Raw genomic sequence first — 436,559 nt, 5'->3', positions numbered from 1 at the left:
AGAATTTGCTTGGCGACCATAGCGTTTTGGACCCACCTGATTCCATTCCGAACTCAGAAGTGAAACGAAATAGCGCCGATGGTAGTGTGGGGCTTCCCCATGTGAGAGTAGGACATCGCCAGGCTTTAAATATCGTTACCCGTACTACGTGTAACAACATCTTCAGTGTACTAATCTGATGATGAAAATTTGTGGAGAGATGGCTGAGTGGTTGAAAGCACCGGTCTTGAAAACCGGCATACGTTAATAGCGTATCTAGGGTTCAAATCCCTATCTCTCCGCCACTATAAAGAAAGCCTGCAAAGTAATTTGCAGGCTTTCGTCATTTTCGACGTTTGAGAATTAGATGGGGTTTGTATTTAATCCCAAGTCGGCCGTGACCCTGACTCTCAGTACAATTAAGAAGCCTCGCTAGAAATAGCGAGGCTTTTTTATTTCAGCACAAACTGGAAATGATAGAGGTTTAGCAAATCCCCGGTTGAGATCCCCTCCAAGCTAGGCGGCCTTGTTCTAATATTCAATACAAGGTTTGTTCTTAAATGAATGATTTTTAGCATACAGATGTTCCATTAAAGCTTTCGAACCTACTAAAGTGACGCTTTCTAAAGCAGCAAGCCTTAAACGCTGTGAGATTGAGTGGCTGGCAACTTGAGTTTTAGTGTTGCACACCTTGCAGCTATTCAACTTCCCTTTTCTCTAGTTAATTCAGATACAAAAACGCCCAAGCGATGGGCTTGGGCGTTCTTACATTTAATGTGTTTGTCGAGTGTATTAGAACTCTTTCGGTGCGAAGCCAGTCATCACGTCTAGGCGTAGTTCTTTACCCATTTTGGTCATAGGGTGAACGATAACTAGGCCGCGTACGCGTTTCTTCAGTTTACCGATGTCTGCCTGTTCTGCTTTAGTGATTTCACGAGAGAATGGCATATCTAACAGGCTTTTACGTTCTTTATTTAGTTCGTATGTTTGTTTGTGCTTAAGTTGGTTAAGCTTCTTTGTTAGATCTTCAACTTCATCCGTGAATTTAGAAATCATTTCGTGATCACCACGAGAACGTGCTGCATCCAGTTTACGTTGGCAGGTATCTACGCGGTTATGCAGCTTTTGAATATCAGTTTTAATGCTCATGGTAAATAGACTCAATTTTTTAATGGTCGAGGAGTATAGCATAGCTGAAAATCTACGCTCTACTATCCTCCTCGATTCTATGTTTACTTGATTAGTTCATTCCCTGAAACTTGGCCGGAGAAGAAGGTTTCTACGTTGTTCAATGTCACAGATGCTATGTTATTCAGCGCTTCGTGAGTTAAGAAAGCTTGATGGCCAGTGAACAGAACGTTGTGGCATGCCGATAAGCGGCGGAAAACATCATCCACGATAACGTCGTTGGATTTATCTTGGAAGAACAAGTCCTTTTCGTTGTCGTACACATCTAAACCGAGAGCGCCAATCTTACCCTGTTTAAGTGCTTCGATAGCGGCGACAGAGTCGAGTAACTCACCTCGGCTTGTATTGATGATCATCACGCCATCTTTCATTTGAGCAAAAGCGTTTTCGTTCAATAGATGGTAGTTTTCTTCGCTCATTGGACAGTGAAGAGAGATAACATCTGCATTGGCGTAAATCTCTTCAAGAGAGCAGTATCGTGCACCCATTTCTAAAGCCAGAGGATTTTCGTAAGGGTCGTAGCAAAGCAGTTCCATTCCTAAGCCTTTAAAGATTCGCATCGTGGCGATACCAATCTTGCCTGTGCCGATAACGCCAACGGTTTTGCCGAAAAAGTTGAAGCCAACTAATCCTTCTAAAGAGAAGTTGGCATCACGGGTGCGTTGATACGCTTTGTGGAGACGACGATTCAAACACATCATCAAACCGACGGTATGCTCGGCGACCGCTTCGGGAGAGTATGCAGGCACTCGCACAACTTGAAGGCCAAGCTCTTTAGCCGCTTGTTGATCTACTTTATCGAAGCCAGCACAACGCATCGCAATGAGTTTTGTTCCGCCCAAAGAAAGTTGTTTTAGAACGGGAGCAGAAAGATCATCATTGACGAAAGCGCACACCACGTCACAACCGTGCGCCATTTTTGCGGTTTTTTCGGTGAGTCGAAAGTCGTGATAGTGAAATTCGAAGTCGCGATTGTTCTTAATTTTATTAAAAGAGGCTTCGTCGTAGGATTTTGCACTAAAAAAAGCAATGTTAATCATAGTTCCCTCCCAAAAAGTATGGGTTTTATAAATAAATCTACTTATAAAGTAATGTAACTTAGGCCTAATGAATAGTGAAATCTTTGCTTAAATCTCAGTAATATCAAGATGCGATTAGCACCGTCTTTTTTACGTCTCAACGTTATAATCAGATTGCTTTGTGAGCATCATCTGACTAGCATAGCTTCTCTTTTATTTCCTTCTGACTCTTGGTTTGGGCGTTCTGGCAATGTCGATAAAATGGTGTGCTTTAATTCTGTGTGGATTGGTTACGTTCAGTACGCACGCCGCTGTCGATCTGGTTAAAGTTGATAAATCGAAACGCAGAATGTACTTGATGGAAGATGGCATCATACTAAAAGAATATCGTATTGCATTGGGTGCCAGTCCTAAAGGCCATAAGCAAGAAGAAGGCGACAACCGAACGCCAGAAGGCAGTTACACGCTCGATTACGTGATTGAGGATTCTGCGTTTTATCGCTCGGTGCACATTAGCTATCCCGATGCTATTGACACGTTAGAGGCGCACCGGAGAGGTGTCTCCCCGGGTGGGAACATTAAAATTCATGGTTTAAAGAATGGTGAGACGCAAGATCCTAGCTTTATTCAGAGTTTTGATTGGACCAACGGGTGTATTGCGCTCACCAATGAAGAAATGGATGAATTCATCCAGCTTGTCACCATGGGAACACCGATCACGATCGAGTGGTAGGACTCGTTATCCCACGGGAGCTTTGAAAGGTTACTTCATAAAACGTTTTGGATGGTCACTAAAAATGCCATCTAATTGCGGAAGGTGCTTGAGCTTATTCGGGTTGTTGACCGTGTAGCACATGACCTTATAGCCCGCTTCTTGCAGCTTAATGATCTGACGCGAACGAACCCAGTTAATATTTAGGTTACAGCTGTACGCTTTAACTTCATCTAACAATAGCCCGTCTTTTTTTGTAAAAAACTCACTTAAAACACCCAAACGATAACCTTCGCAATGCTGGTAAAGTGCTCTGATGACATCATGACTAAAGCTTGAGAGTAAAAGGTTCTCTTTAGGCATTGAACTTTCGGTAAGCACTTTTGCGAGCGTTTGTGCGACGTCATCCGCTGGATGGCGGTCTACTTTAACTTCAATATTCAGATTTAGACCTCGCTCAGTAGCCAAGCTTAATAGCTCCTCAAGAGTCATGATATTTTCGCCAGCAAAATCTTCGCTGAACCAGCCACCGAAATCTAATTGTCTTAGTTCTTCCAACGTATGCGCATCAACTCGCCCTTTGCCATTGCTGCATCGATTTAACGTATGATCGTGGCAAACCACAAGTACGTTATCTTTTGTTGGCTGAACATCCACTTCTACCCATTTTAGGCCGAGATCAATTGCAGCTTGAACGCTGACTTTTGTATTTTCTGGGAACGAGCCGGCAACGCCGCGGTGACCAATTAACAGAGTTTCCATTTTGTTTGCCTTCTTGGATTAGATATCCAGATTGTACTCGCTTTTGGCCGTTGATATAGAGGTGAAAGGCTTCTTCAGGGCGGTAACGTCACGATTCAACGGTGTAATTTTCATCAAACAAGCATGGTGCGGAAATGAAAGACTAGATTGGTAACAGATTCTGAGCTACAAAATGACGTTGGACTTTTATGCTCTTGCCGCTCATTTTTAAAGAGCGACGTATCTTTCAAGAGCCGCATTTTTCAGGGAGAGTAAGATGAAAATTGGTGTGATTGGCGCTGGCGCCGTTGGAGTTGGTGTTTGCAATTATTTGCTCACGCTAGGCAGCGTCAGTGAACTTGTTCTGTTAGACCAAAACTTAGAAAGAGCTGAAGGGGAAGTCTTCGATTTTCGTCACACTGCGGCGTTAACCTTTTCCAAAAATACCCGCATTATTCCCTCAGATGATTACCTCGATTTGTTAGGTGCCGATATTGTTGTGATAACGGCAGGTGCGCAAATTCAACAAGGACAAACACGTTTAGATATCGCGGAAGTCAACGCGAAGATTGGCGTCGAGATCGCTAGCAAAATAGAGCGTGTTGCGCCAAAGGCGGTTTTGATTGTCGTGTCCAACCCTTGTGACATTGTTGCTCATTTTATTACTACCAATACGGGCTTTGAGCCAAACAAAGTGATCAGCAGCGGGTGTGTGATCGATACAGCCCGCTTGATGAGCATTGTTGCTAACCGTGTGGATCTTGACCCTAAAAACATATTTGGTTATGTACTGGGAGAGCACGGAAGCCACTGTTTCACACCAAAGAGTTTGATCTCTATTGCTGGCCAGCCTGCGGATTATTATTGCGATACGCACAATATCGAGAGAATAGATGCTGATGAGTTGCTCGAAGCGGTTAAGCAAGCGGGTTACGAGATATTTCGTCGCAAACACAATACGGTGCATGGTATTGCAGCCAGCGTATTTCGAATCATTCAAGCCATAAAAATCAATGAGCGCTCTGTGTTGCCAGTTGGCACGATGATGTCGGGTCAATATGGTGTGAGTGGCGTCGTGCTAAGTCTACCGACGGTGGTCGGGAAAAAAGGTGCAGAGTCGGTTCTTACTCACCCGTTTACAGAAGAGGAGCTTGAAACATTACACTCTATTAGTGTGAACTTGAGATCCATTGTTGAGAATGTCGCGCAATCGACAGGTTTGAAGTGCTGATTGTAAACAAAGAAATTCTCCGTATTGTCTTATCTAGCCTACTGTTTAGTAGGCTTTTTTGTGTCTTCCAAACAGAGAAAAGCCCCATAAACTATGGTTGTTTAATTTGCAAATGAGTAATAGAATGCGAACCATTTTTATTTGAGTGGTAATTTGGCATGTCTCGAGTTCTGATTGTTGATGATGACGTTCCTTTGTGTGAGCTTTTAGAAGTAGTTTTGCAAGATGAAGGATATACCGTCTCTTCTGTGCATTGTGGTGAAAGCGCGCTGCAGTACATGGAGAAAACGCCAGTCGATTTAGTGTTACTCGATGTGATGTTGCCAAACTTAAATGGGATGCAAGTTGCTCGTCGTATTTGCCAACGATTTGCTACACCAATTCTGATGCTTACTGCATTGAACGATGAAAACTCGATGCTGGATGGCTATCAAGCGGGTGCCGATCAATACATTGGTAAGCCATTCAATGTTGCTGAGTTGCTAATGCGCATCAAAGCGATCTTGCGTCGAGTGGGCTTGGAGCGTCAACGCCAAACTATTTGTAATACCGCCCAGAGTATCAGTGATCAGCTAACCAGCTTACCGTTGACCAGCACTGAAGCGGAGCTTTTAAGCCATTTGGTTAAGAATCAAGGCGTGGTGATCTCCAAAGCTGAGCTACAGACAGAAGTGTTGAAAAAAGAACTCAGCCCGTTTGATCGCAACCTAGATATGCACATCAGTAACATTCGCCGAAAATTGGTTGAAGCGGGCTTATCTAAACAGCACATCAAAACGTTTCGAGGCAAAGGCTACAGTTATTTAGAATCTGTGGGCGCGTGATGAAACTGGTGTGTCCATCCTACATAGCAAAGCGCAAAGACAGCCTTGCGTTTAAGCTTTTCAGTTACATGACCGCGATAGTCATCAGCATTTTGCTGGTGCAAGCCTTAGCGGAACAAGCCTTGGTGAAAGCCATGTTGAAAGTTCCAAATAGCGTCAAAATGGAAATGTTGGATCTTGCTCACCAAGCCAACGTGCTGATTGAACATGGCGACATGGATGAGTTGGCTGATTGGGCGAACGCGCAGCAGTTCTATTTGTTTGTACTGAACGAGCAACTTCAACCGGTGACGCATCGTCTCATGCATCCACATTTTGAATTCAAGCTCCAATTCAAACGCAGTATTGATGATCAATTGGAAGACAAAGTGAATCGACCAATCATCAGCATTCCATTGGTTCAGCAGCACAACTTAGTCATTCAACTGCCACATCGCTTACATCCTGCGAATGACTTCATACTGTACTTTTCCATTATCAAAGTGGTGATTGCCGCCGTGATTTTGGCTTTGTTCTCGCTTTTAATGGCTCGCAACTTACAGCAACCGTTGGACAGACTCAGAGAGGCGAGCAAGAAGCTTTCTAACGGCGATTTTAATGTCAGTGTTGTGCAGGAGCTAAAGTCCAACACGCGAGAATTTAATGAACTCGCGCAAGACTTTGACCACATGACGAAAGAGATTCACTCGCTAGCGGAGAAGCAACGTCTTTTGATTCGCGATGTGTCCCATGAACTAAGAACGCCTCTTGCTAGACAGAACTTGGTTTTGCACCTATTGCGTAAAAGAGTTGGTGAAAGCGAACAAGAACTAGTGACGCGGTTGGAAGACGAAGCCAAAGAGCTGAATCATCTAATCAGTGACATTTTGGAATTTAGTCGCCTTGAGAATGCTCGCTACGACAAAGAGACCAAGCGTAGCGATCTTGAAGTGCTACTAGCCCCACAAGTTGAGCGTTGCAAAATCGATTTGAGGGAATCACAGAGCATTGTATTTATTTCACGTGTGACCGAGCCGAGAGCTTACTGTGAAGATACTCTCGTGGTGCGTTGTCTGAATAATCTAGTTGGCAACGCTATCAAATACGCGGGTGAAGATGCTCGGATCGAAGTGACTCTGACTAATCAAGAAATCAATGGGCAGGCTTATCTGGTTATGTCTGTCTCTGACGATGGGCCAGGCATCCCAGAGAACAAGTTATCCGATATCTTTAACCCGTTTACCCGCTTGGATGCCTCGCGAGACAAAAAGCTTGGTGGATACGGCCTTGGACTGGCGATCGTTAAGGAATCGATGCGAATGATGGGTGGTTCCGTCAATGCAGAGAATCGTTCTCAAGGTGGTTTAACCGTGAGTTTGGTGTTCAGACAATAACGGGTAACAATGAAGTGAACTCGATTTGTGATCTGGATCTCGTATGAGCGGTTCTTCATCAGAGAGTTCTTTACAAAACTTTGCAAATGCAAAGAATGTAAATTTAATGCAAATGGTAATACTTATCACTTATATTCACTCGCAAAATAAATAAGAGGGAATCACATTCACTGAATGTGCGACCCGAAAATAATCGGAGTGAAAGGATATGTTTACTAAGAGCCATTTGGCATTAGTGATCGGTGCGGTGCTAGCAGCGCCTGCAGTGGCAAACGTTCAAACAGATGAGCACCTAGTTGTAGAAGGTCGCGAGTTCGGCTACAAAGCTGATACCAACAGTACAGCGATGCGTATGGAAATGACGCAGCTAGAAACTCCGGGACAGGTAGCGGTCATCGACGAAACCGTCATCGATGAGCAACGCGCAAGTACACTAGGTGAAGTGTTACGTAATGACGCGAGTGTAAGCGCGGGTGGAACTAGCCGTAACCGTGAACGTTTCTCGCTACGTGGTTTTGAACTAAGTAGCTCTGATGGCTTCCTACGTGATGGTCGTCAGCACTGGTCACATTACCGTCAGCCAATTGAGCTTTTAGAGCGCGTTGAAGTGCTAAAAGGTCCATCTGGTCTACTTTATGGTAAGTCTGAGCCGGGTGGCTTAGTAAACATGGTTTCTAAGAAACCAACAACACAAACACAGGTCAGCTTGAGCCAAGATATCGGTTCAAACGAACATTCGCGTACCGTACTTGATGTAAGTGGTTCTTTAAATGACGCAGAAACGCTACGTGCTCGCGCTATTTTTGCGAAAGAAAACTACAGCTCTTGGCGTACGTATGGCGATGGCACAAAGCCGCAAACTGACCGTGTTGTGGGTGGCCTAGTTGTTGAGTATGACATTACTGAAAACATCATGGTGTCAGCGCATTATGACCGTACAAAAGACGAAGGTAGCGTAGATTCAGGTGCTTACATCGTGGACGGAAAGCCAGTTCGTGGTGATAAGTACATCTGGGACGCTCAGTGGTCAAAAATTGATAACGACGTAGAAAACTACGGTATCGATATTAATGCTCAAGTGACTGATAACGTGAATGTGAAAGCGGGTTACAACCGTCAAGACTTTAAGCGTTTTGATGTAGAGTCTTACCCTAAGTTTGACAATTATGACAAAGAGGGTGTGATTCGACATAAAGGGAACGAGCGCACAGATAACTGGGTATTCGATACCGCGTACTTAGACGTGACAACCAATTTCTCTTTGTTGGGTACAGAAAATACGTTTTTGGTGGGGGCGAACTACCTCGACTACAAATACGACCGCTTTATGGCTTTCCATGCAGGAGAGGATGTAGCGGCAGGCACGACAGTTACTCGTCCTGGAACCGTACGCTCGAAAAAATACCCAAGAGGCGAGCATGACACTTGGGGTATTTACGCGCAAAACATGATGACGATTAACGATTACTGGCAAGTACTTGCGGGTGCTCGTTATGACGAAAAGCGTGAAGATTCGCTAACAGAGAACCAAGTTTCTCCAAAGTTAGGCGTGATTTTCCACCCGACATCGAATGGTTCGATTTACGTGCAATACTCTGAGAGTTTTATGCCGCAAGGTGAAGTCAGCAACGGTAGTCGTACTTACATCAATGATGGTGAGAAACTCGACGCTGAGCGTGGTATCTCTTATGAGATTGGTACGAAGTGGGAACTGTTTGATCAGCGTTTATTTGTATCAGGTGCTGTATTTGATATCACGTTAGAAAATATCTCGCTGGATGTTGAAAGTGGTAAAGATGCTAGTAATCAGCTCCTACACAAGAAAACGCAAGGTGGTGAGCAAGTTCACAAAGGTGCTGAGTTAATGGCTCAAGGTTTTGTGACTCCAGAGTTGTCGCTAACCGCTTCTGCAATGTACTTGGATGCCGAGTTGAAGAAGGCAGAAAGATTTGAAGGCAACCGCCCTGCCGATGTGCCAGAGTTCTCGGCAAGTCTATGGTCTAGCTACAGGGTTCAGGACAATACGAACCTAAACCTCGGTTTGATTTATGAAGGTGATCGCTACGGTGATGCAGCGAATACCTTCAAGAAAGATGGCTACGCTCGCATTGATATGGGCGTGTCATACAAGCATAAGTACGATGAAAACTTGGATATCATTGCTCGATTCAATGTCGAAAACTTATTCGACACAGACTACCTAGCAGGTGGTGGTAGTACGAATAGCAATCAAGAAGGTGCGAGTGGAGTAGTGGTTGGAGAAGGCCGCAACTACATGGCAACCATCCAGTTCAAGTACTGATAACAATTTGGTTAGTAAAGGGGAAGTTTGGTCTTCCCCTTTAGTCGTTTTTAGGAAATAGCATTTAAACTCGTATGAATCTAATGAAATCAAGTATCGCTCTGTTGATCTCATCCGTTTTGATTCCTGCCCACGCAGCGAACTTAAACGATGCACAAGCAGTGCAGAGTAAAACTAACCAAGCATCAGCGGTTAGCCAAAAACGTATTGATGCAAGCGCAGAAAAGTCTCTGACGCTGGAAGCGGAAATCGAACAGCTTCAGGAAGAAGTCAGCAACTTGAAGATTTATCGTGATCATCTTTCAAGTTTGGTCGAAAGCCAACATCAAGAAGTGAACAGTTTGAACGAGCAAATTGAGCAGATTGCTCAAACTCGTCAGGGTGTCGTGCCATTGATGTATCACATGCTTGAAGGACTCAAGCGTATAGTGGCCAGCGACAAACCTATTCGTAAAGCTCAGCGTGAAGAACGCATTGCGAAGCTTGATGATCTGATGACGCGAGCTGATGTTGCCGACGCAGAGAAATTCCGTCGAATCCTAGAAGCCTACCAAATTGAAATGGACTACGGCACCAAGCTTGGTATCTACCAAGGCAAAATTAACCTAGATGCGAACGAAAAAGTGGAAGCTGATGTCCTTTACTTGGGCCGTGTATCTTTGGTTGCGCGTAGCCTGTCTGGTGACAAATTCTGGAGTTGGTCGCAACAGCAACAAGCCTGGCAGCCTGTTGGTTCGGAACAAAAGACCGAGCTAGATAAGGCGTTTGCTATGGCAAACAAACAAATTGCACCGAGTATGTTAACTCTGCCAGTGTCACTAACGGTTGCGGAGGGCAAGTAAATGATCAAGAAATGGCTATCGGTTGCTCTTATCTCAACCGCGGCGATGATGCCTCACACGACGTTCGCGAGTGATACGTTGTTGCAAAAAGCGCAGCAAGAAAATCGTCAGCAGCAAACGCACAATGCGTCACGTGAATCGGGTTTCAAGAAAACCGAACAAGAGCTGCAAGCAATTAAAAACAAGCTCGTTGCTGAACGTGCAGCCCTTCAAGCCGAAGCTGATACATTAAGCGTCACGTTTAGTGAAAATGAAGCGGAACTGGCTCAGCTAGAAGAAAAATTGCGTTTAGAAACGGGCAGCCTAGGCGAACTATTTGGTGTTGTTCGTCAAAACGCGAAAGAGCTTGAGTCAGAACTGAAACACGCAGTGACAGGCGTAGATGCCAACTCATATCAAAAAGACATTGAAGCTATTGTCGCGGCGAAGTCTCTACCGACGTTGAAGCAACTGCAAGCGATGTGGCGCAGTATGGAAGAGCAAGTTACCGCAAGTGGCGAACTGGCGAAGGTCTCTTTCACTTTGCTCGATGGAGAAGGTAAAGAACAGACAGTCAATGGTGTTCGTCTTGGCGCAATGGCACTACTTGATGACAATGGCTATGTGAAATGGAACGGCCAGCGTGGTGACGCAGTGAACTATTTGCGTCAGCCAGAAAATGGTCCGACAGCGAGCGCATTCACCAACGGCGAATTGGATTCGTTAGTTATTGATCCATCGCGTGGCATTCTTTTAGAACAACTAGCGAACTCGCCAACGCTGAAAGATCGTCTAAATGCGGGTGGCGTAGTTGGCCAGATCATCCTTGTTCTATTAGCGATTGGTTTGATTATCGCGTTGGTTCGCGGTGTGTCTCTTTTCATTGCGCGCCAAAAAATCGCGAAGCAGCTAAAGAATCCAACCAAAGCAGAAGATAACCCTCTAGGTCGCGTTCTTTCTGTTTATCAAAACGACAAACATCGAAGTGTCGAAGCATTAGAATTGCGTCTACTTGAGGCGGTGGTTGATGAGCAAACGCACCTTGAAAAAGGACTATCGATGCTCAAACTGCTTGCAGCGCTGGCACCAATGTTGGGTCTGCTAGGTACGGTAACGGGCATGATCGAAACATTCCAAGTGATCACTCAGTTTGGTAATGGCGATCCAAAAGTCATGGCGGGCGGTATTTCGATGGCGTTGGTGACAACGGTTCTCGGCTTGGTAGCCGCAATGCCACTGCTTCTGGCGCATAATGTGCTGAGTTCTCAAGCCGAGAGCATTCGCAACATTCTAGAAAAGCAGGGTATTGGCTTAGTTGCTGAACAAGCAGAGCGCGATATGTCTAACAACAAAGGCAACCGTAACACGATAGCGGAGAACGCAGCATAATGGAGCAGATCCTACTCAACACTTTGGGTTTGATCAGTGAGGATTGGGCCAATACCTTGATGAGCTTTATGCAGCAAGGTGGCCAAATCCTATGGTGGTTGGCAGCCGTTGTAGCGGTGTGTTGGTTACTGGTTATGGAGCGAGTGGTTTACTTAACGACGGTATTTCCGAAGGTAAACAAAGAGCTTCGTGAACAGTGGCAGGCACGGCCAGAGCACCACTCTTGGTATGCACATCAAATCCGCGATGGATGGATTGCAAAGGCACAAATCGAATTGCGCCAAAACCTTTCGACGATCAAGTTATTGGTGGCCATTTGTCCCATGCTTGGTCTGTTGGGTACTGTCACTGGCATGATTACCGTTTTTGACGTGATGGCCTCACAAGGCAGCAGCGATCCAAAATTGATGGCTTCGGGCATCTCTTTAGCAACGCTGCCTACTATGGCAGGTATGGTGGCAGCATTGGCGGGCATGTTTGTATATGCTCGTTTAAGCAAAGTATGTGAACGTAAAGCGATCCAATTAGAACAATCTTTAAGGAGTCAGAAGTGAGACTCGGACGCAGACCAAATCAACAAGACGAAGCTCAAGTCGATTTAACATCGATGCTTGATATTGTATTTATCATGTTGATTTTCTTTATTGTTACCAGCTCTTTCGTGCGAGAGTCTGGCGTGGAAGTGAACCGCCCTCAAGCATCGAACGTGGTCAGTCAAAAAGACGCAGGTATTTTCATCGCCATTACGGCAGCAAACGATGTATACATCGACAAACGCTTGGTCGATCTGGAACGCGTAGAAGCATCTATTGAGCACCTATTGCTAGACCAGCCAGATGCATCGTTAGTGATTCAGGCTGATGAGCACGCTTACAACGGCACCGTTGTGAAAGTGATGGATGCCGCTAAAGGTGCTGGCGTGAAGAACATTGCACTGGCAGCGGAGAAACCTTAATGGGTAGGCTGTTAATTGCGTTACCAGCGTCATTATTGATCGCCGTGAGTTTGTTTAGCTTTATGGCGTGGATGGTCGATAACGGCAATCAACGCACACCAAAACCGTCTGAGGCAGTGCGTTTTGATATGGTCATGGTTGAAAACGATGCCGATGTGCAGCGTCGTCAACGTTCAGTACCAGAGCAGCCAGAGCCACCTCAAGCACCAGAGCCGATGGAGTTGTCTCAAGCCAACACGCAAGTGGAGCCGATGAGCCAAGTAACACCGATCAGCGCGCTTGGGTTAAACACGGCGTTAGATGGTATTGCGATTAATGCGCCAAACCTAAAGGGAACCATGGGCAATCAACAAGCGTTACCGCTGTATAAAGTTGAACCTCGTTACCCAAGTAAAGCATTAAAACGCAAGGTTGAAGGCTATGTGATCATGCGCTTTACGATTGACACGACGGGTCGTCCAAAAGACATTGAAGTGATCGATGCAGAGCCAAAGCGTATGTTTGAAAAAGAAGCCATTAGCGCGTTGAAGAAGTGGAAATACCAATCCAAAGTTGAAAATGGTGTGTCGATTGAGCAGTTCGGACAAACCGCAAAAGTGGAGTTCAAATTAGGCAAATGATGAAGAAATTCTTAATCACAACGCTGCTTAGTTTGACCGCAGCCAGTGCGATAGCTCAAGAGCTTAGCCAGTACACCGCATCTAGAGTGCAGCGTGCGCACAGCTTAGCTCAAGAAGAGAAGTTTAAAGAAGCGATCTCAACTCTCGAATCGTTAGACCTATCGCGTGGCTACGATCAAGCGTTTGTTGCTCGTATGCTCGGTATTTTTTATTGGCAGAATGAGCAAGTTAAGCCTGCTATCAAGCAACTGGATTTCGCGGTAAGCAGCGGTTTATTGCAAGACGAGCAAGCGTGGCAAACACGTAAAATGCTAGCGGATATTTTGTTGAACGAACAACAGTTTGCTAAAGCCTTGCCGCACTATTACGAGTTGAGTAAAGCCGTACCTAAAAACCAGAAAGCTCATGAAGTTTGGCTGCGCATCGCACAATCGCATTACCAGTTGAGCCAATGGAATAAAGTGTTATCAGCGATGGGTCGCTACGAGAAGTTTGGTCAGCCGGATGAACTCGGTCCATTGTCGATTAAGCTTTCGTCTGAACTGGAACTCAAAAAGTGGCAGCCTGCTATTGTCACCATCAAACGTTTGATTGCAATTGAGCCTGAACGAGTTGAGTGGTGGCGTCAGCTCGTCGCTTTGCATTTACGTGTCGATGACAGCAAACGCGCGCTAGATGCAATGGCTTTAGCCAAGCTACAAGGTGTCGCGCTCAGTCAAGATGATTTTAAACTGCTGGCACAGCTTTATGCGAAACGTGGAATCCCGGAGCGTGCTGCTTTAATTATGGAGCAGTTGGAAGACCTTAACGTCGATAGCCAGTTAAAAGCTCAGCAGGCGACCTATTGGCAGATGGCAAAAGAGTGGGATAAATCCATCGATAGTTGGCGAATTGCCGCGAAGTTGGATTCTAAATACTACTGGAACTACTCTCAGCTACTTGTTCAAGAAGGCCACTACCAACAAGCATTGGCTGCTTTGGATAAGGTAAAAGGTCGCAATGCTGACGTCGCGCTCATCAAAACCAGAGCCTACTACAAGTTGAATCGATTGGATGACGCATTGGCGAATGCGAAACGTGCGAATGAAATCAAACCATCGAATCAAGCCAAGAGTTGGGTGAAATACTTAACCCAACGGCGTAAATCGGAAGCGACACAAAGCTCTTAGCGCAGAACAAATGAAAAGACCCGAAGTCATTCTCGGGTCTTTTTTGTTTTTGAGCCTTAAATTACCTTGCTCTATAAGGTGTTTATCGTTTCATCTCCACTAAACGTAAACAATGTAAATTAAATGCCAATAAGAATGATTATCACCTAAATTATGCTCCACATTTATTGGTGATGATTGTTTTCTATGTTGCTTAAAAGCAAAGGTGTTCAAACGTGGGCGCGCCGTCTACATATCTATATTTCGATGGCTCTTTTATTGGTGACGCTGTTTTTTGCGCTCACTGGCATCACGCTAAATCGTCCTGAGCTGTTTGAGCGAAAAGAACCCATCATTCAACAGCACACCATCATCATCCCGCCGCAGACCTTGTTTTTGAACGGCGAAAGCTTCCAGCCAAACCGCGTTGCACTCATTGACTTTTTGACCCAAGAAGTGGCTTTACGCGGCACTCCATCTGCTTTGGACGTTTATACCGAAGTGGAGCAAGGTGAATTGGTGCTTGGCGAGCTCTCTCTGGATTTCAAAGGGCCGGGTTACAACGCCACGGTTTTCGTTGATATGACCACTGGCGACGCCGATATTGAAACCACCCATTATGGCGCGGTGGCACTGCTGAATGATCTGCATAAAGGTCGTAACAGTGGTGATGTTTGGAAGTGGTTTATCGACATCACTGCGCTGCTGATGGTGTTTTTCGTCCTGACCGGTGTATGCCTGTTATTGCCGAAGAAAAAGACGTTCAGAACATCACTACAGTGGATGAGCTTTGGCTCGTTGCTGTCGCTTGTCATTTATTTTGTTGCTGTGCCTTAACAGCCAGTTGTAGAGAAAAGCTTATGTTGAACACAGGCAAGTTACTTCGCCAAAACCTAGTTTGCAAAGCGGCGTTAGTTGCGGCTTTAGCACCATGGCCAGTTTTGGCTGCGCCTTTACCTGATGCTGCCAAAATCGACTTTGAATTTGAATTGCCAAAGATCGATACCTCAATGTACGCCCGTCCTTACGTCGCAGTGTGGGTTGAAGATGAACAACGTCAATCCGTTAAAACCATTCAGCTTTGGGTCGGTAAGGATGAGTGGCTCAAAGACATGCGCAGCTGGTGGCGAAAAGTGGGTCGTTATGATCGCGATCTGATTGACGCTGTGACGTCTGCGACTCGCCCTGCTGGGCAGTATCGATTTGTTTGGGATGGTACTAACGACGCAGGCGAACGCCTCGAGCAAGGTGACTATACCTTACATGTTGAGGTCGTTCGTGAACACGGTGGTCGCAACTACTTGCGCCAAAAAATGACATTAGCGGACAGTGAGGTGCGCTACCAACTCAAACCAACTCAAGAGACGGGGGTCATCACCGTCAATTACCAAGTTAAGTGATAGAAGGACACAACAATGAAAACCAAAATGAAAGCAGTGGCGTTAGCAAGCGTAATGGCAATGGGATTAGCTGCAGCGACAACGGCACAAGCGCATCCTCGTTGGGTTTTGCCTTCGCACTTTACCGTTTCTAAAGAAGGTGGTGATTGGCTCACGTTCGATGTGACCGCTTCTCATGGCACATTTGTATTCGATAAGCCAGCAGGTAGCGAACAAGCTTTTGTCATCATGCCGGATGGGCGCTCTGAGCGTCCGAACTTTGTAATACGCGGTAAGCGTCGTTCGATGTTCGATTTCTTCTTTGTTGAAGAGGGCACGCATAAGGTTGCGATCAACAATGAGCCGAGCTACTACACCCAGTACAAAGCAGGTCGCCGCGATACTGTGAAGTGGGTTAGAGCCAATAAAGCTGAGCGCGCTGATGTGCTACCAGAAAAAACGCGTGATGTGGTGACTCAGCTAAGCTACACCCGCGCAGAAAGCTACATCACGGTCGGTAAACCAACAGAAAAAGCGTTAGAAATTGAAGGCAAATTGCTAGAGCTAAAACCGCTGACTCACCCATCTGACATCATTGAAGGTGAAGCGGTGACGTTCCAGTTCTTCTTCGATGGCAAACCTCAACAAGGTGTGACGGCAGAGATCACGCGTGAAGGAACGTTGTATCGCAACCATCAAGAGCAAATTGACGTGGTGAGTGATAAAGACGGAAAAATTACTTTTACGCCAGACGTGGCAGGGCGCTATCTAATGAAAGCGAACTACAAAGGGGAGTTGAACAATCATCCGCTAGCTGACAAAACCAGCGCGAATGTACACCTAACGTTTGAAACTCTACTCAACTAATCGAATTAGGCTCAGCAAGCGCTGAGCCATTTTGGAATCAACATGAACAACACTTCTATTCTTAAAGCTGCTCTGCTATTGGCTGGATTTTCTTCCTTTCATGCTTCTGCTCACTTTCCTCTAATGAGTTGTCATTTATCTCAAGATAAAGTGATTTGTGAAACTGGCTACTCTGATGGCTCAACCGCGATCGATTACGATGTCGAAATGTACGACTACGAAGATAACCTCATCGCCAAAGTCAGAACAGACAAGCGTTCTATTGCCGAGTTTTCTCATCCAGAGACTGATTTCTACTTGGTTTTCGATGCCGGTCATGAAAGCCCAGTTGAAGTGGATGTGGTTGAGCTGAAAGAGAAATGATCACGCAAAAAGTTCGTCCCGATAACGGTAGCCGAGAAGGGAAATGGGTGGCACTTACCATCGCTGGTATTCTTGCTTGCGCCAGTGTTTTGATGCCTCTGCACCAAGTTGATTCTCCCCATTCTGAAGTGCTTTCTCATCAAATTCGAATCACGGACTTGCACCAAGAAGAGCTCGGTTTGATTGCCGAGCTAAAACTGGCGCATGAAGAACTGCGCGATTTACACGCAGAGTCCGGTACTTGGCCAGATACGGAAGAGATGGCGTCACTGTGGATTGCTCCCTTTGTTCAAGATCAAAACTGGAAGCGTAAAGGTTCGCATCAATGGCAGAGCATTGGTGACGGGATCTATCTGGGTATCAGACAGAGTGAGCAGGGAGCAGCATCAATGATTCTGGACAGTCGTCAAAGCCACGCCGACATTTGGCTAATCGATGCCCATGGTTTTGCGCCAACCCCAACATTGAGCGAAGAAAGCCATCGCCATCAACAGGGGTGGCAACAGCTAATTCTCTCTTCTCCATCTTCTGCTCATCCTTCGCACACTTAACTCAATTCAAAGAATACATATTATGATCACACGTTCGCTTTTACGTTCCATGTTTGCATCTTGCGCTTTATTGGTCGCTAGCACGTCCAGTTTCGCGAGTGACAAAATGAAAATTGGTATCACGCTTCAGCCTTATTTCAGCTATGTGCACGCTGTTGTTGGTGACAAAGCGGAAATCTTGCCGCTGGTGGATGCTGGCTTTAATCCTCATAACTACTTACCGCAACCGAATGATCTAAAACGTCTTAATGAAATGGATGTCATTGTGGTGAATGGTATTGGCCATGATGATTTTGCATTGAAGGTGATCAACGCGTCGCAACGCGATGATCTCGTTGTCATTGAAGCCAACAAAGAAGTTCCGCTATTGCCAGCAATGGGACAATCAGTCGGGCAAGGCGCGGTGAATCCACATACGTTCGTTGGGCTCTCAACAACGATTCAAAAGGTTTATACCATCGCGAGCGAGTTGAGCAAGCTCGACCCTGAAAATGCCGATTTCTACCGTAAAAACGCGCGTCAATACGCCAAAACTTTTCGCATGATGAAACGTGATGCCATGTTGTCGTTGGGCGAGTTGGACACGGCGGGTATGAAGGTTGCGACAACGCACAACGCATACGGCTACATTCTGCAAGAGTTTGGTGTGGATGTTGCCGCAGTGATTGAGCCAGCTCATGGCGTGGAGCCGAGCGCGAGCCAACTGCAAGAGACGATCGAGAAGATCAAACGATCTGGCATTGATGTGTTGTTTTACGAGCTGAATATGCCAAATCGCTTTGTTGATACCATCGAAGAAGCGACAGGAGTTAAGCTCTACCGTTTTTCTCACATGACGCATGGGGAATACGAAGCGAACAAAGTGGAAGTTGAGATGCGCGAAAACGTTGAGACCTTGATTGAAGCGATGAAGTTCGTGGCAAGCAAACACGCACAGGAGAAAGCGTAATGCTTGGTCCTTCTATCTCGATAGATAATTTAAGTCTCCAATACGGTGACAACGTGATATTGCAAAATGTCACGACAACCTTCGAGCCGGGCAAGTGCCATGTGATCATGGGTCCAAATGGTGGAGGAAAAACCTCGTTGTTGCGCTCCGTACTTGGACTTACGCCTTTTACTGGCGACATTTCCGTTCACTGGCCGAATAAGACTCACAATAAGCTTGGCGGAAACGTTGGTTATGTTCCTCAAAAAGCGATGTTTGAAGCCAGCTTACCGCTAACGGTGATGGATTTTGTGTTGCTGAACCAAACACGAATCCCACTATTCTGGCGCAGTAAAACCAAACAAACACAACGTGCGCTGGCGCAATTAGATCGCGTCGGCATGGCCGCTCGCTCAGATCGTCGTATGGGGCAACTTTCTGGTGGTGAGCAACAGCGTGTGTTGTTCGCTCAGGCTTTGTTAGATGACCCAAGCTTATTGGTGTTGGATGAGCCTACAACAGGGATGGACGAGCAAGGTGTGCGTTACCTTGAAGGGTTGATACATGAAGTTGTCGCGCAGGGCAAAACGGTGTTAGCGGTTCATCATGATGTCACTGCGGTGCGTCGCTTAGATGCAGAAGTGCACGTTGTTAATCGTCAGATTGTGGCGTCCGGACACCACTCGGATGTTCTGAGCCCAGATCGTATTGAAACACTATTTAAGCACTACACAACCAAAGCGGAGGCGGCGTAATGGAGTGGTTACGAGCACTGGCGATGAGTGGTGTAGACGCTGGATGGTTGAGCGACAGCTTTGCGTACGCTTTCATGGTGAATGCGATGGTCGCTGCGCTGATTTTGGGGCCGCTACTCGGCGGGCTGGGCACATTAGTGATTGCTAAGCGTTTGGCGTTTTTCTCCGAAGCAGTAGGCCACGCAGCACTGACGGGTATCGCTATTGGTGTTTTACTTGGTGAACCGCCAGAAAACCCAATCATAGGGTTGTTTAGCTTCTGCATGATCTTTGCGTTGCTGCTGCACTTCGTGAGAAATCGCACCAATGTACCTTATGACACGTTGGTCGGTGTATTTCTGGCGTTAGCTCTGGCGGTCGGGGCGGCGTTGCTGATGTACGTCGCACGTAAGATCAACATACACATGCTAGAAAACGTACTGTTCGGTTCGATTTTGACGGTGACCGATAGAGACATCACGTTGCTTGCAGTGAGCTGCTTGATCATCCTGCTGCTGCTGATTCCGACATTTAATCGCATTTTGCTCACGTGTATCAGCCCAGATATTGCTCGCGTGCGTGGCTTCAATACCAGCTTTTACGATTACCTATTCGTCATGATGATCACTTTAGTGACGATCGCCGCAGTGAAGATCATTGGTGCCGTGTTAGTGGGTGCGCTGTTATTGATCCCTGGTGCGACAGCTCGGTTGCTCACCAAGCGAATGGGAAGCTTTGTATTGCTTTCTTCTTTGCTTGCGACGGTTGCTTGCTTGGTTGGCACCATATTGCCAATGGAGCTCGACTTACCGGTGCCATCGGGCGCGTCGATCATCATTGTTTCCGCTGCTTTCTTCTTAACTGCAACAGTTTATCGAATTATTCGTAAAGCGTGATAACGCTTTTACCTACCCAACTTAAGTATCTCGACATGAAAATGAAAACTCTTACTTTAGGTTTAGGATTGATGGCGATGAGTACATTGTCATCATTGGCGATGGCCAAAGATATTTTAACCAGTACCCCTGTGACTTACATGCTGTCAGAGCAACTGATGAAAGGAACGGGCGTGGAAACCACATATCTGCCTCCCAAACGCTATGGCATTGAACGCATGGCGAATTGGTTCGCCACTAAAGGTGCAAACCAAGTTTCAGAGGCAGGAAAGAGCGCAACCGTGGCCATCACCATGAGAGCCATTTGGGACCAGGACCCGACGTATGTCTACGCACGACAAGGCAACATTCGTTTGATCGAAATTGATGCGTCACAAGCGATTTCCCCTAGAGCTCAAGGCGTTGCAGCCTTAAAGCTGGAAGATGGAGCCACATCTAAATACGTTTGGTTGAACCCAAGTAATTTAATTCGTATGACAGCGATTGTCGGTGACGATCTGCAAAAGTTGTATCCGCAGTTCCAAGAGCAAATCCAACGTAATCAACAAGCATTAATGCTTAGCGTGCGTGAGTTGATTAACCAACAACAAGCCGTGATATTTGAAAAAGAGATGGATTCAATCGTGTTGATGAGTGAATCACTAGAAGATTTTGCTTCAGGAAACCAACTTTTTGTCGTCAAACGTCAGTTCAAACCAGAGTTAGAATGGAGTGAAAAAGACAAACTATCTTTAAAAGCTCAGTTTGAACAAGATAAAACACTATGGTTGGTGACGGATAAAAAACCATCAAAAATCTTAACTTCTTTGGTATCACCGGATCGCATACTGCAAATTGATAATATTGACCGCTGGGGCAGTAAGGGTATCAAAACTGAGAAGCCACTCGCACGGTGGAAGATGTAACACGTAAAATGCCACAGAAGTAATGATAGAGAATGAAAAGTTCCCTATTTTTTTGTGGTGTAGATCAAGAATTGAGCACAAATAACACCAGTTGCATAAGAAAGTGTTTGTTTCATTTATATTTCATTACTACTTTGTTATCTGTTCGTTGCGAACGATTCAGTTTTATTCTGTTTTGAAACGAACCGGTACAAACAACTATACGGATGTTAACAATGAAAATGAAAACTCTAGCCGTTGCAGTGGCGGCACTAGCATGTGGTTCACAGGCCTTCGCAGCAGAAGTTTATAACAGCGATGGTACATCTTTATCGATTGGCGGTCACGTTTCTGTTGGCGTGGGTGAGTATTTCGAAGATGAAGTGAAAGTTCACCAAGTGTCTCCGCGTATCAACGTGGCGGGTAAAAAGGACATTGGCAACGGTGTTACTGTAGATGCGAAAGGTGAGTGGGCTCTTAACTACCTTAACGGTGGCGATCAGTCATTCAAAACTCGTCTAGGTTACATCGGCGCAACTCACGAGCAACTTGGTCGTCTTGTTGTTGGTACACAATGGGCACCTTACTACGATGTTGGTGGCGTTGCGGATTTACCAATCGCGTTTGCTAACGATTTCTTGTACGACAACCACGGCAACCTAGGTACTGGTCGTGCAGACAAAATGGTTAGCTACCGCAAAGGTTTCCAATTTGGTGAAGGTTTTGCTTTCAACCTAGGTCTAGGTTGGCAAGGTGAACAAACTTCAGACGCAACAACTTACGAGCAACGTGGTCAAATCGCACTTAGCGGTGCAGTAGCAGGCTTCGGTCTTGGTTACGTATACAGCGGCGGCGATGTTAAGAACGCAGCTCTAGGTACTAAAACAGCTGAATCACACCTATTCTCTGTAAATTACGGTGAGTACGGTTCTGGTCTATACGCAGCTGTTGTTTACGGCATGAACGATTACTTCTACGAGATGCGTGAAGAGACATCTCAGCTTGAAGGTCTATTGGCGTACGGCGTAAATAACTGGACGTTCAGCGTTAACTACGAAGGCGTAGAAGACGACAAAGACAACAAGACAGTTAAGAGCGAAACAGCACTACAAGCTGAGTACTCAGTGACTCCTTCGTTCGTTACTTTCGTTGGTTACCAATTCGACCTAGGTAATGACTACAACAACGAAGAGAACGATTACTGGACTCTAGGCGCTCGTTACTACTTCTAATAAATAGGACAGTTTCTACTGCCTAAACACATTTATTGTGTTAACGCCTACTCGTTGTGAGTAGGCGTTTTTCTTTCCGCTTTGGTGGTGATTTCCCCCTAAGCAGGTGGAATGAGGTTTAGGCTTAAATTGCTTCTCTGCTTCGAGAATGTGTCCAAACAAAAATGCCCGCAGTGTGCGGGCATTTTTATGAGTGGCGTGTATATGCTTATTTTTTATCGAGCAAGTCGAGGAAGAACGCGTATTCCAGTGCATCTTCTTTCAAACGTTTGAATCGGCCAGATGCGCCGCCGTGTCCTGCTTCCATATCTGTTTTAAACAACAAGACGTTATCGTCGGTTTTCATTTCACGAAGCTTGGCTACCCACTTCATCGGTTCAAAGTACTGCACTTGAGAGTCGTGTAAGCCTGTTGTCACTAACATGTTCGGGTAGTTCTGCGCTTTGACGTTGTCGTAAGGCGAATAACTCAACATGTAGTCATAGTATGTTTTGTTGTTCGGGTTACCCCATTCATCATACTCATTAGTGGTGAGTGGAATCGATTCATCAAGCATTGTCGTAACAACATCGACAAATGGAACATGTGCGCCAATACCGCGATACAATTCAGGGGCTTGATTAATAATGGCACCCATCAATAAACCGCCAGCGGAGCCCCCAACGGCGAAGACTTTGTCTTTCGCGCCGTAGCCTTGCTCAACCAAACCTTTAGTCACATCAATAAAGTCGTTGAAGGTATTCTGTTTGGTGAGTTTTTTACCATCTTCATACCAAGGTCGGCCTAGCATTTCAGAACCGCGAATGTGAGCGATTGCAAAGACAAAACCACGGTCTAACAGACTTAGTCGTGCAGAGCCGAACGTTGGTTCGATGGTCGCACCGTAAGAGCCGTAACCGTATTGGTAAAGCGGATTTGTACCATCTTTCTTAAACAAGTCCTTACGATACACCAGTGACACAGGGACCTCTTTTCCATCACGTGCTTTTATCATGATGCGCTCTGATTGGTAGTTATCCGCATCAAAGTCACCCAATACAGGTGTCTGTTTCATGATTTCAGATTCGCCCGTTTTCAGATCGAAGTCGTAGTAGGTTCCTGGAGTAGTCAAGCTACTGTAGTAAATGCGAACTTTTTTGTTATCCAGTTCGAAGTTGCCTGTTAAGTATGCCGCAAACGCATCGTCATTAAATGTGAGCGGGAATTTTTTTCCTGTTGAAAGCTGACGCACAGTGACGCTCGCTAGACCGTTAGAGCGCTGCTCATAGACGAGGTGGTCATCGAATAGCTCGAAGTCGACAAGTTGAGTATTGTCGTCTGCGGCAATCACATCTTGCCATTTAGAACGATCGTGCATCTCCTCTTGCTTAACTTTCATCAAACGGAAGTTGACGGCTTGATAGTTGGTATAAATGTAATACCAATTGCCTAGCTTGGAAATGCTGTATTCAATGCCATCTTCTCGAGGGTAGAACGGTTCCGCCTTCGCTTTAGGATTGTTCGCATCGATGATGGAGACGCCGCTTGTCTCTGTACTCGAATGCCAAATGTAAACATCGTCACCATCTTTGCTTTTGCTTAGTGAGGTGTAATAGGCGCTGTCGGTTTCTTCAAAAATCAGCTCATCGCTGCTTTGTGGTGTGCCTAATACGTGACGATAAACTTGATAGCCTAGCAAGGTTTGTGGATCTTTTTTGATGTAATAGAACGCGTTGTTGTCGTTCTGCCATGCGACAGCGCTTGACGCCCCTTCAATTTCATCTTGTAAGTAATTACCTGTGGTCAGATCTTTAATCTTAATGGTGTAAACACGGCGGCTTAATGTATCTTCGCCATACGCCAATAAGTTTTCATTCGGGCTGACGTACAGGCCACCAATACTGAAAAATTCATGCTCTTTCGCAAGTTCATTGACATCTAAGATGACTTGTTTGTCTTTACCAGCAAAATCTTTCGCTCGAAGATGAACTTCGTATTCGTTATCTCCGGTAACTTCACTTGAGTAGAAGTAGTTTCCTTTACGCACAGGAACGGAGTTGTCGTCTTTTGCTATGCGACCTTTAATTTCTTCAAATAGCTCATTTTGAAGAGCTTCAGTGTGCTTGAGAACGGTTTCCGCATACTGATTTTCTTGCTCTAGGTGTTGCAAAATTTCTGGATCTTTACGCTCGTCGTCACGCATCCAGTAGTAGTTATCAACGCGAGTATCACCATGAATGGTCATCGCGTGAGGGATTTTTTTTGCAACCGGGGCTTGAGTTTGCTGAGCAACGATCTGTGATTGGGAATATTGAGTCATGGTTGGAGTTCCTTGATTGCTGCATCCGGCGATAAGCGCGACCGATACGGCCAACGTAGTTAAAGTGAAACGCATCTGTTTATCCTTATATTTTATACCTAAGTTGCCTCATCCTGAGGGTATGGACTTTGGTTTCATTGAGAGTTTTCAGGCTGGTCACGCTTTTGTTTTAGAGAGCAGAAATGTGGTTCGAGAAGTGAATACTCTCACCATTTCTGAACGGCTCATTGTTGTGACCTGTTGGCTTGAAAACGCATTGTGTAAGCAACTGTTATTTTTAACAAATATCACTTCTAAAGTTAAATCATTCTCATCAATAAATAGAGGGAGTGTGATATGAAAAAAGGGACACACTATTTCGTGTGTCCCTTTTCAATGTTTTGGTCAGATTGAAATGTCGGTTAAATGACTTGTGGCATTTCGTTTGAGTGATCGTGTGCTCTGTGTACCCACAATAGGCCAAGCATCGCGACAATTGACATTGCCATCATCAAAACACCAAGCGGCATTTGGTTATGCGCTGGGAATAGCGATGCAAGCAAGGTTGCAATACCTGCGCCCAAGTTCTGCATGCCACCCAGAGTCGCACCAGCTGTCCCCGCGTGGTAAGGGAACGGAGCAATTGCGCCTGTTGTTGCCGCAGGGAACAGAATGCCCGCACCTAGGAAATAAATAGTTGCTCCACCAATTAACGTCAGTGCAGTTGTTACGCCAAACAAGCCTGGGATTAATACGACGGCTGAACCGATAAAGATCGACACCAAACCAACATTTAGCGCACGACGCTCAGAGCGACGCTGCGCGATATAGCTAGACAAACCTGCTCCCACTAAGTAGCCCGGGATCGGCAAGATAAACAGCAAACTTACGGTAGTGGCTGGTAATGCCAATACACCACCTAGTAATACCCCAGCAGCTGCTTCGAACACACCTACGCCAGCAAACGTCGCAACTAGGCAGATTAAAAAGCCTTGGAAGCGGCGGTCAGACAAAACGTGCTTGTAGCTTTTTGCCACTGGTTCGAACTTGCGTTTCTCTTTTGGCAGAGTCTCCATCATGCTGGTCATCATGGTAATCACCACCGCGATGCCGAAGAGGGCTAGAAATAGGTAGCTAGAGCGCCAACCAAATGCTTCTGTTAGGTAGCCGCCAAGTACTGGTGCCATTAGTGGTGAGAAAATCACGCACATGCTGATCAAGCTGTTTGCACGATGCAGCTCAGCACCTTCAAAGCAGTCGCGAGTTAGAGTTCGTGACATCGCGCCGCCACAACCGATCCCCAAACCTTGAATGAAGCTACCAGCCAAGAACCACTCAAATTGATGTGCAAATAGCGCCACCAAAGTACCTAGGATGTAGATAAGTAGACCGACGATGATGATCGGTTTACGACCTAAGCGGTCTGATAGCGTACCGTATGCAAATTGAGACAAGCCATATGGGATCAGGTAACAAGCCATCACTGCTTGAAGTGATGACGCAGATACCAAAAACTCACCCGCCATATGACCGATTGAAGGCACGTACATTGTCTGGGTCATTTGACCCACGGCAGTCAATATTGCGATTAAAAAGGTAAGTTTCGCTAATGGAAACGAGGCAGACATTTGCGTATCTCTCCAAAAAATTTAAGACGTAAAAACCCTTAGCTCTCCAAGTCGAAGTGCCAATTTATTGCTGGTGTTACGGGGTTATTTGCGCGAGATATTAGTGCTTGCCTATACAATTAGCAATCTAAAAATGTGAACTTGAGCAAGATAAAAATCTATGATTTGGATTAGAAAAACTAATCTTTATTTTGTGGGGGTAAACGCATGATGCCATTTCCTCAATTAAGGGGAGGTTTCTATGTCGATTCGACATATGGTTATTGCTAGATCATTGGTTCTACTGATAAAAACAGTAGATGAGAAAGTACCAATCTTTAGTGTGGGAAAAAGAGATTTTAGGTGAGGAAAAGGCTTAACAAGCCGCGATAAAGAAAAAGGGAGCCGAAGCTCCCTTAGAAATGATTATGTCTATTCGCGGCCAGATGCGTATGCGTAAAGCATTTCTAGCGCAATGGTTGCTCCCGCTAGTGCGGTAACATCACTGTGGTCATATGGAGGCGATACTTCTACAACATCCATACCCACGATATTCATGCCGGCTAAGCCACGAATAATTTTCAGCGCTTTGTCTGAGTTCAAGCCACCACAAACTGGTGTACCTGTTCCCGGTGCAAAGGCTGGATCCAAGCAGTCAATGTCAAAAGTAACATACACTGGCTTGTCTGCGACGGTGCGACGAATCTCTTCTAAGATCTCGTTCACCGACATGTCATTCGCTTGCATCGCATTAATCACATTGAAGCCGTGATCTTGCTGTTTGTACTCAGTACGAATACCGATTTGTACTGAGTTTTTCGCTGAGATCAAACCTTCTTTTGGCGCATGGTAGAACATCGTACCGTGGTCGTATGAACTGCCATTTGCGTAGGTATCCGTATGAGCGTCAAAGTGAATCAAAGCCATTTGGCCATGATGCTTTGCGTAAGCACGTAGGATAGGCAGTGTGATGAAGTGGTCACCGCCCAATCCCAACATGGTTTTGCCGCTTTTTAGAATTTCACTGGTTGCCGCCTCTAGACGGTAAGTGAAATCTTCCGCATCACCGCAATCGAACACAAGGTCGCCCGCGTCGATCACTTTCAGTTTATCCAATACGTTGAAGTCCCAAGGGAACTTCTTACCTTCCCATGCCAAGTTGACTGAGGCACGGCGAATTGCATCTGGACCCATGCGTGCGCCTGGACGACCAGATGTAGCCATGTCCAGAGGAACCCCTAGCACCACAACGTCTGCGTCTGCCGATACCGGATTACGAATGTACGGTAGACGTAAAAACGACATAGAGTTGGAGTAAAGCGAATAATCGGTTTTAGTAAACAAATCATTCATATCAGAAGTCCTCTAAATAGGTGTATCCCGCTAGACCTTGTTCTAGTTCTGCTAGGATTTGTGCTTGTTCATTGGCTTCAACTCGTTGGGAAACCAATTGTTTGTAATTGTCACGAATCGCATCCACGTCGATATGAACGTAGCGCATCATGTCTTCTACACTATCACCTTCATTGATGTAACTGATCTCAAATTGACCGTGTTCATCAACATTGACTACTGCACTGTGGGTGTCACCAAATAGGTTGTGCATGTCACCAAGGATTTCTTGGTATGCGCCTACTAGAAAAAAGCCCATTAGGTACGGTTTGTCTTTGCTCCAAGCTGGTACAGGTAGCGTGCTCTCGATGCCTTGACCATCAACGTAGTGATCGATCGCGCCATCAGAGTCACATGTGATGTCCAACATCACAGCACGACGCTCTTCCGCATCGCCAAGACCAGAAAGTGGCAGAACAGGGAACACCTGATCAATACCCCAAGCATCTGGTAGAGATTGGAAGAGAGAAAAGTTCACGAAGAACTTATCTGCAAGACGTTCGCTCAACTCGTCCAGAATTGGACGGTGGAAGCGATTCTTAGTGCTCATCTTGCGGCTTAGTTCGAAGTAAATACGCAGTGACAGTTGTTCTGCCCACGCACGTTGCTCCAAGTTAAGCACGCCAGTTGCGAATTGAGAGTGTACCTCTGCCAAATCACTTTGGGTATCGTTGTAGATCTCAATTAACGCACGAGCGTCTGTACCATCTTGTAAGTTTTCCCAGTTTCGCCACATGTTTTGTAGCAAAAGTGGTGCATCTACGCCCAGTTCATGCACTTCTTCCGGTTGGTATGTTTCGGTACCAATTACGTTCGAAATCAATACAGCGTGGTGTGCTGTCAGTGAACGTCCGGATTCAGAAATGATCACTGGCATTGGTTGTTCGTATTGCTGACACACATCGCCCACTGTGTTGACGATATTACGCGCGTACTCTGCAAGGCCGTAGTTCATCGAGTTCGATGATTGGCTGCGTGTACCGTCGTAGTCGACAGCCAAACCTCCGCCCACATCGAAGTATTCGATGTTTGCACCCAGTGCGCGTAGTTCGCAGTAGAAACGAGCAGATTCGTTCACACCATTACGTACGTCACGGATGTTTGCCATCTGTGAGCCAAGGTGGAAGTGAACCAATTGCATCGCATCTAGGCTGCCTTCGCGTTTCAGACGTTCAATAACGCTGAGCACTTGCGATGCAGACAAACCAAACTTCGATTTTTCACCGCCACTTGCTTGCCATTTTCCTGCACCTTGAGAGGCGAGGCGAATGCGCAAACCAAGGCGCGGTTTTACGCCCAAGCTTTTCGCTTCTTCTAGCACCAGATCCAGCTCAGAAAGCTTCTCTAGTACGATGAATACTTTGTGGCCTAGCTTTTCACCGATCAGTGCAAGACGCACATACTCACGGTCTTTGTAGCCGTTACACACGATCACGGAGCTGCCTTGTTGAGCCAATGCAAGTACTGCCAACAATTCTGGCTTGCTACCCGCTTCAAGACCAAGCTGTTTGGTTTCTAGTTGAGCTTGGCTCGCTAGAATTTCATCCACCACTTCACGTTGTTGGTTTACTTTAATTGGGTACACCAACAGGTATTTGTTTGGATATTGGTATTCTTCAATTGCTTGGTTGAAAGCGTGGCAAATTCCATGCACACGTTGGTGCACGATTTGCGGGAAGCGCACTAATACAGGCAGATTTAACTGCTGCGCTTCTAGCTCATTTACAATGGCACTGAAAGGGATTTGATGTGCACGATCACTACGAGGTGATACGTAAACCTCGCCTTGGTCATCAATACCGTAGAAACCTTGGCTCCAGTAGTGAACGTTGTAGTCCGCGCGGATGCGGTCTAATTTAGTTGCTTTTTCCAACTCGATTCTCACAAAAATGTACTTAAGTCCTTAATTAATTAGAAGGAAAAGTACAAAAAAGCAAATCATGAGGTATTAACCTCATACCCTGACACGAACTCCGTGTGCGCGCATTAACGGATAAAAGTGCCTCTGAGTCTAATGATTAAAATCTATCATCTCGATTATGATTTGTTGTCGTAGTTGGGTGTGAACATTTGTTTACCGGAGCGTCGATTCTGCTGTTATAGTTGGTCTGACCAGCAAGGAAGCGGTCATGAAAAATCTCACTCAAATAAGGACATATTTTGCAGCTGCACAGAATTCAGGGATACATTCAGACCATGTATCTCGCCGAATATCCCGATAAATTATTGTTGCTTGACGGTGCAAGTCGAGCAGACATTCCTCATCTTAAAGATTTTATTGAGCATCAACTCCATCGCCCTTTTTCTGACCTAAAGTTGGTCGTTGTGACTCATATGCATCCAGACCACGCTGGTGGCGCGCACAAGCTGCGTGATTTGACTGGATGCAAAGTGTTAGCCGCAAAGCGAGAAAGCCAGTGGTATGACGGTGTAGATGGTTGGTTAATGCATTTAACCGATTTGATGTTAGCGCGCTGGATGGCGAACCGGATGCGTAAACCAAAGCGAAACCTGTGGTATTCGCGCAAGTTAAAGCCCGATATCGAACTCATCGATGGTGAGTGTATTCCGGGATTTGATGACTGGCAGGTACTAGAAACGCAGGGACATACCGATAGAGATCTGTCGGTTTATCATTTTGAACAAGATGTATTGTATGTGGCGGATTTGATGGTGCAGGTTAAGAAGCATCTTATTGCGCCGTTTCCCATATTTCATCCAAACCAATATCGCCAATCATTAAAGCGCGTGTTTGAAATGAATCCGCAATGTTTGCTTTTGGCACATGGGGGAGAGGTGACTTTTGATGAGAAAGCGTATCAGCACATTCTGCATACTGCACCGACTAAGCCGATGACCCATTGGCGAGTGACAAAAGTTAAAGCGAGGGGATTGTTGTTTGCGCTATTTCGTAGGAAGTAGACGAAAGTAAAGCCAGACGAGTGATGCTCAACAAAAACGTTCGATCACTCATCTGAAGCTACGGGGTTAAGACGCCAATAAGTGAGATTGGCTAGGGTCTACCAGCACTTTGTCTGCCATACCCTGACGACCTAACAACATCATGTAAGTCATTTTTTCACGGTTAGTCAGCGTAATGTCGATTGGCCATTCTTGGTCGCCCAAACGTAGCATCGTGGTGATGACGCAGCGGTGCTCAAAAGTACCGTTCGAAGACTTAACCTTGCGGTTTGCCTTTAGCTTCGCTGTGCAGCGAACCACTTGTTCTAAGTGATAAACATCCGGGTGTAGATCGAATGCAACGTAAGACTGACCATCTTTTTCAAAGCAATCAATGTTATCTACATGCAATGAAGATGTTTGTGCGCCCGTATCAATACGCGCTTCAAGGTGAGTAATCCCTAACTCTGGCAAGCAAATAGCTTCGGCATTCCCAATGATCATTTTCTGATTCATAGTGTCATCCTAGCGACGAGTAACAAGAGAGCCGGATTTTGGCTCTCTTGTGCGTTAAACAAAAATCAACCTTTACCGCGAGTACGGTTTGAATTTGGCTTAGCGTTTTTCTCGATAAAATCGAAGATCATACCAGCAACGTCTTTACCTGTTGCTAGTTCGATGCCTTCTAGGCCAGGTGAAGAGTTCACTTCCATCACCACAGGACCATTTTTAGATTGAAGGATATCCACACCACAAAGGTTCAAGCCCATCACTTTCGCTGCATTTACAGCGGTTGCGCGTTCTTCTTTGCTTAAGCGTACGAGTTGCGCAGAACCACCACGGTGAAGGTTCGAACGGAATTCGCCTTCTTTTGCTTGGCGCTTCATTGCAGCAATAACTTTATTACCGACAACAAAACAGCGGATGTCCGCGCCTTTTGCTTCTTCGATAAACTCTTGCACCATGATGTTTGCTTTCAAACCCATGAATGCTTCGATCACACTTTCTGCCGCTTTATTTGTTTCAGCAAGTACAACACCGATGCCTTGAGTACCTTCTAGCAATTTAATGACTAGAGGTGCGCCACCAACGTTTTTGATCACGTCCTGAATGTTGTCAGGGTGGTGAGCAAAGCCCGTGCGCGGCAAACCGATGCCTTTACGTGATAGCAATTGCAATGAACGCAATTTGTCACGAGAGCGGCTGATCGCTACAGATTCGTTGACACAAAATGTGCCCATCATTTCAAACTGACGCACAACAGCAGTGCCGTAGAAAGTAATGGATGCACCTATACGTGGAATAACAGCATCGTATTGCGGCAATTCTTCACCCTTATAGCGGATCATAGGGTTGTTGCTCGTAATGTCCATATAACAGTGTAGAGTGTCGATAACATCGATTTGATGCCCACGCTCTTCACCCGCCTGTTTTAGGCGCATGGTTGAATATAAATTCTCATTACGAGAGAGAATAGCAATACGCATGGCAATTCCTTAGTAAGTCAGTACCAAATTAAAATATAAGTATAGAGTATAGAATGTAGTAGGCAGGTGATCATGGTATGACATAACCTACTTACTTCAACGATTTAGAAGTGTGGTTGAACAACCACCTCGTCAGAGGTGCGCACCTTAGGTTTTTTTGTTACAAGTTTAAAACGAAAAAAAGCATTCGTTACGACAAAAATTATTTGTCGATTTATCGCGCCTTACAGTGATTGTGTGTCAATAGTTTACCGAAGAAAACCAGTGAAAAAATCATGGGCATTGAGTTTGAAATTCGCGCAAAAAACGCTCGGATTCACTTACGCAAGGCCATGCATATTGGCGTTATTGGAACAAAAATCACAGCAGAAAAGATTTTTTAGCCGCTATAAATTTTACGAAACTTATACAAAAGGTGGTCTTAACCGATGCACCCCCACTTTCTTTACGAAAGGCGCTTATTTCCCAATGATGCCTGATAACACCTCTTTTATCGTGGTATAGCGCAGCGGTAATGTGCGCCCCCGTTTTTTGACTAAATACAAATCTTCATAAACGGTTTGTTTTAGCTGCGCGACGTGCAATTCTTCTCTATTTGGAAAGCTTTCTACTGCACTTTGAGGCAACACCGTAAATCCCAATCCTTTGCTAACTGGCAATAATATTTGGCTTAATTGATTGACGAAGCCCGAAAGCGGCATGTCACTCATTTTTATCTCTTTTAATTGTGGCTCTGCACATTGGTCAAAAAACAACGTCATATAGTGCTCGGCATCGGGATGGCCAATAACACCGCATTTTTGCAAGATCTCAGGCGTTAATGGCTCGGCTTTATATGCGTGGGGAAGGATCAAGCACAGCGCTTCTCGACCGATTCGTTCGCTTTGGAAGAGGCTTTTGTTTGGTGCATCAGTCACGATGCCGATATCAATGCGGCCTTCAGAGATACCATTAAGAATAGATTGGTTTGGCACGGCTTCTAAGTGGATGGACAAACTAGGATATTGCGTTTGTTGCTCTAATAGAGGGCCGTAAAGCATGAGGGCCAACGCACCGGAACAAGCGAGTTTACAATGGCCAGAATAGGCATCATCAAAGCTGAGTTCTTCTAGTAAGCTTTTTTCGCGTTCCTCTAGCTCCAGCGCATAGGCGTAAACCATACGACCTTGTTCGGTGAGCTCGAAACTTTTGTTCTCACGTTTGATCAGGGCATGCTGACAACTTTGCTCTAACTTCTTGATGTGTTGGCTAACACCGGGTTGGGTCATGTAGAGCTTTTCTGCGGTTTGCGTAAAGTGGCCGACTTCGACCAGAGTCTTAAACGTGTGTAACCAAACGGGATTAAGCATAGTGCGTGATGTGCTGTGAGCTTGCTAAGAGACGTTGAGAAAATAATAGCATGGCACTGCCCGAAATAAATCGGCCGAAGTGATTTGGGGTGGTTCGCGAATGCTAAATAGCAGACAAAATAAAACCCCGCCTGGTTTCCCAGACGGGGCTTATTCTCTTTCGCAGCAATCCAGCTACTAATAGGTGCTCCCTGCATCTATCCTTGATTGTGGCTAAGTCCTTTAACCGAGTTCCTTGTTCATCGCCTTCCTAGCGGTGTCCATTCTTGCCTATCATCCTGACGGGCGAACTCTATCCTAGAGCTTAACTACATCCTTGCTGATAACTCATCCTAAGCTACCAAATCTTCATCCTGAAGATACCTAGTCCATTAGGCTTTTTTCCTGTTCCCGCCAACATCCTGTCGACACAATCAGTATTGATGTTTTGCTGATTACTCTCAATCAGCTAGGTAAAAAAACTTTGGCAGCGAATATTATGAAAAATACTATAAGTTTTAATTTTCAATTGGTTATATGCATTTTTTGGTTTTATCTTAGTCAAAGATGGTCGTTTTGCTTACATCGCTTGTGAGAGATCTCGCACAAAGTGTCGAGCAAATGTCCGAATTGGCGTCGTTTTCATCGTGTTTAAGAATTTGCTCAAGATCACAACTCGACTTGTAGCCATAAAATTTGGCGATGGTGTTAGGTGAGATTTCCATTTCTCTGATAGCGAATTTTGCCCATTCATCGCGAGTTTTGTGCAGGATTTGGCGTAGCTTGATAGTGAAGTGGCTCATAAAAGCTTCCTTAGTTATCTTGTCTTTACAAGGCAAGAATAAGGAGAGGGACAACACCAAGTTGATAGTATGCCGTTTAATATCAATACTATTTCGGCGTGATGAAGATTATGTCGGCAATACTGATATTATTTGAGCGTGAAACAATACTATCTTGTGGAGTTGTCAATGGCGCACATCGAAAAAGTACCGCAGAGACCAGGTTTTTCTTGGCGCTATCGTCGCATTGATGAGGTAGAGAAAGAGTACGACCTCCATTTTCACGATGATGTGTTTGAGTTGGTCATCCATCGACACTTCACTGGCAGTTTGCATATTGGTCATCACGAATTAGAAGTGACTCACAACCAAATGCTATTGATCGCGCCTGGTGTGCCTCATTCAATTCACTCCACATTGGTCGAAAGCAAGTGCGAGACTCATGTGATTTGGTTTAAGCGTGAGTGGATTGCCAATTTGATGTTCTATTGCGAAGAGCTTAGAAAGCTTGACCCGCTTTTAAAGGCGGCCAATAAAGGTGTGGTGTTTTCTGAACGGACAGCTCAGCACGTTGTGGATCTTCTGCATGAGCTCATGACGTTTCCTGCAATGGAGCAACTATCGAGATTTCTCCATGTTTTGTCTCTGATTGCTCACGATGAAGGAGCAAAAACACTGATGACTCACTCATACTTATCGATGAGTGAACACGAGCTACAGGAAAGAGAGCGCGTGGCAAGTGTTAACGCGTATCTCGAACAGCACTTTGCAACTAAGGTGACGCTCGCAGACTTGGCGAACTACTTATCGCTGAGTGAAAGTGCAGTCACAAGATTGTTTCAAAAGCACTTTAAAGAGCCGTTTAGCCAACGTCTAATGAAATTGCGGATCAATCATGCCGCAGATTTGCTGCAATCTACGTCGTTGCCGATTGGGATTGTGTTTGAGCGAGTCGGATATCGTAATCAAGCCCTGTTTAATCGCCACTTCAAAACGTACAAAGGACTAACACCACGCGACTACCGCCAGCATTATCAGCAGCGAATTCAGCCTTAATGGGAATGGTATGCAACTGCTAGTAAGAACGTGAAAAGAGTTACTCGACGGAAAGTGATGTGCAATTGGTATATTACTTGCAAAGTTTTTCAGGAATCATTATTAAGATTCAATGACAGTTAATTTAGGGAACTTGATTGCCATTTTTCTGTCATATCTCGTGAGTAATTTGACCGTGTCAGGAAGGTAATAATCGGTTTTAGGTGTCAAAAATGGCTGCAATAGAACCGTTTTTATCATTATGTTGTGAAATGAGTCACGGTTAAATAATTGGTTCCCTTATAGATTGAAGGGGATAAAAAACCTTAGACAATAAGCTCATAAAGAGCGTTACTTATAGAAGATGAGGGAGATTACTATGAAAAAAATGAGAAGAGCTCAGCTACATCGTGTTCGCATCCAGTACTGGAAAGATACGAAAGAAGCAACAGCTAAGAAATCATAGTTAACCATACTCGAAGTCCTTGAGCTGGCAATAGAATTCAAACGTTCTCTACGCATTGCCAGCTCCAAACACCACCAACACTTCAAATCTAATTTTAAATTCAGTTTCATCACCCATAAAAAAAGCCAGTCCGAAGACCAGCTTTCTCTAACGTATTTGCTTGCCTGCTATTACAGGTAGTTTGCGTCAAGCAAGTCGCCAGCTTTCGCGCTTTTCACTTCTGGACGAGCTTCTAACCAAGCAACGACTTGTGCTTTTTGCTCTTCTGTCGCGCTACCGTAACGTTCTGTTGAACATAGGAAGCCTTCAAATAGCTCCAGACCGCCGCCGCCAAAGCATAGACCTAGAGTATCAATGTAGTCGATAAAGTCATCAACGAATGCATCGTAACGGTCGAAGTCGTTGATGTCTGTTTCACAGCTGATTTCGAAACCTAGGATTGCGAACTCACCTAAGAACAGCTTTTTACGGATACGACGGTTCTTGTTATCGATTTTGTCTAATTTCATGATTCTCTCTCGTAGATGATTTGAGTACGTACACCTTATACCTTCTATCAGACTTTAGCCCAAGAAAAATCAGAATGAAGCGATACAGTTGGCGATTATGTAATCAAACCTAAGGATAGGTTGGCGTTGTGCACGATTTTTGAGCTCTGGAGTGTTGCATTGCTCGCTGTGGGAAGTGAGAGAGGAGGAATATATGAAGAGTCGATAGGGATACGGAGTTGCCGTGTCTCGTTTATTGAGTGATCACATCATTGAAATACAAGTTTCATATAGATTGAGCATTTCTGTCATTTTTCTTCTCCAAACTTCTTGCCGTTCAACAATTTATTCACTAACTATAAGATCGGGAAAGTAAAAATGAGCAAGGAAACCTTCGACGCAACGCGTTATAACCAAAGCGATAACAAGCCTTTTGAAGAAGTACTAGAAGCGAGTCTATCTCGTCGTAGCGTCTTAAAAGGTGGCCTTGGTATCAGCGCAATGACTGCGTTTGGTGCTTTTGGATTGGCGGGCTGTAACTCTTCGAGCTCTGGCACGTCGGCAAGTAACGGTTCTGGCGTTTCGAAAGCGGTACTTAACTTTGACTCAATTCCTGGCTCGTTGACTGATGCCGTTTCTATTCCACAGGGTTATACCGCTCAGGTACTGGTACCTTGGGGTACACCGCTGAATGCTCAAGGCAGCGCGTGGAAAAATGATGGCAGCAATACCAGCTCAGACCAACTTAACGCGTTGGGCATGCACCATGATGGCATGCACTTTTTCCCATTAAATGACAGTACGACCGACGGCCTGCTTTGCATCAACCATGAATACATTGATACATCAGCACTGCATCCAAACGGTCCAACAGTCTCAAATGGCGTTCGCACAATAGTTGATGAAGTTCGCAAAGAGATTAACGCTCACGGCGTTTCCGTTGTTCGTATTCAGCTAAAAGACAATATGTGGAAATTGGTGGATACCGATCCGCTTAACCGCCGATACACTGGTGCGACAGTGATGGATTTATCTGGCCCAGTCGCTCACACGGCGCTTACTGTGACGCGTTTTTCGCCTGATGGCAGCCAAGCTCGTGGTACGTTAAACAACTGTGGCAACGGCTATACGCCGTGGGGTACTTACCTCACGTGTGAAGAGAACTGGCCTGGCTACTTCGTTAATGCGGGGACTCGTACAGAAGAACAAGATCGTATTGGTGTGGATGATAAGAGCACGCGTTACTTGTGGGAAACATTAGCAGGTAACTCAGAAGAGCGTTTAGATGAGTTCACGCGTTTTAATGTTGCACCAACAGGCACCAGCTCTGCAGACGATTACCGTAACGAAGCGAACGGCCATGGCTACATTGTAGAAATTGACCCATATACCCAAAACTCTCGTGCGAAAAAGCGTACCGCGCTTGGTCGTTTCCGCCACGAAGGTTGTGCTTTCGGTAAGCTAGAAGCAGGCAAACCCGTAGTATTTTACTCAGGTCATGATTCTCGTTTTGAATACCTTTACAAGTTCGAGTCTGCAGCGGCTTGGGATCCTGCTGATGCAAATCCTGCGAATCGCTTGGCGACGGGCGACAAGTACATGGACGAAGGCACACTTTACGTTGCGCGTTTCAATGAAGACAGCACAGGTACTTGGTTGCCACTAACGCTTGATAGTGTGACGACATCTGGTGGCACGCTTGCTGATCATTTTAACTCGTTAGCGGAAGTTATCATTAATACGGCTGGCGCGGCTGACCTTGTTGGCGCAACGCCAATGGATCGTCCTGAATGGTGTTCGGTTGACCCATTCACGGGCTCTGTCTATCTCACGCTGACCAATAACACGCGCCGTACTGATGAAACCAATCCTGCCAACCCACGCTTAAACAACAAGTTTGGTCACGTTATTCGTTGGGATGAAGGCACTTCTGCGACCGACTTTACTTGGGATATCTTTGTCTTTGGTTCGCCTGCAAATGGTGATGCAGATACAAACCGTTCTGGCTTGAATGAGCTTAATCAGTTTGCAAGCCCAGATGGCTTGGCATTTGATGGTCGCGGCATTCTTTGGATTCAAACCGATAACGGCGCAGATGAAGTCACGTCGTACACCAACGACCAAATGCTGGCAGTGGTACCATCTAAACTGACGAATGAAAATGGCGATCAAGCAGTGATCGGTGCAGACAACCAAGCAGAGCTGAAACGCTTCTTTGTTGGTCCAAACGGTTGTGAAGTGACAGGCTTTACCATTAGCCCAGATTACAAATCGCTATTTGTAAACATTCAACACCCTGGTAACTGGCCATACAGTGATGATGCCGCGCAAGAAACTCCGGCTGGAACTACAGTTCGTCCTCGTGCTGCAACCGTTGTGATTCGTCGTGAAGATGGTGGCGAAATAGCGGTTTAATCTCATCGTGTATTAAGACCTTAAAACTCAAGCCCTGCAATTGCAGGGCTTGATGTTTAGGCTTGTGTTTCGCTGTCATTCACATATGTGCGTTAGCGTTTTAACGAACCACCTGCGGTACGAATCACATCCTGATACCAGTAGAAGCTCTTTTTGCGTTTACGTTCTAAAGTGCCTTGTCCATCATCGTGACGATCAACGTAGATATATCCGTAACGCTTGCTCATTTCTGCCGTTGAGTTGGCTACTAAATCAATCGGCCCCCAACTGGTGAAACCCATTAATTCAACGCCATCAAGAATGGCTTCGTGCGCTTGCACTAGGTGATCGTTGAGGTAGGCAATGCGGTAGTCATCTTGAATTTCGCCATTTTCGTCAAATTCATCTCTCGCTCCCAAACCATTTTCCACGATAAAGAGCGGCTTTTGGTAGCGATCGTACAAGAAGTTCAGCAAAATATGCAGACCTTTGGGATCGATCAACCAGCCCCATTGGCTCTTTTCCAAATATGGGTTCGGCACGCTCTCAACAATATTGCCGACTTCCTTCTGTTTAGGATCCGCGCTCGCACAACCACTGGCGTAGTAGCTGAAGGAGATAAAATCGACACTGGCCGAGGCAATGTCTTCTAAATCACCGTCTTCCATCTGGATCTCGATGCCATTTTCACGGAAATAGCGCTTCATATAACCAGGATACTGACCACGAGTTTGCACATCACCGAAGAACAACCACTTGTTGTTTTCATGCATGGCGGCTAACACATCATCAGGGTTACAAGTGTATGGGTAGTTCATGGCACCCAGTAACATGTTGCCGATTTTGCCATTCGGTACAATTTCCTGGCACAGCTTCACTGCTTTAGCATTCGCCACCAATTGATGGTGAATCGCTTGGTAAATCTGTTGCTCTGTTGCGTCTTCTGGCAAACCAACCCCAGTAAATGGTGCATGCAGAGACATGTTGATTTCGTTGAAGGTAAGCCACAGTTTGACCTTATCTTTGTAGCGTTCTAACACGGTTTTAGCGTAACGCTCGAAAAACTCGATCACTCGACGATCGCCCCAACCACCATAATTCTCAACCAAGGCGTAAGGCATCTCGTAATGAGAAAGCGTCACAAATGGTTGCATGTCGTGTTTGGCTAGCTCATCAAAAATTTTGTCGTAAAACGCCAGTCCTTCTTCGTTTGGCTCCAGTTCATCACCATTAGGAAAAATACGGCTCCAAGCGATGGACAAGCGCAGGCAGGTGAATCCCATCTCTTTAAATAAGGCAATATCTTCTGGATAGCGATTGTAGAAATCGATCGCAAGATCTTTGATACCTGGTGTTCGTTCTTCACGCGTTTGATGCGGGCTCAGAATGCCGTTTGGCAACATATCTGATGTTGATAAACCTTTACCCCCAAGGTTGTATGCCCCCTCTACTTGGTTTGCAGCAATGGCACCACCCCAAAGGAAATTATCTGGAAACTTAATCATGTTTCTCACTCTTTTATCATTAGAAAATTGCAGTTACTTGGATTTTTCTTTGCTTGAGAATAGTGCAGGTCACATCACGATTCTTGTAGTCAGATCGACTTTCTGAAGGGCGATTGGTTCGGTGTTAGAAAAGACGCCAACCGAAGCTAATCTGGTTGGCGTAACTATTCAGGTAGTGAATCAGAAAGTGAAGGCTAAGTTCGCCGCTGCTCCGAATTGATTATCGCCTGCGTAAGAACCTGCTAGGTCAAGGCTAACAACATCAAATGGGCTGATCCCAATCCCACCAGTGACGGAATTATCTAGGTTGTTCTCGAGGTCTATCTCATAGCCTGCGCGAAGTTGTGCCCATCCCCACGCGTCGCCTTCGATACCGATGCGTACAAACTGAGTGTCATCATCAAGTTCTTTAAAGCGCTTTTGCGTGGTTAGATCGGCGTCTAAGCTCAGTGCTACGTAGTTACTCACGTAGCCAATCCCAACGGTTGCTTGAGGAGTGAGTTCGTAGGTATAACTACCGAGTTTGGTTTTAATGTCTTGCTTGAACACATCCTTAACGGACAAACCCGCACGAAAGGCTTCGTGATACCAAGCGATGCCAACATCCATATTGAAGGCGTTTTTTGAGACTTCGCTTTTGTCGTAATCTTCAATATCAAAGTCATCAAGCGTTGTACGTTGGGTGTAAGTTTTGAGTTGTTGATATTTAGGTGTGAGGCCAAAGGCGACGGTTTGTCCGCCAAGAGTATAGGTTCTTGATAGAGAGACGCCATATTCTGCGCTGCCAAATGCCGCTAAATTAACTGCCGAATTCAGGTATCGCTCAGCGGTGTTGGTGGCGTCAGAAATATCAGGTGCCGCAAGAATCTCCACATAGCCAGCGCTAAAAAGGTTCATTGACATAAAACGTGTTGGTATCGCGATGGCAAAGGTTAATCCACCGTTGATAACGATAGGCATGCTGCTATCTAACTGATCTAACAGTCGATTCATTGCAGCTTCGTCTGCGGGAGTGGGTAGCCCCTGAATGCTGCCATACAAATCTTGTACATCATCGACGGTCGAAAGAGCGTCATCTTCATCGTGAATATTGACGCCAAAGGCGGGGATCAGTAGACCAATATCATCATTTTCTCGATAAAGTGCACCAAGCGCAGGATTGTGAAGTGGAGCAGTTAAATAATCTGCCGATACCACTCCAGTATTTCCCATACCGTGACTGCGAGCATCGGCTGCATAAGGCGCAGCAAAGGAAGGAAGTGACAACAAAGTAAGGGCACTTGTCACTGCTAAAGTTGTTTTTCTCATAACGCGTCCATTCTTACTTGAAGTAAATACTTGTAATAAGTTAACGGTTGGATGCCAAAGCGGATGTCGACAACCAACAATTCCATTGATGAATGGCAGGGTGGTTATTCATCATGTTAAGCGTAGGTTAAGCAATCTGCTTTATAAAGCTGAGGACGAGTTATTGGTTTGCACGAATAAAGATAAATGCAAATAGTTTTTTATGTGGCTCAATCAATCGTATTGGCGAGCTGAAATCGCAAGAGGAACGACATACCGGAACCAGGATTGCGTTGTGCTGTGACTTGTCCATTCATGTCTCGCATGTTGTTCGCGGTGATTGACAGTCCTAAACCCAAGCCTTCGCCGATCTTTTTGCTGGTTTGGAATGGCTCGAAAATGGTGTCGAGTTGTTCTAGTGCCACGCCACAACCGTTGTCACTGACCACCACTTCAACGTGGCTGTTAGTTGGTGTGACAACGATTGAAAGTTGGGGCTTGTCCCTAGATTGCATGGCATCAAGCGCATTGGATATCAGGTTGCCAAGCACTTGTTGTAAGCGTTGTTCTTCCCCCTGAATTTGCGGCAGATCGCTAGGTATTCGAACGCGAACATCCACATTCGCCAGCTGAGATTGATAGACACGCAGCGTCTCTTCCAACGCGCTGGTTAACGACAGTGCTTGTAGCTTTTCAGGTTTGTTGTACGCGAATGTTTTGAGCTGGCTCGTCATGCTTGCCATGCGGTCAATCAGCTTTTGCACGAGCACATTATTGGCCTTCATCATGGCGGTTTCGCCGCGTTCTGCTAATAACTCGTTGGTGGTGAGAAGGGTGCGCAATCCGGTAAGAGGTTGATTCAACTCGTGGGTAATCGCGCTCGACATGCGGCCCAACGCCGCCATTTTGCTTGATTCAATCAATTGCTCCTGAGCTTGACGTAGTGCTTGCGTTCGCTCTTCTACCCGCTGCGCTAGCTCTTGGTTGACGAGTTGTAGCGATTGTTCAGCCTTTTTGCGTTTACTAATATCGATGAGGGTGGCAAGAAAATACAGCTCTCCGTGCCAAGGAAAAGTCGTTAATGAGAACAGCACAGGGAAAACGCTCCCATCACTTCGCCTTGCCATCGTTTCAACGGCACTGATTTCTGCCAGCTCCTTATGTTTTGGTAGATCTCTGAGCAGTGTGAGCGTGGTTGAGTTGGGATTACCTGCATCAAACAACTCCCAAGCAAAAGTTTGACGATTGACATTTTCTGGCAAACAAAACAGCCGCTTAGCCATTGGATTGAGATCGAATAGCTGTCCTTGCTCATTAATCAACAGCAACCCAACGTGAGTTTTGTTGATCATCTGCTTAAGTCGCCTTTGGGATTCCTCCAGTAGAGCTTGAATACGCTGCTGGTTCTGGTTTTTCTGGTGCCGTTGCAAACCGATAATGGCCAACAAAATGATCAATAACAGCAACGCAGCGACACTCCAACCAATGACATTAATGGCTTGTTGAACTGGCTTGGTCGGGATGAGATAACTGACATACCAATTGAGGTCATCCAATTTAACGGTATGGGCAAAATAGCGTTGTTGATCCAGCGTCCAAAAATGGATCACGGTGTTGTCGTAGAGCTTTTGTGTTTCCTCATCTACTGCATGGTTTGGCTCATTGAACCAGTCCGCGTTGTAAGTAGTGCTGCTCGACAGGAAGAAACGCTGATGGCGGTTTTGCAGTGTAATAATGTCTTGGCTGGTGATGGTTTGTTCCGTCAGAAGGCTCAAGTTAATTTGTACGACGACAATACCCGCGATGTTGAGGCCATCAAAAATCGGTGCCGATAAATAATACAGAGGGCTCGAGCCTTTGGTTTTATTTACCAGAGAGACGCCTTCACCTTGGCGATGAATCTGTTCAACAATGGCACGTCGATCTGAACGGCTAAATCGTTCATCGATGAGGCTGGAAACCAACACTTCACCAGAGGTGGAGAGGATCAACCAACCTTCGGTATTCGCGGCTTTGTCGAGTTGGGTTAACTGGGCTTGCAGCGGTTCATAGTAAGTCAAATTGCCTTTCACAAACGCAATAGTTTCGGGATTGTTGGTGACTAAATAAGGCAGGTGATAAAAGCGTTTCAGTGCTCGGCGGACTTCGCCGATGTAATCCAGTAGTTTTTGTTGCGCTTCGGTTTGCGTTTGTGCGCTGAGCAATTGGTGGGCGATTTCACGACTAGCACTGTAAGAAAATAGCACCATCGCGCTTGCAAAAATCACAAGCAACCACATTTTCCCTTTTCCGCTGAGCGTCATACCGACTCCATCCAAGTACTCGTTTTCTTAAGATAAGTTGTTGATTTTCAGTTCTGCTTCGTCCTGATTGATGACCCAATCCACATGCAGGTTTGCCGATTTAGATTTTTCCTGTGCGGTTCACAGTGATTACTTATCCAGATTGAGACAGAGTGCGCCTAACTGATTGGATGTTAAAGAGTTGTAATTAAGAAGTGAGATCTAGCTCCTTTTCTCCCTCGTGGTTTTTGCTACCGTTACGAAAGACGTTTTAAACAGGCAGTAATTCATGGCTTTTGAAAGCACCCCCAACATCGCACTTATTGAAGATGATGACATTGTTCGTCAGGCAACTAGCCAATGGCTGCAACTGGCCGGATTTAACGTTGAGGCATTCAGTACCGGTGACGCTGGAAAGGCGGCGATACTAAGTCAAGACTTTGATGCTGTTGTCAGCGATGTTCGCTTGCCTGATAGCGATGGCCTCTCGATTTTAGAAAGCCTTATTGACCATCATATCCAAACGCCCGTTATCCTGATCACCGGACATGGGGATGTGGATATGGCGGTGAGTGCGTTGCAAAAGGGCGCATTTGATTTTATTGAGAAACCATTTCAACCAGAGCGACTCTCGCAACGTGTGACTGAAGCGGTCGAGACTTATCGAGCGCAGACGTCAACGCAAGATCGTCAAGAATATCTCGCGAGCGTAAGTGGGCTCGAGGAAGTGCTGATTGGCCGAAGCCGGGTCATGCAGCAATTGCGTGAACAAGTTGCAAAGTTAGCGCGTATTGATACCAACGTCATTATTTATGGTGAAACGGGCTGTGGCAAAGAGCTAGTTGCCACCAGTCTGCATAAAGAAAGCCAACGCAAATCACATCGTTTTGTGCCAATAAACTGTGGCGCGATTCCCGAAAATCTGTTCGAAAGTGAGCTGTTTGGTCACGAGCCCGGCGCTTTTACTGGAGCAAGTAAACGACGGATTGGCAAACTCGAATACGCCGACAAAGGCACGCTGTTTTTTGATGAAATCGAGAGTATGCCGCTTTCAATGCAAGTGAAAGTGCTGCGCTCATTGCAAGAACATACTGTCGAGCGAGTTGGTGGTAACCAGCAGATCAATGTGGATTTGCGAGTGATCGCTGCCGCGAAAGAAGATCTCAACGATCATGAAGAGTTCCGCCAAGATTTGTATTACCGACTTAATGTTGCACAGATCTACTTACCGCCGCTTAGGGAACGAGAAGAAGACGCGTTGATTCTGTTTGAGCACTTTGCGTTGCAAACAAATCCAGACAGTCGACCGTTGAGTGATGCCGACAGAAATGCCGTGCTTTCTTACGCGTGGCCAGGAAATGTGCGCGAATTACGTAACGTCGCAATGCGTTTCGCACTGGATGATACGGTTTCTGTGATGGAAATTCTTTCTAGCCGCCCGTCGTCAACCACGGAAGAGACTCAAGCGGGTGTTCCGTTGATGATTCAGTTGCACAACTTTGAGCGCAAAGTGTTGCATGATTCATTAGTGAGGCACCAAGGACGGATTAATGAAGTGATGCAAGAGCTCGATTTACCACGCCGCACCTTAAATCAGAAAATGCAAAAATTTGGTCTGAATCGCTCCGATTACACCGATTCGTGAATGGAATAACAGGAGCGATGTTGTTGTACCTTTCCGTTATGCGCTTTTGGTCGGTGTTTGGATGAACTTGCCACCCTCCTCGCTTCCATCTTGGAATGTCGTGACTTGATTTCGCCCGGTGTGCTTTGAGCAATACAGTGCTTCGTCGGCTCGGGTGAGTGCATCTTGCAAGCTGTCATTGGGCATTAGCTCGCTGATGCCGAAGCTCATCGTGACTTGGTTTTTAAAAGCAAGCAGCGACGTCTCACGTTCAATGCTGCGGCGAACTAACTCGGCATAGGCTTTCGCGTTTTCGGCATTGGCAAGCAACACAATCATAAACTCGTCACCACCAAAGCGAACGGTACATGCTGACTCTGGTAACGTTTGTTTAAAAATCGTGGCTATGGTTGCCATGACTGAGTCGCCAGTGGTGTGTCCGTATTGGTCATTAATGGTTTTAAAATCGTCCACGTCAGTCATAACGATGCTGATAGGCGTATTTTTTTCGCGTGCTTGATTCACAAGGTTAGGCACAATGACTTCCATTGCACGTCGATTGTATAACCCAGTTAATGCATCCAAATGAGAAAGATCGTTGATGGATTTCACCAATCTTGCGTTGATCAACCACAACATACTAAAGCTCAAAGCAACAATGAGGCAGATACTAAATAGAAACGTCAGCTGGTGGATGATACCTGCATTCATAAAACTGGTGACTTCAGGTGCCCAAATGCTCCAAATGGTTCTGCCCGCCATAAAAGCACTAAACCCAAAGAAGGCGTACGCCATCACTTGAACGGGAAGTTTTAGATCGTCTCTTTTTCCCTTGATCATCGCAACACCACTGCAGAAGGTGACTAAGCTCAAATAGATACTAAGAAAAATGATTCGGATACGAATAGATGGCGAATAAAAGGTGAAGTAATAAAAAAGGCCACTGAATACCGGTACCAGAAACGTGAGTACATGAGCGCACTTGAGAGGGAATTTACGGAAAATGCTTACGCCATATAACGTGAGCAAAAAGCCGATGATAATGATGGTATTGGAAAGAATGATCGTCAGCCAATCTGGGGCTGAGTCACGAAATCCCAATAAAAAAGGGCCTAAGCCAATAAACAGCAGAGAAATGGCGAACGTTTTTAATCCTTTAATTTTGCTCTGAGTATATTGATAGCAAAGCAGGCTAATAGCATAGATACAAGAAAACAAAATGATAATAAAGTTGAGGGTTCTTATATCTAAATAGTGACTCTCCATATGTGCTCCACAACGAACCATTACTCGGGCAACTCCTTTGCCCGTCATCAATAAACGTCCAGTATGTTAGCGTAATTATAGAATGATGTCTTAAGTTAAGCGGCTATTCGTTGACCAGCTCGAATTCTTTGATGTCTTCTGCTTTTTTAGTGAACAAAAGTCCGACCGTTGCCATGATGACACTAGGTACAATCCAGCTCGCGAACTCATTATACAAAGGCATGTTGTGGCTCATCCATTGGTCTGCAGCTTCTGGCATGTAGCCCAAAATGTGCAGAGCATCGACACAACCAAATGCTAGTGCGGTGAACGCGGTAAGCACCAACATGAACTGAGACATTTTGTTGCGAACGGGCGCCATCATCATCAAAGCAATCGCCACAGGATGAAGTGCCACAACCGCAGGTAAAGTGATTGACAATAGCTGCTCTAAACCGATGTTGGCGATAAAGCCTGACAGTACCATGGTGATGACGACACAGCTTTTGTAGTTCACTTTGCTAAAGGTGTTGTCATAGAACTCGCTGCCTGCGGTTGTTACGCCAATCGCTGTGGTTAAACAGGCCAATACCATGACTGCACCCAACAACACCGAGCCAAACGCACCAAAGTGGTTGAAGGTGAACGCCGTTAAAATATCGCCACCATTGCTAAACTCTGAACCTAAGTAAGAGCTAGTGGAACCGATGTAAGACAACGAAATGTAAACAAACGCCATCGCGACAGCGTACATTAAGGCTGCAATTAGAGTGTATTTCGCCGTTGCTTTCGGGCAGTCCACTCCCATGCTGCGAATGGCACGGAAAATGATCCAACCAAAGCCAATTGAGCCCAACGCATCCATCGTCATGTACCCTTGCGTCAAACCTTCTGCAAACGCACCACTCACGTATGGGCCACTGGCTTGTGTCAACTCACCTGCTGGGTAAATCAAGGCAGTGACAGACATGATGATCAAAATCGCCATTAACGCCGGTGTTAGGATTTTGCCTAAGTTATCAACCAACTTACCTGGGTAAAGCGCAAACCAAATGGTTGCTACACAAAAGGCAATCGTAAACGGCACTAATGCTGCCTCACCAAAGATTGGGGCGAAGCTAAATTGATAGGCGACGGTAATGGCTCGCGGAATCACAAATGCTGGCCCGATGACGATGAAGACCATCACCCAAAAACTGGTTGCTAGCGGTTTTGGTAGCGCAGCGGTTAGCTTGTCTGAGCCATTAACGATCGCCACCATTACCAGTGCTAAAGCAGGTAGACCCACGCCAGTTAAAAGGAATCCAGACATTCCACTCAAAAAGTTTTCACCCGCTTGGTAACCCAAAAATGGAGGGAAGATAAGGTTACCTGCGCCCAAATACATGGCGAAAGTCATAAAGCCTAAGGCGGCGATATTGCGTGCGCTTAACATTGTTATTCCTCTTACACGTTTCGCTTGGAAGAAACTGAAAGGAATGGGAGAGAGTATGTGGTTGTTCCCGTCAGCTTCTTCTCAAGCTGACAGAAATTTTAGATGTAGCCTGTCAGCTCTGAATCAGTTCCAGAGAGAGCAGGAGGATCGCTGCAGCAACGCCGGACGGGCGTTTTAATGCGAATGGAGATTGCGCAGTTGCTGACATGAGAGATCCTTAATGATGAAAAAATACCAAGGAATACGTTTGCCTTGGTGTTCATTTACCCTAACGAACTTAAGGGGATCGGCACAACCCCAAAGGAGAAAATAAGTCGATATGGTTAATCTTCATCAGTAATTTAGTGGTTTAAACTGGAATTTAAATCTTAAAATGGAATAAATAACTTTTCAGTCCGTTAACATGCCCGTGTTTGTTGGAATTTTGTTCATCATTTGGAGTTTTTATCTAAGCTGTATTGCTCAATAAGTGAACGCTAATTTATGGTGGTGCTCGACTTGATATGAACTCGATACGTTTTTAGACCTATTTCGCTAAGAGATGTTGCGTTGGGACACTCCGCGACAGAGTTGAGTGCTTGTTTGTTATCGGCAAAAACTTGCTCATGGCTAAAAAGGGCAAATCTTTTGTATAGATCACAATTCATTAACGTTTTGCGAGGTTGTACCGCTTAGTCTCATTCTATCGTCGGCAATATCTTGCTTATTGGTTTGCGGGTAAATGAGCGAGTTTTTGCTCATTTTTGGCTGGGAGATTATATTTATTAAATAAAAACAATGAGTTGAAAATTGGCATTTAAGTTGCTCTTAGCGTTTTGTTGTTAATAAAGATTTAACATGATGTAAATCCATAATCGTGAAACGACTACACGGAGAGTAATAATGAAAATGAATAAGCTCGTAAAAGCACTGGCTATTGCTGTGACATCTTTTGGTATCGCGACAAATGCAGCGGCGGAAGAGCGCAGCTACATCCTTGCAACCGCTTCTACTGGTGGCACTTACTACCCAGTAGGGGTAGCTTTGGCGACATTAAGTAAAGTGAAACTCGCACCAAAGCACCACTTCTCCCTTTCTGCTATCAGCTCTGCTGGCTCTGGTGAAAACGTTAAACTACTGAATGAAAACGAAGCGCAATTTGCGATTTTGCAAGGTTTGTACGGTGCGTGGGCTTGGTCGGGGGAAGGTCCTTACGAGAAAAGCGGTCGCCAAGAAAAGCTGCGTTCAGTCTCAATGTTATGGCAAAACGTTGAACACTTCATTGTTCGTAGCGATTTAGCAAAAACCGGTACGGTTAGTGATCTGAAAAACCTCGAAGGGAAAAAGTTCTCTATCGGGAAAAAGAACTCCGGTACTGAGAACTCAGGTCGTCAGATCATGAAAGGCCTGAATGTTGACCCAGACAAGTTCAACCTTGCCTTTATGGGGTACGGCGGCAGTGCAAGTGCGCTACAAAATGGCACTATCGATGGCATGAACACGCCAGCAGGTGTTCCTGTTGGGGCGGTGACGCAAGCATTTGCGGCGCTAGGCAACGATATCTCGATTCTTTCGTTCACTGACGAGCAAATCAAGCAAGCCAACGGCAACTACAAGTTGTGGACCAAGTTCGACATTCCTGCCAACACTTACCCAGGTTTAGATAAACCAATCACGACGATTGCTCAGCCCAACTTCCTTGCGGTTCGAGACGATATCTCGGAAGAGGACGTTTACCAACTGACCAAAGCCATTTACGAGAACCTTCCGTTCCTACAAGGCATCCACAAAGCAACCAAAGCGATGGCGATCGAAAAAGCGATTTCGGGACTTCCTTTACCGCTGCATCCGGGTGCGGTTCGTTACTACAAAGAAATGGGAATCGAAATCCCATCTGAACTGATGGCGCAATAACGCCAACTTCGCCCCGAGTGCATCTCGGGGTCTTTATTTTGTTTTGAACATTGAAAAAGCCGTTAGAGCTTGGAGTAGGATATGAGCGACTCTATGGAAAAGGAATTGCAGAAATTTGAGCTGCCCACGCGCACCGATTTCCCGTGGGTAACCACCACCATCACGGTGTTCGGCGTGGTACTTTCTGCATTGCATATTTGGTTTAACACCTTATCGACGTTACCGGAACTCTGGATATCCGCGACGCACTTTGCTGGCTTTGCGGTAATTTGTGCACTTTGGTATCCGGCTCATATCTCTTTGAAGCAGAGCAAAATGGCTCTTGCGGTCGATGTGCTCATCGCAGCAGGGGCTATCGCCTGTTTGCTTTACATTCCATATGCCGAAGATGCGTTGTATGAACGTGGTGTTAAGTTTGTCACTAGCGACTGGGTCTTTGCCATTATGGCGATATTGATCGTCATCGAACTGATTCGCCGCACCATGGGGTGGTTTATTCCTGTGTTGATTGTGATCTGTTTGAGCTACGTTGTTCTGTGGGGAAAATGGGCGACGGGTATTTTTCATTTTCCGGGGTTGAGCATGGAAACCCTGCTTTACCGTAGTTTTTACTCTTCTGAAGGCATGTTCGGTTCTATTTCTCGCATCAGTTGGACATTCGTTTTTATGTTCATCCTTTTTGGTGCGTTTTTAGTACGCTCTGGCGTTGGGGATTACATCATTAATGTCGCTCGTGCAGCCGCAGGAAAAATCATCGGAGGGCCGGGTTTCATTGCCGTGCTTGGCTCGGGTTTAATGGGCTCTGTGTCGGGATCTAGCGTGGCGAATACCGTGTCGACAGGGGTGATCAGTATTCCGTTGATGCAAAAAGCAGGTTTCCCTTCGCGCTTTGCTGCAGGGGTTGAGGCTGCGGCTTCGACTGGTGGTCAGTTGATGCCTCCGGTGATGGGCGCGGGCGCGTTCATTATGGCGTCTTACACTCAAATTCCTTATGTGGATATCATTGCTGTATCGTTTGTCCCTGCGTTGATTTATTTCTTGTCGGTCGCGTTTTTTGTGCGTATCGAAGCGAAGCGTAGCGGCGTGCAGAAAATTACAACCAGTGACGAATCGCTTATCAAAGTTCTGGTGAGTGGTTGGCACAACCTCATTCCTTTGGTGGTTTTGGTGACGTTGCTCGTGAAAGGTTTTACACCCACTTATGCGGCAGGCCTTTCCATCATTTCTGTTGTTGTCTCTTCGTGGTTTTCGAAAGAGCACAAAATGGGACCAAAAGCGATCATCGAGGCTATGTCTCAAGGCGCGAAGAACATGGCAACCACCGCCGTCTTGCTGGTGGGTATTGGTTTAGTGATCAACGTAATCAGTACCACAGGCATCGGCAACACTTTCTCTTTGATGATCAATGGTTGGGCGAATGGTGACTTGTTCATCATGCTCGTGTTGATTGCTTTGGCATCGTTGGTTTTAGGTATGGGCTTACCTGTGACAGCGGCGTATATTGTTCTGGGCACTTTGTCTGCACCTGCCTTGTATAAGTTGATTGCCGAGAACCAACTTTTAGAGTTGATGGCTTCAGGGCAGTTGCCTGAGCAAGCGAAAGCGATCTTCATGCTAGCGGCACCAGATAAGCTCGAACTTCTCAATGCGCCAATGGCGCTGGAAACGGCGAAAGAAATGCTGTCGCTGGTTCCTGCTGATTTTGTTGAAACGCTACTAGAGCAAAGTCTGGGTTTAGAGGCGGTTGGCTTGGCATTGTTGGCTGCGCATTTAATCATTTTCTGGCTTTCGCAAGACAGTAACGTTACGCCACCAGTGTGTTTAACCGCATTCGCAGCGGCGACCATTGCGAAAACGCCACCAATGCGGACAGGCTTAATGGCTTGGAAAATTGCGAAGGGGCTGTACTTGGTTCCATTGTTAATTGCCTATACCGGATTGGTCAGTTGGGATGTGACATCAGTAATTACGGTCGGCTTCTTTGCGATAGTGGGTACTTACGCGCTCATTGGTGCCATTGAAGGTTATTTAGAAGGACCATTGAATATATTGATGAGGTTGGTTCTGCTTACTATCGGTGCGCTTTTGGTTTGGCACGACATTCCAATCTTAATTCGTGTGGTGTGCTGCGCGGTATTCGTTGCCGTGTTTGTTTACAGTGGGCGCAAGTTCAAATTGCAACAGTCTCAACTTTCGGTTTTATAAGAGGTCGTATGAAATCAGTCTATGACTACATTGTTGTGGGTGGTGGTATCGTTGGTGTGTCCACGGCTTGGCAGCTCCAACAACGCCATCCAGAGTGTTCTATTTTATTGGTTGAGAAAGAGTCTGGTTTTGCTAAGCATCAAACTGGGCATAACAGTGGCGTTATCCACGCGGGTGTGTATTATGCGCCGGGCAGTTTAAAAGCCGACTTTTGCAAACGCGGCGTAGAAAAAACGCTCTCGTTTTGCTCTCAGCATAATATTCCGGTCGAAAACTGCGGCAAGTTGTTGGTTGCAACTAACGAGCAAGAAGTCGAACGAATGAACGCCCTTTATGAACGCTGCCACGTCAACGGGATTGATGTGGAATTGCTTGATGAAGCGCAGCTCAAATTGGCGGAGCCGAATATCACAGGGTTGGGCGCGATTTACGTGAAAACCACCAGTATTGTTGATTACCGCTTGGTAACAGAGCATATGGCACAGGAGTTCCAAAGTTTAGGTGGTCATATTAGCTTGAGAACCAAGGTGGTTGCCGCCGATGAGAAAAATGAAGAAGTACAACTGACTTGCGTTTCCGATGGGCAATCTATGCAGTTGAACTGCAAGTTTCTAGTCACTTGCAGTGGATTGATGGCCGATCGGATGACAAAAATGATGGGCATTCCGACTGATTTTCAAATCGTGCCTTATCGCGGTGAATACTACCGATTAGACAGTAAGCATAACCAAGTGGTGAATCACTTAATCTACCCAATTCCAGATCCAGATTTGCCATTTTTGGGGGTGCACTTGACTCGTATGATTGATGGTTCTGTGACGGTTGGTCCAAATGCCGTTCAGGGTTGGAAGCGAGAAGGGTATGGAAAAGTGAACTTTAACCTGCAAGATACACTGCAAATGCTGAGTTTTTCTGGCTTTTGGAAAGTCACACAAAAGCACTTAAAAACGGGCTTGGAAGAGTTTAAAAACTCGTGGTGGAAGCCTGGGTATTTGAAACTGGTCAATAAATATTGTCCGAGTATTCGTGTTGAGGATCTCCAGCCTTACCCTGCAGGGATTCGCGCGCAAGCGGTGTTGTCGGACGGCACTCTAGTGCACGATTTCCTATTTGCAGAGAGCGCAAGAAGCCTTCACGTGTGTAATGCGCCTTCCCCAGCGGCCACATCTGCCATGCCTATCGGAGAGTACATTTGCGATAAGGTCGATGAGAAAGTGGTAGCTAAAGTCGTCTAGTCAGACATAAAGAGCCAGTTTTGAACACTGGCTCTTTCGTTTCATCAGGTTTTTGTTGGTGGCATTCTACTTCGGGCAAAGTTCGCCTTTTTTGGCGTGTCTTTCGATCATGTAATCGCCTCTTGCACTGCGTAAGACCATTGCGTTCCACACTTCACCGTCTTGAAGCTCGAACTCAAACGCATAGTGAGTACCCGCTACCACTTGAGTGCGTACTTCGTTGATGTTTTTTAATTTATCTTCGGCGTTCATCTGGTACAAAACCATACTCAACGAGCGCTGCGCTTCTGGAGTAACTTGAGAAACTTGCCATCCACCGGGTTGACTCTTTTCTGCCGAACAAATTGCCTGCATTTTCTTTTTCATCGCGGGTGAAACTTGCTTGTCCACGGCGTAGACATTGTTGGTGATCGTGAGGATTGCAAGAGTGGCTGCGGCTCCCCAATATTTCCTAACACTCATAAAGACACTCCGTTATTTGTCCTTGATTGAGTATAAGCACGGCTGTGTTGCTTTACATAATGAGAAGAAGTTGGAACGGAAAGTCGTACAAAATAGTGGTGAGTCCTTTCGATACATAAATGAGCGCCGCTTCACTGAAATTTGTCCGAAAAGTGCACTATATTGAAAGAGTCAGAGACATGGGGTTTCTGGCTTTTCTTTTATCAGGAGGACGAAGACGATGAGAATTAAGGATATTCTCGATAGCCGTTTGGTGCTGTCGTTCTGGTACAACCTAGACTACTGCTTGTCTCTTCTCAGCAAAATTTCTTCTCGTTAATTTCCTCAATGCTCTCGCATTGAAAAGCATCTGATCTATTTGTTTTCTACTCTTACGCTTTAGCGCGTAGGGGCATGCGTACAAGGAAATTAACAATGAAACGTATTCCAGAACCTTTCCGTATCAAAATGGTTGAGCCAATCAAAATGACCACGTTGGCTGACCGAGAAATCGCTCTCAAAGAAGCGGGTTACAACCCATTTTTATTGCGCAGTGATGACGTGTATATCGATTTGCTTACCGATTCCGGCACAGGTGCCATGAGCGATAACCAGTGGGCTGGCATTATGTTGGGGGATGAGTCTTACGCGGGTAGTCGTAACTACTACAACTTATGCAGCGCAGTGGAGCATTTCTTCGGCTACAAACTGACGGTGCCTGCGCACCAAGGCCGAGGAGCGGAGCAGATATTGTTCCCTGCTCTGATTGAACGTATGCGCCAAGTACGTGGCGGTGAAACGCCGGTGTTCATCTCGAACTATCACTTTGATACCACTGCGGGGCATATTGAGCTCAACGGCGGTAAGGCTATTAACGTTGTGACGGAAGAAGCGTTCGATACCACTACGCCTTACGATTGGAAAGGTAACTTCGACCTCAACAAACTGGTAGAAACGATTGAAGAGCATGGCTCGCAGAACATCTGTGCCATCATCACGACAGTGACGTGTAACAGTTCGGGTGGCCAACCGGTATCGATGGAAAACATGCGCAGCGTGTACGAAATTGCCACCAAATACGATATCCCAGTGGTGATTGACTCGGCTCGCTATTGTGAGAATGCTTATTTCATCAAACAGCGTGAAGAAGGCTACGCTGACAAATCGATTTTGGAAATCATTCGTGAAATGTATCAATACGGCGATATGCTCACGATGTCTGCCAAGAAAGATCCAATGGTGAACATTGGTGGCATGTGTTGTATTCGTGATCATCAAGAGTTGTTCCAAGCGGTGCAAACGCGCTGCGTTCCTATGGAAGGTTTTGTCACTTATGGTGGCATGGCTGGGCGCGATATGGAGGCTTTAGCCCGTGGCTTGTATGAGGGCGCGGATGAAGACTTCCTGCATTATCGAATCAATCAGGTGCAATACTTGGGCGAGCGTCTACGGGAGGGGGGAATTCCAATCCAATATCCAACTGGTGGCCATGCGGTGTTTGTTGATGCGGCGAAAATATTGCCGCACATTCCAGCCGATCAGTTCCCAGCACAAGCCCTGTGCAATGCGTTGTATCTGGAGGCTGGGATTCGAGCTGTTGAGATTGGCTCATTGTTGCTCGGACGTGACCCTGAAACGGGTGAACAGAAAGCCTCTGAGCTTGAATTAATGCGCTTAACGATTCCACGTCGAGTCTATACTAACGACCACATGGACTATATCGCGGATGCGTTGATCGAGTTGAAGAACCGAGCTCATGAATTGAAAGGTTTGACGTTCGAATATGAGCCTCCGGTTTTACGTCACTTTACGGCTCGCTTCCGTGAAATTGATTAACCTGAAGTAGGTTTGACACCTAGATAATTAGGTATCTAGGTACTTTAGTAAAGAGCAAAAGGCCGCGAGTGTCGCGGCCTTTTTTGATTTTGTCTGTTCAGTTCATTCCGAGCGGATATTACGCCAGCTCCAACGTGATGCGCACGAACTGTTCGTCTTGATATTGCACTTCATAATTGAATGTGCCACTTGCATAAATACTGCCAAGGAACAATGAGCGCTGACTCATTGGGCCACGGAAAAGCATCGAAATTGGTGCAATCATGGCGTTATTGTCGTCGAAATGTTGGTTTAAGTTATTTGATAACACACACAGCAAACAGCCATGCTGGTCATGCGATAGGTCGACATCTTCAGGACGAGAAAGCAGTACCGTGGTACCGAGTTTTTTCTCAATTTCGTTAATTAGTAGCAGGTAGCTATCTAAGTGAGGTTGCGGATTACTTGGTTTGTTCGCGTCAACGCAGCGTTCAAGTAAGGCTTCAAGGTTGCCATTTTCCCCTTTCGCCTGTTGAGTCAGAGACTTTAACGGCTTTTTAATCAGTTTGTAGCGATTGCTTTTCAGTTTAGGCTTTAGCCATTTTTGCAGCAGATCATTACGCTCTGTTGTAGGGAGAGGGCGTGAAGACGCATGGATTTTGAAGTGCAGGTGCAATAAGGCGTGCACTGCAAGCTCGCTCAGAAGTTGGTTAGCATCTGCGGATTGTCTTGCCTGCTTAGAACTTTGCATTACACTCAAACGAAATTTAAGAAGAAGGATAATGGTGCCGAGAGAGGGACTCGAACCCTCACACCTAAGGCACTAGCACCTCATGCTAGCGTGTCTACCAATTTCACCATCTCGGCATCATGATGCTCTGCATACACAGAGGCCTCAAAAAGAAGCACTCCAAATTGTATAACCAAACTCCATCTGTTGGCGAGAGTAAAATTGCTCATTTTTGGTGTTTCACGTTTGATTGCGTATTTATTGGCCGTTTTTGATCTTTTTACCATAAAGAACCGTCCCAATGCCCTTACTTTTCCTATCAGTATGGCTGCAAAATAGCAGGTTTGCATAAATTTTGAACGCTTGAACGTTTGCGTCAATAAATGTGATGAATATCTCGTTCGCTTGGCTATACTTGCGTCCCGTTTAAGCGGGAATTAGGGTTTAGTTGTTCAGGACCCTTACCCATACAAGCCGTCACAAGGAGCAGGTCGAGTTATAAACTCACCAGCAGTGAATGACCCCACGGACCGGACCAGCTAAGTTCAATTGCTTGTATAAGGTAAAAATTAAGATGTCGAACTATCCGTTCAGTCTACATTCTGGATCTACGAGTGCTTCGCCACTCGATACGTTGTCCCTTTCTTCTGCCAATTCCTTTGGTTCTCTTTTCTTTTTCAACGTTCAGTAGGTCCGACTCATGAGTGTTCTATTTAGTTTATTTGGTATTGTTGCACTACTAGGTTGTGCTTTCCTACTGTCTGAGAGCCGTTCATCCATCAATTGGAAAACTGTGTCTCGCGCTTTGTTACTTCAGTTGGGCTTTGCCGCTCTGGTGCTTTATTTCCCGATGGGACAAGCCGCACTAGCGAGTTTAAGTAATGGCGTTGCCGGGTTATTAAGCTTTGCTGATGAAGGGATTCGATTCCTTTTTGGTGATCTCGCTTCTACTGGTTTCATCTTCGCTGTTCGCGTCCTTCCTATCATCATTTTCTTCAGCGCTCTTATCTCTGCCCTTTACTACTTGGGCATCATGCAAAAAGTAATTCAATTTATCGGCGGCGCTATCCAGAAATTCTTGGGTACCAGTAAAGCGGAATCACTCGTTGCAACGGGTAATATCTTCCTATCTCAAGGTGAGTCACCACTTCTTATTCGTCCGTTCCTATCAAACATGACTCGTTCTGAGCTATTTGCAGTAATGGCTGGTGGTATGGCATCGGTAGCGGGCAGTGTGCTTGGCGGCTATGCCGGCTTGGGTGTAGAGCTGAAATACCTTATCGCTGCGAGCTTCATGGCAGCGCCTGGTAGTTTGTTAATGGCGAAAATCATCGTTCCTGAGCGTCAAACGCCAAGCGATTACAACAACATTGAGCTAGATAAATCAGAAGAAAGTAACGTTATCGATGCACTAGCAAGCGGTGCGATGGGCGGTATGAAAGTCGCAGTGGCTGTCGGTACTATGCTGATTGCTTTTGTGAGTGTGATTGCGATGGTGAACACAGGCCTAGAAAACCTAGGTGAAATGTTTGGTTTTGCTGGTGTAACACTGCAAGCGATTTTGGGTTACCTATTTGCACCACTAGCATGGTTGATTGGTGTGCCAAGCCACGAGATCCTAGCGGCTGGTTCTTACATTGGTCAGAAAGTTGTAATGAACGAATTTGTGGCGTTCATCGACTTCGTACAGCACAAAGCGACACTGTCTGAGCACACTCAAGTGATCATCACATTCGCTCTATGTGGTTTCGCGAACATCGGTTCGATTGCGATTCAGCTAGGTTCTATCGGTGTGATGGCACCTGAACGTCGTAAAGATGTAGCAAGCATGGGTCTTAAAGCGGTAGCTGCTGGTACGCTAGCGAACCTAATGAGCGCATGTCTAGCAGGTATCTTTATCTCGCTTTAATATGATTGAGCAATAAATGAAAACCCGCCGATGTGGCGGGTTTTTTTATGGTGTTGGGAAAGCTGTGTGAGTCAGTGCAAGAGCATTCCCGAACCATGTTTATTCGATGTTATTTGGGGGATTTAGGTACTAACCCATAAGGGATCGATTTGAACGCTTTCGGGTGCGCTTGATATGTTGGTGCCTTGTGCACACCTTTCCAATCTAAAAGCATAATCGCGAGCACATTGCGATGTTCCCCATACTTTAGATCAAAGTCACCATCAACGGATGGAATCATCCCTTGTTCGGTGCTGATGGCATCTCGAATCGCTTGGCGTGTTTTCTCAACGACGGGATCGTGGTCAAGGCCAGCCAGCAAAAATGAAATACCTACTTCGGCAATGATGTCTTCTTTTGCTCGCAATAAAATCGTGTCGATGTTGTCGCGGAAGTAATCATAAATCCATTGATGATCCGCTTCATTCACGCGCTTTTGATAATACTGAGAGTCGGCAAAGATGATGTGCGTCATGCCATAGATTTTGTTGCCGTATTGCTGAGCAGAGAGCTTTTTATCATTGTCGTCGGGGTAGGTCGATCGGAATGCTTCAATGAACGCGTTCACCACATCTTGTTCACCCAGTTGACGCAGCCAATAGACCTGATTTGCCAACTGCGCCGCCCATGCTTCAATCATCTCTTTATCGGTGGCGTAGCGAGTAAAATCGTAACGACGAATGATTTCTCGCAGTGTTTTATCTTGTTGGTGCTTTAAGCCGTACTCATCTGCTCTCGCCATCGCGCCCAGTAAATCGACGCCAAGATACAAATACTCAGGGTGATGTTTTGTTACGGTATAACGACGTTGGCTGCGCTCGTCCTCTTTTTCTTGGTAGCGAGTAAGCCGCTCAGAGGAATATAAAATGATGTCTTCTGGTTTGACGACGTCATTCGCGAAGCGATTCAATCGGCTTGCGACTTGAGCCATGTCTGTCCAAATGGTTGCGTAGTATTTTTCATCTAAGGTTTGGCGGAACATACGCAGCCCAAAGTGGCCTTCCTTAAAGGGAGGAAGCGTGAATAACTCACGTTCGTATGTGTCGCGAATCAGCTGTGCTGATTGAGAGTAATTAAGTGCAGGCACCTCTTCTTGAGATGCCTGAACATTCAAGATGAGTGAGCAAGAGAGCAAAACCGCCAAGCTGATAGGTTTGATACGCATAAATCCATTCCCTGATATAACCTGGATGTAAACTTATCATCAATGTTTGTTAAGAATGTAAAACCTGAGTCAATAGTTCAAAATATGTCTAAAAGTCAGGTTGATACGTTCTCCTTTTGGTTTGGCTGTTTTGGGAACGCAGTGTCTCCAATGGTGCTGAAGCTCCCCAGCCATGATCAATAATGCGCCGTGGCCGAGCTCATATTCTATTTGAGTTTTACAATGTAAATTTCGTAGCAAAAATCGGCGCGTATCACCTAAGTTCAACGAGGCGATCACCGGATTTCTGCCCAGCTCTGGTTCATTGTCTTGGTGCCACCCCATCGAATCCTGACCGTTGCGATACAGATTCGCCAATACAGAGTTGAACGGGGTGTTGGCAAGGCTTTCACAGCGAGCCTTGAGTGATAACAGCTCAGACGTCCAAGGGTGAGGTGCCATGGTTAAACCCGAATAGGTGTAAGGCGCATCGCCATGCCAAGTCTGCAAACGAGGTTGAAGTACCGATTTCCCGAAAATGGTTATGCGTTCTTGTTGCCAAGGCAAGGTACTCCTAAGCGTTGAAAAGTACGTATCCGCTTCTTGCTGAGAAAGAAAGTTTGGCTGATAAAAGAGCTTGCCTTGGCGTACCTCTTGCCAATCCGTACTTTCAAATAAATCGCCTTGTCCTTGCATCCCGTTGCCTATTTAAACCACAAAAATTTCAGATAATTATTACCTTTGCAAAGGCTATTGGTTATTCTTGTAGATAATAAGAATTTTAACAATAAAAGAATAATTCTCGTAGTAACGGACGAGCTAGTGGGGAGCTAATGCGTTATTCACCCAGAAAGCAGTGCTATTTTGCACTGTTCTTTTTCGCTTTTGTTGCCTTGTGTGTTGGTGTTATTGAGCTGTTGCATCAGAATCAGCAAGACCTTCAGCAAGAGCGCGTGCAAGTTGAAGCCAAAGAACAACTGTCTATCCTCCGCTCCAATTTGGAAGCGGTACTCATGGCTGATATTTACAAAGCCAGCACATTAGCGACGCTAATCACTTTGCTGCCAAATAGCGAAGAAGAGGAGCTAAGCATTGCCGCCGATCGTATTCTTAACAAAAGTAAGCACATCACGGTCATCGGTATTGCGGAAAATGATGTAATTAGCCATATATTCCCAACTAAAGGCAACGAGCGCGTCCTTGGTCTGGATTACCGTAAAGTACCAGCGCAATGGGTACAAGTTCAAAAAGCCAAAGATATTCAAGAGATTTTCATCGCGGGGCCGGTGTCGCTTGTTCAAGGTGGGCGAGGGCTTATTGTACGCGTGCCAGTATTTCGAGACCCACCAATCAACAAAGAGTATTGGGGGGTGATCAGCGCTGTGGTGGATTTTGATGGTTTAATGCGAGAGACCGGCGTATTCGACTTCTCATACCATTATCCTTTGACGATACGCGGTTATGACAGCGGCGGCGAATATGGGGATATGTTCTTTGGTGATCCTAATCAAACGGGCAAATTGTACGCCAAAGAGCATGTGCACTTCCCTTACGGTGGCTGGAGCATGGCGGCCTACGCGGGTGGGCAGCTTGAGCAACAAATTTCGTGGTTTGAGCTGAACATCGTCAGAATCATTGGCTATCCCATTCTCATTGCACTGAGTATTGCGTTGATCGTGATTTACCGTTTGTACATCATCGCTGACGACCGTGCGCTGCATGATGAACTGACGCATTTGCCCAATCGCCGTTACTTTATGCAGTCATACAAGCAGCAGTTTGAAATCGCTAAGCGCTATAAAAAACGTTACAGTTTTGCGTTGATCAATATAGATCTAGACCGATTCAAACACATCAACGATACCTTCGGCCATGACGCGGGTGACAAGGTATTGATTGCTACCGCAGAGCGCATCAAAAGCAGCTTACGACGTTCAGACATGGTTGCGCGAATGGGCGGTGACGAGTTTTTAGTGGTCGTACACAATTTGGGAATGGAAGAGCACGTGCAGAAGTTACTGCAAAAGCTCAGGTTGGCGTTGTGTTCGACGCCCGTTATCTATGACGAAGAGCTGATTTACCTACGCGTGAGCATTGGTTACGCCATCTTCGATCCGCAAATGACTTCTCCAGAACAAATGATGAAAATTGCCGACGAACGGATGTATCAACAAAAACACGGTGGATAAAAAACAAAGCCCAGATTGATTCTGGGCTTTGTTGTATTTACAGAGTGAGAAAGATAGGGAAGGCAGAAAACTGCGCCCCCAAGAGTTCTCTATGCCAATTTGAAAGCACTTAGCTGATGTTTTAGCTCCATCGCTTCAACTTGGTAACCGGAAACAATCTGGTTCAAGTCATCAGCGTGCTGACCCGTTTTGTGTGCGATGCTCGCCAGTACGTCGATATCTTGGTCTATGGCTTCACATGCTTTAGATTGCTCAATGGTCGAGTGCGTAATGGTGCTGATGTGATTGTTCACGTGTTCGATGCTGCTTTCGAGTAAAGACACACTCTCATTCACTTGTTGCACGGATTCAAACGTGTCGTCACTGGCTTGTTTGCTCTTCGCCATGCTTTCTACTGAGAAACGGGTTTTCTCGCCAATTTGGTCCAACAGTTTACTGATGTTCTCGGTAGCTTCTTGGCTGCGCTGCGCCAAATCACGCACTTCAGAAGAGACAACCGCGAAGCCGCGACCATGTTCGCCCGCACGAGCGGCTTCAATTGCTGCGTTAAGGGCTAATAAGTTGGTTTGTTCAGAAACGCTGTTGATGGTCTCGACTATTTGGCCAATGCTCTGCGTGTCGTTCGCCAATTCTGCCATGCATTGTTCAGTGGCGTTGATCTGCTCCAACAAGCTTTGTACGGAGCGGTAAGACAATTCACTTTGGGTCTGGCAGTCGACCACTTTGTTATTCATGGTTGTGGTGTCACCCATTGCGCGCTCTGCGGACTGAGCGATTTCCACACTCGATTGTGCGAGTTCAGTCATCGCGGTTGCGATGTTGTCGCACTTAGCGATGGTAGAGCGGCTACTGCTATCAAGATCCTGCGCAGATTCAACAATGTTTTGTAGTCGATTTGAGCTCTCGTTATTGGTCTTAGTGACGTCAAACAGCAGCTTTCTGAAGTTAGAGATCAAGGCATTAATGCTGTTCGAGATGGAAGCGATTTCATCTTTGCCGCGAGAATCGAGTTCAACCGTCATATCATGGTGCTCAGACATACTGCGCAGGGTTTGTTTTAGGCGACCAACGCGGCTTTGTAGGCTTGCAACCAACCCCCACACCATCATGATCATAAGCAGAGAAATCACAGCAGTCGCAGCCATCAACAAGTTGCGATTTAACGTGGCTTGCTGCGCGGAATGTTCTGCTGCACTGAGCATCTGATCAACCATTTGGTTGCGCAACTGGTTCATGAGACCGATGCGCTCGGTTGCCATAGGAAACCATTCAGTTGCTTGAGGCCCCTGAATGCTGTCTAGGTTGGCACTCTGGTTAAGGAAGGATTGCTGTACTTGCTCAACCTTCTTCCACGCAGGATTGCTTTGGTGCGATTGCAATGACTGTCGATATTGTTCTGGGAATGCAATTTGCGCTTTTCTTGATGCGTAATCACCCGATTGGATGTATCCCTCAATGTTGGAGAACAAAACAGATGTGGCGCTTCCTTTCGCAAATACCCCATTAAGTGCGCCGCGTGTTTGGCCTGCACGCTCTTTCATCACGATCACAGAGATCAATGCATCGCCGAGCGTACCTAGCTCTCGGCTTTGAGTCTGTGCAATCAAAATGTCGATGTTGTCGATGATGAGCTGATTCAGGTTGGAGTAATAACCAAAAGGTGCAATTTGAGGCGAAAGGCGATCAACCCCTTGTCGAACCTGGTTGAGTCGATTGAGCTGCACTTGGACATCTTGGAGTAAGTCGTAGCTATCGCTGCTGCTAATTAATGGCGTGTTAAGTTGAACCAATGAATTGATCGCGTCATCGACTTTTTTTCTTTGCTGAGTCAGCTTTTGCACGATCTCAGTTTTGCCTTGGCTACCCAGTACGCCGGCTGTTAGTCCACGCTCGACAGCGAGATTATGTGCAAGGTTGTCGTAGTGGGTGATTAAGGTCACTAGCTGCTGATCTTTCAGGGCTTGGTGGGACTGAGTGTTTAGATTGATGGTGTGCTGAACCGCAAGAAAAATAGCAAGTAATAATGGGACGCCTGCAACAACACTGACCATGATATAGAGGGGAAACTGACGAACGAACGCAAACATAGAGCTCTCCTAGGTACCAACCGTGAAATCCATTTACTGAGGTATTTTTCCTCATTAATTAGCAGTATAGGGTAAAAATATGAAAGCTAATGGATAATCATAAAGTAGTAGTTGGTTTTTTTGCTGAGAAAGTGATTAGTAGCAATGTAACAAGTGGCATATTTGCATGCTATTGCATTTTACAAATGCAATTTGCGAAAGTGCTGGTTAATAATGCGTCGATATGCACCTGGATCTATTAAAAAACGGCTTTTTTAAAGTTGGCACGCATCGTGCTTTATCTAGAGTGACCCTTATTAAGCCGAGGGTCACCTAGCCAACTGACGTTGTTAGTGAATACACATTGTTCACAAGTATATACCGCCAATCACCTTTCTTGTGATTGGCGTTTTTTCTTTCTAGAGACCGATAATATTCACATTGTCACCCGTCTCGTCCGCTTCCCCGCATTTGCTGTAACAGCTTGGTTGTCTTGGACATACCGCCCCTCTTGAACAAATCAATCTTGCTTGGCTTTGAATACCGCGTTCTATCCAATTGATATTTAAGATTTTAGCGATCGTAGTTAAGTCTTTTTTGATATGAGGCGGAATAACACTGCTTCCGCCGGAAGCGACACAGAGAGACTTCAACTCTTCCGCTATGGAAACCGCATCACCGCCTTGTGCTGAAATCGCAGGGTTTAAATCTATCCCCGCACACAACACTCGGTTGTTCCCCGCCGGGTCAAATACGTTGACCGATTCACAGCAATAAATGCGTGGCTCGTCACCCACATTCAAAATCGAGATTTGCGCAGAGCTCGTATCTAAAGGTTGGGATAGACGTCTGAATACCGCCCAGTGTTGGCATGGGTCATTCACTTTGCGCATGTTGCCCCAAGGGAGTGGGATGCCATTCCCTCGATACACAGCTTTAAGCTTGCCCGGCCCGTACGCGTCGAAATAGTGCCAATGGGGATATGGTGACACAACGGTCATGCGGCGCATCGCAACCGATGGTGAAACGCCTGCTTTTTTATGAACATCAATTTCGTAACCGGAGCGGTCGAGCAACTGACGAAATGGCACTTTAGGGCAAAGCAGAGCTCCTGCAAAAAAGCTGGACTCAAAGTCTCGCCAAGCTTGCAGAATGTCTTGCGAATTGAGCTCAGAGTTCGACACGGGGCTGTCCATTTGTTCCCAGTTATTCTGATGTCCGATGGAGAGCACGTTATTCATCGCGTCGCTGCTGTGCAATACGCGGTGGCCAATGTATACCGATAAGTCGTATTTTAAACGGGTAGGGTAGTCGCGCATCCGTTTGTTGAGATAAATGGTGCCCGGTGGTTCCATGAATGACGTAATCAATTGTTTGGCGTTTACGCCCAATTCATCGATGACATCTTGAGGCGCTCGGTCAACCCAGCGGATATCCAAGCCCATACTTTTGGCAATGTCGATCAAATCTTCAACCGACAAATTAAGGCGCTTCAATCCCACTTCTTCGGCGGCACGTTCTAAATCAGGAAAATGGTTTTGATGGTTCTCTTGGTGCGCGCGGATCAGCAAGTGAGCAAATTGACGACCTGTGATCCCGGTTTGAGACAGCATTTCTGGAATAGCAATCTGAAGAATGTCATTGGAAAACAGGAAGCTCGGTTCTAGCGCCATGCCATTAATCCCGCCTCGATTCCCTTTGTTGGGGGTAATGGCTTCTAATTCGGGCTCATCATCTAAAAACCACGCTGGATCTTTTTGAAAAACTTCTGCGATTACCTCGAGCATATCGATACTCGGGACGCGTTTTCCGCGCTCAATCATCGAAAGGTAAGAAACCGACGGCGCGTACTCAGGATTAATCCTTACACAACGGGCAGACAAATCTTCCATTGTTAAATGGTTGTTTTTTCTTAGGTTACGAATTTTCGTACCAAGAAAATGGGACTGACGAATAAGGCTTTTTGACACAGACATTTTGTAAAATTCACATTGTAAAATTTTTGTTGTGAAATTGTAGTCAATATTTCGCTAGTCTACATAATGAGCAGGCAAGGAAATTAACCATCAACTTCACAGAATTGCCTGAAACTTAAATAAAGGATTTAAGTTTTTACTCTAGGACGAGTTTTTAAGTGCGAGGATATGACGATGAATATGCTGAACTTCGATAAAAAAGAGATGCAACAACAACAACGCCCATTTATCGCTGAAGCCGTATTTGCCGTCGAAGCGGTAAGTGCTGAGCAGCAGAGTGAGAAACAAGTAAAAGCGAAGCAACTACTAGACCGCATGTTCCCATTGGAGAACGGGTCGCACCAAGATGTATCAAGTTACGTGATTGACTACCGCCATGTTTTAGCTTATTTCAAAGACGGTACACACAGCGGCCTGAAAAGCCCAAAACACTTCGTGGCGTACACTGGTGAAAAGGAAGACCCAAAATCGATCTTGTTCAAAGATGATTCAGGCAACCACGTAGAAGTGCTGTTTGGTTGCCATAAAGGCACAGGTTGTGTGGAGTTGATGGACATCGATGACATCCAATTGGAAACTCGCATTACGTTCAATCCAGAGCAGACAGGCAATGCGCCAACCGCGATGCGTCATTGGATTAGTCTTATTAAAGGCGACAAGAAAGGCAAACCGATGGCGTGTAGCGAAGACAAAGAGTACACCGCAAAAAATGGTGACGACTATGTTCTTAGTTACTGCTACAGCATTGATTAATCAAATATAAGCCCAAGTAGCCTAACGTGTTGAAGTGCTTTGGGCATGTAGGGCGAGAAAGTATAAACCCCGCGCTAAACAGTGCGGGGTTTCTTTATTTGTTCTAACCGTCTTTACTGTATTGCCAGAGAGGTTAGCTTAGATAGGCATCACTCGGTTTCGACCGAGTTGTTTTGCTTCATAAAGCTGTTTATCGGCTTTGTTGACTAATGAATCTACGGTGTCACCAACTTCGAACTCTGCCACACCAAAAGAAGCAGTAATGCTATGAACTTGTGTGCCCGAGCGTTTATCACGTACGCGCAGCTTTTCAATCATGCGGCGCAGGGTATCGGCATATTGGCGGGCGATTCGTAGGGATTTGTTTGGCACAATTAACGCAAATTCTTCGCCGCCGAAGCGGTACGCACTCACGCCATCGCGACAGCTCTGTTGCAGTCGACGCGCGATCGCTTTCAAAACTGTGTCACCAAATAGGTGCCCATAGTTATCGTTGAACGCTTTAAAGTGGTCGATATCCAGCAAGATGAGAGTCATCGCCTGATTAGCGTTAATCAGCATGCTCAAATCAGTATCAAAGGCGCGACGATTGTAAAGATTAGAGAGTCCATCAAACAGCGCGTCTTTTTGTACTTCGGCTAATTGATTCTTCAAACGAGAAATTTCTTCACTCGCATTGGTGAGTTGACGGTTTAAGAATTTAGTTGAGTGGCGAATCTCATGAGATTCAGCAACGAGTTGGCGGATCACCACCATCACTTCTTCGATGCTCAAGCTGTTGTCTTCAACTTTTTCTAATTTGTTGAAGCTTTTATTGACCATCGCAGAGAAAGAAGAGGTATCTGACAAAGTATCACTCATGGAGCTCGACACTTCATGCAATAGCACTTCTACGTTGGTTTTGAGATCTTCTAAACTGGTTTCTGCTCTACTGGCCACGTAGTTGTTGTAAAGCTGTTTGTTCGCTGCTGGTGGACAAATACCGTAGTGTTCTAACACTTCGTCCATCTCAAAATTGAGCTCTGGAATGGTTTTATCTACGTAGGTATACCAAAGCGCGTAGTTTGCGGGGGTGGCAGCTACATGATTTTTGATCATTAGTGGCACCGCTTTTTTTAAGTTAGCGGTCGATTTCTTAAACTCGTCAGTCATTTCTGCGATGTTACTAGCAAAATGGAATTGGATTTAGATTACCGGATATTAACTAATATCGCTTTAATTTTTATCATTTTTGCTTGGTTTATATAAAAAAATGAGCAAATAGCGGTGATATTCATAAATCTGAAATTTGATTTTATAAAATCGCGGTTTAAAAAGTGAACGATTGAGGATGGAAATACGATTTGGCTCTTATGTTCACGATTCATGCAAAGAGCATGGAAAGCGCTGTAGTTAGTAAGAACGGATGATCCGCTCGCGATGCCGAGCGTAAAACAAATCAGTACATTTAGCTCCTCGCCTAAGGACGTTTTTTGAAAAAGAAAATAGGGCTTTACTGGTTTACGTTTGACCTAAGACTTCACGATAACTCGCTATTGGTTGATGCCTCATCTTTTCTGGATGAATTGGTTTGCTTGTATTGTCGCCCTTCAGTAACTCCTTTTCTCCATCATTTTGCTCAGGAGGCAACGCTCGGACGAGCAAGGCAGAAATTTATCGATGCGTCTTTGTGCGAACTGAATGACGCACTCGGCCAATTAGGTCAGCGACTTTGGACGTTAGATATACCCCCGTATCAAGCCCTCAAATATGCCATTCAATATTTGGGTGTCACTCATCTTTATGCAGACGCAATGGCTGGCTCGGATGAACAGAGCATATTGCACAAGCTGCAAGATGAATACCCACACCTTGTCATTGTTCAGCACGCTGTACGCAGTTTGTTCGACGAAAGCAAGCTGCCGTTTACGTTGCTTGATCTACCCGAGACTTTTACTCAGTTTAGAAAGTGCGTTGAAGGGATAGACATCACCCACCCAATAGATGCGCCGAGCCGCCTACCACCAATGCCAAAAGGCGCTCAACTGCCAACTTCATCCTCTTCTTGCTTTGATGAGTCTGCGCTGTTTTCTGGCGGAGAATGGAGTGGTCTTGCGCATTGTCGGCGTTACTTTTCTTCTGGCTTGGCAAGCTCATATAAAGAGACGCGCAACGGACTCGACGGGATGGCGTATTCCACCAAATTTTCACCTTGGCTTGCGCTTGGTTGTGTGTCGCCAAGAATGATTTATGCCATGCTCAAACAGTATGAACAAACTCAAGGGGCGAATGATTCGACTTACTGGATTTACTTTGAATTGTTGTGGCGCGAATATTTTTATTGGTACGCAAGGTGTTATCAACAAAGGCTGTTTCGGTTTGGTGGTATTCGCAATCAACCGCCGTTAACCAGTTTTTATGCGCATCGCTTTCAGCAGTGGAAAAATGGCACCACACCGTATCCCATCGTCAACGCGTGTATGCACCAACTGAATCACACTGGTTATATGTCTAACCGTGGTCGCCAGTTGGTTGCAAGTTGCCTTGTTCATGAACTGGGGCTGGACTGGCGGTATGGCGCAGCCTACTTTGAAACGCAGTTGATTGACTACGATGTCGGCTCGAATTGGGGAAACTGGCAATATTTAGCGGGAGTAGGGGCAGATCCGAGAGGCTCTCGTCAGTTTAATTTAGAGAAGCAGACACAAATGTACGACCCAAATCATGAGTTCATTGAACGATGGCAAGGGCGTGACAGCCGAGCGCAGCAAGACGTTGTCGATATGGTCGACTGGCCAATCGCAACGCAGCAAGAAAATGGAGATAAATAAATGCGTTATGACACGGTGCGATTGATTCTTGGTGACCAACTCAACAGCGAGCATTCTTGGTTTCAGCAAGCGGATGATACCGTGCTTTATTTGATTGCTGAGCTCAAGCAAGAAAACACTTACGTTACGCATCACATTCAAAAGGTGTGCGCCTTCTTCTCCGCGATGGCTATGTTTGCTCAAGAGAAGCAAGAAGAAGGGCATCATGTTCTGCATCTAACTTTGGATGACACTGCCGCTTTTGACGATCTTGACCAAGTATTGCAGCACTACGTTCGTGAAGTAGGGGCAAGCAAATTTGAGTATCAACGGCCTGATGAATATCGACTGTTGGAACAACTGACCAAGTTGAAATTAGAAGGTGTTGTCAAACGTTGCGTCGATACCGAGCATTTTTTACTGCCTTTTGCAGAAATAGAACAGCAGTTCCCGCAAGGCAAACACGTCATGATGGAGCACTTTTACCGACGGATGCGCAAGCGCTTTGAGATTTTGATGCAAGACGGTAAGCCAGTGGGTGAAAAGTGGAATTACGATGCCAACAACCGTAATAAACTGAAAGTGAAAGATATCGAGCAATTACCCAAACCGCTGATGTTTAGCCTGAATGTTGACGAGATTGTAGAGCGACTAACGCGACACAAGATCTCGACCATCGGTTCACTAAATGGTGATTTGTTATGGCCAGTGAATCGCGCTCAAAGCCTATCTTTGCTCGCGCATTTTTGTCAGGTTTGTCTCCCTCATTTTGGTCGGTTTCAAGATGCGATGACGGCGGAGCACGAATCCAAATGGAGTTTGTATCACAGTCGTTTGTCGTTCTCGATGAACAGCAAGTTACTGCACCCCAAAGAGGTAATCGATGCTGCACTTAGTGCATACCAATCTAACAAACACATCGATATTGCGCAGGTAGAAGGATTCATTCGTCAGATCTTAGGTTGGCGGGAATTCATTCGGGGTGTGTACTGGGCGAATATGCCGCAGTATCCGCAGAAAAATGAGCTCGAAGCATCACGTGATTTACCCGACTACTTTTGGACAGGAAAAACCAAGATGGCTTGTATGCGCAATGCAATAGGCCAGTCTCTCGACTATGCCTACGCCCATCATATTCAGCGTTTGATGGTGACAGGTAACTTTTGTTTGCTCACCGAGATGAACCCTGACCAAGTGGATGCTTGGTATCTCAGCATTTATGTCGATGCGATTGAGTGGGTAGAAATGCCCAATACACGCGGTATGGCATTGTTCGCCGATGGTGGCATTGTTGGCACCAAGCCTTATGCCGCAAGCGGGTCGTACATCAACAAAATGAGCGATTACTGTAAAGGTTGCCACTATGACAACAAGGCGCGCAGTGGTGAAGGCTCTTGTCCGTTTAATAGTCTTTATTGGCGATTTATGGACAAGCATGAAAAGCGACTCGCTACCAATCCACGCATCGGCATGATTTTCCGGTCTTGGGACAATATGGAAGCTTCGCAGCGTCAAGCGATTCTTGAGACGGCTGAACGCTATATCGCGGATTTGGAGCATTTGTGATGAACATTTTGATCGTCGGTGGAAACGGAGGGATTGGTTTGGCGATGGTCAAAGAAGCACTAGTGCGCTTTCCGCTGGCACAAATTCACGCGACCTATCGGCGCACAACACCTGATTATGAACATTCAGCCTTGATTTGGCACCAGGTCGATGTCACGGATGAAACGCAGGTCAAGAATTTGAGTCAAGCGGTTAACAGCATCGATTGGGTGATCAACTGTGTCGGTATGCTGCATACGCCAGACAAGGGGCCGGAGAAAAATCTCAGTATGGTGGAGCCTGACTTTTTTCTGCAAAACATCGCTGTTAACACCTTGCCAAGCATGTTACTTGCGAAGTATTTCTCGCCACTTTTAAAGCGCAGTGGTGCACCTAAATTTGCGGTTGTTTCGGCCAAAGTCGGCAGTATTAGCGATAATCGTCTTGGCGGTTGGTACAGTTATCGAGCCTCGAAAGCCGCGCTGAACATGTTTCTCAAAACCATGTCGATTGAATGGCAACGCACGCTTAAAAATGGCGTGGTCTTGGTATTGCATCCGGGCACGACCGATACCGCGTTGTCTGAACCGTTTCAAGCGAATGTCCCTGAGGGCAAGTTGTTTACGCCAGAGCGTGTTGCCAGTGATTTAATGGGGCAGATAGCAAAAGCCGCCCCGCAAGATAGCGGGGCGTTTTTGACGTACGATGGTGAGCGTTTGCCTTGGTAAGCGTTACGGGTTTTTCTCTGGTTTGCTGCGTCGGCAGCGTTCAGAGCAATAAATCACCGTCTCCCAATTTCGCGCCCATTTCTTGCGCCATGAAAAAGGTCGCTCACAGACGGGGCACAACTTCGTTGGTAAGTGCGATTTAAAGCCTTTCATCATGCTTATTCTCAAACGCTAACCAGTCTTCACTATTGTTCAAACAAGAATAAATAGTCGCCGTAACCCAATTGTGCCATTTTGCTTACTGGCACAAACTTCATCGCTGCCGAATTCATGCAGTAACGCAGCCCGGTTGGTTTTGGGCCGTCGGTAAATACGTGTCCTAGGTGAGAATCACCAAACTTACTGCGAACTTCTGTTCTAGGATAAATCAACTTGTAATCGGTTTTTTCGACGATGTAACCTGGGTTGATTGGCTTAGTGAAACTTGGCCACCCCGTACCCGATTTGTACTTGTCGGTAGAAGAAAACAACGGCTCACCAGTCACGATGTCGACGTAAATGCCGGCTTCTTTATTGTCCCAATATTCGTTGTCAAACGGGCGCTCGGTACCTTCTTCTTGCGTTACGTAGTATTGCAACTCAGTCAACGTAGACTTGATCTTCGATTGAGACGGCTTATTGTATGCTTTTACCTTCGACAGCAGTTTTTTCTCATCGATAAGCTGACGCAGTGTTTTCGGATGTTCTTTGCGATCGTCACCAAACACTTCATCCAAGTATTTGTCTCGACCGGATGCGTAACGATAGTACTTGTACTTTAGGCTGCTCTTTTTGTAGTAATCCTGATGGTACTCTTCCGCTGGATAAAATGTCTCAAACTTGATCAACTCAGTTTTAAGCGGTTTTGGGTAAATCTTCGCATTGTCGATTTCCATCATAAACTGCTCTGCGATCTGCTTTTGCTCTGCGTTGTGGTAGAAAATAGCAGGTCGATACTGTGGACCTCGGTCGACAAACGATCCTTTATCGTCGGTTGGGTCAATGTGGCGGAAAAAGTAATCGAGTACTTGTTCGTAATTCACCACTTTCGGGTCGTATTTCACTTCGATGGATTCAATGTGTCCGGTTTTTCCAGAAGATACTTGGCGATAGGTTGGGTTTTTCACGTGCCCGCCGGAGTAGCCAGACACCACATCCAAGACGCCAGGAAGCTGTTCTAAGTCCGATTCCGTACACCAAAAACAGCCGCCAGCCAGTGTGGCGATTTCTGCATTCTCTAAAGCCTTCATCTTATCCATCGTATCGGCGGTGCCTGTTTTACTCAAAAGTAGAAACAAGACAGGAAGTGCGAAAGAGAATCCGACCAATAACTTAGATATTTTCTTCATAGCTACCTCAACGTTGTTTTCCGTAGAAAGTGTGACTGAAATAAAAAGTGCTACGTAAATAGAAAGGCAACAGAGCGAAAAAATTACAGCGATTTTTAAAATTCCGTTGCCCTTTTTGATAAGAAAGATACAGTATCGGCACGAAATACACCGCTCAATCGGGCAAAAGTTACACCCAACGAGCGATGCCAAAATGAGGTAAACCATGCAAGCAGAAGTTAAATGGGTCGAAGATTTTAAATTCCTCGGTCAATCGCAGTCCGGTCACTCAATCGTGATGGATGGTAACGGTGGTGCAACGGCACCAAGCCCAATGGAAATGGTGCTAATGGCCGCTGGTGGTTGTAGCTCTGTGGATGTTGTGGATGGTTTAAAAAGCGCAGGCCAAAAGGTGGTATCTGTTAACGCTAAGCTAACCACTGAGCGTCGTGAAACCGCGCCGCGTATCTTTACGCAAGTGAATATCCACTTTGAAGTGTCAGGTGATGAGCTTGACCCAGAAGTCGTAGCAAAAGTGGCGGCTGACTCGCTAGAAAAATACTGCTCGGTTTGCCTAATGCTTGGCAAAGGTGTCGAAATGACACACAGCTGGGAAATCGTGTAAATCGATACCCTCCGCAGAATGAAAAAATAGCAAAATAGGAAAGAGAAAAGTGCAGGCTTTTCTCTTTTTTTCTTGTGCAATTCGCGTACTGTGTGTTTGGTCTGAAGTAGTAGGAATTTTCCAATGACCGAACTAGAAAAAATGATGTCCGGCCAAGTATTTGATGGCATGGACAAAGAAATTGACGCCATTCGAACTCAAGCCACTCTTGCCCTGCGCGCCTTCAATAACAACACTGACGAAAGTAAGCGCGACGAATTACAAAAACAGCTGTTTGGCAAAGCGGGTCTTTGCATTGTTCAAGCCCCTTTCCATTGCGAATTCGGTAAAACCATCGAAATCGGCGAAGAGACCTTTATCAACATGAACGTGGTCATGCTCGATGGTGCCAAAATTACCATCGGGAACCACGTGCTCATTGGCCCGAGCGTGCAATTGTATACCGCTTCTCATTCTGTGGATTACCGAAGTCGCCGACGTTGGGAAACGTTTTGTAAACCCATCACGATTGAAGATGATGTGTGGATTGGCGGTAACTCCGTCATTAACCAAGGTGTGACGATAGGTGCTCGTTCAGTCATTGCGGCTAATTCAGTCGTTAACCATGATGTGCCGCCAGATTGTCTATACGGAGGCACACCAGCGAAGTTGATTCGTCGTCTCAACGAAGAAGAGTAAGAATCGATAGTGATGGCATGATGACTCGTTTTACAGGCGTATGAGAATCATGCCATCAGAAAGGGATAATTCGTCAAGGAGTCTAAGATGTCGAACAAGACAGAAGTCCTCATGTGCCCGACATGTGGGGTAGAAACGCATCATGTCGTGGTGTTAGTTAGAAAGAAAAGTGGCTATGAAGGCGATAAAAATCGCAACAAGAAAGAGTTCATCGCTGGCTTTCTCAAAAGTGTAGTATTCGGCGCCTTCCTTGCCTCTATGGATGAATTTGAACGTCATTTGATCTGCGAAAACTGTGGTCATAAAACCATTCAACAGTAACTGATAGTCTTTCTTTCTCTGCATAAGTTCATAAGTGCGGTTTGAAGCACTGGTTATTCAAATCGCATTATCCTCTTTTAGTGCTTTTGCTCTTCTTATGTTCCTCTCTCAAAAATGAGTCACATCAGTACGCATTTTAACCGCTTGGATGCAGGTAACTCACTGCTATGTATAATAAATTTTGGTGGGAAATACGTGTTTCAGCTCGATGTTTAACCTCTGTTCTATCGACACGTTCTGGGTCAGTAAACACTTAAATTTCGTTTGCTTTATGTTGTATGTAGTGCAATTGTGTGAAATTGGTCACATTAATGTTTAATTTATAAAAAAATAATTAATGAATAGTAATTCACAAATATGCTGACCGTATGTGCTATTTAGTTTTGACTTATCTTTTGGATATTCACTTGGTGAATGTTTTGTTGTTTTTAGATTGACTGAAAGTTTGATTTTCTATTCAAACTTGTGAAGGGTTGAATCGATATATTAGAAAACATGAATTTGATCTTGTTTCTATCTTTTGTTTTAAATGCGAAATTCATTATTAACAACGGATGGTTTTGATGATTTCTCTTATGTGTATCCCACCAATTTTAGAAATTGAAAATTAAACTTTCTCAATACAATAACGACTAAAATTAAACGAAATGATGTTCTTATATTTTTATTGTATTTTAACTTATACATTTTGACTCATTCATTTTAACTGTTTTTGTTGATTTTAAGTTGTTGATAATAATTGTCTTTTAACTTTTGTTTTAATGGCGTTGCTTTGCTGCTTCTTTAATGTTGTGGTGTGTGGCTTTATTTATAAAAAGTCATTTTAAAGTACGTTTTTAAGCAAAGTAGAACGTGACAATACTAAGATAAATAGTATTAAAAAATTAAATAAGGATTTAACCATAAGAGTAATTTTATGGTTGATAGGTTTATTGGGGTTGATTATCTGAATTTTTATGGAATTTCATCCCAATAATCTGTTTGTCTTTAAGTTTATTCTAATGAACTTAATTCTCATGGAAGTTTCAAAACATGCAGCACACAACAAAGTGGATGATGACGCCGCTTGCAATGTTGTTGGGTACGCTGTTTTCAGCGCCATCATTCGCGGTGGAAACGAGTGTAATTGATAGCACTAGCACGCCTGAATCTACACAAAATGAAGGAGATACGTCCTGTATTGTTTGTAAGTTTAGTGGGGCCGTTTACCTATCTTACGATACAAACATTTACGATAAAGACGACTACCGTTCTGTCCGCAATTTCTCGTGGGGAGGCGATCTCGTTTATTCCTTTTCGAGCGACACAAAAGCCTATTTTTCTACGGGGGGCTATCGTGCCCTAGAAGATGAAGTCGGCACCTACGCGACAGATTCGGTGTTGGGCTTGCAATACACGAACCTATATCGCTTTGGAGATACAGGGAAAATCGGCGTTGCGGGTCAGCTCACCATTCCAACTTCAGAAACATCTCGTAAAGATGAACTGCACACCGCGGTTCGTTTAGATGTGCCGATCTCTTTTTCAGCTTGGAGCGTCGATTTTTCGGTTTCGCCAAGACTGAGAAAAAATTTCCACGAATACAAAACCATGGGTGGACGCTCGCTGACTGAGTGGACTTACTCGTTGTTTGCTGTTGCAGAAAAGTCGTGGGAATCGTTCGCAGTGGGGATCACGGCGTTAGGTGGTAACAGCATCAGTTATCAAGGTACGCGCAGAAGCAGTTGGCAGTATGAAGGGGCGTTGTACGGCACATACGAGTTTGATGAAAGCTGGTCATTGCTACTCGCGGCGTCATCAACGGGTTTCTATCAAGATGCAGAGCGAGGCACCTTGGGCAACATCGATTTGTTGGACCAAGAGAAAGCGTCTTACATCGCGACAGTGACTTACTCCTTCTAGGAAAATAACAACAATTAAGGATATCCAAATAATGTTTAAAAAATTGACTCTGGTGTCAGCAATAACGGCCGCACTTGCAGGCTGTGGCGCAGATGATCAGGCGTATGACTATGTCGAAAGAGATGCAAAAGAAGTCGCAGTAAAAGACCTTAAAGACGGTCGTTGGTTTTACGTTCCGACGACTGGTGCCGCGCCACGCTTTGCTCTGAACCAATTCCCATTCTTGCAAGGTTCACCTCGTTACGTTGAGCTTTGTTTTACCAAAGAAGGTCTGGAAGTTCGCAGTTACGATAAAAACTACCCAGACGCGCATCTAAGCAAAGATGCTAACAACTACTGCGGTGAAGAGAAATTTGTCGCAGACGACGACGGCGTTAACTTCGCGCAAGTGCTGACGATTCCGGGTGACTTTGCGGCGTATCGCTGTCAAGAAGACGCGCATGGTGATTGCACCAACAAAGAAGAAACCAACGAAGACGCAAGCCTAAACTACAAGAAGAAAACCCACTTCACTCCTCGTCCTGAAGATCTCGAAATTGCAGAATTCAATATGGAAGATCTGTATGGCATTACCGAAGGCATTGATGAAATTGGCGCACCACGATTGATCTCGTGGGACTTTGACCCTAAAAACGGTCTTCTCAATTTCGAACTAGAGCGCACGTTCCGTATCGATTTAGATAATATTTCTGACTACATCAACTTTGCAACGAAAGCGAGCTTGGATGAAGCGCTTGTGGATGGCGCGTTTAAATCTCGTTTCTACTACTCGTTAGTGCACGAAAGTGAAGTGGCAACCGAAGGTTACCAACCGATCTTGTACCCAGTGGGTGATGAGAACGACATTGGTTTCTTCACCACGTCGACGAAAAAGCTTAACCCAGTCACGAATAAATACGACCGTGATGTGGTTTACCTCAATCGTTTCAACCCAGATCAAGGCTCTATCAAATATTACTTGAGCGACAATTTCTTTGAAGAGAAGAACAAGTTGTTCTTGGATGCAACGCTGCAATCGATCGACAAGATGAACCAAGCGCTGAATGTATTTGGGGCGGATGCAGGCAAGCCTGAAATCGAGATTGTGAACAAAACCAAAGCGGCTGGTATTCACCCAGGTGATCTGCGTTACAACGTGATTAACCTGATTGACGAGCCTCTAGCGAACGGTCTGCTTGGCTATGGCCCGTCGGTTTCTAACCCGATGACGGGGGAAATCATCAAAGGCCACGTGAACCAATACGCAGGCGTTGCAAGAACGGGTGTGCCTTTCTATTGGGATAACTTGGCGCGTTTCTATAATCGTAATCAACTGGACTTAGATGGCTTAGATCCATTGCCAACCAGCAGCGAATCTGTGAAAACAGAAGTTGAGGATAGAATTGAAGCGCTTTCTACAATGGCGGCGATGGCGAGCCTGAAATCGGATGAAAACATTCATGCGCCGCTCGTTTCAAAAGAAGACATCGTTTCTGGAAAAGCAGCGACGAAGAGCCCAACTCAGCTAATGAAAAACTTCAATGATGACATGGAGTTTGAAAAGGTGGTTGAAGCTGAAGAGAACCGTTTGTCTTTCTGGGCAGAGAACAACGTCTATCCAATCGAAGCGTCGTGGGTTTCTTCAACCAACAAGGCCATGTTGGACAACTTGAAGTTGGATGACGAGCGTTACTTTGAGATCAAACTCGATGACGCAGGTAACGAAGTATCGCGTCAGCTTAAGCGTTGGAAATACCTGCCAAAAGAGTTGCAAGTGAAAGCCGCTGATGCGATTACGGTTGCGACTTACAGCAATACGCTTGTTCACGAGCTTGGTCATAACATGGGTCTGCGCCATAACTTTAAAGGCTCAAATGACAAAGCGAACTACTACACGCTAGAGCAAGCGCATCAACTTGGTTTGAACAACATTCCTGCTTACAGTTCGACAATGGACTACGCACCAAGCATGTTGGATGAAACGCCAACTTGGGGTCTGTACGACATTGCGGCGTTTAAGTTTGGCTACGGTCGTAAAGTCGAGACGATTCAAGATTCTTCAGGTTCAGCTCCTGCGCCTGTTGCGAAACCGGCAGACAGTGCGAGCGATGAAGACAAAGCGGCATACGCTCGTTACCTCGCTGATCAGCAAGCCTACCAACAAAGCTTTGCATACAAGTTTGGCAACAATCCAGACAACACATCGCTGATGGTGTGTTCTGAAGTGAAGGCACTAACGGGGGACGAGAAAGGCAAATCACTCTACAACTGTGACTTCAGCCGATTCGATACCGCCGCGTTGTCTGATGATCCTGAACTGAATGCGAAAACTCGTTATGGCGCACTTTACTACCTAGATAAAGTGAATGAAATTGAGCGTAAGTCTTACGATTTCTGTACCGATGGGAACGTTTCTCTAAACAGCGACTGTAACCGTTTTGACGAAGGTACAAACCTAGAAGAAATAGTTTCTTACGAGTGGCAGAACTATCTCGATAGCTATGAGCGACGCAACTTGGAGTTATATGGGACGACGGGATTATTCTCGTCCGATTATCCTGGTTACTTAGTGCGCCGTTACATGGAAATGAGCGCTATCCGTGACAAGATGGAAGATCTTGAGCGCATCGATAACCTGTACACCAATCTTGGTTACACTTCGTCAACGGATAAGCCGGGTGATTTCTTATTGCGCATTGCTTCAAACCCTCAATACTGTAGCGAAGGCAAAGCCGATAACTCATGGTTCTGTGATTACGCGAATGGGGCGAAAAAATCCGCGGCGTTCTTCCTTGATATCTTGCGCACACCAGAGCATCAATGTGTGATAGAAAATGCGGCAGGCAACCAAAAAGTGATTTCTTTTGGTCAACTGTTAGACAACAACTCACACCAAATTCCGGCTGATTACGATCTTTCAACAGCCAGCTGTTTTGATGATTTGGCAGCACGCTTTATCGAAGATTCAGATGAGGGCTATATAGCTGTTGCGGAAACTGCGAATGGACGCTTCCTAAACTCAATTGGTAGCTTTGACCCGGATTACCCTTGGTCAAATGCGGTGTCTGTGTTGGGTAACTGGCCAGATAAAGCGTTGGCGAGCCACTTCTTAGCACGTCGATTCTCGAACCGTTTTACCGACGAGGTGAGCTTTGCATCGCTGCTTGATATCCCTGGGGTGCAAGCTGAATACGAAGACATCATGGGCAACATCGTGGCAAATGATGCGTTAAATACGCCAGTTAAATTGGTGGGTAAAGACGGTAAGGAATACACCAATCTAAAAGGTGTTACCGTGAACCTACACATCACTGAGCAAATGGAGTCCCTACCACCAATGCCTCGTGGTATTGCAAGATTCCTTGATATTGGCGCAGAAGGTCGCGGACGTGTTGGCGATGTCATCTTGAGAATGGGTGTGCGCCAAATGAAGTCTTACGACTACACAGTGAAGACTCGTGGTCAATCTCAGTTTGATACGTTTACGAAGCAACAAGACCGCTACGGTATTATCGCGGGTGACAAGGTTGAGTTTGTTATCGACGGCGAGAAGTTTGTGGCAACAAAAGCAAACAAGCTGGCTTACGACTACGCAAACCAACTGGTGACGTCCAAAGGTTACGATCTAAAAACGTACCTAGATAGCTATGAGCCTGCAACACTAAACAAGGTCGCAGAGAGCATCGATAGTGCTTGGGGGCCATTCCGAACAGCGATTGTCCCAGCGTTCCACGATCCTGTATTGCTGCTGGATGCGCCAATGGTCAACGCAATGAAGCGAACCATTGACGCGGATATTGCGGCAGGTGTGCTGTCGTTTAGCCAGTCTTTCATCAACTTTACGACAGCGAATGTGACTTCGGGTGATTTGGTCATCGATGCAACTTCGGGCACATTGAGCTATAAAGGTGGTAAAGCGCACGATGAGCTGAAAGCGTTCGAAGCTTACACAGATGCGATGCTTTTGATTTACAACGATCACGCCGAAGACATGATGTTCGCGGTCGACAATGTGTACGCAGGGTACATGGCGTCTTCAGATGCTGACAAAGAACTTTGGCTGAAAGATCTCAATATGATTCAAGCGTATTTGCGTGGTGATATCGGCGCTGTGGCTGGTGATTACTACAAGATGCTTGATCGCCTACCAACTGCAGTGAGTTTCCAGTAAATAACTCTTAATTCACTCATACAAAGGCCTGCAGCAATGCAGGCCTTTTTCGTCATAGGATTGATGAAATTTAGGAGTGAAAGATGATCTGTCCGTCTTCTGTCATCACAAGTGTCGCTTTGCTTTGTTCGATAAGTTGGGCAGCATAAGAAGGGGTAACGGCCTGCATATCACCTTTAGATCGAAGAGTTAAAGACTCCCACGCTTGATCTCGATATTTCCCTGCTTGGGTGTATTGAATCAGTACTTTCATAGCTTCACGCTCCGGTGTGGTTGACGTGCTACTTAAGTTAACGATCTTAGGTTGGTTACGCATCTGTTAAAAATGAAACATTAGTTTAACCAAATGTGCCTTTCCAAATATCGCGCATTGAGCAGAGCAATTTAGAATCCTTGTGATGGAAGGATGAAGATCACTCAATCTTTCGATTCATACTGCGCAATATAATGTTTGAGAGATTTGGTTTCCGCACTCTGAAACTCTTCATCGTGCATACGCAGTGCTTGGATACGGTCGAGGCGGAACTGGCGGTAGTCATCGCGCAATTCGCACCAGGCGACCAGCGTCCAGACTTTGCCCCAAAAGAACTGGCCTAACGGTTGGATTTTTCTTTCGGTCACTTGTCCGCTTTCATCTTGGTAATCCAAACTGACCTTAAACTGATGATCAATCGCGTGGCGCAGAAGCTGCCCTCGTTTGGCAGTCTCGGATTGGGTGTGATAATCGGGCACAATCAGCGGACAATCTTCCACTTGTTGTTTGAGCTTATCGGGCAATACCGAAAGTATTTTGGTGGACGCAGAGTGAGACGCTTCGGCAAGTTCGGCATCCGACCAGGCTCGAACCATCCGCATACCCAGTTCAAGCGCCATCATCTCTTTTTCTGAGAACATCAAAGGCGGCAGATGAGAGCCAGCTTGCAACAGGTAGCCGACACCTGCTTCACCTTGAATAGGAACACCAGAACTAAGCAACGACTGAATATCGCGATAAATCGTACGTTCGCTGACTTCCATTCTTTCTGCGAGCTCTTTCGCTGTCACGGCGTAACGCTTTGCGCGCAGAAGCGTCAGTAGCTCAAACAGTCGTTCTGATTTGCTCATGATGTTCCTTATCTAGACCTACTGGTTGTTAGTGGTAGTGTGGCTGATTACTTCTCTAGCTCACTGCACATTTTTAAGTTGTGATGTTTAAGCTCGAAGCTTTCGCAGTCAATCATTGATAACAGAGGCTGAAATTCAGCGGCTTGCTTAATCTGTTTTCCCGCCTGTTTTGCATCGTCCATTGAACGCCAGTAAATGATGTCTGTCCACACATCGTCCGTCGCTTCGTGACTGAGTGAGCGATACAAAAAGCCCGGCAGATTCTTCACAAACGTTTGTGACTGTTTGGCAGCGGCGATCACGTCTTGCTCTGTTGTGCCTGCGGTTAGACGAAATTGCACAGTTTCGATAACGGTTTCCATATTGTGATTCCTTATTGGTTTTGGCGGATTGCCTGTTGAGTTCCAAATAAGGTTACGCGGATGGAATGTCAGAACATGTCAGTAGTGAAATCTCACTCACTTATCATCAATATGGTTATTTTTCTGGGCTGTTGTAACGATCCCAATAAGGTAAATCTGTGCCGAGTTTTTCGCTGATAAAATCGATAAAGGCTCTTACTTTCAACGGCATGTGCTTGCGCTCAGGAAAAACCGCATAAATGGCGTGTTCTGGTAGAGAATACTCTTCCATCACCGGTTTTAGATTTCCTGCAGCAAAGTCTCTCCCTGCAATAAATGTTGGCAGTTGCGCAATGCCCGAACCTCTTAACAGCAACTGGCGAATGGCTTCGCTGTTATTGACGATAAAGTTTCCTTTTGGAAGTACCTTGTATTCGCTGCCGTTGTTGATGAACATCCATTCGACGCCGCCACGGAAATAGGAGTAGCGCAGGCAGTTGTGACTGACTAAATCACTTGGTTTTTGTGGTGTTCCAAACTCCGCTAAGTAATCTGGCGAGGCACAAAGCACACTTTTACAAGGGGCGAGACGTTTTGCGATTAGATTGGAAGAGGTGAGTTCACCAATACGGATCCCCAAATCAAAACCGTCTTTAACCAAATCGACCATTTTGTCTTCGAGGTTTAAATCCACTTCAATTTTCGGGTAACGAGTGAGAAACTCGCTGATCAAAGGCGCGATATGCAGTACACCGAAAGACATCGGCACGGTAATTTTGAGCCGACCTTGTGGAGAGCCTTGCAGTTCCGATACCGCGTCTACGCCTTGCTGGGCTAGGTTGAGCGCTTGAGAGGCGTACTCAAAATAGCGTTCTCCTGCTTCGGTCAGGCTCAGCTTACGCGTAGTTCGATTAAGGAGACGAATGCCCAAATCATCTTCTAGTTGGTTGATGCGTTTGCTGATCGCCGATTTCGTCAGATTCAGCTGTTTGGCCGCAAGGGAAAAGCTGCCGCATTCGACAACAGCAACAAAAACGGGCAGGGAGGCAATCGCGTTCACATCAATCTCCTATTATCGTGAAGCATTTATTGTTGAGCACAAGGATACAATTAATTTCCAATTATAGAGATTATCTTCAAGAAGAAAACAATCTAGACTATGCACCAGTATTACGACCTTGATTTTGGGAAGAAGAAAATGAAGTACGATTGGATCCTGTTTGACGCTGACGAAACCTTATTCCACTTTGATGCTTTCAAAGGTTTGCAGCTTATGTTTTCTCGCAAAGGCGTAGATTTTACTGAACAAGATTTTGCTCATTACCAAACCGTAAACAAACCGCTTTGGGTGGATTACCAAGACGGCAAAGTAACGGCAGATGAGCTAAAACATAAGCGTTTTACCGAGTGGGCTGAGAAGTTGAATACCACAACAGCAGATCTCAACAGCGCATTTTTAGAAGCAATGGCCGATATTTGCAGCTTGTTGCCAGGTGCAAAAGAGCTGATGGAAGCGCTGCAAGGCAAAGCTAAAATGGGCATTATCACCAACGGTTTTACAGAGTTGCAAGCGATCCGCCTTGAGCGCACAGGGATGACTGAGTACTTCGATAAAGTAGTGATCTCTGAACAAGTGGGCGTAGCAAAACCGGACTTAGGTATTTTTGAATACGCGATGCAGCAAATGGGCAACCCATGCAAAACGCGCGTACTGATGGTGGGTGACAACCTGCATTCCGATATTCTGGGTGGTAATAATTTTGGTATTGAAACTTGCTGGTTAAATACCACAGGCGCAAGCGTCGATGAGCTTATCGCACCAAATTACACCGTTGAGTCTTTGAGTGAACTAAAGAACATTTTGGTGGCGTAACCGAATCGGGTATTATTCCGCTGTAACCCTCAGAAAAATCAAGGAATAACCATGTCAGACATCAAACAGTTAGACAGCAAAGTCGTTTACCAGAATAAGTGGATGACGGTGCGTGAGGACAAAATTTTACGTCCGAGCGGCGCAGAGGGCATCTATGGTGTGGTCGACAAACCTGATTGTGCTGCGATTCTGGCTATCGATAACGGGATGATTCACTTGGTTCAGCAGTACCGTTACACCGTAGGTCAACGTTGTTGGGAGATCCCACAAGGGGCGTGGGAATCAAACCCAGATGCGGATCATCTTGAACTTGCCAAAGGCGAGCTGCGTGAAGAAACGGGCATGCAGGCGAGCGCAATGGCGTATGTCGGCGCGCAGTTTATCGCATACGGCTTTTTGAATCAGACATGTCATGTCTATTTCGCCAGTGACTTAACGGATGTGGGTAATCAACTCGACAGTGAAGAAGAGGATTTGATCACTCGCGCTTTTTCTGTTGAGGAGTTCGAACAAATGATGACCGACGGCACGATCAAAGATTGTGTCACTATCGCGGCTTATGGTTTGGCGAAGCTGAAGAAATTCATTTAGTTATCCATGACGATTTTTTAATGAAAACAGCGGCCTAGTGCCGCTGTTTTTAGTTTGGGTGAGCTCGTTGAGCCATCGCTTACTCGTCGATTTTCTTACCTAAAATTTCTACTTTCGCTTTTTTGGTCACCCCCGCGACTTGCAGCGCAGTGCTGCCAACCGATTCATAGTTCAACTCGATTTTGTCTAACTTCGCGTTATCTTTTGTTGGTAGGCTTAAGCTTCTTGATGACATGCCTTTAGTCAGAACCCCTAAACTGTCGAACGTCTTTTCCTGACCATCTTTCATGATTACTTTAACGCTTTTCAGATCGACCGTACCTTGCGTACATTTGATTTTTATGTGGCTGAAACGAGCGTTAGCAAATGGTGACAATGGATTGACTGTGTCGGTTTCCGATTTAAAACTGACGGTTTTATCTGCAATCTTGTCCCAATCGTTGTCTCCAGCAACCGATTGGAAAGAGGCTACAGCCGCTAAAAGACAGAGTGCGATGGTGTTGAACAGTTTCATAGCTTTTCCTTACCTTAGGTTTAGATATTCTGTTTAATCAGTTCGATGACGTGTGTGACTTCGTCTTGAGTTAAAGCCCCTTCTTTCACGAATAAAATTTCGCCTTGTTTATTTTGTACGATAATCGCAGAACTTTCTTGCTGCAGATCCCAAGTTGTTGCTAATACGCCATTTTTGTCTAACACCATGGAAGACCAAGAGAATGTCTTTTTGCTGTCCTCTGCCGACGATTTTACAAATGTACCGGTTCCCCAAATGGCGTCTTCTTGGTTGATTACGGTTGTGGTCTGATACTGATCTTCAGGAAAGTGAGCGGCAGTGATTGCTGACATCAGCGGCGCGTTCATCTCTTTAGCTTTACTACGACCTGCAATGGCTTGTATCACACGGACTTTGCCTAACATCTGCTGAGTTGCCCAAGGTTGATAAGCCACATCGTCTCCTTGCAGCGTCATTTCGCCATAGGTATCAATGCTGACGGAAGGGGTGGTTTGACCGACAGAAAGGTTATGAGAGAAGGCGAGTGTCGGGGCGAGTGCGAGTAAGAGTGACAGAACAGATGGAGTTTTCATTGGGGGTTCCTGTAACGAAGTGAGGTTAGAGCGAATCAAAATAAGGGGCAAATACGATGCCCCTTATCGGATGTGGCGATTAGTTAGCAAGTACAACGCGCGCATTTAGCGGTTGCAGCGGACGATTGTTTTGTCCCATGACTTCCATCAGTTTCGCGGCTTGATCTTTGGATAAGGTTTGAGTGTCTTTAAGCACAAACCAGCGCACACCTTCTGAACATGGTGGTGTGGTTAAAGAGCCGTTAAATCGATAGTAATTTGCAGTTTTTGGCAGTAAGTCGTTAATCTCAAACGTATCTTTAAAGAACGTGGTTTGATTCTCTTGTGGGATTGCGTTGATCAGTTTAGACAGCGCTGCGTTTTGATCGCCAGCATCAAACATCACCGAAATTACCGCCAACTCGCCGTCTGCGTTGGCGTGTACAAAGTGCGCTTCAAGTGGATATTGGCGGCCTTTGATTTGGTTTTCTGAAGGTGTGTGGAAATGGAACTGTTGCAGCTCGAACGTCTCGCCATCGATGGTGAAGCTATTACGTCCGTTCACTTGCGCTTGCAGCGTATGACCATTGTTGGTTAAACCAATGACCTGACCAGTGTACGAAAGGTTCAGTGCTTCCAGTTTTGCATCGGCTGGGTTGTCGATGTTGATTGGGCTTTGGTTTTTCGTGGTTGCGCAGTCTTTGGCGATTTCTCCCCAGTGTTCTGGCCCGTGTTTGTCATTGCCATAGCCCCATTCCGAAGCCTGAGCAGCGCTTAGAGTGAGAAGTGAGAGTGAAAAAGCAAGTAGTGTTTTGTTCATAATAATGTCTCTGTTCGGTCGCTTTGATAAGCGTTGTTACAAGGCAATGACCTAGAGGTTTGATCACTGCCTGACAAATTAGAAACGGTGGCTGAGTTGGGCACCAATTAGGAACGCATTTGAATGGGTCACGCCCGTTACCATCGGTGCAGGAACACCTTCATACGCGTACTCTTCTACGTTGACATCTTCACCAATCAAGTACGTCATGCCGATGTCAACCGTGGTATCTGATGACCATTGGTAAGAGGCACCCGCAGATAACCAGTGACGGTTCGAATCTGGAATAGAAAGCGAAGTCAGCTCATCGACAGGTGTTTTGTCGAACATGTAACCCGTGCGAAGTGTCCAACGTTCATTGGCGTACCAAGTCGCACCGATGGAGTAGTGCGCGGAGTCTTGCCACTGAAAATCTTTTAGCAACTGATCATCAGCTTTCAAGCTGTCAAACGCTGACCAACCAATCCACTGCACAGAATAGTGCAGGGCAAATTTAGGTAAGACGCGGTGATAACCGGAAAACTCCGCAATATCCGGTAGCGGCATAGCAAGTGAGTCGTACGATTCGCCAGCAAAGTGGATGTCACCCTTGGCATCGATGTTAGGGCTGTGCTTGTAGCTTAAACCTAAGCGATGACGTTCGTTAAACTCGTACATCATGCCAATGTTCGCGCCAAGCCCAATGCCGCCAGCTTCCACATCAAGTGCGTTGCCTTTTAAGGCTCCGCAACGTTGTTCTAGTTCGTTTCCAAGTATGTTCCCACCAACGCAAACACCCACGTCCATATCGCGGTACAGCTCACCAGAGCCGTAAATCACATCAATACCACCACCGATACTAAAACGGTCGTTCACCTTGTATGCCAAGCTTGCGCCAAGGTTGACACTCGCTACGCTGGTGACACCGCCAAAAACAGGTGCGCCATAGTTTGGTTTAAACTCCATGTCGGTTCCGAAGTTGGAGTATGCCGATAAGCCTAGATACCAGTCGTCGTTGATAGGGTGAATAAAGTAAAAATTGGGTACAACGGCTGGTTGACCAACGCCATCGACGTCATCAATGTCGGTCACGGTTTGAGAGAAGGACGGGGTAATTTCAACTTGAGGGGACGGAGGAAAACCGCCCATACCAACATTGACATCCGCATTAATGTTAGCTCGATGATATTGCGCATTTTTAACGGTAACGTCAGGTTTGACGTAAGTGACACCGAACGATAAGGCATTTTGTTTAAACAGCGTCATCGCTGCGGCGTTCCGGCTGACTACAGACGCATTATCACCAATGACGGCATCACCAGCAAAAGCACGACCAAGACCCGTCGCCGAATGTTCGTTAATTTGAAAACCACCGGCATACGCCGTTGATGAGGCTAACCCGATTAATAAATAAATCGGTGAAAGAGTTAATTGTCGCTGCATGTTTTTTCTCATGAATTAATTAGAGGTTGTATTGCAACGAAAAGCAGTAAAATAAACAAATCTGACCAGTATATTTAGGGGTAAAACTAACAGTATGTTGACAATAAATAAATTTAACTTAATAAATATTTATTGATAAATTTATTAATGGTTCATGTCGTGAATGTGGTGATTATTTTACATGTAAATTAAACTCAGAGCCTCTATTTTTATTTTTGCGGTATTACTTCTCTATTTTTATTGTGCTGACTGTTCCCTAACAAAAAGAGGTAAATCCAGCGATAAAGTGTCCGTGATGGAAACTCTGAGTCATTTGTATTTCCATTGCATCCCAACGTTGGTAGTTCGAATCAGCAAGAGAACTATCGTTTTAAACCCACATGACACACTCCTCTCGGTCTTACCTGTGTTATGTGGGTATTTTTTATTTAACTTATCACTTAACTCCTCTTGAAATTCAATAATTAAAAATGGCCATAATGAAATTTAAATTGATGGAATGTTGAATAATTTTGGATTTTACTGGTTTGTTGGTATTTAAAAGTTTTGTTTATAATACTTATAACTTGAAATTTTGTATTTTAATTATTGTTCATCTATATTTAAATATAAAAGTAGACTCATATATATTAATACAAAATGACCACGATATTTCGTGGCCATTTTTAATCATCAACGTATTTATGATGATTAAGAGTTTAACCTATAAGAAAGTATTATTAAAAGCGAAACTCTTCTAAGTTGTTGCTACTTTCTAGCATTTTCTCTGCAACATAGCGGTGAGTTGCTGTTGTTGGATGCGTGACATCCCAGAACACAAACTTCTCAGCACCAGACGCTGCACACTCAGAGCGCAATGCGTGGGTGTACATGTAATCGACAGACGATGAGCGGTTGATGTCCAAACAAGGATCACTCGCGTTCACGAAACCGTGCTCTTCTGGCGCAGAAGTTAGCGTCTCGAACAAGGCGTGAGTATCAAACAACGTGATGTTGTAACCTTGCGCTTTGTAGTACATCGCTTGTGCCTTGATGAACTCGTTCATCTCAAGCACTTTCGCACGAATTTTGTCGATCTCTTCTTGTGTTGAGTACTTAAACTGAGGCGCTTTCGTCGCGTCTGGCAGTGTCATCAACATGAAGTTCTTCGCACCTGCGTCCGTCAAACGAATCAGTGCTTCTGCATAATCTGCTTTCACTTCTGGAACGCCACGGTTGTAGTTCATGAAGTCATTCAAACCAAACTCAAGCGTAAACAAGGTGTTTGCTGGTTTGTAGTTCTTCGCCAGTTTTGCGTAGGTTAAGTACGAAGAAACTTGATCACCAACCCCTGTTAGCGCGATGTATTGGTTCTCACCAGCCGCGCCGCCAACTGCCCAGTTGTAGAGCGGAAGGTTCTTCGCTTTGGCAATGTATTCTGTCCACACAAAACCGTTGGAGAAGTGACCTAAGAACCAGCTGTTCGGGTTAGGGAAGCGCCATTGTGATGCGTTAAAGATGTTGCCTGTATCAGACAAGCTGTCACCGAGTGCAACCACTTTGTTGATTTGATCTGGCTGCATTGCTGCGTCGTTGCTCCAGATCGTGTGGTTGTATGAGAAGCGATTGTCAGCGGCGAAGAACGTAATGTCTGCGTTCTCGTTCGCCAAATCTAATGTTGCTTCACAACGCTGACGGATAACGTTTTGCGACGTGTTGGTGTAGAACATGTTTTTAAATGAAACGGAGCTCCACCAGTAGCCGTCAATGGTGAAGTAGCTACCATCTTCGTTTTTTGCCCATTCCCAATCGGTCGCCGGATCATCTTTCGAGTAGCTGGTGCGATACCAACAGCGAACATAGGTATAGGTTTGGTTTTCTTGCGTGCTGATCACTTCAGACGCTGAGACCATTTCTGGTGATAAGGTTGGCTCTTCGGCAACTGCAGAAGCAAGCGGGAGTAATGCAGTTAATAGTGTGATTGTTTTTTTCATCATTCACTCTTCTTGTAATGGTTATTGACCCAAGCACATTGAAAAATACTTGGCTATAACATTGTTTAGATGAGAATTTTTCTCACTAAACCCTCTAATTCTGAGTAAATACTCCAGACAGTCAACAACTAAATATTCATTATTTTGATTTTGGCATCACGGTCAAAAAATTCATTCAGCATAGCAATCGATTAAATGGCTCATATTTAGAATAATTACTCACTAACATTAATTTAACATGCACTTTTTGTTAAATAAGTGATTGCTTTATAAGGTTTTGTTGATGCTTTTTGATGTTAACTAAAAATGTTGATTGAATGATATTTTGTACAAATTTGTATATTCATGAAACAAATTGTTTGGCATTTTTGGACGATGAACTATAGCTGAGTGACTCATGTATACATCGTAATGATGATTTTTCATGAGGATATAGTGAATAAAAATTAGCTCAACTAAGGAATAGGGCAAATGCACTACACAACAAGTAAAAAACAAGGCTTATTTACATTGTCTGCTGTCGCCGTCGCGCTGACTGCTTCCATGTCAGCATTCGCGGCTCCACCGATGGGATTCGACGAATCCAAGTTGCCGACGAAATACATCGTCAAATTCAAAGAAGATCCGGTAAGCCGATCTTCGATGGGTGGCAACTCGTTTTGGGGACCACGTATCGCGCAAGAATCTGTTTTGCAACAGGTGAAAGCACGTAAAGTGGAAAAACTTGGTAACCGTGCCATTTACAGCGTCGAGCTGGATGGGGATGATCTTGAACCACTGCGTAACCGTGGTGATGTGGAATACGTGGAAGTCGATCCTCCGCGTTACCTGCTAAGTGAAACGGTACCTTGGGGTTACAACGCAGTGAATGCTCAACAGTTGGATGACTTCAATGCAGGTAACCGCACGGTTTGTATCATTGACTCTGGCTACGATTTGTCGCACAACGATCTGAGCGGTAACCGTGTTGCTGGTACCAATGACAGTGGCACAGGGTCATGGAGCGATCCTGGCAACAACAACGCGCATGGTACTCACGTAGCGGGCACAATCGCTGCGATCGCGAACACTGAAGGCGTGAAGGGCGTGATGCCAAACCAAAACGTGAACCTTCACATCGTGAAAGTGTTTAACGAAGCGGGCTGGGGTTACTCTTCTGGTCTTGTGAAAGCGATACAAACGTGTGCTGATAATGGCGCAAACGTGGTGAACATGAGCCTCGGTGGTAGCCAATCGAGTCGCACGGAGCAAAATGCGCTGAAAGCGATCTACGATCAAGGCGTACTGTTAATCGCTGCGGCGGGTAACGACGGCAATACAGCGCACAGCTACCCAGCGTCTTACGATTCTGTCATGTCAGTTGCAGCGGTCGATAATCAAAATGATCACGCGGCGTTCTCGCAAGCGACCGATCAAGTTGAAATCGCGGCGCCGGGTGTGGCGATCCTGTCCACCGTAACAGTAGGCGAAGGTAAGTTGTCTGACATTACGCTAAACGGTGTTAGCCAGTTTGACCGTGGCATCGTGCCTCATAACCGTTTGGTCCACAACGGCACTGAGTTTGTACCAGCACCAGTTGCAGGTTCAGTCACCGCGACATTGGCAAGCTGTGATGTGTCTGGCGGTAACTTCAACTGTGGCGACATGTCAGGCAAAATCTGTCTTACTGAGCGTATTGGCAATCAATCTTCAGGTACATACCCAGAGGTGGATGCAGTCCGAGCATGTTACAACGCAGGCGCAAGCGCGGCGATTGTATACAGCAACGCGGCATTAGCTGGGTTACAAAACCCATTCTTAGTTGACCAAAACAACGCTTATCGCATGGTGTCGGTGACAGTTGATCGTGCATTTGGTCAAGAGCTATTGGGTTACGTAGGCCAAGAGATCACGGTTGCAACTACATCAGGTGAAGACTACGAGTACTACAACGGCACTTCGATGGCGACTCCGCACGTAACGGGCGTAGCTGGCTTGGTGTGGAGTTACCACCCAACGTGCACCGCAGCGCAAGTACGTAACGCGTTGATCAAAACCGCGACAGACATTGATGTTGCAGGTCGAGATAACCGCACAGGTCACGGCCTAGTGAATGCGGAAGCGGCGAAGCTGTTCTTGGATGCGGGCTGTAATGGTCCTGACGGTGGCGGTAGCTCTGCAGATTCTAGCTACTCAAACACTAACCCTGTTGCGATTCCTGACAACAAAACCTCTGGTGCCATCAGCGCACTGAATGTCGATCGCACTGGCGACTCAGGTACTGTAAGCATTGACGTAGATATTAGCCATACTTACATCGGTGACCTACGAGTGACTCTGACTTCACCGACAGGTGGACAAGTCGTGCTTCACGACAATACTGGCGGCAGCGCTAACGATATTAAAACCACTTTCCAAGTTGATTTCTCTGGTTTTGAATCACAAGGTTCTTGGGAACTAAAAGCCGTCGACAGTGCCAGAAGAGACACAGGTACAATCAACAGTTGGTCTCTGACATTTCAATAAGGAGTGACTATGAAGAAGCTGACCTTACTTTCCGTAACGGCGGGGAGTTTGACCGCGCTATTGGCGATTGGCATGAGCGCCACCAGCCTTGCTAACAACCAAGGCTTTCCTCTTGTGGATGAGCGTCCAACAAGTGCAGAGCAACAACCGGCTCGCTATTTTGTGAAATATCACAAAGGGAAAGAAAGCGAAGTGAGAGCGCTTCTTCGTCACAACAACCTTGAAGTGGTCGATGCTTTGGTGAAACAGCAAGTGTTGGTAGTAACCGGCTCTCAAGAAGATGTCGACAAGCTTTCCACCAGCGATGCGGTTGAGTACACCGAGCAAGAACCAACGAGAAAGTTGCTGTCTCAATAAGATAGCCTCAATAAGAAAAACGCCCCTCACGTGAGGGGCGTTTTGTTTGAGTGCTTTTCTATGGCTAAAGCCTCTCAGAGAAGAATGCCGACGAGCCGAATTCCGTATTCATCAGAGAGAAAACTTAGCGAACAATCAAACCAAGTAGGATACCTACCGCGCCGAAGTCAGCATCACTGAATGTTGTGTTTGCAAAGCCAAGATCACCCAGTACTGGCATTAGGAATACAGGTAGGAAAGTAATCAGTAGACCTTGTGCAAACGCGCCTAGAATTGCGCCGCGACGACCACCTGTCGCGTTACCAAATACACCTGCCGCAGCACCCACAAAGAAGTGTGGAACGACACCTGGGATAATCACAGTAAGACCCATCACGTACAGCAGGAACATGCCCACTAGACCGGCTGCAAAGCTCGATAGGAAGCCCACCAATACCGCGTTTGGCGCGTATGGGAACACAACCGGACAATCCAGTGCAGGTTTTGCGTTTGGAACCAGTTTGTCTGAGATGCCTTTAAATGCAGGAACGATTTCTGCGATAACCATACGTACACCTTGCAGGATGACGTACACACCACCGGCGAAAGTGATGGATTGCATTAGCGCAAACATAGACCAATGTTTACCGCCACTGACTTCACGGACAAAATCGCCGCCAGCGAACAAACACGTCACCATAAAGATGATGCCCATTGTGAACGAGATAGCCACTGGCGTATCGCGTAAGAACAACAAGCTCTTAGGGACATTCATCTCTTCTGTTGAGTGCTCTTTGTTACCGAACTTGCTGCCAATAAAGCCAGCTAGTACGTAAGAAAGGGTAGAGAAGTGACCAATCGCAACGTCGTCTGAGCCTGTTACTTGCTTCATGTATTTGTGCGCAATTGCAGGGAAGAACACCATTACAGAACCCACAACCACAGAGCCAAGAGCGATCAGTGGAACACCTTTCATGCCGCTAGATGCCAGAATCGCCGCCACCATCATCGACATAAATAGTGTGTGGTGACCTGTTAGGAAGATGAATTTCCACGGCGTGAAACGAGCGATCAGAATGTTCACCAACATGCCGAAGAACATGATCATCGCCATCTCTTTACCAAACGCTTCTTGCGCGATAGAGACGATAGCTTCGTTGTTTGGAACCACGCCTGTAATGCCAAATGCGTGTTGGAAAATCGTCGCGAAGTCGCCTAGCGAGCTCACAACTAAGCCTGCACCTGCGCCAAGCACGATGAAACCAAGAATGGTTTTTACCGTGCCTTTAATGCACTCGGTGACTGGTTTTTTCTGGGCAATTAAGCCGATTAGAGCGATGAGACCGACCAGAACTGCTGGCTCTGATAGGACATCGTTCATTAAGAAACTGAAGAATTCCATAACGCCACCTTATAGAGCGCCAAGCTATTGAAGTGCCAAAGATAAACGCTCTTTCATTGCGACTTTGTCGACCATGTTATCAAGCGCTACGATACGTTGTTCAACGCCAAGTGCTTCCAACTGTTCTGCAATGTCTTTTGTGCCGATGAAAATGTCGCAACTTGTGCCTTTTGCTGAGCCAAGGTCGATGTGATCCACAGCGGCATCGACGTTCAATTCTTTTACGATGCTTTTGATGCTCATTTCCATCATTAGGCTAGTACCAAGACCGTGACCGCAAACAACCATAATTTTCATAATTCAGACCTTTTCTTTTTTTATAGGGGGTATACCCATTTGTGAATGGGGTATGTCAGGAGTAAAACTCAGTATTTATCGATGATCGCAAGAACATCTTCTTTGCTTTGAGCGTTGCAGATGGCCTCTACGTGCTCTTCATTCATAAACAATTCCGCCAGTTTCGAAATCGCATCAACGTGGCTATTACTGTCCGTTGCCGCTAGCGTGACCAGCATTTTTACAGGGTCATTTTCTTCAGAGTTAAAGTTGACGCCGTTTTGGATCACCGTGATCGCCAGTGACAAACGGTTAACGCCATCTTCAGGGCGAGCGTGTGGCATCGCCATGCCCGGACCTACCACGTAGTAAGGGCCAAGCTCTTCGTGCGAGCGGTAAATTGCTTCAACGTAACTTGGTACTATCGCGCCATTTTCAAGCAAAGCTTCACAAGATTTGCTGATCGCATCTTTCCAGTCGGTTGCGTCAGAATGGATGCGAATGACATCAGAGGTAATCAGTTCACGTAGCATTGGAATGTTTCCGATTTGTTGTTTTGTTGCTGCGTACTTTATCGATCAATTTGCCAGAAAAACCTGAGAGTGATCACAAATGGTAGCGCTATCTGATAGCGCTACCATTAATTGTGATAGCGCTATCATTTTTATCAGGCATCGAAGTTTGATGTGCTGGTGTTCGAGTTCTAATGCGCTAATATCAAAACCATTAAAGCGCTGTGATAAGATGTCGCAGCTGAAATTAGAGAACATTAAATAAAAACAATGAGCGAACCTCGCAAACGAAGAAGTACCGGCAATGTCACTTTGGCTGATGTCGCCAAACAAGCAGGCGTAGGCACGATGACGGTGTCGCGAGCATTACGAACGCCAGAGCTGGTATCCGATAAGCTGAGAGAAAAAATTCAACAAGTGGTTGATGAGCTCGGCTATATCCCGAACAAAGCCGCAGGGGCACTCGCATCTGCAGAAAGTTATTCCATCGCTCTTATCATTCCGTCACTGTTTGAAAAAGCATGCGCGCATTTCTTACCAAGCTTCCAACAGGCGTTAAACAAAGCGGGTTATCAACTATTGCTGGGTTACAGCGACTACTCGATTGAGCAAGAAGAAAAGTTGCTTTCGACTTTTTTAGAGAGCCGTCCTGCGGGCGTTGTACTGTTTGGAAGTGAGCATAGTCAGCGAACGCATCAACTGTTAGAGGCATCAAATACGCCAGTGTTAGAGATTGCCGAACTGAGCTCAAAGGCCAGTTATCTCAACATTGGCGTGGATCACTTCGAAGTGGGTAAGGCCTGTACCAGACACCTGATTGAACAAGGTTTTAAGAACGTTGGTTTTATTGGGGCGCGCGGGAATCACTCAACGTTGCAACGCCAGTTACACGGTTGGCAAAGTGCGATGATTGAAAACTATCTCACCCCAGATCATTTTCTGACGACTCATGAAGCGCCATCTTCACAATTGGGTGCGGAAGGATTGGCGAAGTTATTGCTGCGCGATTCAAGCTTGAATGCTTTGGTGTGTAGCCATGAGGAGATAGCAATTGGTGCGCTCTTTGAGTGCCATCGCCGCGTTCTCAAAGTCCCGACCGACATTGCCATTATTTGCCTTGAAGGCTCTTCTATGGGGGAGCACGCTTACCCAAGTTTGACATCGGCAGAATTTGATTACGAGCGCATGGGCACCAAGGCGGCAGAAAAACTGTTACATGCCATCAAAGGTGAGCCAGAAGAACGGCCGACCAGTATGGGCTTTAAGCTAAAGCGTCGAGCAAGTACCGCGATTAATTGACCCCTCCGCTTTCCATAAATACAAAAAGCCTCTCAATATGGAGAGGCTTTTTACATTCTGAATTCACGAGCGAAAACTACGGACGTTCGCCCGCGGCTAGGCGTTGTTCGATATCTACGATCACCTCTGGCAGATCGGAGATGGTGTCGATTAAGTAGTGAGGTGCACTCTTGATAAATTTCGCGCGTGCTTTTTCACGAGCTTTCTCTAAGGTTGCTTCGTCTGCGGCTTGGTATTCTTCAAATGTCAGACCCGCTTCGTTACCAGAAAGCAGCAGACCCACCGTCCACATGCCCGCATTGTGACCTTCAAAGATGCCTGGTGCTGAATCGTCCACTTTGACGCATGCTTTAACGTCGGTTACACCAAGCTCAATCACGTTTTTCAGTGCCATAAACGGCGCAGGGCGACCACCTTGGGGCAGATCGTCTGTCGCGACAACGTAATCTGGTTGGTAGCCGTAATTCGCTGCAACTGGAATCAATACGTCCATCACCTCACGCGGGTAACCAGAACAAGAACCGATCTTAATGCCTTTGTCTTTCAGACCGTTCACAACTTCAATTGCATTGAGAATTGGTTCTGCGTGGTCAGCCACTTTTGCTTTTTGCAGAGGCATAAATGCTGCGTAAATTGCGTCGATGTCTTCGCTGGTCATTGAGCGCCCAAACTTCTCATTCCAACGTTTATCAACCGAAGGGATGCGACCCACAGCTTGGATGTGGTCCCATTTACCAAGCCCCATTGGTTCACGCGCTTCTTCAAGATCGATATCAAAATCAAAGCCTTGTTTGAATGCTTCCACAAAGATGCTGGTTGGCGCGAAAGAGCCGAAATCGACGATAGTGCCAGCCCAGTCAAAGATCACTGCTTGAATAGGTGAGTTGCTCATGTTCAATCCTTTTTCTTGCTTGCCAGAGCGCTTGCCTTCACGCTGGAAGCGCGCTCTGGATAAATTGTTTCTTGTCGAGGTTAGAAGTAATTAAAGTCTTTACACACTTTGGCGATCGCTTCTTCGAAGATCGCCAACGCTTCTGTCAGTTGCTCGCGAGTGATGATCAGCGGTGGGCTGAGTTGAATCACATTGCCTTGTGACACCTTGAAGCTCACGCCATTGTTGAGGCATTGGTACAGCACAGCTTCCGCTTCGTCATACGCACGCGCTTTGCTTTCGTGGTCGGTGAACAGTTCAATGCCCCACAACATGCCGATGCCACGAACATCGCCAATCACTGGGTACTTAGCTTTCATCTCTAGCAGCTTTTCATGCATAAACTGGCTGTCGGCTTTGGCCTTATCTAACAAGCCTTCTTGCTCAATGGCTTCCATGGTTGCCAGTGCTGCAGCACACCCGATAGGGCTTTTCTCATGAGTGTAATGACCCATGGAGATTTGCTCGGCAGTGTTGTATTTGTCTTTGGTTACCATGGCTGCGATAGGAACTAATCCTCCGCCTAAGCCTTTACCGATGCAGAGCATATCTGGCTCGATGTCGTAGACTTGATAGGTAAACCATTCGCCGCTGCGACCCATGCCGTTAGGGATGTCGTCGATGATCAACATGACATTGTGTTTATCACAGATTTCACGGATGCGTTTCCAGTAGGCTTTGCTCGGTACTTGTACGTCTGTATTACGAACCGCTTCTGCGATAAATGCGCCCACGCCGCCTTCTTTCTCAATCACGTATTCAAGGTAGTCGGCGTAATGCACATCGCTGCCGTCCGCGACTGGGAAAGCGCCACGGTAAGACACCGCTGGTGGAATGCGCTCAACACCTGCCATTAATGGTCCCATGCCTTGACGGAAACACGCTTCACCACCCACTGAGATGGCATCTAGCGATGCGCCGTGGAAGGAATCCCACAGAGACACCACCTTGTAGTTGCCCGTGATGTGGCGTGCTAATTTAAGTGCCATGCCGACTGCTGATGTGCCACCTGGCGCAAACAACACGCGGTTCAATTCGCCACCACAGATTTGGGTGAGTTTTTCGGCACATTCAATCGCGGTCTCGTTGGTAAAACGACGTGGTGAAAACGGCAGTTTGGCAATTTGCTCTTGCACACGTTTAATCACATGCGGATGACCGTAGCCCAGCTGATGGACGTTGTTGCCATGGAAGTCCATGTACTTTTTGCCGGTAGCATCTTGGATGTAGATGCCTTCCGCTGCTTCCAAGGTATCTAAGCAAGGCGTCGACATAGCTTGATGAAGAAAGACCTCGGAATCGCGCTTCAATAATGCTTGCGTGCGTTCGTCGTCCATCGACGCATTCCAAGCTTGGCGCGCTGGCGTCGTGTTGACATCGCCTTCGCTGCGGAAATGGGTCGGTTTGATATTCTGAGTCATAACGCTCTCTCAACCAGAAGGCTGCTTTACGCAACTTGCCAGTACATTGCTTTTTCAATCGCACCGATTAAGCGCTCGATATCTGCTGGGTAAACTTCACCAATGTTACCGATACGGAAGCAATCTGCGTTCGATACCTTACCCGGATAAATCACAAAACCTTGCTCTTTCAAGCGCGTGTAGAACGCTTTGAACTGGTAATCACTGTGCGTCGGAGAGTAGAAAGAAGTGATGATTGGCGAGTGAAGTTCATCACTCAGTAGTGGCTCAAACCCCAAAGAACGCATACCTGCAACCAGTGTTTTCTGGTTAGTTTGGTAACGGTGATGACGAGCTTCAATACCACCTTCTTGTTCCAGCTCTAACAATGCTTGGTAGAAAGCGCGAACCGTGTGCGTAGGAGACGTGAAACGCCATTTGCCGTGGTTCACTTCCATGCAGTGCCACTGGTCGTAAAGATCAAGGCTCAAAGAACGTGCCTGACCTTGGCACTTTTCGAGCTCAGTTTGTTTCGCAATCACAAAGCCAAAGCCCGGCACGCCTTGAATACATTTGTTTGCAGAGCTGATCATAAAATCGATTCCTAATTCTGCAATATCGATAGGAATGCCACCAAAGCTCGACATGGCATCGAGAATCACCACTTTACCATGTGCTTTTGCCGCAGAAGCAAATGCCTCAATTGGGTTCAGCATGCCGGTGGTTGTCTCGCAGTGAACAATCGCTACGTGTGTGATAGCAGGATCCGATGCCAATGCAGTTTCCACCTCGTTCAAGTGTGGCCGTGATGTTTCGCCTGGGGAAACTACATGGCATGGAATATTTAGGTAATCAGCGATCTGAGCGATACGCGCACCGTAAGCACCGTTGTCGACAACCAACAATTTTCCATCTTTGCCAATGGCACTGCCAATCGTTGCTTCTACTGATGCGGTGCCGCTACCTTGCATTAGTACGCTGGTGTAGCCGTCTTGCTCTGTCGCCAGTTTTACAAGTTTAGTGCGGATCACTTCTACAATGTCTTTGTTGTATTCATCATCCCAAGTACACCAGTCTTTTAGCATGGCTTCACGCACTGTTTCAGAAGTAGATAGAGGACCTGGAGTCAGTAGTAGGTATTCGTTTTTCATCTCGATTTCCATCAGAATAATTTAATTGGTCTACACCAGAGGTTAGGTTCACTCTAGCAAGGATGAAAAAGGGTCGTAAATAGCCATTCAGTGAATTTCATAAAACTTTCATATCCAAAATTTCACCGATCAGTTGGTCGCCTATTTATCGATAATTTTCTCAAAACTGCCATTTTATGGTCATGATTTCGTCACAAAGGCTCAGTAGGGTGTATATTGTCAACTGGTACAGACCAAATGAAAACTTAGCCAAATTAACTGGAGAAAATGATGAAAAACCGTTTGATGAAAGGATCGCTGGCTGCACTTGTCTCTCTGCTAGCTACGAATGCAATGGCTGCACAGGAAGTGACGGTTTACACGGCTTTCGAAACGGACATACTTGCTAAATACAAGTCAGCCTTTGAGAAAGAAAACCCAGATATCAAGATTAAATGGGTACGTGATTCAACCGGTATCATGACGGCGAAATTGTTGGCAGAAAAGAACAACCCTCAAGCTGAAGTGGTTTGGGGCCTTGCTGGATCTTCGATGGCTTTGTTGAAAGAACAGGGGCTGCTTAAACCATATACGCCAAACGGGTTGGAACAGCTTCATGCCAAGCTCAATGACCCGCAAAAGAATCAAGCTTGGTTTGGTAATGATGCGTTCTTTAACGCTGTTTGTTTCAATGAAATCGTTGCGAAGCAATTAAACCTGCCTAAGCCAACCTCATGGGAAGACCTAACCAAGCCAGTTTATAAAGGGCATATTGCAATGCCAAACCCAGCTTCATCGGGTACCGGTTACATGCAGGTATCTGCTTGGCTGCAAAACATGGGTGAAGATCAGGCGTGGAACTACATGCGTGACCTAGACAAAAACATTGCACACTACACGCACTCTGGTTCTAAGCCATGTGTGCAAGCGGGTATGGGCGAAGTGGCTATCGGTATTTCGATGGCAAGCCGCGGCGCGAAGCTGAAAACACAAGGCGCACCGCTTGCGGTTATCACACCTAAAGGTATCGGCTGGGAATCAGAAGCCGTTGGTCTAGTAAAAGAGTCTGATGCCGCGAAGCGTGTTGTCGACTGGTCAATCTCTAAAGCAGCAAACGAGCTTTACGTAGAAATGTACCCAGTGGTTGGACATAAAGAAGTGAAAGCGACCGTATCTAACTTCCCGAACGTTCAAGAAAATATGGCGAAGATGGACTTCGCGCAAATGGGTAGCAAACGTGCAGAAATCTTAGCGGCATGGTCTGAGAAATTTGACGCGAAATCAGAGCCAAAATCATAAGGGTTACGACAAATCCGATTGTCAAAAGGAGAGCGGTTGCTCTCCTTTTTTGCATCTTGCGAAAAGTAGAGGCACATTAATGGCCGGATACTCAGGTAGAAAAGAGGAAGTGCATGGAAATCCAACGTATTAATGCGGAGCAGACACTGCCGCTTCGACAGCAGGTTTTATGGCCAAGCAAAAGCATTGAGTTTTGCAAGGTTGATGAAGATGAAACTGGCTATCATTACGGGAGTTATGTGAACGGAGAGCTGGTGGGTGTGGCGTCAGTCTTCTTCAACAATGGCGCAGCAAGACTAAGGAAGTTTGCTGTATCTTCAAGTCAACAAGGTAAAGGGATCGGCTCTCGAATGTTGGAGACGATGATTGATGATGCCAAGGCGTTGAACGCAGAGGTATTCTGGTGCGATGCGCGTGAGTCGGCATTGAAAATTTATCAGAAGTTTGGATTACAGAAGGAGGGCGAGCGCTTTTATAAATCAGACATTCCGTATTTCAAGATGAGTTTAGATTTAAGCGTTTAATGTCGAGGGCGTTCATCTATTTGTCATCTTCTGGCTATAAATTTGTCATTGGAACGTAACACATAAAAACTAAAATTGGTATATACCATTTGGAGTGTGTGTTATGTCAATTAACCAACCTTATCTGAACATTAAAAATGTAGTGAAACAATTCGGACAGTTCACTGCATTAAAGCAAATCTCACTGGTGATCGAAAAAGGCGAGTTCGTTTGTTTTTTAGGCCCTTCTGGCTGCGGTAAAACTACGTTATTACGTGCAATTGCAGGTTTAGATCTACCTACTTCTGGCGCGATTTTTCAAAACGGCCAAGAGACCACATTTCTACCACCAGAAAAGCGTGATTTCGGCATTGTGTTTCAGTCTTACGCGCTGTTTCCAAACCTCACCGTACAAGAGAACATTGCGGTGGGTTTGAAAAACCAAGGTATGTCAACCAAAGAGGCGCTGGAGAAAGTAGAGCAGTGGCTCGAAACGATAGGCTTACCAACCTCAGGGCAGAAGTTTCCTAACCAGTTGTCGGGCGGTCAGCAACAACGTGTGGCGTTAGCGCGAGCGCTTGCTTTATCTCCGGGACTGCTTCTTCTTGATGAACCTTTATCTGCGTTGGACGCGAAAGTACGTGTTCACTTACGTGATGAAATTTGTAAGCTGCAACGAAAGATGGGCATCACTACCATTATGGTTACGCACGATCAGGATGAGGCGCTTTCGATGGCAGATCGAATTGTGGTGATGAACCATGGCGTAATTGAGCAAGTCGGCACGCCTCAAGAAATCTACCAACAACCGGCAACGCGCTTTGTGGCCGAGTTTGTCGGCAGCATGAATTTTATCGAGACATCTGTTGTGACCGAATCTCAGGTGCGTATTGCTGAGACTCTACTGCCAGCACCAAGTTTAACCAATCGTAAGGTTCAACGTGGTGACCGCTTTGATTTGGCGGTGCGTCCCGAGAACATCAAGTTTGTCGAAAACTACCGCAACTCGCTGCCTGTACGCATTACCGCTACCGAGTTTTTGGGCGCATTTTTCCGCGTGGATTGTGAGCTACAAAACGACAGCCAAGCGAAACCAATCGTTGTTGATGTGCCAGTCGAGACGGTGCAAAACCTCAATATTCGCATTGGTGAGGTGCGTTACATCCAGTTCTTGGAAAGTGGCTTGCACGGCTATGTAATCCCTTCTCAGGGGAATGCGTTTACAAAAGCGTTGGCGGCATAGGTGCAAACATGGATGCGAAGACAATGACGATGAATAGCCTGACGACTCAAGACAAAGCGAAATCAATGATGGGACGCATTAGCCGCGACAATATCGTGCTGTTTGGTTTGTTGGCGGGTCTTTCCACGATGATGATCTTGTTCATCTTGATGCCATTGTGGGCGATGCTGGCCAAAAGCGTACAAAACAGCGATGGAGAGTTTGTTGGGTTAGCCAACTTTGCGACTTATTTTTCTTCTTCAAGCTTGTGGGTTTCCGTTGGTAATATGTTTAGTTTGGGACTCGTTGTAACGACGGTGGTCGGTATTCTGGCCTTTGGTTACGCTTACGCACTCACGCGTTCATGCATGCCATTTAAAGGTCTATTTCACATCTTAGGTACCGCGCCAATCCTTGCCCCCTCGCTTTTGCCAGCGATCAGCTTGATCTTCCTCTTTGGCAATCAAGGGGTTGCGAAAGAGCTACTTGGTGGTCACTCAGTGTATGGTGTGATTGGTATTTCAATGGGGTTGATCTTTTGGACCTTTCCTCATGCTCTGATGATTTTGACCACTTCGCTGCGTACTTCCGATGCTCGTTTGTATGAGGCCGCTCGTGCTCTAAAAACCTCACCGATGAAGACCTTTTTTATGGTGACGTTACCTGCGGCGAAATACGGTTTGATCAGCACTCTGATTGTCGTATTCACGTTGGTGATTACCGATTTTGGTGTGCCGAAAGTCATTGGCGGAAGCTATAACGTTCTGGCAACCGACATCTTCAAACAAGTGGTGGGCCAGCAAAACTTTGCCATGGGTGCAGTAACCAGCATCATGCTGTTATTTCCTGCGGTAATGGCGTTTGGTGCAGATCGTTGGGTGCAGAAAAAACAAAAGAGCTTGTTTGATACTCGCTCTGTACCTTATCAACCAGAACCCAACAAAACGCGTGATGGCCTTTGCTTTGTATACTGTTCACTGATTTCTGTCGCAGTACTGGCAGTGTTAGGCATGGCGGTGTACGGCTCTCTAGTGACATTTTGGCCGTGGAATAAAGCGCTGACGCTGAACAATTACAACTTTGCTGAAATGAGCACTTACGGTTGGAGCCCATTCTTCAACTCGTTAACGCTGGCAGGTTGGACTGCGCTGATTGGTACCGCTGTGATTTTTGTCGGTGCCTACTGTATTGAAAAAGGTCGTGCGTTTGGGCCAGTTCGTCAGGCGATGCAAATGCTGAGTGTGGTGCCGATGGCGGTGCCGGGCATGGTTTTGGGTTTGGGATACATCTTTTACTTCAATGATGTGAACAACCCATTGAATGTGCTTTACGGTACGATGGCGTTTCTGGTGATTAACACCGTAGTGCACTATTACACAGTCGGCCACATGACAGCGTTAACCGCTCTCAAGCAACTGCCTTCAGAGATAGAAGCGACGGCAGCATCGGTCAAGCTGCCTCAGTACAAGTTGTTCTTCAAAGTGACCTTACCGGTTTGTATGCCTGCTGTTTTGGACATCGCAACCTACTTGTTTGTTAATGCATTGACCACCACTTCTGCGGTAGTATTCCTGTACTCAACCGATACGATTCCTGCTTCGGTATCGATTCTAAACATGGACGATGCAGGCCAAACGGGCGCAGCTGCTGCGATGGCCGTGATGATCATGATTGCAGCCGCGATTGCGAAGATCGTTCAGATGACGTTGGGGAAGTGGTTAGAAAGTCGCACTCAGGCTTGGCGTAAAAGATAAGGACACCTCGTGCAGTACGTAAAAATTAAAGATTCGATTGTTGAACAGATTGAAGCGGGCATGCTATCACCGCGTCAGAAATTGCCTGCGGAGCGCAAGTTGGCGGAGTCGTTCGACACAACCCGAGTTACGTTGCGCGAAGCGTTGTCGTTATTGGAAGCCGAAGGGAGAATTTATCGTGAAGATCGCAGAGGCTGGTTTATTTCACCTGAGCCACTACGCTACGACCCTACTCAAACACTTAATTTTCCGAACATGGCGAAAGCGCAAAATCGCGTGCCAAAAACGGAGCTGATTGCGGCAAAGGGCACTTTAGCTAACAAGCAATCTGCGCGCTTGTTACAACTGCAGCCGTTTTCCGATGTTTTTCGTGTTGACCGCGTTCGATATTTGGAAGACAGACCTGTGGTGTATGTGACCAACTATATTCGCCCAGAGCTCTTCCCCAATTTATTGAGCTTTGATTTGACCAACTCGCTGACCGACATTTATCGCGAGCACTTTGGTGTGGTGTATCAGAAGACGCGTTACCGTATTTCTACCAGTACCTTGCTTGGTGAAGTCGCGCAAGCGTTGCGAGCAACATCGGGCACTCCGGCAATGGTTGTTGAACGTACTAACTATAACCAACATGGCGAGTTGATTGACTGCGATATTGAATACTGGCGTCACGATGCCATCAGTATTGAGTCGGTGGCAGAGCTCAATCACTAACGTTCGCATTTTCATATTCAAAGGCTCCATCTCGGAGCCTTTGCTTTGCCTAAACGGGAAAACAAATGGATTTCTTGGCAATCGCACTCGTTGTATTTTCTGCGGTTTTGCATGCTGGTTGGAATATCTTGGGTAAAAACCATTCCGGATCAGGCGTGGCATTCACGATGGCTGCAAGCCTGTCTGCTTGTGGAGTGCTTACCCCATATCTGATTTGGTATTTAACCACGCTCGGTTGGACTTCGTTGCCAGTTGAGTTTTGGGGAATGCTGGCTTTTAGTGGAATAGCGCAAATTGTGTATCTCGTCGGTTTGATCATGGCGTATAAACATGCCGATGTTGGTGTGATTTACCCAATTGCACGCGCTTTGCCGGTCATGATGGTGGGAGGGTTCAGTGTTGCACTCGGCCATGCGCTTTCATCTCAACAGTGGCTTGGTTTCGTGTTGATCACCTTTGGCTGCATTTTGGTGCCGTTGACTCATGTTCGCCAAGTTTCTTTGGTGGCGTATCTAAATGTAGGCGTGTTTTGGGCGTTGATCGCAGCAATTGGCACGGCAGGTTACTCTGTGGTGGACAAAGAGGCGTTAACACTACTGACTCAACAAGCATCAACTATTTTCAACGATCAATACAGCGCGATCTTCTATCTTGGTGCGCAGTTTTGGGCGATGGGTTTACCCGTTTTACTTTGGTGTCTGATCACCGGAAATGATCAAGAGTTGCAGGCGGCTTGGCGAATCCGAAAAAGTGCAAGTATGGCTGGCATTATGATGGCATCGACTTATGGATTGGTTCTGTTTGCGATGACGATGACAGACAACGTGAGCTTAGTTGTCGCGCTGCGCCAGATCAGTATTGTATTTGGCTTACTGATGGGCATTTGGTTGCTTGCGGAAAAATGGTATCTCACCCGAGGTATCGGTGTGGCTTTCATCCTGGCAGGCATTGTGTTGTCTTTAGAAGGTGCTTGAAGCACATAAACTAAAGGCACCGGAATTCAGGTGCCTTAGAAAAGAGGGATGAGTTAGAAACGCATTTGTGCGCCAAACATCACGCCACCAGAATCAAAATCGCTGTTTTTGGCGTAATTGTATTCTAAGTTCAAACCAAAGTGTTTATAGCCCCAAGCGACACCAGCTGCGGCTTCTCCGCCAAGGCTAGACTCGTCATATTCTTTATTCTGGCCATTGTTTTTAAGCGTGTAACTTAACGTGTAGTAAGTGATACCGCCTTTACCGTAAAGCTCAAAACCAGCACCCAAAGGGTAGCTTACGTAACCGCTGATTCGCGGACCGCCATAACTCACGTCGGTGATTTCTGATATTGGGCTAATGAGTACAGAACCAATGCCGTTAAACGCGCCTTTGTAACCTGCTTCAAGGCCGAAGTTTTGGTCGAACATGTAACGGTAATACACATCCCCTAAGAACATGTCGCCGTCATCATGGCCATTATTGACGTCGTAACTAACGTCACCATAGCCTAAATTCGCCCCCACAATGTGTTTGGTTGGCTCGGCATGAGCGGTGACAGAAAGTGCAGACAACAAGCATGCTACGGCGTATTTGTAAGACATAAGGACTCCGAATAGTAAACGAATAAACAAGATGTCGCGTGATACGCTGGATTAACGCAGACGCGTCGCAAACTCAGCTTTGGTGTTGTCTAGCCACTCATAACGACGGCGGTACATCGAGCGTTTGGAGCGAGACATTCCCTCAGTATCGCGGCGCGTATCATTCACTTTTAATGCGTAGAAATGGCGGTTGTATTCAATGCCTCCCAACTCTTGCCATAGTGCGTCGTAGTCGGTTTTGATGCGTCCTTTACTGTAACGTCGTGCTGCGTATGTGTGAGATTGCGTTTTTACGGCGAGTATGGTGTTTACTTCCCAGACTTGAGCGATGAGTGTTAGCAAACTCACCATCAAGCTTTTTGGTCGCTGACCGTACAGTTTTCGAGTCAGTTTTTTGATTTTTGCGTTGTTTTCTTCACTGCTTCGAGGGCCTTGTAGGCCACCAATCATAATGCAGCGCCCAGTGTCTACATGACCAACGGTAAACGAAAGTGTGTAGAAGTTGCCGTCTTCAGCGCTGTGCAGCACAAGACTCATGTCGCCTTCTTTTTGGTAACGTGCTTCGTAAACCAATCGAACCGAGTACTCGATGTCATCGATTTCAAATGAGGTCAGCGTTAAGCCTTTTGAATCGGTGTAAATCTCGGCAATGGTCTCTTTAGAAAGCAGTTCTGAAATCGTTTTGTAGTGATCAACCACCAAGTTAGAGCGATCAAAGGCGGAGTTATTCTTGATGATGTACGGGCGAAACGGTTTTTCTAGGAATCGGTGTGTACGCGTACAAAGCATGTCTAACAAAGACGATTCAATGTTGTTCGCAAGGTGTTTGAATGCTCGTTTGTAGTAAAGCGCACGCATGATGAACTTCATTCTATATACCCAAATAGGGTTATAGGTGTTGGCGTACTCATCAGCATAGATCACTTTGGTATGATCAAAAATGGATTTATTTGCAGTCATTTTCACTCCCGACTCACTTAAGAGCTTGTCTTAACTGGGGTTCTGTTTTAACAGCACGGGAAATACAGCGAGGAACACGAAAAATGGAGAGATGCACAAGGCATAAATAGGAGGTGTGTTCTTGCTGATTCCAACGTACTCAAAATTAATTTTGAACAGTGTTCGTTTGTTCGGGATTCTAAGAGAAAAACCACAGCAGGTATTGTATGAGTGAGTAAGGAAGTGTCAGGGATAGGTCTTTGCTAGAGCATATTTCAAGTTTGAAAAAGATCGAAGTGGGTCATAAACAAAAGCATGCACAGAACCAAATTGAACAAAACTTGAACATAATTTGAAATTAATTTGACGTGCTACAGGTCTTTATACGTAACTTATAGGTATCGAACCAATGCAGGTTCGATAGTAAGGAAGTAAAGGAGAGGTTTATGAAACGCTTAATTACTTTAGCAAGTCTTCTCGCTCTGACTACTGCACCTTCTGTTGTATTTGCTGGTGGCTATCAGTGGACGAATAATACGCAAACTATTCACGGTGGTGTCGTGGATAGTAAAGAAGCGGCTTACGATATGGGGCGAGTTATGCTCCAAGATTACCAGAACAAATCGTCTGGCCAGCTTAGAGATGAATTTACTCGTAAGTCTGAGTTTGTGGATCGTCAGTCATTTTCGATTACCGATTCAAAAGTGACGGTCGATGAATTTATGGAAAGTAATGGTCAGGTGACTTACCAGCCAGTAGTAAATGTGACATACGAATACCGTATGCGCGAGCCTGGTAGGTACTAACTGACGCTATTCCCCTTAATCTATCCCTAATAGTTAATATCATTGCATTTTTTGGAGGAGCCACGCTCCTCCTTTTTTGTGCTTTTCGATTCTTTAAAATCGCCCGTCATTTTGCCGCGTGGCGTCATTTTTTCTTACGCGCAGCGATAGTTTTTCTTGCTCGTTGAAACTGCGCATCGTTTGTACAGTGAGCTTCTCGAAAACAAGTTCGTGAATGACACGAAGGAAAAACAATGGCACACCTATCTTACTGGTTTAAGCAAGCGCTTGAACTTGAACAGCCTCAACCAGCTAAGCCACTGAATGAAGATATCAACGCTGATGTCGCGATTATTGGCGGTGGTTACACCGGACTTTGGACCGCCATTATGATCAAACAGCAAGCACCGAAAAAGCATGTTGTTGTGATAGAAAAGGGGCTGTGCGGTAGTGGCGCGTCTGGAGCGAATGGTGGTTGCATGCTGACTTGGTCGACAAAGTTTCCGACCTTAAAACGTTTGTTTGGTGAAGCTCAGGCTGCTTGGTTAGTCAAAGAGTCCGAACAAGCCGTGCTTGAAATTGACGCGTTTTGTAAACAGCACCATATTGATGCTCAGTTGTCGCTTGAAGGCGTGTATTACACTGCAACAAATCACGCGCAAGCGGGCTGCATGCAACCTGTCGTCGATGAGCTTTCACGTTTAGGCGTCAATAGTTGGCGTCGCTGCAAAGAAGATGAGCTGCACGCAAATACAGGCTCCCCCCGTCATCTTGAAGGTTTCCATTCTTCGGTTGCTGCTAGCGTCCAACCCGCGATGTTGGCTAGAGGTTTGCGCCGAGTTGCATCAGAAATGGGGATCGAAATCTTCGAAAACACACCAATGACCAAATTGGATTTTGGCCAACCAGCTACCGTGAGCACTCCTGACGCACAAATAAAAGCAAAGCAGGTCGTGCTGGCATTAAACGCATGGATGGTGGAGCACTTTACGCAGTTCAAAAACAGTATCGTGGTGGTTTCTTCCGACATGGTCATTACCAAACCGCTTGGTGAGTCGTTACGAAAAACGGGCTGGCAAGCGGGAACGAGCGTGTTGGATTCGCGTATTTTTGTTCATTACTACCGCGATACGCCAGATGGTCGCCTCATGTTAGGCAAGGGAGGCAATCAGTTTTCTTTCAACAACCAAGTGGACGTGATGTTCAATAAACCAACTCGTTATCAAAATCTTCTAAGGAAGTCATTCGATAAACTGTTCCCGAGTTTGAAAGAGGCGGAGTTTGAATACTCATGGACAGGAGGATCCGATCGTTCAACCTCCGGCTTTCCATTTTTTGGGAAGTTGAACGAGCAACGTAATGTCTTTTATGGTTTTGGTTATTCAGGTAATGGTGTTGCGCAGACTCGCATGGGCGGAAAAATCCTCTCTTCTATGGTGTTAGGGTTGGATAACGAATGGACTCGAAGTGGCTTAGCCAAAGGACCATTGGGGCATTTCCCTCCAGAGCCGTTTCGCTGGATTGGCGCAATGACGGTGCGTAATGCAGTACGCCGAAAAGAAGAGGCAGAAGATTGTGGTCAAAAACCATTTATCTGGGATAAGTGGCTGGCAAAACTTGCAGGACCAGCAGGCAAAGCGGATAAGCTCGACTAAACTGAAGACTTTAGCCACAAACGAGACAGTTTGCAGTGAAAGTCGTTGGGGCGGACTTTCGCCTTGTGTTAGCCTCTCTCTTTCAAGCTCAGATTCAAAAGGTGAGTAACAGAATGAAAATATTCAGCAACTTCGACAGCGGTAGCATCCATGTCGTTAAAGCGGATGATAAAAATGACATCCAACTGAAAATCCCTAACGACAACATGTCGGAATTCTACCAATGGTTCCACTTCCGCTTAGAAACTGAAGCAGAGCAGTCACACACCATCAAACTGCTCGATCTAGCGAAGTCAGCATACCCTGAAGGTTGGCAAGGTTACGACGTTGTTGCGTCTTATGACCGTGAAGAATGGTTCCGTATTCCTGCTGAATTTGATGGTGACACATTAACGTTTACTGTGATCCCAGAGCGCGGCTCTATCTATTTCGCATATTTTGCACCGTACACTTATGATCGCCATCTCGATCTACTGCACATGGCGCAAAGCGCGCACCACTGCAAGCTAGATACACTGGGTCATACCCTAGATGGTAACGACATGAGCCTACTGACTTTTGGTGAGCCAGAAGAAGGCAAAAAGAAAATCTGGATGATCGCGCGTCAGCATCCGGGCGAAACCATGGCCGAGTGGTTTATGGAAGGTATGATTCAGCGTCTGCTGGATGAAAACGATACGGTTGCCCGTGCATTACTTGAGAAAGCAGTGCTTTACGTTGTACCTAACATGAACCCAGATGGTGGTATTCGTGGTCACCTACGCACGAATGCGGTTGGTGTAAACCTAAACCGTGAATGGCAAACGCCTTCAATGGAGAAAAGCCCAGAGGTGTTCCTTGTTCGTGAACGCATGCTCGAAACGGGCGTGGATATGTTCTTAGATGTTCATGGTGATGAAGCGATCCCATACAACTTTGTTGCAGGCTCTGAAGGCATTCCATCGTACGATGAAAACTTAGCGGCGCTGGAAAGTGCATTCAAACAAGCACTGTTGACTATTACGCCAGAGTTCCAAGATGAAATTGGCTACGACAAAGACGAACCAGGCAAGGCAAACCTGACGGTTGGTTCAAATTGGGTTGCCGAGCAATTTAAGTGCTTATCGTACACAATTGAGATGCCATTCAAAGACAATAACAACCACCCTGATCCGTTGTACGGTTGGTCTCCTGAGCGCAGCGTGATGTTTGGGCAAGACGTGCTTGCAGCAACACTTGCGGTGACTGACAAAATTTAAATGCAATAGTTCCACAGCATTGATTCATTACCGAACAGCTCATCTTTGATGGGCTGTTTTCTTTCCTGTTATTCGCATTTCTTATTGTAAAAATTAGTTGCCATTCATCCATTTACTGAGTTCTTCTCAAGTTTGAGAAATTGCAAAAATAGGGTGATTTGCATCACAGAAAAGTGCTAAGAGTGTGATATTCTCCGCAACGAATTGACTATGGCTAAACCAATGTCGTTGGATTTTCTCCTCAAATGAGAGCCCACGTTTAGATAATTAACGTGTGATCGAGAGGTGGTGTTATCCGTGTTACATCATTGGCGTTCGAATATCATTTTTTGATTCCTTCCTACGAAATTTAGCTGTTTCTATTCAACTAAAAAGAGAAAGTTGCGGCTTCACATGATAAGCAGCGACTTGCTTAATTTGTGTTGCTTTGTGTACAAGAAAAAGGAAAAAAATAATGAAAAAAATCGCTATTGCAGTGGCTACTGTACTTGCTGGTGGTGTGATCTCTAACGTTGCACTTGCTGACACTTACATTGGCGGTAAAGTAGGTTACAACTCTCTAAACGATGCATGTTACCTAAACGAACCATGTGACGACGACAGTTTCGCAGCTGGTATGCACATTGGTTACAACTTCAACGAATACGTTGCTGCAGAATACGGTGTTGATTACCTAGGTGATTTCACGGCTAACTTCAAAAAGCCTGGTCTAAACACAGTTGATGGTGACCTTTGGGCGTTGACTCTAGCTCCTAAATTCAACCTACCTCTAACAGATTCTTGGAACCTGTTTGCTAAAGTAGGTGCGGCATACATGATGGCTGGTGACGAGAAAGACTTCGTTCCAACTGGCTCTCTTGGTGCAGAGTACAAAATCAACTACAACTGGAGCCTACGTGCTGAATACCAACGTTACCAAGACATGTCTGACGACATCATTGATGACATGGATTCTGACTTCTTCGGTATCGGCTTCAACTACAAGTTTGGTTCTGAGCCAGTAGTTCAAGAAGAAGCAGTTGAAGAAGTGGTAGAAACACGTCCATCTACTCGTATCGTTGAGCACGTGTACCCAGCTCAAACAGCAACAGTACAATTCGGCCTAGAAAGCGCAGAAGTGAAAGATGCATCAGCACTTTCTGGTACAGTTGATCTAATGAACACTTACCCACAAGCTAAAGTTGAGATCACTGGTTACAGTGACACAACGGGTTCTGCTCAGTACAACCAACAGCTAACTGAAAAGCGTGCTAAAGCGGTTGCTAATGAATTCGAAGCGAAAGGTATCGCTGCTGACCGTATGACAGTTAAAGGCATGGGTGAAGCAAACCCAGTTGCTAGCAACGAAACTCGTCAAGGTCGCGAAGCGAACCGTCGTGTGGAAGTAGTTGTTCCTGCGTTTGAATACCAAACGACTGAACAAGCTCAATAATTTGTTGCTATAGCCAACAAAGCAAAAAGCCAGCGTTTATCGCTGGCTTTTTTGATCTTGTCTTCAAACTTATGCTTGGATGGAACCGAGACGGTTGTTGGGCTGTATATTGAAATGACGGCGGCGGCGTGCGCTTTGCTTGTTGTTCATCATTCTGTCATCACAGATTCATAATATCGATGCTCCGTTTAGTAGGAGAGCATGATGCAAAACCTCCCACCACTTAATGCCCTGAAAGCCTTTGAAGCAACAGCCCGTTTGCGAAGCTTTACAAAAGCTGCAAAAGAGCTAAATGTCACTCGCGCGGCGGTCAGTCAGCAAGTTAAATCGTTGGAACTTCAGTTAGACGCGATACTTTTTGAGCGCAATGGTGCGCAGCTTTTATTAACGCAAGCTGCCCAAGCCTACTTACCTGTTGTTAGCCAGACTTTGCAGATGCTATCTGTAGCAACTCAACACCTTTTTGCTCGCCAGAAAAATACTCAACTGACGCTTCATGTCGCTCACAGCTTTTGTTCTCAATGGTTAATGCCGCGCTTGGCTGATTTTCATCGTCAGCACCCTGATGTCGTGATAAAAATTTCAACGACTGCCAACACGGTGCCGAATGCTAGTGCCATTGCGGATGTGGAGATCATCAACGGTTATGGAGAGTGGCAATCAGAACAGGCTGTTCAACTTACCCAAGAAAACTGGATAGTGGTGGCGAGCCCTGGTTTTTTAAATCTTAATTCGGTCATTCATCTTACCGATATCGCGCTAGCGCCTAAACTGTGCACGGGCGGATACCATGAATCGTGGCAAGCTTGGCTGTGTTTTCAGGGCTATGAAGGCAAAATGAGTAAACCTATCGCCGAATTTGAACATTCCTTACTAGCCATTCAAGCGGCGGTGAATCAGTTAGGCATACTGCTTGTTAGGGACTTTTTAGTGGAGGATGAGCTACAACAAGGACTTTTGGTTCCGATTGGTGGATGGTCAATGCCAAGCGCCAGCGCGCACCATATAGTGGTAAGGGAAAGCGATAAACCGCAAGTTGAGGTTTTTACTCATTGGGTCATGCAAAGCCTATAAGCTTAAAAGTCCAGCATCTTCGAATAAGTGAAAGTGGTTTCCTGCGATTGAGCTAACAAAGTTGGGTGCTTTTTGGTCGGTAGTTAAAACAAGATTCGTTACTTAAGGTATAAAATGACGCTTGTTTCAATCGTCGCCCCAAATCTGATCGAACAAGGAAAAGTCATGGAAATGCTACAAGGTGGTCGGGATAATGCCATTTATCGTACAGGTGATCGTGTTAGCCGTCCGGCAAGCTCTTGGACGATGACCGTCCACCAGTTGTTAAATCACCTTCATTCCAATGGATTCACGCAATGCCCCAAAGTGATTGGGATTGAGGGTGGTAAAGAGTGGTTGAGCTTTGTGGAAGGAGATACCTTCAACTATCCACTGCAAGGTTCTATTGCTTCTGTTACTGCACTTTTATCCGCGGCCAAAATGTTGCGTAGAATGCATGATGCTTCAGAAGATTTTCTCATTTCACATCAAAGCGAAGTGTGTCATTGGATGTTACCTGATCGCGCTCCCCAAGAGGTGATCTGTCATGGGGATTTTATGCCATACAATGTTGCACTAAATGGTGAAACAGTGGTTGGTGTATTCGATTTTGATACCGCACATCCTGCTCCTCGTTTATGGGACGTTGCTTTTTCCATTTACGGTTGGGCTCCTTTTAAAACGGATGAAAATGACCGAATGGGCAACTTGGAACAGCAAATTCAACGCGCCAAGCTGTTCTGTGACGCGTATGGCTGCTCGAAATTAGAGCGAGAAAATCTGGTGGATGTGATGACGTTAAGGCTCACGGCTTTGGTTGATTACATGAGATTCATGGCAAGCAGCAGGGATGAGAGATATCAAGCTAATTTGGAAGAGGGACATCACATCGCGTATTTGCAAGATATCGATTATCTGCGTCAACATCACCAAGCGATTACTTTGGGCATACTAAAAGAACGTTAGTTTGCAATCACGTGTTTAATCTTATCAAATAACCATAGATTTAACGGTGCGTGTTGCTGTGAACGCCGACAACTCATCACGTAGCTGACATTCAATTCTAAGCGGTTCGGTAGTGCGATACTTCTGCATCCCTGCGGGACATGGTCACTCATCGTGATACCGAAATGATCGGTTTGAAGGATGATTTTGTGGATCATCGCTGGGTGTTCTATTTCCACTTTTGGCGACGCATTAAAACCAATGTTCTTCAAGCGTTCCAACAGAGGGTATCGGTAGTCATTCCATCCTGGTGTTTTGAAGAGTAAAAAGGGGTAGAGCTGCAAGTCATCAAAATCTTGCGCTGGATGCTCTTTGCGAACAAAAAAGACGGCCTTTCCTTTTCCCAACTCTTTTTGTGCGACCGATTGAGGTAAGTCCTCATCAAAGTAGTGGATTGCGACCGCATTTTCACCATCTATTAAACGGTTTTTAGCCTCGTTTCCCCAGCGCAGAAACGAAAATTTGGCTCGAGGTGCTTGTTTTAGCAGGCTCAAGTAAAGCTCATCGCCGAAGTAATCCCAAAATAGCGTGTTGGCATAAATCGACAGTTGCCCATCAAAGGTCTCTGGGGAAAAGTTTTGCGGCTTAATGGAGTCCACACTCATCAGAATCTGTTCGAAGTGTGCCATGTTTGTTTCGACAAACGTCGTCGGCTCAAAGCCATGTTTCGTTTGCACAAACAGAGGATCATCGAACTGGGTTTTCATCTTGGTGAGGTTTTTACTGATGGCTCCGGATGTTTTTCCTAACGACTCTGCGACTAACCGAACATTGCGCAGCTCATACATGCGCTTCAGCACGAGAATGTTTTGAATATCCAGATTAATCGCCATTCTTTACTCCAACAATTCGGCTCGCTTCACATCATAGCGTTGAGCTGATCATCCAAAGACAGCAAACGGTCAATTTTCTTGAGGCATCTATCGGAAGTGAAGAAAGGGGGATTTCCATTTGGTAAATCAGGAGTTTCCTCGTCTCATCCCCTTTGCGTTGATACAGTTTCTACATCGACACAGGTACAGACAATAACAGAGGTGATGTATGAAAAAACTAATCGCATTAGGCTTGATGGTTTGCTCAGCGAATGTGGCATTTGCTGCGGATGGCTCATACACAGGTACCATTGACATGACAATGAGTAATACGAACCAAGTGGATGTTGAACGCGCAAACTCGCAACTTACGTTGAAAGGCCGTAATGAAGCGATGTACGGCGGCGTGATGATTCAAACCGATGCATCTACCCAACCCATTGAACTTCGTGGCCGCCGCGATTAATCGGTCACGTTGTCATTACGAAAATGCCGCGATGAATTCGCGGCATTTTTGTTTGTTGATTGCGTATGTAATCAAGTGGCGGTGCGAAAGCGATTAGCTCTGTACCTCGACACCCGCTTCAATCTCGACAGGTTGCGCTTGTGCTTCGCTTTCTTTTGCCGCATCCAGCATTTTGCGAATAACAACCGATGCTGCCATAGCAATCGCTACCATCACAACCGCTAGTACAGTAAGCAGTTGGAAGTAATCACCGTATACGGTTTGTACGATTTCTTGAGTGATCTCTTGGCCTTTTTCCATCGCAATTGACGTTGAGAAAGCGGCACCAACGATACCACTCAGTGCGATAGCAACGGAGAATAGACTAACCGAGAAGTTCTCGATGTGTTTTGGTGCAACAGACAGAATGAATGCCACAACCATTGAACCAACGATAACTTCCGCAATGGCTTGGAAGAAGTGAATCGCCAAGAAGATTTCAGGCATGATCACCACATCTTCACCAACGGTTGTGACCGCAAACGTTAGGATGCCAAATGCAATTGCAGTGAGTACAAACGCCATCGCGATTTTAGTCGCTGTCGAAAGGTGAACGTCGCGTTTTTCAAGCATACCGAAGAAACCCGCAACAATAGGGCCACCAACCATACACCAAAGTGGGTTCATTGCCATTGCTGCTTCTGGCTCAAGTGGGATAAAGCCAAACAGTGAGCCTTTCAAAGTATTGATTGCCACCATGTTCATTGACGTCATCATTTGTCCGTAGTAGACGAAGAAACACGTAGTCAAGAAGGTCACAATGAGGATGGTGCCCATCTTCAATGACTCGGCTTTGCTGGCTTTCAGCATTAAAGAGACGAAGTAAAGAATCGCAGCGCCACCGATGGCATAAACGATGTTTTGACCAATATCCATGTTTGAGAACATGAAGAACACCAACGCGATCATGGCGACGGAAATCAGTGCGAAGAATACCCAGTTTTTCAAGCTTACCGCTTTTTGGTCAAGTTCAGCGGCTACACCAGTTAGGCCCTTTCTGAACATCAATAACATCACAAGCGCAGCGCCTGCCATGACGGCAGAGATGGTAAAGCCGCCGTTAAAGCCAATTACCAGCACGATCATCGGGAACAGGTACTGGCCTAAAAAAGCGCCGACATTGTTCACGGAATAGTTGATTGGGTAACCTTTTTCGAAATCTTCTTGTGATTTAAAAGTGCGTTTGTAAAGACTTGGGTAAGAAGGTGACATCAAACCACGGCCGTAGCTTGCTAGAGCGATACCACACATCGATAAAGGAACGTTTGTCGTCGAAGCACCAAGTACCAGCAAAACGTAACCCGCAGCGAACGCCAGAAAGGCGATGGATAGAGAGCGGTAAGCTCCTAAAAACTTATCCGCAATAAATCCGCCAGCGATGGCAAACAATGGCCCAATGGCAGAAAAAGCGCCCACGATCATCATCGTATCGGCTTCGTTGTAATTTAGGTCTTCTAGAAAAAAGCGAGTTAAGCTCACTAGCACGCCATAAAATGATAAGCCAAACATCATTTGGCAGAACATCATAGATTTGTTTAGTTTATTCCACATAATTTTGTACTCACATTAGCGGAGAAAGATAGTGATTATTTCTGTTAAATGTTACTTAAACGAGATATTGAGTATTGAAATAATTGTCGCATAACTAACAAAATGCGCACTATATTTTCTAATGTGAAGTTTGTTATTTGCTTATCCGTTGTTCTAGATCAAGTTGAAAAATACAGTTATAAAAACCAATTTATAAATTTTTATCAAAATAAAATGCTAATAACGAATTTAATGTATTGAAAAATAAATGATGGAAAGCAGACGAGTATTGATACAAGGAAGGGAAGAAATCGCACTGTTGATGCTGAGTGCCACCAACAATGCGATGTGTAAAGAAAGATGCAAATTATGCGTACTTATTATTCACATGGTGGTGCCATATGGATGATTGCCAAGCCACCTAGAGATGTCTCGCGATATTTCTTATTCATATCTTTACCAGTTTGGTACATGGTTTCGATAACTTTATCTAATGAAATAAGACATTTGCTAGTGCGCTTTAGTGCCATTCGTGATGCGTTAATCGCTTTTACTGCGCCCATCGCATTGCGTTCAATACAAGGCACTTGAACCAGTCCCCCTATTGGGTCGCAGGTCATACCGAGAGAGTGTTCCATTGCAATTTCAGCTGCGATACAAATTTGCTCGTTGCTGCCTCCTCGCAAGGCGGTTAGGCCAGCCGCTGCCATAGAAGAGGAAACTCCCACCTCACCTTGACAGCCGACTTCCGCCCCAGAAATGGACGCGTTGGTTTTGTATAAAATACCAATCGCTCCAGCAACGGCGAGAAAGTCTTTTAGTTGCTTAAGGTCCAGCTCTTTGATGAATCGATGGTAGTACATCAATACTGCTGGGATAACACCTGCGGCACCGTTAGTTGGTGATGTGACGACTTGCCCGCCTGCCGCGTTCTCTTCGCTGACCGCAAAGGCAAACAAGTTAATCCAGTCCATGATCTCCATTGGATCACTTTCTACTGCTGCATTCGCTTCTAGTTTTTTCAACAGATTCGGAGCTCGGCGAGTGACGTTCAAGCCCCCTTCAAGGATCCCTTCAGTATCGAAACCACGCTGCATACACAGTGACATCACTTTCCAAATTTGTTCAGCTCTTTGGTCAATTTCTTCTTGCTCTCGAAATGCCAGCTCATTTTGCAGGATCATGCCACCAAGGCTGAGGCCATTTTTCTCTGCTTTTTCCAACATTTCGTCTGCGGATGAAAAAGGGAAAGGTACTTCTGCGCTGGCTTGTTGGCCGCCATGTTCGAGCTCTGCCGCTGTCGCAATAAAACCACCACCGATAGAGTAGTACGTCTCAAAGGCGACTTGAGCTCCTGCGGCATCGAGCGCGGTGATCGTCATACCATTTTCATGCAGCGGCAGGTTGTCGCTGTGAAATACAATGTCGTGGTCGTAGCTAAACTCAATTTGATGAGAGCCAGCTAACGATAATGTATGGTTTTCGATGGTGTGTTGCAGTGCACTTTTGGCACTGGTCATTTTGATGGTATCGGGCTTATTGCCCATCAACCCTAGCACCGTGGCTCGGTCGGTGTGGTGTCCTCTACCAGTCAGTGATAAAGAGCCATATAAGTCAACTTGCACCCGACGTACTTTCGCCATAGAGTCGCTAAGTAGTTGAGTGAAATGGAATCCGGCGAGCATAGGACCGTTAGTGTGGGAGCTGGATGGCCCAACACCGACCTTAAAAATATCGAAAATCGACAGCATAATTGACTTCCTTCAGCAATGAACCTTTCATAGGTCTCTAGAACAATATTGTTAACTAGATGTTAATGCCTGTAAGGCAGTTGGCAAAGAAGATTTTTGTAACTATGCCAAAGACCACACAACAGTGACTTTGTCGCAGGGGAAATTGAGAGAGAAGTATGAAGTTAGGTAACGTGGTCATCGTACTAGGTAAGCGATTGGTTAATAACCAATTGAGTGCCGAAGGCATCTCGAGAGTCGAAGCACTAGCCGCTAAGATCCTCGAAATGCCAATGGAGAATACTGCTCTTGTATTTTGTGGTGGAAAAACGCAAGGACAAAGCATTTCGGAAGCAGACGCTATGTATGCATATTTTCAGACCCTGAATACGTCGCTGGCCAAGCCTTTTCCGACAAGCCAAATTCTGCTTGAAAATCGCTCTTTGAATACGTTTGAAAACATGCGAAATGCAGCGAAAGTTCTGTGTGAAAGCGGTTTATTTCCGTTACCGTCCCAAGCGGCAGTTGAGGTCATTTTGCTATCAAACGCCTATCATCTTGAGCGCATATTAGAAATTCAAACGCTAATGGATGAGCAAGGCTTACTGCGCGTGCTCAAATCTCAATGCACGTCCGTGGGTTTAGACTTACACATTTCTCTAGATATTCAGAAGCACATTAGCGTGCCATACCCACATCAAGGACCACAGGCAGAAGCGTTTCTTTTACTTGATGAACTGACGACGTATCGAGTGTATCTGGAGGGCGTTAAAAGTGGGGCATTTCAACGAGATTTAACTAGCGTTCGAGCGCAGCCTTTGCTGCGGGCTAAACAAGCAATAAATCAACTTCGCGCTTTACCGTTAGAAATGGATGTTTTGCAGCAAATTGCGGAAATGAAAAAGGCCATCGAAATGACGGCCTTTGATGAGTCGGTTGCAACAGCAGAGCGAGCATTGGAAGTGTTTCATCCCATTTTAACTGCGCTCAATCGCCGTTTAGATCCCGAGTCTATTCAGTGATTTCGCGTCGCATACGAACAGCACTCAACGCAATCAGACAGTAGCAAAGCAGCTCCATGCCTTCTTCCGAAATGTTCTTAACATCGCGGATGTAGCTTTCATTCATGACTTGCTGCCAGAAGCTTCCCATGCCGTAAAGGCGAGAGAAAACAAGCAGTAGAACGACGGCACCAATCAAGAGCTTCATGTGCGGAACTTGTAGAATACGTGCCATTTCGTTCACTGTACCTTTACCACCTTGGTAAGCTTTTGCGCAAGCCAGAGCAGTGATGGTTAACGCAGGGAATACCCACGATCCGTGACGGATCATATCCATCCAGTAGTCCAGTTCGCGAATGATCAACACAGCGAAGAAGCCGGAAATCAAAATAGCGGCGTGTTTAACTTGTTCTTCTTGCTTAGAAAGCTGGAAGAACGACCATGAAGCAATCGCCAGCATGATCACCTGTAAGGTTTCAGTGATAGAGACTTCACCCAAACTTGATCCCAATACTACGTAATCAAGACGAATACTCAGATTGACGAGAATACTGATCGCAACAATCATCAATGCGCTTAAACACGATTTGTAGATGATGCGTTTTGACTCATCAGTAATCACGTTGTTTTGTGCCGTTTCGGCTTGTTTAACTATTTGTGTTTTCATCCTGACCACCTGTTTCCAGAAAAATGTGGAAGAAATGTGAATTTGTGTGATGTTTGGCATGATTTTATTGACCAAGTGGAAAGTATTGTCAGAGAAATGTCAGGAATAGAACGCTGTTCGATATTATATTTGCATACGGTAAAGTCAGAGTAGTGTGAAGTTCATGTAGGAAAATGCGGATACCAAAGAACAAAAAAGGAGCCGATTGGCTCCTTAGTTATTGAATAATATTACTATTTATTAGATTCGAGTTTATTGCTCGTCACTCTCTGTGTGGTTGTTACGGTAGTATTCCCACTGTTCAACACGTTCATCGTCAGAAAGCACACAGTAAGTTACACGCTCACCATTCTCTGACACAGTGTCCAGTTCGCCACCTTGTTGTACACAGTAAACGGCCGCCGGATTGGCAACAGAGGTGTACTCTGTTGAGCGAGTTGCGCCGTCATAGGTTGAACAACCAGCAAGTACCATTGTCCCTGCCATAGCCATCATTAAACTTGTTTTTTTCATCTTTATCTCCGCATGGGATAGGCGAGTATTGCCTTGATTATAGGCAACTTTCGTCAATTATTGTCTTATCGATGTTAAAAGTAAGAAGGGCGTAGACATATTTAGAAGAATTTTAGACATTTCTCATAAAGAGCTTGCTAGTACGTCACATCTGTTGCGGATACATAGTGAATGTATCGAGCGTAAGCCGCTCAACAAGACGCGAGCTCGTGAACGGTTTAGTACACTTTAATTGGTTAGGTATCGCTACTTTGGCTTGCTTATTAACACAACGATGATTTAAAGAGTGAACTCCGGTAGTATGCGCGCATCATATTTACGGCGGTATTTTCGATGAGACATTTACAATCGACCATTCATCCAGAACTCGACCATCTGGACGATAAAATTATCTTTCAGCGTAATGCAGCGCGTGCCATTGTACTTGATGGTGAAGATGTGTTGTTGCTCTACACAGAGCGTTATCACGATTACACGCTACCTGGTGGCGGAATTGATGAAGGTGAGGATGTGATTGCAGGGCTAGTCCGTGAACTCGAAGAAGAAACGGGGGCGCAAAATATTCATAGCATCAAACCATTCGGCGTTTTTGAAGAGTTTCGTCCTTGGTACAAAGACGATGCCGACGTGATGCACATGATTTCGTACTGTTACACATGCAAAATCGATCGTGAGCTGGGCGAGACAGCGTATGAAGATTACGAAGTGAAGAATGGTATGCGTCCAGTTTGGATGAATGTCCATGAAGCGATAGCACACAACGAAAAGACGATGGCAGAAAGCCCGAAGAAAGGAATGAGTATCGAACGTGAAACGTTCTTACTTCACCTGATCGCTAAAGAGTTGCTTTAGCTGTCACCAGAGTGCCGAAGACTGAGCTCATACCTATTGAATGGGAACGAGCTTCAGTAAGCGTTTTTAGAAGTGTTTAGGAAGATGTGCTTAGGGATTTCATCATTCACTTCTTTACGCGATTAAGCGCAATAAAAAAGTCCGAGCTCCCCCCCGGAACCCGGACTTATTCCAGACGCGCAAGCGAAGCGTCATCTCGATATTCTGAGTTTTGTTTCAAACTATGAAAACAATAGCCGTTTTATATTTAGTGTGTAAATAATTAATAGGTCCAACCATTGGTTTTCATCTTTTTTGCACACGTAATGTGATGCATATCTATCCAATAAACAAGTGCAAATTGGACTATTATCAGTAAACCACTACTCTTTCTTATTCTTGAGATACATTACCTTAACTTTTTTGCACACGTTTGCATCGAGATCACGAGTTTTTAAATTAGCAGAACAGGATCTTGTAATTTTACGTTCTTCTGACATTCGTTGTTTTGGTGATTATTATCACAAATTAACGAGTGGAGGAAGTCGACTAAAATCGATCAGAGGCTGTGATGGTGCCGCAGACTCAGCAGCAAATAAAAGCAATGGCTGAAAAGAAGAGTGTTGTAACTGCCCGATATCTATCAGTTTTTCCAAGGCAAAAAAACGACTGACGTATTGATGTGTTTCTTTTGGCAGAGTGAGCTGTTGGAAGTCATCGGTGCCCGCTTTCTTTATAGCGCGAGCAATTCGGCCTTCTCCTGCATTATAGGCCGCCAGCGTTAATGCGAGGTTTTGGTCAAACTTGTTGTATAAAAACGCCAGATAGTCCAATGCAGCTTTCGTGCTGGCTTGGGTATCGAAACGCTCATCCACATTCGAATCAACCGTTAAACCAAAGCGCATCGCTGTTGCAGGAATCAATTGCCATAATCCCGCGGCGTTGGCGTGAGAAACGGCTTTTGCGTTGTAAGAAGATTCTAGCATTGGCACCAAAACGAGACTTTTGGGCAGTGACTTGCTTTTGAGTTGCTTAAAGATGTGGTCGAGAAGTGGATTGACGGAAGTGAGACGTTGGTCGATTTGTAATTTATAAGGCGCAAGAACCTGATACTGCTGTTCTATATCAGTAGTATTGGGTTTTGCCTGGCAAAGAAAAGAAGTGCTGAACAACAAACAGGCAGAAATAAAAAGGCCTACAGTATCCAGCCGAGATGGCGGCTGAATCTGTAGGCAAGACGACCATCGTTTAAAACGATTTATCTTCATAAGTGTGTTGCACAGGTTGTTTGAGTTGACTGACTAACTCATGGAACGCAGCAGAGCTTTGGCCATTGCTCTGGTTGTATTGTTGGCACTGCTTGATGAGTGTCTCCAATAACGTCCACTGTTTTCTCGCTTGCGCACCAATCTTGGCAGGCAAAGCGTTGAAAATTCTTGTTACGCTGGAGTCATTACACGGTAACCCCAGCTCACGCATGCATTGGCTTCTTTCATTAGAAGAGCGGCTCAGCTTATTGAGTATTGGTGTTTGTTGCTGAACGTTGGTGTTCAGTGCCTCACCATCAAACTTCAGATACAACGCCTTTTGTTGTTGAAGTAGGGTCAATAATTGCTGATACAGTTTGATGTCTTCAGAAATTGAACGAACAAAATACTGAATTCGCTGCGATGCCGCGCTTGCCATGGTGTATTCCTAATGCTGTGCTTTTACTCGTGACCAGTATGGAATTGCATAATTGCCTTAGATAGCGCTTTTGTATCTAGGCTCAATTCGCCGCGTGCTAGCGCGTTACGAACTTGCTCAACTTTTTCCATATCGACGTCTGGTAGCGATTTCATTTCTGCTTGGGCACGATCAATTGCTGCTGTGTTTGCTTGAAACGCAGGCTCGCTTACCTTGGTTTGTTCCATTGTTTCAACAGGCTTTTTGCTTGCTTGCTGGAAATTTGTTTGTGGGACATGACCGCCCGCGACTTTGTCGATTTTCATGCTGTGGTCCTCATCATCATGTTCTAAATCCAATAGGCGACAAGGATGTGGTGAACATTAAATTTTATTTTTGTACTCGATACTCACGCGATGTGACGAGAGGCAAAATTGAAAAATGTTACGTTGAGTCCAAAATCAAAACTGAGTATGAACTTGGTTTCTTCCTGTCACAACCGCTCGAATGACTCTTCCAGAACTGAGGTTTTCTACCTCAATCTGTTGGCCTTTCGCTCCATCTTCTAAGGCGACACCTTTGGTGCTTGCACTAAATCCATCTTTGCTAGCAATGATGATGATTTCATTGCCTTTCTCAATAAGAGCGGGGGCACTTAAGTTGGTTGGATCGACGACTTGTCCGGCGCGGAGTCGACGCGTGGTTTCTAAGCCGATGGCGTGTTTAGGATCGGTGTAGAAATCGTCCGAGCGCGAAATGGTTCGAGTTTCCAATTTCAGATGATTGGCTGTCACCACTTCACTGCGACCTACAGTCGTCGCCGCAACCACCACTGGCAGTGTGACCGAGGATTTGATCGTGACATTGATTCGCCATGGAGCAGTGAGATCTTCGCAACTGACGGAACGCTTTAAGTTACCGACTGGCAAAGGTTGGTTATCGCGACCCGTGATCACCAATTTGGCATCGCATTTGGGTAAATGGTTGGCAGAACCTGGCACCCACAAATCGTACTCCAGTTGGTACTCGCCCCACTGGTTGGACTTTGCTACGCGGTCTACTTCTTGTTCAAAATGTTTCGCGACAACGGCCTTTAGCTCCTCCGATGAGAAGGTGGTTTGGTCCGTGTTGGCGAAAGTTTGTCCTGCCGAAAGAATTCCTAATAACAGTATCCACTTTGAGGAAATTAGAGTTTTCCCCCTAATTTTTTTGCTTTCCGTAAACCGGAAGTTTGGTTTCCACTCTTGTCTGTAAGTCATTGATAAATATAAATAAAATTTATGGCACGTATCTTGTTTGTATCTTGGCGTATTCGAGCCGACTGTAAGGAAAGATGCATGGCGATCACATTTGAAAATGCTTTAGGTGTACATCCAGAGGCACTCAATTTTCGCGTTCAGCGTACCAAAGTCCTCGCCAGTAACCTAGCAAATGTTGACACCCCTGGGTACTTGGCGAAAGACCTAAGTTTCACCACTGTTATGAACCAGATGTCGACAAACGGTGTGAGTAATTCTGTACCTAAGCTGCAGGTTCAGGCCCAGTATTCGGTGCCGTACCAAAACAGTAAAGATGGCAACACTGTGGAACTTGGTGTTGAACAAGCGAAATTCACCCAAAACAACATGGACTTTCAAACCAGCCTGACGTTTCTCAACATGAAATTTAACGGCTTGGCGAAAGCGATTGAGGGACGTTAATTATGTCATTCACTGATATTTATTCGATTACTGGCTCTGCGATGACGGCGCAAACCGTTCGCCTAAACACGGTTGCCAGTAACCTTGCGAACGCGGATGCGGTGTCTGCAAACCCAGATGATGCTTACAAAGCACTTAAACCTGTGTTCGCTACCGTGTATCAAAAAACGCAAATGACGACAGAAAACGGCATTTACCCAAATGCTGAAGTTCGTATTGTCGATGTGGTGCAAAACAAAGGTCAGGCGGAAAAACGCTTTGAGCCAAATAACCCACTCGCTAACGGCGAAGGTTACGTTTACTACCCAGACATCGACGTGGTTGCGGAAATGGCGGACATGATGTCAGCGACTCGCAGCTTCGAAACGAACGTGGAAGTGTTGGCAAATGTGAAAAGCATGCAGCAAGGCTTGCTTCGTTTAGGGCAGGGTAGCTAATGAGTCTTGCACAGTACACGGCATTATCGTCGGACGCTCCGGTTAAAGCGGCAGCCAAAGAAAATAGTGGCATTGCGCCAAACCCAACGGATAAGAACAGCGCGTCTTCACTTCAAAATGAGTTCATCTCTTTGATGGTGGCGCAAATTCAAAACCAAGATCCGTTAAACCCGTTAGATGGCACAGAGTACGTCGGTCAGTTGGCGCAGTTCTCTCAAGTTCAAAGTACCGAGAACATGTCGAAGGTCATGCAAAACAGCATGGTGCTACTCGACAACATGCAAGTGCTATCGACCGCCGGTTTGGTTGGTCAAACGGTTTACGTGAATTCAAAAGAATTCGAACTGGGTGATGGTGCGCAAAACGGCAAAATCGAACTGAGTCATGGTTCAAACCAAGTGACTTTAGTTGTGAAAGATCAGTTCGGTCAGAAGACGAACGTACCACTTGGCGCTCACGGCGCTGGTGACGTTGAGTTCTCAATCAATCCAGAAGAGCTTGGCTTAAAGCCGGGCAAATACACGGTATCTGTAGAAGTTCAAGAAGGCCAAGCGAGCCCGAATGTTCTACTGGCTGGCACTGTTGAACAGGTTTGTATTCCGAGTTCAGGTGGCGCACCATTGGTCAATGTTAATGGCGTTGGCAACGTTCCTTTCTATCAAATCACTCAGTTTGGTGCTTAACCAAATAAGCAAATCAGAGGTCTTTTATGAGTTTTAACATCGCACTTAGTGGTCTGGACGCGACCAATACAGAGCTAAACACGATCAGCCACAACATTGCCAACGCTTCAACGTATGGTTTTAAAGGTGCGCGCACAGAGTTCGCAGCGGTATACAACGGCATGCAACCTGGCGGCGTAGAAGTTGCGTCTATTTCGCAAAACTTCGATAAAAACGGTTCAATCACGGGTACTGGTCGTTCAATGGACTTGGCGATCAACGGCAGCGGCTTCTTTGTGACAAAAGATCACATGGGTCAAACGCTTTACACTCGTTCTGGCGTATTTGGTACGGATAAGAGCAACTTTGTAACTGCGAACAATGGCGCGAAGTTGCAAGGTTACAGCGTAGATAGCAACAACAACTTGATGACGGGTTCTGTAGGTAACATCCAAGTATCAACATCGTCACTCAACGCGAAAGCGACAGATAACCTTGATTTTGTTGCGAACTTCGATGCAAGTGCAAAAGCGATTGATAAAGCGGTAACGCCGTTCGATCCAGCGGATCCAACTTCGTTCAACTCTTCTTACACGACACAGGTGTACGATTCACTTGGCAACTCTCACACCGTGACGCAGTACTTCACTAAAACGGCAGACAACGCATGGGAAGTGAACGTGCAAGTCGACGGCGGTAAGACTCCTGTTTCAACCATTCCTGTGACGTTTAATAAAGACGGTACGTTAGCTGCGCCAACAGGTTCTTTCAATGTGGCATTTCCAGCTGCGGGCGCAAACGCAATGAGCGTTGATATCAACCTAAAAGGCAGCACGCAATTTGGTGCCGCGTTTGGCGTAAGCACAAACAGCCCGAACGGTTACACATCTGGTGAGCTTGCAGGTGTGCGCGTAGAAGACAACGGCATGGTTTACGCAACTTACACTAACGGTCAATCACAGCTTCAAGGCCAAGTGGTTCTGGCTGATTTTGCTAATACGCAAGGTCTAGCAAAAGTGAGCGGTACTGCTTGGACACAAAGCTTTAGCTCTGGTGCGCCGATCATGGGCGTTCCGGGTTCTGGCACGCTGGGTAACTTGACTCCAGGTGCATTAGAGGGCTCAAACGTCGACCTAACCAGTGAGCTTGTGGCACTGATGACAGCACAACGTAACTACCAAGCGAACGCAAAAACGATTTCGACCAGCGACAAGCTCACTCAAGCCTTGTTCAACGCGGTGTAATAGGAGTTCTGCATGGATAGCTTGTTATTTACAGCAACCTCCGGTGCAAGCCGAGTTCTTAAAGCGCAACACGTTCGTTCGAATAACTTGTCAAACGCGGATACCGCAGGTTTCCGTGCGGATATGGAACGTGTTCGTAGCGTGGAGTTACAAGGCCCGGGCTTTGATGGCCGAACCATGGTGGTCACAAACTCTGCATCAACGCGTTTTGATTCTGGCGACGTTGTGAAAACAGGTCGTGCGCTGGACGTTGCCGTCATGGGTGAAGGTTATCTTGCGGTAGAAACGCCAGCGGGTAACGAGGCTTACACGCGTGCCGGTAACATTCAAATCGATACCTTTGGCGCAATGTCTATCAACGGATTCCCGGTTGTGGGTGAAAACGGTCCGTTGGTGGTACCTGATTATCAAAAAATCGAAATCAGTGAGCGTGGCCTTGTCTCGGTTATTCCACCGGGCGGCGGTGCAGAAATCGCAGTCGGCACATTGAAACTGGTGAAGCCAGAAATCAATCAGCTGCAAAAAGAGAGCGACAGCTTGCTTCACAGTGTTGATGGTGTGCCATTCGCAGCGGATGAAACCGTGCAATTGGCACCAGAACACATCGAAGGCAGTAACGTATCGGCGATCGATGAGCTGATCGGCGTGATGTCGCTAACGCGTAACTTCGAGATGCAAGTACGCATGATGAAAACTGCAGAAACGTTGGCGCAAGCCGGTAACAAATTAATGGCGGCGAGATAAGTCTCGCCCCAAAAGGAGATAACCAATGCATTCGGCATTATGGGTAAGTAAGACAGGTATGGCAGCGCAGGACACGAAGATGACTGCCATTTCCAACAACTTAGCAAACGTAAACACCGTCGGCTTTAAGCGCGACCGCGTTGTATTTGAAGACTTGTTCTACAGCATTCAGCGTCAACCTGGTGCACAGGTGGATCAGGTAAACGAGCTGCCTAGCGGTGTTCAACTGGGTAGTGGTGTGCGCGTTGTCGGCACGCAAAAAGTGTTCACGCAAGGTAACACACAAAACACGACTCAAGACCTAGATCTAGCGGTAATGGGGCAAGGCTTCTTCCAGATTGAAAACTCTGACGGTCAGATTATGTACACGCGTAATGGTCAGTTCCACATCAACTCAGAAGGTTTGATGGTGAACAGTCAAGGTCTACCGCTTGAGCCACAAATTCAAATTCCTGACAACGCGACTTCTTTCTCGGTTGGCGTAGATGGCACAGTGACAACAACAACGGCAGACGATCCAACACCTCAACAGCTTGGCCAAATCACACTAGCAAAATTCATCAACCCAGCTGGCCTTGAAGCCGTTGGCGGTAACTTGTTCCGCGAGACGGAAGCAAGTGGCCCAGCCGATGAGCTGATTGCTGGCGCAGATGGTGCAGGCAGCATCAAGCAAGGCGCGCTAGAAGGCTCTAACGTGCAAGTTGTGGAAGAAATGGTCGACATGATCACGACTCAACGTGCTTACGAGATGAATGCCAAAGTCGTATCAGCAGCAGATGACATGCTGAAGTTTGTCTCGCAATCGATGTAATGATGAAGTTGGTGATGATGAAGGAAAAAGCAATGAAATGGCTTTCTAAGAGTTGGGCAGTAGCCGTCGTGTTGCTGGTGGGATGTGCCGGACGTCAGGAGTTTATTCCGCCTCAGCCAAATGCTGAGGAGTATGCGCCGCCGAAGTTGGATTACACCTTACCAGACGCTCAATCTGGTAGCCTTTATCGTCACCAATACACGATGACTCTGTTCCAAGATCGTCGTGCGTACCGAGTCGGTGATGTGCTAACCGTGGTGCTTTCTGAAGAGACTTCTTCAAGCAAAAAAGCTGGAACCAAATTTGGTAAGAGCTCAGCGGTGAACTTTGCTGCGCCAACCATCGGCACTAAAAAGTTTGATGAACTTGGTGTGAGCATTGACGGCAGCCGAAATTTCGATGGCAGTGCGTCTAGCTCACAAGGCAACAAGCTCCAAGGTGCTATCACGGTCACGGTGCATGACGTGTTGCCAAATGGCGTATTGCGCATCAGTGGCGAAAAGTGGCTGCGCCTAAATCAAGGTGATGAATTTATCCGTTTGACGGGCATTGTTCGCGTCGATGACATCACTCGCAATAACCAAGTTTCTTCTCAACGAATTGCGGATGCTCGCATCACTTACGCTGGTCGCGGCGCGTTGGCAGACAGCAACGCTGCTGGGTGGCTGACTCAGTTCTTTAACAGCCCATGGGTACCATTCTAATGAAGCCAATCAATACCTTTTTTTCGTCTTTCCTACTGGCATTGACCTTAGGGCTTCCTGCGACTTCACAGGCTGAAGTGGAAATTCCTATTATGGATTTGGTGGATGTTCGAGGCATCCGCGAAAACCAATTAGTAGGTTACGGTTTGGTGGTTGGTCTTGCCGGCCAAGGTGACCGCAACCAAGTAAAATTTACCTCACAATCCATCACCAACATGTTGCGCCAATTTGGTGTTCAGATTGATGACAGCATGGACCCTAAACTGCGCAACGTAGCATCGGTAAGCGTGACGGCATCAGTAGACCCTATGGCGGGGCCTGGCCAAACCTTAGATGTGGTCGTGTCATCCATTGGTGATGCGAAAAGCTTGCGCGGCGGTACGCTGCTTCTTACGCCGCTACGCGGTATCGATGGTGAAGTGTACGCCATCGCGCAAGGTAGCGTTGTTGTGGGCGGTTTATCTGCTGAAGGTAAAAGTGGTTCGAAAGTCGAAGTGAATACGCCAACAGCGGGTCGTGTGCCGAATGGTGCAACGCTAGAGCGCGAAATCAAAACAGACTTCAACCAGCGCGATGAAATCACGCTGAACTTGCGCAAACCAAGTTTCACCACTGCAAAAAACATCGCACGTGAGATCAACAATACGTTTGGTCCGAACGTGGCTGTTGCCATCAACAAAGCACGCGTGGATATGCGAGCGCCGAAAGACACGCAACAACGCGTGATCATGATGTCGATGCTGGAAGAGATGAGCGTCGTGGAAGGTCGTAATCCTGCACGTATCGTCTTCAACTCCCGTACTGGCACCGTGGTGATTGGCAAGAATGTCAAAGTTGGCGAAGCGGCAGTAAGCCACGGCAACTTGACGGTGCGAATTTCAGAATCAGAAAAAGTCAGCCAGCCGAATGCGTTTGCTGATGGCGAGACAAAAGTCGTGAATCAAACGGATATTGATGTAAACGAAGAGCTCGCTCAAATGGTGATTTGGCCTCCGGGCACAGAGCTCAATACCATTGTCGATGCGGTCAACAGCTTAGGCGCAACCCCAACCGATTTAATGTCGATTCTTCAGGCACTAAATGAAGCAGGTGCGTTGAATGCTGAACTGGTCGTGATTTAAGGAGTGAACGATGAAACTAGACGGTAGCAGCGATCAAGCTCAATTGAACTCAATGCTTTATCACGACAACAGTGCGTTGGCGAACATCAAGCACAGTCGTGATCAAGAAGGCGCACTCGAAATGGTGGCGGGTCAGTTTGAAGCTATGTTCTTACAACTGGTGCTGCGTCAAATGCGCAGTAGCAGCGACGTGTTAGCGGACAAAGACAGCCCATTTTCAAGCAAACAACAAGGCGTTTTTCGCGACATGTACGATGGTCAGTTGGCGATGGAGTTGGCGAAAAAGCAAAGCTCTGGCATCGCTAATATGCTGATTCAGCAGCTGAGCCCTTCAATGCGCGAAGTGGCCTTCGATTCGGCGCGCAATGTGTCTTCTGCAAATGACGGTAAACCGGTCGATTCTGAATCGATATCACAGCTTGAACTCGAAGAAATTCCCGACCCATTTAACTCAACGGCTCAAGCGGTCGCCTCAGTTAAACAAGTGCTTGGAGAAGCCGGTATGACGACCGCTTTTTCTCAGCCGCTGATCAGGAAAATGGAGCTGTAAATGAACCTAGTTAATATCGCCCTCTCAGGTTTAAACGCAAACCGCGTTGCACTTGACGTGACGGCGCAAAACGTTGCGAACGTCAACACGCCAGGATACAGCCGTCAACAAGCGTTGATGGCGACAGTTGGCGATGGTAAGTCCAACCGCTTAAGCTCTGGTATGGGCGTGGAAGTGACCAGCATCCGCCGTGTAACTGATCAGTTCTTGGTTAAACAAACTTGGTCTACCAATAGTTTGGCGGCTTACGCGGCTGGTTACACCAGCAACATGAGCCAACTAGAAAACACCTTGGGTGCAGACGGATTTAGTATCTCTGCTGGCTTAGATTCGCTTAACGCCGCGCTTAACGACGCGACAGTGAAGCCAGAATCGATGCCTTACCGCCAGCAAATCATCAATGAATCAGAAGCGTTGGCTCGACGCTTCAACACACTAACTCAGTCTTTGCACAACCAACATAAAGACATGAACGATCAGCGCACCGCTGCGCTGACTCATGCAAACAGTCTGATGTCGAACATCGCTCACGTGAACAAGCAAATCGTTGAAATGCAAGGTACAGGCGGTAACCCAGCTCAATTGATGGACACGCGTGAAAAGCTGATCGGTGAGCTGTCACAAGTGATCGAAGTGAAAACAACCGATCAACCGGATGGCAGCATGCAGGTGACATTGGTTTCTGGTCAGCCGTTAGTCATGGGCTCGGACTTTGGTCAACTGTCTGCGATTCCTGATCCAAGCGATCCGTATCTTGCGGATCTGCACGTGAATTTTGCTAATCAAAGCTTCGCTATTGGCGATTCGGTCGGGGGTAAGTTGGGTGCCATCAACGATTACCAAACCGACGTTCTAAAGCCAAACCAAGTGGCGCTTGATGATATGGCAAAAGCTCTGGCAGATGAGTACAACGCGGTACTTGCTACAGGTAAAGACTTGAAAGGCAATGCCGGCAAACCACTGTTTAACTACGACCCTGATAACCCAGCGGCAAGTTTAACCATCACAGATTTGAGCGCGGAAGAATTGGCGTTTTCAAGCGATGGTACGCCGGGTAACGCGAATGTTCTTAAATCTTTGATTGATTTGAGTAACAAACCGGTTGCGGTAACGGGCTACGGCTCAGTGAGCTTGAACGATGCCTTTACCTCAATGGTTGGCCAAACGGCGATCAAAGCGCGTCAGGCAGATGCGGATTACCAAGCAAAACTGGCAATGAGTAAGCAAGCGCATACCGCTCGCGACAACGTAAGTGCAGTGAACAGCGATGAAGAAGCCGCGAACTTGATGACGTTTGCTAACGCGCACAATGCCAACATGAAAGTGATCAGTACGGCGAACCAGCTGTTCGACTCTGTATTGCAGTTATTCTAGAGGAAACCCAGATGCGAATCAGTGATAACCAATTCAGCCAAATGATGCTGCAAAGCCTGCAGAGCAACAGCGCAGGCCTTGGGAAAGTACTTCAACAAATGTCGACACGTGAGCGACTGACTAAGCTGTCTGATGATCCAATGGCGTCTATCAAGCTGCTTAACTTGGAACGCGAAAACAGCGCGATTGCTCAATACCAAAGCAACATCGCAAACCTGAAAACAACGCTTTCAAGCCAAGAGACACACCTAGACTCAGTGAGCGAAAGTTTGAAAAGCATGCGTGACATTGTTCTTTGGGGCGCGAACGGTTCGTTAACGGATCAAGACCGTAGCGGCATGATCACCGAACTGAAAAGCTACCGTGACTCCATCGAATCGTCTTTCAATGCGCAAGATGAAGAAGGCCACTTTCTGTTTTCGGGCACAAAAACCGATACCGCGGCTCTGAATAAATCAAGTGGCGCTTATGTGGTCGAAGGCAACAGCGATGTTCGTGTGGTGACGGTGGCGAAAGGCGTGACCATGGATTCGAACATGACCGCACAAGAGATCCTAGATATTGGTGGCGGCAAGAACGTTCTTAACCAAATTGATGCTTTGATTGCAGAATTTGAGAAGCCGAGTCCGAATTTTCAAGCCGAAGTGGACGCTAGCCTAAACGCCATCGATGATACGATGGCAAACGTACTAGGCGCGATGACGGAAATCGGTGGTCGCCATAACAACCTAGATTTGATGGACGGTGCACACAGCGAAAACAAGCTGTTTGTCGACAAAGTCTCTGGTGACTTATCTGCATTGGACTACGGTGAAGCTTCGGTACGTTTAAGCAACTACATGGCTGCTCTGCAAGCTACGCAGGCGAGCTACGTGAAGATCAACGATCTTTCATTGTTTGACCGTATTTAAGGTTAGGAAGTTCTTTTATGGTAATGAGTACAGTAGAGGTTAGAGCCCATAGCATACGCTTGGGTGGCCAAGAACAAGCCTCTATCATGCCAACCCGCTCTGCGGATTCAAGCGGTACGATCAAACCGCGTCCAATTCAAGTTCAGGCTGACACCGCGTCAGCCTATTCTGTTTCAGGCATTCAACTGACTCAGGGACAGCAACAAGCAACAGCGGTACAAATTGCTTCAAAATCACTGCAAACCATTGGTAAAGAGCTAACGCACATTAAACGTGGGTTAACTCAAGCCGTTACGCAAGGCACACAAAATGTGCCTGGGTTGCAAGATACGCTTGTGCGCTCTAAAGCGAACATTCAACGTGTTGTGGAACAAGCGCGTTTTGATGGCCAGAAGGTGATTGATAACGAGTTGCATCTCAAGTTGGATAAAGCCGATATTCGTCGCTTCTCTATCCCAGGTTTGAATGTGCATCGTCTCAGTGACCGAGCGGAACAAATTCGTTTGGATTTCCCTCAGGGCCAAGCGGTGATGATTCAGTTTGACGGTCAATCGGACGGCGCACGCACGGTGAAAATGCTCGACCGCAGTTTAATTGCAATGGGCATGCGCGCATCATTGGCTGAAGACGGCACCATTTTGTTTGAAGCGCGCGATAACGCTTATCAACAAATGCAGCAGAAGGTTTTGGTTACGGGCGAAGGGCATCGCTTCCCTGCTGGCCAGCCAAATGTGCTGAACTTGAAATCTGAGCCGGACGGCATTGCAGAGCTGAGTTTTGATTTAGGCTCTCGTGATGGCATCAAACAGACCATCTCGAAAGTCAATCAGCACTTAAGACAAGTGCAAACCAGCTTAGAAGAAGCGAAAGCTTTTCATGGCGAGTTGAACACGCAGATGCGCTCAATCCAAAGCAAAAGTCATCAACTTTCGGTAGATGAAGTGAACGCAAAACTGGATGGTTTTATGGAGACGTCTGGTCAGTTTACCTCGACGTTCCAAGCGTTAAATGCGCAAGCGAATGTTCGCCGTCATACGGTGGTTGCATTGTTGAAATAACGCCGTTTCAAAGAACACTCCAATGATTCCCGGCTTTACATTTTTGCTGCCCCCCAATAACGGCGAAAATGCATTGTCGGGAATCTCTCTTTTCCGCTTATCTTTTTGTGTTGAAGAACGTCGATTATGACTCAGAGGTCTGAGTGACTGAGCGATGCAGTTTTTGAAATAGCCACCCTAAAGCAATAAGTGATGCCCCCAAGCCTAAGAAGCTGATGGCGCGCCAGAACCCGTCCAAAGAGCTTACATCCCACAAGAAGACTTTCAATGCCACAAAGGCCAGTATAATTAAGCCGATGCGTTGCATCATCATCGCCTTGTGAGTGACGCCACGCCAAGTCAAAGTGCCACCAACCATTAATCCTGCCACTGAGTAGCTAAACAATTCCGCCATACCAGTCGGCTGAAACAGCGTCATTGACGTGGTTTGCCAGAACTGTCGAATCGACATCCCTAGCCAAATGGCCGCTAATGCAAAGCCAAGACATGCGACCGCTAATCGGTGTACACGCAGCGTATTCCAGCGTCTAATGACCGCAGCAATGAGAATGCACGCTGGCAGAAGCCAACCTAAACTCAGCATGTTGAACACCGGCATGGCTTGTGCCGATACGTTGTTGGTGATGAGTGGCGATTCAACGCTGTTCAGCCATACCGTCAATAGCGCGAATGCGCCCCACAATAAGTAGCTGTAGGCTTGATAAACAAGGGTGAGCTGCTGAGCAAATTGGCTGCGATAACTGTAAACCAAGCCCATAACCAGTGCTTGATTGGCAAAGACCACGGCACTTGTGAAATCGATGTGCCCCAAATAGCCGTATTGTCCCGTTAACCAGTAGTTGGTTTGGGTGAACAACGCCATTAAGAACACATGCAAAAACGCCCCTTCGAACCAGTTGGTCAGGTCGGAATCTTGTTTCGCTAGCACGCTTCGGGCATAGGCTAAGATAGCCAAGGACGGCACGTAACTAAGAATGACCCAAGCCCAATGCCCACTTTCAACCGGCTGCCATTGTGGAATAAATGGCAGCAACGTGAGACGAACCACCAAAATACCCATCACGATTTTGACCGCCCAACTTGCTGGGCGAAAAAAACCGGCTTGGATTTGCAGTGCCATCACCGCGACTTGTATCGAAATGGCAGTGGTGAGCCAAGTGTCGCTTAACCAAACGAAAGCGACGCCAGAAATCAGAGCGTGAACGACCGCTGAACATTCAAGTGCAAGAGAGCGAAGGCGCTGGCTAAGGAACGCATAATAGGCCGCGATGAGCGCGCAGAACAACGTCCAGTACAGGGCGTAACCGTGCATGAATTCGTCAGCATAAAACAACGTGACCAAACCCATCGTTGGTGCTAGCACCAACAAAAGCACGTTGCTGATTTGCGAACGGTCACTCAAAGATTGGCAATAGGTTCTAAAGCCAATCAGCGCAATACTCACCGCAAATGCGAATAGGATGCTGGCTTCTCGCTCTAACATATACAGCGCATCAAACGCGATGGTGAGAACAATCAGCGCGGTTGCCGAGACGAGTATGGATGGCAAAAATACACGTAACGACCAGCCTGTACGCAGTGCTGGTAGCCAGATGATCGCCACAAGCAGCGTATAACAGTACGCCATTTGTAGAGTGTTCAGTTCCGGCATTCTGGTGATAGCAGAAAAGGTCAATAACGCTACTGCAAGAGAGGTCGCGGTTGGTTGATTTGTCCACTTGCTTTGATAGTGGCGAAAACGAGGATTGAGCATCCAACCCATTCTCGGAACCGCGAAAATGAGATACAAAGTGATGGAGAGATAAATCGCGAGCCACGAGAACAGCAGTTCAGTTGGAATACTCTCAATCAACAGCAGCATCCAAATGACATGCGGAACGGCGATGCTTGGCGCAATCCATGCCCGATGCACTTTTTGCATCAATAAGGTCGCCGCGAACGAAATCGCGCAGATGTATCCGGCTAACAAAAAGTAGTTCGGTTCATTACCTCCAATCCAAAGCGGAGCGGTGTAGCCACCGATTAAACCGAGCACCGCCATTAACGGCCCTTGTCGTAATGACAACGCTAAACTGCAAAATGCCGCCGCAGCCAAGATGATCAGCGAGACACTTGGCGTTAGCATTTGATAAACCACAAAAGCAAAAATAACGGTGCAGTAAATGCCCGTTAGCCCCGTTCCGGTGACAGCAGCAGGCACATAGGTAAAGCCTTGAGCTCGTGCAGCGCGATCCGGGTTGTTTTGCTCTTTTCGATGAAACCACTCGCCAGCGAGTACCATAAGTAACGAGAGTGAAAAGGCAAAAGAAACACGCATAAGTGGCGAAAACTCAATATGGCTACCAATCACTTGTACCAGATAGCCGCCACCGATCAACATGGCTAATGCGCCGACCCAAACTAGCCAGTTCTCTTGGAAGTTAGCAATGAGTTTTTGCGCGTGCTTCTGGATTAGTGGGTCTTCTTGCTGAGTAAACGTCGCCAACTGAACTTGTGTTTGCTGGCTTTGGTTGAGTTCGGTTTGCTCTTGCTCGCTATGGTGCTGCTGAGTTGCAAGGTATGAAGGCTCAAATTCAGACTCGATGTTGCTTGGAGCGCTTAATGCCGAGTCGCCAGAATCTGAACGCATCGAAGAGGCCGCCCCAAGGCTGGATTCCGATGTGTCAGGCTCTGGTTGGGAGGCTTCGAGTTTCGAATCGCGACGCGTGCTGACGCGAAGATAGGCAACTTCTTTCTGTAATTTCGACAGTTCTTTTTCCAGCAACGATATCCGACTGGCGGCTTTCAAACCGATCAATATGGCAAAAAAAGCCGTGATCAGCGCAAGTGTCGTAAACAATCCATTTCTCCCTATCCTTGGTCGTTTGTCTCACACGATAGATGATTCTTAACTTTGAGCACGTACACTAAAGCTTAGTTCATGCTCTATGCCTGAGCGTTTTATGATGCTAGGTTCCGCGTGAAATTTTGTACCCACTTTACCTTGCTCTGAGGGGAACTGCGAGAATGACGCAAGTCTTGATGCAGTTTCTGGACGACTTTTCGGCACACATCGCCGCTAAGTCACTGGGTATAAACTATATTCATAATTCTAAGGGTCAACGCATCCTAGCGCTGTGACGCTAAAACAACGATAAAAATAGGTGACGATAGATGCAAGTGGGTAATGAAGCGCTGGTGCTGTCAGCGGTAGGGGTCATTGGTTTGGGCTGTCAGTGGTTAGCTTGGCGGCTGCGCTTGCCAGCCATTTTGTTTTTGCTGTTGGCTGGCCTCATCGTCGGGCCATTTATGCAATGGCTCAAACCCGATGAAATTTTGGGAAATTTGCTCTTTCCGTTGGTCTCATTAGCGGTGGCAGTCATTTTATTTGAAGGCAGTTTGACCTTAAATTTTAAAGAAATTCGTGGCGTGAGTGGGTCGGTATGGAGCATTGTTTCCATCGGGGCGATCATCTCGTGGGCGGCAACCAGTGTTGCGACACACTATTTCCTTGGTTTTACATGGGAGCTCGCCATGTTGTTCGGCAGCTTAACCGTTGTCACGGGGCCGACAGTTATCGTGCCGCTGCTTCGGACGGTAAGGCCTAACAGTACACTTGCCAATATTTTGCGCTGGGAAGGGATCTTAATCGACCCTCTTGGTGCGCTGTTTGTGGTGATGGTGTATGAGTTTATCGTGTCGCACAGCGCCGTAAACAGCATGGAAGTCTTTGGCACCATTATTGCCGTAGGTGTCATTTTAGGTGTGGCGTCTGGTGCAGCCGTGGCGACGGTATTGCGTCGAGCGTGGTTGCCGGAATACTTGCAGCCTTTTGCGGTTTTAATGGTAGTACTGGGCGTATTTTCGGTCTCTAACCACATCGAATCAGAAGCAGGGTTATTAACCGTTACTGTGATGGGCATGTGGCTTGCCAACGCGAAAGACATCAACATTCAGCAAATTCTGCATTTTAAAGAGCACTTGACCATTTTGCTGATCACCGGTTTGTTCATCTTTCTTGCGGCTCGAATCAGCTTGGATGATTTTGCAGCGCTGGGTAGTGGTGCGTTGCTGCTGTTTGTCTTTATGCAGTTGGTGTCGCGTCCGTTATCGATTTTTCTTTCTACGATGCGCAGCAACTTGAACCTTAAAGACAAGCTCTTTTTGTCTTGGGTGGCGCCACGCGGTATTGTTGCCGCGTCGATTTCGTCTCTGTTTGCGATTAAGTTGACTGAATACGGAGTCGATGGAGCAAGCTTACTGGTGCCAATGACCTTTATGGTGATCATCGGTACGGTGGTATTACAAAGTGCCACTGCTCGCCCTATGGCGATTGCATTGGGTGTCGCTGAACCTGCGCCGAGAGGCTTCCTACTTATTGGGGCGAACCGAGTCGCACGTGAAATTGGCCAAGCGTTAGCGCGTTATGATCGACGTGTATTGATGACGGACTCGAACTGGGAGTACATCAGCCAAGTTCGTATGATGGGTCTGGATTATTATTACGGTAACCCGATTTCTAGCCATGCGGATGACAACCTGAACATGATTGGCATTGGTCAAGTGGTCGCACTCACGCCAGATCAACACTTCAACATCATGGCATGTATGCAATTTGTTGACGAGTTCGGCGAAGATAAAGTGCATTGTCTGCAAAAAGTGAAGACGAATGGAAACGGCAGTGAGAAGCACTCTGTTGCTCAGGAGTATCACGGCAAGCTGTTGATGGGGGGCAATGTTAGTTACACCCAGCTAGCGAGCCTGTTAAGCCGAGGCGCGGAAATCAAGCACACCAAACTGAGTGAGAACTTCACTTACCAAGATTATTTGGAACATCACAAAACCAATTTGGTGATCCCGCTGTTTAATGTCGAAGACAAAGGCAAAATCCAATTCTGTGATGATCCGGATCAGTTTGCGCCAAGTTCGACAAGTACCATTGTGTCGCTAATTCTGCCTGAAAGCGCACAATAGAACGCAAAACATCTATTTCACCGCCTTTAAGTTGGCATCCTGTCCGTTTGTTATCCAAGCTTAGGGAGTAACTCGCCGTTATCGTTTTAAACGAGAGGGTGGGTTTCTCTTCCTATAATTTCAGAGTAAATAACGATTCATTGCTGGTTTCGGAAATGCAATGTACCTATTTCAGAAAATTCGCATTGACGTTACTGATAAGGATGGCAATACTGCGCGACTGTTTTACTTTAGGGTGACATTATGGCTCCGCAAACTAACCGAAAAGACTTACATTTAGACGCTGTTTTACATCATGACATGAGCATGAAAAAGAAAACGGCGGGTTTTGAGTCTGTCGAGTTTGAACATTGTGCGCTGCCAGAATGTGACTTCAACACTATCGATTTATCGACGGAGTTTCTTGGCCATCGATTGGCGCTGCCGTTTTTGATCAGCTCCATGACGGGGGGAGCGAGAGACGCCGAAACGATCAACTGCCGCTTAGCTGAAGCCGCAAGCGAGTTAGGTATCGCGATGGGTGTGGGCTCTCAGCGGATCAGCTTAGAAGAAAGCCAGCACTCTGGCTTGGGTAAAACCATCCGTGAACTCGCGAAAGGTGTGCCGCTGTACTCAAACTTAGGAGCTGCTCAACTGCGTGACAAAGGCAAATTGGATAACGCCCAACGTGCGGTTGAGGCGATTCAAGCAGATGCCTTGTTTGTGCACGTTAATCCGATGCAAGAAGCGTTTCAGAAAAACGGCGATCACAATTGGATTGGTGTATTGCACGCTATTGAGCAACTAAAGCCGCGCGTTAACGTTCCTATCATCATCAAAGAAGTGGGCTTTGGTATTAGCGGTGACGTGGCGCAGCGACTGGTTGATGCGGGCGTGGACGCAATTGACGTCGCGGGCGCTGGTGGCACAAGTTGGAGTGCGGTTGAAGGGTATTGCCAAGACAACCCTCACATGCAGCGCGCAGCAGAGCTTTTCCGTGATTGGGGTATTCCGACGGCAACGTGTTTGGCTCAAATACGTGCGCAGCATCCTAAATTGCCTTTGATCGCCTCTGGTGGTATCCACAATGGACTTGAGGCGGCGAAAGCGATTCATTTAGGCGCGAACCTCGTAGGTCAAGCTGGTGCAGTATTGAAAGCTGCAACCATCAGCACGCAGTTGGTGGTCGATCATTTTGAACAAATGGCGTTAGAGCTGCGTTTGGCCTGCTTTGGCACTGGATCGGCGAAGGTGAACGCGTTAACTAAAGCGCGTCGTCTGTAAGACCAGATATGGTGTGATTATCACAGCGTCGCTCAATAAATTTTCGGTGTCTTAACACGTAGACTGATAATTTCGTTATAGTTGATACAAAAGTCACTTTGATTAACAACGATTGTTGAAGTGATGGGTATTTAATTGTTTGCAACTGGAACCTGAATTTATGAAAAAACTAGTCATGCTGATGTTAGCTGTGTCTGCTTTAACTGCTTATAGCGATGAAGTGGGCACCGAAGGCTGGTGTAACGACATGCGCGATAAGCCAAAAACAGAATGGACAGCAGACAATGCCGTCGATTTTGCAAAGCACTGTGTTCTTCAAGATGGTGTTGGCAGCGAGCAATGGTGTGAGAGCTTGAAAGACAAGCCAAAAGGTGACTGGACAGCAAACGAAGCAACCAGCTTTACTAAGCACTGCATTTTCTAAGCACTGAACTTGCTTAACACGATGTCTCTTATGAAGAGCGATGGCGTGGTTAAATAAAATATTAAGAAAACACCAAGCATCTTGCTTGGTGTTTTTGTATCCGAAAAGCTCGTTTTACTTTTCTCTGATCGTCTTTCTGTTTTCCTACCGTTTGGCGTTAGGATGAATGAGCTTTAGGACTCATGCTTCTCGCCGTCGCGGTAGAAATGAACTTTCATCGCGTTGTGGTTTTTATATTTTCGTTTCATTTTTGAAAACCTGCATTACCCGTCTTTAATTTGTCGTCTTGTGGTGGCATGGTGACGAGACCATCACCAATCTCACGTAGGTTCATAATAAAAAGGGACTCAAATGGAAGTACTCAAAGGCTCATGTCTGTGTGGCAAGGTAAAACTCGAATGGCGGATGAATTCAAATACATGGGCAACTGCCATTGCTCTGAATGTCGAAAATTTACTGGCTCTGACTATTCATCGGCGGGCGGAATTGCTCTAGATAAGTTGCTCATTATCCAAGGGAAAGAGGATATTCAAACTTATCAGAAAAGTGAAAATACCGAGCTGTGTTTTTGTCGCCATTGCGGCTTAAGTTTGTATTCGAAAAAGAATAACGGAATCGTCAATATTCGCTTAGGTGCGTTGGACGATGCCCCATCTCACAAACCAAGCTTTCATATTTTCGTGGCGTCAAAAGCGCCGTGGTTAGAAATAACCGACAACCTGACCCAGTTTGAGGCAGGGCCAAAGTAGTGATGTGACAGAAGTTAAGTATTAAACAGTAGAGCGCGTTGCCGCTAATCAGCAACGCGCTCTGTTTTTCCAGATGAAAAACGAGTCATGTGTTAACAAAACGAGGGATTATTGGGCGTTTTGCAACTCTTCCAGGCCGCCTGCATTGTGCAGATTTGTGAACCCTTGCGATTGCAAATATTGGTAGGCTTGGCCCGAGCGGTTACCACTGCGGCAATACAGCACAATCAATTGATCTTTTTTGACGTCTTTAAAATGTTTATCAAGCTCAGATAGAGGGAAATTCACCGCATTGTCTAAATGCCCCTCAGAGAACTCTTGCGGAGTGCGCACATCGACGATCATTGCGCCTTGCTCTATCAGTTGCCATCCTTGTTCCGCGCGTTCAGAAGCCGCTACGTTAGGAGCGAGCAATCCTAAGCTCAGCGTTGCAAGAAACAGAGAAATTGCCTTTTTCATTCTTTCGTCATCCTTATCAAACTATGTGTGCCACTGCGTAAAATAGCCTTCATCATAGACTCATTCTGACGGATGGTGAATGAGAATTTTTGATAGAGAATTTTATTTAGTTCGATAAAAAATTTTTATTAAATTTCCCCCTTGAACTCCAATTTTTCGACCTTATTATTTTCATCGAAAACGAGCAGACGACTCGTTAATCCATCTTTATGTTCAAACTATGTCTTTTATTTTTGGTTCTAAGTAGGAGGCACTTCAAATGAAAATTCGTCCTTTAAATGACAAGCTAATTGTTGAAAGACAAGAGGTGGAAAATAAATCTGAAGGGGGAATCGTTTTAACGTCTCAGTCGGTGAAAAAATCAAACCGCGGGAAAGTCATTGCTGTTGGTTTAGGTAAACGCCTTGAAAATGGCGAACGCGCTGCGATGGAAGTCAAAGTGGGCGACCAAATCATTTTCAATGACGGTTACGGCGTGAAAACCGAGAAAATTGACGGCGCAGAATACTTGATTCTGTCCGAATCTGATGTGTTAGCAATCGTTGAGTAATTATTTTTGTAGTAGTTTTTTGAGGAGATAATTATGGCTGCAAAAGACGTATTATTTGCTAATGACGCACGTCAAAAAATGCTGAAAGGTGTGAACTTACTGGCGGATGCAGTAAAAGTGACACTTGGTCCTAAAGGCCGCAACGTTGTGCTTGATAAATCTTACGGCGCGCCAACGATCACCAAAGATGGCGTGTCTGTAGCGAAAGAAATCGAACTGAAAGACAAGTTCGAAAACATGGGCGCACAAATGGTGAAACAAGTGGCGTCCAAAGCGAATGATGAAGCGGGTGACGGTACAACGACGGCTACCGTACTGGCGCAATCTTTCATCAATGAAGGTCTTAAAGCGGTAGCCTCTGGCATGAACCCAATGGACCTAAAACGTGGTATCGACAAAGCCACTGAAGCGGCGGTTGAGAAACTACGTGAAATGTCTAAGCCATGCAGCGACAAAGAATCCATCACCCAAGTGGGTAGCATTTCTGCAAACAGCGATCGCGCGATCGGTGAAATCATTGCAGAAGCGATGGAAAAAGTGGGTCGCAATGGCGTGATTACGGTTGAAGAAGGCCAAGGTCTAGACAACGAATTGTCTGTGGTTGAAGGTATGCAATTCGACCGCGGTTACTTGTCGCCATACTTCATCACTAACCAAGAAAATGGCAGCGTAGAGCTAGACAACCCTTACATCCTATTGGTGGACAAAAAAGTCAGCAGCATCCGCGAGCTATTGCCAGTGCTAGAAGAAGTGGCGAAATCTTCTCGCTCGCTATTGATCATTGCTGAAGACATCGAAGGTGAAGCGCTAGCGACATTGGTTGTGAACAACATGCGTGGCATCGTGCGTGCGACGGCGGTGAAAGCACCTGGTTTTGGTGACAACCGTAAAGCGATGATGGAAGACATTGCGGTACTAACCGCAGGTACGGTCATCTCTGAAGAAATCGGCCTAGAGCTTGAAAAAGCAACGCTAGAGCAACTAGGTAGCGCGAAGAAAGTTACCATCACCAAAGACACAACAACCATCGTGGGTGGTGCAGCAGAAGCAAGCGCGATTGCTGATCGTGTGGCTTCGATTGAAAAACAAATCGAAACAACCACCTCTCAATACGATAAAGACAAGCTTCAACAACGTGTTGCGAAGCTTTCTGGCGGCGTAGCGGTGATCAAGATCGGCGCTGCAACCGAAGTTGAGATGAAAGAGAAGAAAGACCGCGTGGATGATGCGCTACACGCTACTCGCGCAGCGGTTGAAGAAGGTATTGTTGCTGGTGGTGGTGTTGCTCTAACTAAGATCGCGAAAGAATTGGCTGATCTAAAAGGCGACAATGATGACCAAAACGTGGGTATCCGAGTTGCGCTACGTGCAATGGAAGAGCCTCTTCGTCAAATCGCAACCAACGCAGGTGACGAAGCTTCAGTTGTGGCGAATGCTGTCAAAGCGGGTGATGCCGATTACGGTTATAACGCTGCGACAGGTGAATACGGCAACATGATCGAAATGGGTATCTTGGACCCTGCGAAAGTAACACGCTCAGCGCTTCAATTCGCAGCGTCTGTTGCTGGCTTGATGATCACCACTGAAGCGATGATCACCAACCACGTTGAAGACAAAGAACTTGATATCTAACGTTACCAATCGTTAGTGATTAAGTAAGCGTTAAAACAACAATAACATTGCAAAACCTAAGCGGGCTCGCTTGAGCCCGCGAATCAGTCATTTGAGGTAAGTGTTATGACCCGTTTGCCTGCGTTTTCTTTCTCAATATCTGAGCCGGGCGGTAATGAAGCTTCGTCAACGTGGCCGACTGCTATTCACTTCCCCCTCGTTCCAGCTGGGCCAGAGTTTTCGATCGAAAATGCTCTGCCTAAACGTCCGACAGTGACGATATTCACTATCGATCTGTCTCAGTTACTTAAAGGGGACGCTCGGGTCATTCATTAACTGCATCGAAACAGCCAGCGTAAGTTGGCTGTTTTTTTTCATTTCTGGGTGTAGGTCAAACTATTGATAATGTGAATCGTTTTCGTCACGTTGATGCAGTGTATTCAATATGTTAGCTTGATTTGGGACTGTTCCCAAGTAAGGTAATAAAATAATGAATAAGAAAATACTGCTTCCCCTAATGTTAGGGATTTCCGCTACTGCTGCTGCTTCTGATAACAAGGTTGTAGAAAGTGTCTTGATTGATAACATCGCGCTAGAAGGTTACGTGAAGAAAAGTTATGAAGTCGTGATGCAAAGCGAGCCTGAGCTTTTCCCGTACGAGTTTCGTGGTAGCCGTGTGCAGATGAAGTTACTGGTTGAGTTATTCCATAACTCAAAGAACGACAAAAAAGCGGCTCGCGTGATCACTCTAGGGAATGGTTATGTACCAGGTAAGCCGGGTGTAAAACACACTTTTGATGCAGCGATTGTTGACCGTTTTACTCAAAACTACCCAGTTGCGTTCGATTACAGCATCTATCAAGCTGGTGGCACGCCTGTATTTAGTGAGGATTACTCACCGCAAAACGAAGCCAATGATGTTTCAGTATCGACAACCACGGTTGCACCGTCTATCGGCTTAACCGCGACTGCAACACCGGGCTCGGCACCAAGTTTTTCTGGCTCGTTGACGACCGATCTCGGTGTGGCTTATACGTCTCGTTACTCAAGTAAGGATTACGTCACCGCAGCCAAGCCAAAAGCTTCCATGGAACGCGGTATGGGCGTTAAGTGGACCACCTCTCTTAGCCAGATTTACACCAACGACTACCAGTATTACGGTAAATGGGCGGGTGTTTACCACTACACAGGTTGTTCAAACGAAAACCTATTACCAGAAGAGAACTTGCCGCGTCTGATCTACGGCTTCAAACCGAAATTCCAGTACGTGTTCACACCAGAATTTGAGCGCGGAGAAGAGCCAAAAACGGAGATGATTGCACGAGCGGGCATGAAAGAAGTTGACGAAGGTTTCTCTCGCAATGCGTGTAACTGGTACGATCAAGGCACAACGAGCCATTACACTGAGGCGCAAATTCGCTTCACGATTGATTGGGATAAGCTCACCGTTATCACTCAATAAACGTTTCACTTACCAGACCTAAGGTTTGTGGATTGTAATGCGGCTCCAGTAGCCGCATTTTTTGTGTTCAAAATCTGACCGCAAACGTATTAAGCCTTTAAGCCCAGCATCGCGCCGAAAATGACCAATCCCGCTCCACATGCTTGATTGAGTCGATGCTTAATCTTCAACAAGAAGGCTTGTAATTGGGGTGACGTGAATAAAACAGCAACGATAGAAAACCAAATGCCGTGCAGCGCAATCATATAAATCCCGTAAAACAAGGCGATATGTTGCTGACTAGAATCGGGAGAAATCACTTGGCTAAAAATACTCAGAAAAAACAGCATCGTCTTAGGATTGAGTAAATTACACAGAAATCCCTGCATGAAAAATCGCCACATTGAATACTCGCTCTGTTGAATGGTTTCTGAGTTTGGCGCAGGCTGCGAGGAGAATATTCCTTTAATCCCAAGGTAGATAAGATAAGCAGCCCCAAGATAGCGCACGAGATTAAACAACCATTCATTTTGTGAAATTAAGTAACTGATTCCTAGCATGGAGTAAGCGATGTGGATGCTTATCGCCATGCTGATACCAATCGCACTGTACACGCCAGCTTCTCGTCCTTGATTTAAGCTGTTTCTTAATACCAAAACAAAGTCTGCGCCAGGGCTAATAACAATAAGCACCCCCAATAGCGCAAGAGTTACAAATTCCATATCGGTTTCCTGTTTGAATGATGAAGTCTGTGATGTAGCGGAATTGTAGGCGTCTTTGTTACTGACTATAATCGAAAAATATTCCCATATTGGTGAGAAAAACTCACAGATGCGCCACCTAAAATCTTTCTATGTCTTCCACGTTGCGGCGAGCTCTTCAAGCTACACTGAAGCGGCTGACAAACTGAACATCACCCACGGAGCAGTGAGTAAGCAGATCAAGCAACTTGAGCAATATCTGTCGCAACCTTTGTTTTTGAAAGAGGGTAGGAAAGCCGTGTTGACGGCAGAAGGTGAATTACTCAAGACATACACAAAAACGGCATTCCAAACGCTAGAAACAGGCGTGAATACACTCATTCAAGAAAAGCATCAGCATCTTGAAGTGTCTTGTGAACCGACATTAACCATGCGTTGGTTGATGCCAAGGCTTGCTGCGTTTAATGATGAACACCGTGCTGATGTTCGTTTGTCGACGGCGGGAGGCCCGGTAACATTAGGATCGACAGGGCTTTCGATGGCGATTCGTCGAGACGATTTTGCTCAGCAGCACGATTACAACAAAACCATTCTTGTGGAAGAGTGGGTGGGGCCAGTATTTTCTCCTGAGTATTGGCAATCCATTCAAGACGATTTGGATGCAGTTCGATTGTTGAATAGCCAAACTAGACCGCATGCTTGGGCGGATTGGCAGCAATCAACACGTTGTGAAACCTTCAACGGCAACACTCAGCAATCATTTGCGCATTTTTATTTTTGCATACAAGCCGCGGTGGATGGCTTAGGCGCGGCGATGGGATCGTATCCTTTTGTTATGGACGATATTAAGCGCGGTAATTTGGTCGCGCCATTTGGTTTTGTGCTATCAGGTTGCAATTATGTTTTATTGAGCCAAGATAAAAAGCGTACAGAACTCGAACATAAATTCATCACGTGGTTACAAACGCAAATGGTAGAGTGTGTACCACTACCATCGCAGCAAAATACGCAAGGCGAATAGAAGGCGTAGAGCGTGATTACGTCAGTCAGTTTGATGGAAAAGGGCTTAGGAAATTGGAAATGGAAAACCTCAATATTGTTGAAATCAAATCATTTGTTCCAGCGAAAGATTACGCGCTCTCAAAACGTTTTTATGAGGCGATAGGCTTTGATATGGCGTCAGACTTCGGTGATGTGGCGTACTTCTCTCAAGGCAGTTGCGCGTTTCTTTTACAGAATTTTTATGAGCCAGAACACGGCAACAACTTCATGATGCACTTGCTCGTAGAAGACGCAGAAAGCTGGCATCAGCACTTGTCCAAAGTGGGTCATGAAGAATTTGGTTCGCGTTTAACTGAGCTGGTCGAGCAACCTTGGGGTATGCGCGAATGTTGTTTGTTTGACCCTAGTGGCGTTTTATGGCGAATCGGTCAGAACATGAATACTGATTAACGCCAGTCCTCTTTTCACCACATTTATATCGCGCAGGTATTGAGATCTCGATACTTGCGCGTTTTGTTTTTTGCTTAACCTTGCCAACGTTTCTCGCGCACTCACGCCTTTTTCGAGGTGGTGTGTGATGGACTGACCCCAAAAAGCTCCTCAAGCAGCATGGCTTTGAGTTCTGCTCTGACTTCTGCCCCCCCGATTAACGCCAAAAGTGCGAGTCCACCTGGTATGAGAATCACCATCAATATTGGTCTTAAAATATAAGAAAAGCAGAATATGGTCGGCAAGAAAATCAATCCTTGGCCTAGTTTGTTTAATACGTACATGAGCGATTCCTTTTGTTTTTATATAAAAATTGAGCGCGCTCATTTTTATAATTGAGCGCGCTCAATTTGTCAATGTCAGCCGCTCAAGGTATGATCCTTTCAGGCTCATTAAGCAGATACATCAATGACGAAGCGACAACAAACCAGAGACAAAATCCTAAAAGCCGCGTGGGCATCTTTTGCTCAGAATGGCTATGACATGACGACCACAAGGCAGATTGCGAGAGAAGCAGGAGTCGCCGATGGTACGGTATTCAGCCACTTCCCGACCAAACTGTCGATTTTGCGCGAAGGGATGCTGACGCAACTGCAACAGATCAGCCAAGAGACGCTAGTCAGTGTGGAAGGTAAGACAGCTATTGACATTGGTTTGGCGCTGACAGAGAAATACTATCGCTACTATTTTGCGAACGTCGAGTTGAGCCGAGCCTTGTTGAAAGAGGTGATTTGGGATTTGGATTACTACCAGTCGTTTAACCAAGCTTTGTTTCAATCTGCGAGCGTAAGTTCTGTTCTTGAAGACAAAATGCCGTTGATTTTTGACTGCTACTTCATGACGCTAATCGCACATTTAAGCCGAGCAGAACCGGATGTTGAAGCCGCGCTTACAGATCTTCATACTAAGTTTCGGCAAATCATTCCCATTGAATCACTTGGCTAATGGCTAAAAGTCGAATCTTAGATCCAGCATTTCAAACAATATCGGTTTTGATGAAGCCTTCTTGTTCGAGCGTTAAAAGGTGTACAGGAGCGTTTATCGAGCGGTTGATTGATTCGGCTATGCTATCGACGCGAGACAGGTCGATCTCATCCACCCCAACTTTTGGTGGTGATTGCATGGCTGAGTAGTTATAGAGAAATCGATAAATCGCTTGCCACTGTTTAATGCGCTGCAAACTCAAGTGGGCAGCGTAGCTTGGTGGTAACCATTGGGTATAACGGTTCCAAAACTCGCTGTTCCAATTCGGGTGTGTCGGGATTAATTCGTCTATCGATTCCGATGGTCTTGCGCTTTTTTGAGTCAGCCACCCCATCCCCACTTGCCAGCTCCCATATTGATTTTGGATGTTTCCACGACGCCACGTTTCATCCCACCAACTCATCTTTTGCTTTGCATGATTTAAGCTCAGATTTTCCTCACTTTGTCCAATATGGCAATAATAGAGTTGCGTCGTGCCCCGCTTAATGGCGGAGGTAAAAGCGGTGATCGCTGCCCCTCGTAAAAAGCTTTCATGTTCGAGGACAAAGCGTTTCGGCACTTTGTTCGCAAAGTATTTCGCCAAGTTTTGCATGTGCGCGTGCGCAGCAAAAACAGGGCGAGTGAGTAGCACTTCTTTTGATTTCGCGTGCGAACCATCGCAGTAAGCGAGTTGGTCAAATTGGCTGCGGCTAAGAATTTTGTCGTAAGTGCGCTGTGCTTGGAGAAATACATCTGATTCGTCTGGCGCTTCTTCTTGCTGCGTTAATTGGTAACGGCTTGGCTCCCAAAGCGGTTGAGGAATGATGTGCTCTGACATCTCTGTCTGAGGAAACCAAGCGTTGTCACTGAGCAAAAGCACGTACCCCGTTTGGGCATCGGCGCTGCATAGTGTCCAAATATGCGCTGCACGTTGTTCTCGGTCATGGTGGCGAAAACCAGAGCGCGCCACTTGAACAAAGGAACGAGTTTGGATATTCGAGAACGATAAGTGACGTTCGTATAAGCGACTAAAAGTGTCCAGCATACTTGCCAAACGCTCAAGAGATTGTGAAAAACGGCGATGATTCAAGCCCAATTTATACTGTAAATCTTTGGGTGAAACCTCGGCTAATAGAGCATCAAGCAGTGGTTGGAGTGTGCGGGATTCTTTGATTGGGTTCGGCAGCGTTGCGGTTTTTTGACAGTAGCGACACTTTACTCTTGGGCTACCGACGGCCGTTCTCCCGTAGCGTTGCCAAGCGGGTAAGCGGCAGTCGCAATGAGGTAATAGCTTCAAATTAAAGGTTTGCTGTTGTAGTTGATGAGCCAATGCGAGTATCGGCTCGTTAATCAAAACCGGAGGATAAGCACCACACTCAGGGCAATGCCACGCGTCGTAGCCAAGCCGATTTGAGCGCGAATACAAACTGAGATCAGGCACGCCGCAATTAGGGCAGCCAAATGACTTACAGCCATTGTATTCTTGACGAAAAGTCATGGTGCTTATCCTTTGAGGTTATTTGTCAGAGACTTACTCTTTGACGCTGACATCCACTTGGCGACCCAGCGCCGGAACGATAACATCTTTCTTGGCTTTAAATTGGTCAATCAATACTTGGGTGACTGAATCGCCTTGCGATTCAAACGTGCCCTTTTCAAATACATGATAACCGTCACCCCCGCTCGCTGCGTAAGAGTAAGTGGCCACTTTGTATGATTGCGAGTCGTTCACTGGCTTGCCATTTACGTTCAGGCTGAGCAGGCGTTTACCTTGTGGTTTTGCGTTGTCGTAGCGCGCTTCAATACCGGAGAATTGTGCCAGACCGTAAGGCAAAGTGTAGCTGTACTCCAACAGTTCTTTCAGCTGTACGCCGTTGAGTTTTACGACGGAAAGTTTATCTGTGAATGGGAAAAGATCCATTACGTTTTCCATCGTTACTGGGCCTTTGTTAAGGTCAACGCGAATACTGCCCGAGCTGATCATACCCACATCTGCTTTAGCGGCTTCGCGCATCATATCTGCTACTAAATTGCCTACATTGGACTCGCGGTAATAACGTCGGTACGCCGTGTCATTAATGGTCGCCAACTGCTGACCAAGCTCTGGGTATTGTTTGCGAGCGTTGGCGATAAGATCGCTGGTTTTCTTGTCGCGTTCAAGCTTGTCTGACTCGACAGGGATCAGTTTTCCGTCCAGCAGTTTTACGTCGTGCTTTTCGGTGTCTACTGCAAATTTAGTGTAACCCAAGTATTTACCTTGACCGAAAGTGAGACCGATAACTGTGCCCGTTTTTGGATGCACGACAGGCTTCCATAAGCCATGGTCAGAGTGGCCGCCAAAAATCACATCGACCCCCTTTAGCTTGCCTGCCATGTCGTAATCTTCATCAAAGCCGCGTTGCACTTCAGGATCGGCTTCTTTGTCGGTTTGCATTGGTGCCGTTTTATTTTGGTGGGTGAGCACGACAACCATGTCCACTTCGTCGCGGATCTTATCAACCCAGAACTGAGTGGTTTTGATTGGATCGTCGATAGTCAAACCTTTGCGATTACCTTTCCACATAGTGTTGTAGAAGGCATCAACGCCCATTACCCCAATCACACCGACACGAATGCCATCGCGTTCAACAATGGTATATGGCGAAGCAAAAGGCGCATTGTTTTGCTCAAACTTGATGTTGGCATTGAGCACGGGGTAGGCGGCTCTTGGCATGTTCTCTTTCAAGGTTTGCCAGCCGTATTCAAATTCGTGGTTACCGAGTGTTATCGCGTCGTAGCCCATCGCACTGTACAAATCGAAAGAGAGCTTGCCTTGCGTTTTTTTCGCGAGTGAACCAGTGAAAATGTCCCCCGCATCGAACAAGAAACTGGTCTCCTCTTGCGCGCGGGTTTGTTTGATCAGTGTGGCAAGGTAAGGAATACCGCCAATGCGGCTAATGTCTGGATTCCAAAATGCGTCAACGGGCTCATAAACGCTTTCAATGTCGTTGGTGTGCAGCAACGTGACGTTGCGAATTTCCGCAAAGGAAGAAAATGACACGCCGATAGAGAACGCCGCTAACGCATACAGCAACGGCTTTTTAGAAAATGTCTTCATAGTTGATCCGGTAAAAGTTGAGTAAGAAGTAAGGTTTCGCGAAACAGAGCAACTTTAAAAAAGCACGTAACTCAGGCGATTGAATTGGATCACATAAATTCATGTCAGTAATCGCTGATTGACGCGGAATGTCATTTTGAGTGGGTGTTGAGTGCACAGAAATAACAACGCAGTTGGGTGAAAATTAGTCGCTATGAGATAGTGGACATATTGATGCGTGTCAGTGAAAACGCGCATAAAACAACAAAAAACTCAGTTGGATGAACTCAAGGAAGAACGATGAAAAACAACGCATTTAATGCACTTTTGGGGACAGAGTTACCGATTATTCAAGCCCCAATGGCTGGCGTGCAAGATAGCCAAATGGCCATTGCAGTGAGTAATGTTGGCGGGCTTGGCTCGTTACCTTGTGGAATGCTGAATAAAGACGCCATCGTTAAAGAACTCCAACTTATTCAACAGGCGACCAATCGACCATTCAACCTCAACTTCTTTTGCCATGAAATGCCGGAATACGACGCTAACAAGCACGAAGAGTGGCAAAAAACGCTGCAACCGTATTTTGCTGAAGTTGGTGAAACCGTACAGGCTCAGCCAAACGCTCCGACAAGGATGCCTTTCAATCATGATATTGCTGACGCGATTGAACCATTTGCACCGCCAGTGATCAGTTTCCACTTTGGTTTGCCTGCCGATGACTTGTTAGCGCGAATTAGAGGCTGGGGAGGGAAGATCCTTTCGACAGCGACCACAGTGGATGAAGCACTGTGGCTGGAAGCAAAAGGCGTTGACGGCATTATCGCTCAAGGCTTGGAGGCTGGTGGACACCGAGGCATGTTTTTATCGGATGATTTATCTACTCAATTAGGCTTGTTGGCGTTGTTACCGCAAATCGTTAAGCGCGTGAATTTACCTGTTATTGCTGCAGGAGGAATTGCCGATAAAAGCGGTGTTGAAGTTGCGCTGAAGTTAGGAGCAAGTGCTGTGCAGGTTGGCAGCGCCTATTTGTTGTGTGATGAGGCAAAAACCTCGTCTTTACATCGATATGCGATTGCCAGTGAGCGCGCGCAGCATACGGCGGTGACCAATGTTTTCTCGGGCAGACCAGCACGAGGCATTGTGAATCGCGCGATGTCGGAGCTAGGCTACATCTGTGAATCTGCGCCGAAATTCCCATATGCTTCCATTGAAATGACTCAGTTAAGAGCGCTTATGGAGAAGCAAAACCGAGATGAATTTACGCCGTTGTGGTGCGGACAAAATTCGTCGGGTTGCAAAGAAGTTTCGGCGGCAGAAATGACGCTATCATTAGTGGAAGGGATTGATTTGAGCTTGTGTTCCTCAGACTGATTTGGCCTGAGGAACACATTTCAAGTGAAGGTTATTGAGGCGCTTTCATCGCTTCTGATTGATCGCCCGTCATCACGAAGTGCAACTCACCACCCGGTTTGAACTCGGAATGGTCGAAGAAGAAACCGTTATCCAAAGCTTTGCCATTGATGGTGACAGACTTGATGTACATGTTGTCATCGGCGTTGTTCTCTGTGGTGATGGTGAACGTGCCGCCTTTCACCGGAATCACTGCTTTGTCGAATAGCGGACGACCCACAGTGTAAATAGGTTCTGCTGCGTTCACTTGGTAGAAGCCTAATGCAGACATCACATACCAAGCGGACATTGCGCCCACGTCTTCGTTACCAATGACGCCTTCTGGGGCAGCGAAATACATGTCATCAAGAATGTGATCGACGACTTGTTGCGTCTTCCATGGTTCTGCTGTCCAGTTGAACAGGTAAGGGATGTGGTGTGAAGGCTCGTTACCAAACGCAACTTGACCAATCAAACCAGACATATCCGGTGTTTCAGTGCCTTGGCTTTCTGCGGTGAAGGTTGCTTCTAGGTTTTTCTGGAACTCAGCATCGCCACCCATGATGGTTTTTAAGCCCGCGATGTCATGCGGTACAAACCAAGTCCACTGCCACGCGTTACCTTCGGTGTAGTTGCCTGTCTCGTGTTCTGTGCCGTATGGGTCGAATGGCGTCATGAAGGTTTCATCAATCATCACTGGGCGCATGAAGCCCGTCACGCCATGTTCTGCGTATTCCGTTGGGTTGTAATCGAAGTACTTCTTGTAGTCTTTTGAGCGTTCAAGGTATTGCTCTTCTGCTTGAGTATCACCGGCTGCTTTGGCAATTTGTGCGATAGCCCAATCGTAGAACGCATTTTCCAGACCGTAAGAAACAGACTCAACGGTGTAGTCTTCAAAGACTGGTTCACCATCGACACGTTGGATGGCAGGCGTGAAGCCGTTTTTCTCAATGTAATCGATGTGCTTGGTTAAAGTGCGATCCAATACGCCTTGATCCCAATCTGCTTGCAATGCAGGGTAGTTGTCGTAAGTCGAAGAGTCGATCGCGGCTTTCAGCGCCAGCTCTTTCTCTTGTTGAGTAAACTCTTCTGGGAATTTGGTCATCGCATCCGCAATCACAGCTACCGCTGGGTAGCCAACCATGGTGCCTGTTTCGTCACCTAAGTGCTCCCATTTCGGTAGTAAGCCGCTTTCAGTGTACTTCTGAACTAGGTTCTTCGCGTACTGCACCGCGCGGGTTGGTTCAGTGATGGTTTTTAGTGGGTGTAATGCACGTTGGGTATCCCAAAGAGAGTAAACCGAGAAGTTTGGTTGTTCTTCCGTTGCTTGACCATAAGCGATGGAGTATTCCCCTTCGCCTTCACGAATTGAGCCTTTGCCCATGCCTCGGAATCGACCATCTACGTCTTGGTGCACCATCGGCGCAATTTTTGTGTGGTAAAGCGCGGTGTAGAAGATCTCTTTCTGATCTTCCGTGCCCCCTTCGATAGAGAAGTTGAGTGCTTTTGCCCATTTCTCTCGCGCGTTGCTGCGAGCTGTATCGAAAGAGACATTCGCTTCAGCATCGTAGTTGTTTTCTGCACCTTGTGGGTCAACCGCAGATAACGCCACTTGCGCGTTCAACTCCTGTGAGCCTTCATCTTCAAATTCGATGTAGGCAGTGACGTCCGCTTTGACACGTTTGATAGCATTGCCTTGGTCATCGTAAATCAATTCAGAAACGTGCTCTGCCGTTAGGCCGTCAACAGGCTCACCATTGGCAAGGATGTAGACGTCTTTGATCTTCTTATCGAAAGTCGCATAGAAGAAGATTTTTTGGTTTTTCGCCCAGCTAGAGAAGTGTGCTGCATCGCGCTCGCCCGTGATGGTATGACCGTCTTCGCTCACCGTCAGTTTGTTGCGCAGAGAGGTCGAACCCCAGTCACTGTTAAGGATGGAGTTGAGGTCTATCTTCAGACGTTGTGGTTGACCTTGCGGGTAGGTGTAACGATGGAAGCCGACACGTTCAGAAGCTGTAAGCTCAGCTTTGATGCCGTTCTCAGCAATCTTCACAGAGTAGTAACCCGCTTCTGCCACTTCTGAGGTTTTGTCCATCTTGACCGAAATCGCTTCGCGGTAGTCGTCGCTGTCTTCGATGTATTTAGCTTTATCTTCGGTAAACGGCAGGAACAGAATGTCACCTAAGCCGCCCATACCCGTGCCAGATAGGTGAGTGTGGGAGAAGCCAAATAAGGTCTTTTTATCGAAGTGGTAACCTGATGAAGAGTGCCAGCCGATCAGCTCGGTATCTGGAGAAAGTTGCACCATGCCTTCTGGCACAACAGGACCCGGGAAGGTGTGTCCGTTAAAGCCGGTTCCAATGAATGGGTCGACGTATTTTAGGTTGGAAGTATCGACGCTTGGTGAGGTGTTATCGTCGTCATCGTTGCAGCCAGCCAAACCAATAACACTTGCAATCACTGCGGTGGCGATAGCGGTTTTCGTAAAGTTCATAATCTTGATTCCTTAGGCAGGAAGCGCGTCACTTCCTGCCACTGAGTTAATCTATCTGCTTATTCTTTAAACACGAATTACATAAAACGTTACTGAGCTTGAAGCGCTTCTTGCTTGTCACCCGTCATGACGAAGTGAAGCTCGCCGCCCGCTTTGATTTCGCTGTGTTTGAAGGTGAAGTTGGCATCCAGCGGTTTGCCGTTGATGGTTACGGACTTCACGTACTTGTTGTGTGGGCTGTTGTTGTCTGCGATGACGTTGAACTCGCCGCCTTCCACTGGAATGGTGATTTCATCAAACATGGGGCGACCGATGGTGTAGACCGGATCCGCTGGCGTCACTTGGTAGAAGCCCATTGCCGACATCAAGTACCAAGAGCTCATCTGACCCACGTCTTCGTTACCAATCAAGCCGGTTGGCTCGCTGGTGTACATCTCTGACATGATGCGGTCTAGGTACTCTTGTGCTTTCCATGGCTCATCCGTTAGCGCGTATAGGTAAGGAATGTGGTGCGATGGCTCGTTACCGTGCATGTACTGACCGATGTAACCCGTTAGGTCTGGTAGCTCTTCGCCTGTGTTTGAAGAACGCGCATTGAATAACTCGTCCAAGTCTTCACGGAAGGCTTTCTCTGGCGTGGTGTCTTTGCCTTGCGCCAAGTCGGCTTGATAGATTTCTTGTTTCAGACGGTTGAAATCGTGCATTGGTTGGAACTTCCATTGCCACGCGTTCCCTTCGGTGTAGGCAAACTCGTCCACGTAGTAAGGGTCAAATGGTAGCAGTGGGCATTTCTCTTTCATCACGCCTGAGCCTTCAGGCCACTCAACCATTTCACACTCATCCAAACGTTCTTCATCAATTGGTTGGTTGAACTCCAAAGGCGGTTTGTTTGGTGATGAGCTTAGCGGGTGGTTTTTCGGACGTAAGAAGCCTGTCTCTGCATCCCAATGGTTAAGCCAGTTGTCGGCACGAGTCATAAACTCTTCTTGCAGTTTTACATCGCCAGCCATGCGCGCGATTTCTGCCATTGCCCAGTCGCCATATGCAAACTCAAGCGTATAAGATGCACTGTTCCAGTAGCCGTGATGAACAAAGCCGTTTTCTTCGTACACCTTCACTTGCACAACGTTTGCTGCGCCGATGTTGTTGTCTTCCGTCCAATCTGAGAATTCAGATGCCTCGTGGTAACGCACCGTAAACTCAGCCGCTTCTTTGGCAAGTTGTGGGTCGATGTCTAAACCTTTCGCCATCGCGTCAGCAATGATAGAAACCGCAGGGAAGCCGATCATAGTGCCAGTGTAATGGCTGTGCAGTTCCCATTTCGGCAAGATGCCACCGTCTTCGTATTTACGAATCAGGTCGTTGGCAAACTCTTCGGCACGTTCTGGGTCGATGATGGTTTTCAGTGGGTGCGCTGCACGGAAAGTGTCCCACATGGAATACACAGAGTAGTTTGGTGTGTCGCCCGCGTCTTTTTGAATGCGAGTACGCATCGCAGGGTATTGACCGTCGACATCTTGGAAAATCATTGGCGCGATAGAAGCGTGGTAAAGCGCGGTGTAGAAGATCTCTTTTTGATCTTCCGTGCCGCCAGATACCATCATACGGCTAAGCTCTTGGTGCCATGCGTCGTTGGCTTGAGCGCGCGCAGTATCAAATGACATGTCTTTCGCTTCTGCTTCTAGGTTTTTCTCCGCCCCTTCTGTGCCTGTTGGTGACAAGCCTACTTGGATTTCTAGCGGTGTTGATGATGGTGCGAATTCTAGGTAAGCGATGGTTTTCACTGCGTCGATGTTGTCGTTGTTTACATCGATTTCCGTTTCTGCGCCGTCAACTAGAGCAATGGCTTTGACGATAGGTTGGTTGAAGGTGGCGTAGAAGTACACGTGTTGGTTGTTCGCCCAGCCGTTTGAGCTACGTAAACCGCGGATGGTGTAAGCGTCGATGAACTCCAAATCGCCCTTCATGGTGCGGTTGTTGAAGTGACCTTTGTTGAGGGTGTGGTCTAAATCGAACTTGATGTGTGGCGTTGTGCCTTCTTTGAAGGTGTAGCGGTGGAAGCCAACACGTTGCGTGGTGGTTAGCTCGGCTTTGATTTCGCCTTTGTTCAGTTCAACCGCGTAGTAGCCCGCTTCTGCAGTTTCGTTGTCTTTATCGAACGTGTTGAAAACGGCGTTTTCTTTCTTCGTAAAAGGCAGAACTAAGATGTCACCAAGGTCAGTAATGCCTGTGCCAGAAAGGTGAGTGTGGGAGAAGCCATACACTGGGATTTCAGTCAGCTTGCCGTGGTCGAAGTAACCGGCGGCAGAGCCCCAGCCTTCCATTTCGGTATCAGGAGAAAGTTGCACCAAACCGTAAGGCACAACCGCCCCTGGGAAGGTGTGACCATCTGCGCCTGTACCAATCAATGGATTGACGTATTGAGTTAGTGTGGTGTCGAGGGATGGAGTGCCAGAGTTGCTGTTGTCGTCATCGCTGTTACAACCAGCAAGACCAAACATGGCAGCGAGTATAGCGGTAGAGATAAGGGTTCTTTTTAGTTTCATTTTTATGGTTCCACTGAAGTGAAGTTTTTTAGGGGGCTAGGTGCCCCCTTTCGTTATTTGGATAGGTATCGGTTACTGCGCTTTCATCGCTTCAGATTTGTCTGAAGTCATGACGAAATGCAGCTCACCACCGTCTTTCAAATCGCTGTGCGCGAAGCTGAAGTTGTCACTCAATTGTTTGCCGTTGATGGTCACCGACTTAACGTAGATGCTCTCTTGGCTGTTGTTTTCAGAGGTGATGGTGAATTTACCGTCCGCGACAGGAATCACGGCTTTGTCGAACAGAGGACGACCGATGGTGTAGCTTGCTTCGCCCGGTGTGACTTGGTAGAAGCCCAATGCAGACATCACATACCACGCCGACATCTGACCGACGTCTTCGTTACCAATCAGGCCTTCATGCGTTGGGTGGTAGAACTCGTTCATCGCTTGGTCGACGATTTCTTGTGTCTTCCAAGGTTCTGCCGTCCAGTTGTATAGGTAAGGCACGTGGTGATCAGGCTCATTACCCATCACGAACTGACCGATGTAGCCCGACATGTCGTGTGATTGGCTCGTATCGGCGTTGGAGTCCGCATTAAACAGCGCATTCAAGTTAGCGAGGAATGCCGCTTTGCCTTGTTCGGTTACGTCTTCAGGAAGAGAGAAGTCAGTACGGTCGATGTGCTCGCCACCCATCACGTTGGCTAGACCGTTCAAGTTGTGCGGTGCAAACCATGTCCATTGCCATGTATTGCCTTCGGTGAAGTCTTCACCACGGTGCTCGGCGCGGTAAGGCCAGAACACGTCACTTTCGTTGAGTGCTTTGCGGTCTTTACATGCGTTGTAGTCCATACCGTCTGGGATAGACAGCGCCATGTTCTCGTCCAAACATTCGGCTTTCAGGTTGTTTGCCCAAACCTTGCTGCCGCTGTTCATGTAAGCCGGACGCATAAAGCCCGTTGCACCCAATGCGTTGCCTTTGGTGTCTTGCAGTTTACCGTATTGTTCTGGGTTGTAATCGAAGTAGTTCTTGAACGATTCAGAGCGCGCCATGTAGCGGTCGTACTGCTGGTCATTGCCCGCAAGTTTAGCGATCTGAGCGATACACCAGTCGTAGTAAGCATTCTCAAGACCGTAAGACACCGACTCGTTCACGAGCTCGTCGTATTTATCGACTTTCAAACCTTCCACGTAACCCGGTTTGTCACCAGAGTCGGGCGCCCATTTGGTGTTGGCTGGAATAAAGCCGACGTCTTCTTGGTAGTCGTTATGACGTGTCATGACCGTGAAGCGTTTGTCACCGTTCCAAGCGTCTTGGTAAGGCACCCAGCTTTCGGTTTTATCAAGGTTGAAGTTGACCGTTTCGTCAGCGGCTTTCAACGCCAAATCAAACTCGACAGCAGTAAAGGCTTCTGGGTGTTTGACCATGATATCGGCGATAACCGAAACCGCAGGATGACCGACCATTTCACCGGTGTAATCCGAGTGCAGTTCCCATTTTGGCAGTACGCCGCCCGTTTGGTATTTGTTCAATAGATCGCGTGCGTGTTCAATCGCGCGGTCTTTATCAATGATGGTTTTCAGTGGGTGTGCGGCGCGGAACGTATCCCACATTGAGTACACTGAGTAGTTCACTAAGCCATCTTCTGCTTGGTGCACTTTGCCATCCATACCACGGTATTTGCCATCCACATCTTGGTATAGGAATGGAGCAACGAACGTACGGTAGAGCGAGGTGTAGAACATGGTTTTGTCGGCTTTGTTGCCACCTTCCAGTTCAAACTCGCCAAGGATGTTTTCCCAAGCCACGCGGTTTTGTTGTACGACGTTGTCGAAGTCCCAACCGTTGGTGTCTGCTTCTAGGTTTTTCAGTGCGCCGTCAACGCCAGTGCCAGAAATCGCTACCTTGACCACCAACGGCTCATCGCTCTTACCAAAGTTCAAATGCGTCAGGACATCGTTTGCGCGTTTTGCCAAACGTTCTGGATCAGGTTCTGGTTCGCCCGGCATTGGTTTGTGCTCTGCGTAACCGCGGTAATCTTCCAAGCCGACTTCGGTAGCGTCAGTTGGGGTGAGTTTGCTTTCAGAAGCCAGCTTGGTGTACAGGTTCTCTTCAATGATTGGATCAGAGAATTCTGCCGCGAAGAACACGGTTTGCCATTGACCCCATTCGTTTGAGGTGCGCGCGCCTACGACGGTGGTGTCGTTAACGCGCTTGTAGTATATGCTGCGAGAGTGGTTGCCGTATTGCTCCAAGAGTTCGTGTTGAAGATCGATACGCACTTTGCGGTCTTCACCCGGTTTGAAGGTATAACGTTGGAACGCCACGCGGTCGGTTGCCGACAGTTCTGCTTTTACGCCTGTTTCTACAAGGTCAACCGAGTAGTAGCCAACCTCTGCCACTTCCGAGCTTTTATCCATGGTTACGGCATCGGTATTGAAGCCTGTGTATGGCAAGAAAGCGAAGTCGTTTAGGTCACCTTTACCTGCGCCAGAAATGTGGGTCATTGAGAAGCCAGAAAGCAAGCTGTGCACAGGATCGTATTCAACAGGCGAGCCTTTACCATTCCAACCGTTTGGATCGAAGTTATCTGGTGACGGTTGAATCATACCTTCTGGCATCACTGGCGATGGGTTGACGTTGCCAAGACCTTTAGTGCCGATCAAGGTATCAACGAATTCCAAAGTAGGGGTAGAGATAACCGGAGTTTCTGGATCAGCGTCGCTGCCACAACCAGCAAGACCAAGCATGGCGGTTAACACTGCAGTAGAGAGTAGGGTTCTTTTAAGTTTCATTGTTTTTATTCCACTAGAAAAGGGGACACGAGGTCCCCTCAAAATCATTATTCGCCTAGGTTGGCTTGCATTGCTTCAGACTTGTCAGCTGTCATCACGAAGTGCAGTTCGCCGCCTGCTTTGAATTCGCTGTGCTGGAAGGTGTTGTACACATCCAGAGGCTTACCGTTGATGGTCACTTCTTTGATGTACATGTTGTCTGGACCGTTGTTCTCAGCCGTTACCGTGAAGGTGCCAGAGCCAATGTCTACCGTCGCTTTGTCGAAGATTGGACGACCGATGCTGTAGGTTGGATCGGTTGGCGAGATTTGGTAGAAGCCCAGTGCCGACATCAAGTACCACGCCGACATTTGACCTACGTCTTCGTTACCGATGATGCCGTCTGGTGTCGGTTTGTAGAACTGGTCGTAAACTTGGTCTAGGTATTCCTGCGCCTTGTAAGACTCTTCAGTACGGTTGTACAAGTAGATAACGTGGTGCGAAGGCTCGTTACCGTGAATGTACTGACCAATGTAGCCTGTCATGTCTTGGTGCGCTTCGCCGCCATTTGGATCGGCAGTAAATAGGTTGTTCAGCTTGTCGTTCAGACCTTGCGTGCCGCCCATGATTTCAGTCAGCTTGTCTAAGTCTTGCATGAACGCCCATTGCCATTGCCACGCGTTACCTTCTGTGTAGTAGAACGCGTCAGACTTGTAAGGGTCGAAGTCAGTTGAAGCGTATTTCAGTGCACATGGGTCACCTTCTTTCAGTTCTGTTGGTACGAAGAAGCCCGTGCCGTCTGCGTTACCTGCTTTCGCATCCCAGTGTTTCAAAGAGTTGTAAGAACGAGCTTTGAACTCTTCATACGCGTCCATATCGCCAGCGGCTTTTGCCATTTCTGCGATCGTCCAATCGTAGAATGAGAATTCCAACGAGTACGACACGGAGTTCCAGTTCGGGTAGCGAACACACTGTTCTTTCTCGTGGTAGTTCAACTGACCAGCCATGAGTGAGCTTAGGATGTCGTCATGAATCTGTGGGTATTCATGCGGCGTGTAACGTGCTGATTTCACTGACGCCGTGTAAGCTTGCTCTGCATCAATCAAGCCTTTGGTTACGGCATCGCCCAGAATCGCTGCCGATGGGTAGCCGATCATGGTGCCGGTTTCAGAGCCGTGACCTTCCCATTTCGGCAATAGACCAAACTCGTCGTTGGATTTACGAATCAAGTCTTTCACGTAAAGCGTTGCTTGGTCTGGGTCGATAATGGTCCACATTGGGTGAACCGCGCGGAACGTATCCCACGTTGAGTAAATCGAGTAGTTTGGCGTGTCGCCATCTTTCAGTGTGCGCACTGTGCCAAGCATATCGACGTATTGACCGTCCACATCGTATAACTCGATTGGTGCGATCATCATGTGGTACATGCCAGTGTAGAAGTTGGTTTTCTCTGCGTCTGTGCCGCCTTCTACTTTGATTTTTGCTAGCTTCTCAGCCCACGCGTATTCTGCGTCTTCTTTTACTTTTGCTAGGTCGAAACTCGGTGCTTCCGCTTCTAAGTTTTTCTGTGCGCCTTGCCAGTTAACTGGAGAGATACCCACGCGGATTTCAATTGGCTCTTCGCCTGTGCCGAAGTTTAGGTAAGCGGTCAGATCATCGCCTGAGTAAACCGCCCCATTACGCATTTCGCGCGTTGGTTCTAGGTCTTGTTCACCCAACATTGCTTTGGCGATTGGTTGGTTGAATTTCGCGTAGAAGAAGATGTCCTGACCTTGGTGATCTTGCCCTTGGAACCAGCCAGTTGAGGTTTTACGACCGCGAATGGTGTATTCGTCCACCACTTCTACTTTGTTCTTCAAAGACTTGCCGTTGTTGTTCATTAGGGTATGACCCAAATCGAACTTCACGTTGCGGTCTGCGCCATCAGCAAACGTGTATTTGTGCAAACCAACGCGTTTGGTTGCGCTCAGTTCTACTTCGATTTGACCTTGGTTTAGCTTGGTTTTGTAGTAGCCAGCGCTTGCTTCTTCATTGGCTTTGTCGAAAGAGTTCAGCTGTGTGTTTGCCATGTCTGCGTATGGCAGAACCAAGATGTCGCCTAAGTCCGTTGCGCCTGTACCTGAAAGGTGAGTATGGGAGAAGCCGTACAGCGGAACGTCAGTGTTAACCACTTCGCCAGTTTCGTAGTTGGATGAATCCCAGTAGCCAGATGCCGAGTGCCAAGGGTTAAGTCCTGATTCGTGATCAGTGTTAGAACCGATGAAAGTATCTGGAGACAGTTGAACCATACCTGCCGGTACCGTCGCGCCCGGGAATGTATGACCAGAAGCTGCTGTGCCGATCATAGGATCGACGTATTTCAATACCGCAAGATCAACAATTGGATCACCCGGCAGTGAAGAGGAAGAATCGTTGTCGCTGTTACAGCCAGCTAAGCCACCCGTCAGACCAACCAGGATAGCCAAAGAGATAAGATTACGTTTAAACATGTGCATACAGTTTTCCGTTTTGTCGTTATTCGTATGTAAAAGTGTTTATAAGAGACTGCTTATAAAATTTGCTTGTAGGGATAGCCGGGAGATGCGCTCCCCCGGCTGAGTTGGTCACTATTGGGATTAACGAGAACCTGCTGGCATCTCGTCTTCATGCAAGAACTCACCGATGCCTTGTGCTGGTGGTAGGTCTTGCTCTAGAGATCCCCAACGTTGATTTGGTTTGTCGCCCATCACGAACTCCAACTCACCGCCGTACATGATTTCGTCATGAGTCAGGTAAGTACGGTTGAAGTCTTTACCGTTGTAGCGAGCCGATTGAATGAAGATGTTCTCGCGGCTAACGTTTTTTGCGGTAACCGTGAACTTCTGGTTGTTGCCGACATCAATAGACGCGCTTTCAAACAGCGGAGTACCGACTTCGTAGATGCCAGAAGAAGCGTTCACTGGGTAGAAGCCAAGTGCACGGAACACGAACCACGCAGAGAGCGTACCGAAGTCGTCGTTACCACAAATGCCGTCAGCGGTGTTCTTGTAGCAAATGTTGGTTGCTGCGGCGATGGCTGCCTGACCTTTCCAAGGTTGACCGACGTAGTTGTACAAGTACGGTACGTGGATATCTGGTTCGTTACCTTGCACGTGCTGACCAACGTTACCTGTGTTGAACACTGGGAATTGGTTGTCGCCTGCGTTGCGGTCTGGGTAGGTTGACCAGTACTCATCCAAGCGCGCTGCGAACAAGTCACCGCGTTCTGCTTCAGGGTTTTGTGTCTTGTCGAAGCGTGTCATCAGGTCAATCAAGCCATGAATGTCGTGCTGAACACTGAACGAGTATTGCCAGCCGTTCGATTCAGAGAATGCCCAGTTGAACATGTCTGGACGCCAGTCTTTACCCACCGCGCGACCGGTGATTGGGTCTACCCAACCAGCATCGATAAACTCACCATCGTAGTCACGAGCTTTGAACCAACCTTGGTATTGCTTACCACCAAAGTCAAATTGCGCTTGCCAGTTTTTAGAACGGTTAGCGAACTCGGTGTAGCGTGGGTCTTCTTCACCAAATACTTCTTTGATCGATTGCGCGATTGCCCAGTCGTTCATCGAGTACTCAAGTGAGTAAGATGCTGTCCAAGAGTCTTTAAATGGTGAGTGACCACCGTAAGAATCTGGTGGAGTGTCGTGCAATTGTGCTGGCACGTAACCTTGTTGCTCGTACTCTTTGATCCATGCTACGCCTTGACTAGTTGCGGCGCGTGCGTCAGTGATCATTGCTTCAACTAAGCGCTCTTTGACGTCTTTGCGTTCTGCTTCTGTGAAGCCAAGATCGATCATGCGTTTTTCTAGTGAACCTTTCGACAACACATCGTGAATCACAGGCGTTGAGTGCATGCCCATCATCATGCCGGTTTCGTTGCCTTTGAATGTCCACTCAGGTAGGCGACCTTTGCGCACGTTGCCTTTGTCATCCACCCATTCTTCTTCGGCGTAAGACAGCATAGACAGCACCACGTCTGCTAGGCGGTCTGGCTCAAGAATCGAAGACAGCGGTTGAACCGCGCGGTATGTATCCCACAACGAGAAAGTGTCGTAGCGCGTGAAGTCTGCTTTGCCATCTTTGTTAGCATCGGCTGTGCGGATCGATTCTTTCAGCGTATCGATCTTATCGCCCCAAGGGGTGTTGCCATCTGGGTAAGCGTTGCGACCTTGGTGAACTTGGCGGTAGCGACCATCTAAGTCAGAGTGAATGGTTTGACCGAGGTACGAGTGGTACATCGCGGTGTAGAACGTCTGTTTGTAATCTTCGTCGCCAGAGACTTGGATCTTGCCGAGTTCGTCTTCCCATTTCTTCGTTGCCGCTTCGCGTACTTGGTCGAAGTTCATGCCAGCAACTTCTGTCATGTTAAGAGAAGCACCTGATTTGCCATTCTCGCCAATCTCAACGTTTGATAGCGCCAATTTCGCTTCAACCGTTAAGCCGTCTTTGGATGTGTCGAACTCAACGTAAGCGCGTGCGTATTGATACTTGCCACGTGTTTCGTTACCGATTTCCGTAATGCCTTCTGGCACGTCCATGTAACGACCTTGCTCTTTATCGTAGTAAGCAAAGCGAACGTTTTTGATTGGTTGGTCGAATTCCATCACGAAGAATTCTTTTTGGCTTGGTGCCCAACCATCAGAGAAACGGTGACCTTCAAGGCGGTTATTGTCTTTGTCCCATTTCAAGTAAGAATCTGAGGTGTAGTCCCAGTTAATTTTAAAGCCAGTGTTCACGATGATTTCTGACTTCTCATCACGAGGGAAGGTGTAGCGGTGTACACCAACGCGATCAGACGCCGTTAACTCGGCTTTGATGTCGTAATCCAATAGATTGACTTTGTAGTAGCCTGCTGTCGCTTGCTCGTCACGATGTTGGAAGCGAGACGCTTCTAGGTTTAGCGTTGCCGAACCTTCATCAATCATGTAATCCGAACGTGAGTTGATTGGCATGACGAGAATATCGTTCAAGTCGCCAGCACCTGCTCCGGAAAGGTGGGTATGAGAGAAACCGGAAGTACGTGCGTCGTGGTAGTAGTAGCCTGAAATGTATTCCCAGCCGTTAGAACCGTTGTTTGGAGAAAGCTGCACCATGCCGTGTGGTGTGGTTGCACCAGGGTAGGTGTTGCCTAGGTTACCTGTGCCGATGAATGGGTTGACGTAGCGTGTTACGTCCATATCGGCGAAATCTACCGGAATGTGAACGCCCATGTCGATTTCAGGTGTTTCTGGGTTTGGCTTGTCATCACAGTCGCCATCGCCAACTGGAGGACATACTGGCTTGCCGCCGTCAGGAATATCCGGCAGTGCAGGGTTGGTGTCACCGCCTTCATAAATGTTAGTTGTGTCGTCGTTACAGCCAGTCAGACCGACTAGACCACTGAGAACTGCGCAAGCGAGTAGGGAAGGTTTGAATTTCATTTTTAAAGCCTTGTAAATTGTAGGGTTATATAATTAAAAAAATCAGGGGTATTACTAAAACTTAAAAACTTGAAATAGAGCCCTTTGGGGGAAAGGGCTCTTAGGGGGAGGAGCTTAAGGTTTAAGCTTTCACAAGAGTCGCTGCGTTACGCATCGCTTCTTTCGTTGAACACTCAACAACGTTTGCTTTTGCAAAGCGGTGAGCGTCTTTTACTTGGATATCGTGAGCTAGAATAACCAACTTCGCGTTTGCTACATCTAGGTCTGTGATGCGGTTCTGGATACCGTTTTGACCTTGAGTTTCAACTTTGATTTTTAGACCCGCTGCCGCACCTGCTTTCTCTAGTGCTTTTGCTGCCATGAATGTGTGTGCTACACCAGATGGGCAACATGTTACTGCTACGATGTCGTACTCGCCTTCGCCTGCTGCTGGAGCCGCTTGAGCTTGTGCAGGTGCTACTTCTGCGATTTCGTCTTCTGCTTCTTCTTCAGCAACTGGTTTCCAGAAGCCAACGATAACTGCTGTTGTTAGTGAGCCGAGTGCGATACCCACAACGTACATTGGGATGTTGCTTGATACAGGAGCCGTGATTAGACCGCCCCATGGTGCGTGTAGTAGTACGTCTGTTAGGAAGCCGAACACACAGCCAACGATACCACCAGCAACGATTGAAGGAAGAACGCGTACAGGGTCGTTTGCTGCGAATGGGATAGCACCTTCAGAGATACCGATAGAACCCATGATTGCTGCTGCTTTACCTGCTTCTTGCTCTTGCTTAGTGAACTTCTTCTTGAATAGGAATGTTGCTAGTGCCATACCTAGAGGAGGCGTACAGATAGCGATACCAACACCGCCCATTAGCCATGGTTGAGTATCAACTTGAGTTTGAGCGAATAGCGTTGCTACTTTGTTGATTGGACCGCCCATATCGAATGCAGTCATACCACCAAGAATCGTACCTAGAACCACTTTAGAAGCGCCAGCCATAGAAGCTAGGAATTCGTTCATAGAAGCCATGAAGATCTTGATTGGCTCACCGATACCCCATAGAACGATACCTGCAGAGATAAGCGTACCAACAAGTGGGTAGATGAAGTAAGCGCCCAACGCAGTCATGTTAGCAGAAAGAGGGATCTTCTTAAGTTGGAATACCACACCACCAGCGATGAAGCCCGCTACGATACAGCCAAGGAAGCCGCCGCCCATGTCAGCCATGATGCCAGAAGAGATCATCGCTGGCGCTAGTGCTGGTTTGTCTGCAATTGAGTAACCGATGAAGCCACCAAGAATAATTGGGAACAACACCAGACCTTTAATACCGATATTAGAAATATCAGCCAATAACCCGTCTGCAGGAACCGCACCTTTACCGGATGCCATTACCGCCAGAGCCAGTAGTACACCACCCGCAACGATAAATGGAAGCATGTGAGAAGTACCGAATAAAAGGTGACCTTTCATGGTACTGAGTATTTTTTTGAAATCGCTATTATTGGTAGCTTGAGCTGTGATTGTACTCATAATTTCACGCCTTATGAATTAATTAAAATATTTAGTATTTGGTTTTCGTCTTTTGCGTTATGAATATCTTCAATAAACTCTTCGCTAAATTTTCCGAATAATTCTTGAAGAACATAAATATGGTGGTCGGCACCGTTATCTGGTGAAGCAATCATGAAGAATACGGTCGGTTTGACTCCCTCTTCGTCGCCATACTCGATGCCTTCGCGCTTTACGCCAACAGCGATTGCAGGCTCTGTCACCGCTTTGCTTTTTGCGTGTGGGTAAGCGATGCCGTCCATTGAAGTCACGCTTAATGCTTCACGTGCTTCGATGTCGGTTAAAAAAGCCTCTTTGCTGCTGATTCGATTATTTTCGAATAGCATCTGTGCTAGCTCTTCAAAGACTTCTTTTTTATTATTTGCTTGAAGGTTGCCTTTAATTAAATTGACGTTTGTTAGTTCTGTAATCATTTTTTGACTCATTGGTACTGAAGTAATGAGGCAAATTTAATTAATGTTACGGTTTTCTGAAATAGTAAAAAAAATCCAATAACTATATTTTTGTATCACTGAGAGCTAAGTGTGATAGAAGTCATTAATATCAATGAGCTAGAAGGGAATTAGTATTGTGACTTATATTCCATTTATTTTGAAATTAATAATGAAGCTTAAAAATAAACGAGAAGGGAATCAAATATGGTTCAATTTTGCTATAAAAAAGAGGCTTTGTGCTACTCCCCTTGATACACATTGGCGAATGTAAGCTCCGAATTTGAAGCCAAGAGGAGGTTAGGAAGGGGTGTTACGTTGAATTTGGCTAATCCATTAAGACGGATTTTTGTACTTATGCAGCAAATCTAACGGGATATGGCAGTAGTCGTTTGGAAAGCGTGTGAGTCGGTCTTGGTGCTCATCATCACTTGGTACATAGTTTGTGAGTGGCAGCACTTCTACGGCGATCTTATCGGCATCTGGTCTTGCTGCGATAAACGCTTTAGCAATCGCTAGATGTTGTTCGTTTTGGCTATAGACACCAGTACGGTACTTCTCACCTACGTCTTCACCTTGCTTGTTTACACTGTGCGGGTCGATGATCTCAAACAGATACCCCATTAAAGTTTCAACCGAAACTTGTGTAGGGTCGAACTGGGTTTTAACGCATTCTGCGTAGCCATCGTATTCAGATTGAGTGTTATCCGTCTTGCCATTTGCGCGTCCAGCTTCGGTGCTGATTACGCCCGGAAGGTGGCGCATAAATTCTTGTACGCCCCAAAGGCAGCCGCCTGCGAAGTAAATCTCTTCCATCATGTTATCCTGTAAAACTTTGCGCCATTATGGACAACACCGTCATGCAAACACAACTCCTACCATAAAACAGGAACAAGGTTGCAGTGATTTGCTCTCTTTTTCATTCAAGTCGTCCTCGTTAGATTTGATACCAATGCCAGCAATTATTGAATCACAAATACTTACGAAGAGAGCCAATATGAAAATAGAACATGTCGCAATTTGGACAGAGCGTTTGGAAGAGCTGAAAGGCTTTTATGAGAAATATTTTAACGCCGTATCCAACGATAAATACCACAATCCGAAGAAGCACTTTTCGTCTTATTTTCTTTCGTTTGAAAGTGGTGCTCGATTGGAGTTGATGTCGATGGAAGGAGTGAGCGCCTGTGAAAACTCTCACGCGATGCAAGTAACAGGGTTGGCACACTTTGCCTTCGCATTAGGATCAGAGCAGGCCGTTGACCAAATAACCAAAACCTTGGTGGAAGATGGTTATCAAAGGATTGACGGGCCGAGATACACTGGCGATGGTTATTACGAAAGCTGCGTATTAGATCCAGATGGCAACCGTATTGAGCTTACCGTTTAACGCGACTTAGCTTATTGACCCTGTTCACAGGCTGCTTTCATATGAAAGTGTTCGGGCGTATACTGCAAGCTCATCAATAAGGAGTGAGCCTGTGAACCCAAGACAAAATGAAATTCTGCAATTAGTGAATGACCGTAAACGCGTTCAAGTCACGGAGCTTTCCGACATCATCGGCGTGTCGGGAGTGACCATCAGGCAGGATTTGAATTTTCTTGAGCAACAGGGCTACTTAAAGCGAGTTCACGGCGCTGCTACCGCACTGCAAAGTGATGATATAGATACCCGCTTAGAAGTGCGTTTTGATATTAAACAAACACTTGCTAACAAAGCCGCGGATTTGGTCGCACCGAATGAGACGGTGCTGATTGAAGGGGGCAGTGCAAATGCGCTATTGGCTCGTACGTTAGCCGAGCGCGGCGACGTGACCATCATTACGCCATCGGCCTATATTGCGCATCTTATCCGCAATACATCGGCCAATATCATCTTGTTGGGTGGCGTGTATCAGCACCAAGGCGAAAGCCTCGTTGGCCCGCTCACCAAACTCTGTATTGAGAATATTCATTTCAGCACGGCTTTCTTAGGTATTGACGGCTTCCATCAAGATACTGGCTTTACTAGCCGAGATATGATGCGTGCCGACATTGCAGAGGCCATTCTGGCAAAGAAAAGACGCAATATCGTACTGACGGATTCCAGCAAGTTTGGTCAGATTTATCCTTCGTCGATTGGCAAGACAAACGAAATCTCAGTGTTGTTAACTGACAAAGCCGCTCCGAAAAGCGACCTCGAACAGTTGAAAAAACTCGGCGTTGAAGTGGTGTTGGGTTAACAACACAATACCGCTGATTCAGTGACTTTCTGACCACACTGCAAACTCGTTTCCGCTTGGCTCTGTGAAGTGGAAACGACACCCGCCCGGAAACTCGAAAATAGGGCGGATGATTTGCCCGCCAAACTTCGCTACTTTTTCTAACGTGGCATGAATATCAGAGCTATAGAACACCAATAGTGCTGCGCCGTTGGCGGTTTGACTGACTTGTTCTGCCGAATAAAATCCGCCATCCAAACCTTGGCCAGAAAAGGCCGCGTAGTCAGGGCCGTAATCGACAAATTGCCAACCAAAAACGTGCTCAAAAAACGCCTTAGTGGCACCGATATTGGGCGTACCAAATTCAACGTAGTTCAATTTTTCATGTTGATGCATGCGATATCCTTTCTGCTTGGTGATGTTTATTCAGTGTAATCACTCTCGCCGCGAGATTCTCATGCTTTTGGTTTGTTTTTTAATCTAAATAGATGAAAAACGAAAACTTTCATCGTTTATCCCTATCAAACCTATCGCCAATTCCCATTAAACAAATGGAATCTTTGAAGATATATTCTTCGTGGGCAGAAAAGAGCTTTTGAATATCCATTTACCACTAGTGGACTAAATGGTTAGCACGCATTGGAGAGCAACCATGCAGATGTCAAAAAGCTTTTTATTAATTACAGTTGGCTTAGCCAGCACATCTCTACAGGCGCAAACCCTGACAAGAGATAACGGTGCACCCGTCGGTGACAACCAAAATTCAATAACAGCAGGTGAAAACGGCAGCGTATTGCTGCAAGACGTTCACCTGATCCAAAAATTGCAACGTTTTGCCAGAGAACGTATTCCTGAGCGAGTTGTACACGCTCGTGGCACGGGTGCGCACGGTGAATTTGTTGCGTCTGGCGATTTTAGTGATTTAACGGTATCCGCTCCTTTCACTGAAAAGGGAAAGGTGACTCCTGTTTTCGTTCGTTTTTCGACCGTTATTCACTCAAAAGGATCGCCAGAGACGCTGCGTGATCCACGAGGTTTTGCAACTAAATTTTATACTGAACAGGGTAACTGGGATCTGGTAGGGAATAACCTGCCTGTGTTCTTCATCCGTGATTCGATCAAGTTTCCGGATATGGTGCACTCTCTAAAACCATCTCCTGTTACCAACGTTCAGGATCCAAACCGATTCTTTGACTTTTTTAGCCATGAACCAAGTGCGACTCACATGCTGACTTGGGTGTACAGCAATCTTGGCACGCCAGCGAGCTATCGCACAATGGATGGCTTTGGCGTTCACGCTTACAAGTGGATCAACCAACAAGGTGATGTGAACTATGTGAAGTTCCAATGGAAGAGCCAACAAGGCATTAAGAGTCTTCGTCCTAATGAAGTGACGGAAATGCAGGGTAAAGACTTCAATCACCTTACGAATGATTTGTATGCCGAAATTGGTCGCGGAAACTACCCTAAGTGGGATCTGTACGTGAAGGTGTTGTCGCCAGAAGCGTTAAGCAAGTTAGATTACAACGGCCTTGATGCAACCAAAGTGTGGTTGAATGTACCGGATCGCAAAGTGGGCACCATGACGCTTAATCGTCTGCCGGAAAACTTCTTTTTAGACACCGAACAGTCGGCATTCGCACCTTCAAACCTGATCCCAGGTATTGAGCCATCGGAAGACCGTTTGTTGCAAGGCCGTTTGTTTGCGTACGCTGACACTCAGCTTTACCGCTTAGGCGCGAACTTGTTCCAGCTGCCAGTGAACCGTCCGTTAACGTCTGTTAATAACCACAATCAAAATGGTTTGAGCAATAACGCGCAGCTGAGCAATGGGGACGTAAATTATGAACCAAGCCGCAAGCTTAACTTGGCTGAAGACAATCAGTTTAAAGCGGTAGAAACCAAGCTCGTAGGTACGGTTCAGCAAAAAGCGATCAGTAAACCACGAGATTTCTACCAAGCTGGCGTGTTGTACCGCAGCATGAATGAACAAGACAGAAGCGATCTGATTGCTAACCTAGCGGGCGACCTGAATAAGGTAATGGATAAAGACATCAAAGCGACGATGGTGAGCTATTTCTATCGTGCAGACAAAGAATACGGTTCGCGTCTTGCTGAAGCGACCGATACCAATCTCTCGCAAGTGAAAAACAAAGCGATGATGTAAGGCGTAAAGTTTTGGCCTGCGGGAGAAGTATCTGCTCTTTTCTGCCCGAAAATCAGGGCTCTCGTAGGCCATTTTCTGTCATTTTTAATGAGGATGGGTGAATGAAAAACGTATTCTTGCTCAGCTCTGTACTATTTTCTTTGGGTTTATCTTTTAGCTTGTTTGCCTCTCAAGACAAACTCGAAACTCAATATCAATCCTTAGTAGAGCTCTTTTTTGATGCTGCGCGCATTGGTAACAATGAAGTGGTTGAAACCTTTGTATCGCAAGGTTTCCCGATTGATCAGCGCAACAACGAAAGTTACACCGCGCTAATGGTGGCGGCATATCAGGGTAATAAAGACACGGTACGGTTACTGCTCGACTCTGGAGCGAATGCCTGTTTACAAGACAAGCGTGGTAACACAGCCCTGATGGGGGCGCTGATTAAGCGCGAAATTAGTATAGCGAAAAACTTGTATCAAGCGGAATGTTCACCCGATTTGCGCAACAAAGCCGGACTCGACTTGAAGACGTTTGCAGAGATTTATGGCCAGTCGGAAGTGTTGAAATCTCTTCAGAATAAATAGAGCAAAAACAGATCAAGAAAAACCAAGCAAGCAAATGATGAGTAAGACGCGATCCCAAAATAAGCAAATAAAAACGGCCCAGAAATCAGGGCCGTTTTTACACAAGGAAACCGGTTAATTACGCGAAGCGCTCAACAATAATGTCATCGGCATTTGCAACAAACAGTGCGCCTTTTTCTTTCATCTCTGCGATCACGCTGTCGACCGTATCTGGCAGAACGGCGCGAGTTGCAGCTAGATTCACAATCACCTTAAAGCCGAGATCTAACGCTTGCATAACGGATTTCTTGACGCAGAAATCGAGCGCTAATCCACCAACTACGACGGTATCTATTTTATTGCATTTCAGAAACTCATTTGCGCCCGTAGTTTTGGTGTCAGCCACGTCATGGAAGAAGATACCGTAAGGATGCGCGTCCGGATCCATCCCTTTATTGACTTGGAAATCGTAGTCAAGCACTGGAGGTAACCCATCCAGAAGCTCTACGCCTGTTGTGCCAAGCACACAGTGGCGATTCCATTTTACGTCGACATTTGGCAAGCCAACGGGCTCTAGCATGTTCGCGGGCGTTTCTGCATCCCAAGCGGCTTTGGGTGGGTGCAAGTCACGGCTTACTAGCTTCAAGCGACCTTTCGCATGGTTTTTTAGTAGCTCCGGCACGATGTCCAATGCGCCTGCTACAGGTAATTCATCTGGACAAAGCTCACTAAAGCCTTTCTCTGGATCAACGTCGATCACGGCTGTAGTTTGATAGTTAACTCGAACAGTCATGGCAGACTCCTTGTCTGTCTGATTGCTTGCGTTTAGCCACGCAAACAGTTTTGAAAAAAGGTCACTTCATCGCTTGTCAGCGTGTACACCATGGCTGGCTTACCGCCTTTGCCTTTGTTAGTGGACGCGACTTTGTTGGTCGGCTTCAACACACCTGAGTCGATCAAACGGCGCTTTATGGTCATGCGGCTGATGTCGATGCCAAATTCTTGATATGCAGAAATGATGTCAGCGACCAAAAATTCTTTATCGAGTGCGAACAGCAGCACTGATGTGTACTCAATCGAAGCACGCAGTTTCTGCCATGCTTTTTCGATGGTTTTCTGGTGATCAAACGCTAGGGTTTCTTCCCCATTGAGGATCGCCTGCAATGGGAACCATTTGAGCTGACACTCGGGCACGCCAGCATTGTTGATTTGCTCGACGTTATTGCGGTCAACCAATGCGTAGTGGGTGATGTTTAAGCTCCAATCTTCCGGATCGCGCTTAGGATCACCGTCGATAAACGCTTCGCTGAAGTGACGAGGATAGGTATGAATCTTCTCGCGGCAAATGCGTCGGCGCGCCGCTTCAAAGTTTTCATCTGCCGGACGTCCGCCTTCGCTGGTCAAGTCTTTATCAAAGACAAACCCGCCCGGTAATGCCCAGACACCATGGTAAGGCCGATTCGGATTTGAACGTTTAATCAGCAACACTTCCAATCCTTTATCGGCACAGCCAGATAGCCTGAATGGAATAATGTCGACAGTTACGATCATGGTTGGGTCCTAATATTGATTTGTAAGTAATCTAGCGCATAACAAGTGGTCAATCAATGGGTAAGTAACGAGTTGTTAGAAACATTGTCGACGCTGTTAACGAAATCGATTGAGCATAACAATGCCTATAAATCTGACTTATTCACAATCAGCGCTGAATTTTTAAACGGAAAAACCATATAAAAAAGAGTGGTTAGTAACAAAAGTTGACAAACTAAAGATGGGTGTTTATTGTTTACGCAAATTAGTTAGTAACAAAAAGTTATATACCCACGGAAGGGCATGTAGAAGGGCTCCGAATGACGACCACACTATTTTCTTCTCGCATCATTCAAAGTGCATTGGACTTTGATGTGTACAAAGTAAACATGATGAGTGCTGTTGCCGCGCTTTATCCTGATGCGATGGTGTCATACAAATTCATCGTGCGTAGCGAAGAAGATCTGTCGGAATTGCTGCCAGAGGTAAAGGCAGAAGTTCTTAAACTTCAAGATGTTCGCTTTACTGAAGATGAAATTGCGTACATGAAGCGCGTTGCGCCGTACCTAAAGCCCGAGTTTGTCGAAGCGTTACGTCACTTCCGTTTTAACCCGCAAAGCGATGTCTCTTTCCATAACAAAACCATGTCGGATGGCTCAAGCCAGTTACGCATTACAATCAATGGCTTGTGGAAGGAAACCATTCTGTACGAAACCATCATCATGAGCATTGTGTCGGAAGTTCGCAGCCGTCAACGTTGGTCAGATATCCCGTTCGAGCAGTTCCAAACCGTATTGGAAGACAAAGTTCGCTATTTGAAAGCCGAACTAGAACGTCGCAACATTACTAACTTCAAATTCGCAGATATGTCGACGCGTCGCCGTTTCTCTTTTCAAGCGCAGCGCACCATGCTGGAGTACTTAAGCAAGGAATTGCCACAATGCTTGACGGGAACCAGTAACTACCATTTGGCGAGAGAGTTAGATCTTACCCCAATTGGCACGGTTGCTCACGAGTGGTTTATGGGCCATCAAGCGTTAGTAAACGTACGTGATTCGCAGAAAATTGCCCTGCAACGTTGGCAAAAAATGTTCAATGGCGCACTGGGTATCGCACTGACGGATACCATCGGCATCGACGCATTTCTCAAAGACTTCGATGAAGAGTTGAGTCATGCGTACGTTGGCGTTCGTCACGACAGCGGTTGCCCATTCACTTGGGGCGAAAAGATGATTGCGCACTATGAGTCGCTTGGCATCGACCCGATGACGAAGACATTAGTCTTTACGGATGGTTTGAACTTCGAGCAAGCGCTAGACATTTGTGAGCATTTCCAAGGTCGTGTACAAGTGAGCTTCGGTATCGGTACGTCGCTGGCAAACGACATGGGTAATTACGTTAACGATCAAGGCGAGGCGTATCAGCCGCTTTCCATCGTGATTAAAATGGTGACCTGTAATGGCTCTCCAGTCGCTAAGATCAGTGATGAGCCAGAAAAGGCAATGTGTGAAGACATTTTCTTTTTGATGAATCTTAAACGTCGTTTTGAACAACCGCTTGATTTAAATGAATGCCGTAAGCTCATTGATCGCCTCGAAAGCGAAGGGCAGAACTACCTTATTGATGCGTAAACACCACGCTTTTTAGCTCCTTTCTTGATAATCACCCTCTATTGTTTCGATAAATTTATATCGGTAAACGAAGAGGGTGATTTCGTTATAGTAAGTCTTATATCAATCTTTGCTCCCTTGCGTTTTTTGCGTCGCTAGAGACTATGATTGATAGATACTCCCAACGTTGCGGCATTGTGGAAAGTGTTCTTTCGCAGAGCACTCACTTAGCCTGATCACATAGTTTATCTATGCGTTTATCTATGCGTTTATCTGCTTTTTCATGACTTTGGGCTTCACGTAATAGCTTGAATCAGGAGTCAAAAATGAATTTAGTTGTACATTTGCAAAAGAAAGCGATAAGAAAACACGGCTATGAGATGGCAACACGCCAAGCCTGGAAATGCGGTATTAAAGCGAACCTCGTGCGACGTGTCATTGGCTTGTTTAAAGGCCAAATCGTCTGTGTGGTAGAAGGGTGCCGCGCCGAGTTATCTTCAGTTGTTAACAATCAACTGCATGATGAAGAGAAGCAAGGCCGCTACGTATTTGTCGGCGGTGTGTGCTGGGAACCAAACAACATCATCGCCCCTGGTTTTCCGGATTTTATGTTCATGCATGTTCGCAATTTGAGTCATCGTCATAAGTACCTCACAGACGACGAGCTGTTTTTGAGTTTGGCGTAACTCAAATGTCTTTAGTGATGGTTTTGCCCAAGTGCAAACCATCACCTCCCACAGTGAATAGCGCAAAACAATAAACCTCAGTGATGTGAATTGACCTCAATTAACCTCTTGCTGAGATTGTTCTGACGCTCTCTTTATAAAACACCGTTTTTTTACTCCGTAATGACAGAGGCTTTGTTTTCGCCTGATGTGAATTTCTCTTCGCGATTTACTATACCGTTCATCAAAGCAAACCATACTGGGATGTAAATCATGAATATGAAATCTATCGCAATTGCAACGGCAGTTGTTGCTGTACTAGCTGGCTGTAAAGACAAAACGCCACCAGCGCCAACTCAAGCAAACATTACTTTGGTTGAAGCGGTCACTGAAACTGTGAAAAATCCTCACCAAGTATGTAAAGACGTGGTAGTGACTCAGCAAGTTGAGCCAACAGATGACAACAAAATCATCGGTACGGTAGGCGGCGCGGCAGCTGGTGCGGCACTAGGCAACCAAATTGGTGGTGGCTCTGGTAAAGTCATCGCAACCGCAGCAGGCACGATCGCAGGCGCATTGACGGGTCGTAAGATTCAAGAAAATGTGCAGAAGGGCGATGTAATTACGACCACGAAGAAGCAGTGTCACACCGAATACACGACTTCTGAGAAGGCGATAGGTTACGACGTAACGTATGAAGTGGCTGGTGCACCAACCACAGTTCGTATGGCAAGCAAACCTGCGACGAAAACTTTCCCAATCCAAGATGGCAAAGTGGTTCTGCCACAATAATCTACGCTTGAATTGAGTGATAAAGACAAGCCCTTTGGTCTGATAGACGAAAGGGCTTTTTTGCATTCATCGTATTTTCATTTTTTTGCTCGCAAGAATGTGTAGCTAGAACCCGCTTAAATTTCTCTGCTCGATACAATAGAACCTTTGAAAATACACACGGAATCAGCATGGAAGATTTTTACCTAAACAGTCGAGGTTTGGCGGGTTATTTTGAGGCACAATGGTTCGATAAATTTGTGGAAGATAAGCAGGTTGATGCGATCACCAGTGAGTCGAAACTTGTTCCACTTTCTTTTGCTAAATCATCCCATTGTTCGCAAGTGGCGGATTTTATTACTCAAGCGGTATCGAAGAATGGAAAACCGCCTCATGCTTTGCTTGAGGTTGGCGCTGCGTTAGGTAGAAACTATTATGAGTTAGTTCAGCGATTAGATAGCCTAAAACAAGCAACGCTTGTTGAGCCGTCAGGTATGTTGTTGAATGGATTGAAACAGTTGTTGGTGGAAGAACAACAGGTCGAGCTGACTTATATTCATGGGCTCAACACGTTCAAAACTGTTGAGGTAGATAATCGAGAGTTAGTGCAAAATTGCGCACACGTCGATTTAGAGTTGATTAATCAACCGTTAGAGAAAGACACCGTCTCTAAGTTTTACGACTTGGTGGTGTGTTTAAACGTGCTGGATCAGTGTGAATCGCCATTAAGAGTTATTAACGCGTTGAAACAAGCGACGCAAATCGGTGGCGTACTTGTTGTTTCCTGCACATATCAATGGAATGCTAAGCATATTAAGGATCGGGCAGAAGCAGTCGATGACATCAAAGCGTATTTTGGTGAAGACTGGCGTTTTGTTTCTGAAGCCGAGCACGAATATAGAATGCGATTCAATGAACGTTATGCCATGCAGTTTTTATCTCACGTGGTTGCCTACGTAAGAACAACCTAGCGGCTTATTCGATTCTCGATACCAACAAAAAAACCGAGCACAGAAAGCTCGGTTTTTGTTTTGTAGGCTTTATTAAGCAACGTGTGCTTGTTGCTGATCGTGCTCCTTTTGAGCCTGAAGTTGAGCATGTTCTTTCTGCTTGCGACGCTCGCGTTTCGATAGCCAGATCAGTGGCACCACGATCATCACTGTACCGATGGCCATGAAAATATCTGGTATTTCACCAAACCAAATAAAGCCAACGACAACCGCACCAATCAAACCGCTGTATTCTGCACTCGCGATTTTGTTGCTATCGATAGAACGGTACGCCAGTACACAAGTCGCCGCATAGATCATAATGAACAAACTTGACCCTGCCGCGACAGGAAACGCGTCCCATTGCCAAGGTTGATCCTCAATAAGCACCAACAGCAACGCAACCGGAATACCAGCCAAGTTGGTCATCAGCAAGGTTTGCATCACTGATTGGTTTTTTGGCAACTTACGAATCAACAGATTGTTAATGGCTAACGTTAACGCGACCACAAACGCTGAGATTGCTGCCCAATCAATTTGATCCGGACGAATAATCACCAAGACCCCTGCAAATCCCATTACCGCCGCCGCGACCGATTGTTTAGATAGTTGTTCACCGAAAAAAATCGCAGCGAGAGGGAGCATGATCAATGGCGCGGCATAAAAGATCGCGTTCGCAGTTGCGAGCGGCAAAGATGAGATCGCCATGACCATAAATACAGCACCCAACAGCCACACGTGAGCACGAACCGCATGCCATTTAAATCCTTCCATAAAGTTGGTTTGTTTTGCTAACAAACAGACAGGAAGGAGGAACATAACCGCTGATATTTGTCGAAAAAAGACAAACTGAAACATCGGCACTTCATTCGCGACACTTTTGATCAAAGAGTCCGAAAGCACCGCAATAAGATTCCCGACAATTAATAGCAGCATTGCTGCTCCGACAGATGTGACTTTCACATTTTTCTCCTCATTCTTTGCCAAAGATTAGGTGATGTCATAGGATGAAGTGAAGTGATATTTATTAGTTTAAGTATGAGATTTTTAGATAATGAAATTGCCACCATTGCGAGCGGTTCACTGTTTTGAAGTTGTTGCGAGAAATCTGAGTTTCTCCCTTGCTGCCGAGGAGCTTAATGTGACGCAAAGTGCGGTGAGCCATCAGATTCGTTTACTTGAAGATTATTTGGGCGAATCGCTGTTTATCCGCCAAGGTCGCAAGCTTTCACTATCGGATACAGGCGCGCGGTATTTAGAAGACATCAGCCCGGCTATTAGCTCAATTGCGATGTCGAGCCAAAAGGTGCGAGAAGGGGATAAAGGCAGTATTCGGTTAGCGATTTACAGCTCGTTGGCAGTGAAGTGGTTGATCCCACGTTTGGCAGACTTTAAGCGCTTGTATCCTGAAATCGACCTCACACTCAATATGGTCGCGGGCGATCCAGAGCAAACGGACAGCGTGGGCGACTGCTTTATTACTGTGCAAAAACCGAAACGAAACTATATGGCGGTTAAGCTTTATGCTGAAACGCTGTACCCAGTTTGTAGCCATAAAATTTGGAAAGAAATCCAAGACCAATCTATCCCCGACGCACTGTGGCAATATCCCATTCTCTCGACAGATTCTATTTATCGTGAACGAGGGAAAGATTGGGCCGAATGGTGCAAAGCGGGTGGTTACACGTTACCAAATGATGTCGATGTTCAGCATTTTAGCCACATGCTCTTGGCGATAGAGGCTGCAAGGTACGATCAAGGCATCGCGTTTGCCAATGACTTCATGTTGAACGAGCGAGATAAAGCACAAGACTTGGTTTACATCCCATCTCATGGTTTAGAAACCGGCGACAGTTTTTATTTTGTGCACAAGAAGAACCGAGCAAAGCAGGCCGAGATCGTCAAACTGACCAACTGGTTAAAGCAGCAGTGTCTGTAATTAAGATTAAATATTCTTAATTAAGAAGGAAAATAGAAAAGTTGTGTCCAATTATTTCGTGTTTTATTGAGTTTTTATTCACTAACATCTCGCTCGGTTTAACGCCAAGCGAGATGGATAACGCGACATGCTTAAGGAAGGGCGATACACAAACTTAATAATAAAACAGGCAGTGAAATACAATGTTAAAGAAAACATGGCTAACAGCAGCCCTTCTAGCAACTTGTTCTATGGCAAACGCCGCTCCTTACATTGGTGCATCGATCGGTAAAGCAACGTTTGATGATATCAGTGGTTCAATCAAATCAAATACCTACAACGCAAGCGAGAAACTTGAAGTTAAAGACAACGAAAGTCTGTCTGGCAAAGTTTTTGGTGGTTACACATTCAACGAGTATATCTCTCTTGAAGGTGCGATCGGTGGTTACGACGCTCTAGACGGCTCTGTCGTTACCGTTGGTGACATGAAGTTTTTGGCTATCCAACCTAAATTAACGCTGCCAATTGGTGACCGTTTCAATCTTTTCGCGAAAGCGGGTCTTTCTTACTTCAACGCGGAATTTAAAGTAAGCAATTCTGTGCTAACTGGTGACGAAGGCCACACGACGTTTTCTGAAACGACAGTAACCGGACTTTACGGCTTAGGTGCTGAGTTCGCGATCACAAAAAATCTAGCACTACAGGTTGAATGGGAATACATGAAACCTGAGTTAGACGTAGCGAAACTCGGCAGTGAAAAAGTCACCGTTGAAGCTGAAATCAGCGCGTTCTCTGTCGGTATGAGCTACCGTTTCTAAGCATTTTTATTCAAGTTCTTTGGGCTTAACCCAAGCGGTGTGCTGTTGTTTGTTCAGTTAAGCCCTCAGTTTGAATTCATATAGATATGACACAGGAAGTTTGGTCACTAAGCTTCCTGTGTTATTTTTGGTTTTTAGAAAAACGCTCAGGAAGCACTGTGAACGATGTAAATCTTAGATATTTAGATTTTCTGCTCAAACATTTTGAACCGCATAAGCATCATTTAGTGACGCTTAGCGAACTCGAATCTGTGATTTGCACGTCCAGACGTAACGTTTCCATTGTGATGAAAAAGCTGGCGGCTTACGGTTGGGTGGATTGGCAACCGGCGATTGGGCGAAGCAACCCAAGCCGCTTGAGTATCACCATTACTTTGCAGCAAGCGATGACCGAGTTTTTGGTGGAAGAGCTTGCTAGGGGCAGAATGAATTCGATAACAAAGCTTATCGATTGGTTCGGCCAAACGGCGGTTCGTTCGCTTACGATTGCATCGGAAAAAGTGAACGAGCTGAATGAGTCTAAAAACGCCATTCTTATTTCTTCTTATCCGTGGGTGTCAAATATCGATCCCGCAGAGACCTTCCGTCATACCGAATTACACGTGGTCAAAAGTGTTTATGATGGGCTGCTAACACAAAACTCCAATGGTGGCATTGAGCCCGCTTTAGCGCATGAATGGAAAATGGAAGAAAACGTCATGACGTTATGGTTAAGGCCGGGCATTTTTCGTCATGATGGTGAGCTTCTGAGCATAGACGACGTGGTTTGGAGTTTAGAAAGACTCAAGCAAATTAAAGGGCCGGTTTATGAGCTTTGGCAATGCATTGAAACCGTTACAGCCGAAACACCGAACTGCTTGAAGATAGTGCTCAAACGCGCAAACCAATTCTTTCCGTACATGTTAGCCACGCCACATGCCTCAATATTGTGTCGAGACACGGCCTCTTTTGGCTCGGGTTATTCATATCATATCGGTACTGGGCCATTTCGAATCAGCAGTTGGAACAAAGAGAGCATCACGCTGCAAGCGCACAAAGAGTATTTTGCTGCACGTGCGCTTTTGGATCAAATTACGCTTTCTCACGGCGATGTTCAAAACTTGAATATGCTGAGTTTCAATCAAGTCTCGGACCATGTTGAGATTGAAAAAATCAGCGCGCTTTCCTATCTCACCTATCGTGAGAGGCGAGATTCGCAACTGACGAAACAAGAGTGGCGCCAGCTTGCCAACTATATTAATCAGCAAAAGCGGCACCATGAGCCACAAAGTGCCGTCGACAGCATTCAGTTATCGCCTCTTGAACCTGGTTGTAGCGCTGAGACAGCGCCAACGTTACAAGGCAAAGTCGTGCTTGCTGAACCGATATGGACTATCCCGAACCTGATGCGACATTCTGAATGGTTGCATGAGGTGATTCGTAGCACGGGGCTAGAGTTAGAGGTCATCAAAGTGGAAGACATTAGTTTTCCCGAGTCAGTTTCACACTTGGCGGATTTATTGTTCATTGAAGAGGTCATGGAAGCGCCATTTGAATATGGGGTCTTCGAATGGCTATCGGTGGCGACTGGCTTACGTTTTAGTTTCGAACAAAACCAGATGGAGCGTCACCGCGAGCAGCTTCAAGAAGCCATTGCCTATGAACAACCGATTTCTCATTTGCTGGGTATTGAAGAGGCGTTGCGCGCGCAATATGTCTATTTGCCTTTGTTCATCGGCTACGAAGAAGTGACAAAAACTCAACAAGTTCGGGGCGTGCAAGTTAAGAATACGGGCTACAGCGACTTACACCGACTTTGGATTGCTCACAGTAGTTAGCCTGTTTGATGCCAATCGCATCATCATATTCTAGAAAGCAAAAAAGCCATCAGTACGATGGCTTTTTTAGATTTCAAATTAAAACCTGAGTTAGAAGTTGTAAGACACGCTTGCGCCAACAACCCATTGGTTTGCGCTATCTACAACAGATGAATCACTGATACCACTGCCTAGGCGAGTGTATTGAGTTGTTTGGTTGATTTGCCAGTTGTCATTAATTGGCATAACCAGCTTGTAGCCCAGACCGTAGCTTACAGTTGCATCACCTTTGTATGCTTTGCGGTTTGCCGTCGCTTCACGATCTTTGATGCCAAAGTAGTAATCTACGTAGTCTTCACTTTGATAAGTTAGGTTAGCAAAAGGAACAAAATCAACACTACCGAAGTTCACGATGTGGAAGTACGTCGCACCCGCTAAGTAACCTTTGTATGCGCCGCTGATATCGTGTTGTAGGTATGTCGAGATGACGTTGTGCTCATCTAGAGTGAAATCGGTATTTAGACCTAAATCAACTGCTAAACGACGTTTTTGTGTGCCTTTCAAGCTCTTTGCTACATCGCCATCACGAATAATGCCGCTGCCTACCACGTATGCGCTCATGTTGATCAGATCGTTGGTTTCACCCAAGAAGCGGTAGTTGATGCCGCCCAAATCTGCGTTGAAGTCTTCACCGTGGTAACCACCGTTTAGAATTGGTGCAGTATTGTGTTTTTGATCTTTAAATAGGTCACTACCTTGAGCTACGCCCACTTCCGCAACCCAACCACCTTGGTTGTTGTAGATGTTGCCGTTACGGATGTATGTGTCACCTGCCGTTGCGGTGCCAGCTGCTGCCAAAGTTAGTAGTGCGATAAGTGTCTTGTTCATTTGTATTTCCTGTACCGTTTATTTTATTTTGAACAGTGTACAAAATGGTGTTGTAAGCCTCTATCAGCAAAGCGTATGGAAATGTATGGCTTCCGGTGATTTCGCTTTTTGCGTAATGACAAAACAGTATGGTTGGGGGGCAGGGAAGGTTGGGGAGGACAAAAAACCGAGCTTGGGGAGGCTCGGTTTTCAACATCTATCAGGTCAGAGTGACGATTATTGTTGTTTTGTTAGGTTGTAAAACGAAGCTAATTCGCCAGTTGCTTTCTCACCGTTCATGTCTAGCATCATAAGCATGTTCTCGCCTACGAAGTATTGGTTTGGTGCGTCTTCGTCGGTCAGCGTTACGATGCTGCCGTTTTCATCCCAAGTGAAATGGCCTTCTGATTTGAACTTGCCATCTTCTTTGTCTTGGTAGTTTTGCTCAAGCACGTAGCTGCCATCTTGATTTAGCGTCAGAGTCACGTCGATGCCCGCGCAATCAGCACATGGTAGTGTGCCTTTGTAAACGCCATTCCAATCTAGCGCGTTTTTCGCGTTGTGCTCTGAGTCTACAAACGTTTCTGTGGTGATCACTTGTTCTTCTTCCACTGGTACTGCATCGACAGGCAGTTCAGTGTCAGTGACTTCCATTTCTACTGCTTGAGGAGTTTCAACTGCACTTGTTTCTACTGGTTTCTCGTCTTGACAGCCTGCAAGAATAATTACCGCACCAGTTAACGCCAACATTGTCTTTTTCATTTTATCCCTCTTTAAATCAAGATTTTGTATGCCATTAATATTAGCCCTGTTTCCGACGTTTACGTCATAACAAAGCAATAGAATGATCTATCTGTGTCAATAAAACCGGTGTTTTTGGCGCTATCCAAGCGTCGCGCCATGACTTGGAGATAAAGTAGTCAGAATCATCAAACGCATGTAAATGCTTGAATTGTAGGATTGAGTATTGAGCTGGCTTTAAGCAAGTGGCAATTGAAGATTCGTTGTGGTGTGAAAACTGTCAGCATCTTATTAAATACGATTTTTGCAAACTTAGATTATTAGCATATGCCAAAAATGTTATTGGCATATGCCATAATTTGGGCGTAACGTAGCACAGTGTTTGAGAGGGACGATAATGGCAAGACCAAAAATAGAAAGAAGAATATGCGGCCGTGCAGCGCACCATTGTTTCAAGCCCAATGGCGTGCCATTCCATCAGTTGGAGCAAGTCGCCATATTGCCAGAAGAACTTGAAGCACTGCGCTTGGCTGATTTAGAGGGACTCAGCCAACAACAAGCCGCAGATCAAATGGGCATATCTAGACAAACTTTTGGCAACACAGTAAAAAGTGCGCGGTTCAAGGTCGCAAAAAGTTTAGTTGAAGGTCATGCATTAGTTTTTCCGAATGAGGAGTCAAACTTATGATTTATGCTATTCCTAATGATGGTGAGCGGGTGGCAAACCATTTTGTCAAAGCGCCTTACATCGCTATTTATTCTGATACTGACGGAATGCTTAAAAACCTAGCAAACATCGCTGCAATGCCCCAAGCGGGCTGCAAAGCGAAGTCCCAGCTTATCCAATCTTTACAAGACTACAATGTAGAAGCTGTGCTGGTGCGCAACATCGGCGAGCGCGCATTAGAAAAGCTTTTGCACAGTGGCAAACAAGTGTTCAGACTTTCAACGCGCAGCTCATTGGAAGATGTACTTGCCGTTCCGAGAGAGCCACTGACAGACGCATCGCAAGGTCGTCCATCAACCAATCATCAGAATAAAGGTGGGTGTGGATCATGTGGCTGCGGCGGTAAAAAAGCCAAACCCTCGTTGCTAGCACGCCCAAAACAGGCTGCTGTATTATTCGCCGCAAAATCGAGCCCAGCTATACTTAGCGTAAAGGCGTCGATTAAAAAGGCAGGTTAGTATGGTTTGGTTGTTTACCTTTCTTGGTTTTCTCGCGATTATTTTGTTGATGTCACTTGGGGTTATCTTTCATAACAAGCGTATTCAAGGAAGTTGCGGCGGTTTAAACAACGTCGGTGTCGACAAAGTATGCAACTGCGAAACCACATGCGCAGAGCCTGAGCGTCACTTGTATCAAATCTCAGAGCCTAACTCATCACCTGAGCGCTAAGGCTTTTGGCCCATTGCGGCAAGGTTTGTCGAAACCAGTCCAAATATTTGCTGGTCTGCGGATTTTTTCTGGAGACCAGTATGTTGACTACCTCGACGACGATCCACGCTTTTGCTATTCCGATATCGCGCGCCAATTCTGTTGTTTCACCTTTCTCGGCGCACTTTATATACCTGCCTGCCACCTTCAAGTAATCATCAAATGTGCCCATGCCTTCGATGAGCGGCGCTAAATCTATCGCGACATGCCCTGTAGAAAAGCGTTCCCAGTCGAACAGCACTAGCTCGCCATTTTCGCGCTGTCCCCAGTTTCCAGCATTCGAGTCTCCGGAGATCAAGTTCTGCCCATCGAAAAGGTGCGCCGATCGTTGTTGGAGGTTGTGGAAGAACTGTTCTGTCTCTGAGCCCAGTTCAAGTGTAGTGAGTGCTTGTTGGGTCGCTTGTGGTGTCCACTGATGGCGGTGATAAACACCATCTGATGTTGGTGGAAGTTGGTGTAGTTTGACGAGTTGTTCAATGACTCGATCATCTTCAAGCAAGAATGCTTGATCGACTGCGTGGGGAACGTATTCAATGTGCAGAACGTTTTTCTGGTCGTCGAATTGAATCAAGCGCGGTACGTGTATTCCAAGCGCGTTAAACTGTCCGGCATAGCGTTGATAAAACGCCACTTCTATTTGAGTAGGGTTACGTTTTTCTATTACTCGGACGCCATCTTTTTCGATGAGAAAAATTTTGGCACTGCCCATTTGGTTGAGTTCTTGTTGCGACACCGGACTTCCTGTCTTCATGTAGAGAGAGCTCACCTTAATCGCTGTACTTACGTTTGCCAATAGCCACGACAAAGTGCCTCAAAAAGATTAAATGCAACTGTTTAAATATGATTTTGCTGTGAGTGTCTAAATTTTACACAGTCTCGCCTGTACTCCGATAAATTCGTTCTACGCTTACTATTCGTCTTAATAAAGGAGAACCAAAATGGCTGTAATGAAGCAGGATATTCCAAATCGTGTAACGGTTTACCATGACAATATCGACCAAGAACAAGAGCTGAAAAATGCGATGCTGCCAGAGAAACCGCGCTACTTTAACGGTGCTCCGACTTACAAAGCGAACAGCATCGAAGAGTTTGAAAGCAAAATCAGTCAGATAGGTTTGTCTCTCGATAAATAATTTTTCTTTTACCTAAAAGCGCCTTCAACAAAATGAGGGCGCTTTTTTATTTATGTGATTGATTTGAATCGTAGGGAATTAACCTTGTTGTGCACTGCCTTGGCAGACCTGTTTTTGCACTGCTGGTGGTGCGGGCTCGTAATGGCTTAAGGTCATACTAAAGCTGCCTTCGCCACCGGTGATGGAGCGTAATCGACGAGCGTAATCTTGCAGCTCGTTTACTGGTGACTTGGCTCTGAGTAAGGTGAAGCTGCTGTCGATTGGCTCGGTGCCTTCGATCAAGCCTCGGTTTCCAGATAAATCACCAGAAACATCGCCAACGTTCGCGGTTGGGATGTGCAGTTCCATCTGGACAATGGGTTCTAGCACAATAGGATCGGCGTTGTTAATCGCATCTAAAAAGGCTTTCTTACCTGCGATGACAAACGCTATTTCTTTCGAATCGACGGAGTGATATTTACCGTCATAAACGGTGACTTCCACATCCTTAATTGGGTTGCCAGAAATCGCGCCTTCCTCTAACGCTTGCAAAATACCTTTTTCAACAGCAGGAATGAGCGCGGTTGGAATAGCGCCACCCACCACTTTGTTGATGAACTTAAATCCAGCGCCACGTTCGAGTGGACGAACCTTCAATTGCACTTCACCAAACTGGCCTGCACCGCCACTTTGTTTTTTGTGTCGATAATGCCCTTCGGCAGGTTTGGTGATGGTTTCAAAGTATTCGACGCTTGGTTGGCAGGTTTCGACGTCCAGTTTGTACACGTTCGCCATCTTTTCTAATGCGACTTTGAGGTGAAACTCCCCTTGGCCGCTGATGATGGTTTCGTTGGTGCGAGCGCGATGTTCGATGCGCAGCGAAGGATCTTCACTGGCAATTTTACTCAGCACATCTCCTAATTTTTGCTCATCTCCACGCTTAAGAGGCTTCAAGCACAAAGAATACATGGAGTCAGGAAGGTCCAACGTTTTGAGTTGAACACCATCTTCTTCGTGAGAGTCATGAACGATTGAATCGAATTCGAGATCATCCACTTTGGCTAAAACGCAGAAATCGCCTGCAAGCGCGCGAGGGATCTCGGTTCTATCTTTGCCCTGCAGTTGATATAAGTGCCCAACTTTAAATGTTTTGTTGCTTTCGCCAATATAAAGCTGGCTGCCCGCATTGATTTCACCCTGATACACACGTAAGTAGGCAAGTTTACCCATGTATGGGTCGACGCTGACTTTGTACACGTGTGCGACGGTGTGTTCTAAGGTTTCGCAATTTACTTTGATTTTTTTGCCGTTCTTTTCCAGTAGAGGAGGGTTACCCTCGTTTGGCATGGGCATGATCTCCGCCAAGGTGCGTAGCAGCAGCTCGACACCCGCACCGGTTTGTGCTGAGACAAAACAGACCGGAATCACATGTCCAGTTCTCAGTGCTTCTTCAAACGGATCATGCAGTTGCTCTGCGGTGAGTTCGGAGCCTTGTTCCAGATACAGTTCCATCAGTTCTTCATCGACTTCGATAACTTGGTCAATTAAGGTCTCATGAGCTTCATCTACCGTTGCAAGTAAGGTTTCTCGTCCCAATTCTGGTTCGAAATAGCAGTCAACTACAGATTCTCCGTCAGCCGAAGGTAAGTTGATCGGCAAGCAGTGGTCACCAAAATGCTCAACGATGTTCTCCATCAATCTCTCTAACTGATTACCGTGGTTATCGAGCTTATTGATGATGATCATCTGACATTTTTGCTGCTCTTTTGCAAAGGTGAATAAGCGATCGGAAGTTTGGTTTAGTGGTGTTTGAGGGTCGATGACAAGGGCGGATGTTTCAACGGCAGGAAAAACGCTGATCGTACGGCCAAGTAACTCGTTTTGTCCCGGAGTGTCGATGATATTGAGCCGGTGTTTATTCCAGCGCAGTGCGACTGGCGTTGCTTCAATACTGTGTTGATATTGGATGGATTGAGGGTCGAAGTCGGTAACGGTATCGCCTTTTTCTACGCTGCCTAAATGGTGCGTGGCATCGCAGGTGAAGAGCAGTTTTTCTATCAGCGTGGTTTTACCGGTCCCGGTTTGGCCGACAAAAGCGATATTGCGTATTTTGTTTATAGGCATAGAGCCTCCTTGCAAGATGGCGTGAAAAACCTACGAATTGCTAGGAAGTGGGTTGCTATAGAAACCCACGCACTGCATTGGAGTAGGGCGGGATTACCGCCTATTCGTCTTCCATGTCATTTTCCGGATGACTCGATGCATAAGACCACCTTCTTGGACTACTGTAATCTTAGCATGCCGTAATAACCGTATAATTTATGTGACTTATTTCATGATGGGGCTGATTGTTTTTTAATCGAGATCATAAACTCAGAGGTTCTGACTTTTCGATCAAAACCTCTGGATTGTTTAGGCTATTTGGAAAGAACGATTTCGCCGTCGCGATAAACTAAGCTCGGCGTTACATCTTGTCCGAGCAACACTGGGCCATCAAGATCGACAACGCTTGCCTGAGCAGCAATGGGTAACGCAGCACGCATCGCAAGCGACGTCCCCAACATACAACCGGACATGAGGCTAAAATCGAGTTTTTTTGCATCGTCGGCCAGCAATAATGCTTCACTGAGCCCGCCTGTTTTATCTAGCTTAATGTTCACCATTTCATATTTTCCAACCAGCTGATGCAATTGCTCTCTGGTGTGACAACTTTCATCGGCGCAAAGTGGAATGGGGTGCGGAATGCTGGCGAGTACGTCATCACGGTCTTGTGGCAACGGTTGCTCGATCATGCTGATATTAAACGGTTCGAGTTGATCAAATACCGTCGCGAGGTCGAGGTTTTGCCACGCTTCATTCGCATCTAAGACAATTTGCGCGTGCGGCGCGGCATCGCGTACTGCTGCAACGCGCTCAATCACGTTTTCACCATCCAGTTTTACCTTAAGTAGTTTTGCGCCTTGGCTAAGGTAAGCTTGCGCCTGTTTTGCCATCGCTGGCGGCGTGTCGATAGAAACCGTCATCGCCGTCACAATCGCCTCAGGTAACGTAAAGAGGTCGTGAACCTGCTGCTTGTGGCTCAAAAGCGCGTGAAGATGCCAAAGGGCGCAATCCAATGCATTTCTTGCCGCCCCTGCGGGCAATAACGATTGAAGCTGGCTTTTGAGAGCCATGACATCAGCTTCGCCTTTGGCGTACAAACTTTGCAGTTCATGCGCGGCGTGAGAAATCGCCTTAATTACCGATTCAACCGATTCACCATAACGAGGGTATGGCGTGCATTCTCCTTGGGCGATCATGCCTAGATGTTCAATTGTCACGCGGACTACGTGGCACTCTGTCCGACTGCCGCGAGAGATGCGAAATGGTGTTGCCATAGCAATCGTGACAGGTTCTACATGAATTTTCATCTCACTAGTTTTCCCTAAACCGCAGTTATTTTCTAAACCGTAAATGTTTCCTAAATAGTAAGGATCTTATCTGCAACCGCATCAACGCCAAAACGCACAGGGTCGGTGACGGGCACCTGATATTTGTCGCTCCAATCCTGGCATAACTGGGTAGCATCTTCTTCGCTGATCGCCGAAGTGTTTAAGCAAATACCCACTAATTGAGCTTTTGGATTTGTTAGGCGAGCCGCGGCCAGATTCGCTTCTATCGTTTGTTCAATGGTTGGCAAGCTCGCATGTGGTAAGTTGCGGATGTGCGGGCGACCAATCTCATGGCACAGTACCAGAGCGTCCGCTTGTGCGCCGTGAAGTAAGCCCAAACTTACGCCAGCAAACGAAGGGTTAAACAATGAACCTTGCCCTTCGATGATGTCCCAATCGTGATCGGTGAACTCAGGGCTGATCGCTTCTACTGCGCCGGAGATAAAATCGGCAACTACAGCATCAATCGAAATGCCACTGCCTGCGATGAGAATTCCGGTTTGACCCGTTGCTTTGAACTCTGCGCGACAGTTTTTACGCTTTAATGCGTGTTCAATGGCGAGGGCAGAGTACATTTTGCCAACGGAGCAATCTGTTCCTACAGTAAGTACTCGCTTGCCTGCGCGTGCTTTGCCATTGCCGACCTTGAGCGGGACATCACAATGGCGAACATCATACAGTTTGGTTAATCCGCGTTGTTCTAGATCGGCAAGAGGAGCAAATTCCGCCAAACGTTGGTGCATGCCCGATGCAATTTCAAATCCCATCTCTGCCGCTTCAAGTAAGGTTGCTTGCCAAGCTTCGGGAATGACGCCTCCTGGGTTTGCTGTGCCAAGCACCAGCGTTTTTGCTCCTTGCTGCTGCGCTTGTTGTAGTGTCATGTTGGTTAAACCAAGCGATACGGTTTCTGGCGTCAGGCGGATTTGGCCAAGACAAACCTCAGGTCGCCATTGGTAAATGCCACGCGCGGTTTTTGCTGCGAGTGGATCGGTTACATCGCCAAGAAAGAGTAGGTAAGGTTGAGCAATTTGCATGATGGTTCCCTTCGTCATCGTTATTGCTCATTAATGTAGCCAGACTGATTTAGGAAACCGAATGCTTATTTGTTGGACAGGTATAACTTTAAGTTATACCTCTAAACCATCTGTTGTTTTAGGGCGGTGATAAATTGCTTTGTCGCAATGGATTGAGGTGTGTGCTCTGCGAATAAAATAGAGACAGAGAAGGACATGTTTGGCTCCAAAGCATGCACGGATACGGCATCATCTTGGCGATATTGTTTTGCTGTCCATGGATCGACAATGGCGAATCCTGCTTGGTGTTTCACCAGTTCAGCCGCTGCGGAGTAGCTGCGCACAGTGATGGCATGTTGATAATGCTCGTCACGCGCCGATAAGGTTTGATGCAACAATAAGCCCAGAGGGTCTCGGCTATCTAAACCGATAATGGATAAATCGTGACTGATGAGTTCTTCTAAAATGACGGTTTTTTCTGCGGGTATCGCTGCGCTTTTAGGAGCGATCAGTGCTAAGTTTTCTTTCAATAACACGTGCCCCATGATCGCTGGTGGCGTTTCTTCACCGAACGCGATGGCGACATCCAATTCATGTTTCAGTAATCCTGAGCACAGCTCATCGCGATTGGCCGTTAATAGCTCAAAGGAGATGCCGTGCTCTTTCGACAACAACGCGACAGTCGGCGCTAACAAGTGCGCGGCCAAAACAGGCGGAGCACCGATTCGTAAATGTTGAGTTCCCTGTTTGACTTTGTTGGTCAGAGAACGAAATTGTCCAAGTTGCTGATAGACTTTTTCTGCCTCTGGCAATAAGGCTTTGGCTTCTTGAGTGGGAACGAGGCGACCTTTTACGCGTTCAAATAAAGCGAAGCCCAGTTGTTGCTCTGTATGGGCGAGAACTCGAGTGACATTAGGTTGGGAAACGTGCAGTAAGCGAGCCGCGCCTGACACCGTTCCTGCTTGCATAATGGCGTAAAAGACTTCCAATTGTCTTAAGTTCACTGCGATTTCCCTCTGCTCATGTTGGTCACCTCAGAATACCCAACCTTGCTGATGAGCGATAGAGGCAAAAGTGCTGGCGTAAAAAATAGGAAGAGGATGTTGGTTGCCTTCTTATCTCGCTTTTTCAATTTCTCAACTTCTCAACTTCTCAACTTCTCAATTTCTATGCTTCACTTTGCTGCTGCATGAAGGGGCAGGTCGTTAAACGGCTCGACGTCTCGGCTGAGTAATCCCATCAAAACCACTGCTAACACCATGACAACAGCTGCTATTGCAAAACCGTATTGTGTTAGCTCGTAATGACTCAACATCGCGATTAACACGTAACTGAGAGATTGAATGGTAGTGGCAAACATGCTGATACCGCCATCGACGCGACCTCGTTGATGAACCGCTACGGTGTGATGCATCCAGTTGACTCTCGCAATGCGATTTAGCGCGTTAAACACACCAAACAGCGCCGTAAACAATAAGATGGTCAGCGGGCTTATCGCAAAACTCATTCCGATAAACGCTAGAGATACCATGACCATCGAAGCAAACATAATGTGGCTATGGGAGGCGCGACTCAGCACTTTGGTGACAATGAAACCTGTTAGTAACGAGCCGAGACCAAAACTGATGTTGAACCCTGCAAACCAATCGCCAGAGATGCCTTGTTCAGAAAACCAAATCGGCACCAATTTGCTCAAATACGTCAATGCAGGATAAGAGAGGCAAGAGAGCAGAATAAAGCCATAAAATCGGGGGTCGAGACGGAATATTTGTTTGCTCTCTTTGAGTTGTGCGATGAAAGCAACGGACTTTGCTCCCCTCAATTGTTGGGTGTACGGCGTCAGAATATAGAACATCGCCGCTAAAGCGGATGCGCTGGCCGCAAACAAAGCAAACTCTTTCATGCCCCACATTTCAAGCAAAACAATACCCAACGCTCCAGCGCCGAGGGTCGTGGATTGCATTACAATTTCTTGCTGCCCCGAAATTTTTGCGTATTCGTGATGCTGATAATTTTCTTGAGTGAAGGCGTTGTTGGTCGTCCATGCAAAGTTACTCGAAACCCAATACACCAATTGCGCAAAAGCCAACAGCCAGTGGGACTCAAACCCTAACCAATAAGCAATGAACACCACCAAAGCCATGCCCGATTGAATCCATTGATTGAGCACGAGGAGTGCTTTTCGTGAGTGTCGGTCCACTAAAGTGGAAAAGAAAGGCGTTGTCAGAAAAGAAATCGCGGTGCAGCTCAGAGAAACTAAAGCGACGAATGTGCCCATTTTGGGCTCGGAAAGCATGACCCATGGCAGTGCCATCATGAACAAGCCAGAGGATATACTGTCGAAGAAGCGGCCTGCTAAGTACGGCTGAGTTTTATTTTTCATTATGTTTGCCTCAAATTCCCAATGGATTTCAAAACGTTGGCTTCTAGCGGTGCTGTGTTTGTCAACCAAGTTATGCGTCCTGAACGCAATATTTCGAGACCGTCTGGGTTTAGCGTTATTTAAGATGGTGTAACTTTAGAACCTCAAGTAAACTTGAGGTAAAGTTTTTTTAACAAAATAGAAACACGGGAAGTCAAGGATGGAAATCAGCGTAGGAGAAGTGGCAAAACGTTCTGGAGTGAAAGTCTCTGCCCTGCATTTTTATGAACAAAAAGGACTGATTTCGAGTTGGAGAAATCAAGGCAATCAGCGCCGCTACCACCGTAGCGTTTTGCGCCGTGTCGCGGTGATTAAAGCGGCTCAGCAAGTTGGGTTATCGTTAGAAGAAATCAAACATGCGCTAGATGAGCTGCCGAAACATCAAGCTCCGAACAAAGAGCAATGGGAAGTCATGGCAAGCCATTGGCATGAACAGTTAGAACAAAAGATTCAAAAGCTCAAAGCCTTGCAAAACGATTTGGGTGGATGCATTGGCTGCGGATGTTTGTCGTTAGAAACTTGCGCACTGCGAAACCCAGAAGATGTGTTAGGCAAAGATCACTCAGGTTCTAATTTGACCTTAGAAGAAGAGGCGTAAGCGTTATTCTTTGTCGAAACTGTCCACCACAATCGCGCCCATCGACGCTGGCATTGTGATGACGATAACGCGTTTTATCGCAACGATCGGGTCAGTAAAGAGTGGCAACTTGTCGAGACAAAATAGCACCAAAGCCACCACGATAGCGGCGATGGAATAGGCGATCACAACGCGAAATACAAAGATGGGAATGCGTTTTCTAATGTGGCTTTGAAATACGCTTTGATAAGCGAAAAAGCTGAGAAAAATCACAGAAAGGCTTAACAACATGAGCAGGTTTATCATGGGTAAGCTTTCACCCAATCGCCATGCTTCTTCCGAAAAAGAGATAGGCACAGCAAGGGCAAAAGCGCCAACCAACACTTGGCTGGCATCTTCAAGATTAAAGTGGCTGCTCATGTTGTAGGTTCCGTTATTCGTTGTTATTGCTCAGCTGCAACAGCTTCTCGAATCGCTCGTTACCGTGCAGCAATTCAAGATCGCGTTCTTCTGCCAACAAATCGCGAATTGAAGGGCTGTAGTCAATGGCGCGTTCCAGATCTTCAATCGCTTGTTCCTCAATCCCTAATCGAGAGTACGCACAAGCGCGTTGGTAAAGCGCAGGGCCATTGGTGTAATCTACCTCTAGCACTCGGTTACATATGCTTAGCGCCCAATGGTATTCGTTGATTTCCATGGCCGCATCGGCTTTGTAAGTCAATGCTTCAAGGTCACCAGGTCGAATTACCAAGATTTCGTCATAAATCTCAATACGCTGTTCCGGCGTTTGCGAACTTTGAGCACGTAACCACAAGTTGTGGATTTCGTTGATCTTTTCAATCTCTTTGTTGTTTTCACTGATGATGCGAGTTTTGCGTTTTAAATCTCGCTCCAGCGCAACAAATTTCTTTTCATATTCTTGAGCGATTTTTTCCAATCGCTTGTCCGCCATTTCTTTTGTGTTGTGTTTAAACTCGCGCAGCGACTGCCAACCTACAAAGGCGATCAATGATGCCACGCCCGCGATGATGTAGAAGAAGTACGTTACCGTCACATTTGCGTAGTTCAGCGATTTATCCGCCACCGTTAATTCACGATCGGTGATCTCGGTGATCATTCGCTTTTCAAGGCTTTGGTAATCCTGACGTAAGGATTTAAGTTCATCTAAAATATAGCGTTCCATTAACGGTCTATCTAATAGATCTGATTCAGAATATTTTTCTTCGGATGCCAGAGTCGGGAGAGAAAGAATCAGGGAGAAGAAGAGGGCAATAAATAAGCGCATAAAACGTCCTTTTGCGTGAAGAGTACAGATAGACCCTGCAACCATAGCAAATCGAACAAACGTTTAGCAAAGTTATTACAAAAGAAATGCTTGTCACGCTTTTGCGCAACTTTTATGGCTCAAGACAAAAGTGGAAGCAGAAAGACGGGTTTGTGAACGGTAAATTCTTTGGTCAGTTGTTCTTTGTGTTACAACTGGTTATGCTCGTCCTTAATTCTTTCTCAAGTGTGATAAGTGCATGGACGCAAAAGCAAAAAACTACTTAAATCGGTATCTTGATGCGCTCTCCCCAGAGCAGAAAAGTGCTATTCCATCAGTCAGTGCTGACTACTATTGTGCCGATGAATACAACGCGAATGTGTGCGCCGAACTCGTTCGTATTGGGCAGAAAACGGCATCGTGCAGTATGGAACTGTGGTACAGCGAGCACGGGGAGCCGATGCCAGAGGTCGGGCATTTGCAAGTCGTCACCAATTGGGACGGTGAGCCTGTTTGTGTGATTCAAATGACGGACGTGAGCACTTGTCGATATGATGAAGTCACCGCAGAGTTTGCCTACGCAGAAGGCGAAGGTGATAGAACCTTGAACTGGTGGCGTGACGCACATGCTGCATTTTTTAAAGCCGAGTGCGATGAGTTGAACATCGATTGGCATGAGCAACGTTTGCTGGTTCTAGAGCGCTTTAAAGTGGTGTATCCATTTGAATAATCAGCGTTGAGTGACTAAAAAACAGCACCGAGTTTGGTGCTGTTTTTTGTTTTTATTCCTGCGTTCAGATTAGCGTTTCACTGCCGTGACGCTGAATACATGCCAATGTTTAGGCGTCCCGACTATGGTGGTGCCATCTTCATCTCTTTCATGCATGGAGACGATGTCATAGCCTTCAAAACATTGCTCGACTTGCTGGCGAGTGAGTGAGGTTAGATTAGCATGCGAGTTTGAATTGACCCAAGAGTCGTTCACGCCTAAAAAGTCTCCGCAGAAAACACCACCTGATGGCAAAGAAGAATCGATTTGATTCCAAACGTTTTCAAAGTGCGCTTTTGGGCAAAAGAACAGGCTGGCGCTAGCAATAAATAGGGTGCACTTAGGGTAATCAAAATCGCTGAAACACGCTTGCGAGATGGAGAAGTTCGACTGTTTAGAAAAACGCGTCTCACAGGCTTTTATTGCATCTGAGTTGTTGTCGAATGCGTGAACACGAAAGCCTTGTGCGAGAAGAAAATTGGAGTCTCTCCCTGTACCGCAGCCAGCGTCAACGGCAATTTTCTCTGCTAATGTGTGAAATTGTAGGGCTTTTTCTACATTGACCCTGTGTGGTTGTTGAGCGACTTTTTGATAGTACGGATCCCATGAAACTGACATTGAATTTCCTTTTCGTTATAAAAAACGCCATTCAAATTTGAATAGCGTTTTTGTTGTCCTTGAAGCTAGCCTACACAACTCTATTTTTGCGGCGCTAACGAAATGCGGAGAATGTGACCAAGTTAAAGTTGATCTTCTATTGGCAAAATGCCGGAGAACCAAGCGCCTAATCGGCGAAAAACGCCTGCTTCGGGTTCCGAATCATATTCCTCACCAGTTTTGGTGTTTGTCCAAACAATGTCTCCGTCACGTAGAGTGAGTCGATAAGCGTTTTCTTTCAGTTGGCTGGGTAATTTTGCCAAGAACGTTTGCACGTATTCCGGTTGTTCAATCACAACGGCCATTTCGGTATTCAAAGCCGCAGATCGAGGGTCCCAGTTCATGGAGCCGACGAACAATGTTTTGTCATCAATCGTCATTGCCTTTGCGTGCAAGCTCGCACGGCTACTGCCCGTTAAGCTCCATTTACTCTTGAGCTTCGCGCTGGATTTCACTTCCCAAAGTTTGATGCCGGATTCGAGCAAATCTTCACGATATTTGGCGTACCAGCCATGAACGGCAAAGACGTCATTCGACGCAAGGCTGTTGGTTACGATGGTGATGTCGACACCTCGCTTAGCTGCATTCGTCAGAGCTTTGGTGCCAGCTTCTGTTGGGATGAAATAAGGCGAGATCAGCACGAAAGAGTGCTCAACACTTTTTAATAGCTCGGTTAAGTTTCCGACTAACTGACTATCGTGTGTCGTAACTTTATCTGGCAAATCGAACCAAACTTGTCCATCACCCCAGTACAAATTCAGTTTGCCTTGTTTGAGATCTTGATACATATCCAAGGCGGTAAAATCGTATCGGCCAGAAGAGAATTTTTCTTGCAAGTTCAGTTTGGTGACTTGTTTTTGAATCGCGGCATCGGAGACGCTTTGAGATTCTGGCGATATCCACTCCATCGGCACGGCGTGTACGCTGTTCCAATAAAGATCAAACTGATCCGCCGTTTGCTGCACGGCTTCCCCGTAGAGCAGTAAATCGAAGTCGCCGAACTCTACTTCTGATTCAAAAGAGAAATACTCGTTACCAATATTTCGTCCTCCGACAATCGCAGAGACACTGTCAGCAATCAGCGATTTATTGTGCATTCGGCGGTTCAGACGTTCGAAGTCACTGGTTAACGCAAAGATTCGTGCAGAGCGGTATTGATGAGGATTGAACAGGCGTATTTCAATATTGGGGTGCGCATTTAGAGCCGCCATGACGTTGTCGTTGCGTTTTTGCATGTCATCAAGCAGCAGTCTGATTCTGACGCCTCGTTTGGCTGCTTCGTACAAACGCCAAGTGATCAGCTGGCTGGTTTCGTCACCGCGATAAATATAGTACTGAAGATCCAAGCTTTTTTGTGCGGACTCGATGAGAGAAGTACGAGCAAGAAGGGCATCGTGTCCTTGGTTGAGCGGGTAAAAGCCAGTGATGGTTTTAGGATCTTCGCCATAAGCTTCAAAGTAATGAGCCAGAACCGAATCTTGTTGATAGCCGAAATGAAAAGTTGTGGATTTCTCACTTGGCTGATTTGATTCGATTGATGAGCATGCTGAAAGCACTGAGAACATGGATGCGAAAATGAATTTGGAGAGCGTATGTAACAATGCACATTTCCTTGTCTTACAAAACTTTACTGTATTGAAGTATAGACATAAGTGCTTTCAACGTGCAGTTATCGCGGCTAAAGAACGAGTGTTTAGTCAAGTAAATCCATGAAGTGAGATCATACTGCGGGAAGAAAGCGGTATTGGGCGCGTTTTTCTCCTAATTTCAGTTTATTTTTATGGCGCACAAAATCATTTATTTTACTTATGTTTCTTGTTGTATTGGTCATTATCACTAATATCTGGCGATAATAACCAATAGCGCTCTGTAATAAATCAATTGAAATATATAACCATATGAATTTATTGAGGTAAATGTTTGGCACAGCGTTTGCCTAGAGACAAAAGAAGTAAGTCAGCATAACTTGCGGAACTGGTTAATTTTTTGTTAATTTCATTAACTTTGAATAGACGGTTATTTGTGGCTAGTCACCACATAAAACGCAGCTCTCTTACTGTACTTGAAATTGGCCTAAGCAAGTAGGCAACGAACACGGGTTCCTAGCCTTGAACTGCATGATTTCGTTTCAAGTTAGTTGAATGATGTAACGGCCACACACCATGTTGTTAGTCGCTACAGAAGTACAAATATCTTCGTCTATTTCAGATGCAATGAACTCACCGATTGCTCACAGGGAGTACTTGCTAACTCATTGAGCATTATGCTTTTTGATGTCGCATTTAGGTTGAAAAACCAACAAGAGCATTCGGCTGAATACAACAATAAAAAAGGATTTTTGATGTTAGCAAAACCCATAGTACGTTGGCTTTTACCCTTCGTTGTCGTCGGCGGATCTTACGCTGGATATGCCGCGATTGCAGCGACAGCACCGGAGAAAGAGTCAACAAAAGAAACCATAACCGAACCCACAGTTCGAGCCTCTTCTCTTTTTCCTACTGACCATAAAGTCGTGATTACCAGCCATGGCGAATTGGTTCCATTCGAAAAAACACACCTTTCTGCTCAAGTCAGCGGTGAAGTGATCAGTTGGCACCCTAATTTTGTAACCGGTGGCATCGTGAAGCGTGGGGAAGTGCTATTCACGATAGAAAGCGATAATTATGAAGCGGCCGTACTTCAAGCTGAAGCGGGTCTGGCTAGCGCTCGTGCATCGTTAATTGAAGAACAAGCAAAAGCGGAAGTGGCGAAACGCCAAGCGAAGAAACTTAGCGACAAGCAAGTTACCGATCTGTACTTGCGTAAACCTCAGGTGCTTAGCGCGCAAGCGCAAGTGAAGTCTGCTCAAGCCGCTCTCAAACGTGCAAATCGCGACTTGGAAAACTGCCGAGTGGTTGCGCCATACGATGCTTTAGTGGTCGAGCGTGATGTCGGTGTGGGTCAGTTTGTGACGTCGGGATCTCGTGTCGCAACTTTGAATAACATCGAAGTGGCGGAAGTGCATGTTCCAATTGCTGGTTTTGATAGTGCGTTTTTGCCGGAGTCAATCAAAGAGCTGACAGCAACCGTAACTCAGCAAGGCATTCTCTCGACCACACGTGAAGGTAAAGTCGTTCGCGATTTAGGAATGATTGATAGCGCCACGCGCATGATCAATATGGTGATTCAGGTTGAAGATCCTTATGGCATCGATAACCAGCAACCGCCAATCAAATTTGGTTCTTACGTCGAAGTCAGCTTTACGGGCAAAGAGCTCAAGCACATCTATCGTCTTCCACAAGAATTAGTGAAAAACCGCACGGTTTGGGTCGTCAACAATGAAAATCAACTTCAGCCTCGCACTGTCACAGTGTTAAGAGCGGAGGGAGAATTCATGTTGGTAGGTGAAGGTTTGGAACAAAGTGACCAATTGGTCCTGACTCTTCCTGAATACCCGCAAAAAGGCATGGCGGTTCAAATTGCAAAAAAGAATGACGACTCCGAAACCGTCGTACAGTAAGTAGGAGTTTGTCATGGAAGATACGAATCAAAAGGGCATCATTGCCTATTTTGCCAATAACCCTGTGGCTGCCAACCTGTTGATGGTGTTTATCATCATCATGGGTATCGTGAGTTACATGTTTATCCAGCGTCAGATGTTCCCGAATATCGAAGTGAACTACATCGACGTTCGCGCGACTTATCCAGGTGCGTCTCCTCAAGAAATTGAAGAGAGTATTTTGGTCAAAGTGGAAGAGTCGATCAAAGACGTTACTGGCATTAAAAAAGTGGTGTCACGAGCTTCTCGTGGCAGTGCTTATATTTCTATCGAAGTTGATGTCAACGCGGATATCAAGCGAGTGCTTGATGATGTGAATCAGCGCATCGATACTATTTCTAACCTGCCTCTTGGCATGGAGCCCATCAATGTCTATCAGGTTGAATGGCGACAAGACGTGATAGAAATGGGGCTGGTGGGGGACAGACCTCTTGAAGAGCTTAAGCCGATTGCGAAGCAGATTGAAGATGAGCTTTTGCAGCTTAATAACGTCATGTTGGTGTATTTAAGTGCGCCAGAGGAAGAGATTGCGATTGAAGTCGATCCCCTCGTGCTGCGTAAGTATGACCTAACGTTGAATGACGTAAGCAATGCCATTCGTCGTTACTCGGCAAACTTCTCAGCGGGCGAAGTCAAAACAAACTCTGGGATGATTGCGGTTCGAATTGAGAACCAATATTACCGTGGAGATGAGTTTAGAAATATTCCCGTGAAGCTAGGTGCCAATGGTGCCAAGGTATTGTTGCAAGACATTGCCACCATCAAAGATGGCTTTACCGAAGAAGAGCGCTACTTCGAGTATTCAGGTCAAAATGCTATCTACATGTCAGTCGAAGCGACGCGCGATCAAAACATCATTCCGGTTGCTCAGTCAGTTCGTAACTACATCGAAGCCAAAAACAAAACCTTGCCGAGTGATGTTCAGCTAAAAATTCTGGTCGACATGACGTACTACCTAAATGGTCGTCTCGACATGATGCTGAAAAACTTGCTGCAAGGCGCGGTGCTTGTTGCGATCATGTTGACGATTTTCCTACGTTTCCGTTTGGCGATGTGGGTAATGATCGGCTTACCAGTGTGTTTCCTGGGTGCGGTGATGATGATGCCAGCTTTGGGTATTACAGTGAACATCGTCTCGCTGTTCGCTTTCATCATGGTGCTCGGAATTGTGGTAGATGACGCCATCGTCATGGGAGAAAGTGCGTACAGTGAAATCGAAGAAAAGGGCGGCGGTGTCGAGAACGTGGTACGCGGTGTCAAACGTGTTGCTACGCCTGCGACATTTGGTGTTCTGACAACGATTGCTGTATTCGCACCATTCTTGCTTTCGAGTGGTATTGATAGCGCTTTCTTTTACGGCATTGCTGGTGTCGTGATTCTGTGTTTGATCTTCAGTTTGATTGAATCAAAGTTGATCCTACCAGCGCACTTGGCGCATACCCATTTTAAACCAGTCAAACCTGGTGGATGGCGAGATCGTTTCAACCAACGTTTCTTCGGCTTTGTAAACGGCACTTATCGTAACTTCGTGAAAGCCTGTACTCATTGGCGTTGGACTGTATTTGCTGTGTTCTGTGGTTTATTGCTGATCAGCGCTGCATTGGTTAAATCCAACTATGTGCGTGTTATCCCTAACCCGAAAGTACCGACGGATTACCCTGCGATTACTATCGAAATGAATGACACGGTTTCCAGTGAGCAAACTATTGAAGCGTTGAAAACCATCGAGCGTGTCATGCAAGAGGTCGAGTCTCAAACTATTGCTGAACATGGGCAAGGAATGATTCGCGATGTGCTTTCCTACAATCGAAGCCGCACCGAAGGACGAGTGTTAGTGCCGCTTGTCGATGAGGAAATTCGTCCGTTCAATACCTTTGAACTTGCTCGACGCTGGCGTGAGGCGATGCCTGTTATTCCGGGGATGAAGAGTATCAAGATCCGCGAACAAAGTGCAGGTGGTGGCGATCGTGATGAGTTTGGCTACTTACTGTTTGGCTCCAACATCAATGAACTTAATCAAGCAGGACGTTACTTGATTGAACGTTTGCAGCAAGAAGAAGGGTTGTACGATATCTCGTCATCCATTGATTCAGGCAGCAAAGAAGTGCTTCTTTCTCTTGCGCCTGTTGCGTACGATCTCGGTCTTGACTTGACCATGATTGCGCAACAAGTCGGCGGCAGTTTTTACGGTGGAGAAGCACAGCGTTTGATTCGCGACGGTGAAGAGATCAAAGTCATGGTTCGCTATCCTCAACTGACTCGTGAAGCGTTTTCTTCATTACGTTACGCTGTCATTACTACGCCAGCAGGCAAGAAAGTAATGTTGGGCGATGTAGTGAATATCAGTGAGCAGCCTGGGGTTAGCACAATTCGTCGTGAAGGTGGTTATCAAACCGTTTATGTGTACGGCTCTATTGATGAAGAACTCGTTGAGCCACAAGAAATTGTGAAAATCATCGACGATAGTATTTTGCCTGATATGAAGAAGCTGCACCCAAGTGTTAAAACAGAGCTGGGTGGTGACATCGAAGAGCAAGCCGCGCAACGCAACGAACAAATCATGTTCTTTGTGGCAGGGATGATCATTGTTTATATCTTGCTTGCCGTACCATTGAAGAGCTATACCCAGCCTCTTATCGTGATGTCTGTTATCCCGTTTAGTTTAACAGGGGCGATTTGGGGACATTTCTGGTTGGGGCTAGACATTAGCATGATGTCGACATTCGGTTTGATCGCAGCCGCAGGTGTGGTGATCAACGACTCGTTGGTGATGACAGATTATGTGAACCAAGTCCGAGAGAAAGGGATGACCATCAAGCAGGCGGTGGTTGAGGCTGGTTGTGCGCGTTTTCGAGCGATTACGCTGACATCCATCACGACCTTTGCTGGTGTATTGCCTATTATGTTCGAAACCAGTCTGCAAGCACGTTTCGTAATACCAATGGCCGTCGCTTTGGGCTTTGCTGTGCTGTATGCCACAGTCCTGACGTTGGTGTTAGTGCCTTGTCTGTATCTAATGCTTGAAGATATTAAAAACATCTTTCGAGCGATTAAGCGCTTCTTCCAGCGTGTCATTGGTCGTTTTAGAAAAGCGTCAGTATCTTCAGATGTTTCTGCGAATACATCGAACTAGCATCTCTTGTCTTAATAAAAAAAGCAGCCTTCGGGCTGCTTTTTTTATGCCGAGGATTTAGGCCTGAATGACTTTAGATGAATGTTTGAGGCGCACGTTTTGAGCCGATAACTGTGAGGAGAAATGGCGCTCTATACTATAGATTAACTGAATGAAATTGGCTGTTGGATTTGCTTGGTTAATTTAACACTTGGGGTGCGAAATTTACCATGCTGATATAAATATAAAAACGAACGTTTAATTAAGCTATTGAATTTAAAGGGTTAAAAAGTTGGCATCGTATGTGCAATATATAAATTGTAACCAAAATGAACTGCTAATCCTCAAGGAGCTTATTATGAAAAGCGTAATTCTATCTACTCTAGGTCTTATTGTTGTAACTTCATCGCCAATCGCTGCTGCTAACACTTTAGACAGAGAAGAGTGGAGCTCAGATTTACGTCAGGACTTTTCTGAAATGAAGCATGAAGCTGTAGCAGATATTCAGCAAATGAACATAGACGCAATTGATGCGCGTGATGCTCGAATCGTGAAAAACATCAAAGATGAGCAGGCACAGCTGGTAAAGGTGAAATGCCGCAAAGACGAAGCGAGCAAGTCATAACCTCCGATTGTGAACAATCAATAAAAATGATGTATCCAATACGAGTTCGACGCTAGTTAGCAGTAGGCGTTGACCTTGTTGCTCTACTTGCCAGCCTTTCAGGCTGGCCTTTTTGTTACAGGTGTACTGTATAATTAGTATCTATGGATAAGTATCTCAATAATTTCTAGTTCAATGGTTAAGTGTCTCTTGTTTCAAACGAGATTTAAGGCACTTAACCTTTATATCAATAGATGTATATATCTAGTGAATTATCATCAAGTATAGGGATGAGTGTAATTTTTAAAATTGTTGTTTTCATTAAATTGGAGGCGATGCTATATATTTGAAATTTCGAAAAGATCTAGTCTCCTTTTTATCCTTCATCATACCTTAGTATATGTCCCTCTTTTATTTGAATAGGGATTCGTAATGACTTGGGAGTTTATTGAAAGGAAAGAGGCTTTTGATTACATTGGGCTAAATAATAAATCGGTTAATGAAATCGAACAATTCTTACATGGGCGAGTGAGAATTTCGGCTGCACTCTTTAGCAATAAAAAGCTGTATCTATCAAGACAATCTCTCATCATGCTTGCGTCTCTAAATGAGTATGATCAGAAACAAGTTATCAAAGAAATGTATTTTCTTTCATCGAATCCAAGCGCACCGTCGGTAGTTAGACATAAACGTAATCCATTGCTTCGAATATTTCGCACCAGATATCCCTTCAAAAATTACCATTACCTGTTAACTTGCATACTTATAGATGGAAACGTTGTAATTCATGATATTGCATTTGATGAAAGATTGCATGGCAAGGAGATCGGAAGACATCCAGAACAAAGAACCCAGATGTACCATGTGAAAAAAATAGAAGGTAGAAGAAGTGAATACGATGGAACACAGAGTAACGAGGAAGCGGAGTTACTTTTGGCTGAGTGGGATCATGCTCAGGCACGCTCTACACATCAAGTTAACACGCTTCACGCCTCGGTAAATGGAATGCTGAATGATTATGAGAAAGCAGCGACATTAATGGGAGTTCATACGCAGGTGGCATATACAGAAGATAAGCCTACAGAGTATACGTTGTTTCACAACCCTTCTGATAATGCGAAGCTAGATCTGATTGAATGTGTTTATGACAAAACTCGTTTCACTTCGCACAATGCTCAACACCTTGCAGCGGTAATGAAACAATGTGCGAAGCAGGGTAAACAAGTCAAATGGACAGTACATAGCCAAGGTGCCATTATTTTTAACTCTGCGCTTGAGTATGTTAGAAAAAAGAATCCGAGCTTAAGATTATTGAATCAACAAGTCGTGGTGCACGCAGGGGGCGCAAACACAACGAAGATAGGGAAAAATGCACAGCAGCTTGGCTTGAAGATTAATTACACGAAAACCAGGACTAACCCTTTTGATATTGTCCCCAACATTGCTGCGAGGCAAACTCCATTGTCGACAAGTAGTCTCGTCCGTTGCTGTAAGTTTTTAGGATTGGTGATGAATGGAGAGGTCACAGAGAGCCCACATACATTACCCTATTTTGGTGTTGAATCCTATCGAAGACAACTGATGATGTCTGGTACTAACATGGCTAGTAAACGTTTAAAAGATATTGATACATATTTAAAGAACAAGAGATAGAAATATGAACTTTATTGAAATGTGTAAAGATGGTTTTAGAGGAAAGCCGGATTTCTCTAACTTATTACATAATGCATTTAAGATAGATGACTTAGTACTGTCATTTGAGTGTCCGAATAACATTTATGAAGGACATGTACACCAGGATCTTGTTAATTTAGAACAGTTCGATGTTGAATCAAAAATAGAGAGGCATGAAAGGTTTATAAAGTTAGCTACGGTATGCTTCTTGTTTCACAAAGTAATGTTAAACCCCTTGTTTCCTGTTAATAAACAAGGTGGTTTATATATTAGGTTAAAGGTAAAATCTGCTGGTGAAGGTATTAATAATATTAATCAATTATCTTCATTTTTAGAAAGGGAATATTATGAGTTTTACCATGCATCTGAGCAAAACGAAGGCTCTATGCGGGGGTATCATACAGGCTTGATGAAAGATGTGACTGAACGTGCGAACAAACAATGGGGGGAGAACCCAGAAGGTGAAGACCGAAAAAGGGAAAAGGAAGAATATTTAATTAGAGGTTTTTTAAGAGGTTATCCACCAATAAAGTGTGAGCCCGTTAAAGTTGGAAAAAATAAATACTCAAAATACTCAGAAGGCAACCTGAAGTATAAGAATGAATTACGAAGGGTGTACAATTTACCTATAAAAAATGAATTCTATCTGAGCATAGAATTCTGGTATAAGTACGAATCGATGTTCGCCAAGCAGAAGTTTTTAGATTGGGTGAGAAGTGCCGATGAAACTTTTGAAAAAAAAGTACTAGAGTTACTAGATTTGTCGCCACTTATCGATTCCTGTACGACCGCTAGGATAAAGAGGTTGGGCGAAGACACTAATGCAGAGTAATGCACTTCAATGTAAAAATAACTTCACGGGTGAAAAAGGGCTTCAAACTAAGAGGAGATACATTCATTTTAGATGAGCTTGAATGTCCCACTGGCTATAAACTTGCCACAAGCGAAAGACATAACATGTAGTTAGTTTTAGTGACATATATTGCTATGTTACTTCTATAATTCTGGTTGTTAAGTTTGAATGCACCTTGAGTGGGGTATTATTCTCGTTATCCGTTTTTATTATATATTTCATGGAATATTATATATAAATTTTCATTATTTTTAACAAGTCGGCATGAAGATTACTAATTTGTTAGCAGAGTGTCTGGTACTAATATGGCTAGTAAACGTTTAAAAGATATTGATGCATATTTAAAGAACAAGAGTTAGAAATATGGGCCTTATTAAAATTTGTAAAGATGGCTTTCGAGGAAAACCAGATTTTTCAAACTTGCTACATAATGTATTCCAGATAGATGACTTAGTATTGTCATTTGAGTGTCCGAATAATATATATGAAGGGCATGTATACCAAGATCTTGTGGAGTTAAAAAAATTCGATATTGACTCAAAAGTAGAACGGCATGAAAAGTTAATAAAATTGGCTTCTATTTATTTCTCATTTCAAAAAAAAATATTAAACCCTCTACTACCTATAAATAAACAAGGTGGTTTATATATTAGGCTAAGGATCAAGTCTGCCAATGAGAGTATTCGCTCTGTCAATCAGTTGTCTTCATTGATAGAAAAAGAGTATGTGGAGTTTTATCATGCTCTAGAGTCTCCTGAAGGATCTAAGAAAGGAGATCATACAGAGATGATGAATGATGCTATCGATTACGCAAATCATCGCTGGGGATTAGAGCCGATAAACGAAGAAAAAAAGAGAGCGAAAGAAGAGTTTCTCGTAGGGGAGTTTCTTCGCGGCTACCCCCCAATTAAATGCCAAGCTATTGATGTTGGAGAGAAAACTTACTCAAAATACGTAGAAGGTAACTTGGAGTATAAGAAGGACTATCGAAGAGTTTGCAATTTGCATATCAAAAACGAGTTTTACTTTAGTATCGAGTTTTTATACGAAATCGAGCCTATGTTTGCTCAAAAGAAGTTTTTAGATTGGGTGAGAAGTGCTGATGAAACCTTTGAGAAAAAGGTGTTAGAGTTACTAGAATTGTCTCCGCTTGTTGATTCGTATACTACCTCCAAGGTAGAGAGATTGACGAAACAAAACTGATCCTGTGCGCTCTGACTTTCAACTTAAAGAAAAAAGCCCGCAAAGAATTTCCTCTGCGGGCGTAAAAAGGGCACCAAATTGGGTGTCTATTCATTTTGGAGGTGGTCGAACGTCCATATAAAACTGACAATAGGCTTGGTGAAAGGCTTACCACCAGCGCGACCAACGGGGCTAAAGTTAACATTGTTGTAATCATTGTTAAAATGTTAATTCTTCAATCAATGATTTCATTATCGTTAGTCTGGATTGTGAATATGTTGTTCGACTGTACGCGCAGTGTGCATAAACTCAGTTTTTGATAACCAATTGACTCATAAATTGAGTTTTGCTTATTTGTTTTTGTTATATAAATTCGCTCTCAGTATGTTCTCAATCTTTCATATCTCAGATTAAGGTGACATAAAGTCCTTGCGTTTGTTAATGATGTGTTTTGTTTTTGCGCGAGAGCAGCAGCGTGTTTGAGTGGTAGGTTATGCTCTTAGGTGCGATGGAAATTAAAGCCAACAAAGTAAAAGAGCAGCCTATTTCGCTCTTTTACTTTGTTAAGATTCGCTTGATATGTTGACGGCTAATCCCAAGACAAAACCGTCCAATTGGCGTTATCTGCGCGTGCTTTTAATTGAGGGCAAGGATTCACCAAATATGCGTAATCTGCGTATTCGCATAAAGGTAAATCATTGATGGAGTCGGTGTAAAAATGGACTTCAGAATAAGATTCTGGCTGAGCATCTAACCATGCTTTCAAGCGTATAACTTTGCCTTCTCGATAACTCGGAACGCCTGCAATTTCAGCGCTGTAGCTGCCGTGCTTCTCAACCAAATCAATTCCTAATGCGACGGGAATTCCTAATCGATGGCCGACCGCTTCGACTAAGAATGTCACGCTCGCAGAGATGATAACCATATCGATGTCATCGCGATCCAACTGTGCTATCAACGTTTTGGATTGCTCAAACTGCTTAGGCAGGATGTGGTGCTCTACACACTCTTCTACCAACGTATGGACGTGTGCAACGGGCATGTCAGCCAATGGCGCCATACAGAATTCTAGGTAGTCCTCCATGTCCATTTTGCCTTCTGCGTACAAGGCCATTAAACGCTGATCTTCCTCTATGAAGTTTGATTGCGTTGCTATGCCTTTTTCAACCAAAAACGCGTTCCAAATCATCGCACAGTCGGCGTTGATTAGAGTTTCATCCATATCAAAGACGTACAAAGGTTTGGACATGTTAGGCTCTCACTGGTTGAATTTCGTTAAGGTTAAACAATAGCTCTAGTTGACTGCCGTTAGCTAGCAAGCGTTCGGATGAACGGTTGAGCAAATCGACCGTAAGATCGCACTCTTCGACGCATACTTGGTAGCGAATTACATTGCCAAGCAGTTGGTGGTTTTTGATGGTTCCCATCTGCGGTGCAGAAATATGGTTTCCGTATTGGCGACCATGCTCTTTCACGTAGATGGACTCTGGACGAATTGCCACCTTCCATTCGGTATCGATATTAAAGAGTTGTTTGGCTTTGTTAGCATCGATCAAGTTGTAATGCCCCATAAACTCAGCCACAAATTCATTGGCAGGGTGAGTGTAGATCGCTTCTGGTGTGCCGGCTTGAATAATTTCCCCTTTGTTCATCAAAAAGATTCGATCAGACATGATCATCGCTTCTTCTTGGTCATGAGTCACAAAGATGGTAGTTAGGTTCATCTCTTTTTGTATATCGCGGATCTGTTGGCGAAGATGCTTACGGATCTTTGCATCCAGTGCCGAAAGCGGCTCATCAAGTAAAAGAATACGAGGTTTAACCACGAGCGCTCGGGCTAACGCCACACGCTGACGTTGGCCTCCAGAAAGTTGGTGTGGGTAGTGTTTTTCTTTGCCTTTTAAGTCAACTAACTCTATCACTTTTGTCACTTCGCGTTGAATTTCATCAGAGGCGAGTTTCTTCATTTTCAAGCCAAAGGCGATGTTGCCCTCAACCGTCATGTTTGGAAACAGCGCGTAAGACTGAAAAACCATACCGATGCCTCTTTCTTGTGGCACTTGGTGGGTGATCTCTTCGCCATTTACCCAGATTTCGCCACCATCAACCGGATTTAAACCCGCAAGACTGCGAAGTAGGGTGGATTTACCACAGCCGCTAGGCCCTAAAAGCGTGATGAACTCGCCTTGTTCGATAGCGAATTGAATGTCTTCAAATACCGTATTTTCACCAAAACGTTTGGTGAGGTTTTTTGCGGTTACGTAACTCATTATTTGACTCCTCGGCTGAAACGACTTGCCAACCAAGTCAGTAAGAAAATAAACAGGAAATAGGTCATCACGAGCGCAGATGTGAAGTGGCCGCTGGTTTGACGCATGTTGTACAAGTAGATTTGTAGGGTTTCGTAGCGAGTGCCGACCAAAATATTGGCGAACACGAACTCTCCTAGTAAGAATGAGAAGGAGAGGAACAACGATGCCATTAACCCTTTCTTTAAATTGGGCAAAATGATCAACAAAAAAGCTTTGGTCGTACTTGCGCCAAGCAAGTGCGCGGCGTCCATCAAATCATGTAAATTGATGGCTTCAAAGCTGTTGGAAATGGCGCGGTACATAAATGGTAATGCGATGGTGAAGTAAGTACACACTAAAATCCAGGGGGTACCGATGAGGGAAATTTCGCTGTCGGCATAGAGTTGAAGAAGGCCCACAGACGAAACCACCGGTGGTACTGCAAATGGCAGCAAAATCAGGACATTCATCAGCTTGTCGAGTTTCGGAAAGTAGTAAAACACCACGAAAATCGCAGGCAGTACGAGAACAACACTCAGCGCTAGTGCTGAAAGGCCAATAAAGAGCGAGCGACCAAATGCCTGTAAGAAGCGAGGATCCGTTAGTAGTTTAATATACCAGTCAAAAGTGAAACCATCAGGCAGAATCGTTGCGCCCCAGCGAGAAGAAATCGAGTAAATGAACGTCGCTAGAATCGGGATCAGCATGATTCCGACGATGGTGTAAACGACGCTTTTATGGAATCGAGAATTTACGTTTTGCATGGTTTACTTCCTGCTTTTCTTAGCTGCGTAACTTTTGGCAATCAGCCACTGGTTAATCACCGTAATAAACGCCAACAGCGCCATTAAGATGACCGAGATGGCGGCCGCTAAATTTGGCTCTAGGAACAAATCACCAGACACCAAACTGGCAATACGAATGGTAATGACGTTGTAGTTACCAGAAGTGAGCGCATAAACGCTGGCATACGCGCCGATCGCATTGGCGATCAAAATAATGAAAGTGCCAAACAGGGCAGGAGAAAGCACAGGCAAAGCCACTTTCGCCCAATATTGCGAAGTTCTTGCACCCAACAGTGCAGCCGCCGCTTGCCAATCATCGCTCAGCGCATCAAAAGCGGGATAAAGCAGTAAAACCGCCAGTGGGATTTGGAAGTAGATGTAAATCGCCAGCAAGCCCCATTTGCCGTACAAGTCAAAATCACCTAGCAAACCATATTGTTTGAGCAACAACGTAATCGCGCCGTTTGTGCCTAAGATGATGATGAAGGCAAACGACAGAGGTACGCCTGCAAAGTTGCTGCTCATGTTGGTGAAAGCAATCACGGCGTCTCTTAGCTTACTGTCTACTCGGCGTAAGGAAGAAACCAACAGCGTCGCGATAGCGAGCCCGAAAATGCTCGACCAAACGGACAGCCATAAACTGTTTCCGAATGCTTGCAGCATGAACGCAGAATCGAGTACTTCGATGTAGTTATCGAGAGCGCACTCTCCATCGTAGATAAAGCTGTTAAACAGCACCCAAATCATGGGCGCGAGTTGAAATAGGTAGAAAAAAAGCACAAAGGGAACCAGCCAGATTGCGGGTTTGATGCGCTTGAGCCAAACGCTTGTCGTTGGTTTCGCCGTGCGGCTCGCGCTTGGTGATAAAACAGAACTGCTCATAGTGCTAACAACGCTTGCGTGTAAGGTTTATTGTGGTCAAGGTTTAACAACTGACAAACCGTGCCACAAATCTCGGTTTGCTTAACGTGACACTCTTGATGTGTGAACTTGTCGCCAATCACAAACATCGGAACTTCACGCTCTTCAGGGAGAATACCGCCGTGAGAAAGATCGTTGTTCATGCCATGGTCACTGGTGACGATGATCTGATAGCCATCGGCCAACCATTGCTCGATGTAATTGGAGAGAATGATGTCTGCACTGCGTGCTGAGTTGCGGTATTGGCGAGAATCCAACCCGTGCTTGTGACCCATGTCATCAATGTTCATTGGGTGGATCAGCAAAAAATCAGGCTGGTGAGTGCGACGCAAATGTTCCGCGTCTATGAAAAGCGCTTCATCAGGATAATGATCCCAATGATAGAAACAGCCGTGCTGAATATTCATTGTTTCATCGTTCGTAAAACGATCGCGAATCGGCTCAAACGGGGCGCGGTTATAGAGTTCACTCACCCAGTGGTAAGCCGCCGCCGCCGTCACTTTGCCTTGCGATTTTGCCAAACTAAAGATGGAATCATGATTCGACAGACGAACGATATTGTTGTTCACAATGCCGCTTTCTACGGGGCGAACCCCAGTTAAAATGCACTCATACAGTGGACGCGACATTGAAGGGAGTTCACATTGCACGGGGTAAAGCGTGGCGCGCATTTCTGGTCGTGAATGACCATGTTCTAGTAGACCGTTTAGGTAGCCCATACAATTGCGGGCTACCTGATAGTTCAGTCCATCTAGAACAACAAGGATAACCTTATTGCTCATGATAAGTTCTCAATACTTCTTGGAGGGAGGTTACTGTTGGTGAATCAACACACTTTCTTGCCATTGACGTGGCAGCTTACGTGCTGATTTTTCCCATGCAGAGAAGTCGGTCACTGGGTGAACGTTGCTGTACTGGTCATTTGCAATCAGCTTGTCTTGCACAGATTTTGGCAGAGTAATACTGGTGCGAATTGGACGTGCGTAACCTTCTGCTAGGTTGATTTGGCCTTGGTCACTAAAGATGTACTCACGAGCCAATTTGGCTGCGTTTGGATTTTTCGCGTATTTGTTGATGATGGTTGTGTAACCAGAAATCACGGAACCATCTTGTGGAATCGTGACAGTAAAGCGCTCGCGGTCAATCTTGTCGCGGTAGTTCAGCGCGTTGAAGTCCCACATGATCGCCACTTCAACTTCGCCTTTTTCTAGGTTGGCGATGTTCGGATCGGTAAATGACAAGCGACCTTGTTTCGCCAGTTCAGCAAAGAACTTGATTGCTGGTTTAAGGTTCGATTCGTCACCACCGTTGGCAAAAGCGGCTGCCAGAACCGCGTTGTTCGCTTGCGCCGCAACGCCTACGTCTCCAACCGTCACTTTGTAGTCACCTTTGAGTAAGTCACCCCAAGTTTTTGGTGCGTCTTTGACTAGGTTGTTGTTTGAGATAAAAGAGATAGTGCCGGTGTATGCCAGCGCCCAGTGGCCGTCTTTATCTTTCGCCCAATCGGGAATGTCATTCCAAGTGGTCGGTTTATAAGGTTGAGTTACGCCTTTTTTCACGGCAACTCGCGCAAATGCAAAACCGACGTCACCGATATCTGCGGTCGCATTTTTCTTCTCTGCTTCGAATTTCGCGATTTCTTGTGCAGAGCTCATGTCAGTGTCTTGATGTTTCAAACCGTAGTTTGATTGCAAATCAGCCCACGTGTCTTTCCAGTTTGCCCAACTGTCTGGCATGCCCACACTGTAAACCGAGCCTTCTTTTTGAGCGGCTTTTACTAGGGATTCTACATTGGCATCTGCTGAAAAAGCAGGCGCCGATAATGTTGCTGTAATTGCGGTGGCTGCAAGCAGTTTGGCAGGCACGGCAGTGGAACGGCTAAGCAAAGTTTTCATTGTCTCTATCCTTCTGGACTAGGTCAGTAAGTTCGCTTTTTATCCTATGGGTGGAATGTGACGGTTTGGTGCAGATAATTTGACAGTTATGATTCACTTCTGTGGCGTTTGTATTTCATTTGATGAAGAAGTGAGCAGGCTGACTTGTCATATTTCTGTTACTTAAGCCTCTTATCTTGTTGAGAAAATATCTATTGGACTAGGTCAGAATGAAAACAACAGGTGCGGGCCAGTTAGGGACGCAGTTAGGAAAAATTAAAACCAGTTTGAGACAGCAAATTCACTCTGGCGTGGTTTCTCAAGGGCAAAAACTGCCTTCAGAAAGAGAGTTAAGTGAGCTGTTTTCTACTACCCGAATCACGATTAAAGATGCGTTAGTCTCGTTGGAAACTGAAGGGCTGATTTATCGAGAAGAACGCCGTGGTTGGTACGTGTCTCCTGAGCGAATCTGCTACAACCCGTTGTCGCGTTCTCACTTTCATCAAATGATTCGTGAGCAGCATCGGATTGCAGCCACCCAACTGATCAGCGTGCGCAGTGAAATGGCGGCAGGGGATTACGCAAAAGCGCTTGATATCGAGCAGATGACGCCAATCCACATCATTGAGCGTTTGCGTTGTATTGATGGACGAGCCGTGCTGTTTGTTGAAAACGTTCTAAAAGCGAGTTTGTTCGATGGTATTTTGGCAGAGAATCTGACTATGTCGCTGACGGGCATTTATCGTGAGAAATATGGCTACGAGACAATGCGTTCTCGATTCGATGTCATTCCAACGTCAGCACCAGCACATGTGGCGAAAGCATTGAATCTGGCTGAAGGACAACCTGTACTGAAAATTTGTCGCGTGAACTACAAGCAAGATGGCGAGCTAATGGATTGCGAGTTGGAATACTGGCGACCTGACGCGGTGATGATTCGCATAGACAGCGTGGGATAAACAACAGAATTAAAAAGAGCCCAATTAAGGGCTCTTTGCATTTCTGGGGTTGGGTATCTAAACCAGACTTAAACCAAACCTTGATCCTTCGCCATTTGATTGGCAATGCCCGGCGCTTTCAAAATGCTAGGTAGCAAAATGAAAGATACAGGGACCGCAGTAATCACAATGAAGGATTGCAGCGCAGTGATACCGCCTGAACCCATAGAAATCAGCGCGATAGCCACAACGCCCATCATCAATCCCCAAAACGAGCGAATCACTGCGTTTGGCTCGGCAGAACCTGTCATTACCACACTGATGGTGTAGGTCATCGAGTCACCAGTCGTAACGATGAAGGTGGTGGTCAAAATCAAGAACAGCACCGAAATGCTCATTGGAAATGGCAGTTCACCAGTGATTGCAAGCAATACGGCTGGAAGGTTGAAGCCTTCAAAAGCCGAAGAGATCAATCCCGGATTCGCGAGCTCGAATGCTAAACCGCTACCGCCCACGATGCTGAACCAAAAACAGGTGATCAGCGGTGCAGCAATACTGATGGACAAAATCAATTGGCGAATTGTACGGCCACGCGAAATACGCGCGATGAAGATTGCCATCATTGGCCCGTAACCAATAAACCAACCCCAGAAGAACACCGTCCACCAGCTTAACCAGCCAGTGTCACCGCGATAAAGCGCCATCGGGAAAAAGTTATCCACCATGCGGCCTACGCCTTGCACATAGCCATCAATAATAAAGCTCGTTGGGCCAAAGAACAGGATGTAACCGATCAGCAGTACCGACAGGATGATGTTGTAACGGCTCACAAGTTGGATGCCTTTGCTTACGCCACTTAGCGCCGAAAGCGTGTACATCACGATCGCAGCGACAATCACCATGCTTTGGGTGATGAAGTTATCTGGGAAACCAAATAATGAGTTCAGCGCGTAGCTGATTTGCAAACCAAGAAAGCCAATAGGGCCGATAGTACCAGCGGCAACGGCGATGATGCTGCACGCATCCGCCAGGTTACCAATCCAGCCATGAATCGCTTTGTCGCCAAAGATTGGGTAAAGCAACGTGCGTGGTTTAAGTGGCAAGCCTTTGTCGTAGTGCAGGTGCATCAAGACGATGGAAGAAAGGCAACCGAGAATCGCCCAAGCCAAAAATCCCCAGTGCATAAACGACTGAGATAACGCATTGATTGCAGAAGTTTTTGGTGAAGCTTCACCATACAAAGGTGGCGCTGTAACAAAGTGAGCAATTGGCTCGGCAGCAGCCCAAAAAACACCACCACCAGCGAGTAGGGTGCACAGTACAATCGACAGCCATTTAAATGTGTCGATGTCTGGTTTCGCTAAGCCGCCCAAACGTACATACCCTGTACGACCAAACGCGAGAGCCAAACCGATAAGGAAATTGAGAAGAAGCAATACTTGCCAGTAAGCTCCGAAATATTTTGTCGCAAACCCAAAGCCTGCGTTAACCATTGCGGTTAGAGATTCGGTGTTCGTCAATGCAAGCAGAACGAACAAACTGAGGAAGCTACCACTCAACCAGAATACTGGATTGGTGAGTTCGAGGCGTTTCAGTAGGGAAGGGGGATGAATGGCAGAATAGTCTGCTTCCTGAATAGGAGTATGGGGGGCGGCATTCGTCATATTTGACATAATTACTTCGCTTTTTAGGGCTCGGAAGCCGTGCATTTCCCCTCACATCAAGTCGATGAAAAGTGTGAGGATGTTCAAAAAGCCGCTGATGGTAACATGTCGAGATAGCGAATATAACCGTAGATTTAGATTAATTTTTAACACTTTAGCCAAGCCTCTGATTTTTTTGCAGAGATTTTGACTGAAATTTTAGCGTGAAGTGCGCCGCATTTCGTTTGTAAATGACATTCCCCTTATTCTTGTAGGGACTCATCAGAATTACATTGAGCCAACCTGTTCTAATAAAAATTAAAGGTCTTACCCTATGGCTCAAATTGAACTCAACGGGACGTGGCAACTTACCTCACCACAGCGTTCAGATATCGATATTCCTATGAATTTACCCGGTGATAATGTCTCGGCATTATTGCAAGCAGAGCTCATCCCCAATCCTTACTTTGCTGACAACGAAGCCAAAGTCCGCTGGATCGAAGCGTGTGATTGGCATATTGAACGACAGTTTGAAGTGGGCGATTCCACGCTGCGCGCTTCTCATATTTGGATGACGCTGACTCGCGTTGACACTTTGGCTCAGTTCTTTATCAATGGTGAGCGAGTACTAACTAGCAGCAATATGTTTGCCCAGCAACGTGTGGATATTAAACCGTATTTAAAACAAGGTACTAACACAATTCGGGTTGAGTTTGCTCGGGTGGATTTAGAAGGTATCGCAAGAGCAAAAAAACTGCCATTTCCTATCCCATCGGCAATGGGCAACAACCAAATTCCACACATGAATTTGATCCGCAAAACACAATGCCATTCTGGATGGGATTGGGGCATTTGTTTGATGGTATCGGGCATTTACGACCCCATCCAAATCGATGTAGTGAAAGACATTTGGTTAAAAAATGTCTCAACCGAGCAGCAATGGCAAGCCGATGGCAGTGTGATTTTAGACGCGCTGGTGGAAGTGCAAACCGACAACCCAAGCCATCATGTTACCGTGGAATTTGATGGCGAAGTTCAATTCATTCAAATCGAAGGAAGTGGTCACTATCACTGTCAGTTCCATGTTCAAAAGCCGCAACTTTGGTGGCCAGCAGGTTACGGCGACGCGCATCTGTACACCATTTCTGTTGGTTGTGGTGAGCAAACGCTGTCGCGCAAGATTGGACTTCGTCAGTTGAGCTTAAATAGTCAGGCAGATGAACATGGATCTGCGATGGAATTTATCGTCAATGGCACGCCTATTAATGCCAAAGGTGCGAACTGGATTCCCGTCGATGCGATGCCGGGGCGAGAATGTGAACACCGTTATCGAGACCTACTGCAAAGTGCGGTTGATGCCAACATGAACATGATTCGCGTGTGGGGCGGCGGCCAGTACGAGAGTGAAACCTTTTATAATCTTTGTGATGAACTCGGTTTGCTGGTGTGGCAAGACATGATGTTCGCCTGCTCGTTGTACCCATCAAACGACGAGTTTTTAAAAGACGTAGAAGAAGAACTTCGATTCCAAATTCCGCGCCTTAAAGCGCATCCTTCCATTGCACTTTGGTGTGGCGATAACGAAGTGATTGGTGCCATCGGTTGGTATGACGAATCTAAGCACAACAAAGTAAAATACACCGTCAATTATGACCGCCTCAATCGCATGATTGAACAAGTGATTACTCAGCAAGATGATTCGCGCCGCTTTTGGCCGAGCTCTCCCTGCAATGGCGAGTTGGATTTTGGTGACGCATGGCACGATGATAGCAAAGGCGACATGCACTTTTGGGATGTATGGCATTCGGGTAAATCATTTAGCGCGTATCTAAACATTAACCCGCGTTTTTGCTCTGAATTTGGCTTCCAATCTTGGCCGTCTTTCGCGGAGGTGAAGCAGTTTGTACCCGAGCGAGACTGGAACATCACTTCACCAACGTTCGAGCAACACCAAAAGAATCCACGTGGAAACAGCATCATCACTGAGATGTTTACTCGTTACTTCCGTTTTCCATCGGGCTTTGAGCAGATGTTGTATTTGAGCCAGGTGCAACAAGCGATGGCCATCAAAACCGCGTGTGATCACTGGCGCGCGATTTCTCCAATTTGTCGAGGCATGCTGTATTGGCAGCTCAATGACAACTGGCCCGTCAGTTCTTGGTCAAGCTTGGAGTACAGTGGCCGTTGGAAGCAGTTGCACTACCATGCGAAGCGATTTTTTGCGCCGCAGTATTTGGTGTTTTCTGAGCATACAGGCAAGTTGAGCCTGCATTTGCTCAATGATGCCAAAGAGCCCGCAAGCGTCAATGCACAGCTCAAGTGGGTAGATTGGCAAGGGGAAGAAAAGCAATGTTGGAGCTTAGAACAAACGGTCATAGCAGACAGCAATACGATTTTGTGGCAATTGGATGAATCGTTTGAGAAGGATGAACTTACGTCAGGCTTCTTCTATGTTGAAGCGCAAATCGGTGAAGACAGAATAAGCAATACATGGTTTTGCACTCATGAGCTGAAAACTTTGCCGATGGCGAAAGCCAATATTGATGTCTCGATTGAGGGACGCCAAATTACATTGGTTGCGGATAAGCCTGCTTTCTTTGTACATGTGGAGTGTGATACGCAAGGTCGTTTCAGTGATTCCTGCCTCACTCTTTTGGCGAACCAGCCTGTGACGATTGAGTTTTTGGGAGACGATCTGACCGTGATGTCGGCATCATTACGGGTTTACCATTTGATGCAGTAAACACAAACTCAACGTTGAAAGGGGGGCTTCCATGCTCCCTTTGTTGTTTCACACTAGAGCAAATTACGTTTTGCCCACGTAATGGCCTGCATGCGGTTTTTGACTTCGAGCTTACGGAAAATACTATAGAGGTGCGACTTTACCGTGTGCTCACTGACAAAGAGTGAATCAGCAATATCAAGGTTTGAGCCACCCTGACACAGTGCGGAGAGCACTTGCAGCTCACGACGGGTCAGTTCCATTTCGAGTTTCGTTTCTAGCTCACCGACGGTATTGTTTAGGCTCAATAGGTAGCCAATCAGTTGATTGAGAATATCGCGAGAGAGCCAATTCTCTCCGTTCAAAATGCCTTTTAGCCCCATCATTACCTTGTCGAAATCATCCTCAAAATAGAACAAACCTTTCAAGTTTGACCAAGTGAGTAAGCTCTCGACCCTCAGATTCGGTTCTGCGTTGACTAATACAGTCGCATCTACGTGCTCTAACTCACTGAGTGTTTGTTTGACCTCTGGCAATTCAGGGAGAGAGCTATCGACTATCGCTACATAGTGTTCATCGCGGGTGCTAGGGATATTGACGTCAGCGCCTCGGGTTAAAAGTACGGGTTTTCCTAGGTTCTGTTCAATAGCGGTTTGCAAGCCGCGACCTTGAATGTTGTTGAAGGTGAACAATAAGACGGTGTTGTTGGTTGTGTTGGTATTCATCATCAATGAACCTCCTGTCGAGACTGCATAAACTCATTTCCTACTTGATGAAAGCGATAGAGCACCAGGTCTAACAGCCCATCAAAGCAATATTTCACCATGGGGTTTCCGAAGATTTGTGTGGCGGGGGCTCTAAAGAACGTAACTCGCCGATGTTGATAGAAGTCCCGAATAAAAATGTCGAAGAGAAGTTGTTTAATCACGGGCTCATGAACCGGGAAATGGATGATCGTATTTCCCATGACTTGGAGAATGTCGGTGACTAAGTACTTCAGTATCGAGCGCCCTAAATGCCAAAAGCTGAGAATCCTAAATTCAGACCTCAGCTCTTGATAAATCAAATGGCCAACCAACATGCCTTCACAGTAGTAGAGGCGGGCCTTGCTGGGGGATTCATTGAATTGATTGAGCGTGTCTTCTATTCCGCCGGGCGTGATCAGTTGTTTGTGCACGGCGTTAATTTGCTCATACTCCGTCAAACTGATTTGGCTAAGGGCGCAATTTTTTACATCGGTTACACGGTATTCGTAAACAATGTCTTTAAAGCTCAAATAGATGCTTTTGCTTTGTGAAGCTTTGACCCGTTTGTATTCGCTGGAGGTGTATTGATACTGCTTGCCGATGTAGTGAGCGAAAGCAAGCCGCTTGAGCAAACTGGGCGTTACTTTACCGCTTTCCCACTGGCTTAGTGTGGGTTGATTTAAGCTTTCAAAAGCGCTGTAACTTCGGGCTAGCTCATCCGCTAATTGGCCTTGAGTTAACCCCCTTTCCTTTCGAATAGCAGCCACTGCATGCGAAAATTCTAACTTACTAACCATATATCTACGTCCTGAAATTATTATATTTTTGAGTGCTTCTCAGCGGCTCGGACCGAGCCAAAACTTTATGTTCTTGATCTTTTAGTGAGGTACATCATTTGGTCAGCATGTTGAATTAAGGAATCGCTACAGCTTCCTTCATGAGGAAAGCGAGCCATACCAACACTTAAACCGATGTGAACGTTTTGAAAATGGATAAAAATGGGTGCACTGCATGCGTGATGCAGCAAAGACTGAAACTGTTCTAACTCCTTGGTGTCTTCGATGTTTGGCAGGCACAGAATAAACTCATCGCCTCCGATGCGTGTCGCGAACTGGCCGTCGTCTAACAGATGCAAAATACGTAGGGCGGTGATCTGCAACACCTTATCTCCGGCGTCGTGACCGAATTTATCATTCACGGCTTTAAAGCCATCAAGATCGATGTACAACAGAGTAAACGGTTGGGCACGTTGAATCTGTTGTTCGATCAGTTGATTGCCTTTAAAGCGGGAATAGCACCCAGTGAGCTCGTCGATTTCGAGCAATCGCTCAAGCTTTTCCACCTGTTCATATTGTGTTTGCCAAATGCCATGCCAATAACACTCGATAGAGCGTAGCCCTTTGTAAATAAACAGGTTGAACAAAAATAAAAACGTACTTTGAATGAAAAATTCTTTTAAAGCGTGGAGTTTAAAAGGGTCATTCCCTGTCGTTATCAAATCAATGTAAAAGCAAAAAGTCATTGATAACGCGTAGGTAAAGAACGACCAAAAAACACCGAACTCAACCATGGTCAAAAGTAGGTTGATCGTCACCAACGACGAAAAAAGAAAATGTCCGCCTAAGAAAAAGTACAGGTAAAAAGTGAGGGTGTAACCGAGGATTAGGGCAATGACGACAGATTGATGTTTTTGCTCGAGCGTGAAAGTTCGACTTGCCCAAAGGTAAGTAAAACAAGTGCTCGCGGATAACACGTAAGGAAGGTATACAACAAGATTAACCCCTCTGATTGCACAAGCGAATAGGGTAAAAATAATCCCCAAACTTGTAGAGCGCATGTAGTAGCGCGTAAAAATTTTGGTGAACTGCGTTCTGTCCATCGTTATGTCTCTTAGGAACAGCAAATAATGGGCAGTCAGGGAGAGAAGTCTGTATGGACTGAGTGTGAATGGAGGACGGGAGAAACACAGAAAGTGCGCCGTTTAGGTTGGGAAATGCTGGGCGCATATGCTTTCTCGGGCGTTGTTCTCGTCTGCATGCGACACTGCATTTCATAAAGTTGCTCGATACCTACTGCCGTTTTTATAAACTATTCTATGAGGCAGCATGGCATAAAACTATACGGTTTTCGGGAAAATGCTCCGATCTCAATATGTCCGCATAAAAAGTAGGTTAAAAGCCAATTTATTGAATAAAAGCTAAAACTTAAGTGTTAGGTAGGTTGAGATAAATGGTCTTAAAGTTAAGGTTTTTACCTAAGCTTTTGATGAACGCGGTAGCCAACAACATAGCCAATGTAGAATAACGCAGCGAGCGTAATGAATGCTGTGACGTAGGCAAAAATGCTATTCAGCCCTAGCCCGAAAGCCAGTGTAAATGCGATGCCGTTCACTGCTTCTGCAGGCATCATGTACCAATCAGCATGAACGGAAGAGCCGAATAGGAGAAATGTGCAAAGTAAAACGATCGTGCCGCCGAGCAAGCCGACCCATCTGCTGTTGTTCATGTTGTAATCTCAGGGGTTACCGAAGTAACGTAACAAAATATTTCAGAGCCGACATTATACAACCGAGAGAGGGCATAGGTGGTAGAAATATTTGCCTCACAAACTAAGAGGCCATCTAAGTGGCCTCTTTTTAACCGATTTAACGGCATCCGTTATGATGCAAAGGTGTGAGGCTTGTAAGAAACCTAACCTTTGGCATTCGTTTCGGGTTGTGCTTCTGGTTGTAGCGTCCAATCACCACCAAGTGATTTGTAGAGCGCAATCGTAGCTTGTGCGGTTTGTAACTTTGCCGCGACTTGCTGATCTTGCATCATGCGTTGCTGACGTTGCGCATCTAAAACTGATAAGTGATCAATCAAGCCTGCTCGGTACAGTGACTTGGCTTTGTTGACGGCGTTATTGGTGGCTTTCAATGCATCATCGATTCGGCGCTGATTTTCTTGGCTGCGACCATAAGTAAACAGCGTGGATTCGGTTTCTGCCAAAGCCGCCTCTACCGTATGTTGATAAGACAATGTCGCCGAATCAAAACGCGCTTGGTTGATGGCTTCAATTGCCTCGCCACGACCCCCATCGAACAAGTTCCAGCTTACGCCTGCCGCGCCCATCCAACCGAAAGAATCGCTCCTGAAAAGATCGTCAAAGCTTGACGCAGACAACCCCGGAGCGCCCGTCAAAAAGAACTTCGGATATTGATCAGCAACGCTTGCTGCTAACTCTTCATTGAGCGCGGCCATTTCGCGCTCGGCTAAGCGAATATCGGTACGACGTTTAAGCAAATCGGAAGGTAAACCGACCGGCACCATGTCTTGCATGACAGGTACACTATGTTGCTTAGACAGACGGATTTCGACTTGCGTTAGCGGCTCACCAAGCAATATTGCTAAACGATGTTTGTGCGCTTGTTGTGCAATTTCTAACTGCGGAACGAGCGATTCCATCGCCGCAAGTGTGGCCTTCGCTTGGGCTAAATCGAGATCAGAACCGTAGCCGCTGCGCACGACTTTTCCGACGAGGTCGAGTGTGCGTCGTTGATCTTCTAAGTTCGACTTTGCCAACTCAAGGCGCTCGCTTGCGCCTTGGTATTGCAAGTAGTTGTGAATCAAATCCGCCGTGATCACCGTGTTCAAGCCGCTTTGATAAATCTGAGCTTGTTCGAGACGAATTTGCGCAGCGTTTGCTTGGCGGTCAATGCGCCCAAACAGATCAACTTCCCAAGCGATACTCGCGCCTGCAAATACGCCATCGTGCTGATTATCCATTAGGGTGACGTTACCAATTTGAGGTGGCAGACCCGACACGGAATCACTGAGTGGATTCAATATCGGACCGAGTGAAGAGTCATTTTTACTGAACTGATAGTTCATGTAACCCGCACCGAGATTAATTGTCGGTACCTTGAATGACTCCACCATGGTTTTATAGTTGTTGGCCATTTTCACCCGCTCGGCCGCCACTTTCAGCGGAATGTTTTGGCTCTGCATGTCTTGAACCATTTGATTCAACACCGGATCGTGAAACTTAGTCCACCAAAACTCAACGTGTTGTGAATCGGTACTCAACCCTGCATTTTCGGCGTTCAAGTAGGTTTCTGCCATGCTGGTGGTCGGTGCTTGGTAGTCTGGCCCCACTGCACAGCCCGCTAAACTTAGGGCTAGAACGACAGGCGTTAGAATGAATTTTTTCACGATGACGCCTCCTCTAGCTCAGCGTTGGTTTGTGTGGATGGTGCTTTTTCTTTGTAAGCAAGGCGATACAGCGCAGGCATGACAAACAGTGACAATATGGTTGCGGCTGCCAAGCCTCCGATGATGGTTGCCGCCATTTGGTCAAACAGCAGATCTGACAGCAGCGGGATCATGCCGAGCGCGGTCGTTAACGCACCCATAGAAATGGCCATAGTACGGTTGACCGTGGCTTCTTTGATCGCGTCAGACAAGCTCTTGCCATTTGTGCGTTCGAGCTCAATTTGATCCATTAGTACGATGCCATTTTTGATGATCATCCCGGTTAGTGTGATAGCTCCGATCAGCGCCATAAAGCCAAATGGTTTATCGAATCCAAGCAGAGCAAACACAGCCCCTGATGCTGCCAGTGGTAGCGTTGCGAGGATGATGATTGGTTGCTTAAAGCCGTTGAACATCGCGACTAAAATAATCACCATGATCAGCATTGCTTTTGGTTGCTGCTTCATGATGTCGGTGACCGCTTTGTCTTCATCGTAATATTCGCCTCCCCATTCCATGCTGTAACCCGCCGGAAGTTGGACAGCTTCAACCTGATCTTTAATGGCATTTCTTACATTCGCTGGCGTGGAGTCTCGGCTCACACCCGCTTGAACCGTGATGGTTTTCACGCGGTCTCGTCGCCAAATCATGCTCTCTTCGGTGACCAGTTCGAATCCATCCACCACTTGACCAAGCGGAACGCTGTTAAAGCCAAGTAGAGAGCGCACAGGTAGCGTTTCTAGTGACGCCATGTTTCGCGATGTGCCACGTAACTGAATTGGAATCAGCTCATCATTCAGGTTCATTTGTCCGAGCGGCATGCCGTCTGATGCACGTTTTAGCGCGAAAGCGACATCGGCGCGGTTAATGCCTGCTTGACGCATTTTGTCTTGGTTTAGAATCGGCTTGAGCACTTTGCTTTCTTGGCGCCAATCATCGCGAATGTATTTTGCATCAGGGTTTGAAGCAAAAATCGTTTTCGCTTCCGCCGCTAGTTGATGTAATACGGTTTCATCCGGACCAGAAAAACGCACCTCAACCGCGAACTTATCTTTGGTTGCTAGCTTCAGCGCTCGGAAGCGAGGTTCGGCATCCGGAAACGCCTCTTTCAGCCAATCATCGCCACGCGTTACCAAGTGACTGATGCTCTCGTAGTCTTTGGTGTTGATCAGAATCTGGCCGTAGGCAGGGTCGAGTGGCTCAGGCTCTACCGTTACCGAGAAGCGAGGTGCACTGGTGCCGACGTAGCTAGAGATACTTTCCACTTCTGGTTGTGCGACCAACCATTCTTCAACTTTGCGCATGTCTGCCGAGGTTTGTTCAATCTTGGCACCATTGGGTAGCCAGTAATCGAGAAACACAATTGAGCGATCCGACTGAGGAATAAAGTTCACGGCCACATACGGGATTGCCACGGCGGTGACTAAAATCAACGGAACCAAAGCGGCTAATGCTTTACGCGGGTTGTCCACCGTCCAGAATACCAACTGTTTATAACGGCTCGGTTTGGTCTCTTCGCTGTTAGCTTTTGGCTTGATGAACATCCACGCCATTAATACCGTAAACGTCATCGCGACGATCCATGAAAGCAACAGTGACGACGCCACAATGTAGAACACAGAGCTCGCAAACTCGGCGGAGTCGGTTTTGGAGAACAACACTGGGCTTGCGCCCATAATCGCGATGACAGTTGCACCTAAAAGTGGCACGGCGGTTTCTTTGACGGAATCAATCGCGGCGCGAGTTCGCTCGATACCTTTGTTGAGCTTAGCGATCATCATATCGGTGATCACAATGGCGTTATCCACCAACATGCCCAGTGCGAGAATAAACGTACCTAGCGAGACGCGGTGCAAATCGATGCTGGCGATGTTCATGTATACAAGCGTGAGCAAAATCGTCAGGAGCAAGCTTGCGCCAACGATGGTCGCACTCTTAAAACCCATGAAGACCAACAACACCACAAAAACAATCGCGACACTTTCAAGCAGGTTGCCAACAAAGTCGTCGATAGACTTTTGTACTTCTTCAGGTTGATAAGCAACGGTCGAGATGTCGACACCCAGCGGCAGTGTAGCTTGGTAGTTAGCGATGATGTCTTGAATCGTATCGCCAAGTGACACCACGTTAATGCCTTGAACTGGGCTCACCGCCAAGGTGACAGCGGGCTCTCCGTTGTAGCGGTTTTCTGCCAATGCTGGTGTTTGATAACCCATGGTGATGTCGGCGATGTCACCAAGACGAATCAACCCCGAGCCAAACTCTCCGGTGCCACCATTGATGATTAAATTGCGAATGTCTTCTAGAGACTGAAACTCACTGGTTTGCGCAATACGAATACGCTCTGTACCCGCATCGAATTTTCCCGCTTCGAACGTGCTGTTTTGTGTGCTCAGTTGGTTCCAAACTTGTGCGATCGACAAACCATATTGAGCCAAGCGCTCGTCTGGCATATCGATATGTACAACGCGAGGTTGAACGCCGTGTAGCTCGATCTTTTTGATGCCGTCGACGGCTTTGATTTGGCGTTGCAGCTCTTCGGCGTAGCGACGCAACTCTTCTGGCGCAGCATCTGTGCTGTGGATAGAGAAAAGCATGCCGTAGACTTCAGAGAACTCGTCTTGTACTACGCTGATCTGCGCGCTGGAAGGCAGCTGCAGTTTTACATCGTCCACTTTGCGTCTCAATAAGTCCCATTCCTGCGGAAGTGCTTTGGAATTAAGGCTCTCTTTGAGGTCAACAAAGACCATAGACAAACCTGGGCGAGACAATGAGCGCAAGCGATCCAACTCTGCCATTTCCTGCAATTTGGTTTCCACGGTATCGGTGACTTGGTGCTCGACTTCTTCGGCAGATGCACCCGGATAAAGGGTCACGACTACCGCAGTTTTTACCGTAAAGCTCGGGTCTTCCAACTTGCCTAAGTCGAAGTAAGAATAGATGCCAGCGATCACGCTCAATACGATAAAGAACAGAACGAACTTACGTTGGCGAATCGCGAATTCAGCTAAATTGATCATGGATTCGCACCTACAACGTCTTGATGGTCAGGTTTGGGGCGGCATCGCCCTCGCTCAGATAATGGCTACCGCTGATCACGACATAATCGCCTTGCTCAAAACTTCCGGTCACACACGCTTGGTATGCATCGATAGAGTCAAGGTTGACCGGCTCTGAATGAATAACCGCATCACGAACCACATTCACGTGCAGAGTTTGTTTCTCACCCAAAATTGCAGAGTAAGGAAAGCAATGGCTTGAGTGACTGGTGTTGAGCGCGGTATTTACCGTGACTGCTTTACCGTTGAATAGCGCACTGGAAATCGAATCGATGTCTAGCGTGACGGTATAGGTTTGTTTGAGCAGGTGCTTCTTCGGCGCGATTTCTGCCACGGTTGCTCGGTAGGATTGCTCCGAATCATACCAAGTCAACGATGCTGGCTGACCTAGTGCGAATTGCGCAATCATATTTTCCGGCACGTCGATGTCCACTTCCCAGCTGCCTTCTTGCTGAATTGACACAACACTGCCGCCCGGCAAGGTTTGTTCATGTGGATCAACAGAAACGTCGGCAACAATGCCAGTGAATGGTGCACGTAGAGTGGTGTAACGTAGGGCATCTTTTGCACGTTGGATGTTTTTCTCAACCACTTTGACGGCAGAGAGGCTACGTTCGTAGCTGTTGATGGCTCGGTCTAAGTTTACGCTGGCAATGGCATCATCAGAAGTCGCTTGTTTTACGCGCTTTAACTCGGCTTTCGCGAGTTTGTGGGCTGATTGCGCTTCTAACATGCGCGCTTGTAATTCTTCTAGTGAGACTTGGTAGTCGTGCTTGTCTAGCGTGGCAATGACTTGGCCTTTTTCTACCACGCTGCCTTTATTTACGAACACGCTTTCCACGGTGCCGGGTACACGAAAAGAGAGTGAGGCGGTTTCTTTTGCTTTTACGATCCCGCTGAATGATTTGTTGAGTTCTTCATTCCTTTCGTTGACTTCAATCACTTGAACGGGTCTGGATGCGCTTGGCTCCTCAACCTGAGGTTGAGCTTGATTACAGCCGAGTAGAGAGAGCGCGATAGTGCTCAGCGCAGCGGTTTTGATTTGATGATTCATAAGATGGCTCCATAATTTCGGTGCCATCTTATAATTCACAGATGTTCAGATAATCATGCGTGCGCATGATTCAATGTCACAAATTTTATGACAATAAATGCAAACTACAAAAGTTTTGGGATTTTATTGCACAAATGTTCAATAAGTAACCGGCTAGCTTGGTTCAGCGTTTTCGGTTGAGGATAGAGTAACCACCCCGTTTCTTCTGTGACAGCATATTGAGACAATACTTGCACCAATGCACCGGATTCGAGCTCATTTTTTACCAACAGTTTTGGGATATAGCTGATGCCGCGGTCAAGCACTGTGGAGCTTTTAATAAAGCCGATGTTGTTGGAAATGAGTTTTGGTTTGAGCGCTACGTTTTGTTCCTGAAAATGCCAAAGGTTGTCGACATTGCCATTTGGCCAACGAAAACAAATGCACTGATGATCGCTCAACTCTTCTAATGTGGCGGGCGTGCCGTGAGTTTGAAGATAGTTCGGTGAGGCAACGACACATCGGTCTAGCGTTAAGATCTTTCTCGCGACAATGTCTGAATCAAACAGCATGCCGCCGTGCAGCGCGATGTCCAACCCCTGCTGAAACATATCAATAAAGCCATTGTTGATATTGCGAATGTCGAGTTCAACCTGCGGGTATTGATCCTGAAATTCAAACAAAATGGGTTGAAGATGTTCATAGGTTTCTGGCAGAAGGCCAAGTTTGATTTTTCCTCTGACCTCGATGCTTTCGTTACTGGCTTGCTGGTTTGCCGAATCAAGCAAGGTGAGTACTTTTTGTAGATCTTGGTAGTAGGCATCGCCTTTGTTTGTCAGCGAAAGGCTGCGAGTGGTGCGGTGAAAAAGTTGCGTTCCGAGGTAACGTTCCAGTTCTCCAATGCGTCGACTAACATTTGCTCGTGGCAAGTCCAAAGCATTGGCTGCCGCTGTAAAGCTGCCAAGTTGGACGACTTTGGTGAACAGTTTTAGATCGTCAATTTTCACTCTTGAACTCCATACTCTTTGAGTGCCGTGCTAAACCCTGACACTCTAGAGTATTGATGTGTGGTATACAAAACTTATTATTAATTATCGAAATATAAATAAGGACTTCAACATGTTGAGATTTATACAACGTCGCCGCATTAAGAAAGTGATTAAGCTTATGAGTACCAGATTGATAGTGGGATACGGCAGTCGTGAGTACTTTTCCGTCGGTCAGGTAAAGACGAGCACCAGCGAGTTAAGCGCGTGCCAACAAAAAATTGCGTTGGCGTTGTATGCGAATCCGCAAGATCTTGATTTGGAAAACCAACCGGAGTTGCAAGCCATCCGCTCTGATGTGGCGCATGACTTCTTCGCTGGTGTCGATTATACCGCTCAAGATGTGCTTCATTTATTCGGTGCTGGTGGCTGGAAAGGAGGCCGAATGGAAGATGGAATGTCTCATCATTTTGGTATGCACAGTCGCTATTAAAAACGCGCATTAATTTTATAAATTCGATAAATATTTTTGCTGTTAAAGATTAATTAAATTTTCTTTCAATTGGGTAACAATTACCTAATTATGCACCCGAATCCCAGCGCGTCGCTGGACTGGTTGGATCGCATACCATGAAATTAATCATCAAAGGATTGGGGCTGAGTGCTCTTGTGCTCAGCATGTTTGCTCATGCAGATAGCAAAACGTTGAACGTTTATGCATGGGGTGGCTATTTGCCGGAAGCATCGTTAAAAGCGTTTGAAAAACAAGAAGGCGTTACGATTAATTATTCGACCTTTGAGAATAATGAATCAATGTATACCAAGCTCAAATTGCTAAAAGGTTCTGGTTACGATGTGGTTTTTGCTTCTGCATACTTCATTGAAAAAATGGGTCGAGAAGGGCTGCTTTCGAAAATAGATCACGCTCAAGTGCCAAACATGCAAGACACAATGGACGGCTTACTCGGCCAAGCGCACGATCCGAAAAATGATTACTCTCTGCCTTATATTTGGGGCATTACCGGGATCAGCTACAACGAATCCATGGTTGAGCAACCAGTGACAAAATGGGCTGACTTATGGGAGTCGCAATACGAACAACAAGTCATGCTGATTGATGACGTTCGCGATGTGTTCGGTATGGCGCTGAAGAAAAATGGCCATAGCGTGAACACCAAAGATGAAGCAGAAATCAAACAGGCTTTCGATTCTTTAGTGGCACTGAAAAATAACGTATTGCTGTACAACTCAGACGCACCTCAAGTCCCTTACGTGTCCGGTGAAACATCGGTCGGCATGCAATGGAACGGCAACGCATTCCAAGGGCAGGTTGAAATGCCTGAGCTGAAGTTCGTGATGCCGGAAGAGGGCGCGGTATTGTGGATGGACAACTTCACTATTCCGTCTGGCAGTAAAAACAAAGCATTGGCGCATAAATTTATTAACTTTATGTACCAGTCAGAGAACCAAGCGGAAATCGTGACCAGTTTGGGTTATGCGTCGGCAACAAACGCTGGGCGTGACAAATTGCCAGAAGAGTTGAAAAACAACCGTACTATTTTCCCTTCATCAGAAGACATGAAAAAAGGCGAGTTCATTAATGATGTTGGCGCAGAAACGTTAGCGATTTACGAAAAGTACTGGCAACGTTTAAGAACGCAATAAGCGACGTCTTTGCCTATTTTTAGGCTTAAAATCGTTCAAATTTGGATTCCCCTCATCACGAAAGTGGTGAGGGGAATTTTTTATAGGCTTTGTACTTCGAGTGTTGCTACGCGGCACGCTTTACGAGGCAAAAGTGCTTTTTACCGCGTTGCAATAACCAGTATTGATCGAACAGTGGGAAGCTCAAACTCGGGTTATCAGCCGACACTTTTTCTCCGTTTACACTGATGGCGTTGTTGCTGATGTGTTCGCGTGCAACACGCTTCGAACTTGCTAACCCCGACTCAATCAACAGCTCAACCAAATCTTGTTGTGCGCTCTCAATGCTTGGTAAACCATCCAACTCCAATTGTTTTAATTCACCCAAACTCAGTTGTTGCACATTACCGCTGAATAAAGCTTGAGTGATGCGTTCGGCGCTAGCTAGGCCTTCTTCGCCATGAACAAACCGCGTCATTTCCTCAGCGAGAATACGTTGTGCTTGTGGCTTACCTTGGCTTGCTTGGTCTTGCGCTTCAATGCTGGCAATTTCTTCGCAGCTCAAGAATGTGTAGTAACGCAAGAAGTGGTAAACGTCGGCGTCTTCTGCGCCAAGCCAGAACTGGTAGAACGCGTAAGGAGAGGTCTTGCTAGGATCTAGCCATATTGCACCACCTTCAGTTTTGCCAAATTTGGTGCCATCGGATTTGGTGATCAGCGGCAGAGTTAAGCCAAATACTTGCTCACCATTTTGACGACGAGTTAAATCGATCCCGCTAACGATGTTCCCCCATTGGTCATTGCCACCGATTTGCAAACGGCAACCGTATTGACGGTTTAGCTCGGAAAAATCGTACGATTGCAGCAGAGCGTAGCTAAATTCGGTGAAGGAGATGCCTTGGTCAGGGCGGTGCAGGCGTTGTTTTACCGATTCTCGGTTGATCATAGTATTGATCGAGAAGTGCTTACCCACATCGCGGAAGAAGTCGATCACATTGATTGCTTTCATCCAGTCAGCGTTGTTCACCATGATCATTGGCTTGCTCAATTGGTGATTCATCAACTGTTGAATTTGGTTTGAGAGATCGTTAACCCAGCCTGAGACGATTTCTGCTGAGTTCAGACTGCGCTCAGTCGCTTTAAAGCTTGGGTCGCCAATCATGCCCGTTGCACCACCGATCAGGGCAACGGCTTGGTGTCCGGCATCTTGAAAGCGCTTAAGCATAATCAAAGGCACGAGGTGGCCGATGTGCAAGCTGCCTGCAGTAGGATCGAAGCCGCAGTAAACGGTTTGAGGCTGTGAGAGAAGTGTCTGAATTTCTTCCAAATCGCTGGCTTGTGCAATCAAACCACGATCTTGTAAATCTTGCAGTAATGGTGTCGTCATTCTTCTTGTCTGTTTTAGTGGTTGTTGTATTCAGACTAAAACGCGACACCTTTTGCCGATATATCCCTAAAGGGATAGTTTTCTATTTTGAGTGCATGATCAGGTGGTTGAGGAACAATTGAAACAGCTCACTCAACGATGAAACATTAAGTTGAGAATAGATGCGCTTTCGATGGTTTTTTACTGTGCCTTGAACAAGATGAAGATGCGCAGAAATTTCTTTAGTATCAAATCCTTGAGCAAGAAGGGAGGCGACTTCCTGCTCCCGTCGAGTCAGTGACTCTATGCCAAATGAGCTTAACGCCTGCTCAATGGCAACCTTCATATTGCCAGTGTAGGCGTCTGGGCGAACTACGGGCTCTGATAAGTTAAACTCGGCTTGTTTCCAATGCTGTTGGCACAGCGATTGAAGAACAGAAAAATGCGAGCGCAAGTTGTTGATTTGCGCGGCAGAGAAGCGTTTACCTTCAAGCAAGCAGCCAAAATAGAGAATTACCCAACGACCGGATTCGATTTCTACCAGCATGCTGAGTTCATCTTTCCAACCTGTTTGATCGTAAAACTGCTTTCGATACGTTTGATACTCGATGCCTTTTTTCGCCACATCTTTTAGGGTGAAGATGCCTTGTTGCTTGTGCTGGTTGAGGTTTTGGAAAAACGGATCGTTTTGAAATGAGTTGGTCAGGTAACGTTGAAATAGCAACTCACGTTCATTTTCAATCGAGTCATAAAGATAGATCGGATGTTTGCCTTCTCGGTAACCAAGAATGATCGCGCAATCAAAATCGAAAATTGAGTGAATCACGCTCATCAATTTTGGGGTGAAGTTAGGCGTGTTTAAAGCAGAAATTGCTTCTGCGAGTTGCGCGTTAAAGTTTTGGTTAGGCATGCGATCATCGAGTTGACATGATTTAATTTTGCGCAAGCATAACCAAAAGCAATCCAACGAGAAAGGGAAGTCACCATCTTCTCGTGACTTCCCCCTAAAAAGTTGCTCAGGTACTCAGTTTTGCGTTCTCGATTGTTAATTCTATGATTTTTAATGATCAGATTTATATCAATTCCTGTGAAACCATTCGTTGTTGTGAAGTGTTTTCAATCAGAGCAGGTAAATTACTGGGCGTTGGTGAGCTCTTCATTTACCCAGTATTTTGAACCAGATACATTCGCATCGATAAGTAAGCCTTTTGAGTTGAGCTGATAAACGGCAACGCCGCTGTTGAACTGTGCAGAGAACTCTTCGGCATCTTCGCCTGCAACTGCTGAAGCTTCGCTGGTCGCTTCCCAGCCTTCGTTGACGAACGTATCGAAGTCTTGTTTGCTTTCAAACAAAACCACTTGCTGATAAAACTTGCCGCCGAGCCCTAGCGCAACCCCCATACCAAACATGTTCATGTAGGTGCGTTTTTCGGTGGTCTTATCTACCGCCACACCAGAGCCTGAATTAGTGTGGAAAAGCAAAGAGAGCTTGCGAGAATCAAAAACGGCGTAGCCGTAAGCTTTATCGTAAATCGCTTTCGCTTCTGGTTTTTCATTAAAGAGTTTGAGTAAGGTGCTATCGGCCATCAAATCAATCGCTTGACGCGCTTCTTCTGGCGTGTCGCCTTCCATCAACTCATCAATTTTTTTGTCTGCGGCATCTATCCATTCTTTGCTTTTTTCGATACTGGCATCTGTCCATTCGCCAGCCGTATTGATTGCTTCTTCGGACCAATTCGTGAAATCTTGCCACGCTTGTTTTGAAAAGGCTTTAGTGTCGTCCCAAACATCTTGCGCAGTATCCGAAACCGCTTCGCCTAGCTCAGACATTTTGTTGGATATCTCGTCCCAATCTGCATGAGCAGGAGAGGTGAGTAACATAAGTGTGGTTAAGATAACGATCGGCTTTTTCATTAGAGCTCGTCCTAAACGTGGTCGGTTTTATTTCATTTTAGGTGAAATTTAGGATAGGGAAAATTGACGGTGATTCTAGGTTGGGATTGACGTCACGAACTCACGTACCCTTGACAAGGACGTGATAGAAGCCCAACAAAAAAGCCCTCAAACCGCAGCTTGAGGGCTTTGTCTCATTGGTTTAGGAGCACTTGTGTTAAGTGGCTTCCTTTCGGCAAATTACTTGCTAACTTTACCTAGCTGTAACCAAGTGTCGATAACGGTGTCTGGGTTGAGTGAAACAGAGCTAATGCCTTGCTCCATCAACCATTCCGCCAAATCTTCATGATCTGATGGGCCTTGACCACAAATACCTACGTACTTGCCAGCTTTGGTTGCAGCATCAATCGCCATTTTCAGCATGATTTTCACGGCTGCGTTACGTTCATCAAATAGGTGAGCCACATCGCCAGAGTCACGGTCTAGACCAAGCGTTAGCTGAGTCATGTCGTTTGAACCGATAGAGAAGCCGTCGAAGTACTTCAAGAATTCATCGGCAAGCACTGCGTTTGATGGTAGTTCACACATCATGATGACTTTCAGACCTTGGTCACCACGGCGCAGATCAAACTTCGCTAGCAAATCGATAACCGATGCGGCTTCGCTTGGTGTACGCACAAATGGGATCATGATTTCAACGTTCTTCAGACCCATTTCGTTACGAACGCGTTTGATGGCTTGCGTTTCTAGCTCGAAACAGTCTTCAAACACTGGAGAAATGTAACGAGATGCGCCACGGAAGCCTAGCATTGGGTTTTCTTCATGCGGTTCGTACGCTTTACCACCAACCAAGTTGCTGTATTCGTTCGACTTAAAGTCAGACATACGAACGATGACGCGTTTTGGCCAGAAAGCAGAAGCGATGGTCGCGATGCCTTCCGTCAGTTTGCTTACGTAGAAATCGATAGGATCTTTGTAACCACGAATGCGCTGTTTGATTTCTGCTTTCAGCTCATCGCTTTGAGCGTCAAAGTTCAACAGTGCTTTCGGGTGAATGCCGATCATCTTGTTGATGATGAATTCAAGACGTGCAAGACCAACGCCTTCGTTTGGAATTTGTGCAAAATCGAACGCGCGATCAGGGTTACCCACGTTCATCATCACTTTTGTTGGCAGCAGTGGCAGTTCATCCACAGAAGAGCGTTTTACTTCAAAATCCAAGTCGCCTTGGTAAACGTAACCTGTTTCACCTTCTGAACAAGAGACGGTTACGGTTGCGCCATCGGTCAGTTTGCTTGTCGCGTCGCCACAACCAACGATAGCAGGAATACCTAGTTCACGAGCGATGATTGCTGCGTGACACGTACGTCCACCACGGTTAGTTACGATTGCCGATGCTTTCTTCATCACTGGTTCCCAGTCTGGGTCAGTCATGTCTGTGACAAGCACATCGCCTTCTTGAACCAGTGACATTTGGTCCAGAGAGTCAACCAAACGTACTGGGCCTTTACCGATTCGTTGGCCGATAGCACGGCCTTCGACAAGCACATCGGCTTTGTTGTTCAGTTCGTAACGTTCAATCACGTTTTGTTCTGTTTGAGAACATACGGTTTCTGGACGTGCTTGAACGATGTACAACTTGCCGTCGATACCATCTTTTGCCCACTCGATGTCCATTGGACGTTGGTAGTGCTTTTCGATGATCATCGCTTGTTTAGCCAGCTCTTTGATCTCTTCTTCGTTTAGAGAGAAGGTGTTGCGCTCTTCTTCTGACGTATCGATGATATCAACTTGCTTGCCGATCTCTTGGTTGTTTGAGTAGATCATTTTGATCAACTTTGAACCAAAGGTTTTCTTAACGATCGGGTGCTCACCCGCTTCAAGCATTGGTTTGTGAACGTAGAACTCGTCTGGGTTTACCGCGCCTTGAACGACCATTTCACCTAGACCCCAAGACGATGTAATGAACACGACTTGGTCAAAGCCAGATTCAGTGTCTAGCGTAAACATAACACCAGAAGAGGCTTTGTCTGAACGAACCATGCGTTGGATACCCGCAGATAGCGAGATGCCACGGTGGTCGAAACCTTGGTGAACACGGTAAGAGATCGCACGGTCGTTAAATAGAGAAGCGTAAACGTGCTTTGTGGCTTCTAGTACTGCGTCGATGCCTTTCACGTTCAAGAACGTTTCTTGCTGACCAGCAAAAGAGGCGTCTGGTAGGTCTTCCGCTGTTGCAGAAGAGCGAACCGCTACCGAAAGCTCAGTGTTGCCTTCGATAAGTTCTTCATAATTATTGCGAATTTCTTGTTCAAGATCCGCAGGGAAAGGGGCTTGTAATACCCATTGACGGATGGTAGCGCCTGTCTTACGCAGAGCTTCAACATCGTCAACGTCCAGTTCATCAAGTAATTGGTGAATACGCTCATCCAAACCTTCGTGGTCAAGGAATTGGTTAAACGCGTATGAGGTTGTCGCAAAGCCATTTGGTACTGATACGCCAACATTAGCAAGGTTAGAAACCATTTCGCCAAGTGAAGCATTTTTACCGCCGACTTTGTCGACATCATCCATGGATAGGCCATTGAACCAGAGGGTGTTCTTTTGCATGTCTTTCTCCAGAAACATTGCAGCTTAGTAGGGGGACTTAAATCAATCCAAACAAAGTATTTGTCTCAATTGATGTCAAAGGCAAACGATTACGTTCTGGCTCAAAAAAATTCTGACGAATTTTAAAAGCTGTGGGGAACCTAACTGAAAGCCAAACTGGTTTATTAATATTATGTTTACCATCCTACTCAAAAGATTTTGAAAAATTAAACAGAAATGCAAATAAATAACCAAAGTCGTGATGTGTTCTATGTTTCTGACGGTACGGCAATAACATGTGAGACATTAGGCCATGTTGTTCTTGGTCAATTTCCTTTCATTCCTAATGAAAAAACCTTTCCTTTTGTGGAAAGCCAAGACAAAGTTGCGGATGTTGTTAAAGAAATTGAAACATCCTACCAACGCAACGGCGTTAAACCGTTGGTGTTTTTCTCGATTGTGGTGCCTGGTGTACGCGAAATGCTGCTAGAAGCACCGGCATACAGCTACGATGTGCTTGAAAGCATTGTACAAAAGGTGCAAGACGACATTCAGATGGCTCCCGCCCCGAAGTTGCAGCGCTCTCGCAGTGTAGGGAAAGATTCCGATACCTATTTTGACCGTATTGCGGCGATCGAATACACCTTGGCTCACGACGATGGCATTACACTGAAAGGCTTGGAACAGGCGGATATCATTCTGCTTGGTGTATCGCGCAGCGGCAAAACACCAACCAGTTTGTACATGGCGATGCAGTTTGGCTTGCGCGTGGTGAACTACCCGTTTATTGCCGAAGACGTCAAGATGATGCGTTTGTTGCCAGAGTTCGAGGTGCATCGCCACAAACTGTTTGGCTTAACCATTACGCCTGAACGTTTGAATGAGATTCGTGAGAATCGCCTGTCGGGCAGCGACTATGCCAGTGAAGAGCAATGCAAGTTGGAGTTGGACACGGTTGAAGCTTTATTCAGAAGAGAAGCGATTCCTTACATCAACACGTCGTCATTGTCGGTAGAAGAAATTTCAACGCGCATTCTTGAGAGAGCCGGAATGAAACGCCGTTTGTTCGGCTAGTCACTTGGATGAGAGGAGGTTGCTATCAACCTCCTCTTTACGTATTACTGGTTATCAATTATCAGCTTATATAATTGTTCCTTAGTAGTACTGGAACATCTTCTGAACGTCTTGATAGTTCTTCGTTTGCGTGAGTGACAACATCAGCAAAATACGTGCTTTTTGTGGGTTTAGCGTGCCTGATGCAACAAAGCCGTATTTATCATCATCAATTTCTGCGTCCAAAGTCGTTGAGCCAGTTGGCGTGCGAGAGCTTCTGACGACAACAATGCCATCTTTGCTCGCTTTTTCTAGCTCATCAAAGACCGTGTGGTACAAGTTACCATTACCCACACCAGCACTCACAATACCGTCAAACTTGGCATCAACAAAGGCTTTGACTGGCAAGCTCGACGCATTCGCATAGTTATAAACAATGCCTACTTTAGGTAGTGTGTTGAGTTTTGATACATCGAATGGGGTTTCTGTGGTGTGTTTACGTTCAGGGCTTCTTTGGTACTTTGCATCGCTGTTGTGAATGTAGCCAAGAGGGCCGAAGTTTGGAGATTGGAACGTACTTACCGAGGTGGTGTTGGTCTTCGTTACATCTCGCGCATCGAAAATAGTGTCATTCATTGCCACTAGCACGCCGCGGCCTTTTGAGTCCTCATCGGTTGCAGTAACAACAGCATTGTATAAATTGACCGGGCCATCGGCACTCATGGCGGTGGATGGTCGCATCGCGCCCACGATCACAACGGGCTTGTCGCTCTTCACCGTTAAATCAAGGAAGTATGCGGTTTCTTCCAATGTATCCGTACCGTGGGTGATGACGATACCGTCAACATCATCTTGAGCGAGCAGCTCGTTAACCCTTTTCGCTAACTTCAGCCATACCTCATCGTTCATGTCTTGAGAGCCGATGCTGACGACTTGCTCACCAGAAATATCCGCAATGTTGGTCATGCTCGGCACAGCAGAAATTAATGATTCGACGCCAACTTTACCTGCGGTGTAGTTCGACTCAGTGGCAGATTGACCTGCGCCAGCTATGGTGCCGCCAGTCGCGAGGATTTTGATATTAGGAAGATCGGATTGGGCGAACGACAAAGAACTGAGGCACAAACCAAGGGTAATCGTACTGAGGCGGAAAAGATTTTTTGTCATGGGAATCACCTGCTTTTAGGTTAGATGTTGGTTGGGGAACAACCTCTATCCTAAAAACAGAACGGGAGAATTTTTGAGCACAAGCTCAACAAATTGCAGATGAAAATCGTGATCAACTAATCACTTAAAGAATATCAAATCAACCAGTTAACCTAATTAACGTGCTTCTTTAACAAGTGAGATGTACCAGCAACCTGTTCAATATTGAACGAAATACCAGTGATGGATCTGTAAGTAAGAAGTGAGGGCGTGTTTTGCTAAGAGATGTAAAGGGAAGGAGGATAGGAGTTAAGCTTTTAGAAGATTAAATGGCCTGCAAACATAGCGCAAAAAAAAGCGGCTTTACCCCGGAACAGATAAGCCGCTTGCCAATGATGTGCGATACCAGTCAGAGTTGGTATCGCACATCTTATCGCATAATCATTTGTTCACGACCTGGACCAACAGAGACCATTTTTACTGGTACGCCCATCAGTTCCTCAATGCGTAGAACGTATTTCTGTGCTGCTACTGGTAGCTCTTCAAACTTACGACAACCTGTGATGTCTTCGCTCCAGCTTTCCATTTTCTCGTAGATTGGTGCTAGTGCTGCAGTTTGAGGCCAGATTGGGTTTTCGCTGTGGTCGCCTTCGTAGCCAACACAGATTTTTAGATCGTTAAGGCCTGTCAAACAGTCTACTTTCGTTAGCGCAATTTCAGTTGCTGCTTGCAGTTCAACGCCGTTCTTCGTAGCTACTGCGTCGAAGTAACCCATATCGCGTGGACGACCTGTAGTTGCACCGAACTCGCCTGCAAGTTCGCGGAAAGCATCTTGCTCTTCCATTGCAGTGATCAACGTACCAGTACCTACTGATGAGCTGAATGCTTTTGCAACCGCAATAACGCGTTCAGGACGAAGTGCCGGAAGGCCACTACCGATACCCGCGTACATTGATACAACGTTAGAAGATGTTGTCCAAGGGTACTCACCGTAAACAAGGTCACGACCCGCGCCAAGCTGTGCTTCGAACAACAGTGTTTTGTCTTTTGCTTGTAGCTCTTTTAGAGGAAGCGTTACGTTGCAAATTGAATCGCGCCAAGGTGCAGACACTTCTAGCAACCAGTTCGCCATTTCTTCAGCGGTTTGTTCGAACTCGAACGTCGGGTAAAGCGCACGCAGTTGCGGCAGTTTCCAATCCATCATGAATTGAAGGCGTTCAACCAATACTTCTGGTTGCTTCAACCAACCAACTAGGATGCCTTTCTTCATTACGCGGTCACCGTACGCAGGTGCAATACCTTGGCGAGTTGAACCGTATGCTTTGTCGCCTAAACGCTGTTCTTCTAGCGTATCTTCTAGTGCGTGTAGAGGTAGACATAGTGTTGCGCGATCAGAGATGCACATATTCACTTTTACGCCCGCTTCTTCAACTTCCGCAATCTCCTGAGACAGCAACGCAGGGCTGATAACCATACCCGGACCTAACACTGCCAAACAGTCTGGGTTGAATACGCCACTTGGAAGCTGGTGCAGCTTGAACGTACCTAGGTCGTTAACCACGGTGTGACCCGCGTTGTTACCACCTTGGAAACGAATGCTCGCAGAAGCTTGCTCTGCCAAAAAGTCAACGATGCGGCCTTTGCCTTCATCACCCCAGTTTGCACCCACAACAACGATAGACGACATAATTTAATCTCCAAAAACAGATGCAAAAATCTTAAGGTGTTCGCCATAATAAGAGAAATTAATTATACTCATTAACTTGATAAGAATCTCATATCGGAATTGGCAATGTTAGATTTGAACTGGCTGCGAACCTTCGTAACTCTTGCAGAAGTAAAACACTTTGGTAAAACAGCGACGGAACTGCACATGACGCAGCCGAACGTAAGTTTGCATATCAAGCAGTTGGAGCAGGCCACGCGCACTAAACTGATTGAGCGAAACCCTGTGCAGTTGACGCAAGCGGGGAAGCGTTTGTTAGCTACGGCGCAGCGGATGCTTAATGAGCTGCAAATTTGTCAGTCGGATCTCAATGCCATCAACGATCTTACGCAGGGGACGCTTTCTATTGCGGCGAGCGATATTGTTTCACGTTTACTGCTTATCAAACCATTTCAGCAATTCAAAAGTGAATACCCGGGTATCGATTTGGCATTGTTCAATACCACGTCTTCTCAAGCGGTGGATTTGGTGAAAAGTGCGCGTGCCGATATCGGCTTTGTTATCGCACAAAAAGAGAGTCAACCGCTGCATTTTACGCCTCTCACGCAAATTCACTGGTGTGCGTTTGGCGATAACATTTTTGAGTGGCAGGACAATCGAAAAGAGAGCCAGACGTTGATTCTGCTAGGGCACGACACGCGAACCCGTGAGCTGATAGATGCGTCTTTACCTGAGTTAAATCTGCCTAAGCATCGCGTGATGGAAGTGGGCAGTGTGGAAGCACAAATCGACTGGGCAGAAGCAGGATTTGGGACCGCCATTGTGCCGGATTTCTCTCTTGATCCGAGGTTAATGCTTTCCCGAGAAGTCACGCCTTTGCCTAGTTTTCCAAACACCGATTTCGGCTACATTGTGCGCCAAAATCAGGTGCTCTCCAAAGCCGCCAAACAGCTACTCACTTGGGTTGGAGAGAATGTGTCGGTGGTTGAGGGTTAAGACGATGAAAGAAAAGGCGGTGAAAGAGACGAAGATTACGATTTCACTCCCATCCTTGATTCACCGTATTGGGGGCGACCATGCCAAGCGAGCGAAAACACTCGCAGCAGAAAAACTGTGCGATCTTAAGCGAATTAGGCGATCTCGTAACTGGCAGATTTCAGGCGAGGCTTTGGATGTAAAAGCGTTTTTAGGTCATCTTAAAAGCGAAGAGGCAGAGGTGATGCGCTTTGCGATCAACAAGATCGAGCAAGCTCTACTCGCTCACCAAGACAAGTTGGAACCTTTGGACGTGAAGTTGATACGTTTGGTGAGACAAAACCCAAACATCACCTTAGCGGAGTTGATGGCAGAAACGAACTGCACGTTAGTTCAAGCTCGCACGGCACGATTTGACGCCGAGTTGCTTTAAGATTGGTTTGTGGTTTACTCACTTTAATGGCAGATGTTAGGGTACTAACCAAAATAACTCACTAAGACCATTTTATTATGGATATTTGGAAGCTTCTCCTTTTTATTCCTGCTTGCTTCGCTCTCAATATGGCTCCAGGCCCAAACAATTTATTGGCAATGAACAACGCCCGCTGCTACGGATTTAGGGCCGCGTTTGTAGCCAGTTTAGGCAGAATTGCCGCTTTTTCAGCAATGATTGCGTTGTCGGCATCTGGCTTGGCCGTGATTTTGTATACGTCAGAAATGTTATTTTTGGCAATAAAGCTGGTAGGGGCGCTGTATCTACTTTGGATTGCATTTAACCTTTGGCGTTCAGAGTCTAGTCCGATCTCTGATTTGGACAACTCGCGCAACTACGCAGGACTTGCGAAACAAGAATTTACGCTTGCCGCTGGCAACCCGAAAGCGATTCTTATCTTTACTGCTTTCTTACCGCAATTTGTTGATGCTAATGCCAACGTTCAAGAGCAGTTCTTTGCACTTGGCTCAACGTTTTTGATTTTAGAAATGGTCGCCATTTCAATCTACGCAATCTTTGGTTTGTACTTAAGACACTGGTTTTCAAACCCGAAAATGGCGAAACGTTTCAATCGCGGGTGTTCACTCTTTTTGACTGTCTCTGGTGTGAACTTGCTGATCAGCAAGCAATGAAAAGACGTACATTGTTTCTGTCACACATTCTTTCTATAAAAAAGAGCCGCTTGATGTTAAATCAGCGGCTCTTTTCTTTAGTTTATGTGTTGCTGGTTGTTTACCACATCAAATCATCTGGAACGACGAAATCTGCGTATGGATCGTCTTCTGCCGGAATATCAGATTCTGCTTCTTTCTGTTCGATGATGACGGATTCATCACGTTGAGCAATTTTATTCGCTACTCCGCGCGGAATGACAACGTAGCTTTCACCGACAATAGCAATAGCCAAAATGCCTTTGATCAGCTGTTCGCGGATAAGTGAATCTACATAAAGTGATTTCACTAGTGTACCGTGCGTGAAGTTGTATTTGATGTCGCCATCTTTTAGGTCGATCTTGTTCATCTCAATCAGTTGATTGATTTGCGCTTTGATCTCTTTGCTTAGACGCTCTGCGTTTTGTTGTTGGCTTAGCTGTTTGTCTCGCTCTACCTGCTGGCGTTTACTCTCTTCAACCGCCGCTTTAACTTCGCGTGCTTGAACGCGTGATTTCTTTGAGCCTTTTTTCGCTTTCTTTAGTTTTTTCTCGTTAACTAAGCCCGCTTTTAGCATTTGTTCTTGAAGGGTAAGTTTCGCCATGTTTAATCCAGTTAGTGCACAATTTTCTGCATTTTAACCAGTCATTCTCTGCAAAGAAAGGGGAGTGGCTTTTTAAGCGAGAAAAGCCTCAAGAATCGCCAACAAAACATGGTCTGCTCACCCGTTTAACTCTGCTTATCTAGCCGCCATTTTATCTAACCGCCATTGCCTTGGCGATTTTCCCGTCCAGCGACGAAAGTGGCGGCTGAAGACCGCAGTTTCTGCATAGCCCAGTTGCAACGCGATATCGGTAATACTCTGAATATTCTCACTTAAACGCTGCTCAGCGAAATCCTGACGCACTTGCTGCAATAGCTGTCGATAACTTGTGCCCTGCTGTTTCAGCTTGCTTTGCAGCATTCTCGGATGCAGGTCCAATGCTCTTGCAACGCGCTCAACGCCGCATTCTCCGGTTGAGAGCAAACGACCAATCATGTTTGCCGCTTGGTCACTGAGATTGTTGGGGTAACGGGTTTGAAGCTCTTTGAGGTGCTGTTGAAAATGGCGCTCTAGTGCGTCTTCATCTTGGTGGTTCTTAGCGTTGAGCAGAGTCGCTTTAAGTAGGATACCGTCAAACTTATCACCGAAACGCAGTTTGTTCTGCTGGGCAAATTCGCTCTGTTCTGCCTCGAAGCTTGCGTGTTGGGTGAGGTGTAAAGAGAAGTGGCTCGCTTCAATATCAAGCAGACTGGCAATAAACATCGCCAGATGCGATACACTCAACTGCATCAACTGTGCGATACCGCGTTCGCTGTGCACATCAATACTGAGCGACAACCGTACCCAATCATCTTGTGGCGTCATGTTGAGAGTGACCCCTGACGAATGCAGATAGAGAAAATCATTCACCCGCGCCAAGGCATCACCGACCGTTTCTGCGCGAGAAACCAACATCGGCAAATCGCCCAAACTTTGCAGGTTTTGGCGCTCGGCGAGTAACGCACCAAACAGCGGTTGTTGACAACGAGCAGCCGCTTCCTCCAGCAATTCAGCCAACCTTGGATAAGCGAGATAGGTATCGGGGTCGCGAAATTGCGCCGCAGACAGCCCGACGGCTGCCATAATCTCAACCGGATTTTGCCCTAGTTCGGAAACCAAACTATCAAATTTATCGGCAGCGCCACTTCGTACGATATACATGTCTCGATTCTTAAATGTTAATAAGTTGTAAATCGCAATATATCAAATTTACTTCGCAAAAGGTCAAGTGAGTATCAGTTAGTTGATTTAAGTTACATTTTGATAACAACAACGCATGGATGAGAAGCAGTATGGAACTTATCAATAAAACGGCCATTGTGACTGGGGCGGCTGGTGGAATTGGCCAAGCCATCATTGCGAAGCTGAGAGAGCAAGGAGCCAAAGTGCTTGCTGTCGATATTTCAGAACAATCACTGCAAATGTACACAAGTTTTGACTCAAAGCCGTTGGGAACCTTTGTCGCGGACGTCACCGATTACCAACAAGTTGAAGCTATGGTGAAGTGCGCGGTCGAACAGTTTGGCTCGCTCGATATCATGATCAACAACGCGGGCATCGGCGCACCGAAACCTCTGCTAGACCACGACCCAATCGCCGACTTTGAACCCATCACTAAGGTCAACCAAAACGGTGTTTACTACGGCATTCTCGCTGCTGGGCGACAATTCCAAGCACAAGGCACACCGGGCGTGATCCTCAATACATCTTCTGTTTACGCGCAAATGGCAGCCGAGATGACCTTTAGCTACAACGTCAGCAAAGCGGCGGTCGATATGATGACCAAATGCGCTGCGTTGGAGCTAGCACCGCTTGGTATCCGTGTCTGCGCCGTCGCACCAGGACGTGTGGATACCGCAATGTTAAGGCAATACGACGAAATCGGCCTGTGGAATCACATCCGCAAAGAGCAGATGCGCCAAACCTTCACTCAACCAGAAGAGATCGCCAATGTGGTGACATTTTTGGTCAGCGAGAAAGCCAACTGTATTAACGGCTGCACTGTCAGTGCGTCTGACGGCTTCGAGAATTTCAAATACCCACTCATGGGATAGGCGAGTACGCCACATTACAGCAATAGCGAGGATGTAAGTTATGTCATTACCAGAAGTTATTCAGCATCAAGATTTCCTTTTAACGCTTAACACCAACGAAGAATCGCTCATCAAAGATGCGCTCCCAGGCGTGGATGTTTACCCACTGTTTCTCGACCCAGAAAACGGCACTTGGGTGATTCGCGCTAAATTTAAACCGGGCATCACTCTACCTAAGCACTTCCACACTGGCGTGGTGCATTTCTATACTCTGAGTGGCATGTGGCACTACGTAGAATATCCAGAGCAACCGCAAACAGCGGGCAGCTATCTTTATGAGCCAGGCGGTTCTATCCATACCTTCCATTGCCCAGAAGAATCAGGTGGTGCAGACGGTTTCATGGTGATTTCTGGTGCAAACATCAACTTTGATGACGAGGGTAATTTCGTCAACATCATGGACGCGGGTTGGATTGAGCAAGTTGTTATTGCAACAGCGAAAGCACAAGGCTGTACTGCACGCTACATCAAACCGGGTGCGATTGCTGGCCTGAGTGACGAGCAAGCGGAGTAACCCCATGCAACAGATGAACAGTATCGTGATGCAGGACGGCAGTGTCCGCCTGCAGCAAGTGGAGGTACCAAAACCCGCAGCAGGACAAGTGCTGGTTCGCAGCCTAGCCTGTGGCATTTGTGGCTCCGATCTACACATTACTCGTCACGCACCTGCTCAAGCACAAATCGTGATCTCCGGTATCCATACGACACCTGCAATCATTAACTACGCGTACGCAACAGTAAAAGAACTCGATTTGAGATTTTCTTACTACTACCTACCGCACGAGTTTGAGCAATGCCTTCAAGCGATTGCTGAACATAAGGTGCCGTGGCAGAAAATGCTCACCGCCAAAGTGGGAATAGACGGTGTCGAAGACGCGTTTAGACAGTTAATGACGCCAAATGATCACATCAAAGTCGTTATTGAACCTTGGCGCTGCGGCGCGTTAGAAGTGATTTAACTCTTAGCCAGATTAAGCTAGCTAAAACCAATTTTAGTTTGGTGACAGCCCCAACCGTAGCAGCTAGGTTGGGGCTTTTTTTGTTAGGCCTGTTCTGCGCATTCCTGTTGCAGAGCAGGGTAATCGGTGTAGCCTCGTTCGTTTCCGCCAAACAACGTTGAGCCATGGAGTTCTGCCAACGGATGGTGATGTTGCAATCGAGAGACCAAGTCTGGGTTTGCTACGAATGGTCGTCCGAATGCGACAAGATCCGCGTAGCCTTTCTCTAACACTTCGTTTGCTCGTTGAGGATCGTAGCGACCTGCGACAATGATAGCGTTGCGAAAGCGCTTTCTAAGTTCGATTCGAAACGTCTCGGGAATCGTTGGTGCATCGGCCCAATCGGCCTCGGACAAGTGCAAGTAGGCAATGTCGCGCTCCTGTAGCTGTTTTGATGCCTCTAGGATCGTTGGCACGATATCTGGGCAGTCCATATCTTTAAACGTAATGAATGGTGCCAATCTCACCCCAACTCGATGCGCACCAACAGCGGCGATAACTGCATCCACTACTTCGATAAGAAAACGGATACGATTTTCTCGTGAACCACCGTAGTTGTCTGTTCGATGGTTTGAGTTGGTTCTTAAGAACTGATCGATCAGATACCCATTCCCGCCGTGGATTTCTACACCATCAAAACCCGATTCAATGGCGCGCTTGGCTGCGTTCGCGAAATCACCGACAACTCGGTTGATATCCGCTTGTGTCATTGCGCGAGGCTCAACACAATCGACCATATTGCCGTTGCCTTGTTCATCTGCAATCCAAACTTGCGTCTCTACCGGAGCGAGCGCAGATGGTGCGATAGGCTGTTCACCATTTTGGAATGTTGGGTGAGACACTCTGCCCACATGCCATAGCTGACAAAACATCGCTGCGCCTTGTAATTTGACCGCTTGGGTCACACCTTGCCAGCCCGCCACTTGCGCATCGGTGTAAACGCCAGGGGTGAACGAGTAGCCTTGAGAATCGTCCGAAATTTGTGTGGCTTCGGAAATGATCAGCCCGGCAGAAGCGCGCTGTTGATAATACGTTGCCATCATCTCATTCGGGATGTTGCCCGGCTGAGTGGTGCGTGCGCGAGTCATTGGTGCCATGACAATACGGTTTTGTAGTGACAACGCTTTCAGTTGAGCTGGTTCAAACAGCTTATTTGTTCTTTGTTTCATGTTGCGCTCCTCAGATAAGTACTGGCACGTTGGTCGCTTTACGAGCGGTTGCCATCCAATGAAGTACGGCTGGATCCCATTGCACTTCGGGCGCACTGAAAAAGCCGCGTAGAATGGAAAACATAATGGCTTGATCAACCAGTGACGTTTGCTTTTCTGAACTTAGGTTGAGCAAGGGTTTGGTTTGTTCTATCAAAGCGGCGACTTCTTTCGCAATCGCAGGTGTATCGTTAATCAAAGCTTCAAAATTTAACGCTTCGGTTTCTTTTTTTGCACGCCATGCTTGTTTAGCGGTTTCTGTTGCAAATTCCGGTAATGTCATGTTTGACCAACGCGGATACCCGACTTTTTGTAGCGGTAAAAACGCTTGTTTTTGCCAGTCTAAAACCGGTGTTGAGGGTTGGCTGCTTTCGTTGGAAGATGATAATTCAAGGAAGTAGTTGATGATGTCTAAGCTTTCCGCCATGGCTTCACCATCGTCTTTGATCAAAAGAGGAACTTGTTTTGCGCCGATGATGTTTGTGGTGGTGCTCTCGTCGTCATACGCAATGTTGATGACGTCGAGCTGAATATTCAGCATGCCTGCAACAAAACGGACGCGGGCGCTAAAGGGGCAATGTTCATAAATGTACAGTTTCATTTTTGTTTCCTATCTCTTGGCTGGGCAGGGCGTGTTGTTGTGCGTTGAACAGCGTTACGGCGTTTAACTTTGCCCTGTCACATAACGTTCTGGGTCTAAACAATGTCGATAGGGTCAGTATATGGATTCGACTTAATTTGATAATTGGGTAATATCTGAATTGATTGTTCAGTTTTTCCAAATAATAAGGGCGCGAAGATGGATAAGTTTTCGGATATGACGTTGTTTGTCAGCATCGTTAAACATCAAGGTCTGGCAGCGGCGGGAAGGGAGTTAGGTTTGTCTCCGGCGACGGTAACGGCAAGGCTGCAAGCGATAGAAGAACGCTATGGCGTAAAGCTGCTCAACCGAAGCACACGCCACGTATCACTCACGGACGCAGGGGCAATGTACCATCAAGCTTGTCTGAACATCATTGATAGCGTGAAAGAGACGGAAAACTTACTGCAAACGGGTATTTCGGAAGTGCGCGGAACGTTGAAAATTTCAGCTCCACGAGATATTGGCAAACAAATTATTTCGCCGATGGTGTCGGCTTTTTCTGAGCAATATCCGGATGTGACGCCTTATCTTTATCTTAATGACAATTTATCGAACTTGGCTGAATCGGGGCTCGATTTGGTGATTCGTTACGGTGAGTTAGCGGACAGTAATCTCATCTCGCGCAAGCTGGCGTCGAGTCAACGTGTGCTGTGCGCGTCACCTGATTACTTGGCGAAGCAAGGTGTCCCAAACTGTCCACAAGATCTCGCGGATCATCGCTGCTTAGCGATGGTGCGCAGCAATGAAGAATTAAAAACGTGGCACTTTAAAGATGAAGAGTCTCACCAAACGATCACGGTCACGCCAAAGCGATTTTCTGATGATGGTGAAGTAATTCGACAATGGGCGTTGGACGGTGCGGGGATTGCGTTGAAATCGATTTTAGATATTCAGCAAGACCTAAAACAACAACGTTTAGTAACGGTTTTGGATGGGTATATGAAAAACTTCAGCGCCTTTTCGCAAGGCGCTGAAGCGGATCTGCATGTCATTTATCAGAGCCGCCAATATCAACCGAAAAGAGTTCGCCTGTTTTTGGACTTTCTAGTTGAGCAATTTAGCGCGCTGAGTGATGCCAGCAATCAGATCTAGATGCGATTCAGAGGTTTCTCGGCGGTGGCGATAAATCCCGACGGTGCCAGGGTTTGGTTCGTTTTCCATGGTTAAGCATCGTAAGCCAAAGGATTCCAAATACGATTGCAGGTGGCGGGTATAAGACATCACCGCGACGCTTTCTTTCAGTACATCAATACTGGCGAGCAGAGAATCCACTTCGTAAGTCGGTCTGTCATCCAGTTGCTGCCTTTCGCGTTCATTTTGTTTCGGGATTGGGTTGTCGATGACGTGAGCGAATTTCTTTGCGTCATAAGTGACCGAAAGAGCAGGGTATTCGTGCAGCATCTCTTCGGTGACGGTTTTCCCTAGCAGTGGATGGTTTGGGGAAACAAAATAGGCATCACCCGTTTGAAATAGCGGAATAAACGTAACGTCGCATTTAGACGACAAGCCGACAATCTCGTGGCCGATGAAGAATTCAATCTGTTCGTTGATTAATGAATCCATCAAGCCTAAGTGGTTGCCAAATTCGACGTGCGTAGATGCCGATGGCTGCTTGGTCAGATGTTCATTGAGTGCTTGTTTGACGAACAGCGGCCACCACGCATCGCCAGTACCCATTTTAATTTTTCCGACTTGGTACTGTTTCCGTTCATCAATGCTTTGCATCATTTGGTTGTATTCATGCTGCATCGCGTTGCTATGGCGATAGAGGATGCGTCCGTATTCGGTCAACACCATGCCATTAGGATGACGTTCAAACAGCGTCACGCCGAGATTCTCTTCCAGCTTCTTTAAATTGCTTGTTACCGTTGGCTGGCTTAACCCTGCCATTCTTGCCGCAGCGCTGATGCTTTGGCAGCGTGCAACCAGTAAAAATTGCTGCAGAGATTTGTCCATTTTCTTTCCCCTCTAAGAACGAGGGGTATTTTGCACAATTTCATTTATAAATCACAAATCTGTAATCTCATTTGATTGAAATTATGCGCATTTCATAGATCTACATCACTGTTGGGGTCTGACGTATAGATGTTGTCTATAGCTCGCTCCTGACTTCCTATTTTCCCCTCAAAAGGGTGTTCTTTAGACTGTCGCCAAAACAACAATCTAAGGGATGAACATGAAACCGAGTTTTATTGCGCTTGCTGTCGCGTCTTGTATTGGTCTTGCTGGATGTGGATCAGATTCTTCTGATGCGCCTGTGCCGGTCGACAAACCAATTATTTCAGCCGACTTATATTTACGCGGTTTAAATGGGGATTGGGGCACGGCAGAGCATGCCAAGCTAAACTATTTGGGTAATAACGAGTACGAAACCGTACTGCGCGTCGCTCGAGGTAGCAATCAGTTCAAGATTGCTGATCCGGGTTGGCAGATCCAATACACCTATTTTGAGGAGCCCGCGGCGTTCGATAAAGCTCAAGAGTACCTGCCAAAACCGGACACGAATGAAGCGTGTATGAACGATGATTGCAACTCTGAGATCACGTTTGAAGACAAAGGGTATTACAAGTTTTCTGTGAGCTTTGCCGATGAAAGTCGCGCGACAATGACTGTGACGAAAGCAACGCAAGAAGAAGCGGAAAAATACTACTCTGATGCGATTCTCGACCCTGCAATGGTGCATGAAGGGCATCAGGATAAAGAAGTGAAACTGTTCGCCAATTACGATGACTCGAGTGATACCGTGATTTTTTCGGTGAAAGATCCTAAAGCTGAGCTGCGTGAATTTGGTATTTCAACGACGACAGAATTGCGTGATGCGCTCGACCAAGGCTTAGTGATTAATGAGCAAACAGGGCCGCGAGTGGTGTCGGGTGATGTCACGTTTGACGCGTTGTTTGCGTTGACGATGAAAGAGCTAGACCAGCTTGCGGTATCTGAAATCAAAGACGGCAATTACAACTACAACAACCCAATCAAAGCGGAAGTTTTTGAGACGGGCGCGAAGTGGCATTACGTGTGGACGCGTGATTTGGCGTACGCAGCAGACCTTTCGCTTGCATTGATGAATCCAACTCGCGTGCAAAATGGTTTGAATTTCAAATTGTCCGCTTTCCGCGATACGACCGATCAGCAATACGATGGCGAGCAGATTGTGCAAGATACGGGCACTGGCGGCAGCTGGCCAATCAGTACCGACCGCACGACTTGGGCGCTTGGTGCAGAACGCTTACTTTCGGCATTGGATGGAGAAGAGTACAACCAGTTTGCCGAGCGTGCTTACAAAGCGATCAGTAATACACTTGAAGCCGATCGCCTAGCGGCTTTTGATGCGAAATCTGGTTTATACACTGGTGAGCAATCCTTCCTCGATTGGCGTGAGCAAACGTATTCAACGTGGACGCCAAACGATGTCAACGCGATTGGTAACAGCAAAGCGTTATCGACAAACGTGGTTCACTACCGCGCGATTCAGCTCGCGGCTAAGTTGGCAGAGAAGTACGATTCAACCAACGCGGTCAAATACACCGAGTGGGCTGCACAGCTAAAAACCGCTATCAACGATCAGTTTTGGAATGCTGCACGCGGTATGTACGTGAGTTATTTGTTTGATAATGGCAAAGACATCGCGGTCGACAAATATGACATGTTGGGCGAAGCACTTGCGATCATCAGTGGTGTGGCAAGTGATGCGCAGGCGAAACAAATCATGGCCAATTACCCACACAGTGAGTTTGGCGTGCCGGTTTACTTCCCTCAACAACCGGACGTGCCTGTGTACCATAACCGCGCAATTTGGCCATTTGTTACCGCGTACAGCTTGCGCGCCGCGCATCAAACACAAAACGTGGCAGCAGTGAACAATGCCATTCAATCGTTGGTTCGTGGTACGGCAACCAATTTATCCAACATGGAAAACTTAGAGTGGCTTTCTGGTAAGTCATTCATCATCCATAGTGATCATGGCGAAGATCCGAGCTTGGATGGCCCAGTGATTAACTCTCAGCGTCAGCTTTGGTCTGTGGGTGGCTACTTGAACATGGTGGTAGAGACCCTATTTGGCATCCATACCGAAACAGGTAAGTTGGAAGTGAAGCCATTTATCACAAGTTGGGTGCGCAATAAGTTGTTGGCTCAGTCTGAACAAATCACGTTGGAAAACTTTGCCTTTAAAGGAAAGAACTACTCGGTAACCATTGATTTGCCTGAAGTAAGCAAAGATGAAACAGGTTACTACCCAGTTGAAAATGTCACGATGGACGAAGAGGGGCATTTCCACGTGACACTGGGCGCGCTTGTGAATGTAGATAGCAGCATTACTTTAGTTTCTGGGGTGAAACCGTATGTGAGTGAAGACAGTCGCGTTTATTCTCCGCAAGAGCCAACATTGGTGGTAAAAAGCGTTGATAATTCGGTTTCGATTGACGTGACGAGCAAGTACAACGTGAACTTGTATCGCAATGGCGAGCTGATTCAAAAGAACGTGATTGCTCAATCTTATTCCGATACGCCAACAGGTTTTGCTTGTTATTTGGCTGAAAGCATTAACGATAAAGGCTTCCGTTCTAACCCAAGCCAACCGGTTTGTGTCGGTGAAGAGATCCGCATCAAACTTGATGGCGAATATCAGCCACTCAAAGACAATGTATCGGTAGTTACGGTGAGCAAAGACAGCGGCATCGTAAAAGGTGCAGAGTCGTTTACAGCGCCTGTAACGGGCACTTACCAGTTCGATGCTTGGTACAACAATAACCTAGGACAACTTAATACCGGCATCACGAACACCGTGAAATTGTTAGAGGTATTGGATGATGCAGGTAAAGTGGTTGGCCAAGGTTACTTGCAGATGGGCCATATTGGTGAAAACCAAGGTATGCGTTACTCAACGCCAATTGAAGTAGCGTTGGAGCAGGGGAAAACCTATCAGATCGTGCTGAAGGACCACTTCAATATGAGTTACCTCACATCGAATGAAACCTACATCTACGCTGGTGGTATTGAGGGTGAAAAGAACGAAGCGCAAATCGCAGATATTCGAATCACACCTTTAATGTAGGCTGTTTTAACAAAGCTGTGTTCTAAAAACGGTGTTCTAAGAAAGACAAAGCCGCTGAGATTATCAGCGGCTTTGTTGTATTTGCTATCGGGGCTGTTTGCAGATTAGTTTGCGGCCTGTGGACGAGGCTTACGACGCTGGCCTGATGGTTTGTTTCCTGCAGGCTTAGCATTGTTTGGCTTGCGGTTACCAGACGGTTTACCAGCGTTGCCACTCTTATTACCGTTTGGTTTATTTCCACTCGGTTTATTGCCATTCGGCTTGTTGCCGTTAGGTTTGCGGTCATCTGGTTTACTGTTTGCACGACCTTGGCCTTCACGGTTGCCTTTAGGCTTGCCCGCACCGCCTTGGTTGGTGCTGTTTTTGTTGCCGTTGTTACCACCGTTGAAGCGACGCTTAGGTTTGTTTGCACCATTGCCTGTTTTCTTTTCGGTTGCTGGAGCGTTTTCACTTGCAGCATTTGGCGTTTTTGGTTTTTTCGGCTTCTTAGGTTTTTTCGGTTTGATTGGGCGCGTATCCAGTTTAGATTCTGGCACCACATTGGTTGGCGCAAAACCTTCCAGCTCTTTACGTGGTAGTACTTCTTGAATCAAACGTTCAATCGCAAACAACTCAGATGCTTCTAGCGCACACACGAGTGAAATCGCTTTACCTACTTCGCCCGCGCGGCCAGTACGACCAATACGGTGAACGTAGTCTTCTGCCACTTTAGGTAGCTCAAAGTTCACCACTTGCGGCAATTGCGGAATATCGATACCGCGCGCAGCAATGTCCGTCGCGACCAACACACGAATTTCACCCGATTTGAAATCCGCCAGTGCTTTGGTACGCGCACCTTGGCTCTTGTTGCCGTGGATGGCAGCAGCCGGTAGGTTTTGTTCTATAAGGAACTTCGCCAGGCGGTTTGCGCCGTGTTTCGTTTTCGTAAACACCAGCACTTGCTTCCAATCGCCGTCTTTGATCAATTTAACCAACATCGGAGCTTTCTTCTTCACGTCTGCTGGGTAGATGCTTTGCTCAACTGTTCTCGCCGTCGAGTTTGCCGGGTTCACTGAAATCTCAACCGGGTTGTTCACCAAGCCTTTCGCAAGGTCGCGGATTTCATCCGAGAAAGTCGCAGAGAAAAGTAGGTTCTGACGTTGTTTTGGTAGCAGAGCTAGGATCTTACGAATGTCACGGATAAAGCCCATATCCAACATGCGGTCTGCTTCATCCAGCACAAGAACTTCTAGTTGGTCGAACTTCACCGCATTTTGGTTGTACAAATCCATCAGGCGGCCTGGTGTCGCAACCAACACATCCGCACCTTTGCGAAGACGCAGCATTTGCGGGTTGATCTTCACACCACCAAAAACAACCGCACTGCTTAGTGGAAGATGACGGCCGTACATAAACACGTTTTCTTGCACCTGAGCCGCAAGTTCACGCGTTGGCGTCAGGATAAGTGCACGAACTTGGTTAGCACGAACGCGAGGGCCGTTCGATAAACGCTCAAGAATCGGTAGCGTAAAGCCTGCAGTTTTACCTGTACCAGTCTGCGCTGCTGCCATTACGTCTTTCCCTTCCAAAATAGCAGGAATTGCTTTTGCCTGAATTGGCGAAGGGGTGTCGTAGCCTTTCTCTTGAATAGCTTTAAGGATTGGAGCAGATAGACCTAACGAGGTAAAACCCATATGTATGATTCTCAATTGTAGAGTTAGATAACAACGCGCCGAAAACAAATCGGTGCGAAAAGTGCGACATTCTGAGGCTTTTACGCGTGGGCTTCAACTAATTCCGTCATGGATAAATGTTTGAACTGGATCTCATTTCTTTTTGGCAGACAAAACTGATACCTGGTTTGGCCGATCGATTGAATGGTTTTACGTTGGTGATGAGCATGCTTGCATCGCTGTCACGGCATGCAGTTTGAGTTTATCGAATACTTCTCGGAGAAAGGCAGCGAACGAAATGACTATATCCAATAGCTAGAAGCTGTTCGGAGCAAGGGTGAGGCTTGCTCCTTTCATTACTCAGCTTTTGCATGCGTTAAAAACGCACTCGTCAATTGCTGAAAGAGTGAATCTACCGATGGGCGGTCGGATATATGATGGAAGAGCGGTGTGTGGACATCACCACGAATATCATCGTCATGACCACAAAGGTGATTACATAATCGTACTGGTTCGACAATCTTCTCGACGTCGGCATCAATCAGAATGCATGCTTGTGACAATACCACTTGTCCGCCGCTTTTTTTAAGCAAAACACGCTGCGCGGTTCCCACGACTTTTTGCCCGCCAATGTTGAGGTTATACTCGCCATCGCAGTAGGAATAAGGCGTAGCATGAACATCCACTTTCACGCCTAGCTGTTCAAAGAAAACCGTTAATATCGCACATAAATCGAGATACGCTTTTTTGATGTTGTAAGGCTCACCTTCTGGCCAGTGATAGATATGGGATAGATTAATAATACCCGGTACCTGAGGGACTGGTGCACCACCGGTTTTACGAGAAAAGAGCTTCCAGCCAGACGTATTTAACGCATGTTCCAATTCATTAGACACTGGCCATTTCTTGCCCGCGGGAAGCACGAGCGTCGGGCTTTTTACTTGCCAAAGTAATAGCACTTGCGAGAGTTGGTTGGATTGAACTTGTTTAATGAGCTCATCTTCTTTTTCAAATGCATCAGCGACTTCCGTAGCTGTGTAGCGAGTTAGCTTATTCTTAGCAACCAAAACTCTATCCCTCGTGTGTAATTAATCGTTACTGTTTTATCTCAGATACGGTTTTATTGCTAGGTCTGTGATTGCGAGGTTTTTACTCGTTAGATGCGTGGGCACTTTTTGGTTTTTTCCGTTGTCCATTAGCTCTACTTGAACGCGCGATAGAAATATTTTGTTGGTCATCGCATAAGCAACTCATAAAATCCGCCATCTATAAAAATTTTCGGCGATATGAATATGAAAAAGCGAGTGATGTGTCTCGCGTTAGCGGCATCATTAACGGGGTGTGTGACGTTCCCAACTCAAGAATCTGAGCAAGTACAGGTGCTTTGGGATAATGTGAATGCGATTGAAAACTGTGAACTAATGGGGACCGTGATCGGCTCAGAAGGGCACTTTTACGACTACTGGCTTCACGCAGATAAAGACATGGTTTGGGGTACGCTAAACCAAATGCGCATCAAGGCGGCAGATTTAGGCGCAGATACCTTGTATTTATACCAACCGTTAAGCTTTTCTACGTCAGTGACGATGTTTGCAAACGCATACAAGTGCAAACAGTAGCGATTTGCTTGCTCATAACTGAAAGACAGGCGTCGCTCGCCTGTCTTTGATGCGCTCAACAAACATTGGCTTGTTCGTTATGTTCTCTCTCGCCGTTAATTCACATTGGCTGTTGCTACCGCGATAGAGTCGGAAAACGACAGCGTGAAATCTTGCTCTGTATTGAGTACTTTGGCCGGAAACTCTAAGCTTAATTGCGCGTGTGGCGCGACTTTTGAAGCAATACTGGTGACGAATTTTCGAGTTTCTCCTGGAGAGATCGACAAGCTGTTTCCACCTTTGGATGAAAGCTCGGCAATGCCCATAGTTTGCAGCGTGTTGCCTGCCGTATCAGCCAGATGCAGTAAAGATTCTGACTTATAGACCAACTCTCCACTTTCGGTGCGATAGGCGCTAAAAGTGTTGAAGTTTGGCTGTAATGAACCTTGAGAACCTACGTTTGTGACGGAAAACATCACGTTAGAACCATCAAAATTCTCGACTTTCACCAACACGTTACCGTCTTGGTAACGAGCGGCTGCCGCAGCACTTGCTTGCTGTTTCTGCCTCTGTTTTTCTCTTTCAATGTTGCTCAATTGGTTTTGCTCGTTTGCTATGCGGTTTTCAGCCATCGCGTACGATTGATCCACCATTGCCAACAGCGCTGGGATTGAATACAGCGTTAGACCTTCCAAATGGTCAAAGTCGATTTTGGCATGCTGAGTAAGTTCGTGATTCGAGAACTGGCAGTAGCCATCAATCAAGCTAACGAACGCGACTTCAAAAGTGCCCTGTAATCGGCTTACTTCCTGTGCGGCTTTTTCTAAATCTGAGCGTACTTTTCGGATCTCTTCCAATGTCTTTTGTGGCAAACGTCCATTGGGCGATACGTCATTGGAAACCGAGACCAATTCTTCGGTCACAAATGGATTGTTTTGGGCGGGAATCACTGTGGTGATGCGGTTGGATTTGGTGATGTCTTCGCCCAATAAGACCATCATTTTTTGCGATACGGCGGTTGTGTTGCCCGCTAATACGTCACTACAGTTTGGAGACGTACTCGCATACGCGGCGAATGCGGTAAAAAGTGAAAAGATAACGGACCAGCCAGTGGTGACGAGTCCTGTCGTGGTTCGAGTGTTCATCCTGATAACCCCTCTGTCATTTGGTGCGATTCACTGACGTAATTGCCAATCAAGCGACTGGCTCGCGACATTCAGAATGGTTTTGGTCAATCCTTCGTAGTGGGTATGCCCGCAGATGCTTTCTAGTCGATTTTTCAATCGCTAAGCCACGACTGAGTAAAGTGTCTGAAATTGAGAGCATTAATGCTGCGAAGTTGATGTCTTTTGTCTGAAAGATAGACGTAACTTTTCTAACCATCAAATACGTGATTAGGTTCTCATTTTTATATGAGTGATAGGATCAAGAGAAAACAGGCACTTACTGTAGAGAGTTGATTTGAAGGAAAAATATAAATTTTTTTGGGGAACTTTTTTGATGCTGCCTTTGAGACTTTTTTCGAATCTCAAAGGCAGGTTCTAATGCGGGGTACTCAATTACAAAGCGTTAAGTACATCCGCAAGTCGAGTGACAGCCGTCGTCAGTTCTTCTGGTGTGGCATTGGTAAAGTTAAGACGCAGAGCGGCTTTTACCTTGGAACCTTCCGGATAGAATACCGGGCTTGGCACCACAGCAACCCAGTTTGCGAGTAGAGTTTTCGCAAGTTCGAACGTGTCGCATTCTGGAATTTCGACCCAGACAAACATGCCACCATCGACAGGTTTGAGCACGCAACTTTCTGGCAACTGTTTTTGCAGCTCAGCAAACATGACATCGTAACGCGATTTGTAAAGTGCGCAGATGGTTGAAATGTGTGTTTCGAAATTGTCATGCTGAAGTAGACCATGCAGCAATGCTTGCATAGGAATACTAGAGTGCAGATCTGCACCTTGTTTGATTTTGATGAGTGGCTCAAGGTAACTGCGTTTGCCGGTAACCACACCAATACGCAAGCCTGGTGAGGCGATTTTGGAGAATGAACGCAACACGATGGAGTGCTGCGGGCAGAAATCCGAAACCAGCGGCAGAGCTTCACCAGAAAAACGCAGCTCGCGGTATGGTGCGTCTTCAATGAATGCAACGTCGTATTGGATACAAAGCTCGGCAACTTTTTGGCGAGTCTCTAGCGCCCAGCATACGCCCGTTGGGTTGTGAAAATCGGGCACGGCGTAGAACATTTTTGGTTGCTGTGTGGAAAAGCATTGCTCGAGTTCTTCAAGGTTTGGGCCACACTCGGTTTGCGAAACGGTCACGATGTTGGCTTGCACTAAACCGAATACTTGCATAGCACCAAGGTAGCTTGGTGCTTCCATCACCACTTTATCGCCCGGATTCACGTACGCACGCGCAATCAAATCTAGCCCTTGCTGAGAACCCGTTGTGATCATCGCCAAATGAGATTCTGGCAGTTGGTAATAATCGGTCAAAAAGTTAAGTAGCGGTGCGTAGCCTGCTGTTGCGCCGTATTGAAACACCTCTGGCATGTTCGCGAGGTTTTCTAGCGTCGGTTTCATTAAGTCGATCGGGAAGGTTTTTTCGTCCGGCAAGCCACCTGCAAGCGAAATGACGTTCTTATCACTCGCGGCGGCGAGGATCTCTCGAATGTAGGATGACTTAGTTTGTTGTAATGACTGTGCGATTTCCATGTGCTGTGCTTCTCGTAATTGTCTTTTTTATGTCAGAAATAGTATAGGTAAATTGCTAAGCTTGGTGTGTCCGTTTATGCTGTTAAATATGTCCGTTTATGCTATTTGAGCGAAAGTTTACTTCGTGAGCCATCAACAAGTTTCCAGAATCAATGACGTGCTGTTTTACATTCATCAGGACATTAGCAGAGAGCTATCGGCTAAAGAGCTAGCGGATGTTGCAGCCTATTCTGAACAACACTTCCATCGTATTTTTAAAGATGTGGTGGGGGAGTCCATCCACCAATATATCCGCCGTACGAGAATGGAATACGCCGCCAATCAACTGATGTTTGATACCGGCTCATCGGTGTTAGACATTGCTAACAAGTGCGGCTTTAACTCGGTATCTTCTTTTAGCCGAGCGTTTAAAGCGACGTTCGCTATGTCACCTGGTGCGTGGCGAAAGCATGATTTACAAGTCGCAGAAAAACCGTATTTGAAGGATCCGGAAGTGGCAGCGGGTTATCATCGGGTTGCGAAACGCGAGTTGCCAGAACCAAAAATTATGGAGGTCCCACAACGCTTTGCGGCGTATGTTCGACATGAGGGCTATAACCGTTCCATTCGCAATGCGTGGCTGATTTTGAAAGCGTGGGCAAGTTCTGAGAATCGGGACTTTTCGGTTCAATATGGTTTGCATCACTCCAACCCTGCTTGGGTTGAGCTCGACAAGTGTCGTTATGTGGCTTGTATGGCGATTGATAAGCCGCTCAAAGTACGCGGTGTCGTGAATCAAATGACGATTCCGGGTGGTTTACATGCCGTTTTTCGCTTAACGGGAGTATATGGTGAGCTTCTTCCTCAACTGAGTATGGTATTAGAGAAGTGGTTGCCTAACTCCGGCTTTAAGCAACGTTCCACGCCCGCTTATGTTCATTATCATAAAAACCATTTCCTCAGCCATGATGAGGCGTTTGAGCTGGATTTCTATCTACCCATCAGTTTTTTCTAAGCATCAGAAACACGCGGCTTGGCGAAAAGAATGCAGTCGCATGGAACGAAAAGGCAGAGCCCAAAACAAGCTCTGCCTTATTTTTAGAATCTCTTGATAGGTGGTGGTTAGAAATTGGCATCCGTATCGGCACCAGCCGATACCGTTAACCCACTTGTTGCTTGATAAATACTGAAGGTTTCTCCGGCGACAATACCTTCTTCAGAGTCATCATTTGCAGTACAGGTATAGCCAACCGAGTAGGTGCCGGGTTCTACAAAACCAAACTCGTATTCGTAATTGACTTGCTCCATATCTGGAACCACGTTGGCTGCTGCAATTGGTGTGGCTTTTCCGTCTTCGCCAGCAAATGGCCCCATGTCCTCTTTGGCGACGCTGCCTTCATATAAGTAAACGGCGTGCGCATAGTCGTTTGCACTGGACGTATCAATTTCGCAATCCGCATAGGTTTGTGCGGCGACATCGCCCTGAATTTCACCTGTCGTAACGGTGTTGATCAAGGTCACCGAAGTGCGTTGAATACTGTACCCTTCGTTTTGACCCGTTCCGTCTTTTAAGCCTCGACGCAGATCAAACTCGACTACGAATTCATTGTTATCAGGATTAACCGCAAAGGTGTTATTAAAGAACAATACCCCAGAGTTAGGCTCTTTACCCACGCCTTGAGGACAAGCACCATCGCCTTTGACGGTCAGTGGGATTTGATTTCCTGTCGCTTCGTCAATCACATACGATGGGTAGTCGGGGTGATCGCCATCATTGGCAAATACACACAACTTGTAGTTGCCAGAAGGAATCACTTCATCTTCAACCAGCTCTTGAACATCACTGCCTTGATAGTTGAGCAAGTTAACACTCAACGGCAGAGGATCTTCACCATCAGGAATTAGATTGCCGTTTTCATCCACGTAATTGCCTTCTTCATCGGTTTTATACACCTCAAAAATTTGTGGTGATCCGCCATCAAGAGGAAGGAAAGCAACTTTGCTGTAAGTGATGACCACTTCGGAAACGTCGTCTATCGGCGCATCAGAGACGGATAGAGTGACAGGGGTTGTCGTGGTGATGGTATTACTGTCAGAGTTACAGCCAAAGAGTGCTACTACCACCGCTGCACCAACTAGGCTGAATTTTATGGTGTTCATTGGGGTTACCTTCTTAGTGGGAAGTCTATTAAATGTAGTAGAAAATGATGAGATTTTGGCCAGGAGACGGGGGCTTTTGAATACCAAATAGTTAAGATATTGTAAATTAAATACGTTGCGTAAAAGTGTGGTCAACTCGACGATATCACCCCGAATGAAGTGCTATGGTTAATATTGAATTGCTTAAAAAACAAGCAGAGTAAACATCAATAACGCCACTCAAGAGGTCTCTATGTTAGGTGAAAATCACTCATTAACCCATGAATTCCCAGAACATTTGGATACCATCACTCAGCTTAGCCAAAACGATGCATCATTTGCTGAAAACGTTAAAAACTATAACGCACTCGATAAAGAGATTCGTGTATTAGAGCTGCAAGGCAGCCCGATAGATGACCACGCCATGAATGTGCTCAAGCATAATCGAGCGGAGCTAAAAGACTGGCTGCACTCCCGAATTATGGGTTCTTAACCAAGCAATGAGTATCGGCTCGTATTAACGAGCCGATTTTACTTGTTTGTTATGCCCTTAAAGTTTCGCATTTCCATTTAACTTCCGAGCGGCAAATGTCCTGTTTTCACCCAAATTACCGTTTCTTCTTCTACAAAAGGGAAGTGCTCACTCATGTGAGGCGAGCGCAACCAAGTATGTGTTGGGTATATACCTAGCTCATCCCTAAACTCGCCAGACAACACAAAAACTTCTTCTCCACCAAAGTGTCTGTGAGGTTGAAACTTTTCGCCTTTGGGCCACTTCACCAACGCAACATGCTCGTGCTTAAAATCATGTAACGGCATCACTTGTAGTCCGCCAATGCCAGGCAGCCATTCTGTTTCTCGAGTATTGATTCGAACAGTTTTAAGATCGTTCGGATCAAATTGATTGAGCTTGACCAAAATGACACAACCTTTCTCGCTAAACGGCGCGTGCTGACTGCCGGGTGGGTTACGAAGATAAGAACCTGCTGGATAGTCGCCATTTTCGTCAGAGAAGACACCATCGAGCACAAAAATTTCTTCTCCGTAAGGGTGAAGGTGAGGAGAAAAACGCGATCCTGCTTCGTACTTCACTACACTGGTTACGTGACCAGATTCTTTTGCCTCTCGCTCCAATGGCTTACGCCACACTCCTTGAGAGGGGCTAGCAACCCAATTTTGTCTGCCTGTTTCGATGACGACCCTTTGAGAAAAATCCATATTCAACATACTGAAATACCGTTACTTATTTTGTCGGTTCTTGCTCCAATTATACGTTTAAAAACGTAATTTGATGCAATGGTTGGTTAAGAAATGCTCAACGGTTTTCTGAATACAAATGGGTTCTATTTTCAATTATTCCTTGTGTAATGATAATTGTTATATTATAACAACTTAAAAATCATATGTTATAACATAACAATAAGGAAAAGGTAGTGAATAAAAAATTGGTTTCTCTAGTCATCGGTAGCATTTTTGCATCCCCTGTTTTTGCCGATACGTTGTCGAATCCACAAATTGGTGTCGTTTTGGACGGATATTACCAAGATGGACAGCGTCATAACTCAGAGCGAGAAGAAGGGTTTGGCTTGGGTCATACTGAGCTTAGTTTGTCTGCAAACATTGACGATAAATTCCATGGCGCTTTGACGACAGTGCTGGAAAGCCATGCTGACGACGCCGAACTGATGTTGGAAGAAGCGTTTATCGAAACCTTGGCTTTGCCTTACGGCTTTAATGTCCGAGCGGGGCGTTTTCTTTCCGATTTTGGTTACTTGAACAACCAACACATGCATACCGATAGTTTTGTTGAGCGTCCATTAGCGTACCGAACGTTTCTTGGTTCGCATTACTATGATGATGGCGTGAGAGCGAGCCTTGTTCTTCCGACAGATCTGTTTGTGAAATTTGGTGTTGAGGCGCTAAGTGGCAGCAAGATGTCGGCAGTGGATGAGGGTTCTGACGTTGGTGTATTTACCTCAACATTAAAACTAGGTAGCGACATTTCAGATTCTTCTAGTTGGCAATTTGGCTTGAGTTACCTGCGAAACAAGAACGGCAAGGTGGAAGAATTTGCTGACCACGATCATCATGCTGATACCGGTCATGACCATGAACATAGCCACGCTGCTGCGATTACTGGTGCGAATCTTTATGGTGCTGATTTTGTTTGGAAATGGGCCCCGGATGGTAACTACAAGTACCGCAACTTTACGTTTTCTGCCGAGTACATGTTGTTGGATGGTGTGGTCGACAGCAAATTTAAAGATGAAGCTGAATCCCCTGATAACTTAACAGCATATTACGTTTCGGGTGTATACCGATTTAACCCTAGCTGGTCTGCTGGCGTTCGTTACGGCGAAGCGGAAAGCTACGATGGTCATGCTCATGGTGACCACATGCATTTCACTGCGCTAAATGATAAAGAAGTCGATGCGATGATTGCGTGGGATTCTTCGCACTTTGGTACTGTTCGTGCGCAGTACACGCGTGCAGAAAACCAAGACAAAGAAAAAGAGAACGTCTTTACATTGCAATACGTCATGACTTTTGGGGCGCACGGTGCTCATGCGTTCTAAGTCATTAACCTTTATCTCTAAAGGTTTAGGCACAATGGCAGCGATTGCTGCCATTGTTTCTTCTCCAACATGGGCTTTGGATATTTTTGTTTGTGAGCCGGAATGGAAAGCTTTATTGCAACGCCACGCTCCAGAAGCAAATATCTATTCTGCTACTACCGATAAACAAGATCCACATTACGTGCAAGCTCGCCCTTCGTTGATTGCGAAAATGCGTCAAGCCGATTTGGCTATGTGTTCTGGAGCAGAGCTAGAAGTAGGGTGGTTGCCTATGCTACAGGCACGAAGCTCAAATGCTGCGGTGCAAAATGGGGCAAAAAGCATGATTTACGCTGCCAGTTTTGTACGTATGCTGGATACACATCAACATGTGGATCGCAGTATGGGTGATATTCATGCGCATGGTAATCCGCACGTGCAGTTTGCGGCGAATGACATGATTACGCTTTCGCGCGTTGTGGCTCAGCGTTTGCAAGCGGTTGATCCTGAAAATGCGCCAACCTACCAGCTCAATGGGATGAAGTTTCGTGCGCATTGGCGAAAAAAACTCAACGAATGGGAAGCAAAAGCTAAGCCGTTAAATGGTAAGCAAGTTGTGGGCTATCATTCCACTTACCGATATTTGTTCGATTGGCTGGGCATGGTTCAAGTTGCGGATCTTGAGCCCAAACCAGGGGGATCGCCGACGACCTCGCATCTGCAATCACTGACAAAGTTGGACGCAAGTTCGTTTGATGCGATTGTGTATTCGTCTCACCAAGATCAACGCCCCGCAATGTGGTTGCAACAACGAACAAACAAACCTGTCGTCCAATTGCCTTTGACGGTGTCAAAAGAGCAGAACTTAGATGAGCTGTACGATGAAGTGATTGCCGAGTTACTCGATGTGTTGGTTTCTCCTAGCGCTGTGAAGTTTTGATCATGACTGAATACACATGGTTAGCGCCGGCTATTTTGTGCGGCGTGATTGCGCTAATTGGTAACGTCGTACTTGGCCAGCAAGTATTAAAGCGGCAGATCATTTTCATCGACCTTGCGGTGGCTCAAGTCGCAGCATTGGGGGCGGCGCTTAGTCATTATTGGCTAAACTCATCTACTTTGTACGTGAGGATTCCTTGGTTATCGGAATCTTGGCTTGGTGCAATGCTTGGCCCTTGGATAATGTCGTTATTGTTATGCGGATTGATTGCTGCATTAGAAAAGCGAAATCATCCGCATCTTGAGCCGATGATTGGCAGCTTGTTTGTGGTATCTGCCTCTTTAGCGGTGTTGCTTGTTAGCAAAGACTCACATGGTGCTGACTTCATTCAAGGGATTTTGAATGGTCAGCTACTGTGGTCGACATGGCAAGATGTTTGGCCGTTGACGGTAATCACTGGTGCGATGTTGTTGCTAGTACGCACAAAGCCCGAATTTATGCGTGGTAGCGGTTTTTATCTCATCTTCGCTATCTTGATGCCGATCACGGTCAAACTGACGGGTATTTACCTAGAGTTTGCTTTGTTGGTGATTCCCGCTTTATGCGCTGCGAGCCTTAAAGGTAGACGTTTTTTAACCGCCAGTTTAGGTATCGGAACTATTGGTATTTTGTTGGGGATAGCAGCTTCTGCAAAGTATGATTTGCCTAGTGGTGCAACGATTGTTATTACGCTGTTTATGACAGGTTTAGTTTTTAATATCTTCTCACCGCTGAGAAAAATCGTGTTGTTACAGATGAAGAATTAATACAAAGTACCATTAGCGGTAATGGTGCTTTTTTTGCTTTTATTCAATGGGTTAGTGCATCGCCCATTTCTCTGTTTTAGCATTCAACTTGAGAACCGCCAGAAACATCATCAAGTTGTCTTGATTCGTTCACATCAGACTTCCAGAATATTCCTATAGTTTCATCAACGAAATAAAATCCTTTGCGTATGAGAAGCACAAACCTACATAACGATAAGCGCCTAGGATCAAGCAAGTTTGTAATCTCAACATTTAAGGAAGACCAAGATGAAACCGGAAAAAGTAGCAGTAGTCACTGGTGCGGCACGTGGTATTGGCCAAGCTATTTGTGAGCAATTACTGGAGGATGGATTCCACGTCGTCGGGCTAGACATATCGCCTTTGGAATGGAGCCAGTCGGCGCAGCTAAGCAGTTATCAAGTCAATTTGTGCGATGCTGCTGCTGTTAGCGAAGTGTTAGACAGTATTGTAGAGCAGCATGGAAGAATCGATGCGCTGGTTAATAACGCGGGTATTACTCGCGATGCATTGCTGCCAGACATGCTAGAACAAGATTGGGACAGCGTAATCGATGTGAACTTAAAGGCTGTGTTCTTACTTACTCAACGCGTCGCGCCAGTAATGCTAGAGCAGGGCGCAGGTAGCATTGTCAGCATTTCTTCTATCGTGGGTACGGATGGCAATATTGGGCAAAGTAACTACGGCGCAAGTAAAGGCGGAGTCATCTCAATGAGCAAAGGCTGGGCGAAAGAACTTTCAAGAAAGGGTGCACAGATACGCGTCAACTGTGTCGCGCCAGGCTTTATCACCACCGACATGACCAAGAACCTGCCAGAAAAAGTCATTCAAATGATGGAAAGTAAAACGCCCCTAGGACGTATGGGCTCGGTGCAAGATATCGCCAATGGCGTTGCGTTTCTGGTCTCTGATAAAAGTGCGTTTATAACCGGACAAGTGCTCAAGATTGATGGTGGGTTGGTGTTATAGCTCGCTAATCAAAATCTCAAATAACAAACGCCCTTTACTTATGTGAAGGGCGTTTTTGTTGGGTAACGCTATTCGGGCTTTTGACACGTTCACTTTATTCGTTTCGTACTGCCGGATTTGTATGATTAAGTATAGAGTTAGAACACGTAATTCATTCTGGCATCGTTCTCTGTTATTAACCTAGCAATGTAGCTAATCAAAAATATTAACTTCGAAATAGAATAACTATTGAGGTATTAAAGTATGATTTTATTGCCCATGATATTGTTTTAAATGATAATGCCACTAAATAATTAACTTTGAATACTCACTATGTACTTAAAAACTGTACTGTTTAGCGCGTCAACTCTTCTTATTTTGGGCTGTAACTCCGAATCAACTAACCCATCTACTGAAGAAAGCGGATGGATAGTTGTAAGCTCTCACTCCGAGCCAAGAAAACATCAGGTAATTTACGAAAAACATAGCAGGAAAGGTCTAAGTCTTGCCACTAACGTTCCGGATCTTGACCTGCCTTTAACTTACCAATTGGCGAACCAAATTATTGAGGTCAAAGAAGAGCTTACATTTGGTGAAAATATTGATGGGAACCGCCTAACTTGGAAAGCTATTGGCAATTCTAAACGTAGAGAAAACCAAGTCCACTACGGAGTTAATAAAGATTACTCAGCTTCTAATGAAGGTATTGCTATCGGCTATGTTAACTTTGAGTCGAGGTTTGAGGCTGAAGGAAAGCTTGGAATCGAAAAGTTATTCATTGCGATGTATGACGATGTCAATAGTGTCAAATTTTACTCTGGATGGGATAGTTCTAAAATATCTTGTTACCAAAATACGTTTGATGAAGACTTAGCTTGTTACGGTGAAATTTTAATTAACGACGATATAGTTCATGTTTTTGATAAATATCTGCCGTATGAATATGTAAACATGGTTTACGACACCGTTATGTCCAAAGGTCGAGAAGAGATCATTGAGGCAGATTTTCAACATCAAATTAAATACTTACTAGTCGCCAAAGAGAATAACGTTGAGATGCATTAGACTGCATTAGCTTGATTACTTTTTGGTAATGAGTGGCTTTTCGAAACCGATGTGACCATGAGCAAGATTATTGGATTTTACAAAACTCATTTATGTTCAAAAAATGAGTTTTGTAGATATTAAAATGCATGGAGCCAAATGCTCTCACTGATTCTATGAAGTTTTTTGTGCGCTCTAACCACAAGACAATCTATAAAAGACGTTGAGCCAACGTCTCTGCCACAATGCCACCTGTTAATAAGGCTGAATTTCAATGCCTGTTTCTCATTACCATTCAAATGTGCGCTGGTTAATGATTTTTCTGTAAGTAACACAATTGAACGTGATAGAAGTAACAAAATCGCTTCCTTACGGTAACGTTCCCGAAAGTTTTATATATTATCGCCTTCATTGATACAAGTGGTAGAGACGCTCTGAGTCTGAGCGCTCTGAAATTCAGACTTTAGATGGGTATTTAAAGTCACCATAAGTTTGCAATTTTACTTGGGAACGTTTGCAAATAACCTAAGTATAAGTTTACGTGAGACTATGGAAATGAAACTACACACTTTGACGATGGCAGTAGCGCTTGGGCTGGTTACTGCACCTGCATTCGCAACAACAGATGTTGACGCTCTTGAAAAGCGAATTAATGAATTAGAACAGAGACTTGAACAGACAGAAAAAGTATCCACAGAAGCAAATGAGAAAGCCTCAAGCTTTGAGTTTCATGGCTACGCTCGTTCCGGGCTGCTCATTAATGATGATCTGAATGGTGCAGTGGGTACTGGTCCTTACATGACGGCAGCTGGTGCTATTGGCGCTCCAATTGGACGATTAGGGGTTGAGGATGATCATTATGTGGAAGCAAACCTTATTCACAAACGCTTTGCAGATGATGGTTCCAGCGCATTGTTCCGAATCATGCTGGCAGATAGTACGGAAACCAATAACGAATGGACAGCGAGTGAGAGTCAATTAAACGTTCGTCAGGTATATGCTGAGCTAAACAAGTTGAGCATGTTCTCTGAATCAAGTGCGTTTGCTGACGCAACGTTTTGGGCAGGAAAACGATTTGACCGTGATAACTTTGACATTCACTTCTTTGACTCGGATATCGTTTTCCTATCTGGTACTGGTGCAGGTGTGTATGACATCCAAATGAGCGATTCGTGGAAAGTAAACTTCTCGATCTATGGTCGTGATTTTGGTGAGATTGATAGCTCGTCAACGGATGTTGAAAACTATATCGCGACAATGAACAACCGCTTTGGTAATTGGCAATTGATGCTGAGCGGCATGACGTCTGCTGATAACAATGATCGAGCAGAAGGCTCAGCGGACAAAGGTTTACATGCGATGTTTGCCTACCATGGCGATACCTTCTTTGGCATGAGTGAAGGCTTCTCTAAAACTGGTATTTTGATGGGTGATGGACTGGGGGCGGAACTTAAAGGCATAGGTTCAAACGGTGATTTGCTAGAAGACGCAAAAGCCGTACGCTTGTTCAGCTATGGTGTAACACGCATCGGCGACAATTGGCGTGTAGCACCTGCGTTGTTAGCAGAGCACAGCCAAGATCGCTTTGCCAAAAATGATGAATTTACGTGGGCATCGTTCAACATCCGCTTAGCGCAAGAGTTTACACAAAACTTTGAGATGGTTTATGAAGGCTCATACCAATACATGGATCTAGACAATGCGATTGATAAAGCAAGTGGCAGTTTTTACAAAGCGACAATTGCGCCAACGCTTAAGATGTCTACCGCAGCAGGTTTCTTTGACCGTCCGGAGCTACGTTTTGCTGTTAGCTACGTTGATTGGAGCGAAGACTTGAATGGCTACTCGATTAGCCAGGATACGGGCGCTGCAACGATGGGGGATGGTGGTGAAGTTCTGTTTGCACTGCAAATGGAAACTTGGTTCTAAAGGGCTCTAACCGACAAAAAGTAATAAGAAAAGCGCCAACTGATTTCAGTTGGCGCTTTTTCATTAACAGGACTGACGCTCAATTGTTTTGAAGGTTAGCACCATCTTACTCATTTCAAAACTTCTGTTGGCAATTCTATCTAGCAACAGTTTCGCACCATTTTCACCTGCTTTATCAAATGCATAGTTAAATGTTGATAAGGTTGGGGTGCACACTGATGCGAGCTCATCATCACCAACTCCTAGCACTAAAACGTCTTTACCCGGTGTTAACCCGATCTCTTGAATCGCTCTCATCGCACCGATAGCAATACGGTCTGTCGCACAGAACAAGCCATCTAGCTTACGGTTCTCTGTTAAGTGTTGTTTTGCCAATGAATAGCCAGAGTCGATGGTAAAGTCACCACGAGCATGGAAGGCGAGCTCAAAACCATGGTGTTGCAGCGCTTGAACAAACCCTTCAGAGCGTTGCTTATCTACCGCGATATCGTCACCTTGTACGCCAATAAAGCCCATGGTTTGGCAACCTTTTGCAACCAGTCTATTTCCCGCTTCAAACCCTACTCGTGAGTCATCATGAATGATGCTTGGAATATTAAACATGGAACCATCTTGACCGACGAGCACAACTGGGACCGCTGAGTTTTGAATTGCTTTTACCAGCTTGGAATCGAGGTGGGTCGCGTAAAGAATGATCCCTTCAACCCGTTTTTGGTTAAAGATCTGAATATATTCTAGTTCTTTTTCGTGGACTTGGTGAGTGCTAGCAAGTAAAACATGTTTCCCCGCTTTTTCAAGGACCTCGGTTAATCCATCGACGCCTTGGGATGTGGCATGAGAGGAAACCCGAGGAACAATGACACCAACCAGATTGGTCTTTTGAGATTTTAGATCTTTAGCGACTTGGTTTGGCACATAGCCACACTCAGCTACTGCTTGGCGGACTTTCTGTTTTGTCGCTTCTTTTACGCCATACTCATCGTTTATAACCCGTGACACTGTTGATTTTGATACGCCAGCCAGACGGGCGACATCATGCAGACTCGCCATTGTTCCTATCCATTCTGTTGTTCGTTTTTGGGATTGTTTGCAAAGAGAAGATGAAAAGCTCTTTGATAAGTAGCGATTCTAACCTCCTATACTGCTGTTAGGGAGAGAATTTGACGATCATTCTCACATTCTCTCTGCTTTATCTTTGATCATTTGGTTTTATTGAGCAAAAATCTGTTTTGCAAACGTTCCCGAAAATTTCGCAAGCTCAGATAATAATCCAATGGGGTATGAAATGAATTATCCGGCAGTAGCAAAAGAGTTGTTAACTCTATTAGGTGGTAAAAGCAACATCACCGCACTTGCACATTGTGCGACACGCTTACGCCTTGCCGTTGCAGATGAGCAAAAAATAGATGAACAAGCGATTGATAACCTTGAAGGGGTAAAAGGGCAGTTCAAAGTTGCGGGTCAGTACCAAATCATTTTTGGATCAGGCATCGTAAACCAAGTTTATGCAGAAATGGCGAAGTTGACGGGTATGAGTGAAATGTCCACCAACGACGTTGCGTCTGCTGGCGCAGAGAAACAAAACATCGTTCAGCGCGCAGTGAAGGGGCTGTCTGATATTTTCGTCCCAATCATTCCAGCAATCGTCGCTGGCGGTTTGTTGATGGGTATTTACAACCTACTGACTGCCCAAGGCTTGTTTATTGATGGTAATTCCTTGATTGAGGCCAATCCAGGACTGACAGACTTGGCGAACATGATCAACACGTTTGCAAACGCGCCGTTTGTTTACCTGCCTATTCTGCTGGCATTTTCAGCCAGCAAGAAGTTTGGCGGCAACCCATATTTAGGGGCAGCGCTAGGTATGTTGATGGTTCACCCTGACTTGCTGAATGGTTGGGGATTCGGCGGCGCATCTGTGTCTGGCAACATTCCGGTTTGGAATATTCTTGGTTTTGAAATCCAAAAAGTGGGTTACCAAGGTTCAGTGTTACCGGTTTTGGTATCGGCATTCATTCTTGCGAAGGTTGAGCTAGGCTTACGTAAAGTCATACCTTCTGTTTTAGACAACCTTTTAACGCCATTACTGGCGATTTTCATAGCGGGTTTGCTGACGTTTACTGTCGTCGGTCCGTTCACGCGTGATATCGGTTTCCTATTGGGTGATGGTCTGAACTGGCTATACAACACAGCTGGCTTTGTTGGTGGTGCGGTATTTGGTCTTATCTATGCTCCGTTTGTTATTACTGGTATGCATCACAGCTTCATTGCGATTGAAACGCAACTTCTTGCGGATATTGCGACGACAGGCGGCACCTTTATCTTTCCTATTGCAGCGATGTCTAACGTTTCTCAAGGTGCTGCAGCGTTGGCGGTGGGCATAATGAGTAAAGATAAGAAGATGAAAGGTATTGCGATTCCATCGGGTGTCACGGGTTTGCTGGGTATTACAGAACCAGCCATGTTTGGTGTTAACTTAAAACTACGTTACCCATTTATCGCGGCAGTTTGCGCTGCGGCGTTATCGAGCGCGTTCATTACAATGTTTAATGTGAAAGCTCAGGCATTGGGTGCAGCAGGTCTTCCAGGCATCATTTCCATCGCGCCAGATAAGATTGGTTACTACATCGCGGGTATGGTGATCGCGTTCTTGACCGCATTTGTTCTCACCATTGTTCTTGGTATGCGTGACCGCGCTAAAGTCGGTAAAAAAGCAGCGGCTTAATCTGAACTCCTTAAGGGTGGAGTCCCCCAAAATCCACTTCTTTTCCTAAATGTTTGGGGTGCTAGCCAAGCACTAATGGCTTGGCTAGCCTTTTTCAATTTTTACTTGGTAGTGAAGGTGTTCAACACGTTGGACTATCAGGGCTTTAATTTTAAGGTAAGCAAGATGAATCAAGTGTGGGTAACTGGTGATGCTGTTGTCGATCTAATACCGGAATCTGAGACTTCTTTATTCAAATGTCCCGGTGGTGCACCAGCGAATGTCGCCGTAGCAATTGCTCGTCTATCTGGTAAGAGTGCGTTTTTTGGACGTGTGGGTGATGACCCATTTGGTCGCTTCATGCAATCAACGCTGGATCAAGAGGGCGTGTGCACGGAGTTTCTCGTTAAAGATCCTGAGCAAAGAACATCAACAGTGGTGGTGGATTTAGACGATCAAGGTGAACGCAGCTTTACGTTTATGGTAAAACCGAGCGCTGATCAGTTTATGTCTGTTGAAGATATTCCTAACTTTAAGCAAGGTGACTGGCTGCATGTTTGCTCGATTTCACTGGCAAATGAGCCAAGTCGAAGTAGCACATTTGAGGCGATCAAAAGAGTAAAAGCCGCTGGTGGTTTCATTAGCTTTGACCCTAACTTGCGTGATGAAGTGTGGCAAGAACAATCAGAAATCCAAGCTGTCGTAATGAAGGCTGTAGCGATGGCTGATGTGGTTAAATTCTCTGAAGAAGAGCTTTTGTTCTTAACTGACTCAACATCGATAGCGCAAGGTTTAAAACAAATAGCCGCTATGAATATTGCTTTGGTCTTGGTGACACAAGGTGCGAAAGGCGTTTGGCGCGTCTTTGAAAGCCAGAGTGAGCTGATCACTGGTCAAGTCGTTAGTCCGGTTGATACTACAGGGGCTGGTGATGCTTTTGTCGGAGGGCTACTGGCATGTCTGTCTCAACATGACGATTGGAAAAATCATCTTATTGTTAGCTCTGCGATTCAATGGGCAAATGGCTGTGGTGCATTAGCGACGACGCAAAAAGGCGCAATGACTGCGCTTCCGACCCAGACAGAGTTGCTGCAATTTATTGGGCAATGATCTTCAGATCCAATTTCAGTTGAGAAAAATTATGAGCTTAAACAACCGTTGGACTGTAGAGCAAAGGTATCGCCGACTTGAGCAAATCCCTCAGTGTGATATCGAAGAAATGACACTTTCACGTCAGCAAGATAAAGGCTTTCCTAGTTTTCATATCGCCCCTAGATTTGGGCTGTTAAATGACCCAAATGGGTTGTGCTATTTCAATGGTGAGCACCACATCTTTTACCAGTGGACGCCAGTGGGACCAGTCCATGGAATGAAGTATTGGTACCACCTTTCTACTAAAGACTTCATCCATTTTACTGATCATGGTGTTGGTCTTCATCCCGACCAAGACTACGATTCACATGGTGTTTATTCGGGTGGCGCTTTGGTGGAAAACAACAAGGCTTTGCTGTTTTTTACTGGCAACAAGCGTGACCAAAACTGGAACCGAATTCCAACACAGTGCTTTGCCACCATGGATTCAGACGGCAACATTGAAAAGCATGGTGTGGTCATTGAGAACGAACATTACACGGAGCACTTTCGTGACCCAAAAGTTTGGAAGAAAGGCGACGATTATCTGATGGTGGTGGGTGCTCAAACCAAAACTGAGCATGGTTCAATGGCGCTCTATCAAAGCAAAGATTTGAAAACGTGGCAGCATAAAGGTCCTATCAAGACCAAGTTTTCTGACCTTGGGTACATGTGGGAGTGTCCTGATTTCTTTGAGATTAATGGTCAATCGGTGATGCTGTTTTCTCCACAGGGTGTGAGCAGTAGTAATCCTTATGATTTCAAAAACATCTATTCTGTCGCGTATATCGTGGGTGATCAGTTGAACCTAGAGTCGATGATTTTAGAAAACCACCAAGATATTTTGCAGCCAGATTATGGGTTTGATTTCTACGCCCCACAAACCTATTTAGATGAGAATGGGCGTCGCATTCTTATTGCATGGATAGGGTTGCCAGAAATCGACACACCATCGGTCACACACCAGTGGGCAGGAATGTTGTCTCTTCCTAGAGAACTAACGTTGAAAGATGGTTTTCTTGTTCAAACTCCACTCCCTGAGCTGAAGAGTTTAAGAAAAGAAGAGGTGGTCTTTGCACAATCCCATACACTGGAAAGCACCAGTTGTTTGATACAATTAGACCTTGAGGGCGATGGCTTTGAACTTGAGCTGAGTAACCTCAAAGGTGACAACATCGTCTTTAGTGCGACAGAGCACGAGTTTATGCTGGACCGTCGTCATATGTCTCATTTATACGCAGAAGAATTTGGTAGCATTCGAAAAGCACCAAGATTGGACGCTAAGCAGAAGATTGAGATATATATCGACAATTCTGTCATCGAGATTTTCATTAATGGTGGCAAACACACGATAACCAGTCGTTTCTTTATTGATGACTTAAATACGGTAACGTTGAGAGGGTTGGAGCAAGCAAGGCTTTTCCCTTTGAAAGGCATCACTGGTTTGTTTGAATCAGCTAAGTAACGGTTTCGATTACAAAGATATTAAAACGCCCTTCATTGATTCAGTGAAGGGCGCTTTTCTTTTTAACTATCTAACCTAACTATCTTTCACGTACGTAAGTATTCTGAACCAAAGTATCTAACACTACTTCGCTCTTAGTGACTGTAAAGTTAAGCGGTTGTTCTAAATCACCAAACAGAGATGCGCCGCCGAGTTGGGCTTACTCATTATTGTTAGCATCTCGAACCTAACTCACATTAACACAACGTTTTTCCTTATAGCGTGAAAGAAAATCCCATAACCAAAGGTTCTAATTAAGTGAAAGGTCAGGACTTTTATTTGAAGATTCCGACCTAATATCTTGATTATGCCCTGCCAATTTAAGGTGGGGATTTTTAAGCATTGCTGCTGGTAACGATTTGAACCAGCCTACAGGTGCATTCAAACACGATAAGGAATAACAATGGCTAACGAATACACACCACCAAGAGTTTGGACTAACGACAGTGAAAATGGCGGCCAATGGGCAAGCATTAATCGTCCCGACTCTGGCGCACGTCACGAGCAAGAGTTGCCAGTTGGAGAGCATCCATTCCAGCTTTACTCAATGGGGACTCCTAATGGTCAGAAAGTGACGATCATGTTTGAGGAGCTTTTGGCGGCAGGCGTAACAGAAGCAGAATACGACGCGTATTTGATCAAGATTGGCGATGGTGACCAATTTGGTTCTGGCTTTGTAGCAGTAAACCCAAACTCTAAAATTCCGGCGCTGGTTGATCGCTCAGGTGATGAACTTATCAACGTGTTTGAATCGGGTAACATTCTTTTCTACTTGGCAGAAAAGTTTGGTCACTTCTTACCAACAGAAGGCGCGAAGCGTGCCGACGTAATGAACTGGCTATTTTGGCTGCAAGGTTCTGCACCATACTTAGGAGGCGGTTTCGGTCACTTCTACGCGTACGCGCCAGAGAAATTCGAGTACCCAATCAACCGCTTTACGATGGAAGTTAAGCGTCAACTGGATGTACTGGACAAACGTCTGGCAAACAACGCCTTTTTAGGTGGTGATGAGTACAGCATTGCCGATATCGCAACTTGGCCGTGGTACGGTAACTTAGTGCTGGGCCGCGCATACGATGCAGCCGAGTTTTTAGATGTGGAGGGCTACAAAAACGTTGTGCGTTGGGCGAAAGCGATTGATGAGCGAGAAGGTGTTAAACGTGGTCGTATTGTTAACCGCTCTTGGGGTGAAGAGTGGGAGCAACTAGCTGAGCGCCACAGTGCTGCAGACATTGATAATGTTTTGAAGCTGAAACCTTAAACGAAAAGATGTTAAGCGCACCATTAAAGGTGCGCTTTTTCGTTCCTCAATATTCTCTACTAAGACCTAAATATCATTAATAGATAGGTCGTATGTTTATTGATTATGTATTTTTCAATAATAGTAAACTGCGTATATTGATATCATCTAAATCTATAAATGGTAAAGTCGATATTATTTATTTTTGTCTTTATTGATAATAGCCAGTTATGAATTTTAGTTTTTAGTTTTATAACTGATTAATTGCTAATTAACCTTTGACATATCCTTTGTTTTTGTATGGAATATGCACAATTTCGTCTTACGCTTTTCTAATTAATAGTCATAAAGTGTTAACTATATGCATCTCAATACATTATGAGATGAAAGCGTATTTCTTAAATGAAAAAGAGCCAAACCATATCTAAGTAGGGGCTATTAATTCCTTTCATTAATTTTTATATGGAATAATGACCTGCTTCGTCATGACGGAATAAAGCTCAAGTGTATGTTATTCATGTCATTAAAGAGGGTATTTATGATGTCGTCGTTTAAGGCGTATTGGGTAGGAGTACGCGATCGAATTGCCACCCAAATTAAGGATAACCATTGTTTGGAATCCCTAGTGGTAAAGAAACAGCGTATCAATCTAAACAATAGTGGTTTATCGTTTAGAGCGAAAAGTGGGTGTTTAGTCCCTCATTGCTATACTCAATTTATTGATCCAGAAAATAAAAGTTCCAAAAAAATACGTAAGACATCATTGAGTTTTAAGAAAGGGAAGTTGTACTTTTCTTCGCTTTCTGACTGAATGAAAGAAAATGAAAATTAAAAATTTCACGATGTTTATTTAAGGTAAAAATATCCGAAATCATAAATTTGATTTAGGGTTATTATAAATATAATTAACCAGTGCCTAGTTTTCTCTTCGATATTTTTTATTTTATTTGTCGTCAATAAAATCAATCCCAATTTTTGTGTATCACGTCTCTATTACTCTGGTATTGACGCGAAGCTAACAAGATAAAACGCAAGGTGAGTAATATAAGCGCAACTGAAGATCTTGGATTATCCGATTTTCATTACCCCTAGTTTTTCAGCTCTGTAATTATTGGGTTGAATTGTCCTTTTAAGCCCGCACAGGTACTCTCCCTGACATCACCGTTTGTGCGGGTGCTTTTTCATATTTTGAACGATTTGTTTTAGATGATCTGCTTATCTGTATCTAGAAATGTGAGTTCTCGCTGTCATTGACGTGGGGCCGTTCTTTCGTGATCTCGTTTGGGTATCACATGTGTGGGCGGAAAATTTCTACTCATCTCTCATTCTTCTCGACAAACATTGAGTAAAGGTAACGAATCGTAACATTGCTGCTGTAACTGTATGGCGTTTCAATATACTCGACTTAGTTTGTAAGCCACAGATTGCTAATAAGATTAGATGTCACTATGAGAAAAATTACCTTATTCAACACGACTTTCCTTACCGGCCTTGCTACCTTCTCTCACTTTGCCTTTGCTGCACCTACTGTTGTCCCTAATGCACCTGAACTAAGCTCCCGCGGTTATGTACTGATGGACTATCACACAGGTAAAGTGTTGGTAGAGCGCGATGCAGACAAGCGATTAAACCCAGCGAGCTTAACTAAGTTGATGACTGCTTATGTTGCAGGACAAGAAGTAAACGCTGGCAATATCAGTCTCGATGATCAAGTTGTCATTAGTCGCAACGCTTGGGCGAAAAACTTCCCAGATTCTTCCAAAATGTTCATCGAAGTAAACACATCTGTGTCTCTGTCTGATTTATATCGAGGATTGGTGGTTCAGTCAGGAAACGATGCTAGTGTTGCCATTGCAGAGCACGTTGCTGGCAGCGAAGCAGGCTTTGTTAGCTTAATGAATAGTTGGGCGAGTCAACTTGGTTTGACGAATTCCTCATTTACTAACCCTCACGGTTTAGATAGCGATGGTTTGTATTCAACACCGCATGATATAGCAAAGTTGGGTCAAGCAATCATTTGTGACCTGCCAGATATTTATCCGATGTACAGCGAAACGTCTTTTACGTACAACGGCATTACTCAATACAACCGGAATGGTTTACTTCGTGATCGCAGCATGAACGTTGACGGGATGAAAACGGGCTATACCAGTGGTGCAGGTTACAGTTTGGCGACGTCAGCCACCAATGGCGACATGCGCCTTATCGCAGTTGTCATGGGGGCGAAGAGCCAAAGTGTGCGTGAATCAGAAAGTAAGCAACTTCTTAGTTACGGTTTTCGATTCTACGATACCTTGATGCCAACGGCCGCAGGAACTGATATCGCAAACGCTCGCGTTTGGATGGGGCAAAAGGATGAGTTAAAAGTTGGTGTGAACCGCGATGTTTATCTCACTCTGCCTAAAGGTGACGTAAACAAACTTAAAGCGGAAGTGGAATACAGCGGTGATTTACTTGCGCCAATTGCTCAAGATCAGGTAGTTGGCAAGGTGCTATACAAAGTGGATGGAAAAGTCGTGAAAGAGACCGAGCTAGTTGCACTCGAACCAGTGGAAGAAGGCGGGATTTTTAAACGTATTATGGATTGGTTTAAGCGACTGGTAGCAAGCTGGTTTTAAAGGTTTTTTATAAAATCAATTTACTAAGGCGACCTAAATGGTCGCCTTAGTTTTTTGAACAACTCGTAATGTCCACAGAAGCTAAAACGTGTTGTTATTCTTGCTCTCCCATCGCTTTTTATTAAAAAACGACGCCAAAGAATAACGATGCCGTAGCTTTCGATATTGGATGTGATCCCAATCCTCACAAATCGTTGTTAGTCCAAGCCTTCAGTGATGTTTTTGCACAACCATTTGTGCGTGATGGGTATGAGAGAAAACAAACCAGAACAAAAATGGAGTGACACGTGCACAAGATTTTATCTTTGACATTGATTTTTTCGCTCATGGGCTGCGCTATGCCTCATCAACCTATCGATAATGGGCAGTGTGTGGGTGTGATGTCGTCTCAAGATGCATACGGCTACCTGAATCCCAACCACTACACCATGCAGGTACTAGCGCTGAAGAAAGAAAAAGATGTGAAAGAATACATTCGCTATATCGACCCTAAACACCCTGTATGGGTTAACTGGAAAAATAGCCGAGGTACACGTTGGTATACGGTGACAGCTGGTGATTTTAAATCGAAGCAAGAAGCCTACAATGCGCTTTCGTCGCTGCCAAGCCACGTGAAGCAGTCATCTCCGTTTGTACTGACTTTTGCAGAGATGCAACGTAAGCAACAAACTAGTGTCGTGAGAATGCGCTAATCGCCTGAAAAAAACGGAAGCTTGAGCTTCCGTTTTGTGTTTTCTTAAAGTGCAGCAAGAATGGTTTCTGCATTACTTACTTCAAATTCACTTGGCTTTTCAACGTTAAGTGTTGTTACTACGCCGTTTTCAATGATCATCGCGTAACGTTGTGAGCGAACGCCGCCAAAGCCGCCAGTATCCATTTCCAAGCCTAGCGCTTTAGTAAAGCTAGCATCACCGTCACCTAGCATCAAAATCTCAGAAGCGTTTTGAGCTTCACCCCATGCGTTCATTACGAATGCATCGTTCACCGCCACACAAGCAATTAAATCAACGCCTTTTGCTTTTAATTGATCTGCGAGTACTACGTAGCCTGGTAGGTGAGCTTCTGAGCAAGTTGGAGTGAATGCGCCAGGAACCGCGAATAGCACCACTTTCTTGTTCGCGAACAGTTCGGTCACATCGTGGTTGACCATGCCATCGGCAGTCAGTTCACTTACGGTTGCAGAAGGTAGTGCTTGGCCTTGTTGAATCATGATTTTCTTCCTTTATTAAGTGCTTTGTTGAGCTTTTTCAGTTTAGCGCTTAAGTCCCGTTTTAACCACAGAGGGTTTGTAAGGGTATACCGCATTACATCGATGAATGTTGTGCAACATATTGTTCGACTTGATGACGATATTGAGCCTTCAACTCGTTGTCGATGAAGCTTGCATCGATAGCGTTGAGCGTGAATTTCGCCAGTTCTTCTTTGCTCATTGGATGTGCTTGATTCACTGCAAGGAAGTTATCGGTCATGTAGCCACCAAAGTAAACGGGGTCATCAGAGTTAATGGTTACCGCCACGCCTTTACGCAGAAGCTCTACGATGTTGTGCTGTCCCATTTCATCAAACACGCAAAGTTTGATGTTAGACAGCGGGCAAACAGTCAGTGGCATTTTGGTTTCAATCAGAGACTCCACTAGAGCTTCATCTTCTACGCAGCGAACGCCGTGATCAACGCGGCTCACTTCTAACATTTCAATCGCGTCGGTAATATTTTGCGCAGGTCCTTCTTCTCCGGCATGTGCTACGGTAAGTAAGCCTGCCTCTTTCGCTTGCTGGAAGACACGTAAAAACTTAGCTGGTGGATGGCCGTTTTCTGATGAATCTAGCCCCACACCAATGATTTTATCGCGATGCTTTAAAACAGATTGCAGTGTTTCCATCGCGCTTTCTTCTGACAAATGACGAAGGAAACAAGCGATGATCTGCGATGTGATGCCTAATTTTTCGCGGCCATCTGCCAGCGCTCTAGAAATGCCGTTGAGTACGGTGTCGAAGTCAATGCCACGTTCAGTGTGAGTTTGCGGGTCGAAGAATATCTCGGTATGAATCACATTGTCTGCTTTGCAATGCTCTAAATATTCCCACGTTAGGTCATAAAAATCTTGCTCTGTGCGTAAAACATTTGCGCCTTGATAATAGAGGTCGAGAAAAGATTGCAGATCTTCAAATTGGTATGCCTCTCTCAATTCGCTTGGTGACGAATAAGGAATATCTATGCCGTTGCGCTTGGCAAGTTTAAACATGAGTTCTGGTTCGAGTGAACCTTCGATATGTAAGTGCAGCTCTACTTTTGGAAGACCTTGAATAAATGCGTTCATATTCCACCTTATGTGTATTGTGGATGCAGTTACTCTAAGAATAGGTATAGATAGGAATAAATCGAACGCTATCACAAAGAGTAAGATCCACAGTGATCTCAACTCTTCGTAATCAGCACTTTGCGGGAACTGGTAGAGACCCCCAAACCATATCATTGGGGTTATACGAAGCAAACGCTTGCGATTATACGTAAATTTATCAATATATCTAGACCCGTCAGAAAATGAGAGTGCGATACGTTTTTAGAGCTTGATAGATATCGAGTGGATGTTCGAACTTGGATTGTTTTTCAGCGCACACTAAAATTGGCTTACAGTGATGAAGCAAAGCGTGAGGCTTAAGATGAAGAAAAATTTGGGTGTGGAGAAGGTTATTTTAAGAAGTGTATTTTTGGGCTAAGAGATAGCAAACTGATTGGAAAGCGGAGTGGAAAGGTAGGTGGCGGTTACCTTTGCACAATAAGCTTGAAGAGGTAGGAATCAGAGTTAAAGATCAAACATTTTATCAAATGCTCTTTGCTCCATAATATCTTCGATACGGCGGCGCGTTCGTTGTTTTACTGCGGCAGCATTTTCCTCAGATTCTTTCTTTTCCTTATCAATTTGCTTTTTACTTTTTCTAGCCATTGGATATCTTCCAAAATATTGATGAAAATTATTAATGCCTTAAAAAAGCACTATTTGATAATAAAACTTCCTAACTTTGAACCTGAGTCACACAGAATAGTGCCTGAGCAGGTTTTTTCACAATATTGGAAGTCAATCAGGTGACTACGATATTGAAGTTTTGGCAATATATGTCGCTTCAGTATATCGCTATTCAGTTGATATATTTTAGCTCTCCAAGTGGTTTTAGGTTGATGTAAATTAAATTCAATTTCTAACATTTATTCTCCTGTTTTTTGACGATTTTTTCTTTGTTAAGTAGTTGATACCAATGCCTTTGACGGCCTGTTCTTCTTGAGGACATGATTTTTCCTTTAAATAATAAGTTAGGCGGTACTGACCCATTTATTTTGGGTAGCACTAAGCAATGCCTGAAATTAGGCTGAGTTTATGTTGAGAGGATATTTTTGAAGGAGAGAGATTTGGTGCAGCATGGACATGCTGCACCAAGAAAAGCAGTCTTATAGAGGAGTAACTTCAGTCGCTTGAGGACCTTTTTTACCTTGCTCTACGTTGAAGCTTACTTTCTGACCTTCAGTCAGTGTTTTGAAACCGTCAGAAACGATAGCGTTGAAGTGTACGAATACATCTTGGCCGCCGTTGTCTTGAGATAGGAAACCAAAACCTTTAGTTTCGTTGAACCATTTTACTGAACCAGTTACTTTAGCAGACATAAAAACCTCTGAATTAAAAACATTAATGATAAATTATTGGTGGATCTTTTTTTAAGCTATTGAATGTCAATCAAGAGGAAGTTGTACGCAGGTGTCTGAATGGGGATTCAAGATTTTACTGAGAAGGAACTTAAACTAAATGTAGCATTAACAGCTCTCTTCGAAGAGCCAAGCACCACTATACACCTTGTTTAAGAAATAGCTACATTTATTTTCAAATAAATTCAAAAACGTTTATGTGATAAGAGAGAACTTATCATCAATCGTCGGGGATTTGGTCTGGATGAAAAATAACCAATGATGCTTGGTATTGATTTCCTATTGTTCGAAAAACTTGAATAAGTAGCTCGAATCGCTCTGCTCATGATTATTTTTCTCCAAACTAAAATAAAACCATGTCGATAGCCATGAGCTGAAACGCGATTTGCAGACAGCCACCAAGGCGAACGAGGAGAAGAAGTATGAGCACATTCAGAGAAATTCGTCAGTTGATTCCATCGCAACCTACCGCTGACGGTGATGGTGTTAAAATTCGTCGAGTTGCAGGTTTTAACAACGTGAGCTTTTCACCATTTTTAATGATGGATGAGCTGAAATCCGATCAACGTTCTGACTACATTGGTGGCTTTCCTCCTCATCCTCATCGTGGGATTGAAACGCTGACTTATATGCTGAAAGGTCATTTTCAACATCGTGATCACATGAACAATGTCGGCGAATTGCGTTCTGGTGGCGCACAATGGATGGCGGCAGGTCGCGGAGTAATACACAGTGAAATGCCAATTATGCAAGATGGTGAGCTGCATGGTTTTCAGATATGGATTAATCAACCAGCCAAAGACAAAATGAAACCCGCTCAATACCACGATTTTCAACCAGAGACGATCACGGAATTTGACACTGCAAAGACAGGGCTTGTTCGTGTCATTGCTGGTGAGTTGATGATTGCGGGAGAACGAATTGTTGGGCCGTTGTCTCAAACTGGTGTTGTGGCAACTGTTGCTGATTGGCGGCCTCATAGAGGAGCCACGCTTGAGCTAGCTTTGGACGCTGACCATAACATGATGATTTATGCGTACCAAGGCCGTGTCGAGATAAATCAACGCACAGTGAAGCAAGGTGAGATGGCGCTGTTATCAAAAGGAGAGGCCGCAAAGTTTACTGCGGCAGACAACAGTGGGGTCCTGCTCTTTATAGGTGAACCAATCAATGAGCCGGTGGTTCACTATGGCCCATTTGTCATGAACAGTATCGAAGAAATTGAACAAGCGATTCAGGACTACAACTCAGGGCTGTTCGAAACCTATTAAAGCGAACGACAGCGAACAGCCAATTTTGACCGATGTCTTAGTATTACGCTGAATGTATTTGAGCCTGCATATTGGGCTCGTAGCGAAGCAAATCGATAATCCACTGCCATCGAGTTTGCATTGGCCACCTAGATTAACTTGCTTTTAATCGAGGTGGCTTTTTTCTTTACACTGAATTCCAACGTTCTATGGCTTGTTTGCCAGCCTCAATTCCCAGTTCATATGCTTCTCGCAAAGGTTCTGGTGAGCGGCTTAAGCGTTTTAACTTAAACGTTTCTGGTGGACACACTTGGATTATCTCAACGCCTGGTGGCGGGTTGTCTATCAGTTCCAATGTTTGGTTGTAACGAACGTCACGTGTCAGCATAGGCTCAATCAGAGCTGGCGTTTCCTTCAGCATACGTTTTGTGATGGCACTGAACTTTGATCTTGGTTTCCGGTAACTGGCGATTTGGCTGCGCAGGACCATGATTTTCGTCGCTCCTCTCTTGATGGCTTCGGCAATTGGCAGGGCATCTGCAACGCCGCCATCCACATATCGAGTGCCATTAAGAAGTACGCCATTACGATAGAGTACGGGCAGGGCGCTGCTGGCCTTCATGGTCTCCGCTAACATATCGACGTCCGGAGTGAGGTATTCTGCCTGTCCAGTATCTTGACGAGTGACGACAAGGAAAAAAGGACGCGGATCAGCAGCGAGCACTTCTTTATCAATGCCTAACTCTTCAAGTGTCACTTGCCACATCCAATCCAAATCCATGACATCACCACCGCGTATGAGCTGACTGGGGGTGATGAATTCATTTCTTAGGCTGTAATCGAGATAGATTTTTAGGTTTCTGCCCGGCATTTTTGCTAAATAAGCGGCAAGATTACTTGCGCCAGCCGATACGCCCCAAAAGCTGTCGAAGGGAGAAAAGTCCGCAGCTAAAAAATGGTCGAGTATTCCGCAAGAAAATACCCCTCGCATTGCGCCGCCTTCAACAATCAGTGCACGAGAACCTACATGTTCCATCTGCTTATCCGCTTTCTATCTTTTAGTTGAGTAACGGCAGCTTAACGTATAAGCGGCTGATTCCCAAACAAGGCCGCATATGTTCATGCGGGGAGGCATCAGATTGGCCAATCTTGAGTGCAGTGATGAACGCCTTTCTTAGTTTTCCATGTTGACTTTGTTTGATGGTCAAACTAAATTTAAATCAAATATTTTGATTATCAAACAAACTAAGCAATAGGGATATGATTTATCTATGGCAATAGCACAACACACGCACGATTTTGTTTCTCATAACCATAAAGGTGAAAAGCGAACTTTTTATGTTCTCATTCTGACGCTTGTCACTATGGTGGTTGAGATTGCTGCGGGCACGCTTTTTGGCTCTATGGCCTTACTCGCCGATGGATGGCACATGGGCACTCATGCTGCGGCATTTTGCATCACCTTGTTCGCTTATCGCTATGCTAAGCAAAATGCGAACAATGAGCGTTTTTCGTTTGGTACCGGGAAGGTCAGTGTTTTAGGTGGTTTTACGAGCGCGATTGCTTTGGGCATGGTGGCGCTAATGATGATGGTGGAATCCGTTCACCGTTTGTTTAACCCTGAGAGTATTCAATTCAACGAAGCGATTATGGTCGCAGTGATTGGTTTGGTGGTTAACTTAGCAAGTATGTTGCTGCTGCATGATCACCATCATCATGATCACGGCCACCCACATGATCATAACCATTCGCATGGACACTCGCACGAGCATCACGACCACAATCTTGCCGCCGCGTATTTTCATGTCTTGGCAGATACCTTAACGTCACTGTTGGCGATCGTCGCACTTATTATCGGTAAGTTTTACGGATGGATTTGGTTAGATGCCATTATGGGGATCGTTGGTGCTTTGGTGATTGGTAAGTGGACTCTCGGTTTGATGAAGCAAACTGCACCAGTCTTATTAGATGAGAACATTAATCACGAGTACCTACAGGCAATCAGAGAGACGCTTCAGCCATACGCAGACGTGCTAGATCTGCATGTTTGGAAGGTGAGCGGACATCATTACTCGGCTGCGATTGTGTTACATAATCGCAGTGATAAAACGTTGAGTGAATTTAAGCAATTATTGAGTAAGTTTGATAAGATTCATCACCTTACTCTAGAGTTACAAAATAGCTGATGATGAGCGAACTAGAAAAGTTGAATCAAATGCTGACCGAGTTCTATGACAAGATGTCTTCTTGGGAACAGTCAGTCGTAAAAGAAACCGGCTACTCTTTGGCCCAAGTCCATACTATTGAAGTGCTGGGCGGCCATGGTGCGCTGCGCATGAAAGAACTGGCGGAAAAGTTAGGCATCACGACCGGAACGTTAACGGTACAAATCGAAAAGTTAGTGAATGCGAACTTGATAGAACGTTGCCCTCATCCGGAAGATCGCCGTGCTATCGTTGTGAGGCTCACACCAGAAGGTGAGAAAATTCATCGCCATCATAACCAGTTGCACCTTGATCTTGTGCGTGATCTTACTCGTCATATTGAGCCAGAGCAGCAATCAACCTTTCTATCGTGTTTGGAAAAAATGAACCGGGAATTCTAGGTTTAATCCGAGTTACGGCCAAATAAACAATGAAAAGCAGAACTCACATCGAGTTCTGCTTTTTTGTATTTATGGGTTTAGAAACCAGCTTTCTAACGGTAACTGAGTAAATGCGTAAGTCACACCAACACAAAATGCAGCGCCGGTAATGCCAATACCAATTGTAGTGGCCAGCAGAAGTAACGTTATCTTAGGCATGATGATTCTCATCCCTCTTGGAGTGTATTTGCGTGCTTAGTTCGAAACAGAGCACACAAACACAATCCAAGCGGTGGCAAGCATAATTAATGGCGTAAAGACTTTTTGAATGGCTGCGCCATCGGTCAAGTTATAGATCTCGATGGATTCGTTGTAGAAGGCGCGTTTGAAGGCTTTAAACGAAATGTCGTTTTTTACATTGGATTGCTCGTAACGCTGACGCGCAACATCGGCCATCTGATATTCAAGATCTTGAAGTTCAAACTCTTGGTTAAAAAACGAGTCCCAAGCGCAAAGGCGAGCTATTGCCTTAGGTGAACTGTTATCACTTTTTAGTTTTGAGAGACGCTTTGCGTATGCCGCTTGATATTTATCCACGATATATTCCTGCATGAATAGATGCTGAGTCATTGAATGACTCAGAACGTTCTGGTCGGTTGTAAAAGCAAAATTGTGGGATGAAAAGGCGTACTTTTACGTCGGTGGCAGAACTACAAATAAAAATATCAAAGAGCGTTTGTGGTGGGGATGATATGGGGTGGTAGGGGAAGAGGACAAACAAAATAAATTAGTCTACGTCACAATCAATGTTTGTTGATTTATTCAATCCTTAGTGTTCTTTGCCTTTTGATGTGCACATTTTATGGTTAAAAAAAGATACGACCATAAGTTGTTCTTGGGCCTGAAAAAGTAAGATTCCTGACCAATATTCTTCCGTTTACCGCGTAGATCTCTCCTCAAAGTCGATTACTTTTGGCTACGCTTATAGTTCGGCTTTAAAAATTTGTAAGAGGGAAGTTGAGTTGAGATGTTTGTAGTTGAAGCGTTGAATAACTCAAGTGATGGGCAATAAAGGTAATTGATTATAAAGGATAAATTGGAAGCAGTGCAGAGCTAGGTAAGATATAAACCTAAAGGTGACGGTATGAGCATACAATCAACCATTATCGAATACGCTGTAGCAATAATAGGCTTACTTTTAACAGGCGTTGCCCTCTGAGCCCGAAAGCTCAGAGGATACATAACCTTAACGATTAATGTTGTAACGAGCGACAGCCGCTTCTTCTGACGTTACAACCGTTTTACCGATAGGCGCGAGGGAAATTACGGCCAGTTTCAGGTGCTGAAGTGCAAACGGAATACCAATAATGGTAACGAAACACGCTGCGGCGGATAGGATATGACCGATTGCCAGCCACAAACCTGCAAACACAAACCAAAGTACGTTGCCGATGACGCCTAGCGGACTCGTGCCAATATCCATTTCATTGGTTAGTTCATCACGAGAAATGGCTTCTTTGCCGAATGGGAAAAACGAAAAGTTACCCATGACGAAACAAGCTCGCCCCCACGGAATCCCGATGATGCTGATGAACGCAAGAATACCGAATAGCCACCACAGCAATCCCATGAATACGCCACCGAATAAAAACCAGATGATGTTGCCAAGTGTTCTCATCTAAAACCCTTTTTGATTTATAACTTTCTACAAAGTATGTCACACAAATCTTAACAGAGGATGAATGGGTGTGCTTTATCTTAAATAAGAAATCATTGATGAGAATACTCATTTGATAAAGGAAAGCGGAGATCATTGGGCTGCTGAAAAAAAGGCTCTCAACGTTAGACGTTAAGAGCCTTTCTGGCTAGGCGGTTGCCAAATTCAAGCGCGATACTGGCTTGTCATTGATCGGTAAGTGAATCAAAGCTGCGAGGAGTGCCAGAACGACGGTTGACCACCAGATTGGATCGTATGAACCGTAGTAATCGTAGATGCGCCCACCGACCCAAGCCCCCAAGAAGCTTCCTACTTGGTGAGTAAAAAATACCAAGCCATAAAGTGTTGATAGGTAACGAGCACCAAAAATCTGGCGGACTAATCCAGATGTGAGAGGTACGGTGCCTAACCAACAGAAGCCGATTGCACCACCAAAGATGAATGCGGTGTGCTCGGTGACAGGTAGAGTCACAAAAGCACCAATCACTACCGTGCGGATTAAATACAGCGCAGACATAACATGGCGTTTATTGAAGCGGTCCGCCATAACACCCCAGAAGTACGAACCAAAAATGTTGAAGATGCCAACATACGCCAGTGCCATTGCGGCGGTTGAGGCTGGTAAATCTTTATCTGCCAGATAACTTGGTAAGTGAGTTGCAATGAACATCACGTGAAAGCCGCACACAAAGAAACCTGCGTGGATCAGCCAATAACCTCTGTGAGAGAAAGCTTCTTTTAATGCTTCTTTTAGGGTTTGTGTGTCTTCCTGAACATTTGCAGAGGTACCGGCTTGTGGCTTCGCAGTTCTCATGAACAGTGCAAACATCACCATAAAGCTACACAGTACAGCGAATGCTTGAAGTGCGCCTTGCCAGCCAAAATCACTCAAAAGCACTTGTGCTCCAGGGATCATGGCGAACATACCGAACGATCCCGCAGCGGTAGTTAAACCAAATGCTTTAGCTGCATGTTGTGCAGGGACAACCTTTGCTACTGCCCCTAACACAATGACGTAGCTGGTTGCGCTCAAACCAAAGCCGACCAAAATGCCAAGTGATAGATACATCATGGTTGGCTCAATGGCGATAGAAGTAAGGTAAAGACCTAAAGCGTAAGAAAAGGCACCTAAAATGATAATACGCTTCGCGCCCCAACGGTCTGACGCCATGCCGACAAAAGGTTGGAATACGCCAAACAACAAGTTTTGCAAGGCAATAGCAAAGCTAAAGAACTCGCGCCCGGTCTGAAAGTAGTCTGAAATTGGCATCATAAAAATACCGAAAGATTGTCTGATCCCTAGACAAATAATCAAAATCCCTATTCCAAGCCAAACAAGAACTGGAAATCGGAAAATACTCATAGTTTGCTCTTATTAATGATGGTGGTGATGAGAATGATCATGGTGTTCGTTGTCTCCCGTTGTTTGGTGACAACCGCTGTTGATGGCTTGTTCTGCTAATATTTCCAGCAACTTCGGAGAGTTATGGACGATGATTAGAGATAGCCCCAACATGATGGACATTCTCAACACCTGAGCGAAAATGGACTGAGAAAAAAGCATGCATTGTGCGCTCATGTAGAAAAATGAGCGCGAAGTTTAGTGACGATTAGTCAATGAAACAAATGACAAAAAGTGAATTAATGTATGCGTTTCATGCATAGATTGGTTCTAGGGATTAATTGCAATGTACGGCTTGTTCTATGCGTTGACAGATCTGCTCTGCAAGCTGGTGGCTCGCTATGTTGCGTTGCACTGTGCTTGTAGCCAGCTTGCCTGATTCAACAACCTTAAACCAATCGAATAGCATAGCGTGAAAACCTTTACTCGTGAGCATTGGTGTCCAATCTTTTAAGTTCAACTTACGTTCTAGATTGTCCTGCCACAATTTACCTTCCACGAACGATTCAAACTCAAATGCTTGGTTGGCATAACATGCCTGAACGCGTTCGTTTGTGATGCCAAAATGACGATTCATTGAAGCGTGTAGTAGGGTATCACCGTGTTGCCATTGCACATCCAGACGTGCGAGTTGTTGGCCGTCAAATTGGTGAGTGATGTAGACGTCTTGCAAATCGGCTTTTGCTACAACATTTACGCTGTCCAGCGGGTGAATAAAATCGTCAAAGATGAACGTTCGGAGTTCTCCCGGCAGATTGTGGCGATTTTTCTCCCAACGCAGTGACTTCAAATTAGCGACATCGCCTTTTTGTACGTTTGGCAAATAGTCGTTGTAGAGCGGAATGTGTCGGCGATTAAAGCCAACATAAAGTGGTTGATTGGCGATAGCTGCAATCTCATAGAGTTGCTCTACCTGTTGGGCACTGTCCGCCAGAGGTTTGTCGACAAAAGTAGGAATGCTTTGTTTTAGAAAATATTCAGCGATTTGAAAGTGAACATGAGTTGCGGCATGAATCATCACCGCATCTACACCAAACGCAGGAAGCTGTCGGTAGTCCTGACAGCTTTCCTTAATGCGATATTGCTGAGCTAGTGAAGAGAGGGTTTTGGCGTCTCGGGTACAAAAGACCAGCTCAACATTAGGAAGTTGAGTAATGACAGGAAGGTAAGCCTTTTGTGCAATGTCGCCTAAGCCAATAATACCGATTTTCATGTTGTTCGCTCTGTTTCGATTTCATTAGGCGTTGATTGTAACGAGCGAAAAAGAGGTTGGCAGAAACGGCTTGTCATAAAAAAGCCTGACTCACATTTTGAATCAGGCTTTCTCTAACTACTTAGGATACGGTTCGACAGGTTTTGAAGATATCTAACTGGCCGTCGTAGGCTTGGGTTTTTACATCCATAATACCAAGCAAAGAGTGGAACACATTGTCATGCGAGTACTTACCTGTATTTTGTGCTTCTTTGGACAAGCAATCCGTGTTGATGTGTTTTGCTTGCTTAAAGCTTGGCGACATCCACATGATAAGCGGTACTCGTTTTTGGAAATCCGGAGCAAGTCCGTAAGGCATACCATGCAAGAACATGCCGCTTTCACCAAGCGATTCACCGTGGTCAGAAACATAAATCAACGCAGTGTTATATTTGTCTTCTAACGTCTTAAGTTTGTTGATGGTTTGTTCCAAGACAAAGTCTGTGTAACGAATGGTATTGTCGTAGGTGTTTACGATCTCTTCGACGCTACAGTTTTCAATGTCTGCACGTGGGCAATCCGGTTGGAAAAACGCTTTCTCTTTCGGGTAACGTTGGAAGTAAGTTGGGCCATGGCTGCCAATAAGGTGCATGGCTACAACTCGGTTACCATTCATATTCGACACTTCTTGGTCAAAGTCACTCAGTAGTGCCATGTCGTAACAAGTTTGACCGTTGCACAGTGCGTTTTGTTGCTTTCTGTCTACTTCGATTTTTTTGATCTTATGCGCGACTTCTTTATCGCCACCGTCGTTTTCTTTCCACAGTAGGTCGATACCTGCACGTTGCATGATATCTAACGCGTTGTCTTGGTTATCAGCTTGTTTACGGTCAAATTGACTGCGCGTTAACTGAGAAAACATGCATGGTACAGATACCGCTGTCGCAGTGCCGCATGACGCCACATCTTTAAAAGAAATCACATCTAATTGGCTAGTGTAGGGGTTAGTTTCACGCTCGTAACCATTCAGTTGATAGTTTTGAGTACGTGCGGTTTCACCTACTACAAAAACGAGTAACGTCGGTTTGTCCTGCGCTTGCTGTAAAGCGGTCGAAGATTGCTGTGCATCAGTACCGATTTCACGATATGGCTGTGGCGTAGTTAAGTAATTTTCTTTTACGTAACTTGTCGCGCTGTAGACATATTGCGTTGGGATGATCATTTTTTTCAGGTAGCTGTTATTGCGACCCACAGATGCGTAATTTTGATAGTACAACCCCGCAATCACGGCAATAACTGCTAACGAAGCGAGCATCGCGACCAGTTTTGTAAGCACAAAGCGTAGCCATTGTCCGCGTTGTGGTTGCAGCTTTACTTTGAACACAATCAGGGCAGGAATCACACCCATTAACGTCGTCCAAACGACCGAATACGTGCTGAGATAAGAGCTTGCTTCACTCGAGTCGGTCTCGACGATGTTGGCGATCATCCCAGAGTCAAACAGCGTTCCGTAGTTATAGCCTGCGTAGCTTACTAAGCTAGAGACCACTAGCAGCAAGATAAAGAACGGCTTTCCAACCCATGGCCAGCTAAATAGGTTGAATAAGAAATTAAGCGCGGCAAAAAAGAAAATCGGAATAGTGATAATGAAACCGATTTTGACTTCGTCTAACTTAGAGAAAATCCCAATGAGTTCTTTATAGATTGGGATGTTCACCACGAGAGCGAAATACAGCGCGAGTAGAACAGTAAAGGCAACGTATGGGATACCTTTCTTTGGAGAATCAACAGTCTTCATAAGTTACTTTCTTGAATAAAACTAAAGCAAGAACGACGCCCAAACAAATAGGGCAAGAAATAGCGCAACAAATACTGCTGCAGAGCCAATGTCTTTGGCTCGACCACTGAGTTCATGCCAGTCATCGCTGACACGGTCGACAACCGCTTCTACGGCGGAATTAATAAGTTCGACGATTAAAATCAGCAATAGGCTGCTGATCATCAATACACGTTCAAGCGTGGTAACTGGCAGAAAAAATGCGCTGATAGAAAGAACCAAAGTCAGTACGAGTTCTTGTCTGAAAGCGGCTTCATGAGTCCACGCGGCTTTTAGTCCTTTAATTGAGTAACCGGTCGCATCCATGACTCGGCGAATTCCTGTTTTACCTGGCTTCAAAATTGGGCCTTAATTCTTATTATTGGTTGATTGATGTGTGTTAGTACCGAAATGCACCAAATTGCGATCTGAGACTAATCGGTTAGACGTGAAACATTTGTGAATATGGGTGCAAGCAAAAAACGTCACGTTTGATTTGATGAATACGTACTTTGGTTGTGTGGTTTAGACTAATGCTTAATCAAGGTCGTAAACGGTGTAACCTTTATTTTGTAGGCATTTGCGTAGCACGAGAGCTTGTGTTTTTGTGGAATCATTCGCGCCACCTAAAGCGCCTGCACCAGCACCGACTGCACTGCCAGCTACTGCACCAACTGCTGCACCGCCAATACCATCTTCAAGAGCACCAGCCGCGGCACCGATTAATGCGCCAGTCATTGCACCATTGGTTGCATCAGATTTAGCGGCTTCTGTTTTGTCGACTTTTTCTGCGTAACCTTGGCAGTAGGCAAAATCTTGTTCGTATTGCGCTTGGTCAACATTCGTCATGTCTACAACAGGCTTTTGGTTGTATGCACATGCTGCAAGTGAGGAAGAAAGGACAACGAGTAAAAGTGGTTTATACATGGGGTGAATCCATTATCTCTGTGAATTGATGGATTAAATGTACACTGTTTTATTACTTGTCTCTGTCTATGGATTGTATCGAAATGTCGTCTTATGTAATAAGAGCGGATGAGGAAGAAGATAGCGCAGAAACTAAGCGAACTGCGCTTTAACTTTTATCGTTGTTCGCCCGTTATTTAGGCAGAGATACGGTGAAGCAGGCGCCACCAAGAGGACTGTGCGAAATAGAAACATCGCCGCGTTGCAATTCCATAATTTGTCTTACGATGGCAAGTCCTAAACCAAAGCCGCTGGTGCTTTTATTACGAGATTTGTCGGCGCTGTAAAATGCCTCAAACAGGTGAGGCCAGTCTTTTTCATCAATACCGTTTCCATCGTCATGAATACTTATCATGCAGTGTTCTTCATCTTCGGTCACTTCTAACATGATTTGGCTATCGGCATAACGCATGGCATTGCGAAGTAGGTTGTCTAACGCGCGCTTGAGCAGTTTGGGGTCGGTCTTAATTTGGGCTTCTTTGCAATCCGTATCTTTAACGGTGATTGGCAATGGCGTCTCTTGCTGCCATTTGTCTTTTAGGTCAAAAAGCAGGGAGTTCAGCTCAAGACTTTCGGTCCGAAGCTCTGTTTCTGGGCGTTCCATTTTCGCGTAGTAAAGGAGTTCTTCGACCATTTCTTCCATCTCATCAATGTCTTCAACGATGCTATTTACGTACTTTGTCTGTTGTTCATTTAGAGAAGAGTCGGCGAGTAAATCAGCCTGCCATTGCAAGCGAAAAATTGGTGTGCGTAGCTCGTGAGCAACCGCATTGGTGAGCATTTTATTGCTGGTAATGAGTCGAGAGACTTTATCGGCCATGTTATTGAAGCTTTTGTTCAATGTGCCAACCGATTTGGCGCTGGCTGTGCTTGCGCGCGCTTTGAAATTACCAGACGCAAATTCGACGGTGACTCTTTCTAGTTCACGAATTCTGCGGCTTAAAAACCAGATCAGCAAAACACAGTAAAGCGCGAAACCAGCGATGAAGAATATCCACACCATGTTGTCGTCGAAATTGACGGCTTGAATGATAGGACTATTCGGGTTATCGCTAATTTTGAAAAAGGGAGTGCTCTCGTCGAAGCGAAACCAAAAATCCCGTTCATCATCAAAGGCGATGTTAGCGGTAGGATCTTCATCGAACACTTCCTTCACCTCAGGAGGGAGCTCATCCATGGTGTGAGGTTGCAACAATCGATGGCTTGCCGAGGCAAACTTTTCTAGCTCGCTTTTGGTGTATTCAAGCCCTTTTTCTTCATAGATAGGGGAGAGTAAATCGTAGAAAGCTTGCGAACTGTGTTCTTGAAGTAGGTAGTCATAATCAGTATTGAGCTCATACACGATGAGCTCATAGCCTTTCAGACTGGCGAGAAAAAGAATGATCAGACCTAAAAAGCTCTCTAGATATATCCTTCTCATTTATGCGTTCCATGCATCCGGCATTAGTAGGTAGCCTTTGCCGCGTACCGTAATGATTTTTTGAGGTGAGCAAGACGCGTCACCCAATTTCTTTCTAAGCGTTACAATGCGGTTGTCAATGGTTCTATCTGTACCGTCGTACTCAATCCCACGTAACGTTTTGGTGAGCCATTCACGCGACAAGGTTTTCTCGGCATGAGTGGCGAGTACCCACAGCAAGTCAAACTCACCGTCGGTTAATGCGACAGGCTGTTGGTTCATAGTGCAGGATTTACGTAGTCGGTTTAAACACAACACGCCGATTTGTAAGCCGTTTTCTGGCGCTGGAGCGGCGCTTTCTTTCCTGCGCAATAACATACGGATACGAGCAAGTAACACGCGCGGTTTGATAGGTTTCGTGACAAAGTCATCGGCACCAATTTCAAGCGCAGCGACGTGATCAAAATCGTCATCGCTTGCGGTAAGCATCAGAACTTTGCCTTTGTAACATTCGCGGATTTGACGACAAACGCTCAAACCGTCTTGGCCCGGCAGCATCAAATCTAACAAAACCAAATCGGGTTGAGTGTCTAAAATGGCGTTCGGCGCGTCGGTGCCGTTATCAATACAGCGGACGTCGAAGCCTTGTTCTACAAAGTACTCACCGAGCATATCTTGTAGTTTTGGATCGTCTTCGACAATGATAAGGGATGGCTTGATTTCTTGTTCGTTCATGTAAGTGATGTGTGCTGTATTTGATATCACTGAAAGTTAAACAAATTTGCGACTTATTTCAAATAAAGCTTGTAAAGAATAAGGTTATCCGATGAGTTAATAATATAAAAAAAGCAAACGTTTTGATGTAGAACAAATCGTTTGCTTAGTATATGGGAAATTAAGTTGTCACCAGATTATGGTTGCTGCTTGGTAGGCGCGAGCGCAATTTCTCGGATACAGACATTTTGTGGTTGTTGGTAAGCGAACATTACTGCACGCGCGACATCGTCTGCGGCGAGTACACCACCCATATCCACTTTCCAAGCATCGTATCCATCTTTAATGTCTTGGGAGGTGGTGTGAGAAAGCAGTTCCGTCTCTACTGCGCCCGGTGCAATAGTTGTAACACGCACATTTGATGCGGCCACTTCTTCGCGCACATTTTCTGAAATTGCATGAACTGCGAACTTCGTACCACAATATGCCGCGTGGTCAGGGAACGTCTTTTTACCTGCAATAGAGCTGATGTTGATTATTGTGCCACTATTGCGCGCTTTCATTGATGCAAGTACGGAGTGCATACCATTAAGCAAACCAAGCACGTTAACGTCGAACATACGCTTCCATTCAGCGGCGTCCTGCGTGTCGATCTGACCAAGCAACATTACACCCGCATTGTTGACTAGCACGTCAGCTGGACCAAATTGAGCTTCTGCTTTTTCAATCGCTGTTATCAAACTCGCTTGGTCAGTGACATCGACTTTTTCACATAAGGTGTTTGGTAAATTGAGTGCTTCTAAACGTTCTACGCGACGAGCCACAAGAAGGAGAGGGTGGCCTTCTTCACTAAAACGACGTGCGATAGCTTCACCAATACCTGAACTTGCACCAGTAATAACAACCAGTTTTTTCATTTGTTACTTCCTCAGTTTTCGTTAAAAGCAGCGGTCTGCTGCGATGAACTCATACTAAGGAAATAACTTTTGTTGATATATATCACTTTAGGTAAAACACTGTTGTTAAATAGCAACAATAATTACTGCTTGAGTTTGTCTTATTGGTAGGAAAAAGGCGCAACTCGTGCGCCTTAAGTGAGAGGAATGTATTTTTACTACGGTGAAGTCCGCACTATCAACCCATCAAAGTTACCACTTATTCAACGGTGCAAACAACGCTGTTGTCGCTACCAAAGCCATTTGGAACGTAAGCATCTGCTTGAGGATCGTTCTCCCATTCAACTTCATCGAGGAGATAACGAAATTGGATGTGTTGCTCTTTGGGTAGACGTGTTTTGAACTTAAATTGGCCACTTTTTTTCACCAGTTTCATTGGCTCTGGTTGCCAGTCATTAAAATCTCCAGCGATTTTAATGGACTCCCATTGGTTTTTATCGAGTTCAAAAGTGACTTCAACTTCATCTTTAGTTTTGAAAAATCTCTTTTTAAGCATGAATCTTTCCTTGTTAGTACAAAAACTGCTCTAACTATTACTCGTGTTTCATAAGTATTTCAAGCGTTATCGGATTCATGCTGGTATAGCTCGTGAAATAACCGTGTACTCTTCGTGCTTCAAACTTGTATGAATATGATCTTTCTGTATGATGAAAATCAGTGTGTTGTGAAGAAATTGATATGTTGAAGTTGAATCGTACATTGATGACTACTCTGGTTTGTTTGGTGGCTATGCTGCTAACCAGTGTTTCATCGAGCGTTCAAGCATCGACAGCATCAATAGAAGCACAAAGCTTTCCCATGCAGCAAACTGCACTTCAAGAAAAACTCGGCGTAAATACAGATTGTGTTGAGCCGCACCACAAAGAACACATGATGGAAAAAGGGCAAAAGTCGCACACCAGTTGCAGCTCTTCTTGCATTGTGAAAATTCCCACGACTTTGTCGCAAAATGACTTGATGCTACTGCCTTATAGCTTGGCGCTTATTGATAAGCCTCCTACTGAAAAAGCCGTGGTTGTGATTTATAAGCCTTACCGACCTCCGATTGTTTGATTTCTTCTTTATTTATCTCCAGCACTAGCTGGCTCTTAGCTATATTTAAAACGGCACTGTTGTGCCCGAAGGAAAACAAACAATGAAGAAATTACTTGCACTATGCAGCACACTTTTACTGGCTTTCAGCGCTCACGCTGCTCAATTTGAAGAAGGTAAACACTACAAAGTGTTGGACGTTGAGAAAGCGACTAAACCAACCGTTACAGAGTTTTTTTCGTTTTACTGCCCACACTGTTATAAGTTTGAATCTGTGATTGAAAACTTAAAACCGGCTTTGCCAAAAGAAGCACGCTTTGAAAAAGTGCACGTGGCGTTTATGGGCGCAGACATGGCAGTGCCAATGGCAAAATCCTACGCAACCATGGTATCGCTAGGCGTTGAAGATAAAATGGTGCCTGCGATGTTCGCGCAAATTCATCAAAAGCGCCAAGCACCGAAAAACGAAGACGAGTTAAAGAAAGTCTTCACGGACAACGGTGTCGATGGCAACAAATTTGACGCGGCGTACAGCAGCTTTGCGGTTAGTTCGATGCAAAAGCGTTTCGATAAGCAGTTCAAAGAGAGCACTCTGACCGGCGTTCCTGGCGTCGTTGTGAATAACAAGTATATCGTTATTCCTAATGAAGTCCGTAGCTATGCCGAGTACAGCGAATTGGTGAACTATCTGCTAACGCTATAAATTAAAAGAAATGAAAAATGGCGGCCAAGTGGTCGCCATTTTTTTTGAATTCGTTATCTCAGTACGGTTGTACAAGCTTGAGTTGGTAAGCTAGTCATGAATATCGCGTGCGGATAAAACAAGCTAGCAACGGTGATAGCGACATTGCACGGTTGTGCGATGGTGTTTTTCACTACATTGGTGAGAACAATGCCCGTGTTGTTTACTGTTTGAGTGGCAGCTTGTTGCGCTTGGTAAGAAACGCAGCCAGAAGTCGCATTGATAATTGCAGTACTAAACAGTAGTTTGCGGAAAAACATATTCATATCCTTTGTGAATGTTTACGGACATATATATGTAGGTTTGCGCTACTTTAAAACAAAACGGTGTTCAAAATGTATGTGTATTCACGAAATGAACAATGTTTTATATGGGTTGATTGGTTTTGTGATCTGAGTACTGGACAGACCAGATTATGCAATCAAAACCAATCCATGCATCAAAATGACGCCACAGGTGAGCTTATTCCTCATGCCTTGATAGCCTTTGGGATCAACTTCCAGTTCGACATTCCGTATCAGCTTTTCTGCATACCAAACGGCCGCGTATCCGGTTGCGAGCAACAATATTGCTGCGATGTAATGCGTATTCCCTTGTAACAAGGCACCCCACGCAAGCAAAACAAACAAATTACTGAGAACTAGGATATTACGGCTCAAGCGGTGGTAGTAATGGTCGATACCATTTCCCCAGAGCACTCCCGATAGAAAACTCAAGATAACGGCGCTGTAGGCAATAAAAAATTGTTGGCCGCTTAGGTTAAATAAGGTGGTGTCAGACACGATAAGCAGCAAGCTGAACAGAAAAGGCACTAAGCCCAAGTACCCAAGGCGTAACATGGTTAAACGTGTCGTGACCATAACAGCGCTCCTACAGTTGTTGCTCAATCATATTAGTAAGCGTAGTACTCGTCGGAGAGGTTGAGCTTGGAAATGTGGCGATGACTTTGCCTTCTTTACTGATGAGAAACTTGTAAAAGTTCCACTTCGGAGTCACACCGGCTTGAGTGCTGATTTCAGAAAAGACAGGGTTGGCATCGTTGCCCAATACAGAGCTTCGAGCCATCATAGGGAACGTCACGCCGTAGTCGAGATAGCAGATCTTTGCGGTATTTTCTTCGCTTCCTTTGTCTTGTCGAAAATCGTTACTGGGAAAACCGATGACTGCGAAGTTTTTATCTTTGTAAGTTTGGTATAGCGTTTCTAGTTGCTCATATTGAGGTGTAAAACCGCATTGGCTGGCAGTGTTTACGACGAGCAATGTTTTCCCTTTGAATACTTCACAAAGCTCAATTTCTTCTGTTGAATTTAACATGCGCTGTTTGCCTTGCAGAATGTCGGGGCATTCAGACGCAAGAGCAAGCGAACTAATGGAGATAAAGCCAAGGAGTGCGGTGAGTTTCAGTAATCCTTTCATGATGTCGTTCCTTTTGTTTTGAATAAGTATAACTACTCAAACGTAAAGGAAATCGATCAAAAAAGCCGCACAAATGCGCGGCTTCTTTCAGAGCTGGGATTTGATTATGCCAGCTTCAAATCGAACTGATTACGGTACATCACCATGTCTTCAATAGTCAGCACTGGCATGTTGTGCAGGCGACCAAATGCAACGATCTCTGGTGCTTTTGCCATCGTACCATCTGGATTGGTCACTTCACACAGTACGCCAGCAGGTTGAAGCCCTGCCATTTGCATCAGATCAATCGTACCTTCAGTATGACCACGGCGAGTCATTACACCACCTGGACGTGCACGAAGAGGGAATACGTGACCCGGGCGAGCAAGATCTTCAGGTTTCGCATGCGGGTTTGCCGCCGTTTTAATGGTCATCACGCGATCTGCTGCTGAAACCCCCGTTGTTACGCCAACTTTCGCTTCAATAGAAACCGTAAATGCAGTTTGGTTCGCGCTGTTGTTGTTTACCACCATTGGAGGCAGTTCCAGTTTGTCTGCTTGAGCGTCTGTTAAACATAAACAAACGATGCCGCTACATTCGCGGATCATCAACGCCATTTGCTCGTTGGTGAGGTGCTCGACTGAATAAATGATATCGCCTTCGTTTTCGCGATCTTCATCATCAAGAAGAAGTACGCCACGGCCTTCTTTTAGAGCGATAAGTGCGTTTTCAACGCGAGTAATTGGGTCGCCGAATTCGGCAAGTAGTGATGACTGATTCATGGTTAACTCCTAAATATCACCAGAATCAGGGCGGTATGAGAGATCGTCGTAAAATACGATCAAAAAGAAGCGCACCAGCATTCAACGCGATCTTACTCGCGATACTGGTGTATTCTTATTCTCTTTCATCCGGACTATAACCGTCGGCTCTGGCATCTCACCAGATCTGCTGACCTCGACGAATCGAGCGCTCGCGGGCTCACTTGAAAAAGTATACCGCCGGTGGGGAATTTCGCCCCGCCCTGAGAACAATTAAAAATGTGCCACTTCATTCAAGTTGTGAGGAAGTGGAGCTAGGATAGTACTGCGAACTGAATAGCTTGGAAAGTCGATTCCATCTGTATGATGGAAAAGTGTGCTATCGACGGAAATAATCTGTGCGAATAAAGTGATCAATCTGCTGCGGCACGAAGGTGTTGTAAATCAGACTCGTATGCGTTTGCTTCACTTCGATATGATCTTGCATACCGTCCAGTCTTGTCTCTTCTACGGTAACCGTACCGTCCGACATGGTGTTGTCATTACGGATCAACAATGGGCGGGCACCAATCGGCACGGTTCCTGCGATACTGCCTAGTTTTTGCGGAAAAGCCCACGCATCATCATGTTTGTTTAATCCGTGATGTGGTGAATTGCCTAAAATTGCACCCAATCCGAGATCTTGAATCCGACCTACTATGGACGCGCCTTTAAGAGGCGAACCGATAGCGACAACATGAGAGATTAAGCTGGTGGTTGGCTTTCTGTTGGCGAGATAGCGCTTAATCATCAAGCCTCCCAAGCTGTGCCCCACGAGCACGTTTGCGGTCAGTGGATTAAGCGAATGGTCAATAGAATCAAACAGTGAAGACTCATCGATAGCAACAGTGTTATAGCTGAGCACTTGCGTTTCGTATCCGAGTTTTCGCAACTTTTGGCTAAGAGGCTGCATGACCAGTCCATGCATATAAAGACCATGTAAGATGATGATTTTCATAATACCTCCAAGATTTATGACGTCTTAGATATCCTACTCTAATTAACAAGGAACTACTTGTGCTTTGTGGTGCATATTTACGTTTTGCTGCAAAGTTTGATCGGTATAGCAAGCGTATCAGCCCAGTAAATCCTGTACTTGTTGTTGCAATTGATGACGATTTAAAGGAGCTGGGCTTAACACTTCACCGATTACAACATCCACTTTTGACCAAAAACGAGTCGGTCGTTTTGTGAGAGCATGTCCGCCTTTGTGGCTGAAAAAAGAACCCCAAAGCCCTTTTAGTGCCATAGGGATGACAGGAACAGGGTTACGTTCAAGGATTTTTTCCACTCCAGGGCGAAACTCACCCAATTCACCGTTAGACGTTAAACGACCCTCAGGGAAGATACAGACAACCTCACCGTCGTTAAGCGCTTGTTCAATCTGTTCAAATGCTCGACGGTAAGTGTCGGTACACTTACGTGGAGAACAGATCGGGATAACACCGGCATGACGGAAAACATATTTAAGAACAGGCAACTCGCTGATGGATTTGTCCATCACAAAACGAACCGGGCGAGTAGAGGTTCCCATCAAAATCAACGCATCGACATAGCTAACATGGTTAGCCACGATTAACGCAGCACCTTGTTCAGGAATATGTTGGCGCCCCTTTACAGACACACGATACATACAATGGCTGAGTAAATAACTGATAAAGCGTTGTGTAAATTCTGGAACTTGACGATAGACATAGATTGCCACGAAGAAGTTACCTATTGCCATCATGGCAAACAGTTCCACAATAGAAAGCTCTAGTACGCTGAGTACAACGATCGAAACCAAAGCAGACACCACCATAAACAACGCATTCATGATGTTGTTAGCAGCAATGGCACGTGCACATTCCCATTTGTTTGAACGCGATTGGATGAACGCATAAAGAGGAACAATAAAGACACCGCCGCTTACACCAACAAGGAACAGGTCAATCATGACGCGCAGATGTTTGGATTCAGCAACGAAGCTTTGCACATCATAAAAGTGCACCGGAAGTGATGGATAACTTGGGACTGCCCATAGCAAGTCGACGCCAAAGACTGTCAGACCAAGAATACCGAATGGCAAAATACCAAGCTCAACGTGGTTGAAAGAGAGCTTTTCACACAACCAAGAGCCTGTCGCGATACCAATGGAAAACAATGCCAACAGTAGAGAAACGACAGTGCTGTCTGCAAACAAATGTTCACGCGCAAAGTTAGGGAATTGAGTCAGGTAAGTCGCACCCATGAACCAGAACCAACTGATGGCTAGAATAGACATCCAAATGCCTCTCTGTTTTTTTGCCACTTTTAACGTGTTCTTTAAACCAGAAATCGGTTCAAATTTCGCTTTGTCATTCGATTGGCTAGGCATCGTTGGAATGTTCACACTGCTCATAAACCCGAGCAAAGACAAGGCAATCACGACACAAGAAGCAATCAAGGTGCCATTAGGAATAGCTAGCAGCAGGCCTGCGCTAAGCGTACCTATAAGAATCGAAAGGAACGTGCCCATTTCAACCCAAGCATTTCCTTTAACAAGCTCATTTGGTTTGAGCGCTTGTGGTAGCAAGGCGTATTTCACGGGACCAAAATAGGCCGATTGAGTGCCTGTCATAAACAGCAGAACCAGCATCAGCATGGCACTTTGGGTGGCAATAGCGGTTGCTGCGCAAGACATGATAGCCAGCTCGATGAGCTTTAGACGTCGTATTAATTTGGCTTTGTCCATGCTGTCAGCGACGGCACCAGCATGCGCAGAGAATAGAAAGAAAGGTAGGATGAACAAGCCTGCCGCCAAATTAACAAATAGATTAACGGATATTGGTAGGTTATCAATTTGGCTGTAAGTCACCATCAATAACAGAACGTTTTTGTAGATGTTGTCATTGAGTGCGCCAAGACATTGCGTCACAAAGTAAGGAAAAAAGCGTTTTGAGAAAAACATGCTGGCCCCGATTAAACAAAGTCGAATGAGATGGAAGCACTTTATGCTCAATGAACGATTAAACCAGCTTTCTCTTTCAAGTGACGTTGCATGTCACCAAAAGTAACGAAATTCGTTACTTTTACTTCTATTTGTTAATTGAGTTACTACTTGCGAGACTTCTAAGTAGGTTTTCTCTCCCATGGCTCAAACAGAGGGAACGTCCAGCGACGCATCGCAATAATCAGAGAGGTGCCGTGTTTTTCGTCCATATCGAGAGAGCTATCACTTTGGCAAGCCTGATAAAACTCATCGATTACCTTTTGCAGTTTCTGTTGCAGCTTCTTGTTGGTTGGTACGCTCATCAATCCTGTTGCCATGGACAACTGTTCATCTTCACCAGAAAAGTAGCTTTGGAAAAAGGCGTCTTGAACTTGCTGTTGGAAGAACCGTTGAATAGGGCCGCCCATCTGCCACTTAAATGTCGGAGATATACGCAAACGAATTTTGTTATTTGGCTGTAAGTCGATGATGTTCAGACGATCCAAATGAGCAAGCTTTTGCACCAGTTCCAACTCATTGAAGGTGTATTGCTGAACGATTTGTTCAAACTGATAGCCATTTACAACACAGATCGCCACGAGTAGCAGGGCTTTATCGTCAACCAACTGCTTTTCTTGCTCTAACGTTAGCGACTCTAGACCTTTATTGTGCGCAGCCGCGAGCTTAAACAGTTCCGCCATTTCTAAACCAATCAATTGGCAAATTCGTTCTAAGCGCTCAAGGCTAATGTGTTGACCTTCCGCAAGTAAACGTTTGACGCTTCCTTCACTTAAATCAAGGTGTTGTGCAACATCGACATAATGCAGCCCCGCAGACTTTAGCTGGCGTTTAAGTTCTTTAATTAACGTATAGCTTTCAGACATTTATGCGGTCACCTCATCGTGCAACTGTTTCAGGTACGTTTGCATAAAGGCTTTCCGTTTATTGGCTTCAAGTTTTGCAGACTCCGTGTTCATGGTGTCGACAATTTTAAACAACTTGGTTTGGAAATGATCTACGGTGAATTGTTTGTCGTTGAGTTCGCGCTCTTTAGCAAACATGTCGTTATCGTTGTAAAGCTGAGCGTTAAACTGAGTGCTGACTTGAATGCATCGCGTAACACCAATTGCGCCTAAAGCGTCCAGACGATCGGCATCTTGAACGATTTGTGCTTCCAACGTGTTTGGTCTGATGTTAGCGCTAAAACTGTGCGCCTCTATCGCATGTGCGATGGCATCATGGTATTGCTGAGGGTATTGAATACTCTCCAAATACGCGATGGCTTTTTTGGCTGCAATTGCAGAGCTTTGCTTGCGATTTGGATGATCTTTCGGGTAGGTGAAACAGTCATGCAAATAAGCTGCTGGTAACACAATGGCTATGTCTGCATTTTCTTCGTCGCAGAGCTGTTTCGCTGTTTTGACCACGCGTTTTACGTGTTCAATATCATGGGCGGCATCAACTTGCATCTCTTGCTGCATAAATTCCAAAAACAGCGGCTCAAACTGGCTTAATGACGTCATGGTTAATATCTACAACTAAAATGAAGCCAGAAGTATGCCCAACGCTAAGAAGAATTTCCAAATGCGATGGTGTAATTGAGAATTAGCCACCAGATTGTTGAATACCTGAGTGATGTAAAGAAGTGGGATTAAGAGCGCTGTCACTGATTCCATTTGAAATGGTTAATACGTAGTGAAATGACTGAACTTTTCGAAGGTTTCTCTCCAGCCAAGACTATTTCCAACAAACATTTTTATCAGTGTATCTATGAGTTATTAATTTTATAAATATGACTCAGTAGCACAGAAAATTTGGGTTTATAGATTGCATTTTTGAGTGATCTCAATCCCATTTTTATAGTTGTTTAGTGTGGTTTTTGTGATCTTGATCATGATACTTTTGCTTTCAGAGCGATAGGATTCCGCGCAAATGGTGAGTTAACTGAGTCGATGATATGCAGGATTTATATGAGCTAGAGCGTAAACTGGTCGAAAATGGCGCAGATATGAAAGGCTTAAAAGTGGTACCCGCGGTCGTTGATGAAGAAGGGCATGTTGTTTATCTGGGTAATAGTCCATCCATGATCAGAAACATCATTAGTTGTCGAAGACAATTAACGCAACGTACTAAAAAATAGTAAAAGGGTCTGACTAAATAGTCAGACCCTTTTCGTTTCGGTTGGTCTTTTTAAGAACTTTAGCGCTTGAACGTCACTTGTTCTGGTTGTTCAAGATGAATACGAGTTGTCGCAGGTTGTGTTTCTGCAATGACTTTACCGTGACGAACCGAGTAACGAACAGGTACTTGGCGACGTACTGCATCAAAGCCATTTTCAGCAGGAAGAATCAGTAGGCTACCTGGTTTGCCTTCTTCAATTCCGTACTTGTCTTGAATGTTCAATGTACGCGCTGAGTTGGTGCTGATGAGAACGAGTGAGTGATTAATTTGCTCGTAACCCATGACCTGACATACATGCAGGCCCATGTGTAGCACTTGCAGCATGTTTGCTGTACCAAGTGGATACCATGGGTCGAATACGTCATCGTGTCCAAAGCAAACGTTGATGTTTGCATTTAGCATCTCTTTCACTCGTGTTACGCCGCGACGTTTTGGGTAATCATCAAAGCGGCCTTGTAAGTGAATGTTCACCAATGGATTTGCCACGAAGTTGATACCGGACATGCGTAATAAACGGAACAGGCGAGATGCGTATGCACCGTTGTAGGAACCCATTGCCGTTGTGTGGCTTGCCGTGACTTTATTCCCCATATCAAACTTGTGCGCTAATGCTGCCAGTGTTTCAACGAAGCGAGATTGCTCGTCATCGATTTCGTCACAATGTACGTCGATCAGACGGTCGTATTTTTGCGCCAATTCGAACACGTAGTGCAGCGATTCAATGCCATATTCGCGTGTGAATTCAAAGTGGGGAATCGCGCCAATCACGTCCGCCCCCAATTTGACGGCTTCTTCTAGCAGCTCTTTGCCATTTGGGTAAGAGAGAATACCTTCCTGCGGGAAGGCGACGATTTGGATGTCTACCCATTCTTTCATCTCTTCACGTACTTCTAGCATCGCTTTGAGAGCGATAAGCGTTGGATCAGAAACATCGACGTGAGTACGAACGTGTTGTACGCCGTTTGCGATCTGCCATTTTAAGGTTTGTTTTGCGCGCGCTTTCACGTCTTCAATCGACAGCATTTCTTTGCGCTCAGCCCAACGTTCAATACCCTCAAACAATGTGCCAGAGATGTTCCAGCTTGGCTCGCCAGCGGTTTGCGTTGTATCTAGGTGAATGTGTGGCTCGCAGAAAGGCGCAACCGCCATACCGCCTTCAGCATCTATGGTGTCACCGTTGTGATTAAGCTCCACATCGTTGCTTTCAATGCGCTTGAATTGACCATCTTCAATCAAAATTTGCTGCAGACCTTCTTGTCCTTTTAGCGTTACGTTTTTGATCAGTAGTGTTGTCATGATGGTTCCTTACGCTGGCTGTGAAGCCAGTGCTTTTTTGTTGAGAATAGGATTAAGAATTAGGAAGCTAATTGCGCCGCCAAGTACAGCGTTAATCGGTACTACGCCAGGAAGGAAGTGTCCTGCACCAACGCCAATCGCTACAGCGATAATGCCAGCCCAGTTTACGCTTTGGAACTGGGTGGCTTCAAAGCTTGCGTAGCGTTTACGGTTCGTGAAGAAGTCAGCGATGATCACGCCGCCAATCGGTGGAATTGCCAACGATAAGAAGGTCAGCCAGCCTACAAAGTTATTGTAGAGCCAGAGAGCGCAAAGTGTGCCAACAAGACCGTTCGCCATCGAGATGTATTTACTTGGTAAGCCAGTGATGTTGGAAAATCCAAGACCTGATGCGTAGAGCGCGTTGTCGTTGGTCGTCCAAATGTTTAACCCAAGTACGATGATGGCAGGAATCAATAAACCTTGCGCAATCATCACTTCAGAGATGTCTGATTGACCAGTCACCGATGCACCTGCCGCGCCAAAGATAAACATTAACGAGTTACCGATGAAAAATGCCACCATGGTGATCATCACGGCGCTGCGTGGCTTTTTGCCAAAGCGTACGAAATCTGCCGTTAATGTGCCTGCACTGACAAAAGAGCCTACAACCATCGCGAGAGCCATTGAAAAGTCGAGTGGTTCGGTTGGTTGAACTTGTTGTAGTTCGCGAATACCGCCAACGCTATTTACTGCTTCTACGACAGAGTAACCGCCAAGTAGCGCAATGGCAGGAACGGCGATTGCTGACAGCACCATTAGTGCTGAGATTCCAAAGTAAACGGTCGCGGTCATGAGCAAACCGGAGACAAGGATCAAAGTATTGGTATCGATGCCCGTTGCTTTATGCACCGGAATCGCAAACATCGCGACACCAACTCCGAACCACCCAACTTGAGTACCGCCAAGAAGAGCAGAAGGAAGCCAAGAGCCTTTAGAACCAAAAGAGAAACGAGCAAGAAGGTGAGTAGAGAGACCAGTAGAAGCGCCGATGTAACCGAGGAAAGAAGTGTAAATACCGAGGATTAGGTTACCGATGAGAACAGCGAGGAAAAAATCATTAAAGGAGAGCCCAGTACCGAGAGAACCACCTGTCCACATACTTGCGGAGAAAAAAGTGAGTCCTAACATCACCATGGTTAGTGACGCCACGCCTTTTCTGGCCGTGTTGGGAACTGGTCCAAGACTGTAGTTATTGTCTCCAGCCATTATTACCTCCGCAAAGTAAAAGATTAAATTATAGCACCTGATTTTCAGGTAAACGGCGCGTATTATCGTGATGTAAATTCGATAGTCAATGATAAAATTGAAATTTAAACGTTTACTTGGTTTTGTTTGTATTTTTTATTGTTAAATAACAATAAGTTAAATGAGTTGTTCTAAAAATGAAAAATGTATTTTTACGTGTGTTTTTATGATTTCTTGACGAGTTTTCTGTGTGAAATGAATGCTTTTTACTACTATTTGTGCTTATGGATAAAATTTATCTATAACTCTAGATTGTTCAGTCGATTTCTATGAAAAGAAAACGATTTCATGATGAGTGTTTTGGTTTGGGCGTTATTTGTTCTTTTTTAGGTGTGTTTTCTTGGTTTTATTTGGGTTAGGTAGTTTGTTTTTGTTGAAATCGGTATTTATGATGGTTTATTGAAGGAATTTTTGAATTTTATAAACAGTAAACAGTCGGTTGAGGGCAAGAAAAGTACAATAGAGCTCTGTCAGAGGATAAAGGAGAGCAGTAGCCGCATAAAAAAATAGCCAACCGCAAAGAGTGCGATTGGCTTATATACATGTGAACAAAATCAAGTTCACTAACAACGTCAGTTGGCTAGGTGACCCTCGGCTTAAGAAGGGTCAATTTATATAATGCAGTTACTGTGCCAACTTTTATATGCCCGAAAATCGTGGTTTCTGTGACATACGTTGCTTAAACTTTGAATGTTTTTGCAATTTGCAAGTGCGTTATGCAATTTGTCTCTATTATGCTAATGATTGATTAATAAACAGTGGACTTTTTAGAGCATGACTAAACTCGCCGTTCCCAAAAAGGCGAAAAAACCAACCACATCTGTCACTGTCGTTAGAATAACCGAGCCTGCTAAGGCTGGATCCAATTTGAACTTATCCAGAATAATGGGTATCAACACGCCAAACAAAGCAGCGGTAATAATGTTGACGATAATGGCCAGAGCGATGGTTCCGCCTAAAACTGGCGATTGGAACCACAATCCGGCTAACCCGCCGATAATCAGTGCCCAAGCAATGCCGTTCAGAGCTCCAATACCCAGTTCATTTTTCAATAGCTTGAAACGGTTACCTGGAGTGATCTGATTAAGCGCCATCGCACGAACCATCAGAGTGAGCGTTTGGCTGCCCGCGATGCCACCCATCGATGCAACGATTGGCATGAGCACGGCCAAAGCCACCACTTGAGCAATCACATCTTCAAACAGTCCGATAGTGACAGAGGCTAAAATTGCAGTCAGCAAATTGATGCCCAACCACACGCCACGTTTTTGTGAGCTTTTTAGTACTGGCGCAAATAAGTCATCGCCTTCATCCATACCAGTACCGGCCATTAAGCGCGCTTCGTAGATTTCTCGTTGCGTACTTAATGCAAATTGCCAATCGACCTCACCAATGAGAGTTTGGTCAGCATCTGTTACGGGGAGCGCGGGTAGGGCGCTATGCTCTAACGCCTCTACCGCCTCTGGCAGTGTCATTTTGCTGTCCAACACGGTAACGGTTTCAATCTCAAGTGTTTTCAAACGCACGCCTGAATCACTTCTTAAGATCTCGTAATAGTTTACTGCGCCACGGAACTGTTTGTTTCGGTTAATCAGGTACACTTGCTGCGGCGTATCGTAGCTGTAGCGTTCCATCAACTGCTTTGCGGTTCCGACCGTAATATTGAACGGCAGCGTAATGATTTTACGCTCCGCCCAGCGACCTAGCTCATCGTCTTCATATTCATTCGCTTGGTCGTACAGTTCAAGCTCGTCTTTTTCAATTAAAGCGAGCGCTTCATTGATGATGGATTCTGGTAACGAGTCTGCCCATTCGATCAACGATAAGTTGTCGAGTTTAGCGAGGGTGAGTTTGAGTTCGACTTCAGACAACGCATTGATGATAGAGAAACGTACATCGGCACGCATCTCTGTCAAAACGTCGATATGAAGTTCTAACGGCAATGCTCTCCATAACCGAACACGGTCTTCGATAGGGAAAGCTTCGAGGATAAGCGCAACCGCGCCGGGTTCGAGACCCGCTTCGATAGATTCATTGAGCGTTGCGACTTGATCCGATTCTTCGGCTTGGCCAATTTGTTGGATTAGAGTGGAGAGATCTTGAAACTTGCTCACCGAGCCCCCGATAGTTAATTCGTTTTCATGGATAAAGTGGGCTGTTGATGACGCAGAATAACTGCTCAAGGTACTTGAAAGTGACAGAAAAACAATAGGCTATCCACTATTGATCTTGAGATATGGTTGCACTAATCGACGAATGTTTACTTTTGCACCGATTCGAGCGGCGAGCAAATACATGCCACCAATTTTTCGGTGCAAGAATATGGCATCGGCTGGTGGGGTATGCCAATAATCTTGCTCCATACTCAGAATTGTTCCAGCTTCTCGCAGTTTTTGCGCCAGTCCGCTGGCTTTAAAGTCATAAGCTTCATTAATTAGCATGGGTTCGCATGCCATTTTGACCAAATCTAAAATCGCCGTTCTCTGCTCTGGTTTGATGCTTTGGGCGAAAAAGCCTATTTGCTCTAAAGCATCGTTGAGCCCTTGTTCGTCATCGTTCACGACAGATGAAAAGGCTTGGCGATAACCGGAACTAAAACGTTCACTGTATTCGCGGGTTGCGCCAAAATCTAACAGCCCGATTTGTTTACTTTGTTCAAGATAGAGGTAGTTTGCGAAGTTTGGATCGGTTTGCACCATTTTGAATTCGAACAGTTCTTTAAACAGCAGTTCCAACAAATTGTGCATTACAAAGTCGCGAGTTTCTTGATCGTAGTTTGCGATTTTCTCTATGGGCGTCCCTTGAATGAACGACATAGCCAGAACGGATTGGGATGACATTTCCGGGTAGATTTTTGGTACCACAAAATGCGGATGGCCTTGTAGAGCCTCGTGATATCTACAGGCAAACTGAGCTTCTCGCTCATAATTGGCTTCGTCGTGCAGCTGTTTTTTCGCCTCTTCCAACAGTCCTTTATAGTCAACAGACTCAGGGATAAGGCCAACAATTTTCAAAAGCGTACCGACATTATCGACGTCGCTGTCGATGCTCTTTCTGATACCGGGATATTGCACTTTTACTGCCAAATTATCGCCAGCATCGCTGTAGGCTTGGTGAACTTGCCCTATGGATGCACTCGCAATAGGTTTGAAGTTGAAAGCAAGAAACGCGGATTTCCACTGTTCACCAAGTGCATTTACCATCACGCTGTTGAGCTGCTTTGATGGCATTGGATCGGCGTTTGAACGCAATCTGGCTAAAATCTCGGCCAACTCCGGTTCAAGAATATCTCCCGCATCCATCGACAGCATTTGACCAAGTTTCATGGCTGCGCCGCGTAAGTGCGCCAGTTGATCGGTCAGTCGTGCAATATTTTGAGGGGTGAGCAAAAGGTCTTTTGCTTTCGGTCGGTTGCCTTTGGCGATTTGCTTGGTGCCTTCAGCAATAACATTGCCCGCAACTCTTGTTGCGAGCGAGGCAAATTTGCTGAATCTAGAAATACGGTGTGTTGGTAGGTTTCTTTCCTTTCCCGACATAACTCTCTCCTATTGCTCATGGTTTGTTATACGGGAAATTGAAGCTTTTGGATACAAAGTTACGAGCACCGCTGGCAGGACCAGCGGTGATTTAGGAGATTGGATGAAAGTTGCTATTGAGAGCGTTAGCAAAAGTGAGAGGGTTAGCAACAGGAGCTCTTAGCTGAGTTTCTCCGAAGCGTACCAGCGGTTAGGATAGGCGCTGCTGTAATCGGGTTCTTCGATGCCTTCATACAAATCCGAACATGGTTCAAGAGGCCCCACGACGGTTCGATATGGCAGTACCCCCGCCCAAACCGGAATATCCATATCTTGAGCGTCGTCGTTGACACCAAAACGACTGATTTTTACCGATGCTTCCTCTAAAGAAATACGCAGAAGCATGGTGGCGCTGAGCTCTTTCTCGTTACTCAAACGGACATGTTCTGTTCTTCCCGGCGCGATTTGTTCGAGAAAGTGGTTTAGTAAACGATCTTTTTCCTGATTGTTTTCAACAGTTTCAAGCTGACCAAACACAACCGCACTGCGATAATGCGCGCTGTGGTGAAATGCGGAACGCGCCAATACCCAACCATCAAACAAGGTGAAGGTGAGACATGTCGGTTGGCCTTGTTTGAGGGAGCGTAACAGTCGGCTGTTATTTGCGCCGTGGATGTATACAAAATCATCGACGCGCCAAGCTAACATAGGGATAACCACTGGTCCTGACTCGTTGGTGATTGCAATATGGGCAATTAGGCTTTCATCAATAATCGTGTGCAGCTTTTCAACTTCAGTCACCGCTTTATGAGCGCCTTTTTTGATTTCTGTTCTTTTTGTATTCGATAGCATGGTGGTCTCCCTAACCAACTCACAGTAATGAGAAATAGTCATTTTCTTCCTAAGCGTGTCGTTGCAATGTAGCGTTTAACTGGTAGCTTAGAGAGAGCCACTTTAAAACTATGGATGGATCCAATTTGTCGTTAATCGATGTGGGTGATTTGTGCGTAAAAACAGGCAGCGGTACGCGCCAGCAGTCTGTATTTTTTGCAATAAGGGATAAGATTGTTCGAGGGCTTTGGCCCAAGAACGGCAAGCTACCGTCGACTCGTAAACTGGCACAAGAGTTGAACCTTAGCCGCAACACGGTTATTTCTGCCTACGAACAGTTAGTTGCTGAAGGGTACTTGGTCAGCCAGCGTGGTTCAGGCTTTTTTGTTGCTGTTGAGTTGCCAGAACAATACTTGCCTGAAAAGTTGCCAACTCAAGCTGCCAACCTTCCGCCAGCAACGTTGGATGTGAATGCCAGTTTCGCGCCCGGTGTACCCGATTTATCGCTTTTTCCAACCGCTTTGTGGCAAAAATATCTCAGTCGTCATTTATCCCGCACGTGTCTGCTAGGCAATCAAGACATTCAAGGTCTCAGGGAGCTTCGATGCGCTTTATCGGATTACTTAGCGTCGAGCCGTTCAGTTAACTGCACGCCTAGTCGAATCATCATCACGTCAGGCGCGCAGCAAGCGTTGTGTATCGCCACCATGGCAACATTAACGTCAGGAAGTAGAGTGCTAATGGAACAGCCAGGTTATGCGCAGATGCGCAAGTTGATCCTGTTTCAGCAATATCAATTTGAACCGTTATTCGTAAGACAAAAAGTGGGTTTTGATATTGATTCCGTCACGCAAAGTACTGCAGATGCACTCTATATCACGCCAAGTAACCAATATCCGATGGGGACGACTTTAAACACTGAGCAGCGAGCACAAATCATTGAGTGGGCATCGAACCAAGAGGCTTGGATTCTTGAAGATGACTACGACAGTGAATTCCAATTTGCACATCGTCCATACACCAGTTTGCAAGGGTTAGCCGCACAAATGGGCCGAGACGAGCGAGTGTTATACATCGGCTCTTTTAGTAAAGTCATGTTTAATGGTTTGAGGCTTGGCTATCTCGTTGTGCCTGAATCGCTGGTAGATAAATGTTTGATGGTGAAAGACGCACTTAGTGGTGACACACCAAGTCATATTCAAGCCGCGATGGCGGACTTTATCTCAGAAGGAAGCTTGCTGCGACATATTCGTAAAATGAGGCGAGTGTACAAGTCGAAACACGAACAAGTCTGTTTCTCTATTCAGCATTATTTTGGTGACAAAGTTCGAGTTATTAGCCAAGCGGCGGGGTTGCACGTTACGTTGAGCTGGCAACAAGGGATTGATGAAAACACGTGGACGCAACGAGCCAAAAAGGCGGGCATCGTGATGCGCCCAGTCAGTTTTTATGAGCATCCCGATTTTAAAGCTCGAGATTGGCAGGGCGTCGTGATCGGATATGGGAATGTTCTTCTTGACAACATTGACCCGTTGATTAAACGCCTCTTTGAGCTATTTGACGTCTGAAGTTATTCGATAATGCTCGAGTGTCGTTTTTGTCGCCATTGTTTCCACGGCAGAGAGAGCAGCGCAAAAATGCCAAGGGCGTAAAGCATAGACCAACCTAAACAGATGAACACACCTGTACATAACACTAAGGAAATCGCCGCGAGGGTTTTTCCTAGTCCGTGTAGCAATTTGTATGCAGCTAGCATTGCCAATAGATAAACCAAAACAAAAATACTGTTGGCCAGCTTAAGGAAAAACTCTAAATCGAGTTTGGATAACGACCCAATCACACAAGACGCAAGTAGCACCGCACCGACTAAAAACGTTGCTGATGAAGGTACGCCTCTACGCGAAATTTTAGCCAGTGGACTGTTTGGACGATGTTCGCGCGCTTGAGCCCAAACCATTCTTGATAGGCTTTGGGTATATAAGTTAACGCTGGCAAAGCACGCAGAAAATCCAATGATACTGATGAGCCACTTTGCGCTATCTCCCAATAAATGGGCGCTTAACCAAGGGATGGAAGCATTATCGAATTGTGCGCTGCCATAAGCACCAAACTTTAAGATGACAACAGAACAAGCCCAGTAAGTTGCACCAGCAACAAAACAGCCGACGATAATCGCGACCGGGAAGTCCCGTTGCGGATTCTTAAACTCTTCCCCCATGTGAGCAAAGGCTTCGATGCCAACAAAGCACCAGAACATCACGCCAAGTGCTGCGGTGATAGGCCAAATGGACTCTGTTGTGAGAGTCGGCATTGAAAGATCTGCGCTATTGATTTCGCCTTTAAACAAAAATGCACCAACCAAAGCAAAAACACTCAATGCGATGATGGTTTGCAAGCGCGCTGATGATTTGGTGCCCAATAGGTTGACCAAGATGAGCAGAAAAACCATCAATACTTGCGCAAATAAGTGGTTGTTGATTGACTCAGGAAGCAACTGTTGAAGGAAGCCAGCAGCAAGGGCAATCGCGGCAGGCACGCCAACGGGAATCACACTGACAAATAACCAAGCCACGCTGCTTTCCAATCTCGAGTTAAAAGCTTGACGCACAAAAAATGCCGTGCCGCCAGCATTCGGGTAGCGCTTACCAAGTTGGGCAAAAGTCAGCGCAATTGGACAAATCGCGATGAATAAAAGGACCCAAGCCCACAAAGAAAAATGGCCAGCGATTCCTGCCGCGATAGCGGGAATCATAAACAAGCCTGTTCCCATCAAGGTTGTGGACAACTGGGCGATACCGGAGATAAGAGAGATGTCTTTTTTTAGCTGTTCCATGCGTTTCTCGGAGGTTTTATTTAAGTGCGCGTTCCATGCTGCGCCTTAATTGGACTTTGGGTTGAAGATAGAATATCTGAACTCCAAAAAACAAAATGCGCGTGTTCACCGTCAATATGACGGTTGTTTTAAATAAATCCAACAAAATGTTGGTTTCTTATGCATTTAGAATCGGTATAGAATAAGAAAATTAAGGGAAGCTTGGTATATTTATGGACAAATTTGATCACAAGATCATTGATATCCTCCGGCATAACGCGCGGTTGTCGGTCACCGAGATTGCGGAGAAGGTCAATTTATCTCGCTCGGCCGTCACGGCTCGTATTCGCAAGTTAGAAAATGACAAAGTCATCTTAGGTTATCACGCTGAAATTGCGCCTCCTGAGGGGGATTCGATCTGTGCCTACTTCGCATTGAAATTCGACACATCCATATCATCTTACTACTGTGAATCCTATGCTGATGAGTTGTATAAAATTGATGGTGTGAAATGGTGCCATGCAATCAGCGGCGAAACTGACATGATGGTATTTGTGGAAGTCCCTAACATGAATCGGCTCAATGAAATTCGAGACCAAATTCAACGCTTTCCTGAACTGCGTCATTTGATGACGCATACGGTTCTGACCGAGTTTTTTAATACGACCGGAAACAAGTTCGTAAAGTGAAGCATCAAGTGGGTTGAGTATGTTAAACAACATCAATTTAAATCTGCTGAGGTCGTTGCATGTGCTGCTTGAGGAATGCCATGTAAGCCGCACTGCCGAGCGCTTGCACGTGACTCAATCTGCGGTCAGCCGCCAATTAGCCCAGCTTAGAGAGCTTTGTGGCGATCCGTTGCTTGTCCGTCAGGGGAACTTGCTCATACCCACACCTCGAGCGTTAGCGTTAAAAGCTAAACTTGATGATTTGCTGTCTGAGTTTGATCATCTGCTTGATGATAAACCGTTCGAACCGGCAGATTGGCAAGGTGAGTTAGTTGTCGCGTCTAGTGACTATGTTGCTCAGTACGTTCTTCCAGATATCGCTTCCCATTTAAGCCAGCTCGCGCCGCAACTGGATATGGCTTATCGCTTATGGCAACCAGATTTTCTCGATAAGTTGCATGAACTGGGTATCCACATCGCATCGTCCATGTACCCTTCAAAACCAGAAGGCGTTTCAAGCGTGAACATTGGTTCTGATACCTCGGTGTGTTTGATGAAAGCGTCACACCCGCTAGCGAGTTATAAAGAGCTGACGGTGGATGCGTTACTCAGTTATTCGCACATAAAAGTTACGGGTGGCGGCGATAAAGATTCAAGCACCGACACGGTTTTAAAAGAGATGGGGTTGGCGCGACATATCACATTTAAAGTCCCATTTTTCTCGGCGGCGGTTAATCGCCTAGTCTCAAGTGAACATTTGATGGTCGTTCCTGAGCATATCGCGGTGAACCTCGCTAAGCATTGGAGTTTGGCACATAAACCTCTGCCATTTGATACTCAAATCCATCAATACTGGCTGATGTGGCATCCAAAGTACGATAACGATCCTGCGCATCGTTGGATACGGGAAACGATGCAAAGCGTTATGCAGCAATCAGAATACTCAATTCACTAGACTATGAGTTTCAATCATGACTTTCATGATTAACTTTGATTTCAGTTTATATCACCTCTATTGATAAATTAACGTCAAAGAGGGGAGATTTTTATGACACTAACAGTTTGGTTATCACTTTTTACAGTCTGTTTATTAGGGGCTATGTCGCCAGGGCCTAGCTTAGCGATCGTTGCTAAACATGCTTTGGCTGGTGGACGAATGAATGGTTTGGCAACGGCATGGGCGCATGCTTTTGGGATCGGGATTTATGCGTTTATCACGTTGATCGGTCTTGCGGTTGTGCTGCAGCAGAGCCCAATGCTGTTCAAAACCATCAGTTTAGCGGGCGCAGCTTATTTGGCTTACTTAGGTTTTAACGCGCTGCGATCCAAAGGTGGAGTGGCCGCCAAGTTGGAATCTGGTGAGGAAACGACCGTACTTCAATCTGCTAGAGAAGGTTTCCTTATCTCTATTCTAAGTCCTAAAATCGCACTGTTCTTTATTGCTTTGTTTAGCCAGTTTGTCGCGCTTGGAAATGATCTGAGTAACCAAATGATCATTGTTGCGACACCTTTTGTTGTCGATGGCTTGTGGTACACCTTTATTACGTTGGTGTTATCAAGCTCCAGAGTGGTCGATAAAATTCGCTCCAAAGCGGTTCTCATTGACCGGTTATCTGGTGTTGTACTTATGCTCTTAGCACTAAGAGTGGTGGTTACGGTTTAAGACTTTCAAGACGCTCGATATAACAAACCCAAAGGCAGCCAATGAGCTGCCTTTTTGTTATCTCAAGTGTTGTTTATGAGACATTTACTTATAGTAAATGTGGCTTATAATTAAAAATTATTTTTATCAATAAATGTTACTTTGGTTCATTTTAAAGTAAACAAAACGTCAATTGCAGTTATGACTTGGAAGTCATAAGTTATAATCAAAGCAAGAGCTCACTTAACACTTATTGCGAATCAGTCGCTTATTAAGGTGAGAAAACTTGTTTAAGTAAACGGATTTTCCTCTTACTTATCCCTACTTGGGATAGAGATTTTACAACTGTTGAAGAAAGTGAGAGAAAAGTGCAAAAAGTAACTAGCTTGATTCCGATCGTTGTTTTACTTGGCCTATTTAGTGCTGGGTGGATATTTTTAACTGGAAAGAGTGTATTTGAGTTCTTCACTCTTCTTGTATTTATATTAGCTGGTATAGGGCTTCTAGCTATGGTTTTGCTTAGAGTGGATCCTAAGCACTTCAATTTTGTTCTAGATAAAGTGAGCGAGATTAAAAATGAAGGTAGAGACGCTTTTTTAGAAGGACGCTCTAAAGAGTCCAACCCGTACGCTGGAGTCGATGGAGAGCTTTGGGATACTGGCTATGATGAGATGAGTAGACGTGCCTCTGGCGAGAAAAAATCTATTTAACTGTGTACTGGGAAAATACGCCTGCAAAATAAAAAAACACCCAGCTTGTGGGGCAAGTCTGGGTGTAAGCAAGAAGTTTCTCAGGAACATTAGGGGGAAGAGAAACACAGTAATTTCGTTATCGGCGAACCTCTTCAAATTCACCTTCGATGGCATCGGCTTTACCAGTATTAAACTCATACTCGTCATGCATTTCCTTTTGCATTTTCCGTACGCGTTTTTCAATTCGTTTGCCTGTGATCAGGGCTGCGATGGTCAATGGAATCGCCATGATTAGGCTAAATACTAATGCGAAAAAGCCAGTAATCAATGCCAGTGCAGTAACAATAATTCGATTCATAATCATGACCTCTTTTCAATCTATGTGTTCAGATTAACGCTGCGAACATGAACAAAACATGAATGGTTCTGTTTGCTTTGTCCGGAGATTGTCAAATGATACGAACGAAAAAGCGCCTGAGGGTCATCAGGCGCATAAACGGGGAATCAATATTAGTACTGCGCAAAGCGCTTATTATCAGAACAAATGTTGGGTTATTGCTCGTTACCCATTGTGGTTAACGTTGTGGAGCAAAGTTCACCTATCGAGGGAATGTTTGGTAACGAACGCCCATCATTTGTTCCATACAGTGCACAACTTGGCAGCTGTATCCGAATTCGTTGTCGTACCAAATGTACAGTACGCAACGCTTGTCTTGTGCGATAGTCGCTTGACCATCTACAACGCCAGCATGGCGAGAGCCCACTAAGTCTGTTGAAACGATTTCAGTTGAATCTGTGTAATCAATCTGCGCTGAAAGCTCAGAGTTGAGTGCCATTTCGCGTAGGTAATCGTTCAGAGAGTCGCGATCAACATCTGTGCTTAGGTTAAGGTTTGCAACCGCCATTGATACGTTTGGCGTAGGTACACGAATTGCGTTCCCTGTTAGTTTACCAGCTAGCTCTGGCAGTGCTTTTGCTACTGCTTTAGCTGCGCCAGTTGAAGTTAGAACCATATTCAAAGATGCACTGCGACCGCGACGGTCACCTGAGTGGAAGTTATCGATCAGGTTTTGGTCATTCGTGTAAGAGTGAACGGTTTCAATATGGCCCGAAAGTACGCCGTATTTGTCGTTCAATGCTTTTAGAACTGGTGTGATTGCGTTGGTGGTACAGCTCGCTGCAGAGATGATGGTGTCATCTTCTTGAATCACAGATTCGTTAACGCCGAATACAACGTTCTTGATGTCGCCTTTGCCCGGAGCCGTTAGCAGTACTTTCTCTGCGCCTTTACACGCTAAATGTTGGCTCAGACCTTCAGAATCACGCCACACTCCTGTGTTATCAACAACAAGTGCATTGTTGATGCCGTACACAGAGTAATCTACATCACTAGGATTGTTTGCGTAGATGATTTGAATGTAGTTGCCGTTAACGATAAGCGCTTTGCGCTCTTCATCAATCACGATGCTGCCGTTAAATTGACCGTGTACAGAATCACGACGAAGTAGGCTAGCTCGTTTTTCTAAATCACCTTTCTTACCGCCACGAACAACAATTGCGCGCAGTCGAAGTGGGTAACCTGGGCCACTCTTTTCAATAAGAAGACGAGTCAGTAGGCGACCAATACGACCGAAACCGTAAAGCACAACATCGCGAGCGGCTAGAGAAGAGTCGGCATCACGCGCGCCTTGAAGTGCAGTTTGTAGGAAATCGTTTAGTGCTGCTGTATCTTCATGCTCATTCCAATACTTAGTTGCCAGTTGACCAACATCAACGCGGCATGAAGAAATGCTCATTTCGCACAATGCTTGGATGATCGGCATTGTGTGCTCTAAAGAAAGAGGGCTTCCAGTGTATCGTCTTGCTACGCGGTGAGTTTTGAGAATGTCGATAGTTGTGGCGTTGATAAGCGTCTTACCAAACAGAACCACTTCGATTCCTTTTTGACGATATAGCTTACCAATAAGAGGGGAGATAGATTCAGCAATCGTTTGGCTCGTTTGCCAGTCTTGGAGATATTTCTCTGGACTCATTGTTGTATTGGACCTTTCACGTTTTGAGGGCTAACCATACTCACTACTGTTACCTCAACGGTAGAGTGTGGAGTTTGGTGGGTTATGTAATCGGGTTGTAATAATTATGTGTGCGGATTCTAAGGTGAGAGTTCTTATTCTGCTAGGAAAATTAATACCAGTTAAAACTGCTAAGTAGGGCATTATTTCTGGTTGATTAATGTGACTAAAGCGGGGTGTTTGTACTATTGACTTTTAATAACTTGCTAACTTTTTTTGTGACGATAACGAATAGCTTCAAAATCTAAATGTAAATACCCTCGATTTTTTTCTAAATTAGTGTGATCTCACTCGATAAGACAACGGGTGTGGTAAACATTCAAATGATAAATGTCTGTTTTACATTTTGCTGCTTAGGTATGACTTGGATTTGAGCGTTTAGCTCATTTTTGATGATCAAAAAACTTGCTTAGAATCACACTTTAAAACAAGCTCCTGACCCCGTCGTAACCCTATATCCCTAGTATTACTAGGTGAAATAAGAGTGTTTTTAAACTCATTAATATCCATTATTAATGTGTGAAACTAGTCTAGTATTAAATTAGTAGGCGTTCGTAACACATGGAAAGATGGATGCTGAGATTATCAATCAAAACACGTTTAGCGTTGTTAGCGTTATTACCCGCAGTGGTGATCGTTGCTTTTGCGATCCACCAGTTTTATGCCAATTCGGTGCGAGTCGATCATCTCAATCAAACCGTAAGCAACATACAGGGATTCCAGCTAATATCTCAGGCTTCGCACTTTATCTACAGCATGGAAAAAGACAGACGCCAATACGGTCAGGAAACGCCTTTAAGTATCGAAGTGGATGTCCAAAACAATGTGGTGCTCTCCATGCATCATAAATTTTCCACTAATCCACACACTTCCGAGTACGCCGATGATTTAAAAGAGGCGATGCTTGGTATGGTGTCTGGGGATCTTACCAACACAGATGAAGTGGGTGATTGGGCGTTTCAGTTGTTGCAAGAAATGTCGCTTTCCTTGCTACAAAACTATCAGCTGTATGGAAATAGCGATGGGCACGCCATGCAGAACTTTATTGCTTACCTTGCTCAATTATCTTATTGGACGCAAAAAGAGGCTTGGCTGACCTACCGTTTAGTGATGGATCCAGATGCGAAGCTGAACCAAAGCGTTTTTTTTCAAACCATTGATCGTCAGCAGCAAAATCTAGATGCATTTTTGCATTTGGGGGCATCTTATGCGCATGTCGATAAACTGCTTGGCCTTTTCAGCTCCCCCCGCTATCAACGTAATTTGGAATCAAGAGCGAGGCTGATGAATGGCGACATGCCACGCAGCGATTATGCGGCTTACCTTGACGAACTCGATTTTCGGGTTCAGCGATTGCAAATGATGATTGAAGGATTTACTCGTCAAGCTGAGCAATCCCTACTTACTCAAGTCAATGAGCAAAAACGAAATGTATTGCTCATTACCTGTGGTGTTGCGGTAGTTCTTCTCTTGCTTGGCTGGTTGGGGTTTGCCACTTGGTATCGTGTTAACAGTAAGATTGGCGCAATCATTCATGCTCTTAATGCCCTTGTTAATGAGGAAGAAAAAGAGAAAAAAGTCGCAGTCGATGGTAGTGACGAGTTCACTCTCTTTGCGCAGCAAGTCAATCGTGTGGTGGAAGAAAAGCAAAGGCAAACTCACGAAATACTGCACGCCAAAGAGTCGGCAGTGGCAGCCAATAGAGCAAAATCTGTATTTCTTGCCAATATGTCCCATGAGATCCGAACGCCGTTGAATGGCATCATGGGGATGACTGAAATTTTGTCGCAAAGTGAGCTATCACCTCATCAACAAGAAGTCGTGGATGACATCGATACCTCTTCCCACACTTTGCTTGCATTGCTAAACGATATTCTAGATTTGTCTAAGATCGAGTCGGGGCGCCTCGAATTGTCGTTGGTTGAAGCTGACATTCGCGAAGTCGTTTATCAATCGGTGATTTTGTTTCAATCTAAAGCTACGTCTAAAAAGCTTGAGCTCGATATTTCATTGGATGAAAACATTCCGGCTCGCGTGATGGTCGATGATCATCGCATCAAACAGATCATTACTAATCTGGTTTCCAATGCCGTTAAGTTTACTGAACAAGGCTATATCTCAGTCGACGTGAGCTACGAAGAAGCGTTAGAGCAAGGGCGAGGTTCGCTCACATTCCTTATCAAGGATTCGGGCATCGGCATTGAAAGGGACAAACTGGCGACCATTTTTGAGCCGTTTACTCAAGAAGACGAAGGTGTTTCGAGACAGTTTGGCGGGACAGGGCTAGGGCTTGCGATTTGTCGCCAATTAGTGTCAATGATGGGAGGCAAGCTAGTGGCAACCTCGACCAAGGGGGTGGGCACATGCTTTGGTTTTTCAATAGAAGTAGAGGCGTTACCTCTCTTTGGTTGGCATTCCGATGTGGTCAAAAGAGGGCTCTTTATATGTGATAACTATGCTTATGCAGAACAAATTGTCCAAGAATGTCGTTTGGCTCAAATTGAGCTGGTAGGCGTTAACTCACTTTCGGAAGCAAAAGCGCTAGATGAAGATTTCGATGTCATTTTCTTATGTAATGACGGTCAGATGGATATCGATAGCTGTCTGAGTGAACTGGCTGAAGTTTATGATGTTCGTCGATTAGTAGTGTGCCAGCACCATTTGACGAGCTCTTACACGAACGCGGAAAACGTGCATGCCGTGTTGACTCAACCATTCTTGGGTAATCGATTCAAACATGCCATCGAAGAGCTAGCTAAGCTCGAGAAGAATACATTGCGTGACAATGTCACAAATATTGCATCTCGCGCTGAATCTAAAATATCTCGAACTCATCGAAGAATACTGATTGCTGAAGACAATCTAATGAACCAAAAAATCGCGAGCTTTTTCTTAGATAAAGCAGGGTACGACTACTTAATTACGAGTAACGGGCAAGAAGCGCTGGATGCCATCACCAAAGGTGAGCAGTTTGACGCCATTTTGATGGATTGTATGATGCCGGTGATGGATGGCCTAACCGCGACAAAAGAGATTCGCCGTTGGGAAAAGAAAGTGGGCTGCAAGAAAACAACCATCATTGCTTTGACCGCGAGTGTGTTGGAAGAGGACATTCACAATTGTTTTGCTGCGGGTATGGATGCGTATTTGCCAAAGCCGTATAAATCTAACCAGTTATTTGAGTTGTTTAATGAACTAAAGCTTGCTTAAATCGCACTGATAAGCCGAATTCATTACGGCTTTTTAGAACGAATATAAAGGAAGTGACATGTTTAAACTCGCTGTTATCGGGACTAACTGGATTTCGCAACAATTTGTTGAAGCGGCAATCCAAACCAAGCAGTTTTGCCTTAAAGCTGTGTATTCGAGAGATATAGAAAAAGCGCGTTTGTTTGGCACGCCTTATGATGCAGATACTTATTACGACAGCCTAGAAGCATTAGGTCAGGATGCAGACATTGATGCGGTTTACATCGCCAGTCCAAATTCGCTTCATGCTCCTCAAGCTATTCAAATGTTAAAAGCGGGCAAACACGTCATTTGTGAAAAGCCAATGGCTTCGAACTACGCATTGGCACAACAGATGTTTGCCTGTGCTGAGGAAAACAACGTTGTGTTGTTTGAAGCGTTTATGTCGCCTTACACACCAAACTTCCAAGTATTGAAAGAAAGCTTACCGTCTATCGCTCCGTTACGACATGCGACGATCAGCTATTGCCAGTATTCATCGAGATACCAAAAATACCTAAATGGAGAAAATCCAAACACATTCAATCCTGCGTTTTCCAATGGCTCCATCATGGACATCGGTTATTACTGCGTGGGTTCTGCGATTGAGTTGTTTGGTGAGCCGAACTCTGTTCAAGCCAGTGCGCATGTGCTTCCATCAGGCGTTGACGGATGCGGCAGCGTAACGCTGGCGTATGATGGCTTTAACGTAAATCTTCTGCACTCGAAAGTCAGTGATTCTCTTATCCCAAGCGAGTTTCAAGGTGAGCAAGGCAGTGTGTTGGTCGATATGATCGCCACAGGCCGTGGTGTAGAGCGTATTCTTCGTGGTGAAGAAAAAGAGACCCTAACTTTGCCTCAAACCGAGAATCATATGTTCTACGAAGCAGAAGCATTTGCGAAGCAGTTAAAGCTTGGTGTGATTGATGAACAAATGAAACAACGTTCGTTGACCGTTGCAAAAGTACTGACTGAAGTACGCAAACAGACTGGCGTAGTATTCCCTGTAGACCAGTAAACTTGTGCATGGTATAGCCAAAAGTTGATAGTAAGAAGCCCTCAGTTGAGGGCTTCTTTGTTAATACTAAAACTTAGGCTGTAGCTTGCTTTATCGCAAGTTTGTGTATGGTTTTACGGTAAGTAAGGTAAGCAGAAATACCCGCCATAATATTACCCACACATGCACCAAACAGCAGACCTCTGATACCGCCCAGTTGCGCACCCAGCCATAGGCAAGGTAGGAAGAAAACAAACAAGCGTAATGCCGAAATGGTTAATGCTGTGTACGATTTCCCTAGCGCATTGCAAATCGACACCATCAGCATACAAACGCCAAGAGAGCCCAAACTTATTGGCACAATCATTAGATGCATGTGGAGTACTTGTTCTACTTGGGTATCACTTGTCATTAACAACGCGAGCGGGTTTGCAAGCAAGAAGGTAATCGCCGCAATCAAAAGCTGGAAGCCAAGAATGAACTTAACCGCTATTCCAACCAGAGATTGAATGTCTCGATAGTTCTTTGCGCCTAACAAACGCCCCACCATTGGCGGCATCGACATGGTCAGTGCCAATACAGACACAATGGCAAAAAACTCGTAACGTGAGCCTAGCGCCCAAGCAGCGACTGCGGCAGTTCCAAAGCTGGCAAGCAACTTGGTCGCTAACATTGAAGAGAGCGGCGGTAGCAATTGACTGACCATGGCAGGCCCCATGATGTTACCTATCGAAGTGACGCTTTTCATCACATTCAGATCTTGCCATTGCGTTGTAGCCCATTGGTTGCGCTTCACTCTTGGCGCAACGACAAGGATACCAAACCCAAATGCAACTAAGGTTGCCAACGCTGCACCATTAATGCCGAGATCGAGCGTGAAAATGAACAGCGGGTCTAATACCAAGTTCACACCACTTGTCACCATCATCATAGTGCCCGGAAGCATAGTGTTGCCATTGGCACGACAAATACTGTAGTAAAAATAAAGGACTGCACCAACCCATGAGCTCAGCAGCCACCAAGGCCAGTAACTATCTATGATAGGCATAACAGTTTCTGGCGCGCTGAGCAGAGATAAAATCGGGTAACGCAGCAGCCAAATTAAGAGGCCGAATACCGCAACACCGATTGAACCTATCATTAAGACCAATCCGCCAAGTTGTTTGGCATAGCGAGCATCATTCGCGCCCAAGGCTTTAGAGATCACAGCGGTAGTCGCGATGCCTAAGCCTACTTGAATGCCGATAATGACCATTTGAAGCGGTAGGGTGAAACCTTGAGCGGCAAGCGGTAAAACGCCAAGCTGACCGATAAATGCACTGTCGACAAGTTGAAAACTCATTAAAGACAACACACCAAACAGCATTGGCCATGTCATCGTAAACAGTTGTTTTGCTAACGTAGGTTGTGCGTTAGTAGAAGTTGAAGGCATAGAAATTAGAGTGTGTTGGGATTCGAGAATGGTTTTATTGTACACACTGGACTACAAAGTGACAAAAAGAAACCTCGAGTAAGGAATGCTCACTCGGGGTTTGAAACTTGAACTAATCGGGCTTATTTTTTGCCGCTAGTTTGCTTGTCTTCTTCAGTCAGTTCGCGAATGCGACGGCTGATGTCACGACGTGCTTTAGAAATCTCTGCACTTTTGATGATGTGATCATCAACGCGGTCTTCGTAGTCAGCTTTCATGTTTTTGATGATAGCGACGATTTCATCGTGAGACATTTCTGGTTTGATGTAGTCTAGTAGGTTTTCTAGAAGGTCTACACGTTTACGGTTATCACGAACTTTCTTTTCGTTATCAAGTAGCTCACGTTTTAGTTTGTTTTTACGACGAGCTTGGTTAACGATTTCAAATACGCTACTCATGGTTCCCTTTCCTAATTTGTGAATATCTACCTCGATTAAAGCACAACATCCCGTGGCATAACAGTCTTTAGATCAATCACAATGCAGAGTTGACCAAATCTCAACCAATTCTCATATCTCGCTGACAAACTGCCCTTTGGTCGGGTCACTAGAGGGGAGCGAAGATGAAAAAATTTGCACCATGAACGGGTTATTGAGGGGATACGGATGCGTCTTTCTGCGACGGTTATTGCCGATAAGTGGATAGCATTTTGCATTTATGAACAAATCGATACGTTGTCATGGCGAGACCTTCGCTATATCATCAGCGTCATTAAATGAAAAATGATGAAACTTGATATGGACTCTGGTAACACTGCGGAGCAAGCCGACAGTCAAGAGAATGAGAAAGTCACCAGCTCTTTGGCTGAAAAGTTAAAAGCGGCGTACATTGAAGAGAGAAGCCAACTTGAAATCACGGAAGTCGAACTGAATCGTTCGAAAATCATGATGATTGATGAAGACGGCAATATGAGAAAAGTGCCGATTCTCTCGGAGCATTGAGACCGACCCCGATTCGCGATGGGTGCTAGGTCTTTGCGCTATGCTTTAGCCTGGCACCTATACCTAAACAGCTTCAAGTCGTGCAGCGTTTTGAATCGACGGTGCAAAGTAGACATAAAAGACTTAGATGCGGTTTAGGTATAAATTCAAATGCAAAAATAATAAGGAAATGCATTATGAAAGTTGAGCTAACGGCAATTGAAGCACGAGTAATTGGTTGCTTGATTGAAAAAGAAGTGACCACCCCCGACCAATATCCCCTCAGTTTGAACGCGTTGACCAACGCATGTAACCAAAAAAGCAACCGTGAGCCTGTGATGGCATTGTCAGAATCTGACGTCCTTGATGCTGTTGATGCGTTGATTGAGCGTCGACTTGTCAGCGATGAGAGCGCTTTCAATAGCCGTGTTAGCAAGTACCAACATCGTTTTTGCAACACCGAGTTTGGCGATCTTAAATTGTCGGAGCAAGAGAAGGGCATCATCTGTTGCATGTTGCTGCGTGGAGCGCAAACGCCAGGCGAGATCCGCACTCGAACCAACCGCCTTGCCACTTTCCACGATGTAAAAGAAGTAGAAGCTGTACTTGAGCATCTTGCTAGCGAAGAGAAAGGCCCGCTTGTGGTGAAGTTACCTCGTGAAGCTGGTAAACGTGAATCTCGTTACATGCACTTGTTCTGTGGTGAAATCGATGTGTCAGCAATGGCTGCGGCAGTTCCGGCTACTTCATCAAGCTCAGAGCGTGTCGCTCAGTTAGAGCAAGAAGTTGCCGAGTTAAGAGAAGAACTCGATGCATTGAAAGCGCAGGTAGAATCTCTACTTTCATGAGTGAAAGCGTTGAGCAGCACTGGAGCGTTTATCTGATCCGCAATAACCGTAATGCACTGTATTGCGGTGTTACCAATGACATCGAAAGGCGATTTAAACAGCACCAACTTGGCAAAGGCGCAAAAGCGCTCAAGGGTAAAGGGCCTCTTGTTTTAGAGTGGTCGACTAGCTTCGACTCAAAAGTAACAGCAATGCGCGCTGAGTATTTCATCAAACAACTAACCAAGAGCAAGAAAGAGCAGTTGGTTGAACTCAAAGCTTTGATTGCCGTGGATGACAATCAGCAAGTGATGTTTGAGTCTTGCTCTCAAAGTTAACGGTTCATCGTGACCGTTTGAGTGCCTGTTTTTCGGATTCTTAAACTTCAATTGTCTTTTATAAGCCGCCAACATTGGCGGTTTATTTGTATTTATTGATACAGCCGACTAATACGGCCGAGCCCGATACATCCGAGCTTCTTGAGATAAAAGCAGAATACCATATGGACTTTGGGTATATCATGTATGGCTATTCTGACGCATAATGGCCCGATGTTCTGTTCCAAGTAGACAAATTTACTATTGAAACAAACACTCAGTGGAAGGTAGATTACAAGAGTAAAGGATGACTCGGCTAGGTCACAAACAGAGCTGAAGTAGGCTCAATAAAAAAGCTAAAAGAGCAATAAATGAATAAAGCGTTAGTATTGTCCCTGATTTCAATTGCCGGCATGTCTCCGGCTTCACAAGCCTCTCAGGTTCTTAACGGCTACTGGGCGTATCAAGAATTCTTAAATGAATTCCCAGAACAGAAACACTTAACGGATGCTCTGGCTGCGGCCGTGAGAGACGATCCTGTACCTATTGCCCCTGAAAAAAGACACCCATTAAAAATCTCCGTTGTTTATCCAGGGCAGCAGATTTCTGATTACTGGATAAGAAACATCGACGCGTTTGAGAAGCGCTTAGATAAACTCAATATTGATTACCAAATCAATCAAGTGTTTACGCGACCTAACGCCGATATCAAACAACAAAGCCTTTCTTTGATGGAAGCACTGAAAAGCAATTCCGACTACTTAATTTTTACACTCGATACGACCCGACATCGTAAGTTTGTCGAACACGTTTTAGATTCCACCAAAACCAAACTTATCCTGCAAAATATCACGACGCCAGTCCGTGAATGGGAAACTCGACAGCCTTTTATGTACGTCGGTTTCGATCACGCTGAAGGCAGTCGCGAACTCGCTGTGGAGTTTGGCAAGCAGTTCCCGAAAAATACCCATTACAGCGTTTTGTACTTCTCTGAAGGCTACATTAGCGATATCCGTGGTAACACATTCATTCACCAAGTGAACCAAGACAGTCAGTTTGAACTACAATCTGCTTACTATACAAAAGCGACAAAACAGTCCGGGTATGAAGCTGCAAAAGCCAGCTTGAAAAAATACCCAGATGTGGAGTTCATTTATGCTTGTTCTACCGACGTTGCGTTAGGTGCCGTCGAAGCACTGTCTGAACTTGGCCGTGAAGACGTAATGATTAATGGCTGGGGCGGTGGTTCTGCTGAGCTAGACGCTATCTTAAAAGGGGAGTTAGATATCACCGTCATGCGTATGAATGATGATACTGGCATTGCGATGGCAGAGGCGATCAAATGGGATTTGGAAGGTAAGCCTGTACCAACGGTGTACTCTGGGGACTTCGAAGTTGTGACCAAATCAGATTCCCCTGAGCGAATTGAAGCTCTCAGAAAACGTGCATTTAGATACTCAGATAATTGATGACAATTACATCAAAGCTAAAAAAGCGTCGCTCGCTGTCGACGCTTATAACTAAAATTATTATTCTCGTTCTTGCTCCGATCATTTTAGGCATTTTCGTTCAGAGTTATTACTTCTCCAAACAGATCATTTGGCAGGAGGTCGACCGAACCAAGCAGCAAACGTCTGCGTTGATTCTGAATATTTTTGAAAGTCATTTTGCAGCGATTCAGATCCATCACGACAGCAATTCGAAAAGTGATGTGATTTTGGATTTTTACTCGGAGCGAAATGAAGAAGCCTTAAATTACTTCTTTCTCAGCATTGATCAGAGTGATCCTTCGCACACGCCTGAATTTCGTTTTCTCACCGACCATCAAGGTATTATTTGGGACGATGGGAACGCGCATTTTTATGGCATCAACGACTCAATGCTGGACGGCCTGACTAGCAAAGTCACGTTCAGTAATAATTGGTATTACGTCACGTCAATCACGTCAATGGGTGCTCGTCACTTGTTGCTACGCCGCGTTCCTGTGTTAGAGCCGAAAACGGGCGAAGTGATGGGGTATTCGTACAATGCGGTCGTCTTGGATAATAACTTCGCCTTGATGGAGAAGTTAAAAAACGAAGGCAACGTCGACAATGTTGTGCTGGTGGCGAACGACATTCCTGTGGCGAGTTCACTAGCGGGGGATGAGTCATACAAAATCTTCGATGTGTTGAAACGCAAAGAGACCCAGAAGAAGTTAGATCAGTTATTGATCATCCAAACGCCGATTGAAGTGAACGCGGCCATCACCAACTTGAAGTTACTTACTGTGCAAGACAACCAGAGTGTTGTTACGCTGCAAATTCAACACTTTTTGGCGATGTTAGCGTCTGTTATTGGCATGATCATGATTGCGCTGATGACCAAAGAGTGGATTGAAAACCGAGTTGTGGAAGAGCTGGGGTCGCTCATGTCTTACACGCGTTCTGCTCGCGAAGAAAAAGGCTTTGAGCGTTTTGGTGGGTCGGATATTGAAGAGTTTGACCACATTGGTTCGACGCTGGAAAGCACGTTTGAAGAATTAGAAGCTCAGAAGCGATCGTTTAGAGACCTGTTTAACTTCGCGTTATCGCCAATCATGGTGTGGTCAGAAGCGGGCGTGCTGATCCAAATCAACCCCGCAGCTCGCAAAGAACTGGTTATCGAAAATGACATCGAAACCATGCATCCTGTATTTAAAGGATTCAAAGACAAACTGGTGCCACATTTAAGAATGGCAGCGCAGGGCGCGACACTGACGGGAGTGAACGTGCCTATTGGTGATAAAGTCTTTCGTTGGAACTTATCGCCAATTCGTGTCGATGGTGATATCAGCGGCATCATTGTTCAAGGGCAAGATATTACAACGCTGATCGAAGCTGAAAAGCAAAGTAACTTAGCACGCAGAGAAGCCGAAAAATCCGCGCAAGCGCGAGCTGACTTCTTGGCTAAAATGAGCCATGAAATTCGCACACCAATTAATGGTATTTTGGGTGTTGCGCAGCTACTCAAAGATTCCGTGGAAGCGGAAGAGCAGAAGAATCAAATCGATGTTCTTCGCCACAGTGGTGAGCACTTACTTGCTGTATTGAATGATATTTTGGACTTCTCAAAGATTGAACAAGGCAAATTCAATATCCAAAAACATCCTTTCTCCTTCGCTGATACCATGCGAACGCTAGAAAACATCTATCGCCCTATTTGCGAAAACAAAGGGGTTGAACTTGTCATTGAAAACCGGCTTGATGGCAATGTAGAGATTTTCACCGACCAAGTTCGTCTGAATCAAATTCTGTTTAATTTAGTCAGTAACGCGGTGAAGTTCACGCCATCGGGCTGCGTGCGTTTACATGCCGAGTTAGAGCAGTTTTATGGCGCAGACAATAGTGTGCTAGTGGTTGAAATCAGCGATACGGGTATCGGTATTGAGTCCGACAAGTTGGATGAAATGTTCGAACCTTTTGTTCAAGAAGAAGCGACCACAACTCGCGAATACGGTGGCAGTGGCCTTGGTTTGACCATCGTGAAAAACTTGGTCGATATGCTCGACGGGGATGTACAAGTTCGCAGTCAAAAAGGGCAAGGAACCACATTTGTTGTTACGCTGCCAGTAAAAGATCGTGAGCGAGTTCTGGCTCCGTTGGATTCGAGCCAACGCGTAAAACCTGCAGAGTTGTTTGATGAAAGTCTGAAAGTGTTGCTGGTGGAAGATAACCATACTAACGCCTTTATTCTTAAAGCGTTTTGTACCAAATACAAGATGCAGGTTGATTGGGCGAAGGATGGGCTAGAAGCCATGGAGTTCTTAAAAGATCACTCTTATGATTTGATTTTGATGGATAACCAACTTCCGCATCTTGGTGGCATCGAAACCACGAAAGAGATTCGTCAAAACTTGAAATTGGGGACGCCAATTTACGCCTGCACCGCCGACACTGCGCAAGAAACCAGTGATGCATTTATGGAAGCAGGCGCGAACTATGTTTTGCTGAAACCCATTAAAGAAAATGCACTCCACGAGGCTTTTGTTGACTTCAAGCAGCGCTTCTTGATTGAACGGACATAGTTTGCTGCCACATTTACGATAGTTTCTTTGTTTACCTAGCCCAACTTAGCTTTTCTGAGTTGGGCTTTTTCTTTCCTGCAATCTGAAGATCTTAATTCTTCACAACCTTTTAAATGCGCAAAAGTTCATTGTGATTTAAATCACAAAAATATTTACTTAGCGTGCTAACTAAATTATATTACTTAGCACGCTAAGTAATTGGGTGCATCTTATGATTCAAGACATCAACATTTTGAGAGATCTGTCCCTTGCCGAAAAACTGTCTCGTGTCGCTCGTTTATGGAAGATGGTTGCCGACCGTGAGCTCGAACCGCTAAACCTAACTTACCCGCGCTGGACGGCGCTTTGGAAGCTGTATCGAATGGGCGACAACATCAGTCAAAAGCAACTTGCTGAAGCGCTTGAGATTGAGCTTGCCTCGTTGATGCGCACGCTAAAACTGCTCGAAGAGCAATCGCTCGTTACGCGACGTTGTTGTGAGCATGACAAGCGAGCTCGAATTGTCAGCTTAACGGACGAAGGCAAAGAGCTGTTGATACAAATGGAAGAACGCATCTTGCAGGTCCGTCGAAAACTGCTCTCAGAAATCAATGATCAAGAGCTAAAGAAATTGGGCTTGATCCTAGAGCAAATTGCTCACAATGCGCTCGATTCACTTGGCGAATAAAGTCAGAAATCCTAATAAAAAAAGAGAAGTAAACGCCTATGACTCCAGACCAAAAGTTCGCGCGTTGGATCAAATATTCTTGCGTCGCGTTTGTCCTTGTCTTTGCCTATTTTCTTGTTGCTGATTTAGCAATGCCGTTAACTCCTCAGGCGATGGCTACCCGAGTGGTAACCAAGGTCGCCTCCCGTGTTAATGGGCAAATCACCCATCTTTATGTGGCAAATAACCAAGAAATTCAAAAAGGAGACTTGTTGTTCCAAATCGATCCGCAGCCATACAAGTTAGCGGTAGAAAAAGCGCAATTAAACTTACAACAAGTGATCCAAAACAATGAGCAGTTGGATGCCTCTATCACGGCAGCCAAAGCGGATGTGGAAGCGAGTAAAATCGTCGCTGAGCAAAAAATCCGTGAAGCCAATCGACTGAATACATTGTTCAGCCGAAATGGTACGTCTCAACAACAACGTGATGATGCGCAGAGTAGTGCAACAGCGGCAAAAGCGAATTTGCTAGCAGCAAAAGCTCGCCTGAAAGAGCTAGAAGTAAGCCGCGGCGAGCTCGGCGAAGCTAACGTCAACGTGCGTGTTGCCCAAAACCAGCTAAAACAAGCGGAGCTTAACCTTTCTTACACTCAAGTAAGTGCCGAGCACGATGGTGTTATCACGAACTTGCAGTTAGAGACAGGTGCTTACGCCGCTGCGGGGACGCCACTTATCGCACTGGTTTCGGATCAAGTTGATATTATTGCGGACTTTCGCGAGAAAAGTTTGCGTCATTTTAACCGAGATAGTCGAGCACTGGTGGCCTTTGATAGTTTGCCAGGAGAGGTTTTTGAAGCCCGCATTACCAGTTTGGATGCCGGGGTAAGCTCGGGGCAATTTGATGCAGACGGCCGCCTCGCGACACCAACAGATTCCAACCGCTGGGTGAGGGATGCTCAGCGTTTGAGATTGCATTTGTCTATCAACGAACAGCTACAAGCTTTCCCGGCGGGTGCTCGTGCGACGGTACAACTATTGCCTGATAGCACGATTTCAGGTTGGCTGGCTCGTCTGCAAATTCGTTTTTTGAGTACTTTGCATTACATCTATTAATTGGGAGGTGGTATGAAATTATGGGACCACCCCATGTCTGAGAACGATTTCAGACAATGCCTACGCATTGCAACTGGCGCAACCATCGGTTTTACACTGTGTAAGCTGCTTGGCTGGAACTACGGTGTGTTTTTCACCGTAACCCCCATGCTTTTGCTCGGTATGGTACCAGTAGTGAACTTGCATGCATCAAGACAGTTAATCTTCTCCGCTGTTGTTTGTGGGCTAGAGGTTGGCATTTTGGGGGGCTTGTTTGGTAGTCATCCGGTGTTGATGACCTTGATTGCATTCTGCTTGTTTCTTTACAAGTTTGCTTGTATGTCAAAAGGGAGTTTGTTTCTATTTGGCGCGAACAGTGTGCTTAGTTTGAGTATCATGCTGCACTTTGCTAGTTACCCGACAACGGATCTGAATGATCTTATTTTTAGTAACTTACAGGCGAACGTTTTGTCCATCATTGTGGCGTATTTAGTGACGTTTTTGATTCCAGATGCGGAACCTCGTCAACCGCCGCCAAAGCCTTCACAAGCCAAACAAAGCCATCGGATGCGACATGAGGCTCTTATGGGGGCGAGTATTGCAACCATGTCCTTTTTGGTGTTTCAGATCTTTGATTTGAACGATTCCATGTCAGCGCAGGCGACAACCTTGTTGCTCCTGTTTCCAATGCACTGGAATGGCGCCTTAGGTTACGCTCGTAAACGGGCGATGGGCACATTGCTAGGCGTGACCTTTGGTATCGTCGGGCAGCTAATTTTGTATGATTGGTCAGATACTTTGCTGTTTATTGTGCCGTTACTTTGGATTGGCGCGATGATCTTCAGTTACATGCATGTGAAAGAATCCAGTGGTTCAGGTGCAGGCTTTGGCGGCCTCACTACTTTAGGGATCTTATTCGGACAGTATCTCACGCCCGATGGTGACCTGATTTTTAGTGCTTTGTATCGAGTCAGCAGCATACTGTTTGCCATCGTGGTCACTTTGCTTGTTACTTATGCCGTGCATCGGTTACTCAACAGCTTTGCCGCAACGCGCTTTAGCCAACCATTGCCTTGACGCGCCTCAGTTCACTAAATCATACGTTGCTGGTCAGAAAGGACTGTTCCAGCAAATTGGTTTTCAAATCTTCAGTCATAGTAATGGGTTGCTCGAATCGAATGCCTATAACCCAGCCTTTGGGTTGCTTCTTTATATTGGCGATCAAGCAAGGATTTTCCTCTCCTATATGAATGCTAAGAGGTGATACCACCGAAACTCGGTCTCCAACCTTAAACTCAGGTTCAATAAAGGTCTGAACACCGACGCCTGCCAGTGAAAAATCAACCAAACTGCCGTCATAAATATTGCCGCTGTGATCGATGGTACAGTCCATTTGCAGCTTGTAACGCTCGTGCTCTCTAACAGGCTTAGTTGCAAACGTACCGGGTATGCGAATAAAGAGCAGAGGGGAAGGGCGAACGGCTGTCATTAGTACACTGGATTTAAAAGCCAACACGTGACCAAGTTCAGTGTCGGAAACGCCGCGTACAATCACATCGGCGTTATGCAGTTTTCTCATCACTTGATCTTCGAGCAATCGCATCGGAATATCGAGGATCAAATAAGAATTTTCTTTTATTCCTAAATAAACGGTTGAGTAGCTGAATTTATCTTTTGGTCCAAATTCGAAGTTAATCGAGAGTTTCATCCCTGGTTTGAGGAATTTATGCAGTACATCTTTCGTATGAGTTGCTGGCATAAGATCTGAGGTTCCAATTTCTGATTGAAAAGAGGCTACCAAAACGCCGTTTTACTCATCAAGTGTGGTTTATAAAAGTTTTTGTCAATTAATCGCTATCTGTGAAGTGGTGGGCGATAAGTTTGAGTAAGTTCATGCTTCATAAAGATTTGGCTGGCGACTACGCTACCGCAAGTGACTAGAATTAACGCGATCCAAGTTAGCGAATCCGGTTGTTCGCCAAAGATTGGAACGGCAAGCAACGTTGCGACAACGGGAGTGAGAGACCCAAATGCGGCGCTGGCTTCAGCGCCAATGATTTTTATGGCATAGATAAACGTAAACGATGCGATAAGCCCTGCGCCGACACCTTGTAGCATTGCATGGCTAAACAGCTCCTCCCAAGGCCAACTCGAGATAGGCGTTACCGCTAAATAACTGTCTATCCAACCGAACCCGACTGCGATGATAAGCATAAGTAACGAGACAATGGCGACAAAACCCGCGCATACATAAGCGTTGAGGTTGGCTACGCGTGCACTGATAGTAAAAACCGCCCACATCAAGCTGCCAACTAAAAACATCGCGTGCCCTTGAAGTTGAGACCAGTTGTATTCCTCCCCGATATTAGATAGCAGAAACACAAAAATACCCAGCAGTACGGTGGAAAGACCAATAATGCGGTGATGACTCAGCGATTGTTGATAGAACAAGACTGCAATGGCAGAAACAAACAAAGGTAACGTGCCAGGTATTAAGGCGCTACCATGCGCGACGGGAGCGAAATGCATGGCAGTGCCCGCTACAAGTAAATAAGGTAAACCGCTACCCAAGACAATACCAGTAAGGTATTTGTTGGGAACGGCTTTTAGGGCGGCTTTATGTTTCATTACAAAAGGCAACAAGATTAGGCTAGGAACGAGAAAGCGCACCAAAGCAATATCAGCAGGTTGTAGTGCCGAAATTGCCCCACCTTTGAGCGAAATGAAAAAACCAGACCAAAGCAGTACGGTCACTAAAATTGCAGCGTATCCCAAAATCATCGTTGTCGCGTCCATGTGTAAAGTTCGCTGTAATTATTGAACGAAACTGACGCATCATGTTGGCAAGATGTGACGTACTTTGTTTCAGTATTGGTGTTAAACTGCGTTTAATTAATTAAATTTAGTGATTTTTGGCAAAGGGAGTTGGCATGGACAAAATTGATAGGCAGTTACTTCATCTCATACAGAAAGACGCCACATTAACGACAGCGGAGCTCGCTGACCAAGTAGGGCTCTCTGCTTCACCATGTGCGAGGCGCTTAAAACGTCTTGAACAAGAAGGGGTTATTAGCGGATATCGAGCAATGATCTCACGTGGCGCAGTAGGTATTGCGATGACGGTGTTCGTTGAAGTGAGTTTGAATAACCACCAAGCGTCGTCAATCGATGAGTTTGAAACCGCAATCGTCGATATGGATGAGGTGATTTCTTGTCACGTCGTATCTGGCGCTTACGATTATTTATTGGAAGTGGTCAGTAAAGATCTTCCCGGATACGAAAGCTTCACGAGAAAGCTGCAAAGGTTAGAAAACGTCAAAGACATCCACACACACCTTGCTATTCGGCAGGTAAAAGGAAATGGCTGTTTACCCATTTAATTTGATCATTGTACTGTAGTGAGCAAGAGGGGAGATAAATGAAGTGGCTCGATAGATTGAAGATTGCCAACTACCACCGCAAGCGTTACAAACAATTTGGTAATGATAAAGCGCGTACGCTGGGTTGGCAGGACGAATATAGCCAAATCAGCCGATTTGAAGCGCTGACTCGTAGCCTTTGTTTAGAGGCAGTTAGTATTCTCGATATTGGCTGTGGCTTTGGTGATCTGCTTGAATATATTGAGAGCCAGAATCAATATCCAGCGCGCTATGTCGGCATTGATCAGCAGAAGCAGTTCATCACAAAGGCCAGAAAGAGAGCCTTTAAAACGCCTGTTAATTTCATTTGTGGCGACTTTTCTAAGCTTGTTCTTCCTCAAAGTGATTATGTGTTTGCGTCAGGTTCATTAAACTACAAATCGAGCAATGCCAATCATACGATTGAAATGATTGAGAAGATGTATCGAGCGGCTCGAATAGGCTGTGTGTTTAACTTACTCGATGAAGAAAAGCTGCCGAGTATGAGAATGCTAGAATCGCATAACAAAGTGGGGGTGTTGCGCTATTGCCGATGGCTATGCCCAGATGCGCAATTAATCGAGGGGTACTCAGACCACGACTTCACGATTGTCATGATCAAAAAAGCGGAGCCAGTTTCCTAACTCCGCTTCATAAACTTTTAAGCCTTATTGGTGTTTGTACTGTGAGATCTTACAGTCACCAGTTTGTCTATCAACCTTAAATGAGAACGCGGCTGAATGGTATTCCCTTCCATCACTCCAAATTGTTTCTCCGAAGATTTTACATAGGTCCAAATCGCTAATTGAACCGAACTCTTTTACGTGCCTAACTACTGACAAAAACTTGGCTTTGGTAGCATTAGGACAATCCCTGTTACTTAATCGATTGATAACCATTTTTGTAGCATCATCTCCAGCCAAATGTGACTTTTTATTAAATTTTGTTAATGGGTAAATTAACCAAAAAACGCGCGTAAGTAAAGCATTATTGTGACGTATGTCTCTATAAAATGGCTGGTTTGGTTATTGGTTAATCAATTTTATTAAGGGGAACAGTCCCATTTTGTAACAGTTTAATGGCGAGAGCCTTGGGCGTATTTTAATGCACTCGCTTCTTTGTCATAAAGGTGGGCCAATCCCAGAAATTGCGAGGAGAGGGTCGTATAGTCTTTAGCCAGTTGTTGAGCGTTTTCTCGATACCATTCTGCACTGATTTGGTTCGCTGTTTCATTAGTATGTCTGCAACTTTGAGCGAGCTTTTCCCAGCCATTGGCTGCCCACTGCGACTCGGTACTAAGCTTGATAAGCTCATTTGCTTTTTGCGTTAACTCTTCTTTGTACTGAACCGAGGCTTTTAGCTGATTTTGGAACAGGTTTTGATTGTACTTAGCGCGCCATAACAAACTGAGTTCATCTGTGGAAAAAGTTTGCGAAAGCAGTTGGCGCTGCTTGTGTTCACTTAACAAGGTGTTGAACACCTTAACATGCTGATTGTAGTTGGACTCTAAACGGTTGAATTGGGTAAGATTGTCATTCCAAGAAGATGGATTACATTGAACATTGGCGAACCCTAGCAAAGGGAACAAGATAAGTATCAGCATCCAATAGTGTTTGTTGATCATGATTGCTCACGTAAGTTAACCGTCTCTAAACAGTATAGATGGCGAGATAAGCACAAAGAATAAAAAGGAAAAGAACATGAAAAAAGTTCTCATCGCAGTGTTGATTCTTCTGCTGCTGGGTGGCGCGGGTGCTGGTTACTATTTCTTTTTTATGCAAAAAGACGAACCTGAAAAGCCTGTTGCGGCTAAAACGGAAAAGGCGCCTTTAGATACAGGGGATGCCTCCAAACCCATCATGGATTTAGAAGCGCCAGCTCCTGAAATCACGGAATATTACGTTATCGAGCGTCGCGTTAACGTTTACAACAAGCCTGATGATAAGTCTCTGATAGTTGATGCGCTTTACAAAGGCGAAAAAGTGTCTGTGCTGGAAAAGGTCGAGGGTTGGTTTCGTCTATCTGACTACATCGTTTACGAAGATGGTGGAGAAGAGACTGCGGAATGGGTCAACTCGAAAGGTCTCTCTGACGCTGAGCCTGTCATCAAAGAGCAAGAGCGATTAGAGATCTTGGATGGCTACCTACAAAAGTCAGACGATTTGAAGGAGCATTTAGATATGTTCCGAAACAAAACCCAGCAATTGCTGAAAGATGAAACGTGTGATCCTAGTGATTTTGAAGAGCTCGGAGGTTGGGTTCGTTCTGTGACGTTCAAAAAGCGCAATGTTTACTTCATCTATTGCGGCGGTTTGGAGCAAGAGAACAAGATCTACTTAGATGTCGATAAGGGTGAGCTTTTTTATCGGTAACTTACGACCGATTACATTGGTTCTCTAAAGACGTTTTGATAAAAGCAATGACGATACAAACCTGAAATCAGAGATTTATAACTTTTTAGTTGTGAACCATAATCAATAGGAATACTATCATTGAGCCAAGTGACCTAACTTGGCTCTTTGTGTTTTTAGTGAGTTCCTATGCCTTGGATTTACCTTAGAAAATTGATTTTGCTGCTATTTGCAATGGTATTGCTACCAGTGCATGTATCTGCTGCGCAAATCGATCACAAGGCTCACGTACCGCACTTTTCTAAGCTACAACCTTTTGTAGCTGCTAGTGTATCGCCAAACTCTTCCGTCGATTTCTCTGAAGTTTCAGAAGAAAGTTCTCAATCTCCAGTATCTGAAGGTCATGCAAGTCTCGATTCCGTTGCTTTGTTTAACTCTCAACGCTGGACGTCTTACTTACGAGAAGGGCTTGATGACGAGCACGTAGATTTTGTCGGCGATCTCACGACTCCGTTTTACGCTGATGCGGGTTACGCATACAGCTTGATGGACATTAACTGGCGTCACAACCAGTCCACATTTTATCATTTCACAAGCGATCATCGCATTTCTGGTTGGAAAGAGACCAATGCCATGTACGTCGCACTCAATAGTCAGTTCTCTGCCTAAACACCATCTATTTGCACCATTGTGCACTCTTAACACGACGATTGTATTCGACAGGACGTGAGCGTTCTGAGCATTTCATACCCTGAATTTATTCTGGGAGCATCTGTCGTGTGTTAAGCCTTGTTATTAAAAGCTTCACTTCATCGTGAAGGGATGATGTTTACATGAAAAAAACACCAAAGCAGCAAAAGAACAGAAAGCTGATGAATCACTACTCAGCTTGGAAATATGTCGTATTAATCACGACGGTCATTATCTTAACCTTAAGTGCGATCCCAACTTGGTTTGGCGAACAGCCTTCTATCCAGTTGACGTTTGCGGATCAAAACAACAGTGAAATGTCGGTTGTTCATCTGAATCAACTGCTAAAAACCAACCATATTTCAGCCGACAAAATCATTGAAAAAGACGGCAAAACAACCATTGTATTCGATGGTGAAGATGCGCAAAGTAAAGCTCGTGCGTTGTTAAACAAAGAGCTAAATAAAGACGACAGCATCACTTTCTCATACGTATCGGTTGCGCCAGAATGGTTGAATGAGATGGGCTTTAGCCCAATTAAACTCGGTCTTGACCTTCGTGGTGGCGTTCAGTTCTTGTTGAATGTTGATGTGCATAAAGCGTTTGAAGAGCAACGTGATGCGTTGATTGATGAAATCAAAGCGAATTTACGTGATCAACGTGTTCGTGGTGTGCAAGTTCGAGCAGAAAGCGGCAACCGAATTACGGTAAACAGTGACAGCGAGCAAGCATTGTCGGAAGTGAACAAGTTCTTGCGTCAAAATTACCCTGGCTGGATTTCAAAAAGTTCATCTCGTGGCTTTGTGCTTGAACCGAGTGAACAAAATATCCAAGAATTTCAATCGTCGACTCTTCAACAAAACTTGAAGATCATGCGTGGTCGTATTGAAGAACTTGGTATCACAGAAGCACTAGTGCAACGCCAAGGTAAAGAGAGCATTCGAATTGAACTCCCTGGTGTACAAGATCCTGCTCAAGCGAAAAACGTTATTGGTGCAACAGCAAGCTTGGCGTTTTATGAAGTGAAAGATGCGAGCCAAGCACACAGCAGCCAAGATCTTGTTCTTCAAGACAATGACGGTCGTACTGTGATTTTGGCAAAACGACCAGTCCTAACGGGTGAGCACATCGTAAACGCTCGAGCTGGTGTCGACAAAATGGGTATGTCAGAAGTAAATATTTCTCTTGACCACGCCGGTGGTAAGAAAATGAGCGACTTCTCAGCAACTCACATCGGCAAGCCAATGGCGACCGTTTACCGAGAGTACAAGACAAACGATCGCGGTGTAACCGAGCGTAGTGAGCGCGTTATCAGCGTCGCGACTATTCAATCTCAACTTGGTAGCCAGTTCCGTATTACCGGAGCAGGTAGCATGGACGATGCGCAGCAGTTAGCGCTATTACTTCGTGCGGGTTCACTAACCGCGCCAGTTACTATTGTGGAAGAGCGTACTATCGGCGCTTCTCTGGGTGCGGAGAACATTGAAAACGGTTTTGCAGCACTGGCTTTAGGTATGGGTTTAACACTGACCTTTATGGCACTTTGGTACCGCCGCTTAGGTTGGGTAGCAAACGTGGCGCTTTGTGCCAACATGCTTTGTTTGCTTGGCCTAATTGCTTTGTTACCAGGTGCGGTGCTAACGCTTCCTGGCATTGCAGGTTTAGTGTTAACCGTCGGTATGGCAGTGGACACCAACGTTATTATTTTCGAACGTATTAAGGACAAAATGCGTGAAGGTCGCAGCTTCGCTCAAGCGATTGATCTAGGCTTTGACAGCGCGTTCTCGACCATCCTTGATGCCAACATTACTACTATGATCACCGCCGTGATTTTGTACGCCATCGGTAACGGCCCAATCCAAGGCTTTGCCTTAACACTCGGATTAGGTTTGTTAACCAGTATGTTTACAGGCGTATTTGCCTCTCGAGCAATGATCAATTTAATTTGGGGCCGCGATGCCCGTCGTGATGTGAGGGTTTAATCATGGTCGAAATGCTAAAACAAAATATTCGTAAAATTCGCTACTTTACTACGCTAGTTTCCATCATTTTGACGGTGATCGCGTTAGTCGCTCTAGGCTTTAAAGGGTTGAACCTCGGCTTGGATTTCACTGGTGGTATGGTGACAGAAGTAAAGGTAGATAAGCAGCTAACTAACCATGATCTGCTTGATGTACTGCAACCAAAACTTGGTGAGTCAACGTCAGTAACTCGTTCTGGTGAAGATGGCCGTTGGGTGATCCGTTACTCTGCGCCGGAAGAAGGGCAGACATTACCAAGCGTGGCAGATGTACTTAAGCCAATCTCTCACCAAGTTGATGTTGTCAGCAACAGTATTGTTGGCGCTCAAGTTGGCCAAGACTTGTTTGAACAAGGTGGCTTAGCACTGTTGATTTGTGTGTTGAGTATTCTCGGTTACTTGTGTTTCCGTTTTGAGTGGCGTTTGGCAAGCGGTTCACTGTTTGCTTTGGCCCATGATGTGATCTTAGTGCTTGGCTTCTTTGCAATTACTCAAATGGAGTTCAACTTAACCGTTTTTGCTGCTGTGCTGGCGATTTTAGGTTACTCATTGAATGACTCGATCATCATTGCAGATCGAATCCGTGAGCTGTTGATTGCGAAGCAGAGTTGGAAAACAGAAGACATCAATGACCAAGCTGTTATCGCGACGTTTTCACGCACCATGGTGACATCTGGTACAACACTGATCACCGTTGGAGCATTGTGGATTATGGGAGGAGCGCCTTTGGCTGGTTTCTCAACCGCGATGTTTATTGGTGTTCTGTCTGGTACATGGTCATCGATTTCGATTGGTACCGTGCTGCCAGAGTGGTTGAAACTGGAGCCGAAACATTATCTGCCTGTTGAGATCGACGCTGCGCCATAGCATCGTTTTTTTAAGGTAAAAGTGCTTGCGCCACTCATTTTGAGTGGCGCTTTTTTTGAGCTTATTTCACGCGCATCAGACGATGTTTTACCCGTCCCAAATCGAACTCTAAGATCTGTGAGCGCTTCATTGCTTCGACTTTATTCAACATCGACTCTTGGTAGCCTTTTTTCTTCATCCACTGAAGAGGTTCAGAGAAAGCATCTTCATTAACGACATAAGACTCGCCTTTATGCTCTCCTGCATAGACGTTCACAATCCAAACTCGGGCTTGAAAATCTAGTACTTCACTCATCACTTGCGTGAACTTTTGAAAGAGGTTTTTCATTGCTTTTAGTTCCGCTCTAACTCACAAACAGCCAAATACCAACGCCCATCATCAACGTGCTTGCGAAACGGTTCATCAAACGTACATTTTTTGATTGGCCTAAAACACGTTTAAGCCCTTTACCGCCTGTCGCATACAGTGACATACAGATGAACTCGAACAGCAGAATGATCGAGACTAAAACCATGAGCTGTGGCGCTAGGGCTTTGCTCTGGTCGATGAATGGAGGCAAAAGTGAGATCATAAATGCCCAACCTTTAGGGTTCGCGATGGCGGTAACGAAGCCCTGCAGAACCAAATTCCAGTTACCTTTAGGTGGTGAAGTTGAGTTCTCCAAATTGATCGCGAGTTTGCCTCGAGATCGCCACATTTCGATACCTAAATAGAGCAAATACGCACCGCCGGCAAATTTGAGGACGGTAAATAGCCACGGATAATTGAGCATAACTGCGGCGATGCCGAGTACCGCAGAGACGGAAACCAGAGCGACTCCGGCTAACTCTCCAATCATCATCCACAGTGTCCGGCGATAGCCGACACTCATTCCCAATGTGAGTGCCAACGTCATGCACATTCCTGGAGTAATCGAGACGAAAAAGAAAGTGGGGATGAACATACTGAGCAATGCAAGATTCATATCTGTTGATGACTTAGTGATTAAAGAGAAGCCACAAAGATAGTGCAAAGCGGGAGAGGATGCTACTACAAAGCGAACGGTTGATTTTTGTGTTAGTTAGCTGATGTTATTCGGATATTTAAAATTAAAATGAAATTATATTTTAATCTCTGCGTCATAATAGTGCGTATTGCACCAGTATGAGACAAACTCTTATATCGATCTTCGATTAAATATATTTAATTGTTTATATTTTTTCGTTGTTTATTTTCATTGTTCTAAATAGCCATGTTGATAACTAAATTATCATTAAATGCAGTAATTAAATGATATGTTTGATAATTGTCTTTACTGATATTTGAATTATTATTCTAATCTTGTTTTTGCCATAATCATTTAGACTTAAAATTCAGATCTTAAATCATGACATAATGTAACGTCTGCCGTTCTGTATGTAATCATATGATATATAAGGATTATTTTGCTGTATTGGTAGGCTGGTGTTTCAGGTAAGTACTATTAAAAACAATGAGTTATGAAGAGTTAACTATTTTATAACATTTCATGTGTAATGAGATCTAAATCAATCTTATGCAAATGGATTAGTTTTTTATTTGAAATGTAATATTTCTAGGTTAACTTAAAATAAAAGACAGCACAGGATTGGTTGTCAAAAGAATAAATAAACACGTCAGTTGGTGAACTATTTCATCAGTGTATTAAGTTTGCTTTTTAAATGCCGTTAAGAATGGAGTCTTCAATGAAGAAAGTCGCTTTGATCACTGGATCAAAAGGCGGAATTGGTTCTGCTATTTCCTCTCAATTAGTCAATGACGGTTACCGTGTAATCGCTACTTATTTCACAGGTAACTACGAATGTGCGCTGGAGTGGTTCAACAGTAAAGGGTTTACCAAAGATCAGGTTCGCCTTTTTGAGTTGGACGTAACAAACACCGCTGAGTGTGCGGAGAAGTTAGCGCAATTGCTTGAGGAAGAAGGAACCATTGATGTTGTTGTCAACAACGCAGGTATCACACGCGATGGCGTGTTTAAAAAGATGACTGCGCAAGCTTGGAATGATGTCATCAATACCAACCTCAATAGTCTATTCAACGTTACGCAACCCCTATTCGCAGCAATGTGCGAAAAAGGTGGTGGTCGTGTCATCAATATCTCTTCAGTCAATGGTCTAAAAGGGCAGTTTGGTCAAGCAAACTACTCGGCGGCGAAAGCTGGGATGATCGGTTTCTCTAAAGCCTTGGCATACGAAGGCGCTCGCTCGGGTGTGACGGTCAATGTTATCGCTCCGGGGTACACCGGTACGCCAATGGTTGAGCAAATGAAGCCAGAAATGTTGGAATCCATCACCAACCAAATCCCAATGAAACGCCTTGCGACACCAGAAGAAATTGCAGCATCAGTGAGCTTCTTGGTCAGCGATGCGGGCGCTTATATCACCGGTGAGACTTTGTCGGTGAACGGCGGCTTATACATGCACTAAGGAGATAAGATGATGGAAAAAGTATTTATCGTAGCGGCGAAGCGTACCCCAATTGGCGCTTTTGGTGGAAGCCTGAAAAATACCTCAGCTGGCGATCTGGCAGCAGTAGCGATTAAGGGCGCGTTAGAAGCAGCAAAGTTGGCTGGCGACAAGGTTGACGAAGTGATTGTCGGTAACGTTGTTGGTGCAGGTCAAGGCATGGGTGTTGGCCGCCAAGCGGCATTGTTTGCTGGGATTCCTGAATCTGTTCCTGCATACGGCGTAAACATGGTTTGCGGTAGCGGTATGAAAGCGGTCATGGACGCAGTTTCTCATATCCGTAGTGGCGATGCAGAGATCGTTGTTGCGGCGGGTGTTGAGGTCATGTCTCAGATTCCGTTTGCCGCACCAAGCAGCATTCGTGATGGCAACAAAATGGGCAATCTGGAGCTGAAAGATCTGCTCGTAGCGGACGGTTTAACCGACGTTTACAACCAATATCACATGGGTGTGACGGCTGAAAACGTAGCAAAAGAAATCGGCCTAACTCGTCAACAGCAAGACGAATATGCGTTGTCGAGCCAACAGAAAGCGGTTGCCGCTATTGAAGCAGGTAAATTCAAAGACGAAATTGTGCCAGTGGAAGTGCAACAGCGTCGAGAAACCGTACTGTTCGATACCGATGAATACCCAAAAGCGAACGCAACAATGGAAGCTTTAAGCAAGCTGCGTCCTGCTTTTGACCGCGAAGGCACAGTGACTGCGGGTAATGCGTCGGGCATTAACGATGGTGCGAGTGCGATTATCGTTGCGTCTGAAAGCGCAGTTAAAGCGCACGGATTAACGCCGCTTGCCGAGATCGTAAGCTACGCGCAATCGGGTCTTGATCCGAAGATCATGGGCTTAGGTCCAGTTGAGTCGGTCAATAAAGCACTCGCAAAAGCGGAACTCACAGTAAACGACATCGACGTTTACGAGTTAAACGAAGCATTTGCAGCGCAAGCACTTGGCGTGATTCATCAGTTGGCGGAAACCAACCAAGTTCCAGTTAATGCGATTCAAGATAAAGCGAACTTTAACGGCGGTGCTATCGCGCTAGGTCACCCGCTTGGTGCATCGGGCAATCGAATTTTAGTGACGCTTGTTCACGAGCTTCATAAACAAAATGGTCAATATGGTGTTGCTTCACTTTGTGTGGGCGGCGGCATGGGCACGGCTGTGGTTGTAAAGGCAGTTAAGTAATTATTTAAACGGACATTTTTAATTCTTTCTCTAGGAGATAAACCATGTACACTGATTTTTTCAAAACATTTAGCGATCAAACTGAAAAAAATCTAGAACCTTACTTGAAGTTCAACAAGCTAGTGACAAAAAACGTAGAAGTGTTGACTGAGCTTCAACTGAACGCAATTCGCACTTACAGCGAAGTGGGTCTAAACCAGATGAAAGCAGCGTCAGAAATCAAAGACGTGACATCACTAACTGCTTTCAACAGCCAACAGTTAAGTGTGCTTACTAAGCTTTCTCAGCAAATGATGGATGACAGCAACAAGCTTCAAGCCATTGCAAAAGAGTTCAAAGAAGACGTTGAGAAAATGACTTCGGAAAATCTAAAGACTGTTACTCCTGCGTAATTTGTCCGATTCTCGCCGCCCTTAGATTTGGGCGGCGTTGTTTTTTCCGAATATAGGAGTAAGACTATGTTTCAACACTTCTTTTCGGACTATCTTGTGAAGCTTCAGGAAACCAATCATCAGTGGTGGCATGATTTCGAAGTGAACAAGGCAGTCGTGAACTCTCCTTTAAACAAGGCTATGCAAGAAGTGAACTTTGAGGATACTGCCAAACTGTTCGAACAAGCTGCGAATCAGCCTGCTGCGATTTTAAAGCTGCAAGCACAGTGGTGGGAACAGCAACTGCAAATTTGGCAGAATGTTGCATTGGCGGGGAATCAAGCACAAATCATTGAAACTGAAAAAGGGGATAAGCGTTTCTCAAACGAAGCGTGGCAAAATGAAGCCATGTATAGTTTCATCAAACAATCCTACCTTTTATTCAGTAAGACCTATCTTGATACCATCGAGTCTTTGGAAGGCTTAGACGAAAAGACGAAAGAACGCATTATTTTCTTCTCTCGCCAAGCCATTAACGCCCTTTCTCCTTCCAACTTCATCGCAACTAACCCAGAGCTTTTAAAGCTGACACTTGAGCAAAACGGTCAAAATCTACTGGCTGGCTTAGAGCAGTTGAAAGAAGACGTTGAGTCGAGCGCAGACATTTTAAAAGTGCGTATGACGAACAACAACGCTTTCCGAGTGGGGGATGACGTTGCGACAACCGCTGGTGATGTGGTCTTTCAGAATGAGTTGTTTGAGCTTATTCAATATCGTCCGTTAACCGAAAAAGTCAACGCGACACCACTGCTTATCGTTCCGCCTTTCATCAACAAATACTACATTCTTGACCTCACTGCGAAGAACTCGATGGTTCGCTGGTTGCTTGAACAAGGCCACAGTGTGTTCATGATTTCTTGGCGTAATCCAGGTAAAGCGCAAGCGCATGTTGAATTTGGTGATTACGTTACTGAAGGCGTTGTGAAAGCGGTTTCTGCGATTGAAGAAATCACAGGGCAAGAGCAAATCAACGCGGCAGGTTACTGCATTGGTGGTACGGTTTTAGCGAGCACTGTTGCGTACTATGCAGCAAAACGTATGAAGAAGCGCATCAAATCGGCGACGTTCTTCACAACGCTTTTGGATTTCTCTCAACCGGGCGAAGTCGGCGCGTACATTAACGACACAATCATTAGCGCTATCGAGACGCAGAACAACGCAAAAGGTTACATGGATGGTCGTTCACTGAGCGTAACATTCAGCTTGTTGCGTGAAAACAGCTTGTACTGGAACTACTACGTCGACAATTACTTGAAAGGTAACAGTCCGGTTGATTTCGACTTGTTGTACTGGAACAGCGATAGCACCAACGTTAGTGCCGCGTCTCATAACTTCTTGCTTCGCGAGCTCTATCTAGAGAACAAACTCGTGCAAGACAAAGGCGTTAAAATTGGCGGAGTGTGGATTGATCTCAACAAGATCAAAATTCCTAGCTATTTTGTGTCGACGAAAGAAGATCACATCGCGCTTTGGCAAGGCACATACCGAGGTGCATTGCACACTGGCGGCAATAAGACCTTTGTATTAGGCGAATCGGGCCATATTGCTGGTATTGTTAACCATCCTGCTAAAAACAAATATGGCTACTGGTTAAATGACACTCTTGATGACTCAGCTGATGAGTGGTTGAGCAATGCAGAACACAAAGAAGGTTCTTGGTGGACGCATTGGAACGAATGGTTATTGCAATACAACCCGCAAGAGCAGGTTGAACCATTCGCTGTGGGCTCAGAAAATTACCCAGTGATTGATGAAGCGCCAGGACAATACGTTAAGCAAGTTCTGCCAGTGAAAGAGTCTTAAAACTCCCTATAGCAATAATCTTTAGCGGCCTACATGGTCGCTTTTTTTATGGTTGGATAAGCGATCATTACGCTATCAAAAAAAGCGCCGAGCATTTGCTCGGCGCTAAGTGTCAACAAAATAGGCAATAAAAAGTTGACGGGGTAGAGATGAACTAACCTTGCGGTTAAACCTCTTTATCCTTACCTAGTGAGAGTAGCCATAAAGAGACTGCTGCTACTCCTACAAAGCCGGAAAGAATAATCACTGGCATTGCGCTGTATCCAAGGATATGCCAAATCACAGATTCTAAAGTACTCATGGTTTGTCTCCTTATTGCCAGCCTTCAACGCCACTCATGTCAGGCAGCTTGTGAGCAATACCTTTGTGACAATCTACACAGGTCTTGTCGCCAGAAGCTAACGCTGTTGAGTGTTGAGCCGCAGCACGCGAGCCCTGCTGTGAGTAGTCCATGTAATCAAACTCGTGACAGTTACGACACTCTAGAGAGTCATTCTTCTTCATACGAGCCCATTCGCGCTCGGCTAGATGGCCACGACGAGCTTGGAACTTCTCTGGTGTATCAATGGTACCAAGAACGTAGTGCGCAAACAGTTCTTTTGACGCTTGAACTTTACGTACGATCTTATCTGTCCATTCATGTGGTACGTGACAGTCAGAACAGATTGCACGAACGCCTGAACGGTTAGAGTAGTGGATCGTCTCTTGGATTTCTTTCACGATAGGTGCGTGACACCCAGAACAGAATTCTTCCGTGTTCGTTGCTTCCATACCCGTGTTGAATGCGCCCCAAAACAGAAGACCACCGGCAAAGCCTAAGAATAAAACCACACCAGCGGCAGCTTTACTTGGGTTCTTCAGTCTCTTCCAAAACGCTTTAAGTATTTTCATAAATGACCTCTTAGTACTTGCGTTTCAACTACTGAAGTGAATCAACTGACTGGAATTCATTTTCCACTAGCGGTTTCGCATTGGTTTGTGGAACGTGACATTGCAGACAGAAGTAACGACGAGGAGAGACATCAGCAAGTACTGCATCTTGGCGGTTTACATAGTGCGTTACACTGATTTTTGTTGCGCCAGACTCTTTCGCGTTTTTCCAGCTATGACATGCAAGACACTTGTTTGCGTTCAGTGACACTTCGTAGCTACGAATGCTATGTGGAATCAACGGTGGCTGATAAACAAAGCTGTCTTCAACGATTTGGTCTTTCGGAAAATCTTTAAATTCGTCTGCAGGGCGAGTGTCTTCCAGTTGAGTCATTCCACGTAGCGACTCAAGGCCACCTGTGCCTCCTGGATTGTCCAACTCTGCTTGCGCAATGCCTGTTACTAATGCACCTACAGATAAAAGTGCGACAAGTAATTTTTTCATCATTTCATCTCCGCCTATATGGCTTAAATTCTTTATGAGGCCGCCGCTATGACGGCCTTTACGTTCGTGATTTGACGGTTAAGCAACCTTAGTGATTTTGACTGGACACTTCTTAAAGTCTGTCTGTTTAGACAGAGGGTCAGTCGCATCAAGGATTAGCTTGTTGATCAAAATACGAGCATCAAAGAACGGTACGAATACCAAGCCTTTTGGCGGACGGTTACGACCGCGAGTTTCAACACGAACGCGTACTTCGCCACGTTTGTTCGCGATAACCACTTCTTCACCGCGACGTACGTTGCGCGCTTTCGCATCTTCTGGATGCATGTAACACACCGCATCCGGTACTGCTTTGTACAGCTCAGGTACACGACGAGTCATGGTACCAGTGTGCCAGTGCTCAAGAACACGGCCTGTACATAGCCATAGGTCGAATTCTGAATCTGGCACTTCTGGTGGCGCTTCGTACGGTGCAGAGATGATCTTCGCTTTACCGTCGGCATTGCCGTAGAAATCCCAACCAGAACCCGCTTTCGCGTATGGGTCCGAGCCTTCTTTAAAGCGCCACTGTGTTTCTTTACCATCAACGACTGGCCAGCGTAGACCGCGTACGGTGTGGTACACATCGTATGGTGCTAAGTCGTGACCATGGCCGCGGCCGAACGTTGCGTATTCTTCAAACAGACCTTTTTGAACGTAGAAACCGAAGTGGTGCGAATCGTCGTTCAGTTCACGAGCCTCTTCAAGCGGGAACTTGTCAACTTGGCCGTTTTTGAACAGCATGTCGTACATGGTTTTGCCACGGTACTGAGGCGCTTTCGCTAGAAGTTCTTCTGGCCATACTTCTTCCATCTTGAAGCGTTTAGAGAACTCCATTACTTGCCATAGGTCAGACTTAGCGTCGCCTACCGTGCCTACTTGTTGGTACCAAGCTTGAGTACGACGTTCTGCGTTACCGTAAGCGCCTTCTTTTTCAATCCACATTGCTGTTGGAAGGATAAGGTCAGCCGCTTGAGCGGTAGCCGTTGGGTATGGGTCAGAAACAACAATGAAGTTTTCTGGGTTACGGTAGCCAGGCAGACGTTCAGTGTTAATGTTCGGACCAGCTTGCATGTTGTTGTTACATTGAACCCAGTAACAGTTCAGTACGCCATCGTTCAGCATGCGGTCTTGAAGTACCGCGTGGAAACCTGGTTTTGGTGGAATCGTGCCTTCAGGCAGTTTCCAGATTTTTTCTGCGATTTGGCGGTGTTTAGGGTTAGCAACCACCATATCCGCAGGTAGACGGTGAGCAAACGTACCAACTTCACGAGCTGTACCACACGCCGATGGCTGACCAGTTAGTGAGAATGGGCTATTACCCGGAGTAGCGATTTTACCGGTTAGAAGGTGGATGTTGTAAACCAAGTTGTTCATCCACACGCCGCGAGTATGTTGGTTCATACCCATTGTCCAAAGTGACATTACTTTCGTGTTTGGATCGGCGTATTGCTTCGCAAGCTCAATCAGTTTTTCTTTCTCAACACCCGAGATCTCAGACGCTTTCTCAACCGTGTATGGCGCTACAGACTTCTTGTACTCTTCGAAAGAGATTGACGTCAGTTTGCCTGAGTTAGGGTTTTTCGCAGCTTTTTGTAGCGGGTCGTCGTCACGCAGACCGTAACCGATGTCGGTGTCTGCTTGAGTAAAGTTCGTGTGCTTGTTCACGAAATCCCAGTTGACTGCATCGTTTTCGATGATGTAGTTCGCGATAAAGTTAGCAATCGCAAGGTCAGACTGTGGGTTAAAAATGTAGCCATGATCTGCCAACTCGAATGAACGGTGGTAGTAAGTTGAAAGTACGTTTACGCGAACATGAGGGTGGCTAAGGCGACGGTCAGTAATACGAGTCCATAGTACTGGGTGCATTTCTGCCATGTTCGAACCCCAAAGCACGAATGCATCAGCATTCTCGAAGTCATCGTAACAGCCCATAGGTTCATCGATACCGAAAGCACGCATGAAACCTACTACCGCAGACGCCATACAGTGACGCGCGTTAGGATCAATGTTGTTAGAACGGAAACCGGCTTTCATCATTTTCGCCGCCGCGTAGCCTTCCATTACAGTCCATTGGCCAGAGCCAAACATACCAACGCTAGTTGGGCCTTTTTTCTCTAGGGATGCTTTCCATTTTTCTGCCATCGTATCGAATGCGACGTCCCACGAAACCGGCGTAAACTCGCCATCTTTGTGGTATTTGCCGTCTTTCATACGAAGAAGAGGTTGAGTCAGACGGTCTTGACCGTACATGATCTTAGAAAGGAAGTAGCCTTTGATACAGTTTAGGCCTTTGTTTACTGGTGCTTCTGGGTCACCCTGAGTAGCAACGACTTTACCGTTTTGAGTACCAACAAGAACAGAACAGCCTGTACCACAAAAACGACAAGGCGCTTTGTCCCATGTGATTTTGGTTTGATCAGAGCTTGCAATCAGGTTCGCTGCAGATGCTGGTAGTGTAATACCTGCGACAGCAGCAGCTGATGCAGCCGCGTTTGCTTTCACAAACGCACGTCTTGTCATTTTCATACTTCACCCTCGATTTGGGAATGTTGTGTTCCAGTGTCTTCTTCATCCGTTTCTTCAAGCGCAGTTTCGATTTGGTGATAAACCAACACTGTGCTCAAAACATTCGGTAAATTGTTAATGGCATCGATAGTGTCTGTGATGAAACCTTGGTTTTCGGTTTCAAGCACCACAACGATTTTGCCTTCTGGACTGTCTCCGTAAATTTCCGCGTTTTCATACGTTTCAATTTGCGTCTTAATTTCATCCAGATGCTCAGGCAGCACGTGCACTACCAAACTTGAAATATGCACTTCATTTAGTGACATATAGTTCTCTCATTTATTGCCGTTTACCGTATATACGGCTTAGGCTGTTATATTGCTCACATTGATGGATGAAGTCGGGCACACAGAAACACATGCGCCGCAGCCGTTGCATTCATCAAGGTTTAAATTGGGTTGTGCTACTTTTCCCAGTTCTAACTTGAACTGGATTGCCATTGGGTCGCACATGTCCCCACAGCTTCTGCATTCGACATTTTGCTTTGCTAAACAGCTATCACTAATTACTGCTTTTGCGTGCCAAGGTTGCTCGGTTTCTGTTAAAAAGAGCGGCTCTGGACAAACATCTGCGCATTGATAGCAAAACGTACATTCATCAATAGAAAAATCGACTGAAGGGAATCCGCCGTCACTTTTGGTTATAATTTTCGTTTCGCAGGCGTCAATGCACTTTCCGCAACGAGTACAACCATCCGTGAACTGTTCTGGTCGGGCTAACCAAGGTAGGCGAACGGCGTTATCGGTATGCATTTTTCTTGCAAAGAGTCTTCTTCTGGAAAGGTCTACCACTTAGTCACCTCGAAACTTGGAACCCAAACTAAGCATAGTCCACAATTTTCATTAATAAACTGTCATTAAAGCTAACGAAATTGTAGTTTTTGACATATTTGTATAAATACCTCTTAGGAGGTAATTGGGATGCAATATTGTTTTGGATCAATAAATTCCATCGCAGGTGATCACATATTGATAAAGTTGAAAGTCAATGGGTTCATTGTGTGTACAAGTTGGACAATAAATAGGCGAGGAACTCTGATTGTTTAAAAATGTGAAAAAGTCAGTAACGCGCACAATTGCGTCCGCGATGCTTCTGATTTTGTTGTTATCAGTAGCAACGACTGGCTTTGCTATTTTTACCCTTGCGTCAAGCCTAAATGACGCAGAAGCCGTCAACGTGGCGGGGTCGATGCGCATGCAAAGTTATCGTTTAGCACACGACATTCAGATTCGATCTGTTGATTATTCTTCACATATTGACGCATTTGAGCACTCTATTTACTCGCCTTCGATGAAAGCACTTCAGCATTGGTCTGTGCCGGAAGACATCACTCACGATTACTATCGCTTAATCATGCGATGGCACGAGTTAAAATCGGTGCTTAGAGGGGAGAACCCAAGTCAATATCAACTCTTGGTCGCGGGCTTTGTTCAGCAGATCGACGACTTTGTGTTTAAGCTACAAAACTTTTCTGAGCAGAAGCTCATCAACTTAGCTTGGATTGGTGGGTTAGGGCTGGGCGGCATTCTTTGCGCCAGTATGTTTGTTGTCCACTTTATCCGTTTGGAAGTCGTGAGGCCGCTGCGTGCATTAGTATTCGCAAGTGAACGCATTAAAAATCGCTCTTTTGATATCAATTTAGCGGTGTCAAGTGACAACGAAATGGGCATACTCACGCGTACCTTCAATCGGATGGCGACAGACCTCGGTAAGCTCTATCGTGGATTGGAACAGGCGGTAGACGAGAAAACTCGCAAGTTGCAACATGCGAATCAGTCTTTAGAAGTGCTTTATGATTCCTCAAAAGAACTCACAGCATCGCGCATTAATCAGGATAATTTCCAGGCGATTTTGAAGCACATTGCGAGCTTAGAAGGCATTAAAGCGGTAAAGCTTGAAATCGAACAGTTGGGAGAGCCTAATTGGATCCTTACGGAAGGGGAAGAGTGCTGCCATGATTGTGATGATGAATGTCATGCAGAACCTTTAACGTTAGATGGCGAACATCTCGGTTCTCTATATTGGAAAGCAGGCTTACCGTGCCCGAACGAGACGCTAATTGACAACTTTGTACAAATTCTCTCGCGAGCGGTGTACTACAATCGCGCACAGCGTCAAGCAGAGCAAATTTTGTTGATGGAAGAGCGCGCGACCATTGCTCGCGAACTTCACGACTCTTTGGCTCAAGCGTTATCCTATTTGAAAATTCAGGTCGCTTTATTAAAGAGAAGCGTGAAAAATCTTCCTGACGAAAAGGCCATTGCTCAAGCCAATCAAGTGATTGCAGAGCTGGATACGGGCTTGTCGGCTGCTTATACCCAGTTACGTGAGCTGTTAACGACATTCCGCCTGACGATCAAAGAAGGCAGTTTTGGCCAAGCGCTGCAAGAGATGGTCGAAACGCTTAATGAGCAAACAACGGCAAAAATTACGTTGAAAAATAGACTTTCATCAACGGAATTAGATGCGCATCAACAAGTCCATTTACTACAGTTGATCAGAGAGGCGGCACTGAATGCGATTAAGCATGCGCAAGCTGACCATATACATATTCAATGTCTTGATTGTGATGGGAAAGTCACAGTAACCGTCTCCGATGACGGGGTAGGCTTTGAACATCAGGACGAAAAAATTAATCATTACGGTATGACGATCATGCAAGAGCGAGCAGCGAGACTGCACGCCGATCTACAGATTGAGGCATCAATAAACAAAGGATGCACCGTAAAACTCGAATTCCAACACAGTAAGGAAGTAAACTTTGACAGTGTGTAAAGTAATGCTGGTGGATGATCATCCACTGATGCGACGTGGTATCCATCAACTCCTGAGCTTTGAGCCAGAGTTTGAAGTCGTTGCAGAAGCAAGCAATGGCGCAGATGCAGTCGCAAAAGCGCATGAGCTTGAGCTCGATTTGGTACTGCTAGATCTCAACATGAAAGGCATGTCTGGGCTGGATACGTTAAAAGCGCTGCGAGCAGATGGTTGTGAGGCGAGGATTGTTATTCTGACCGTTTCAGACAGCCCTGCGGATATTGAAGCGATTGTACGCAGTGGCGCGGATGGCTATTTGTTAAAAGATACAGAGCCGGATGAGCTTGTTGAGCTACTCAAACAGGCCCATCAGGGTGACAAGGCATACAGCCAAGAGGTTGCCAAGTATTTGAGTGAACGCTCTGATCATGAAGATGTTTTTGATTCGCTAACGGATCGCGAAACGCAAATACTGCGAGAGGTGGCAAGAGGCTTCCGTAATAAGCAGATTGCCGATCGTTTATTTATTTCTGAATCGACGGTAAAAGTACACATGAAGAGCCTACTTAAGAAGCTTCAAGTACCTTCTCGCACGGCGGCAACGGTACTTTACTTAGAGCGCTTCGGAGATATCAAATAATCACGCTGTCATCGCTGTGTTGCGACCTTATCTTTTGATTATTAAATAATTTTTAGCAAAGTAGAAATGAAAAAACCGCCATTAATGGCGGTTTTTTCATTTGTCTGGGCGAATAGAATACAAGTCACTGTTGTGCTTGCCGCACTCCAGATAATACTGATGCGCCACCTTTTTATTTTCGGCGACGACGATCATACTGTGCATTTTCCCCTGTTCGAAATATCGAATTTCATATTCTACACTGGTATCAAGTTGCTCAGCGGCTGCCATACTTCGCCTCCATAACCTATCCTAAAATCATCCATGCAAATAATATGCCGTTATAGGGAGCGCTGTTCGGTACAAAAATTGACCGATAAATGCGCTTTAACTCACTTTTTTGCGGATAGTTGTGATCAAAAAGTTAATTTCAAACTCTATATACTATGAGGGTGGCAATGAGCAATTGTCACACTGGCGTAAGTTTGCCGCAATATTAAGTGATACAAGTTGAGTATAGAACTTAATCAATAGAAAAGGGAATACGAATAAGTGATTAAATTATCGAGTTTATCCAATAAAGTTCTTCAATACGGATTCGTGTTCTTGTTGGTTATTTTACTGGCCGGATGTACGAAAAAGTTTCTATATAGCAATATCGATTGGTTTGTTATTGAATATTTAGATGACTACGTATCGCTTAACGATGAACAAGAAACGTTGCTTGAAGAGCGACTATTGCTATTAGCAGATTGGCATAAGAAAGAAGAATTGCCGTTATATATCGATCACTTAAAAGATCTTGAGAATATTAACGCAAACAATATTACTCTCGCGTTTTTGCAGCAAAACCGAGAAAAAATGAAAGCGCACTATGATCGTATTGTGTCGAGATCGGCGCCAGATTTGTTCTCTTTGAGCTTACAACTGACGCCAAAGCAACAACAAGAGTTTTTGCAAAACGTGCGAAAGGACTATCAAGAAAGAAACGCAAAATATGCGGATAAAACCGAAGCAGAGATCAGAGAGATTATTTTAGAGAATACTGAGGAGTGGATGGAAGAATGGATTGGGGAATTGAATAGCGATCAAAAACGGTACGCAAAACAAATTTCCCAGCAAACGATTTTGAATAGTCCACTTTGGCGAAATTATCGCGCTTCAATATATCAAGAGTTGGAATACCTTTTTGAAAATCAGTCCAACAGTGTTGTCTATCAACAAGTATTTATGCAGTTATTGTTCGAGCCGGAAAGCTATTATAGCGAGCAACTATCCGAGAATATCGATCACAACCTTGGGTTAGTGGATCAATTGATGTTAAACGTAGCGAAGTCGATGACCGATAAACAGTGGATCCACTTCCACAATAAAGTCAAAGAATGGCGAGTGTTAGCAGAAGAACTCCAAGATTAAACATATTGAAAACAAATGGTTATCGTTATGTATGCCAGGCTGAACCGAGACTTTCTGATGAAAAAATGATTCAAAGCAAATTCTTATTGAACTAAGAGCGTAACATGGAGTGAGGTTTATTACGGGCACTAGGCGGCCTCGCATTTTAATAACATTAGGTAGCCGAACTCATTTAGAGTAATTGAAGTTCATTCGTCAAAGCTACCCATGTTCGGCAAACCTTAGTATTGCCGGTTTGTTTGAGTGCGATGCGTAGTCTGGTGTTTATCGCTTAGAACAATGAGAATAAATATGAAGCATTTAGTCGAAAGATTCCTTCGCTACGTCACGTTTGACACCCAATCAAATCCCCATGCTGCCCAATGCCCAAGCTCACCTGGCCAACTCGTTTTTGCAGAGTTGTTGAAACAAGAGATGCTAGATCTTGGTTTGAGCGATGTGACTTTAGATGAACACGGTTACTTGATGGCAAAACTGCCGTCGAATGTTGATTACGATGTTCCACCAATCGGCTTTATCGCCCACATGGATACTGCACCAGATGCGTCTGGTAAGAATGTAAATCCGCAATTTGTTGAAGACTATCAAGGTGGCGATATTGCTCTTGGGTTGGGAGACGAAGTGTTGTCTCCGGTTCAGTACCCAGACTTGCACAACCTACACGGCCACAATTTGATTACCACCGATGGCACAACGTTGCTTGGCGCGGACAACAAAGCGGGCATCGCAGAAATTTTGTCTGCGATCGCGGTGTTGATTGAGAATCCAGACATTCCTCATGGTGACATTTGTATCGGTTTTACGCCGGATGAAGAAATCGGTCGTGGTGCAGATTTGTTTGATGTTGAGAAGTTTGGCGCGAAATGGGCTTACACTATCGATGGTGGGCCACAAGGCGAACTTGAATATGAGAACTTCAATGCGGCAAGCGCCGATGTGATTTTCCATGGCGTAAGCGTTCATCCAGGTACGGCTAAAGGCAAAATGGTCAATGCGATGAATTTAGCGGCGCAATTCCAAGTTAAAATGCCAGCAGACCAAACCCCTGAAACCACCGAAGGGTATGAGGGTTTCTTCCATCTGAAATCGGGAGAATTGGGTATCGCCCGCAGTGAACTTGGTTACATCATCCGCGATTTTGACCGTGAAGGGTTAGAAGAACGTAAGGCGCTGATGCAAAAACTTGTCGATGAAATGAACGCAGGTCTGAAACACGGTTCTGTCGAACTTAACATTACCGACAGTTACTACAACATGCGCGAAATGGTTGAGCCGTACCCTCACATTATCGAATTAGCGAAACAAGCAATGGAAGCGTGTGATGTTGAACCGTTGATCAAACCGATTCGTGGTGGTACGGATGGCGCGCGGTTATCCTTTATGGGATTGCCTTGCCCTAACATCTTCACCGGTGGTTTCAACTTTCATGGTATCCATGAATTTATCTCTGTAGAGATGATGGAAAAATCTGTCCTTGTGATTGTAAAAATCGCTGAACTTACCGCTAAAAAACACGGTTGATGGAACGTTCACCCACTCAATTCAATTGAATGGGTGACATCGATACAAAAAAGCCCAGACAATTTGTGTGTCTGGGCTTTGTAGTTTTGGGAAGGACTAACGAACGTCTTTATCCTCGAAATTGATGTCGTCTAGCGGTAGCCAATCTACCTCAACACCCGCCTGATCAAACATATCTTGGCTCACTTGGATTTTATCTCCCCAGCGAGATAGAAAGTCTTCAGACTGTTCTGGGCAGTGAACGCGCGAAATACCTGTTTGAATGATCTTTGCAGCGCAGTTTGGGCACGGGAAGTGCGTTACCCAAATGTCACAACCATCCAAATCGCGTTTTGAAAAGAGAATTGCGTTCTCTTCTGCATGCAGAGTTTTTAAGTATTTCAGTTCACGTTCGTCGGTGTCTACACTGTCCGAAACACCGTGTGGATAACCGTTAAAGCCAACAGAAACAATGCGGTTCTGTTTAGTGATCACCGCACCTACCTGCGTTGAAGGGTCTTTACTCCAAGACGCCACCAGTTCAGCCATTTGGTAAAAACGTTTCGCCCATTTAGAAATCATGCTCATCCTCTCGGTCGAAGGCTTTGAATTATCTGAATGATAACCCATTTTTTTTAAAAAAATAGTCGAAATACGAGCATTACAGTGAAAGCGATTCGTTTTCATGGTTAATCGGGGAGAGTTTGTTCAGCTCTAAGCAACAATTCCGCCTTTATTGATGAGTTTATTGGTCAAAATTGGCAAACGAATGAGTCATACATCACATTGATAATTAGAGGTTGCTTATATTGTGGGGTGAATGAAGATCTGAAAATGATTTCAAATGCATCAACTTTATTTCGGTTCGTTTCAATTAATTACATTTAGAAACATTTTACACAATTTATGTAGGAGAATTCGGAATCTACTGTCTGTAAGGTTAGTGTGTTTTCAACAATATCCTGTTCCATAAAGACGGTAAATACATGCAAAAGAAACCACTTGTCGCATTAATGGCGGCTACAGCTATCCTTGCAGGATGCGGAGAAGCGAATAATGCCCAAAGAGAGAGCCAAGCGCCTCTTGTCGTAACTCAGGATGTCACGGTAATCGACTACCAACCGAGTAAATCATATATCGGTCGCATTGAAGCGGTAGAAGATACCAATATCACAGCACAGATTTCAGGCTATTTACAAGCTCGTCATTTTGAAGAAGGACAAATGGTAGAAAAAGGTCAGCTTCTTTATTCTATTGAACCTTCTTCTTTTGAAGCACAAGTGGCAAGTGCGAAAGCAGCGTTAGCACAAGCAAAAGCTTCGCTTAAAAAGGCAGAGCTTGACCACCAACGCGGGAAAAACCTGCTTCCTCGTGGCAGCATCTCCCAATCGGAATTTGATGCGTTGACAGCAACATTGCTAGGCGCGCGTGCGGAATTAGAAGCCGCGAATGCACAGCTTAAACTTGCAGAAGTCAACCTTTCGTACACGCAAATCCGAGCGCCGTTTAGTGGTCGTATTAGCGACACTAAAGTGAGTACTGGTGATCTGGTTTCTCCATCTTCAGGTGTGCTGACGACGCTCGTGAGCCTAGACCCTGTGCACACTTCGTTTAGCGTCAGTGAACGTGAGCGTTTAGCGATGGGCATGGATCGAATTAAAGGCGATGGTTCGGCCGAGTCGAACGGTGTGGAAGTGCAACTAGAGCTAGAAAACGGCCAGTTTTTCGAACACCTAGGTCAGCTTGATTTCTTGGGTAACCGTATTGATACCAAAACGGGCACGATTGCTATGCGTGCGTTGGTGCCAAACCCAGAACACAAACTGCTTCCTGGCCAGCACATCAAAGTCAACTTACGTGATAAGAACACGCGAGATGTCATCGTCGTGCCTCGTCGTGCGGTGCAAACTGACCTAGAAGGTGACTTCGTGATGGTGACAACGGAAGGCAACGTCGCTGAGCGTCGCAATGTAGAACTTGGCCCGCAAGTCGAGCAGGGCATCATCATTCGCGAAGGTCTTGAGAAAGGTGAAGCTGTTATCACACAAGGTCTACAGCGTGTTCGTAATGGCGTAGAAGTGCGTGTTCAAACTCCAACTGAAGACAAACAGTAGGAGGTCACATGTTAAGTCGTTTCTTTATACAAAGACCTAAGTTCGCGCTGGTCATTTCGATCATCCTGACGTTGGCTGGTGCCATTTCGTTAGCGATTTTGCCAGTGGCTGAATATCCGCAAATTAGTCCACCGTCGGTTAGCGTAACGGCGTACTACACTGGTGCCAGTGCCGAAGTGGTTGAACAGGCCATCGCCGATCCGATAGAGACATCGGTGAACGGCGTAGAAAACATGATTTACATGTCTTCGAAAAGTGCTAACGATGGTTCGTACAGCTTAAACGTTACGTTTGATGTTGGTACCGACCCAGATATGGCGCAGGTGAACGTGCAAAACCGAGTGTCACAGATTGAGTCAAAACTGCCTCAGGAAGTGCGCATGGTCGGCGTGACGGTGAAAAAGCGTTCTCCTGACCTATTGATGGTTCTGAACTTCTATTCACCAGACGGCAAGTACGATGACCAATTCTTAATTAACTACATCAACTTGAACGTAAAAGATCAGTTGGCGCGTGCGAAAGGCATTAGTGAAGTAAATGTAATTGGCGGTGGTGAATACGCGATGCGCGTGTGGTTGGACCCAGAAAAAATGGCCAACCTCAAGCTAACGACATCGGATGTATATGCTGCTTTAGCGGAGCAAAACGTTCAGGTTGCTGCTGGCCGTGTTGGTGCCGCGCCGTACAATAACCCGCAAGAAGTGCAGTTTAACCTAGTGACGAAAGGTCGCTTAGAAAGTGTGAGCGAGTTTGAAAACGTTGTTCTTCGTGCCAATCCAAATGGCTCTACGGTTTATCTAAAAGACGTTGCTCGTGTTGAACTGGGTAAGAAGTTCTACGATGGTAACGGTAAGTTCCGTGGGCAAGATGCTTCGATTGTCGCTCTGTCACTTCAGTCTGATGCAAACGCATTAGAAAGTGGTAAAGCAGTAATGGAACTGCTTGAACGCTTGAGCGAAAACTTCCCTGAAGGTATGACTTACGAAACCAGCTACGACACGACTGTGTTCGTCGCTGAGTCGATCAAAGGCGTGGTAAAAACACTTGTCGAAGCGATTCTACTGGTTATTGCCGTAACCTACCTATTCTTGGGCAGTGCGCGAGCAACGTTAATTCCTGTGGTCGCGATTCCAGTTTCGTTGATTGGTACGTTTGCCATCATGCAAGCGACTGGATTCACCATCAACACGGTAACCTTGTTCGGTTTGATTCTCGCGATTGGTATCGTGGTGGATGACGCGATTCTGGTTATCGAAAACGTTGATACCACGATGGCGAAAGATCCAACCATTTCACCTCGTAAAGCAACGTTGCTAGCGATGAAAGAGGTGACTGGGCCAATCATTACCTCAACGTTGGTTCTGTTGGCGGTATTCCTACCTGTTGCGATGCTTCCGGGTATTACTGGCATTATGTATCGTCAGTTCGCATTGACGATCTGTATTTCGGTTGTGATTTCGTCAATCAACGCGCTAACGCTGTCACCGGCTCTTTGTTCATTGGTATTAAAACAAGGTGGCGGCAACACGGCTAACTGGTTCCAAGCATTCAACCGTGGTCTAGAGCGTGTTACTACGCGTTACGGCCAAGTTGCAGGCTTCCTTGTTAAGAAATCTCTGTTATTGGTTACGTTCTTCATCGTTGCGGTTGCTGCGGTGTCTTTCTTCGCGAAGACGACATCAACGGCATTCGTTCCTCAAGAAGATAAAGGCATTTTGTTGGTCAACGTTCAGTTGCCTGATTCTGCTTCTCTGTCTCGTACAGAAGAGGTGACGAGCGACTTGATGAAAATGATCGAGGAAGAACCCGGTGTAGATGGCGTAACGGTTGCAAACGGCTTTTCGTTTATGACTGGTGCTGCGGCGTCAAACGGTGCTTCGCTGTTCATCAAGTTGCATGATTGGGAAACGCGTAACTCGCTAGGTGGTGAACATTCTGCCAACGCGATAGCAGCTCGCATCAATGGTCGAGCTGCGATGGAATTGCCTCAAGCTGTTGTGTTTGCGATGGGGCCGCCTGCCGTTCCGGGGATGGGCGCTGCTTCCGGTTTTGAATTTGTATTGGAAGATACGTTAGGTCGTAGTCGCACTGACTTGTCGATGGTGATGGGGGAGCTGATTCAGGCAGCAAACCAAGCTCCTGAGATCGCGTACACCTTTAGTACATTCCGCGCGAACGTACCGCATTACTATGTGGATATTGACCGCGAGAAAGCGCAACAACTTGGCATTTCGCTGTCGTCTATCTTCCAAACGTTGCAAGGCAACTTAGGTTCGCTTTACGTGAATGACTTCACCATGTTTGGTAAGAACTTCCGTGTAACCATGCAAGCGGACAGCCAACACCGTAGTGGCATGCAAGATTTGGAACGTTTCCATGTTCGCTCTTCGATGGGGGAAATGGTGCCACTAAGGACGCTAGTCAGCTACGAGCAAGTATTCCAACCTGATGTGGCATGGCGATACAACATGTACCGTAGTGCCATCATTCAAGGCCAACCAGCTCCGGGTTACTCAAGTGGTGATGCAATTGCAGCGATGGAACGTGTTGCTGCAGAAGTTCTACCACAGGGCTATACCTACGAATGGACGGGCATGGCGTACCAAGAAGTGCTTGCTGGTAACCAAGCCATTTACGCATTTGCGTTGGCGTTGATCTTCATTTACTTGTTCATGGTGGCGCAGTACGAAAGTTGGAGTATTCCTCTGGCGATCATTTTGGTGGTACCTGTTGCAACGCTAGGCTCCTTCCTCGCGCTGAACTTAACGGGTACGCCATTAAACTTGTACGCTCAGATTGGTCTCGTTCTCCTTATAGCCTTGGCCGCGAAGAACGCCATTTTGATTGTGGAGTTCGCGAAGCAAGAGCGTGAAGAGAAAGACGTTGCCATCGATGACGCAGCCGTAAAAGGTGGTACGCTACGTTTCCGTGCGGTGAACATGACGTCTTGGTCGTTTATCTTGGGGATTTTCCCGTTGATCTTCGCCGCTGGCGCGGGTCATGTGAGCCAAAACTCGCTCGGGGTGTCTCTGATTGGTGGTCTATTGTGTGTGCTTCTTGCTGGTACGTTCTTGATTCCGGGCTTCTACGCTCTGGTACAAAGACAACGTGAGAAGATTCATGGTGGCAATACAAAGCTTGTTCCGCTTGATGATGAATAACTACCGACACGATTTGGGTTGAGTTGATACTGAGCCTAGATAGAAAACAAAAAGCCCGAAGCATTCATTCGCTTCGGGCTTTCTTATTGGATTAAAGAATCTACTAGTAGATTACTTTAAGCGAGTCTTAAACTCGGCTACCGCTTCATCCATATCGTGTGCTTGAGCCGACACTGAGTTCACTTCATGCAAACATTCTTGCGCGGAGTGCATGTTGTTTTCAGAGATAACGTTCAGCTCAGTGATTGAGTCGCTAACTTGGTTCATCACAATGCCTTGCTCTTCAATCGCAGAAGCAATGCGCTCTGAGTTGCCTTGAATAGCGTGCATGTCCGTGATGATTTGCTGGAGGCTTGCGTCTAATTGTTCAGATGCACTCAGGGTTTGCTGACCTTGTTCGTTACATTGATCAATATCGGAAACCACCATCGACATCTGCGCTTGGATGTCCATCACAACTCGCGTGATCTCTTCCGTGGATTGATGTGTACGGCTCGCAAGAGCGCGAACTTCATCTGCAACCACGGCAAATCCACGTCCTTGCTCACCCGCACGAGCCGCTTCTATAGCCGCGTTAAGTGCAAGCAAGTTCGTTTGTTCAGCAATGTCTTGAATGATGTTCACCGCACCGCCAATTTTATCGACGTGTTGGTTCAATGAGCCGATAGACTGTTGGCTGTTCGATAGGATACCCGTCAGCTGACCAACATTCGTCACGGTCATTTCTACGACAGAGCGACCTTGTTCGGCGTTAGTCGCGGCTTGGTGAACACCTTCAACCGCAACCGATGTGCTTTCAGAAATTTCACCGATAGTGGCAACCATCTGCTGCACGGCCGTCGCCATAGAGGCGGTGTGATCAGTTTGTGCGTGGAACTGTTCCATAACACCTTCAAGCTCACGATGCATGTTGTCCGTGCTCGCTGTTAACTGCATCGATTTTTCTTGTGTGTTGTGGATCAAACGCTCTAGCTTTTCGAGCAGATCGTTGAGATGGTGGCTGATATCAAACAGTTCATCCTTACCAGCAAGATCAGAGCGCAAGCCCATGTTATTGCTTTCGCTGATGTTCTTAATCGTTGCTAGCAAGCTGCCAACACGAACGTTGATAGAGCGAGAAATTTGCCAAATCAGCGCAAAAATCACTACTAAGATGAACGCAGTAATGGCTTGCTTGATGCTTGCCATTTTTTCATCGCGTTGGGTTGCGGCAGAATCAATCGATGATGAGAAAGCTTCAAACTGCTCTTCCACGGCGTGAGATAGCGCGCGAGTTTCGCCCAGTAAACCTTTGTTGTACGCCACACCAATGACTTGTTTTTGAGCTGCAAGTTGTTTCGCTGACTCTAACAGTTCTGAGACGTATAGGTCAGACAGTTTGCTTGCGTCAAATTCGCCCACTTTCACCGCATTATCAAACTGGATAAGAGAAAGGATTTGCTGATGGTCGGCGCTTTTCTTTGCTTCAAGTAGCAGGTTTTCGTAACGCGCAAGAATGCCACTTTCTTTGTCTAGGCCATACTTTTGAGAAGCGGAAACTAATGCTTGGAAACCTTTTTGATAAGCGAGTAAATCCTGCTTGAAACGCTGACTTGACGGTAGGTCGTATCGGTTTAGGATTTGAGCGAGCTCTTTCTCGGTGCTTAAAAACTTATCAACATTGCTATCAAATTTATCTAAGTATTTGACATTGCTGCGAAGTAAAAAGTCTTTCTCATTGCGTCGCAAGTTGAGTAAGCGTATTTCTAAATCACCGACAAGTTTTACTGCGTGGTTGAGTTCATTGCTCTGATTTGCGAAATGAGATGAGGTACCCAAAAGGGTCACAATGCCTAAAATGGCGATAACTCCGAGGAAGTAGAGTTTTTGCCTAATAGTCATATTGTTGTTTCCTGAATAAGTGACTAAAAAAGAGAAATCCAATCAGATTTCCAAGGGCTAGCAAACGTTGTTCAACTAACATGTTGTGAAAATGACATGCCTTAATACAGCACTTTTTTACGTTGCTGTTTTTTTGCCCCCTGCTTGTTCTTACTATCAAGTCGGCGGCGTTGTGAAGCGCGGGTTGGTTTTGTTTTAATGCGCTTCTTATCTTGTAAGGCGGCAGCTTTAATCAACTCTTGTAGGCGATTTAGCGCATCCTCTTTGTTTTTTTCTTGTGTGCGAAACTGTTGCGCTTTAATGATCACCACACCATCTTTAGTGATACGGCTATCAGAAAGTGCAAGTAATCGCTCTTTGTAGAATTCCGGTAAACTTGAATGGTGTATATCGAAGCGCAGATGTATGGCAGTCGCTACCTTGTTAACGTTCTGTCCGCCATTTCCTTGAGCTCTAATGGGCGTTAATTGTATTTCCCATTCTTGAAGTGTGACGGAGTTCGAAATTTTGAGCATGATAAGCAAATGCCGATAAGGACGATTGAAAGAGCTGATAAATTAACACTACAGATGTACAAATAGAAGAAAAGACATGAGCACGATTGATTTTAGGCCATACGAAGGATTCATCTTTGATATGGATGGTACCTTGATTGATACCATGCCTGCCCACCTTGCGGCTTGGCAAGCAACGGCTGACCGATTTGATTTTCCGTTTTGTCAGGAGTGGTTACACAGCTTAGGCGGAATGCCGAGTTTTAAAATTGTTGCTGAGTTGAATCGTCATTATGGGTTATCTCTAGATCCTCAAACGGTTTCAAAATTCAAAATGGAGACGTTTGCCGCGATGGAATTGCAGGGCGAGGTCATCCAGTGCACTGGCATTGTTCTTGAAGAATATTTAGGCCAAAAGAAAATTGCGGTCGGGACGGGAAGTCAGCGAGAAAGTGCGATGCGTCTGCTCAGTCATGCAGGGTTGATCGACAAGCTTGATGCCGTTGTGACGGCTAGTGATGTCGAAAATCACAAACCTTGTCCGGATACTTTTCTATTAGCCGCAGATAGATTAGGGATTGACGCGCAAAACTGTCTGGTTTTTGAAGATACAGAATTGGGTAAACGTGCGGCTCATTCTGCGGGGATGGACTGTGTCATGGTCGAAGGAAATAATCTCATTTTTTATCCGAAGAGATAAGTGCTTACTATCGATGGACGATGCTTGAATCTCCATTTCTTGATTTTATTTCCATCATAAAAATCCCAAAATACTGAAAGTGAAAGGGGTGCAAGCGCACCCCTTTTGATGAGAATGTGTGAACATTCAGATTATGGTTGAACCATCTCTTGGTATTCGAATGAAGGAACCACAACTTCTACGCGACGGTTTTTCTCACGACCTTCACGAGTGCTGTTGTCAGCGACTGGATTCTCTTCACCCATACCTTTCACTGTTAGGCGATCAGCATCGATACCAGCGCCAGTGATGTAATCTGCCACAGCTTGAGCACGACGCTCAGACAGTTTTTGGTTGTAAGCCGCAGGACCTGAGCTATCAGTGTAACCTGTGATTTCAACTTGAGCTTGTGGGTATTCGTTTAGGAATGAAACAAAGTTGTCTAGACGTTCAGAAACAGACTCAGTAAGTTTCGCACTGTCGAACTCAAACGTGCCTGTACCGTACTCTTCTTTGTGAACTTTGCTCATTAGTACTGGCTCTGGATCTGGCTCAACTACTTCTTCTGTTACAACAGCAGCAACCACTGGCGCAGCTGCGAATTTGTAGTTAACGCCGATACCGAAGAAGTTTGCGTCCATATCGTCCCAAACGTCATCCGACATATCTTGGTAACGTTGGTACTCAGCGCGAACACTCCAGTTTCTATCAATCGAATATTCAGCACCTAGTGAGCCTGTTGCAACGAAATCTTTTTCGTCTTCAGACATCATGTACGCACCACCGATCTTAGCGAATAAGTTCCAAGAATCGTTTAGATGCCAGTTGAATTTAGGTGCAAGTGTTAAAGCCGTTAAATTGCCGTCGATCGTATCAACTGTACTAGCTCCTGATTTAAAGTTCGCTTTGTAGTCGCCTAAGAAATCGACACCGTACTCTAGACCGATGAAATCGGTAAAGTCATAACCGATATGTAGTCCGGCACCAAAAGCTTCATCATCACAAGGGCTATTTAGATAGCAAGCATCGTCAAGTGTAGTCATGCCCACTTTGCCCCCGATATACATTTCAGCTTGAGCAGAGTTTAAAAGCGCGCTACTACCAGCTACCACTGCTGCTACTGCAATTGCTACTTTGTTCATAATGTTTCCTTGTATTGATTGCATATTAACTTCTACTTTGTTTTATCAAAAATTTAGAAAAAACCAGTGTTTATAAGAAATTAGTTCAATATTCTAATGATTTCACATCAAGCAACAATATCTTTGAACTTGATCAACATTTATTACCCAACAACACCTCACAAACTTCTGATATTTCTTACATTGTAGTAAAGATTTTTAGTGTCATAAGAAAATTGATGATTATTTTGAACCTTTTTGTGTAAATATTATTTTACGTTGTGCGAGATAGTTAACGGTTGTAATTTGTTTGCATTTATTTGCAAAAAGTGATTGCAAGTCTATGGGGAAGCCGATAAGTTAATTGGAACGATAGACAGATAATCACCGGAGCCCTTGTTGCTGCTCGCTTTGTGAACAATGTTGCAATGAGTACAGTTGGCAAAAATTGGGTCGGAAATAACAACCAGGAAGTAGAAGTAATGTTTCAAACTGATGATGTAAGAATTAATAGAGTAAAAGAGTTATTGCCCCCTGTTGCAGTTCTAGAGAAGTTCCCAGCGACCGAAACCGCTTCTTCGACCACTTTTGATTGCCGTAATGCCATTCACAATATTCTTGAAGGAAAAGATGATCGTTTACTTGTGATCGTTGGTCCTTGTTCTATCCATGACCCTGCAGCTGCAGTTGAATACGGCAAAAAGCTGAAAGTGTTGCGTGATGAACTTGGTGAGCAACTGGAAGTTGTGATGCGAGTTTACTTTGAAAAACCACGCACGACAGTAGGCTGGAAAGGTTTGATCAACGACCCATACCTGAACGACACATTTAAGCTAAATGACGGTCTGCGTATTGGACGTAAGCTGCTTTTGGACCTTACTGATATGGGCCTACCGACAGCGAGTGAATTCCTAGACATGATCACGCCTCAATACGTGGCGGATTTGATCAGCTGGGGCGCGATTGGTGCACGCACGACGGAATCGCAAGTTCACCGCGAACTTGCTTCTGGTCTTTCTTGCCCAGTTGGTTTCAAAAACGGTACTGACGGTAACATTAAAATCGCGAGTGATGCTATTCGCTCTGCAAGTGCTTCTCACCATTTCCTATCGGTAACGAAGTACGGTCATTCAGCGATTGTTGAAACCGCAGGTAACCCAGACTGCCACATCATTTTACGTGGTGGTAAAGAACCAAACTATAGTGCAGCACACGTTGCTCAAATCAAAGACGAGTTGGACGCGGCAGGTCTACCAAAGAAAGTGATGATCGATTTTAGCCACGCGAACAGCTCTAAGCAGTTCAAACGTCAAATGCTAGTGTCTGATGATGTATCAGAGCAAATCGCTGGTGGTGAAGATGCAATCTTTGGCGTGATGATCGAGTCTCATTTGGTTGAAGGCCGCCAAGATTTAGTGGATGGTAAAGTGGCAACTTACGGTCAGTCGATTACTGATGCATGTATCGGCTGGGACGATACGGAAACGGTACTTCGTCAGCTTTCTGAAGCAGTAAAAGTGCGCCGTAGCAAATAAGCTCAGCAGCAAGAACATTTTAACAAGCGAGTACTTAAAGAGCCAGAGGCACTATGTCTCTGGCTCTTTTTATTGAGAATTAATCGCATCTCTTTCTATTACGCGGTCTTTCCTATATGGTGTTTGAAGGAATTTTAACCAAAGGAAATGGATTTGAATCGTAACGTATGGTTGTTATCGTTGTGCCAAGCACTTTTGATGACAGGAAACATTCTCTTGATCTCGGTGATCGCGCTCATTGGCAAAACACTTGCCCCGTCACCGAGCTTTATTACTTTGCCTGTCGCACTGCAGTTTCTCGGTTTAATGGCGGCAACGATACCTGCATCATTGATTATGGGGAAACTCGGTCGTCGTTTGGGCTTTAGTCTAGGTAACCTCATCGGCATCGTGGGCGCAAGTTTGGCGACGTACGCGTTAAGCCAACAAACCTTTTATCTATTCTGTTTTTCTACGTTTTTGCTCGGTGTCGGAATCGGTTTTGGTACGCTCTATCGTTTTGCTGCAATAGAAGTGTGTGAAGAATCGGCAAGACACAGAGCAATTTCAATATCTATGGCGGGTGGGGTATTAGCGGCTATTCTCGGTCCGAATTTAGCGGTGTATTCGCAACAATGGTCAGACGATGGTTTATATACGAGTGCTTTTTCTGTCCTGATTGTTCTCTACATCACCGCGCTTGTATTGCTTCAAACGATTCGGTTCCCGCCAGCGCATACTCAGCTGTCGCATGTTAAAGCAGATATTATTCGTGACATCATAAGACGCCCGAACTTTATGATTGCGGTGTTAGCGGCAATGGTGGCTTATGCGGTGATGAATATTCTAATGACAGCGACGCCTCTGGCGATGATTGGTTGTGGTTTCGATTTCGACAAAGCCGCAGGTGTGATTGAGTGGCATGTGCTCGGCATGTTCGCTCCAGCCTTTATTACTGGTCGATTAATTGAGCAGTTCGGCGCAAAGAAAATGATCCTAGCGGGTGGCGTGCTGTTCATTGCTTGTATAGGGATTAACATTCATGGTGTGTCCATTTGGCACTTTAGCCTTGCCTTAGTTTTGTTGGGCGTAGGTTGGAACTTCATGTTTATCGCTGCAACGGGGCTGTTTAGCCAAAGTTACGAAGCGAAAAACCGCAGCAAAGCGCAGGCGTTTAATGAGTTCTTCGTGTTCAGCTGTGTCACCATTACTGCCTTACTTTCTGGCTGGCTTGAATCGACAGTCGGTTGGCAAAACCTGAACTTGTACGTTCTTCCGTTCGTATTGCTCGTGATTGTGATCTTTGCGATGAAAACGGATAACAAAACAGAATCCCAAATAGCCTAACTTTCAACCAGTCACAGAAAAACTCAGCATCTGAACGCTGAGTTTTTTGTTTATTAGCTCAAATTTTGACTGGTGACGCGCAAATTTCTGCCAGTGATGATAATTCCCACACTAAAAATGTCGTATTGATAATACTTTTTATCTAACATTTTGTAATAAAAACAATAATCCTGTATACATCTCGCCGAAAACTAATAAAAATTATAGAAGTATCGTCTATGTCAGCCAATTTTTCTCAGAAAGCTCAAGAAACCCTCGTCGGAGAACTTGAAGAACTCGTTTCGACCACTAACTTAAAAGGTGTTATTACTTATTGTAATGACGCGTTTTGTCGCGTTGCAGAATACACGCACGAGGAGTTAGTCGGTCAGAATCATAATATCGTCCGTCATAGTGACATGCCTAAAGCCGCTTTTGGTGATATGTGGGCACGCCTTAAAGAAGGCAAAGCGTGGCGAGGTATGGTTAAAAACAGCACCAAATCTGGCGGTTATTACTGGGTAGATGCCTACGTGACGCCTATCTATGAAAAAAACCAAGTTGTCGGTTATCAATCTGTGCGCGTTAAGCCTAAGCGTGAATGGGTGGATATTGCTGCAAAAGCTTACAAGGGGATGCTAGCCGCCGAGAAAGCGGGTAGAACCTGGTCGTTAAAAATTAACGAAACGGTTCGCTATGCGATTCTACTTGGTGCATTAACTGCACCTGCCGCAGCGTACGCACTATCTGTTGAAGGTCCGCTTGCTTGGCTTGCAAGTGCATTACCAGCGAGCGTTTTAGCGTTATTGTTCCGCCAAGAGTTGATTGATACACCTCAACAGCTCAAAAAGCTGCAAAAGCAGTATGACAGCGTGAGCCGTTTGATCTATTCAGGCAATAGCGCATTTTCGATTGCTGATTTCCATATCAAAATGTTGTCTGCAAGGATTCGAACCGTCTTGGGAAGAATGACCGACTCGGCGCTGCCACTGCAAAATTGCGCTGAAGAACTCAGTCAAACAACGGCCGAGGTTTCAGCCGCATTGAACCAACAAAACAGTGATATTCGGCGCGTGCGAGATGCGACGCAAGAAGTGGAATCTTCAGCGAATTCGGTATCTTCAAGCACCAACGATGCGCATATGCTGATTGATGACACCTTGAAGTCATGCATGATGGCCAAAGAGACGATCGATCAAACGCATACCAATCTAGCGCAATTGAGTCTTCAAGCTGAAAAAGCGACGGAAACGACGTATCAACTGAGCGATCAGGCACAGAAAGTGAATCATTTGATGGTTGAAATCGGTGGTATTGCAGAGCAGACCAACTTGCTGGCGCTGAACGCGGCGATCGAAGCAGCAAGGGCAGGTGAGCAAGGTCGTGGTTTTGCTGTTGTTGCTGATGAAGTTCGCGCACTGTCTGGACGTACGTCGAATGCGACGGAGCAAATTCAAGCGTCTATCTCCGCCATGCTTTCGACGATAGAAGGTTGGCAGAAAGATATTTTGGCAAACAAAGAGCAAACCGATGCCTGTTCTCAAGTTGCTGAGCAAAGCGCGCTGCGTTTGTCTGAAGTTGAACAGATGATGCAAAGCATGAGTGGCTTGATGGTTGATGTGGCAGAAGCGGCGAACAACCAATTAAAGCTATCTAGCGATGTAAACCAACACATTCATTCTATTGCGTCGACCGCAGAGCAAAACTTAGCAGCTACGCATTCTGTTGAGCAAAACAGCCGTCAGTTGAAAGAACAAGTACAGGATTTCTATCAGCTTGCGATTCGATTTGAAGATAAGCAGTCGTAAAGCTGCTTTTCAGCGACGCCAAACATCTCAAACAAATTCGAGATAAAATAAAGCCCCGCCATTTCTGGCGGGGCTTTTCAGTTTTCAAATTCGCAATAGAGAAAACTGATTATCTTTTAACGCAATTACGCTAGTAGTTCTTTTGCTGTGTTCACTACGTTTTCTACAGAGAAACCAAACATTTCGAACAACTGGTCAGCTGGCGCAGATTCACCAAACGTTGTCATACCGATGATGCGACCGTCGAAACCAACGTACTTGTACCAGAAATCTGCGATGCCCGCTTCAATAGCGATACGTGCAGTTACGTCTGATGGTAGAACTGCTTCACGGTAAGCTGCGTCTTGTTTGTCGAATGCATCTGTTGATGGCATTGAAACAACGCGTACTTTCTTACCTTCTGCGGTTAGTTGCTCAGCGGCTTTCACTGCTAGCTCAACTTCAGAACCTGTTGCGATTAGGATTAGCTCAGGTTTGCCATCGCTGTCTTTCAGGATGTAACCACCTTTCGCGATGTCTGCAACTTGCTCAGCGCTACGTGGTTGTTGCGCTAGGTTTTGACGAGAGAAGATAAGTGCTGTTGGTGCATCTTTACGTTCAATCGCTAGTTTCCATGCTACAGCAGACTCAACTTGGTCACATGGACGCCATGTGTTCATGTTTGGAGTCAAACGTAGAGACGCCATTTGCTCAACTGGTTGGTGAGTTGGGCCATCTTCGCCAAGACCGATAGAATCGTGTGTGTACACTTGGATGTTCTGAATTTTCATCAGAGCAGCCATACGCATTGCGTTGCGAGCGTATTCCATGAACATTAGGAATGTTGCGCCGTAAGGAACGAAACCACCGTGTAGTGCGATACCGTTCATGATAGCAGTCATACCAAATTCACGTACACCGTAGTGGATGTAGTTACCAGAGAAGTCGTTCGCTTCTAGAGACTTAGAACCAGACCACATGGTTAGGTTAGAAGGCGCTAGGTCAGCAGAGCCGCCCATGAACTCAGGTAGTAGAGCACCAAATGCCTCTAGAGCGTTTTGAGATGCTTTACGTGACGCAATGTTTGCTGGGTTTGCTTGAAGATCAGCAATGATTTGGCTTGCTTTCTCTTCCCACTCAGCTGGAAGTTCACCGTTTACGCGGCGTTTAAATTCAGCTGCCAGCTCAGGGTACGCTGCTTCATAAGCTGCAAATTTCTCGTTCCACGCTGCTTCCTTAGCTGCGCCTGTTTCTTTCGCTGACCATTCTGCGTAGACTTCCTGCGGAATTTCAAAAGGACCGTGCTCCCAACCTAGTTCTTTACGTGTTGCTGCGATTTCTTCTGCACCTAGTGGCGCACCGTGACAGTCGTGAGAACCAGACTTGTTAGGAGAACCGAAACCGATAATCGTTTTAGTACAGATTAGAGTAGGGCGTGGGTCTGCTTTAGCCGCTTCAATTGCTGCGTTGATTGCGTCAGCATCGTGACCGTCTACTGCTGGGATTACGTGCCAGCCGTAAGCTTCGAAACGCTTAGGTGTATCGTCAGAGAACCAACCTTCAACGTGACCGTCGATAGAGATGCCGTTGTCATCCCAGAATGCGATCAGTTTGCCTAGGCCTAGCGTACCAGCAAGAGAGCAAGCCTCGTGCGAGATACCTTCCATTAGACAGCCGTCGCCCATGAACACGTAAGTGAAGTGGTCAACGATGTCGTGGCCTTCTTTGTTGAATTGCGCTGCTAGCGCTTTCTCAGCCATTGCCATACCAACAGCGTTGGTGATGCCTTGGCCTAGAGGGCCCGTTGTTGTCTCGATACCAGGCGCGTAGCCGTACTCTGGGTGACCAGGAGTCTTAGAGTGAAGCTGACGGAAGTTTTTCAGATCATCGATAGATAGCTCGTAACCGCTCAAGTGCAGTAGAGAGTAAATTAGCATTGAGCCGTGGCCGTTTGAAAGTACGAAACGGTCGCGGTCTGCCCATTCAGGGTTTGATGGGTTGTGGTTTAGGTGAGAACGCCAAAGAACTTCAGCGATATCAGCCATACCCATAGGTGCGCCTGGGTGGCCAGAGTTAGCTTGTTGAACACCGTCCATGCTTAGCGCACGGATTGCATTTGCTAGGTATTTACGATCCATAGTGATTACTTCTCGATAAGTGTTTAAATAGAGGGAACTCGTCTAAACAAGTTCAAATAGAAAATCTTGAATGAGCGCTGATGCTAAAAGCGAGTAGACGGGCTACTCGCTCTTGGTAAGCAATTAAAGCTTAGCTTCGATCATCGCTTCTAGTTTGCCTTGGTCAACTGCGAAGTTGCGGATGCCTTCTGCCAGTTTCTCAACAGCCATTGGGTCTTGGTTGTGTTCCCATAGGAACTCTGCGTGAGTCATTGGTGCTGGACGCTCAGCTGCGCCTTTAGAATCAACTAGCTTCTCAACCACTTCACCTTCTGCAGCTTCTAGTTCTGCAAGTAGAGCAGGAGCGATAGTTAGACGGTCACAACCAGCAAGTTCTAGGATCTCACCGATGTTACGGAAGCTTGCGCCCATTACTACCGTTTTGTAGCCGTACTCTTTGTAGTAGTTGTAGATCTTAGTTACAGACAGTACGCCTGGATCTTCTGATGCTTCAAAGTCGCGGCCTTCTTTCGCTTTGTACCAGTCCATAATACGGCCAACGAATGGAGAGATTAGGAATACGCCCGCTTCTGCACAAGCACGCGCTTGAGCGAATGAGAATAGAAGAGTCAGGTTACAGTTGATGCCTTCTTTCTCTAGGATTTCAGCTGCGCGGATACCTTCCCAAGTAGACGCCAGTTTGATAAGGATGCGGTCGTTAGTGATGCCAGCATCGTTGTACATTTTCACTAGTTGGCGTGCTTTCGCTACGCTGCCTTCCATATCGTAAGATAGGCGAGCATCAACTTCTGTAGAGATACGACCTGGGATAGTTTTTAGGATTTCTTTACCGATGTTTACTGCAAGCATGTCACAAGTGTCTTGAACTTGTTGAGCTTTATCGTTGCTCTGTGCTTTAGCGTATTCGATTGAAGCATCGATTAGAGGTGCGTACTCTGCGATTTGAGCTGCTTTTAGGATAAGAGAAGGGTTAGTTGTTGCGTCTTCTGGCTGGTACTTTTTGATTGCATCAATTTCACCAGTGTCTGCTACTACAGTCGTTAGTTTACGAAGTTGCTCTAACTTGTTGCTCATAATCGATCATCCTATATAAATGGGCTTAAGCGTGGTTTTTGTTGCCACAGCTTGTGCATTTGCAAGCGAGTTAGCTAATCGTCTCATCGCGTTTAATGAGACATCTGCTCAGCCAACTACGGAAAATTTCGTTACCGAACAAATGCTATGAACATTTGATCGATAGCTGAGTAAATGATGTGTTCATATTTATCCTATCTATGCCGAAAGTCAATCGGTGAAATCGACTTATAGTGAACTTCATCAACGTTTTTTTACTGTGTGTTTAGCGGTTAACCCAAATAAACGTTTGCCCTTATTGCTCAATGCTTGAGCGTTGTTAGAAATAGCAAAAAACTGTACTGAGAAAATGTTATTGCAGTGAGCAAATGTTGCGTTTAAATTGATGGAGAACATATGCTAAGTCAATGAGCAGATGCTCACTTATTGCATACAATGTCGGGCCTCTTAAACGACGAGAGTAAACATGAGCAGTTCTAACCAAGATATTTCCATTGAAAACACGGATTTGTTGACAGAGATCTCCGTTGCCTACTATCAGGACGGTGCGACTCAGGAAGAGATATCGAGAAAATTTGCCATTTCACGCGCGAAGGTAGGACGAATGCTCAAACAAGCGCGTGATGAGGGCATCGTTGAAATCACCGTTAAATATCACCCGGTATTCAGCGCCAAGATTGAGCAACGTTTGATCGAGCGATTTGGCGTAAAGCGCGCGCTTGTCGCTCTTGACCAGCCGAATGAAGAAGCGCAGCGACTGCAGGTATCGGGATTAGTATCCAATTATCTCACCAGTACGCTTAAAAACGGCATGGTGGTGACCGTTGGACAAGGGCGTAACGTCTCTTCTGTTGCTCATCATATTGGGGTGATCACCCCACGAGACTGCAAATTTGTGTGTGGTATCGGCGGTATTCACCCACGTGGTGGTATGTACAATGCTGACCACATTTGTCGTCAGTTAGCTAAAAAGTACGGCGGAACGTCCGAAACGCTTTACGCGCCGGCTTATGCAGAAAACCGCGAGCAAAAAATGGCGTTCATGCAAAATGCAACCGTCAAACAAACGCTCGATTTGGCACGTAAAGCCGATGTCGCTTTAGTCGGTATTGGTGATATGAGCGAAAACAGCTACATGGTCGATCTAGGGTGGTTTACACCAGATGAAGTGGTTCAATCTCGACTAAAACAAGGCGTAGTAGGAGACTTTGCGGGTTATGACTTCTTTGATATTCACGGTAACGTTGCCAACACCGTAATGAGTGACCGTGTCATTGGCCTTGGAATTGAAGAGTTTCGGCCAATCGCAGAAGTGATTGCTATCGCTGCTGAAAACAGTAAACCGCTTGCATTACTTGGTGCGTTACGTACCGGTGCAATCGACGTGATTGCTACCAGTGTAAGCAACGCTTTGACAGTATTGAACTTGGATGAGCAGATGCACGGCAACGCGGCATCTGAGAGTTAGCACAAATAATATGCAACTTATGTAATCAGGCGGCGAGGATTTATAAATGACTCGCAGCCTGATTTCGTTTTCAAGTTAAAAATATTCTCTAGGAGTAGCTTTAAATTTGTACACCTACTCTGGAGAAAACAATGAAAAAGACACTTCTTGCTGCACTAATTATGGGGATAACTGGTGCGGCGCACGCCGAGCAAAAAGTCGTAGCGGGTTACTTTGCGGATTGGCAGTACGCGAACGCAGAAAACCCATACACGGTGAAAGATATTCCCGCCGATAAACTGACACATGTGATTTACGCGTTTCTCAGTATGTGCGGTCCTCATACCGGTGCTTCTGAAACGGTGCAAAACCTAGTAGCTAAACAATGCGAAGGAAAAGATCCCTATACGGCGATCATTGTCGATACCGAAGCGGCACTGGAAAAGAACTTTGGCGCTGTCTCAGTTAACGTGCCATACAAAGGTCACTTCGCTCAACTTGCCGAAATGAAGAAACAACATCCTGATCTCAAAATTCTTCCTTCTTTTGGTGGCTGGACAATGTCCGAACCGTTCCATGCTATGGCGAAAAACAAACAAGCGATGGATCAATTCTCAAAAAGTGCCGTTGAGTTGATTGCTCAATATGATTTCTTTGATGGCATTGATTTGGATTGGGAATACCCAGGCGGTGGCGGTTTAACAACGTCGCCTTGGAACCCAGATACCAAGCTTTCTGATGAACAAAAAGCGTCTGAGCGTGAGGCGTTTACCTACTTGGTGAAAACCATGCGTGCAGAGTTAGATGAACTCACAAATCAAACCAAACGTGAATACGAACTCTCTACGGCGGTAGGCGTTGGTCCAAAAGCGGCCGGTATCGATTGGAAAGCGGCAGAACCGTACTTAACTAATATGTTTGCGATGACGTATGACTTTCTTGGTGGGTGGGGGCAACAAACTGGCCATACTACAAACTTGCACGCGACAGAGAGAAGCTGGTGGGGCATGGGCGCAGACGTGTTTATCAACCAAATGATCGAGCTGGGTATTCCAAGTGAAAAACTGGTGATTGGCGCTGCATTTTATGGGCGTGGCTGGCAAGGTACTAAAGATTTTTCGGGTGGCTTACCAACACAAGATCTTGTATCCGAGCAAGGAGCGCAGTTTGGTACGGGTGAGAACGGCTATTTCATGTTCTGGGATTTAGTGAAGAACTATGGAGCGAAGCAGGGCTACGAGTACAACTATGATGAGCAATCCCAAGCGCCGTACTTGTGGAATCCTGAAAAGAAAGTTTTTATCTCTTACGAAGATCAACGCTCGATCAAAGCCAAAGCAAATTGGGCGAAACAGGCGAACTTAGGTGGCATTTTTACTTGGGAATTGTCGGGCGACCCGAAAGGCGAGCTTGTTGAGGTGATGTACCAAGAAATGCAGAAATAAACGGAAATCGTGGTTTAAAACCGACATCACTAAAGCCATCGTTAATCTATGATGGCTTTTTCTCCTTTATTGTCTTTCACATAGCTAACAAGTTGGTCAAAAGAGAGTGGCTTGGAGTAGAAATAACCTTGAATCAAATCACAGCCACACGCTTCTAATTGGTCGCGTTGGCGTTGCGTTTCGACCCCTTCAGCTAAGACTTTCATTTCGAAGTTTTTGCCAATAGCGATGATGTTTTTCACCATATTCAGCGCTTTTTTATCGTGCTCAATATTGTCGACAAAGCTCTTGTCAATTTTAACTTCATCAATCGGCAATGTTCTCAACATGCTTAGTGACGAGTAGCCCGTTCCGAAATCATCCAATGAAATCTTAAAGCCCAAAGCGTGCAAGCGCTCGCAAGTCGGAGAGAACTTTTCTAGATCTTCGATAAACAAGTTCTCGGTAATTTCTAACGTGATTCTATTGCAATCAAGATGGTATTTGTCCATCGCCGCCATCAAGCGCTCTATAAATTTGGCGTGCAGGAACTGCTTGACGGAAATATTGATCGACATCTGAATTGGAGTGGCAAGGTGGGTTGTCAGTAAGCCCATATCTTCAAGGCTCTTTTCGATGATCAACTCACCCAGTCGCACCATCAAACCAGAGCTTTCAGCGACAGGAACAAATTCGTTAGGTGGCACTTTGCCCAGTTCCTCGTCTTCCCAACGAACAAGCGCCTCAACACCATAAATCTCGCCATTGATGTTTAACTGCGGTTGATAAGCCATAAACAGCGTTTGCTTCTCAATCGCAAGCCTCAGACGTTGCTCGACTTTCATCTTATGCAGATGACTTGCTTGCATCTCCTGATTAAACAGACTGTACGCATTACGCTGTTTCTTCGCTTGATACATGGCGATATCTGCAGAAAGCAGCAGCGCGTCTAAGTTGTCTCCGTGCATTGGGTAGAACGCAATCCCAATGCTGCAACTGAGCAGAAACTGGTTATCGCTAACGTTATATGGTTTGGAAAGCGTTTGAATCAGCTCGCTTGCTAGATCTTTGATGGTCTCTTCATCAGTTCGATTAACGATAAAGATGAACTCGTCGCTTGCCTCACGGACGATCAAACGACCTTCGCCCGAAAAGTGGTTAAGGCGAGTCGAGATCTGTTTTAGAACTTCGTCACCAAATTCGTGGCCGTGTGTGTCATTGACCGATTTGAAGTTATCGATATCAATGAACATTAAGGTGAACGGGTTACTGCTGCCACACATCCAACGTTGAATGTTGGAACGTAAATACTCACGATTAGGTAGGCGAGTTAGATGATCATGACAAGCTTGGTAAAGCAAACGCTCTTTGGTTTCGTGTTCATTGTTAGCGATTGAGCGAAACAGCGCATAAAACGCTGCTTGAACGATCAGAAAGACGATGCAGTAAAACGCAAATTGGCTGTAAAAGCCGCGCTTGATGAAACCCAAATCGGTCGACGACGCCGCCCATAACCCATAATCAGCAAGGTATTTGAGTGTGATTAATTCATTCAAACGTTGGGTGTCGACGACGACATTGATTGCTCGGGTTAGCTGTTTTACTTGGTCGGTATCCCAGCCGTAGTCTTGCTGGATTTGATCCAATAAGGCTTGTTTATTTAAATCATCGGCGGGCTTTTGATAGTCCTTGATCGTGGTGTCTTCAGATGAGCTAAACGTAAGGTAGCCGTCGTTTCTAATGAGGGACACGCGATTGTGTTCATTAGCATGAATGTCGTTACGAAACACTGACGACGTATTCATGTTAAAGCCAGCCGTCATTACCGCTTGTACTACGCCATTTTTATCTGGAATCGCTTTACGAATGGGAATAACTAACGAATCTTGCGCTTCCATAAAGTAGGTTCTGCCGATCACCATGCGATCGGAGTTCAACGCTTCAAGGAAGGTCTCTCTGGTCAGCGGATCTTGCTTGAGATTGTGTAGCTTTTCCAAAATCAAGTTCGAGCTAACGGAAATGTAGTCACCGTTGGGATTGGTCAAGCCAAAACCGATGATCGCCGGATGAATGTTGAGAAGTTTATCTAACATTGGGCGAGTTTGAATGGCCGCGGTACGAGTGAAGCTATTTTGCTCCACCAGTTGATGACCAACGACTTCTAGCAGCGATTCTTGCCCTTTTAAAAGTGATTCAACGGAGGAAGCAAACAGCTCCAATTGTAGGAGCTGTTTGTCTTTGTATTTGTCTAACGTTTCTTGGTAGTGGTAATAGCCGAATAGCGAAAATGTCACGATACTGATGGTGAACAGCATCATGTAAAGAGTCCAAATGTTCTTCTTTAATCCGACCATATTGCTTTGATAACCCCTAGCTTAACGCGTAATTGGCAGTGAGCAGTCTGCACCCCATTCTGTCCATGAACCGTCATAAACAGATAAGTTGCGTAAGCCTAGTTGATGAGTTGCCAACAATAAAATACAGGCAGTCACACCTGAGCCACAGCTGAAAATGATTGAATTGTCATTATATAGCGACAGTTCGCTAAATGCTTGTTTCAATTCTGAGTTCGGTTTGATGTAACCGTTATCCAGCAGTTCTTGAAAAGGCAGGCACAACGAGTTTGGAATATGGCCACTGCGCAATCCTTCTCTTGGCTCAGGCACTTCACCAAAAAAGCGCGCTCGTGAGCGAGCATCAACAATATGCGCACTGCAATTGTTTGAGTACTCTAATACTGCATTTGCGTCCAAAAATGCATTTTTATTTAATTTTCCCGAAAAATTTCCTAATTGTTCAGGTTTTGCGAGCGAATCTACGACGGGCAATCCCGCTTCTATCCAAGCTGGAAGTCCACCATTAAGTACTTTGACGTTCTCGTGTCCCATCGCTTTGAGCATCCACCATGCGCGTGGTGAAGCAAGCGTACCTGAGTTGTCATAAACGATGATCAAGTCCTCGTTATTTAGCCCAAGCTTTTGCGCGCTTGCATTAAATCCTGCTTCGGTTGGCATCATGTGCGGCAAAGAGGTATCAGGCAGACAAAAGTCATTGTCGTAATCAAAACGGTAAGTGTTTGGAATCCATTTATCGGTGATTTTTTTGCTTTCAGAAGGAATTTGAAAGCTAATGCTTGCGTCTAAAAGCTTTACATTTGGTTGGTCGAGTAGGGCATGGAGTTCTTTTGCACTGATCAATGCTTGCATTGCTAAATCCTTCTTGTCGTGGGAGTGACCACTGTTCTAGTTACAGCTGACGAATGAAAGTGATGGTTCAAAAGTTGAGCTTGTCGCTTGCCTAAATGTGGCTGTCGAACCGATCGCACAATCAGTTGTTATCGGAACGGCGACGCGTTGTTGTTCGATATCAGGAGCATCTATCGTCAGGTAACGTCGTTGCCCGTCTAAAGACTGAGTCAAAGTGTTGTTGATGACGGTCGCTGATAAGGTTTTTTCGCTGGTGGGTGAGCCCCACAAAAGTAAAAGGAGCAGAGCAATCGAACCGATGAGGACCAAACTGTAAGTTTTGGGGTTATCCAAGTTGAGTTCCACCCGTTTAGGCTAGCGTAAGCCTATTGTTTTACAATAAAAAAATCGCATGTTCAAAGAACGATGCGATTTTTTCTGATATTTAACATCTCTAAGAGGTTTAGGTTTGTTTGCTATTCATGACATTCATGCTTACAGGCGCCAAGATGAATCTTCTGCTGATATCACGTGCTGCACGGGGTCTGAACCGTCATAAAACCAAACTTCGACTAACAGATTTTCTTGGCTATCGGAGACTGGAAAATTCATTTCGGCTTTTCCGTTGATGAGTGCTTCAGAAGCTACTTTGCTTGCGTATTTCGCTTGATAGGTACCTGAAGTCATCTCTTGATACTCTTTATAGACACTAAGGTGCGCACGTTGTGAAGAGTAGCCACTAATGTCAACAGATAGAGCACGAGCGACGATCGGATCGTAGTCGTAGCCATCTGGTACGTTCAGCGTTTGCATGCTTGGTTCTTCGACCACGATGGTGGTCTGAGTTGGTGGAGGCGTTGAACTGTCACCGCTTTTATCACCGCCGCCACCTCCACCGCCGCAGGCTGTTAACGCTAATCCCATGATGATTGTGATTAAATTTTTCATAATGTGGTCTCCTATGGAATGTAGCATTTGTTTGCTTTTGGTGAGGCATGCCAGTTAGCATTTTGACTGCCGGCTGATTCAGCGTAAGTGGCAAATTGTGGATACGCGTCGACCAAGTCTACGTTTTCCAATGGCCACTCCCAGTCCTCAACAATCAGCAGAGCCCAAGGTAGGTTGTTGCTGGTTTTGAAGTAAGTACCTTGTACAGGATCACTTGCATCAACCCCGAGTCCATATAAGTTGGTATCATCAAACTGCTTGGTTGGCGCTTGATCCGGTAGGTGTACTTCCCATTTTCGGCCTGGTTGGAAGGTAATACCGTCACCGTGGTAAGTGTTTGGTGTTGCAAAGATAAATGGGTCGTAAGGCATGGCTTGTAAGCCAGAGCGGTCAGAGCCTTCCTTAAAATAAACCGTCAACGTAAAAGAGAAAGCAACGTTGTCATCACATCCTGATTGAGTTCGGAAGTAGGTACAATTGCTTTGCGTGTATTGGCTGAGATCATCGCTGATGATGAAAATGGCCTCTTCCGAGATAGTTTCCAATCCATTGCTTGCTTGTTGAACGCCGTTAAACGACAGGGTAGTTAAGCCATTCTCGATGCTTGCTTTTGCTATGCCCGGTAAACGAATAGCAAAGCCATTTTTGTATCCTGCACCGTAAGCGGCGAGGTCACCGGTGATTTGAATGTTCTCGACCACACCTTCCATACGCGTTTCTGTGATTCGGAACTGAATGACGACGTCGTTCATGTCGTAGTCTGCGGTGTATGGCCAGTTATCCTCAAACGCTACCGTTGCGTAGCCTTCTGCACTTGGGAAATGCTGAACAGATACGCCATTTTCGGTGATAGTGATTGGATGATCTTCCACTTCGCCGGAGGTTGAGCCGCCATCGTATTTGAGCCCTGTTTGTTGACTAAAGCGGAATCGGCTCCAACTTGGTCCTGCGGTTGCCAATTCAGAGACGATAAATGGAAGTGTGTTGTTTCCTGCTGCGAGTAACTGGTCTGTAAATACTTGTTCACCTTCATCTGCGAAATCACCGTCGCGGTTCCAGTCAAACCAAGCGGATAAGTAGCCAGAAGTAGACGCTGTCACATTCACCATTGAGCTCAAACCTGGATCGAGTGCGGCAACAAAGCCAACACCATCTTCGTCTGCGGTACCAACTTTGTTGTCGCCAGAAGGTGCGATTTGTCCATCTGAATCGCCATCAGGCGCAATGAAACCAAGCCATGTCACACCATCGATTTCGTGTCGTGGACCGTTTGAGGAAAGAAGCGTGTGGTAACTATCTGGAGCATCGCCAAAATCGATTGGGTCATCTTCATCAATAACTGGCGCGTTGGCGCAGCGTGCACCGTCATTTTGGCTTGAACTCGGGCCGTTCGAGACAAACTCAACCGCAGGGACAATGCCTGCGTTGATGTGTGAAGCGTTGTCCGCTGACAAATTAATACGGTAGATTTTTCCGTCTTGATTGCGGGAAACGTAGTAATTGCCGTTGACGTCAAAATAGCCCGCACCAAAGGTACCGGTTTCGCCCGTATCTCCAATCATAGTGGCTTGGCCGTTTGCAGTATTGAATTTGTAGAGAATGCCGGAGTTGTTGTCGATTCCGTAAAGCGAACCGTCGCCAGGATGAAAGGCAAAATCCGTCAAGTTGACGTTTGCGGTCGCGGTAATTTGCGTAAGTGTTAGCGTCGCATTTGGATCGGTATCTAACGGTGACAAATCAATGGAAAATAATCCTTTGCCTTTTCGATATAAGTAGTAAACGTGATTATAAACATCGCCAACAAAAAACGTATGGCTAGGCAAACCAGCGACATTCAGTGTTTCTGCTTGAAAGTCTTTCCCTAAACGGACGATTTTCAAGTTGGTGGTATCGTAGCCATAAATGTATCTGTCTGTGAAGTCGAACCCGACGGCATTGATCCCTGATGCCAAACCCACATCATCAGCTAATAAAGTGGTGGAACCCGTAACCAGATTGACGCCATAAACTTGAACGGGGGTCGATTGGAATAAATACGCTTTGCTCGGACAAGTGTCGAAAGGCGCCGCATTCGCATAAGCGCTTACGAACAGTGATCCGAGTATTAGTGATGTTCTTTTCATGATTCGCCCTCTCATTGATTTGTTTTATATGCAATGAAAGGAGCGTGCCAATTCTTAAGTGGCTGTTTTTGAAGGATATTGACAACTAAAAGTTCGAGGTTTTAATTTTGAATCTCAGAATAAGAAAAAAGCCCAACGTTGCGTTGAGCTTTTTGAGAACCGATTGACACGGGAGCGAATGCGTTACTTACCCACAAACAGGGCAGGTGGGCATTTTCATCAAGTTCATTTCTCTCCACGACATGCTGAGTGCATCGAGAATAAGGATTTTCCCTTTCTTTGGCTGGCCGTAATTTGCGATCACCTTGATGGTTTCCATCGCTTGTACAGCACCCACAATCCCGACCACTGGTGCCATTACACCCGCTTCAACGCAGCTTAGTGCACCGCTACCAAATAGTGCACTCAAACACTGGTAACAAGGTTGAGTTGGATCGTCGTACGTAAACACGCTCACTTGACCTTCCATACGAATTGCCGCACCAGAGATAAGCGGGGTTTTCGTTGCAAAGCAGAGGCGGTTCAGTTGATTACGAGTGTCGACGTTATCAGACGCATCAACTACCACAGTGTGTTGTTCAATCAAAGCTTGAAGTTGAGCATCATCGAGACGTTTGGCAACGGTGTTTACCTTGATGTGGGGGTTAAGTTCTCGCAGCGCATCGGCGGCAGAATCCACCTTTTTGCGGCCGATATCTGTGTCGTGGTGTAATACTTGGCGCTGCAAATTAGAGAGCTCTACAATGTCGTCATCGATGAGCGTAATACGGCCGACACCTGCTGTGGCGAGGTATTGGCTAGAAGCACAGCCTAAACCGCCCGCACCCAAAATAAGCACGGAGCTTTGTTTGAGCGCTTCTTGCCCTTCGAAATCGAACTGGCGAAGAATGATCTGGCGGTTATAGCGCAGCATCTCCTGATCGGAAAGAATATCCACAGCACGTTCCTAGTATAACGTTGAGTTAAACAGTTGGATTTGAACCGTTTCGCCAACTTCCACGCGGCCACGCTCACGTTCCAACACCACAAAGCAGTTTGCCAAACTCATTGAGCGGAAGGCACCAGAACTTTGGTTGCCAGTGGTTTCAACGACAAATTTGCCATCTTCTAGCGTGTAGATGCCACGTTGGTAATCCGTGCGGCCCGGCGCTTTCTTAAATGCAGTTTTTGTCGTAGCAGGGATAGACTCAGGTGCTTTCCATTCAGTATGGCCAGCCAATTTCGCCAACATTGGCTGAACAAGTACGTACATGGTTAGCACAGCAGATACAGGGTTACCTGGTAGACCGCAGAACCAAGCTGTACTTAACTTACCAAATGCGAAAGGTTTACCCGGCTTGATTGCCAGTTTCCAAAAACCGATTTCTCCAAGTTGTTCTAGAATGTCCTTGGTGTAGTCTGCTTCGCCAACACTGACGCCGCCAGAGGTGACAACTACATCCGCGAGCGTTTGTGCTTTTTCAAACGTCGCTTTTAATGTTTCTGGGCAGTCAGGGATAATGCCAAGATCAATCGCTTCACAACCAAAGTTTTCGATAAGCGGTTTAATGCCGTAACGGTTGCTGTCGTAGATTTGACCTGCTTCGAGTGGCTCACCTAATGGTTTAAGTTCATCACCTGTCGAGAAAAATGCCACCTTCGGTTTACGTACAACAGTGACATGGCTTACGCCAAGAGAAGCAATCATTGGAATATCGCGTGGTGTTAGGCGCGCGCCTTTTGCTAATACGATATCGCCTTGCTTGATGTCGTCACCAGTTGGGCGGATGTTATTTTGAGGTTTCACATCCGTTTGGTTGAACTGGATACCCGCTTCGGTCACGGTCGTGTTTTCTTGCATGATGACGGCATCGCAACCTTCCGGAATTTTCGCGCCAGTCATGATTCGAACACAAGTGCCTGTTGGCCATTCACCTTCAAAAGGTTGGCCCGCAAAGGATTTGCCCACCATCGGCAATACAGTCGACGCTTCTAAATCTTGAATACGGATTGCGTAACCGTCCATTGCTGAGTTGTCAAAAGGCGGTACGTGAATTGGCGATAAAACGTCTTCGGCCAGTACAAAACCCAGAGCATCAGCAAGAGGAAGAGAAAGTGTCGTTTGGATAGGTTTGATGCGCGATAACATTTTGTCCATCGCTTCTTCAATTGGCATCAAGCCAGGTGCGTCGCAGCAGCCCATTGAGATAATCCTATGTTCTTTTGTTTTGTGGCAACTCTACCATAAAATCGGACTTGGTAAGAATGTCCACCTATAAAATATGGGTGTAATTATTCAAAAATCCGAGTATCCTTGTCACCCATCCGAAAGGGGTAAACGCCTATCGGAACTAAAGAAAACGGCTCAGTGTATTCTTGTTATGTGCCTTGGCGATATGAACATCTAACTGAGCAACTTAGACGCTAACGGGATGAAAACAATGCAATTGTATTTCACACCGAGAGTGGTAGTTACAAAAGAGGAAGTGGAATGTCAGGTCTTAGCGAGTCAGCGAAGTTAGTAAAAGAAGCGCTAGAGCAACGCGGTTTAGAAACACCAATGCGTCCTAATGCCGTGAGCCGTGAAGAGAAGAAAGAAAAGATCGAGCACCACATGCGTGAGATCCTAACCCTGCTTCAACTCGACCTTACGGATGACAGCCTAGAAGAGACGCCACATCGCATTGCAAAAATGTACGTGGACGAGATTTTCTCTGGTTTGGATTACTCCAACTTCCCAAAAATCACGGTTATTGAAAACAAGATGAACGTAAGTGAAATGGTTCGCGTGAAAGACATCACCGTAACCAGCACGTGTGAACACCATCTTGTCACGATCGACGGCAAAGCTGCCGTTGCGTATATCCCTCGTGGTAAAATCATTGGCTTGTCTAAGATCAACCGTATTGTCCGTTTCTTCGCGCAACGTCCTCAAGTTCAAGAGCGTATGACACAGCAAATCCTAGTTGCGTTGCAAACATTGCTTGAGTCTGACGATGTGGCCGTGACTATCGACGCGACGCATTACTGCGTGAAATCACGTGGTGTTATGGATGCAACCAGCGAAACGACAACCACAGCTTTAGGTGGTATTTTTAAGAGCAACCCAGCCACTCGCGCTGAGTTTCTGCATGGTTTACGCTAGTCAAAGCGAAGTATAGATTTGAGAGAGGATGGCAACGTGCCATCCTTTTTTATACCTGAATCATGGGTAAGTGAGTCGCAATAAATAATATTTATGCAATAGTGTGTTGACAGTCACATTCGTTGCTCTTAGTATATGCGCCCAATGAACGGCTACAACGTGTAATCGTTTGTTTTGAAAAGAGATATCTCTCTAAGTTCAGCTGATCTCGGTCAGTTGTCTTTCTTTTTTTCTAATAATAGAAAGACAACAAATTTGAGACTTGGCATGACTACACAAAGCACTATCAGCACCTCTTCCATTTCCGCTCCTGTAACAGAAACCAGTTGGCAAAAGAAAGCCATGCTAAGTGTCGCGTTTTTGATGGCGACGACCTCTGTTGGCCCAGGCTTTTTGACTCAAACTGCTGTCTTCACGAACATCTACAAAGTCGACATGGCGTTTCCAGTATTGGCTTCGATCTTTATCACGTTTGGTATCGTGATGAACTTGTGGCGCATTGTGGGCGTTTCTGGCATGCGAATCCAAGACATTGCGAACAAAGTGGCGCCGGGTATGGGTTATGGTGTCGGTATTCTCCTTGCGCTTGGAGCTGTGGCGTTTAACTTTGGCAACGTAAGTGGCGCGGCGTTAGGCATTAATGTGTTAACGGGCGTGGACACGACTTGGGGTGCGCTGTTTACTGGTGTGGTCGGCTGTTTGCTGTTTGTGGTTCATAACGCCTCCAAACGAATGGACCAAATGGCTCGCTACCTTGGCTTGTTCATGATTGTTCTGATCGCATACGTGGCAATGACGAGCTTACCTCCGATGGGAGAGACACTAAGTGCAGCGGTGATGCCTATGGATGTTGGAAGCTTGCTTCTGCCTACATTGACTATCGTTGGCGGCGCAGTTGGCGGCTACTACACGGGTGCACAACGCCTAGTGGACATCGGCTTGAAAGGTAAAGAGAACGTACCTTCCATCACTTCAACGGCGTGGGCTGGTATCTCTATTGCGGTGGTTATTCGCGTACTACTGTTTTTAGCGGTGTTTGGCGTTATTGCGACAGGCGCAACGTTGGATTCAGCTAACCCGGCAGCCGACGCTTTCCGTCAAGGTGCTGGCCAGCTTGGTTACTTCATCTTTGGCTTAGTACTGTTTGTCGCTTCCATCACGTCTGTGGTGGGTAACTCTTACATGGCTATCTCATTAATTAAGACGCTTTTCCCCGTTGTAGCGCGAAACGAAAAAGCGTGGTGTGTCGGCTTCATTATCCTAACTTCGCTAGGCACGGTTACCATGGACATGCCAATTCTTCTGCTTATGTTAGCGGGCTTAGTGAACAGCATTATCCTTCCTATCGTTTTGGGTACCGTCTTAGTTGCGACAAAACGCAAAGATATCGTCGGTGACTACCAACACCCAATGTACTTAACGCTAACTGGAGCAGCGATTGTTATCGTGATGGCTGCATCGAGTTTGACTAACGTCGGTAACTTCATGGCGAAGTTTACGGGTTAATACTTTGTTGATAGTGATAAAAAACGGCCTCTTAATGAGGCCGTTTTTTATGCTTGTTTGGTCGGGGTTCTTACAATTTCTGGCCAGTACATTTTCACATAACCTGCCGATACCCAAACGACCAATACGGTTGCGATACTGAGTTCTAAAAAGCCGAAATCGTGTAACCAATGCCATTGAGGATGAGATTGTGCGAAAAAAGAGGTTAATCGGTGCATCGCAATGGCGCTGATGACTGAAGGAAAAGTCACCGCTGCAATCGAGGGTTGGAACTTCAATCGAAGTAAGCGGAAATAACATAAGTAGATCAGTAGCGTCATTGTGATCGCGATTCCCGCCAACGCGCCCGTCAGAATAGGGTCGGGTTGGGGAAAATTCACTAAATAAGCTGCCAGTGACAAGTTAACGGGCGCGGCCATAATCGCGAGCGTTGGTCTTGCTCGTCTTGGCAGTGAGCCAAAAAACACCAAGCGATACAACACCAGTGGCAGCATAAAGAAGTAAATGCCGATACACATGATCGCGAGGGTTTCGGAAAATAGATTATGACCGAATTGCGAACCAGCCAATGAGCTACTGATTAATCCAACAGGGTAGAGGAACCAGCTCGGGACGATGTTCGACATTTTGAAGTTCATGAGCTGGAAGCCAAAAAACAGCACCATCATTGTAAAATGAAGCAGTACAGCTAAACACCAAAGGGGATAGGCAATGAGTGGTGCAACCGACGCGAGATAATCGGTCAGGATCAATAATGCCATGCTCATTGGTGCCATTAAACTACCACTTAACGGGTGCTTAATATCCGCCATAAATAGGCGAGGATTGGTGGCGTACTTAATCAGAACGGGAGCGAGCAATAACGCGCCAAATGAAGCCAGAAAAGGACGAATTGGCGTACCAATATCGGGAACATAGAGCGCCCACGCTTGGCCAAGCCCGATCATACCCAGTGCCAGCGCCGCTTGAGAAGGTGGGACACTATAAAACTGCACAAGTCTTTTCCAGTTCAAATCTACTCCGAATTGATTTTGCCCGAATGAAACGAAAAGTGATGTTTAAAACCAAATTATCTTTGGCTGCTTTGCGTGTGAAAATCGCGAACGGCGTGGAATCAGATCGTTGATTCTCTTCATCTTAGTCTGCTGCTGCCTTGCATTGCGAAACGCAAATTTTCAACGCATGTTTTACGCAATTGTTGACTCATTTGGGCCTGTAATGGGCGGGTTTGAGTGGAACAATTGCTCTATTTTATGGCGCGAATACTAACAAGTTTAACAGGCGATGACGCCTAAACATGATGGGTAAATATCAGAGAATGAGAATTTTGTGAGTTTGGTATCGAATATTTGCGAACCGTTGCAAAATTATAGAAATGCAGGCTCCAAACATTCGTGATACTTACAAGTAGGTTTGGAGCCGGAGTGCTTTAAGTTGCCTAGGAGGCCTGATTTTCAGGGAGATCTTGTTGACGTAGCTTGTCATTTTTAAGCGTACGATGCAGCAACTGGCTGTAAATAGGTTGTCCACCAAGCAACTGTGCGACAATCACCGCCCCTAGACAGGTAATGATCAGCGGAAGAATCAGATAGTAGTTGTTGGTCATTTCGATCACCAACAAAATACCAGTGATAGGCGCGCGAACTGTCGCAGCGAACAGCGCTCCCATTCCTGCAATCGCAAAGACGCCAGGTTCTATATCAAGCGTTGGCAACAGAACATCTGCGCTTGCGCCAAATGCGTATCCAAACAGTGTGCCCAGCGCGAGCATTGGCGCGAAAATACCGCCTGGTGCGCCAGAGCCAAAGCAAAGCAAAGTTGTGACCACGCGACCAATAAACAGCAGCACTAAAATAGAGATCGAGTAGTTACCTGTTGTGACATCGGGAATAAGTGCAATACCCCCGCCTGTTAATTGAGGTACGTAAAGCAACAGCAGGCCAAATACGCCGCCCAAAATTGAGCCCGTGATCAGGTAACGTTTACGGTCGTTTTTATGAATAGCAACAAAGCTGTCTTGCGCCACCGTAATCAGTTTGTTGAAGATCACGCCAAACACGCCAAACAGTGCGCCAAGTAATAGGAACAACCACAATGTTTGAAGCGCTGGGGATTGATATTGCGGCATGGTGATTACGGCGTCTTGACCATTGATGGCGCGGAACACAATGTTCGCCATAATGGCAGAAATGATCACGGCACGAATCGAGATGAGCGAGTAGCGAAACTGAGGTCGCATTTCCTCAACTACGAACATGATCCCCGCAAGCGGTGCATTAAAGGCCGCAGCCAATCCGCCAGCAGCACCAGAAGCGAGCAGGGAATGGCGAGTATCGTCATCTTTAACGCGGAAAATATCGGTCACCATTCGACCTACTGCACCGCCCATTTGCACCGTTGGGCCTTCACGACCAAGCACCATACCAGAGCCAAGTGCGCCCATGCCGCCGAAGAATTTTACTGGCAGGACTCGCCACCAACGCACAGGACGAATGTTGTCCATCGCGCCTTCAATTTCAGGGATACCTGAGCCCGCCGCCTCTGGGGCAAAGCGGTGAACAAGAAAGTAGCCAATAAAAGCAAGCAACGCGCTGATCAGCACCGCAGCAAGCCAAAGAGGAAGTACGCTACCGATTTCGCTTCTCAGCCATTCGGTACGGGTTTCAGAAACAAAATGAACCGCAAGTTCGAAGTAAGTACCGACGAAACCAGCTAATGTGCCGACGATGGCGGCCATAATCAGGACAGAAAATGGTGTGGACCCTCGAGAGACAAACTGGTTAATCGCATCTTTCGGTACGTGCGCTAACACAGATTTCACAATTCTCTCTCGTTTGGTCATTAACAAATTCTCCTGAAGGTTGTGGAAAGGAAGAACGAAAGTATACGCTTCGGAGAGTCTAGACCTAATCAGTAAAGATGCAATTTAGCTTTCCACTATTGAGTGTTCGAAGAATCTCGACGACAACCATTATTTAGGATTGTGCTATTGCTCTCATATTTGGCGGTTTTTTGATATAAAAAAACTTGTTTTCTGAGCAAAATGAACCATGCTTTAAGTGTAAAGCAACATGACTGCTTCAGAAGGAGGGATGTGAGGTTTTACACACAATTTGGATGGATTCAAACCCTACAGTAAGTCCTCGTTTTATGTTCGGGATGCATCAATAGACATCATCGATTCGCAAACTCACGATTGAGTAACGAGGTAGAGGCGCACGCAAGAGTGCGCCTTCTTAATGTCTGCTAGATAACATTTTCGTACTCGCCTCTAAATTATTCTCTTTGATAAATCCAAGCCTAGCGTTAAGGTCGTTGTTTTACGTTTTAACTTTAAACATACCATGCGATTTGCTTCTCGAACTTTGCTATTTTCCTGCTGTGTCGCGGCATCCTTTTCTTCATGGGCTTCGCAACGCTGGTGGCAAGAAGTCTTGTCTTCTACGCCGTACCAGAAACTGAGTGAACAGATTCAACATGATGGGAACTGGTATCCGTGTGATGTGCAGATTGGTGAGACAGAAAACCTCGGCCGTTCTTTCTGTTTAGATGAGTTTTCCTACTATCAGCAGACGCTATACGGCGAGGTGGTATTCGAAGAAAAGAAAGCGCAATTCTCCTTTTTAACCGAGTATCAGAGACAAACGCTGAGTGAGCTCATTCTTAATCTAAGAAAAGATGGTTTGGTGATGCGAAGCTTAGCAATCGGCAACGATCGATACGATATCGCAGCGTCGCTGAAAAACAAATCTGCAGGAGAGGTCGACAAAGAAGTGGTGTTGCTGATAAATCGCTACCCGCCAGAGATTGAGAGGTCGATGGTTTGGGTAAAAGCAGATGAGTTTACAGAGCCATCACCGCACGTAGTCATTACTTTACGCAGTGATGGCGAAATGATCGAGTTGCGACTTACTCGGCTTTAGTTTCTTTATGCAAAGCAAGAAATGTCGCCATGGCAGATTCATCTAAAAATCCGTCTGCCTTTTTATGTGCGCGCAGGTATTGGTACCCTGCAATGAGCTTTCGATGAAGCTCTTCTTTATCTTCTGTCAGCTCTTCATTCATCACGTGTTGGAAAGCCAATTTATAGGCATCCAAATCCACTACTTCAGCTCGGCGGTAGAGATAACCGCAACCCGTCGCTAACCATTCAAGAGAGCAGTTTGCCCGCATCGCAATCTGATTGGCTTTGGTTAGGCTAGGTTCGCTGCCTTTTAGGTACTTTCGGATGAGCGCTTCCGACACATCAACGCGTCGCGCAAATCCGCTGATGCTTTCTTCGCCAATCAAAGTGGCTAAACGTTGGGCAAAAGACATATTTCGTACTCCAGTTCGAATTGCGAAAGTTTACCCGTTGAGACGACGTGAAAACAAGACTAGGATGAATGCAGTTCAATTGAAGGAGAAAACCCATGGTTGCAAAAGTTGTGACTGCACCAAATGGCCCTGAATTTTCAGAGCTAGTTCAAGGATATTGGCGTGCGGCAGATTGGGGAATGACGGCTCAAGAGCGTTTGTCATTTCTTAAGCAACATATTGAGTTAGGGATCACTACGGTCGATCACGCAGACATTTACGGTAACTACGAATGTGAAGCGTTGTTTGGTGAAGCGTTAGCCTTGGATAAAAGCGTACGCGACCAAATCCAGATCGTGACCAAATGTGACATTAATTTGTGTGGTGACAAAACACCTGAACGCAAAATTAATCACTACGACACAAGTTCGGCTCACATTTACCAATCAGTGAACAACTCACTTGAGCGCTTAAATGTGGATGAAATCGATGTGCTATTGATCCATCGTCCAGATGTATTGATGGATGCTGATGAAGTTGCGGAAGCATTCACGGAGCTGCACAAAGTCGGTAAAGTGAAGCACTTTGGTGTGTCCAATTTTACGCCACGTCAGTTCGAATTGCTGCAATCGCGCCTTGGTAAACCTCTTGTGACTAACCAAGTGGAAATCAACCCGCTTAATTTTGAGGTTGCGCACGATGGAACGCTAGACCAAATGCAAATGTTGCGCACGCGTCCAATGGCTTGGTCTTGTTTAGGTGGCGGCTCAATCTTCAGTGGGGAAAGCGAGCAAGCGATTCTCGTTCGTAACGAGCTAGAAGCGATTCGTGAAGAAGTGGGTGCGATCAGCATTGACCAAGTGATTTACGCTTGGGTACGTCGCTTGCCATCTAAGCCAATTCCAATCATTGGTTCAGGGAAAATTGAGCGTGTGCAAACGGCCGTGAATGCACTGAATATCGAATTGACTCGCGAGCAATGGTATCGAGTTTGGGTTGCTTCGAAAGGTCACGGTGTGCCATAGAAAGCGTATTAGCATCGTGATTTTGCTTAAGGCATCTTATTAGATGCCTTTTTTGATGTTTCCTCTTTCCTTTCTTCACTTTAGCAAGTAACGAACTTTTTCTCGGTTTTCTGGAGCTTAAATAAACGCAACCCTATGCGTATCAAGGGTTGAGAATGGTCAGTAGGCTTTGTTCGATGTCACTAAATCGACAGTGAAATGCGTTGTTTCTTGTTGGCTAGGTTCACTCATCTATTGATCTTGCGTATGCTTACTGCATAAACAAAAAATACAAATTCCTCGTCAGTTTTCTCGTACTATATGCGGTAACAATCTGGTAGACTCCAGCGCAGATTGTTGAATATAAAAAGGTGATTGAATGTCTTTTCCTGTACTCATCTGTGATGATTCAGCGTTAGCACGCAAGCAGATGGCTAGATCACTGCCAGCAACATTGAATCCGGATATTACGTTTGCTATCCATGGAAAAAATGCGCTTGAAGAATTAGCGCAAAAAGAATTTAAACTGATGTTTCTTGACCTCACCATGCCAGAAATGGACGGTTTTGAAACCTTAGAAAACATGCAGCGTTTGGGAAACAAAACGCCAGTTGTGGTTGTGTCGGGGGATATTCAACCCAAAGCCAAAGAGCGCGTTTTCGCGTTAGGTGCCAAAGCATTTATTCAAAAGCCCATCGCAAAGGATGAGCTAAAAAACGCCCTCAAAGAGCTGATTGAGCCAGAGCCTCGACCGCTTATCATCACACCAAGTGTTATTGAGCTACCAATTCTCCGCCGACGCGATATTTACATGGAAGTGGCGAACGTTTCTATCGGCCGAGCTGCCGACGCGTTAGCTCGCCATTTTGACGTATTTGTTCAACTGCCTTTACCAAACGTGAATATCTTTGAAGTGAGCGAGCTTCACATGGCGCTGCGTGACTTGGCATCGCACGATAACGTCTCAGGCGTTTGTCAGGGCTTTTGTGGCGAAGGCATTGCCGGGGAAGCATTGGTCATTTTGAGTGACTCTAGCGTATCGGATCTGAAAAAGCTGATGAAAGTGCCAGCCGACAGTGAAGAGCTTGAAGAACTCGAGCTGTTGATGGATATCTCTAACATCTTGGTTGGCTCGTTCCTAAATGGTTTAGGCGAGCAATCAGAAGTGCGCTTCTTCCAAAGTCCGCCGGTATTGCTTGGTCAGCACATTTCGATTGATTCCATTATTGAGTCCACAACGGGCGCATTCAAGCGCACAATGACGTTTGAAGTGAGCTACAACATCGAAGGCACATCGATTCGCTGTGATTTGCTGTTTATGTTTGTTGATGAATCGCTGCCATTGCTTGACAACAAACTCGCATACTTAATGGAGGAGTTCTAATGTTGAATATGCCAGCAGAGTTTGAACAATTCCATTGGATGGTCGACATGGTACAGAACGTCGATATGGGTTTGGTGGTGATTGATCGAGATTACAATGTTCAAGTCTGGAACGGTTTTATGACGCACCACAGCGGTTTGCAATCGCATGAGGCAATTGGCCGTTCGATCTTCGATATCTTCCCGGAAATCCCGCCGGAATGGTTTAAGTTGAAGACGAAACCCGTGTACGACTTGGGTTGCAGAAGCTTTATTACGTGGCGTCAACGTCCGTATTTGTTCCGCTGCCGCAACGTACGCCCTGTTACACAACAGGCGGAGTTTATGTACCAGAACGTAACGCTTAACCCAATGCGAACACCAACTGGAAAAATCAACTCACTGTTTTTGTCTATCCAAGACGCGACAGCAGAAGCTTTGATGTCGCAACATAAATAGCGATTGAAATTTATTCGTTAAAAGCCAAGGGGAACCTTGGCTTTTTTGTATACTTATAATTGTGTTTCCCCAATGCGCAGAACGTAAATATGGACTTTAATCTCGCCTTAAAACTCTACACCGCCGAGCAAGTCAAAAACGGAGAAGTGGTTGCCGCCCACATGGCAGGCGTTTCTATGTATAGCCTAATGCAGCGAGCTGGCATGGCTGTTTACGAACGATTTCTTCATTTATACCCAAGAGCGAAAAACGTTCTTGTCGTTTGTGGCAAAGGCAACAACGGCGGCGATGGCTACGTGTTTGCATCCCTTGCAAAACAAGCTCAGTTGAATGTTCAAGTTTTTCAAATCGGTGAAGTAACGCAGCTTCAGGGCGATGCTTTGCGTGCGTATCAAGACTGGCAAACCGTTGATGGTAAAAACAGCAGTTGGGATGATTGGAATACTGCATTACTTGAAGCGGAAGTGATCATCGACGCTATGTTAGGCACGGGGCTAAAGGGTGAAGTCCGAACTGAATATCGTCGCTACATAGAGCAGATCAACCAAATTCAGTGCCCTGTTATTGCGGTCGATATCCCGTCCGGCTTGTGCGCTAACACTGGCTCAGTTTTAGGTGACGCAATTCAAGCTGACCATACAGTTACGTTTATTGGCGTTAAGCAAGGGTTATGTACCGCTCAAGCGAGAGACCGAATTGGCGAGCTGCACTTTTGTGGCTTGGGCGTCAACGTGGAATTCGATTCCATAGAAGAAGAAAGCTCACTGGGTATTGACCATAAAGTCATCCCTCGTTTGCTCCCAAAGCCAAAAGCGACCGCTCACAAAGGCGATAACGGTAAATTACTTTGCGTCGGCGGGAATCAAGGTATGTCTGGCGCAATCCGTTTGTGCGCGTCTGCGGCGGTTCGAAGTGGAGCAGGGTTAACAGCAAGTATTACGCACCCAGATAGTTTCATCCCTCTGCAGGTCAGTTGCCCAGAAGTGATGAGTCAAAGCATAACTACGGATTTACTCAGAGATACGGAAAACGTGCTCACTAAGCGTATTCGCTGGGCGGATGTTTTGGTGTTTGGCCCCGGTTTTGGCGACGATGAGTGGGCGTATCAAGCTTATCAATACCTATCTCAAGAACAAAAGCCGAAAGTTGTGGATGCGGATGGTCTAAATATTCTGGCAATGTTAAGTCAACGATGTGATGGCACATTGGTGTGTGACAACCAACGCGTCATCACTCCTCATCCGGGAGAAGCCGCTCGTTTGTTAAATGTGACCACTAAACAGATTGAAAGTGATCGATATTCCGCAGCACGCCAACTGCAAGAACGCTATGGTGGCGTAGTGGTGTTAAAAGGTGCAGGAACGCTGGTTTTTGATGGTGTCAGAATGTATGTGTGCCTCGCAGGTAATCCGGGCATGGCGACGGGCGGAATGGGTGACGTACTTTCTGGTGTGATTGGTGCACTGCTTGCCAAAGGTTTACCGATCTCTATCGCAGCGCGATTAGGAGTCATGATTCATAGCCACGCAGCCGATCTCAATGCAGAAAAACATGGAGAAGTGGGATTATTAGCCACAGATGTCGTGGAGACTCTTCGCGCTGCGACTCATATTCAGCGAGCGAAAAACTGAATCTCGGGCGAAAATGTGACTTTAAAAGTGAAATTTCTTTAATGATCTTTGAGATGTATACGCGAGATTGAAGATTAAACGGTTGAGTTTTAATCATCTTTGAGAGGTATATCGGCCAAGATAAAAGTGAATGACGCAAAGGTTTGCGCAATGGATTAGCTTTTAGGTTTTCTTAAGTTGTTGAATTTGTTAATTAAGAAGAAAAAAGAGTGTCTTGAAAGGGATTTTTGATATGCGATTTTCAAGATGGTAACACAAAAAAAATGCAAATATCAGACTTGTAGGAAAGAAATCACAGCCTATAATGCTGAAAACCGGAGCGTCTGCCAACGCTCCGGTTTTTTTGTGTCCGAAGAACAGTGAACCCGTCTGCCAACGGTTTCACTACGCACTCTGAGATGACACATATACATATGAATCAAGGAATTACACAATGCGTATCGAACAAGAACTTAAGTTAGGTTTTAAAGATGTACTGTTTCGCCCGAAACGTTCTACCCTGAAAAGCCGTTCTCAAGTAAATTTAACCCGCGATTTTACATTCAAGCATAGTGGTCGTCAATGGTCTGGTGTGCCTGTAATCGCAGCGAACATGGATTCAGTTGGTAGCTTTGAAATGGCTAAAGCACTGGCTGAGCATGGTGTAATGACAGCCGTTCACAAACACTACACAGTGAACGACTGGGCAGACTTCGTAAAATCTGCTGACAACGCAACGCTAAAAAACGTGATGGTGTCTACGGGAACTTCTGACGCAGATTTCCAAAAAACAAAAGATATCATGGCGCTTTCTGACGAGCTCATCTTTATCTGTGTTGATATCGCGAACGGCTACTCAGAGCATTTAGTTGAGTACGTAGAGCGTGTACGTGCAGAGTTTCCAGACAAAGTGATTTCTGCGGGTAACGTGGTTACTGGTGATATGTGTGAAGAGCTTATTCTTGCTGGCGCAGACATCGTAAAAGTGGGTATTGGTCCAGGTTCAGTATGTACTACTCGTGTCAAAACGGGTGTGGGTTATCCTCAGCTTTCTGCAATCATTGAGTGTGGTGATGCGGCGCACGGCCTTGGTGGTATGATCATCGGTGACGGCGGTTGTTCATGCGCTGGTGACGTATCAAAAGCGTTTGGCGGCGGTGCAGACTTCGTGATGTTGGGCGGTATGTTAGCGGGTCACGAAGAGTCAGGCGGCGAAATCATCGAGAAAGATGGTGAGACTTTCATGAAGTTCTACGGCATGTCTTCTCAGTCGGCGATGGACAAGCACTCTGGTGGTGTGGCTAAGTACCGTGCCGCTGAAGGTAAAACTGTACTACTGCCATTCCGTGGCAGTGTTCATGGTACGATCTCAGATATCCTTGGTGGTGTGCGTTCAACCTGTACCTACGTAGGCGCAGCGAAGCTTAAAGAACTAACGAAGCGTACGACTTTCATCCGCGTACAAGAGCAAGAGAACAACGTATTCGGTAAAGAGAAGTAATTTAAAACTTCGAATAAATTGAAATCGTAAGAGCCGCAATAGCGGCTCTTTTTTATAGCGCATTGGTCAGTACTGGCTGTGTTTCAACGGCAATTGCCGCTATCTCTTCCAAAACCTCTGGATTCGCAATTGCGCCGATATTTTTAACTGTCTGACCATTCACGACCTGCTTTACTGCCAGTTCAACCGTTTTACCGGAACGCGTTCGTGGAATATCACTGAGTGCGAAGATCTTGCGCGGGACATGTCGCGGTGAGCACTTCGTTTTCAACGTTTGGCGGATCAAGTCAGTCAGTTGTGGCGTTAACTCAACACTTTGGCTTAATTTGACGAATAACCAGATCTCTTCAGATTGCTGGCTCAGCTTACCGACGGCAATCGAATCTTCGATACCCGATAGCGAATTCACTTGTTGATAGATTTCTGCTGTACCAATACGTACTCCGCCGGGATTGAGCGTTGCGTCGCTTCGGCCGTAGAAGATAAAGCCGCCGTTTGCGGTTTGCATGACGTCATCACCGTGGTGCCAAGTATCCTCAAATTTGCTCCAGTAAGCATCGTGATAACGTTCGCCATTGTCATGCCAAAAGCCGATAGGAAAGTTTGGCAGCGAGTTGTTACATGTCAGTTCTCCGCGTTGTGAAACTACTTCGCTCCCTGCGTCATCAAGCACTTTTACCTTGTTGCCGAGCCCCGCGCCTTGGCATTCCCCTTTGTAGACGGGAGAGATCGGGTTACCAAGAACAAAGCAGCCACAAATGTCGGTTCCGCCTGCGATGGAAGCTAAGTGTAAATCCTGTTTGATATGTTGATAAACGTAACTGAACTGCTCTGGATAGAGCACGGAACCTGTGGAGCATAAGGTCTTCAGCGAATCCAAATTATGCTCTGACCGAGGCGAATAATTGGCTTGCTCAAGCGCTTCGAGATACTTTGCAGAGGTACCAAACAGTGACACCGACTGTTCTTCCGCCAAGCGCCAAAGCACAGAATGGTCGGGGGACACGGGGCTACCGTCGTAAATCACCAACGTGGCACCGCTCGCGAGTGCAGAAACATGCCAGTTCCACATCATCCAACCACAAGTGGTGTAGTAGAAAACCTTGTCGAGAGGTTTAATATCGCAGTGCAGCTGATGTTCTTTCAAATGATTGAGTAAGGTTCCCCCTACGGAATGGACAATGCACTTAGGCTGCCCTGTGGTTCCTGACGAATATAAAATGAATAACGGGTCATTAAACAGCGCTGGTTGGTAGTGAATAGCTTGTGGAGTAATGTGTTCAGACAACTCCTTCCATGTGATGAAGTCGGAGTCGGATCGTTCGTCTCTTGGTGTTAATTCGCTGCTTGGCGTTAAATAGTCAATTTGGCAAACGTTGATGATGTTTCCGAGCTTGCTACTAATCGCTCGGTTTTTTTGCGTCATATCGAAGATCTTGCCGCCAAATTGGTAGCCATTACAACAAAACAATACTCTGGGTGTCACTTGGCCGAATCGCTCCAACACGCTGTCGACGCCAAAGTCTGGAGAGGTCGATGTCCAAATAGCACCGAGGCTGGTGGTCGCGAGCATCGCGATTACTGTCTCAGGAAGGTAGGGCAAGTAGGCCGCCACGACATCTCCTTTGCCGACATCATTTGCAATCAACCATTGTTGGACGATGGACACTTGCTCAATCAATTGTTGGCCAGAGAGCTGTTTTTGCTCGCCACTTTCATTGCTGAAAACAATCAATTGTCGCTCTGGCGATTGCTCTGCGTGTACAAGTAAATTCTGAGCGTAGTTAAGGGTTGTATCGCAGAACCAAACCGTATCTCTGTTGATATTTGGTGAGTTTGAATCGCTCCATTTTGGCTCGCCTAAACTTTTGACTTGTGAACCTAACTTGCCAACGACTTTACAAAATTGCCAAGTGTGCTGCCAAAATGCGTCATTGTGTTCAATAGACCAGCGGTGTAATGACGCATAATCGCTAATCTCATTACTTGCGCTGTTTCGTGCATTAGTGCTCTCGATAAATCGAAGCAGGTTACTGTCTCTGACTCGCTCAGCAGATGGCGACCAAATAGGAGTTTGGCTTGGCATAGTTCCCTCTATATTCAATCCATTGTTAACTTACATTGATCAAAAAGGGCGAGCATCATCATGCTCGCCCTTAGTCGGTTTATTTATAGTTGTTCAGCGAGCTGAGGCAATATCTCAAACAGATCGCCGACTAACCCATAATCCGCCACTTCGAAGATTGGGGAGTCTGGATCTTTGTTGATAGCGACAATCACTTTCGACTCTTTCATGCCGGCAAGGTGTTGGATTGCTCCAGAGATCCCGACGGCAATGTAAAGCTTAGGCGCGACGATTTTACCGGTTTGACCGACTTGTAAGTCGTTAGCGACAAAACCTGCATCCACAGCAGCGCGAGACGCCCCAATCGCTGCGCCGAGTTTGTCGGCGACTTTTTCGATAAGCTCGAAGTTCTCTTTGCTACCCACGCCACGACCGCCAGAAATTACGATTTCAGCAGCCGTCAGTTCAGGCCGTTCAGATACAGTTTTGTCGATTGAAACTAGCTCCACGACAGGGGATTGAGCCGAGGTTTGCTGATGCTCAATATCGACTTGGCTGTTGCAAGCAACAGGATCAAAAGCAGATGCGCGCACGGTGACCACACGTAAACTGTCATTTGAAGTCACTGTAGCGAAAGCGTTGCCCGCATAAATTGGGCGTATAAACGTTTTGTCATCCACCACTTGAACGATGTCAGAGATCTGTCCAACTCCACATTTGGCGGCGATACGTGGCGCAAGATCTTTCCCTTTGGATGAGGAATTGGCCCAGATACCGTCAAAGTCTTCGGCAAGTCCAACAACAACTGGCGCGATATTTTCCGCGAATTGGTGCACCAGCGATTCGTCGTCAATGCAAATCACTTTAGCAATGCCATCAACTTGGCTTGCTTGTTGGGCAACGTCTTCACACTGATAACCAACCACGAGCAATGTGTTATCTTGGCCCGCTTGACTTGCGGCATTCACGACTTTCAACGTATCGGCGTGCAGTTGGTTGTTGTCATGTTCTGCAATAATTAGATTCTTCATGAAATCACCTTCGCTTCGTTACGTAGCTTATCGAGAAGTTCTGAAACAGACTCCACTTTGATACCGGCTTTTCTTTGCGCTGGTGGGGTAACTTCCGTGATGGTTTGGCTAAACACAACTTCAACGCCCAAGCTCTCTGGTGTGATCGTGTCGAGGGGCTTACGTTTGGCCTTCATGATATTAGGTAGGGAAGCGAAGCGAGGCTCGTTTAAACGCAAATCAGTGCTGATCACCGCTGGCAAGTTCATTGCTACCGTCATCAATCCACCATCGACTTCTCGCACCACCTGCACTTTTTGGTCTTCAATTTTTACATCTGATGCAAAAGTAGCCTGAGGCCAGTCAAGCAAAGCGGCCAGCATCTGCGCGACTTGGTTGTTGTCCGTATCGATCGATTGTTTGCCGGTGATCACCAGTTGGGCTTGCTCTTGTTCAACAATCGCTTTGAGCAACTTGGACACCACGAGCGGCTCAATCTTGTCCGCCGTGTCGATATGAATCGCGCGATCTGCTCCAAGTGCTAGGGCCGTGCGCAATTGTTCCTGACATTGTGTGCCGCCAGCACTCACAACGATGACTTCTTCTGCAATCCCTTGCTCTTTTAGTCGAACCGCTTCTTCAACGGCGATTTCGCAAAACGGGTTGATAGTCATCTTGACGTTATTGGTTTCAACATCGCTGTTGTCCGGTTTAACACGGACCTTAATGTAAGGATCAATGACCCTTTTAATTGGCACTAGTATTTTCACGTTAGATTCCTTTTTACAGTGAAGACTATCTGTTGACACTGAAGACGATGTGTTGACGTCTTTAAATTGATGTTAATTTACCTTTACGTTTGCGTCAACTTTAAATATATTGTTGATTAACAAGTTGGCAACATGCAAAAGAGGAAGGGAATACAACCATGGAAAGAGACTGCATGGAGTTTGATGTTCTGATTGTTGGTGCGGGCCCGGCGGGCTTGTCTGCTGCCTGTCGCGTCAAACAGTTGGCAATGGAAAAAGACCAAGAAATTTCAGTTTGTGTTGTAGAGAAAGGTTCGGAAGTGGGGGCGCACATTCTCTCTGGCGCGGTGTTTGAAACGCGCAGTTTGGATGAGTTGTTTCCGGATTGGAAAGAAAAGGACGCGCCGCTCAATACCAAAGTCAATCAAGATAAAACCTACTATTTAAGTAACGAACTTAATGGTCATGAACTGCCGACGTGGGCAGTGCCGAATACGCTGCATAACGATGGTAATTACATCATCAGTTTAGGTAGTTTGTGCCGTTGGATGGCAACCCAAGCAGAAAACCTAGGCGTAGAAATCTACCCTGGCTTTAGTGCTAACCGAGCCATTATTGATGAACAAAACCGTGTTTGTGGCGTGCTTACTGGGGACATGGGGTTAGATAAAAACGGCGAGCAAAAAGCCAATTTCGAGCCGGGTATCGAACTTCGCGCTAAGTTTACGCTGTTTGCCGAAGGTGCCAGAGGTCATATTGGTAAGCAATTGATTAACAAATTTAATCTCGCTGAAGATAAAACGCCACAGCACTATGCGATTGGCTTTAAAGAGCTGTGGGAAATACCTGCAGAGCAACATCAGCAAGGATTGGTTGTGCATGGATTAGGTTGGCCGTTGGCAAACGAAGCGAGTGGTGGCAGTTATCTTTATCATCTTGAGGGCAACCAAGTTGCTGTCGGTTTGATTGTTGACCTCAATTACAAGAATCCTCATTTGAGTCCGTTTGACGAATTTCAACGTTTTAAACATCACCCGATGATTGAACAGTACCTAAAAAATGGTAAACGCATCAGCTATGGTGCGAGAGCCATTACCAAAGGTGGTTTTCACTCCCTTCCTACACAACAATTCGCGGGTGGCTTGTTGATTGGCTGCGATGCTGGAACACTCAATGGATCCAAAATCAAAGGTACGCACACTGCCATGAAATCAGGCATGATTGCGGCGGAAGCAGTCGTTGAAGCGATTTTAAATCAATCGGTTATTGCCGACTATCAAAGCCATTTCAAACAGTCATGGCTATATGAAGAGCTTTATCAAGCACGCAACTTCTCTAGCGGAATACACCGTTTTGGCTCTTGGTTAGGTGGTGGTTTAGCGATGTTGGAACACAACGTGTTAAAAGGCAAAGCAAAGTGGAATGTACGTTGTGAACATCCCGATCATCAGTCTTTGATTCTGGCGGAAAACAGCGATGAGATCCTCTATCCGAAGCCTGATGGCGTGTTGAGTTTCGACCGTCTTTCTTCCGTCTATTTATCCAATATTTTCCATGAAGAAGACCAACCGTGTCATTTGCAGCTTGCCAGCCAGCGCATTCCTATCGAACAGAACTTGGCGCTCTATGCAGAGCCCGCTCAACGCTACTGTCCTGCTGGGGTGTATGAAATTGTAGAAGGTGCAGAGCAAGCCGAATTACAGATTAATGCGGCGAACTGTATTCACTGTAAAACCTGCGATATCAAAGACCCAAGTCAAAACATCACCTGGACGCCTCCTGAAGGTGGTGGTGGTCCCAACTACCCAAATATGTAGTGGTCTGAGAATAATTTTTTATTAACAACTTATTTACTTAAAGTTTGCGTCAGTTCAAATCTTTATCGGTGAACTCGATTGCAACTTAATCTTCAAGGCACTATTCTGATTTTAAATTGACGTTTACGTAAACTGAATTAAAAGTTGATGCATAGGTGTAGAAGCGGTTACCAGTATCAAAGTGAAGTTTGATATCGAAATAGTGCTCAAGGAAACGCACTCAAAATGAAAGGGAGATCAACTATGGTATCGGAAACACCTCTTTTGCAGGTAAACGATATTTCATTGGCCTTTGGTGGGGTGAAAGCGTTAACCGACGTGAGCTTCCATGTGAACGAGAAGGAAATTTTCTCAATCATCGGTCCCAATGGTGCTGGTAAAACCTCGATGCTCAACTGCATCTCTGGCCGATACACTCCGAACAAAGGGTCGGTCATCTTTGCTGGAAACGACGTAACCAAACGTACACCGAGTCAACGCGCTGAGTTAGGTCTGGGCAGAACCTTCCAAAACTTAGCCCTCTTTTCACACATGTCTGTGCTCGACAACATCATGGTTGGCCGACACCATCTGTTGAAAAATAACTTCGTGACAGGCCCACTTTACTGGTTCTCTAACGCACAAAAAGAAGAGATGGCGCACCGCAAATACGTGGAAGACGTGATCGATTTTCTTGAAATCCAACACATCCGCAAAGCCACCGCTGGCACGCTTTCTTACGGTTTACGTAAACGTGTCGAGCTTGCGCGCGCAATAGCATTAAGACCAAAACTTCTTTTACTCGATGAGCCGATGGCCGGTATGAACCTTGAAGAAAAGGAAGACATGGCACGTTACATCATGGATCTGAATGAAGAACTCGACATCACCATCATCATGATCGAACACGACATGGGCGTGGTGATGGATATCTCCAATCGCGTGTTGGTTTTGGATTTTGGTAAACACATTGCAATGGGCGAACCGGAAGAAGTGATGGCGAACCCACACGTGAAACAGGCTTATTTGGGTGAAGAACTACCGACATTAGAGGAGAGTGCATAATGGCACAGCAACATAATGATTGGGCAGATATAACCAGCTTAGATACCTTTCCAAAAGTGTTGCAGCACAATGCCAAGCACTGGCCAGAGCAAGTGGCAATGCGTGAGAAAGAGTTCGGTATTTGGCGAGAGTTTACTTGGCAGGATTACGAAAACCGAGTCAAGTGGATGGCATTATCGCTACAAGATTTAGGCATCGGCGAGCAAGATGTGATTGGCCTGTTGGGGGATAACCGACCTGAATGGGTTTGGGGTGAACTGGCTGCGCACGCGATCAAAGGCTATTCACTGGGTATCTATCAAGATTCCATGCATGAAGAAGTGGCGTACTTAATCAACTACGCCAAAGCCAAAGTTGTGATTGCCGAAGATGAAGAGCAATGCGACAAACTGCTTGAGCTTGGGGATGAAATTCCAAGTGTGGAATACATTATTTACTGCGATCCACGCGGGATGCGCAAATACGATGATCCGCGACTGATTGATGTTGAGCAGGTCTACAAAAAAGGTCAGCTGATCGATAAAGCTAACCCAGACAAGTATCTCAATATGGTTGCCGCAACCAAAGGCAGTGATCTCTCGATTCTTTGTACCACTTCGGGTACGACCTCAAAACCGAAACTGGCACAGCTACACAGCGGCTCCTTTTTAGATCATTGTGCGGCTTACTTGCGTGCGGACCCACGTTCTCCGGGTGACAACTACGTTTCTGTACTGCCTCTGCCTTGGATCATGGAGCAGGTGTATGTGGTTGGTCAGGCGTTGATTTCGCGTCAAATCGTCAACTTTGTTGAAGAGCAAGAAACCATGATGTCGGACTTACGCGAGATTGGCCCGAACTTTGTGCTGCTTGCACCGCGCGTGTGGGAAAACATTGTGGCGGATGTGTCTGCACGCATGATGGATTCCACACCGTTCAAGCAGAAGATGTACAAACTCGGTATGAGCTTAGCGAACAAAGCACTGGATCAGGGCAAGCGTTCTAAGCTGGCGGAATGGATCCTTCTGCGCGCTCTACGCGACCGTTTAGGTTTCTCGAATCTGTCTTCTGCGGCTACCGGTGGTGCGGCGATGGGACCAGACACGTTCCGTTACTTGCAAGCGATCGGTGTGCCACTCAAACAGCTTTATGGTCAGACCGAAATGTGTGGTGCGTACACCGTGCATAAAGCGGATGATGTGGATTACGACTCCGTCGGTGTGGCGTTTGATAATGCGGAAGTGAAAGTCATCAACCCAGACAGCAATGGGGTGGGTGAGATCATTGCGAAAAGCTCGGGCATGTTTACCGGCTATCTCAATAATCAGGCCGCGTACGACGAAGATGTTCAAGATGGTTGGATGCACACAGGCGATGCGGGCTACTTTAAAGATTCTGGCCACTTAGTGGTGATTGACCGTTTGAAAGACATGTCGGAAACCAGCCACGGCGACCGTTACTCTCCACAGTTCATTGAAAACAAACTCAAGTTCTCGCCATTTATCGCAGAAGCGGTGGTGGTGGGCAAAGGCCGACCTTGGCTCTCCGCAATTATCTGTATTCGTTACGCGATCGTCGCGAAGTGGGCGGAACAAAAGGGGATTGCGTTTACCAACTACACCAACCTTTCTGCACAGCCAGAAGTGTACAAAGCGATTCGTGAAGAAGTGCTCAAAGTGAATGTATCGCTGCCAGACGCGCAGAAGATCAGCAAATTCATTCTGCTTTACAAAGAGCTGGACGCGGATGACGGCGAGCTAACTCGTACACGTAAAGTGCGTCGTGGTGTGGTTGCCGAGAAATACGGTGACATCATCGAAACCATTTACAGCGCCGCGCCGACTGTGGACGTCGACACGGTGATCACTTATCAGGATGGAACCAAGACACGCATTCAAACGTCGCTGGTGATAGAAACGCTTATTCAACATGAGCTGACACTGGTGGATAGCGAACAACGGAGGATCGCATAGTGAATACGGATTTATTACTGCAACTCGTCATTAATGGCGTGATCGTCGGCATGTTGTATGGCGTGGTCGCCATGTGCTTTGTACTGATTTACAAATCAACTCAGGTGGTGAACTTTGCTCAGGGTGAGTTTCTACTGATCGGTGCATGGGTGTGTTGGGCTGCATTGGTTCATCTACAGCTGCCATTTTTCGTCGGCTTCTTACTCACTCTCGCCTTTATGATGGTGTTTGGTATCGCCGTGCAAACCATCGTGCTCAGGCCGTTGATTGGTGAGCCGATCATCTCGGTGATCATGGTGACCATCGGTTTGTCGATGTTCTTCCAAGCGCTGATGAAATGGATGTTTGGTGTGTCTGCGGTGTCGTACCCACAGGTATTTGAAACTAACGTGGTTAACATTGGCGGTCTGAACGTTGAGTTTGCTTACATCCTCAGTTTGATCTTCTCGATGATCATCATGGGCGCGTTCTACTGGTTCTTTAAATTCAGCAAGATGGGTTTGGCGATGCGAGCGACGGCATTCAACCAACAAGTAGCCCAGAGTCTTGGCATTTCCATCAAGAAAGTGTTCGCCATCAGTTGGGCTATTTCGGCGATGGTATCCGCGACAGCAGGGATTGTTATCGGGATCGTAAATGGCGTATCAGACGCGCTCTCTATCATCGGTATTAAAGTGTTCCCAGCGGTTATTTTAGGTGGCTTGGATTCAGTGGTCGGCGCAATCGTCGGTGGTATCACCATCGGGGTGCTGGAGAACTTGGCTGAGTTCTTTGATAGCCAATACCTGCAAGTGGGTAACCTTTACAACATCGCACCGTTCTACGTGCTGTTAATCATTCTTGCCTTCAAGCCATACGGCCTGTTTGGTACCAAAGATATTGAGCGTATTTAAGGAGAAATACTATGGCTCAACTTAGCATGCGCCCATGTGGGGATTTTCGAACCACATACAAAAGTGATACGCCAATTTTTGAAACCAAAACCATCAGAAGCCTCGCGATAGCGGGTGTGATCGCCATGCTGGCCGCACCGCTGGTATTGGATATTTACTTCCTTAACCTGTTTATTCAGATTGCGTATCTCGGTATTGCGGCCCTTGGTTTGAACATTTTGGTTGGCTTCACCGGACAAATCTCGCTAGGTCATGGCGCGTTCTTTGGCTTTGGCGCGTTTGCATCGGCTTGGCTGAATAACCAGTTCAACATTCCAGTCGTGTTTGCGATTCCGCTCGCGGGTTACTTAACCATGATTGTCGGGATGCTGTTTGGTCTGCCAGCTGCGCGAATTAAAGGCTTATATCTCGCGATTGCGACTTTGGCTGCGCAGTTTATTTTAGAGGACTTCTTTGCTCGTGCAGACTGGTTCAGTGGCGGCTCATATGGTGCTGGTGCAAATCCTATCAATCTGTTTGGCTTTGAGTTTACGACCGATGAAAGCTTCTTCTACATTGCTCTGTTTGCGCTGATCTTTATGTACATGTGGGCATCGAACTTGATCCGCTCTCGTGATGGTCGCGCGTTTGTCTCGGTACGAGATCACTACCTGTCGGCAGAAATCATGGGTATCAACCTAACCAAGTATCGTCTGCTCTCATTTGGTGTGTGTGCGTTCTATGCAGGCATCGGGGGTGCACTCTACGGGCATTATTTAGGGTTCGTATCAGCAGAAGGTTTCACCATCATGATGTCTATCCAGTTCTTGGCAATGATCATCATTGGTGGCTTGGGTTCCGTCAAAGGCACATTGATGGGTACGATATTTATCGTATTACTGCCAGAAGTATTGGAGTTTGGCGTGACGGGGCTGGCTGCGTTTAGCAATAACACTTCGTTCGTTGATGGGCTTGCTTACTTCAAAGAAATGGCGATCGGCTTGGTCATCATGCTGTTCCTGATTTTCGAACCTCAAGGGTTATCGCATCGCTGGCAACAGATTCGAGCATATTGGAAACACTATCCGTTTTCTTATTAACGTGTAATTAAGTGGAATATACCTCAATAACAAGGACAACGAGTTATGAACAAAGGACATTTAGCGACAACGTTGGTGCTATCTTCGGCACTGTTTACTACCGCAACTTGGGCAAAAGACTCTGTATTCGTCGGGCAATTGGTCGACTTTTCCGGACCAACGGCGTATGTGAGTAAGCCTTATGGTTCTGGCGTGCGAGACGCATTGCACTGGATTAACCAAAACGGTGGTATTAACGGTACTGAGCTCGAATTTGAAACGGTAGACATGGCGTATAAAGTGCCAGTAGCCATTTCCAACTACAAACGTTGGGTGGCGCGCAAAAACATGGTTGCGCTGCAAGGCTGGGGGACAGCTGATACGGAAGCACTGATCTCGTTTGTGACCAAAGACAAAGTGCCGGTGTTCTCTGCCTCTTACTCTGGTCACTTAACTGACCCAACAGGCAAGAACCCTAAAACCGCGAAACCAGCGCCTTACAACTTCTTCTATGGTGCGTCGTACTCGGATGCCTGTCGTGCGCTAGTGAAATGGGCGAAAGAAGATTGGGAGTCAAAGGGTAACCAAGGTGCGCCGAAATTTACCCACATTGGTGATAACCACCCATTCCCGAATGCACCAAAAGAAGCGTGTGCAGAATATGCAGAAGAGCTTGGTTTTGAAGTGCAAAACCCAGTCGTTGTGTCACTCAAGCCGGGTGATTTCAAAGCGCAATGTCTGTCGCTGAAAGAGTCTGGCACTAACTACGGTTACATTGCCAATATCGGTAGCTCGGTTATCTCACTCGTGAAGTCTTGTAACACGGTTGGTACAGAGTTCCAGTACATGGCGAACATTTGGGGCGGTGACAAACCAGTACTTGAAGCGGCGGGTGACGGCCTTAAAGATTATGTTTTCCCTGGCATGACGGCGTTTTGGGGAGACGATAACGAAGGCATGAAACTGGTTCGTGAGATTTCTAAGCAGTCTGAATCAGAGCCGGGCGAGTTTAGAACTCACCACTACATTCGCGGCATTTGTTCTGCGTTCTACATGAAAGAAGCGATGGAGTGGGCGAAAGACAACGGTGGCATTACGGGTGAAAACATCAAGAAGGGCATGTATGTCCATGACAACTGGGTCCCACAAGGCTTAGAAGGTGTTTGTGTACCTGCGAACTGGAAGCCGGAAGATCACCGTGGCACAACAACCGTGAACGTGTTTATGGGTAACAACAACGGCGGCGCAGTCGATATTAAGAAAGTGTCCCAAGTGACATTGTCACGTCGTGACGATTGGCTAGGTTACTAATCGACGACTTATTAATAACAAAGCTTACTGAAAATAAGGATGGGTGAGAGAACACTCTCACCCTAGCAAGGAGTAGTTTGATGGCTGAATTAGCAACGAATATCGAACCGGCAGAAATACTGCTTTCAGTGAACAACATTGAAGTCGTCTACGACGAAGTAATACTAGTACTTCGCGGTGTGAGCTTAGAAGTTCCAAAAGGGCAGATTGTGACCTTACTGGGTGCCAACGGTGCGGGTAAATCCACAACGTTGAAAGCCATTTCTGGTTTGTTGAAAACCGAAGATGGTGAAGTGACGCGCGGCGAAATCAACTTCATGGGCGAGCGTATCGACAACAAGAGCCCTGAAGAGATTGTTCGTTCGGGCATTTTCCAAGTGATGGAAGGGCGTCGAATTGTCGAAGACATGACGGTTATCGAGAACCTTCGTTTAGGTGCGTTTACCCGCAACGACAACGAGGTCGAGAAAGACATCGAAATGGTGTTTGATTACTTTCCTCGACTCAAAGAACGTACTGGTCTCGCGGGCTATTTGTCGGGCGGTGAGCAGCAGATGTTGGCTATTGGCCGCGCATTGATGGCGCGCCCGAAAATGATCTTACTTGATGAGCCGTCTATGGGGCTTTCACCACTGTTGGTGAAGGAAGTGTTCAGCATCATCGAAAAGATCAACAAAGACCAAGGCATTACCATGTTGCTGGTGGAACAGAACGCAAACTTTGCACTGCATGCCGCCGATTACGGCTACATCATGGAGTCAGGCAAGATTGTGCTCGATGGTACTAAACATGAGCTGCTTAATAACGAAGACGTGAAAGAGTTCTACCTTGGTGGCGGCGATGAAGAGCGCAAGAGCTTCAAGAATCTTAAGTCCTACAAACGTCGTAAGCGCTGGCTTTAAGGAGTGATGATGAACGAATTATTCGATGCAAAAGAGTCTTTATCTTCCGCTGAGAGAGAAGAATCGTTGTTTCAACGTCTGCCGACACTGATTGAAAACGCAAAAGCGAACAGCGAGCACTACGGCAACATCTTCGCAGATATAGACGCGTCAAAAGCAAGTAATCGTGAAGGGCTCGCCCAGTTTCCGATCACTCGCAAATTCAATGTCCCAAACCAGCAGCAACTCAAGCCGCCGTTTGGTGGTTTAAACAGCGTTGCAATCGGCCAGATGGCGCGCGTATTTCAATCTCCGGGGCCTTTGTATGAGGCGCAAACGGATGAATCGGACTTCTGGCGAATGGGACGCGCGTTTCATGCTGCAGGGTTTTGCCGTGGGGATTTAGTCCACAACACGCTCTCTTATCACTTCTCTCCGGGTGGATTCATTATGGATGGCGGTGCTAGAGCGTGTGGTTGCGCGGTATTTCCGGCTGGGGTAGGTAATACCGAAGCGCAGATTGAAGCGATCAAACAGCTTCAGCCGACGGGTTACACGGGAACGCCATCTTATTTGTTGACGCTGCTACAGAAATACCAAGAGCAATACGGCGAGTTACCTAGTTTTACCAAAGCGTTAGTTTCTGGTGAAGCCGTCACCGCAGATATGCAACAAGCGTTTACGGACAAAGGGATTGCTGTATTTCAAGCCTACGCGAGTGCCGAGCTTGGTTTGATTGCGTATCAAGTTGCTGGCGAGCAAGGCTTAGTGATTGCCGAAGATATTATTGTTGAAATCGTTGATCCCGACGGTATACCAGTACAACTGGGTGAGGTCGGAGAGGTGGTCGTTACCTCGCTTGATGACAAGTTTCCGCTGATTCGGTACGCAACGGGAGATTTATCGGCTTATTTAGACTCAGACTCCGATTTGCCACGCACAAATGCGCGAATAAAGGGTTGGATGGGGCGTGCGGACTCGGCGGTGAAAGTCAAAGGGCTGTTTGTTTATCCGCATCAAATCCAAGAAGTGTGTCGTCGTCATGAAATCAAAGGTTCTTTGAAGATTGAGCGTGAAGGCTTCAGCGATACCATCACATTCTGTTGTCATGATGTACATGTATCGGCAGAGGACATTCAAGCAACACTTCAATCCGTCACCAAACTGAAAGGCAATGTTCAGTTTGTCGCAAACGATGCGGATCAGCCCTTGATCAATGATTTGCGCAGTTAGATGAATAATAAGAACAGTCACGTCATTAACAACGTTAAACATCAACACTAGGCATCTAATGCTAGGCTATCAACGAAAAAGGGATACCGAGATTCATCGCGTATCCCTTTCTTTTTTTGAGTGCATGCTTTTGTTGAATGTGTGCATGTAAGCGAGAACAAGAACGATGAAAAGCAAAGGTTCACCAATCATCAATGAACAATTTTGGGATGCGCTGTTTTTTAACGGCACGATGCCTTGGGATCGTAACCAAACGCCAAACGAGCTGAAGCACTACTTAAAGCGCATTGCTAACAAGACTCACTCGGTGTTTATCCCCGGCTGCGGCGCAGCTTATGAAGTAACGCATTTTGTCGATTGCGGACATGACGTTATCGCAATGGATTACAGCGCAGAAGCCGTCAATCTTGCGAAATCTCAGCTTGGTCAACATCAAGATAAAGTGATGTTGGGGGATGTATTTAATGCGGACTTTTCCCGAGCGTTTGATGTGATTTATGAACGCGCATTTTTAGCCGCACTACCGAGAGAAATATGGGGTGATTACTTTGCGATGATTGAGCGTTTGCTACCAAGTAATGGCTTGCTGGTGGGGTATTTTGTTATCAGCGACGACTACCGATCGCGTTTTCCTCCTTTTTGTTTGCGCAGCGGAGAGATTGAACAAAAGCTAGAGGCCAATTTCCACCTAATCGAAAGCGCACCCGTTACCGACAGCGTTGATGTCTTCAAAGGCAAAGAACAGTGGATGGTGTGGCAGAAGAAATGAGGCCATGGTAATTCAATCTGACATTGTTGGTGATCTTTAGTTGTCCAATTACCTATTAGTAGTTTGGTAGTTGACTCATTTTTGGATTAGATATGGAGACATAGATGATACCGAATAGACACCTTGCTATCCTCGAACTCCATTGCCTAGACTTTAATCTGATTACCCATGCTAAACGAAGGTATTCTTCATGAAAATAATGTCTAAATGTAATGTGTTCGTTATCTCTTTATTCACTTTGGGGCTTTTAGGCTGCGCAAGCACGAAAGACAATATGGTGGCCAAAGGGTTTCCTGTTCAATATGCAGAGGGTTTTGATGACGGGTGTCACAGTGGATACAAAGCGGCTGGAAGCTTGTTTGATGAATTTAAGAAAGACATTTCCCGATTTAACTCTGATAAAAAGTATGCTCAAGGTTGGTCTGATGGATTCAGACAGTGTGAGAGTGAACAGGAAGCAATTGAGCGTCAAACCCGAATAACAATAGAGCAGCAAAAACTGATTGAACAACGCAAAGCCAATGAGCGCTCAGAGACATATCTTCTTGAAAAACATGCATTAGAAGGAGTCGATACAAGCGGACTTGAGAGTTTAACCCCCAAGTAGCGGTGGAGTATTGTGATTGCGAGTCGATGTGCTTTCCATACATTTAGTATTTCGCAAAACGACGTAGATGTATGGAATGGGCAGCAGTCGTTTACTATAACTGGCGGTCGCGCGGAACTTCACTTTGTCCAAGGACGGGTTGAGTCTCGTATAATCAAATAGCGATAGCAGCTGACGTTTGATTACCCTCCATAATAGGTAGAAAGGTATTCCAGAATGGCTTCTCGGTCGTCGCCTGATAAATCTTCCATTCCTTGCTCCTCAATCATCCAGTCGAGGGTTTCATCCCATCTTTGGCGGCTTAGTCCTTGTTGTGTGACCATGTGTAACGAATGACAGGCTGAGCAGACTGCAGCGACGAGATCCATATTCTCTCCTGGCTCTAATATCCCATCACCAGCTGATTTGACCTCCATTTCAGATGAAGCAGTATTCCAATCTGGTGGCGTCGGGTTTTGGGTCGCTAGCCATGCAATGATTGCGGCTCGCGCACCCGGGTCTTTTACGCCGGGAAAGACCATGTTTGTGCCCGGAGCAAACTCCGATGGTGACGCCAAAAAAGCATCCAGTTTTTCGGCGTCCCATTGACCTTGATGCTGTTTGATTGCTTCGCTGTAATTGAAGCCCTCAAAACTGGCGATATTGCGCTCTGCTAGCCCCCATAAGGGCGGGCCAACCACCGTTACGCCATTCTGCTCAAACTGATGGCAGGCTTTACAAACCATGGCTTGCTGCTCGCCTGCTGCAATCAACTCGTCGTTACTCGCAAGGACAGGGTCGCTCAACAAAGCCAAAAGGGTGAAAGCGAGCGGGAGTACCCGCTCTGATGGTTGTTTTGTTCTCACCGTGTTATGTCCCCTAATTTCTCACCATTCTGCTACAGACTCTTTAGCTTCGTACAATCAATGCAATGCGGTGGAAAGTGTTGTTGAGGTAACCTTTCGGATTCCATGCGATGGCAAAAGGCTGGCTGACGCCTTGATCGTCAGTCGCTTTCGCCCACACTTCGTAGTAACCCGCTTGAGGGAACTTCACCTTAGCATTGAACGTTTGCCAAGCACCGTCGTTAGCAGGAGCTGCGAGGTCGGCATCCATCCATGTTGCGCCAAAATCAATCGAAATCTGCACTTTGGTCACTTTTCGGTCGCCAGACCAAGCATGTCCGCGAATGGCGATTTCATTGCCATTGACTTCTGTGTTGGTTTGCGGAGAGGTGATGAGAGATTTTACTGGCATGCGCTCTATGATCTCGAAATCCTCTTTCGCCACGTTTTCTCCCGGGGCGACAGGTCGGTTAGGGACTCGATAGGAAGTGCCTGTCATCTTTGGTCCATCGTGTATTTGATCGCGAATTTGAATGCGAGTGAGCCATTTTTGCGAACAAGAACCTGGCCAACCTGGAACCACTAAACGCAATGGCGCGCCATTCATAGGGTGAAGCGCTTCGCCGTTTTGGGCAAAGGCGATGAGATTTTCACTGCTCATGGCTTTAGCAATGGGGACGCCACGAGAAATTGGTAACTTGCCTTCTTTGCCTGAAAGATGCTTGTCGGCACCATAGTGCGCGGTGTAAATGGCTCCGTCTTTTACGCCTGCGGCTTTGAGCACGTCGGCCAAGCGAACGCCTGTCCAACTAGAGCAAGCCACAGCGCCGTAAGTCCATTGATTACCGGATGCTTTGGGATCAAAGAAAGCACGGCCGTTACCGCCACATTCAACGACCAGTTGTTGCTCTACGACATCGAAGTTCTTTTTGAGATCGGCAATCGACAGCGACATTGGTTTGTCGACCAATCCATCAATGGTCAACGTCCAAGTTTCAGGGTTTACGTCTGCTGGTGGAATACCGTTGTTGCGAATGAAATGGCGTCGAGTTGGAGTTACGTCGTCATTCAACAAATGGGGTGGGGTTTCTGCATTCATCGGTCTGTCGTTGAGGACCGTTAAACCGTCTTTACCTTCGATCATGACGTCATCAAGACCCTCTGCAAAAGCTGCGGGGATGATGCCAGCCGGCATATTGCGATGGAATGGGATAAATCCACCAAGCGCGGCGGCCATGGTCGCTAAACCAGCGCCTTTTAGAAAACCGCGCCTGTCTGGGTAGCTGACTCGTCCAAAGACTTTCTCATCCGCAGATTTGGGATTGTTTTCATAATACTTATAGATCCCTTGCGGTTTGTTTTTCTCGTTCTCACTCATGATGTGTTCCTTTGTCGGCACACGCCCAAGAACTGCTACGTCATTCTCGTCCCTTAGTTCGTATCGCCGATCTCTACAGTTGCCTTACTAAAGGTTTTACATCAATAAAAGTAGACGACTATTTATAGTCTTAACAACATCGGTAAGAAACTAGACTGCTTGTTTTGCAAAGGTTATCCATAGTGTGGTTACATTACTTGTGGTCACAGGAAGGGATAATCTTCGGTAAAAATAATGAATATGAAAGAGTTTTCCAACGCAGTTGGGTTGTCGTCTTACACGCTTCGATACTATGAAAAAATTGGCTTACTGAAACATGTCCACCGAAATAGCAGTGGGCACCGTGTCTACACCCATCGAGATATTGATTGGGTCAACTTCATCAAGCGGCTGAAAGAGACGGGAATGCCGTTAGAAGAGATTCAAGAATATGCTTCATTGAGGGAGATTGGCTCGCAAACGACTGCTGACAGACAAAAGCTTTTGGAAGTTCATCGAGATAATTTAATCGAACATATCCGACAACAAAATGAGCATCTGAAACGATTAGAAGAAAAAATAAATCTGTATAAAAGCGGAAAAGTACGTTGACTTAGAGTTCACTCTAACTTGTAAGGTGTGCGGGTATTCACTCAAAGGAGCACACAAAATGGAAAATACGCGATTTCAAACAGGGTTAGAGCAGTTATCAAAAATCGATGGAGAGGCTGGTCAAAAAGTTATCGAAAGCCTGAACGACATTTGCCCTGATTTAGCAAAGTTCACGATTGAGTACCCGTTTGGCGACATCTACACCCGTGAAGGGCTAGATCTAAAATCGCGAGAGATCGCTACGGTGTCCGCATTGACGGCGATGGGGAACTGTACTCCACAGCTTAAAGTGCATTTACACGCAGCGCTAAACGTTGGCTGTACGGAAGAAGAGATCAACGAAGTGATCATACAAATGTCTGTTTACGCAGGATTTCCAGCTGCATTAAATGGCATGTTTGCCTTTAAAGAAGTACTCTCGGAAAGGCAGGTTTAGCTGCCTGCAAGCTCTTGCCACAGGCTCGGCTCAGTGCTCATTAGCGCCTTATTGGTTTGAAAAGCTGGGCAAAGAAAAATTGACGGCTCGTCAGCTATCTCGTGCTGGTGGTTATTTTGAAGTGTCTCGTGGTTCAGAATCTACTATCGTATTGTCTGCACACGTAAAAAGTCGGACTTGAATGTAAACGCCTCTAGCTCTGACCAAGAACCGGAGGCGGTCGATTTTTTGATTGTCCTATCAGTGCCGAGCTAAGATTTTAACCCTGCAGCGGTCATCATGACGCGAAACAGCATTGATACGAACCCCAGAGCGAGCACACTGGCCGCCCAGATCCCAACCATCCAAGCCCACTGGTGGCACCAATTTTTGATTTTCATACTCACTCCTTGCCAACTCGTTAATGGTACGCTTCGTCTTCTTTCACTTTTCCGGAGAAGACGTAGTAACTCCAAAAGGTGTAAGCCAGAATGATCGGGATGATGATCACCGCTCCAACGAGCATAAAGCGCTGACTGCTTGCAGGAGCCGCTGCTTCCCATATCGATATGCTAGGAGGAATGATATTTGGCCAGATACTTATGCCAAGCCCAGCGAACCCGAGAATCACGATCACCAATGCCATCACGAAAGGGCTGCGCTCTTTTCGCTTTTTTACGGAGTCGGCAATCTTCAAACAGACCAGCCCAGTAATGACAGGTACCGGCAGTAAGTAGAACAAATTAGGCAGAGAAAACCATCTTTTCGCAATGGCAGGGTAAGCAATTGGGGTCCAAGCGCTCACAATGATTAATGCGGAGATCATCGCCAGTAGTGTTTTGTTCGTGAAGCGGTACATCGTGTTTTGCAGTTCACCTTCCGTCTTCATGATGAGCCATGTGCTACCAAGTAGCGCGTACGTTGCGACTAAACCCAAACCACAAAAGATGGGAAAAGGGCTGAGCCAGTCTAGTTGGCTACCTACGAAGACTCGGTTTTCCACCGCAAAGCCTTGAATTACTGCGCCAACAACGATGCCTTGGAAAAACGTGGTTAAAATCGAGCCGACCATAAAAGAGCGGTCCCAGAACTTTAAGTGGTTTTCCAATGCCTTAAAGCGAAACTCAAACGCTACGCCACGAAAGATCAAAGCAATCAACATCAACGTCAAAGGGATGGTTAGCGCTTCAATAATCACCGCGTAAGCCATCGGAAAAGCGCCAAATAGAGATGCGCCTCCAAGAACAATCCAAGTTTCGTTGCCGTCCCAAACTGGCGCGACACTGTTGACCATGACGTCTTTTTGTTTTTCATCCTTGATGAAGGGCATCAGTATTCCAATACCCAAATCGAAGCCATCCATGATGATGTACATCAAAGTGGCAAAAACGATGATCGCGAACCAAATCACGGATAAATCAAAATGCATATTCTCTACCTTCACTTTGTGACAAATTCTAGATGCGGCCTGAAACGGTCGTCATGTCGTGCTCATCGTGTTCGATTGCATCGGGGCCTTTCTTGATTTGGTGGATCATGTAGTAATAACCAAAACCAAATACCAAGCTGTATACAACAAGGAAACACAGCAGGCTGATGCTCATTTGTAGGTCTCCGTGTGCAGAAACCGCATCACGCGTTTTTTGTACGCCATACACGACCCAAGGTTGCCGACCAACCTCTGTCGTAAACCAGCCAGCGAGTATTGCGATAAGACCAGATGGCCCCATAAACAATGAAAACTTGAGGAACCAACGCGAGGTATAAAGCGTGTTCTTTTTTCGTAACCACATGCTGTAGAAGCTTTGAAAAATCATCAGAAGTCCTAGTCCGACCATGATTCGAAATGACCAAAAGACGATAGGTGAGTTCGGTCGTTCCTCTTTCGGGAAGTCTTTCAGCGCCGGGATTGGCTCAGTTAAACTGTGGCGTAGGATCAAACTTCCTAGAACAGGAATTTCTAAGGCATAGTCTGTGCGTTCTTGTTCCATGTTTGGCATGCCGAACAATATCAATGGGGTTGGTTTGCCATCGCTGTTATCCCAATGTCCTTCGATGGCAGCGATTTTGGCGGGCTGGTGTTTGAGAGTGTTTAACCCGTGTACATCGCCAATCACGGCTTGGAGTGGCGCAAGGAACACTAAGATCCCGAGCGACATCGAAAACATCGTTTTTACCGCAGTCGATTGATTGTCTCTCAATAAATGCCAAGCGGCAGACGCGCCTACAAAGAGTGCGGAACTAACGAAAGCCGCGACGCTCATGTGCGCCAAACGATAAGGAAATGAAGGATTGAAAACGATAGCAAACCAGTCGGTTGGCACCACACGTCCGTCGACAATTTCATAGCCTTGTGGCGTTTGCATCCAACTGTTGGAGGCGAGAATCCAGAACGTCGAAATGATCGTGCCTAACGCCACCATCGAGGTTGCAAAAAAGTGCAGCTTTTCGCCGACGCGACGCCAACCAAATAGCATCACGCCAAGAAATCCAGCTTCGAGAAAGAAAGCCGTTAACACTTCATAAGTCAGTAATGGGCCAGTGATAGAACCAGCGAAGTCGGAGAAACCACTCCAGTTGGTGCCGAATTGATAGGCCATGACAAGGCCAGATACAACGCCCATCCCAAAGTTAACCGCAAAAATTTTCGACCAGAAGTGATAGAGCTTTTGGTAATCGGGATTACGTGTTTTTAGCCATAAGCCTTCCAGCACGGCGAGATAGGTGGCCAGACCTATGGTGATAGCGGGGAAAATAATATGAAAGGATACCGTAAAGGCGAACTGTATCCGTGCAAGCATAAATGCGTCGAGGCCAAACATTAAACTTCCTTTGATCTTTTAAGTTTTATGAGAGAGCTATTTTAAAAGGAGCGGAATGAGGGAAGTAGGTACAGACAGTGACTATAAACCTATAACAGATTAAATATTGAAGTGTTATTATTTTGAATTCAGCTTTATGGAGGGGGATTCGCGTGTGGCGAAGTATCAAGAGTTAGTGGAACAGCTTAAAAGGCAGATAAAATCGGGGATATGGCATCCGGGTGACAAGCTGCCTTCTCTGCGTCGCCAATCGGAACACTCGGGTTTGAGCTTGATGACGGTATTGCACGCTTATCAAATTCTGGAATCTCAAGGCTGGGTAACGTCACAGCCGCGATCTGGTTATCGAGTTGCTCCCTATATTAAGAGTTCAAATGAACCCCAAGCGCCAGCAGCGGTCTCGTGGACAGAGCAGGTAGACATCAATGAGTTTATCTTTGATGTGCTGCAGGCGAGTAAAAATCCATCCATGATCAATTTTGGCTTTGCCTATCCAGATCCAAGTTTATACCCACGCTATCACGTGAATCGGGCGATGAGCGCAGCCGCTCGCAATATGCCGATTTCCACCACCTTTGATAACTTACCGCCGGGAAACGAACAATTACGCACCATCATCGCGAAGCGTTATGCTGCGAAAGGCATTGAAATTTCACCCGATGAAATTGTCATTACGGCAGGCGCGCTGGAGGCGTTAACGCTCAGTTTGCAAGCCTGCACAAGACCGGGAGATTGGGTGGTTGTGGAGTCGCCTGCATTCTATGGCGCATTACAATCCTTAGAGCGGTTAGGTTTGAAAGCGCTCTCAGTAAGAACAGACCCAGTCACGGGCATTGACCTAGACTCATTGGAACGAGCGCTGCAAACGCACGATGTGAAAGCATGTTGGCTGATGTCGAACTTCCAAAACCCTCTGGGTTTTACGCTCACCAACGAGAAAAAACAAAAGCTGATTGAGCTGACACAGCGATATAACGTGCCAGTGATTGAAGATGATGTGTACAGCGAACTGCATGCCGAGAATGACTCGGTTTACCCATTAAGAATGTTTGATGACACGGGCAATACCATGTTGTGCTCCTCGTTTTCAAAATCATTAATCGCAGGGCTACGTATTGGTTGGGTTGCGGCGGGAAAGCGGGCGCTAGAGGTACAAAAGTTACAGCTAATGAGTACATTAGCGACGAGTGCACCAGTGCAAATGACATTGGTGCACTATTTAACAAGCCGCAATTACGAATCGCATTTGAAGCAGTTACGGAAAAAGCTGTTTGAACGTAAAAGTAAGATGACGGATCTGCTTAATGAGCTGTTACCTGAAGAAGTCAAAGTGTTAAGCCAAAGCGGCGGATACTTTATTTGGTTAGAGCTTCCCAAGCATATCGACGCCTTGCAGATATATCGAGAAGCGCTAAAAGATAATATCAGCATCGCACCGGGAAAGATGTTCAGCCTGACAGAACAATACGATCACTGTATTCGTCTTAACGCTTCTTTTGAGCTCAATGACAAATACGTCCATGCTCTCAATTTGCTTGCCAACATTATTCGCTGTCATTTGGCGAAATAGCGACTTTCTTCAGTTTTTTGGTTTAATGGAGCGCGCCGGATTTCCGGCAACTCGATCGCCCGGCGCAACGTCTTTGGTTATGACAGAGCCAGCGCCGACGACGGCCTCATCGCCAATGGTCACGCCTGGCAGTATGATTGCGCCCCCACCAATCCAAACGTTATTGCCGATTTTTACCGGTTTGGCGATCTCATCTCCAGCTAAGCGTCTTTGTGTATCGAGTGAATGAGCGGCTGTGTAAATTTGCACTCTAGGCCCAATCATGACGTTCGCGCCAATCTCAACCTGCCCATTGTCCAGAATAATGGCATCCCAGTTGATGTAGGTGTTTTCCCCGATGGACAAGTGGCAACCGTAGGTAAGTTGAAGCGGTGGCTCTATACAGGCGCTGTTTTCTATACGGACGCCCATTTCCGCCAGCAGTTGTCTACGGATATCTGGGTTTGGCTCGTGGTTAAATTGGAAGACAAGCTGCGCGGTTTTGGCGCGCATTAGCTTTAGTTCTTCATCCAGGCAATTATAGGTTTCTCCAGAGCGCATCCGAGTCAGTTCTGACATAACAATCATTCCATTAATGGTTTGCAGTTGAGGCCACAATGATAAGTGAGTGTTTCAGTCAATAGGAGATTTTTATTATGAAATCAGATGTTTATCACTGATTTATATTCAATAGGTTAGTTTTGAGTAAGCACTCGTTAAGAGTCATTCAAATAGAGAAGTGAATTGGGTAAGTTCCTTTTAGCAGGGGAGGGAAGTATAGATTGGATGTTGCTTTCCTCTCCACAGCTTGATTTGGAGCATTTATTGGCTGTCCCACATCACTTCGCACTCTTCTTTAATAGCCGATTTTAAAAGCTCAATAAGTGGAAATGCTCTGCGTCCTAAACTGACCGTTTGTTCCTCTTGCTCCTCATCTTCTTCCATTGCTTGACTGTTGTTCTTCTCTATCGCTTCTTGTGCTGCGAGAGCGGAGGTCAATCTAGATAGAGCATCAGGGATGTCTTGAGCGGAAATTGACCCTGGTACTGAGCCACTATGCCCCATCATTTTGATCATCTTTATCGCAATATCGCCAAACATAGTGACGTTCGAGTGGCTATGGCAACGAAATGTAATAAGCATTTACCTGCTCCTGTTGTAGGTGTTCATTTGAGTATAAATGGTATCTGAGACACGAGGCAATTTAATCCGATAATTCGCAATCTTTCATATAGCTATCTATCTTTAACGAAAGACAAACCTAAGGAGATGATTTTGTTGAACTCCCAATTAAAGACGTTGATTTGCCGGCTTCACAAGCGAATATTTACGTTGCTTATGGTGTTATGCACATGTTCACCTTCTGTCGTTGCTCAACCTTCCATTGTTTTTGGTGTCGTACCGCAACAGTCGGCGACCAAACTAGTGCAACAATGGCAGCCATTACTGCAACGCTGGGGAGAGTTTGCTGGCGTTGAGATTAAGTTTGCCACGGCACGTGATATTCCCACGTTCGAAGCACGCTTGATGGCTGGAGCCTACGACATTGCATACATGAACCCATATCACTTTACGTTGGTGAATCAAAAACCAGGTTATACGGCTTTAGCAAGAGCGAAAAATAAGCGCATTACAGGCATTATTGTAGCAAGGCGAGGGAAGTTGGTTTCCCTTGATGAACTGCAAGAAAAGACCATCGCTTTTCCTGCACCACGAGCATTTGCTGCCTCTATCATCACACAATCAGAGTTGGCGCAGAAAGGCATCAAATTTACGCCCAAATATGTGGGCTCGCACGATTCGGTCTATTTAGGTGTTCTGAAAGGCTTGTATGTCGCTGGTGGTGGCGTGAAGCGTACCTTTGAGAGCTTGCCGAGTGAAACCAAAGAACAACTGAGCGTGATTTATACAACCGCAGGTTATACCCCTCATGCCATTGCAGTCTCGAATGAGGTAGATGAAGAGATGGCTGTGGCATTGCGAGCGGCGATCTCACAACTCAATGAGGATCCCAAAGCACAGGAGAGCTTCGCTTTACTCAATATTGATGGATTGCAATTGGCGCAAGACCAAGATTGGCAAGACGTCGTCCAATTGGGCATTTCGAGATAAGTGGGCGCCTTATGACGCTGCGTTCAAAAACGATAATCGGCATTGCACTCATCGAAGCACTCGCGCTCGGTGTACTTATCATCAGCGGCCTCAACTGGTTTAAAAGCTCGAACGAGACCAGTCTCGAAGTTGGTAGCCAGAATTTGGTGAGTGTGTTTGCTCAAGCTTCGAGAGACGCGGTAATTGCAACGGATCTGGCGTACTTAGACAGCTTTGCACGCTCTGTCGTAAGTGAGCACAAGTTGGCTTACATCCGTATCGTCAATCAAGATGGCATCGAACTTACGCTTCAAGGTGATTACACAGGCGTTGACACCAATGTTCACGCTTTCGATGCAAGTGACGGTGTTTATGATGTGGCGAAAGCAATCACGTTAGGCGATCAGACTTTTGGCGTGGTAGAAATGGGTGTTCACGTCGAGCATGTTCATCAAATGCTTTCGTTTGCGACTCATGCGAGTTTGGTGATTGCCTTCGTCGAAATGTCGCTGGTGGCGCTGTTTTCATTTGCGCTAGGCAGCTACTTGATGAAGCGTCTGGATCTTCTCCGCACTGGGGTAATCAAGGTTTCACAGCAAGGGCCGGGTTCGCAAATTTCTATTTCAGGCAACGATGAAGTCACGCGCGTTGGAGAGGCGTTTAACCAAATGTCGCGCTCTTTAGCGCAAGCGCAAAACAAACTTCAGCAAGAACATCAAACCCAACAGCAGTTATCCGCCAAAATATCGCAGCTTGCCGAGGTGGCGGAACATGCTCGCGATACCATCATCATTACGCATCCTGATGGCACGATTGCTTGGGTAAACTCTGCGTTTGAGCAGTTAACCGAATATTCGTTAGAGGAAGTGGTTGGCAAATCACCGGGCGAACTGCTGCAAGGTGAAGACACCGACGCAAATACTGTCGCGCTGCTCTCACAAAGTGTTCGCAGCCATTCCCCAGTTAGGGTTGAGATACTCAATTACACCAAGTCGCGGCGCCCATATTGGGTCGAGTTAGAGCTGTCTCCGGTGTTTGATGAAAATGGCAAGCTACTGCGTTTTATCGCGGTAGAACGTGACATCACCGATAGACGCGAGATGGAGAAGCGTTTGTCGTCTGCATTGGATAAATCGAAAAAAGCCACGCAAGCCAAGTCGGAATTTCTGGCGAACATGAGCCATGAGATTCGCACTCCAATGAACGCGATCATGGGGATCAGCGAGATATTGCTTGAGAACGAAAACCGCCGAGAGCCAAGGGAGTTATTGCTCCTGCTGCACAAATCTGCCAATAACCTTGTGACCATCATTAACGACATTCTCGATTACAGCAAAGTCGAAGCGGGCAAGTTGACGCTTGTTGAAGAGGAGTTTGATTTGCGCTCGTTAGTCGAGAGTTGCACGGCATTGTGTGCGTATCAAGCGGATAAAAAGAACCTTAAGTTATTGGTTGATATGCCATTAGCCATGAATACGGTCGTGGTCGGTGATAAAGGTCGGATTAATCAAATCTTACTTAACTTGATCGGCAATGCAGTGAAATTCACGGATGAAGGTCATGTGTTGCTGAAAGTAAGAGAAAGTGAGCACGGTTTTGATTTTTCAGTGAGCGATACAGGCATTGGTATCCCTGAAGACAGGCTAACTCATATTATGGATAAATTCGAGCAGGTCGATACCTCCGCGACAAGGCGACATGAAGGAACGGGCTTGGGGTTGGCAATCTCAAAACGTTTGATCAGCATGTACAATGGTGAGCTTTGTGTACGCTCGGATTTTGGCAAAGGATCGTGTTTTAGCTTTAGTTTGCAGTTGCCTAAACGAAGTCAGCCTCATTCTGAGCCGGTCGAACTGAATGCAAATCGACTATTGTTGATTGATTATTATCTACCGCGCGTGGAACACTTGATGCGCTTAGCCAAAGAGATTGGCATCGAGGTGACTCATCGCAACGATTGGGCTGCGGCGCAGTCTTTGGGCAGAGATTTGGACGATTTTGACCGCATCATCGCGAGCGTGAACAATGCTCAGGATAGAGATGCGCTCTATGAAGTTGATGCGACAGAATCATCCGCCAAACGGGTACTGTTTCTCGCCCCTTGCGTGATGGAGGAAGGGCAGGCATGGTCGTGCGAACGGGATCGTTTACTGCCGCAACCTGTCACGCAACATAAACTGCAAACCCTGTTCTCTAGCAAAATACAAAAGCGTCGAGCGCTTTCCTCACAAGACAATCCGGATTTTTCTAATTTGCACCTTTTGGTTGCAGAAGACAGCCATATCAACCGAATCTTGATTGAAAAAATGTTGCAAGACACCGGTGTGAAACTGACGTTGGCGGAAGATGGTGTCGAGGCCGTTGAACTCTACAAGCAGCTTTCCCCTGATTTGGTGATTACCGATATTTCTATGCCAAACAAAGATGGTTTTGGTGTGACAAAAGACATTCGTGAGTTACAGGAAAACGGTGAGTTTCCTTGGTGTCCAATCGTGGCGTTTTCTGCTCACGCGATGCAAGAAGAGCAGCAAAAGAGTATTGCATTAGGGATGAATGATTACCTGACGAAGCCAGTTCAGAAAAGCGATTTACTCGATATGATTGCGAAGTGGGGACTCCATACTCAAATGGCTGAAAAGCACGCCTCTGGTTAGTGCTTTTGTGAATCGTATTTGGCGCTAATAAAACGGGCATGTTGTTACTCATGCCCGTTTGTATTTATTGGTTGCTTATCGCGGATGGAGTCTTTTACAAGCTGTGCGGATCACCCAATGCGAGTGCTACTTTGGAAGACGGACGTCTACCTAACGCACGGCAAATTTGCCAACCCGCTTCATTGATGATGTTGAGATCAACCCCCGTTTCAATCCCAAGTTGCTCACACAGATAAAGCACATCTTCCGTTGCAACATTACCGCTGGCCCCTTTTGCGTAAGGGCAGCCGCCCAGTCCTGCAACGGCACTGTCAATGGTGTTGATGCCCATCAGCAAGGCTTGGTAGATATTGGCTAACGCTTGCCCGTACGTGTCGTGGAAGTGCACGGCTAACGCATCTTTGGGTAGCTGCGTTAACAGAGAGTCCAGCATGGCGATAACTCGATTGGGCGTAGCTTTACCGACAGTATCGCCCAGAGATATTTCATAACATCCCATATCAAACAGCGTATTCGCGACCGCAGTGGTTTGCTCTGGTTTTATTTCTCCCTCGTAGGGGCAAACCATGGTGCAGGATAAATACCCGCGCACAGGTATGTTGTTCTGCTTTGCGAGCTCGATAACGGGCTCAAAGCGAGAGAGGCTTTCGGCAATGCTGCAGTTGATGTTCTTCTGGCTGAACGCTTCGGAAGCGGAGCCAAATACCGCAATTTGCTTTACATCGCTTTCCAATGCACGTTCTAGCCCAGCTAGGTTTGGCGTTAGCGCACTATAAACCACGTTTGGCTTTTGAGTGATCCCCGCAAACACCTGATCGGAATCGGCCATTTGAGGTACCCATTTCGGCGAGACAAAAGAGCCTGCTTCAATGTGTTTTAAGCCACTGGTGCTTAGTTGGTTAATCAAACGGATTTTATCAATCAGCGTCACTGCCGTTTCATTCTGCAAGCCATCACGCACGCCAACTTCGACGATATTAACCTTCGCTGGTAGCATATTCGTGCTCCTTATCTTCACAGACATTATCGGGGGCAGAAATTAAATGCAGCAGGATGGAACCGTGCTGTACTTGGTCTCCATGTTGATAAAACACTTCATCAACGGTCGCTGCTACCGGAGCGGTAATGGTGTATTCCATCTTCATCGCTTCGAGCACTAACAACGGATCACCAGCCGCTACTTTGTCTCCCTTATTCACCATGACCGCCGAGATAACGCCGTTCAGTGGTGCGGTTGGACTAAGTTCGTCGTCTTTGCCTTTTGGTGATTCAAAACTTGGTTGATGAGCGAACGTACGTTGCTGACCAAGATAAAGCACGGTTGTCTTTTGCTCGTCGTTGAGTGCGTTAAAGGTGTAACGCACATTATCAATATCGGCGATAAACTGGTTGCCACTTTCAAGCAGAGTGACCTGATGCAACTCCTCACCACATCGGACAGTGAAGTGAGCCTCTGTATCTTGCGATGATTGTTGCAAACGTACTTGATGGTTGGCATTGGCATCCGTGAAGTTAAATCGATAAACATTGTTAACCGAGAGTCTAAAACCTTGCGTGGTTGGTGCGGGTAACGTTGAGTTGCCTGATTTTGAAGTGAGAACATTCCAACGAGCAACGGTCGCCAACGTTAACCAGATAGAATCCGACACACTTTGCTGCTCATTTATGCTTTGTTGATGTGTGACTAGGAAACCAGTATCGAGCTCAATGTTGGTAAAGGCTGGCTGCGAAACAATGCTATGCAGATAACCAATGTTTGTTGTCACTCCACACACGTGATATTGAGTTAACGCCTGCTTAAGCTGCTTGAGCGCGATGTCACGTGTTTGCCCCCAGACGATCAGTTTGCTGATCATCGGATCGTAGTATTCGCTAATGGTATCGCCCTGGGTAACACCGCTATCAACGCGCACGCACGCTAAGCGGACATTACTGTCTGATACGGGTTCTTTTAAATAATCAATGCGGCCAGTCGACGGCATAAAGTCGTTGTCGGCATCTTCGGCGTAAATTCGCAGCTCGATTGAATGGCCGTTATGAGTGATTTCGGATTGCGAGATCGGTAAACACTCACCAGCTGCGATTTTGAATTGCCATTCAACCAAATCAACGCCAGTGATCAACTCGGTGACAGGGTGTTCAACTTGCAGACGGGTATTCATTTCCATGAAGTAGAATTGACCTCGGCTATCGAGTAAGAACTCCACCGTGCCAGCGCCAACATAGTCGATCGCTTGAGCGGCCTGAACCGCAGCTTCACCCATTTGTTTACGCAGTTCATCACTAAGACCGGGAGCTGGTGCTTCTTCGACTACTTTTTGATGACGACGCTGAATGGAACAATCACGATCAGATAGATAGACACAGTTGCAATGCTGGTCAGCAAATACCTGAACTTCCACGTGGCGAGGCTGCAATATGCATTTTTCGATTAGAAGTTGCTTATCGCCAAAGCTTGAAAGCGCTTCACGCTGCGCACCGTCGATGGCCAAGGGCATTTCGGCTGCGCTATTGACCACTCGCATGCCTTTACCGCCGCCACCTTGTGTTGCTTTAAGCATCACTGGGTAACCGATTTTTTCTGCTTCAGCCAATAAGTGCTCAACGCTGTTGTCTGTGCCGTGGTAGCCCGGAACCAAGGGCACGTTCGCCTCTGACATGATTGCTTTGGCTTGAGATTTAGAACCCATTGCCTCAATTGCGCTGGTGGAAGGGCCAATAAAGACGAGGCCATTTTCGCTGCACGCTTTGGCTAGTTTCGGGTTCTCGGAAAGAAAACCATAGCCAGGGTGGATAGCATCGGCTTGCCATTTTTTCGCAGCGCCGATAATCGCATCGATATCAAGATACGACTCACTCGCCGGAGCAGGGCCGATAAATTCAGCGAAATCTGCTTGTTTAACATGTAAGCTGCTGCGATCCGCTTCGGAATAGACGGCAACCGTCTCTATAGCCATGCTTTTTGCGGTTTTAATAATTCGGCATGCAATTTCACCGCGGTTTGCGATCAGTATTCTTTTAAACATGATTCCTCCAATTGGCGGCGCGCTTTTCAAAAAACGCAGTCAGCCCTTCTTGTCCTTCGCTGGACACGCGGGCGGTTGCTATGGCTTGGCTAGTGTATTCAATTAATGAGTGATCGATAGGTTGGTTATCACAACGTAAACAAAGTGCTTTTGCCGCCTGCATGGCTTGTGGGCCATTATTAAGCAGGTGCTCAACCATACGGTTGACCGCCTCTTTTGTCTGGGGATCGATTAGATGAAGAATGTTCATCGAAAGCGCAGTCTCGGCATCAATCAGTTCCGCGGTTAAAAAATAGCGTCGGCTTTGTCGTTGTCCAATTGCTCGGATTACGTAGGGACCGATGGTCGCGGGCAATAAGCCGAGTTTCACTTCACTCAAACAGAAGCGGCTCTCAGGTGTGCCAATGGCAATATCGCAGCAGCAGATCAGCCCAAGCGCGCCACCAAATGCTGCGCCGTGCACCATGGCAATCGTTGGTTTACTGAAGGTATCCAGCGTATGCAAAAGTTTTGCTAGTTGCTGTGCATCTTGCAGGTTTTCACTTTCGGTTTTGGTGGCCATTGATTGCATCCAGCCCAGATCTGCTCCCGCAGAAAAGTGTTTTCCCTGTGCACTTAACACCAGTGCACGGAGAGAATCGTCCTTTTCGAGCTGTTCTAGTGTCTCAATTAGTGATGCAATCAATGCGTCATTAAACGCGTTGTGTTTTTCTGGCCGATTCAGGCTCAACCAGGCAACGCCATTGCTGTCTTTTTCAAGCAATAGTCCGGTCATGTGACTTCCTTTGTCTGATATTCCAATACTCGCTAATCAGCACTTTATTCATCATTGATGGATAGCGAGGAGTTAAGGCTTGCCTTGCATCTGACTACATACGGAAGATGCCAAATTTGCTGTCTGGTATCGGCGCATTAAGCGCAGCAGATAGAGCAATGCCCACAACATCACGTGTTTTTGCTGGATCAATAATCCCATCGTCCCACAGTCGCGCACTGGCGTAATAAGCGTGGCTTTGGACTTGATATTGCTCCGCAATTGGACGTTTGAACGCTTCTTCTTCCTCTACGCTCCAGCTTTCACCTTTGCGCGTTTTGATATCGCGGGTCACTTGCGCCATCACGCCTGCCGCTTGCTCTCCACCCATTACGGAGATGCGTGCGTTTGGCCACATCCACATCATGGTTGGGTCATAAGCTCGGCCACACATACCGTAGTTACCTGCACCATACGATCCACCTATAACCACGGTAAACTTCGGTACGTCTGCACACGCAACAGCGGTCACCATTTTCGCGCCATGCTTGGCGATGCCTGCGGCTTCGTACTTCTGGCCGACCATAAAGCCAGTGATGTTCTGCAAAAATAGCAGAGGAATTTTGCGCTGTGCGCACAGCTCAATAAAATGCGCACCTTTCTGCGCCGATTCCGAAAATAGAATGCCGTTGTTAGCGACAATGCCAATCGGCATTCCGTGAATATGAGCAAAGCCACAGACCAAGGTTTCACCGAACAAGGCTTTAAATTCATCAAATTGTGAATCATCAACAATTCGGGCAATGACCTCTTTGACATCAAACGGCTTTTTAAGATCGGTTCCGACGATGCCGTACAGCTCTTGCGCAGTAAAGCGTGGTTCCTGTGGCGCTTTTTGCTTGAGTTGGACGGGTTTCAAGTGGTTGATTTGAGAGACAGCTTGTCTTGCCAGTTCTAACGCGTGGTGATCATTTTCAGCATAGTAATCGGCTACGCCAGACGTACGGCAGTGAACGTCTGCGCCACCAAGATCTTCCGCGCTGACTTCTTCGCCTGTTGCTGCTTTTACCAGAGGAGGGCCAGCTAAGAAGATCGTGCCTTGTTCTTTGACGATGATGGAAACGTCACACATGGCAGGAACGTAAGCACCGCCAGCGGTACATAGCCCCATGACCACCGCAATTTGCGGGATACCCTTGGCTGACATTCGAGCTTGGTTATAGAAAATACGGCCAAAATGGTCTTTGTCTGGAAATACTTCATCTTGGCGGGGTAGGTTAGCACCGCCAGAGTCGACCAAGTAAACACAAGGCAACTGACACTTCTCTGCGATTTCCTGTGCGCGTAAGTGCTTTTTAACCGTGAGCGGGTAGTAACTACCGCCTTTTACCGTCACGTCGTTGGCAACGATCATACACTCGGTGCCGTCTATTACACCCACGCCAGCAACCACGCCAGCGCATGGAACGTAATCTGGATACACATCCCAGCCAGCAAACTGACCGACTTCTAAAAAGGATGAGCCAGGGTCGAGTAGGGCAAGAATACGCTCACGAACCGGAAGTTTGCCTTTCTTCTGCTGATGCTCTCTTGCTTTCTCGCCGCCACCATCTTCGATTTGCGCGGTCACGGTATAGAGTTGATCCACAAGAGACGCCATAGATCGGTAGTTTTCCTGATACTGCTCTGAATGGGTATTAATATTGGTCGTCAAACAAGCCATAAATAGCCGATCTCCATTCGGTAAACGGGTGAGAACACCCGTCTTTATTTAGGTTGAATAAGATTTGGGTTGATTAAGAAAATGTTTTTTAGTCAGAACGCCTGGGCTGATTATTAGGCGCTTTCGTTAAACAATTCGCGACCAATAAGCATGCGGCGAATTTCTGAAGTGCCGGCACCAATTTCATACAGCTTGGCATCACGAAGTAAACGACCGGTATCAAACTCATTGATATAGCCGTTACCACCGAGTAGCTGAATGGCATCTAATGCCATTTTGGTTGCCAGTTCTGCGCTGTAGAGGATCGCACCAGCAGAATCTTTACGTGTGGTTTCACCGCGATCACAAGCAGCAGCAACGGCGTAAACATACGCTTTAGCGGCGTTCATTTGCGTGTACATATCAGCGGTTTTTGCTTGAACTAGCTGGAATTCACCGATGGATTTGCCAAACTGTTTGCGGTCGTGAATGTAAGGCACAACGATGTCCATGCAGGCCTGCATGATGCCAAGCGGGCCACCGGCAAGTACCACGCGTTCGTAGTCGAGGCCGCTCATCAATACTTTCACACCTTGGTTTTCTTCGCCGAGAATATTTTCCGCAGGGACTTCACAGTTTTGGAAGACCAGCTCACACGTATTCGAGCCGCGCATACCCAACTTGTCGAGTTTTTGTGCTTGAGTGAATCCAGGAAAGCCGCGTTCTACAATAAATGCCGTGATGCCTTTGGAGTGCTGGCTTGGGTCGGTTTTGGCGTAGACAACATAGGTGTGTGCATCAGGGCCGTTAGTGATCCACATTTTGTTGCCATTTAGCAGGAATATATCGCCTTTACGTTCCGCTTTAAGTTGCATAGAGACTACATCAGAACCTGCTCCGGGCTCACTCATTGCTAGTGCACCAATATGTTCGCCAGAGATGAGCTTAGGTAGGTATTTCTCTTTTTGCGCTTGTGTGCCGTTGCGGTGGATTTGGTTGACACAAAGATTGGAGTGAGCACCGTAACTTAACGCAACCGAAGCGGATGCTCGACTGATTTCTTCCATAGCGATAACGTGGGCGAGATAACCCATGCCTGCTCCACCAAACTCTTCGCTGGTGGTCACACCTAAAAGACCCATGTCACCCAGTTTGGACCAAAGATGGTTTGGAAAGTCGTTAGATTGGTCGATAGATTGCGCTAGCGGCGCAATTTCTCTTGCAGCAAAA

The 436,559-nt window shown here is 45.8% G+C and carries 396 protein-coding genes, 2 tRNA genes, 1 rRNA gene, 3 pseudogenes and 2 riboswitches (1 of these 404 only partly in view); of the genes and pseudogenes, 204 read left to right on the top strand and 198 right to left on the bottom strand.

The window, feature by feature from the left end:
• Nucleotides 1-8 precede the first annotated feature (8 nt).
• Nucleotides 9-124, top strand: a 5S ribosomal RNA gene (gene rrf, locus UF05_RS19575).
• 69 nt (nucleotides 125-193) lie between these two features.
• Nucleotides 194-284: transfer RNA gene (locus UF05_RS19570), tRNA-Ser, on the top strand.
• A gap of 487 nt (nucleotides 285-771) precedes the next feature.
• Here UF05_RS19570 and UF05_RS19565 read toward each other — a convergent pair.
• Nucleotides 772-1,128: a YibL family ribosome-associated protein gene (locus UF05_RS19565; protein ID WP_005467110.1), complete on the bottom strand. Its 357-nt coding sequence runs from the start codon at nucleotides 1,126-1,128 to the stop codon at nucleotides 772-774.
• 83 nt (nucleotides 1,129-1,211) lie between these two features.
• The gene (locus UF05_RS19560; protein WP_020841687.1) at nucleotides 1,212-2,207 is read right to left on the bottom strand and encodes a 2-hydroxyacid dehydrogenase; all 996 of its coding nucleotides are present in this window, start codon (nucleotides 2,205-2,207) and stop codon (nucleotides 1,212-1,214) included.
• A gap of 229 nt (nucleotides 2,208-2,436) precedes the next feature.
• Between UF05_RS19560 and UF05_RS19555 the strand changes: the two genes are divergently transcribed.
• Entirely contained in the window at nucleotides 2,437-2,919 is a 483-nt protein-coding gene (locus UF05_RS19555; RefSeq protein WP_025524850.1) for a L,D-transpeptidase family protein, read from the top strand.
• Nucleotides 2,920-2,949: 30 nt separating this feature from the next.
• Here the strand turns inward: UF05_RS19555 and UF05_RS19550 are convergent, their stop codons facing one another.
• Nucleotides 2,950-3,660: a glycerophosphodiester phosphodiesterase family protein gene (locus tag UF05_RS19550; protein ID WP_045546329.1), complete on the bottom strand. Its 711-nt coding sequence runs from the start codon at nucleotides 3,658-3,660 to the stop codon at nucleotides 2,950-2,952.
• 256 nt (nucleotides 3,661-3,916) lie between these two features.
• Between UF05_RS19550 and UF05_RS19545 the strand changes: the two genes are divergently transcribed.
• The 20 genes from UF05_RS19545 (at nucleotide 3,917) to UF05_RS19450 (ending at nucleotide 22,136) form a co-directional block, all read left to right on the top strand.
• Nucleotides 3,917-4,870, top strand: coding sequence for an L-lactate dehydrogenase (locus UF05_RS19545; RefSeq protein WP_025509841.1), 954 nt, complete (start codon nucleotides 3,917-3,919; stop codon nucleotides 4,868-4,870).
• A gap of 158 nt (nucleotides 4,871-5,028) precedes the next feature.
• Nucleotides 5,029-5,694: a response regulator transcription factor gene (locus UF05_RS19540; RefSeq protein WP_005459337.1), complete on the top strand. Its 666-nt coding sequence runs from the start codon at nucleotides 5,029-5,031 to the stop codon at nucleotides 5,692-5,694.
• The gene (locus UF05_RS19535) at nucleotides 5,694-7,067 is read left to right on the top strand and encodes a sensor histidine kinase (RefSeq protein WP_005459362.1); all 1,374 of its coding nucleotides are present in this window, start codon (nucleotides 5,694-5,696) and stop codon (nucleotides 7,065-7,067) included. The genes UF05_RS19540 and UF05_RS19535 overlap by 1 nt, the downstream gene beginning before the upstream one ends.
• 208 nt (nucleotides 7,068-7,275) lie before the next feature.
• The gene (gene peuA, locus UF05_RS19530) at nucleotides 7,276-9,369 is read left to right on the top strand and encodes a TonB-dependent siderophore enterobactin receptor PeuA (RefSeq protein WP_045546328.1); all 2,094 of its coding nucleotides are present in this window, start codon (nucleotides 7,276-7,278) and stop codon (nucleotides 9,367-9,369) included.
• A 74-nt stretch (nucleotides 9,370-9,443) separates the two neighbouring features.
• Nucleotides 9,444-10,211 carry a DUF3450 domain-containing protein gene (locus tag UF05_RS19525; protein WP_029797603.1) on the top strand — a complete coding sequence of 256 codons (768 nt, stop codon included), beginning with the start codon at nucleotides 9,444-9,446 and terminating at the stop codon, nucleotides 10,209-10,211.
• A complete protein-coding gene (locus UF05_RS19520; protein ID WP_005459330.1) occupies nucleotides 10,212-11,579 on the top strand; it encodes a MotA/TolQ/ExbB proton channel family protein in 1,368 nt (455 codons plus the stop codon). It begins immediately after the preceding gene.
• Nucleotides 11,579-12,133: a MotA/TolQ/ExbB proton channel family protein gene (locus UF05_RS19515; protein ID WP_045546327.1), complete on the top strand. Its 555-nt coding sequence runs from the start codon at nucleotides 11,579-11,581 to the stop codon at nucleotides 12,131-12,133. The genes UF05_RS19520 and UF05_RS19515 overlap by 1 nt, the downstream gene beginning before the upstream one ends.
• Nucleotides 12,130-12,534 carry an ExbD/TolR family protein gene (locus UF05_RS19510; RefSeq protein WP_005459364.1) on the top strand — a complete coding sequence of 135 codons (405 nt, stop codon included), beginning with the start codon at nucleotides 12,130-12,132 and terminating at the stop codon, nucleotides 12,532-12,534. Before UF05_RS19515 ends, UF05_RS19510 begins: the two co-directional genes overlap by 4 nt.
• On the top strand, nucleotides 12,534-13,154 hold the full coding sequence (locus tag UF05_RS19505; protein WP_029800819.1) for an energy transducer TonB: 621 nt from the start codon (nucleotides 12,534-12,536) through the stop codon (nucleotides 13,152-13,154). The genes UF05_RS19510 and UF05_RS19505 overlap by 1 nt, the downstream gene beginning before the upstream one ends.
• A complete protein-coding gene (locus UF05_RS19500; RefSeq protein WP_045546326.1) occupies nucleotides 13,151-14,323 on the top strand; it encodes a tetratricopeptide repeat protein in 1,173 nt (390 codons plus the stop codon). The genes UF05_RS19505 and UF05_RS19500 overlap by 4 nt, the downstream gene beginning before the upstream one ends.
• 186 nt (nucleotides 14,324-14,509) lie before the next feature.
• Nucleotides 14,510-15,139, top strand: coding sequence for a PepSY-associated TM helix domain-containing protein (locus UF05_RS19495; RefSeq protein ID WP_045546325.1), 630 nt, complete (start codon nucleotides 14,510-14,512; stop codon nucleotides 15,137-15,139).
• 23 nt (nucleotides 15,140-15,162) lie between these two features.
• Nucleotides 15,163-15,702 carry a DUF2271 domain-containing protein gene (locus UF05_RS19490; RefSeq protein ID WP_025509846.1) on the top strand — a complete coding sequence of 180 codons (540 nt, stop codon included), beginning with the start codon at nucleotides 15,163-15,165 and terminating at the stop codon, nucleotides 15,700-15,702.
• A gap of 15 nt (nucleotides 15,703-15,717) precedes the next feature.
• Nucleotides 15,718-16,548, top strand: a complete 831-nt coding sequence (locus UF05_RS19485; RefSeq protein ID WP_005497841.1) for a DUF4198 domain-containing protein — start codon at nucleotides 15,718-15,720, stop codon at nucleotides 16,546-16,548.
• A gap of 42 nt (nucleotides 16,549-16,590) precedes the next feature.
• Entirely contained in the window at nucleotides 16,591-16,911 is a 321-nt protein-coding gene (locus tag UF05_RS19480) for a hypothetical protein (protein WP_005479615.1), read from the top strand.
• Nucleotides 16,908-17,462 (top strand): DUF6162 family protein, encoded by a 555-nt coding sequence (locus tag UF05_RS19475; RefSeq protein ID WP_025571236.1) that lies wholly within the window; start codon nucleotides 16,908-16,910, stop codon nucleotides 17,460-17,462. Before UF05_RS19480 ends, UF05_RS19475 begins: the two co-directional genes overlap by 4 nt.
• 22 nt (nucleotides 17,463-17,484) lie before the next feature.
• On the top strand, nucleotides 17,485-18,411 hold the full coding sequence (locus tag UF05_RS19470; RefSeq protein WP_015312818.1) for a metal ABC transporter substrate-binding protein: 927 nt from the start codon (nucleotides 17,485-17,487) through the stop codon (nucleotides 18,409-18,411).
• On the top strand, nucleotides 18,411-19,145 hold the full coding sequence (locus UF05_RS19465; RefSeq protein WP_023624829.1) for a metal ABC transporter ATP-binding protein: 735 nt from the start codon (nucleotides 18,411-18,413) through the stop codon (nucleotides 19,143-19,145). The genes UF05_RS19470 and UF05_RS19465 overlap by 1 nt, the downstream gene beginning before the upstream one ends.
• Nucleotides 19,145-20,020 carry a metal ABC transporter permease gene (locus UF05_RS19460; RefSeq protein WP_020834843.1) on the top strand — a complete coding sequence of 292 codons (876 nt, stop codon included), beginning with the start codon at nucleotides 19,145-19,147 and terminating at the stop codon, nucleotides 20,018-20,020. Before UF05_RS19465 ends, UF05_RS19460 begins: the two co-directional genes overlap by 1 nt.
• A gap of 35 nt (nucleotides 20,021-20,055) precedes the next feature.
• Nucleotides 20,056-20,925, top strand: coding sequence for a zinc ABC transporter solute-binding protein (locus UF05_RS19455; protein ID WP_045546324.1), 870 nt, complete (start codon nucleotides 20,056-20,058; stop codon nucleotides 20,923-20,925).
• Between the two features lie 215 nt (nucleotides 20,926-21,140).
• Nucleotides 21,141-22,136, top strand: a complete 996-nt coding sequence (locus UF05_RS19450; protein WP_005497853.1) for a porin — start codon at nucleotides 21,141-21,143, stop codon at nucleotides 22,134-22,136.
• A 208-nt stretch (nucleotides 22,137-22,344) separates the two neighbouring features.
• Here UF05_RS19450 and UF05_RS19445 read toward each other — a convergent pair whose 3' ends face one another.
• The 4 genes from UF05_RS19445 to speA all read right to left on the bottom strand — a co-directional run bounded on the left by UF05_RS19445 (nucleotide 22,345) and on the right by speA (nucleotide 29,286).
• On the bottom strand, nucleotides 22,345-24,510 hold the full coding sequence (locus UF05_RS19445) for a S9 family peptidase (protein WP_045546323.1): 2,166 nt from the start codon (nucleotides 24,508-24,510) through the stop codon (nucleotides 22,345-22,347).
• A gap of 326 nt (nucleotides 24,511-24,836) precedes the next feature.
• A complete protein-coding gene (gene emrD / locus UF05_RS19440) occupies nucleotides 24,837-26,042 on the bottom strand; it encodes a multidrug efflux MFS transporter EmrD (RefSeq protein WP_005459347.1) in 1,206 nt (401 codons plus the stop codon).
• Nucleotides 26,043-26,453: 411 nt separating this feature from the next.
• Entirely contained in the window at nucleotides 26,454-27,374 is a 921-nt protein-coding gene (gene speB / locus UF05_RS19435) for an agmatinase (RefSeq protein WP_005393578.1), read from the bottom strand.
• 1 nt (nucleotide 27,375) lies between these two features.
• Entirely contained in the window at nucleotides 27,376-29,286 is a 1,911-nt protein-coding gene (gene speA, locus UF05_RS19430; RefSeq protein WP_021451067.1) for an arginine decarboxylase, read from the bottom strand.
• Nucleotides 29,287-29,609: 323 nt separating this feature from the next.
• Between speA and UF05_RS19425 the strand changes: the two genes are divergently transcribed.
• Nucleotides 29,610-30,335 carry an MBL fold metallo-hydrolase gene (locus UF05_RS19425; protein ID WP_041170770.1) on the top strand — a complete coding sequence of 242 codons (726 nt, stop codon included), beginning with the start codon at nucleotides 29,610-29,612 and terminating at the stop codon, nucleotides 30,333-30,335.
• A 66-nt stretch (nucleotides 30,336-30,401) separates the two neighbouring features.
• Here the strand turns inward: UF05_RS19425 and UF05_RS19420 are convergent, their stop codons facing one another.
• The 4 genes from UF05_RS19420 to UF05_RS19400 all read right to left on the bottom strand — a co-directional run bounded on the left by UF05_RS19420 (nucleotide 30,402) and on the right by UF05_RS19400 (nucleotide 33,932).
• Nucleotides 30,402-30,830 (bottom strand): ATP-dependent zinc protease family protein, encoded by a 429-nt coding sequence (locus tag UF05_RS19420; RefSeq protein WP_005459284.1) that lies wholly within the window; start codon nucleotides 30,828-30,830, stop codon nucleotides 30,402-30,404.
• Nucleotides 30,831-30,895: 65 nt separating this feature from the next.
• Complete coding sequence (gene rimK, locus UF05_RS19415) at nucleotides 30,896-31,801, bottom strand: 30S ribosomal protein S6--L-glutamate ligase (protein ID WP_005459235.1); 906 nt, start codon at nucleotides 31,799-31,801, stop codon at nucleotides 30,896-30,898.
• A 458-nt stretch (nucleotides 31,802-32,259) separates the two neighbouring features.
• Entirely contained in the window at nucleotides 32,260-33,150 is an 891-nt protein-coding gene (locus UF05_RS19405) for a LysR family transcriptional regulator (protein ID WP_045546322.1), read from the bottom strand.
• A 536-nt stretch (nucleotides 33,151-33,686) separates the two neighbouring features.
• On the bottom strand, nucleotides 33,687-33,932 hold the full coding sequence (locus tag UF05_RS19400) for a hypothetical protein (RefSeq protein ID WP_025442464.1): 246 nt from the start codon (nucleotides 33,930-33,932) through the stop codon (nucleotides 33,687-33,689).
• 168 nt (nucleotides 33,933-34,100) lie between these two features.
• On the opposite strand from UF05_RS19400, the gene UF05_RS19395 reads away from it, so the two are divergent.
• Nucleotides 34,101-34,967, top strand: coding sequence for a helix-turn-helix domain-containing protein (locus UF05_RS19395; RefSeq protein WP_045546321.1), 867 nt, complete (start codon nucleotides 34,101-34,103; stop codon nucleotides 34,965-34,967).
• A gap of 615 nt (nucleotides 34,968-35,582) precedes the next feature.
• Here UF05_RS19395 and UF05_RS19390 read toward each other — a convergent pair.
• Nucleotides 35,583-35,921 carry a YggL family protein gene (locus UF05_RS19390; protein WP_005459294.1) on the bottom strand — a complete coding sequence of 113 codons (339 nt, stop codon included), beginning with the start codon at nucleotides 35,919-35,921 and terminating at the stop codon, nucleotides 35,583-35,585.
• 357 nt (nucleotides 35,922-36,278) lie between these two features.
• Here UF05_RS19390 and UF05_RS19385 point away from each other — a divergent pair, with 357 nt between their 5' ends.
• On the top strand, nucleotides 36,279-38,315 hold the full coding sequence (locus UF05_RS19385; RefSeq protein ID WP_045546320.1) for a PhoX family protein: 2,037 nt from the start codon (nucleotides 36,279-36,281) through the stop codon (nucleotides 38,313-38,315).
• Nucleotides 38,316-38,407: 92 nt separating this feature from the next.
• Here the strand turns inward: UF05_RS19385 and UF05_RS19380 are convergent, their stop codons facing one another.
• The 3 genes from UF05_RS19380 to UF05_RS19370 form a co-directional block, all read right to left on the bottom strand.
• Nucleotides 38,408-39,799 (bottom strand): glycoside hydrolase family 1 protein, encoded by a 1,392-nt coding sequence (locus UF05_RS19380; RefSeq protein ID WP_045546319.1) that lies wholly within the window; start codon nucleotides 39,797-39,799, stop codon nucleotides 38,408-38,410.
• Between the two features lie 180 nt (nucleotides 39,800-39,979).
• Nucleotides 39,980-41,107, bottom strand: a complete 1,128-nt coding sequence (locus UF05_RS19375) for a conjugal transfer protein TraF (protein WP_045546318.1) — start codon at nucleotides 41,105-41,107, stop codon at nucleotides 39,980-39,982.
• A gap of 209 nt (nucleotides 41,108-41,316) precedes the next feature.
• Complete coding sequence (locus UF05_RS19370) at nucleotides 41,317-43,389, bottom strand: sensor histidine kinase (protein ID WP_025605083.1); 2,073 nt, start codon at nucleotides 43,387-43,389, stop codon at nucleotides 41,317-41,319.
• A gap of 268 nt (nucleotides 43,390-43,657) precedes the next feature.
• Between UF05_RS19370 and UF05_RS19365 the strand changes: the two genes are divergently transcribed.
• The gene (locus UF05_RS19365; protein WP_025509345.1) at nucleotides 43,658-45,013 is read left to right on the top strand and encodes a sigma-54-dependent transcriptional regulator; all 1,356 of its coding nucleotides are present in this window, start codon (nucleotides 43,658-43,660) and stop codon (nucleotides 45,011-45,013) included.
• 36 nt (nucleotides 45,014-45,049) lie between these two features.
• On the opposite strand, the gene UF05_RS19360 is transcribed toward UF05_RS19365, so the two are convergent.
• Nucleotides 45,050-46,258 carry a GGDEF domain-containing protein gene (locus UF05_RS19360; protein WP_043037680.1) on the bottom strand — a complete coding sequence of 403 codons (1,209 nt, stop codon included), beginning with the start codon at nucleotides 46,256-46,258 and terminating at the stop codon, nucleotides 45,050-45,052.
• Between the two features lie 103 nt (nucleotides 46,259-46,361).
• The gene (gene brnQ, locus UF05_RS19355) at nucleotides 46,362-47,672 is read right to left on the bottom strand and encodes a branched-chain amino acid transport system II carrier protein (protein WP_020841715.1); all 1,311 of its coding nucleotides are present in this window, start codon (nucleotides 47,670-47,672) and stop codon (nucleotides 46,362-46,364) included.
• An 882-nt stretch (nucleotides 47,673-48,554) separates the two neighbouring features.
• Between brnQ and UF05_RS19350 the strand changes: the two genes are divergently transcribed.
• The 3 genes from UF05_RS19350 (at nucleotide 48,555) to lhgO (ending at nucleotide 53,005) form a co-directional block, all read left to right on the top strand.
• Nucleotides 48,555-49,565, top strand: a complete 1,011-nt coding sequence (locus tag UF05_RS19350; protein ID WP_025631691.1) for a TAXI family TRAP transporter solute-binding subunit — start codon at nucleotides 48,555-48,557, stop codon at nucleotides 49,563-49,565.
• An 81-nt stretch (nucleotides 49,566-49,646) separates the two neighbouring features.
• Entirely contained in the window at nucleotides 49,647-51,770 is a 2,124-nt protein-coding gene (locus UF05_RS19345) for a TRAP transporter permease (protein ID WP_045546317.1), read from the top strand.
• Nucleotides 51,771-51,778: 8 nt separating this feature from the next.
• A complete protein-coding gene (lhgO, locus tag UF05_RS19340; protein WP_045546316.1) occupies nucleotides 51,779-53,005 on the top strand; it encodes an L-2-hydroxyglutarate oxidase in 1,227 nt (408 codons plus the stop codon).
• Nucleotides 53,006-53,071: 66 nt separating this feature from the next.
• Here lhgO and UF05_RS19335 read toward each other — a convergent pair whose 3' ends face one another.
• Entirely contained in the window at nucleotides 53,072-53,467 is a 396-nt protein-coding gene (locus UF05_RS19335; protein WP_005459310.1) for a cystatin domain-containing protein, read from the bottom strand.
• Between the two features lie 414 nt (nucleotides 53,468-53,881).
• On the opposite strand from UF05_RS19335, the gene UF05_RS19330 reads away from it, so the two are divergent.
• A complete protein-coding gene (locus UF05_RS19330) occupies nucleotides 53,882-55,282 on the top strand; it encodes a tryptophanase (RefSeq protein WP_043037669.1) in 1,401 nt (466 codons plus the stop codon).
• Between the two features lie 118 nt (nucleotides 55,283-55,400).
• Here the strand turns inward: UF05_RS19330 and UF05_RS19325 are convergent, their stop codons facing one another.
• Entirely contained in the window at nucleotides 55,401-56,012 is a 612-nt protein-coding gene (locus UF05_RS19325) for a DUF2913 family protein (RefSeq protein WP_005497896.1), read from the bottom strand.
• Nucleotides 56,013-56,044: 32 nt separating this feature from the next.
• Nucleotides 56,045-56,128 (bottom strand) — tRNA-Leu (locus UF05_RS19320).
• A gap of 563 nt (nucleotides 56,129-56,691) precedes the next feature.
• Here UF05_RS19320 and UF05_RS19315 point away from each other — a divergent pair.
• Entirely contained in the window at nucleotides 56,692-57,900 is a 1,209-nt protein-coding gene (locus tag UF05_RS19315) for a NupC/NupG family nucleoside CNT transporter (RefSeq protein WP_005459233.1), read from the top strand.
• A 109-nt stretch (nucleotides 57,901-58,009) separates the two neighbouring features.
• Here the strand turns inward: UF05_RS19315 and UF05_RS19310 are convergent, their stop codons facing one another.
• Both UF05_RS19310 and UF05_RS19305 read right to left on the bottom strand, forming a co-directional pair.
• Nucleotides 58,010-59,104, bottom strand: coding sequence for a DUF3541 domain-containing protein (locus tag UF05_RS19310; RefSeq protein WP_023583878.1), 1,095 nt, complete (start codon nucleotides 59,102-59,104; stop codon nucleotides 58,010-58,012).
• Between the two features lie 69 nt (nucleotides 59,105-59,173).
• Nucleotides 59,174-59,779: an alpha-ketoglutarate-dependent dioxygenase AlkB family protein gene (locus tag UF05_RS19305; protein WP_020841737.1), complete on the bottom strand. Its 606-nt coding sequence runs from the start codon at nucleotides 59,777-59,779 to the stop codon at nucleotides 59,174-59,176.
• A 137-nt stretch (nucleotides 59,780-59,916) separates the two neighbouring features.
• Here UF05_RS19305 and UF05_RS19300 point away from each other — a divergent pair, with 137 nt between their 5' ends.
• Nucleotides 59,917-61,272 carry a diguanylate cyclase gene (locus UF05_RS19300; RefSeq protein ID WP_023624819.1) on the top strand — a complete coding sequence of 452 codons (1,356 nt, stop codon included), beginning with the start codon at nucleotides 59,917-59,919 and terminating at the stop codon, nucleotides 61,270-61,272.
• Between the two features lie 89 nt (nucleotides 61,273-61,361).
• On the opposite strand, the gene UF05_RS19295 is transcribed toward UF05_RS19300, so the two are convergent.
• Complete coding sequence (locus UF05_RS19295; protein ID WP_045546315.1) at nucleotides 61,362-63,359, bottom strand: methyl-accepting chemotaxis protein; 1,998 nt, start codon at nucleotides 63,357-63,359, stop codon at nucleotides 61,362-61,364.
• A gap of 398 nt (nucleotides 63,360-63,757) precedes the next feature.
• On the bottom strand, nucleotides 63,758-65,314 hold the full coding sequence (locus UF05_RS19290; protein ID WP_005479975.1) for a DUF3612 domain-containing protein: 1,557 nt from the start codon (nucleotides 65,312-65,314) through the stop codon (nucleotides 63,758-63,760).
• A gap of 174 nt (nucleotides 65,315-65,488) precedes the next feature.
• On the opposite strand from UF05_RS19290, the gene UF05_RS19285 reads away from it, so the two are divergent.
• Entirely contained in the window at nucleotides 65,489-66,067 is a 579-nt protein-coding gene (locus UF05_RS19285; protein ID WP_045546314.1) for a malate synthase, read from the top strand.
• A gap of 138 nt (nucleotides 66,068-66,205) precedes the next feature.
• Here UF05_RS19285 and gefA read toward each other — a convergent pair whose 3' ends face one another.
• Nucleotides 66,206-67,219, bottom strand: a complete 1,014-nt coding sequence (gene gefA / locus UF05_RS19280) for a diguanylate cyclase GefA (protein ID WP_020841740.1) — start codon at nucleotides 67,217-67,219, stop codon at nucleotides 66,206-66,208.
• Between the two features lie 320 nt (nucleotides 67,220-67,539).
• On the opposite strand from gefA, the gene UF05_RS19275 reads away from it, so the two are divergent.
• The 3 genes from UF05_RS19275 to UF05_RS19265 are packed head-to-tail and all read left to right on the top strand — an operon-like array spanning nucleotide 67,540 to nucleotide 71,129.
• Complete coding sequence (locus UF05_RS19275; RefSeq protein ID WP_045546313.1) at nucleotides 67,540-68,877, top strand: DASH family cryptochrome; 1,338 nt, start codon at nucleotides 67,540-67,542, stop codon at nucleotides 68,875-68,877.
• Nucleotides 68,878-70,422 (top strand): cryptochrome/photolyase family protein, encoded by a 1,545-nt coding sequence (locus UF05_RS19270; RefSeq protein ID WP_045546312.1) that lies wholly within the window; start codon nucleotides 68,878-68,880, stop codon nucleotides 70,420-70,422.
• Entirely contained in the window at nucleotides 70,422-71,129 is a 708-nt protein-coding gene (locus UF05_RS19265; RefSeq protein ID WP_020834869.1) for an SDR family oxidoreductase, read from the top strand. Before UF05_RS19270 ends, UF05_RS19265 begins: the two co-directional genes overlap by 1 nt.
• A gap of 3 nt (nucleotides 71,130-71,132) precedes the next feature.
• On the opposite strand, the gene UF05_RS25145 is transcribed toward UF05_RS19265, so the two are convergent.
• The gene (locus UF05_RS25145; RefSeq protein ID WP_024103812.1) at nucleotides 71,133-71,282 is read right to left on the bottom strand and encodes a DUF2256 domain-containing protein; all 150 of its coding nucleotides are present in this window, start codon (nucleotides 71,280-71,282) and stop codon (nucleotides 71,133-71,135) included.
• 32 nt (nucleotides 71,283-71,314) lie between these two features.
• Entirely contained in the window at nucleotides 71,315-72,457 is a 1,143-nt protein-coding gene (gene msrB / locus UF05_RS19260; protein ID WP_005459278.1) for a peptide-methionine (R)-S-oxide reductase MsrB, read from the bottom strand.
• 205 nt (nucleotides 72,458-72,662) lie between these two features.
• Here msrB and UF05_RS19255 point away from each other — a divergent pair, with 205 nt between their 5' ends.
• From UF05_RS19255 to UF05_RS19235, 5 genes are all read left to right on the top strand, one after another.
• The gene (locus tag UF05_RS19255; protein ID WP_005459319.1) at nucleotides 72,663-73,061 is read left to right on the top strand and encodes an OsmC family protein; all 399 of its coding nucleotides are present in this window, start codon (nucleotides 72,663-72,665) and stop codon (nucleotides 73,059-73,061) included.
• A 123-nt stretch (nucleotides 73,062-73,184) separates the two neighbouring features.
• Nucleotides 73,185-73,739, top strand: a complete 555-nt coding sequence (locus UF05_RS19250) for a sugar O-acetyltransferase (RefSeq protein WP_020841746.1) — start codon at nucleotides 73,185-73,187, stop codon at nucleotides 73,737-73,739.
• An 87-nt stretch (nucleotides 73,740-73,826) separates the two neighbouring features.
• Nucleotides 73,827-74,060 carry a hypothetical protein gene (locus tag UF05_RS19245; RefSeq protein WP_005497910.1) on the top strand — a complete coding sequence of 78 codons (234 nt, stop codon included), beginning with the start codon at nucleotides 73,827-73,829 and terminating at the stop codon, nucleotides 74,058-74,060.
• 1,032 nt (nucleotides 74,061-75,092) lie between these two features.
• On the top strand, nucleotides 75,093-75,962 hold the full coding sequence (locus UF05_RS19240; protein WP_005479976.1) for a hypothetical protein: 870 nt from the start codon (nucleotides 75,093-75,095) through the stop codon (nucleotides 75,960-75,962).
• Nucleotides 75,963-75,993: 31 nt separating this feature from the next.
• Nucleotides 75,994-80,112, top strand: coding sequence for a M66 family metalloprotease (locus tag UF05_RS19235; RefSeq protein WP_048852668.1), 4,119 nt, complete (start codon nucleotides 75,994-75,996; stop codon nucleotides 80,110-80,112).
• A 70-nt stretch (nucleotides 80,113-80,182) separates the two neighbouring features.
• Here UF05_RS19235 and UF05_RS19230 read toward each other — a convergent pair whose 3' ends face one another.
• The 4 genes from UF05_RS19230 to UF05_RS19215 form a co-directional block, all read right to left on the bottom strand.
• Nucleotides 80,183-80,365, bottom strand: coding sequence for a hypothetical protein (locus UF05_RS19230; protein ID WP_005393690.1), 183 nt, complete (start codon nucleotides 80,363-80,365; stop codon nucleotides 80,183-80,185).
• Nucleotides 80,366-80,529: 164 nt separating this feature from the next.
• Complete coding sequence (locus UF05_RS19225) at nucleotides 80,530-81,216, bottom strand: helix-turn-helix transcriptional regulator (RefSeq protein WP_005497912.1); 687 nt, start codon at nucleotides 81,214-81,216, stop codon at nucleotides 80,530-80,532.
• Nucleotides 81,217-81,263: 47 nt separating this feature from the next.
• Nucleotides 81,264-81,578 (bottom strand): hypothetical protein, encoded by a 315-nt coding sequence (locus UF05_RS19220; RefSeq protein ID WP_021452372.1) that lies wholly within the window; start codon nucleotides 81,576-81,578, stop codon nucleotides 81,264-81,266.
• Nucleotides 81,579-81,693: 115 nt separating this feature from the next.
• Nucleotides 81,694-82,617 carry a LysR family transcriptional regulator gene (locus UF05_RS19215; RefSeq protein WP_029802537.1) on the bottom strand — a complete coding sequence of 308 codons (924 nt, stop codon included), beginning with the start codon at nucleotides 82,615-82,617 and terminating at the stop codon, nucleotides 81,694-81,696.
• 138 nt (nucleotides 82,618-82,755) lie between these two features.
• On the opposite strand from UF05_RS19215, the gene yjjG reads away from it, so the two are divergent.
• Both yjjG and UF05_RS19205 read left to right on the top strand, forming a co-directional pair.
• A complete protein-coding gene (yjjG, locus tag UF05_RS19210; protein WP_025632459.1) occupies nucleotides 82,756-83,430 on the top strand; it encodes a pyrimidine 5'-nucleotidase in 675 nt (224 codons plus the stop codon).
• A gap of 51 nt (nucleotides 83,431-83,481) precedes the next feature.
• A complete protein-coding gene (locus UF05_RS19205; protein ID WP_025632460.1) occupies nucleotides 83,482-84,021 on the top strand; it encodes an NUDIX domain-containing protein in 540 nt (179 codons plus the stop codon).
• Nucleotides 84,022-84,100: 79 nt separating this feature from the next.
• Here the strand turns inward: UF05_RS19205 and UF05_RS19200 are convergent, their stop codons facing one another.
• From UF05_RS19200 to UF05_RS19180, 5 genes are all read right to left on the bottom strand, one after another.
• Nucleotides 84,101-84,535: a hypothetical protein gene (locus tag UF05_RS19200; protein ID WP_005393700.1), complete on the bottom strand. Its 435-nt coding sequence runs from the start codon at nucleotides 84,533-84,535 to the stop codon at nucleotides 84,101-84,103.
• 20 nt (nucleotides 84,536-84,555) lie between these two features.
• Nucleotides 84,556-85,107, bottom strand: coding sequence for a YtfJ family protein (locus tag UF05_RS19195; RefSeq protein ID WP_005374105.1), 552 nt, complete (start codon nucleotides 85,105-85,107; stop codon nucleotides 84,556-84,558).
• Nucleotides 85,108-85,186: 79 nt separating this feature from the next.
• Nucleotides 85,187-85,906: a carbonic anhydrase gene (locus UF05_RS19190; RefSeq protein ID WP_025521977.1), complete on the bottom strand. Its 720-nt coding sequence runs from the start codon at nucleotides 85,904-85,906 to the stop codon at nucleotides 85,187-85,189.
• Nucleotides 85,907-85,984: 78 nt separating this feature from the next.
• Nucleotides 85,985-87,328 (bottom strand): OmpP1/FadL family transporter, encoded by a 1,344-nt coding sequence (locus UF05_RS19185; protein WP_168936791.1) that lies wholly within the window; start codon nucleotides 87,326-87,328, stop codon nucleotides 85,985-85,987.
• A 719-nt stretch (nucleotides 87,329-88,047) separates the two neighbouring features.
• Complete coding sequence (locus UF05_RS19180) at nucleotides 88,048-89,304, bottom strand: type 2 secretion system lipase (protein WP_020841753.1); 1,257 nt, start codon at nucleotides 89,302-89,304, stop codon at nucleotides 88,048-88,050.
• A gap of 468 nt (nucleotides 89,305-89,772) precedes the next feature.
• On the opposite strand from UF05_RS19180, the gene UF05_RS19175 reads away from it, so the two are divergent.
• Together UF05_RS19175 and UF05_RS19170 are read left to right on the top strand one after the other, a co-directional pair.
• A complete protein-coding gene (locus UF05_RS19175; protein ID WP_015312848.1) occupies nucleotides 89,773-91,806 on the top strand; it encodes a S8 family serine peptidase in 2,034 nt (677 codons plus the stop codon).
• A 9-nt stretch (nucleotides 91,807-91,815) separates the two neighbouring features.
• On the top strand, nucleotides 91,816-92,163 hold the full coding sequence (locus tag UF05_RS19170) for a hypothetical protein (protein WP_005464009.1): 348 nt from the start codon (nucleotides 91,816-91,818) through the stop codon (nucleotides 92,161-92,163).
• A gap of 124 nt (nucleotides 92,164-92,287) precedes the next feature.
• On the opposite strand, the gene UF05_RS19165 is transcribed toward UF05_RS19170, so the two are convergent.
• The 3 genes from UF05_RS19165 to UF05_RS19155 form a co-directional block, all read right to left on the bottom strand.
• Nucleotides 92,288-93,544 carry a PTS ascorbate transporter subunit IIC gene (locus UF05_RS19165; protein WP_005463995.1) on the bottom strand — a complete coding sequence of 419 codons (1,257 nt, stop codon included), beginning with the start codon at nucleotides 93,542-93,544 and terminating at the stop codon, nucleotides 92,288-92,290.
• Nucleotides 93,545-93,568: 24 nt separating this feature from the next.
• Entirely contained in the window at nucleotides 93,569-93,841 is a 273-nt protein-coding gene (locus UF05_RS19160) for a PTS sugar transporter subunit IIB (RefSeq protein WP_045546310.1), read from the bottom strand.
• A gap of 68 nt (nucleotides 93,842-93,909) precedes the next feature.
• Nucleotides 93,910-94,353, bottom strand: coding sequence for a PTS sugar transporter subunit IIA (locus UF05_RS19155; RefSeq protein WP_045546309.1), 444 nt, complete (start codon nucleotides 94,351-94,353; stop codon nucleotides 93,910-93,912).
• Between the two features lie 249 nt (nucleotides 94,354-94,602).
• Between UF05_RS19155 and UF05_RS19150 the strand changes: the two genes are divergently transcribed.
• Complete coding sequence (locus UF05_RS19150) at nucleotides 94,603-95,631, top strand: LacI family DNA-binding transcriptional regulator (protein WP_005463961.1); 1,029 nt, start codon at nucleotides 94,603-94,605, stop codon at nucleotides 95,629-95,631.
• A gap of 76 nt (nucleotides 95,632-95,707) precedes the next feature.
• On the opposite strand, the gene phnX is transcribed toward UF05_RS19150, so the two are convergent.
• The 3 genes from phnX to phnW all read right to left on the bottom strand — a co-directional run bounded on the left by phnX (nucleotide 95,708) and on the right by phnW (nucleotide 99,113).
• Nucleotides 95,708-96,523, bottom strand: coding sequence for a phosphonoacetaldehyde hydrolase (phnX, locus tag UF05_RS19145; RefSeq protein WP_025632981.1), 816 nt, complete (start codon nucleotides 96,521-96,523; stop codon nucleotides 95,708-95,710).
• An 80-nt stretch (nucleotides 96,524-96,603) separates the two neighbouring features.
• The gene (locus UF05_RS19140; protein WP_025632979.1) at nucleotides 96,604-97,983 is read right to left on the bottom strand and encodes an aspartate aminotransferase family protein; all 1,380 of its coding nucleotides are present in this window, start codon (nucleotides 97,981-97,983) and stop codon (nucleotides 96,604-96,606) included.
• A gap of 26 nt (nucleotides 97,984-98,009) precedes the next feature.
• Nucleotides 98,010-99,113 (bottom strand): 2-aminoethylphosphonate--pyruvate transaminase, encoded by a 1,104-nt coding sequence (gene phnW / locus UF05_RS19135; protein WP_025632977.1) that lies wholly within the window; start codon nucleotides 99,111-99,113, stop codon nucleotides 98,010-98,012.
• A 267-nt stretch (nucleotides 99,114-99,380) separates the two neighbouring features.
• On the opposite strand from phnW, the gene UF05_RS19130 reads away from it, so the two are divergent.
• The 6 genes from UF05_RS19130 to UF05_RS19105 all read left to right on the top strand — a co-directional run bounded on the left by UF05_RS19130 (nucleotide 99,381) and on the right by UF05_RS19105 (nucleotide 105,558).
• Entirely contained in the window at nucleotides 99,381-100,391 is a 1,011-nt protein-coding gene (locus UF05_RS19130) for a putative 2-aminoethylphosphonate ABC transporter substrate-binding protein (RefSeq protein ID WP_079880220.1), read from the top strand.
• Between the two features lie 113 nt (nucleotides 100,392-100,504).
• The gene (locus tag UF05_RS19125; protein ID WP_024701544.1) at nucleotides 100,505-100,915 is read left to right on the top strand and encodes a GNAT family N-acetyltransferase; all 411 of its coding nucleotides are present in this window, start codon (nucleotides 100,505-100,507) and stop codon (nucleotides 100,913-100,915) included.
• 103 nt (nucleotides 100,916-101,018) lie between these two features.
• On the top strand, nucleotides 101,019-102,137 hold the full coding sequence (locus UF05_RS19120; RefSeq protein ID WP_045546307.1) for a putative 2-aminoethylphosphonate ABC transporter ATP-binding protein: 1,119 nt from the start codon (nucleotides 101,019-101,021) through the stop codon (nucleotides 102,135-102,137).
• Nucleotides 102,138-102,145: 8 nt separating this feature from the next.
• Nucleotides 102,146-103,870 (top strand): putative 2-aminoethylphosphonate ABC transporter permease subunit, encoded by a 1,725-nt coding sequence (locus tag UF05_RS19115; RefSeq protein ID WP_045546306.1) that lies wholly within the window; start codon nucleotides 102,146-102,148, stop codon nucleotides 103,868-103,870.
• A gap of 9 nt (nucleotides 103,871-103,879) precedes the next feature.
• Complete coding sequence (gene phnR / locus UF05_RS19110) at nucleotides 103,880-104,584, top strand: phosphonate utilization transcriptional regulator PhnR (RefSeq protein WP_025501404.1); 705 nt, start codon at nucleotides 103,880-103,882, stop codon at nucleotides 104,582-104,584.
• 65 nt (nucleotides 104,585-104,649) lie between these two features.
• On the top strand, nucleotides 104,650-105,558 hold the full coding sequence (locus tag UF05_RS19105; RefSeq protein WP_029855382.1) for an EamA family transporter: 909 nt from the start codon (nucleotides 104,650-104,652) through the stop codon (nucleotides 105,556-105,558).
• A 53-nt stretch (nucleotides 105,559-105,611) separates the two neighbouring features.
• Here the strand turns inward: UF05_RS19105 and UF05_RS19100 are convergent, their stop codons facing one another.
• Together UF05_RS19100 and UF05_RS19095 are read right to left on the bottom strand one after the other, a co-directional pair.
• Entirely contained in the window at nucleotides 105,612-106,163 is a 552-nt protein-coding gene (locus UF05_RS19100; protein ID WP_017448000.1) for an outer membrane beta-barrel protein, read from the bottom strand.
• Between the two features lie 51 nt (nucleotides 106,164-106,214).
• Nucleotides 106,215-107,123, bottom strand: coding sequence for a VirK/YbjX family protein (locus UF05_RS19095; RefSeq protein ID WP_005481513.1), 909 nt, complete (start codon nucleotides 107,121-107,123; stop codon nucleotides 106,215-106,217).
• A 425-nt stretch (nucleotides 107,124-107,548) separates the two neighbouring features.
• On the opposite strand from UF05_RS19095, the gene UF05_RS19090 reads away from it, so the two are divergent.
• The 6 genes from UF05_RS19090 (at nucleotide 107,549) to UF05_RS19065 (ending at nucleotide 114,231) form a co-directional block, all read left to right on the top strand.
• Nucleotides 107,549-107,908: a DUF3316 domain-containing protein gene (locus UF05_RS19090; RefSeq protein WP_025794640.1), complete on the top strand. Its 360-nt coding sequence runs from the start codon at nucleotides 107,549-107,551 to the stop codon at nucleotides 107,906-107,908.
• A gap of 233 nt (nucleotides 107,909-108,141) precedes the next feature.
• Nucleotides 108,142-109,542 (top strand): FAD-dependent oxidoreductase, encoded by a 1,401-nt coding sequence (locus tag UF05_RS19085; protein ID WP_045546305.1) that lies wholly within the window; start codon nucleotides 108,142-108,144, stop codon nucleotides 109,540-109,542.
• Nucleotides 109,543-109,655: 113 nt separating this feature from the next.
• Nucleotides 109,656-110,780, top strand: a complete 1,125-nt coding sequence (locus tag UF05_RS19080; protein WP_045546304.1) for a M14 family metallopeptidase — start codon at nucleotides 109,656-109,658, stop codon at nucleotides 110,778-110,780.
• A 454-nt stretch (nucleotides 110,781-111,234) separates the two neighbouring features.
• Nucleotides 111,235-112,212: an OmpA family protein gene (locus UF05_RS19075; protein ID WP_015312861.1), complete on the top strand. Its 978-nt coding sequence runs from the start codon at nucleotides 111,235-111,237 to the stop codon at nucleotides 112,210-112,212.
• 204 nt (nucleotides 112,213-112,416) lie between these two features.
• Nucleotides 112,417-113,286 (top strand): LysR substrate-binding domain-containing protein, encoded by an 870-nt coding sequence (locus UF05_RS19070; protein WP_045546303.1) that lies wholly within the window; start codon nucleotides 112,417-112,419, stop codon nucleotides 113,284-113,286.
• 165 nt (nucleotides 113,287-113,451) lie between these two features.
• Nucleotides 113,452-114,231 carry a phosphotransferase enzyme family protein gene (locus tag UF05_RS19065; RefSeq protein WP_029831374.1) on the top strand — a complete coding sequence of 260 codons (780 nt, stop codon included), beginning with the start codon at nucleotides 113,452-113,454 and terminating at the stop codon, nucleotides 114,229-114,231.
• On the opposite strand, the gene UF05_RS19060 is transcribed toward UF05_RS19065, so the two are convergent.
• Nucleotides 114,228-115,103, bottom strand: coding sequence for a LysR family transcriptional regulator (locus UF05_RS19060; RefSeq protein ID WP_005463979.1), 876 nt, complete (start codon nucleotides 115,101-115,103; stop codon nucleotides 114,228-114,230). The two genes, UF05_RS19065 and UF05_RS19060, sit on opposite strands and share 4 nt — an antisense overlap.
• A 208-nt stretch (nucleotides 115,104-115,311) precedes the next feature.
• Here UF05_RS19060 and UF05_RS19055 point away from each other — a divergent pair, with 208 nt between their 5' ends.
• Nucleotides 115,312-115,548: a hypothetical protein gene (locus UF05_RS19055; protein ID WP_005464033.1), complete on the top strand. Its 237-nt coding sequence runs from the start codon at nucleotides 115,312-115,314 to the stop codon at nucleotides 115,546-115,548.
• Nucleotides 115,549-115,641: 93 nt separating this feature from the next.
• On the opposite strand, the gene UF05_RS19050 is transcribed toward UF05_RS19055, so the two are convergent.
• Together UF05_RS19050 and UF05_RS19045 are read right to left on the bottom strand one after the other, a co-directional pair.
• The gene (locus UF05_RS19050) at nucleotides 115,642-117,138 is read right to left on the bottom strand and encodes a peptide MFS transporter (RefSeq protein WP_045546302.1); all 1,497 of its coding nucleotides are present in this window, start codon (nucleotides 117,136-117,138) and stop codon (nucleotides 115,642-115,644) included.
• Nucleotides 117,139-117,497: 359 nt separating this feature from the next.
• A complete protein-coding gene (locus UF05_RS19045) occupies nucleotides 117,498-118,868 on the bottom strand; it encodes an L-serine ammonia-lyase (protein ID WP_045546301.1) in 1,371 nt (456 codons plus the stop codon).
• Between the two features lie 158 nt (nucleotides 118,869-119,026).
• Here UF05_RS19045 and UF05_RS19040 point away from each other — a divergent pair, with 158 nt between their 5' ends.
• A complete protein-coding gene (locus tag UF05_RS19040; protein WP_045546300.1) occupies nucleotides 119,027-119,869 on the top strand; it encodes a YdcF family protein in 843 nt (280 codons plus the stop codon).
• Here UF05_RS19040 and UF05_RS19035 read toward each other — a convergent pair.
• Both UF05_RS19035 and UF05_RS19030 read right to left on the bottom strand, forming a co-directional pair.
• Nucleotides 119,859-120,515 (bottom strand): hypothetical protein, encoded by a 657-nt coding sequence (locus UF05_RS19035; RefSeq protein WP_025794648.1) that lies wholly within the window; start codon nucleotides 120,513-120,515, stop codon nucleotides 119,859-119,861. The genes UF05_RS19040 and UF05_RS19035 overlap by 11 nt on opposite strands.
• Nucleotides 120,516-120,767: 252 nt before the next feature.
• Nucleotides 120,768-121,028, bottom strand: coding sequence for a putative hemolysin (locus UF05_RS19030; RefSeq protein ID WP_045546299.1), 261 nt, complete (start codon nucleotides 121,026-121,028; stop codon nucleotides 120,768-120,770).
• Between the two features lie 333 nt (nucleotides 121,029-121,361).
• Between UF05_RS19030 and UF05_RS19025 the strand changes: the two genes are divergently transcribed.
• Nucleotides 121,362-121,880 (top strand): NUDIX hydrolase, encoded by a 519-nt coding sequence (locus UF05_RS19025; RefSeq protein ID WP_045546298.1) that lies wholly within the window; start codon nucleotides 121,362-121,364, stop codon nucleotides 121,878-121,880.
• 500 nt (nucleotides 121,881-122,380) lie between these two features.
• On the opposite strand, the gene UF05_RS19020 is transcribed toward UF05_RS19025, so the two are convergent.
• The 4 genes from UF05_RS19020 to flgA form a co-directional block, all read right to left on the bottom strand.
• The gene (locus UF05_RS19020) at nucleotides 122,381-123,127 is read right to left on the bottom strand and encodes a lytic transglycosylase domain-containing protein (protein WP_005481481.1); all 747 of its coding nucleotides are present in this window, start codon (nucleotides 123,125-123,127) and stop codon (nucleotides 122,381-122,383) included.
• Entirely contained in the window at nucleotides 123,108-123,545 is a 438-nt protein-coding gene (gene flgN / locus UF05_RS19015) for a flagellar export chaperone FlgN (protein ID WP_005463929.1), read from the bottom strand. The genes UF05_RS19020 and flgN overlap by 20 nt, the downstream gene beginning before the upstream one ends.
• 23 nt (nucleotides 123,546-123,568) lie before the next feature.
• Nucleotides 123,569-123,850 (bottom strand): flagellar biosynthesis anti-sigma factor FlgM, encoded by a 282-nt coding sequence (flgM, locus tag UF05_RS19010; RefSeq protein ID WP_005464040.1) that lies wholly within the window; start codon nucleotides 123,848-123,850, stop codon nucleotides 123,569-123,571.
• 135 nt (nucleotides 123,851-123,985) lie between these two features.
• The gene (gene flgA, locus UF05_RS19005; protein ID WP_079725731.1) at nucleotides 123,986-124,783 is read right to left on the bottom strand and encodes a flagellar basal body P-ring formation chaperone FlgA; all 798 of its coding nucleotides are present in this window, start codon (nucleotides 124,781-124,783) and stop codon (nucleotides 123,986-123,988) included.
• 78 nt (nucleotides 124,784-124,861) lie between these two features.
• On the opposite strand from flgA, the gene flgB reads away from it, so the two are divergent.
• The 12 genes from flgB to UF05_RS18945 are packed head-to-tail and all read left to right on the top strand — an operon-like array spanning nucleotide 124,862 to nucleotide 134,840.
• On the top strand, nucleotides 124,862-125,224 hold the full coding sequence (gene flgB, locus UF05_RS19000) for a flagellar basal body rod protein FlgB (protein WP_005463947.1): 363 nt from the start codon (nucleotides 124,862-124,864) through the stop codon (nucleotides 125,222-125,224).
• A 2-nt stretch (nucleotides 125,225-125,226) separates the two neighbouring features.
• Nucleotides 125,227-125,661: a flagellar basal body rod protein FlgC gene (gene flgC, locus UF05_RS18995; RefSeq protein WP_005464013.1), complete on the top strand. Its 435-nt coding sequence runs from the start codon at nucleotides 125,227-125,229 to the stop codon at nucleotides 125,659-125,661.
• Nucleotides 125,661-126,344, top strand: coding sequence for a flagellar hook assembly protein FlgD (gene flgD / locus UF05_RS18990; protein ID WP_045546297.1), 684 nt, complete (start codon nucleotides 125,661-125,663; stop codon nucleotides 126,342-126,344). Before flgC ends, flgD begins: the two co-directional genes overlap by 1 nt.
• 26 nt (nucleotides 126,345-126,370) lie before the next feature.
• The gene (gene flgE / locus UF05_RS18985) at nucleotides 126,371-127,567 is read left to right on the top strand and encodes a flagellar hook protein FlgE (RefSeq protein ID WP_020841769.1); all 1,197 of its coding nucleotides are present in this window, start codon (nucleotides 126,371-126,373) and stop codon (nucleotides 127,565-127,567) included.
• 12 nt (nucleotides 127,568-127,579) lie between these two features.
• A complete protein-coding gene (locus tag UF05_RS18980; RefSeq protein WP_005464045.1) occupies nucleotides 127,580-128,311 on the top strand; it encodes a flagellar basal body rod protein FlgF in 732 nt (243 codons plus the stop codon).
• A 25-nt stretch (nucleotides 128,312-128,336) separates the two neighbouring features.
• Nucleotides 128,337-129,122, top strand: coding sequence for a flagellar basal-body rod protein FlgG (flgG, locus tag UF05_RS18975; protein WP_005481471.1), 786 nt, complete (start codon nucleotides 128,337-128,339; stop codon nucleotides 129,120-129,122).
• Nucleotides 129,123-129,154: 32 nt separating this feature from the next.
• Nucleotides 129,155-129,826 (top strand): flagellar basal body L-ring protein FlgH, encoded by a 672-nt coding sequence (flgH, locus tag UF05_RS18970; RefSeq protein ID WP_011106240.1) that lies wholly within the window; start codon nucleotides 129,155-129,157, stop codon nucleotides 129,824-129,826.
• Entirely contained in the window at nucleotides 129,826-130,947 is a 1,122-nt protein-coding gene (locus UF05_RS18965; RefSeq protein WP_045546296.1) for a flagellar basal body P-ring protein FlgI, read from the top strand. The genes flgH and UF05_RS18965 overlap by 1 nt, the downstream gene beginning before the upstream one ends.
• 10 nt (nucleotides 130,948-130,957) lie before the next feature.
• Complete coding sequence (locus UF05_RS18960) at nucleotides 130,958-131,497, top strand: rod-binding protein (protein WP_045546295.1); 540 nt, start codon at nucleotides 130,958-130,960, stop codon at nucleotides 131,495-131,497.
• The gene (flgK, locus tag UF05_RS18955) at nucleotides 131,498-132,871 is read left to right on the top strand and encodes a flagellar hook-associated protein FlgK (RefSeq protein ID WP_005483982.1); all 1,374 of its coding nucleotides are present in this window, start codon (nucleotides 131,498-131,500) and stop codon (nucleotides 132,869-132,871) included.
• Between the two features lie 11 nt (nucleotides 132,872-132,882).
• Complete coding sequence (gene flgL / locus UF05_RS18950; RefSeq protein ID WP_005497981.1) at nucleotides 132,883-133,782, top strand: flagellar hook-associated protein FlgL; 900 nt, start codon at nucleotides 132,883-132,885, stop codon at nucleotides 133,780-133,782.
• A 17-nt stretch (nucleotides 133,783-133,799) separates the two neighbouring features.
• A complete protein-coding gene (locus tag UF05_RS18945) occupies nucleotides 133,800-134,840 on the top strand; it encodes a flagellin (protein ID WP_045546294.1) in 1,041 nt (346 codons plus the stop codon).
• 124 nt (nucleotides 134,841-134,964) lie between these two features.
• On the opposite strand, the gene UF05_RS18940 is transcribed toward UF05_RS18945, so the two are convergent.
• Nucleotides 134,965-137,679, bottom strand: coding sequence for a DUF2339 domain-containing protein (locus UF05_RS18940; RefSeq protein WP_045546293.1), 2,715 nt, complete (start codon nucleotides 137,677-137,679; stop codon nucleotides 134,965-134,967).
• Nucleotides 137,680-137,993: 314 nt separating this feature from the next.
• On the opposite strand from UF05_RS18940, the gene UF05_RS18935 reads away from it, so the two are divergent.
• From UF05_RS18935 to UF05_RS18920, 4 genes and pseudogenes are all read left to right on the top strand, one after another.
• Nucleotides 137,994-139,793 carry a cation:proton antiporter gene (locus UF05_RS18935; protein WP_020841775.1) on the top strand — a complete coding sequence of 600 codons (1,800 nt, stop codon included), beginning with the start codon at nucleotides 137,994-137,996 and terminating at the stop codon, nucleotides 139,791-139,793.
• A gap of 243 nt (nucleotides 139,794-140,036) precedes the next feature.
• On the top strand, nucleotides 140,037-141,056 hold the full coding sequence (fni, locus tag UF05_RS18930; protein WP_005481444.1) for a type 2 isopentenyl-diphosphate Delta-isomerase: 1,020 nt from the start codon (nucleotides 140,037-140,039) through the stop codon (nucleotides 141,054-141,056).
• A 160-nt stretch (nucleotides 141,057-141,216) separates the two neighbouring features.
• Nucleotides 141,217-141,480, top strand: a complete 264-nt coding sequence (locus UF05_RS18925) for a DUF3012 domain-containing protein (RefSeq protein ID WP_045546292.1) — start codon at nucleotides 141,217-141,219, stop codon at nucleotides 141,478-141,480.
• Nucleotides 141,481-141,831: 351 nt separating this feature from the next.
• Nucleotides 141,832-142,229: pseudogene (locus UF05_RS18920) on the top strand (GFA family protein).
• Between the two features lie 108 nt (nucleotides 142,230-142,337).
• Here the strand turns inward: UF05_RS18920 and UF05_RS18915 are convergent.
• Entirely contained in the window at nucleotides 142,338-142,688 is a 351-nt protein-coding gene (locus UF05_RS18915; RefSeq protein ID WP_005481539.1) for a rhodanese-like domain-containing protein, read from the bottom strand.
• A gap of 259 nt (nucleotides 142,689-142,947) precedes the next feature.
• Between UF05_RS18915 and UF05_RS18910 the strand changes: the two genes are divergently transcribed.
• From UF05_RS18910 to UF05_RS18900, 4 genes are all read left to right on the top strand, one after another.
• On the top strand, nucleotides 142,948-143,238 hold the full coding sequence (locus UF05_RS18910; protein WP_005373989.1) for a co-chaperone GroES: 291 nt from the start codon (nucleotides 142,948-142,950) through the stop codon (nucleotides 143,236-143,238).
• 33 nt (nucleotides 143,239-143,271) lie between these two features.
• Entirely contained in the window at nucleotides 143,272-144,870 is a 1,599-nt protein-coding gene (groL, locus tag UF05_RS18905) for a chaperonin GroEL (protein ID WP_005463958.1), read from the top strand.
• Nucleotides 144,871-144,975: 105 nt separating this feature from the next.
• Entirely contained in the window at nucleotides 144,976-145,185 is a 210-nt protein-coding gene (locus UF05_RS25130; RefSeq protein ID WP_005464025.1) for a hypothetical protein, read from the top strand.
• A 154-nt stretch (nucleotides 145,186-145,339) separates the two neighbouring features.
• The gene (locus UF05_RS18900) at nucleotides 145,340-146,311 is read left to right on the top strand and encodes a leukocidin family pore-forming toxin (RefSeq protein ID WP_005463923.1); all 972 of its coding nucleotides are present in this window, start codon (nucleotides 145,340-145,342) and stop codon (nucleotides 146,309-146,311) included.
• A gap of 89 nt (nucleotides 146,312-146,400) precedes the next feature.
• On the opposite strand, the gene UF05_RS18895 is transcribed toward UF05_RS18900, so the two are convergent.
• The gene (locus UF05_RS18895) at nucleotides 146,401-147,012 is read right to left on the bottom strand and encodes a LysE family translocator (RefSeq protein ID WP_025527347.1); all 612 of its coding nucleotides are present in this window, start codon (nucleotides 147,010-147,012) and stop codon (nucleotides 146,401-146,403) included.
• Nucleotides 147,013-147,121: 109 nt separating this feature from the next.
• Here UF05_RS18895 and UF05_RS18890 point away from each other — a divergent pair, with 109 nt between their 5' ends.
• Both UF05_RS18890 and UF05_RS18885 read left to right on the top strand, forming a co-directional pair.
• Nucleotides 147,122-148,012: a LysR family transcriptional regulator gene (locus UF05_RS18890; protein ID WP_025571758.1), complete on the top strand. Its 891-nt coding sequence runs from the start codon at nucleotides 147,122-147,124 to the stop codon at nucleotides 148,010-148,012.
• Nucleotides 148,013-148,071: 59 nt separating this feature from the next.
• Nucleotides 148,072-148,443, top strand: a complete 372-nt coding sequence (locus tag UF05_RS18885; protein WP_005395273.1) for a VOC family protein — start codon at nucleotides 148,072-148,074, stop codon at nucleotides 148,441-148,443.
• Nucleotides 148,444-148,544: 101 nt separating this feature from the next.
• Here the strand turns inward: UF05_RS18885 and UF05_RS18880 are convergent, their stop codons facing one another.
• Nucleotides 148,545-148,766, bottom strand: coding sequence for a hypothetical protein (locus UF05_RS18880; protein WP_005481464.1), 222 nt, complete (start codon nucleotides 148,764-148,766; stop codon nucleotides 148,545-148,547).
• Nucleotides 148,767-148,890: 124 nt separating this feature from the next.
• On the opposite strand from UF05_RS18880, the gene UF05_RS18875 reads away from it, so the two are divergent.
• Complete coding sequence (locus UF05_RS18875; protein WP_025536017.1) at nucleotides 148,891-149,427, top strand: TetR/AcrR family transcriptional regulator; 537 nt, start codon at nucleotides 148,891-148,893, stop codon at nucleotides 149,425-149,427.
• A gap of 31 nt (nucleotides 149,428-149,458) precedes the next feature.
• Here UF05_RS18875 and UF05_RS18870 read toward each other — a convergent pair whose 3' ends face one another.
• Together UF05_RS18870 and UF05_RS18865 are read right to left on the bottom strand one after the other, a co-directional pair.
• A complete protein-coding gene (locus UF05_RS18870) occupies nucleotides 149,459-150,943 on the bottom strand; it encodes a hypothetical protein (RefSeq protein ID WP_045546291.1) in 1,485 nt (494 codons plus the stop codon).
• A 33-nt stretch (nucleotides 150,944-150,976) separates the two neighbouring features.
• Nucleotides 150,977-152,542 (bottom strand): bifunctional metallophosphatase/5'-nucleotidase, encoded by a 1,566-nt coding sequence (locus tag UF05_RS18865; protein ID WP_025629347.1) that lies wholly within the window; start codon nucleotides 152,540-152,542, stop codon nucleotides 150,977-150,979.
• Nucleotides 152,543-152,821: 279 nt separating this feature from the next.
• Here UF05_RS18865 and UF05_RS18860 point away from each other — a divergent pair, with 279 nt between their 5' ends.
• A complete protein-coding gene (locus tag UF05_RS18860; RefSeq protein ID WP_045546290.1) occupies nucleotides 152,822-153,892 on the top strand; it encodes an NAD(P)H-dependent flavin oxidoreductase in 1,071 nt (356 codons plus the stop codon).
• Nucleotides 153,893-153,923: 31 nt separating this feature from the next.
• Here UF05_RS18860 and UF05_RS18855 read toward each other — a convergent pair whose 3' ends face one another.
• The 8 genes from UF05_RS18855 to UF05_RS18820 form a co-directional block, all read right to left on the bottom strand.
• Nucleotides 153,924-156,404 (bottom strand): GH92 family glycosyl hydrolase, encoded by a 2,481-nt coding sequence (locus tag UF05_RS18855; protein ID WP_045546289.1) that lies wholly within the window; start codon nucleotides 156,402-156,404, stop codon nucleotides 153,924-153,926.
• Nucleotides 156,405-156,493: 89 nt separating this feature from the next.
• Entirely contained in the window at nucleotides 156,494-158,950 is a 2,457-nt protein-coding gene (locus tag UF05_RS18850; RefSeq protein ID WP_045546288.1) for a GH92 family glycosyl hydrolase, read from the bottom strand.
• A gap of 72 nt (nucleotides 158,951-159,022) precedes the next feature.
• A complete protein-coding gene (locus tag UF05_RS18845) occupies nucleotides 159,023-161,728 on the bottom strand; it encodes a GH92 family glycosyl hydrolase (protein ID WP_045546287.1) in 2,706 nt (901 codons plus the stop codon).
• A 47-nt stretch (nucleotides 161,729-161,775) separates the two neighbouring features.
• Entirely contained in the window at nucleotides 161,776-164,196 is a 2,421-nt protein-coding gene (locus tag UF05_RS18840; protein ID WP_045546336.1) for a GH92 family glycosyl hydrolase, read from the bottom strand.
• Between the two features lie 126 nt (nucleotides 164,197-164,322).
• Complete coding sequence (locus tag UF05_RS18835; protein WP_045546286.1) at nucleotides 164,323-167,154, bottom strand: GH92 family glycosyl hydrolase; 2,832 nt, start codon at nucleotides 167,152-167,154, stop codon at nucleotides 164,323-164,325.
• Between the two features lie 121 nt (nucleotides 167,155-167,275).
• Nucleotides 167,276-168,676, bottom strand: a complete 1,401-nt coding sequence (locus UF05_RS18830) for a fructose-specific PTS transporter subunit EIIC (RefSeq protein ID WP_031817496.1) — start codon at nucleotides 168,674-168,676, stop codon at nucleotides 167,276-167,278.
• Nucleotides 168,677-168,687: 11 nt separating this feature from the next.
• Nucleotides 168,688-169,128, bottom strand: coding sequence for a PTS sugar transporter subunit IIA (locus tag UF05_RS18825; RefSeq protein ID WP_005436338.1), 441 nt, complete (start codon nucleotides 169,126-169,128; stop codon nucleotides 168,688-168,690).
• Between the two features lie 354 nt (nucleotides 169,129-169,482).
• Complete coding sequence (locus UF05_RS18820) at nucleotides 169,483-169,962, bottom strand: peptide-methionine (S)-S-oxide reductase (RefSeq protein ID WP_045546285.1); 480 nt, start codon at nucleotides 169,960-169,962, stop codon at nucleotides 169,483-169,485.
• A 181-nt stretch (nucleotides 169,963-170,143) separates the two neighbouring features.
• On the opposite strand from UF05_RS18820, the gene UF05_RS18815 reads away from it, so the two are divergent.
• Together UF05_RS18815 and UF05_RS18810 are read left to right on the top strand one after the other, a co-directional pair.
• Entirely contained in the window at nucleotides 170,144-170,533 is a 390-nt protein-coding gene (locus UF05_RS18815; protein WP_015312891.1) for a VOC family protein, read from the top strand.
• 91 nt (nucleotides 170,534-170,624) lie between these two features.
• Nucleotides 170,625-171,365: a DeoR/GlpR family DNA-binding transcription regulator gene (locus tag UF05_RS18810; protein ID WP_005463954.1), complete on the top strand. Its 741-nt coding sequence runs from the start codon at nucleotides 170,625-170,627 to the stop codon at nucleotides 171,363-171,365.
• A gap of 18 nt (nucleotides 171,366-171,383) precedes the next feature.
• Here UF05_RS18810 and UF05_RS18805 read toward each other — a convergent pair whose 3' ends face one another.
• Nucleotides 171,384-171,740: a VOC family protein gene (locus UF05_RS18805; protein WP_025540837.1), complete on the bottom strand. Its 357-nt coding sequence runs from the start codon at nucleotides 171,738-171,740 to the stop codon at nucleotides 171,384-171,386.
• A gap of 256 nt (nucleotides 171,741-171,996) precedes the next feature.
• On the opposite strand from UF05_RS18805, the gene UF05_RS18800 reads away from it, so the two are divergent.
• Nucleotides 171,997-173,511, top strand: coding sequence for a catalase (locus UF05_RS18800; RefSeq protein ID WP_045546284.1), 1,515 nt, complete (start codon nucleotides 171,997-171,999; stop codon nucleotides 173,509-173,511).
• A gap of 101 nt (nucleotides 173,512-173,612) precedes the next feature.
• A complete protein-coding gene (locus UF05_RS18795; protein WP_025501619.1) occupies nucleotides 173,613-174,080 on the top strand; it encodes an ankyrin repeat domain-containing protein in 468 nt (155 codons plus the stop codon).
• Nucleotides 174,081-174,198: 118 nt separating this feature from the next.
• Here UF05_RS18795 and UF05_RS18790 read toward each other — a convergent pair whose 3' ends face one another.
• On the bottom strand, nucleotides 174,199-174,852 hold the full coding sequence (locus UF05_RS18790) for a nicotinamidase (protein ID WP_017447976.1): 654 nt from the start codon (nucleotides 174,850-174,852) through the stop codon (nucleotides 174,199-174,201).
• A 32-nt stretch (nucleotides 174,853-174,884) separates the two neighbouring features.
• A complete protein-coding gene (locus UF05_RS18785) occupies nucleotides 174,885-175,610 on the bottom strand; it encodes an NUDIX domain-containing protein (protein ID WP_005463941.1) in 726 nt (241 codons plus the stop codon).
• A 299-nt stretch (nucleotides 175,611-175,909) separates the two neighbouring features.
• Here UF05_RS18785 and pncB point away from each other — a divergent pair, with 299 nt between their 5' ends.
• The 4 genes from pncB to UF05_RS18765 all read left to right on the top strand — a co-directional run bounded on the left by pncB (nucleotide 175,910) and on the right by UF05_RS18765 (nucleotide 179,606).
• The gene (pncB, locus tag UF05_RS18780) at nucleotides 175,910-177,220 is read left to right on the top strand and encodes a nicotinate phosphoribosyltransferase (RefSeq protein WP_005479835.1); all 1,311 of its coding nucleotides are present in this window, start codon (nucleotides 175,910-175,912) and stop codon (nucleotides 177,218-177,220) included.
• Nucleotides 177,221-177,525: 305 nt separating this feature from the next.
• Nucleotides 177,526-177,885 (top strand): hypothetical protein, encoded by a 360-nt coding sequence (locus UF05_RS18775; RefSeq protein ID WP_005479882.1) that lies wholly within the window; start codon nucleotides 177,526-177,528, stop codon nucleotides 177,883-177,885.
• A 252-nt stretch (nucleotides 177,886-178,137) separates the two neighbouring features.
• Nucleotides 178,138-178,656, top strand: a complete 519-nt coding sequence (locus UF05_RS18770; RefSeq protein WP_052697651.1) for a glycine zipper 2TM domain-containing protein — start codon at nucleotides 178,138-178,140, stop codon at nucleotides 178,654-178,656.
• Nucleotides 178,657-178,826: 170 nt separating this feature from the next.
• Entirely contained in the window at nucleotides 178,827-179,606 is a 780-nt protein-coding gene (locus UF05_RS18765) for a methyltransferase domain-containing protein (protein WP_015312897.1), read from the top strand.
• Nucleotides 179,607-179,678: 72 nt separating this feature from the next.
• On the opposite strand, the gene UF05_RS18760 is transcribed toward UF05_RS18765, so the two are convergent.
• Nucleotides 179,679-180,587, bottom strand: a complete 909-nt coding sequence (locus tag UF05_RS18760) for a DMT family transporter (protein ID WP_045546283.1) — start codon at nucleotides 180,585-180,587, stop codon at nucleotides 179,679-179,681.
• Nucleotides 180,588-180,678: 91 nt separating this feature from the next.
• Here UF05_RS18760 and UF05_RS18755 point away from each other — a divergent pair, with 91 nt between their 5' ends.
• The 3 genes from UF05_RS18755 (at nucleotide 180,679) to UF05_RS18745 (ending at nucleotide 184,177) form a co-directional block, all read left to right on the top strand.
• Nucleotides 180,679-181,563 (top strand): LysR family transcriptional regulator, encoded by an 885-nt coding sequence (locus UF05_RS18755; protein WP_045546282.1) that lies wholly within the window; start codon nucleotides 180,679-180,681, stop codon nucleotides 181,561-181,563.
• Nucleotides 181,564-181,745: 182 nt separating this feature from the next.
• Nucleotides 181,746-182,360, top strand: coding sequence for an outer membrane beta-barrel protein (locus UF05_RS18750; protein ID WP_005464189.1), 615 nt, complete (start codon nucleotides 181,746-181,748; stop codon nucleotides 182,358-182,360).
• A gap of 158 nt (nucleotides 182,361-182,518) precedes the next feature.
• Nucleotides 182,519-184,177: an ABC transporter substrate-binding protein gene (locus tag UF05_RS18745; RefSeq protein ID WP_045546281.1), complete on the top strand. Its 1,659-nt coding sequence runs from the start codon at nucleotides 182,519-182,521 to the stop codon at nucleotides 184,175-184,177.
• Nucleotides 184,178-184,267: 90 nt separating this feature from the next.
• On the opposite strand, the gene ompV is transcribed toward UF05_RS18745, so the two are convergent.
• Nucleotides 184,268-185,044 carry an outer membrane protein OmpV gene (gene ompV / locus UF05_RS18740; RefSeq protein WP_045546280.1) on the bottom strand — a complete coding sequence of 259 codons (777 nt, stop codon included), beginning with the start codon at nucleotides 185,042-185,044 and terminating at the stop codon, nucleotides 184,268-184,270.
• A 216-nt stretch (nucleotides 185,045-185,260) separates the two neighbouring features.
• On the bottom strand, nucleotides 185,261-185,785 hold the full coding sequence (locus UF05_RS18735; RefSeq protein WP_005464155.1) for a copper resistance protein NlpE: 525 nt from the start codon (nucleotides 185,783-185,785) through the stop codon (nucleotides 185,261-185,263).
• 376 nt (nucleotides 185,786-186,161) lie between these two features.
• Here UF05_RS18735 and UF05_RS18730 point away from each other — a divergent pair, with 376 nt between their 5' ends.
• The 3 genes from UF05_RS18730 to nqrM are packed head-to-tail and all read left to right on the top strand — an operon-like array spanning nucleotide 186,162 to nucleotide 187,160.
• A complete protein-coding gene (locus tag UF05_RS18730; protein ID WP_005464150.1) occupies nucleotides 186,162-186,452 on the top strand; it encodes a DUF134 domain-containing protein in 291 nt (96 codons plus the stop codon).
• Nucleotides 186,449-186,949, top strand: a complete 501-nt coding sequence (locus tag UF05_RS18725; protein ID WP_045546279.1) for a NifB/NifX family molybdenum-iron cluster-binding protein — start codon at nucleotides 186,449-186,451, stop codon at nucleotides 186,947-186,949. Before UF05_RS18730 ends, UF05_RS18725 begins: the two co-directional genes overlap by 4 nt.
• Nucleotide 186,950: 1 nt before the next feature.
• Nucleotides 186,951-187,160: a (Na+)-NQR maturation NqrM gene (nqrM, locus tag UF05_RS18720; RefSeq protein WP_005464141.1), complete on the top strand. Its 210-nt coding sequence runs from the start codon at nucleotides 186,951-186,953 to the stop codon at nucleotides 187,158-187,160.
• On the opposite strand, the gene UF05_RS18715 is transcribed toward nqrM, so the two are convergent.
• Nucleotides 187,138-187,950: an aminoglycoside phosphotransferase family protein gene (locus UF05_RS18715; RefSeq protein ID WP_045546278.1), complete on the bottom strand. Its 813-nt coding sequence runs from the start codon at nucleotides 187,948-187,950 to the stop codon at nucleotides 187,138-187,140. The genes nqrM and UF05_RS18715 overlap by 23 nt on opposite strands.
• Nucleotides 187,951-188,137: 187 nt before the next feature.
• On the opposite strand from UF05_RS18715, the gene UF05_RS18710 reads away from it, so the two are divergent.
• Complete coding sequence (locus UF05_RS18710; RefSeq protein ID WP_005373920.1) at nucleotides 188,138-188,332, top strand: hypothetical protein; 195 nt, start codon at nucleotides 188,138-188,140, stop codon at nucleotides 188,330-188,332.
• Between the two features lie 78 nt (nucleotides 188,333-188,410).
• Here UF05_RS18710 and fusA read toward each other — a convergent pair whose 3' ends face one another.
• The 5 genes from fusA to UF05_RS18685 all read right to left on the bottom strand — a co-directional run bounded on the left by fusA (nucleotide 188,411) and on the right by UF05_RS18685 (nucleotide 195,138).
• Nucleotides 188,411-190,435, bottom strand: a complete 2,025-nt coding sequence (gene fusA / locus UF05_RS18705) for an elongation factor G (RefSeq protein ID WP_045546277.1) — start codon at nucleotides 190,433-190,435, stop codon at nucleotides 188,411-188,413.
• 293 nt (nucleotides 190,436-190,728) lie between these two features.
• Nucleotides 190,729-191,721: an N-acetyl-D-Glu racemase DgcA gene (dgcA, locus tag UF05_RS18700; RefSeq protein WP_045546276.1), complete on the bottom strand. Its 993-nt coding sequence runs from the start codon at nucleotides 191,719-191,721 to the stop codon at nucleotides 190,729-190,731.
• Between the two features lie 50 nt (nucleotides 191,722-191,771).
• Nucleotides 191,772-192,776 (bottom strand): N-acetyltransferase DgcN, encoded by a 1,005-nt coding sequence (gene dgcN, locus UF05_RS18695; protein WP_029809970.1) that lies wholly within the window; start codon nucleotides 192,774-192,776, stop codon nucleotides 191,772-191,774.
• Nucleotides 192,777-192,877: 101 nt separating this feature from the next.
• Nucleotides 192,878-193,759, bottom strand: a complete 882-nt coding sequence (locus UF05_RS18690) for a LysR family transcriptional regulator (RefSeq protein ID WP_045546275.1) — start codon at nucleotides 193,757-193,759, stop codon at nucleotides 192,878-192,880.
• Nucleotides 193,760-193,929: 170 nt separating this feature from the next.
• Entirely contained in the window at nucleotides 193,930-195,138 is a 1,209-nt protein-coding gene (locus UF05_RS18685) for an MFS transporter (protein ID WP_045546274.1), read from the bottom strand.
• Nucleotides 195,139-195,337: 199 nt separating this feature from the next.
• Here UF05_RS18685 and soxR point away from each other — a divergent pair, with 199 nt between their 5' ends.
• Nucleotides 195,338-195,775 carry a redox-sensitive transcriptional activator SoxR gene (gene soxR, locus UF05_RS18680; protein WP_005498064.1) on the top strand — a complete coding sequence of 146 codons (438 nt, stop codon included), beginning with the start codon at nucleotides 195,338-195,340 and terminating at the stop codon, nucleotides 195,773-195,775.
• 3 nt (nucleotides 195,776-195,778) lie between these two features.
• Here soxR and UF05_RS18675 read toward each other — a convergent pair whose 3' ends face one another.
• Both UF05_RS18675 and UF05_RS18670 read right to left on the bottom strand, forming a co-directional pair.
• Nucleotides 195,779-196,174: a DUF2391 family protein gene (locus tag UF05_RS18675; RefSeq protein WP_005464146.1), complete on the bottom strand. Its 396-nt coding sequence runs from the start codon at nucleotides 196,172-196,174 to the stop codon at nucleotides 195,779-195,781.
• Nucleotides 196,175-196,187: 13 nt separating this feature from the next.
• Nucleotides 196,188-197,039 carry a tetratricopeptide repeat protein gene (locus UF05_RS18670; protein ID WP_005464201.1) on the bottom strand — a complete coding sequence of 284 codons (852 nt, stop codon included), beginning with the start codon at nucleotides 197,037-197,039 and terminating at the stop codon, nucleotides 196,188-196,190.
• A 238-nt stretch (nucleotides 197,040-197,277) separates the two neighbouring features.
• Here UF05_RS18670 and UF05_RS18665 point away from each other — a divergent pair, with 238 nt between their 5' ends.
• Entirely contained in the window at nucleotides 197,278-197,748 is a 471-nt protein-coding gene (locus UF05_RS18665; RefSeq protein WP_025521079.1) for an ASCH domain-containing protein, read from the top strand.
• A 69-nt stretch (nucleotides 197,749-197,817) separates the two neighbouring features.
• Here the strand turns inward: UF05_RS18665 and UF05_RS18660 are convergent, their stop codons facing one another.
• The gene (locus tag UF05_RS18660) at nucleotides 197,818-198,405 is read right to left on the bottom strand and encodes a class I SAM-dependent methyltransferase (RefSeq protein ID WP_045546273.1); all 588 of its coding nucleotides are present in this window, start codon (nucleotides 198,403-198,405) and stop codon (nucleotides 197,818-197,820) included.
• A 122-nt stretch (nucleotides 198,406-198,527) separates the two neighbouring features.
• A complete protein-coding gene (locus UF05_RS18655) occupies nucleotides 198,528-200,045 on the bottom strand; it encodes a phospholipase D family protein (protein WP_045546272.1) in 1,518 nt (505 codons plus the stop codon).
• Between the two features lie 740 nt (nucleotides 200,046-200,785).
• Between UF05_RS18655 and UF05_RS18650 the strand changes: the two genes are divergently transcribed.
• The 6 genes from UF05_RS18650 (at nucleotide 200,786) to UF05_RS18625 (ending at nucleotide 209,428) form a co-directional block, all read left to right on the top strand.
• Nucleotides 200,786-201,943: an efflux RND transporter periplasmic adaptor subunit gene (locus UF05_RS18650; protein ID WP_024701502.1), complete on the top strand. Its 1,158-nt coding sequence runs from the start codon at nucleotides 200,786-200,788 to the stop codon at nucleotides 201,941-201,943.
• 13 nt (nucleotides 201,944-201,956) lie between these two features.
• Entirely contained in the window at nucleotides 201,957-205,115 is a 3,159-nt protein-coding gene (locus UF05_RS18645; protein ID WP_045546271.1) for an efflux RND transporter permease subunit, read from the top strand.
• Nucleotides 205,116-205,452: 337 nt separating this feature from the next.
• Nucleotides 205,453-205,719, top strand: a complete 267-nt coding sequence (locus tag UF05_RS18640) for a hypothetical protein (protein ID WP_005464185.1) — start codon at nucleotides 205,453-205,455, stop codon at nucleotides 205,717-205,719.
• A gap of 411 nt (nucleotides 205,720-206,130) precedes the next feature.
• Nucleotides 206,131-207,351, top strand: a complete 1,221-nt coding sequence (locus tag UF05_RS18635) for an alpha/beta hydrolase (RefSeq protein ID WP_023583954.1) — start codon at nucleotides 206,131-206,133, stop codon at nucleotides 207,349-207,351.
• 4 nt (nucleotides 207,352-207,355) lie between these two features.
• Nucleotides 207,356-208,204, top strand: coding sequence for a hypothetical protein (locus tag UF05_RS18630; RefSeq protein ID WP_029854660.1), 849 nt, complete (start codon nucleotides 207,356-207,358; stop codon nucleotides 208,202-208,204).
• A 384-nt stretch (nucleotides 208,205-208,588) separates the two neighbouring features.
• A complete protein-coding gene (locus UF05_RS18625) occupies nucleotides 208,589-209,428 on the top strand; it encodes a hypothetical protein (protein ID WP_045546270.1) in 840 nt (279 codons plus the stop codon).
• Nucleotides 209,429-209,996: 568 nt separating this feature from the next.
• On the opposite strand, the gene UF05_RS18620 is transcribed toward UF05_RS18625, so the two are convergent.
• Genes UF05_RS18620 through UF05_RS18595 form a run of 6 tightly spaced genes read right to left on the bottom strand, consistent with a single transcriptional unit; the run spans nucleotide 209,997 to nucleotide 215,299 of the window.
• Complete coding sequence (locus UF05_RS18620; protein ID WP_045546269.1) at nucleotides 209,997-210,656, bottom strand: HAD family hydrolase; 660 nt, start codon at nucleotides 210,654-210,656, stop codon at nucleotides 209,997-209,999.
• A gap of 1 nt (nucleotide 210,657) precedes the next feature.
• A complete protein-coding gene (locus UF05_RS18615; RefSeq protein WP_045546268.1) occupies nucleotides 210,658-211,677 on the bottom strand; it encodes an ABC transporter ATP-binding protein in 1,020 nt (339 codons plus the stop codon).
• The gene (locus UF05_RS18610; protein WP_045546267.1) at nucleotides 211,677-212,462 is read right to left on the bottom strand and encodes an ABC transporter permease; all 786 of its coding nucleotides are present in this window, start codon (nucleotides 212,460-212,462) and stop codon (nucleotides 211,677-211,679) included. The genes UF05_RS18615 and UF05_RS18610 overlap by 1 nt, the downstream gene beginning before the upstream one ends.
• Before the next feature lie 3 nt (nucleotides 212,463-212,465).
• Nucleotides 212,466-213,365, bottom strand: a complete 900-nt coding sequence (locus UF05_RS18605) for an ABC transporter permease (protein ID WP_045546266.1) — start codon at nucleotides 213,363-213,365, stop codon at nucleotides 212,466-212,468.
• The gene (locus UF05_RS18600; RefSeq protein WP_005479833.1) at nucleotides 213,362-214,186 is read right to left on the bottom strand and encodes an alkaline phosphatase family protein; all 825 of its coding nucleotides are present in this window, start codon (nucleotides 214,184-214,186) and stop codon (nucleotides 213,362-213,364) included. Before UF05_RS18600 ends, UF05_RS18605 begins: the two co-directional genes overlap by 4 nt.
• 30 nt (nucleotides 214,187-214,216) lie before the next feature.
• Nucleotides 214,217-215,299, bottom strand: coding sequence for an ABC transporter substrate-binding protein (locus UF05_RS18595; protein WP_005464148.1), 1,083 nt, complete (start codon nucleotides 215,297-215,299; stop codon nucleotides 214,217-214,219).
• 209 nt (nucleotides 215,300-215,508) lie between these two features.
• On the opposite strand from UF05_RS18595, the gene UF05_RS18590 reads away from it, so the two are divergent.
• The gene (locus UF05_RS18590) at nucleotides 215,509-216,237 is read left to right on the top strand and encodes a UTRA domain-containing protein (RefSeq protein ID WP_005483913.1); all 729 of its coding nucleotides are present in this window, start codon (nucleotides 215,509-215,511) and stop codon (nucleotides 216,235-216,237) included.
• 68 nt (nucleotides 216,238-216,305) lie between these two features.
• On the opposite strand, the gene UF05_RS18585 is transcribed toward UF05_RS18590, so the two are convergent.
• Nucleotides 216,306-217,889 carry a BCCT family transporter gene (locus UF05_RS18585; protein WP_045546334.1) on the bottom strand — a complete coding sequence of 528 codons (1,584 nt, stop codon included), beginning with the start codon at nucleotides 217,887-217,889 and terminating at the stop codon, nucleotides 216,306-216,308.
• Between the two features lie 304 nt (nucleotides 217,890-218,193).
• Between UF05_RS18585 and UF05_RS18580 the strand changes: the two genes are divergently transcribed.
• Nucleotides 218,194-220,602, top strand: coding sequence for a beta-mannosidase (locus tag UF05_RS18580; RefSeq protein WP_045546265.1), 2,409 nt, complete (start codon nucleotides 218,194-218,196; stop codon nucleotides 220,600-220,602).
• Nucleotides 220,603-220,655: 53 nt separating this feature from the next.
• On the opposite strand, the gene UF05_RS18575 is transcribed toward UF05_RS18580, so the two are convergent.
• The 8 genes from UF05_RS18575 to UF05_RS18540 form a co-directional block, all read right to left on the bottom strand.
• On the bottom strand, nucleotides 220,656-221,309 hold the full coding sequence (locus UF05_RS18575; protein WP_045546264.1) for a LuxR C-terminal-related transcriptional regulator: 654 nt from the start codon (nucleotides 221,307-221,309) through the stop codon (nucleotides 220,656-220,658).
• A complete protein-coding gene (locus tag UF05_RS18570) occupies nucleotides 221,309-222,124 on the bottom strand; it encodes a helix-turn-helix domain-containing protein (RefSeq protein ID WP_005479824.1) in 816 nt (271 codons plus the stop codon). Before UF05_RS18570 ends, UF05_RS18575 begins: the two co-directional genes overlap by 1 nt.
• A 65-nt stretch (nucleotides 222,125-222,189) precedes the next feature.
• The gene (locus UF05_RS18565) at nucleotides 222,190-223,206 is read right to left on the bottom strand and encodes a GGDEF domain-containing protein (protein WP_045546263.1); all 1,017 of its coding nucleotides are present in this window, start codon (nucleotides 223,204-223,206) and stop codon (nucleotides 222,190-222,192) included.
• Nucleotides 223,207-223,577: 371 nt separating this feature from the next.
• Nucleotides 223,578-223,832 carry a hypothetical protein gene (locus UF05_RS18560; protein ID WP_011106259.1) on the bottom strand — a complete coding sequence of 85 codons (255 nt, stop codon included), beginning with the start codon at nucleotides 223,830-223,832 and terminating at the stop codon, nucleotides 223,578-223,580.
• Between the two features lie 185 nt (nucleotides 223,833-224,017).
• Nucleotides 224,018-225,520, bottom strand: a complete 1,503-nt coding sequence (locus UF05_RS18555; protein WP_031817529.1) for an efflux transporter outer membrane subunit — start codon at nucleotides 225,518-225,520, stop codon at nucleotides 224,018-224,020.
• The gene (locus UF05_RS18550) at nucleotides 225,517-228,579 is read right to left on the bottom strand and encodes an efflux RND transporter permease subunit (RefSeq protein WP_045546262.1); all 3,063 of its coding nucleotides are present in this window, start codon (nucleotides 228,577-228,579) and stop codon (nucleotides 225,517-225,519) included. Before UF05_RS18550 ends, UF05_RS18555 begins: the two co-directional genes overlap by 4 nt.
• A gap of 10 nt (nucleotides 228,580-228,589) precedes the next feature.
• A complete protein-coding gene (locus tag UF05_RS18545) occupies nucleotides 228,590-229,672 on the bottom strand; it encodes an efflux RND transporter periplasmic adaptor subunit (protein WP_045546261.1) in 1,083 nt (360 codons plus the stop codon).
• Between the two features lie 104 nt (nucleotides 229,673-229,776).
• On the bottom strand, nucleotides 229,777-230,658 hold the full coding sequence (locus tag UF05_RS18540; RefSeq protein ID WP_005479816.1) for a LysR family transcriptional regulator: 882 nt from the start codon (nucleotides 230,656-230,658) through the stop codon (nucleotides 229,777-229,779).
• Nucleotides 230,659-230,770: 112 nt separating this feature from the next.
• Between UF05_RS18540 and UF05_RS18535 the strand changes: the two genes are divergently transcribed.
• On the top strand, nucleotides 230,771-231,130 hold the full coding sequence (locus UF05_RS18535) for a DUF6559 family protein (RefSeq protein WP_005479810.1): 360 nt from the start codon (nucleotides 230,771-230,773) through the stop codon (nucleotides 231,128-231,130).
• A 137-nt stretch (nucleotides 231,131-231,267) separates the two neighbouring features.
• Nucleotides 231,268-232,302: an ABC transporter substrate-binding protein gene (locus tag UF05_RS18530; RefSeq protein WP_005373831.1), complete on the top strand. Its 1,035-nt coding sequence runs from the start codon at nucleotides 231,268-231,270 to the stop codon at nucleotides 232,300-232,302.
• Between the two features lie 106 nt (nucleotides 232,303-232,408).
• Here the strand turns inward: UF05_RS18530 and tyrS are convergent, their stop codons facing one another.
• The 4 genes from tyrS to ppsA all read right to left on the bottom strand — a co-directional run bounded on the left by tyrS (nucleotide 232,409) and on the right by ppsA (nucleotide 238,150).
• Nucleotides 232,409-233,668 carry a tyrosine--tRNA ligase gene (gene tyrS / locus UF05_RS18525; protein WP_045546260.1) on the bottom strand — a complete coding sequence of 420 codons (1,260 nt, stop codon included), beginning with the start codon at nucleotides 233,666-233,668 and terminating at the stop codon, nucleotides 232,409-232,411.
• Between the two features lie 82 nt (nucleotides 233,669-233,750).
• Nucleotides 233,751-234,557 (bottom strand): helix-turn-helix domain-containing protein, encoded by an 807-nt coding sequence (locus UF05_RS18520; protein WP_045546333.1) that lies wholly within the window; start codon nucleotides 234,555-234,557, stop codon nucleotides 233,751-233,753.
• Nucleotides 234,558-234,781: 224 nt separating this feature from the next.
• Nucleotides 234,782-235,561: a hypothetical protein gene (locus UF05_RS18515; protein ID WP_005464130.1), complete on the bottom strand. Its 780-nt coding sequence runs from the start codon at nucleotides 235,559-235,561 to the stop codon at nucleotides 234,782-234,784.
• 219 nt (nucleotides 235,562-235,780) lie between these two features.
• Nucleotides 235,781-238,150, bottom strand: a complete 2,370-nt coding sequence (ppsA, locus tag UF05_RS18510) for a phosphoenolpyruvate synthase (RefSeq protein WP_005479906.1) — start codon at nucleotides 238,148-238,150, stop codon at nucleotides 235,781-235,783.
• Between the two features lie 216 nt (nucleotides 238,151-238,366).
• Here ppsA and ppsR point away from each other — a divergent pair, with 216 nt between their 5' ends.
• Entirely contained in the window at nucleotides 238,367-239,203 is an 837-nt protein-coding gene (gene ppsR, locus UF05_RS18505) for a posphoenolpyruvate synthetase regulatory kinase/phosphorylase PpsR (protein WP_005464081.1), read from the top strand.
• A gap of 81 nt (nucleotides 239,204-239,284) precedes the next feature.
• Here the strand turns inward: ppsR and ansB are convergent, their stop codons facing one another.
• Complete coding sequence (gene ansB, locus UF05_RS18500) at nucleotides 239,285-240,349, bottom strand: L-asparaginase 2 (protein WP_029802691.1); 1,065 nt, start codon at nucleotides 240,347-240,349, stop codon at nucleotides 239,285-239,287.
• A gap of 409 nt (nucleotides 240,350-240,758) precedes the next feature.
• A complete protein-coding gene (locus tag UF05_RS18495) occupies nucleotides 240,759-242,015 on the bottom strand; it encodes an adenylosuccinate synthase (RefSeq protein WP_005464135.1) in 1,257 nt (418 codons plus the stop codon).
• Between the two features lie 105 nt (nucleotides 242,016-242,120).
• Here UF05_RS18495 and UF05_RS18490 point away from each other — a divergent pair, with 105 nt between their 5' ends.
• The 3 genes from UF05_RS18490 to UF05_RS18480 all read left to right on the top strand — a co-directional run bounded on the left by UF05_RS18490 (nucleotide 242,121) and on the right by UF05_RS18480 (nucleotide 244,094).
• On the top strand, nucleotides 242,121-242,990 hold the full coding sequence (locus tag UF05_RS18490) for a LysR family transcriptional regulator (RefSeq protein ID WP_045546259.1): 870 nt from the start codon (nucleotides 242,121-242,123) through the stop codon (nucleotides 242,988-242,990).
• 4 nt (nucleotides 242,991-242,994) lie between these two features.
• Entirely contained in the window at nucleotides 242,995-243,402 is a 408-nt protein-coding gene (locus UF05_RS18485; RefSeq protein WP_443083244.1) for a ribosome recycling factor family protein, read from the top strand.
• A gap of 77 nt (nucleotides 243,403-243,479) precedes the next feature.
• The gene (locus UF05_RS18480) at nucleotides 243,480-244,094 is read left to right on the top strand and encodes a LysE family translocator (protein ID WP_005464091.1); all 615 of its coding nucleotides are present in this window, start codon (nucleotides 243,480-243,482) and stop codon (nucleotides 244,092-244,094) included.
• Nucleotides 244,095-244,194: 100 nt separating this feature from the next.
• Here UF05_RS18480 and UF05_RS18475 read toward each other — a convergent pair whose 3' ends face one another.
• Nucleotides 244,195-244,716, bottom strand: coding sequence for a DUF2058 domain-containing protein (locus tag UF05_RS18475; RefSeq protein ID WP_005464126.1), 522 nt, complete (start codon nucleotides 244,714-244,716; stop codon nucleotides 244,195-244,197).
• A gap of 135 nt (nucleotides 244,717-244,851) precedes the next feature.
• Complete coding sequence (locus UF05_RS18470; protein WP_045546258.1) at nucleotides 244,852-245,856, bottom strand: AraC family transcriptional regulator; 1,005 nt, start codon at nucleotides 245,854-245,856, stop codon at nucleotides 244,852-244,854.
• 131 nt (nucleotides 245,857-245,987) lie between these two features.
• Between UF05_RS18470 and UF05_RS18465 the strand changes: the two genes are divergently transcribed.
• Genes UF05_RS18465 through UF05_RS18455 form a run of 3 tightly spaced genes read left to right on the top strand, consistent with a single transcriptional unit; the run spans nucleotide 245,988 to nucleotide 247,747 of the window.
• On the top strand, nucleotides 245,988-246,749 hold the full coding sequence (locus UF05_RS18465; protein ID WP_045546257.1) for an SDR family NAD(P)-dependent oxidoreductase: 762 nt from the start codon (nucleotides 245,988-245,990) through the stop codon (nucleotides 246,747-246,749).
• A 40-nt stretch (nucleotides 246,750-246,789) separates the two neighbouring features.
• Nucleotides 246,790-247,302, top strand: coding sequence for a 2,4'-dihydroxyacetophenone dioxygenase family protein (locus tag UF05_RS18460; protein ID WP_045546256.1), 513 nt, complete (start codon nucleotides 246,790-246,792; stop codon nucleotides 247,300-247,302).
• A gap of 4 nt (nucleotides 247,303-247,306) precedes the next feature.
• Nucleotides 247,307-247,747, top strand: coding sequence for an alcohol dehydrogenase catalytic domain-containing protein (locus UF05_RS18455; RefSeq protein ID WP_045546255.1), 441 nt, complete (start codon nucleotides 247,307-247,309; stop codon nucleotides 247,745-247,747).
• 83 nt (nucleotides 247,748-247,830) lie between these two features.
• Here the strand turns inward: UF05_RS18455 and UF05_RS18450 are convergent, their stop codons facing one another.
• Together UF05_RS18450 and grxB are read right to left on the bottom strand one after the other, a co-directional pair.
• Nucleotides 247,831-248,955, bottom strand: coding sequence for an alkene reductase (locus tag UF05_RS18450; RefSeq protein ID WP_045546254.1), 1,125 nt, complete (start codon nucleotides 248,953-248,955; stop codon nucleotides 247,831-247,833).
• 10 nt (nucleotides 248,956-248,965) lie between these two features.
• The gene (gene grxB, locus UF05_RS18445; protein ID WP_045546253.1) at nucleotides 248,966-249,595 is read right to left on the bottom strand and encodes a glutaredoxin 2; all 630 of its coding nucleotides are present in this window, start codon (nucleotides 249,593-249,595) and stop codon (nucleotides 248,966-248,968) included.
• 198 nt (nucleotides 249,596-249,793) lie between these two features.
• Here grxB and UF05_RS18440 point away from each other — a divergent pair, with 198 nt between their 5' ends.
• Complete coding sequence (locus tag UF05_RS18440; protein ID WP_021821394.1) at nucleotides 249,794-250,729, top strand: LysR family transcriptional regulator; 936 nt, start codon at nucleotides 249,794-249,796, stop codon at nucleotides 250,727-250,729.
• Here the strand turns inward: UF05_RS18440 and UF05_RS18435 are convergent.
• Nucleotides 250,682-251,593 carry a LysR family transcriptional regulator gene (locus tag UF05_RS18435; RefSeq protein ID WP_021484462.1) on the bottom strand — a complete coding sequence of 304 codons (912 nt, stop codon included), beginning with the start codon at nucleotides 251,591-251,593 and terminating at the stop codon, nucleotides 250,682-250,684. The genes UF05_RS18440 and UF05_RS18435 overlap by 48 nt on opposite strands.
• Nucleotides 251,594-251,813: 220 nt before the next feature.
• Here UF05_RS18435 and UF05_RS18430 point away from each other — a divergent pair, with 220 nt between their 5' ends.
• Nucleotides 251,814-254,693, top strand: coding sequence for an MGH1-like glycoside hydrolase domain-containing protein (locus UF05_RS18430; protein WP_045546252.1), 2,880 nt, complete (start codon nucleotides 251,814-251,816; stop codon nucleotides 254,691-254,693).
• A gap of 104 nt (nucleotides 254,694-254,797) precedes the next feature.
• Here UF05_RS18430 and UF05_RS18425 read toward each other — a convergent pair whose 3' ends face one another.
• Together UF05_RS18425 and UF05_RS18420 are read right to left on the bottom strand one after the other, a co-directional pair.
• The gene (locus tag UF05_RS18425) at nucleotides 254,798-256,366 is read right to left on the bottom strand and encodes a DEAD/DEAH box helicase (protein ID WP_020841843.1); all 1,569 of its coding nucleotides are present in this window, start codon (nucleotides 256,364-256,366) and stop codon (nucleotides 254,798-254,800) included.
• Between the two features lie 335 nt (nucleotides 256,367-256,701).
• Entirely contained in the window at nucleotides 256,702-257,412 is a 711-nt protein-coding gene (locus UF05_RS18420; RefSeq protein WP_045546251.1) for a lipoate--protein ligase family protein, read from the bottom strand.
• 225 nt (nucleotides 257,413-257,637) lie between these two features.
• Between UF05_RS18420 and UF05_RS18415 the strand changes: the two genes are divergently transcribed.
• Nucleotides 257,638-257,964 (top strand): DUF4156 domain-containing protein, encoded by a 327-nt coding sequence (locus UF05_RS18415; protein WP_020834976.1) that lies wholly within the window; start codon nucleotides 257,638-257,640, stop codon nucleotides 257,962-257,964.
• A 95-nt stretch (nucleotides 257,965-258,059) separates the two neighbouring features.
• Here the strand turns inward: UF05_RS18415 and UF05_RS18410 are convergent, their stop codons facing one another.
• Nucleotides 258,060-259,088, bottom strand: coding sequence for a hypothetical protein (locus UF05_RS18410; protein ID WP_045546250.1), 1,029 nt, complete (start codon nucleotides 259,086-259,088; stop codon nucleotides 258,060-258,062).
• 414 nt (nucleotides 259,089-259,502) lie between these two features.
• Nucleotides 259,503-260,651: an aminotransferase-like domain-containing protein gene (locus tag UF05_RS18405; protein ID WP_024703080.1), complete on the bottom strand. Its 1,149-nt coding sequence runs from the start codon at nucleotides 260,649-260,651 to the stop codon at nucleotides 259,503-259,505.
• Nucleotides 260,652-260,775: 124 nt separating this feature from the next.
• Between UF05_RS18405 and UF05_RS18400 the strand changes: the two genes are divergently transcribed.
• Nucleotides 260,776-261,645: an AraC family transcriptional regulator gene (locus UF05_RS18400; RefSeq protein WP_045546249.1), complete on the top strand. Its 870-nt coding sequence runs from the start codon at nucleotides 260,776-260,778 to the stop codon at nucleotides 261,643-261,645.
• A gap of 107 nt (nucleotides 261,646-261,752) precedes the next feature.
• Here the strand turns inward: UF05_RS18400 and UF05_RS18395 are convergent, their stop codons facing one another.
• Nucleotides 261,753-262,790 carry a DUF4382 domain-containing protein gene (locus UF05_RS18395; RefSeq protein WP_031854653.1) on the bottom strand — a complete coding sequence of 346 codons (1,038 nt, stop codon included), beginning with the start codon at nucleotides 262,788-262,790 and terminating at the stop codon, nucleotides 261,753-261,755.
• A 232-nt stretch (nucleotides 262,791-263,022) separates the two neighbouring features.
• Between UF05_RS18395 and UF05_RS18390 the strand changes: the two genes are divergently transcribed.
• Nucleotides 263,023-263,262 (top strand): YdcH family protein, encoded by a 240-nt coding sequence (locus UF05_RS18390; RefSeq protein ID WP_005479911.1) that lies wholly within the window; start codon nucleotides 263,023-263,025, stop codon nucleotides 263,260-263,262.
• 77 nt (nucleotides 263,263-263,339) lie between these two features.
• Here UF05_RS18390 and UF05_RS18385 read toward each other — a convergent pair whose 3' ends face one another.
• On the bottom strand, nucleotides 263,340-263,996 hold the full coding sequence (locus UF05_RS18385) for a cupin domain-containing protein (RefSeq protein WP_045546248.1): 657 nt from the start codon (nucleotides 263,994-263,996) through the stop codon (nucleotides 263,340-263,342).
• 206 nt (nucleotides 263,997-264,202) lie between these two features.
• Here UF05_RS18385 and UF05_RS18380 point away from each other — a divergent pair, with 206 nt between their 5' ends.
• The 6 genes from UF05_RS18380 to UF05_RS18355 all read left to right on the top strand — a co-directional run bounded on the left by UF05_RS18380 (nucleotide 264,203) and on the right by UF05_RS18355 (nucleotide 271,009).
• Nucleotides 264,203-265,345, top strand: a complete 1,143-nt coding sequence (locus UF05_RS18380; RefSeq protein ID WP_045546247.1) for a hypothetical protein — start codon at nucleotides 264,203-264,205, stop codon at nucleotides 265,343-265,345.
• Nucleotides 265,335-266,264, top strand: coding sequence for a metal ABC transporter solute-binding protein, Zn/Mn family (locus UF05_RS18375; protein WP_045546246.1), 930 nt, complete (start codon nucleotides 265,335-265,337; stop codon nucleotides 266,262-266,264). The genes UF05_RS18380 and UF05_RS18375 overlap by 11 nt, the downstream gene beginning before the upstream one ends.
• 2 nt (nucleotides 266,265-266,266) lie before the next feature.
• Nucleotides 266,267-267,070: a metal ABC transporter permease gene (locus tag UF05_RS18370; protein ID WP_045546245.1), complete on the top strand. Its 804-nt coding sequence runs from the start codon at nucleotides 266,267-266,269 to the stop codon at nucleotides 267,068-267,070.
• 267 nt (nucleotides 267,071-267,337) lie between these two features.
• Entirely contained in the window at nucleotides 267,338-268,057 is a 720-nt protein-coding gene (locus UF05_RS18365; RefSeq protein WP_045546244.1) for a beta-ketoacyl-ACP reductase, read from the top strand.
• Nucleotides 268,058-268,369: 312 nt separating this feature from the next.
• Entirely contained in the window at nucleotides 268,370-269,101 is a 732-nt protein-coding gene (locus tag UF05_RS18360; protein WP_045546243.1) for a hypothetical protein, read from the top strand.
• A gap of 534 nt (nucleotides 269,102-269,635) precedes the next feature.
• Nucleotides 269,636-271,009 carry a carbohydrate porin gene (locus tag UF05_RS18355; RefSeq protein ID WP_045546331.1) on the top strand — a complete coding sequence of 458 codons (1,374 nt, stop codon included), beginning with the start codon at nucleotides 269,636-269,638 and terminating at the stop codon, nucleotides 271,007-271,009.
• 63 nt (nucleotides 271,010-271,072) lie between these two features.
• Here UF05_RS18355 and UF05_RS18350 read toward each other — a convergent pair whose 3' ends face one another.
• On the bottom strand, nucleotides 271,073-272,059 hold the full coding sequence (locus UF05_RS18350) for a LacI family DNA-binding transcriptional regulator (RefSeq protein WP_045546242.1): 987 nt from the start codon (nucleotides 272,057-272,059) through the stop codon (nucleotides 271,073-271,075).
• 235 nt (nucleotides 272,060-272,294) lie between these two features.
• Between UF05_RS18350 and UF05_RS18345 the strand changes: the two genes are divergently transcribed.
• The 3 genes from UF05_RS18345 to UF05_RS18335 all read left to right on the top strand — a co-directional run bounded on the left by UF05_RS18345 (nucleotide 272,295) and on the right by UF05_RS18335 (nucleotide 276,309).
• Nucleotides 272,295-273,734: a sucrose-specific PTS transporter subunit IIBC gene (locus tag UF05_RS18345; RefSeq protein WP_045546241.1), complete on the top strand. Its 1,440-nt coding sequence runs from the start codon at nucleotides 272,295-272,297 to the stop codon at nucleotides 273,732-273,734.
• A gap of 165 nt (nucleotides 273,735-273,899) precedes the next feature.
• Complete coding sequence (locus tag UF05_RS18340) at nucleotides 273,900-274,823, top strand: aminoimidazole riboside kinase (protein WP_045546240.1); 924 nt, start codon at nucleotides 273,900-273,902, stop codon at nucleotides 274,821-274,823.
• Nucleotides 274,824-274,854: 31 nt separating this feature from the next.
• Nucleotides 274,855-276,309, top strand: coding sequence for a sucrose-6-phosphate hydrolase (locus tag UF05_RS18335; RefSeq protein WP_045546239.1), 1,455 nt, complete (start codon nucleotides 274,855-274,857; stop codon nucleotides 276,307-276,309).
• A 79-nt stretch (nucleotides 276,310-276,388) separates the two neighbouring features.
• On the opposite strand, the pseudogene UF05_RS26775 reads toward UF05_RS18335, so the two are convergent.
• A pseudogene (locus UF05_RS26775) lies at nucleotides 276,389-276,499 on the bottom strand (dihydrofolate reductase family protein); the annotation flags it as partial.
• Nucleotides 276,500-276,751: 252 nt separating this feature from the next.
• On the opposite strand from UF05_RS26775, the gene yghU reads away from it, so the two are divergent.
• The 3 genes from yghU (at nucleotide 276,752) to UF05_RS18315 (ending at nucleotide 280,898) form a co-directional block, all read left to right on the top strand.
• Nucleotides 276,752-277,609 (top strand): glutathione-dependent disulfide-bond oxidoreductase, encoded by an 858-nt coding sequence (gene yghU / locus UF05_RS18330; protein ID WP_045546238.1) that lies wholly within the window; start codon nucleotides 276,752-276,754, stop codon nucleotides 277,607-277,609.
• Between the two features lie 1,427 nt (nucleotides 277,610-279,036).
• A complete protein-coding gene (locus tag UF05_RS18320; RefSeq protein ID WP_045546237.1) occupies nucleotides 279,037-280,206 on the top strand; it encodes a D-alanyl-D-alanine carboxypeptidase family protein in 1,170 nt (389 codons plus the stop codon).
• Between the two features lie 287 nt (nucleotides 280,207-280,493).
• Entirely contained in the window at nucleotides 280,494-280,898 is a 405-nt protein-coding gene (locus UF05_RS18315) for an SPOR domain-containing protein (protein ID WP_005499396.1), read from the top strand.
• A 44-nt stretch (nucleotides 280,899-280,942) separates the two neighbouring features.
• Here UF05_RS18315 and UF05_RS18310 read toward each other — a convergent pair whose 3' ends face one another.
• The 5 genes from UF05_RS18310 to cspE form a co-directional block, all read right to left on the bottom strand.
• Complete coding sequence (locus UF05_RS18310) at nucleotides 280,943-281,416, bottom strand: peroxiredoxin (protein ID WP_005477269.1); 474 nt, start codon at nucleotides 281,414-281,416, stop codon at nucleotides 280,943-280,945.
• Between the two features lie 94 nt (nucleotides 281,417-281,510).
• Nucleotides 281,511-282,524, bottom strand: coding sequence for an adenosine deaminase (locus tag UF05_RS18305; RefSeq protein ID WP_020841858.1), 1,014 nt, complete (start codon nucleotides 282,522-282,524; stop codon nucleotides 281,511-281,513).
• 89 nt (nucleotides 282,525-282,613) lie between these two features.
• Nucleotides 282,614-282,713: riboswitch (purine riboswitch) on the bottom strand.
• A 297-nt stretch (nucleotides 282,714-283,010) separates the two neighbouring features.
• Nucleotides 283,011-283,151 (bottom strand): PA3496 family putative envelope integrity protein, encoded by a 141-nt coding sequence (locus UF05_RS18300; RefSeq protein WP_005463370.1) that lies wholly within the window; start codon nucleotides 283,149-283,151, stop codon nucleotides 283,011-283,013.
• Nucleotides 283,152-283,201: 50 nt separating this feature from the next.
• On the bottom strand, nucleotides 283,202-283,411 hold the full coding sequence (locus tag UF05_RS26610; protein ID WP_021484467.1) for a hypothetical protein: 210 nt from the start codon (nucleotides 283,409-283,411) through the stop codon (nucleotides 283,202-283,204).
• Between the two features lie 240 nt (nucleotides 283,412-283,651).
• Entirely contained in the window at nucleotides 283,652-283,864 is a 213-nt protein-coding gene (gene cspE / locus UF05_RS18295; RefSeq protein ID WP_020841859.1) for a transcription antiterminator/RNA stability regulator CspE, read from the bottom strand.
• Between the two features lie 461 nt (nucleotides 283,865-284,325).
• On the opposite strand from cspE, the gene UF05_RS18290 reads away from it, so the two are divergent.
• Nucleotides 284,326-285,174, top strand: coding sequence for a pirin family protein (locus tag UF05_RS18290; protein WP_045546236.1), 849 nt, complete (start codon nucleotides 284,326-284,328; stop codon nucleotides 285,172-285,174).
• A 166-nt stretch (nucleotides 285,175-285,340) separates the two neighbouring features.
• On the opposite strand, the gene UF05_RS18285 is transcribed toward UF05_RS18290, so the two are convergent.
• Nucleotides 285,341-286,189 carry a patatin-like phospholipase family protein gene (locus UF05_RS18285; protein ID WP_045546235.1) on the bottom strand — a complete coding sequence of 283 codons (849 nt, stop codon included), beginning with the start codon at nucleotides 286,187-286,189 and terminating at the stop codon, nucleotides 285,341-285,343.
• A gap of 235 nt (nucleotides 286,190-286,424) precedes the next feature.
• Between UF05_RS18285 and dmeF the strand changes: the two genes are divergently transcribed.
• Nucleotides 286,425-287,339 (top strand): CDF family Co(II)/Ni(II) efflux transporter DmeF, encoded by a 915-nt coding sequence (dmeF, locus tag UF05_RS18280; protein ID WP_025500618.1) that lies wholly within the window; start codon nucleotides 286,425-286,427, stop codon nucleotides 287,337-287,339.
• Nucleotides 287,340-287,341: 2 nt separating this feature from the next.
• Nucleotides 287,342-287,758 (top strand): MarR family winged helix-turn-helix transcriptional regulator, encoded by a 417-nt coding sequence (locus UF05_RS18275; protein ID WP_005463375.1) that lies wholly within the window; start codon nucleotides 287,342-287,344, stop codon nucleotides 287,756-287,758.
• 69 nt (nucleotides 287,759-287,827) lie between these two features.
• Here UF05_RS18275 and UF05_RS26685 read toward each other — a convergent pair whose 3' ends face one another.
• The 13 genes from UF05_RS26685 to UF05_RS18215 all read right to left on the bottom strand — a co-directional run bounded on the left by UF05_RS26685 (nucleotide 287,828) and on the right by UF05_RS18215 (nucleotide 298,395).
• Nucleotides 287,828-287,956, bottom strand: coding sequence for a hypothetical protein (locus tag UF05_RS26685; RefSeq protein ID WP_005477316.1), 129 nt, complete (start codon nucleotides 287,954-287,956; stop codon nucleotides 287,828-287,830).
• 36 nt (nucleotides 287,957-287,992) lie between these two features.
• The gene (locus UF05_RS18265) at nucleotides 287,993-288,334 is read right to left on the bottom strand and encodes a hypothetical protein (protein WP_021451131.1); all 342 of its coding nucleotides are present in this window, start codon (nucleotides 288,332-288,334) and stop codon (nucleotides 287,993-287,995) included.
• A gap of 649 nt (nucleotides 288,335-288,983) precedes the next feature.
• The gene (locus tag UF05_RS18260) at nucleotides 288,984-289,415 is read right to left on the bottom strand and encodes a YccF domain-containing protein (RefSeq protein WP_025521706.1); all 432 of its coding nucleotides are present in this window, start codon (nucleotides 289,413-289,415) and stop codon (nucleotides 288,984-288,986) included.
• A 187-nt stretch (nucleotides 289,416-289,602) separates the two neighbouring features.
• The gene (locus UF05_RS18255; protein ID WP_045546234.1) at nucleotides 289,603-290,817 is read right to left on the bottom strand and encodes an MFS transporter; all 1,215 of its coding nucleotides are present in this window, start codon (nucleotides 290,815-290,817) and stop codon (nucleotides 289,603-289,605) included.
• A gap of 12 nt (nucleotides 290,818-290,829) precedes the next feature.
• Nucleotides 290,830-290,979 (bottom strand): hypothetical protein, encoded by a 150-nt coding sequence (locus UF05_RS25065; protein ID WP_005499370.1) that lies wholly within the window; start codon nucleotides 290,977-290,979, stop codon nucleotides 290,830-290,832.
• Nucleotides 290,980-291,133: 154 nt separating this feature from the next.
• Nucleotides 291,134-292,069 (bottom strand): Gfo/Idh/MocA family protein, encoded by a 936-nt coding sequence (locus tag UF05_RS18250; protein ID WP_020838081.1) that lies wholly within the window; start codon nucleotides 292,067-292,069, stop codon nucleotides 291,134-291,136.
• 121 nt (nucleotides 292,070-292,190) lie between these two features.
• Complete coding sequence (locus UF05_RS18245; protein WP_045546233.1) at nucleotides 292,191-293,846, bottom strand: phosphoethanolamine transferase; 1,656 nt, start codon at nucleotides 293,844-293,846, stop codon at nucleotides 292,191-292,193.
• A gap of 21 nt (nucleotides 293,847-293,867) precedes the next feature.
• A complete protein-coding gene (locus tag UF05_RS18240; protein WP_005463392.1) occupies nucleotides 293,868-294,224 on the bottom strand; it encodes a diacylglycerol kinase in 357 nt (118 codons plus the stop codon).
• 177 nt (nucleotides 294,225-294,401) lie between these two features.
• Entirely contained in the window at nucleotides 294,402-294,791 is a 390-nt protein-coding gene (locus UF05_RS18235) for a hypothetical protein (RefSeq protein WP_005463395.1), read from the bottom strand.
• Between the two features lie 172 nt (nucleotides 294,792-294,963).
• Entirely contained in the window at nucleotides 294,964-296,250 is a 1,287-nt protein-coding gene (locus UF05_RS18230) for an ATP-binding protein (protein ID WP_031851055.1), read from the bottom strand.
• Nucleotides 296,251-296,964: a response regulator gene (locus UF05_RS18225; protein ID WP_005463399.1), complete on the bottom strand. Its 714-nt coding sequence runs from the start codon at nucleotides 296,962-296,964 to the stop codon at nucleotides 296,251-296,253.
• A 176-nt stretch (nucleotides 296,965-297,140) separates the two neighbouring features.
• Entirely contained in the window at nucleotides 297,141-297,860 is a 720-nt protein-coding gene (locus UF05_RS18220; RefSeq protein ID WP_005485124.1) for an SDR family oxidoreductase, read from the bottom strand.
• A gap of 238 nt (nucleotides 297,861-298,098) precedes the next feature.
• Entirely contained in the window at nucleotides 298,099-298,395 is a 297-nt protein-coding gene (locus tag UF05_RS18215) for an isoamylase early set domain-containing protein (protein ID WP_005477072.1), read from the bottom strand.
• 182 nt (nucleotides 298,396-298,577) lie between these two features.
• Here UF05_RS18215 and UF05_RS18210 point away from each other — a divergent pair, with 182 nt between their 5' ends.
• Nucleotides 298,578-298,952 (top strand): hypothetical protein, encoded by a 375-nt coding sequence (locus tag UF05_RS18210; RefSeq protein ID WP_045546232.1) that lies wholly within the window; start codon nucleotides 298,578-298,580, stop codon nucleotides 298,950-298,952.
• An 82-nt stretch (nucleotides 298,953-299,034) separates the two neighbouring features.
• Nucleotides 299,035-299,634 (top strand): thiol:disulfide interchange protein DsbA/DsbL, encoded by a 600-nt coding sequence (locus tag UF05_RS18205; protein WP_029796084.1) that lies wholly within the window; start codon nucleotides 299,035-299,037, stop codon nucleotides 299,632-299,634.
• A 53-nt stretch (nucleotides 299,635-299,687) separates the two neighbouring features.
• Here the strand turns inward: UF05_RS18205 and UF05_RS26380 are convergent, their stop codons facing one another.
• From UF05_RS26380 to UF05_RS18165, 8 genes are all read right to left on the bottom strand, one after another.
• Nucleotides 299,688-299,933, bottom strand: coding sequence for a hypothetical protein (locus UF05_RS26380; RefSeq protein WP_045546231.1), 246 nt, complete (start codon nucleotides 299,931-299,933; stop codon nucleotides 299,688-299,690).
• 153 nt (nucleotides 299,934-300,086) lie between these two features.
• On the bottom strand, nucleotides 300,087-300,533 hold the full coding sequence (locus UF05_RS18195; protein ID WP_005477135.1) for a DUF3429 domain-containing protein: 447 nt from the start codon (nucleotides 300,531-300,533) through the stop codon (nucleotides 300,087-300,089).
• 10 nt (nucleotides 300,534-300,543) lie between these two features.
• A complete protein-coding gene (locus UF05_RS18190; protein WP_045546230.1) occupies nucleotides 300,544-301,089 on the bottom strand; it encodes a glutathione peroxidase in 546 nt (181 codons plus the stop codon).
• Between the two features lie 104 nt (nucleotides 301,090-301,193).
• Entirely contained in the window at nucleotides 301,194-301,850 is a 657-nt protein-coding gene (gene ribB / locus UF05_RS18185; RefSeq protein ID WP_045546229.1) for a 3,4-dihydroxy-2-butanone-4-phosphate synthase, read from the bottom strand.
• Between the two features lie 113 nt (nucleotides 301,851-301,963).
• A riboswitch (FMN riboswitch) is annotated at nucleotides 301,964-302,104 on the bottom strand.
• 104 nt (nucleotides 302,105-302,208) lie between these two features.
• The gene (locus UF05_RS18180; protein ID WP_015313450.1) at nucleotides 302,209-302,826 is read right to left on the bottom strand and encodes a hypothetical protein; all 618 of its coding nucleotides are present in this window, start codon (nucleotides 302,824-302,826) and stop codon (nucleotides 302,209-302,211) included.
• Between the two features lie 117 nt (nucleotides 302,827-302,943).
• On the bottom strand, nucleotides 302,944-304,797 hold the full coding sequence (locus tag UF05_RS18175) for an MFS transporter (RefSeq protein WP_045546228.1): 1,854 nt from the start codon (nucleotides 304,795-304,797) through the stop codon (nucleotides 302,944-302,946).
• A 161-nt stretch (nucleotides 304,798-304,958) separates the two neighbouring features.
• A complete protein-coding gene (locus tag UF05_RS18170) occupies nucleotides 304,959-305,702 on the bottom strand; it encodes a helix-turn-helix domain-containing protein (protein WP_045546227.1) in 744 nt (247 codons plus the stop codon).
• The gene (locus UF05_RS18165) at nucleotides 305,703-306,341 is read right to left on the bottom strand and encodes an HD domain-containing protein (protein ID WP_020841871.1); all 639 of its coding nucleotides are present in this window, start codon (nucleotides 306,339-306,341) and stop codon (nucleotides 305,703-305,705) included.
• Between the two features lie 434 nt (nucleotides 306,342-306,775).
• Here UF05_RS18165 and UF05_RS18160 point away from each other — a divergent pair, with 434 nt between their 5' ends.
• Nucleotides 306,776-306,958 carry a hypothetical protein gene (locus UF05_RS18160; protein ID WP_005463425.1) on the top strand — a complete coding sequence of 61 codons (183 nt, stop codon included), beginning with the start codon at nucleotides 306,776-306,778 and terminating at the stop codon, nucleotides 306,956-306,958.
• 59 nt (nucleotides 306,959-307,017) lie between these two features.
• Here the strand turns inward: UF05_RS18160 and UF05_RS18155 are convergent, their stop codons facing one another.
• From UF05_RS18155 to UF05_RS18135, 5 genes are all read right to left on the bottom strand, one after another.
• The gene (locus UF05_RS18155; RefSeq protein WP_045546226.1) at nucleotides 307,018-308,295 is read right to left on the bottom strand and encodes a cytosine deaminase; all 1,278 of its coding nucleotides are present in this window, start codon (nucleotides 308,293-308,295) and stop codon (nucleotides 307,018-307,020) included.
• A gap of 9 nt (nucleotides 308,296-308,304) precedes the next feature.
• Nucleotides 308,305-309,543 carry a cytosine permease gene (gene codB, locus UF05_RS18150; RefSeq protein ID WP_025622764.1) on the bottom strand — a complete coding sequence of 413 codons (1,239 nt, stop codon included), beginning with the start codon at nucleotides 309,541-309,543 and terminating at the stop codon, nucleotides 308,305-308,307.
• An 806-nt stretch (nucleotides 309,544-310,349) separates the two neighbouring features.
• Complete coding sequence (locus UF05_RS18145) at nucleotides 310,350-311,696, bottom strand: magnesium transporter (protein WP_005463430.1); 1,347 nt, start codon at nucleotides 311,694-311,696, stop codon at nucleotides 310,350-310,352.
• Between the two features lie 99 nt (nucleotides 311,697-311,795).
• Entirely contained in the window at nucleotides 311,796-313,118 is a 1,323-nt protein-coding gene (locus UF05_RS18140; protein WP_025605844.1) for an ABC1 kinase family protein, read from the bottom strand.
• A 159-nt stretch (nucleotides 313,119-313,277) separates the two neighbouring features.
• Nucleotides 313,278-313,949 (bottom strand): pyridoxamine 5'-phosphate oxidase family protein, encoded by a 672-nt coding sequence (locus UF05_RS18135; protein WP_045546225.1) that lies wholly within the window; start codon nucleotides 313,947-313,949, stop codon nucleotides 313,278-313,280.
• Between the two features lie 110 nt (nucleotides 313,950-314,059).
• On the opposite strand from UF05_RS18135, the gene pdxR reads away from it, so the two are divergent.
• On the top strand, nucleotides 314,060-315,496 hold the full coding sequence (gene pdxR, locus UF05_RS18130) for a MocR-like pyridoxine biosynthesis transcription factor PdxR (RefSeq protein WP_045546224.1): 1,437 nt from the start codon (nucleotides 314,060-314,062) through the stop codon (nucleotides 315,494-315,496).
• Nucleotides 315,497-315,498: 2 nt separating this feature from the next.
• On the opposite strand, the gene yjeH is transcribed toward pdxR, so the two are convergent.
• The gene (gene yjeH / locus UF05_RS18125) at nucleotides 315,499-316,761 is read right to left on the bottom strand and encodes an L-methionine/branched-chain amino acid transporter (RefSeq protein WP_045546223.1); all 1,263 of its coding nucleotides are present in this window, start codon (nucleotides 316,759-316,761) and stop codon (nucleotides 315,499-315,501) included.
• 212 nt (nucleotides 316,762-316,973) lie between these two features.
• Here yjeH and UF05_RS18120 point away from each other — a divergent pair, with 212 nt between their 5' ends.
• The 4 genes from UF05_RS18120 (at nucleotide 316,974) to UF05_RS26375 (ending at nucleotide 319,760) form a co-directional block, all read left to right on the top strand.
• Nucleotides 316,974-317,429, top strand: a complete 456-nt coding sequence (locus tag UF05_RS18120) for an Lrp/AsnC family transcriptional regulator (protein WP_005463448.1) — start codon at nucleotides 316,974-316,976, stop codon at nucleotides 317,427-317,429.
• A gap of 19 nt (nucleotides 317,430-317,448) precedes the next feature.
• On the top strand, nucleotides 317,449-318,363 hold the full coding sequence (locus tag UF05_RS18115; RefSeq protein WP_024700036.1) for a LysR family transcriptional regulator: 915 nt from the start codon (nucleotides 317,449-317,451) through the stop codon (nucleotides 318,361-318,363).
• A gap of 93 nt (nucleotides 318,364-318,456) precedes the next feature.
• Nucleotides 318,457-319,071, top strand: a complete 615-nt coding sequence (locus tag UF05_RS18110) for a LysE family translocator (RefSeq protein WP_005463452.1) — start codon at nucleotides 318,457-318,459, stop codon at nucleotides 319,069-319,071.
• Between the two features lie 347 nt (nucleotides 319,072-319,418).
• On the top strand, nucleotides 319,419-319,760 hold the full coding sequence (locus tag UF05_RS26375; RefSeq protein WP_025794564.1) for a hypothetical protein: 342 nt from the start codon (nucleotides 319,419-319,421) through the stop codon (nucleotides 319,758-319,760).
• A gap of 118 nt (nucleotides 319,761-319,878) precedes the next feature.
• On the opposite strand, the gene UF05_RS26370 is transcribed toward UF05_RS26375, so the two are convergent.
• Both UF05_RS26370 and UF05_RS18095 read right to left on the bottom strand, forming a co-directional pair.
• On the bottom strand, nucleotides 319,879-320,106 hold the full coding sequence (locus UF05_RS26370; RefSeq protein WP_175423965.1) for a hypothetical protein: 228 nt from the start codon (nucleotides 320,104-320,106) through the stop codon (nucleotides 319,879-319,881).
• A gap of 235 nt (nucleotides 320,107-320,341) precedes the next feature.
• Nucleotides 320,342-321,775 (bottom strand): glyceraldehyde-3-phosphate dehydrogenase, encoded by a 1,434-nt coding sequence (locus UF05_RS18095; RefSeq protein WP_045546222.1) that lies wholly within the window; start codon nucleotides 321,773-321,775, stop codon nucleotides 320,342-320,344.
• Between the two features lie 612 nt (nucleotides 321,776-322,387).
• Between UF05_RS18095 and UF05_RS18090 the strand changes: the two genes are divergently transcribed.
• Together UF05_RS18090 and UF05_RS18085 are read left to right on the top strand one after the other, a co-directional pair.
• Nucleotides 322,388-325,024 (top strand): hybrid sensor histidine kinase/response regulator, encoded by a 2,637-nt coding sequence (locus tag UF05_RS18090; protein WP_045546221.1) that lies wholly within the window; start codon nucleotides 322,388-322,390, stop codon nucleotides 325,022-325,024.
• A 58-nt stretch (nucleotides 325,025-325,082) separates the two neighbouring features.
• Complete coding sequence (locus tag UF05_RS18085; protein WP_025558320.1) at nucleotides 325,083-326,060, top strand: Gfo/Idh/MocA family protein; 978 nt, start codon at nucleotides 325,083-325,085, stop codon at nucleotides 326,058-326,060.
• 73 nt (nucleotides 326,061-326,133) lie between these two features.
• On the opposite strand, the gene UF05_RS18080 is transcribed toward UF05_RS18085, so the two are convergent.
• Together UF05_RS18080 and UF05_RS18075 are read right to left on the bottom strand one after the other, a co-directional pair.
• Nucleotides 326,134-327,471, bottom strand: a complete 1,338-nt coding sequence (locus tag UF05_RS18080; protein ID WP_041170741.1) for an MATE family efflux transporter — start codon at nucleotides 327,469-327,471, stop codon at nucleotides 326,134-326,136.
• Nucleotides 327,472-327,593: 122 nt separating this feature from the next.
• Nucleotides 327,594-327,908 (bottom strand): DUF496 family protein, encoded by a 315-nt coding sequence (locus UF05_RS18075; RefSeq protein ID WP_005453573.1) that lies wholly within the window; start codon nucleotides 327,906-327,908, stop codon nucleotides 327,594-327,596.
• Nucleotides 327,909-328,235: 327 nt separating this feature from the next.
• On the opposite strand from UF05_RS18075, the gene UF05_RS18070 reads away from it, so the two are divergent.
• The 8 genes from UF05_RS18070 (at nucleotide 328,236) to UF05_RS18035 (ending at nucleotide 336,436) form a co-directional block, all read left to right on the top strand.
• Nucleotides 328,236-328,451 carry a hypothetical protein gene (locus UF05_RS18070; protein WP_005477197.1) on the top strand — a complete coding sequence of 72 codons (216 nt, stop codon included), beginning with the start codon at nucleotides 328,236-328,238 and terminating at the stop codon, nucleotides 328,449-328,451.
• A gap of 176 nt (nucleotides 328,452-328,627) precedes the next feature.
• The gene (locus tag UF05_RS18065) at nucleotides 328,628-329,278 is read left to right on the top strand and encodes a YceH family protein (protein WP_045546220.1); all 651 of its coding nucleotides are present in this window, start codon (nucleotides 328,628-328,630) and stop codon (nucleotides 329,276-329,278) included.
• On the top strand, nucleotides 329,275-329,595 hold the full coding sequence (locus tag UF05_RS18060) for a GIY-YIG nuclease family protein (protein ID WP_005463466.1): 321 nt from the start codon (nucleotides 329,275-329,277) through the stop codon (nucleotides 329,593-329,595). The genes UF05_RS18065 and UF05_RS18060 overlap by 4 nt, the downstream gene beginning before the upstream one ends.
• Before the next feature lie 350 nt (nucleotides 329,596-329,945).
• Entirely contained in the window at nucleotides 329,946-331,043 is a 1,098-nt protein-coding gene (locus UF05_RS18055) for an autoinducer 2-binding periplasmic protein LuxP (RefSeq protein ID WP_005463467.1), read from the top strand.
• On the top strand, nucleotides 331,043-333,619 hold the full coding sequence (luxQ, locus tag UF05_RS18050) for a quorum-sensing autoinducer 2 sensor kinase/phosphatase LuxQ (protein WP_005463469.1): 2,577 nt from the start codon (nucleotides 331,043-331,045) through the stop codon (nucleotides 333,617-333,619). The genes UF05_RS18055 and luxQ overlap by 1 nt, the downstream gene beginning before the upstream one ends.
• A 211-nt stretch (nucleotides 333,620-333,830) precedes the next feature.
• Entirely contained in the window at nucleotides 333,831-334,286 is a 456-nt protein-coding gene (locus UF05_RS18045) for a MarR family transcriptional regulator (protein ID WP_005477342.1), read from the top strand.
• Between the two features lie 38 nt (nucleotides 334,287-334,324).
• Complete coding sequence (locus UF05_RS18040; protein ID WP_045546219.1) at nucleotides 334,325-335,380, top strand: HlyD family secretion protein; 1,056 nt, start codon at nucleotides 334,325-334,327, stop codon at nucleotides 335,378-335,380.
• A 12-nt stretch (nucleotides 335,381-335,392) separates the two neighbouring features.
• A complete protein-coding gene (locus UF05_RS18035; RefSeq protein WP_045546218.1) occupies nucleotides 335,393-336,436 on the top strand; it encodes a DUF2955 domain-containing protein in 1,044 nt (347 codons plus the stop codon).
• Between the two features lie 19 nt (nucleotides 336,437-336,455).
• Here the strand turns inward: UF05_RS18035 and UF05_RS18030 are convergent, their stop codons facing one another.
• Together UF05_RS18030 and UF05_RS18025 are read right to left on the bottom strand one after the other, a co-directional pair.
• Nucleotides 336,456-337,118, bottom strand: coding sequence for a flagellar brake protein (locus tag UF05_RS18030; RefSeq protein WP_045546217.1), 663 nt, complete (start codon nucleotides 337,116-337,118; stop codon nucleotides 336,456-336,458).
• A 95-nt stretch (nucleotides 337,119-337,213) separates the two neighbouring features.
• Nucleotides 337,214-338,140, bottom strand: coding sequence for a DMT family transporter (locus UF05_RS18025; RefSeq protein WP_024700028.1), 927 nt, complete (start codon nucleotides 338,138-338,140; stop codon nucleotides 337,214-337,216).
• Between the two features lie 149 nt (nucleotides 338,141-338,289).
• Here UF05_RS18025 and UF05_RS18020 point away from each other — a divergent pair, with 149 nt between their 5' ends.
• Nucleotides 338,290-338,739 (top strand): Lrp/AsnC family transcriptional regulator, encoded by a 450-nt coding sequence (locus tag UF05_RS18020; RefSeq protein ID WP_005485150.1) that lies wholly within the window; start codon nucleotides 338,290-338,292, stop codon nucleotides 338,737-338,739.
• Between the two features lie 38 nt (nucleotides 338,740-338,777).
• On the top strand, nucleotides 338,778-339,401 hold the full coding sequence (locus UF05_RS18015; RefSeq protein ID WP_005485201.1) for a class I SAM-dependent methyltransferase: 624 nt from the start codon (nucleotides 338,778-338,780) through the stop codon (nucleotides 339,399-339,401).
• A 24-nt stretch (nucleotides 339,402-339,425) separates the two neighbouring features.
• Here the strand turns inward: UF05_RS18015 and UF05_RS26770 are convergent, their stop codons facing one another.
• The gene (locus UF05_RS26770; protein WP_025621960.1) at nucleotides 339,426-339,656 is read right to left on the bottom strand and encodes a hypothetical protein; all 231 of its coding nucleotides are present in this window, start codon (nucleotides 339,654-339,656) and stop codon (nucleotides 339,426-339,428) included.
• 176 nt (nucleotides 339,657-339,832) lie between these two features.
• On the bottom strand, nucleotides 339,833-340,381 hold the full coding sequence (locus UF05_RS18010; RefSeq protein ID WP_025534894.1) for a hypothetical protein: 549 nt from the start codon (nucleotides 340,379-340,381) through the stop codon (nucleotides 339,833-339,835).
• A gap of 76 nt (nucleotides 340,382-340,457) precedes the next feature.
• Between UF05_RS18010 and UF05_RS18005 the strand changes: the two genes are divergently transcribed.
• The 4 genes from UF05_RS18005 (at nucleotide 340,458) to secF (ending at nucleotide 344,685) form a co-directional block, all read left to right on the top strand.
• Complete coding sequence (locus UF05_RS18005) at nucleotides 340,458-341,129, top strand: SH3 domain-containing protein (RefSeq protein WP_045546216.1); 672 nt, start codon at nucleotides 340,458-340,460, stop codon at nucleotides 341,127-341,129.
• A gap of 168 nt (nucleotides 341,130-341,297) precedes the next feature.
• Nucleotides 341,298-341,777, top strand: a complete 480-nt coding sequence (locus UF05_RS18000; RefSeq protein ID WP_005477272.1) for a hypothetical protein — start codon at nucleotides 341,298-341,300, stop codon at nucleotides 341,775-341,777.
• Between the two features lie 164 nt (nucleotides 341,778-341,941).
• Nucleotides 341,942-343,780 carry a protein translocase subunit SecD gene (secD, locus tag UF05_RS17995; RefSeq protein ID WP_045546215.1) on the top strand — a complete coding sequence of 613 codons (1,839 nt, stop codon included), beginning with the start codon at nucleotides 341,942-341,944 and terminating at the stop codon, nucleotides 343,778-343,780.
• A gap of 2 nt (nucleotides 343,781-343,782) precedes the next feature.
• Nucleotides 343,783-344,685 carry a protein translocase subunit SecF gene (secF, locus tag UF05_RS17990; RefSeq protein ID WP_005463489.1) on the top strand — a complete coding sequence of 301 codons (903 nt, stop codon included), beginning with the start codon at nucleotides 343,783-343,785 and terminating at the stop codon, nucleotides 344,683-344,685.
• A 61-nt stretch (nucleotides 344,686-344,746) separates the two neighbouring features.
• Here the strand turns inward: secF and UF05_RS17985 are convergent, their stop codons facing one another.
• Nucleotides 344,747-345,013 (bottom strand): hypothetical protein, encoded by a 267-nt coding sequence (locus UF05_RS17985; protein WP_025509074.1) that lies wholly within the window; start codon nucleotides 345,011-345,013, stop codon nucleotides 344,747-344,749.
• 16 nt (nucleotides 345,014-345,029) lie between these two features.
• Nucleotides 345,030-345,650, bottom strand: a complete 621-nt coding sequence (locus UF05_RS17980) for a LysE family translocator (protein WP_045546214.1) — start codon at nucleotides 345,648-345,650, stop codon at nucleotides 345,030-345,032.
• 739 nt (nucleotides 345,651-346,389) lie between these two features.
• Here UF05_RS17980 and UF05_RS17975 point away from each other — a divergent pair.
• The 4 genes from UF05_RS17975 to phaC all read left to right on the top strand — a co-directional run bounded on the left by UF05_RS17975 (nucleotide 346,390) and on the right by phaC (nucleotide 350,585).
• Nucleotides 346,390-347,130: an SDR family oxidoreductase gene (locus UF05_RS17975; RefSeq protein WP_045546213.1), complete on the top strand. Its 741-nt coding sequence runs from the start codon at nucleotides 346,390-346,392 to the stop codon at nucleotides 347,128-347,130.
• Nucleotides 347,131-347,142: 12 nt separating this feature from the next.
• The gene (locus tag UF05_RS17970; RefSeq protein WP_045546330.1) at nucleotides 347,143-348,351 is read left to right on the top strand and encodes an acetyl-CoA C-acetyltransferase; all 1,209 of its coding nucleotides are present in this window, start codon (nucleotides 347,143-347,145) and stop codon (nucleotides 348,349-348,351) included.
• A gap of 44 nt (nucleotides 348,352-348,395) precedes the next feature.
• On the top strand, nucleotides 348,396-348,743 hold the full coding sequence (locus UF05_RS17965) for a phasin family protein (protein ID WP_005398278.1): 348 nt from the start codon (nucleotides 348,396-348,398) through the stop codon (nucleotides 348,741-348,743).
• A gap of 66 nt (nucleotides 348,744-348,809) precedes the next feature.
• Nucleotides 348,810-350,585, top strand: coding sequence for a class I poly(R)-hydroxyalkanoic acid synthase (gene phaC / locus UF05_RS17960; protein ID WP_045546212.1), 1,776 nt, complete (start codon nucleotides 348,810-348,812; stop codon nucleotides 350,583-350,585).
• Between the two features lie 166 nt (nucleotides 350,586-350,751).
• On the opposite strand, the gene UF05_RS25045 is transcribed toward phaC, so the two are convergent.
• The 6 genes from UF05_RS25045 to napF all read right to left on the bottom strand — a co-directional run bounded on the left by UF05_RS25045 (nucleotide 350,752) and on the right by napF (nucleotide 355,358).
• On the bottom strand, nucleotides 350,752-350,886 hold the full coding sequence (locus UF05_RS25045; protein ID WP_005463497.1) for a TIGR02808 family protein: 135 nt from the start codon (nucleotides 350,884-350,886) through the stop codon (nucleotides 350,752-350,754).
• Between the two features lie 11 nt (nucleotides 350,887-350,897).
• Entirely contained in the window at nucleotides 350,898-351,476 is a 579-nt protein-coding gene (locus tag UF05_RS17955) for a NapC/NirT family cytochrome c (RefSeq protein ID WP_005463498.1), read from the bottom strand.
• Nucleotides 351,477-351,504: 28 nt separating this feature from the next.
• On the bottom strand, nucleotides 351,505-351,960 hold the full coding sequence (locus tag UF05_RS17950) for a nitrate reductase cytochrome c-type subunit (RefSeq protein WP_011106440.1): 456 nt from the start codon (nucleotides 351,958-351,960) through the stop codon (nucleotides 351,505-351,507).
• A 78-nt stretch (nucleotides 351,961-352,038) separates the two neighbouring features.
• Nucleotides 352,039-354,528 carry a periplasmic nitrate reductase subunit alpha gene (napA, locus tag UF05_RS17945; RefSeq protein ID WP_005463500.1) on the bottom strand — a complete coding sequence of 830 codons (2,490 nt, stop codon included), beginning with the start codon at nucleotides 354,526-354,528 and terminating at the stop codon, nucleotides 352,039-352,041.
• Nucleotides 354,525-354,833: a chaperone NapD gene (locus UF05_RS17940; protein ID WP_005463501.1), complete on the bottom strand. Its 309-nt coding sequence runs from the start codon at nucleotides 354,831-354,833 to the stop codon at nucleotides 354,525-354,527. Before UF05_RS17940 ends, napA begins: the two co-directional genes overlap by 4 nt.
• A 39-nt stretch (nucleotides 354,834-354,872) precedes the next feature.
• The gene (gene napF / locus UF05_RS25040) at nucleotides 354,873-355,358 is read right to left on the bottom strand and encodes a ferredoxin-type protein NapF (protein WP_005499272.1); all 486 of its coding nucleotides are present in this window, start codon (nucleotides 355,356-355,358) and stop codon (nucleotides 354,873-354,875) included.
• 247 nt (nucleotides 355,359-355,605) lie between these two features.
• Between napF and narQ the strand changes: the two genes are divergently transcribed.
• Nucleotides 355,606-357,342, top strand: a complete 1,737-nt coding sequence (gene narQ, locus UF05_RS17935; protein WP_045546211.1) for a nitrate/nitrite two-component system sensor histidine kinase NarQ — start codon at nucleotides 355,606-355,608, stop codon at nucleotides 357,340-357,342.
• Nucleotides 357,329-357,961, top strand: a complete 633-nt coding sequence (locus UF05_RS17930) for a response regulator (protein ID WP_005485085.1) — start codon at nucleotides 357,329-357,331, stop codon at nucleotides 357,959-357,961. The genes narQ and UF05_RS17930 overlap by 14 nt, the downstream gene beginning before the upstream one ends.
• 96 nt (nucleotides 357,962-358,057) lie before the next feature.
• Here UF05_RS17930 and UF05_RS17925 read toward each other — a convergent pair whose 3' ends face one another.
• A complete protein-coding gene (locus UF05_RS17925; RefSeq protein ID WP_005463506.1) occupies nucleotides 358,058-358,231 on the bottom strand; it encodes a hypothetical protein in 174 nt (57 codons plus the stop codon).
• A 261-nt stretch (nucleotides 358,232-358,492) separates the two neighbouring features.
• Here UF05_RS17925 and UF05_RS17920 point away from each other — a divergent pair, with 261 nt between their 5' ends.
• Together UF05_RS17920 and pepT are read left to right on the top strand one after the other, a co-directional pair.
• Complete coding sequence (locus UF05_RS17920; protein ID WP_079879720.1) at nucleotides 358,493-359,356, top strand: DUF6279 family lipoprotein; 864 nt, start codon at nucleotides 358,493-358,495, stop codon at nucleotides 359,354-359,356.
• 291 nt (nucleotides 359,357-359,647) lie between these two features.
• Nucleotides 359,648-360,877, top strand: a complete 1,230-nt coding sequence (pepT, locus tag UF05_RS17915; RefSeq protein WP_045545465.1) for a peptidase T — start codon at nucleotides 359,648-359,650, stop codon at nucleotides 360,875-360,877.
• A gap of 96 nt (nucleotides 360,878-360,973) precedes the next feature.
• Here pepT and UF05_RS17910 read toward each other — a convergent pair whose 3' ends face one another.
• The gene (locus UF05_RS17910; protein ID WP_005485131.1) at nucleotides 360,974-361,438 is read right to left on the bottom strand and encodes a dCMP deaminase family protein; all 465 of its coding nucleotides are present in this window, start codon (nucleotides 361,436-361,438) and stop codon (nucleotides 360,974-360,976) included.
• Nucleotides 361,439-361,842: 404 nt separating this feature from the next.
• Here UF05_RS17910 and vmeY point away from each other — a divergent pair, with 404 nt between their 5' ends.
• Entirely contained in the window at nucleotides 361,843-362,970 is a 1,128-nt protein-coding gene (gene vmeY, locus UF05_RS17905; RefSeq protein ID WP_005485167.1) for a multidrug efflux RND transporter periplasmic adaptor subunit VmeY, read from the top strand.
• 8 nt (nucleotides 362,971-362,978) lie between these two features.
• Entirely contained in the window at nucleotides 362,979-366,131 is a 3,153-nt protein-coding gene (vmeZ, locus tag UF05_RS17900) for a multidrug efflux RND transporter permease subunit VmeZ (protein WP_045545464.1), read from the top strand.
• 111 nt (nucleotides 366,132-366,242) lie between these two features.
• On the opposite strand, the gene UF05_RS17895 is transcribed toward vmeZ, so the two are convergent.
• On the bottom strand, nucleotides 366,243-368,012 hold the full coding sequence (locus tag UF05_RS17895) for a methyl-accepting chemotaxis protein (protein ID WP_045545463.1): 1,770 nt from the start codon (nucleotides 368,010-368,012) through the stop codon (nucleotides 366,243-366,245).
• Nucleotides 368,013-368,113: 101 nt separating this feature from the next.
• Nucleotides 368,114-368,527: an alternative ribosome rescue aminoacyl-tRNA hydrolase ArfB gene (arfB, locus tag UF05_RS17890; RefSeq protein ID WP_005463517.1), complete on the bottom strand. Its 414-nt coding sequence runs from the start codon at nucleotides 368,525-368,527 to the stop codon at nucleotides 368,114-368,116.
• 76 nt (nucleotides 368,528-368,603) lie between these two features.
• On the opposite strand from arfB, the gene UF05_RS17885 reads away from it, so the two are divergent.
• On the top strand, nucleotides 368,604-369,206 hold the full coding sequence (locus tag UF05_RS17885; protein WP_045545462.1) for a beta-phosphoglucomutase family hydrolase: 603 nt from the start codon (nucleotides 368,604-368,606) through the stop codon (nucleotides 369,204-369,206).
• 131 nt (nucleotides 369,207-369,337) lie between these two features.
• Here the strand turns inward: UF05_RS17885 and UF05_RS17880 are convergent, their stop codons facing one another.
• On the bottom strand, nucleotides 369,338-370,327 hold the full coding sequence (locus UF05_RS17880; RefSeq protein ID WP_005463527.1) for an OmpA family protein: 990 nt from the start codon (nucleotides 370,325-370,327) through the stop codon (nucleotides 369,338-369,340).
• Nucleotides 370,328-370,788: 461 nt separating this feature from the next.
• Between UF05_RS17880 and aroG the strand changes: the two genes are divergently transcribed.
• The 3 genes from aroG to UF05_RS17865 all read left to right on the top strand — a co-directional run bounded on the left by aroG (nucleotide 370,789) and on the right by UF05_RS17865 (nucleotide 374,954).
• Complete coding sequence (gene aroG, locus UF05_RS17875) at nucleotides 370,789-371,841, top strand: 3-deoxy-7-phosphoheptulonate synthase AroG (RefSeq protein ID WP_045545461.1); 1,053 nt, start codon at nucleotides 370,789-370,791, stop codon at nucleotides 371,839-371,841.
• A 153-nt stretch (nucleotides 371,842-371,994) separates the two neighbouring features.
• Nucleotides 371,995-373,167, top strand: coding sequence for an MFS transporter (locus UF05_RS17870; protein ID WP_045545472.1), 1,173 nt, complete (start codon nucleotides 371,995-371,997; stop codon nucleotides 373,165-373,167).
• 218 nt (nucleotides 373,168-373,385) lie between these two features.
• Nucleotides 373,386-374,954, top strand: coding sequence for a methyl-accepting chemotaxis protein (locus UF05_RS17865; RefSeq protein WP_017447380.1), 1,569 nt, complete (start codon nucleotides 373,386-373,388; stop codon nucleotides 374,952-374,954).
• Nucleotides 374,955-375,079: 125 nt separating this feature from the next.
• On the opposite strand, the gene tkt is transcribed toward UF05_RS17865, so the two are convergent.
• A complete protein-coding gene (tkt, locus tag UF05_RS17860; protein WP_045545460.1) occupies nucleotides 375,080-377,071 on the bottom strand; it encodes a transketolase in 1,992 nt (663 codons plus the stop codon).
• 123 nt (nucleotides 377,072-377,194) lie between these two features.
• Nucleotides 377,195-378,145 (bottom strand): transaldolase, encoded by a 951-nt coding sequence (gene tal, locus UF05_RS17855; protein WP_005463537.1) that lies wholly within the window; start codon nucleotides 378,143-378,145, stop codon nucleotides 377,195-377,197.
• Between the two features lie 466 nt (nucleotides 378,146-378,611).
• Between tal and UF05_RS17845 the strand changes: the two genes are divergently transcribed.
• On the top strand, nucleotides 378,612-379,613 hold the full coding sequence (locus UF05_RS17845) for a sugar-binding transcriptional regulator (RefSeq protein ID WP_005463541.1): 1,002 nt from the start codon (nucleotides 378,612-378,614) through the stop codon (nucleotides 379,611-379,613).
• Nucleotides 379,614-379,744: 131 nt separating this feature from the next.
• A complete protein-coding gene (locus UF05_RS17840) occupies nucleotides 379,745-381,037 on the top strand; it encodes a glycoside hydrolase family 18 protein (RefSeq protein WP_015313412.1) in 1,293 nt (430 codons plus the stop codon).
• Between the two features lie 41 nt (nucleotides 381,038-381,078).
• On the opposite strand, the gene UF05_RS17835 is transcribed toward UF05_RS17840, so the two are convergent.
• The 7 genes from UF05_RS17835 to moeA form a co-directional block, all read right to left on the bottom strand.
• Nucleotides 381,079-383,370 (bottom strand): bifunctional diguanylate cyclase/phosphodiesterase, encoded by a 2,292-nt coding sequence (locus tag UF05_RS17835; protein WP_045545459.1) that lies wholly within the window; start codon nucleotides 383,368-383,370, stop codon nucleotides 381,079-381,081.
• Nucleotides 383,371-383,391: 21 nt separating this feature from the next.
• Nucleotides 383,392-384,222, bottom strand: a complete 831-nt coding sequence (locus tag UF05_RS17830; protein ID WP_025632485.1) for a sulfurtransferase — start codon at nucleotides 384,220-384,222, stop codon at nucleotides 383,392-383,394.
• Nucleotides 384,223-384,258: 36 nt separating this feature from the next.
• The gene (locus UF05_RS26765) at nucleotides 384,259-384,555 is read right to left on the bottom strand and encodes a hypothetical protein (RefSeq protein ID WP_025632484.1); all 297 of its coding nucleotides are present in this window, start codon (nucleotides 384,553-384,555) and stop codon (nucleotides 384,259-384,261) included.
• A gap of 141 nt (nucleotides 384,556-384,696) precedes the next feature.
• Complete coding sequence (locus tag UF05_RS17820; RefSeq protein ID WP_025632483.1) at nucleotides 384,697-385,149, bottom strand: hypothetical protein; 453 nt, start codon at nucleotides 385,147-385,149, stop codon at nucleotides 384,697-384,699.
• 11 nt (nucleotides 385,150-385,160) lie between these two features.
• The gene (locus tag UF05_RS17815; RefSeq protein WP_045545458.1) at nucleotides 385,161-387,272 is read right to left on the bottom strand and encodes an LruC domain-containing protein; all 2,112 of its coding nucleotides are present in this window, start codon (nucleotides 387,270-387,272) and stop codon (nucleotides 385,161-385,163) included.
• A gap of 187 nt (nucleotides 387,273-387,459) precedes the next feature.
• Entirely contained in the window at nucleotides 387,460-388,209 is a 750-nt protein-coding gene (gene moeB / locus UF05_RS17810) for a molybdopterin-synthase adenylyltransferase MoeB (protein WP_031777950.1), read from the bottom strand.
• Nucleotides 388,210-388,218: 9 nt separating this feature from the next.
• Nucleotides 388,219-389,454, bottom strand: coding sequence for a molybdopterin molybdotransferase MoeA (moeA, locus tag UF05_RS17805; protein ID WP_020838039.1), 1,236 nt, complete (start codon nucleotides 389,452-389,454; stop codon nucleotides 388,219-388,221).
• A 288-nt stretch (nucleotides 389,455-389,742) separates the two neighbouring features.
• On the opposite strand from moeA, the gene folE reads away from it, so the two are divergent.
• On the top strand, nucleotides 389,743-390,396 hold the full coding sequence (gene folE / locus UF05_RS17800) for a GTP cyclohydrolase I FolE (RefSeq protein ID WP_005477356.1): 654 nt from the start codon (nucleotides 389,743-389,745) through the stop codon (nucleotides 390,394-390,396).
• Between the two features lie 267 nt (nucleotides 390,397-390,663).
• A complete protein-coding gene (locus UF05_RS17795) occupies nucleotides 390,664-391,902 on the top strand; it encodes an NRAMP family divalent metal transporter (protein ID WP_005463559.1) in 1,239 nt (412 codons plus the stop codon).
• Between the two features lie 47 nt (nucleotides 391,903-391,949).
• Here the strand turns inward: UF05_RS17795 and UF05_RS17790 are convergent, their stop codons facing one another.
• Complete coding sequence (locus UF05_RS17790) at nucleotides 391,950-392,897, bottom strand: TDT family transporter (protein ID WP_005477193.1); 948 nt, start codon at nucleotides 392,895-392,897, stop codon at nucleotides 391,950-391,952.
• Nucleotides 392,898-393,340: 443 nt separating this feature from the next.
• Complete coding sequence (clcA, locus tag UF05_RS17785; protein WP_005463563.1) at nucleotides 393,341-394,744, bottom strand: H(+)/Cl(-) exchange transporter ClcA; 1,404 nt, start codon at nucleotides 394,742-394,744, stop codon at nucleotides 393,341-393,343.
• Nucleotides 394,745-395,246: 502 nt separating this feature from the next.
• Here clcA and UF05_RS17780 point away from each other — a divergent pair.
• Complete coding sequence (locus UF05_RS17780; protein ID WP_025559688.1) at nucleotides 395,247-395,825, top strand: hypothetical protein; 579 nt, start codon at nucleotides 395,247-395,249, stop codon at nucleotides 395,823-395,825.
• Here UF05_RS17780 and UF05_RS17775 read toward each other — a convergent pair.
• The gene (locus UF05_RS17775; RefSeq protein ID WP_045545457.1) at nucleotides 395,812-396,219 is read right to left on the bottom strand and encodes a transcriptional regulator; all 408 of its coding nucleotides are present in this window, start codon (nucleotides 396,217-396,219) and stop codon (nucleotides 395,812-395,814) included. The two genes, UF05_RS17780 and UF05_RS17775, sit on opposite strands and share 14 nt — an antisense overlap.
• A gap of 95 nt (nucleotides 396,220-396,314) precedes the next feature.
• Here UF05_RS17775 and UF05_RS17770 point away from each other — a divergent pair, with 95 nt between their 5' ends.
• From UF05_RS17770 to UF05_RS17750, 5 genes are all read left to right on the top strand, one after another.
• The gene (locus UF05_RS17770; protein ID WP_045545456.1) at nucleotides 396,315-397,223 is read left to right on the top strand and encodes an aldo/keto reductase; all 909 of its coding nucleotides are present in this window, start codon (nucleotides 396,315-396,317) and stop codon (nucleotides 397,221-397,223) included.
• A 358-nt stretch (nucleotides 397,224-397,581) separates the two neighbouring features.
• The gene (locus tag UF05_RS17765; protein ID WP_005463571.1) at nucleotides 397,582-398,586 is read left to right on the top strand and encodes a response regulator; all 1,005 of its coding nucleotides are present in this window, start codon (nucleotides 397,582-397,584) and stop codon (nucleotides 398,584-398,586) included.
• Nucleotides 398,586-399,023 carry a PAS domain-containing protein gene (locus tag UF05_RS17760; protein WP_005463573.1) on the top strand — a complete coding sequence of 146 codons (438 nt, stop codon included), beginning with the start codon at nucleotides 398,586-398,588 and terminating at the stop codon, nucleotides 399,021-399,023. The genes UF05_RS17765 and UF05_RS17760 overlap by 1 nt, the downstream gene beginning before the upstream one ends.
• An 89-nt stretch (nucleotides 399,024-399,112) precedes the next feature.
• Nucleotides 399,113-400,654: a bifunctional ADP-dependent NAD(P)H-hydrate dehydratase/NAD(P)H-hydrate epimerase gene (locus tag UF05_RS17755; protein WP_045545455.1), complete on the top strand. Its 1,542-nt coding sequence runs from the start codon at nucleotides 399,113-399,115 to the stop codon at nucleotides 400,652-400,654.
• Between the two features lie 433 nt (nucleotides 400,655-401,087).
• Nucleotides 401,088-402,134: a GMP reductase gene (locus tag UF05_RS17750; protein ID WP_005463577.1), complete on the top strand. Its 1,047-nt coding sequence runs from the start codon at nucleotides 401,088-401,090 to the stop codon at nucleotides 402,132-402,134.
• A 52-nt stretch (nucleotides 402,135-402,186) separates the two neighbouring features.
• On the opposite strand, the gene UF05_RS17745 is transcribed toward UF05_RS17750, so the two are convergent.
• From UF05_RS17745 to UF05_RS17735, 3 genes are all read right to left on the bottom strand, one after another.
• A complete protein-coding gene (locus tag UF05_RS17745; protein ID WP_045545454.1) occupies nucleotides 402,187-404,220 on the bottom strand; it encodes an acetoacetate--CoA ligase in 2,034 nt (677 codons plus the stop codon).
• An 83-nt stretch (nucleotides 404,221-404,303) separates the two neighbouring features.
• A complete protein-coding gene (locus tag UF05_RS17740; protein WP_045545453.1) occupies nucleotides 404,304-405,230 on the bottom strand; it encodes an electron transfer flavoprotein subunit alpha/FixB family protein in 927 nt (308 codons plus the stop codon).
• Complete coding sequence (locus UF05_RS17735) at nucleotides 405,227-405,979, bottom strand: electron transfer flavoprotein subunit beta/FixA family protein (RefSeq protein ID WP_017447395.1); 753 nt, start codon at nucleotides 405,977-405,979, stop codon at nucleotides 405,227-405,229. Before UF05_RS17735 ends, UF05_RS17740 begins: the two co-directional genes overlap by 4 nt.
• 158 nt (nucleotides 405,980-406,137) lie before the next feature.
• Between UF05_RS17735 and UF05_RS17730 the strand changes: the two genes are divergently transcribed.
• From UF05_RS17730 to UF05_RS17685, 10 genes are all read left to right on the top strand, one after another.
• Nucleotides 406,138-407,775: an electron transfer flavoprotein-ubiquinone oxidoreductase gene (locus UF05_RS17730; protein ID WP_045545452.1), complete on the top strand. Its 1,638-nt coding sequence runs from the start codon at nucleotides 406,138-406,140 to the stop codon at nucleotides 407,773-407,775.
• 243 nt (nucleotides 407,776-408,018) lie between these two features.
• Nucleotides 408,019-408,819, top strand: a complete 801-nt coding sequence (locus tag UF05_RS17725) for an ABC transporter ATP-binding protein (protein WP_005463591.1) — start codon at nucleotides 408,019-408,021, stop codon at nucleotides 408,817-408,819.
• A complete protein-coding gene (locus tag UF05_RS17720) occupies nucleotides 408,819-410,771 on the top strand; it encodes a long-chain fatty acid--CoA ligase (RefSeq protein WP_045545451.1) in 1,953 nt (650 codons plus the stop codon). Before UF05_RS17725 ends, UF05_RS17720 begins: the two co-directional genes overlap by 1 nt.
• Nucleotides 410,771-411,664 carry a branched-chain amino acid ABC transporter permease gene (locus tag UF05_RS17715; RefSeq protein ID WP_005463595.1) on the top strand — a complete coding sequence of 298 codons (894 nt, stop codon included), beginning with the start codon at nucleotides 410,771-410,773 and terminating at the stop codon, nucleotides 411,662-411,664. The genes UF05_RS17720 and UF05_RS17715 overlap by 1 nt, the downstream gene beginning before the upstream one ends.
• A gap of 11 nt (nucleotides 411,665-411,675) precedes the next feature.
• Nucleotides 411,676-412,743 (top strand): branched-chain amino acid ABC transporter permease, encoded by a 1,068-nt coding sequence (locus UF05_RS17710; protein WP_006741060.1) that lies wholly within the window; start codon nucleotides 411,676-411,678, stop codon nucleotides 412,741-412,743.
• Between the two features lie 45 nt (nucleotides 412,744-412,788).
• Entirely contained in the window at nucleotides 412,789-414,033 is a 1,245-nt protein-coding gene (locus UF05_RS17705) for an ABC transporter substrate-binding protein (RefSeq protein ID WP_045545450.1), read from the top strand.
• An 80-nt stretch (nucleotides 414,034-414,113) separates the two neighbouring features.
• Entirely contained in the window at nucleotides 414,114-414,935 is an 822-nt protein-coding gene (locus UF05_RS17700) for an ABC transporter ATP-binding protein (RefSeq protein ID WP_082064055.1), read from the top strand.
• Nucleotides 414,936-414,944: 9 nt separating this feature from the next.
• Nucleotides 414,945-416,147: a phenylacetate--CoA ligase family protein gene (locus UF05_RS17695; protein WP_045545449.1), complete on the top strand. Its 1,203-nt coding sequence runs from the start codon at nucleotides 414,945-414,947 to the stop codon at nucleotides 416,145-416,147.
• A gap of 166 nt (nucleotides 416,148-416,313) precedes the next feature.
• Nucleotides 416,314-416,916 carry a methyltransferase domain-containing protein gene (locus UF05_RS17690; protein ID WP_045545448.1) on the top strand — a complete coding sequence of 201 codons (603 nt, stop codon included), beginning with the start codon at nucleotides 416,314-416,316 and terminating at the stop codon, nucleotides 416,914-416,916.
• A gap of 190 nt (nucleotides 416,917-417,106) precedes the next feature.
• A complete protein-coding gene (locus UF05_RS17685) occupies nucleotides 417,107-417,523 on the top strand; it encodes a hypothetical protein (protein ID WP_020838025.1) in 417 nt (138 codons plus the stop codon).
• A gap of 182 nt (nucleotides 417,524-417,705) precedes the next feature.
• On the opposite strand, the gene UF05_RS17680 is transcribed toward UF05_RS17685, so the two are convergent.
• Together UF05_RS17680 and UF05_RS17675 are read right to left on the bottom strand one after the other, a co-directional pair.
• Entirely contained in the window at nucleotides 417,706-418,368 is a 663-nt protein-coding gene (locus UF05_RS17680) for a c-type cytochrome (protein ID WP_025632073.1), read from the bottom strand.
• A 43-nt stretch (nucleotides 418,369-418,411) separates the two neighbouring features.
• Nucleotides 418,412-419,725, bottom strand: coding sequence for a molybdopterin-dependent oxidoreductase (locus UF05_RS17675; protein ID WP_025556166.1), 1,314 nt, complete (start codon nucleotides 419,723-419,725; stop codon nucleotides 418,412-418,414).
• Between the two features lie 234 nt (nucleotides 419,726-419,959).
• Here UF05_RS17675 and UF05_RS17670 point away from each other — a divergent pair, with 234 nt between their 5' ends.
• From UF05_RS17670 to UF05_RS26605, 3 genes and pseudogenes are all read left to right on the top strand, one after another.
• Nucleotides 419,960-420,316, top strand: a complete 357-nt coding sequence (locus UF05_RS17670; RefSeq protein WP_025632075.1) for a MerR family transcriptional regulator — start codon at nucleotides 419,960-419,962, stop codon at nucleotides 420,314-420,316.
• A 58-nt stretch (nucleotides 420,317-420,374) separates the two neighbouring features.
• Nucleotides 420,375-420,752 (top strand): carboxymuconolactone decarboxylase family protein, encoded by a 378-nt coding sequence (locus UF05_RS17665; RefSeq protein ID WP_025632076.1) that lies wholly within the window; start codon nucleotides 420,375-420,377, stop codon nucleotides 420,750-420,752.
• Between the two features lie 13 nt (nucleotides 420,753-420,765).
• Nucleotides 420,766-420,933: pseudogene (locus UF05_RS26605) on the top strand (PhzF family phenazine biosynthesis protein); the annotation flags it as partial.
• A 70-nt stretch (nucleotides 420,934-421,003) separates the two neighbouring features.
• On the opposite strand, the gene UF05_RS25020 reads toward UF05_RS26605, so the two are convergent.
• Genes UF05_RS25020 through UF05_RS17655 form a run of 3 tightly spaced genes read right to left on the bottom strand, consistent with a single transcriptional unit; the run spans nucleotide 421,004 to nucleotide 423,553 of the window.
• Nucleotides 421,004-421,132 carry a DUF2474 domain-containing protein gene (locus tag UF05_RS25020; RefSeq protein ID WP_079854006.1) on the bottom strand — a complete coding sequence of 43 codons (129 nt, stop codon included), beginning with the start codon at nucleotides 421,130-421,132 and terminating at the stop codon, nucleotides 421,004-421,006.
• A 20-nt stretch (nucleotides 421,133-421,152) separates the two neighbouring features.
• Nucleotides 421,153-422,160 carry a cytochrome d ubiquinol oxidase subunit II gene (gene cydB, locus UF05_RS17660; protein ID WP_045545447.1) on the bottom strand — a complete coding sequence of 336 codons (1,008 nt, stop codon included), beginning with the start codon at nucleotides 422,158-422,160 and terminating at the stop codon, nucleotides 421,153-421,155.
• A gap of 28 nt (nucleotides 422,161-422,188) precedes the next feature.
• Nucleotides 422,189-423,553, bottom strand: coding sequence for a cytochrome ubiquinol oxidase subunit I (locus UF05_RS17655; protein ID WP_045545446.1), 1,365 nt, complete (start codon nucleotides 423,551-423,553; stop codon nucleotides 422,189-422,191).
• A gap of 154 nt (nucleotides 423,554-423,707) precedes the next feature.
• On the opposite strand from UF05_RS17655, the gene UF05_RS17650 reads away from it, so the two are divergent.
• Nucleotides 423,708-425,123, top strand: a complete 1,416-nt coding sequence (locus UF05_RS17650; RefSeq protein ID WP_045545445.1) for an aminotransferase-like domain-containing protein — start codon at nucleotides 423,708-423,710, stop codon at nucleotides 425,121-425,123.
• A 9-nt stretch (nucleotides 425,124-425,132) separates the two neighbouring features.
• Here the strand turns inward: UF05_RS17650 and UF05_RS17645 are convergent, their stop codons facing one another.
• Nucleotides 425,133-425,681, bottom strand: a complete 549-nt coding sequence (locus tag UF05_RS17645) for a sugar O-acetyltransferase (protein WP_020841928.1) — start codon at nucleotides 425,679-425,681, stop codon at nucleotides 425,133-425,135.
• 243 nt (nucleotides 425,682-425,924) lie between these two features.
• The gene (locus UF05_RS17640; RefSeq protein ID WP_005392576.1) at nucleotides 425,925-426,245 is read right to left on the bottom strand and encodes a DUF1840 domain-containing protein; all 321 of its coding nucleotides are present in this window, start codon (nucleotides 426,243-426,245) and stop codon (nucleotides 425,925-425,927) included.
• Nucleotides 426,246-426,377: 132 nt separating this feature from the next.
• Here UF05_RS17640 and UF05_RS17635 point away from each other — a divergent pair, with 132 nt between their 5' ends.
• A complete protein-coding gene (locus UF05_RS17635) occupies nucleotides 426,378-427,214 on the top strand; it encodes a phosphate/phosphite/phosphonate ABC transporter substrate-binding protein (RefSeq protein WP_045545470.1) in 837 nt (278 codons plus the stop codon).
• 11 nt (nucleotides 427,215-427,225) lie between these two features.
• On the top strand, nucleotides 427,226-429,847 hold the full coding sequence (locus tag UF05_RS17630; RefSeq protein ID WP_045545444.1) for a hybrid sensor histidine kinase/response regulator: 2,622 nt from the start codon (nucleotides 427,226-427,228) through the stop codon (nucleotides 429,845-429,847).
• Nucleotides 429,848-429,941: 94 nt separating this feature from the next.
• Here UF05_RS17630 and UF05_RS17625 read toward each other — a convergent pair whose 3' ends face one another.
• From UF05_RS17625 to UF05_RS17605, 5 genes are all read right to left on the bottom strand, one after another.
• On the bottom strand, nucleotides 429,942-430,844 hold the full coding sequence (locus UF05_RS17625) for a hydroxymethylglutaryl-CoA lyase (protein ID WP_045545443.1): 903 nt from the start codon (nucleotides 430,842-430,844) through the stop codon (nucleotides 429,942-429,944).
• Nucleotides 430,825-432,873, bottom strand: a complete 2,049-nt coding sequence (locus tag UF05_RS17620; RefSeq protein WP_045545442.1) for an acetyl/propionyl/methylcrotonyl-CoA carboxylase subunit alpha — start codon at nucleotides 432,871-432,873, stop codon at nucleotides 430,825-430,827. The genes UF05_RS17625 and UF05_RS17620 overlap by 20 nt, the downstream gene beginning before the upstream one ends.
• Nucleotides 432,866-433,648: an enoyl-CoA hydratase-related protein gene (locus UF05_RS17615; protein WP_045545441.1), complete on the bottom strand. Its 783-nt coding sequence runs from the start codon at nucleotides 433,646-433,648 to the stop codon at nucleotides 432,866-432,868. The genes UF05_RS17620 and UF05_RS17615 overlap by 8 nt, the downstream gene beginning before the upstream one ends.
• 94 nt (nucleotides 433,649-433,742) lie before the next feature.
• Nucleotides 433,743-435,350 (bottom strand): carboxyl transferase domain-containing protein, encoded by a 1,608-nt coding sequence (locus tag UF05_RS17610; RefSeq protein WP_045545440.1) that lies wholly within the window; start codon nucleotides 435,348-435,350, stop codon nucleotides 433,743-433,745.
• 113 nt (nucleotides 435,351-435,463) lie between these two features.
• A protein-coding gene (locus UF05_RS17605; RefSeq protein WP_031427942.1) for an isovaleryl-CoA dehydrogenase crosses the window boundary here: on the bottom strand, nucleotides 435,464-436,559 show its 3' portion. The gene runs 74 nt beyond the window's last position; the window shows 1,096 of its 1,170 coding nt (coding positions 75-1,170); the start codon falls outside the window, past its right edge; the stop codon is at nucleotides 435,464-435,466.

Source organism: Vibrio sp. S457-15 (assembly GCF_000960545.1).
In the GTDB taxonomy this organism is placed as follows: domain Bacteria; phylum Pseudomonadota; class Gammaproteobacteria; order Enterobacterales; family Vibrionaceae; genus Vibrio; species Vibrio parahaemolyticus.
The sequence above is the reverse complement of the archived record's forward strand: the minus strand, read 5'-3'. Positions and strand labels throughout refer to the sequence as shown.

Bases quoted from the DNA above. Each gene is read 5' to 3' on its own strand.
- UF05_RS19565 (WP_005467110.1), bottom strand. From the start codon at position 1,128: ATGAGCATTAAAACTGATATTCAAAAGCTGCATAACCGCGTAGATACC.
- UF05_RS19560 (WP_020841687.1), bottom strand. From the start codon at position 2,207: ATGATTAACATTGCTTTTTTTAGTGCAAAATCCTACGACGAAGCCTCT.
- UF05_RS19555 (WP_025524850.1), top strand. From the start codon at position 2,437: ATGTCGATAAAATGGTGTGCTTTAATTCTGTGTGGATTGGTTACGTTC.
- UF05_RS19550 (WP_045546329.1), bottom strand. From the start codon at position 3,660: ATGGAAACTCTGTTAATTGGTCACCGCGGCGTTGCCGGCTCGTTCCCA.
- UF05_RS19545 (WP_025509841.1), top strand. From the start codon at position 3,917: ATGAAAATTGGTGTGATTGGCGCTGGCGCCGTTGGAGTTGGTGTTTGC.
- UF05_RS19540 (WP_005459337.1), top strand. From the start codon at position 5,029: ATGTCTCGAGTTCTGATTGTTGATGATGACGTTCCTTTGTGTGAGCTT.
- UF05_RS19535 (WP_005459362.1), top strand. From the start codon at position 5,694: ATGAAACTGGTGTGTCCATCCTACATAGCAAAGCGCAAAGACAGCCTT.
- peuA (WP_045546328.1), top strand. From the start codon at position 7,276: ATGTTTACTAAGAGCCATTTGGCATTAGTGATCGGTGCGGTGCTAGCA.
- UF05_RS19525 (WP_029797603.1), top strand. From the start codon at position 9,444: ATGAATCTAATGAAATCAAGTATCGCTCTGTTGATCTCATCCGTTTTG.
- UF05_RS19520 (WP_005459330.1), top strand. From the start codon at position 10,212: ATGATCAAGAAATGGCTATCGGTTGCTCTTATCTCAACCGCGGCGATG.
- UF05_RS19515 (WP_045546327.1), top strand. From the start codon at position 11,579: ATGGAGCAGATCCTACTCAACACTTTGGGTTTGATCAGTGAGGATTGG.
- UF05_RS19505 (WP_029800819.1), top strand. From the start codon at position 12,534: ATGGGTAGGCTGTTAATTGCGTTACCAGCGTCATTATTGATCGCCGTG.
- UF05_RS19500 (WP_045546326.1), top strand. From the start codon at position 13,151: ATGATGAAGAAATTCTTAATCACAACGCTGCTTAGTTTGACCGCAGCC.
- UF05_RS19495 (WP_045546325.1), top strand. From the start codon at position 14,510: ATGTTGCTTAAAAGCAAAGGTGTTCAAACGTGGGCGCGCCGTCTACAT.
- UF05_RS19490 (WP_025509846.1), top strand. From the start codon at position 15,163: ATGTTGAACACAGGCAAGTTACTTCGCCAAAACCTAGTTTGCAAAGCG.
- UF05_RS19485 (WP_005497841.1), top strand. From the start codon at position 15,718: ATGAAAACCAAAATGAAAGCAGTGGCGTTAGCAAGCGTAATGGCAATG.
- UF05_RS19480 (WP_005479615.1), top strand. From the start codon at position 16,591: ATGAACAACACTTCTATTCTTAAAGCTGCTCTGCTATTGGCTGGATTT.
- UF05_RS19475 (WP_025571236.1), top strand. From the start codon at position 16,908: ATGATCACGCAAAAAGTTCGTCCCGATAACGGTAGCCGAGAAGGGAAA.
- UF05_RS19470 (WP_015312818.1), top strand. From the start codon at position 17,485: ATGATCACACGTTCGCTTTTACGTTCCATGTTTGCATCTTGCGCTTTA.
- UF05_RS19465 (WP_023624829.1), top strand. From the start codon at position 18,411: ATGCTTGGTCCTTCTATCTCGATAGATAATTTAAGTCTCCAATACGGT.
- UF05_RS19460 (WP_020834843.1), top strand. From the start codon at position 19,145: ATGGAGTGGTTACGAGCACTGGCGATGAGTGGTGTAGACGCTGGATGG.
- UF05_RS19455 (WP_045546324.1), top strand. From the start codon at position 20,056: ATGAAAATGAAAACTCTTACTTTAGGTTTAGGATTGATGGCGATGAGT.
- UF05_RS19450 (WP_005497853.1), top strand. From the start codon at position 21,141: ATGAAAATGAAAACTCTAGCCGTTGCAGTGGCGGCACTAGCATGTGGT.
- UF05_RS19445 (WP_045546323.1), bottom strand. From the start codon at position 24,510: ATGCGTTTCACTTTAACTACGTTGGCCGTATCGGTCGCGCTTATCGCC.
- emrD (WP_005459347.1), bottom strand. From the start codon at position 26,042: ATGTCTGCCTCGTTTCCATTAGCGAAACTTACCTTTTTAATCGCAATA.
- speB (WP_005393578.1), bottom strand. From the start codon at position 27,374: ATGAATGATTTGTTTACTAAAACCGATTATTCGCTTTACTCCAACTCT.
- UF05_RS19425 (WP_041170770.1), top strand. From the start codon at position 29,610: ATGTATCTCGCCGAATATCCCGATAAATTATTGTTGCTTGACGGTGCA.
- UF05_RS19420 (WP_005459284.1), bottom strand. From the start codon at position 30,830: ATGAATCAGAAAATGATCATTGGGAATGCCGAAGCTATTTGCTTGCCA.
- rimK (WP_005459235.1), bottom strand. From the start codon at position 31,801: ATGCGTATTGCTATTCTCTCTCGTAATGAGAATTTATATTCAACCATG.
- UF05_RS19405 (WP_045546322.1), bottom strand. From the start codon at position 33,150: ATGCTTAATCCCGTTTGGTTACACACGTTTAAGACTCTGGTCGAAGTC.
- UF05_RS19400 (WP_025442464.1), bottom strand. From the start codon at position 33,932: ATGAGCCACTTCACTATCAAGCTACGCCAAATCCTGCACAAAACTCGC.
- UF05_RS19395 (WP_045546321.1), top strand. From the start codon at position 34,101: ATGGCGCACATCGAAAAAGTACCGCAGAGACCAGGTTTTTCTTGGCGC.
- UF05_RS19390 (WP_005459294.1), bottom strand. From the start codon at position 35,921: ATGAAATTAGACAAAATCGATAACAAGAACCGTCGTATCCGTAAAAAG.
- UF05_RS19385 (WP_045546320.1), top strand. From the start codon at position 36,279: ATGAGCAAGGAAACCTTCGACGCAACGCGTTATAACCAAAGCGATAAC.
- UF05_RS19380 (WP_045546319.1), bottom strand. From the start codon at position 39,799: ATGATTAAGTTTCCAGATAATTTCCTTTGGGGTGGTGCCATTGCTGCA.
- UF05_RS19375 (WP_045546318.1), bottom strand. From the start codon at position 41,107: ATGAGAAAAACAACTTTAGCAGTGACAAGTGCCCTTACTTTGTTGTCA.
- UF05_RS19370 (WP_025605083.1), bottom strand. From the start codon at position 43,389: ATGACGCTCAGCGGAAAAGGGAAAATGTGGTTGCTTGTGATTTTTGCA.
- UF05_RS19365 (WP_025509345.1), top strand. From the start codon at position 43,658: ATGGCTTTTGAAAGCACCCCCAACATCGCACTTATTGAAGATGATGAC.
- UF05_RS19360 (WP_043037680.1), bottom strand. From the start codon at position 46,258: ATGGAGAGTCACTATTTAGATATAAGAACCCTCAACTTTATTATCATT.
- brnQ (WP_020841715.1), bottom strand. From the start codon at position 47,672: ATGTTAAGCGCACGCAATATCGCCGCCTTAGGCTTTATGACTTTCGCC.
- UF05_RS19350 (WP_025631691.1), top strand. From the start codon at position 48,555: ATGAAAATGAATAAGCTCGTAAAAGCACTGGCTATTGCTGTGACATCT.
- UF05_RS19345 (WP_045546317.1), top strand. From the start codon at position 49,647: ATGAGCGACTCTATGGAAAAGGAATTGCAGAAATTTGAGCTGCCCACG.
- lhgO (WP_045546316.1), top strand. From the start codon at position 51,779: ATGAAATCAGTCTATGACTACATTGTTGTGGGTGGTGGTATCGTTGGT.
- UF05_RS19335 (WP_005459310.1), bottom strand. From the start codon at position 53,467: ATGAGTGTTAGGAAATATTGGGGAGCCGCAGCCACTCTTGCAATCCTC.
- UF05_RS19330 (WP_043037669.1), top strand. From the start codon at position 53,882: ATGAAACGTATTCCAGAACCTTTCCGTATCAAAATGGTTGAGCCAATC.
- UF05_RS19325 (WP_005497896.1), bottom strand. From the start codon at position 56,012: ATGCAAAGTTCTAAGCAGGCAAGACAATCCGCAGATGCTAACCAACTT.
- UF05_RS19315 (WP_005459233.1), top strand. From the start codon at position 56,692: ATGAGTGTTCTATTTAGTTTATTTGGTATTGTTGCACTACTAGGTTGT.
- UF05_RS19310 (WP_023583878.1), bottom strand. From the start codon at position 59,104: ATGCGTATCAAACCTATCAGCTTGGCGGTTTTGCTCTCTTGCTCACTC.
- UF05_RS19305 (WP_020841737.1), bottom strand. From the start codon at position 59,779: ATGCAAGGACAAGGCGATTTATTTGAAAGTACGGATTGGCAAGAGGTA.
- UF05_RS19300 (WP_023624819.1), top strand. From the start codon at position 59,917: ATGCGTTATTCACCCAGAAAGCAGTGCTATTTTGCACTGTTCTTTTTC.
- UF05_RS19295 (WP_045546315.1), bottom strand. From the start codon at position 63,359: ATGTTTGCGTTCGTTCGTCAGTTTCCCCTCTATATCATGGTCAGTGTT.
- UF05_RS19290 (WP_005479975.1), bottom strand. From the start codon at position 65,314: ATGTCTGTGTCAAAAAGCCTTATTCGTCAGTCCCATTTTCTTGGTACG.
- UF05_RS19285 (WP_045546314.1), top strand. From the start codon at position 65,489: ATGAATATGCTGAACTTCGATAAAAAAGAGATGCAACAACAACAACGC.
- gefA (WP_020841740.1), bottom strand. From the start codon at position 67,219: ATGACTGACGAGTTTAAGAAATCGACCGCTAACTTAAAAAAAGCGGTG.
- UF05_RS19270 (WP_045546312.1), top strand. From the start codon at position 68,878: ATGCGTTATGACACGGTGCGATTGATTCTTGGTGACCAACTCAACAGC.
- UF05_RS19265 (WP_020834869.1), top strand. From the start codon at position 70,422: ATGAACATTTTGATCGTCGGTGGAAACGGAGGGATTGGTTTGGCGATG.
- UF05_RS25145 (WP_024103812.1), bottom strand. From the start codon at position 71,282: ATGAAAGGCTTTAAATCGCACTTACCAACGAAGTTGTGCCCCGTCTGT.
- msrB (WP_005459278.1), bottom strand. From the start codon at position 72,457: ATGAAGAAAATATCTAAGTTATTGGTCGGATTCTCTTTCGCACTTCCT.
- UF05_RS19255 (WP_005459319.1), top strand. From the start codon at position 72,663: ATGCAAGCAGAAGTTAAATGGGTCGAAGATTTTAAATTCCTCGGTCAA.
- UF05_RS19250 (WP_020841746.1), top strand. From the start codon at position 73,185: ATGACCGAACTAGAAAAAATGATGTCCGGCCAAGTATTTGATGGCATG.
- UF05_RS19245 (WP_005497910.1), top strand. From the start codon at position 73,827: ATGTCGAACAAGACAGAAGTCCTCATGTGCCCGACATGTGGGGTAGAA.
- UF05_RS19240 (WP_005479976.1), top strand. From the start codon at position 75,093: ATGCAGCACACAACAAAGTGGATGATGACGCCGCTTGCAATGTTGTTG.
- UF05_RS19235 (WP_048852668.1), top strand. From the start codon at position 75,994: ATGTTTAAAAAATTGACTCTGGTGTCAGCAATAACGGCCGCACTTGCA.
- UF05_RS19230 (WP_005393690.1), bottom strand. From the start codon at position 80,365: ATGAAAGTACTGATTCAATACACCCAAGCAGGGAAATATCGAGATCAA.
- UF05_RS19225 (WP_005497912.1), bottom strand. From the start codon at position 81,216: ATGAGCAAATCAGAACGACTGTTTGAGCTACTGACGCTTCTGCGCGCA.
- UF05_RS19220 (WP_021452372.1), bottom strand. From the start codon at position 81,578: ATGGAAACCGTTATCGAAACTGTGCAATTTCGTCTAACCGCAGGCACA.
- yjjG (WP_025632459.1), top strand. From the start codon at position 82,756: ATGAAGTACGATTGGATCCTGTTTGACGCTGACGAAACCTTATTCCAC.
- UF05_RS19205 (WP_025632460.1), top strand. From the start codon at position 83,482: ATGTCAGACATCAAACAGTTAGACAGCAAAGTCGTTTACCAGAATAAG.
- UF05_RS19200 (WP_005393700.1), bottom strand. From the start codon at position 84,535: ATGAAACTGTTCAACACCATCGCACTCTGTCTTTTAGCGGCTGTAGCC.
- UF05_RS19195 (WP_005374105.1), bottom strand. From the start codon at position 85,107: ATGAAAACTCCATCTGTTCTGTCACTCTTACTCGCACTCGCCCCGACA.
- UF05_RS19190 (WP_025521977.1), bottom strand. From the start codon at position 85,906: ATGAACAAAACACTACTTGCTTTTTCACTCTCACTTCTCACTCTAAGC.
- UF05_RS19185 (WP_168936791.1), bottom strand. From the start codon at position 87,328: ATGCAGCGACAATTAACTCTTTCACCGATTTATTTATTAATCGGGTTA.
- UF05_RS19180 (WP_020841753.1), bottom strand. From the start codon at position 89,304: ATGATGAAAAAAACAATCACACTATTAACTGCATTACTCCCGCTTGCT.
- UF05_RS19175 (WP_015312848.1), top strand. From the start codon at position 89,773: ATGCACTACACAACAAGTAAAAAACAAGGCTTATTTACATTGTCTGCT.
- UF05_RS19170 (WP_005464009.1), top strand. From the start codon at position 91,816: ATGAAGAAGCTGACCTTACTTTCCGTAACGGCGGGGAGTTTGACCGCG.
- UF05_RS19165 (WP_005463995.1), bottom strand. From the start codon at position 93,544: ATGGAATTCTTCAGTTTCTTAATGAACGATGTCCTATCAGAGCCAGCA.
- UF05_RS19160 (WP_045546310.1), bottom strand. From the start codon at position 93,841: ATGAAAATTATGGTTGTTTGCGGTCACGGTCTTGGTACTAGCCTAATG.
- UF05_RS19155 (WP_045546309.1), bottom strand. From the start codon at position 94,353: ATGCTACGTGAACTGATTACCTCTGATGTCATTCGCATCCATTCTGAC.
- UF05_RS19150 (WP_005463961.1), top strand. From the start codon at position 94,603: ATGAGCGAACCTCGCAAACGAAGAAGTACCGGCAATGTCACTTTGGCT.
- phnX (WP_025632981.1), bottom strand. From the start codon at position 96,523: ATGAGCAACTCACCTATTCAAGCAGTGATCTTTGACTGGGCTGGCACT.
- UF05_RS19140 (WP_025632979.1), bottom strand. From the start codon at position 97,983: ATGACTCAGAATATCAAACCGACCCATTTCCGCAGCGAAGGCGATGTC.
- phnW (WP_025632977.1), bottom strand. From the start codon at position 99,113: ATGAAAAACGAATACCTACTACTGACTCCAGGTCCTCTATCTACTTCT.
- UF05_RS19130 (WP_079880220.1), top strand. From the start codon at position 99,381: ATGATGAAAAACCGTTTGATGAAAGGATCGCTGGCTGCACTTGTCTCT.
- UF05_RS19125 (WP_024701544.1), top strand. From the start codon at position 100,505: ATGGAAATCCAACGTATTAATGCGGAGCAGACACTGCCGCTTCGACAG.
- UF05_RS19120 (WP_045546307.1), top strand. From the start codon at position 101,019: ATGTCAATTAACCAACCTTATCTGAACATTAAAAATGTAGTGAAACAA.
- UF05_RS19115 (WP_045546306.1), top strand. From the start codon at position 102,146: ATGGATGCGAAGACAATGACGATGAATAGCCTGACGACTCAAGACAAA.
- UF05_RS19105 (WP_029855382.1), top strand. From the start codon at position 104,650: ATGGATTTCTTGGCAATCGCACTCGTTGTATTTTCTGCGGTTTTGCAT.
- UF05_RS19100 (WP_017448000.1), bottom strand. From the start codon at position 106,163: ATGTCTTACAAATACGCCGTAGCATGCTTGTTGTCTGCACTTTCTGTC.
- UF05_RS19095 (WP_005481513.1), bottom strand. From the start codon at position 107,123: ATGACTGCAAATAAATCCATTTTTGATCATACCAAAGTGATCTATGCT.
- UF05_RS19090 (WP_025794640.1), top strand. From the start codon at position 107,549: ATGAAACGCTTAATTACTTTAGCAAGTCTTCTCGCTCTGACTACTGCA.
- UF05_RS19085 (WP_045546305.1), top strand. From the start codon at position 108,142: ATGGCACACCTATCTTACTGGTTTAAGCAAGCGCTTGAACTTGAACAG.
- UF05_RS19080 (WP_045546304.1), top strand. From the start codon at position 109,656: ATGAAAATATTCAGCAACTTCGACAGCGGTAGCATCCATGTCGTTAAA.
- UF05_RS19075 (WP_015312861.1), top strand. From the start codon at position 111,235: ATGAAAAAAATCGCTATTGCAGTGGCTACTGTACTTGCTGGTGGTGTG.
- UF05_RS19070 (WP_045546303.1), top strand. From the start codon at position 112,417: ATGCAAAACCTCCCACCACTTAATGCCCTGAAAGCCTTTGAAGCAACA.
- UF05_RS19065 (WP_029831374.1), top strand. From the start codon at position 113,452: ATGGAAATGCTACAAGGTGGTCGGGATAATGCCATTTATCGTACAGGT.
- UF05_RS19060 (WP_005463979.1), bottom strand. From the start codon at position 115,103: ATGGCGATTAATCTGGATATTCAAAACATTCTCGTGCTGAAGCGCATG.
- UF05_RS19055 (WP_005464033.1), top strand. From the start codon at position 115,312: ATGAAAAAACTAATCGCATTAGGCTTGATGGTTTGCTCAGCGAATGTG.
- UF05_RS19050 (WP_045546302.1), bottom strand. From the start codon at position 117,138: ATGTGGAATAAACTAAACAAATCTATGATGTTCTGCCAAATGATGTTT.
- UF05_RS19045 (WP_045546301.1), bottom strand. From the start codon at position 118,868: ATGCTGTCGATTTTCGATATTTTTAAGGTCGGTGTTGGGCCATCCAGC.
- UF05_RS19040 (WP_045546300.1), top strand. From the start codon at position 119,027: ATGAAGTTAGGTAACGTGGTCATCGTACTAGGTAAGCGATTGGTTAAT.
- UF05_RS19035 (WP_025794648.1), bottom strand. From the start codon at position 120,515: ATGAAAACACAAATAGTTAAACAAGCCGAAACGGCACAAAACAACGTG.
- UF05_RS19030 (WP_045546299.1), bottom strand. From the start codon at position 121,028: ATGAAAAAAACAAGTTTAATGATGGCTATGGCAGGGACAATGGTACTT.
- UF05_RS19025 (WP_045546298.1), top strand. From the start codon at position 121,362: ATGAGACATTTACAATCGACCATTCATCCAGAACTCGACCATCTGGAC.
- UF05_RS19020 (WP_005481481.1), bottom strand. From the start codon at position 123,127: ATGAAGATAAATCGTTTTAAACGATGGTCGTCTTGCCTACAGATTCAG.
- flgN (WP_005463929.1), bottom strand. From the start codon at position 123,545: ATGGCAAGCGCGGCATCGCAGCGAATTCAGTATTTTGTTCGTTCAATT.
- flgM (WP_005464040.1), bottom strand. From the start codon at position 123,850: ATGAAAATCGACAAAGTCGCGGGCGGTCATGTCCCACAAACAAATTTC.
- flgA (WP_079725731.1), bottom strand. From the start codon at position 124,783: ATGACTTACAGACAAGAGTGGAAACCAAACTTCCGGTTTACGGAAAGC.
- flgB (WP_005463947.1), top strand. From the start codon at position 124,862: ATGGCGATCACATTTGAAAATGCTTTAGGTGTACATCCAGAGGCACTC.
- flgC (WP_005464013.1), top strand. From the start codon at position 125,227: ATGTCATTCACTGATATTTATTCGATTACTGGCTCTGCGATGACGGCG.
- flgD (WP_045546297.1), top strand. From the start codon at position 125,661: ATGAGTCTTGCACAGTACACGGCATTATCGTCGGACGCTCCGGTTAAA.
- flgE (WP_020841769.1), top strand. From the start codon at position 126,371: ATGAGTTTTAACATCGCACTTAGTGGTCTGGACGCGACCAATACAGAG.
- UF05_RS18980 (WP_005464045.1), top strand. From the start codon at position 127,580: ATGGATAGCTTGTTATTTACAGCAACCTCCGGTGCAAGCCGAGTTCTT.
- flgG (WP_005481471.1), top strand. From the start codon at position 128,337: ATGCATTCGGCATTATGGGTAAGTAAGACAGGTATGGCAGCGCAGGAC.
- flgH (WP_011106240.1), top strand. From the start codon at position 129,155: ATGAAATGGCTTTCTAAGAGTTGGGCAGTAGCCGTCGTGTTGCTGGTG.
- UF05_RS18965 (WP_045546296.1), top strand. From the start codon at position 129,826: ATGAAGCCAATCAATACCTTTTTTTCGTCTTTCCTACTGGCATTGACC.
- UF05_RS18960 (WP_045546295.1), top strand. From the start codon at position 130,958: ATGAAACTAGACGGTAGCAGCGATCAAGCTCAATTGAACTCAATGCTT.
- flgK (WP_005483982.1), top strand. From the start codon at position 131,498: ATGAACCTAGTTAATATCGCCCTCTCAGGTTTAAACGCAAACCGCGTT.
- flgL (WP_005497981.1), top strand. From the start codon at position 132,883: ATGCGAATCAGTGATAACCAATTCAGCCAAATGATGCTGCAAAGCCTG.
- UF05_RS18945 (WP_045546294.1), top strand. From the start codon at position 133,800: ATGGTAATGAGTACAGTAGAGGTTAGAGCCCATAGCATACGCTTGGGT.
- UF05_RS18935 (WP_020841775.1), top strand. From the start codon at position 137,994: ATGCAAGTGGGTAATGAAGCGCTGGTGCTGTCAGCGGTAGGGGTCATT.
- fni (WP_005481444.1), top strand. From the start codon at position 140,037: ATGGCTCCGCAAACTAACCGAAAAGACTTACATTTAGACGCTGTTTTA.
- UF05_RS18925 (WP_045546292.1), top strand. From the start codon at position 141,217: ATGAAAAAACTAGTCATGCTGATGTTAGCTGTGTCTGCTTTAACTGCT.
- UF05_RS18915 (WP_005481539.1), bottom strand. From the start codon at position 142,688: ATGAAAAAGGCAATTTCTCTGTTTCTTGCAACGCTGAGCTTAGGATTG.
- UF05_RS18910 (WP_005373989.1), top strand. From the start codon at position 142,948: ATGAAAATTCGTCCTTTAAATGACAAGCTAATTGTTGAAAGACAAGAG.
- groL (WP_005463958.1), top strand. From the start codon at position 143,272: ATGGCTGCAAAAGACGTATTATTTGCTAATGACGCACGTCAAAAAATG.
- UF05_RS25130 (WP_005464025.1), top strand. From the start codon at position 144,976: ATGACCCGTTTGCCTGCGTTTTCTTTCTCAATATCTGAGCCGGGCGGT.
- UF05_RS18900 (WP_005463923.1), top strand. From the start codon at position 145,340: ATGAATAAGAAAATACTGCTTCCCCTAATGTTAGGGATTTCCGCTACT.
- UF05_RS18895 (WP_025527347.1), bottom strand. From the start codon at position 147,012: ATGGAATTTGTAACTCTTGCGCTATTGGGGGTGCTTATTGTTATTAGC.
- UF05_RS18890 (WP_025571758.1), top strand. From the start codon at position 147,122: ATGCGCCACCTAAAATCTTTCTATGTCTTCCACGTTGCGGCGAGCTCT.
- UF05_RS18885 (WP_005395273.1), top strand. From the start codon at position 148,072: ATGGAAAACCTCAATATTGTTGAAATCAAATCATTTGTTCCAGCGAAA.
- UF05_RS18880 (WP_005481464.1), bottom strand. From the start codon at position 148,766: ATGTACGTATTAAACAAACTAGGCCAAGGATTGATTTTCTTGCCGACC.
- UF05_RS18875 (WP_025536017.1), top strand. From the start codon at position 148,891: ATGACGAAGCGACAACAAACCAGAGACAAAATCCTAAAAGCCGCGTGG.
- UF05_RS18870 (WP_045546291.1), bottom strand. From the start codon at position 150,943: ATGACTTTTCGTCAAGAATACAATGGCTGTAAGTCATTTGGCTGCCCT.
- UF05_RS18865 (WP_025629347.1), bottom strand. From the start codon at position 152,542: ATGAAGACATTTTCTAAAAAGCCGTTGCTGTATGCGTTAGCGGCGTTC.
- UF05_RS18860 (WP_045546290.1), top strand. From the start codon at position 152,822: ATGAAAAACAACGCATTTAATGCACTTTTGGGGACAGAGTTACCGATT.
- UF05_RS18855 (WP_045546289.1), bottom strand. From the start codon at position 156,404: ATGAACTTTACGAAAACCGCTATCGCCACCGCAGTGATTGCAAGTGTT.
- UF05_RS18850 (WP_045546288.1), bottom strand. From the start codon at position 158,950: ATGAAACTAAAAAGAACCCTTATCTCTACCGCTATACTCGCTGCCATG.
- UF05_RS18845 (WP_045546287.1), bottom strand. From the start codon at position 161,728: ATGAAACTTAAAAGAACCCTACTCTCTACTGCAGTGTTAACCGCCATG.
- UF05_RS18840 (WP_045546336.1), bottom strand. From the start codon at position 164,196: ATGTTTAAACGTAATCTTATCTCTTTGGCTATCCTGGTTGGTCTGACG.
- UF05_RS18835 (WP_045546286.1), bottom strand. From the start codon at position 167,154: ATGAAATTCAAACCTTCCCTACTCGCTTGCGCAGTTCTCAGTGGTCTA.
- UF05_RS18830 (WP_031817496.1), bottom strand. From the start codon at position 168,676: ATGAGTACAATCACAGCTCAAGCTACCAATAATAGCGATTTCAAAAAA.
- UF05_RS18825 (WP_005436338.1), bottom strand. From the start codon at position 169,128: ATGATTACAGAACTAACAAACGTCAATTTAATTAAAGGCAACCTTCAA.
- UF05_RS18820 (WP_045546285.1), bottom strand. From the start codon at position 169,962: ATGGAAGAGATTTACTTCGCAGGCGGCTGCCTTTGGGGCGTACAAGAA.
- UF05_RS18815 (WP_015312891.1), top strand. From the start codon at position 170,144: ATGAAAATAGAACATGTCGCAATTTGGACAGAGCGTTTGGAAGAGCTG.
- UF05_RS18805 (WP_025540837.1), bottom strand. From the start codon at position 171,740: ATGCATCAACATGAAAAATTGAACTACGTTGAATTTGGTACGCCCAAT.
- UF05_RS18800 (WP_045546284.1), top strand. From the start codon at position 171,997: ATGCAGATGTCAAAAAGCTTTTTATTAATTACAGTTGGCTTAGCCAGC.
- UF05_RS18795 (WP_025501619.1), top strand. From the start codon at position 173,613: ATGAAAAACGTATTCTTGCTCAGCTCTGTACTATTTTCTTTGGGTTTA.
- UF05_RS18790 (WP_017447976.1), bottom strand. From the start codon at position 174,852: ATGACTGTTCGAGTTAACTATCAAACTACAGCCGTGATCGACGTTGAT.
- UF05_RS18785 (WP_005463941.1), bottom strand. From the start codon at position 175,610: ATGATCGTAACTGTCGACATTATTCCATTCAGGCTATCTGGCTGTGCC.
- pncB (WP_005479835.1), top strand. From the start codon at position 175,910: ATGACGACCACACTATTTTCTTCTCGCATCATTCAAAGTGCATTGGAC.
- UF05_RS18775 (WP_005479882.1), top strand. From the start codon at position 177,526: ATGAATTTAGTTGTACATTTGCAAAAGAAAGCGATAAGAAAACACGGC.
- UF05_RS18770 (WP_052697651.1), top strand. From the start codon at position 178,138: ATGAATATGAAATCTATCGCAATTGCAACGGCAGTTGTTGCTGTACTA.
- UF05_RS18765 (WP_015312897.1), top strand. From the start codon at position 178,827: ATGGAAGATTTTTACCTAAACAGTCGAGGTTTGGCGGGTTATTTTGAG.
- UF05_RS18755 (WP_045546282.1), top strand. From the start codon at position 180,679: ATGAAATTGCCACCATTGCGAGCGGTTCACTGTTTTGAAGTTGTTGCG.
- UF05_RS18750 (WP_005464189.1), top strand. From the start codon at position 181,746: ATGTTAAAGAAAACATGGCTAACAGCAGCCCTTCTAGCAACTTGTTCT.
- ompV (WP_045546280.1), bottom strand. From the start codon at position 185,044: ATGAACAAGACACTTATCGCACTACTAACTTTGGCAGCAGCTGGCACC.
- UF05_RS18735 (WP_005464155.1), bottom strand. From the start codon at position 185,785: ATGAAAAAGACAATGTTGGCGTTAACTGGTGCGGTAATTATTCTTGCA.
- UF05_RS18730 (WP_005464150.1), top strand. From the start codon at position 186,162: ATGGCAAGACCAAAAATAGAAAGAAGAATATGCGGCCGTGCAGCGCAC.
- UF05_RS18725 (WP_045546279.1), top strand. From the start codon at position 186,449: ATGATTTATGCTATTCCTAATGATGGTGAGCGGGTGGCAAACCATTTT.
- nqrM (WP_005464141.1), top strand. From the start codon at position 186,951: ATGGTTTGGTTGTTTACCTTTCTTGGTTTTCTCGCGATTATTTTGTTG.
- UF05_RS18715 (WP_045546278.1), bottom strand. From the start codon at position 187,950: ATGAAGACAGGAAGTCCGGTGTCGCAACAAGAACTCAACCAAATGGGC.
- UF05_RS18710 (WP_005373920.1), top strand. From the start codon at position 188,138: ATGGCTGTAATGAAGCAGGATATTCCAAATCGTGTAACGGTTTACCAT.
- fusA (WP_045546277.1), bottom strand. From the start codon at position 190,435: ATGCCTATAAACAAAATACGCAATATCGCTTTTGTCGGCCAAACCGGG.
- dgcA (WP_045546276.1), bottom strand. From the start codon at position 191,721: ATGAAAATTCATGTAGAACCTGTCACGATTGCTATGGCAACACCATTT.
- dgcN (WP_029809970.1), bottom strand. From the start codon at position 192,776: ATGCAAATTGCTCAACCTTACCTACTCTTTCTTGGCGATGTAACCGAT.
- UF05_RS18685 (WP_045546274.1), bottom strand. From the start codon at position 195,138: ATGAAAAATAAAACTCAGCCGTACTTAGCAGGCCGCTTCTTCGACAGT.
- soxR (WP_005498064.1), top strand. From the start codon at position 195,338: ATGGAAATCAGCGTAGGAGAAGTGGCAAAACGTTCTGGAGTGAAAGTC.
- UF05_RS18675 (WP_005464146.1), bottom strand. From the start codon at position 196,174: ATGAGCAGCCACTTTAATCTTGAAGATGCCAGCCAAGTGTTGGTTGGC.
- UF05_RS18670 (WP_005464201.1), bottom strand. From the start codon at position 197,039: ATGCGCTTATTTATTGCCCTCTTCTTCTCCCTGATTCTTTCTCTCCCG.
- UF05_RS18665 (WP_025521079.1), top strand. From the start codon at position 197,278: ATGGACGCAAAAGCAAAAAACTACTTAAATCGGTATCTTGATGCGCTC.
- UF05_RS18660 (WP_045546273.1), bottom strand. From the start codon at position 198,405: ATGTCAGTTTCATGGGATCCGTACTATCAAAAAGTCGCTCAACAACCA.
- UF05_RS18650 (WP_024701502.1), top strand. From the start codon at position 200,786: ATGTTAGCAAAACCCATAGTACGTTGGCTTTTACCCTTCGTTGTCGTC.
- UF05_RS18645 (WP_045546271.1), top strand. From the start codon at position 201,957: ATGGAAGATACGAATCAAAAGGGCATCATTGCCTATTTTGCCAATAAC.
- UF05_RS18640 (WP_005464185.1), top strand. From the start codon at position 205,453: ATGAAAAGCGTAATTCTATCTACTCTAGGTCTTATTGTTGTAACTTCA.
- UF05_RS18635 (WP_023583954.1), top strand. From the start codon at position 206,131: ATGACTTGGGAGTTTATTGAAAGGAAAGAGGCTTTTGATTACATTGGG.
- UF05_RS18630 (WP_029854660.1), top strand. From the start codon at position 207,356: ATGAACTTTATTGAAATGTGTAAAGATGGTTTTAGAGGAAAGCCGGAT.
- UF05_RS18625 (WP_045546270.1), top strand. From the start codon at position 208,589: ATGGGCCTTATTAAAATTTGTAAAGATGGCTTTCGAGGAAAACCAGAT.
- UF05_RS18620 (WP_045546269.1), bottom strand. From the start codon at position 210,656: ATGTCCAAACCTTTGTACGTCTTTGATATGGATGAAACTCTAATCAAC.
- UF05_RS18615 (WP_045546268.1), bottom strand. From the start codon at position 211,677: ATGAGTTACGTAACCGCAAAAAACCTCACCAAACGTTTTGGTGAAAAT.
- UF05_RS18610 (WP_045546267.1), bottom strand. From the start codon at position 212,462: ATGCAAAACGTAAATTCTCGATTCCATAAAAGCGTCGTTTACACCATC.
- UF05_RS18605 (WP_045546266.1), bottom strand. From the start codon at position 213,365: ATGAGCAGTTCTGTTTTATCACCAAGCGCGAGCCGCACGGCGAAACCA.
- UF05_RS18600 (WP_005479833.1), bottom strand. From the start codon at position 214,186: ATGAGCAATAAGGTTATCCTTGTTGTTCTAGATGGACTGAACTATCAG.
- UF05_RS18595 (WP_005464148.1), bottom strand. From the start codon at position 215,299: ATGAAAACTTTGCTTAGCCGTTCCACTGCCGTGCCTGCCAAACTGCTT.
- UF05_RS18590 (WP_005483913.1), top strand. From the start codon at position 215,509: ATGAAAACAACAGGTGCGGGCCAGTTAGGGACGCAGTTAGGAAAAATT.
- UF05_RS18585 (WP_045546334.1), bottom strand. From the start codon at position 217,889: ATGTCAAATATGACGAATGCCGCCCCCCATACTCCTATTCAGGAAGCA.
- UF05_RS18580 (WP_045546265.1), top strand. From the start codon at position 218,194: ATGGCTCAAATTGAACTCAACGGGACGTGGCAACTTACCTCACCACAG.
- UF05_RS18575 (WP_045546264.1), bottom strand. From the start codon at position 221,309: ATGATGAATACCAACACAACCAACAACACCGTCTTATTGTTCACCTTC.
- UF05_RS18570 (WP_005479824.1), bottom strand. From the start codon at position 222,124: ATGGTTAGTAAGTTAGAATTTTCGCATGCAGTGGCTGCTATTCGAAAG.
- UF05_RS18565 (WP_045546263.1), bottom strand. From the start codon at position 223,206: ATGGACAGAACGCAGTTCACCAAAATTTTTACGCGCTACTACATGCGC.
- UF05_RS18560 (WP_011106259.1), bottom strand. From the start codon at position 223,832: ATGAACAACAGCAGATGGGTCGGCTTGCTCGGCGGCACGATCGTTTTA.
- UF05_RS18550 (WP_045546262.1), bottom strand. From the start codon at position 228,579: ATGATCAATTTAGCTGAATTCGCGATTCGCCAACGTAAGTTCGTTCTG.
- UF05_RS18545 (WP_045546261.1), bottom strand. From the start codon at position 229,672: ATGAATCATCAAATCAAAACCGCTGCGCTGAGCACTATCGCGCTCTCT.
- UF05_RS18535 (WP_005479810.1), top strand. From the start codon at position 230,771: ATGTTGAGATTTATACAACGTCGCCGCATTAAGAAAGTGATTAAGCTT.
- UF05_RS18530 (WP_005373831.1), top strand. From the start codon at position 231,268: ATGAAATTAATCATCAAAGGATTGGGGCTGAGTGCTCTTGTGCTCAGC.
- tyrS (WP_045546260.1), bottom strand. From the start codon at position 233,668: ATGACGACACCATTACTGCAAGATTTACAAGATCGTGGTTTGATTGCA.
- UF05_RS18520 (WP_045546333.1), bottom strand. From the start codon at position 234,557: ATGCCTAACCAAAACTTTAACGCGCAACTCGCAGAAGCAATTTCTGCT.
- UF05_RS18515 (WP_005464130.1), bottom strand. From the start codon at position 235,561: ATGAAAAAGCCGATCGTTATCTTAACCACACTTATGTTACTCACCTCT.
- ppsA (WP_005479906.1), bottom strand. From the start codon at position 238,150: ATGCAAAAGAACACCCTCTGGTTCAATGGCCTATCCATGGATGATGTC.
- ppsR (WP_005464081.1), top strand. From the start codon at position 238,367: ATGCAAATAAATAACCAAAGTCGTGATGTGTTCTATGTTTCTGACGGT.
- ansB (WP_029802691.1), bottom strand. From the start codon at position 240,349: ATGACAAAAAATCTTTTCCGCCTCAGTACGATTACCCTTGGTTTGTGC.
- UF05_RS18495 (WP_005464135.1), bottom strand. From the start codon at position 242,015: ATGTCGTCTATCGTTGTTGTGGGTGCAAACTGGGGTGATGAAGGCAAA.
- UF05_RS18490 (WP_045546259.1), top strand. From the start codon at position 242,121: ATGTTAGATTTGAACTGGCTGCGAACCTTCGTAACTCTTGCAGAAGTA.
- UF05_RS18485 (WP_443083244.1), top strand. From the start codon at position 242,995: ATGAAAGAAAAGGCGGTGAAAGAGACGAAGATTACGATTTCACTCCCA.
- UF05_RS18480 (WP_005464091.1), top strand. From the start codon at position 243,480: ATGGATATTTGGAAGCTTCTCCTTTTTATTCCTGCTTGCTTCGCTCTC.
- UF05_RS18475 (WP_005464126.1), bottom strand. From the start codon at position 244,716: ATGGCGAAACTTACCCTTCAAGAACAAATGCTAAAAGCGGGCTTAGTT.
- UF05_RS18470 (WP_045546258.1), bottom strand. From the start codon at position 245,856: ATGTATATCGTACGAAGTGGCGCTGCCGATAAATTTGATAGTTTGGTT.
- UF05_RS18465 (WP_045546257.1), top strand. From the start codon at position 245,988: ATGGAACTTATCAATAAAACGGCCATTGTGACTGGGGCGGCTGGTGGA.
- UF05_RS18460 (WP_045546256.1), top strand. From the start codon at position 246,790: ATGTCATTACCAGAAGTTATTCAGCATCAAGATTTCCTTTTAACGCTT.
- UF05_RS18455 (WP_045546255.1), top strand. From the start codon at position 247,307: ATGCAACAGATGAACAGTATCGTGATGCAGGACGGCAGTGTCCGCCTG.
- UF05_RS18450 (WP_045546254.1), bottom strand. From the start codon at position 248,955: ATGAAACAAAGAACAAATAAGCTGTTTGAACCAGCTCAACTGAAAGCG.
- grxB (WP_045546253.1), bottom strand. From the start codon at position 249,595: ATGAAACTGTACATTTATGAACATTGCCCCTTTAGCGCCCGCGTCCGT.
- UF05_RS18440 (WP_021821394.1), top strand. From the start codon at position 249,794: ATGGATAAGTTTTCGGATATGACGTTGTTTGTCAGCATCGTTAAACAT.
- UF05_RS18435 (WP_021484462.1), bottom strand. From the start codon at position 251,593: ATGGACAAATCTCTGCAGCAATTTTTACTGGTTGCACGCTGCCAAAGC.
- UF05_RS18430 (WP_045546252.1), top strand. From the start codon at position 251,814: ATGAAACCGAGTTTTATTGCGCTTGCTGTCGCGTCTTGTATTGGTCTT.
- UF05_RS18425 (WP_020841843.1), bottom strand. From the start codon at position 256,366: ATGGGTTTTACCTCGTTAGGTCTATCTGCTCCAATCCTTAAAGCTATT.
- UF05_RS18415 (WP_020834976.1), top strand. From the start codon at position 257,638: ATGAAAAAGCGAGTGATGTGTCTCGCGTTAGCGGCATCATTAACGGGG.
- UF05_RS18410 (WP_045546250.1), bottom strand. From the start codon at position 259,088: ATGAACACTCGAACCACGACAGGACTCGTCACCACTGGCTGGTCCGTT.
- UF05_RS18405 (WP_024703080.1), bottom strand. From the start codon at position 260,651: ATGGAAATCGCACAGTCATTACAACAAACTAAGTCATCCTACATTCGA.
- UF05_RS18395 (WP_031854653.1), bottom strand. From the start codon at position 262,790: ATGAACACCATAAAATTCAGCCTAGTTGGTGCAGCGGTGGTAGTAGCA.
- UF05_RS18390 (WP_005479911.1), top strand. From the start codon at position 263,023: ATGTTAGGTGAAAATCACTCATTAACCCATGAATTCCCAGAACATTTG.
- UF05_RS18385 (WP_045546248.1), bottom strand. From the start codon at position 263,996: ATGTTGAATATGGATTTTTCTCAAAGGGTCGTCATCGAAACAGGCAGA.
- UF05_RS18375 (WP_045546246.1), top strand. From the start codon at position 265,335: ATGCGTTCTAAGTCATTAACCTTTATCTCTAAAGGTTTAGGCACAATG.
- UF05_RS18370 (WP_045546245.1), top strand. From the start codon at position 266,267: ATGACTGAATACACATGGTTAGCGCCGGCTATTTTGTGCGGCGTGATT.
- UF05_RS18365 (WP_045546244.1), top strand. From the start codon at position 267,338: ATGAAACCGGAAAAAGTAGCAGTAGTCACTGGTGCGGCACGTGGTATT.
- UF05_RS18360 (WP_045546243.1), top strand. From the start codon at position 268,370: ATGTACTTAAAAACTGTACTGTTTAGCGCGTCAACTCTTCTTATTTTG.
- UF05_RS18355 (WP_045546331.1), top strand. From the start codon at position 269,636: ATGAAACTACACACTTTGACGATGGCAGTAGCGCTTGGGCTGGTTACT.
- UF05_RS18350 (WP_045546242.1), bottom strand. From the start codon at position 272,059: ATGGCGAGTCTGCATGATGTCGCCCGTCTGGCTGGCGTATCAAAATCA.
- UF05_RS18345 (WP_045546241.1), top strand. From the start codon at position 272,295: ATGAATTATCCGGCAGTAGCAAAAGAGTTGTTAACTCTATTAGGTGGT.
- UF05_RS18340 (WP_045546240.1), top strand. From the start codon at position 273,900: ATGAATCAAGTGTGGGTAACTGGTGATGCTGTTGTCGATCTAATACCG.
- UF05_RS18335 (WP_045546239.1), top strand. From the start codon at position 274,855: ATGAGCTTAAACAACCGTTGGACTGTAGAGCAAAGGTATCGCCGACTT.
- yghU (WP_045546238.1), top strand. From the start codon at position 276,752: ATGGCTAACGAATACACACCACCAAGAGTTTGGACTAACGACAGTGAA.
- UF05_RS18320 (WP_045546237.1), top strand. From the start codon at position 279,037: ATGAGAAAAATTACCTTATTCAACACGACTTTCCTTACCGGCCTTGCT.
- UF05_RS18310 (WP_005477269.1), bottom strand. From the start codon at position 281,416: ATGATTCAACAAGGCCAAGCACTACCTTCTGCAACCGTAAGTGAACTG.
- UF05_RS18305 (WP_020841858.1), bottom strand. From the start codon at position 282,524: ATGAACGCATTTATTCAAGGTCTTCCAAAAGTAGAGCTGCACTTACAT.
- UF05_RS18300 (WP_005463370.1), bottom strand. From the start codon at position 283,151: ATGGCTAGAAAAAGTAAAAAGCAAATTGATAAGGAAAAGAAAGAATCT.
- UF05_RS26610 (WP_021484467.1), bottom strand. From the start codon at position 283,411: ATGTTAGAAATTGAATTTAATTTACATCAACCTAAAACCACTTGGAGA.
- cspE (WP_020841859.1), bottom strand. From the start codon at position 283,864: ATGTCTGCTAAAGTAACTGGTTCAGTAAAATGGTTCAACGAAACTAAA.
- UF05_RS18290 (WP_045546236.1), top strand. From the start codon at position 284,326: ATGAGCACATTCAGAGAAATTCGTCAGTTGATTCCATCGCAACCTACC.
- UF05_RS18285 (WP_045546235.1), bottom strand. From the start codon at position 286,189: ATGGAACATGTAGGTTCTCGTGCACTGATTGTTGAAGGCGGCGCAATG.
- dmeF (WP_025500618.1), top strand. From the start codon at position 286,425: ATGGCAATAGCACAACACACGCACGATTTTGTTTCTCATAACCATAAA.
- UF05_RS18275 (WP_005463375.1), top strand. From the start codon at position 287,342: ATGAGCGAACTAGAAAAGTTGAATCAAATGCTGACCGAGTTCTATGAC.
- UF05_RS26685 (WP_005477316.1), bottom strand. From the start codon at position 287,956: ATGCCTAAGATAACGTTACTTCTGCTGGCCACTACAATTGGTATTGGC.
- UF05_RS18260 (WP_025521706.1), bottom strand. From the start codon at position 289,415: ATGAGAACACTTGGCAACATCATCTGGTTTTTATTCGGTGGCGTATTC.
- UF05_RS18255 (WP_045546234.1), bottom strand. From the start codon at position 290,817: ATGAGTATTTTCCGATTTCCAGTTCTTGTTTGGCTTGGAATAGGGATT.
- UF05_RS25065 (WP_005499370.1), bottom strand. From the start codon at position 290,979: ATGTCCATCATGTTGGGGCTATCTCTAATCATCGTCCATAACTCTCCG.
- UF05_RS18250 (WP_020838081.1), bottom strand. From the start codon at position 292,069: ATGAAAATCGGTATTATTGGCTTAGGCGACATTGCACAAAAGGCTTAC.
- UF05_RS18245 (WP_045546233.1), bottom strand. From the start codon at position 293,846: ATGAAGACTGTTGATTCTCCAAAGAAAGGTATCCCATACGTTGCCTTT.
- UF05_RS18235 (WP_005463395.1), bottom strand. From the start codon at position 294,791: ATGTATAAACCACTTTTACTCGTTGTCCTTTCTTCCTCACTTGCAGCA.
- UF05_RS18230 (WP_031851055.1), bottom strand. From the start codon at position 296,250: ATGAGAAGGATATATCTAGAGAGCTTTTTAGGTCTGATCATTCTTTTT.
- UF05_RS18225 (WP_005463399.1), bottom strand. From the start codon at position 296,964: ATGAACGAACAAGAAATCAAGCCATCCCTTATCATTGTCGAAGACGAT.
- UF05_RS18220 (WP_005485124.1), bottom strand. From the start codon at position 297,860: ATGAAAAAACTGGTTGTTATTACTGGTGCAAGTTCAGGTATTGGTGAA.
- UF05_RS18215 (WP_005477072.1), bottom strand. From the start codon at position 298,395: ATGCTTAAAAAGAGATTTTTCAAAACTAAAGATGAAGTTGAAGTCACT.
- UF05_RS18210 (WP_045546232.1), top strand. From the start codon at position 298,578: ATGTTGAAGTTGAATCGTACATTGATGACTACTCTGGTTTGTTTGGTG.
- UF05_RS18205 (WP_029796084.1), top strand. From the start codon at position 299,035: ATGAAGAAATTACTTGCACTATGCAGCACACTTTTACTGGCTTTCAGC.
- UF05_RS26380 (WP_045546231.1), bottom strand. From the start codon at position 299,933: ATGTTTTTCCGCAAACTACTGTTTAGTACTGCAATTATCAATGCGACT.
- UF05_RS18195 (WP_005477135.1), bottom strand. From the start codon at position 300,533: ATGGTCACGACACGTTTAACCATGTTACGCCTTGGGTACTTGGGCTTA.
- UF05_RS18190 (WP_045546230.1), bottom strand. From the start codon at position 301,089: ATGAAAGGATTACTGAAACTCACCGCACTCCTTGGCTTTATCTCCATT.
- ribB (WP_045546229.1), bottom strand. From the start codon at position 301,850: ATGAATCAGTCATCACTACTTGCCGAATTCGGCGACCCAATTACTCGC.
- UF05_RS18180 (WP_015313450.1), bottom strand. From the start codon at position 302,826: ATGAAAATCATCATCTTACATGGTCTTTATATGCATGGACTGGTCATG.
- UF05_RS18175 (WP_045546228.1), bottom strand. From the start codon at position 304,797: ATGTTTTTCTCAAAACGCTTTTTTCCTTACTTTGTGACGCAATGTCTT.
- UF05_RS18170 (WP_045546227.1), bottom strand. From the start codon at position 305,702: ATGTCTGAAAGCTATACGTTAATTAAAGAACTTAAACGCCAGCTAAAG.
- UF05_RS18165 (WP_020841871.1), bottom strand. From the start codon at position 306,341: ATGACGTCATTAAGCCAGTTTGAGCCGCTGTTTTTGGAATTTATGCAG.
- UF05_RS18160 (WP_005463425.1), top strand. From the start codon at position 306,776: ATGCAGGATTTATATGAGCTAGAGCGTAAACTGGTCGAAAATGGCGCA.
- UF05_RS18155 (WP_045546226.1), bottom strand. From the start codon at position 308,295: ATGACAACACTACTGATCAAAAACGTAACGCTAAAAGGACAAGAAGGT.
- codB (WP_025622764.1), bottom strand. From the start codon at position 309,543: ATGGCTGGAGACAATAACTACAGTCTTGGACCAGTTCCCAACACGGCC.
- UF05_RS18140 (WP_025605844.1), bottom strand. From the start codon at position 313,118: ATGTCGGGAAAGGAAAGAAACCTACCAACACACCGTATTTCTAGATTC.
- UF05_RS18135 (WP_045546225.1), bottom strand. From the start codon at position 313,949: ATGCTATCGAATACAAAAAGAACAGAAATCAAAAAAGGCGCTCATAAA.
- pdxR (WP_045546224.1), top strand. From the start codon at position 314,060: ATGGATGGATCCAATTTGTCGTTAATCGATGTGGGTGATTTGTGCGTA.
- yjeH (WP_045546223.1), bottom strand. From the start codon at position 316,761: ATGGAACAGCTAAAAAAAGACATCTCTCTTATCTCCGGTATCGCCCAG.
- UF05_RS18120 (WP_005463448.1), top strand. From the start codon at position 316,974: ATGGACAAATTTGATCACAAGATCATTGATATCCTCCGGCATAACGCG.
- UF05_RS18115 (WP_024700036.1), top strand. From the start codon at position 317,449: ATGTTAAACAACATCAATTTAAATCTGCTGAGGTCGTTGCATGTGCTG.
- UF05_RS18110 (WP_005463452.1), top strand. From the start codon at position 318,457: ATGACACTAACAGTTTGGTTATCACTTTTTACAGTCTGTTTATTAGGG.
- UF05_RS26370 (WP_175423965.1), bottom strand. From the start codon at position 320,106: ATGATTATGAATCGAATTATTGTTACTGCACTGGCATTGATTACTGGC.
- UF05_RS18095 (WP_045546222.1), bottom strand. From the start codon at position 321,775: ATGAGTCCAGAGAAATATCTCCAAGACTGGCAAACGAGCCAAACGATT.
- UF05_RS18090 (WP_045546221.1), top strand. From the start codon at position 322,388: ATGCTGAGATTATCAATCAAAACACGTTTAGCGTTGTTAGCGTTATTA.
- UF05_RS18085 (WP_025558320.1), top strand. From the start codon at position 325,083: ATGTTTAAACTCGCTGTTATCGGGACTAACTGGATTTCGCAACAATTT.
- UF05_RS18080 (WP_041170741.1), bottom strand. From the start codon at position 327,471: ATGCCTTCAACTTCTACTAACGCACAACCTACGTTAGCAAAACAACTG.
- UF05_RS18075 (WP_005453573.1), bottom strand. From the start codon at position 327,908: ATGAGTAGCGTATTTGAAATCGTTAACCAAGCTCGTCGTAAAAACAAA.
- UF05_RS18070 (WP_005477197.1), top strand. From the start codon at position 328,236: ATGAAACTTGATATGGACTCTGGTAACACTGCGGAGCAAGCCGACAGT.
- UF05_RS18065 (WP_045546220.1), top strand. From the start codon at position 328,628: ATGAAAGTTGAGCTAACGGCAATTGAAGCACGAGTAATTGGTTGCTTG.
- UF05_RS18060 (WP_005463466.1), top strand. From the start codon at position 329,275: ATGAGTGAAAGCGTTGAGCAGCACTGGAGCGTTTATCTGATCCGCAAT.
- UF05_RS18055 (WP_005463467.1), top strand. From the start codon at position 329,946: ATGAATAAAGCGTTAGTATTGTCCCTGATTTCAATTGCCGGCATGTCT.
- luxQ (WP_005463469.1), top strand. From the start codon at position 331,043: ATGACAATTACATCAAAGCTAAAAAAGCGTCGCTCGCTGTCGACGCTT.
- UF05_RS18045 (WP_005477342.1), top strand. From the start codon at position 333,831: ATGATTCAAGACATCAACATTTTGAGAGATCTGTCCCTTGCCGAAAAA.
- UF05_RS18040 (WP_045546219.1), top strand. From the start codon at position 334,325: ATGACTCCAGACCAAAAGTTCGCGCGTTGGATCAAATATTCTTGCGTC.
- UF05_RS18035 (WP_045546218.1), top strand. From the start codon at position 335,393: ATGAAATTATGGGACCACCCCATGTCTGAGAACGATTTCAGACAATGC.
- UF05_RS18030 (WP_045546217.1), bottom strand. From the start codon at position 337,118: ATGCCAGCAACTCATACGAAAGATGTACTGCATAAATTCCTCAAACCA.
- UF05_RS18025 (WP_024700028.1), bottom strand. From the start codon at position 338,140: ATGATTTTGGGATACGCTGCAATTTTAGTGACCGTACTGCTTTGGTCT.
- UF05_RS18020 (WP_005485150.1), top strand. From the start codon at position 338,290: ATGGACAAAATTGATAGGCAGTTACTTCATCTCATACAGAAAGACGCC.
- UF05_RS18015 (WP_005485201.1), top strand. From the start codon at position 338,778: ATGAAGTGGCTCGATAGATTGAAGATTGCCAACTACCACCGCAAGCGT.
- UF05_RS26770 (WP_025621960.1), bottom strand. From the start codon at position 339,656: ATGGTTATCAATCGATTAAGTAACAGGGATTGTCCTAATGCTACCAAA.
- UF05_RS18010 (WP_025534894.1), bottom strand. From the start codon at position 340,381: ATGATCAACAAACACTATTGGATGCTGATACTTATCTTGTTCCCTTTG.
- UF05_RS18005 (WP_045546216.1), top strand. From the start codon at position 340,458: ATGAAAAAAGTTCTCATCGCAGTGTTGATTCTTCTGCTGCTGGGTGGC.
- UF05_RS18000 (WP_005477272.1), top strand. From the start codon at position 341,298: ATGCCTTGGATTTACCTTAGAAAATTGATTTTGCTGCTATTTGCAATG.
- secD (WP_045546215.1), top strand. From the start codon at position 341,942: ATGAAAAAAACACCAAAGCAGCAAAAGAACAGAAAGCTGATGAATCAC.
- secF (WP_005463489.1), top strand. From the start codon at position 343,783: ATGGTCGAAATGCTAAAACAAAATATTCGTAAAATTCGCTACTTTACT.
- UF05_RS17985 (WP_025509074.1), bottom strand. From the start codon at position 345,013: ATGAAAAACCTCTTTCAAAAGTTCACGCAAGTGATGAGTGAAGTACTA.
- UF05_RS17980 (WP_045546214.1), bottom strand. From the start codon at position 345,650: ATGAATCTTGCATTGCTCAGTATGTTCATCCCCACTTTCTTTTTCGTC.
- UF05_RS17975 (WP_045546213.1), top strand. From the start codon at position 346,390: ATGAAGAAAGTCGCTTTGATCACTGGATCAAAAGGCGGAATTGGTTCT.
- UF05_RS17970 (WP_045546330.1), top strand. From the start codon at position 347,143: ATGGAAAAAGTATTTATCGTAGCGGCGAAGCGTACCCCAATTGGCGCT.
- UF05_RS17965 (WP_005398278.1), top strand. From the start codon at position 348,396: ATGTACACTGATTTTTTCAAAACATTTAGCGATCAAACTGAAAAAAAT.
- phaC (WP_045546212.1), top strand. From the start codon at position 348,810: ATGTTTCAACACTTCTTTTCGGACTATCTTGTGAAGCTTCAGGAAACC.
- UF05_RS25045 (WP_005463497.1), bottom strand. From the start codon at position 350,886: ATGAGTACTTTAGAATCTGTGATTTGGCATATCCTTGGATACAGCGCA.
- UF05_RS17955 (WP_005463498.1), bottom strand. From the start codon at position 351,476: ATGAAAATACTTAAAGCGTTTTGGAAGAGACTGAAGAACCCAAGTAAA.
- UF05_RS17950 (WP_011106440.1), bottom strand. From the start codon at position 351,960: ATGAAAAAATTACTTGTCGCACTTTTATCTGTAGGTGCATTAGTAACA.
- napA (WP_005463500.1), bottom strand. From the start codon at position 354,528: ATGAAAATGACAAGACGTGCGTTTGTGAAAGCAAACGCGGCTGCATCA.
- UF05_RS17940 (WP_005463501.1), bottom strand. From the start codon at position 354,833: ATGTCACTAAATGAAGTGCATATTTCAAGTTTGGTAGTGCACGTGCTG.
- UF05_RS17925 (WP_005463506.1), bottom strand. From the start codon at position 358,231: ATGGCAGCCGCTGAGCAACTTGATACCAGTGTAGAATATGAAATTCGA.
- pepT (WP_045545465.1), top strand. From the start codon at position 359,648: ATGAAGCATTTAGTCGAAAGATTCCTTCGCTACGTCACGTTTGACACC.
- UF05_RS17910 (WP_005485131.1), bottom strand. From the start codon at position 361,438: ATGATTTCTAAATGGGCGAAACGTTTTTACCAAATGGCTGAACTGGTG.
- vmeY (WP_005485167.1), top strand. From the start codon at position 361,843: ATGCAAAAGAAACCACTTGTCGCATTAATGGCGGCTACAGCTATCCTT.
- vmeZ (WP_045545464.1), top strand. From the start codon at position 362,979: ATGTTAAGTCGTTTCTTTATACAAAGACCTAAGTTCGCGCTGGTCATT.
- UF05_RS17895 (WP_045545463.1), bottom strand. From the start codon at position 368,012: ATGACTATTAGGCAAAAACTCTACTTCCTCGGAGTTATCGCCATTTTA.
- arfB (WP_005463517.1), bottom strand. From the start codon at position 368,527: ATGCTCAAAATTTCGAACTCCGTCACACTTCAAGAATGGGAAATACAA.
- UF05_RS17885 (WP_045545462.1), top strand. From the start codon at position 368,604: ATGAGCACGATTGATTTTAGGCCATACGAAGGATTCATCTTTGATATG.
- UF05_RS17880 (WP_005463527.1), bottom strand. From the start codon at position 370,327: ATGAACAAAGTAGCAATTGCAGTAGCAGCAGTGGTAGCTGGTAGTAGC.
- aroG (WP_045545461.1), top strand. From the start codon at position 370,789: ATGTTTCAAACTGATGATGTAAGAATTAATAGAGTAAAAGAGTTATTG.
- UF05_RS17865 (WP_017447380.1), top strand. From the start codon at position 373,386: ATGTCAGCCAATTTTTCTCAGAAAGCTCAAGAAACCCTCGTCGGAGAA.
- tkt (WP_045545460.1), bottom strand. From the start codon at position 377,071: ATGGATCGTAAATACCTAGCAAATGCAATCCGTGCGCTAAGCATGGAC.
- tal (WP_005463537.1), bottom strand. From the start codon at position 378,145: ATGAGCAACAAGTTAGAGCAACTTCGTAAACTAACGACTGTAGTAGCA.
- UF05_RS17845 (WP_005463541.1), top strand. From the start codon at position 378,612: ATGAGCAGTTCTAACCAAGATATTTCCATTGAAAACACGGATTTGTTG.
- UF05_RS17840 (WP_015313412.1), top strand. From the start codon at position 379,745: ATGAAAAAGACACTTCTTGCTGCACTAATTATGGGGATAACTGGTGCG.
- UF05_RS17835 (WP_045545459.1), bottom strand. From the start codon at position 383,370: ATGGTCGGATTAAAGAAGAACATTTGGACTCTTTACATGATGCTGTTC.
- UF05_RS17830 (WP_025632485.1), bottom strand. From the start codon at position 384,222: ATGCAAGCATTGATCAGTGCAAAAGAACTCCATGCCCTACTCGACCAA.
- UF05_RS17820 (WP_025632483.1), bottom strand. From the start codon at position 385,149: ATGAAAAATTTAATCACAATCATCATGGGATTAGCGTTAACAGCCTGC.
- UF05_RS17815 (WP_045545458.1), bottom strand. From the start codon at position 387,272: ATGAAAAGAACATCACTAATACTCGGATCACTGTTCGTAAGCGCTTAT.
- moeA (WP_020838039.1), bottom strand. From the start codon at position 389,454: ATGGGCTGCTGCGACGCACCTGGCTTGATGCCAATTGAAGAAGCGATG.
- folE (WP_005477356.1), top strand. From the start codon at position 389,743: ATGTCAGGTCTTAGCGAGTCAGCGAAGTTAGTAAAAGAAGCGCTAGAG.
- UF05_RS17795 (WP_005463559.1), top strand. From the start codon at position 390,664: ATGACTACACAAAGCACTATCAGCACCTCTTCCATTTCCGCTCCTGTA.
- clcA (WP_005463563.1), bottom strand. From the start codon at position 394,744: ATGACCAAACGAGAGAGAATTGTGAAATCTGTGTTAGCGCACGTACCG.
- UF05_RS17780 (WP_025559688.1), top strand. From the start codon at position 395,247: ATGCGATTTGCTTCTCGAACTTTGCTATTTTCCTGCTGTGTCGCGGCA.
- UF05_RS17775 (WP_045545457.1), bottom strand. From the start codon at position 396,219: ATGTCTTTTGCCCAACGTTTAGCCACTTTGATTGGCGAAGAAAGCATC.
- UF05_RS17770 (WP_045545456.1), top strand. From the start codon at position 396,315: ATGGTTGCAAAAGTTGTGACTGCACCAAATGGCCCTGAATTTTCAGAG.
- UF05_RS17765 (WP_005463571.1), top strand. From the start codon at position 397,582: ATGTCTTTTCCTGTACTCATCTGTGATGATTCAGCGTTAGCACGCAAG.
- UF05_RS17760 (WP_005463573.1), top strand. From the start codon at position 398,586: ATGTTGAATATGCCAGCAGAGTTTGAACAATTCCATTGGATGGTCGAC.
- UF05_RS17755 (WP_045545455.1), top strand. From the start codon at position 399,113: ATGGACTTTAATCTCGCCTTAAAACTCTACACCGCCGAGCAAGTCAAA.
- UF05_RS17750 (WP_005463577.1), top strand. From the start codon at position 401,088: ATGCGTATCGAACAAGAACTTAAGTTAGGTTTTAAAGATGTACTGTTT.
- UF05_RS17745 (WP_045545454.1), bottom strand. From the start codon at position 404,220: ATGCCAAGCCAAACTCCTATTTGGTCGCCATCTGCTGAGCGAGTCAGA.
- UF05_RS17740 (WP_045545453.1), bottom strand. From the start codon at position 405,230: ATGAAGAATCTAATTATTGCAGAACATGACAACAACCAACTGCACGCC.
- UF05_RS17730 (WP_045545452.1), top strand. From the start codon at position 406,138: ATGGAAAGAGACTGCATGGAGTTTGATGTTCTGATTGTTGGTGCGGGC.
- UF05_RS17725 (WP_005463591.1), top strand. From the start codon at position 408,019: ATGGTATCGGAAACACCTCTTTTGCAGGTAAACGATATTTCATTGGCC.
- UF05_RS17720 (WP_045545451.1), top strand. From the start codon at position 408,819: ATGGCACAGCAACATAATGATTGGGCAGATATAACCAGCTTAGATACC.
- UF05_RS17710 (WP_006741060.1), top strand. From the start codon at position 411,676: ATGGCTCAACTTAGCATGCGCCCATGTGGGGATTTTCGAACCACATAC.
- UF05_RS17705 (WP_045545450.1), top strand. From the start codon at position 412,789: ATGAACAAAGGACATTTAGCGACAACGTTGGTGCTATCTTCGGCACTG.
- UF05_RS17700 (WP_082064055.1), top strand. From the start codon at position 414,114: ATGGCTGAATTAGCAACGAATATCGAACCGGCAGAAATACTGCTTTCA.
- UF05_RS17695 (WP_045545449.1), top strand. From the start codon at position 414,945: ATGAACGAATTATTCGATGCAAAAGAGTCTTTATCTTCCGCTGAGAGA.
- UF05_RS17690 (WP_045545448.1), top strand. From the start codon at position 416,314: ATGAAAAGCAAAGGTTCACCAATCATCAATGAACAATTTTGGGATGCG.
- UF05_RS17685 (WP_020838025.1), top strand. From the start codon at position 417,107: ATGAAAATAATGTCTAAATGTAATGTGTTCGTTATCTCTTTATTCACT.
- UF05_RS17675 (WP_025556166.1), bottom strand. From the start codon at position 419,725: ATGAGTGAGAACGAGAAAAACAAACCGCAAGGGATCTATAAGTATTAT.
- UF05_RS17670 (WP_025632075.1), top strand. From the start codon at position 419,960: ATGAATATGAAAGAGTTTTCCAACGCAGTTGGGTTGTCGTCTTACACG.
- UF05_RS17665 (WP_025632076.1), top strand. From the start codon at position 420,375: ATGGAAAATACGCGATTTCAAACAGGGTTAGAGCAGTTATCAAAAATC.
- UF05_RS25020 (WP_079854006.1), bottom strand. From the start codon at position 421,132: ATGAAAATCAAAAATTGGTGCCACCAGTGGGCTTGGATGGTTGGGATC.
- cydB (WP_045545447.1), bottom strand. From the start codon at position 422,160: ATGCATTTTGATTTATCCGTGATTTGGTTCGCGATCATCGTTTTTGCC.
- UF05_RS17655 (WP_045545446.1), bottom strand. From the start codon at position 423,553: ATGTTTGGCCTCGACGCATTTATGCTTGCACGGATACAGTTCGCCTTT.
- UF05_RS17645 (WP_020841928.1), bottom strand. From the start codon at position 425,681: ATGTCAGAACTGACTCGGATGCGCTCTGGAGAAACCTATAATTGCCTG.
- UF05_RS17640 (WP_005392576.1), bottom strand. From the start codon at position 426,245: ATGCTTATTACATTTCGTTGCCATAGCCACTCGAACGTCACTATGTTT.
- UF05_RS17630 (WP_045545444.1), top strand. From the start codon at position 427,226: ATGACGCTGCGTTCAAAAACGATAATCGGCATTGCACTCATCGAAGCA.
- UF05_RS17625 (WP_045545443.1), bottom strand. From the start codon at position 430,844: ATGCTACCAGCGAAGGTTAATATCGTCGAAGTTGGCGTGCGTGATGGC.
- UF05_RS17620 (WP_045545442.1), bottom strand. From the start codon at position 432,873: ATGTTTAAAAGAATACTGATCGCAAACCGCGGTGAAATTGCATGCCGA.
- UF05_RS17615 (WP_045545441.1), bottom strand. From the start codon at position 433,648: ATGACCGGACTATTGCTTGAAAAAGACAGCAATGGCGTTGCCTGGTTG.
- UF05_RS17610 (WP_045545440.1), bottom strand. From the start codon at position 435,350: ATGGCTTGTTTGACGACCAATATTAATACCCATTCAGAGCAGTATCAG.